This is a genomic window from Clostridioides sp. ES-S-0010-02, from assembly GCA_020641055.1.
Classification (GTDB): Bacteria; Bacillota; Clostridia; order Peptostreptococcales; family Peptostreptococcaceae; genus Clostridioides.
On sequence record CP067345.1, the window covers coordinates 486,029 to 947,401 of the forward strand.

Below are 461,373 nucleotides of genomic sequence, written 5' to 3' on the forward strand. Positions count from 1 at the left end.
TAAATAAAATGGACAAAATTATTTTAGGATTACTTATGCTTAAGAAGCTGACAATTTATGAACTGAGAAGTGTCATAGAAATGAATTTCACTTCGATGTGTAGCAACAGTATGGGAAGTATTCAAGCGGCAATAAAAAAGTTGCTTGAAAAGAAGATGATAGTGTATGAAGAGTTTGTTGAAAATAGTGTCAATAAGAAATTTTATTCATTAACGGATGCAGGAAAAGCATGTTTTTTAGAATGGGTAGAGACGTCTATGGTTGCAGGTAAAGTGAAGGATATGGAATTAAGTAAATTATTTTTTATGGGATTTGTTCCAACACAAAAAAGATTGTCACTAATTCAATCTTATATTGTTGACCTCAAAAAGGAAAGAGAGCAGTTGGAGAATATCAAAATACAAGACATCAATGTTGCAAAATTACAGTATATTACCTATCTAGAAGAAAATCAAGAACAGTTTAATCACTTTTTACAAGATACTGAACATTCCAACATACAAAGAGATATTCAAGATATAATTGATTTTGAGTTATTGACCTTAAAGTTTGGAATTGACAGGACAAATTTTGAAATAGCATGGTTTGAAAATTTAAAGAAGAAATTAATTAATGAGTGGCCAAACAATAGTCAGAATCAAGGAAAAGGGGGTAGCTAACATGAAAGGAACTGTAATAATAACTGGAGCTAATTCAGGGATAGGAAAGGCAGCAGTATTTAAGTTTGCATCAGAGGGTTATAGGATTATAATGGCATGTCGTAATATTCAGATTAGTGAACCCATGTGTCAGGAAATTATAGCTAAAACTAAAAATATTAATGTGGATTTGCTTCAACTAGATATTTCATCGAGACAATCAATTTATAGTTTTTGTGAGACCTATAAAAAAAAATACAATGTATTGGATATCTTAATCCATAATGCTGGACATTTTAAACATGGAGAAAAAAATTTTCAACGAAGTATTGATGGTATAGAATTAACATTTGCTACCAATCTATTTGGGCCAGTTCTTATGACCAATTTATTATTGGATATGCTTGCTAAATCAAAAAATCCTAAAATTCTAAATGTATGTAGTACAAATATAAAGCATTTTTTTGATGAAAGAAGAAAAATTAATTTTGGAGTTTTAAGTGGTGAAACTGTAGAAGATAAAGAATATAATTCTTATAAAATTTATGGAGATTCTAAAATAGCTTTACTTATGGTTACAAGTATGATGAAACAAGAATACAAGCCTTATAATATAAGTGTAAATGCAATTATGGTTCCAGCAACAAAAATGAGTAAAGAAACAATTAAGAAATTTAATTCGTATTGGAAAGTACTTGCATTTTTACAAAACATTATTATACCAAAATCAGAAATTATTGGAGAGGCTTACTTTTCGATTTGCACCTCTAATGTTTATACAGGTATGACTGGAAAACTAATAAATCACCAAGGAAAGATTGTTGAAATGGCTAATGACTCAATATCATTTATAAAAAGCATTACAAGCACAGATGTTTATCCACCTTATGTCAATAACAAAGAGACAATAGAGAAAGTATGGACTATATGTAAACAATATGTTGAAAATGCTAAATGTAATTTGCTAGCATAACACATATAATTCATAAGGTTATTATAGCAACAACATAATCTTATTAATATTTCTAAAAGGATGGAATATTCTTGATAATTCTGTTCAAACGTTATTTAATTGTTTGAATTAATATGAGAAAGATTACAATTAGCTATAATTTAATTTATAATTGATATGTACTTGATTTTGTTTAATTATTTGAATATACTTTAAGCAGAACACATAGAGTTAGAGGGTTAGTAGATAAAAGACAATAACTCTTTATTAGGAGTGATTTTACTATGGAAACATACTTTGATAAGAAAATATTACTTGTTGATGATGAAAAAGATATAATAAATTTAATTGAGGAAGTATTGATAAAGGATGGCTTTAAAAATATTGTTAAAGCTTATAATGGCTTAGATACGATTTCTTTGTGTAAGATAGAATGTCCAGATGTTGTTATTCTCGACATAATGTTACCTGATGTAGATGGCATAGAAGTGTGCAAAAAAATTAGAGAGTTTTCATATTGTTCAATTCTCTTTCTTTCATCAAAAGATGATGATATTGACAAGATACTTGGTCTTAGTAGTGGAGGAGATGATTATATAACAAAGCCATTTAGTCCAAGAGAAGTTGTTTTTAGAGTCAAATCTCAGTTGCGTAGACAACAATATCAAAGTGTTGTATCATCAGAAAATTCAATAATTAGGTTAGGTAATATTACAGTTGATACAGAAGGATGCCGTGTGTATAAAGATGAAAATGAAATTGAGTTAACAGGTAGAGAATATCAGCTTTTAAGTTATATGGCTCAAAATTTAAATAAAATTATAGGAAAAGAAAGTCTTTATGAACAGGTATGGGGTGTATATAGTAGTATATGCGACAATACAATTATGGTACATATAAGACATCTAAGAGAAAAGATTGAAGATAATCCTTCAAATCCTAAAATACTTATAACAGTCAAAGGGCTTGGATATAAGCTTGTGAATAGAGTTGATTAGGCTAAATTTTAGTGATTGTTTTTTAGGCACTCATTTATGAGTGCCTATTAATATGCTTATACTTTAGTAAAATATTTACGATTTCAAATTAAATACCTTGTCAATCCAACCTTTATAAAACTTTTCTTCGTGAGAAACTAAAATAATACTTCCCCTAAATTGTTTCAAAGCATTTTGTAAAGCATCTTTTGTTTCTGCATCAAAGTGGTTAGTTGGTTCATCTAAAATCAAGAAATTACAAGGTGACAACATCACACAACATAATTTAACCTTAGACTGTTCACCACCACTTAGTGTGGAAACACTTCTTGAAACATGTTCTTCTTTTACACCACACTTGGCTAAAGAGCGTCTGATTTCCTTTGTGCTTAATTTTGGATATATATCTGCCATTATTTGAAGTGGTGTTTTAATAGGATTTTCCCATTTTAAATCCTGCTCATAATAACCAATTTTTATCTGGTCTGAAAAGAGGAAGCTTCCAGAAATACAAGGGATATCTTTAACCAATGTTTTTAACAAAGTGGATTTACCAATTCCATTAAATCCAGTTATAACTACTTTTTGACCTGCATTAACAGAAAAATTTAATTTTGGTAGTAATGGATAATAGTATCCAACTTCAAGATTAGTTACTGTGAGTGCGTTTTGCACAGATATTTCAATTTCTGCAAATTGGATACATGGTTTTCCTGTAAAGTTAGGAGGAGCTATTTTTTCTATTCTATCCAATTGTTTTTGTCTTCCTCTTGCAATTTTTGAATTTACACCAGCCTTATTTTTACGTATAAATGTTTCTTCTTTTTCTATTTTCTTTTGTTGCGCTTGATATTTTCTAATATAATCCTCTCTTAAGTGTGATTTTTGTTTAAGAAATTCTGAGTATTTTCCATGATACTTTTTAATCATTCCAAATTCTATATCGAGAATACCTGTGGAAATTTTTTCTAGAAAGTCGAAATCATGGGAGACTACAATAAATGCACCTCTAAATGTATTTAGATAATTGGCAAGCCATTCAACATGCTCTTTGTCTAAAAAATTTGTTGGTTCATCTAATAATAAAACTTCATAATTAGAAAGTAGTAATTTTGCCATAATTACTTTTGCTCTTTGACCTCCACTAAGTTCCCCAATAATACGATTCATTCCTATTGAATCTAGTCCAAGACCATTTGCTACCTTATTTATTTCATTGTCTATAGAGTAGAAATCACTTGCTATTAATTGCTCTTGATAAGTTGATGCCTTAATAAGTTGTTGCTCATTTCCAGATATAGAACTTTCTTGATATAGCAAATTCATTTCTTTCTCTATTTTATAGAGGTCTTCAAATGCAGTGTGTAAATACAATGATATTGTTGTATCTCTATTAATATCTGCATATTGGTCCAAATGACCTATTTTGATATTAGGTTGCCACTTAATCTCTCCTGTATCTGGGATAACTTCTCCTAATAAAATTTTAATTAAGGTGCTTTTACCTACACCATTTTGGCCAACCACACCTATATGTTCGCCTTTAAATAAATCAAAGTCAGCTTTTTCGTACAGTGATTTATCCATAAAACATTGTGATAAATTATTTACTTTTAATAAACTCATAATTCAAACTCCTTTTTTACTATAAAAATTTTATGAAAATAAAAAAGCAGAGGAATAGCATTATAAAATGCCGACCTCTGCTTTTGGAAAAACAAAAGGCCATAGATAAGCATTGCTATCTATGGCCATAAAATCTATATATCTATCGGCAAATAGGTAAATTTAAATAAGCATAGCTAAAAAACTACACTAAACCTATATTTGCCGATGAAGATAGAAGCTTTAAGCTTCCAGATTAACCTCTACACAACGCTTCATCATATACATTTGTGTAGAGTTAAGTTTTCTAACAAGTTTAACTAATTTTATATAAATCATAATTATTCACATCCTAATCTCAATATTAATTCTAATTCATTTATATTTAAATTGCACTATTGTACTTTTGATTTTTTTCATTTAATTTAATACATATATCACTAATTATAGCTTAAATCATGTTATCATAATACTTAATTATAGTCAATATAAAAGATATTTTTACACGAGAACTTTTATAATACAATAAGTTTAAGTTATATTATAAAAATAAAGGATATAAATTAATTACAATAAAATAGAAGCTACTTACAAGATTTTAAAAAAGTAAATAGCTTCTTTTATTTGAATATATTTTAAAATATTTATATATTATATATTATATAAATATTTAAATTATAGCAATTCTCCATATTTTTTTATAAAGATTTTTTTTATCATAGTTACCAATACCATATAAGATAAGATAGTAAAAATTAACCCTATAAAATAGATATTTGGCAGTGGAATCATACCAATAGCATTTCCAAATGATGTATAAGGTATAATAGTTCCAATTGTAATTCCTATTGTTGTTAAGAGCGTTAGTCTCCATGAAGCTCTACTTTTAACAAATGGAATGTGTGGAGTTCTTATCATATGAATAACCAATGTTTGAGACCATAAAGATTCTACAAACCATCCTGTATGAAATAGAGATATAAAACCAAGTTGACTTGTAGTATCTAAGCTATGAAAACTTCCGCCAAATACTCTTGGACATATGAAAAAATACATTAATATATATGTTGTAATATCAAATATTGAACTAGTTGGACCAATCCAAGTCATAAATTTACTTATAGATGATGAGTCCCATTTTCTTGGGATTTTTAGATAATCATCATCTACATTATCCCATGGAATAGTTATACATGAGATATCATAGATTAAGTTTAGCACTAAAATTTGAATTGGTAACATTGGTAAAAATGGTAGAAATGCACTTGCTATTAATACAGAAAACATATTGCCAAAATTAGAACTTGCTGTCACTTTTATATACTTTATAATATTTGCATATGTTTTTCTTCCTTCAATAACACCTTCTTCTAATACAATAAGGTCTTTTTCAAGCAGTATAATATTTGCACATTCCTTAGCAATATCAACAGCTGTATCAACAGATATTCCAACATCAGATTCTTTCATAGCAGCAGCATCATTTATACCATCACCCATAAAACCAACCGTATGACCATTTCTACGAAGAGATGCGACTATACGAGATTTTTGCTCTGGAGAAAGTTTTGCAAATATACTTGTACATTTCACCATTTCATCAAGTTTAGTATCACTCATGTCTTCTATATCTGAACCAAGTAGGATATTTTTAACTTTAATGCCTACTTGTTTACAAATACATTTTGTTACTGCATCATTATCACCAGTTAGGACTTTTACATCAACTCCATTTTCAAGTAATGCTTTTATAGCATTAGCTGTACTTTTTTTTGGAGGGTCTAAAAATGCAAGATAACCTATTAAAACCATGTTACTTTCGTCAGAAACTGAAAAAGAATCTATAGGTGAAGGGTTGTTTTTTTGGGCAATGCCTAAAACTCTCATCCCATCATCATTATACTTAGAAACAGTTGTAAGAATTTCCTTACGTATTTCATTAGTGATTAACTGAATATCACCTTTATATTCAACATGAGTACAAATTGATAGCATTTCTTCAATAGCACCTTTTGTAATAAGCTGAGTTTTTCCTAGTTTATTTTTAACAACTACACTCATTCTTCTTCTATTGAAATCGAATGGGATTTCATCAATTTTTGTGTAGTTTTTCCAAAGTTCTTGCATACCATTTTCATTTGCATGGTTGATAATAGCTATATCCATAAGGTTCTTAAGACCTGTTTGATGGTAACTATTTAAAAATGCATGACGAAGAACTCGTCTATCTTCCTTGCCATGAATATCAAGAGAATATTCTAAGATTACTTTATCTTGAGTCAAAGTTCCTGTTTTGTCAGTGCAAAGTATATCCATAGCACCAAAGTTTTGGATAGAACTTAAGTTTTTAACAATAACCTTTTTCTTTGACATAGCAACTGCTCCTTTTGCAAGGTTTGCAGATACTAACATTGGTAACATTTCTGGTGTAAGTCCAACTGCTACTGAAAGTGCAAACAAAAATGCTTCTGTCCAATCACCTTTTGTAAAGCCATTTACAAAGAGAACAATTGGAACCATGACAAACATAAATCTTATAAGTAACCATGAAACTGAATTAACACCCTTTTCAAAACTTGTTATAGTTTTTTTATTTGTTATTTGTTGAGCAATAGAACCAAATATAGTACAATCACCTACTGCAATGACAATAGCTATAGCTGAGCCACTGATTACATTACTACCCATAAATGCAAGGTTGTCTAAATCAAGAACATTATTTGAAGTACTTTTTTTAGTATTATAAAACTTTTCTATTGGTTCACTTTCTCCTGTAATAGAAGACTGACTAACAAATAAATCTTTAGACTGTAATATACGTACATCAGCTGGAACCATATCACCAGCAGCAAGATGGATAATATCTCCAACTACAACTTCTCTTAGTGGTATTTCCACTAATTCTTTAGAATTACGCATAACTGATATAGTAGTATTTACCATTTCACTTAGAGCTTGAGCTGCTTTTCCAGAGCGAGATTCTTGAATAAATTGCAATAGACCACTTATAGTTACCATTGTTAAGACTATAATAACTGTAGTTGCATTTTTATCATCAGGTTTTGCTAAAATAACATCTGTAATAAAGGAAATTATAGCTAAAGTAAGAAGTACAATAGTAAAGGGATTTATAAAAGATTTTATAAGTTTTTTTATAAAAGAATCACCTTTTTTTTGAGTGATTTCATTTTTGCCGTACTTATCTTGCATTTTATTAACCATTTTTTCACAATAGCCATTATAAGAATTTTCATATTCGTTTAATAAAATACAGGCGCTCATTGTAGCTGAATCAATTAAACGTTCCTTTGAAGTTGAACTAGATGAAGTTCTTGTAATAAATTTTTTATTTAATTTTTTTATCATGTCTAAATCCTCCTTAATAATTATCTGTTTTGTACAGAAAAAAGGAAGTAAAGACATAAGCCTGTGACGAAAACACATCGCTTATTTTATATTTATTAAAAACAGGTAGAAGAAATAAGACGTACAAAATAGTACATGTATTCTTCAAATAAGTGACTACTTCGCCCGACAGGGCTTATGCTACTACTACTTCCTACGTCCATTTTCTCCACCTCCTAAATTCAAAATATATAAACCTATAATAGACAAATAGGTATTAAAAAATCCCTTGTCAAAGCAAGAACAATGACAAGGGATTTAAATCCATATAAAAATAACCAAGGTATAAAAACCTAAGTATATTTATAAAACAGTACAAACTGTTTCATTCATCGTTCAAGCTTTAACTTCATAGGGCGATGAAATTGCGTTAGATTATGCCTTGGAATCGACATAAACTGTTGACCTTCTCATAGTGTCTCCACTATTTTGCGGCAGCAACCCGTATCCCTATGGTAGCCTCACCTACCGAAATATTTAATTTCTCTAAAATTGTAAGCTATAAAAAAATATTTGTCAATAGCTTGAAAAAAACTAAGTACAGTTAATATTTTCTATTACTTGCTATAAATTACATATTTTTCCCTAGCAGAATATATTCATAAAATATTGCGACTTATAAAATCAAAGGTGTAGTATTGTTGAACTTTTAATGGTATGCTAAGATATTTATATAATTATAATAAATAAAAATATATAATTACTATATAAAGTTATACTTTTAGAGTAATCACTAAAAATATATGTTTATTTATTCTTAGATAAACATATATTTTTTTAAGTATTAAGTATAATGATAAGTTTATGTATGATATAAATCTAAGTAATGTATTATTAGAATGATTATAAATAATTTGAGGGAAGGTTTTATATGAGGGGGGATAAAGTTTGTGTCAATTAAGAGACTGATTTTCATCGTATTTTTAATTAATTGTATGATATTTATGTGTTTTCCAATACAATCACTTGCAAAGACAGAAAAACGTGTTATAAAAGTAGGTTTTTTTGATTTTGAAGGATATCATGATTATGATAAAAATGGAAATAGAAATGGGTATGGATATGAATATCTTCATGAGATTGCAAAGTATACTGGCTGGACATATGAGTATGTATCTGGTACATGGGAAGAGTGTCAAACTATGTTAGAAAATGGACAGATTGATTTACTTACTTCTGCACAATATACAAAAGAACGTGCTGAGAAATTTGATTTTTCAGAGGTACCTATGGGAAGTAGTTATGCACGACTTACAGTAAAAAGTGGAAATTCAAAGTATACACCAAATGATTATAAAAATTTTAATGGAATAAAGGTTGGACTACTTTATGGAAATAGTAGAAATGAACATTTAAAGAAATTTGCAAATGAAAAAGGATTTAATTACACATTTAAATATTTTAAAAATCAGGAAGAATTGGAAAATGCATTAAAAAGTGGAAAAGTAGATGCTATATTAACTAGTAGTTTGAGAAAAGTCAAAAATGAAAGCGTAATTGCGCAATTTGCTCCATCCCCATTTTATTGTATTGTAAAAAAAGGTAACACTGAACTGTTACAAGATGTAAATGAAGCTTTAGAAGATATTGAGATGGACAATCCAGCATATAAGTTTAATTTATATAGTAAGTACTATCAGTCTAGTAATAAAGATACATTTATTCTTTCCAGGGAAGAAAGCAATTACTTAAAAAAAAATAATCATATACGTGTAGTAAGTATGCCAAACTCATATCCATTATCATATTTAGATACAGGTAGACTTAAAGGTATTGTACCAGATATATTTGATTTAATTGTAAAAGAGCTTGGATTAAGTATAGATTATGTAAAAGCTAATTCATATAAAGAATCGATTGATATGGTAAAAGAGGGAAAGGCAGATGTTATATGTTTTTTTAATTCAGATTATGGGTGGTCAGAGCAGAATGGAATTAAGATTACATCTCCTTATATGACATTGAACTATAGCATTATAACTAAAAATTATAAAAATACCAAAATTGATAATATAGCTGTTGCTGAGAGCGATACATTCAATGATGAGTATATCAAAGAACACTATAAGGGTAGCAATATTCAAAGATATAAATCTGAAGAAAAAGCTATAAATGCAGTAAAAAGTGGAGATGCAGATGCAGCATTTGTAAATACATATTCTGCTGAAGACTATATACAAAAAGATTATAATAATTTAAAAGCAATTCTAGTTAATGATTATAAAACTAATATATCTTTAGGTGTTGGAAAAAATATAAATCCAACATTATATTCCATTTTGGATAAGAGAATAAATGCACTTAATAAAGATGAGTATTCAGAAATTATTGCAAAGCATACAATTTTTCAAGACTATAAAATTAGTTTATCACAGTATATTCATCAGCATCCAGTTCAAACAGTTTTAATTTCTTTTTGTTTCTTTTTAGTTATAATAGCAGTACTTTCTTATGTTATTGCAATCAACAAAAGACATTCCAATCATATTTTTGATTTGGCATTTAAAGATGTAGAGAATGGAGTTTGGAATTACAATGGATTTGAAGATCAAGCACCACGAATTCTAGAAAAGCATAGAGAAAAATTTTATACAGTAATTGCTTTTGATATATCTAAGTTTGCTATCATAAATGAAAATTATGGTAGAGATTCTGGAGATATGATTATAAAAGAAGTTGCATCAGTTTTGAATAGAGTTATTGGAGACAGGGCATTAATAGCTCATGTAAAAGCAGACCATTTCCTTTTACTCCTACCCTATGATTTAAAAGAAGATTTGGAATTAACTCTTATTGATATAAGTAAAAGTATTTCATACTTTGAAGTTAAGGGGATTGGCATTAAAGTAAAGGCAAATTTTGGAGTATATATTATCAAAGAGCAAGACATTGTTATTACAAAGGCTATTGATTATGCTGAAATTGCTAGAAGAAAAGCAAAAAGAAGTAATTCATCTATTATATATTTTGATGAATCTCTTAGAGAAAGTCTTAACAAAGAAAAAGAGATTGTTGATAGGATAGATTATGCATTAGAACATAATGAATTTCAGGTTTATTATCAACCTAAGTTTGATATGAGAACAAATAACATTATTGGTGCAGAAGCACTTGTTAGGTGGAATCATAAAGAACTTGGATTTATGAATCCAGGAGAATTTATACCTATACTTGAAAAGAGTGGTGGAATTATAGATGTTGATTTTTTTGTGTTAGAAGAAGTATGTAAGTTGACAAGATTTTGGATAAGTTCTGGAGTTAAACCCATTTCAATCTCTGTAAATCAATCAAGAGTACATTTTCAGAAAAAAGATTATATAAATAGATTACAAAGTTTGCTTGCTAAATATGATATACCTAAAAGCATCATTGAACTTGAGATAACTGAAAGTCTATTTGAAAATGATAGTATATCAAATGATATGATAAATGAGATTAAGGAACTTGGTTTTTTAATTTCTGTTGACGATTTTGGTTCTGGATATTCTTCATTACATCTTCTTAATCAAGTTTCTGTAGATATTCTTAAAATAGATAAATCTCTCTTAGATAATTCTGAAGGAAAAGGTAAGGTAGGTAAGATTATTAGTAAAGTAGTTGAGATGGCAAATGACTTGGGATTAGAGGTGATTTGTGAGGGTGTTGAGAGGATAGAACAAGCAGAATTTTTAATGAGTATTGATTGTTACTATGCACAAGGTTATTTGTATGCAAAGCCTATGCCAAAAGATACATTTCTTAAAGAAGTAGATAAATTTAAAGGTATGTAAAAGGATACATATAATATATGTATATAGAGAAATACATATATTATTAATACTAAGTAATGATTGTAATTTTATAAATATATAAATTATAATCATTACTTTTTTTATAAAATAAAAAAGTTTGTTACTATAAAATAATAATTCGAAGAGTATTAGCTTTACACTTAGAAAAATTTAGTTGATATACAATAAAAATACTAATTTTAATTTAGTTTAAATATTTTAAGTGTGTCATGTATGTTGTATTTAATTAGTTTAAAAATTTAATGATAAATACTATATTTCATTAAATTTTATTGAAATAATTTAAATTATTTACTTATTTTAAATTATTAGATAAAATCATATTAAATAATTAAGGAGGTGAATAGACATAGATGAGATAGATTTAAAAATAATTAATTCTCTAAAAAAGAACAGTAGAGCCTCAACTTCTGAAATAAGTAGACAAGTTAATCTATCAATACCAGCAGTTTCAGAGCGTATAAAGAAAATTGAACAGTCAAATATAATTCAAAAGTATACTATTCAAATCAATCGAGAAAAAACAAAGTATAAACTTTTAGCTTTCGTATTTATCAATACAGATTTATCTAAAAGTATAGAAGAGTTTAAGAAGACTATGTTGGAGTATGACACTGTATTAGAATGTCATCACATTTCAGGAGAATATGATTATTTAATAAAGGTATTAGCAGAGGATACAAATGAACTTGAAGAATTTATATCAATAACTTTGAAAAAAATTAGAGGAATCCAGAAAGCTAATACAACCATTGTTTTATCAACAATTAAAGAGGAAATTAATACAATCAAAGATATTTTTTAGATAAGCATATACTAAAATATTGATTATATTAATACCTACTTTCTTACATATTTTTAGGAGGAAAATACAATATGAAAGTTTTAGTTTTTTTAGCAAAAGGTTTTGAAACTATGGAATTTAGTGTATTTGTAGATGTTATGGGATGGGCTAGAAATGATTATGATTACGATATAGATGTAGTAACTGGTGGATTTAAAAAGCAAGTTGTAAGCACATTTAATGTTCCAGTATTAGTTGACAAAACAATAGATGAAATATGTGTAGATGATTATGATGCATTAGCTATTCCTGGAGGATTTGAAGAGTTTGGATTTTATGACGAAGCATATGATATATCTTTTTTAGACTTAATAAGAGAGTTTGATGCAAAAGGGAAGATAATTGCTACTATTTGTGTAGCAGCTTTACCTGTTGGTAAAAGTGGTGTTTTAAAAAATCGTAAAGCTACTACATATCATTTAAAAGATGGTCAAAGACAAAAACAGTTAAGTAAATTTGATGTAAATGTAGTCAATGAGCCAATTGTTGTAGATAGAAACATTATAACTTCATATTGTCCAGAAACCGCCCCACATGTAGCTTTTAAGCTTTTAGAAATGTTGACATCTAAGGAACATATGGAAGTTGTAAAATTAGCTATGGGATTTAAATTATAATAAATTAAAGATTATTTAAGTAATCAGAACCCCAATCACACATAACATCTAAAATAGGAATAATGCTTTTTCCAAAATCAGATAATGAATATTCAACTTTTGGAGGTACAACAGGATAAACAACTCTTACAATTAAGCCATCTGTTTCTAATTCACGTAATTGTTGAGTTAGCATTTTAGCAGTTGCTTTAGGTATTAATTTTTTAAGTTCATTAAACCTTAATGTGGTATCTTTAAGATGCCAAAGAATAAGTGTCTTGTATTTACCACCAATCAATGCAAGGGTTGCTTCTATAGGACAACTGTAATTACTTGAACATTTTTTCATTTTTTTAGACCTCTCAATATATTTTGAAGTACCCTTTTTGGTACTATGTTACAAAAAAGTACATTATTGTAATATATAATTATAGTGATAAGATTATAGCATAGGTTAAATAAATCATCAACTTAGCCTAATAAAATGATAGGGGGGAAATAAATGAATTTTGTTGAAATCGCAAAAAAAAGATATTCTTGTCGTAATTATCAGGATAAAAAGGTTGAAAAAGAAAAACTTGAGAAAATTTTAGAAGTTGCTAGAGTAGCTCCAACAGGGGGGAATCGTCAGCCTCAAAGATTAATTGTAATACAAGAAAAAGAAGGTCTTAATAAAGTTTCTAAGGCTGCGAATATATATGATGCACCATTAGCAATTATCGTATGTGGGGATAAGGATAAAGTTTGGACAAGACCTTTTGATGGTAAACAACTTACAGATATTGATACAAGTATAGTTACTGATCACATGATGTTACAAGCAACTGAACTTGGATTAGCGAGTGTATGGGTATGCTATTTCAATCCAGATGTAATTAGAGAAGAATTTAATTTGTCAGATAATCTTGAGCCAGTAAATATATTACTAATAGGATACGAAGTTGGAACACCAGAAAGTCCAAATAGACATGATAAAACTCGTCTTCCTTTAAATGAAATTGTTTCTTATGAAACTCTTTAGATATAAAAGTAAACTATCTATATGAGATATATAATGAGTTATTTTTTTAAATAAAGTTAATACTTATATAAAATTAATTTTAGTGAAGTATATATCTAGTTGAACAATGATGTATACTTCACTATTTTGATTACTTAGAATACCCACTAATACTTTGAATATCTGCTAAGCTTAAATTTTCATTATATTAACTAAAATACATTGATATTAACTAAAATATATTGATATTAATTAAAATACATCAATTAAATCAATTTTCGAGTCTGGAAAACCGCTTAAAATATAATCCTTTATATCACTTAGGTGGTTATAAATTTGTTTTTCATAAATTCCATCAGGAGCATATACAAAGTATAGAATATTTTTAGTTTTTTTTGTAATTTGTGTACGATTATCTGGTCCATTAAGAATACTAGATAGTATACCAAGGTTATCTGATAAAAATAAATCGTCTTTTGTTAGAGTTTGCTTTCTTTCTCCTATACCATAAAAATGTTCATTTTCATTTGCTAAATCTATTTTTAAAGGCAATTCTATCTTATCAAGGTCATGTCCTGCTGTTAGAAGAAGATTTTTTAATTCTGCTAAAAACATTGCTTGAATAGGCAGATTTACATTTGGAATACCTTTTGATTTTAGTAAAAGGGATTCTAATTGAAGTAATACAGGATAAGTTTTTTTAAATTTTTTATAATACTTTATGTAGTTGGAAAGAGGCTCTGTTTTAATTTTTTCTTTGCGATTGTATTCAGGGTTTTGTGCAATAATATTTTCAATTTCAGAGTTTTTAAGAAGTAAAAAATTTTCTTCATTAGGTGTTGAATAGGTCATATTTACAATCATAACTCCAAATTTAATATTGGGATAAATTTCCTTTGTGTTACTTGATATTTCTAACATAATTTAGACTCCTTTTAATTTTTTGTTTTATGGTATAATCTTAGCAAGTAAAAATGGATTTTGTAGTTCCATTTTTATAGTAATTTTATAGAACCACTTTTGGAGGTATTAAAATGTGGATTACAATTAATAGAAATAGTGGCATATCATTGTCAAGACAAATTTATTGTGAGATAAAAGACATGATTTTAAGCGGGAGCTTAAATTTTGAACAAAAACTACCTTCATCTAGAACTTTGGCAAAAGAACTTTCTGTATCACGAAATACAGTGTTAGATGCATATAATCAATTAATTGCAGAGGGATATTTGGAAACAAGGCATGGCTATGGCACAATTATAGCCAAAGTAATATTAGACCATCAAATTGACTTTAAGTTAGACTATACTTCTGAAATTAGAGATAGTTTACATGAGTATAAACAAAATAATTATATAGATTTCTGTTCTGGAATTCCAGAATTAAAGCTATTTCCACGCAAAGAATTATCAAAGTTATATAAACAAATACTACATGATTTGTCACACTTAGATTTTAGATATAATAGTACTGCAGGGGTGTGGAAATTAAGAGAAGAAATATCACAATATTTATTTCGTATTAGAGGAATTAGATGTAGTCCACGAAATATTATGATTGTTTCTGGTTCAACACAAGGGCTATCTTTAATATCACAAGTTTTATATAAAAATAATCAAAAAGTTATTGTGGAGGATCCTATCCACAAAGGATTGTTAAAGGTAATTTCTACTGTGGGATATTCAGTTGTTGGGATTCAAGTGGATGATAAAGGTATAAATACTAACCTAATAAAATCTATAAAGGATGTTTCTTTTATATATACAACACCTTCACATCAATATCCATTAGGTGGTATTTTACCAATTCAAAGAAGACTAGAACTTATTAAATATGCAGTAGAGAATAATTGCTATATAGTTGAAGACGATTATGACAGTGAATTTAGATATGAAGGTCAACCAATTAGTTCCCTCTATGAACTTAATCCAAATAAAGTAATTTATATAGGTTCGTTTAGTAAAATACTATCTCCAGCCATTCGTATGGGATTTATGTTGTTACCAGATGATATAATAGATGACTATAAATCCTTAAAAATGTATTCTGATGTTCATACAGAATCTATATCTCAGTATGTTCTAGCTGAATTTATTAAAAATGGAGGTTTGGAAAAACATATATTTAAAATGAAGAAGCTATATAATAGAAAGCGTAAATATCTTATTGATATTTTGAATATTGAATTTACAAATGAATTTAAAATAAAGGGGCAAGTAGCTGGGCTTCACATAGTTGTTCATTTTTATAATGTTATTTTTACTGAAAAACTAATCAATCAAATTTATAAAGCAAATATCAGGGTTTATCCTATACAGCAATATGCAATTGAGAATAAAGCAGAATATGACCATGAAGTTGTCCTAGGATATGCTCATCTTAATTTTGATGAAATTGAACAGGGAGTAAGAATGCTTAGAAAAATAATACATACAAATTAAGATGTATTAGGAAAGGTTTTTTACAATATCTTATTTTTAGGTATGTATTTTACTTTAGTTTTTTTACAACTCACATATTCATTTATACTACATACTTCCAGTTGTATTGTGTGGACAAATTACTTATTGTATTCTGAAATCATCAATTAAGGAAGGTAGATGAAATGTATGAATAAGATAATAGAAGTAATTAATTTGCAAAAAAGCTATGATACTTTTAAAGCTGTGAAAGGGATTGATTTTTATGTAGAGGAAGGGAATTTGTTTGCATTACTGGGAGCTAATGGTGCTGGAAAATCTACAACAATTGATATTCTTTGTACGTTATTGAGTTATGATAGCGGAGAAGTGATTATAGATGGGCATAAATTAGGTGTAGAGGATAATAAAATTAAAGAAAAAATTGGAGTAGTATTTCAAGAAAGTATACTAGATTCACTTTTGACAGTAAGAGAGAATCTTACAATTCGTGCAAAATTTTATATCAAGAATAAAGATAAAGTAAGACAAATTGTACATAAAGCTGCTTTATCTGTAGGAGCTATGGAATTTATAGATAGACCATATGGTAAATTGTCTGGAGGTCAAAAGCGTAGGGCTGATATAGCAAGAGCTCTTTTAAATACTCCTAAAATACTGTTTCTAGATGAGCCTACAACAGGGCTTGACCCAGAATCTAGAAAATGTGTATGGGATACTATATTAAAATTACAAAAACAATATGGTTTTTCTATAGTTCTTACAACCCATTATATGGAGGAGGCTTCAAAAGCTGATTATATTGTAATGCTTGACTATGGTGTTATAACAGCAAAAGGTTCACCTCATGAACTAAAATATAAATACAAAGCAAATAATTTAGATGATGTATTTTTGACTATAGTTAGAAATAGAGGTGAAAAAAATGTTTAATATAGCACAAAGAAATATAATGATTTTTTTAAGAAATAAAAGAGGAGTATTTTCATCTTTTTTAGGTGCAATAATTGTAATCAGCATCTATGTTATTTTTTTAGGAGAAAATTTAAAGGAAGGTTATCCAAATATTAAAGATATAGACATATTAATGAATAGTTGGGCAATGGCAGGAATTATTTCTGTTGTTTCTGTAACTACAACAATGGGTTCTTTTGGAGTTACAGTATTGGATAAGGAGTTAAAAAGAAACAAAGATTTTTATTGTTCACCTGTTAAAACAAGAGAACTGGTAGGAGGATATATTTTAAGTTCATATTTAATTGGTGTAATTATGAGTATATTTACATTTATACTTGCAGAGATATATATTGTATCAAGTGGGGGACAATTTTTACCTATGCTTTCTATTATAAAGGTTATTGGTGTAATTTTATTAACCGTTTTATCATCTAGTGCAATGATATTTTTTATTGTAAATTTGTTAAATAGCATAGATACATTTTCAACTGCTTCTACGATTATAGGTACTCTTATTGGATTCTTGACAGGAATTTATATACCTATTGGAAGCTTACCTCAAGCAGTGCAAACCCTTATAAAGTTATTTCCAATTTCACATGGGACTGTATTGCTTAGACAAATTATTACGGAGTCTCCATCAAAAGTAACATTTGTGGATTCAACAAATGCATTAACTGAATTTAATGAGCATATGGGAGTAACATTTGGTGGTATTGGCAGTTTGTCTGAAAATTCAATTCATATTATGTTTCTAGTTATTTCTGCAATAGTATTTTATTTTGTTACTATACTTATGATATCAAGAAAAAATGCTAGAAATTAATAGTAGGAAAATATACCATAGTCTTTTTATAGAAATCAAAAGAAAGGATGTGTTAGAGTGAAGGTAATAATTGAAACTCCCTTAGACGGAGAAGAGGATGAAATTATAATAAGATGCAGAAATATTGATGATGAAATACTTAAATTGATTTTTAACATCAAGATGCAAAGAGAGTCTCTTATAGCATATAAAAATGAACAACTCTATCGTATCAATCCTTTAGATGTCTATTACTTCGAATCTGTAGATAACCACACTTATCTTTATTGTAAAAATGATGTTTATGAGTTTAAGAAGAAGCTTTATCAGATTGAGGAAATTTTTTTTAATAGTGACTTTCTTAGAATATCTAAGTCTGTAATATTAAATCTTACAAAAATAGACTCAATTGTACCAGCGTTTAATGGTAGATTTGAAGTAATACTAGATAATGGTGAAAAGACAATTATTTCACGCCAATATGTACCAATGTTGAAGAAAAAACTAAAGATATAAAGGAGTTGATTGAATATGAATTTAATAAATACACTAAAGTATGTAGTTCGTTATTTTTGTATGATAACTACAGGAGTTTTAATATCTGTTTTTACTTCTTGTTTAGTATTTAGCCCTGATGAGAAATTTAGTATAAATATTTTCCAACAGATTTTATTAATTGCATTGGTCACATCTCTATCCACATTAATTTTTTATTCAAAACGAGAACTAGGTAGAAAAGAGTTACTAATTCGCCAAGTAATTCATATAATTTTTCTATTTGTTTTCGTTCTGTGGTTTTCATTTAAAAGTAATTGGATTGATAGTGGTCATATTTTTCAAACTCTGTTTATAGCACTATCTATATTTATTATCTATCTTTGTATAACACTTGCTACTTGTAAAAGAGATAAGGAAGAATCTATTTTATTAAATAAAGGTTTGAAAGAATATAGGAAAAATAAAATTAGTAAATAATAGCTAAGACAATTCAACAAATTATAAATTTATTATTAATTGAGTTTTTATATCAGTCATTAATTTAAGATAGCAATTTATATTAAGAAGAAAATTCTTGTATGAGTTATAATACTTAAAAGGAGATGATGAGGTTGAAAACAAATACAGATGTAATTATGGAAATCATTGATTATATAGAAGAACATCTTACAGAAAATCTAAATCTAGATAAAATGGCTGATGTTGCTAGTTATTCAAAATATCACTTACACAGAATGTTTACAAACATTGTGGGATGTACTATGTATCAATATATTAAAAGAAGGAGACTTACTGAAGCAGCTAGACAACTTGTATTTACAGATAAATACATTATAGATATAGCTCTTACAGTTGGATATGCTACACACCAGTCTTTCACATTAGCATTTAAAACTTTATATAAAGAATCTCCACAAGTATATAGAAGTAAAGATGAATTTTATCCTATTCAACAAAGATTTGTTTTAAATCCAAATCATCAAATCCAAAATGTAGATTGTATTTCTTATACAAGTATTAGTTATGAACGAAGAAGAGATGAAATCAATTCTTATCTCAACTTTAATATTAATTGTGAGGTGAAAGTAGCATGAGTTTAGTACCACATGTAATTGAACAGACAGGTCAAGGTGAAAGGTCTTATGATATATATTCAAAACTATTAAAAGATAGAATTATATTTATAGGCGAAGAAATTAATGATGCTATTGCAAGTTTAGTAGTAGCTCAATTACTATTCTTAGAATCAGAAGACCCAGATGCAGATATAACTATATATATAAATAGCCCAGGAGGGGCTGTAACATCAGGGTTTGCTATATACGATACTATGAACTATGTAAGATGTGATGTATCAACTATTTGTATTGGTATGGCTGCAAGTATGAGCGCTTTTTTACTTTCTGGAGGTACAAAAGGAAAAAGATATGCCTTACCTAATGCAGAAATTATGATACATCAACCTATGGGTGGAGCTAAAGGGCAAGCAACAGATGTAAAAATAGCAGTAGATAATATGTTGAGAACAAAGGAAAAATTAGATAGAATTCTTTCTGAGAATACTGGAAAATCAATAGAAGATATTAGAGTAGATACAGATAGAGATAATTTTATGACTGCAAAGGAAGCTAAAGAATATGGATTGATTGATCATATAATGGAGAAGTGTGAGTAGAGTATTATTTTAAAAGCTTAATTTATAGTATATAACTAATGTCAAAATAATCATGTTTAAATGAACATGATTATTTTTTTGTTTAAAAAAAGAAGTTTTTTAAAATGTCAAGTAAATAAGTAATAAATAGTAATTTTACGTATCAGTTTAGAGATTTTTTAGAGATATTAACCAATGTGGTTGCAATGATATGATAACTTATAGACCACACTGGTTAATTTGCATAAGGGGTTAATTTAGATGTAAATCCTATGAACTTATGATAAAAGATAAAGAAGATTATAAATATAAGTTTATAATATATAATTGCATACTATTATGCAGATAATAAATACAAAAAATTGATATAAAAAGTTCAGTAGAAAATATTAATTTTTTTAATCAACTAATAATAAGCCAAAGTGGTTTTGAATTTCTCCTTTTTCTCGTAAAGTATTTATTTCAAGTCCATTTGACCTTACTGTAGCAAAAACATCAATACCACATGCTTCCATTGATGGAGCAGTCTTGTTAGGAAAACTACAAGTATCAGGATTACATTTAGCACACTTTGTACAAGGGCCACTTCCAAAAGCAATTGATTTATAATATCCATCTAAAAAAAGTTCTCTTGCTATTTCAACAGCTAAAGGAGTAACAATACTCATTTTATGACATCGAAATAAAATAGCTTTTTTGTAACAATCTATTATTGCTTGCGTCTGTTGATAGGTTGGAGTATTGGGTGGACAACAATGACTATGACCATATGTATTACAACCAAACTGACACTTATAAATTGTCCATGCTGCTGTGACAATCGTTTTAGGGTCTATTGAAACTGCAATGTCAGCTCCACTAGATTTTAATATTTCAAAGTATTTTTTCATAATTTACCTCCTATCAAAAATAGTTTTATTTTTTATCTTGTATGAATGGTTAAATTTTACATATTCTTATACTTATGGTAACGCAAAAATACATATCAATCAAATCGATATATTTAAATTATGAATTAAATAAAAATGAACTATAAACATATATGATAAATAAACTTACCTACTAATTTTTTGTCGTTAAAAATTTTCCATATTTCAATAACAAAATAAGAGTAAATACCATATATTACTTATGTCTGTAATATATAAAAGACAAAGGAGTTGTACATTATGATTACAATAAGTTTGTGCATGATTGTTAAAAATGAAGAAGAAGTTATAGGCAGATGTTTAGAGTGTGTAAAGGATCTAGTAGATGAAATTATAGTTGTAGATACTGGTTCCACAGATTCCACAAAAGAAATAGTTTCAAAATATACAGACATGGTGTACGATTTCGAATGGATAGATGACTTCTCTGCTGCGAGAAATTTTTCATTTTCTAAAGCTTCTAAAGACTATATAATGTGGCTTGATGCAGATGACATAATTTTAGAAGAGGATAGAAAAGAACTATCAAAAGTTAAAGAAAATTTAGATACTTCTATTGATATGGTCATGGCAAAATACAATGTATCATTTGATGAAAACGGAAAACCAACTTTATCATATTATAGAGAACGCTTATTTAAGAGAAGTTCTAATTATAAATGGGTTGACCCTATTCATGAAGTAATACCTCTTGTTGGAGAAATATTTTATTCTGACATTGCAATATCACATAAAAAACTTCATAGACAGGACCCTTTAAGAAATCTCAGAATTTTTGAAAAAATGATTTCAGAAGGTAGGATATTGGAGCCAAGACATCAGTTTTATTACTCAAGAGAATTGTATTATAATGCAAGATATAAAGATGCTATAGAAGGTTTTACTAAGTTTTTAGACTCTTCAAAAGGGTGGATTGAGGATTGTATAAGTGCTTGCAGAGATTTAGCCACATGTTATTACTTAATTAATGATGAAAAAAGTGCCTTATATTCTTTATTTAGAAGCTTTGAATTTGATGAGCCAAGAGCAGAAGTTTGCTGTGATATAGGAAAGCACTTGTTTGATAGACAAAGATATAAAGAAGCTATTTTTTGGTATAAAGTAGCATTAACTAGAGATAAAAATGACATTAATGGAGGATTTAAGTCAAATGATTGTTATGGATACTTACCATATATACAATTAAGTGTATGCTATGACAAACTAGGAGAAATGGATAAAGCGATATCTTATCATGAAAAAGCAAAAGAAATCAAACCTAACGATAGTGCTATTTTGTACAATGAAAATTATTTTAGTAAATATAAAAGTTATTGATAAGTCACAATAATACTAATTTTGACATATTATATAGAGAGCATGAAAGCTCAAATATATTAGGAGGTGCTTTAAGTAATGAGTAGAAATAAATATTTTGGCCCATTTGATGGTAATAACCATGATAACAACTATGATGATTGCAATAGCAGTTGTGATAGTTGTAATAGTTGTGACTGTCATCATGGTTGCCCACCATCATGTATAGGTCCAACAGGTCCAATGGGTCCAAGAGGTAGAACAGGTCCAACAGGCCCAACAGGTCCAACCGGACCAATGGGTCCAACAGGAGCAACAGGAAACACAGGAGTAACAGGAAACACAGGAGCAACAGGGTTAATAGGTCCAACAGGTCCAACAGGGTCAGTAGGTCCAACAGGAGCGACAGGAGCAACAGGATTTGGAGTAACAGGCCCAACAGGTCCAACGGGAGCAACAGGAAATACAGGAGCAGATGGAGTAACAGGCCCAACAGGTCCAACAGGAGTAACAGGAGCAAATGGAATAACAGGTCCAACAGGGATAACAGGAGCAACAGGATTTGGAGTAACAGGCCCAACAGGTCCAACAGGAGCAACAGGAGTAGGAATAACAGGAGCAACAGGTTTAATAGGTCCAACAGGAGCAACAGGGACACCTGGAGCAACAGGTCCAACAGGAGTAACAGGAGCAACAGGAGCAGATGGATTGGCAGGTCCAACAGGTCCAACAGGAGCAACAGGAACACCTGGAGCGACAGGAGTAACAGGTCCAACAGGAGCAACAGGAGATACAGGAGCAGATGGAGTAACAGGCCCAACAGGTCCAACAGGAGTAACAGGAGCAGATGGACTGGCAGGTCCAACAGGTCCAACAGGAGCAACAGGAGTAGGAATAACAGGAGCAACAGGTTTAATAGGTCCAACAGGAGCAACAGGAACACCTGGAGCGACAGGTCCAACAGGCCCAACAGGAGCAACAGGAGCAAATGGATTGATAGGCCCAACAGGAGCAACAGGAAATACAGGGGCAGATGGAGCAACAGGTCCAACAGGTCCAACAGGAGCAACAGGAGATACAGGAGCAAATGGATTAGTAGGTCCAACAGGTCCAACAGGAGCAGCAGGAGCAGCTGGAGCAACAGGTCCAACAGGTCCAACAGGAGCAACAGGGGTAGGAATAACAGGAGTGACAGGAGCAACAGGAGCAACAGGCCCAACAGGAGCAGATGGATTAGTAGGTCCAACAGGAGCAACAGGAAACACAGGAGCAGATGGAGTACCAGGTCCAACAGGTCCAACAGGAGCAACAGGAAATACAGGAGCAGATGGAGCAACAGGCCCAACAGGAGCAACAGGAAATACAGGGGCAGATGGATTGGTAGGTCCAACAGGAGCAACAGGAAATACAGGAGCAGCTGGAGCAACAGGAGTAACAGGCCCAACAGGAGCAACAGGAAATACAGGAGCAGATGGAGCAACAGGCCCAACAGGTGCAACAGGAAATACAGGAGCAGATGGAGCAACAGGCCCAACAGGTGCAACAGGAAATACAGGAGCAGCTGGAGCAACAGGAGTAACAGGAGTAACAGGTCCAACAGGAGCAACAGGTCCAACAGGGGCAACAGGAATACCAGGAGCTAGTGCTATAATACCTTTTGCATCAGGTATACCACTAGCACTTACAACTATAGCTGGTGGATTAGTGGGCACACCAGGATTTGTAGGTTTTGGAAGTTCAGCTCCAGGCCTAAGTATAGTTGGTGGAGTAATAGACCTTACAAATGCAGCAGGAACATTGACTAACTTTGCATTTTCAATGCCAAGAGCTGGAACAATAACATCTATTTCAGCATATTTTAGTACAACAGCAGCGCTTTCACTTATTGGTTCAACAGTCACAATTACAGCTACACTTTATGAATCAACTGCACCAAACAACTCATTTACAGCTGTACCAGGAGCAACAGTTACACTGGCTCCACCACTTACAGGTATATTATCACTTGGTTCAGTTTCTAATGGAATTGTAACAGGATTAAATATATCAGTAACAGCACAAACTAGATTCTTACTAGTATTTACAGCGACAGCGTCAGGACTTTCATTAGTTAATACTGTAGCAGGATATGCAAGTGCAGGAATTTCGATTAACTAAATTATATAATTAAAAAAAGGCTTCTAGTATCTGATTGATATTAGAAGCTTTTTTATATTAATTGATGAGCAGAATATAGCATACTATTATATAATATAAAATAATAGTATTAAATTAGAAAGAGATACTTTTTTGGGGGGATATTATGAAAAATAGAATTGAAAAATTAATGAATAACTTTGTAAAAGATTATTATAATTCAAATGATGTGACTCAAAAGTGGCAAGAGCTTTTATTTGCCTATGCTTCTGCTGAAGATGAAATGTTTTATCAGTTAAAAAATATTGTAGGAACATCTCATGCTATGCCAAAAGATTTTTTAAAAGATGGTAAGACTATAATTACATATTTTATACCCTTTGATAAAAACATAAATAATAGTAATATTGGAGGGCTCGAATGTTCAGAAAGTTGGGCAAGAGCTTATATAGAAACTAATAAATTGATTTCCGATTTAAATAATTTTTTATGTGAAGAGCTAGGCAACATGGGATTTGACTCCTATGCTATTCCTGGGTCATATAATTTTGATAATGATAAATTGATTAGTGATTGGTCACAAAGACATGTAGCATTCATAGCAGGTCTTGGAACTTTTGGTCTAAACAATATGCTTATTACAGAAAAAGGATGTTGTGGAAGGATAGGAAGTATAATCACAAGCTTAAAGTTAGAACCAACTAAAAGACCAGAAAAGGAATACTGCTTGTATAAACATAATAATAGTTGTAAAAAGTGTGTAAGTAAATGTGTGAAAGAAGCTTTAAAAGAAGATGGGTTTGATAGAAATAAGTGTTATGAAATGTGTATGATAAATGAGAAAAAATATTCTTATATAGGTGGATGTGATATCTGTGGAAAATGTATAGTTGGAGTTCCATGTTCAGTAATAAACCCATCAATGTAAAAGTTTTTTTTAATTAACAATTCTAATTTGATATATAATAAACTACAAATATAAATAAAAAATAAAGAAATTATGTTGATTGACAACTATTTGTGCTATTGATAGACTTATATGTATCGCTGTGATATAAGGAGGGGTGAGACTTTATGCTTGATTTAATCTTTATTTTTGCATAGCAAGGGCTATTGCAACTATAAAATTTAATATACAGATAGCCCTTTGCTATTCCTAATAAAAAATTACTGTTTAATAGGAGAGCAAAATGAGCTATAAAAAAGCAATACATATATTACCAGAAGAATTACTTGAATTGATACAAGAATATGTGGATGGAGAATGTATTTATATTCCCAGAAAATCAAACAATAAAAGAGAATGGGGAAGTAATACATCTACTCGTGAAGATTTAACAATTAGAAATATGCAAATTTATGAAGATTATCAAGTTGGTCATGATTTGCAGTATTTATCAGAAAAATATTATCTGTCTTTGAAGAGTATTCAAAGAATTATATTACAAGAAAAAAGAAAAGATATTTAAGTGTAAGCCAGTATAGTTCTATAACTATACTGGCTTATTTTCTTTTGTTAAAAATGTTTAAGGTATAGTTTTTTTTTAGTGGATGCTATAATTTAATTAATTTCAGAAGCTTATATAATAAGAAAATTCAGCAGTAGTGTCTATATTAAGAGGAAATAATTTATTATATAAGTGTGTAATTGAAATTTAAATTTATTAAAAATTAGGAGGTACTGTTTTGAAAAAAATGCTTGATTATATTCCACCTTTTCACGACTTTCTATTTTAGCAATATTATAGAAAGGAAAATGTATTTATGCAAAAAATTACTTGGGAGATTGAGTATAAATCCCAATTGCCAGTAATTAGGTACTGTAAAAAATGTGGGAAAAAGACTGAATACATCTGTTCAGATTTATTTAGAGTGAATGCCCAACATAAGTATTTAGATATTTGGTTAATATATAAATGCTCAAATTGTGATTCAACATGGAATTCAACTATATATTCTCGTATTAATCCAAAAAACTTAAATCCAGAGATATTAGAACAATTTTATACGAATGATTATAATCTTGTTAAACAATATGCTATGAATGTTGAGTTTTTACATAGAAATGGGGCGAAAGTTGGCATCCCAGAATATAAAATAGTAGGTCAAGATATTTGTATTGATGACTCTACACAAATTCGTATTACAAGTAAGTATCCATGTCAATTAAAGGTATCCACGTTATTACGTGAGAAGCTTGGCATATCTAGAAAGGTCTTTGAAGACATGTTAGACTGTGGGATGATAAAAAGTATATCTGGAGTTGACCTAAGGAGAAGTAAGTTAAATTATGAGATTGTGTTACAAATTGGAAAGAGTAAACAATAATATTTAAATCGGTTAGACCAGCCAGTTTAACATGTTTTATGTAACATCATTTTAAATAAGTATAGCAGCTTTAAAAAATACAAAGAAGCTATACTTATTTGTGTATAATAGCATTATCTTTTTTCTAGATTTTCTAATATCTCATAGTAGTGTGTTGTAGCTAGTGCACTTGGCTTACCTTATCTGATAAATATTGATTTTCTATGTTCATTTCTTAACTCCATTTCATATTAGATTCTGACTAAATTTATCAAGAATTCTACTACAATAGTATCAATGTTTATAATTGATTTACTTTATTCAAAATTGCATCTATAGCTGTGTCAGGAACAACTGCTAAGTCTTCTGCATTAAAATAATAAATTATATTAGAGTCAAATAATATATTTGAATTTGGTGGAAATTCATCATCTCCAAACCAAAGTATAAATATCATAGAAGTATTACCTATGTATGTAAACTTATAAGCTAGGTCACCCATCTTTACTTTTTCAGCTCCAATATTCTCCATGACCAGTTTATATTTATCTATTTTAGATGTAAAGATTTCTGAAAGTCTTGCTAGAGTTCTATTTAGAAAGTTAGGATAATAGACATTGCCTCCAGGAACTTCTTTAAAAGTTATATATTTATTTGTAAGAGGTATACCTTTAGAATTACACAAATACCTAAGCATTAGAATCTTAAGTTCGAAATTTTTACAGAGACTTCCATTGCTATTCCAAACTTCTCCACTCGGATAATCAACTATATACTGTCTACCAAAAAAATCAATAGTAAATTTGCTTGAATCACTATTAAAGTCAATATTACTTAAATTACTAATTGTATGAGGGTCTAATTCTTTGAGTTTTTTTCGTGCATAATCAAATGGAACATTATAATTACTTGTTTTGATATTTTTATCCATAATATTTTCCTCCGATTTAAAGACCTATGTATATATTTATAAAAAGTTTTCTTATTATTGATTTTATTATATATCCAGAATATTACAATATTAAATTAATAAATAAATTTTGCTATTTAAAGGAATCTATGTAAAATAAATATTAAGTGTTTAAAATATAAATTTTTTATGTTTGAAGTGTTAAAATGATTCTACTATAAAATATTAATTAATTGCTTTAAGTTATAATATAATAGTATGAGATTTTATATAAATTTATAAAGATATAACTAAATATATAAATTAAGGTGTCATTAAATATGTAATGGAGGTGTTAGTATGTCTAAGATACTAGTAGTAGATGATGAATTAGATATGTTAAAGTTAATTGAAAATATATTAAAAAGAGATGGGCATGAAGTAAAGGTAATTAGTGATGTAGAAAACATTCTTGATATTGATTATAATCCTTTTAATCTAATAATATTAGATGTAATGATGCCCAAAATGGATGGTTTTGAAGTATGTAAAATTATAAGAAATAAGGTTGATTGTCCAATATTGTTTTTGACAGCTAAAAATATGGAAAGTGATGTTATGTATGGTCTTGGTATAGGGGCAGATGATTATATTACAAAGCCTTTTGGTGTAGGTGAGTTAAGAGCCAGAATAAATGCTCATTTGAGAAGAGAAAATAGAGAGAAAAAAAATTCATTAACTATATCAAATGTTCAATTTAATTTTTTGGGAAAAGAAATTTCTGTTGATAATAATAAGATAAATTTTACTAAGAGTGAGTACCTAATATGTGAATTTCTAGCAAAAAATAAGGGACAAGTCTTTTCAAAAGAAAGAATATATGAGCATATATATGGATTTGATGGAGAAAGTGATATAAGTGTTATTACAGAACACATAAAAAATATACGAAGCAAGTTGAAATCTTATGATATTTATACAATAGAGACTGTATGGGGGATAGGATATAAGTGGATATAATAAAGTATTACTCAGTGCAAATACATTATATATCTACAAAATGTTTGTAAAATATTAATCTATATATTAAAATTTAATTTATAGATTAATATTTTTTGTAAATTACAAAATTGTAAGGTATTTTGTTATAAAATATTAATATTAGTAGTGTATACTAATAATATGGTGTTTAATATAAATCTTGAGCAAAGGATGGTTTTTCTAATGGATAAACTAAAAAATATTAGAAAGAGTCTACTACAGTATACATTTTTATTTTTATTAATAGGTATAACAATTTACTTGGTATTTAAAACATTAGATATTAAGATGTTATCAAATGTTATAACTATGGTAGATAAAAAGTTTTTATTTGTAGGGGCTTTGGCAATAATGTCTCACATAATGCTTGAAGGATTAGTAATGAAGATAATTATAGAAAGTACTCACAAAGTCAATATTAGATTTATTGGTTTCAAGCTAGCCATTATGGGATTTTATTATAATCTAATAACTCCATTTGCTTCAGGAAGCCAACCAGTACAAATATATGTACTTAAAAAATGCAAAATGCCACTTAGTAAAGCAAGTGCAGTTGTTACAAATAAGTCTATTATTTTTCAAATAGTAGTTACTGTTTATTGCACAATATTAGTATTAATGAATCTAGCTATGCTAGAAAAACAAATGAAAGTAATCATGCCCTTAGTGTTTCTAGGAATAGCAATTAATTCATTTGTTTTAATTATGATAATTTTAGTTATTTTAAATCCTCAAAAAATAAAATATTTTATGAGAGTTTCAGTAAAATATTTATCAAAATTTAAGTTTTTAAGATTCCTAGAGAGTAAAGTAGACTCTATAGAAAATTTTATAGATGATTATAGTAAAGCAATAAGTTTTTTTGCTAAAAATAAAAAAGTATTGATTTTAACTATTATAGTGACTTTTATTCAATTAAGTGCTTACTTTAGTGTATCATTTTGGATATATAAAGCATTTAATTTACAAGGTTATAGTTATATTTATATATTAACACTACAAGCTTTTTTATATATGGCAATATCTCCAATACCAACACCTGGTAATGTAGGAGCTAATGAATTAGCATTTTTCACTATATTTAAATCAGTATTTCCTCAACCTCTAATGGGTTATGCAGTATTTTTATATGGTGGATTTATGTACTATTTGATTCTGATTGGAAGTGGTATCTTTACTGTAATCACTCACTATAGAATGAAAAATAGAATTGGTAGAAATGCCATTTTAAGTGAAAATTAGATAAATCTAAATAAGCATATAGTAAAAAATATGTCATAAGAACTATAATATTTTAATTAGGCGATTAAAATATAAGGATTGTTATGACATATTTTTTTTAAAATTTAAAAGGAATTGTGAGAAAATTGTTGAATTTAATAGATAATATTGCAAAATATTTGTAAATTTTGCATATTATAAAAGTACTTTATTATCTTTAAGGTAAATTTTACTCATCAGGGGATAAATCTAAGGGGGAAATGTATGGAGAAGAAAATTTTAACAGTTTGTCCATACTGTGGAGCTGGATGCCAATTATATCTAGTAGTAAAAGATAACAAGATATTAAAAGCGGAGCCAGCTGATGGTAGAACAAATCAAGGAAGTTTATGTTTAAAAGGTCGTTATGGATGGGATTTTCTAAATGACCCTAAAATTTTAACACCTAGGCTAAAAAAACCAATGATAAGAAAACAAGGTGTGTTAGAAGAGGTTGAATGGGATGAAGCTATAAGTTATACAGCTTCAAGATTAAACGAAATTAAAGAAAAATATGGTCCTGATTCTATTATGGGAACAGGCTCTGCAAGAGGGCCTGGTAATGAAGCAAATTATATAATGCAAAAATTTATGAGAGCTACAATAGGAACTAATAATGTTGACCATTGTGCTCGTGTCTGACATGCACCATCTGTAGCCGGTCTGGCTTACTCATTAGGTAGTGGTGCAATGTCTAATTCTATACCAGAAATAGAAAACGCAGATGTTTTATTCATATTTGGATATAATGGAGCAGATTCACATCCAATAGTTGCAAATAGAATAATTAAAGCTAAGAAAAATGGAGCTAAGTTAATTGTTACTGACCCTAGATTAACTGAGTCTGCAAGAATTGCTGATATACATCTACCTATAAAGGGTGGAACAAATATGGTTTTAGTAAATGCTTTTGGAAACGTTTTAATAGAAGAAGGTCTTTACAATAAAGACTTTGTTCAAAACCATACACAAGGATTTGATGAGTACAAAGAAATTGTTAAACCATATACAGCTAAATATGCTGAGAAGCTGACAGGAATTCCAGAAGAACTTATAAGAAGAGCTATGAGAGAATATGCAAAAGGTAAGAAGGCAATGATACTTTATGGAATGGGTGTCTGCCAATTTGGTCAAGCTGTTGATGTAGTTAAAGGGCTTGCATCAATTGCTCTACTTACAGGTAATTTTGGTAGAGAAAGCGTTGGAATAGGACCTGTACGTGGACAAAATAATGTTCAAGGAGCTTGTGATATGGGGGCTCTTCCTAATGTATATCCTGGTTATCAAAATGTAACTGATGATAAGATAAGAGAAAAATTTGAAAATGCTTGGGGAGTAAAGTTATCTCCTAATAATGGATATAGTTTAACTCAAGTTCCAAATTTAGTGTTAAAAGAGAAGAAGCTTAAAGCTTATTATATATTTGGGGAAGACCCAGTACAAAGTGACCCAGATGCATCAGAAGTTAGAGAAGCTTTAGATGAGTTAGAGTTTGTTGTTGTTCAAGATATATTTATGAATAAGACAGCACTTCATGCTGATGTTATACTTCCAGCTACTTCTTGGGGCGAACATGATGGAGTATATACATGTGCAGATAGAGGATTCCAATTGATGAGAAAAGCTATAGAGCCACAAGGAGATGTAAAACCAGACTGGCAAATTATAAGTGAAATTTCTACAGCAATGGGATATCCTATGAACTACAAAAATACTAGAGAAATATGGGATGAACTAAGAGCATTATGTCCAAATTTCTTAGGCGCTACTTATGAAAAAATAGAGGCTCAAGGTTCTGTTCAATGGCCTTGTAAGAGTGAAAGTATGGAAGACAAAGGAACTATGTATCTATATGAAGGACAAAAATTCTCTACTCCTAATGGAAGAGGTAATTTATTTGCTGCAGAATGGAGACCTCCTATGGAAGTTGAAGATGATGAGTATCCATTTAGTTTATGTACTGTGAGAGAAGTTGGTCACTATTCAGTAAGAACTATGACTGGTAACTGTAGAACACTTAGTTCATTAGAAGATGAGCCAGGTCGTGTTCAAATAAATTGTAATGATGCAGATAGATTAGGAATTGAAGATGATGAACTAGTTAGAATTAGTTCAAGAAGAGGAAGTGTAATAACAAGAGCAACAGTAACTGACAGAGTTAAAGAAGGAGCAACATATATGACTTATCAGTGGTGGGTTGGAGCTTGTAATGAGCTTACAATAGCAAACTTAGACCCTATATCTAAAACACCAGAATACAAATATTGTGCTGTTAAACTTGAAAAACTTGATGACCAAGAGTTAGCAGAGAAATGTGTAAGAGAAGAATATCAAAGTCTTAAAGATAAAATGACTGCCACAAATGTTTAGTAGTTATTAGATTAAAGATTTATAAAAAGCGGAAGGGCAAATATCTTATGGAGAATATATACTCAAAAACTAAGTCCCAAGAAAATAGTAAAGGTGAAGTTTTTGAAAACAGTTATAGTTTAGTAGATTATGAATACATGAATTCTTTTAAATTAGAAATAAGCAAAATAAATGAACATGATTTATCAAATGAATATGAAGAAATAATTGCAGAATATCCACTTAGCTTTATTTTAAATGATAAATACATAAATACATTTTTATGTACACCATATAATTTAAAAGAGCTTGTAGTTGGTTTTTTGAGAACAAAGGGATATATAGAAAATAAAAAAGACATATTAGATATAGAAATAAATGATAAGGAACGTGTTACAAAAGTAACTATTCAAGAGAGACATAAGGATGAAGAGGAACAAATTATATTTTTAAACTCACTAGACTATATAAGTTGTGCTCCTGTAGAGAGTAATATAAAAATAAATTATGATGCGATTTACAGTATAATGGATAAAAACTTAAATTCGTCAGAATTATTTAAAAATACAGGTGGAGTACATAGTGTATCCATATTTGATAATGATAAAAAAATAGTGACCTGTGAAGATGTAGCAAGGCATAACGCAATGGATAAAGCAATAGGGTTTTGTGTTTTAAATGAAATATCACTAAAAGATAAAACTGTAGTTGTAAGTGGGAGAATATCTTTAGAGATGATACTAAAGGCAGCTATGACTCAAATTCCTATTGTAATATCAAAATCAGCACCAACTAATTTATCAATAGAGCTTTCTAAAAAATTAAATATAACTCTTATTGGATTTGTAAGAGGAAGACGAATGAATATCTATGCAAATTCACAGAGAGTTATCAAAAAGTGAGACTGAAGCGTATGTATGCTAATAAAGAAGAAAAAAAATATTCAAGATGTGAAGTGTGTGGAGTAGTAATTGATGATACTGACAAAGTATATGCCAATAAATATAATTTGTGTAAAAAATGCAAGCGAAATACAAGTATTGAAAAAACACTAAAATATATAAATATATATAATAAAAATAACTAGGGACTTAGAAATATACAAATTGAAAGGTGGGATAATATGAATAATAAAATAGGCTCTTTTGTAATAGCAGACCCAAGTAAATGTACAGGTTGCAGATCTTGTGAAGTAGCTTGTTTTACAATGCATAACCAACATAATAATGTAGGATATACGGTTGGGACAGTTGACATACCAGTTATACCTAGACTCTATTTAGTAAAAGGTGATACTTTCTGTATGCCAATACAATGTAGACATTGCGAAGATGCTCCTTGTCTAAATTCATGTCCACAAAAAGCTATAAACAAAGAGAACAATGTCATGTTTGTTAATGAAGAAAAGTGTATAGGGTGTAAAACTTGTCTCCTAGCATGTCCTTTTGGAGCTATAGATTTACTTCCACAATATAAAGATGGTAAAGAAGTAGAACAAGTAATTTTGGAAGAAAATAAAAAAATAGCGTATAAGTGCGATTTATGTAAAGACAATGAAAAAATAGCTTGTATAAGCGCATGTCCTCAAGATGCATTAAAACTTGTTACTCCAATAGATGACAAAAAAGCTAAGAATAGACAAGCTGCACTTAGTTTATTGTTGACAAATAAATAAAGGATAAAGGGGTGACGTTTATGATAATAAATATAGATAAAGATTTATGTACTGGATGCAGAGAATGTTCAAAGGTATGTCCAGTAAATGCTATTGAGGGGGAAGAAGGAAAACCACAAGAGATAAACCCAGATAGATGTGTTATGTGTGGTCAATGTGTTCAAACTTGTAAATCGTATGCTTCAGTTATAGATGAAGGATTTGAGTTTTTGAAAGATAAAAAACAAGAACGAAAAATACCAGAATCAATAAATGAACCTATATTCGCAGCACATAATGTATGCGATGTAGATAGGGTAAAAAAAGCTTTAAGTGACCCAGATGTATTTACTATGGTTCAATGTGCACCAGCAGTTAGAGTAGCTTTGGGAGAGGATTTTGGATACTATCTAGGATATTTAGGTGCTGGAAAAATGGCAGCAGCGCTTAGAGCATTAAAATTTGATAGAGTTTATGATACTAATTTCGCAGCTGATTTAACTATAATGGAAGAAGGTAGTGAGTTAATTAAGAGGGTTACAGAAGGTGGAACTCTTCCAATGTTTACATCTTGTTGTCCAGCTTGGGTTAAATTTATGGAAAAAAATTATCCTAAGTTAACTAATCACTTATCTTCTTGTAAATCACCTCAACAGATGGGTGGCGTAATATTTAAGACATATGGCGCAGAAATAAATAATGTGGATGCATCTAAAATATTTAGTGTTTCTATAATGCCATGCACATGTAAAAAGTATGAATGTGATAGAGAAGAGATGGATTCTAGTGGATATAGAGATGTAGATGTAGTGTTAACTACTAGAGAACTAGCTTACCTAATAAAAGACATGGGAATTGATTTTAAAAATTTAAGAGAAGAAAAGTTTGACAGCCCTTTAGGTAGTTACAGTGGAGCTGGAACTATATTTGGTGTTACTGGTGGAGTTATGGAAGCAGCTATAAGAACAGGTTATGAGCTTATAACTGGAGAAAGCATACCTAATGTAGAAGTAAAACAAGTACGAGGAGAAAGTGGTTTTAGAAAATCAACTATTAAGGTAGGAGATTTAGACTTAAGAGTTGGTGTAGTAAGTGGACTGCAAAATGTAATACCAGTACTTGAAGATTTAGAAAAAGGAAAGTTGGATATAGATTTTATAGAGGTTATGACTTGTCCTGTTGGATGTGTAAGTGGTGGAGGTCAGCCAAAAATTTTACTAGAAGAATATAAAGAATTAGCCTATGAAAATAGAACAAAAGCAACATATGTGCATGATGAACACTTGGCAATTAGAAAATCTCATGAAAATTCTGACATTAAAAAATTATATGATGAATATCTAGTGGAGCCATTAGGAGAAAAATCTCATCATTTATTACACACTACATACTGTATAGGAAAGGAAGTGGCTAAGTAATGAATTATTTTGTTATAGCAGACCCTGATAAGTGCATAGGATGTAGAACTTGTATGATAGGATGTGTGGTTGCACATTCAGATGAAGATATTTTTTACAAAAGTCCAGACGAGATAAACTTTAATCCAAAACTTTCTGTCATAAAAACAAAGGAAGTTAGTGCTCCAATACAATGTAGACATTGTGAGGATGCTCCTTGTGCAAAGGCCTGTCCAAATGGTGGTATAGTTAGGGTGGGTAATACAATAAAAATAAATGAAGAAAATTGTATAGGATGTAAGACTTGTATGCTGGCATGTCCTATAGGAGCAATAGATATAGTTACACTAAAAGATATAGACAAAGGAAAGCTTTGCTTTAGAGAAAGAATGACAGCAAACAAATGTGATTTTTGCATAGATTCACCAGAAGGACCAGCATGTGTAAATGTATGTCCAACAAAAGCATTTACTATAGTTAAAGATGAGGATATAGATAATACTGTTAAAAATAAAAGAAAGTTAGCTATATTATAATATAATTAATAAAAAGATGGAGTTCTAGTTGTTATTAGAGTCTCCATCTTTTTTGTATAATTTTTATAGGGATTAAGAATTAATTATTGTGCCAATTTATCTAACCTTTTCTTATTTAACTTTGTCATTCCCATAGAAGCTGTGATAAGTAAAGCATAGGCGACTATAACTGATAAAATTATAATAGACCAAGAGAATTTATAGCCAAAATTATCAACGAGTAATCCAAATAATGTTGAACCAAGTGCAAATCCAATTGCAAAAATTAACTGAACAATTCCAAAAATACTGCCAAACTCCTTTTGACCAAAAAAAGCACCAGTTAAATAAGCAGGTCCTATCATATAAGCAAATACAGAAAGACCCTTTAAAATAGCAAATACAAATGCAAGATTAGAAGATTTATCGACAAATAGTAATGATAAAGTAGCTATAAGTACAAATATAAAAGATATAATCAGTGGTTTTATTTGACCAAATTTATCAAACAATAATCCTCCAAATAAATTACCAATAAGAGCAAATAATGCAAAAGTGGAACCTACTGTTCCTATTAAAATTGGATTTATATAATTTCTAAGGTAGGTCGGATATTGTACAGATAATGATGAAACATATATACCTACAAAAGCAAATCCAATTGTCATAATCCAAAAATATTTATTCTTTTTAGCCTCTTTTAACGTATAACCCCATACTGAAGGGGATATTTTATTAGGTGTTTCATCATTTTTTATTTTAGAGTTTATTTTCTCATTAGTATCTTTAGGCATTTTAAGCATAAATAATGTCACAGGTATACCAACTATTAGTGCTACAATTCCAAATGTTAGATAAGAACGGCTATATCCTTGAGATGCTAATGAACGAACTACAAGTTGTTGTAGAAATATACTACCAATAGAGCCACCAGCAAAAGCAAAGCCCATAGCTTTTCCTTTACTTTTTTCATCAAACCAAGCACTTATTAAAATTGGTATTCCTATCGCAGATATAATTGTAGCTCCAATTTGTACGATGCATGATACTGTATAAAATTGCCATAGTTCAGTACATATAGAAAATGTAGCAAAACCAATGCTAGAAATTATACAGCCTAATAAATATAATATCTTAACATTGACCTTGGAAAATAATTTACCTATAAATGGTGAAGCAATTGCTGAAGCAATAGTACCAAAAGTAAATATTAGAGAAAAAGATGCTAATCTAAAACCTTCTCCTTCTACAACATAACTTATAAACTGAGGCTGTATACTTGCTACAATACTAAATGGTATAGCTTGTATCAACATGCAACCAAGTACTATAATCCAAGCAGATGAAAAGTTTTTAATGCTAAAATTTTTGTTTAGTAGTGTCTTCATGGTATGATATCTCTCCTTTAGATTATAATTTGTAAATATTAATCTAATTATTCTAAATTTATATATTAGTTTTGGATAGATGAATTAGTTGTATGTAATTTGGGGTATTAATATAAAAATTATCTGTAAAAATTGATTATTTTAAATAGATAGGGTAAATTAAAATATATAGATAAATGAAAGGATGGATAAAATGTCATTTGAAAAAATAAATAATAATAATCTAGATAAAATACACAGCAGGAAATGTATTATGTTTGTAAATTTTAATCAAAAAGAATTATCATTAATTAAAAATGTTAGTAATTTTGCTGGAATAAGAGACCATATCATTTTAAGTGATAAAAATGGTGAAAACATAGTAAGAGATATTTTGGATGGGAATATATCAAGTGAATGTGATAATGGAATTAAAAGTAAGTCTGTAATATTTAATAATATTTCCAGCACACAAGTAAATGCATTTTTAGAAGGATTGAAAAAAGTAAGAATAAATAGACCTTTTACAGCAATGGTAACAGAGACATCTATTGATTGGACATTAAATAATTTAATAGAAAATTTAGTTCAAGAACGCAATGCTATGTCTTCAGGAAAAACAATTGAGCATAAGTAAATTAGTTTTTAGAACCATCTTCTAATAAATTTAACTAATATGTGTTAAGTATCATATTATACTGTAAGATATAAAAATCTTAATATAAGTGGATGGAGGAAAGTAAAATGAAAGTATTATTTACAATAAATTATGGAGAAGAAAAATTTAAAAAAATAAATGAATTAGGATATGATGTTATACATTATTCTGAAGATAGTATAGAAAATAATGAAGATGTAAACACTGCAGATGTGCTAGTTACATATAATCCTTTTGACAGACTAGATATTTCCAAAATGGAAAATTTAAAATATATACAAACAACAAGTGTAGGTATAGACCAAATACCAAAAGAAGATGTGTTAAAAAGAGATATCAAAATAGCTAACAATAGAGGCGGGTATAGTATACCTATTGGTGAAAGCATTGTTATGTATATTTTAGAAATTTATAAAAATAGTGCAAAATTTTTTAAACAACAGAAAAATAAAGAATGGAAAATGGATTTTTCTGTATCAGAATTATATGGTCAAAGGGTTGGATTTCTTGGAACAGGAACTATATCATCAGAAGCAGCTAAAAGGTTAAAGGCCTTTGGTGTAGAAATATGGGGAGTCAATACTGATGGAAGTAATAAAAAATACTTTGACAAGTGTTTTTCTACTGAAGATATGGATGTTGTATTTAAGGAATGTGACATAATAGTCGTAGCAATGCCTTCTACAAAGAGTACAGACGGAATAGTAAATAAAGATATGTTTAATCTTATGAAAGAAGGTTCTGTATTTATTAATGTAGGTAGAGGAAACACCATTAATCAGAAAGATTTAGAAGATTGTGTAGAGAAGTTTAGAGGTGTAGCGTTAGATGTATTTGAAAGTGAGCCTTTAAGTAAAGATAATAAACTATGGGAGCTTGAAAATGTTATAGTAACTCCTCATAACTCTTGGGTGTCTGATAAAAATAAAGAGAGAACATTTAATATGGTCTATAATAATTTAAAACATTATATAATAGAAAATAAACCTGTAGATAATGTTGTAGATATATCAAAAGGTTATTAAATATATAAAAATTCTAATGAAAATAAAAAACTCTTATTGGTATTGTTAGAGATACTATAAGAGTTTTTTTTGTAATAAATTTAAAGTCAAAAAAGTGATATACTAAAAAATATATAAATAGGAAATAATTAATTATAGGGAAATTTTAAAATGATTCAATTTAAAAAATATGAAGAGGTGCTAAGAGTGAGCGTTAAAAATGAAATTAATAAACTTATAGAACAAATAAACTATCATAATGAAAGGTATTATAACCAAGATAGCCCAGAAATATCGGACTACGAATATGACAAGCTAATGAAAGAACTAATATCTTTGGAAGAACAAAATCCAGAACTAAAGAGAGTTGATTCTCCAACAAATAGAGTAGGAGGTAAGCCATTAGATAAATTTAATCAAATTGTACATAAAACTCCTATGCTAAGTTTATCAAATGCTTTTTCAGAACAAGATTTGAGAGATTTTGATAAGAGAGTTCAAGATTATGTGGGAGACAATGTTGAATACGTTGTTGAATTTAAAATAGATGGGCTTTCAGTAGGTCTTACCTATGATAATGGAGCGTTTGAAAAAGGAGCAACTAGAGGTGATGGGATTGTGGGAGAAGATATTTCTCAAAATTTAATGACGGTCAAAAGCATACCTCTTAAAATAGATGAAAAAAAAGAGTTAATAGTTAGAGGAGAAGTCTATATATCAAAAGATAACTTTAGAAAAGTGAATGAACAACAAGAAGAACAGGAACAACCACTATTTGCTAATCCAAGAAATCTTGCAGCAGGTTCATTAAGACAATTAGACTCAAAATTAACTGCAAAGAGACCACTAGATATATTTGTATTCAATATGGAAAATATAGAAGATTATGACTTAAAAAGTCACAGCGAATCCTTAGAATATTTAGAAAAGCTAGGCTTTTCAGTAAGTCAAAATTATAAAGTTTGTAAAAATATAGATGAAGTTATCGAACATATTGAACATTGGACAGAAAATAGAGGTAATTTAGAATACGAGATAGATGGAATGGTAATAAAAGTAAATAATATAAAACAAAGGGAAGAGATGGGATATACGGCAAAGAGCCCAAGATGGGCAATTGCATATAAATTTCCAGCAGAAAAGAAAAAAACTAAAATAGTAGATATAATAGTAGAAGTTGGAAGAACTGGTACAATAACACCATCAGCAGTACTTGAACCAGTTAGACTTGCTGGTACTACTGTAAGTAGAGCAACACTTCATAATGAAGACTATATAAAAGAGAAGGACATAAAAATAAATGATACAGTATTGGTTCAAAAAGCAGGAGATATAATACCTCAAGTTTTAGAAGTTATAAAAGAAGCTCGTACTGGGGAGGAAGTAGATTTTAAAATGCCAGAAAAATGCCCTGTTTGTTCAGAACCAACAGTAAGATTAGAAGGAGAAGCTGCTGTAAAGTGTATAAATATGTCTTGTCCAGCTCAAATAAGAAGGGGAATTATACATTTTGTATCAAGAGACGCGATGAATATAGATGGTTTAGGAGAATCTATAATTACATTGTTGCTAAATGAAAAAATAATTCAAGATGTGTCTGATTTATATTATATAAAACAGGAAGATGTAGTTGATTTAGAAAGAATGGGTGAAAAATCTGCTGATAATTTAATAAATTCAATAGAAAAGTCAAAAGAAAATGATTTATGGAGACTTATAAATGGTTTAGGAATTAAATTTATAGGCGTTAAGGCAGCTAAGATACTTGCTTCAAAATTTAAAGATTTAGATGATGTGATTTCTGCAACAATTGAGCAATTAGAAGATTTAGAGGAATTTGGGAGTATAATGGCAAATAGTGTTGTTGAGTTTTTTAAGGAAGATAAAAATATAAATGTCATAGAAAAACTAAAAAGTGTAGGAGTAAATACAAAATCATTAGAAAATACAGGTGAAACAGTAGAAAGAATATTTGAAGGAATGAAAATAGTATTGACTGGTACACTTCCCACATTAAAAAGAAATGATGCAAAAGATATGATAGAAAAAAGAGGTGGAAAAGCTACATCTAGTGTAAGTAAATCGACAACTTTTGTTTTAGCTGGAGAAGAAGCTGGCTCTAAACTTACAAAAGCAAATGATTTAGGAATTAAAGTTATAGATGAAGAGAGATTTTTAGAATTATTAACTTTATTATCGAAAGATGAAGTAAAAGCTGTATTAGAGGGCTAAAAAGTCACTTAATTTAGTAGAAAACTACTATAATTAATGATAGAATAGTTCAGTAAGCTATCGAATTATGAAAAATGACATTATATGAGATTAATAAAATTAAAACTTATAAAAATAAATTTATAAAATATATTAAGGATTAGGAAAGGATATAAAAAATGACCAGAAGTTATGATAGAACTAATGAACAGATAAGACCTGTAAAGATTACTAGAAATTATACAAAGTACGCAGAAGGTTCTGTTCTTATAGAAATGGGAGAGACAAAGGTTATATGTACTGCATCAGTGGAAGAAAAAGTACCTCCTTTTTTGAGAAATAGTGGTACTGGGTGGATAAATGCTGAATATTCAATGTTACCAAGGGCAACTCAACAGAGAAAAATAAGGGACGCATCTAGAGGAAAAATCGACGGAAGAACTCAAGAGATACAAAGGTTAATAGGAAGAGCGATAAGGTCTGTTATAGACTTAAATAAATTAGGAGAAAGAACTATTTGGGTAGATTGTGATGTGATTCAAGCTGATGGTGGAACTAGAACTGCATCTATAACTGGGGCGTTTGTAGCAGTTGCAGAAGCAATCTATAAATTATATAAAGCAAAAACATTAAAAGAAATGCCAATAACAAATTTTGTATCTGCAATTAGTGTCGGAATAGTAAATGAAACTCATATGCTAGATTTATGTTACGAAGAAGATTCTAAAGCACAGGTAGATATGAATATAATAATGACTGATAAGTGTGAGTTTGTAGAAGTACAGGGGACTGGTGAAGAGAAACCTTTTTCAAGAAAAGATTTAAATTTATTGTTAGAGTTAGGAGAAAAAGGGAATAAAGAACTAATAAGGCATCAAAGGGATGTTTTAGGTGAAATAGCAGATGAGATATTAGGTATGGATTATGGCAATGAAGTTGTTATTGCTACTAATAATGCTCATAAGTTAGAAGAAATAGGTGCAATCTTAAAGGACTTTGAATATACTGTATATTCTCTAAAAGATGTTGATTTAGCAGGTATAGAAATAATAGAGGATGGAAAAACATTTGAGCATAATGCATTGATAAAAGCTAGAACAATAGCTAGAAAAACTAAACTTATAGCTATAGCAGATGATTCTGGTTTAGAGGTAGATGCATTAGGCAAAAAACCAGGTGTTTATTCAGCTAGATATGCAGGAGAGCATGCTACAGATGAAGAAAATAGAGAAAAGCTATTAAAAGCCATGCAAAATGTGCCAATGAGTAAAAGAAATGCAAGATTTGTCTCTGCAATAGCAGTAGTTTTTCCAGATGGAAAAGAATTTGTAGTAAGAGGAATTTGTGAAGGAATGATAGGCTTTGAAGAAAAGGGCAAAAATGGTTTTGGATATGATAGCTTGTTTATAGTAAAGGGATATAATAAAACTTTTGGTGAAATACCTAGTGTTATAAAAAATTCAATCAGCCACAGAGCAAATGGACTAAAGATTATGAAACAAGAGTTTATGAAAAGGGTAGTGAAGTAATGAGAATAGGCATAATAAGTGATACACATATGATGATTAAAAATATGGAAAAGACAATACCATATTTAGAAGAATGTGACTTAATAATTCATGCAGGAGACAACTTTACAGACTCAAGATATCTTCATAATATGACTAAAGTGGGAATTATTGCAGTTAAAGGAAATTGTGATTTTGATGCTATAGAAGAAGAACTTGTCTTTGAAGTAGCAAATAAGACTATATTTTTATGCCATGGTGATAAGTATGGTGTAAAATATGGAACACAAATGTTAGAAAATAAAGCTACTGAAGTTAATGCTGACATAGTTATATTCGGTCATACTCATACTCCATTTAGAGAAATTAAAAATGGTGTGCTTTACATAAATCCTGGAAGTACTTCACTTCCAAGAGGAGTATCGTATAAGAGTTTTGTAATTATGGAGATAGAAGAAGATGATATAAATATAGAGGAAATACGCATATAAAGGTGTATTTATCTAAAAAAATAGCAAAAAACACTCAAAAAATTAAATTTTATCAAATAAGTACAACGATATTAATGGAACACTTGTAAATAAAAAAACTTATGTGATATAATTAAGTGGTTGAATTATAAATAGAATGAATTATGATACCATTATCGGGTATTACATAAATATCACTAGGAGGATTAGAAGGATGAAAGCAGAACTAATTAAAAAAGAGGGTAATAAAGTTACTTTAAAAATAACAGTAGATAACAATAAATTTGAAGCAGCAGTAAATAAGGCTTATAATAAAAGCAAAAGCAAATATAATATACCTGGATTCAGAAAAGGTAAAGCTCCAAGAATTGTTATAGAAACTCAATATGGAAAAGGTATCTTCTATAATGATGCTATAGAAGTGTTATTCCCAGAAGTTTATCCAGAAGCTATCAAGGAATTAGATATAGATCCAATAGACAATCCAGATTTAGATATAGAAGAAATAAGCAAAGACAATGGATTAGTTATGGTTCTTAATGTTGAAGTTAAACCAGAGTTTGAATTAGGAAACTATAAGGGTATAGAAGTAGCTAAGGTTGAGAATACTGTAAGTGATGAAAATGTTGAAGCTAAATTACAAGAAATGGTTGAAAAAAATGCTAGATTAGTAAGTGTTGAAGACAAAGCTTTAGAAGATGGAGATACAGCTATAATAGACTTTGAAGGTTTTGACAATGGTGTAGCTTTTGATGGTGGTAAAGGTGAAAATTATAACTTAGTTATAGGTTCAAACACATTTATACCAGGATTTGAAGAGCAATTAGTAGGTAAAAAAGCTGGTGAAGAAGTTGAAGTTAATGTTACTTTCCCAGAAGAATACCACTCAGAAGATTTAGCTGGAAAGCCAGTTGTATTTAATGTAAAAGTAAATGATGTAAAAGTAAAAGAATTATCTGTATTAGATGATGAATTTGCTAAAGATACTAGTGAATTTGATACTTTAGATGAATTAAAAGCAGATGTAAGAGCTAAATTAGAAGAAGAAGCTAAAAATAAAGCAGATGCAGAAATTAGAAATTCAGTAGTAGAAAAAGTTGCTGAAAATACAGAAATAGAAATACCAGAAGTTATGGTAGAACATCAAATAGATAATATGTTAAACGAACTTAACTACCAATTACAATATCAAGGATTTGGATTACAACAATTACTAGAGATGACTGGTAGAACTATGGAAGAATTAAGAGAAGAAAGAAAAGAAGATGCTAAAAAATTAGTTAAATCTTCTCTAGTATTGGAAGCAATAACTAAAGCTGAAGGAATTGAAGCAACAGAAGAAGAATTTAAAGCTGAATTAGAAAAAATGGCTTCTGCTTACAATATGGAAGTAGAAAAAATAGAAACTACTTTAAGAGATGCTGATAAGGAAGATATAAAAGGACAAATAAAAATAAGAAAGACAATAGACTTATTAGTTGAAAGTGCGACAATAGCTTAATAAAATAACCGCTATAACTAATATAGTTGACGTTATAGAATGTTTAGTATATAATGTTGTGCAAATATAATTTAGTTAAATGCGTAAAATAATTTACAGTAGCTTAAAAAAGCTACTGTAAATTATATAGAATAAAGGGGGTATGAAACCATGGCATTAGTACCTGTAGTTGTTGAACAAACAGGAAGAGGAGAAAGATCTTATGACATCTTCTCTAGACTATTAAAGGACAGAATAATCTTCTTAGGAGATCAAGTTAATGATGCCACAGCAGGGCTTATAGTAGCACAGCTATTATTCTTAGAAGCTGAAGACCCAGACAAAGATATACATTTATATATAAATTCTCCAGGAGGAAGTATAACTTCTGGAATGGCTATATATGATACTATGCAATACATCAAACCAGATGTAAGTACTATATGTATAGGTATGGCTGCTTCTATGGGAGCATTCTTGTTGGCAGCAGGAGCAAAAGGAAAAAGACTAGCACTACCAAATAGTGAGATAATGATACATCAACCATTAGGTGGAGCTCAAGGTCAAGCAACAGATATAGAAATTCACGCAAAGAGAATTTTAAAAATAAAAGAAACTTTAAATGAAATATTATCTGAAAGAACTGGTCAGCCATTAGAGAAAATCAAAATGGATACTGAACGTGATAACTTCATGAGTGCATCAGAAGCTAAGGAATATGGCTTAATAGATGAAGTATTTACAAAGAGACCGTAGATAGAGAGAGGTGTTAATATGTCTAAATACGAAGAGAAACGACAATTAAAGTGTTCATTCTGCGGTAAAAATCAAGATCAAGTAAGAAGATTAATTGCAGGTCCAAATGTATACATTTGTGATGAGTGTGTTGAACTTTGTGACGAAATTATTCAAGAAGAAATAGAAGATACTATAGATGAAGATACTACATCTTTACCAAAACCAAAAGAAATGATGAATATCTTAAATGATTATGTAATAGGTCAAGAAAAAGCTAAAAAAGCTTTATCAGTTGCAGTTTACAATCATTACAAGAGAATATATAGTAAAAAGTCTAGTAGCAAGGATATAGAAATCCAAAAGAGTAATATACTTTTATTAGGGCCTACAGGTTCTGGTAAGACATTATTAGCACAGACTTTAGCTAGAACTTTAAATGTACCTTTTGCAATGGCAGATGCTACATCACTAACGGAGGCTGGATATGTTGGAGAAGATGTTGAAAATATACTTTTAAAACTTATTCAAGCTGCTGATTTTGATATAGAAAAAGCTGAAAGAGGTATAATATATATAGATGAGATAGATAAGATTGCAAGAAAATCTGAAAATCCATCTATAACTAGAGATGTTAGTGGAGAGGGTGTTCAACAAGCTCTTTTAAAAATATTAGAAGGTACTGTTGCAAATGTCCCACCACAAGGAGGAAGAAAACATCCTCATCAAGAATTTTTAAAGATAGATACTACAAATGTATTATTTATATTAGGTGGAGCTTTTGATGGGCTAGAAAAGATAATCCAAAAACGTGGTGGAGATAAGACACTAGGATTTGGAGCTAAGATAGAAAGTAAAAAAGAATTAGATTTAGGGAAGTTATATGAAAAAGTACTTCCAGAGGATTTATTAAAGTATGGTATAATACCTGAATTTATAGGAAGAATACCAGTTTTAGCTACTTTAGAATTGCTGGATGAAGATGCACTAATGCAAATACTACAACAACCTAAAAATGCTCTAGTAAAACAATATAAGAAATTATTAGAGTTAGATGATGTTGAACTAGAATTTGAAGATGATGCTCTTCGTGCAATAGCTAAAAAGGCTATAGAAAGAAATACAGGAGCTAGAGGACTTAGAAGTATAGTTGAAAGTGTAATGATGGAAACTATGTTTGAAGTACCATCTAGAGATAATATAAAGAAGGTTATAGTAACAGAGAAATCTGTGAACGAAGACTCAGTAAATCCTATCATAGTACTTAAGGATCAAGAGGAAAGTGCATAAGATGATGAAAAGGAGCTTTAAAAGGCTCCTTTTTTTATGCTAATATGAAATTAGGTATTATTATGATAAAAATGTGAGTAGAATACCTATAATACCAAAGACGAATACAATTGCAATAGAGCCAATTTTTCCCTTATATAGAAGATAGAATGATGCTGCAAATGCGATTATTCCATATAAGTCCCAATTAACTTCTTTTGCAGATGAAAAAGCGGCTGACAGTATAAAACCTAGAGTAATTGGTCTAAGTACCATTAATAAATTCTCTACCTTTTTATTATTTTTGAACTTAGCAAATAACTTTGATATAATGGTTAAACCTACTAATGCAAATACTGTAACACCGATAGTTGCAGATAAAGAACCAAAAAAACCAGCAGTCTTAAATCCAACAAATGTAGCACTATTTATTGCTACAGGACCTGGCGTAGATTGTGATATAGCAAGTAAATCTAAGAACTCTTGATTAGTTATAAGGTGGTATTTAGATATAAATTCTTGTTGAATAAATGGTAGCATAGCATAACCACCACCAAAACTAAAGGCTCCTATTTTAAGGAATATTAAGAAGAGTAGTGTTATTTCTGACATAGACTATATACACCTCCTCCAATTATTAAATAAATAGGACTTATATTGAATACACCAACAGATAAAACTGCTATAATTAATAGTAGTATGTTAGTTTTAGACTTTGGCAGTTTCTTAAACATGCTTGTAAAAGAATACAATATAAGAGCTATTACTACAGGCGCAACTCCTTTAAAAAATCCATCTAGAATTTTAGATGAGGAATTTTTAAAGTATAAATATGACAATACTAAGACTATACAAAATGACGGTAGAGCAGAGCCTAGGGTACATATAAGAACTCCTGGTATACCATAAAGCTTATATCCTAATAATACAGATATATTAATTGCTAGTACTCCAGGATAACTTTGAGCTATGGATAGATAATCGATAAATTCTTCCTGCTCTAAAAGTTTTTGTTTGTTTACAAGTTCATCTTGTATAAGAGGAACCATAGCGTATCCACCACCAAATGTAAACGCACCAATTTTTAAAAAGGTTAAAAACAATTTCAACATAATAGAAACCTCCAAATGATAAATAACATCTAAGTATACTAACATTAATATTATATCATAATAAAATAATAATATAATATGCCAAGAAGTTATTGTTAATGTTGAAAATTAACATGTGCAAATATATAATATAAAATGCAAAATAATTAAACTAGAAAAGGAGTAATGTTGATGGAACAAAATTATACTAAAATAGATCATGAATTACCATTAATCCCTTTGAGGGGATTAGCAATATTTCCATATATGATATTAAATTTTGATATAGGAAGAGAAATATCTCTTAAAGCTTTAGACCAAGCTATGATGGATGAAGAACTTATATTTTTAACATCTCAAAAAGAAGCAGATGTTGATGAACCAGGTGAAGAGGATTTTTATCATGTAGGAACAATTTGTAAAGTTAAACAAATGATAAAATTACCAGGAGATACAGTTCGTGTTTTGGTTGAGGGTGTATCAAGAGGTAGAGTTAAAAAAATAGAGCAAGAAGAAGGATACTTTAGAGCAGTAATAGAAGAAATTGTTTTTGATAGTGATAATTTAGATAGTGAAACAGAAGTTGAAATTGAAGCATTTGTAAGAAATGTATTTGATGCTTTTGAAGAGTATATAAATATTGGAAATAGAGTATCACCAGAAATATTGATATCTTTAGCTGATATAGAAGATGTAGATAGATTTATAGATACAATAGCTGCAAATATTTATCTAAAATCAAGTCAGAAACAAGAAATATTAGAAGAATTTGATATTAAGAAAAGACTTGAACTTATATATTCTATATTACTAGAAGAGATAGATATATTAAAAATAGAAAAAAAGATAACTTTAAGAGTTAAAAAACAAATGAATAAAGTTCAAAAAGAATACTATCTTAGAGAGCAATTAAAAGCTATACAAAAGGAATTAGGTGAGGAAGAAGATATAAATTCTGAAGCAGATGAGTATAGAGAAAAGCTTAAAAAAATAAAAGCACCTAAAACTACTAAAGAGAAAATAGAAAAAGAAATTGATAAATTTTCAAAGATATCTTCAATGTCTCCAGATGTATCTGTAAGTAGAAATTATTTGGATACTATATTTTCATTACCATGGAATAAAGAAACAAAGGATAAACTAGATATAGTTAAAGCACAAGCTATACTAGATGAGGACCATTACGGGCTGGAGAAGGTTAAAGAAAGAATATTAGAGTATTTAGCCATAAGAACTCTTGCTAAATCACTTAAAGGTCCTATAATATGTCTAGTTGGACCTCCAGGGACAGGGAAAACATCTATAGTCAAATCAATAGCAAGAGCATTAAATAGAAAATTTGTAAGAATATCTTTAGGTGGCGTTAGAGATGAAGCCGAAATAAGAGGACACAGAAGGACTTATGTAGGTTCTATTCCAGGAAGAATAATTAATGGAGTCAAAGAAGCTCAGACTAAAAATCCTGTGTTTTTATTTGATGAGATAGATAAAATGGCAGCAGATTATAAAGGTGACCCAGCTTCAGCTATGCTGGAAGTATTGGACCCAGAGCAAAATAAGGATTTTGTGGACCACTATTTAGAAATACCTTTTGATTTATCAAAGATACTATTTGTTACAACAGCAAACAGTTTAAGCAATATTCCAAGACCATTATTGGATAGAATGGAAGTAATAGAAGTATCTGGATATATAGAAGAAGAAAAGTTAAATATAGCAAAACAATACTTACTTCCAAAACAAATTAAAGAGCATGCTTTAAAAGAGAATTTTGTAAAAATGGATGATGAAACTTTAAGAAGCATAATAAATCATTATACAAGAGAAGCTGGAGTAAGAACATTAGAAAGAACTATTGGTAAAGTTTGTAGAAAAATTGCCAAAAAATATGTTGAGGACCCAACACTTGAAGAAGTTGTTGTAAATAAGTCTGACTTAGAAAAATATCTTGGAAAAGATATGTTTAAATACCAACTTGCAGAGCTTAATCCTCAAATAGGGCTTGTAAATGGACTTGCATGGACAGCAGTTGGTGGAGTTACCCTTGAAGTAGAGGTAAATGTGCTTAAAGGAAAGGGTGAAATTGTATTAACTGGAAAACTAGGAGATGTTATGAAAGAATCTGCTAAGACAGGTATTTCTTATATAAGATCAATAGTGGACAAGTTTGATATAGACCCTGATTTTTATAAAACTAATGATATTCATATACACATTCCAGAAGGTGCTGTTCCAAAAGATGGACCATCAGCTGGTATAACTATGGCACTTGCAGTGATTTCAGCACTTACTAAGAGACCTGTACCAGGTAATATAGCTATGACAGGAGAAATAACTTTAAGAGGTAGAGTGTTAGCTGTAGGAGGAGTTAAGGAAAAACTATTAGCAGCTCATAGAGCTGGCATAACAAAAGTTCTAATTCCTAAAGAGTGTGAAGCTGATTTAGATGAGATACCAGAAAATGTAAAAGAAAAGATGGAGTTTGTGCTTGTAGAGCATATGGATGAAGTATTAGAACAAGCTTTATTAAAGAGTGGTGAAAAAAATGAAAATTAGAAGTTCAGAGATAACTATGAGTGCTGTGAATAAATCACAGTATCCAGCAGAAGGTATCCCAGAGATAGCTCTGGCTGGTAGGTCAAATGTTGGAAAATCATCAATAATAAATACATTACTTAATAGAAGAAACTTTGCTAGAACTAGTCAAACACCAGGAAAAACTAGAACTATAAATTTTTATCTTATAAATAACGAATTTTATTTTGTAGACCTTCCAGGATATGGGTATGCTAAAATAGCCAAATCTGAAAAAGAAAAATGGGGAGGTATAATGGAACGATATCTAGAAAGTAGACAAGAATTATGTTCTATATTCCTACTTGTAGATATTAGACATGAACCTACAGCAGACGATAAACTTATGTACGAATGGATAAAACATTTTGGATATAACTGTGTAGTTATTGCAACTAAGGCAGACAAAATATCTAGAGGACAATATCAAAAGCATATAAGTATTATAAGAAAGAAATTGCAAATGGAGAGTAGTGAAAAAGTAATTCCTGTTTCTTCGCTAAAAAAGACTGGTGTTGAAGAACTTTGGGAAGAAATTGTAAGTCAATACAATCAACATGGATATGAAATAACAGTAGATTAATTTTAAGTGTTTATATATATTAAAATCAAATAAAGGATGCCTCAAAATGTTTTTAAGGGAAATTTTGTGGCATCCTTGTTGTTTATAAGCAATAAATATCGGTAATTATTGTTAGAAATTAATAAAATTAATAAAATTAGTTTGTTTAAAGATTTACTGACTTATATAATTAGTAATGAATTTTGACTAAGAAGTAGATTTTTCTGTCTTTCTCATAAAGCAAACGGTAAGTATGAGTCCTATAAAGCATACTGATGCTGCAATCCAGTAAGATTGATTACTAGCCGCAACATAAGCTAGTGTATGACTTGTAGACTTTTGATGATATGTAAGTCTTTGTGCAAAGAAACTACTGAAAAAGGCTGTTCCAAGAGCAAATGACAAATTACGAACAGTTGCAAGAAAACTTCCCCCATATCCTTGTTTTTGAGGAGGAACGTCTGCCAAGATACTACTATTGTTTGGTGAACTAAAAGAACCTAATCCAAAGCCAAAAATAATTAAGCATAGAATCAAAAGATATAATGGAGAATCAGCTTTTAAAAGTGCCATTCCAACCAGAGCAATAGTCATAAATGAAAAAGATACAGTCAGAATATTTTTTGCACCATGTTTGTCAGAAAGAGAACCGGAAATAGGTGCTATAAGTACCATAATAAGTGGATGAACAGTCATGACAGAACCAGCCATCATAGGAGATAAATTTTTTAGTTGCTCTAGATAAAAAGGAAGTAGAAAAGATACTGCCATTTGAGGAAAATAACAAGCTATTCCAATAATATTGCCTATAGTGAAATTTCTATTTTTAAACAAAGGTAAATCAATAAAACTTTGTTCAAATTTTACTTCTCTTAATACCAACATTAAAAATGCTATAATTGCTACTATTCCTAGATACCATTTTGTATTTCCTTCTCCATTCATTGCAAGTAAGATAAGTGTGGTACAAGATGCAAATAATAGAAGTCCTGGAATATCGAAACTTTTGTTTTGTTCATCTAAAATAGGTTTTGGTAGAAATTTTATTCCAAGAAAGACTGCTATAATACCAATAGGTATATTGATTATGAAGATAGAAGGCCATCCAAAGTGTTCTAAAAGTATTCCACCAATTACAGGACCACTCATATTCCCTATACCAACTACTGCTCCAGTAATTCCTATAGCCTTTCCCTTCTCATTTGCTGGAAATGCATTAGAAACTATACCAAGTCCAGTTGCCATTAAAATACTTGCTCCAATTGCTTGAAATATTCTTGATAAAATCAATGTTGTTAGGTTATTAGATATACTACATAGAAAGGAACCTATTGTAAATACAAAAAATCCTAACGTATATAGATAATTTGAACCCACCTTATCGCCAAGTTTCCCAAAAAACAACATAGTAGCTGTTACAACCAACATATAAGCTGTAACTACCCATTGGATTTGCGACATATTAATTTTAAAGTCGGCAGCAATTGTAGGATTTGCGATATTTAGTATACTTCCATCAAGAGTAGACATAAATACACCAATACAGATGATAATTAATACTATCCATTTTTGTTTCACTGATAACACCCCAATCTTTTACATAGTAGATTTTGTTTTATAAGTACAGTATAGTTACAAAATAAACAACAAAAAAGCACCTATGTTTTAGGTACCTTAGAATATGTTTATTTTCATGAATAAATGCGGTAGTTGAAGGATTTGTATAGATTACTCATGTAAAATTACATAAAGGTACTCGTATACTATTTTCTTCTACCATCCAGATTTTACTGTCGGCTTTGGAATTTGACCAAATTCTGCCATAAGGCTCGCGGGCTTTTACCGCCGATAGGGAATTTCACCCATTTCTGAAGAAAAACAGATGTATTTTTTAATTTTATTTTAACATAAAATAACAATCGAGACAATTAGATTTAAGCAATACAGACAGCTACACCACAATATAGAAGGTTTTATTATACTTTTGGACAAAACCTAAATTAGAGTATAATAATAGATTGAAATTAAGTAAAATAAGTTATTGTCATTGCTGAATGATAAGTTTTATATTTAGTAAAAGCATAAAGCTGTAACAAAACTCGTATAATATTAATATCTTAATTAAGAGGTATGGTAAATTATGAGGAGGCGCTAATATGGAAGGAAAGATAAAAAAGGCATTTCCAGGTGGAAACACATCACAAGGCTCATATTCTTTTTTTGACTATATAATTCCGGAAAATGTAAAAAGAGTTTTTTGTTTAAAGGGTGGACCTGGAGTAGGAAAATCCTCACTAATGAAAAAAATTTATAAAGAGTTTTTGCATAGAGGATATGATATTGAATTATATCATTGCCCTTCTGACCCAAGTTCGTTGGATGGTGTAGTTATAAAGAAACTAGGCGTGGTACTTATGGATGCAACTGCTCCACATACTGTAGACCCTAAACTCCCAGGTGCTTTGGACGAGATAATTAATTTAGGAGATTACTGGAATACAGAGGAGTTAGAAAAAAATAGACAAGAAATTTCAAACTATGATAAAGATATTAGTAATGCTTTTAAAAGAGCATTTAAATTTTTAAAATCAGCAGAGCCAATTTTTAGAGATATCGAGGAAAAATATTCTGACTGTATGGACTATGGAAAAGTAAATTTAGTTACAGAAGAATTCATAAAAAGATTATTTGATGGAGTAGATAGTACAGGAAAGTTAAAGAAAGAAAAGCATTTATTTGGCTCAGGGATAACTCCTGTAGGATGCTTAGATTATACAGAACATATTTTAAAGGATGTAGGGAAGGTTTATTATTTATCAGGGGAAATAGGCTCTGGGAAAACTACACTTTTGAGTAAAGTGTACAAAAAAGCAATTGAGAAAGGTTTGAATGTAGAAGTTTATCACTATCCGCTTATTCCTGAAAAAATTGAAACTATATTATTAACTGATTTAGATATAGGAATAACTATAAGCAGTACTTTTAAAGATGAAGATACAATTGATTTGAATCAATTTTTAAATAGAGAAAAATTACTTAAATACGAAGAAGATATTAAATTTGATGAGAAAGTTTTAGATGACTTAATTTGTTGGTCAATTTTAAATCTTAAGAGAGCTAAATCAAAACATGATATTATAGAAAGTTACTATAGTCCGAATATGAGATTTGATGAAGTAGGAAAATTGAGAGATGAATTAGTTAAGAGAATCTCAAAATATGAGGAAAATATATAAAGTATGTCTGTTTAAAATTAATATTAACTAGTATATATAATCAACAGCAAACTGCTATGGCTTTGAAGCTATGGCAGTTTGCTGTTTTTTGCTATAATTTAAACAGATAAATCTTTGCACAAAAAGACAAGAAAATTTAGAAAATTTATTATAAAATATGGGGGTACATATGAAATGGCTAGATGGATTACAACAATCTATTGATTATATTGAAGAAAATATTTTAGAAAAGTTAGATTATGAATATTTAGCAAGGTATACAAATATGTCAGTGTTTTATTATCAACGAATGTTTAGTGTATTAGTAGGTATATCTGTTGGTGAATATATTAGGAATAGACGATTAACACTAGCTGGGCTTGAATTAACTACTTCAAATAGTAAAATCATAGACATAGCTTTTAAATATGGTTACGAAACAGCAGAAAGCTTTACTAAAGCCTTTGTTAGATTTCATGGAATAACGCCATCTATTGCTAGAAAAGGAAATTCAAGCCTAAAATCATTTAGCAAGATAACATTAAAAATATCTTTAGATGGAGGAAATATTTTAGATTACAAAATTGTCGATGAGGGAGAATTTTCAGTAATTGCTTTAAAAAAACAATTTTCGAAAGATGAAGATGTATTTAGAAAACAAATACCAAGGTTTTGGCAAGACTTGTTTAAGAGTAGTTTGTATAGAGAACTAATTTCTTATGTAAAAGAAAACACTATTACAAAAGGTGGGATTTTAGGAATAGATGAAATGGCAGTTTCACAAAACAAACAATTATTTAATTATTATGCAGCTGTTGAGACAGATGAAAAACCTAAAAATGATAAATTTACCTTATTTAAAATACCTTCTCATAAGTGGGCTATTTTTAAGTGTACAGGTGCCATGCCAAATTCTATTCAAAACTTATGGGTAAAAATATATAGTGAGTTTTTCCAATGCTCTAGCTATGAACCAGTTGCTGATTTCAATTTTGAACTTTACCTTGAAGGAGATAGTAATAAAGATGATTATGTTAGTGAAATTTGGGTTCCAATAAAAAATAGGAGGAGTTTATGAAAAAATGTAGAGTATCTGAGATAACAGCTTATTTTAATGCAGATGTGGAAACAGTTTGGAATATAGTTACAGACAATCGTGATTATAAATGGAGAAGTGATATAAGTAAAATTGAAGTATTCGATGATGGAAGTACTTTTATTGAGTACAATAAGGATGGAAACAGTACAAAATTTACTGTTACAGAAAAAACTAAAAATAAGCTTTATAAATTTAACATGGAAAATAAATTTTTCTATGGTAATTGGCAAGGTGAATTTTTTGAAGAGAATGAAAAAACTAAAATAGTGTTTATAGAAAATATATATGTTAAAAATCCTATTATAAAAATTTTATCTTATCTCTTTATGAACTTAAAAAAAATACAAATGCAATATGTTGAAGACTTAAAAAGAAAATTAAATGAGATGTAAAATATTAATACTTTGTATACATATAGATTTATTATAATTAAATTATATTGGAGAAATATTTTAATTTATAAATAAAAAGGAAATGAACTAGTAAAAACTCATTTCCTTTTTCTATTTTAGATTTTAATAGATTTATATTTACAATTACATTTTCTAAAGCATTAATTTTATTATATTTAAAAATTGGAAATAGAAAAAACTATTTTTAAGGCGACTTAAGTTATTTTTTTCTTCTACAGCAAAATCCAATGTACCCATATATTCGATGTTAGTAGGGTAGGGGCATAAGTATAATGTATGATATTATATACTAAAGATGAATTTTAACATATAACTCTGATATAATAAGCATATGTAAATGTTTAATATTTAATTAAAGAAAATTATCATATAAAAATAAATTTGTAAGGAGTAATACAGTATGAAAAAACAATATGTGTTTATAATACTAGCAAGTACTATTTTAGGTATGCTTGTTGGAACCATATTTAGAGATTATAGCAATGAAGAAACAGTTTATACAAGTAAGGATAAGTCAATAAGAAAAGAAATAAGAATAACAAGAAAATCTATAAAAGAACTGGCAAAAGAGAAAGATAAATTAGATAAAGAAATTAATTCAATGAAGAAAAATCAAAAGAATTCTGATGAAATCTCTAAAATAGAAAGTCTTAGGGAGAGTCTTTCATATTCAGATGTAAATGGTAGCGGAATAGTATTAAGTATAGATGCCATAGATGAAAAAACAGGAAACATTGCCAATAGCATAGACTACAATAAAATCCTTGTGAAAGTCATAAATGAATTAAAAGCAAATGGAGGAAAATACATAGAAATAAATGGTCAAAGAATTAATCAGTACTCAGAAGTTGTACTTGCAGGTAGCCATATAAATATAAATGGAGTTCCAGTGGCACAACCCTATGAAATAAAATGTATTGGTGATAAAGATAAACTATCTAGTTACGTAGATAAAGGTAGTAAATATTTAGATAGTATACAAAGTACTTATCCAATGAAAGTTAGTATAAAAGCTGAAGAAAATATCTCTATGAAAAAACTAAAAATACCTAATAAATTAAAGTATATAAAGGGTGAGTAAGATTATATTAGAGGAAAGCAGTTTACCAATGTTAATACCAGAAAAACTTGCAAAAAAATATAATGTATTTCCAGTGGAATTTCAAGATGATAATCTAGTAGTAGAAATAGAAGATGAAGACATATATGCACTACAAGACTTGAGACTAGCAACAGGGAAAGAAATTATATTAAAAAAAGAAAGAAGAGAACTTATAAGTGAGAAGATAGAAAAATATTACAATAGCTTTGAACTTGATGAAAATTATGCAAAAAAATTATTTGAAAATCTTATAGAGAAAGCTATAAAAGAGAACGCAAGTGATATACATATAGAACCATTTAAAGAGCATTTGATAGTTAGAATGAGAGTTGATGGAGAGTTAAAAGAAATATCAAAATTTTTAATAGATGTTTATCCAGCATTAGCTACAGTTGTTAAATTAAAAGCTTCAATGGACATAACAGAAAAAAGACTTCCTCAAGATGGAAGAGTAGACATAAAGCTAGATGATAGCTTAATTGACATTAGAGTTTCATCAATCCCAACTGTATATGGTGAAAAAATTGTTTTGAGAATCCTTAATAGAGATACTTTTTTAAAAGATAAATCAGAACTTGGATTTTCAGAAGAAGCGATAAATTCTATAAATCGTATAATAAGTAAAAGAGCCGGAATATTATTAGTAACAGGGCCTACAGGGAGTGGAAAGACTACTACAGTATATTCCTTATTAAATGATTTAAGAGGGATAAACAAAAATATAATGACTATAGAAAATCCAGTAGAATACAAGATGGATGGAATAAGTCAAATACAAGTAAATTCAAAAGTAGGGTTGAGTTTTGACGTAGGTCTTAAAGCTATATTAAGACAAGACCCAGATATAATAATGGTTGGAGAAATCAGAGATGCAGAAACAGCTAAGATAGCAGTAAGAGCCGCTATAACAGGCCATTTAGTTATAAGCACTTTGCATACTAATGATGCAGTATCTTCTATAGCTAGACTATTGGAAATGCAAATCCCACCATATCTTTTAAATGCATCTCTTATAGGTGTAATATCTCAAAAACTAGTTAGAAAGGTTTGTAATCATTGTAGTCATGAGATTATGATAAAAGATGATTTTAGTGGAGATGTAAATACTAAAGTAGCTGTAGGCTGTGAAAAATGCAATGACAAAGGTTATTTTGGTAGAACAGCAATTTATGAAATTCTAGAAATCAATGATGATATAAAAACATGTATAAGGGATATGAAGGATTCTAGTATTGTTAAAGAAGTAGCACAAAAAAATGGAATGATAACATTTGAAGATAGCTGCCAAAGGCTAATAAATGAAAAAATAACAACATTAGAAGAATGTTTAGTAGTAAACGAAATAATTTAATTAAACAGTGTAATCAAACTTCATACAATCGATTTTAATAAAAATTCTCGATTGTAAATCATATCTAGATAAAATAAAATTAACATATTAAATTAGAAAATATCGAGATTATTTAATTGTAATTAATATAATTTGGAAGGAATTATAATACATGAAATTATCTAAAAATATATTTTATAATTTAGACAAGATTCATTTACTCTTAAACAAGATTCGTGATAAAGAGCTTAGAATAATTTGCAAAGAAATAGGTATTTTACTAGAATCTGGATGTGAAATTACAAAGATATTTCAAGTTATTGAAGGACAATCTAGTAAAAAAGTAAAAAGTTTGTTTAATACAGTATCAAATCATATTCAAAAGGGGAATTCCATAGCAGAATCATTTCAAATCACAGGAACATTTTCTAAATTTTTTATAAGTATGATAAAAGCGGGTGAAACCAGCGGAAACTTAGATATAATAATGAGCGATTTATCTAATTATTACGATAAAGAATATAAATTAAAAACAAAAATAATAACTATTTTAATCTATCCAATAATACTTATCATATTATCTGTAATATCAATAGTATTTATCTTTATATTTGTGATACCAAATTTTCAGGTGGTTTTTGCCAGTAATGGAATTGAACCACCTTTCATAACTAAGGTTTTAATAGGAATTTCTATAATAGTTACAAATCATCTAGGTTATTTAATATTTAGTCTTATATTGATTTCAATAGTAACTATTTATTTTTTTATAATAAATAATAAACTAAAGAAATTAATTAATTTATTTAAGTTCAAAATACCTTTTTTAAAAGGAGTTAATCAATTAATAGCTACAACTAGATTTTCAAGGGCATTATCTATTTTACTTAGTAGTGGGATACAAATAGTGGATGCAATAGAGATGTCAGCAAGTGTCATAGATAATGAATTCATTTATGAAAGACTAAAGATTTCTAATAATTATATAAAAAAAGGAAATAGTATAGGTAAGTCTTTGAATCTAGCAAATATATTTCCTAAGTTATTTGTTTCAATGGCAAATACAGGTGAAGAAAGTGGAAAACTCGATAAGAGTCTAGATGTAATAAACAGATTTTATGAAAATGAATTAAATAATAAAATAGAGCAGATAATGAAATTTGTAGAGCCTGTAATAATTGTATTCATGGGATTGATTGTTGGAGTTTTTGTTTTATCAATGGTTATTCCAATGTTTGATGCAATTACTAGTTTCTAATATAAAAATAAATTTTACTAAATAAAACTTTTAAAAAGGAGCGAAAATTTAATTGATAAATAAAAAACGAAAAGGATTTACACTTGTTGAGATGATTGTAGTAGTAACAATTTTAGGCGTCATATCTAGTATAGCATTAGTTAAATATGGTAAGGTCCAAGAAAGTGCTAAGATAAATGCTGATTATACAAACGCAGCTAATATAGTAACCGCAGCGAGTATGGCTATTAATGATGATGAAAATATAGTTGAATCTCTAAGTGTAGAATCACTTAAAGAAAAAGGTTATCTAAGTACAGTTCCAGTTCCTCAAAGTACATCAGGTAAGTTTGAACTTGTTATAAGTGATAATGGTACAGATATAAGTGTAAATGTAAACTCAAAACAATTTTATCCGAGATAATATTTGTTTTTATACGTTTTTAGTGTCAAATTATAAAGATATTTTTAGTATTAAATTATAATGAATTGTAGATATATTAAGTTTAATTCAAAACATAATTAAATGATTTAAATAGGTATTGATTATTTAAAGTTAATATATGCATAAATAAAAGATTAAGTATTTATATAATTAAAATATGGCTATATAAATACTGTATAGGCTTTGTAAAAATCAAATATACTGTGTAAAATTTAAAAGCTATTATCACCTAAGGAGGAGATGGTTATAATTAAAAAATTTTTAACTTTAGAAATAAATGACGATTATATAAGGGTTGTACTTTTAAGAAAAAACTATAAAAAAATATTTATAGATAAATCTATTATAAAAGAAGTTAGCTTTAATATTAAAAGTGATATTGATGAGATTGAAAAAACTGGATATGTAGAAAATGTAGTAAAATTAGTAAAAGATGAAATAAATAATATAAAAAAATCATACAAAAATTTGTACTTTAATATTCAAACTCAAGACATAGTTATTAGAAATATTGAGATATTGAATACTAAGAAAAAAAGAGACATATTAAACATGATAGAATTTGAGATAACACAATATATTCCAATAAATATAAATAACTATTCAATAAAATATAAAATTATAAACTCTAGTAAGGATAAGTTAAATATACAAGTAATTCTTTTTCCTAAAAATATTATCAAAGTAATTAAAATCATTTCAGAAAGTCTAAATATGAACCCAAAAGCGATAAACATAAATTTTGATATACTACAAAAACTTATAAGTTTAAATTTAATAGATAATTTTATAGAAGATGGAGTGTTTATAGAATGCAAAAAAAATCAATTTATTATAAACATAACAAAAAATAAGAAAATAGAAGAAACATATCTGTTGTCAAAAGAAATAAAATCCTATGACTCAGTAAAAAAAATAATAAGTAGATTTAAATATGTTTATTATTATGGTATAGAAAATTGTTTTATAGAAGAGTATTTTAAAGATACAGAAAAAATTGCTGAAGTAAATCCATTGAGATTAAAAAAGAAAGTAAGGGTGGAAAATAATTTTGATAAGGGCTTAAGAGATACTAGTATAATTTATATAAGCAGTATAGGAATGATTATTTAAATGAAAGCTTATAAAACAATAAATTTTTTAAATGGATTTAAAGAAACTAAGCAATATAATAAAATCTATAAAATAACGATAATATCAATTTTAATATGTGTTTCATTAAAAATGTTTATGTATATGAAATCTATAAATGAATTAGAAAATTATATAAGTCACAATAAACCCATAAATGAGTCTAAATATACTGTACCAAATCTGGAAAAAACAAAAGAAAAGTTTTCTAGAATAAAGCTTGATGAAATTAAAAAAATATATGAAACAGTTGGAACAGATAACATTACTAAAATATCTATAGATAAAAACAAAATGGAGATGGAAGGAGTATGTGATAATCTAGATATTTTAGATAATTTAAAAAAAATAAATTACATAAAATATTACTATATAGACAGCATTATAAGAGATGGAGAATGTTATAAATTTAGAATAAAAAGTTAGACAGGTGATTAATTTTGAAATTAAATAAGAGAGAAAAAAATCTGATGAAAATATTGCTAATATTAATTATTGTATTAGTAGTTAATGTAATGTCCAGACCTCTAGAAGAGAACCTAACTAATTTGAAGAAAGAAAAACAAAATATAGTGAATGAAATAAAACGACAAGATAATTACAAAATTAAAGGTAATGGGTACAAAGATGATAGATATGTAAAAAATGTTGAATTAGATAGTAATACAAAATTAAAAAATAATTTTAATAACTCATTTTTAGATAAAAAAACAAATAAAGATATAGTATTATTAGTAGAAAATGAATTGAGAGATATTGTAAATGTGGAATACATCAATCAAGAAAGTAGCTTAGACAACTACAGTAAAAAACAAACTAATTTAGAAGTAAAAGTTAATGGAGAACTTGAAAATGTGTTGAAACTTGAAGGTGTAATGAAGAACTTAAGGTTACATAATAAAATTGAAAAAATAGAAATTAATAAATTAAAAACAAGTAATCTTGAGGCCAAAAACATTTCAAACGAATATAAACAAGAAAAAAACAATCTTGTAGAATGTAAAATGACAATTAGAGTCACATAACAAAAAAGAATAGATAAAGTAAAAAACTATTATCAGTTCATAAAACTTTATAGAAGAATTAGTTTTACGATAATCCATTTCTGTAAGAGGGATTGTTAGTGATTTTATCGAAATCCTAATTAAAGTGAATATATTATACCAAAATATAAGTAAATTTGAGATAATATTTGCTTATACTATAGATTGATTGATAAAAAAATGGTATAATAACAAATTGTACTTTAATTTAATAATAAGGGAGTGGAAGTCATATTGTTAGGGAGAAATGAGCTATGCCCTTGTGGAAGTGGCAAAAAATACAAGAAATGTTGTTTAAATAAAGATATTGTTTCAGAAAGAGCAAGCAGAAAAACTGAACTTTCACAAAAGCAATATACAGATTTATATTCAAAATTATATGATTATTCAAGACAGGATAGATTCAAAGATGAATGTGAAAAAGCTAAAGAAATGTTTTATATAATGCAAAATGATACTGTAAATGAAAAGTTCGAAAGATTTTTTAATACGTATTTAATACAAGACCACATAATGGAAAATAAAAAGGTCATGACGGTTGGATTTCTTGAAGAGAATGGTGCAAACCTAAGTCAATCAGAAATTTCAATATTAAAAAGTTTGTTTGAATCCTATGTAAGCATTTACGAAGTAAAAGAAATTTCTACAGGAAAAATAGTTTTAAGAGATTGTTTAAGTGGGAAAGAACTTTACACAGAAGATGTAAAGCTTCTAAGAAGCTTTAAAATCGGAAGCTGTATGATAGCTAGAATAATTGATGTTGAAGGAACTAATATATTAATAGATGTAACTATAAGTATATCAAATGAAGTTAAAGATATAATTTTAAATGATGTTATGAATTTATTTAATCAATATAAAGACCTATATAAAGATATGAAGACGTTCTTAATTTATCATACACATGTATTATATAAATATATACAACAGCTTTTAGACCCAAGTATAGCCGAATATTTAAAAAGAGAAAGAGATAAAAATGATAGTAAAAAAGTTAATTTAGAAGGTGAATTAGCTGAAGTAGAATGTAAAGTTTTAGATACTCTTAAAGAAAATGTGGAAAAAGAAAATATAGATGCATGTATAGAGTTCTGGAATGAATATAAGAAAAGTCATGAAAATATAAAAGGAGCTGAAAGTGGTTGGGCAGCTGCTGTTGAGTACTATGTTAAGAAAGAAGCAGGACAACCTATAACTCAAGTGCAAATATCAAAAAAATATGATATAAGCTCTAGTACATTAGGAAAAAGATACAAAGATTTAAAAATATCTTAATTAATTATAAAAAGCTTTAAGTCATAGATAAAGAATCTATAGTATAATATATGTATAATGTGTAGAAAGAGGTATTAATAATGAGTCTTAGTTTAGGAAATGCAATTGCTGTATCAACAAACTTTATAAAATCTAACCCAGCAGTACCTGTATACGATGGAGAAGAAATATATGCAGTTATTTATCATATAGAAATAGGATATAATAACGGTGTATCACCTGATACTAAACAATATATAATAATAGACTATAAAGAGTTCGATTTATCTATGTATAGAAAAAATGAACTAGTAGAAGTTGCTAAGGAGTACTGCAAATCTAAAAATATTGTAGAAAATGAAAATCTTGAAATAAATCTTTTGGATAATGAAGAAGCAGAAAACTTCTTAGAAAAGGTATTTAATAACATGAAAGTTATAAGAGGCCTTATAACTAAAAGAGGATAAGTTAATGGAGTTTATTGGTATAGAAAATATAACACCATATGAAAACATATATGAATTTAGTGTATATAAATACGATGATGAAATCACTTTAGGTAGTGAAGATTTATATATATGTGAATTAAGGGTTATATTAATTAAAGTTAATTCTTTATACGTTGAAAGATTGAATAAATCAGTTGAAGCAATGGTTTTAGTAAAAAATCTAAAAAAAGATTTGGATAAAGAACTTATTGTAGACAAAATAAAGAAATTTGTGCTAGACGAAATTTGGGTAGAAAATCTAGTAAAAGAGAATATAGAAGTTATATTTGTAGAAAGCTAGGAGTAACCCTAGCTTTTTTATATTATAATCTAAGAGAGGAAAACAATATGTTAAGGGTATCTAATATAAAACTTGGAATCGATAAAGATATATCTTTATTAAAAGATATTGTACTTAAGAAATTAAGAATAAAAGAAAAAAACTTAATAAAATATAGTATATATAAAGAATCTATAGATGCTAGAAAAAAAGGGAAGATGGAATTTGTTTATTCTGTAGATGTAGAAGTTAGAGATGAAAGTAAAATACTAAACTCAAAAATAAAAGATGTAACAAAAATAAAAGATATAAAATATGTGAATGTAGCTATGGGTCATAAAAAATTGAATAATAGACCTTTAGTAATTGGAAGTGGACCAGCTGGTCTATTTGCAGGGCTTATTTTGGCTCAAATGGGTTATGAACCAATTATACTTGAAAGAGGTCTTGATGTTGATAGTAGAACCAAGGATATAAGTAATTTTTGGACGACTAGAAAGTTTAAAAATAATTCAAATGTTCAATTTGGAGAAGGTGGAGCAGGAACTTTTTCAGATGGGAAACTCACAACTAGAATAAAAGATATACGATGTAGAAAAGTGCTAGAAGAATTAGTTCAGTTTGGAGCACCAGATGAAATATTATATTCACATAAGCCACATGTTGGTACAGATATATTAAAAAGTGTAGTTAAAAATATAAGAAATGAAATAATAAATCTAGGTGGACAAGTTAAATTTGATTCAAAAGTTACAGATATAGTTGTATTAAATAATTCTATACAATCTGTAATTGTAAATGATAGTGAAAAAATAGATACAGATGCAGTCATATTAGCTGTTGGGCATAGTGCAAGAGATACTTATGAGATGTTGCATTCAAGAGGTGTAAAAATAATTCAGAAACCATTTGCAATAGGAGCTAGAATTGAACATCCTCAAGACTTGATAAATAAAGCACAGTATAAGGAATTTTATAATCACCCTCGACTAGGAGCTGCTGATTATAGACTTATAGAACATGTCTCAAATGGAAGAACAGCATATACTTTTTGTATGTGTCCAGGAGGCAGTGTCATAGCATCTGCATCAAATGATTTTGAAATAGTTACAAATGGAATGAGTGAACATGCAAGAGATAAAACAAATGCTAATAGTGCATTTCTAGTAAATGTACTTCCAGAAGATTTTGATAGTGATAATCCACTAGCAGGGGTTCATTTTCAGCAAAAATATGAGAAATTAGCTTTTGAATTAGGTGGTAAAAATTACAATGCGCCAGTTCAACTTGTTGGAGATTTTATTAATAATAAGACTTCTGAAAATTTAGGAAGTGTTGAACCATCATACAAACCTGGATACAAGCTTACAAATTTGAATGAATGTTTGCCTAGTTTTGTGGTAGAAACTATGAGAGAAGCATTTATATCTCTTGATAAAAAATTAAATGGATTTGCAATGCATGATGCAGTTTTAACAGGTGTAGAAACTAGGTCATCATCACCAATAAGAATAGTAAGAGATGAAAACAGTTTGGAGTCAATAAGTATTAAAAATTTATATCCTTGTGGTGAAGGTGCTGGATATGCAGGTGGAATAGTCACAGCAGCAGTAGATGGTATAAAATGTTCAGAAAAAATAATACAAAAATATGCTAATAACACAAAAATTTAACAGAAACTTAATGAATTTTTAATATTTAACATGAATTTAACATTACTACTCCTATAATTTGATAAAATACAATAGGTTATAAAATTTTTAAATATAGTAATCTCTTTACAAGGAGGAAATAATTTGAACATTATAATAAGTCTAATGGGTGGATTAGGGCTGTTCTTATATGGTATGAACCTTATGGGAGAAGGTCTGCAAAAATCTGCTGGGACAAAATTAAAAAAGATAATAAAATTACTTACTAGTAATCTATTTATGGGAGTTTTAGTAGGTACAGGAGTTACAGCAGTAATACAAAGTTCAAGTGCTACTACTGTAATGGTTGTTGGTTTCGTAAATGCAGGCATAATGACTTTAAAACAAGCAATAGGGGTTATAATGGGTGCTAATATAGGTACTACTGTTACAGCCCAATTAGTATCTTTTGATTTAGCTGGAATGGCTCCAGTAGCATTAGGTATAGGTATTATACTTTATTTATTTGGAAATAAACCTAGAATAAAAAATATAGCCGAGATACTTATAGGTTTTGGGATATTATTTACAGGTATGGATTTTATGAAAATGGCAGTTGAACCATTAAAGGACTATCAAGGGTTCACGGATTTACTTGTTACATTTGGTAATTATCCGCTACTTGGACTATTATTAGGATTTGGTATTACAGCAATAATACAGAGTTCAAGTGCATCTATGGGTATGTTGGTTGCATTAGCAGCAGAAGGTTTAATACCACTAGCAGCAGCATTACCAATTCTTTATGGTCAAAACATTGGTACATGTGTAACTTCATTGCTATCAAGTATTGGTGCTAATAAAAATGCACGAAGAGCAGCTATGATGCATTTAATCTTCAATGTTTTGGGAACAGTAATATTCTTATTGTTGTTGAATAAACCAATTGTAAATTTAGTTACAAGTTGGGACCCAAGTAATGTTGCAAGACAAATAGCTAATACACACACATTGTTTAATATTATATCCGTCTTAATACTTCTACCATTTACAAAGGTTATCATAAAACTAGCCATTAAGCTTGTTCCTGATAAAGCTGGTGATGCAGATGAAGATGAAGCTAAGACTATTAAATATATAGATGATAGAATGATAGAAACTCCTTCCATAGCTCTTGCCAATACGATAAAAGAAGCACTTCGTATGGGAGAAAAAGCTAAGGAAAGCTTAAATGCATCTATGGAAGCGTTAGTAGAACATTCAACTGAAAAAATAGATAAGACATACAGACGTGAAAAACTAATAAATGATTTACAAAAAGCTATCTTAAATTACTTGCTTAAACTTTCAAAGGCGCCTTTAGATGATAATTCTAGAGAAGTTGTAGACACCTTATTTAATACAGTTAATGATATAGAAAGAATTGGTGACCATGCTAAAAATATAGCTGAATTATCTCAAGTTGCAATAGATTCAAATATTTCTTTCTCTGAAGAAGGACAAGCTGAACTTGATATTATGTACAATAAAGTTGTTTCAGCTTATACTTATGCTTTAGAGTCAATGAGAACTGATGATGTGGATTTAGCTTGTAAGGTTATAAAAATTGAAGAGCAAGTTGATATAATGGAGAAATCTTGTAGAGCTAATCATATGTATAGATTGAATAACAATTTATGTAGTATAGAAAATGGAGTTATTTATTTAGATGTAATAAGTAATCTAGAAAGAATATCTGACCACGCTGTTAATATAGCACAACAAGTTATAGCTAAGAGATTGGGAACTGATTAAAAATGGTAATTTAAAATAAAGTAAGAATTAAAATAGATAATGAACAAAAAAGAAGGAGTTGTCTTAAAATTGATTTTTTCTAATCAAATTTTAAGTTCAACTCCTTTAAAATTTAGGCTAATTATTCTTAATGAATCATCATAAAGAATAATTGTTTCAATGTCTAATGGCGATACCATTTGTTTATAACACTGTATATTTTATAATCAAAATGTTAAGCTATTTCTTTAATTTGTTTAAATGAATTTTCATTTCCATTTCCACCAATTTGTGTTACTGATTTAAATCTCATAGTTTTAAATAGTTCTTTTTGACTATAGTCTAGTAAATTTCCTACTAGTATTACAGGAGATTTAGTTTTTCCAGCTAAAACCCCAACAGATAAACCATCTATTAAATCATCTTGTTTATTGATTCCATTTTTAGCTACATATAGGTTATTTATATTAGAATCTTTGTAAAACTCTTTTATTACTTTTGCATTTGTTTCATTTCTAGTACTACCTGATATTCTTTGTGGATTTTTAAGTTTGTTTTCTATATTTTTAGAAACTGTATATTCTCCACCTATTATATAAGATTTATCTATTTTTTTATCTTTGAATAAATCATTTATTTCAGTTATATTACTATTTTCATTAGTAAGTATTATAGGCATATCATTTTGAGCTGATGCTGCACCAATACTTACTGCATCTGCTAATCCTTTTTCACCATTAACTACTGATATTTTTGATACATTACTAATTCCTTTTAATTCTTTAGCAAGATTTAGAGAAGTCTCATATCTATCATTTCCTGAAATTCTAGATACAGACATATTATCTGACTTTATAGTATCTAAAGATTTTTCGTTTACAGAAGCTTCACCACCGATTACATATACATTTTTAACTTTTAATCTCTTTAATTCAGCTAAAGTCTTCTCATTTATTTGAGAACTTCCAGTTAACAATATAGGAGCATCTTTTTTATATGCAAATGGTGTTGCAGCCAAAGCATCTGCAATTGCAGAATCATTTATTAAAACAGCATTTTCAGCATTTTCCCAACCTGCTTGGCTTATCTTAATAGAAGTTTCATATCTATCAGTTCCTGTTAATGCATTTGCATTTACTTCATCTTGGTATGTAACTTCAAATTTGGCATTTGGACTTCCTAAGAAAGCTATTACGCCTCCTTTTGGCAATCTAACTCTATTATTCTTTGTCACTAAAGAGTAATTTACAGGAGTTCCTTTATCATCATAAACTGCAAAAGATGAATTTTGAGGAAGATTAACTTCTATTTTTTTATTTGCTATATCATCGCCAATTTTGTACCATTTTGCATACCCTTTTGAATCTATTTGATATGTAAAAGATTTTTCTGATGATAAATTAGTTAGGGAATCTTCACTTACATATGTTTGTGTTGCAAATTTTAGGTATTCTGTACCATTTTCTTTATACAGTTTGATATCACTCAAATCACGACCCATTACACCAGGTATTTCTATAAAAGCATTTGAATTATTCTCATCTATTATTTTAGTATTAGCTAAAAAACCTGGAGTTTTATCAGAAACACCAAGCATTGCTTTAACAGAGCCAAACATATAGTATTGAGAAGTATATTTTTCATCTACTAGATAGTAACCTTTTTCACCTCTTTTTTCCCATGCTTCTTTGACACTATTTGATATATTATTGTCATCTACCTTTTGAGCTACATAGTATAAACTTGCTGTCTGACCTAATCCAGGAACATCATCATAAGAGCTCATATTTAAATATGTGATATTATTTTTTTCTTTTACAAATTTTAGGCAACTATTACCTTTTTCAGATACGAATCTATCTTGACCTATGTATACATATTTATCTTTAGGTCCATTTTCTATGTATGGAGAAGATACTGTTAGAGTACCATTATCATTAACATCAACTTTTAGCATATTTGAAGAAGCATAAAGTCCACTATTTTCTTTTAAGTAACTTGGCATTTTGACTTGTTGTGGCTTACTAAATGTTTTATCAGGTTTTATTTCTTTAATTTTACCTTTTTCTTTTAATGCAGATAGTAAAATTTCTTGCCCAATTACTTCGTTAAGTTGACTACTTCCACCAGAAGAAACAACTGCAACTGCCATATTTTCATCTGGAAGCACTGTAAGATTACTATGGAATAATAAAGAATCTCCACCTTTTGTAAGTGCTTTTAGATTATATTGATTAAATGGATAAGTGTTGACACAATCCCATCCTAAACCATATCCAAGGATAGAGTCTTCTCCCTCAGGCCATAGACCATTTAAATATTCTTTATTTTCCATAGCTTTTACTGAAGCAGGAGAAAGAATTCCATTTGATTTTTTCATAAATGTTTGTGCAAATGTACATAGATTTTCTGCACTTGAATATAAACCACCTGCACCTATAGTATTAAGGTTATCTTGTGGAACTGCATCTTCCCAATAAGGTACATAGGCTTTTGCAAGTTTTGAACTATCAAAGCTATTTTCTGGAGTTTTTGTGTTTTGTAAGTTAAGTGGATTGTTTATGTATTTATCAAGAAAATTAGTAAATGACATACCAGATACTCTTTCTACTAAAATTTCAGCTAAAGTAAATCCATCATTACAATAAACAGAAAAAGCTCCTGGCTTAGCTTTTAATCTTTGTTTCTTTAATTCTTCTAAGAAATTATCATGATTATAAGAATCATTGTCTCCCAATAAAAGGGCATTTTTAAAACTACTTCCCATTAGCCCTGATGAGTGATTTAATAACATTCTTGGAGTGATTTCTTTATATCTATCATCAGCCATTTTAAATTCAGGTATATATTTTACAACAGGAGTATCTAAATTTACTTTTCCCTGTTCAACCAATTTCATAACAGCTGTAGTAGTAAATACTTTACTGATAGATGCAATATTGTACATATTATCCTTAGTTAAATTTTTATTATCTTGTTTGCTGTATACTCCACCATTTCCAGAAATCTCAATTTTACCATTATCAATTAGAGCATATTGAGCGCTTACAGCTCCGTATTTAGATAGTAAAGTTTGAATTTTCTCTTTAGCAAGAGCTCTAGTTTTTGTGTAAGACTCCGAACCTTTACTATAATCATTTAACTCTATATCAGAGCTTTGATACTTATCGGAGATATTGTTTGTGTCATTATCAGCAAAAGCAATACTTGGAGTAGCTGTAAATAACATACTAAGTACCAATGTGCTAGATAATAACTTAAATAATATTTGCTTAAACATATTAAATTACCTCTTTTCCCTTTTAATAATTACAATTAGCATAACATTCTTAATTATTTTAATCAACAGATTATTGTTAAGAAAAATACATTTATAATAAGTTACATTTTATATATATGAGAGAAATAAAAAGATAACATTTTGCTATTGGACTATTCATTTATTTAATTAAAATTTTATAATTGACAAATAGTTGTAATATTTAGAAGAATCGATTTCCTAATAATGCTTGAGGATATATGCATTATTTTGTGGCAAACTTTTTAAAAAAACACCTAGATTTTATGTTATAATCTCTGTAAAACGCATATGCTGAAAAGAGGGATTTAAATGGGAAAAATAAATTTTGATTATAGTAAAGCTACGGAATTTTTTTGCCAAAAAGAAATAGATGTCATGCAGCCGTATGTAGATGTGGCACATGATATGTTACATAATAAAACTGGTTTAGGAAATACTTTTTTAGGATGGATAGACCTTCCTAAAAATTATGATAAGGAAGAGTTTGCTAGAATAAAAAAATCTGCTGAGAAGATAAAATCTGATTCTGAGGTTCTTCTAGTAATCGGTATAGGAGGCTCTTATTTGGGTTCAAGAGCTGCGATAGACATGGTAAGTCATTCTTTTAGAAATGGGCTTAAAAAAGAGCAAAGAAATGCTCCTGAAGTATATTTTGTAGGTCATAACATAAGCTCAACATATATTATGGATTTACTAGATGTAATTGAAGGTAAAGATGTTTCTGTAAATGTAATATCTAAATCAGGTACTACTACAGAGCCAGCTCTTGCTTTTAGAATATTTAAAAATTATTTAGAAAAAAAATATGGAAAAGAAGAAGCTAGAAAGAGAATATATGCAACAACAGATTCAAGTAAAGGGGCGCTTAGACAATTAGCTACAGAAGAAGGATATGAGACTTTTGTAATACCAGATGATGTAGGTGGCCGTTTTTCTGTATTGACAGCTGTTGGATTACTTCCTATTGCAGCTGCAGGACTTGATATTGATGCCATAATGAATGGTGCAAATGATGCTCGTGAAGCATTTCAAAATTCTGACTTAAAAAATAATGACAGTTATAAATATGCTGTAGCTAGAACAATTTTACATAGAAAAGGAAAAGATGTAGAGTTATTGGTTAACTATGAACCTCAACTACATTATATGAGTGAGTGGTGGAAACAACTTTATGGAGAAAGTGAAGGAAAAGAAAATAAAGGATTATTTCCTGCTTCTGTAGATTTTTCAACAGACTTACATTCTATGGGACAATATATTCAAGATGGAAAAAGACTTTTATTTGAAACAGTACTTAATGTTGAAAGTTCTAAGAGAAATATAACTATAAATTCAGAAGAAGTAGATTTAGATGGTTTAAATTATTTAGCAGGCAAAACTGTAGATTTTGTAAATCATAAAGCTTTTGAAGGTACTCTATTAGCACATACTGATGGAAAAGTGCCTAACTTGGTAATAAATATACCTAAGTTAGATGAGTATAATTTTGGATATTTAGTGTATTTCTTTGAAAAAGCTTGTGGAATAAGTGGATATTTACTAGGAGTTAATCCATTTGACCAACCAGGAGTAGAAGCATACAAGAAAAATATGTTTGCTTTACTAGGAAAACCAGGTTATGAAAAAGAAAAAGAAGAATTAGAAAAAAGACTTAAATAATTTTAGATAGTTAAGGTTTAATTAAGATTAGAATAATATAATGAAATCATCGAAAGAGAGTTTACTCAAAATAGATGATTTCATTTTTTTATGGAAAATTGGGAAAAATATATTTTGATAATTTATATTATATTTAGATAGGGAGTGGTATGAGATGTCAAGAAGAAAGAAAGGTATAAGTTTAGTAATATTAGTCGCTATAATAAGTTCAATACTTAGTAGTTTGCTAACAATAATTTTAGTTAAAGATAATTTAGGAAGTAAATCTACAGGAAGTTCTACGCCCATAGTTGTAAATGATGATGGAAAGAGCCAAAACATTTACCAAGCAGTTGCAGAAAAGGCAACACCATCTGTTGTAGGTATTACGACAACTAGCGTCGATACTAGTAATATGTTTGCAATACCAACTGAAACACAAGGAGTAGGAACTGGGATTATAGTAGATTCAAATGGATATATACTTACTAATTCTCATGTTATATCAGATGGCCAAGCAACTAGTGTTAATGTTTTATTTAATGATGGTTCAACAACATCAGGTAAAGTGGTATGGTTTGACCAACAACTTGATTTGGCCATAGTTAAAGTTGATAAAACTGGATTAACACCAGCTGAATTTGCAGATAGTGATAAAGTAAAAGTTGGAGATATATCAATAGCAATAGGTAACCCACTTGGACTAGACTTCCAAAAGACAGTTACTCAAGGTATAATAAGTGGATTAGATAGAACTATACAAACAGAAAAAACTAATATGACAGGGTTATTACAAACTGATGCAAGTATAAATGCAGGAAATAGTGGAGGGCCATTGTTAAATCAAAAAGGTCAAGTAATTGGTATAAATACAGCAAAAGCTTCTCAAGCAGAAGGGTTAGGATTTGCGATACCAATCAATACAGCTAAAAGTATAGTTGAAGAAGTAATAAAAACTGGAAAATATGAAAAAGTAACTTTAGGTATAAAAGGAACAGATGTATCAAATTATGAAGCAGCTACAGGTACAAAATTAAGTACTGACAAAGGAGTATATGTTGCAGAAGTAATATCTGGTTCATCAGCAGAAAAAGCAGGAGTAAAAGTAGGGGATATTATAACTAAAGTAGGAGATGCAGATATAACTGGTATGAATGACCTTAATAAAAAGTTATATACTTTCTCAAAAGGTGCTAGCACAAAAATTACATTAAATAGAGGCGGAAAAGCAGTAACAATAAATGTAAAATTCTAAATGTTACTAGAGAAACAGAGACTACATGGTAAAGTGTAGTCTCTGTTTTTATTTAATTTTTATAGTATATATATCTAAATTAATTAAAATAACATATTGTTTATAGAGATTATCTATATTTACTTATAAAAATAAAATTAATAAATATTTAAATTTAATTTATAAAATCAATATAAATATCATAATAAAATAAAAATTTTTAATATTACTAAAAAAATATAGACAAAATAATAACGAATATAGTATTATGTAATTGTAGAAATGCTTTTCATAGAAATAACCTATGAAGATGAATTACATAAAGATGAAAAAAAGGAATGGATATTCTTTAGGGGTGAAAAAATTATGAATCCATTAGTTATAAATTTACAAAAATGTAGTATACATGATGGTCCAGGGATAAGAAGTACAGTTTTTTTTAAAGGATGCCCACTTGAATGTGTTTGGTGTCATAATCCAGAAAGTCAAACATATACAAAACAAGTTTTGTATAATGAAGAGAGATGTTCAAGATGTGAAGCATGTATAAATATATGTCCTCACAAAGCAATTTACAAAGGTAAAACAAAAATATGTCTAGACCAAGAAAAATGTGAGTTTTGTGAAACTTGTTTAGATTATTGTATAAACAATGCTAGAGAAATAGTAGGTCAAGAGTATTCTGTTAAAGAACTGGTTAAAGAGATAGAAAAAGATAGAATTTTCTATGAAGAATCAGGTGGAGGAGTAACTTTATCAGGTGGAGAAGTAATGGCTCAAGATATGGATTTTATTTGTGGAGTAATAAACATGTGTAAATCAAAGGGAATTCATGTGGCAATTGATACTTGTGGATATGCAAAGTCAGAAAATTACGAAAGAGTTGCTGAATGTGCAGATTTGTTCTTATACGATATTAAACTTATTGATGAGGAAAAACATATAAAATTTACAGGAAAATCAAATGATTTAATACTTAAAAATGTTAAACTTTTGAGTGAATCAGGAGCTAATATAAATATAAGAATACCATTAATTGTAGGCGTAAATGTAGATGATGAAAATTTAGAGGTTAAAAAAATGATAGAGTTTTTAAAGCCTTTGAATATAAAAGATGTAAGTCTTCTTCCATATCATAATATTGGTAAACATAAGTATGATAAAATTTATAAAAAGTATGAAGGAGAAGAGTTACAAAGACCTACTGAAGAAAAATTAGAAGAAATAAAAAGGCTGTTTGAAGCAAGTAATTTCAATACTAAGATTGGGGGGTAATAAAATGTTAAGAGGAACTTTTGAAAGAACTAAAAAATTAAGAGAAGAAAGTGTTAATGCAGAACCACACATATCTATTGAAAGAGCAGTACTTATGACAGAAGCTTATAAAAAATATGAAGGAAGTGTAGAAATTCCTGTACTTCGTGCTTTATCATTTAAACATTACATTGAAAACAGAACTCTTAGTATAAATGATGGAGAATTAATAGTAGGCGAAAAAGGAGATTCACCTAATGGAGCACCAACATATCCAGAAATTTGTTGTCATACAATGGAAGATTTAGAAGTAATGCATAATAGAGACATAATAAATTTTAGTGTGTCTGAAGAATCTAGAAAAATACATCAAGAGGAAATAATACCTTTCTGGAAGAAGAGACAAACCAGAGATAAGATAATAAATGCTATGACACCTGAATGGTTAGCAGCATATGAAGCAGGTATGTTTACAGAGTTTATGGAACAAAGAGCTCCAGGACACACAGTTTGTGGAGATACAATATATAAAAAAGGATTTTTAGATTTAAAGAAAGATATAGAAGCAAGACTAAAAGAATTAGATTTCCTTAATGACTTAGATGCATATAATAAAAAAGCTGATTTAGAAGCTATGGCAATAGCTTGTGATGCAATGGTTATATTAGGAAAGAGATATGCTGAAAAGGCAAGAAAAATGGCAGAAGAAGAAACTGATGAAGCTAAGAAAAAAGACTTATTGTTAATTGCTGAAACTTGTGATGTTGTACCAGCTCATAAACCAGAAACTTATCATCAAGCTATACAAATGTACTGGTTTGTTCATATAGGGGTTACTACTGAGCTTAATATATGGGATGCATTTACTCCAGGAAGACTAGACCAACATCTAAATCCTTTTTATGAAAGAGATGTAGAAAATGGAATATTAGATAGAGATAGAGCACAAGAATTACTTGAATGTTTATGGGTTAAATTTAACAATCAACCAGCACCACCAAAAGTTGGTATAACACTGAAAGAGAGTAGCACATATACAGACTTTGCAAATATAAATACTGGTGGAATAAATCCAGATGGTCAAGATGGTGTTAATGAAGTTAGTTATATAATACTTGATGTTATGGATGAAATGAAATTAATACAACCTAGTTCAAATGTTCAAATAAGTAAAAAGACTCCTCAAAAATTCTTAAAGAGAGCTTGTGAAATATCAAGAAAAGGATGGGGTCAACCAGCATTTTATAATACTGAAGCAATAGTTCAGGAGCTTATGGAAGCTGGTAAAACTATAGAAGATGCAAGACTTGGAGGAACTAGTGGTTGTGTTGAAACTGGATGTTTTGGTAAAGAAGCATATGTTTTAACTGGATATATGAATATTCCAAAAATACTTGAATTAACACTAAATAACGGTTATGACCCAATTGCGAAAAAGCAAATAGGTATTGAAACTGGAGACCCTAGAGATTTTAAATCTTATGAAGAATTATTTGACGCATTTAAAAAGCAGTTACATTATATGATTGATATAAAAATACAAGGAAATGCTGTAATAGAAAATATATGTGCAAAACATATGCCTTGCCCACTTATGTCTACAATAGTTGATGATTGTATAGCAAAAGGTAAAGACTATCAAAGAGGTGGAGCAAGATATAACACTAGATATATACAAGGTGTTGGTATAGGAACTATAACAGATAGTTTAACAGCAATAAAATATAATGTATTTGACAAGAAAAAATTTGATATGGATACATTACTTAAGGCACTTGATTCTAACTTTGAAGGATATGAAGCTATACTTAATATAGTTTCAAATAAAACTCCTAAGTATGGAAATGATGATGATTATGCTGATGGAATAATGGAAGAAATATTTAATGCATATTACAATGAAGTAACTGGTAGACCAACTGTTTGTGGTGGAGAATATAGAGTAGATATGTTGCCAACTACTTGCCATGTATACTTTGGAGAAATTATGGGAGCAAGTGCAAATGGTAGACTTTGTGCAAAGCCAGTTTCAGAAGGAATCTCTCCAGAAAAAGGTGGAGATACTAATGGACCTACAGCAGTTATAAAATCTTGTGCTAAGATGGACCATATAAAAACTGGTGGAACATTGTTAAATCAAAGATTTGCACCATCAGTAGTACAAGGTGAAAAAGGATTAGACAACATGGCTAATCTAGTAAGAGCATACTTTAATATGGATGGACATCATATACAATTCAATGTATTTGATAAAAATGTATTATTAGAGGCTCAAAAGAATCCTCAAGATTACAAAGACTTAATAGTTAGAGTTGCAGGATATAGTGACCATTTCAACAATTTAAGTAGAACATTACAAGATGAAATAATAGGTAGAACTGAGCAAACATTCTAGGATTGTTTGTAAATAAAACTTCTTACTATATAAAAATGTAACTGGTATAATAGTATATATTACCAGATACCATTTTAAAAAATTTTAGATTAATTCTGAGCTAACTTTCTGGATAGGAAGTTAGCTCGTTGAGTTTAATGAAAAAATCGTTAAATTTATATTTAATAAACTATATAAAGAAGTAATTTATAATAATCATAATAAAATTATATTTTATAATAACTAAGATAATTTTAAGCAGTTAAAATATTATAAATTTAGCTACTTTAAAATAAAAACTAATAGAAAAAGAGGAGATTTGATATGAAAACTTTAGGATTTATTGGTTCAGGAAATATGGGAAGTGCAATGATAGGTGGTATAGTAAAATCAGGATTAGTAAAAGCAGAAGATATAACTGTATCAGACTTAAGTCAAGTTGCTTTAGATAAAGTAAAAGAACAATTTGGAATAAATACTACAACTGATTCAAAGGTGGCTGTTGCAAATTCAGATGTAGTGATAGTAGCACTTAAGCCTAATATATGTGAAAAAGCTTTAGCTCCACTTAAAGAATTAATAGATGCAAGTAAAATAATAGTATCAATAGCAGCAGGAAAAACTATAGAAACTCTTGAAAGCATTATAGGTTCAGATAAAAAGATAGTAAGAGTAATGCCAAATACTCCAGCACTTGTTGGAGAAGGTATGTCAGCTCTTTGTAAAAATTCAAATGTTACTGATGAAGAATTGAATATGATTAAAGCTCTATTTGAATCATTCGGAGAAGCAGAAATAGTAGCAGAATATTTAATGGATACAGTTACAGGTATTAGCGGCTCTTCTCCTGCATATGTATTTATGTTTATAGAAGCTATTGCAGACGCAGCAGTACTAGCTGGTATGCCAAGACAGCAAGCTTATAAATTTGCATCTCAAGCTGTTATGGGCTCAGCTAAGATGGTTCTTGAAACTGGAAAACATCCAGGAGAATTAAAAGATATGGTTTGTTCTCCAGCAGGAACTACTATAGAAGCAGTTAAAGTGTTAGAAGAAGAAGGATTTAGATCAGCAGTTATAAAATCTATTGTCGCTTGCATAGATAAATCTAAAGATATGAGCAAATAATTGACTTTGGATATATATTTTTTGTCGTACCAACTTGAAGCAATAGGAATTCGGCTAGACGAAAATGAAAATGTTAGTCTAAATTAGCAAGAAGAATACAGCTTTCTAAAAAATTTCTAACTTTAAAATAAAAAGGGGTTGTCTCAGAATTGATTTTTTCTAATCAAATTTTAAGTTCAATTCCTTTTTTGTATTTTTATATGTTATTTTTTATTCCTTTTTTTAATTAATATCCTAAAATTTAATATTGAGGAAATTTGGGTACAAGTTCTCTCTTCTCCCTATACAGGATTTAAATCTCCCTCATCTTAAAAAAATAAAAATTTATATAGAATACATTTAGTCTATTAATTTTCTATATTTTCACAATTAAATATTTAATCTGATTTTTTCTATTAAAATACAATTTTACTATTGGAGATTGCCATTTTAAGAGCTATACTAAATTTAACTATCTTTTATAATATTCTTTATTTAAATTTAATTTTTTAACTACTTAAATTTAATTTCTTAATTATTTGAATATATTTTTTATATTAAATTCATTTTTCAGTTTATTTATTTTTGAAGTTTTAATATAGGGAGGCCTTAAAATGGATATATTATTGTTTGATAATGATGCTAGTTTTGGAATAAAATTAAAAGATAAGATAAACAATGTATTGTTAAAAGAGGGATTTGACAATGATATTGTAAAAACATATCGTAATGCAGAATTATTATTAAGAGATCTTGATGAAACAAATAAAGTAAGATTATTTTTTATTGGAATTAACTTCAAATATAATATTGATAACGACATATGTGATGGATTGTGGGTAGCACAACAAATCAGAGAACGTGATTATATAAGTCCTATTGTATTTCTTTCAAACTATGTAGAAATAGGTATTAGCCTTTTTAACTACAGACTTGAGGCTATGGATTTTATATTAAAAAATAGTATGGACTCAGCTGAAGGAAAAATAAAAGAATGCATTAAAACTGCTCATAAAAGATATTTTAGAGAAGTAGATTATCAAGAAAATTTTTTTACCATTTATAAAGATTTTGAACTTTGGAGAGTTTCATTTAATGATATAATTTACTTTGAAACATGTACTACACCTCATAAAATAAAAATTGTAACTATAAAAGAAGAAATTGAGATTTATAGAAGTTTAAAAGACATAGAAAACTTAGATATATGTTTATTTCGCATACATAAATCATTTGTGGTTAACAAACAACATATAATTTCTTTAAATATAAAAGAAAAGTGGTTAAAAATGAGTAATGGAGATAAATGTCCTATATCTGATAAATCTTTACAAGATGTAAAAAGACAACTTAAAATAAAAAAAGTACTAACTTAGAGATTTCGAAATAAAAGGAGATGTCTCAAAATGAACTTTTTAGTTCATGAGGCACTCTTTTTTGTATGAAATCAAATATATTTTTATCATTTCAACAATAAAAAAGAGGCTTATCTCTATTTTGAGATAGCCCCTTTTATTTTTGTAATAAAAATTAAAAGCTTTATGTTTATTAAATACAAAATTGTTTATTGTATTTAGTATAATATTTATTCCTAAAAAGTTGTTTATATTACATGAAAATGTTTATTTTATGCAAAAATAAGTATTTTTTATAGAATATAAACAACTTAAAGATAGTAGTAACACTAATTATGAAATCTAAGTAAATTTTCATATTTAAATTATATAATTTAAATATAGTTTAAAAACTATTTAAACTAATGCGAGGGGTGATTTTAAATGAAAAAAATTAGAAATTATATTTCTAGAGTATTAGTATTATGTCTTATTCTAACAAGTGTATTGTTTAGTGGTGGTACCTATGCTGAAAATTTATCTGGATATTCAACTCAAAAAGTGGCTACCACTAATTATAAAGCACCAATAGAAAGACCTGAAGATTTCCTAAAAGATAGAGAAAAAGCTAAGGAATGGGAAAGAACAGAGGCTGAGAGAGTAGAAAAGGGACTTGAAAAAGTAGAGAAAGCAGCCTTAACAGAATATAAAAAAGACCCAATAGAGATAAGTAAATATTCCAAAGAGAGAAATTATTTTTATGATTACGAAATAAAAGATAATCCTTTTGAAAAAGAATATAAAGACCTTAAAGGTGCAATATCAAAAAATAAACTAGATAAACCTATGTATGTTTATTATTTTGAATCTGCTGATAGATTTGCTTTCAATGGAGAACTTAGAAAGAATACAGAGAGTGAAATAAGTCTGGAGAAATTTAATGAATTTAAAGAAACAGTTCAAGATAGATTATTTAAACAAGATGGATTCAAAGATATATCTTTATACGAACCAAGTAAAGAAGATAGCAAACCCACTCCTTTATTTGTACATTTAAAACTACCAAAAGGCGCTGGAATGTTACCATATCAACAAAGCAATGAGTCTGTAAGTACACTAATAGAACAAGGGTATAGTGTAAAGGTTGATAAAACAGTTCGCGTAGTAATAAGTGGAAAACAGTACATAAAAGTTGAAGCATCTTTAGTAAGTACTCTTGACTTCAAAGATGAAGTAGGAAAAGGAGATGCTTGGGGAAAAGAAAATTATAGTGATTGGAGTAATAAATTAACTACTGATCAACTTGCTGATGTAAACGACTATATGCGTGGAGGATATACTGCAATTAATAGTTACTTAATATCAAATGGACCAGTAAATAACCCTGACACAGCATTAGACGCTAAAGTAAGTAATATTGAAAATGCATTGAAAAGCAAACCTATGCCATCTAATTTAACTGTATATAGACGAGCTGGTGCTCCTGAATTTGGATTAGAACTTTCATCACCTGGATATAATTTTAATTTAGAAGCAAATGTAAATGCTTTTAAAGAAAAATGGGAGGGACAAACATTAACATATCCAAACTTTGTTAGTACTAGTATAGGTAGTGTAAATATGAGTGCATTTGCAGCTAGAAAAATAGTATTACGCATCAATATACCAAAAGGTTCTCCTGGTGCTTATTTATCAGCAGTTCCTGGTTACGGTGGAGAATATGAAGTTCTTTTAAATCGTGGTAGTAAATTTAAGGTTAATAAAGTTGAAACTTATAAAGATAAATCTACTACAAAAGTAATTGTTGATGCAACATTAGTAAATTAATTTTTAATGGGTAATTCAAATATGTTTTTAATATAAGGGGGAGAAAAAATGAAAGTACAAATGAGAAACAAGAAGTTACTTAGTTTTTTAACACTTACAGCCATAGTTAGTCAAGCCTTAGCATATCCTGTATATGCACAAACTACTGTAAAACCTCAGCCTAATCAAAAAAGAGAGGTCGCAAGTGAAGAAACACTTCCAAGTAATGGACTAATGGGGTATTATTTTGCAGATGAACATTTCAAAGATTTGGAACTAATGGCTCCAATAAAAAATGGTAATTTAAAGTTTGAAGAAAAGAAAGTAGATAAACTTTTAGATAAGGATAAATCAGATGTAAAATCTATACGTTGGACAGGAAGAATAATTCCCTCTGAAGATGGTGAATATACATTGTCAACTGATAGAGATGATGTATTAATGCAAGTAGATGCTAAGGGAGATGTAGCAAACACACTTAAGGTTAATATGAAAAAAGGTAAGGAATATAAAGTTAGAATAGAATTACAAGATAAAAATATAGGGTCAATAGATAATCTATCATCACCTAAACTTTATTGGGAATCAAATGGTAATAAAACAGTTATACCTGAAGAAAACCTATTCTTAAGAGATTATTCTAAGATAGAAAAAAATGACCCATTTATTCCAAAAAATAATTTCTTTGATCCAAATTTAATGGCTGATTGGGAAGATGAGGACTTAGATACTGATAATGATAATATTCCAGATGCATATGAGAAAAATGGATATACTATTAAAGATTTAATTGCTGTTAAATGGGAAGACAGTTTTGCAGAGCAAGGATATAAAAAATATGTATCAAATTACTTAGAGCCAAATACTGCTGGAGACCCATATACAGATTATGAAAAATCTGCTGGTACATTTGATAGAGCAATAAGTAAAGAAGCAAGAGATCCATTAGTTGCTGCTTATCCAATAGTTGGAGTAGGTATGGAAAAATTAATATTATCTACAAATGATCATGTTTCTACTGACCAAGGTAAATCTGTTTCTAGATCTACTACAAACAGTAAAACTGATGCAAATACAGTTGGTGTATCTGTTACTGCTGGATATCAAAATGGATTTACAGGTAGTGTAACAGCAAATTATTCTCATACAACAGATACTTCGACTGCTGTACAAGATAGTAAAGGTGAATCTTGGAATACTGGATTACAAATAAGTAAAAGTGAATCAGCATATATAAATGCAAATGTGAGATATTATAACACAGGTACTGCACCTATGTATAAAGTAACACCAACAACAAACTTAGTGTTAGATGGAGATACATTATCAACTATTAAAGCACAAGAAAATCAAATTGGTAATAACTTGTCTCCTAATGCAACATACCCTAAAAAAGGTGTATCTCCTTTAGCACTTAATACAATGGATCAATTTAGCTCTAGATTAATACCAATAAATTATGAACAGCTTAAAAAATTAGATGCTGGAAAAGATATTAAACTAGAAACTACACAAGTAAGTGGAAATTTTGGCGTAAAAAATAGTCATGGACAAATTGTCACAGAAGGAAATAGTTGGTCAGATTATATCAGTCAAGTTGATAGCATTTCTGCATCTCTTATATTAGATACAGGAGATGGAACTTATGAAAGACGTGTTGCTGCTAAAGATTCATATGATCCTGAAGATAAAACTCCACAACTTACAGTTGGACAAGCAATTGAAAAAGCTTTTGGAGCTACTAAAAAAGATGGATTATTATATTTTAATAGAACACCAATTGATGAAAGTTGTGTTGAGCTTATATTTGATGATTACACAGCTGATACAATTAAAGAAAGATTAAAATCATTAGATGATAAAAAGATATATAATGTTAAACTTGAAAGAGGTATGAATATCCTTATAAAAACACCAACTTACTTTACTAATTTTGATGACTATAATAATTACCCTAATGCATTAAGTAATGTTGATACTAAGAATCAAGATGGCTTACAATATGCAGCAAATAAATTAAACGGAGAGACAAAAATCACAATACCTATGTCTAAATTAAAACCATATAAACGTTATGTTTTTAGTGGGTATTCAAAAGATCCTTCACTTTCTAATTCAATAACTGTGAAGGTAAAAGCAAAAGAACAACAAACAGATTATTTGGTACCAGAAAAAAATTATGAAAAATTTAGTTATGAATTTGAAACAACTGGAAAAGATTCTTCTGATGTAGAAATAACATTAACTGGAGGTGGTTCAGTATTTGTAGATAATTTATCTATTACAGAATTAAATAGTATTCCTGAAATACTTAAAGAACCAGAAGTTGAAGTTCCAACTGATCAAGAAATAATAAATGCACATAAAGAGTATGATGGAGTTATTGATACTAATATGGTCACTGGAAATGTTTTCATTAATGGACTTTATTTCAGACCTACTGATACTAATAAAGAAGCTCTTAATTATATTAATAGATATCATGTATATGCAACTCTTGAAGATTATTCTGGAAATGGAACTTATAAAGATATTGGTACTAGAGATAAAGAAATGCGTAATTATGGAGGTAATGAAAATCAACCTAAAACTAATTATATAAACTTTAGAGCTTATGATACAAATTTAGCAAATGTATTAACACATAAGCCAATGAAAATATATGCTGTAACTCCTGATAATAGAGAAATATTAGTTTATGACTTTAATAAATAAGTAGTTTTAGTTTAGTAAAATATAATCCCCAACATACAATATATATTTACCTTATAAAGTGTGATAATTAAAAAGCACCTTTATAAGGTATATTTTTAATTTTATTTTTGAGGTTTCTTAGAGAATGCATATAGATTTGTGTAAATATTATCTATTTTTATATACATTTTTATGTATTTTATTTTTATCAAACCTATCTATAAATTCATTCTTTTCTTTACTGTATCCTATAGAGATAAGGGCATAAGGTACCAGTTTTACTGGTAAGTCTAAAACTTGTCTAACTTTATTTACCACTTTATTTTTAGGAAAAACTCCTGCCCAGCAAGCAGCTAAACCTTGATTAGTAGCTTCTAATAATAAATTTTGTGTACAAGCACCTAAGTCCTGCATCCATTTACCAGGTTTTAAGAATTTCTCTCTATTTCCAAGTACTACTATACATAGTGGTGCAAATTCTATATGCTTTGCTCTATGTTGTGATTTTGATAGTTCTTTTAGTAGTTTTTTAGCATCTACTACAATAAATTCCCACGGTTGAGCGTTTTTTGATGAAGGTGCTTGCATAGCTGATTTTAATATTTCAGTTATTTTATCTTCTTCTACATTTTTATCTATATATGTTCTTATTGAACGTCTATTTTTTATAACTTCTAACATATAGACTCTCCTTTTAATAAAATTGTTTATACTTATATAATATCATTATTTTAAACTTCATTTATAAATTATATAAAAAATAAATTAGTTTCTAGCAAGTAAAGAATAAATTATAAACTTGAATAAGAAATAATGACAAAAGAAGATATTATAAATTTAAAATTATAGGTGAAAATAATTAGAAGAATGAAAATATAAATTAAGAAATAATGTATATTTTAGTTTATATATTAAGTTATTTTAAAAATGAAATAGAATTTAATATATTGAAAGCCTTTGTACTATCAATAAATATTGTGTATTTTGAACTTGAGATTTATTTTTTTATACAAAAAAGGGTGTAGCACTATTTTCTAGTGCGACAGCCCCTTAATTGTTCTAAATTTTTTTTAATAGTAACTATTATCTAGGAGATAGCTTCACAATATATTTATTTTTAAATATAAGATATCTATATGTTAATGTGTACTACTTTTTTTGTTATTATCTTCATCTTCTGAGCAAGAATTAGTACATGGACATCCAGAACAACCAGAACATCCACTACAGCCACTTCCATTTTTGGTAGATTTAAATTTATTAAACAAAATTAAAAATGCAAGAACTATGATTATTCCGCCGATTAAAGCCTCCATTATTGAATTTCCCATAAATAATACTCCGCCAATACTTTTAACTATAAAAGCCATTATCCATGCTAATATAAACTGATATGCAAATGATGTAAACATCATTTTATTTCCATATTCTTTTTTCATAGTTGCAAGAGCAGCTATACATGGAGTATATAGAGCTGTAAATATTAAGAATGTATATGCAGTAACACCATTAAATATTGTTGGTAATACAACAGTCAAATTACCATATAGTATATTCAAAGAGTTTACCACGATTTCTTTTGCTCCAAGACCACTTAAGATAGCAACTGAAGTTCTCCAGTCATCAAAACCAAGAGGTTTAAATATAGGAGATATAATATGACCTATAGTAGCTAAAAAGCTTACATTTATATCTTCTGTAAATCCAAATACATTAAATGAAGAAAGTCCCCAAATAACAACTGACATTGCAAACATTACAGTAACTACTCTTATTAAAAAACCTTTTGATTTATTCCAAGTATTTTTAATAAGTGCGTCTATAGTAGGTATTCTATATTCTGGTAACTCTAATATAAATGGTTCAGCCTCTGTCTTAAAAGCTGTTTTATTTAAAACTAGTGCAACCACAATTGCCATAATGATACCGACCAAGTATAATGATGTAGTTACTAAAGCAGCATTGTGTGGGAAAAATATAGCTACAAATAATGCATATATAGGTAGCTTTGCTCCACAAGTCATAAGTGGTGCAATAAGAGCTGTAACTCTTCTGTCTTTTTCACTTTCTAGTGTTCTAGTTGCCATTATAGCAGGAGAAGAACATCCCATACCCATAACTATGGGTATAAAAGCTTTACCAGATAGACCAACCTTTCTCATAACTTTATCCATCAAAAATGCTGTTCTTGACATATATCCACTATCTTCAAATAGAGATATACCAAAGAATAATGTAAATATTAAAGGGAAGAATGGTAAAGTACCACCAACACCTCCAATTATTCCATCAACAATAAGTGATTTAAACCATGGGCTAGAGTTAGCTAACATATCACTAACGGGTGTAGAGATATAAGCTTCTATAAGGCCTGCAAAGCCCTCTTGAAGTGGGCCTCCAACCCAATCAAAGGTGAACTTAAATAAAAGAAACAATACACCAATAAATATTGGATAGGCTAATATAGGATTTAAAACTATATTGTCTATTTTATCACTGATAGATTTTTTGTGTGTATATGTAGTCTTTGTACATCTTGATAAGATAGATTCTAACTTCTTATACGTTTCTGTTTCGCTTCCAAAGTCTGTTCGATATTTAAATGATTTTTTAGTAGCATCTTTAATTTCTGATTCTATTTTTTCTACGCCATCTTTCTTTTTTGCGATGATTGGAACAACAATTACTCCAAGTTCTTCACTTAATTTTTTATCATCTATATTAACACCCTTAGATTCTGCAATATCTAACATGTTAAGCAGTATAACGATAGGTTTATTAAATTGCATAAGTTGAGTTGTTAAGTAGAGATTTCTTGATAAGTTAGAAGCATCTACTACATTCACTATTACATCAACATCTTCATTTTCTAAATATGACTTAGAAACCTTTTCTTCATTTGAGAAAGTATCCATTGCATATATACCAGGTAAATCTACAACCTTTATTTCTTTCCCAATAAATCCTTCTTTTTTCTCAATAGTAACACCAGGCCAGTTACCAACATACTGATTTGAGCCTGTAAGCAGGTTAAAAACAGTAGTCTTACCAACATTTGGGTTTCCTAATAATGCTACATTAATCACAGGTAGCTCCTCCTCTATTATTGTAAAGAAATATTTTTAGCATCAGATTTTCTAATAGCTAAGTCAAATCCTCTAAATCTAATTATAATTGGGTCTCCAAATGGAGCAACTTTTTTAACTTCTATTTCAGTACTATTTATACATCCAAGTGCAAGTAATCTTTTAGATAATTTAATATCTCCATCTATATTATTAATAAGTCCTTTTTCTCCTATTTTCAAATCGTAAACAGTCATTATTAACACCTCCTAATGAAATTCATTATCATTAAAATTGTAACAAGTATGATACAAAAAGTCAAGGATTATAGGGGGAATTACAAGTTCAAATTGATGATATTTACTTTAAATATATTATAGAATATTTTAGTCTAAATTAGGTGTTTTTATATATTTTGTATTATAATGTAATATGATATATAAAATTTGGAGGAATTAACTTAATGAAAACTAGAAAAATGACATTTTTAGGTCTTATGATAGGATACAGTTTAGCCTTATATGTACTAGAGACATATATACCAAACCCTCTTATAATTATATTTCCAGGAGCAAAATTGGGTTTGAGTAATATTATAACTTTAATTTCATTAATGTTGTTAGGTGTCAGAGATACTGTTATAATTGTTACTATCAGGGTAATTTTGTCATCAATATTTGCAGGTCCTCTATCTTATCTTTTATTTAGCATAGGAGGAGCTTATTTGAGCCTTTTATTTATGTATTTAGCAAGTAAAATAAAGGGATTATCAATGATAGGAATAAGTATTTTAGGGGCAATAGGGCATAATATAGGTCAATTAATAGTTGCAAGTTTAATAATAGAAAATATACTTGCTATAGGATACTTGCCATTTATGTTAATGGCATCATTAGTAACGGGTATGTTTGTAGGATTAGTATCTAGGTATACGGTGCCCAAATTAAAGCATTTTTATAGTAAGTTTTATTGACATAATATTGACAAAATATAATATTGTTTGATAAAATGTATATAAAAATATACAAATTTGTAATAGTGGTGATTATTATGGCGAACAATGAATTAGAAGCGTTAAAAAATGAAATTGAAGCAGTTAGGGAAGAGATAAATACATACATAGAATATCCAGAAATATTTCAAGAAGAGCTCGTAGAATCAAGTAAGAAAATAGATATATTAATAAATAAATACATGTACTTAAGCAAATAGCCCACAGTTGTGGGTTTTTTTGTATTAAAAATTAACAGATATTACTATTTATCATATACTAATAATAATATTAATGTATAAGATGTTATTTCTGATATAGAAATTATCTGTATGATATGATGTAGAAGTTATTTATATGATATAAATTATAATTGGGTCAGGAGGTTTTATATTATGGGCGATATAGGAACTAAGGAGATAGCAATAAGATTATTATTAGCATTAGTTATAGGAGGAATAATAGGACTAGAGAGAGAAAAGATAAGGCAATTTGCAGGATTTAGAACACATATATTAATAGCAATAGGTTCTTGTATTACCTCAATAACTTCAATCCAGTTATTGTCTGACTATAGTTTATATACAAATGCTGACCCAGCAAGAATGCCTGCTCAAGTGTTGTCTGGAATTGGTTTTTTAGGTGCAGGAGCAATTCTAAAGAACAAAGGTGGAGTGAAGGGGCTTACTACAGCCGCTGGGATGTGGGCAACTGCATGTATTGGTATAGCGGTTGGTTATGGTTATTATGAGCTAGCAATTTTAGGATGGTTGTTCGTAATGATAGCATTATTTGTGCTTAGGATACTAAATACGTTTCTATTTAGTCAAGAAAAAAATGTATTGATATTAAAAATAAATAATTTAGATTCAATACCTTTTTTATATGATAAATTTGAAAAAAATCAACTTATTGTAAGGAATATGGAAATAGAATGTCGTAGTGAAGAATATTGGAAAGTAAACTTTTTTATATCTTATGATAAGAGAATACACTTACATGATGTTATGAAAGAAATAAATATGATAGAAGGAGTAATAAATGTAGATTATTTGGACTAAAATATATACAATATATTTTGTAAAGTAAATAAAATATAAAAATGAATTAAAATAGAGGTGTATAATATGGGAACTGATAGAAGTACGATAGAAGAAAAATACAAATGGAAAATAGATAAGATGTACTCTACTAAAGAAGATATTGAAAAAGACATAAGTAAAGTAAAAAATCTTATTCAAGAAGTAAAAGAATACAAAGGTAAATTTTCTGAGAGTAAGGAAAATTTATACAAAGTATTAAGTATCTCTGAAAATGCATCTAGAATCATCCAGAATCTATATGTATATACTCATATGAAACAACATGAAGATACTAGAATCAATGATAATCAAGGAAGAGCCACTAAGACAGAAATGTTATCAACTGATTTAGGAGTGGCTACTTCTTATATAGTTCCAGAGATACTGTCCATAGAAGAAGACAGATTAAATGAATATTTGAAGGATGAGAAGTTATCATTTTATACAAAATATATAAAAGATATATTGAGAGATAAGCCTCATACTTTGAGTGAAAAAGAAGAAGAGATACTTGCAGCTACATCTGAATTATCAACAGTTCCAGAAAATGTATATGATATGTTAGCATATGCAGATATGGAATTTCCTGAGATAGAGGATGAAAAAGGTAATAAGGTTAAACTTTCACATTCAAACTATTCTCTATTTATAAAAAGTAAAAATGGAAGAGTTAGAAAAGAAGCTTTTGAAGGAGAATTTTCTACTTATGGAAAATATAAAAACACATTTGCTTCAACACTTTATGGTGGAATAAAGTCAGAGATATTTTATGCAAAAACTAGAAAATATAATTCAGCAATAGAAGCATCGCTATTTTCAGATGATGTAAGCCTAGAGGTTTATAATAATCTTATATCAGCAATAGATGAAAGTATTCCTACTTTGAATAAGTATGTTGAACTTAAAAAGAAGTTCTTGGGATTAAATGAAATACACATGTATGACTTATATGTTCCTCTAACTGATAAATTTGATATGGATATACCTTATGAAAAAGCACAGAGCATTATATTAGAGGCACTTAAGCCTTTAGGAGAAGAATACTTAAAAGTTATAAAAAATGCATTTGAAGAAGGTTGGATTGATGTATATGATAATGAAGGTAAAAAAGGAGGAGCTTACTCTTGGGGAAGCTATGATTCACATCCTTATATATTAATGAGTTATAAAAATGACCTTAACTCTCTATTTACATTAATTCATGAATTAGGTCATTCTGTCCATAGCCATTATTCGAGAACAAGTCAGCCATTTTTATATTCAGATTATAAAATATTTGTTGCAGAAGTTGCATCTACATTAAATGAATTACTTCTTATAAATTATTTATTAGAAAATTCTAAGTCTAAAGATGAAACTATATATCTATTAAATTATTATTTAGAGCAATTTAGGACTACTGTTTATAGACAAACTATGTTTGCTGAATTTGAAAAAATTGTACATGAAAGAGTAGAAAGTGGAGAGCCACTTACTGCTGATGAATTTACTGATATATACTATAAATTAAATGAGAAGTATTATGGAAAATCTGCAATAGTAGATGAGCAAATAGGGATAGAGTGGGCAAGAATTCCACATTTTTATTCAAATTTCTATGTGTATAAGTATGCTACAGGATTTTCTGCTGCAAGTGCATTAAGTCAACAGATACTTTCAGAAGGTAGTAAAGCTGTAGATAGATATATAAACTTCTTAAAAAGTGGAGGGTCAGAGTATCCTTTAGAACAATTGAAATCTGCTGGTGTAGATATGACGAAAAAACAATCTATAGAAGAAGCTTTAAATGTGTTTGCTAGTTTGGTTAATAAATTAGAAAAAGAATTATAAAATATGATAAATTAATAGCTTAGATGAAAAATTATAAGAATATTATATGATGTATTATACTAGTGTTGATTGGAAAACACTTAAAAAAATTAATCTAATTTTAAATATACTATATAAAATTAAATTTTTACATGTATTTAACAATATTTACATTTACTTAACCTCGCTCTAATATTCACTTAACAAAAAATATGTATTATTAAAATATAGCAAATATGAAAACAAAAAAATTAAAATATAAGCGGGGGTAAGTAAAATGTTCAAAAAGAAAATAGGAGTTCTTTTAGCTAGTACAATGTTGGTTGGAGTCTTAGCAGTAGGATGTGGTTCTGACTCTGGAGGTTCAGGAGATTCAAATAAAGTTTCTGTTTCAGGTTCAACTTCAATAGGGCCTCTTATGGAAACTATTGGAGAGAAGTTTCAGGAAAAAAATCAAGGTGTTAGTGTAGAAGTACAACAAATTGGTTCTTCTGGAGGTATAAAAAATGCAATAGAAGGAACGTCTGAAATAGGTATGAGTTCAAGAGATTTAAAAGATGAAGAAAAAAGTGCTGGATTAAAGGAAACTAAGATAGCAATAGACGGTATAGCATTAATAACTAATAAAGACAACCCAGTAAAAAATCTTACAATGGACCAAATAAAAGGTATATACACAGGAAAGATAACTAACTGGAAAGAAGTTAACGGAAATGATGAACCAATAGTAATAGTATCAAGAGAAGAAGGTTCAGGAACTAGAGATGGATTCCAAGAAATTGTAGGATTCAAGTCAGAAGAATTGACTAAAGATGCACAAATAAGTGATGGTTCAGGAAATATAAAAACTACAGTTGAAGGAAATAAAAATGCTATAGGATATATATCATTTGGATATGTTGATGAGAAAGTAAATAGTTTAAAAGTAAATGATGTTGATGCAACTGATGCCAATGTAATAGCTAATAAATATCCAATATCAAGACCATTTATATTAGTTAATAAAGAAGATAAATTATCAGAAAAAGGTAAGGCTTTGATAGACTATATATTGAGTGATGAAGGACAAGCACTTGTTTCAGAAAAAGGATTCATTAAAGTTAATCAATAAGATAAAGCTAATTATTAAGATAAAAACTTAACATAAAAAAATATATGATACCCTGCAAAGTCAGCTTATAAAAATGCTACTATAACTTGCAGGGTATTGTCTATTATTGATGATAGAAATATAAACATTTTTAAATAAAAAATATATATAGTTAGTACATTATATTTAAAAAATATGTAAATATTGACAAGATAATATTACAATGTTAGAATAGAAATGAAATTTATCAGAACAATTTAAACAAGTTTAATGAAAATATTTTAGAAACTGAGAAGTATATCTTATTATTGGGCATCTAGAGGTATATGGAGTTAGTGGTGCAACCGGCTATGAATATAATTTTATATTACATAGCCTTTTTTTTGTTTTAAATTTAACATAGTTGATATGAAATTTGAAAATTATAAGCTTTAATAACTTTACTTATATATATAAATGGCTATATTTAGCCAAAGTAGCCCTTTGTTGGAAAAGGGAAATTTTTTAAAAAATATAATGCAATTATAACGAAGATATAATAATTTTATAATCAATTAAAATACATAATATAATTTTTTTATAACAATGTACTTACCAAAATAATACAATTTATTTTATATTATAACCATATAAATCGTATAAATCAATACTCAAACTGGCTAATGGACAAGTTTCTATAAATATCGTATATATATGAGATATAATGATTTTAAGTTCCATTTTCCAACAATCGGAGACTTTGATTAGTATTTAATAATGAATGCTTAATATTTAAGACAATGTTCAAGAATTATTCAAAAATACTTAAGTTTTATAGTCTAGTTTGTAAAGATATTATAAAATAATAATATTAGTTAGATAAGAGGTAAAACATTATAATTTGTAATACTTATAACTTTAGATTATGATTAAAATATTTTTGAATGGAGTGGTGTAATGTATAACTTATTAGTTGTAGATGATGATGTTGATATTTTAAACATAAATCAAATTTATTTTTCTAACATAGGTTTTAACGTATACACAGCAGAGACTGCTAAACGTGCAATGAAGATAGTAGAAAGTATAGTTTTAGACTGTATAATACTAGATATTGCACTACCAGATTCAGATGGATATAAAATATGTAATTCTATAAAAGAAAAGGTTAACATACCTATAATATTTTTATCTAATTATGAACATGAAGAGGAAAGAGTTCAAGGTTTTTTGTCTGGAGGAGATGATTATATAACAAAGCCATATAGCTTAAAAGAACTTGAACTTAGAATCTATGCTCGAATGAGGCAATATAAAAACATTACATCAGTTCCTAATGTGTTAAAGTTTTCATCCCTAGTAATAAATGTAAATTCAAGAAAAGTAACCTTTGATGAAAAGGGTATTGACTTAACCACCATGGAGTTTGAAATCCTATTATTTTTAGCTGAAAATAAAGAACAAGTATTTTCAAAAATAGAGATATATAATCAAGTTTGGAAAATGCCTGATGTTGGAGATCAACATACTGTACAAGTTCATATTGCACAGATGAGGAAAAAAATTAATTCTTTAAGCAGAGAGCATCAATATATTCAAACCGTGTGGGGTAAAGGATATAAGTTTGTACCATAAGCAAGATAATGTAAGCAATAAATAGTTCTTATTTTATCATTTAATATTACTACAAAAGAAAGAGATGTGGTTAATGCAATGAAAAAGTCTAATGTACTAAAAGGAACTCTCATTGTATTGATAGTCTCTCTGTTGGCAATAATAGGATTAAATTTTCTTTATAAATATGATAATAAATATACATATAAGTCTATTAGAGCAAGTGATGGAATTTTAACTATAGATGAGGATACTTTTTCTAAAAATAAACTTGTTTTTCTAATAGATGATTGGGAATTTTATAACCATAAGATATTTAAGCCAAAAGATTTTAGAGAGAAAGATATAAAACCAGAATATATTTTTATAGGACAATATCCAGATTTTTCCATGAGAAAAGAAAAACAATCGCCATATGGAAATGCAACTTATCGCATGAGGATAAAAAATGAAGGTAAAGACAAAGTACTAAGCCTAGAACTTCCAGAAATCTTTTGTTCAAGTGAAGTTTGGATAAATGGTGAAATAGTCTCTAAGTTAGGAGATATAGGTACAGAAAGATATAGACCTAAAATTAAAAACACAGTAGTAAGTTTTGTTGCAAAGAAAGATACAGAAATTATAATCAATGTGTCCAATTTCTCACATTATTATAGCGGTTTGTATTATCCACCTGCATTAGGAAAAACAAAAGATGTAAGTAATATGATATTTTATAGATTAGTTTTTTATAGTGTTATTTGTTTTACAACTATTGCAATAGCTATATTTTCTCTAGCTGTTTGGGTACTTTCAAAACAAAGCAAGCTATATTTATACTTTGGATGTATGTGTATTTTTTTTGCTATACACGTGTCATATCCTTTTATACATTTAATGGGGCTTCCTTTAGTGAACTTTACATATGCAGTTGAAGATTCATCATACTTTATAGCAGTTTTATGTATTATTTGTATAAATGGAAATATATCCAAAATTGAAAGAAATAAAGTATATAGATTTTTAATTTTACCATTAGGAATTACTATGTGTATCATATCCATTGTGATACCAGTTATTCTTCTTCCATATGATATATACTTTGTTAATATCTATGGAAAATTAATAGACATATATAAATATGTTGTATTTATTTATATATTGATGTCTTCAATAGTTTCAATTTATAAAAAAACATACTTTGAGCAATTAAGCTCCTATATTTTAGTTTCAGCAAACATAGTGTTTGGTGTCAGTATATTATTTGATGTAGTGACTAGTAATAGGTTTGAACCTATATTTACAGGATGGCAAACAGAATACTGTGGTTTTTTAATAGTTATTTTATTTTCTATTATGATGATAAATAGAAATAGAATAATAATAAAAGAAAATGAAAAACTCACACAAAATCTTGAGCATGAAGTTGAAGTAAGAACTAATGAACTTACAACACTATTAAATGAACGTAAAAAATTCTTGGCAGATGTAGCACATGATTTAAAGGCACCTGTTTCAGCTATACAGGCATTTATAGATTTAATAAAGGTGGGGAATATTCATGTAGATGAGGAGACAAGAACCTATCTTTATGCAATAAACCAAAAATCAAATGAAGTTCAAAATAGAGTACGTAGTTTACAAGAATTTACATTACAAGATAAAAAAATTGGTCTTAGTGAAAAAATATGTCTGAATGATTTTATTAAAGAGGTATATGAAAATAATTTACCAGATACACAAGCATGTGGTGTAAATTTTGAAGTTTATATATTAGATAAAAAAATATATGCAAAAGTAAATAAAGAAAGATTGGCTAGAGCATTTGAAAATTTAATTTATAATGCTTTGAGCTTTACTTCATTTGATGGGAAAATAATTTTGTCAGTGAATAAAGAAGATGGATTTGCAATTATTAAAATTTCTGATAATGGTAAAGGTATACCAGCAGAAAATATACCAAAGATATTTGACCGATTCTTTACAGAAAGGGACAATAGTACTTCAAAAGGTCAAGGGTTAGGATTATATATTGTTAAATCCATTATAAGAGAGCATGATGGAGAGATTTTTGTAGATTCAGAGTTGGGAAAAGGAACTGTTTTTACAATAAAATTAAGTTTATGTTTTTTATAATAAATAGTTATTTAATATAAAAGAATAATGATATTTAGGAGTGATTATAATGCAAACTAAGATATTAATAATAGATGGAGACAAGAATAATTGCCAGGAATTAAAAAATTTCTTGGAGCAAAAAGGAATAAATGTAGATTTGGCGTATAACTGTGAAGAAGCTATTGGAAAAATATTTAGCAATAAATATGATTTGATATTTTTAGAAATAATCTTAACTGATGGTGATGGATGGACTTTATGTAAAAAGATTAGAAATGTAACTACGTGTCCGATTGTTTATATGACTTATATAAATGAAGACCAAAGTATTTTAAATGCTTTAAATTCTGGTGGTGATGATTATTTAATCAAACCTTTAAATTTGGAAATACTATATGCAAAGGTAAAAGCAATTTTAAGAAGAGTAAATTCATATATAAATAACAATGAAAGTAATACAAGATTAGAAGAATACAATAGAACAAGTGGAGTAATAAAATTAGAAGATAAAATAATAAAATTAACTCCAACAGAAAATAAGTTGTTGAACTATTTTATAGAGAATCCAGAAAAGACCTTAACTACCAAAGAGATATATGAACATGTATGGTTAAATGATTATCTAGAGGATAATTATAGTGTAGTAGTTGCAGTGAACGGACTGAGAAAGAAAATAGAGAAAGATTACAAAAATCCTCAAAAAATCATAACAATAAGAGGAGCAGGGTATTACTTTAATAAGGAATAATAAATATATAGATTATAAAAGGTTAAATCTAGTTAACAAATTTTAATAGCAGATATAAATAATAAATTACGTGTAGTACGTATTATTACTTATATCTGCTATTTTATTGTTGCCAAATATAGTTAAATTGTAAAGTAAATGTCAAATATAGTCCAAAAAGTAAAATTAATGTTAAAAAAGTGAATATAATTTTACACTTGTTTAACTTAAACCTAATATAGATTTAACTTAAAAAAAGTAGAATAAAAATATAGAAAATTTAATGATAACGAACTTATAAAAATTTAAATTTTAAATACAGAACGAAAATAAATAGGTATATTTTAAATGGGAGGATATTATGATAGTAAAATCTAGGTTAGTAGGTTTAGAAAAAAATGACAATAATGGAAATAAGACTAAATATATAGTTGAAAAAGTAGCAAAAAATATATTTCTATTAAGTGCTTTAGTAGCAGTTGCAAGTTTACTTTTGATAATAGGATTTGTATTTTATAAAGGGTTAAGACCTTTTATATTTGAGGGATACTCATTTATAGATTTTTTAACAGGTGCGGATTGGGTTCCTTCAGCTAATAAGTTTGGAATATCATCTATGATAGCAGCATCAATAGTTGCTACAATTGGTGCACTTGTAATAGGAGTACCAATTGGAATATTAACATCTATATTTATAGCAGAAGTAGCACCTAAAAGATTAGCAAAAATAATGTCACCAGCAGTTGAACTTCTGGCAGGTATACCTTCAGTACTATATGGGGTGTTTGGCCTTGCAGTAATAGTTCCAATGATACAAAGTATATTTAATCTTCCAAAAGGACAGAGTTTATTAGCAATAATAATAGTATTAGCAGTAATGATGCTTCCAACAATAATATCTGTATCAGAAACAGCTATAAGAGCAGTACCAAAAGCATATAAAGAGGGTTCATTAGCACTTGGTGCATCAAAAATAGAAACAATATTTAAAGTTGTATTACCAGCTGCAAAGTCTGGAGTATTAGCAGCAGTAGTACTAGGCGTAGGAAGAGCTTTAGGAGAGACAATGGCAGTAATACTTGTTGCAGGAAATTCACCAGTTATGCCAACTTCTATAACAGATAGTGTAAGACCACTTACAACTAATATAGCACTTGAAATGGGATATGCATTTGGGACACATCAAGAAATGTTATTTGCAACTGGAGTAGTATTGTTTACATTTATATTAATTTTAAACTTAGTTTTAAATAAACTTTCAAATAAGGCGGTAAATTAAGATGAGAAAGTTCAGAGAGAATATATTGAAATTATTAGTATATCTATCAGCATTATTTACAATAGTATCACTAGTAGTTATAGTAGGATTTATATTTATAAAGGGAATCGGAAATATGAATTTTAACTTCTTATTTAGTAATTATTCAGCATCAGGTGATGGTGGTATATTCCCAATGATAATTACAACATTATATACTGTATTGGTTTCTATAATTGTAGCAACACCAATAGGAATCTTAGCAGCTATATATTTACAAGAATATGCTAAAAAAGGAAAAGCAGTTACAGCTATAAGGTTTGCCACTGAAAGTTTGTCAGGAATACCATCTATAGTTTATGGGTTATTTGGAGGAATTTTCTTTGTAGTTACCTTAAAAATGGGATATTCAATAGTTGCAGGGTCACTTACAGTTGCAATAATAATATTACCAGTAATAATTCGTACAACAGAAGAAGCTTTAAAGACAGTTCCTCAATCATATAGGGAATCATCTCTAGCATTAGGAGCTACTAAATTTCAAACTTTATATAAAGTAGTACTTCCAAGTGCAGTACCAGGAATTTTGTCAGGAGTAATATTGTCAGTTGGTCGTATAATTGGAGAATCAGCTGCTATACTACTTACAGCAGGTACTGTAGCTAAGATGCCAGGAGGAATATTTGATAGTGCAAGAACACTAACTGTACACTCATACTTACTAACTAAAGAGAGTGGAGACATAGCGACAGCAGCTAGTATAGGTATTGTTTTAATAGTAATTGTATTAGTATTAAATATGTTAGCAAGATTTGTTGCTAAGAAGTTAAATAAGGCTAATTATTAAATTTAAGAGGTGTGAATGATGGAATTAATCAATAAAATAAAAATGAGTGTAAAAGATTTGGATTTATTTTATGGTGACAAACAAGCTCTAAATAAAATAAATATGGATATAAAAGAAAATAAAGTTACTGCCTTAATAGGTCCATCTGGATGTGGAAAATCTACTTTTATAAGAACATTAAATAGAATGAATGACCTAATAGAAAATGTAACAATTACAGGGACTATTTCCGTTGATGGAGAAGATATCTATACTTCAGATGATGTTATAAACCTTCGTACAAAAGTAGGAATGGTATTTCAAAAACCCAATCCATTTCCTATGAGTATATATGATAATGTTGCATATGGACCTCGTACGCATGGGTTAAGAGATAAAAAGCAACTAGACAAGATAGTAGAAGAAAGTTTGAAGGGAGCAGCTATTTGGGAGGAAGTTAAAGATAGGCTTAAATCATCTGCATTAGGATTATCTGGAGGACAACAACAACGTATATGTATAGCGAGAGCAATTGCTATGAGACCAGAAGTTATACTTATGGATGAACCTACATCTGCTTTAGACCCAATTTCAACATTAAAAGTAGAAGAACTTATAGAAGATTTGAAAAAGGACTATACAATAGTCATAGTTACACATAATATGCAACAAGCTGCTCGTATATCAGATGAAACAGCTTTTTTCCTAAATGGAGAGGTTATAGAATTTAGTGATACAAAAACTATGTTTACTACTCCTGTGGATAAAAGAACAGAAGACTATATAACAGGTAGATTCGGTTAAAATATATAACTATAAAGGAGTTAGACAATGGTCAATAATAGTTTAGATATAAGTATTGATACTTTAAAAGAGCAGACAGTACTTATGATGGAAAAATGTGAAGAGGCAATAGAAAAGTCTGTAACTTGTATGATAGAAAAAGATTTAGAGGGTGCAAGAAAAGTAGTGGATGATGATGAAGAAATAAATAAATTGAGAGAAGAAATAAGAGATAAAAGTATAGAATTAATAGTGCTAAAACAGCCAATGGCGAGAGACTTAAGATTTATTTATTCTTTGGGAAACATATCAATAGAATTAGAACGAATTGGAGATTATGCAGCAAATATAGCTAGAGAAATGTTGAAAATAGGTGGAGAAGCTTATATAAAAGAGTTGATAGATATACCTAAAATGGCAAAGGAATGTAAGAATATGATGTCTCAAACTAGAGAGGCTTTAATATCATTTGATGCAAGTATAGCTTATAATGTTGGAAGTAAAGATGACATTGTAGATGATTTATATGAGCAAGTACAAATTGATTGTTTAAAAATAATGCATGAAAATTCAAATACAATAGATCAAGGTGTAAAACTTTTACTTATAGGAAGATACCTTGAACGAATTGGAGACCATATAACAAATGTATGTGAAAAAATAATCTTTGCAATTGAAGGTAAAATGGTAGAGATAGGATAAAAAACTGCTTTATAGCAGTTTTTTTATTGTCTAAATTAAAAAGCAATTGTTAAAAAAATGCGATTAATGGGTAAATTTAAAAAATTGTGATATACTAGGAACATATTAAATATGAGGATGCGTATTTTATATAAGGTGCTTTTAGGAGGTGGAAATTTGAAACTTCAAAAGATGGGTATGAGGACTATAAAGACAGGAATTAGTGTAACTTTATGTATGCTTCTTGGTAATTATTTAGTTGAGAATATGTTTTATTCTCTAGTAGCATGTATAATTTCTGTTCAGGACACAGTGAAAGGTTCTTTAAAGACAGGAATCAATAGAGTAGAAGGTACTATTTTGGGTGGTATAATAGGATTTTTATTTGCTATCACCAAAGCAGGAGACCCATTTTTATGTGGTCTTGGTGTAATGTGTTCAATATATCTATGTAATCTGTTTAAAATAAAGTCAGTAGTTGTTGCCTGTGTCACTTTTCTAGCCATACATCTAGGTGTAGGAAACAATGACCCCGTATACTATTCTTTACACAGGGTATTAGATACATCTGTAGGAGTTTTATTTGGTGTACTCGTTAATTATTATGTTGCTAGACCAAACTACCTAAATAGTGTTATAGATGAGTTTAAAAAAATAGAAGAACTTTCAATGTTGCTTATTGAAGAAAAAATACTTAGAAAAGAAAATCTAGATGTAGAAAAATTTGAAGAAGAAGTAGAAAAATTGGAAGAAATATATTCAAAACTTATCGACGAGCTAGACTATAGTTTAAGTGAAACCAATATAGAAAAAATAGAAAATGCCTTAAGGATATGTAGAGAAATCCACTTTCACATGCAATCTATAGAGTTACTAGAAAATAAACTCTATTTAAAAGAGCATACATATAAATACCTTAAGAAAACATATGGTGTGGACGAACTGGATTGGAATGTAGATGAAGAAAAAAGTCCAGTCTTTAACTATCATTTAATGAAAATAATGCTTGAAATAGAATTATTGAAAAAATTAAATAAGTCATATCAATAATAGTCAATAAATAATAAATAAAAAATAGTATCTTTGTAAATATTAAACATATATAAGTTTAATTTACGGAGGTACTATTTTTTATGAATACTATAAATGATAATTCTAAAATATTAGAAAGATACAAAATGAAGCTTTTTGGAGAACTTGTAAAGGCAGTATGGAATGAGGATACAGAAGATATTGAAAACTTGCCTGAAAAAATTTTAAGTGAAGAGTTAAACGAAAATTTAGATAGTCATTTTGATAATCAATTTGACAAAGATACTATGGTGAATTTAATCAGGGTAACTATGGGATTGGATGTAACAGGAGATACAGATAAAAACCTAAAAGATGCATTGCACGAAGCTGTAAATTTGGATGAAGTAAAAAGACCAATAATATCTATAATATCAGATGCTTGTAAATATTGTGATGAAAATAATAAAGAAGATGAGTCATGCAATATAAGAAATAAGCATATTAATTGTAATGAGGAAGATACATGTAGTGCCTGTGGTGATTGTGTGTCAAGATGTAAATTAGGTGCGATATCAGATAAGATTGAATTCATACCAATGATAAAGCTATTAAAAGATATAAAGAGTCCCGTATATGCAATAGTCGCACCAGCTTTTGTAGGTCAATTTGGAAAAGATGTAAGTCCTGGTAAGTTAAGAACTGCATTAAAAAAGATAGGATTTGAAGATATGATAGAAGTTGCTTTAGCAGCAGATATGCTTACTGCAAAAGAAGCATATGACTATTATGAGCATATGAAAAAGGACGAAGAAGGATGCTTTATAACTAGTTGCTGTTGCCCTATTTGGGTTAGCTTAATACAAAATAGTTTTCCTCAAATATTAGATAAGGTATCACCATCTGTGTCACCTATGATTGCTTGTGGTAGAGCTGTAAAGATTTTAAATCCAGAGGCTAAAGTTGTATTTATAGGCCCTTGTATGGCAAAGAAGAAAGAAGCAATGTTGGAAGATATAAAGGATGCAGTTGATTTTGTACTTACGTTTAAAGAATTACAGGAAATATTTGATGCATTAGAACTAAATCCAGCAGTAATGGATGAAAGTAATAGAGTAGAAGCATCTCTTTCAGGTAGAGTTTATGCTAGAACAGGGGGTGTAAGTAAAGCAGTCAAATTATCAGTTAGAAGAATTGATAAAAACATAAAGTTTAAAGAAAAAGCATTTGAAGGAACAAAAGAATGTATGGATGGTCTGAAGAAAGTTTTAAATAAAGAGATAGAGGCTACTTTCATAGAAGGAATGGGCTGCGTAGGAGGTTGTGTGGGAGGTCCTAAGCGTATTTTAAGTGTAGAAGAAGGTACTAAGAATGTTGATGAATACAGTGAAAGTACAAATATGGAAACACCATTTGATAATTTAAATGTTCTACAATTTTTAACTTCTATGGGAATAAAGAGAGTAGAATCATTGGGAGAAAAAGAAGAAGAACAAGTAAAGAAAATATTTAGCAGAGACATAAAAAGTAATAAGAAGGACAATAAATATAAAAAATAATTTTTTTAGTTTGAGTTTATGTTTTTATAAAAAGGGAGATATGGGGGATGAAAATTAAAGATAATAAAACTGTTTTTCATGTAATTATACGTGTATTTCTTGTAGCTGTTTTAATTTTAACTGGGACATTATTAGAAGAAAAAATTAACAATGTTCCAGTTGAAAATCTCAATACAAAAGATAAAACTACATTAGAATTACTTTCTCAAAATAACACTTTAGGAGAAATTATATATAAAACATCTCAAGAAGAGAGGAAAGGACCAGGAGCTACATCTGAAAAAGTTGCATACATAACAATAGATGATGGACCATCAAAATATACAAATGCGTTGCTCGATATTTTAAAAGAAAATGATGTCAAAGCGACATTTTTCATGCTTAATCAAAATATGAAAAACCACAAAGAAGAGGTGAAGAGAGTCTTAGAAGAACAAAATTCGATAGGATTTCATAGTGTAAGTCATGATATACATAAGTTGTATAAGAGTCCAGAAGTAACAGTTGGAGAATTTGACACATGTAATAAAACGCTACAGGATATAACTGGTCAAAGCTCAAAGTTAATAAGACTACCATATGGAAGTAAGCCATATATGCCAGAAGGTTCATACGATAAGCTTATGGCAAATAATTACCTAATTTGGGATTGGAATTTAGATACACAAGACTGGAAATCGTCCACAAGTCAAATAGTTAGTAATATTTTATATTATGGAAGAAAAAGAGATGAATTAGTAGTATTAATTCATGAAAAAGAACAAAGTGTAAATGCTTTAAATAATATGATAAGAATTTTAAAAGAGAGAGGATATACTATATTGCCAATTACAGAGAATGTTATGCCTAAAAACTTCTGGCAAGAAAACCTATAGTGAACTTTAAAAAATATAAAATAAAGCATTTATAAAATATAATACATAACTTAATTACATTTAAAATATTATAGTTAAAATGTCATATAGGAAAATAACATATAAAGTGAAACTAACATAAAATTGATAAAATAGTAGTAAAAATGTCAATAAAGTAATAGAATAATTATTGACTATGTAAAACAAAATAATTTAAAAAAATAGTATAGATTATAATAATTAGCATAGAATATAAAAAATGATAATTGGGAAAATTCAGAAAAAATAAAATAAAAATAATTGACAAAGAGAATAATATTTGTATATAATAATATATAATATTAAAGACTAAGAAGAAGAGGAGTAAGTAAATACTACTAAAAGAGAGGAAAATTCACTGGCTGTAAGATTTTCTAAGTATAAGGTTTGCTGAATGTAGCTTTGGAGTTTCTAAACTGAACTATTAGTAAGTTTAGACGGTTAGAATCGTTAAATTCTTTGAGAGTCAAAGTTATTAAGATTGTCATTAACTATTAATTTAATTATGTGTTGATGAATTTTTAATCTTTGGAATTAAGGTGGTAACGCGAGCTTTTCGTCCTTTTAAAAGAGGATGAAAGGCTCTTTTTTATTCCCAAAAATATTTAAAAAATTTATTTATAAAAATATAGGAGGCAATACAATGGAAAATACGAACTTATCAAAAACTTATAATCCTAAAGATTTTGAGGCTAGGCTATATAAAAAATGGATGGATGAAGGGTATTTTAAATCTAAACCAAACCCAGATAAAAAACCATTTACAATAATGATGCCGCCTCCAAATATAACAGGTCAATTGCACATGGGACATGCTCTTGACCATACTCTTCAAGATATACTTATTAGATGGAAACGTATGGATGGATATGAAGCTTTTTGGCTTCCAGGAACTGACCATGCTTCTATAGCAACTGAAGTTAAAGTTGTTGAAAGAATAAAAAAAGAAGAAGGTAAGACTAAATACGAAATAGGAAGAGAAGAATTTTTGAAGAGAGCTTGGGCATGGAGAGACGAATTTGGAGGAAAAATAGTTAATCAGCTTAAACAATTAGGAGATTCTTGTGATTGGGATAAAGAAAGATTTACTATGGATGAAGGTTGCAATGAAGCAGTTATAGAGTTCTTTGTAAACCTATATGAAAAAGGACATATATATAGAGGGAATAGAATAATAAACTGGTGTCCAGACTGTAAAACTACTTTATCAGATGCAGAAGTTGAGCATGAAGAGCAGGATGGAAACTTTTATCATATAAAATATCCATTAAAAGATAGTGAAGACTTCTTGGAAATAGCTACTACTAGACCTGAAACAATGATAGGGGATACTGGTATAGCTGTAAATCCAGAAGATGATAGATACAAACACTTAATAGGAAAAACAGCAATACTTCCATTAGTAGGAAGAGAACTTCCAATAGTTGCAGATAGTTATGTAGATTTAGAGTTTGGAACTGGTGCTGTTAAGATGACTCCAGCTCATGACCCTAACGATTTTGAAGTAGGTTTAAGACATAATCTTGAGCAATTAAATACAATGAATGAAGATGGAACTATGAACGAAGTTTGTGGAAAATATGAAGGTATGGATAGATTTGAGTGTAGAAAAGCCATCATAGCAGACTTAAAAGAACAAGGATATCTAATCAAGATAAAAGAGCATAATCACAATGTAGGAACTTGTTATAGATGCCATACAGTAATTGAGCCTAGATTATCAGAGCAATGGTTTGTTAAGATGGAAGAACTTGCAAAACCAGCTATAGAGATTCTTAAAAAAGGAGAATTAGAATTTGTTCCAGATAAATTTGATAAAACTTATTTACAATGGTTAGAAAATATAAGAGATTGGTGTATATCAAGACAATTATGGTGGGGTCATCAAATACCAGCTTACTATTGTCAAGAGTGTGGAGAAATAGTAGTTGCTAAAAAGATGCCAGATAAATGTCCTAAATGTGGAAGCACTCATTTTAAACAAGATGAAGACGCACTAGATACTTGGTTTAGTTCTGCATTATGGCCTTTCTCTACCCTAGGATGGCCAAATAAGACAGATGCATTAGATTATTATTATCCAACAAGTGTACTTGTTACAGGATACGATATAATATTCTTCTGGGTAGTTAGAATGGCATTTGCAGGTATGTTCTGTATGAATGAAAAACCATTTGACCATGTACTAGTTCATGGCTTAGTAAGAGACTCTCAAGGTAGAAAAATGAGTAAATCTTTAGGAAATGGTATCGACCCATTAGAAATAATCGAGCAATATGGAGCTGATGCACTAAGATTTACATTAACAACTGGAAATTCCCCAGGAAATGATATGAGATTCTATATGGAAAGAGTAGAATTTGCTAGAAACTTTGCTAATAAATTGTGGAATGCATCAAGATTTGTATTTATGAATATTGATGAGGAGATAATTAAGAATATAAATAGAGAAAATGTAAAAGATAATTTAACTCTAGCTGACAAATGGATAATATCAAGAGCCAATAATATTGTAAAAGAAGCTACTAATAATATGGATAAATTTGATTTAGGGATAGCATTACAAAAGATATATGATTTTACTTGGTCAGAATACTGTGACTGGTATATTGAAATGGTAAAACCTAGATTATATGGAGACGATACAGATGCTAAGTCTGCTGCTTTATATACATTAACTTATGTACTTGAAAAAATATTAAAATTACTACATCCATATATGCCATTTATAACAGAGGAAATATACACTCATCTTCCTACTGTTGAAGGTTGTATAATAGTATCTGAATGGCCAAAATATAATGAAGAAGATAATATGGTTGATGAAGAAGAAATGATGAGTTTATTAATGGAAGGTATAAGAAGTATAAGAAATGTGAGAGCAGAAATGAATGTACCACCTTCTAAGAAGGCTAAATTAATAATAGTACCAAGTGAAGATAAAATAGAAACTATTGAACTTGGTAAGGATTATTTTATAACTTTAGCATCTGCTTCAACTGTTGAGATAGCAAAAGACAAATCAAATGTACCAGAAGATGCAGTTGGTGTAGTTATTGATGGTGTTGAAATATTCATACCTCTTAATGAATTAGTTGACTTTGAAAAAGAAATTGAAAGGCTATCTAAAGAAATGAAAAAGTTAGAGGGAGAGATAAAGAGAGTTAATGGAAAACTTGCAAATCAAGGATTCTTAGCAAAAGCTCCTGAAAGCTTAATAGAAGAAGAAAAAGCTAAAAAAGAAAAATTTGAAGAAATGATTAAATCTGTTGAGGAAAGATTAGCAAATTTAAAAACTAAAGTAAAATAAATGTGTGGGATAAAAACATACAAAGAGTACTAAATATGTATTCTTTGTATGTTTTTCTTTCTATGTAGATAAATATGATGTTATAATTTTTTAGAGATATGTGATATTTTTATCTTATTATGACTGTATTAATTTTATATTTTTGAACTTTATAATCAATAAAAAATTGATATATTATAATATTTAATATAGGATAATAAATACATGTTGCGTTTGTTTTCCTATATTTTTTATGTTGTATAGTTAAAAAAAAAGATAAATATGTCAAAAAATAAGTTTATATATCAAAAATAATTGTTATGAGTAATTTAATCGACAATTTAAATTTATATCAAAATTTAAATATAAAGCTAGTTAGATACAGTTTGTAAATTGAAATAAAGTAAACTAAATGATATTTTAGATTTGGAGGTGATATTATGTTTAGGGTAGTTATATGTGATGACGAGAAAATACAAAGAAGCATACTAAAAGAGTTTGCAGAAAAACTGTTGTCTGAAAGGTGTCTAAATTATCAAATATTGGAATTTTCCTGTGGAGAAGATTTACTCTCCAAATACCCAGAAAAAATTGACATTATATTTTTGGATATCCAAATGAAAGATATTAATGGAATCGAGGTGGCTAAAAAAATAAGAAAATTTGATGAAAAGGTAGAGATTATATTTACGACAGCTTTTTCAGAGTATGCCCCACAAGGTTATGAAGTTCGTGCTTATAGGTATTTAGTAAAACCTATAGAGTATAGTAATTTCGCAATGGGTGTAAATCTTTGTATTGACAACCTTCAAAGAAAGAAGGAGCGTTATATAGTTTTGTACAATAAAAAAGGATTTAACAGAATACTGATAGATTCTATTTTGTATGTTGAAACTGTAAAGAGAGATTTAGTTGTACATACATCAGGTAGAGATTATAAAGCTAATATGAGTATGAAACAAGCGGAAAAGTTATTGTGTGAAAATGGCTTTTTTAGATGTCATACAAGTTTCATTGTTAACTTGAGAAGAATAGAAGATATTGGAGACAATATGATTACTATTAATGAAAAATTTATACCTATTAGTAAGTACAGACTTAAAGATTTAAAAGCAACTTTAACAAGCTTGTTATGTGATATAATGTATTAATTTTGAAAAAGGTAAAGAAATATAGTAAAAAATATTTAATGTCATCACAAAGCTATTGATTCAAAGCTGTCTTAATGTAGAAGAAATTTTCTATATTAAGACAGTTTCTATTATGTAAAGTGGTAATTTAGTAGTTATCAATATTGTTTTATATGTAAGGTATCCCAATTATAATCTGCATTAATTTAATTTTTAAATATTAACCTCAATATAGTATATTTTATATTTTGTACTATATCATATGTTGTATATAGTATTATAATATAATTCCAAATAAAAATATGGATATTGCACCTACAGCTATTGATACTGCAATAGATTTAAATTTATAAGCTACTAATAGTACTATTATGCTTGAAATAATCTTAGGATTAGTAAATGAAAGGTATAGATTATCTCCATTAAAGAAAATATCTTTTGCTATTAGTGAACTAAGTATAGCAATAGGTATAAATTTCATGATATCTTTAATAGATTCAGGCATATCATTTTTTGAGAATATTATCATAGGTAAAATTCTTGGAATATAAGTAACAATTGCCATGCCTAAGATAACTATAATTATGTAGTTATTATTCATAGTTGCCTTCCTTTCTATGTGTTAATTTTTGAATATAAAAACCAAATAAAGCAGATAAAATAGATGCTATTATAATAACTAAACTATTCTTAAAGAAAGTATATAAAACTACTGATAATAATATAGAAAGTATAGAAACAAGTACATATATTTTATTTTTAATTTGATTAACTATTAGAGTAATGAACATAGCTGTCAGCAGAAAGCCAGCAACAGAATCGCTTATATGAACAATCTCTCCAAGAAATGCACCCACGAAGCAACTTACAGCCCATACTATTATACAAAGGTTATTTAAGTATAAAGCATGTGTATCAGTCCAATTTCCATAAGTATATTTTTCTAAGTTTATAGCAAATGTTTCATCTGTAACACCATGACAAAAATACATTAAAAATTTCATGTTCTTATTTTTTATGTGCATATGTAAGTTAGAGCTCATTAGGAAGTTGCGAAGATTCAATATAAATGTAGTTAAAATTATTGAAGTAATACTTCCGTTTGAAGCGAGCATAGAAGCAGCTACAAATTGTGAGCTACCAGCAAATACTATAAATGACATAAACAATATATAGAAGGCTGGTAGACCTGATTTTTGAAGCATAATACCACAAATAAGTCCTAAGGGAATATATCCTAGAAATATTGGGATTGATGCTAGAAAGCTTTCCTTTAAGATTTCTCTTTTTGACATGTCTTTTTTCAAATACAATCACCCCTTAAAAATAATGAATATTTATAAAATTCTATAAATAATTGTTTCATTTTATTATAGCTATTTTAGCTAGTTATATCAATGATTAAGATGGTAGCCTGTAAGTATCAAAAATTCACTTATAGTCTGTAGAACTTATGGTAATGATTTTATAAATAGTTTAATTCTATTAAAAGATTTCCTTTTATGCAATTTATTTATTGAAATATGATATAATGTATAGATATATGGTATTATTTAACATGCAAGAGAAATTTTATTTGATTGGATTTTTTAGATACTAACAAAATATAGTTTTTTAATATTACTTACGGATATTAATTTTTAGAATAGTGCTTAAATGGGTTGTACAACATATAAAGATAATTATTCCCCTAGATAAATAGAATTAAGATATATAACATTTAAATTACAAAATATGAAATATAATTAATTGTGAATAATAAATAATAAAATATACAAGGGGATTGTCTAATAAAAAAGACAGTCCCCTTTTTACAAATAATTCTAAAATGTGATATAAATCTAAAAATTTTATCGTAATATTTAACAATTTAATGACAATAATTGATATAATTAAGATGAATTAAGTATATAGTGTACTTATTTTACGTTTTTAGCAACAAATATAGCATTTAAAAGATAAATTGTGCCACATAAATTAAAGTTTAAGATGAACTATTAATGTAGATATATTAAAAACTTTTAGTAATGGAGAATATATGTGATATGAATAATAAAGTTAAGGTTGCAGTATTAGATACAGGAATAGATAAAGAACATGATTACTTAAAAGATAACTTAGTTGGAGGAATTGCTTTTGAATGTATGCATGACTATATCTTTATATCAGACAAATTTGATGATGAGGATGGTCATGGAACTGCTTGTGCATCAATAATAAAAAAGGAGTATGAAGATGTAGAACTATTTGTGATAAAAGTTTTAGGTAAAGATAGTATTGCAAATATAAAGGTTCTTGAAGAGGCATTAAAATACCTTTTGGATACTAATATAAGACTGATTAACTTAAGTTTATCAGTTATAGGTGTAGAAAGTGTTAAAGGTTTATTTGAAGTTTGCTATGAATTGTTTAGAAAAGGAAAGATAATAGTATGTTCCTTAGCCAATAACTTTGACTTGAGTTATCCAGCTATGTTTAACAATGTTATAGGTGTAAGGGCTTCTACTTTAGATATAGAGAATTCTTTTTGGTACAATAAAAAATATGATGTTCAATGTGTTATGGATAGTAATTCATATATAAGTTGTGATATAAATAATTCTTTCAGATTGCCACCAAAATGTAATAGTTATGTAGCTGCAAAATTTACTGGGAAAATAGCTAAAATATTGTCAGAAGAACCAAACATAACAGTATCTGCGTTAAATAAAAAACTTGAGTCTCTAGCAACCAAAAATTGTTGGAGTAGTCGTGATTTAGATAAGTATAGTAGGATTCCAGATTTTAAAGTGGATTTATATGATAAGGAAAATGCTCTGCTTATGGAAGTTGCGGATGTTATTAGAGAGTGTTTAAATACTGAAGCTGAGAATGAAAAATTATTTCAATGTAGTCTTTTTAATAAAGAGATAGGATTAGTTTATGATAATTGTTTTAATCTATTAGAAAAATTAGAGAAAAGATTTGATTTGAAATTTAATTATATGGATATATCAAAATATGACTTAGTTTCAATATATACATTAACTGAATTAGTAGAAAGATATAAAAATACAAAAAATAAATAAAAATTTATTAACTAAATTTAATGTAGAAGGTGTTAGATTATATGTATTCTTTGTCAGTAGATTAAAAGTTAAAAATATACTATAATTAGATAACATAAAATAAAATGCCAATACAGGGGGAATTAGATAATGAAATATGAAGAAGCATTAGAATATATATCACAAACCAATAAGTTTGGTATAAGATTAGGGTTAGAGAATATTGGAAAATTATTAGAACTGTTGGAAAATCCACAAGAAACTTTAAATATAATACATGTAGCTGGAACTAATGGAAAAGGTTCAGTGTGTTCTTTTATTTCTAATATATTAAGAGAAAGTGGATATAAGGTCGGCTTATACACATCTCCATATCTAGAAACTTTTACTGAGCGTATAAGAGTAAATGGAGAGAATATACCACAAGAAGATGTTGCTAGAATAATTGGTTTAATAAAAGAAAAGATAGAAGTCATGGTAAGTCAAGGTTATGCATATCCAACTGAATTTGAAGTGGTTACTGCAATGGCATTTTATTACTATTCCGAGCAGAAAGTAGATTTTGTAGCTTTAGAAGTTGGATTAGGTGGAAGATATGATGCTACAAATATAATAACAAAATCACTTGTAAGTGTAATAACATCTATAAGTTTAGACCATACAGGAATACTTGGAGATACAATAGAAAAAATAGCATATGAAAAAGCTGGTATAATAAAGGAAAATGGAATAGTACTTGTATATGACCAGACTGATGAAGCAAAGGATGTTATAAAGTCAGTTTGCAAAGAAAAAAATGCAAAATACATAGAAGTTAATTTTGATGATATAAATATAAAAAAATCAAACATAAACTCTCAAATATATGACTGTAATATAATGGGAGAAACTTATAAGAATCTTGAAATAATGTTGATAGGTGAACATCAAATAAATAATTCTATATTGGCAATGAGTGTACTAAAATATCTAAAAGATATAAAAAAATTAGATAATATAAGTGAAGAATCTATAAGAAAAGGTCTTATAACTACTAAATGGCCAGGAAGAATAGAAAAGATAAAAGAAAGTCCAATATTTATAATAGATGGAGCACATAACGAAGATGGAGCAAAATCTTTAGCAAAAGCACTTGATAAACATTTTAAAGACAAAAAACTAACTTTATTAATAGGCATGTTGGAAGATAAAGATATTGATGGTGTCTTGGACATACTAATGCCTAAATTTAGCAAAGTAGTGACAACAACTCCTAATAATCCAAGAGCTATAAATTCAGATATATTAAAAGAAAAAATATTAAAATATGTAAGTGATGTAACATCAAAGCATGAAATAGAAGATGCAGTTAATTATACATTGGAAACATCAAACAAAGATGATATTATAATAAGTGCAGGTTCTTTATATATGATAGGCACAGTTAGAACTTTGGTAAAGAAATTATAATCTTATAAAATAAATACATAGATATAAATATATGGATATAAATAAAAGATATATAAAGAGGAGTTGGCTAAAATAATAGACAACTCCTTTTTTAATGAAATCAGTTTTTAGATTAGCGTATCACTATATATTAGTAATATCTATATAGATTGACGAATAGCTTTAGATAATTGGTCTGGGCAAGAAGTACCCTTACCTCCACAATCAATACCATTTAATTTATCAGCAATTTCAAGAGCATTTTGACCAATTATTAAACTCTTAAGCCCTAATAAATTTCCATTACATCCGCCTATAAACTCAGCATCAACAATCACATTATTTTCATCAACTTCAAAAAACATCTCTCTACAACAAACACCACTTGGGTTAAAAGTAACCTTCATAAAAAAGACCTCCATTAATTATTATTTCATTGTGTCAACATCAATAATAATACCAAATATATGTATAATAATGCAACTATAAAGCATAATACAAGCTAATAAAATAATATATTATTGTAGTATATGTATTGTAGAGAGGAGGGGTTATGTGAAAATCTATATTTCTAACTACCTATCAAAGAGCATTAGTATAGTTGATTATTCTACACTTGAACTAGAAAAAGAAATAGTATTAGAGGATAATATATATCCACATCATTTTTGCATAGAAAAGGAAAAAAATTTGATATACATACCTAGTTCGAGCAATGGAATACTATATGTTTTAGACTTAAGTAATGATAAAATAATTGATACTGTTTCTATAGGAGGAAGTCTTAGTCAAGTTATGCTTAGTGATAATGAGCTATTTGTAGCAAATGAAGATTCAAATAGCATATATGTGTTGGATAAAAATACATTAAATCCAATAGGAATCATTGGTGTTGATAATATGCCACATGGATTTGATTTTGACAGAGAGAGTAAAAAGTTATATGTACCATGTATAAATTCGATAGTATGTATAGACACAATAAATAAAAGTATACAAAAGAAAATCAATATGGACTTTAGAGCATGGCATATAGCACTTGATAAACAAAAGAAAGAAATGTATATATCAACACTTGATGGAAAGCTTGTAATAGTTGATGAAGTAAGTATGGATATAAAAAAGGTATTATATGAATTCTTATTGCCAGTAGAAATAAGGTTTAATTATAGTGGGAAAAAAGTTTATGTTGCTGACTTGGGTTATAATAATGTAAGAATTTTGGATTATACAACAAGTAAATATATTGGAAATATTGAAATAGATGGAATTCCTCAGGGATTAGAAATATCTAAAGATGAAAAGTTATTATTTGTATCAGATACTCAAGAAAACTCAGTTAAAGTATATGAAACTGCAAATAATAAATTAATAAAAGTAATCAAGGTAGGAAAAGAGCCTACAACTATAGTTTGTTTGTAGGCCTTAATGTATGTCTCTTATAAGTAAGTCGATAACTTCAGCATACATATAAGATGCATTGTTTTTCCAATTGTTACAAATAAGTTTTGCTTGTTTCTCTGATGAAACATTTAGATTTAAATCTATTAAGTTAGATTGATTTTCTATGACTCTAAGATTGACAATAAATTCATTATCACTTTGTTTTACGAAGCTAGATTTTACTTGAGTATCTGCTAGTAAATTTTCTTTATTAGAATCTATATACTTGTCTATTTTTTCAGTAACACTAGTAGGTATTCGATTAAAAAAGTATTCTAGACTTTCTACACCTCTTTGAGTAAGAGCATAATATTCTCTGTCAGAGTCTTTATATGTAGTCAAAAACTTAGATTCCATAAGCTGAGATAAAAGCTGTTGTAATGAAAAGTAATTCATCATTTCAGTCTCTAATACTACTTGAGTTATTTGAGAATTAGTTAAATCCATTTTAATTTTTTCCAATATATACAAAATTAAAAGTTTGTGATAAGCTAATTCTTCAGATGAGTTTTCAAACATAAATATCATCCTCCGTCAAACTATTTCTATATATAATATATTAAACTAATTTATACAAAATTAAAAGAATAATTTGTATAGTATCATTAATCTTTAACAAATTAGATAAAATTAATTTTATAAATGAAGACAAGAAAACAGGGCTACCAATCGGCAGCCCTGTTGATACCCAGGTGTCAAAATTTACTATCTATTTTCCAGCCATTTGTCTTTCAGCCATTTCAACTAATTTCTTAGTCATGTATCCACCAACATATCCATTTTCTCTAGCTGTTAAGTTACCTTTGTCTATGTTTTCATAGTTAGATAAACCTATTTCGTTAGCTATTTCTAATTTCATTTGATTTAAAGCTGCTTTTGCTTCTGGCACTACTGTTCTGTTTGAATTTGACATAGTAAATTTCCTCCTTAAATAATTAGTTTATGATGTCTAACAACACTTTTATTTATGTGATGTTAATACTAATTTCTCCAAAATAAAAATAATATATACAGAAAAATAAAGGTAAAAATGTAAAAAATATAAAAAAATTAAAAAAAGTAGTATTTTAAAGGATTTAATTGGCCTAATATAGAGTTTATTTTTTTATTTGTTGTCCTATAAATTAAATATTACAGTACTTTTTTGAGCTAAAAAAAAATAAATTTTAAATATAGAAGAATTTATTTAAAAGGGGGAACAGTATGAAAAGAGAAGTTAAGAGAACTAAAGCTTTAATATATAGTGTTTTATTTTTTTCATTATTATTGGTACTAATATTTGCTCTTGTTTATGGAATAAAATATGTGTGCTCTAAATCTGATAACTCAAAAATGCCTATATATAGAGTTGATACAAATGAGAAAAAGATAGCTCTGAGTTTTGATGTTGCTTGGGGAACTGATAACATGGATGATATTCTTAAAATTTTGGATAAACATAACATAAAAGCTACTTTTTTTCTAGTTGGTAGTTGGGTGGATGATAACAAAGAAATTGTTAAAGCTATAGATGAAAAAGGACATGAGATTGGAAATCATTCAAATACACATGCTAATTTAAAAGAGATATCAAAAGAGGATATAAAAGAAGAAATAGAAACTACATCGGAAAAAATATTTAGCATAACAGGTAAAAAGACTAATCTATTTAGACCACCTTTTGGAGACGTAAACAATAAAGCTATGGACATTTGTGGGGATTTAGGTTATAAAGTAATTAAGTGGGATGTAGATTCGATAGATTGGAAAGAGCTTGGCCCAAATCATGTAATTGAAAAAGTAATAAAAGAAGCTCAGCCTGGTTCAATAGTTTTATTTCATGCTAATATAAATGATGTAGATAACTATTTGGACACCATAATAAATAGACTTAAAAAAGATGGATATAGCTTAGTAAAAATATCTGATTTATTATATAAAGACAATTACATAGTTGATTCTAATGGAGTACAAAAACTAAAAAATTAATAATTAATAAATGTATATTTTTAGCAGTGTTGTGGGAAATTATATAGTATATGTTAGAAAAGTGTCGATAAAAAGACGGTGTCTGTTTTTTGACACTTTTTTATGTATGTATGTAATATCAATAATTATAGATTAAATCAGTAAAAAAAACGTCTAATAATTGACTTTTTTTTATTGGGTTTAAATGATTAAATTGAATTATAAACGCTGTAAGATAGTATTTTCAAAGGGTATAACTTTGTTTAAAAGTTGGCATAGAAATTGCTTTGATAATAAGCGATATGTTCTATAGAAATAAACAATATGTTAAAGTCTTGTAATAGAAAAACAAGATTAATATTATTTGAACAGCTTATAAAAAAAATTAATATATTTAAGGGGGCGTACTAGTTGAACAAACTATATTCTATTTTATTAAAACAACACGTTGGTGGTCCAGATAAGCCAGTAGTAAGTGTTGGAGATGTAGTAAAAAAAGGAACTCTAATCGCAGAACCAGCTGGATTAGGAGCAAATATTTATGCCAGTGTTAGTGGAAAAATAAGTGAAATAAATGACCAAGCTATAGTAATTGAAGCTGATGAAGCACAAGATGATACTTTTGAACCATTAAAAGGAGAAAGTATACTTGACTTAATTAAAGAAGCTGGAGTTGTAGGAATGGGTGGAGCAGGATTCCCTACTCATATAAAATTAAACATAGATTTAAAAGGTGGAACAATATTAGCAAATGCAGCTGAATGTGAACCTTTACTAGCTCATAACATAAAAGAAATAGAAGAAAATCCAGAAATAGTTTACAAAGGTATAAAATATGCTATGGAAGTTACTAATGCTGGAAAAGGTATGCTAGCAATAAAAAGCAAACATCCAGAAGCAATAGCAGCATTCAAAAAAGTAATAAAACCAGGAGATAATATAGAAGTTGCTGAACTAGTTGATATGTACCCAATGGGAGAAGAGAGAGCTATAGTAAGAGATGTTCTAGGAAAATTACTTGAGCCAACTCAATTACCTTCAGAAGCTAATGCAGTAGTAATAAACGTGGAAACATTAACTAGAATAGTAGAAGCTGTTGAGCAAAAAAGACCAGTTATATCTAAAAATATAACTGTAGTTGGTCAATTAAACAGTGGAAAAGAATCTATAGTATTTGAAGATGTGCCAATCGGAACTACTGTTGGAGAATTAATTGAAAGAGCTGGTGGAATAAAAGGTGAATATGGTGAAATAATCCTAGGAGGACCTTTTACAGGAAAAGCTACTACTTTAGATACTCCAATAACTAAAACTAGTGGTGGTATAATAGTTACTATGCCATTTGTTAATGAAAAGAGAAAAATGGGTCTTTTAGTCTGTGCGTGTGGACCTAACGAAGAAAGAATGAGAGACATAGCAGCTAAAATGGGCGTTACTGATATAGTATCAGTTCAAAAATGTAAACAAGCTCAAGAAATAAAAGGTGCATTAAAATGTGAAAATCCAGGACACTGTCCAGGACAAGCTCAAAAATGTATAGAATTTAAAAAAGCTGGAGCAGAAGTTATATTAATAGGTAACTGTACTGACTGTAGTAATACAGTAATGGGTTCTGCACCAAAATTAAAATTAGGTGTATATCATATAACTGACCATGTAATGAGAACAGTTAATCACCCATTAATAAGAAGAATAAAAGGTGACGTAAGATTAAAAATAAAATAATTAATTAATGTAAAATCATATAATAAAAACATCTTTAGAAGTGAGTCTTAAAAATTACTTCTGAGGATGTTTTTTTATGTAATATATAAGTTGAATTTATAAAATATGTAAATGAAATGGAAAAAATAGACAAAAATTAATCTATATTGTATAATAATGACAATAGCTATTAAAATTATATCAGACAAAAATAGTAAAGCTCAAGTATGTGATTTGTGTTGACATATATAAATTAAATTTAGTTAACTATCCAATAGAGTAAAAGTTTTTGTGTTATTTAAAGATACTCCATGGTATCTTTTTTAGTATAGAAACGAATTTTTGTCTTATTTTTGTCTTATATTAGAAAAATTATTTTGAAATATTAGTTTGTATTTTAATACATTCATAAAAAGTGCACTTAAAGAGTTAAAGCATTGAACAAAATATTAAAAAAATAAAAATTACAAAAACCTATTTATAGAAACTTTGAAGTATATCTTAAATTTGGGCACTTAAGGGATATATGGAGTTAGTAGTGCAACCTGCTATAAATATAAATAGGAGTAACTTTTAATTATCAAAAATATATAAACAGATATAATAAATTACATAAATCATAGTAAATATAAAATATATTTTTGAAATAGCTCCCTACATTCATAAAGAGTGTAGAGTGGCAGAACATCTGCCCAAAACTCCTTTAATTGCTGGAAGTTCCTAAAGCTAACTAAACCACAACATAATCATGAAATAAGGATAGATGTGATAAAGTGTCTATTTGATAGATACTTGATGGTTACGAAAGTAGAAAAAATTAGTTAGATAGCATAAGGTTAAATCCTAAGTGCCTTAAAAATGGATAATCAGCAGGTAAGCTTCGAAAAGAAGAAACTTCAACGACTAGAGAGAAATCTCGTACCTACAAGTGTGGGGAAATGGGGAGTACCTAATTATTAGGTAATGATATAGTCTGTGCTTAATAGAAATATTAAGAAGTTCATTAGAGAACTGGTTAGGATTAACGACCCTAATTGAACACGCTAAAGATGTATTGTGGAATCAAATCTATACAAGAATATAATATTTTGAATTATATTAGATAGATACAATATATATTTTTAGTATCAGGAGAATTTTGAAAGTAAAAATTAAAAAATCAAGCATAATTAGTTTAGCCATCGCTTTTAGTATGGTATTTGCTACATTTACGCCAATAGTATCTTACGCTGCTGAAATGAAGGGCAAAGATGTAGTTCTTGATGGTGAGAAGCCATCAGAGGGACAAACTCCAGAGGGAGAACAACCATCAGAGGGACAAACTCCAGAAGGAGAACAACCATCAGAGGGACAAACTCCAGAGGGAGAACAACCATCAGAGGGACAAACTCCAGAAGGAGAACAACCATCAGAGGGACAAACTCCAGAAGGGGAACAACCATCAGAGGGACAAACTCCAGAGGGAGAGCAACCATCAGAGGGAGAACAACCATCAGAGGGGCAAACTCCAGAGGGAGAACAACCATCGGATGAACAAACTCCAGAAGAAGAACTAGTAGTAGAAGAAATGAACTTAAAGCAAAATATTGAGAAAATTCTTGATATGACTTTATCTCAGATAACTAAAATTGTATATAATTTCTGGGAAGATGAAGAATCTGTAAAAACAGATGAACAATCAGAAATTAGACAAGTACTTACTTCAAAAGATCAAAATTTACATCTATGGTATGATAAAAAAGCAAAAGTAAAAAATACATGTTTACTAAAAGAAGATGGTTCAAATAGACCTTATTATGATATAAGATTTGATGATATTACAAAGACGTTAACTTTTGATTATATAGTAGAGGGTCTTATAGGCGCAAGTACTAAAGATAACAAATATATAATAGATGGAGAAGATGGCGAACAAACTGCATTTTGTTATAATAATAATCTAAAAGCTCCAACCAGTGATGGTAAGAGTCCATATTTACCAGCAGAAGATTTTAATGGTCAAGAAAATAAAAATGAAGATGCAATTAAATCTATAATCTATGCAGGTTCTGAATTTGATGGATTTGGATATAAACAACAGTTCAATTTAGGTGGAGAAGAAAATGAAGGTGCAGTTTATTCAGCAACTCAAAGTGCAATATGGATTATGCTTGGACAAGTGGATGAACAAGCAAAACTTAAACAATATCAAGGAAGTATAAACTTTTATGATATACTTATAGAAAGTGCAAAGACTGAAGAAGAAAAAGTTGAATATCAAAAAGGTAAAGAACAAGCAATAAATATAAAAGCTTATTTAGAAGCATTGTTAGATGCAGGTCATAAACAACTAAAACCAGATGATACAGGAAAACCTAGCCTAAGCAATGGTTCAACTGATATTAAATTTGATAAAAATGAAGATGGAACTTATGAAACAGAAGCTATAGCTTTAGTGGGTTATAGTGGTGTAGTTAAGTTAAGATTGCCAAATGGAGTAACTGCCTATGACGAAGAGGGCAATATAATAGGTACAGGTGAAGTAGAAGTTTCAACACAACATAAATTTAAACTTAAAAGTGTTGAAAAGCCAGATTCAAAGGCTAATATCTCTGCAGTATCTTATGATTATATTTTCCCTAAAGCTATTCAATATTATAAGTCAGTTTTTGATTTTGGAGAGAAAGACCATTCATCTTTATTACCAGCTAGTAAGCAAAATTTATTGAGTTATACAATAGAACAAAAGAATGGTGAAGAAGTTAACTTTAATATAGGTTTACCAACAGATGGAGGTTCAGATGTAAATCCACCAGTGCCACCAACAGATGATACTGTAAATCCACCAGTACCACCATCAGGAGGAGGAGACTCAAATGGACATAAGCCATCACCACCAACAGATGACACAGTGATAAATCCACCAGTGCCACCAGCAGATGATACTGTGATAAACCCACCAGTACCACCAACAGATGATACTGTGATAAACCCACCAGTGCCACCAACAGATGATACTGTGGTAAATCCACCAGTACCACCATCAGGTGATACTGTGGTAGATACATCAGTACCACCAACAGATGATACTGTAATAAATCCACCAGTACCACCAACAGATGATACTGTGGTAAAATCACCAAAAACAGGTGACGAAACTCAAATAATGTCATATGTATTTATTGGCATAATTGCAATTTGTGGATTAGGGTATCATTGTAAAAGAGCAAAAAATTAATCTAGATTATTACTTATTAAGTTTAAAAATACATTGTCTCAAATTGATTTAAAAATCGTTTTGAGACATTTTTTTTGCGTAAGTATAACTTATTTTAAAGTGTACACTAACTGTTTTATGAATAGAAAAATGGTTTGAAGGTGAAAATAGTATTGAAAAAGTAATGTACTAAGTATATAATTCATTTGATTTTATTTGTATGAATTAAAAGTCAATTTTAGTGATTATACAAATTTAGATATTAATCTCTTAAGAAATTTTAATATTAATTATTCAATAAATTATTATTATAATATGCTAGAATAAATATATATAAATAAGTTTTGATGAGGTACTACTATAAAGGGGGGACTTTATGTTTTCGATACCAGAAGTAAAAAAAGTAGAAGAAGTAATGGATACAAAATTTACAACTATAGACGAAGACACAAAAATAGAAAGTGCAATAAAAGAAATGATAAGAAGTAATACAAAAACTCTAATGGTAATAGATTCATCTAGTGAATTAAAAGGAATTATATCTATGACTGATATACATAATCTTTATGAGATGCATAAAAAATATGAAGGCCAACCAGTAAAACTTATAATGAAAAAAGATGTTATATATGTCAGTGAAGGCTTAACCTTAGATGAGTGTAGAGATATAATGATATTAAAAAATATAGGTATTCTTCCTGTGCTTAGAGATAATAAAATCATTGGTGTCTTGAAACAAGAGCATATTAGAGATTATTTATACATGCATTTAGAAGATTATGGATTAACTTTAAAATACATTATAGGTCAGATTAAAGAAGGAATTTGTGCTATAAATAATGAAGGTGTTGTAATTTTATGGAATAATTTTATGGAAGAAAGGTATGATATAAAGTCTGAAGACATAGTGGGTCGACCGATGAACGAGTTTTTGGAAAATACTATTTCAGAAAAAGTACTAAATAGTAAAGTCGGTATGAGTGATTTATATTTTACTGACAAAAAAGAAAACATGTATGCATTAGTTCATGCAAATCCTATATTTTATAAAGAAGAATTCATTGGTGTTGTATGTACTGAAGTAGACGTTACAGAAGCTAAGATATTAGCTCTTGAACTTGAAAAAGTAAATGATACATTAAAATATTTAAAAGATGAAGTAAAAAATTTATCTAAAGGTAGCTTTGACAAGATTTTAGGTAAAAGTTATAAATTGGAAAAATCGAAAGCGATTGCAAAACAAGTAGCTAGAACCAACAGTAGTATATTCATTTGGGGCGAAAGTGGTACAGGTAAAGAAGTATTTGCTAGAGCTATTCACGATTATAGTGAGAGAAAAGGTCAATTTATACCTGTTAACTGTAGTGCTATACCAAATGAATTATTTGAGAGCGAATTTTTTGGTTATGAATCAGGTGCATTCACTGGAGCAAGTAAAAAAGGTAGAATAGGTATATTTGAACTTGCGAAGGATGGAACAGTATTTTTGGATGAAATCGCAGATTTACCTCTTAGTATGCAAGCTAAATTGCTTAGAGTATTGCAAGAAAAAGAAATAAGACGAGTTGGTGGAGATACTACAATAAAAATAAATCCTAGAATAATATCAGCTACTAATAAAGATTTAGAAAAAATGGTAAAAGCAGAAAAATTTAGAGAAGATTTATATTATAGATTAAATGTTGTAGAAATAAAAATACCACCTCTTAGAGAGAGAAAAGAAGATATAGGATTATTAGTGCATAGTTTCTTGGAAGAAATATGCAAACAAAACAATAAGCCTGTTCTTACAATAAGTAAAGATGTAATTGATATATTTCAAAATTATAGATGGAAAGGGAATATAAGGGAATTAAAAAACACAATTGAAAATATTGTTGTCCTATCCCAAAATCCTAGAATAGAAGTAGATGATGTACCAAGCTATATGATGGATTCTAGAAATAACAATACAGAGGAAGAAGAATATCCTCTAGATTTGACGAAAGCTACTCAAAAGATTGAAGTAAAAAATATAACAAAGGCACTTAAAATGTCTAATGGAAATAAAGCTAAAGCTGCTAAAATATTAAACATACCAAGAACTACGTTATATTATAAGATAGATCAGTATAAAATAGATGTGTCTAAAATATGACACATGACTAAATTTTGACAAAATAATAATCTTTAATTTGAAACCAAGCAAAATCAATGTTTGGAGTAGTATGATATATGTGACTGTGTTAAAAAAAATAAAAAAGTGTTGATTAATTGACACTTTTTTTGTTTTGAGAAAATGTTTCCAAACATAAAAAACAGGGTGTTGTAAATAAATAGTTATATAATATTTGGCTAAAAATAGCGATAGAGGAAGGTTGTATTATAGAAAATATCTTTTTGTTAATAAGTTGGCATAGGAATTGCTTATATATAAAGTGACTTCAAATGAGAAAAAAATAGTATTAATTATGACGATTTATGTAAGTTGAAAAGTTTTAACACTTAGGGCTGTTAGTAGGGAACAGTAAATATGTTAATTATTAAGAGTGTTAGGGCATCAATATAAATTAAAAATCAAATGAAGGAGGCATTTTATTATGTCAATAACTTTAGAAACAGCTCAAGCCCATGCAAATGATCCAGCAGTATGCTGCTGTAGATTTGAAGAAGGAACAATAATAGCACCAGAAAACTTAGAAGACCCAGCAATATTTGGAGATTTAGAAGATTCAGGATTATTAGTTATTCCAGAAAATCATTTAACAGTTGGTCAAGTATTAGGAGCTAAATTAACAAAAACTTTAGATGCATTATCTCCAATGACTACAGATAATGTAGAAGGATATAAAGTAGCAAAAACAGATGCTGAAGAATCTGCTAAAGAAGTAGAAGCTCCAGTAGCTCCAGTAGCTCAAGTAACGCCAGCTCAAGGTGCTACAGTTCAAGCTACAACAGGTCAAGTAATAAAAATACACATAAAAGAAGGTAAAGATATAAACTTAGAAATACCTTTGAAAATAGCTGCTCAAATGGGAGTAGTACCACAAAAATAATAGTTGAAATATAACTATTAAAGCCGGTTTTAATTTACTTGATTCCTCAGTTAAGGGGTTACCTGTTGAGGAATCGAGATTTAAAATAATAAATAAGAAAATAATGTAAGGAGGTATTTTATACTATGTCAATAACTTTAGAAACAGCTCAAGCCCATGCAAATGACCCAGCAGTATGTTGTTGTAGATTTGAAGCGGGAACAATAATAGCACCAGAAAACTTAGAAGATCCAGCAATATTTGCAGACTTAGAGGATTCTGGATTATTAACAATACCAGAAAATGGATTAACTATAGGTCAAGTACTAGGAGCTAAGTTAAAAGAAACTTTAGATGCTCTATCTCCAATGACTACAGAAAATGTAGAAGGATACAAAGCAGGAGAAGCTAAAGAAGTAGTAGAAGAAGCAGTAGTAGAAGAAGCTCCAGCAGCTTTAGAAGCAGTAGTGCCAGTAAGCACAGGAGTTTTAGGTGAAACAGTTAAAATACACATAGGTGAAGGTAAAGATATAAGCTTAGAAATACCTTTATCAGTAGCTGGTCAAGCGGGAGTTGTTGCTCCAGTAGCAAACGTTGCTGCTCCAGTAGCAGGTGCAGTAGCAGAAGTAGCTCCAAAAGCTGAAGAAAAGAAATTATTAAGAAGCTTAACTAAAAAACACTTTAAAATAGACAAAGTTGAATTTGCTGATGAAACTAAAATAGAAGGAACTACTTTATACATCAGAAATGCAGCAGAAATATGTAAGGAAGCTAATGACACTCAAGAATTAGTTGTTGATGTTAAATTAGAAATAATAACTCCTGATAAGTATGAAACTTACAGTGAGGCTGTATTAGATATACAACCAATCGCTACTAAAGAAGAAGGCGAATTAGGTTCAGGTATAACAAGAGTTATAGATGGAGCTATAATGGTATTAACTGGTACAGATGAAGATGGAGTTCAAATAGGTGAATTCGGTTCTTCAGAAGGTGAATTAAACACTACTATAATGTGGGGTAGACCAGGTGCTGCTGACAAAGGTGAAATATTCATCAAAGGTCAAGTAACAATAAAAGCTGGAACTAACATGGAAAGACCAGGACCTTTAGCTGCTCACCGTGCTTTTGATTATATAACTCAAGAGATAAGAGAAGCTTTAAAGAAAGTTGACAACTCTTTAGTAGTAGACGAAGAAGTAATCGAGCAATATAGAAGAGAAGGTAAAAAGAAAGTTGTTGTTATAAAAGAAATAATGGGACAAGGTGCAATGCATGATAACTTAATATTACCAGTTGAACCAGTTGGTACATTAGGAGCTCAACCAAACGTTGACTTAGGAAACATGCCAGTTGTATTATCTCCACTTGAAGTATTAGATGGTGGTATCCATGCATTAACTTGTATAGGACCTGCATCAAAAGAAATGTCAAGACATTACTGGAGAGAGCCATTAGTAATAAGAGCTATGCAAGATGAAGAAATAGATTTAGTAGGTGTTGTATTTGTTGGTTCTCCACAAGTAAATGCTGAGAAATTCTATGTATCTAAGAGATTAGGTATGTTAGTTGAAGCTATGGAAGTTGATGGAGCTGTAGTAACTACTGAAGGTTTCGGAAACAACCATATAGATTTCGCATCTCACATAGAGCAAATAGGTATGAGAGGTATACCAGTAGTTGGTGTAACTTATTCAGCAGTTCAAGGTGCTCTAGTTGTTGGTAATAAATACATGACTCACATGGTAGACAATAACAAGTCTAAGCAAGGTATAGAAAATGAAATATTATCAAACAATACATTAGCTCCAGAAGAGGCTATAAGAATCATGGCTATGCTTAAAAATGCTATTGCAGGTGTAGAAGTTAAAGCTCCTGAAAGAAAATGGAATCCAAATGTTAAGTTAAATAACATAGAGGCTATAGAAAAAGCTACAGGAGAAAAAATAGTATTAGAAGATAATGAGCAATCTTTACCAATGAGTAAGAAGAGAAGAGAAATATACGAAAAAGACGAAAACTAAAATTTAGATAATAACTAAGATTTAGATAACAATATAAATTTAGATCCAAGTTTAAAATAAGTATAGAGAGGTAAAATTATAATGGATAGATTAAAATATATCTCATCAGAGACTTTTTATGAGGGTGTTATAGTCGAAATCATGGGTGGTGGAGTAACTATAGACCTAAAAGGTAGACTTGGACAATTTAAAATACCTAATAGAATGCTTATAACTGACTACGAACTTAAGATAGGTCAAGAGGTTGGATTCATGCTAAGCTATCCTGAGGTATTAAGTCCAGAACCTAATCATGAGTATGTAGAAAATATTAGGAGAGAAAAAGAAAAGCAAGCAGAAATGCAAGCTAAAAAGAAGCAAGAAGAAGAAAAATAATAATAATTAATCGTTTGAAAATAGAAGGGAGAGGAAATATATGAGCCTTACAACAGTACAAGGACTTCAATCTGAAATATTTGTTCCAATAACACCTCCTCCAGTTTGGACTCCTGTAACTAAAGAATTAAAAGATATGACTATAGCTTTAGCTACAGCAGCTGGTGTTCACTTAAAATCTGACAAGAGATTCAATCTAGCAGGAGATACTACTTTTAGAGCTGTACCTAACACAGCTACAGTTGATGAAATGATGGTATCACATGGTGGATACGATAATGGAGATGTAAATAAAGATATAAACTGTATGTTCCCTATAGATAGATTACATGAATTAGCTGCAGAAGGATTTATAAAAGCAGTAGCTCCTATGCACTATGCATTCATGGGTGGTGGAGGAAACCAACATGTCTTCACTGAAGAAACTGGTCCTGCTATCGCTGCTAAACTTAAAGAAGAGGGAGTAGACGGTGTAGTCATGACAGCTGGCTGAGGTACTTGCCATAGAACTGCCGTGATCGTGCAGAGAGCAATAGAGGAAGCTGGAATACCTACAATAATAATCGCAGCTCTTCCTCCAGTAGTTAGACAAAACGGAACTCCTAGAGCAGTTGCTCCATTAGTTCCAATGGGTGCTAATGCTGGTGAACCACATAACATAGAAATGCAAACACATATATTAAGAGATACATTAGAGCAATTAGTTGCTATACCATCTGCTGGTAAGATAGTTCCATTACCATACGAATATAAAGCTCACGTTTAAAATGTAATTTATATTTGAAAATACAAAACCCTTCTCCTACATAATTAGGAGAGGGGTTTTAAGAACAAAGGTGGCTATTATGGAAGAAAAAATAATGAGAAGACTTGTTATAAAACCGTTTCATATGAATGAAGTTAATTTCGGTTCAAAAACTTCTATAAAGAAAGATGTACTTACAATTGATTTATCAAGTATAGATGAAATAAAAGCAAGAGAAGATTTAATAACAGATATAAAAGTAGATATTATAAAACCTGGAGACTATGACAGGGAAATTAATACTATTATGGACATTATACCAATATCAACCAAAGTTTTAGGCAGATTGGGAGAGGGAATTACACATACTTTAACTGGTGTATATGTAATGCTAACTGGTGCAGACGAAGATGGAAATCAAATGCATGAATTTGGTTCTTCAGAAGGAATTTTGAGTGAACAAATGGTGTTTGGGAGATATGGGACTCCATCAGTTGAAGACTATATAATCCATGTGGATGTAACTCTTAAGGGAGGTTTACCTTTTGAAAGAACACTTCCACTTGCAGCATTTAAAGCATGTGATGATTTTATACAAGAAATAAGAACGTCTTTGAAAATGGAAGACGGAAGAAATGCTACTCAAGTTCGTGAATATTTTGACAAAATTCGACCAAATGCAAAAAAGGTTGTCATAGTAAAACAAATAGCAGGTCAAGGGGCTATGTATGACAATCAGTTATTCTCAAAGGAACCTAGTGGTTTTGAAGGAGGAACATCAATTATAGATATGGGAAATGTACCTATGATTATATCTCCTAATGAATATAGAGATGGTGCCCTTAGAGCTATGACTTAAGAGAGGTGGATATTATGGGAATAGGACCTTCAACAAAAGAAACATCTCTTCATCACTTTAGAGACCCACTTTTGGATATAGTTGAAAGTGATAAAGATGTAGATTTACTTGGAGTAATAGTAGTAGGAACTCCAGATGGAAATGAAAATAAAACTTTTGTAGGACAGAGAACAGCTGCTTGGCTGGAAGCTATGAGAGTAGATGGAGCTATAGTCTCTTCAGATGGTTGGGGAAACTCACATGTTGACTATGCTAATACATTTGAAGAAATAGGAAAAAGAGATATACCTGTAGTTGGAGTAACATTTAATGGTACTCAAGCTAAGTTTGTTGTAAGCAATCAATATATGGATACCATAGTTGATATGAATAAATCAAAAGAAGGTATTGAGACAGAAGTTGTTGGAGAAAACAACACAAATGAGATTGATGCTAAAAAAGCTTTGGCATTTTTAAAATTAAAAATGAGAAAGCATGGATAAAAAATTTAAGTAAGGGGATGAGTTTTGTGGGAATTTCTACATCAATGAAAAACACATCACTTCAGATTTTTAGAGACCCATTACTTGATTTAATAGACAATGATCCTGACGTAGATTTGCTAGGAGTAGTTGTAGTTGGTACATCAGAGCACAATGAATGGAAATCCTTTTTATCAGCCAGGCTTGGAAGATGGGTTGAAGCATTGCGACCTGATGGAGTGATTATAACCTTAGATATGGCAGGAAACCAGCATATTGATTTTACAAATGCTATATCAGAGTTTGTAAAATCAGACATACCTACAGTAGGTCTTACTATTATGGGAGCAGATGGTCTAGTAGTTACCAATCAGTACTTAGATAAAGCTACCATAATTGATTATAAAAAGACAACAGGCTACATAGAAACAGAAGTAGTTGGAGACAATCACTTGGATGAAGTTGATGTAAAAAAAGCATTAGCTTTTCTAAAACTAAAAATGCGTAAAAACGCAAAATAAACCTAAGGGGGAATTTGATATGAAATTTAGCAGAAGTATACAAGCTATAGACTCTCATACAGCAGGAGAAGCAACTAGAATAGTTGTAGGTGGAATACCTAACATAAAAGGAAATTCTATGCCTGAGAAAAAAGAATATTTAGAAAAAAATCTAGATTATTTAAGAACTGCTATAATGTTAGAGCCAAGAGGACATAATGATATGTTTGGTTCTGTAATGACTCAACCTTGTTGCCCAGATGCTGACTTTGGAATAATCTTCATGGACGGTGGCGGATACCTTAACATGTGTGGCCATGGTACAATAGGAGCTATGACAGCAGCTATAGAAACAGGTGTAGTTCCAGCAGTAGAGCCTATAACTCATGTAGTTATGGAAGCGCCAGCAGGAATAATAAGAGGGGACGTTACAGTTGTAGATGGAAAAGCTAAAGAAGTATCATTCTTAAACGTACCAGCTTTCTTATATAAAGAAGGTGTTGAAGTTGACTTACCAGGTGTTGGAACAGTTAAATTTGATATATCATTTGGTGGAAGCTTCTTTGCTATAATACATGCAAGTCAATTAGGTTTAAAAATAGAACCTCAAAATGCTGGTAAATTAACTGAACTAGCTATGAAACTTAGAGATATAATAAACGAAAAAATAGAAATACAACATCCAACTTTAGCTCATATAAAAACTGTAGATTTAGTTGAAATATATGATGAGCCAACTCATCCAGAAGCTACTTACAAAAACGTAGTTATATTTGGTCAAGGTCAAGTTGACAGATCTCCATGTGGAACTGGAACAAGTGCTAAATTAGCTACTTTACATGCTAAAGGTGAATTAAAAGTAGGAGAAAAATTCGTATATGAAAGTATATTAGGAACTTTATTCAAAGGTGAAATAGTTGAAGAAACTAAAGTTGCAGATTTCAATGCTGTAGTACCTAAAATAAGTGGTTCTGCTTATATAACTGGATTTAATCACTTTGTAATAGATGAAGAAGATCCACTTAAACATGGATTTATTCTTAAATAGAAACAAATAAATTGGGAAATTAAAATAGAATAGTAACCTCTTGCTGGTTACTATTCTATAGCTTTTAGGCTATAAGATTCAGAATATATAAAAAAATAAAAAAACAGGAGGATGGATTATGGTAGCAATCTTAAAGGCATTATACGTAGTATTCGCAGCAATCTTTGCAGTTGTATTTGGTAAAGACGTAGCTAAAGCAAACAAAGAGGGGAAACTAGAAGAACAAAGTACTCCAAAAGTTGCTGTAACAGGATTTATAACAGATTTTTTTGATACATTAGGAATAGGCTCATTTGCTCCAACAATAGCAATGTCAAAAGCTTTAAAATTAAACATACCAGATAAGAAAATGCCTGGTACGTTAAACGTAGCACATACTATTCCAGTTGTTACTGAAGCATTTATATTTACATCAATCATACCAGTTGATGGTGTAACTCTAGTATCTATGGTTGTAGCAGCAGCAGTTGGTTCATATATAGGTGCAGGAATAATAGCTAAAATGGACGAAAGAAAGATACAAATGGTTATGGGTGTGACTCTAGCATTAACAGCAATATTAATGTTATTAGGTCATCCTTGGGTTAATGTATTACCAGGTGGAGGAAATGAATTAGGTCTTACTGGTGTTAAGTTAGTAATAGGTGTAGTAGGTAACTTTATACTAGGTGCTTTAATGACAGCTGGTATAGGACTATATGCTCCAGGTATGGCAATGGTTTACTTCTTAGGAATGTCTGCAAAAGTTGCGTTCCCAATAGTTATGGGTTCTTGTGCATTATTAATGCCAGTTGCAAGTATGAAATTCATAAAAGAAGATGCATATACTAAAAAAGCATCAGTTATAATAGCTATCTGTGGTTTAATAGGGGTTTTCGTAGCAGCATATATAGTAAAAACTTTACCAATGGATATATTAAAAGCATTAGTAATAATAGTTATAGCTTACACTTCTGCTACAATGATAATGGCTGCAAATAAAAATAAAAAGACTGCTTAGTATTTATTAAATATTACAGCTAACAATAAAAATTATAAACTGCTTTGGAACGTTAATATTAATGTTCTAAGGCAGTTTTTTATTTATTAGATATAATTATATAAAGCAATTAGTGTGCCAATTATACAATATATATATAAGTTTAGTAAATTAAGTATAAATATAGCTATATTTTCTAAAGTTAAGGTGTAAACTGAAGTTAAATATTTAAATTTAATACTAGATATAAGAAAAAAAGTTAATATATTGATGTATATTAACAAAAATATTAGTATAATAAGTCGAATATAACTTATAATTGAAGAAAATTGAGTTTATAATGACTTGATAGTTATCTGAATCATTTGAATTAATTTGAAATATTGATATTGCTTATGTGTATAAATTAGCCTTGAGTTATATATGACTTAAAAGTAGATAAGGAGTAATTTAATAATTAATTTTGATTAAAATAAATAATATATTGTATGAATCCATAATAGTTTTACAAACTTTAAATCAAAAGATTAAATGAAATTTATAAATAAATAAAAAGTTTTAAACAGCAATCAAAGATTTGTAATAAAATACATCACTCACAAATATATTTATTATATAAGCTGATACCAGAAATATAAGAATTAACAATTGTGGAGGGATAAAATATGATAGCTGTTAAAGATGAGAATAACGTAGTAAACTTAAGAGGGGAGTTAGACAATAAGCTAGAATTTAGTCATGAGATATTTGGAGAGAAATTTTATAATGTGAAAATAAAGATAAACAGACTAAGTGATTCCTTTGATACACTTCCTATGACTGTGTCAGAGAGACTTCTTCAAGATATTGATATCAATAAACAAAATTTAGTCAATGTTGTAGGTCAATTGAGATCATATAATAAAACCTTAAATAATAAAAATAGATTAGTGCTTACAGTATTTGTTAGAGAAATAAAGGCTATAGAGGAGGAAAATAAAGACCCAAACAGCATATTTCTAGATGGGTATGTATGTAAAGAGCCTGTGTATAGGAAAACTCCTTTAGGAAGGGAAATAACTGATTTATTGGTAGCTATAAACAGACCTTATAATAAATCTGATTATATACCATCAATAGTTTGGGGGAGAAATGCAAAGTTTGCAAAAAACTTAAAAGTTGGTGATAGAATACAGCTTTGGGGTAGAGTTCAAAGTAGAGAGTATGAGAAAAAAATAGATGAGGATAATGTAGTGAAAAAAATGGCATATGAAGTATCTATATCAAAAATAAAAAAATTAGATGAAAATAATAATGATTAAATATTAAAAATATATTGTTTTTTCATTAAAAAAACTAATAAATTTGCTATAATAATATATTAAAAATAAATAAAGATTGTTTAAAAAAATACTAATGAAATATCTCTTGAATAGTTGCTCGCCATTTATTATAATGTAATCTGTACATAATTTATAATTGAGAAAATGAAGAGGTGAAGCATTGTGAAAAGCATATTATATCAGATAAATAGACAGCCAGTTAAAGCTAAATATACATCTGATGAATTAGAATGTTTTTTGGATACAATTGAGTATAATGTAGGGGATAAAATATTGCTTGTTGGCCATATAGGAAACCTAGGCAAGAGATTAAGAGGTCTTGGTACTTCTGTAACTATACTAGAGAATAGTAACTATGAAGATGTATGTTATTCTTTAGTATATAATGAAAATTGCAATGTAGTTAAAGGTAAGTTAGAGTTTTTGCCGTTTGATGATAATCAGTTCAACAAGATAATAATAGTAGACCAATTTAATGTTATTACAGATTGTGAAAAAGCTTCATCTGAAATACAAAGAGTTTTAAAAGGTAATGGAGAGGTTATATTAGAAGATTTAAACTTAAAAAATTTAAAAGTTAAACTAAACTATCTTAAGCATAAATTTTGTGGTTCTGTAGCAAAGATTCACTATCCACATGAAGTATTTAATATATTTTCAAGATTAAATTTTGATGGTATGATTAAAGAGTCAAATAAATTAAAATATATTTATGTGGGAAAAAGAAGATAAATGAGTTAAAATATAAATATGGATATAATATAAAAGACTAGGTTAAGCCTAGTCTTTTGTTATAAGGAGATGTAGATATGGAAATAAATTATGAGTTAATAATAATTGTTATGCTCTTTGTAATCCTAATGTCAATTCAATTTACTTTAAATAAGATATATTTAATCCTTAAGGAAATAAGACAAATACTTATGTTAAGAAAAAATAAGGAATGATAACTATGATAGATTTAGAATATATAAAATCTGATATTCAGAACATAGCTGAAGCTATAGTTTCAGTACTCAATATAGATGTAACTATAGTAAATAGAGACTTATTTAGGATTGCGGGTACAGGTATATATGTAGATAAAATAGGTGAAAAAGTAGATAAATATACAGCTTTTAAAAAGTCACTTACAGAACAAATTACAATACTAATTGATGACCCAAAGAGCAGTGATATATGTAGAGAATGTTATAAAAATAATGTCTGTGTGGAGTTTGCAGAAGTATGTTGCCCAATTATATGTGATGGAGAGTCTCATGGTGTTATAGGTCTTATAGCATTTACGAAAGAACAAGCACAGATTATAGAAAATAATAAAAGTGGACTTATAAACTTTTTATGTAAGATGGCAGACTTGATATCCAATAAACTAAAAGCTCAAATTAAAACGTACGAACTGGAATTAGAAAAGAAAAAATTAGAGACTTTATTAAACAATATGGATAAAGCTGTTGTGTCCATTGATGTAGATGGTAAGATTGATAAATATAATTCAAAGTTTAAAGAACTTTTCAATCTAAAGGACAATATAACTGGGAAAGATATATTCACTGAGTTAGATTTTATAAAGAAACCTTCTATAAATAACTTTAAGAAGGACAAATCATGTAGCTTTTTTTATAGGAGATACGGATATGATTCAAAAGGGATATATAACATCAATAAAATAGTATTAAAAAATGAACTAAAAGGATATGTTATTGACTTTATAGATAAAAGAGATGCTATAAAAAACTACAATAAGATGAATAAAGATTATAAGATAAAACTGGAAAATATAATTGGAGAGAGTATGGCTATAAGAAATTCAAAAAAAGAAGCCTTAATGGCTTCTAAATCTACTTCAACAGTACTTATTACTGGTGAAAGTGGAACAGGTAAAGAGCTATTTGCAAGAGCTATACACAACCATAGTAATAGGGTAGATAATCCTTTTATAGCTGTAAACTGTGCAGCGATACCAGATAATTTATTAGAGAGTGAATTATTTGGATATGAAGAAGGTGCTTTTACAGGGGCTAAAAAAGGTGGAAAACTTGGTATGTTTGAAATAGCCCATAAAGGAAGCATATTTTTAGATGAAATAGGAGATATGAGCTTGCATTTACAGTCAAAGTTGTTGAGGGTATTACAAGAAAAAGAGCTCAACAAGATTGGTAGTAAATCTAATGTTCTTATAGATGTAAGAATTATTGCTGCGACAAATAAAGATTTAGAAAAAATGGTTCAGAATGAAACTTTTAGAGAAGATTTATATTATAGATTAAATGTCATACCAATAAAGCTCCCAAGTTTAAGAGAAAGAAAAGATGATATACCACTTATAATAAAGCATATGATTAGAGAATACTCAAAAAAACTAGATAAAAATGTTATCGATATAGATACTAGGGTTGTCGATGCTATGATTGAATATAGGTGGCCAGGGAATATAAGAGAATTGCAGAATATTATTGAATACAGTGTGAATATGTCTTCATCTCCAATAATTACGATGAATGTAATTCCTCAGAAGATTAAAAATACATCAATAGAAGAATTAGAAGTTAGAAGTGATAAGATAATTCCATTAGAAGAACTTGAGAAAATTGAGATAATAAAAGCTTTAAATAAATACAAAGATTATAAAAGAGATAAAGAATTAACAGCCAAGGCACTTGGAATATCAAGAGCCACATTATATAGAAAAATTGAAAAATACAATATAATTTCTTAGTGATATAAAGTAATATAAGAATACAATAAAAAGTGATATAAAATTTAAATGTAAACAAATAACAATAGTCTATAAAGAGTAGTGGATGCTTAAATCCTGAGAATCTAAAAAATAGTAACTATTAAAATAATAATCGTCTCAAAATGATATAGAATCTCATTTTGAGATTTTTTTTTGTCTTTTTGCGAAATTGTCGTCTATTTAGCGAGTAAAAAAAAAATAAAATCTATATCTGAGTAAAAAAAAATATAATTAAAAGCAGTTATTTCAATGGATATACAATATCAAAGTGAAAAAATTGAAAAAAACAAAAAATGTGGCATGTATTTTGCTACAAATATAGATAAGAAATTATTTAAGTACTAAAATTAAACTTAATTGGGAGGTTTATATATAATGAGAGATATAAGAAAAGAATTAGTGGAAATGTTAAAAGCAGAGGTTAAACCAGCAGTAGGATGTACTGAGCCAGTAGCTTTAGCTCTAGCATGTGCAAAGGCAAAAGAATTACTAGGAGAAGAAATAGTAGAAAATCATATGTTAGTTAGCCCTAGTATCTATAAAAATGGTATGTGTGTAGGTATACCAGGAACTGAAAGATTAGGATTAAAAATAGCAGCAGCTCTAGGGATAATAGGAGGACATTCTGAAAACGGATTAAGTGTATTAGAAACTTTAACAAAGGAAGAAGTTAAAATAGCAGAAGATTATATGGACAATACTCCTTTATCAATAACACCTGCTGATACAAGAGAGAAAGTTTTTATAGAAGTTGCATTAAAAGGAGCAAATCATAATGCTAAAGTTAGAATAAGAACTAAACATGATAACTTTACATTTTTAGAAAAAGATGGAGAAGTATTATTGGATAATGAACCAAAAGTATCAGTTTCAAATGCTTCAGCAGAAAAAGTTGAGAGCTTAATGGATACTGTAACTATACAAGAATTAATAAAGAATGTAGAAGGCATTGATTTCAAAGATATAGAGTTTTTACTAGATGGAGTAAAAATGAATGAAGAAATGGCTGAATATGGATTGAAACAAAAGACTGGAATTGGTGTTGGATACGGAATCAAAAAGTCTATGGAAGAAGGTCTTTTAGGTAATGATGTTATAAACTATGCAATGATGTTAACTGCTGGAGCTTCAGATGCAAGAATGGCAGGAGTAAAAATGCCTGTTATGAGTTCAAATGGTAGTGGAAATCACGGATTAACAGCAATTCTTCCAATTGTTGCTTACAACAAAAAATTCCCACAATCTGATGAAAGACTAGCAAAAGCTTTAGCTATATCTCATTTAGTAACTGGTTATATTAAGAATTATACAGGTAGATTATCTGCTGTATGTGGCTGTGGAGTTGCAGCATCTACTGGAGCAACTGCTGGTATATCTTGGCTTATGGATGGAAGCGAAAAACAAATAGAAGGTGCAATAGAAAATATGATAGCTGACTTAAGTGGAATGATATGCGACGGAGCAAAAGCTGGTTGTGCATTAAAATTATCATCTGCTGCATCTGCTGCAATACAAAGTGCTATAATAGCTAAGCAAGACTGTTTTGTACCACCATTAAATGGTATAGTTGGTTCAAGTGTTGAGCAAAGTATACAAAACTTAGGAAGAGTAAGTGATAAAGGTATGTCTATAACAGATGAGATAATATTAAATGTAATGAATGACATGAATAAAGTTGATTAATATATTACAATATTTCTTATATTGCAATATATAGTAAAGCTGATATAAATAAATTTAATTAGTACCCTCTAATAAATTATGATTATGTATAAATGGGAAAAACTTGCTAGTGCAAGTTTTTTCTTTTTTGTCTAAAATATATAGTATATGATTTAGTAGAGATATATGATTTACTTAAAATAGATAATATCTTGTTAATAATTGTTGAATATACTTAAAAACTCAATAATATTGGCTAATATTGAATAAGAGTATTGAAAAAGTGAGCAATCTCTTATAAAATTAAGAAGGATTATTACAATTGGAGGTCTTTTTATGGATATAGAAACAAAAAAATGGGAAGTATTGTATTCAGAAGAAAAAATTAATGATAAATTAAAAGAATTAGGAGCAATTATAGAGAAGGACTACAAAGATAAAAATCTTATGATTGTGTCTCTATTAAAAGGAAGTTTTATATTTTGTGCAGATTTAGTTAGAAATATAAACTTACCTCTTAGAGTCAACTTTATGACTACTTCTAGTTATGGAAACAGTGAAGAAAGCACTGGAACAGTTAAGGTTGTTTCAGATGTAACTACTGATATAAAAGGATATGATGTATTGGTTGTAGACGATATTACTGACTCTGCCTTAACTATGGATTTTGTTTTAAAGCATCTAAAAGCTAAAAATCCTGCTAGTTTAAAATGTTGTGTACTTTTAGACAAGCCAAGCAGAAGAAAGGTTGATTTAGTACCAGATTATTGTGGGTTTGAGATAGAAGACAAATTCGTAGTAGGATATGGATTTGATTTTGGGGATTACTATAGGAATGTTCCTTATATATTTAATGTAACTGATGAAGATAGATAAGCAATTATTTAATTTTATAGGTATCTCGATATGATTTTGATAAATTATATTGAGGTACCTTTTTATTTTTAGGTCTGATTTGGAATTATATTCTATTTATATCAAGCTATAAGTCCAACATAGTAAAATTGTTTTGATAGTTTTATCCAAGTTTTAATTCTGTGTTTGGAAATATAAAAAAATTTTGAAAATTTGATAGGAAATACGATTTTTAATTGTATTAGTAGTTGTAGAAGCTTTTACAAAGGAGGAGTTAACTTGGAGGATAAATTGATAATTAAAAATATAATAAAGAAAAAAGAAAAGGGTATGGAAATGCTTATAGATGAGTATGGGAATTTTATAGCATCTATAGTTAGAAGGACTCTTATGAATGCTAAAATTTATGAGGAAGAATGTATTGATGATGTGCTTTTGGCAATTTGGAATAACATAGAAAAATTTGATAATGAAAAAAACTCTTTTAAAAACTGGATAGGTTCTATTTCTAAATACAGAGCGATTAATTATAGGAAAAAGTATATAAGTAGTAACACTTATTTAAATATAGAACATGAAGAAATACCATATATAGATAAAGAGTTGAGTATGAGAGAAATTGAAGAGGAAATAAATGACCTTATAGGCACATTAAATGATAAAGATGCAGAAATTTTTAGAAGATATTATTTAGAAGATGTATCACTAAAGGATATAGCTATACAAAATGAAACCACCGTTGAAAACTTACATAATAGATTATCAAGAGGAAGAAAGAAGTTGAGGCTGCATTTAAATAAAAAGAAAGTTTAGAGATAAGATAATTAAGAATTTAAATATAGAAAATATAGAATAAAAGGAGAATTTTTATGAAAGATAAATTTGATTTATTTAATGAAACAAATATAGATATAGAAAAATACGATGATGTTGTATTAAGTAATAAAGAAAAAGATGAAATGAAGAAGAGAATGAAATCTAAGGTTCAATATAGTAAAAAGAATAATTTTAAGAGATATGCTTTAGTAGGAGGATTATCAGTGGTTATTTTAGGTTCAACTGCATTTACTAATGAAACTACCTTAGCATATATGCAACATCTTGGAAAGCAGATAGAATATTTCTTTAATAAGGATACTGAAGAACTTAAACCTTATAAAAATATTGTAGATGATGTTGCTACAGATAAAGGAATAGATATAAAGTTAAATGAGATTATGCTTGGCGATGGAGAATTATTTTTAAATATAAGTGTTGATGATAGTAAACTTGATAAAGATGCTTTGGGATTAAAGAAACAAGAAGGATTTTTAGGAATTGATGATATCAAAATAAAGGTTGGAGATATGAATTTTGTTTCAATAACAGGTCCTTCCACATCAGAAAAAAATAAAGATGGTACTACTAATATGGTTATGACTTGTAAGCTTGATAATCTGGATAAAGATGGAGATGGAAAAGGCGATATTGAAAATTTTGATTTACTAAAAAATGTGGATTTAAATAAAGACTATGATATAAATATAAGTATAAATAAAGTTGAGTATGAATTAAATAAAGATATAAAAACATCAAAAGAGATAGAGATAGGAAATATGGGAGGAGTAGAGGGTGAACACCTAAATGGCTATCTTAGCGGGAATTGGACATTTAATACAAGTATAAATGGTTCAAATATAGTCAAAGATACAAGAGTTTATAATGTAGATAAAAATGTAAAATTAAAAAATAAAAATATTGATGTGGATTTAGTCTTAAAAGAAGTAAGAGTCTCTCCTACGAAAATCAGAGTGATTTATGGATTTAAAACTAACAAATATAATTTCAATAAAGGTGATGATACACCAAAGATACTTGAGTTTGCACTTAAAGATGGAAGAGGAAAAGATTTAGAATTACTTAGTGGAGCAGGAGGTTATGACTTAAGTTACTCTAAGGGTAATTATATTGAATCTTCTTTAGAGTATGAAATTAAGAAAGATGTTAAAAACTTAAAAATAACGCCAACAATAGAAGATTGGAGTAAAGAAATTAATAATATAATAGAATTTAAAAATCAAAGTATAGATGTTGATATAAGTAAATAGATGTTGACATAAGTAAATAGATGTATTATCACATAATAAATTGTCTATTCATATAATTATATAGAGCAATGTTAGATACTTATATAATATTGCTCTAATTTTAAAATAGAGAGGATTTATTATATGGATGATTACAAAGACAATTTAGGTCCAAGTTTATATCAAGATGTAGGACCAACGGGACCAACAGGACCAATTGGTCCTACAGGTCCTAAAGGAGCAACAGGGGCAACAGGAGCAAATGGAATAACAGGCCCAACAGGAAATACAGGAGCAACAGGAGCAAATGGAATAACAGGCCCAACAGGAAATACAGGAGCAACAGGAGCAAATGGAGCAACAGGAGAAACAGGACCTAGAGGGGCAACAGGAGCAACAGGAGCAAATGGAATAACAGGCCCAACAGGAAATACAGGAGCAACAGGGGCAAATGGAATAACAGGACCAACAGGAAACAAAGGAGCAACAGGAGCAAATGGAGTAACAGGAGCAACAGGTCCAGCAGGAGCAACAGGAGCGACAGGGTCAACAGGAAATACAGGAGCAACAGGAGCAACAGGGGAAAATGGAATAACGGGTCCAACAGGAAACACAGGAGCAACAGGAGCAACAGGGGCAAATGGAATAACAGGACCAACAGGAAACACAGGAGCAACAGGAGCAAATGGAGCAACAGGAGCAACAGGTCCAGATGGAGCAACAGGAGCAACAGGACCAACAGGAAATACAGGAGCAACAGGAGCAGATGGAGTAACAGGAGCAACAGGGGCAATAGGAGCAACAGGTCCAACAGGAGCAGATGGAGAGGTAGGTCCAACAGGGGCAGTAGGAGCAACAGGTTCAGATGGAGCAATAGGTCCAACAGGAGTAGATGGAGCAACAGGCCCAACAGGAGCAGATGGAGCAGTAGGCCCAACAGGAGCAGTAGGTCCAACAGGAGCAGATGGAGCAACAGGTCCAACAGGGGCAACAGGAGCAACAGGAGCAGATGGAGCAGTAGGTCCAACAGGAGCAGTAGGAGCAACAGGTCCAACAGGAGCAGATGGAGAGGTAGGTCCAACAGGAAATACAGGAGCAACAGGAGCAGATGGAGCAGTAGGTCCAACAGGAGCGACAGGAGCAACAGGTCCAACAGGAGCAACAGGAGCAGTGGGAGCAACAGGCCCAACAGGAGCAGATGGAGTAGCAGGAGCAACAGGAGCAACTGGTGCAACTGGTGCAAATGGAGCAACAGGTCCAACAGGAAATACAGGAGCAACTGGAGTAGCAGGAACAGCAGGAGCAATAGGTCCAACAGGTCCAACAGGTGCAAATGGAGCAACAGGAGCAACAGGAAACACAGGAGCAACTGGAGCGAATGGGGCAACAGGTCCAACAGGAAATACAGGAGCAACTGGAGTATTAGCATCAAACAATGCACAATTTACGGTATCTTCTTCGAGCCTAGTGAATAACACATTGGTTACATTTAACTCATCATTTATAAATGGAACTAATATAACTTTACCAACAAGTAGTACTATAAATCTTGCAGTTGGAGGAGTGTATAATGTATCTTTTGGTATACGTGCTACGCTTTCACTTGCAGGGTTTATGGCAATTACGACTAACTTTAATGGAACAGCTCAAAATAACTTTGTAGCAAAAGCAGTAAATACACTTACCTCATCAGATGTAAGTGTAAGTTTAAGTTTTTTAGTTGATGCTAGAGCAGCAGCAGTAACTTTAAGTTTTACCTTTGGCTCAGGAACAACAGGTACTTCTCCAGCTGGGTATGTATCAGTATATAGAATACAATAATTTATATGATAAATAAAGAAAACTAGATTATATAACAATAAGTGAAATAATATCTAAGAGAATATTTATATGCAAAAGAAAGATATATAAGTTATAAACTTTAGAAATATGTTAAAATCTCAATCTATTAAGTATTCAAATTTTCAAATATGGATATTTAACTAGATTGAGATTTATTATGTATAAAAAAATTATCCTAATATATCTGACATTTTATAAAGTCCAGACTTTCTACCAACTAAAAATTTAGCTGCAACTATAGAACCATCTGCAAAGACTTCATCAGATTGAGAATGGTGACTTAATGTAAGAACTTCATTATCACCTGCAAATATAACATCATGGTCACTGATTATATTACCACCTCTTATAGAGTGTATTCCAATTTCATTTGATTTCCTTTTACAATCTCTACCATATCTTCCATATCTATTTTCACTTTCAGGTAAGACCTCTTTAATTGCATTGGCTATCATATTAGCAGTACCACTAGGAGCATCTTCCTTTCTGTTATGATGCTTTTCTATGATTTCAATATCAAAGCCTTCTAACATTTTTGATGCATCTTTAACTAATTTTATTAAAATATTTACACCTAGAGATGTATTTGAGGATAATAATATAGGAATATTTTTTGATGCTTTTTCTATTTTATTTAATTCATCCTCATCATATCCAGTAGTAGCTAATACTACAGGGGTATTGTTTTTTAGTGCGTATGATAAGATTGGGTCTAAAGTTTCATGATGTGAGAAATCTATTATAACATCAGCTTTTTCAGTTACATCAGTCATTGTCTTAAAAAGTTTCGTATCACCATGATAAGTATTTTCATCAGCAGACCTAGCTACACCACAAACTAACTCTAATTCACTATCTTTTTTTACACATTCTGCTAACACTCTTCCCATCGTTCCATTATAACCGCTAATTATAACTTTTAACATAAAATCCTCCTATGAAATTAATAAAAATTTGTTATATTTCTATAAGTTTATTTTATCACTAATATAATTTATATAAAATAATATTAGTCATAATAAACTTATAATTTGCTGGATATTAAAAAATTTTATTTATATTTAACATATATTAAATATAAGTTTGTATATCTTAAAATTTACTTAAAAATCAATATTAATATATTAAAATCAATAAAGATACATCTTTAAAAATATATAAATTTAGAGTATTAATTTTAAACCCAACAATTTGAGCATTAAAAGTGATATTATTAAATTAGAAGTATCTTAACTTAATATAATAAGATGGGAGAGGTGGCTATGTTAAATGAAGAAAAAACTTATCAAGAAAAGGATGCTAAAGCATTTAATGGAGTAGTAGCTTTGATAATGATTATCTTGTTTTTAGTAGTTTCAATAGGTGTTATGGTTTTTGGAATAATAAAACTTGACAATGGATTTACTGGAATAGGTTCGTTTATGTTAGTTTTAAGTATTTTATTTATAGTGATAGATTTTATACTGTGCTTTGGACTAAAAATGATTAACCCAAAAGAAGCTATAGTTCTAGTTTTATTTGGGAACTACTATGGAACTATAAAAAAAGAAGGATACTATTGGGTAAATCCATTTTGTTCAGCAGTAAATCCAACATCATCAGGAATTAATGTATCAAAATCTTCATCTACTGAAAAAGTAGATATATCCTCTAATCCAAGAGGAAAGAAAGTATCTTTAAAAACAATGACTCTTAATAATGAAAAGCAAAAAGTTAATGACTTATTAGGAAATCCTATTATAATAGGTGTTGTTGTAATTTGGAAAGTTATAGATGCAACTAAAGCTGTATTTAATGTTGATAATTATAATACTTTTTTATCAATTCAATGTGATTCAACTATTCGTAATGTTTCAAGACTTTATCCATATGATGTGTCTGAAGATGGTGATGAAAAATCTCTTCGTGGTAGTAGTCAAGAGATAGCAGATAAATTACAAAAAGAATTACAATCTAGGGTAGATATTGCAGGAATTGAAGTATGTGAAGTAAGAATTACTCACCTTTCTTATGCACCAGAGATTGCAGCGGCTATGTTACAACGCCAACAAGCAGAAGCTATAATAGCAGCACGTAAAAAGATTGTTGAGGGGGCTGTAAGTATGGTAGAGATGGCATTAACTAATTTAAGTGAGAATAATGTCGTGACTTTAGATGAGGAACATAAAGCAGCTATGGTGAGCAATTTATTGGTTGTTCTTTGTGGTAATAAAGATGCACAACCAGTAGTAAATAGTGGCTCAATTTATTAGTATAAAAGTAATATCATTAAATTAAGAGTATTTAATTAATATGTAATAAAATCAAGAGTGCTTAGCTTGTATATAAGAAAATCAGTAAATTAAGGATATTTTAATTAGAGTGTAAGAAAATCAATAAATTAAAAATGTTTAAATTGCATGCAAGTAAATTAAGGTGATGTAACAAAGATAAATTAAATAGCTATAAAAAAGAGGGTGTCTCTAATGAATTAAATTCATATAGAGACACCTTTTAATCAATAATATTATTTTATAATTAGTCTAAGCTTCTAAGGTCTTCCATAAGTTTAGTCTTGTCAGCCGTTTTTTCGTCTTTCATTTTTATAACTTTAGCAGGAGAACCAGCAACAACAGCACCAGCTTCTACATCAGTAGTTACAACAGCACCAGCTGCAACAACAGCACCTTTACCGATTCTAACACCTTCAAGAACAACTGCATTAGCTCCTATTAAAACATCATCTTCAACTATAACAGGAGTAGCAGAAGGTGGCTCTAAAACACCAGCAACAACAGCACCAGCGCCTAAATGAACATTTTTACCAAGAGTACCTCTAGCACCAATAACAGCATTCATATCTACCATAGAACCTTCACCGATAACAGCTCCTATATTTATAACAGCTCCCATCATTACAACAGCATTTTTTTCTATAGTAACCATATCTCTTATTATTGCACCTGGTTCGATTCTTGCATGTTCACTTAAAGTATTTTTTAGAGGAATAGCAGAATTTCTTCTATCATATTCCACATGAGTATCTATTATATCGTTACCATGTTTATCTAATACTTCCATTATATCTTCATAGTCACCTACAAATACATAAGAACCATTGTTTCCAAATACTTTAAATTTATCAGTTGATTGGAAATGTAAAGAGTTAGTATTTACATATACTTTAACAGGTGTTTTCTTTTTAACTTCTTTTATATATCTTGCTATTTCATAAGCATCGTTTAAATTTACCATTTGTTAATTCTCCTTGTATTTCATTATATTTCTTTTATTATATACTCAGATATACTAATTTATCAACTTTAGTATATACTTACTACTATTTATTTTTTAATAGCATTATTATTTTAGCATAATATTGAGTAAATTTATTTGTTATATCATATATTTTTACTTGTTTATATTTTTTACTTGTGATATAGATTTTTACTATCCTAACATGCTATCCATGTTATAAAATCCTGGTTTTTGTTTAACCAAGTATTTAGCAGCAGCTATAGAACCACTTGCAAAAATACCACGAGATTGAGCTTGATGACTTATTGTAAGGACTTCATTATCTCCAGCAAATAGAGCATCATGTTCACCAACAATATTTCCACCTCTTATAGCATGGATACCAACCTCATTTGGTTGTCTTTTTGCACTACGCCCATATCTACCATAATTATTTTCAACGTTTGGTAAAACCTCTTTTATAGCGTTAGCAATCATAACAGCTGTACCACTTGGGGCATCTACTTTTCTGTTGTGATGTTTTTCTATTATTTCTATATCGAATCCTTCTAATAATTTAGCTGCATCTTTAACCAATTTCACTAATACATTTACACCAAGAGACATATTATATGATTGGAATACAGGAATAACTTTAGCCGCTTCATGTATTCTATTAATTTCTTCATCATTATATCCAGTAGTAGCAATTACTAAAGGAGTTTTAGTTTTTAAAACATAAGATAAAATATTATCTAAATTAGAGTGATGAGAAAAATCTATAACTACATCAGCTTCTTCAACTATAGTATTCATATCTTCATAAATTTTAAGATTGCCTTCACAGCTATCCATACCTCTAGCTGCAACACAAACTAATTCTAGTTCACTATCATCTCTTATAGTATCGGCTAAAATCTTGCCCATTTTTCCATCATAACCAGTTGCTATAACTTTTAACATAATTTCCTCCTATGATTAAGGGCTAACTTTTGACCAAACTTAGTCTTTTATCATGCATTAATTTGTACTATGCATTAACTTTTAGTCCAAAGTTAACTAATTCTTTCTTTAATACCTCTAAGTTTGCTGGGTCCATTTCTGCTAGAGGAAGTCTTAAATCTCCAACATTGAATCCTAATAAATTCATTGCAGTCTTAACTGGTATAGGATTTACTTCTATAAATAAAGCAGCGATTAAAGCATCCATACCAAGTTGTAATTTTCTAGAACCTTCTATATCGCCTTCAAAGAATTTAGCTACTAAATCGTGTGTTTCTTGAGGGCAAACATTAGCAAGTACTGATATAACTCCTTGACCTCCTAAAGACAATAAAGGAAGTATAGTATCATCATTACCAGAGTAGATAGCAAAGTCGTCTGGAACTAAGCTAGCTATTTCTGCAACTTGTCCTAAGTCCCCACTAGCTTCCTTTACAGCAACTATATTATCTATCTTAGCAAGTTCAACTATGAGACTAGGGCTTATATTAACACAAGTTCTTCCAGGTACATTGTAAAGTATAATTGGAAGTTTAACACTGTTAGCGATTGTTTCAAAATGACGTTTAAGTCCAGCTTTATTGGCTTTATTGTAATAAGGAGTTATTATTAATAGAGCATCTACTCCTAATTTTTCAGCTTCTTGACTTAAATTAACTGAGTGCATAGTATCATTAGAACCACTTCCTGCGATAACAGGAACTCTTTTATTAACTTTTTCAACAACATACTTAATAGTAGCAAGTTGTTCTTCATCAGTCATAGTATTAGCTTCGCCAGTAGTACCACAAGCTACTATAGCATCAGTACCGTTAGCGATTTGGTATTCAACTAATTCACCTAATTTGTCAAAATCAACTTTGCTATCCTTTGTAAATGGAGTAACTAGAGCAACAGCAGAACCTTTAAATATCATAAAAAATCAATCCCCTCTTTTTTAGTTTTGTGTTTTATATTACAGTTACTTCTAATGCTTATCTTTACTTATTATTAATATTTTACAAAATCATATATTTATACAAATTTGTATACTATACTAAATCATATGATATAGCCATTTCAGCTATTTGGATTGCATTAGTTGCAGCACCTTTTCTTATATTGTCAGCAACAACCCAAAGGTTTACACCATTATCAACACTAAAGTCTCTTCTAATTCTTCCAACAAACACTTCATCTCTATCATCAAATTCTACAGCAGTTGGATATTCATTTTTAGCAGGATTATCAACTACTACAACTCCTGGAGCTTCTTCAAGTGTTTTTACTAAGTCTTCTAATTCAAATGGATTATTAAACTCAATGTTTATAGATTCACTATGACCATTTTTTACTGGAACTCTTACAGTAGTTGCAGTTATTTTTAAGTCGTAGTTATCAAGTATTTTCATAGTTTCGTTTACCATTTTCATTTCTTCCTTAGTATATCCATTTTCAGTAAATGAATCTATATGAGGAAGACAGTTATAAGAAATTTGATGTGGATAGAATCCAGTAGGATTACCAGTCATTCCTTTTTCTAAATCTTCAACCCCTTTAACACCAGAACCAGATACAGCTTGGTAAGTAGAGTAAACAACTCTCTTAATTTTGTATTTGTCATCAAGAGGTTTAAGAGGAACCATAGCTTGTATAGTAGAGCAGTTTGGATTAGCTATTATACCTTTATGTTTTTTTATAGCTTCTGGATTTACCTCAGGAACAACCAAAGGAACATCTGGATTCATTCTCCATTGACTAGAGTTATCTACTACCAAGATTCCATTTGATGCAGCTATTGGAGCATATTTTTCACTAATGCTTCCTCCAGCAGAGAATAACGCTATTTGTATTCCTCTATCAGTAAATGAAGTTTCTTTTAATTCTTCTACTATATATTCTTTACCACAAAACATTACTTTAGAACCAGCAGATTTAGAAGAAGAGAATAAAAATAGATTTTCTATTGGAAAATTTCTTTCTTCTAATACTTTTAAAAATGTTCTACCTACCATTCCAGTAGCACCAACTATTGCCACATTTACTTTTTTCATATTAAATTCACCCCAATTTTTAATTATTAAAACATTATTTGATTTTAGCTATACAAGTAAGATATGTTAATATTTTTATATGTCTAAAAACTTTAATATTATATTAACAACTTTAATTATATACAAAAAACGTACAAAGGTATACTTTGTACGTCTAGTTTATCACTCAAAGTAAACCCTGTAGCTCATCACCTATACAAATAAGTGACAGTATTACACATCTTATGTGTAATCCCAGAAAATATTATTGCAAGAAATATTTTCTTCGGCTATAAATCCTTTTTCCAATCATTAACGCTTGCCAGCTCCTATTGGATACTCTTATTTACAGCTACCTCTACCCTAGGTTAATAGGATATTAAAATTTGATTATTCTAATAATAATACATATTTTAGAAAAAATCAACTTATTTATAGAAATATTGCTAAAATTTAAATCCAAAATTTGTCAATTCTTGTTTTAAGACATTAAGATTAGCTTCTTCCATTTCAGCTAAAGGAAGTCTTAAATCTCCAACATTAAAACCTAAAATATTCATAGCAGTTTTAACTGGAACTGGATTTACTTCTATAAATAAGGCGTCAATTAAAGTATCCATATCAAGTTGTAATTTTTTAGAGCCTTCAATGTCACCTTCAAAGAATTTAGTTACTAAATCATGGGTTTCTTTAGGGCATATATTAGCAAGTACAGAGATAACACCACTTCCACCTAATGATAATAGAGGTAGTATAGTATCATCATTACCGGAGTATATAGCGAAGTCTTTAGGCACTAATTTAGCTATTTCTGCAACCTGAGCTAAATCTCCACTAGCTTCCTTCACAGCAACTATATTATCTATTTTAGCAAGCTCAGCCACAACAGATGGCTTTATATTTACCTTAGTTCTTCCTGGTACATTATATAAAATAATTGGTAATTTAACGCTTTTTGCTATTGTTTCAAAGTGAAGTTTAAGACCTTTTTCATTAGTCTTATTATAGTAAGGAGTTATGATTAAAAGACCATCCACTCCCAATTTTTCAGCTTCTTGGCTCATATGAACAGACAACATAGTATTGTTTGAACCAGTACCTGCTATAACTGGTATTCTCTTGTTGACTTTTTCAACTGTATATTTTATTACAGCAAAAATCTCAGATTCACTCATAGTAGTAGCTTCACCTGTTGTTCCACAAACAACTAGTGCATCTGTGTCATTTTCAATATGGTATTCGATTAATTCACCTAATTTTTCAAAGTTGACATTGTTATCCTCCGTAAATGGGGTAACTAAAGCAACAGCAGAACCTTTAAATAACATATAATCAAATCTCCTTTTTTATTTAAATTTAATTTTTTAAGTACAATAATAATTATAGTACAAATTAATTAATTTTAATAGGTATAGTTAATATCTTAACTGTATAAAGTAAGATATTTATATTATATTAATATTAAAAAAATTTAAAATAAATGTTTTATTCTCAAAATATGCATATTAATTTAATAAAATATACCAAAATGGAAATAAAAAATAAATTTTATGCGAATTTAATAACTAATAATTAATATATTTAGGTTATAATAAATATGTGCGTAAAAATAAATAATAAGCATTAACATAGAAAATTTAGGAGGAATAATATGGATACTTTAAAGGAACTTTTTAAAATAGGAAGTGGACCTTCAAGTTCTCATACTATGGGGCCACAAAGAGCAGCGGAAAGATTTAAAAATGAAAATCCAGATGCAGAAAGTTTTAGAGCAATATTATATGGTAGTTTAGCTGCTACAGGAAAAGGTCACTTAACAGATTATATAATTGAAAAAACTATAGCTCCAAAGAAAGTTGAAATCGTTTGGGAGGAAGATATAATAAAAGATTTTCATCCAAATGGAATGAAGTTTGAAGCTTTAGATAAAGATGGAAATGTGACAGCTGAATGGACTGTATATTCTGTTGGTGGAGGAACTATAGCAGAAGAAGGTCAAAGAAACAGTAAAAGCAATAGTATATATCACTTAGACACTATGGATGAAATAGTGAAATGGTGTAAAGAAAATAATAAAACTTTAGTTGATTTTGTGTTAGAATGTGAACCATCTGATATAAAAGACTATATAAAAACTATAAAAGATGCTATGAGAAAATCTATTGATGATGGACTAAGCACAGATGAAGTAATACCAGGTAAATTATTATTAAAAAGAAGAGCAAATAATTTTTATAAAGCGTATCAAGAAGATAAAAGTTTTTCAACACTTGTATATGCATATGCACTAGCAGCTTCAGAGCAAAATGCTTCTGGTAATATAATAGTTACAGCACCGACTTGTGGTTCTGCTGGGGTAATACCAGGAATATTCTTTGCAATGCAAGATTTTTATAAATACGATGATGAAAAAATAATTGAAGCATTACTTGTAGCTGGAATAATTGGAAATATAATAAAAACTAATGCATCAATATCTGGTGCAGAAGTAGGATGTCAAGGTGAGGTTGGAGCAGCTTGTTCGATGGCAGCAGCGGCAGTAGCGTATTTAAAGGGTGGTACTATAGACCATATTGAATATGCAGCAGAGATAGCACTTGAACATCATCTAGGAATGACTTGTGACCCTGTATATGGATATGTCCAAATTCCATGTATAGAAAGAAATGCAATGGCAGCTCAAAGAGCTTATGATGCAGCTAAGTATGCATTATTAACTGATGGCTCACATTCTGTCTCCTTGGACCAAGTCGTTGAAACAATGAAAGAAACTGGTATCGATATGATGGATAAATACAAAGAAACTGCAAAAGGTGGACTTGCTAAACACTTCTTCTCTTGCTAAAATTAAAAATTTTTCAATAATAATTCCCCTGTTTTGATTTATGAAACAGGGGAATTATTATTAATGGTGAATTATTTAATAATGCAAAATATTTTTATATTCAATTTAGTTTTTTATTTTTAAATATGAAAGTATATTATATAATATTTTAATTATAAGAGATATAGAAATATTTTTATAATAAATTATAATTTGGAGGAGATTACATGAGAGAGGCATCGTATTTACAAGAACAACTTTACAAGCATAGGAATGCATTAAATCCTATTGCAGAAATTGGAAGAAAAGAGTATAAGACTTCAAAATATATAAGGGATTATCTTGACAAAATAGGAGTTGAATATGAAGTTTATTTAGAAACAGGAATAGTAGGTGTGATAGAAGGTAAAAGACCAAGAAAAGATATAGCTTTTAGAGCTGATATAGATGGTCTTCGTAGTGAAGAAGGTGTAAAACACTTATGTGGCCATGATGGACATGCTACTATATTGCTTGGATTAATTGAGTATTTAAATGATAATAAAGAAGATTTAAATGATAATGTTGTATTTATATTCCAACCAGCAGAAGAAGGACCAGGTGGAGCAAAAGCATTGATAGATGCAGGTGTGCTTAAAAAATACAATGTGGATGAGATATATGGGCTTCATATATACCCAGAATTACCAGAAGGTTATGTAGGTACAAGAGAAGGATACTTCATGGCTCAAATAGGAGATATTGATATAGAAATAGTATCTAAAAGTGGACATGGAGCTATGCCACAGAATGGAATTGATGGTATAGTGATAGCTTCAAACTTTATAAGTTCACTTCAAACTATAGTATCAAGAAATATAAGTCCAATAGACAATGCAGTGTTGACTATAGGTAGAATTGAAGGAGGGGCTAGAAGAAATATAATAGCTGAAAATATAAAGATGGAAGGCACTATTAGATGTTTTAATCCAGAAGTGTATGAGAGAATGAAACTTAGAGTTAAAGAACTAGCTAGAGGCTTTGAATTGTCTTATAACTGTAAAGTAAATATAAATATTATGGATGATTATATAGCTGTTAAAAACGATAAGGACTTATATAAAGAGTTTGTAGAAGCTGTTGGAAAGGATACGGCTATAGAATTAGACCCACTTATGATATCAGAAGATTTCTCTTATTATCAAAAAGAAGTTCCAGGACTGTTCTTTATGTTGGGTTCAAGAAATGAGAAAAAAGGATTTGTAAATGGACTTCATAATATAAACTTTAACTTTGATGAAAAAATATGTGTGAATGCACTAAATGTCTATGCAAAACTATTAAAATATAAAAAAGCAATAGATTAAAATATATTCAGTTTTGCAATGAATAAGTTGTAGATAGCTTAGAGAAAAAGGTCAATTTTTTTGGTAAGACTGTAAATAACATATATTAAAATTATAAATAACACATACTTAGAAAGAATAATTTTAAAAAGTTATAAGTTTAAAATACTTATATTTAAAAACATATGAATTGATAAATACCCCTTACTTATTTGTATAAATTTCTTTTAATTGACAAAAATACAAATAAGAAGGGGTGATTTTTTTGAAAGAAAATATGAAAAGAGAAAAGAAGATAACTAATGGCAAGAATACTAAAATATTGACAAATGATGATATAATGAAATATGAGATAGCCTCTGAACTAGGTCTTATGGACAAAGTTGGAGAACGTGGGTGGGCAGGACTTACAGCTAAAGAAGCTGGAAGAATTGGAGGTATGCTTACATCACGCAAAAAGAGGCTGAGAAAGATTGTGGAGGGGCAGAATAAAAAGGATGAGTCAATATAGTGATTTTGCGTTTGTATATGATGAACTTATGAATGAAGTTGATTATGATGGATGGGTTAAATATATAGAAGATATAATAGCTAATGAAGGTGTAAAAGTAAAAAATATATTGGAATTAGCATGTGGTACAGGTAATCTCACAATTCCATTAACTAAAAAGAGCTATGATATAGCTGGAATTGATATATCTGATGAAATGCTTAGTGTAGCAAGAGAAAAGGCAGAAAAAGAAGGCGTAGAGTTAGTTTTACTTCAACAAGATATATCAGAGCTGGACTTTGATATATCCGATTTGGATTGTGTACTTTGTGCTTGTGATGGATTTAATTATATAACTTATGATGATGATTTAGAAAATGTATTTTCAAAAACATATGAATTATTAAAGAAAGATGGAATCTTTATATTTGATATAAGTTCATTTTATAAATTAGCCAATATATTAGGAGATAATATGTATGGAGAAAACAGAGAAGATATAGCTTATATGTGGCAAAATTACTTTGATGATGAAGAAAATTTGATTGAAATGGAACTGACATTTTTTATTAAAGATGAAGATGGAAAGTTTGAAAGATTTGAAGAAGTACATCAACAAAGGGCATATACTGAGGATGAAATAATTGATATGCTTAAAAAATCTGGATTTAGGGATATAAAATCTTATGGAGATTTTACATTTGAAAAACCTAATGAAGAAAGTCAAAGGATATTCTTTGTATGTAAAAAATAAAGCTTTTCTTGTTGTGTACAAAAAGAAGTGTTATTAATATAAAATATTATTGGTAAAAATAAAAAAGGTAAAGTTTTCTGTATTAAAAATTAAAGTAATTTAAAGTAGTAATATAGAAAAAAATAATAATATAGAAAAATAGTATGATTAACAAAATGTGGAGGAATACAGATGAAAGATTATGTACTAAGAGCGACATCAGGAAATGGTCAAGTTAGAGCATTTGTTGCAACTACTAGAAATACAGTAGAAGAAGCTAGAAGATTACATGAAACTACAAAAGTAGCAACAGCAGCACTTGGTAGAACATTAACAGCAACATCTATAATGGGATTGATGATGAAAAATGACAGTGATAAATTGACTGTAATAATAAAAGGTGGTGGACCAATTGGAACTATCATCGCAACAGCAAATTCTAAGGGGATAGTAAAAGGCTATGTAGGAAATCCTCATGTAGAAGTTGAAGATTATCCAAATGGAAAGTTGAATGTTGCAGCAGCAGTGGGGACAGAAGGTGTTGTAAAAGTTATTAAAGACTTAGGTCTTAGAGAGCCATATAATGGAACTTATCCATTAGTAAGTGGAGAAATTGCAGAAGACTTTACTTATTACTTTGCAGTGTCAGAACAAACTCCATCAGTGGTAGCTTTAGGTGTTCTTACAAAAGAGGATGAAGTTGAGTTTGCTGGAGGCTTTATAGTTCAATTAATGCCAGATGCAGAAGAAGAAACTATCGCAAAATTAGAAGAAAATGTAGCTAAATTACCTTCAATAACTAATATGTTAAAGGAAGGAAACTTACCAGAAGATATATTAAATAGAGTTTTAGATGGTTTAGAGCCTAAAGTACTTGATACTTGTGAAGTTGGATTTGAGTGTGAGTGCTCAAAGGAAAGAGTGAAAACTGCTTTAGTGGCAATAGGGAAAAAATCTTTGGCTCAAATAATAGAAGAAGATAAACAGGCAGAAGTTGGATGTCAGTTCTGTAACGAGAAATATATGTATAGTGAAGAAGAGTTGATTGAAATTTTAAAGGAAATGTAGAATAAAATGAATGTGGAATATTAAAATAGTAGCATTAATAGTGAAATATTAAAATATCAGTATTAATATAGAAATTTAAATATAATTCATTAAAAATAAGAGTTATATGTTAAAAGATGTTAAGAAAGAAATCTAAGATATGTTGAGAAAGATAAACTTAATAAATTTTAAGAATTAAAGGGCTTTCTAATTGCAGTATTTGTAATATTGCGATTGGAGAGCTTTTTTAGTTTATTGTGCCTTGTGTCAAAGATTGTATAAAGCTACAAATTATTGTAAAATAATTTGTGTATTTTAACCTATTTACAACAAAAATTTACAAGATATTTGAATTGATAAAAAGGAGAAAATTTTAAGAATGGAAAACAAAAAAAAGCACATAGTCATAAGTATATTAATACTGTTTATGATATTTATAATGGCTATTAACCTTAATGGTAAACTTGAGACACCTATTCCACAGAGCAATAGCAGAAAATTTAAATCTAATGCTGTATTTTACCCACAGCATCAAGATGATGAAGTCTTATGGGGAGGAAGTGCTATTGTTAATGCAATAAAACAATGTGGAACTGATAATGTATATGTTGTGTTGGTATCAGATGGCTCTGGAGTGAACGTTTTTAGAGCTAATACTAAATTTAGAAATTTAACTAGGAAGCAAAAGGAAGAGCTTAGGAACAATGAATTTAAGTCAGCACTAAAAGAGCTTGGAGTAAAACAACAAAATATAATTATACTTGCTGATATAGATAAAAAAGAGGGGACACATTATAAGTTAATGGAAAAGACAATATTAGATTTTGAACATAAATTTAAGGGGGATGTCACTCATATAGCTCATCATTATAAGTACGATGACCATATAATGCATAGAAAAAATGGGGCAGTTTTAAAGAAGCTTAAACGTGAACATAAGATAAAAGATGACTTGTATTTTATAAAACCAAAATATGTAAAGTACATACCAAGAAATGAAAGAACTATTTATAAAGCAACTAATTTTAATGATTATAGTAAGGTCAAAAGTGCGTGTTATGAATATAAGGTTGTAAATTCAAAACGAAAAATGTATGGTATAGGGTATATCTCAGCACATAGCTATTTTGAAAACCTTTTAAATGACCCTGAACTTACGTCTGTGTTAAGTGAAGATTAAAGTAATTTACATAAAGGTATCTTAAAAATATTATTTACTAATGATAAAAAAGTATTTGAGAATAATAAGAATATATTATGATTAGACAAGGTTTAGTATCTCAGTTATGATTTTAAAAATCATTTTGAGGTACTTTTTTTATGCTATTAATAAGTTTATACAGACTTTTTATATGAAATTTTAAACCCTACAGTATACAACCAAGGGATAGGTCACGTGCTATAATTTGCTATAAAAACAATTTAGGAGGTTAAAGTATGGGTAATGAATTTATAGTTTTAAAAGGATGTAAGGAAAATAATCTAGATAATATTTCATTAAAAATACCAAAAAGAAAAATAACTATATTTACAGGCGTATCTGGTTCTGGAAAATCATCTATTGTTTTTGAAACAATTGCAAAAGAATCACAACGTCAATTAAATGAGAGATTTAGTACTTTTGTAAGAAGTTTTTTACCTAAGTATGGAGAAGTTAAAGCTGATTGTATAGAAAATTTATCAACACCGATTATTATAGACCAAAGTAGACTTGGAGGTAATTCAAGGTCAACCTTAGGTACTATCACAGATGTAAATTCCTTTTTAAGGGCTTTATATTCTAGATTTGGAAGCAAGCATATAGGTAATGCTAACATGTTTTCCTTTAATGATGTCAATGGTATGTGTCCAGATTGTCATGGGCTTGGGAAAAAACTAATACCTAACATGAAGCATATTCTTGATATGAATAAATCGCTAAATGAGGGTGCTATTTTGCTTTCAGGTTTCGGAGTGGGTTCTTGGCACTGGAATATATTTGCCAAATCAGGATACTTTAATATTGATAAGAAAATATGTGATTATTCAGAGAAAGAGCTGAAAAAATTTTTATATGGTGAGCCAGAAAAGATTATAGTAGAAGAAACTGGAAAAATAAATATGACATATGAAGGCTTAATGGTTAAGTTTAATCGTCTATATCTAAGTAAAGAAGGAGAAATTTCTGAGACTACTAAGAAAAAATTGAGTAAACTCCTTATAGAAGACAAGTGTCCTGTTTGCAATGGAAGAAGACTTCATGAAAGCGTATATAAATCTTTAATTAATGGCTACAATATTGCAGACTTGACAAGTATGCAACTTGATGAATTAGTTAAGGTTATTAAAGATATAAATGAGCCAGAAGCACAACCTCTACTTAAAGGAATACTAGAAAAACTAAATAACATCATAGATATAGGTCTAGGGTACTTAACTTTAGATAGGGAAACATCATCACTATCAGGTGGAGAATCTCAGCGTGTAAAGATGGTAAAATATTTAAATAGTAACCTTGTAGATTTGATGTATATTTTTGATGAGCCAAGTATAGGTCTTCATCCAAGAGATGTTTATAAATTAAATAATCTTCTAAGAAAATTACGTGATAAAGGAAATACAATTATAGTTGTTGAGCATGACCCAGATGTTATTAAAATTGCAGACCACATTGTAGATGTAGGTCCAAAAGCTGGTAGGTATGGGGGTAAAGTTGTATATGAAGGAAGTTATGAAAAGTTGCTTTCAAGTGGGACATTGACAGGAAATGCCTTAAATAAAGCTCTTTCTATTAAGGAAAATGTAAGAGAACATAGAGGATATTTAGAGGTTAAAGATTGTAATAAAAACAATTTAAAAAATATATCTATAAAGATACCTAAAGGTGTATTAACTTTAGTGACAGGAGTAGCAGGAGCTGGTAAGAGTACATTAATTAAACATGAATTTTTAAAGCAAAATACAGATGCTGTATTAATAGACCAAAGCCCTGTATCAGCTAATTCTAGGTCAAGCTTAGCAACATATAGTGGAATTATGAACGATATAAGAAACAGTTTTGCAAAAGTAAATGGTGTTAAAGCGTCTTTGTTTAGCTCAAACTCAGAAGGAGCTTGTGATAATTGTAAAGGCTCTGGAACAGTACAAACAAACCTTGCATTTATGGAAAGTATAAAAAGCACTTGCAATATTTGTGAAGGAAAAAAATTTAAAAAAGAAGTTTTAGAATATAGATTTCAAGGGCAAAATATAATAGAAATTCTTGAAATGTCGGTTTCAGATGCGATTGAATTTTTTAGTCTAAAACAGATTAAAAAGAAATTACAGTGCATTGAAAAAATGGGAATCGGATACCTTACTTTAGGGCAAACTCTGGATACATTATCTGGAGGAGAGTGTCAAAGATTAAAGCTTGCTAATGAATTAAATAAGGAAAGTTCAGTGTATATATTAGATGAGCCGACAACAGGTCTTCATATGGCTGACATTGAAAATTTTATAAGTATAATTGAAGAGATTGTAGATAATGGAAATACAGTTATCATAATTGAACATAATATAGATATAATTAAAAGAGCAGATTGGATTATTGATATGGGTCCTGAGGGAGGGACAAAAGGTGGGAAAGTAATCTTTGAAGGAACTCCAAAACAATTGTCTAACAATAAAATATCGCTAACAGCAAAATATATAGTATAATAAATAAAATACAATAAATATAGATGATATATGAGTAAATATAATGGGTATATAATATGATAGTTAAGTTTAACAATAATAAATAATATGATAAATATTCAAATTTAATTAAATATAGTGTCAGAAATCCGTTTAAATAGCAAGTTTTTAACGGTTCTGACATTTTTTATTATTTTCATGAAGATTGACAAGGTAGGATTTTCTATTAGTTACTTTTTAGTGTCTACTTGAAAGTTTGATATTATGACCTTAACATGTAATTTATGGAATAATTTACTTAGTGTAGTAAGATGCAGTCTATAACTAAACTATAATTTTATAATTTGAATCTTATTAAGTAAAACTCATAAAAGGAGTGTAAGTAATGCTAAACGATATGCTAACGCTATTATCTGAAAGAAGTGATTTTTTTATAAAACTATCCATCGAACATTTGACAATTTCTATTATTTCTATAATAATTGCAATTGTTTTAGGTGGTATAATTGGTATCATTGTAAGTGAATTTCACAAGTCTTCTAAGCCCATCTTGGGGACTATCAATTTTCTATACACTATACCATCTATTTCTATGTTAGGTTTTTTGATACCATTATCTGGAATTGGAAATACTACAGCTGTTATTGCTCTTACTATATATGCATTATTACCTATGGTTAGAAATACATATACTGGAATTACTAACGTAGATAAAAATATACTTGAAGCAGCGAAAGGTATGGGAAGTACAGACTTTCAGATACTATATAAAATAAAACTTCCACTAGCCTTACCTGTTATTATGTCTGGGATTAGAAACATGGTTATTATGACAATTGCATTGACTGGTATCGCTTCATTTATAGGTGCTGGTGGTCTGGGGGTAGCTATATATAGAGGAATCACAACAAACAACACAGTAATGACAGTCACTGGAAGCATTCTTATTGCTCTATTGGCTTTGTTATTTGATTTTATTCTAGGATTAGTAGAAAGATTTTTACAAAGAAAAAGAAAAAAGAAAAATAGGAAAAAAGTATTTGCCATTCTAGGAAGTCTTATCCTCATAACAACTATCTTTACATCTTATTTTTTTAACTCTGCAAAGACTCAAACTATTCATATTGCTACAAAACCAATGACTGAACAATATATTCTTGGTGAAATGTTGGATATTTTAATTGAAAAAAATACAGATTTAAAAGTAGAAATTACACAAGGTGTAGGCGGAGGAACATCCAATATTCAGCCAGCTATGGAGAATGGAGAATTTGATATTTATCCAGAGTATACAGGGACAGGATGGAATATGGTACTGAAGAAAAATGAATTATACACTGAAAATATGTTTGAGAAATTACAATCTGAATATAAAACTAAACTTAAAATGCAGTGGACTGGGATGTATGGTTTTTCTAATAGTTATGCGTTGGCAGTCAGAAAAGAAATTGCAGATAAATATAAATTAAAGAATATCTCAGATTTGAGAGATATATCTTCTAAATTGACATTTGGTGCAGAGTATGATTTTTATGAAAGAGAAGATGGCTATACTCCACTATGCAATACCTATGACTTACACTTTAAAAACACAGTTGATTTAGATATTGGACTTAAATATCAGGCAATCAATGAGGGAAAAATTGATGTAATGCCTATATTTACAACTGATGGTCAGTATAGTGTTTCAGATGTTGTAGTTTTAAATGATGATAAAAGCTTTTATCCATCTTATCAATGTGGAAATGTTATTCGTTCAGAGGTGTTAGAGGAACACCCAGAGCTTTCAAAAGTATTCCAGATGGTTAAAAATATTTTAACTGATAAAGAGATGGCTAAATTGAATTACGATGTAGAAAATAATAATTTAGAGCCTAGAGAAGTTGCACATGAGTTTTTGAACAAAAAGGGACTTTTATAATTGGAGGAAATATAATGACACCTATTATACAATTTAAAAATATTGAAAAACAATATAATGATAAAACAATCATAAATAATCTAAATTTAGATATAGAAAAAGGAGAATTTTTAACTGTTATTGGGTCATCTGGAAGTGGAAAAACAACACTTCTAAAAATGATTAATGGTCTTATTTTGCCAGATGGAGGAGATATTTTAATTAATAAAACAGACATTAAAAATGAGGACTTAATTAAATTAAGAAGAAAAATAGGCTATTGTGTGCAGGGAAGTGTTCTTTTTCCTCATATGACTGTTGAAGAAAATATTTCATATGTGCCAAATCTCCTTAATCGAAAAAATAAGTTAGAGATAAAAAATGCTGTAGACAAATGGATGCAAATCGTGGGATTACCAAATGATATGAAAACAAGATACCCATCTGAATTATCAGGTGGTCAGCAACAGCGTGTAGGGATTGCACGTGCTTTAGCTTCTTCACCAGAAATCTTATTGATGGATGAACCTTTTGGAGCTGTTGATGAAATTACACGAAAACAGTTACAAAAAGAGATAAAAGAAATTCATAAAAAAACAGGAATTACGATTATCTTTATTACACATGATATTTATGAGGCCTTGATTTTGGGTACAAAAACTTTAGTATTGAATCATGGAGTCATTCAACAATATGATACTCCTGAAAATATTTTAAATGCTCCTGCGAATCAATTTGTAGACCAATTACTGAATGTAAAAAAATCTATAACAAGTTATGATGACTTAAAAGAATAAAGTTAATCCAAAAATTAAATTATGATAATACTGAAAAGCTATTGACCTTGAGTTAACTTTAAGTCGTATACTAAAAATGTAAGAATAGTTAAGCAAGGCATAGGAGGTATTAAATATGGATAGAGAAAGAGATTTAGGTACAGGAGCAGTTTTCCCTATTGGGGAAGAAAACAAAGCATTTGCACAGTATTTTACAGGAGAATGTTATTTAAATATGCTTACTACTAAGGGTGTGGGAATTGGTAATGTGACTTTTGCTCCTTCTACAATCAATTCATGGCACATACATCATAAGGGTGGACAGATTTTACTTGTAACTGGAGGTAGAGGATATTATCAAGAGTTTGGAAAACCAGCTCAGGAATTGCATGCAGGTGATGTAGTTAATATACCACCAGATGTAAAACACTGGCATGGAGCTGCACCAGATAGTTGGTTTCAGCATCTAGCTGTAGAAGTACCAGCAGAGGGAGCCTTCAATGAATGGTTGGAGCCTGTATCTGATGAAGACTATGGTAAACTAAAATAGAATATTTATAAACTTATAAAAAATGAAGAGTGTATATTAGTTAAAATTACTAAATATACACTCTTTTTATTTTGAATTAATGAAAACTTAAGAGAATAATAGTTTTTTAGAAAATAAAATTAGTATAATAAAATAGGAAACTCAATGATTTAATGTGTATAAAAAATATGGAGGAAATAAAATGGAAACTATAATGGTTGTAGAAGATGATATTATGCTTAATAATGGTATATGTTTTAACTTACAAAGTGATGGATTTCGAGTTGTACCAACATATAGTCTAAAAGAAGCTAAAGAGAAATTTGAGAAAGAAAAAATAGATTTAATGATATTAGATGTAAATCTTCCTGATGGAAATGGATTTGACTTGTGCAAAGAAATAAGAGCTAGTTCAAAAGTAGGTATTCTGTTTTTGACAGCATGTGATATGGAATCTGATATTGTAAATGGATTTAAGATAGGAGCAGATGATTACATAACAAAGCCATTTAGTATAAACATATTGATACAAAGAATAAAAGCACTGCTTAGAAGATGTAATGTTGAAATACAAGAAGAGGTCTTATTTGAGGGAGAATTTGAATTTAATTTTGATAATATGACTGTAACTAGAAATAGCGAAAATATAATCCTTTCACCTATAGAATATAGAATTCTAAAGAAATTGGTGCAACATAAAAATGAAATAGTTACAAGACAAGCATTGATAGATGCAATATGGGACAATGATAGTGAGTATATGGAAGAACATGCATTGACTGTAAATATAAATAGATTGAGAAAGAGAATAGACCAGAAAACATCAAAGCATAAGTACATAAGAACTATTTATGGAATAGGTTATATGTGGGTTGGTGAACAAGATGAAAAATAATAAAAGTTTAAATAAGAACTATTACAAGAACATTTCTATTATATATTTCATAGTGTCATGTTTATCCTTAATAATAATAAGAATGCAAACTAACAAAATTTTATATGTGCATCCTGACTTAGCTGAATTTATTGTAAATATTAATTGTATAATTTTAATTTTTATATTTACTATGTTTTTTATATCGTTATTTTTTGTATATAAAATAAGAAAAGACATAGTTGAATTTAGTAGCAATATCATATATAACATAGATGAATTTATATCGGGTAATAAAAATATGCACTTTGATTTAAATAAAGATACTTTAACTGCAAAAGTTCAAAATAAAATTAAATATATGATAGAGGTTATGGAAGTTAAAAACAGCAAGTATTCAGAGGAAAAAGAAAATATAAAAACTTTAATATCAGATATATCGCATCAAATAAAAATACCAATAGCTAATATATCTATGTATAATGAGACTCTAATACAAAAAGAGTTAGATAGAAAGAATCAAGTATTGTTTTTAGAAAACATGCAAAGTCAGGTAAATAAATTGGACTGGCTGGGAAAAGCACTTATAAAAATTTCTAGGTTAGAAACTGGTATTATATCTTTGAATACGACTAAAAGCAGAATAAGTGATACTATTGCAAGTGCATTAAGTGGAGTCTTTTTAAAATTAGAAGAAAAAAATATATTACTAGAAATTGATTTAGATGATAAAATTGAAGTTTGTCACGATAAAAAGTGGACTAGTGAAGCTTTATTTAATATTATAGAAAATGCAGTAAAGTATACCAATGAGGAAGGAAAGATAAGTATAAAGACTGATAAAATGGATATATTCACTAAAATTATCATAAGTGACAATGGAATGGGTATAGATGAGAGTGAAATAAACAATATATTTAAAAGGTTCTATAGAAGTAGAGAAGTTGGGAATATAGAAGGTATTGGAGTTGGATTGTACTTAGCAAGAGAAATTATAAATAAACAGAATGGATATATAAAAGTAGATTCTCAAAAAAATATTGGAACTACATTTAATATTTATATGAAAAATTAGACTTAGCATTTATTTAAAATTGATGTTTATAATATATAACTTGAAAATAAAATCAAAAATTCTTAGAAGTAGTGTATATAGTGTTTATTAGATAACATTATATGCACTATTTTTAGTTTCACTTCAATAAATATCACAAAATATCTCAAAATTGTTATAATTCATATCTAAAATATAACAGCACTGTGAGGATTGGATAGGGGCTTACATGATAATATCTAAGTAAGGAATCAATAAGCGTGAAAGTTTAATATACAATTAAAAAATATATAAAATAAAGTAAGAGGGAGATTTGATTATGAAAATACTGGAGACTAATAATTTAAAAAAATATTATGGAAAAGGTGAAAATATAGTAAAAGCTTTAGATGGAATAAATATAAGTATAAATAGAGGGGAGTTTGTAGCTATAGTTGGGACTTCAGGTAGTGGAAAAAGTACCTTGTTACATATGATAGGGGGACTTGATAGAGCAAGTGATGGAAAAGTAATTGTTGATAATAATGATATATTTGCTATGGATGATGAAGAACTTACAATATTTAGAAGACGTAATGTAGGCTTTATATTTCAAAATTATAATTTAGTTCCAATACTAAATGTTTATGAAAATATAGTATTACCTATAGAACTTGATGGATGTAAAATAGACACTAAATATATAGATGAGATAATAGAAGTTTTAGGATTAAGTCAAAAAGTGGATGACCTACCAAATAATCTATCAGGAGGACAGCAACAGAGAGTAGCTATTGCAAGAGCTTTAGCAACAAAACCATCAATAATACTAGCTGATGAACCAACAGGTAATTTAGATAGCAAAACAGAACAAGATGTGCTAGGACTTTTAAAAGTTACTAGTAATAAGTTTAGCCAAACTATAATTATGATAACTCATAATGAACAAATTGCTCAAATGGCTGATAGAATTATAAGGATTGAGGATGGAAAAGTTGTAAATAGAGGTGAGAACAATGTTACAGAATAACAATAAGGAAATTATAAAAAAGTTAAGTAATAGAAGTTTCAAAACAAATAAAATGAGAAATATAGTTTCAGTGCTTGCAATAGTATTGACAACAGTTTTGTTTACATCATTGTTTACAGTGGGATATAGTATGTTGGACGCTTTTAATAGTTACAAAGCTATGGAATATGGGACAAAGAACCATGTTCAATTTCAAGCTTTAAGTAATAGGCAAATTGAAATTATAAAAAAAGATAGTTCAGTAGACAAAAACAGTATTGGAATAGTAAAAAACATAGCAAGTTTAAAAAATCCAGAGTTTTCAACTCAGACAGTGAATTTAACCGTTTATGATAAAAAAAGTCTTGAAAATGCTGCAAATGTAGAGATGATTGAAGGGAGTTTACCAAAAAATAATGATGAAATAGTCATGCCTACAAAGATATTAGATATGTTAGATATACCTCATAAAATAGGTGCTGAAGTAAAATTAATAATTCCAAAAACTAAAGATGGGGTACTAACTAATGAAAAAGAAACGTTCAAATTTAAACTAGTTGGATATTTTGAATACAAAACAGCTACAGCAATACCTCTTCATGATGTATTTACGAGTGAAGCTTTCTATGATAATTACAAAAAAACAAATGAAGTAGCTCCTACAAGTATATCCTTTAATTTTTTTAATGATAAAGATTTGCAGTCTAAATTTGATAAACTAACTGATAAAATCCAACCTTATTCAGGAAAATCAACTATAAATCCTATATATTTAAGTAAACAAGCAACTACTTTCAAAGAAGTTGTTAAAAATGTATTACCAATAATCTTAATTGTAATGCTTATACTTTTAAGTGGATATTTATTAATTTATAATATTTTTTATATTTCAGTTGTTAAAGATATAAAATATTATGGATTATTAAAAACAATAGGAACATCGCCATATCAATTAAAAAAATTGATTATTAAACAAGCTAATAGATTATGTATAATAGCTATACCAATAGGTTTATTATTGGGATTTTTAATAGGAATAGTGTTTGTTCCTCTAGTTGGTAAGTTTATGGATGGATTAAATAAAACTGCATTTGAATATTTTAATCCGTTAATATTTGTATTTGCCGTTGTATTTTCATATGTAACTGTTAGATTGTCATGCAAAAAACCTGCTAAGATTGTAAGTTCTGTATCTCCTATAGATGCTGTAAGATATAGTGATAAAAGTAATAAGATTAAACGTAAGTCTAAAAGAGGGAAAAGTGGTTCTAAAATTCATAAGATGGCATTTGCAAATGTGTTTAGAAATAGACGCAAAGCTATTTTAGTTTTAGTTTCTATGTCACTAAGTTGTATAATATTTTTGACTGTATCTGCAATTATAAGTAGCTCTAATCCAGAAAGAGCTGCTGAAGGTATGATGTTAGGGGATATAGAAATACGTCATGGACTTGCAGACACTGCTAAATCTGAAGATAACGAAGTTGCTCCAATTGACGAAAATCTTATAAAAGATATTAAGAATCTTGATGGAGTGAGTAATGTAAGTAAGGTGTACAAGGATTTAAGTTATATAGTTTATGAAGGAGATTTAAAAGATGAGATATTGACTCAAAAAGTAGATGAAGAATATAAAAAGCAATTTCTTCAGGGCAGAGACCCAAAAGAAATTGCAGAAAATAATGGTTTTTTAGCCTCAGATACAGTTGGATTATCTTCAGGTAGATTATTAAGTAAACTATCAAAAAACAATATTATATATTCTCAAAAGAATTCTAAAATACTGTCAGGTTCTATAGATGAGAAAAAATTTGATGAAGGTGGATATGTAGTAATTACTGGGCATGAAGGAAGTAAAATAAAAGCAGGAGATAAAATTAAGTTTAGATATTTAAAAGGAGATACTATAGGGAAAGGATATATAGATAAAGAGTTTAAAGTCATGGCAGTTTTTGATGGTGCACAAAATTTTAATATGGGGATGTACATTAATGAAAATGACTTTAAAAATATGGTTATAAAGCCATATATAGAAAATCTGGTAATTGATATAAATGGTGATGTGAAGTCTGTTGAAAATAAAATAAATAATTTGAATAAGAAATACAATAATCCATATACAAAAGTTTATTCAAAAAATATCTATATAGAAGAGGCAAGAGAGAGTCAAAAGGTTATAAAGATTGTAGGTATGAGTGCGGTATTTATAATAGGATTGATTGGAGTGCTAAACTTTATAAATACTATGATAACAAATATAATGTCTCGTAAACAAGAGTTTGCAATGATTGAGGCAGTAGGAATGACAAGAAAACAGCTTCAAAGAATGATAATGCTTGAAGGTTTTTATTATGGGGTGATAATAACTATTGTAAATCTTACTTTTGGAAGTATCGCAACATTTTTAGGGTTTAATATTATGAAATTAAGATATTCTGTGTATGCTTATCCATTAGGGGCGCTTATAATAAGTATATTAATAGTATTTTTGATAACGTCTATAGTGCCTTTAATAGTTTATCATAATGTTTCTAAGGATAGTATTGTTGAAAGAATTAGGGAAGCTGAATAATAATTAAATATAATAGAAACTGAATAATGGTTAAATATAATTCAAGCTAAATAATAATTAAATGTAGCATAAAAAAATATTTTTTTATATGCACAATAGAAAGAGGATGTCGCATTAGCACGTTAAATTTGTTCTGTGATAGCTCTTTTTTGCTTATAATAATACATTTAGAATGCTTTTTTTAATGATGGATATATATTACACATTTGTTTTTTACTATTTTATTGTGCAGTTTAGAAATGTTATGAGTTAACAACACAATAATGTATTTTGATAAAACATTTTTTTACATTGGCTTAAAAATCTTCTAAATTTCATATTTTGCTTTACTTGAGCGAAAGATCCTTCTGCTTGTATACTTCTATTCATTCTAAGCTGACATCCCTCTGGGCTCATAATTATATTTAAGTTTTCTTTTTTCATGAAATAACTTAGACACTTGTAAGTTCCTAGTTTTATTCTCAAGAGGAATTTTGCTATTATTCTTCTTGAGACAACTGCTTTTATACTGAGAATTATGGTATTCTTTAAAAGTGTGACAAGTTATTTCACTTTTATAGCCTGTTTTTGATTTCCTATTTATTATTTTATGAGCAAATAATTTTTTACTATTTTTACAAATATAATAATCATTTGCTTCATTATAGTCTATATTATCAATATGTCCAATATCAGTTTTATATATTCTAGTTTTACTAATTTCATAATTTGTAGGTTTTATGAAAGATAATTGATCATTACGCTCTAAAAATGTATAGTTTTCCTCAACTTCATATCCAGCATCAGCTATTATTTTAGGATATTTAAACTTAGTATAGTCATCAATAAATTTTAAAAATGGTATTAATGCTGTAGTATTAGTAAGTTGATGTACTAAACTTACCCAAACCATATATTCTGAATTTACAGCAAATTGTATATTATATGCTGGTTTCAGTTGTCCATTTTTCATTCTCATAAAAGTTACATCATTATCTGTTTTAGAATAACTATTTCGTTAACCCATTATATGAAGATCTTTAGTATATTTTTAAAATCTATCAATATAATTATTTAATTGCTTGATATGTTTTTGAACAATAGACTTTTTCTTTCCTTTTTCATGAATAAATGTTATTTTTGATTCTTTTGATATTGATAAAGATACTTTAAAGTGTGATATTAATGAAAATAATCCTAAGTTTAAAAACTTATTGAGAAGAGATTTTGTATTATATAATATTAGATGAGGTATAGGTATATACGCCAATTTAGATGATGATCTTTATGATTATCCTAGTAAAGTATATCGTTATGCTATAGCGCTTAGAAATATAAATATATTAGGTGTTTCTAATTCATAAAAAGTTAATAGAATTATTCTAATTGTGAAATTAACAATCTATACATTTATAAATATTGCCCATTAAATTTCACAACAAATGCTTTTATAAAGTGGAATAAATATAAATTACATAATAAAGATGAATATATAATATCTCATCTAGTTTTTAACTTTAAAGAAATAGAATAAAAAAGTAAGTTATTTAGAATGAAAACGAGTAAAATAATTAATAGTTATGAATGCTATTATTTCAAATACAGAAAATAAGAAATAGTTATAAATTAGATACAGTTAATAAAAAAATAAAATATATAATTTTATTTTGATATTTATTTAAAATAAAAATAAAAATTTAATAATTATTTTATGAATATAAATTTATAAAATAAAAGAATAAAAATAAAATAAATGATTTGGATTATATGGTTTAGATAAAATATTTGCTGAATATCTATCTTTAACATAAGAACTATGTTAGTTATGAATATAAATTTTGTAAAATAAGTAAAATTCAGGTACTAATTATACAAAATTTTTATATATAAAAGTTATGTATTATATATTTATGATTATAATTGTTTTATTTTTAATTAAATCTATTCTATTATAATAGAATAGATTGTAAAAAAAATAAAATATTAATAGTATATTGTTGAAAAATGAAAAAAAGATTTCGAAAAAATTATGTTAAAAGTTTATGTAGATGAAAATAAATATTAAATATAAAAAAGAAAAATAAATATTGAATAATTATTTGATTAGTTATAATAAGGCTATTAAATAATAATAAAATTATGTACAAATTATTTTTGCTTCAAAATAACAAGAATACAATGCATTTTTTGAATATTTTGAAAAAATGAATATAATATGTTTTTTATTATATTTTTTTGTATATAAAAAAGTATTGTAATGAGTAAAAAAAAATAGTAAACTGATTTCATAAAAATGATTTTTATATGAATCTTAAGAATAGGGAGGGGTTTATTGGAAATATATAGATTTATTGATTTGGAATCTAAAAATAGAGTTATAAACTTTATAAACTTATATTTCGATGAGATAAAGAAACAGTTCATTAATAAAAGTTTAAATCTCAATTATGCAGAAAGTATATTATTATCTATTGCAGATGGATTTTTTTTATTTAATTCAAATGAAAAAGAAATTTTTGATGAAATAGGATATTTCTTATGCAAGTACATAAAAGAAGATTTAGAAAAATATGGGATATATAAATCTTTAGGAATGCTATCAGGTTTTGGATACACATGTTTTTGTGTAAATTCATATAGTAATATTACTGGTAATTTGAAAAAATTTTCTAATACTTTAAATAACATACTATTAAATGAAGTTTATGAAAATGTAAAAAAATATTACCATCAAGATTTATGTGTTGATAAATATGATTTAATATCAGGTATTTCAGGGAATTTATATTATTTGCTTGATTGTAATTTTATTTTAGATTGTGATATAAAGAAAATTAAATATATAGTTAGATATTTGGTTTATCTTTCTTTATACGATAATGAATTTATTAATTATTTTATTTCAAAATTTGATTCTTTAACTAATCTTGAAAAAGAAAATTCTAAGTTTAAAAATGGATCTTTAAATTTTGGATTATCTCATGGTATTATAGCTCCATTAGTTGCAATATCAAAAGCTTATTCTTTAGGTTTTATTGTTAGTGAAATAGAAGATTCTATAAAGACAATTTATTCATTATATAATAATGAACATTTTAAAATCAAGAAGAATGGATTAGAATTTTGGCCATCTCAAATTTCTATGGATGAATATTTAAATAAGACAGTTGTAAAATACTTTGTAATGAATTCAAGTTGGTGTTATGGTAATTTTAGCATATATAGATGTCTTTATAAAACTCTAGAATATTATGATTTATCAGAAAAAAATAAAAAAAGATATTTGGAATGTTTATATAACATATCAATAATAAATATAGATGAACATAATTTATTAAGTCCTTCATTATGCCATGGATATGCAGGAGTTCTTTGTCAGATTTTACAATGCTACTATGAGACAAGTGATTGTCAATATTTAAAACAGATAAGTAATATTTTAAAAAAAATAGAAAGCTTATACAATAATAACAACTTAATGATTGAGAAAGATTATAAAATATTAATGGATGATAATAACATATTTAGAGAAGGATTTAAGTATGATTTTTCATTATTAGAAGGCAGAACTGGAATAGTTTTATCTTTTCTAAATTTATTTAATAACAATTTAAGTTATTGTAAATTACTACTTATTGATTAAATGGAAGTGATTATTATTAAACTAAAAATCTTAAAAATGAAACAAATAATGAACTTAATTTTAGAAACTGATAAAAAATTTATCTTTATAAGTCTAATATCTTCAGTAATTTTATCAATTATACCATTATTATCTATAAATTTAATGCAAGAGATAATTAATTTATTACAAATAGGTAATAAGAATCTAGAAAAGATTTTCTCTATTGTAGTTTTATATTTGATTATTAATTTGGTACTCTCTATACTAGAGATGTTGTTAAGTTATTATAATAGCAAATTTGGATTAAAATTTAATTTGCATTTAGAAAACTTGATTTTAAGAAAAGCATCAAAACTATCACTAAAAGACTTTGAAGATAGTGATGTATATGACAAGTTCAATAGAGCTCAATCAGAAATTAATGATAAAATTATACTTATGATTAGTACTATGATTGAACTGATAACTATATCAACAACTAGTATTTTATATATTTTGAAATTTATGAGTTTCAATATTTGGATGATGCCTTTTATTATAATTATACCTATTATAAAATATTTTATCATAAACAAACTTAATATTAAACAATATAATATTATTAGAAATAGAACAAATGAATATAGAAAGTCATGGTATTATAGTTATTTAATTACCAATGGAGATGCTTTCAAAGAATTGAAAATAAACAATTTATTTTCTTATTTTATAAAAAAGTACACTACATATAAAATTAAGTTTAATAAACAAGATCTAACATTGGCAAAAGAAAGATTAACTAAAATGTCAATTTTAAATGTATTAGAAGAAATTATTGATGGTATATTATTTGTAATAATAATATATTATGGAATAATTAGAATTATATTAATAGGTGATGTTATTACATATACAAAATTAATAATGAATATTAAAGATAATATTAAGAAATTTTTGAATTCAATGACAACATTGAAAGAAAACAGTTTATATGTAGATATGTTTTTTGAACTTTTAGATATGACAGATGAAGTTGATTTTCAAGTAAAAAAAGATTTAACAAAAATAGATTCTATCAAAAAGATTGAATTAAAAAACGTGTTTTTCAAATATAAAGAGAAACAAGATTATATATTAAAGGATATAAACCTAGTTTTAGAAAAAGGAAAATCTTATGCAATTGTAGGTTTAAATGGAAGTGGAAAAACTACTCTGGGAAAATTAATAATGGGATACTATTTCGATTATAAAGGTGAAATTTTAATTGATGGAATTAGTCTTAGAGATATAGATATGGATTCATATAGAGAAAAAATGGGTTTTTTATTTCAAGACTTTCTAAGATTTGAAGCAACATTCAGAGAAAATATTTACTATGGAAATTTAAATCTAATTGATAATGATATAAATTTAGACAAGATAACAAATAGATTTGATTTAAATAAGATTTTAGAGGGTGAGAATGATAAATATGATACTCAACTGGGATATTGGTTTGATTCTGGAAAACAAATTTCAATGGGACAATGGCATAGAGTTGCATTAGCAAGAACTTTTGTTAAAGATGCAGATGTATATTTGCTAGATGAACCAAATTCTAGTTTGGATCCTCTAACTGAAAATAGCTTATCGAATTTATATTCTGAAGTTTTTGAAAATAAAATAGGGATAATAGTAACTCACAGATTCATAAATATTGTAAAGAAAGTTGATGAAATAATAGTCATGGATAGTGGCATTGTTATAGAGCAAGGAACACATGAAAGCTTATTGAAATATGGGGATTTGTATTCAAAGCTTTATAAAATACAATTAGAAGGAGATGTTTTTTATGGAGAATGCTAATATATATAAATGTCATGATGTTTTCATGGTGAGAACACCATCTTTGCCAATAAACATATACTCAGAATTGGATAGCAAATATAATGAAAATGTAGAAAAACTAATTCAGGATTATAATTTATACGATTTTTTTGGAGAGAATTTACTTATATCAAGTAAAAATTTATATGATTCTTTTAAAAAATATACTATTAATAAAGAAGAAGGTAAACAAAAAAAAATAAGGAAATATAATGAAAGTATTTTGAAATATTTGATAAGATCATCATCAAGACCGACTCCATTTGGAGGACTTAGTAAGGTTGGATTAGCAAAATTTACTGGTGAAAATGAAAATGAGAAAAATAAATTAATAAGTATATCTAAGGATTTAGTAGTTAAAAAAATTAGTGTTGATAATTCTTGGTTTCACTATATAGTTAATTTATTTGAAAGTGATAGAGATATCTTAATTCAACTTAACTTAAAAATAAATCCATTATGTTATAAATATGGAAATAGATTTAAAAATCCCTATTGCTCTAACTTAGGTAATGAAAATAACATAAATAGAAATAACATTAAATATTCAAACTTAGTAAAACAGATTAAGGAAGAACTAAAATCTTTTAAAAGTTTTAATGAACTATGTTCATCTATATTGGATATGTATGAAGGAATTGACGAATCAATTGTTTATGATACTATCATTAAACTTATAAAAAGTGAATTTATACTAACTGAGTTGAGAACCGATTTGTTGACTTCAAACCCATTAAAAAAACTAATTTCGAAACTTGAGTTAATAGAATTAAATGAAGAGAAAAAAATAATTTTATCAAAATTAAAGGAACTGGATTATTTAATATTTCTTTATAATAATTGTAATTTAAATAATATTAATAGTATTTTTTCTATAATGGAAAGTATACATAAAGTAAATTCATACTTAATGTTGAATACTGGGATTAAATTTAATAATAATTCAATCAATCTTAATATAAAAAAAGATTTAGAAGAATTTGTAAATATTTTTAAATACTTATATGTTGATAAGAAGTATATAAATGAGAATAAACATTTAGAACAAGAATTCCAAGAAAAATATGGGTCTAATACAGAAATTTCTTTTATAGAATTTATTGACTCTAATGGTTTTAATGCAATAAATAAATTTAGATATAAAAATGATTATAATAATATAATGTCTGAAAGAGAAGAAAAAATAAATGATTTATTAGATAAAAAGTTAAGCTTATATCAACTAAATCATAATGATGAAATAGTAATAGAAGAAAATGATATAAAAGATGATATTAAGTCATGTATTGATTTACCTATATCATTTGATTTAAATATTTTTATAACACAAGATAAAATGAACAAATATAATTACTTTCTTGGTCCTAACAGTGGGAGTATCGAAGGGGGTGCTATGTTTCAAAGATTTGAAGAAGTTTTAGATGAAAAATTATTTGAGGAGCATAGGAATATATATGATGAAAAAAATGAAATAATTGATAATGATCATATAATAGCAGAAATAAAAGAAATAAACTCTTATGGAAGGATTACTAATATATTCAATAAAACAAGAAATTATGAGCATTATATAAACTGTGGATTTCCTTCTAAAAGTATTGATTCAGATATTAACATAGCAGATTTATCGGTAGGTGTAGATGATAATGATTTATTTTATATTAAGTACAAAGATAATAAAAAAATAAAGTTTGTATTAGATAATATGATAAATCCAAACTTAATAAATGATGTAGCATATATTTTATATCGTATAACAAGTAACTATAATAATCACTTTTTATCTAGGATATATATGTTCAAAAATATTAACAGATTTTACATACCAAGAATAAAAATTGGAAAGGTCATAGTTTTTCCTAAGACATGGATATTAAACTCTCATGATTTTTCAATAGAGAATCGTTCTAAATTTCACTCTGAGTTAAAAGTATACATAAATAAGTTTTCTATTGATAAATTTGTTTATTTAAAAAATGATGATAATCGTTTATTGATAAATTTGGAAAAGGAGATATATAGTGAAATAGTATTATCTTCATTAAGAAAAAATAAAGTAATTGAACTTTGTGAAGTTGAAAGTAATCTTATTGATGGGAGCATAGTAACTGATGAGAATAACAATAACTATGTGTCAGAATTTGTATTTACATTTATGGTAGAAAATTATAAAAAAACTAAACCAATAAGACAAGGTAAAAGAGTAATAAATAATTATAGATGTTTTAATTTATTTTCAGATGGGTGGATTTATTTCAAACTCTATGGTATAGGAGATAGAGATCTAGAAATATTAAATTCTATTGTAGATGATTTAATTCCTAATTTAGATAAACACTTATTTTTCTTCATCAGATATTCAGATACTATAGGAGAACATTTAAGAGTACGATTTAAATTTGAGAACAAAGAAAGTTCTTTAAATAATATAACAATAATTAGTAATTGGATAGAGCAAATACAAAATGATGGAATGATTAATAAAGTAATATTTGATGTTTATGAGAGAGAAACGAATAGGTATGGAGGTTTCAATCTTATTAGTAAAGCTGAAGAACTATTTGAATCTGATAGTAAATTTGTAATATCATTATTAAATCATTTTGATACTTCAAATCAAGAAGAGTTAGATAAAATTTATCTATTTGGAGTGATTTCTATTTTAAAAACATTAACTCAAAATCTAGAAGAACTATATGAAATGTTAAGAATATTTGATGACTTAGAATATAGAAAAAATTTTCATAAATACGACTTTAATTATGTTAGCTTTGTTGAAAATATTATAAATGAAAAATTTGAAGGATTTATGGAAGAAGAACAGTTGTTAAAAGAATATCTACATAGGAAAAATAAACTAATTCAATTTAAAAAATTAATTTACAATGAAGAATCAATTGTTAATATTGATGATCTCAGAGATGTACTCTTATCAATATCACACATGTTTTGCAATCGTCTACATGGTAATAGAAATTATGAAAAAAGAATTTTATCATTAGCTTTTTTGTCAACTAATAAAATTATTAATCAATTAAAATACAAACAATAATCATGTAAATAACAAATGCTTTGTAAATATATAAAAAATACAAGGAGATGAACGTAAATGGGTAAATTTGATGATTTTGATATTGATTTAAAAGAAAATAAAAATGGTAATGATGTAGAACCTCGTTTAACTGGTGCTGTATGCTTTAGTATAAATGTATCACTTGAAGCTTGTACAACAGTAATGTCAAAAGTTACATGTGGAGAGAGTGGTAATTGTAATATTACAAAGATAAGTAAATGTACAGGTAGATAATTTAATTAACATTTATGATTAAATAAATTTTATAAAGCATTTGTTATAAATATAGTATTAGTAGTCCTTTACAAGTAAAAATATAGCTGAGTTTGAGTTTTGTAATGAATAGGCTCAGCTATATCATTGGTTAATTTCAATTCAATTTTAATGATTAACTAAATAGTTTTATTAAGCAATAATACTTAAAAGAAAGTTTATAAAATGTAGAAACATATTTTAGTAGTACAATATATTTTATCAAAATTTATTTAAGATATAAAAATCACTGATTGTTATTTAATAAACAAATTATTCTAACAATTGCTAGTTTGAATAACAATAATTCAAAAACAAAAGAAATTATAAAAACTTAAATAGTAATCATGTAAGTAACAGGTGCTTTATGAATATATAAAAATACAAGGAGATGAATATAAATGGGTAAATTTGATGATTTTGATATTGATTTAAAAGAAAATAAAAATAATGAGGTACATGCAGAGCCTCGTAAAACTGGTGGAGAGATATGCTTTAGTATAAATGTATCACTTCAAGCTTGTACAACAGTAATGTCAAAAGTTACATGTGGAGAGAGTGGTAATTGTAATATTACAAAGATAAGTAAGTGTACAGGTAGATAATTTAATTAACATTTATGATTAAGTAAATTTTATAAAGCATTTGTTATAAATATAACATTAGTATATCTCTATAAGTAAAAACATAGCTGAGTCTAAGTATTCTAATAATTATTATAAAAAATTTAGACTCAGTTATATCATCATTTGATTTCAATTTAATTTTAATGATTTTTATACATTATTTTTTATAAAAAATTAAAAAGGGAGGTTATGTTTATTGAATTTACAATCAAAATGGATAAACTTTTTAAATCCAATATATATTAGTAATGAAAAAAAAAGAAAAAAAATACAAACTATAATATTTTTTTCTATAACTTATGGTTTATCCTATTCATTAGGTCTACTATCAATATGTTTTAGAGACTCTATAGATCAAGAAAGTTTTGCTGGATTTATGATGATATTACCATTATCTTCAGTTTCTATTGCAAAATTTTACACAGAAGGAAGAACTAATGATAAATATGATTTTTATTCATCAATAATATTATTTTTCATTACCTATTTATTTTTTTTTATTATTGAATTATTAAATTTAATAAATATTAATCAATTTCAATTAGTGAATTCTAGTTTAATTTTAATAAGTAGCTTATGCGTTATTGTCTATTCTTTTAGAATAAAAAGTTTACATATTTTGAAAAATTTTAAAATAGGTATTTTACTAATTTTTTATTTTATATTTTCTCAAATTGTTTTTGGAGTAATAATAAGTGATAATCAATTTAATTATAAAAATTTCTTGAATTATATATTCCTTCCTATAGTATCATTAACATATATTTATCCTTTTTTATCTGAAGAATATGGTTGGAGATATTTTTTACAAAGTATTTTTTTTGATAGATTTGGTAAAAAAATAGGTATTATAATGGTAGGAACCTGTTGGAGTTTATGGCATTTACCATTACAATTTACACTATATAGTCCCAAAGCTCCAATAATTGGATCTATAGCCCATTTGATATATGGTATTGGACTTTCTATATTTTTAGGTTATGTTTATATGAAAACTAAGAATATATGGTACTGTTCTATAATTCATGTTTTAATTAATAGTTTAGGTGTCATTTTCAATGACTCTGAAATGGTCATTAGTTATCATACTATTATAAAAAGATTGATATTTATATTATTGTTTTATATTCCATTTCTACTCACAAAAGAATACAATAAAGATTTATAACTAATTTATATAAAATAAAGTTTCAAATAAATGTTTTTATAGAAAACTCATTATAACAGTGAAAAATAAATAATTCTATATTTAAATTTAAAAGTATTGTATAAGAAATTAGTTTATAGATGATTTTAATAATATATTATACTTTATTAAAATTTACATTAAATATACAAAAAATTATTAATTTTTTATTGAATTAAAAAAGTTAGATATACTAAATTTTTCATTGAAAAATTTTAATGTGAGGTGTTTATTATTAAAAAGAATATTGTAGCAATTACTGGCTCAAATAATGCTAATTCCAAGACAAAGAAAGTTACAGATAAAATACTTGATGAACTTATAAAACTTAATTCAGGGTATGAATATAAGAATATTTTATTAGGTGATTTTGATATTAAGTACTGTATTGGATGCCAAAAATGTTTTAAAAATGGATTTTGTGAAATGGATAACTTTGATAATTTTACTCTTATTCGTGAAGATATGAAAAATGCAGATATTATAATTTTTACTTCTCCTGTATATGTTGATAGTGTACCTGGAATAATGAAAACATTTTTAGATAGATTATCGTATCAGTGTCATATCTTAAGTCTTTCAGGAAAATTAGGTTTTACTTTAGCAGTTGGAGATCAAGGTGGAACAGAAAAAGTTAATGAGCATTTAGATAGTATGCTTAAACACTTAGGTGTTAAGGTATTATCGAGCTATAGTTTTTTAAATATAAATGATTCAATTCATGAAAAAACATCTTTGATAGCGAAGGATATATTAAAGAAGACACAAGAGAATTATGGATATTCTAATTATTATCTAGAGCGATTGTTCAAAGCTTATAAAGTAGAATATATATCCGAAGCCTATAAGAATAAAATATCAAAACATAATGAAATAAAATTTTGGAATCAAAATTGGATAAAAAAAACTGATTCATTTCAAGAATTCGCTATAAAAAAAAGGAGTATAGATCATGATTTTACAGAAAAGTAAGATTGAACTAGAAAATGAGTATTTTGAGAAAATTAAATACATTATTGAATGGTATATGTTGTCTATAAAAGAAGAGTATATAAATGATTATATACCACCATTTAGATATGAAGATTATTTAATTACAATTTCAGAGTTTTTGCCATTGATAAATAATGAGAGTAGAGAAGAATATATAGAAATGGGATATAGTTTAGCAAAAGGGATAAAACATAAATTAGAATATGAATTTGAAAATTATAAAAATCCTTATATGTATTCTGATTTAGGATATATGGCTTTCTCAGTATATTTATTTAATAAAAAAACTGGGCTTTTAGAGAAGTTTTTATACTCACTAAATAATTTATTGCTAAATGAATGTTATAAAAAAGTTATAGTTCTAACAAGTAATAATATATTTGATGTAAATACAAAAAATACTGATTATGATTCAATATATGGAGTATCAGGAGTATTAAACTATCTTTTAGAATTTAAATGGAGAGATGAAGATCTTTTTAAGATAATAAAACTTGGGGAATATCTTATGTCGCTTTGCCTTGAATATGAATATAAAGGATATATGGTTCCAAGATTTCATATTAAACCTGAAAATTTAATAAATGAAAAGTATAAATATATATTCCCGGAAGGAAGTTTAGATTTTGGTATGGCTCATGGTATGTTAGCGCCTTTGATTTCAATAACAAAATTGAAAAGTAAGGTTGAAAATATAAGAGAAATTGATAAGGCTATAGATAAAATTTTCAACTTATATGATGTATTTTTAAATAAAGATGATGGGTATTATAAATGGCCATCACAATTATCTATTGAAGACTATTTAAAAGAAGAAAGTAATTACAATTCTTTTGCAATGTCAAGGTGGTGTTATGGAGGGATTAGCATAGCTAAGGGATTGAGAAATGCTTCTTTAAACTTAAAAAATGATAAATTAGTGAAGAAATATGATAACATATTAAAGAATTTATTGACATATAAATATGATGAGTATTATTTGACTACACCTATTTTATGTCATGGTCACAGTAGTATTTTATCTGTAATGACAATAATGTATAAAGAAACTAATGATAAAGATTATTTGTATAATCTTAATATGACCTTGAAAGAAATATTTCAATTATTTGAACCATCATTAAAGTATGGTTTTAAAACATTAGATGATTCAATAATAGATAGTACTTCATTTTTAGAAGGAACAACTGGAATAATCTTATCATTAATTTCTATATTAAGTAAAGAATCTGATTATGAGAAATTATTATTTTTATCTTAAATTAAAAAATTTAGTATAAAAGATATAATTTTTAATTTTACATCTTTTATACTAAATTAGTTTATCAAAATATGTGTGAAGCTGAAGGCTCTAATGTTTTTGGATGTAATTGTCTTATACTGTATTTTTTCAATATTTATAAAGTTAAAATATTACCAAGAATCTGTATTAGAGCAAAATGTAATAATGTTTATATGAGTAAGTGAATATAGTATAAGGATTTTGGCTTTGTACATAAAAATAAAAATACTTGACAAACCATTGGAATATTAATCGTGTCCAAATACATATTAGAGGAGACAAAATTATAGAAGTTCTAGAATCATGAAAAAATATTAGAATAATAGATATAGAAAAGAACTTGTAAGCTAGGGTAGATTTCTGGGTTTAAAATAACGTATTTAATTTATTTGTATAGAACAATTAAAAATTTACTTATTGAGATAATTAAAAAATAACTGTCACAGAAAAAATAATTTACTCATGTGACAGCCATTTTTGATATTATGTTTTTGTTTTTTATCTGAAAAATTTAAAATAAAAATGTTATTTTAATAATCTAAATAAAATTTATTTTAATATTAATTTTTTATTTTCTTAATATATCACTTTTAGTCAGTCCATTTGATTTACCTTGAGGAGTCCAATGATAATTAGACATAGATTTAAATAGAAATCTAGGAAAGTTAGGTGATATAAAAATATTATCTTTACTAGAAGTGTTACTATCTATGTTGTTACTAAGTATATTCTTTGATAGTTCTCCTAATGAAGTTCCTAAGCTTTTTTTTGGACCTTTACCTAAAGGAGTAGATTGTAATGAACCTAGCATTTCTCCTCCACCAATTCCTATCCCTTGAACCCATGTAAAGTTAACCCTTTTACACCAATTTTCTATCATTTGAATTGCTAAATGAGTTTGTTTCCCTTCATAGAATCCACAGTTAACTATTGCATATACTGGAATAGATTTTTTATTTAGTTTCTTCGCACATTCTTCACATTCCTCTAAAAAACGAATTAAATGAGAAGGAATGCCATCTACATAAAGAGGAAATGCAATTATTAACCTATCACAAGTAAGTATGGCTTCAATAGCTTTAGGATATTTAGATACATTGTCTATTTTAAATGTGAGAATGTCATTATCCTTTTGTATAAGTTTTTCTACTTCAGATAAAAAGTATTGTGAATTATTTTCTTTTACTTTTGGGCTTCCATTTATCATTACTATATTCATAAAGATTCACCTCTTACATCTTGTGGATTTTTAAAAAATGAAACAGAATGTTCCTTCATATTGAGATTTACAGCATTTGCACGTACTAGATTAGTAGCAGTGTCTTTTTCAGTATCTGTAATACAATCCCCATAGAATAAAGCCTTTAAATTTATCTGTTTTTCATATCTATTTTTATGATGCATTTCATTATTCTTTATTACAAAGTATGGAAGGAGATAGCTTATACTTCTATCAAGTATATTTTTGACAAATGGGCTAAATCCACCATAACAACATCTACTTATTATAATAAATTCATCAGAATCAGCTATCAATTTACCCATATTTCTGTAATAGTCTTTTATGACACATGTAGTAGGTGTTTTAATCCAACAACCAAAACAACCAATACACTTGTGGATTTCTTCAGTGTTTGAAAGTATTTTTATATTGTTATCAAGTTTAGGTAATAAATTATCTAAATCTTTTTCAGTTAAATCATGTATTAAAAGTCTCATAAGTTTTACCCCCTTTATATTATGTAGGTTGACTTTTGTAATTCTATCCTACAATTTTTTTTAATAAATTATTACACCAATTAATTACAAAACTATAATAGTCAACGCCATAAATCATTGTGAAATACATACATGTGTATTGGTCAATACAACAATTTTGTTCTACCTCAGTTTTTTGTGCATCTAATTTATTTAAAAGTAATTCAATTTCAGCTATCAACATTTTTAAGTTTGTTTCAATTATTTCTTTAGGTAAGTACTCATAAAAAAATATGTTAACAAGGTGGTTATGCTTTGTCTTAGAAAATTTAATTGGTTTTTCTAACCACTCGAGAAAGTATGATTTCCCTATATCAGTTATGGAATATAGTTTTTTTAATTTGCCCCCATCTATAACTTCGCGATAGTAGATATAATCTTTTTCTTCTAATCTTTTAAGTGCAGGATAAATACTACCAAAACTAGCATCAAAAAAGTATGAAGTACTTTGTGACATCTTTTGTTTTAAATCATATCCACTTAATTCTTTTTCCATCAGAAATCCTAAAATAATGTATTCTAACATAGTGCCTCCTAATATCGTTTATGTATATATTGTTTAGTTATATATCGTTTTGATATATTAATTATTACAAATAATGGGTAGACTGTCAATATGTTTTTAAATTAAGTTTTAAACAGAAATACAGATTATCGCTTAAACACTAGGTTTATTATCATATCTTAAGTTTTAAGAGTTGAATTTACCACTTACATAAGAACTTTGACATGACAATATGATTAAAAGCATATAAATTATTTGAATAGTGCACAAAACCGCAGATTGTATATAATTCACTAATTAGTGAATTATATACAATCTGCGGTTTTTATTCGCTGAATTTATAGCCAACACCCCAAACAGCCAATATATTGTGGATTGTCTGAGTCAGTCTCTATTTTTTTCTTAGTTTTGTACAAATGACGACGTTAGATTATTAACCTTTTATGGTATTGTCATAGCTCCAGATGCTTTCGTATAGCTGTTTTTTTGCAAATTTAACTACTTCCATCCAGTTATAACCTTCTAGTCAATTTCAAATTTTCTAGTCAGTCAATGATAAAGATAAACTGAAATTTGGGAACTCCATGTTATGCCCATAATAGATTTACTTGCTAGATAACAAAAATAATTTTTTTGTAGTGCTGGCATTCACTTTTATCGTTGCTTTCACTGGAAAAAGAACATTTCCGCTATTGATATAGGTGCTAACATTCAAAAATCCCATACCTTCAAATGCCGCCTTTAATAATGGCATTGACACTTTGTTTTTACAACTAATGTTTATGCCACGAAAAAGAGCAATATATTTTTCTAACTTAAAGAACCTCCATCTATTATAAATAATCTTTGATTCAACTTTCAATTTGCATTTACATCCAACGCTTAAATACTACAATTTCAGCATCAGAATCATAAACGCTATACTCAGATACCATGAGATATTTTTCATCAGCAATAATTCCATAATATCTGTCACTGTCTTTTTTGCTAAGCTGATTTCCAAAGTAAATTTTATTATCGTCCCAAAACTTTACAAGCTGCCCTTTTGGCAAGGTATATTCAATGTTAATGAAAGAGCCTTTCAGTGCATTAAGTTCTGTGACTTCTTCCATATCTTGTATATTAAGTGCATTAAATGCTGCAATCAAATTCTTTTTGAATTTGTATAGAGCATCTTTACCTTCTTTCAAACATAATGCAACCAAGCACTCTGAACCAAAAGGATGACCTTTCGTTTCAGCACATCCATTACAAGTGTTACTCAATTCGCATTTCCTACAATCAACTCCGCAAATAGACTTAGTCATTTTTAATTTTCCTCCTTAAATTTTATTTTATCGAGTACGTCTTATCTACTTAGTTTGGATTTTACAGTGGATAGGCGTACATCTTTTTCACAGGTCTAATGTACTTAAAATACTGGTCTGGGTTATAATAAAAGTACATGATTCTTCCAGGGGTAATATCAGGACAGTAACCCTTACCAATGTAATCAAAAGTTGCCATAGCCATTTCAATCTTTTCTTCAACACTACAATTTTCCTGTTCATAATTAAATGGACCATGTTCAAAGATGATATACTCGGCTTCAGGAATATCAATCATAAGCATTTGTGGCGGAAGTTCCCCTTTATAATCAAAAGGAAGTCGTACGCCCCAACACTCTGTACGGAGAATACCCCAATCGCAGAGCCTGCCATCTGGACTGTTTATATAAGCCATAATCTGACCACTTCCACAGTTAGCTTCGCTTCCACCATCATCATCCAATTTACCCTTGATGCTGTCGAGCAAACCACAAATTGTTTCGTGGTCCTGTCCTGGAATAAGGTTTTGTTTTCTCCAAAAATCCCAATACCCGTTACTTTCATTGTTTTTAATGTACAAAAATTTATGTGCAGGTATGGTTGCAAAATAAATCTTGACACCATCTGTTGATTTAATCATTCCTATTTCTCCTAATCCTAAAAAGTAGCGGTCAAAAGGGGTTATTTTTGTACGAAGAACGACTGGCTTAGGATTTTTTCGATATTCACTTGGTGTTACACCATAAGTTCTTTTGAAAGCTCTGGTAAAAGCTTCATGTGATGAAAATCCATAATCAAAAGCAATGTCCAATAGACTCTTATCACTGTCCCTAACCTCTTTTAATGCAAAGGCTAATTTTCTATTCCGCAAGTAATCTCTAAACTGCATACCCGATATTTCTTTGAATTTTTTCGTTGTATAAAATTCAGAATATCCTAATTTGCGAGAAAGAAAGCGTAACGTTAAGACTTCGCCGTTGTAATTTTTAATACATTTGTCAATCTCGTCAATGATTATCTGAATTTGTTGTTGCCACTCATACATTTAACTATTCACCTCGTTTCAATTACCCTACATTCATTATAACGAAATAGAGAAGTTATGGCTTGATTTTACTTGTTGTCATTTAATTTTAATTCTGTGGATTTGCATCTTGTCTAATTTACTATATTATGTCACATTGACATGACAGCTTAAAAGGAATTAAGAATTAGGAACTATTGACAAAGTGTAAATTTAGCAGTAAAATAATTGCATGAGCAAATAGATTGTTGCGCTCGCAACAAAAATATAAATAACAATATTAAGGAGAGAACATGAGAGAGCTATTAAAATGGGTTTCCATTATAAATAGATATAACGCAAACTATATTGATAGGAAATTGGCTGATATTGGAATTAATAATAGCCAATATTTTTATGTATTACACATATGTAGTAATCCAGGTATTACACAGGATACTATATTTAAAAGAATTCTTGTAAATCCTAGTAATATAACAAGAGCTTTGGCAAACCTAGAAAAAGAAGGGTTTATCACTAGAGAACCAAGTGTTAAAGATAAAAGAACATGGCATCTGTATCCTACAGAAAAATCTTTGGCATGTTATGATGAAATAATAAAAATAACGAATGGATATGTAGAGGAATTGTTAAGTTCATTTAAAAAAGAAGAGCAAGAGTTGTTCATGTCAATGTTAAAAAAGACTGCTTTTATAGCTATTGATATGAATGAAGAAGCAAAATTGGAGGCGAAGGAAGATGGAAGAAAAATATAAAGAACCATTGGAGTATGAGAAAGTTTCAAAATTATTGACTAAGTATGCAATACCTAGCATTATAGCAATGTTAGTAAGTGCGTTATATAACATAGTTGACCAAATTTTTATCGGGCAAGGTGTTGGAGTGTTAGGTAATGCTGCTACAAATGTTAGCTTTCCACTAACAACAATATGTACTGCAATTGCTTTATTATTAGGTATTGGTGGAGCATCTAAGTGCTCATTAGAATTAGGTGCTAAAAATTCAGAAAAAGCTACAAAATCAGCGGGAAATTCTATTTGTCTAATGGCTATCTTTGGAATAAGTTTGTTTATAATAGTATCAATATTTTTAACACCACTATTGAAATTCTTTGGTTCCACATCAGAAATATTACCTTATGCACACACATACACAAAGATTACATCAATTGGATTGCCATTTCTTATAATGTCTACTGGAATGAGTAAGTTGATACTTGCTGATGGAAAACCAAAAGCTTCTATGTTTTGTATGTTGGTAGGAGCAGTTATTAACACAATTTTAAATCCACTATTCATATTTGTGCTTGATATGGGAATTGCTGGGTCTGCTTTAGCTACTGTTATTGGTCAACTTATATCTTTTGGCTTTAGTGTTTATTATGTAATGAATTTTCAACATATTAAACTACATAAGAAAAGTTTTAAATTAGAAAGTATAATTTATAAACATATATTTGCGCTAGGTTCAAGTTCATGTTTTAACCAATTAGCAATGACTGTAACACAAATAGTTATGAATAATACGTTGGCATATTACGGAGCTAGGTCAGTTTATGGAAGTGAAATTCCACTTGCTTGTGTTGGTATCATTATTAAAGTAAATATGATTTTTATATCTATAATTATTGGTATATCACAAGGGATGCAACCAATTATAGGATACAATTATGGAGCTGAAAAATATAATCGTGTAAAAGAAGCATATAAGTTAGCAGTAGGAAGTGCAACTGTTATATCTGTTATTGCATTCTTATGCTTCCAATTCTTCCCACGACAAATTACATCTATATTTGGTAATGGGAATGAAACTTACTTTATATTTGCAGAACATTATTTTAGAACTTTCTTGTTCTTAACATTTATAAATGGTGTTCAAATAGTATCATCAACTTTCTTTACATCAATTGGAAAATCAGTACTGGGACTTTTTACTTCTTTGACTCGTCAGATTCTGTTTTTAATTCCATTAATAGTGATTTTACCAATGTTTATGGGTATTGATGGAGTAATGTATGCGGGGCCAATAGCGGATGCCGCTGCTGCAATGGTATGTATATATTTTGCAGTTCATGAAATGAAATCATTGACTATAAAGCAAAATAAAGTAGTGAGTAATCATAAGGAGATTGTAGAGGTATAAGATAATCTTCAATAGTTCTAACAGCATAGTAATCAAATTATTTTTTATGGTAAGTAAATTGTTTTTATTGAATTTACTTACCATATTTTAATTATAAATAGTTATTTATCTCCATTTAGTTACATCATTTAACTTTAATCTAGGTCTTTTTGCTGGTTGTTCATCAGGATAACCTAACGATATTGCTGCAACCAATTGACTATCTGTATCTAACCACTCACATAATTCACGATATGCAAAGTACACATCACAAATCCAAAGACTACCTAAACCTAATTCTACAGCTGTAAGAGACATATTTTGAATTGCAGCTCCAATTGATTGTATGTTTGCCATCTCATAAAAACGTTCTTCAGCAGATAAGTTTTCTAAAGGTGACTTTCCCAACTTGTTTAAAATAAAAATTGTTATGGGAGCTTGTTTCATAATTTCAACAGTATAATTTGCTCCTGCAATATGTTGACGACTTTCTGGAAGAAGTCCATTGTTATCAATTTCATTTTGAATACCTTTGCTCATCGCTCTAAGCATAGATTCTTTTTCTTTTTCAGTGACAACAATAAATTTCCATGGTTGTCTATTTTTAGATGAAGGTGCATCTATTCCAGCTTCAATTATTTTTTCTATAGTTTCATGTGAAATATTTTGATTTTTATATTTTCTAATGCTACGTCTTTTCGATATAGAATTGCTTATCATTATAGTAACCTCCATTTATTTTTGTTAATTTTTCCAAGTAAGGTTTTTATTTAAAAGATTATATTAGTTTTAAAAATATATTTAGATAAAATCTATTTATATAAAATATATTTACGTTATGTTTACAAAAAACATATTCACATATAGAAGAATTGTTTTAATTATTTTATCATTAATTTAGAAAAAAGTCATTGTCTTTAGAAGTAGAACATGAGAATTCTGGTAAAAATAACACTGAAAATTTAATGTAGCTTTATCAAGGTATTAGTACTTGTATATTTACAACCTAGTGCAGAAAGCTCACTCTTTTAGGTGTGGATGGATAGCATAGATAGTGTATAAAAATATTGACATTAAGGGATTAACATACTATAATTATTTAAACATAAATATAAACATAAACATAAAAACAAAAATAAATACTTATGAGGTGATGTAATGAGATTTGATATGGATAATCTGTTATATATACTAATTTATATGACATTATTAGTATCTATCCTTGGATGCATAATTTACTTTTGTAAAGACCTCTTATATCATAAAATTAAATATGTTTTAAGGAAAAACATATTTATAAATAGATTTACATATTCTGAAAAAAGATTGCCTAAGCATTATATTGTTTTTCAAAAATATGATATTTGGAGGTATTATAGTATATTTTAATTTGAAATGATTCTATTACAGTTCAAGAATTTAAAATAAAAGGAGAGAATAGAATGGATTTCATTTCAAATATACTACAAGAGGTATTAAATATATTATTTAGTTTTACAGGAGATTTTGGGATTGCAATAGTACTTATAACTTTAATAGTAAAGTTGATGCTAATGCCATTGTCATTAAAACAAAGATTTTCTATGAAAAAACAACAAGAATTGGCAGAAAAGATGGAACATATAAAAGAAAAATATAAGGATAATGCTAAAGAACTTGAAAAGCAACTACAGATGCACTCTGTGGAAAGTATGAAGAGTATGATTGGGTGTTCCACAATTTTACTACAAATGCCAGTAATATATGCACTGTATCATGTATGCTTAAACATGCCAAAGGGATTTACGACAGTTATAATTCCTTGGATTGCTAATTTAAATACAGCTGATAATTTATTTATACTACCTTGTATATACACATTAACTATGCTAGCTCCAAATTTAATAAATTATATACCATATTTTAAGGTGAGTTCTCAAAGAACATTTAATAAACAAACGATTATAATGACTACTATAACGAGTCTTATAATAACTGTTAGAACTCCAGTAGCCCTAGGTCTATATTTTATAACAAGTGCAATTTATGCATTAATTGAAGAGATTTGCTTTAGAATATATTTTAATCAAAAAAATAAACTAGTATTAAAATAATATAATAAGTATTTTATAAATTCTTAGCCTGCCAACATGAATCAAAGTTGGCAGGCTATTTTTATAAATTGGTAGGTTATTTTTATAAACATATTATTTTCTAAAAAATAGTTACAAAATAAATTAATATAAACTAAAATAAAGTTAAAAAACTGAGATGATAAAATAATAATGGCTAAAATATTAGTAGTAGAAGATGAAAAAAGAATGCAAGATATCATTGTAGAATATATGCAAAAAGGAGGATATACTTGCATAACTGCTGATGATGGAGTAGAAGCACTTACAATAGTGAAGAATAATGATATAGATTTAATGATATTGGATATTATGATGCCATATTTAGATGGATTCTCAGTATGTAGAGTTTCACGTGAAATGACTAATATACCTATTATTATGTTGACAGCTAAAGGTGAAGAAGAAGATAAATTAAAAGGCTATGAGTATGGGGCTGATGATTATAAAATGTTATGATGTATGAGAGTATCTCATTAAAATGATTTTTTATAAAAAGATTGTTCAAAAACTTCATGATTTCAATAATCACAGATTTAGGAGTATAGAGAAGCTTTTTATCAAGAATAGGAGAAATATTTTATTTTCAACATGGTATAGTGGGGAAGATGTAAGCCTTAAATGTAGTTAAAGTAGAGTAGTTAAAGAATTAAGAAGACTCAATAATTAAGAATATTATAGAAAGGAATAATGTATTATGAAAATGCCCAATAAGATTGAAAATATTATGTTTGCTCCCTGTGGGATGAACTGTAAAGTCTGTTATGAACATTGTTATTCAAAGAAACCTTGTCAGGGATGTTATGCAGGTGACTTGGGGAAACCAGAACATTGCAGAAAGTGTAATATAAAAGAGTGTACAAAGATAGAAAAGATTACATACTGTTTTGAGTGTGAAAAATTTCCATGCAAATTGGTCAAAAACTTGGAAAAAAGTTACAATAAAAGATACGAAGAGAGCCTTATAAAAAATAATATTTTAGCTAAAGAGTCTGGAATAACTACTTTGATGGAAGCAGAATTAAAAAAATGGACTTGTATTTATTGTGGTGGCATTATTTCTTTACATGACTCTGAATGTTCTGAGTGTCATGCTAAAAAGGAATCAAAATAATAATAGTCTTATTGGCATATAGCTTTTCTCCGTTTCATTTAATTCTTGATGAAAATGAATATGTAAATGAAACGGAGGTCTATAAAATTTGAACTAGGTTAATTAAAACTATTGTAGTGATTAAAACTATCTTAGTGTATTATGTATAAAAATCAAAATAGAACAATTAAAATTTATCTAGTATATTACCTAGTTTATTTAGTGTATTACTTAATTTTTTTAGTATATTATTTAGTTTCTTTAGCATATTATTTAATTTCTTTTGATTTAAAGATGCCTTGCTTATAAAATTGTCCTGAATAAGGAATAGATAAAGCAAAAAATGCAATTATTACACCTGAAACAATAATCAAGAAATTAATAGATACCATATCAGCAAGTGGTCCAAAGAGTATCATCCCAAGAGGTATAAGACCAGTATATATAATAGTAGGTAAGCCCAATACACGACCTTGCATTTCTGGTACTACATGTTCTTGCAACATGGTCATAGCTGTTGCTTGAATAATTGGGATTGAAAAACTGGTAAAAAACATGAATATGAAAAATTGCCAAGCTTGTGTAACAGAGCCCAAAATAATAGAAAAGATAGCATAAGATAACATTGCCAAGAAAAATGTCTTATTTCGATTTTTAAAGCCACCAAATATTCCTATAACTAATCCACCTAGAACCATACCTGAAAAGCCAATCATTTCAATAATAGATAGATAAATATACCCCTTACCAAATGTACGCTCAATCAATAATCCTATAAGAAAGCCTGATGGTACGCAAAGAAAAATGAAAGCGCCATAAGTAAAAACTACTTTTCTAATAAATTTATCCGAAAAAGAGTATTTTATTCCAGATATCATGTCTGTTAAAAATGATACTTTTTCAGTTTGTTTTATTATATTATGTTTAGATATTTTAATGAAGCAGAGTAATACAATAGCAATAATTGCAGTAATAATATCAATTAAAAGTACTTGAGATATTTTATTTCCTAGACCAAGAATTGCTGCGGATACAATAGGAACTATAAATTGAACTATAGATTGAAGACTGCCATTCATACCATTAAAACGCATTAAGTGTTCCTCTGGCACAAGTTGAGGAATCAGTGCATTTACAGCAGGTGTCTGTACACCACTTCCTAAAGAACGAATAATAGATACAACAGCAATTGCGATTAATTCATTTTCTCCTTTAATTCCTGACATCATAAGCATAAGTAGTATTAGTGTAGAAGCAGCGATTATAGTATCAGATACAATGATGAGTATTTTTCGATTATAGTAATCTGCCCATACACCTGCAAAAAAAGATATTAGCATTTGTGGTATGAAGGAGCATACAGTTAAGATTGTTACCCATATGCCTGATGACGTTTGAAGTGTGATATACCATATCATTGCCATCTGTACAAGTGATGAACCAAATAGGGAAATATATTGGCTCACTAAAAAGGTAAGGATTTTTTGCTTCCATGTAAAATGAGTATTTTTGTTTTCCATTCTATTCCTCCTTTGATTTGTGTGTTTAATTTTTCTTGCTCTTAAGAATAACACACAAATCAAAGTATGGAGTTAGAGTGGAGGGTTAAGAAAATTGTTCTTTCATGCTTTGAAGATGAGATTTCATTGATTTTGCATTGTATTCCGCCTCTTTCAATGAGGTTATCAATTTGTCACATACTGAGATAATTTCATCATCGTCTTTTGGAGTATCAATAATATTTTTAATATTAGCATTGGGATTACAAGACAAAGCATTTAACATTCTTAAAATAGCTGAAAGAGAATAGTTTGCAGAGCGTAACGAATTAATAATTTTAAGGCGCTTTATATCTTCATCAGTATATACACGATAACCATTTTGCTTTCTTTTTACTTTTAATAACCCGTTCATTTCCCAATTTCTTAAAGTATCTATTGTAACCTTTAAGTGTTCTGAGGTTTCTTTTCTAGTTAAAAATAACTTGTCTGTCTCTTGTGTGTTTCCATTTAAAATTTCTTTAACAATATTGATTGCTTCCTCAGCATTTGATTTTTCTATTTCTAATTGTTGTAAGTAATGACTAACAAGAGAAATAGCTTTGTCAAAATCTTTATTTGCTGATGTTCTGACAATCTCAATTGCATTTTTTCTCAATCCTCTTTGTGTAACTTCAATTTTTAAGGCTGTACGAGCAAATTTAAATTGCTCTATATGAAAATCGTTAAAAATACGATAGCCATTAGGATTACGCTTAGGTTTAGGTATTAGTTCAAGTTCTTCATATAAACGTACTGTATTAGGATGTATACCAATTAAATCTGCTATTTCTGATGTTGTGTAGGTATTCATTTATATTCAACTCCTCTTGTGTGTATATAGCATCAACAATAATATCACTAAACGAAAGTCTGGTGTTATAGTGGAGGGTTGTTATAATAATTCCATATACAACTATTCTATTATAGAAGTAAGTATATGTTTTTTAATAAGCTGCCATCTATCACGAGGTTTAAAAACTATCTTAGATGGTATTGCTATAACCAAATCGTACTTTGGTATACAACAGATGGCATTTCCTCCAGCTCCCATTGCTGAATACCAAAGAACTCCATCTTCTTCACATAGCCACCATAGATAACCATACTCATTGGAATTCATTTTGGTTGATTCTTCAATCCATGATTTAGATATAATACGTTTATTATTCCAAATACCATCATTTAAATACAGAGAACCAAATCGTAACATATCTCTGGCACTCAATGTAAGTCCCCAGCCACCAGCAGTATTACCTTGTCTGTCTTTTGCCCAACCTTTAAGATTTTTTCCAAATAAATCTTCAAAATCAAAATTTTCTATATCATAATCGGGTATTTCTCTCATACCAATAGGTTTGAATAGATGTTCATTAGCAAACTCACGAGCACACTTTCCTGTAGTATTTGTAATAATAGCTGAAAGTAGGTGAACTCCAGCTGAAGAATATTTGAAAGTTCCAATGTTTTTGTTTTGACCAAGTTGATTTAGGGCATATTTTACCCAATCTCGTTGTTTAGAAAGTCTCTCTAATGATTCAGTTGTATTTTTAAAAGGGTATGGTGCAGTCATCGTAAGCAAGTGGCGTATAGTTACTGCTTTTTTGTATATATCAGCAGGGCTACAATTATATTCAGGAAAAAAATCAACAACTTTTTGCTCAACATCCTTTATATAACCCTTGTCTATTGCGATACCAATTAGGGCTGATATGATACTTTTTGTGACAGATGCAACATGAAAAGTATCGTCAGCATTATAACCATTATAATATTTTTCAAAGACGATACTTCCTCTTCTTGCTATGATTATTGCGTTTATATTGCTATATTGTGAGATTATTAAAGGTTCAAGCTGTGAAAGTTTTTTTGAATCCATTCCAACACTTGAAGGGTCTATATTTTCAAATTTCAAATCTAAGCAGTAGCCTTTATCCATTATAAATACCTCCCTGTTATAGACTTTGAGTTTTCTTTTAGTTGTTGAGGAGAACCCTCTGCAATGATATATCCGCCTTTGTCTCCTCCTTCTGGACCAAGTTCAATAATCCAGTCACAAGTATTTAGAACTTCTATATCATGTTCAACAACAATTACAGAATTTCCATTTTCGATTAATTCATCCAACAATTGAATTAGTTTAGCAGTATCATACAGACTTAGACCAGTAGTGGGTTCATCCAACACATAGAGTATATTGCCTTTTCGTTTTTTACCAATCTCTTTTGCAAGCTTGATTCTTTGAGATTCTCCACCACTTAAAGTAGGGGTAGGTTGACCTAGCTTTATATAACCCATACCAATTTGTTCTAGTACTTTTAAGTGTGAAACAATATTTGGAGTATCTTCAAAAAAAACAACAGCTTCAGATACACTCATATTTAAGACATCATAGATATTTTTATTCTTATATTTAATGGATAGGGATTCATCATTAAATCTTTTTCCATGACACTCACTGCATATACTGTCCATACTTAAATTATTTCCCAACCAGATTTTTTCATATCCACTACCACTACACTTAGGACAAGCACCTTTTGAATTGAATGAAAAATGCCCAGCAGTGAAATTTTGTTTTATTGATTCTGGTTGACCTGCAAATAAAACACGTATCTTATCCCATATCCCAATATAAGAGGCAGGAGTTGAGTTCATATTTCTACCAATAGGAGTTTGAGATATTTCTGAATATCCAGAGATATATTGTGTACCACTTAATTTATCAGCAATAGTTTCTACAATTGTATAATCATCCTCATTACTTACTTCATTTTCTTTAATAGTGGTTTTATTATTACTTGCTTGATTGTTGAAGTAACTTCTAAGAAGAGGGAGTAATGTATCTGATATAAGGGAACTTTTTCCACTACCAGATTTTCCAGCTATTCCAACCATAGCACCTAAAGGTAATGATGCAGTAACGTTTTTAAGATTATTTGTACTTGCATTTTGAACAACTATACAATGCATTTTTTCAATGTCCGTAATATTTTTAGATGATGTTCTAGTAGGCATGGAGTATTTTCCTGAGATATATTGTCCAGTAATTGATTCATTTGACTTAAGTAGACCTTCTAAATCTCCTTGATATATTAATTGTCCACCTTCAATACCAGCTTTTGGCCCTATATCAATAATATGTTCTGCCATACTAATTGTATTTTTGTCGTGTTCAACTACAATGACAGTGTTACCTAAATCTTTTAAATCTTTAATGGATTTTAGAATGTCGATTTTTTCGGATTCATGTAATCCCGCAGTTGGTTCGTCAAGTACGTAAATTAATGAGTCCATCTCTGAATCAAGGTGAGAATTTAAAAATAGCCTTTGTATTTCTCCGCCACTTAAAGTTGACATCTCTCTGTACAAGGACAGATGACCTAGTCGTGCCCTTATTAGATTATTTGTCTTAATTAAAATATCAGCTATTAAATTTTTACCTAGAATAGTTAGTTTGTCTTGATTCAATAATGACTTTAGGAATTCATGAACTTCTAAAATGCTCATCTTTCCAAGTTCACCAATATGCTTTCCATTTAATAAAACTTGGCGTGCTTCTTCACCAATTTTAAAACCATGGCACTCAGAACAAGTAGTCATTCTATAAATACCATTTAAGTCTTCACCTCTTTGGTGACGACCATGAAGTACTTTTGCTAAAGAAGAACTTTGTTTTCCATTTTCATAGTGACCATATAGTACCTCGTTTTGTACTTCCTCAGGCAATTGTAAGAATGGTATATCTAAGTAATCTTTGAACTTCTTAGATAACACTCTCAAATATCCTGGTGTGATTTGGGCTCTATCCAAAACTTTTTTTAGGGTAGTGCGCTTATCCAAGATAAGTTTTTCAATATTAATCTCAAAGTATGCTCCACGTCCAGAACATTTCATACACATTCCATCTGAAGAGGTATATGAGAAATAACTTGGTCTTAAGCGTTCTTCTTTATTACCACAATTATTACAAATAAGATTGTTGTCTACAGGAGTGTTACACGCAGAACATATTACTTGTCCTTCTCCTGAATATAATAGTGTAAGCATACTAATAATATTGGTTCTAGTACCTACTGTTGAACGAGGATTACTCTGACGGATGATATTTTGTTTAACAGCTATAGTAGGAGCTAATCCTTGAATATTGTCAAATTTATTCTCATTATCAATGCCTGAAAGTATGCCTAAGGACTGTAAGTACTGTTTACGCCCCTCCTCAAATACAATATCGAACATAAGACTGGATTTACCTGAACCACTAACACCTGTTGCAACTACAAGCTTATTTTTGGGGATAGAGATATTTATATTTTTTAGGTTATGTATTTTTGCACCTTTGATTTTTATTTCTTTCATTAATTCACCTCATTTTATTAATTTTATCAAACTATAAAATTGGTATGTTTTAATCATTAATATAAGAAGAGGTTAAGCGAAATCATAGTATTAAAAAGGCTCTATAGGTAAATATATATCAACTATATGTTTATTTTGTGGGTGACTATTTGGGTCATTAAGATATACTTCAAAAGGAAAAGAATTACGTAGTTTATGCTCATCATTTGATAGCCATTCATTATACATAAAATCCCAAGCATCACTATATTCATCTTGAAAAATACTAAAATGTCCCACCAGATATTTCCCAGAAGGTATTGTAATATTGCCAAGGTCGCTATTTTCTTTGACAACAATATTATCTGGAATTGTCATACAAATACTAGTCCTCAAATGATGTTCTTGTGTAAATTGAGGATTATCATGATAAATAGCTAATATCTTTGTCTTTTCAAGTTCAATTAGATTCTGCTCATTTGCATAATCAAAGAGTTTTTCTACAATCTTTGGAAAGTGACTGGCCAAATTTCCATATGACCCAGTGTATCTAATATAAGCTGTATTTACATTATCAAGTTCTAAGATTTCAATTTCTCCCTTAACCTCTCTCTTATTTTTAGATTTAAGTTTTGATATGTGTCTATTATACTGAGAAATTTTATATGGTTCTTTGCAATTCTTGCTATAATTGTTTCTATATTTTATAGGGCTTATCTTATAATAATTTTTGAAGGCTCGCGAAAAAACTGCGGAATCAGTAAAACCGAAATAATGTGCAATATCAGTAACTGTCATATCAGTACGATGAATAAGAAAAGAAGTGGCTCCTTCTAGTTTTAACCTATTTACATACTGTGACAATGTTTCTTTTTCTATCGCTTTGAAAATTCTATGAAAATGAAACTTTGAAAAACCTGCTATATTAGAAAGCTCTTCAAGAGAAAGAGAATCATACAAATGCTCTTCTATGTAGTCTTGTACTTTGCAAATACGACGTAAGTATTCTTTTTTAATTTGGGAATCGGTCATAAGTATACCTCCTTATTGTAAAAATACATATTTTAAATACCCTTATTTATAGTAAATAAAGCGTTGAGTATGTGAAATTTAAAGTAAAAAAATGTTAAATAGATTTTTTATTAGGAGTTTTTCTTATATATAACAACAATTTATATTATAAGAGAATTTCTATCTTACTTTGTAACACTTAGTATAACATAGTGATATATTTTTAGATTGTATATTTGATTATACATTTATATAAAGTTAGAGACTATAACATAGACAAAAACTTAATATCTAGTAGGGGTGTAAACTTTGATACTAAGAACAATATATCAATTTCAAGAAAATGTTTACTAAATAATAAAATATTTATATTAAAAAAATTATTAAATTTATTGTTTAAATAAAAAAGTTAAATCTCATCTATTAACATAGAGCCTTTAAAACTTTAAAATGAAAAATATAGAAGAATGATTTTTAATAAAATATAATCATCTAATAAATTATTAAGAAATACAAAAATACTTACAAACAACTATTTATTTTAATTGGGGGAATAAGAATATGAACAATGGTTTTTATCAATTAAATTCAGCAGTGTTATATTTTAACGAGCGAAGTGATGTAAACAAAATAAGGTTTAATCACTATATAATGAGAAAAGAAAACATACAAAGATTAAGGGGAACTTTACCAAGGGGACAGTTTATGATGACTGTAAGAAAGGCTGCATCTGACCTTGATTTATCAATATCTACAATAAGTAGGCTTGTAAATGAATTTATAGATTTAGGAATATTGAGACTAATAAGTCGAGGAGTGAAGGGAAATTGTTGCTCTGTATATAGTTATATATGCTCTGAAAGTAATGATACAGGTGTAATAAAGAAACGTAGAAGTTTTTTTGAAGATATATTAGAAAATATTAATGAAACAAATAATAGTATCCAAAAGGTATCAAAACATGAATATAAGTATGACAAAGATAAGACCAGTGATACCAATATGTATAGCTATGTAGATAAAGAGTATAGACAATGGGGTTATGACCCAGAACTTCATACTGTAGATGAAACAGAAGATGTAACAAAGAAAAAAGAATTATTAAAAAAAAATTTAAAAAAAGAGTTATTAAAAAAGAACTCCAAGAAAAATACTGATGTGGAAGAGGAATACTGTTATATAGAAAGTATTTATGAAAATATTATAAAAAAGTTAAATAAAGAGTCAGGGGAAAGTTTTAGGTTTGATTCAGAAACAGATAATAAACTTATAGCTGAAAGAAGAAAAGAAGGCCATAGCTTAGAAGATTTTTATAAAGTTATAGAATCAAGAGTGAAGAGCTGGAAGGAGACTCCTACACTAGTGGATATAAAACCAGAGACTCTGTTTGGTCATGAATTCAAGACTTACTTAAATGAAAAGTGATTATAGTGGATAAGAAATATAAGTTTAGAAGAGATATACTAGAATAGATATTATGAAAAATCTAAAATTCATATATAGTTTATGTTCAGATATATTATATGTATAGAAAATAGGGTTATTAGTGTTATTAATAATAAAAAATATTACTGGAATTTTTAAAATTCCAGTAATATCAAATTTAAATTACAGCAATATCAAATAAGAAAATTTTTATAAACTGTATCATTAGAGTCATACACTATATTGTATCAACTTCATATTCTAATATTTTTCCAGTGATTGCACTGATTGTTATATCATATTCATTATTTCCCTTTATTATTTCGCCTTCATATTCTTTATCATCTTTATCATATTCAAATTTTACTATTTTACCACCAGGTACTTTGTTTAGCATTATTGACTTAGCTTTTTCAATGCTAATTATAGAGTTATTGTTATTAGAATTAGAATCACTATTATTGTGATTATTATCAGAGTCATCATAATCATTATCATCATAATCATCGTCCATATCAATATCTATAATTCTTCCATCAAATGCATTTATCTCTATTTCATATGTTTTATTATCTTTTACAACTTTAGCTTCATATTCATTATCGCCAGCATCATATTTACAGTATATTAAATTACCATTAGGAATGGCATCTAGTATTATAGATTTAGCTTTATCTAAAGATATATTTTTGACACCTAAATTATTATTTATATCATCATCTTTTTCAATTTCTATTATTTTACCAGAGTAGGCGTCTATTTCTACTTCATATACAATATTATCCTTTATAACCTTACTGTCGTATTTATTATCATCTTGGTCGTAGTAACAAACTAAAACATTACTTTCTGGAACAGCTTGTTTTAATATTTCCTTAGCTTCAATTAAAGATATTTTTTTAGTTTTATTTCTTATATCGACATTTTTTAGCTTTAAGATATCCTCAAATGCTTTTTGGTTATCACCTCCGCCAACTTGTGTTACTTCTTTTATGTCTTTATTGTTAATAAAATCTTTTTGGCTGTTTACAAGAGTGCCATTAGATATTATTACAGGAGAATTTTCTTTGGCTGCCAATACTCCTATTGATAATGCGTCTACTAGTGCATTTTCCTTGTTCATACCATCTTTAGTAACAAACACATTTTTTATACTTTTGGTTTTGTAAAATTGTTCAATAATTTTGGCATTGGTATTGTTTCTATCTGAACCACTGATTCTTTCTTTATTCGGATATTTTTTTACTGTATTGTCTGATAAAATCTTATTTCCACCAACTATATAAGATTTTTTTATAGACCTATTGTTTAAGAAATTTATACTGCTATTATTTCTGTTTTCCTCTGATACTAGTATTATAGGCATATTATGTATTGCTGATGGAGAAGCTATGCTAACTGCATCAGATAACCCCTTTAATCCATTTACAACTGCTACATTTTCCACTTTTTTTATTTTATCTATTTCTTTAAGTAAATTTGTAGACATTTCATAGATATTATTTCCTACTATTTTATTTACCTTTATGTTGAGTGATTTTATTTTATTTTCTACTTTATTAGATATACTATTTCCACTGTCCACTATATATACATTATCTACGCCAAGTCTTTTAAGTTCAGTTTTAGTTGAACTTTCTATACTATTATCATTTACTAATAGTATAGGAGCATTTTTTAATTTAGCAAAAGGATTTGCACAAAGTGCACTTTGAATAGAGTTACCATTGACTATAATTGCTACCTTTGATTGAACCCATCCTAATTTACTCACTTCTACAGCCGTTTCATATCTTGTTTTACCTATTAATCTTTCTTGCTTTGTTACGTTGTTTGCAAAGATTACTGAAGAGCTAGAAAAAAACATCATACCTGCCACTAATATAGCTAAGTTTTTCTTATTCATATTTTTTACCTCACAATCCTTATATTTTATTATTTAGTATGAACTAGTAAAATATAATCTTAAAATCAACAGATAAGATTATTCAATATAAAGCTTTTATTTTATTATTTAACATTGTATCATAAATCTTTGGGAAAATGTTTTTGACATTGAATATATGTAAATCAGGATGGATTATTTTTATCATTTGATAAATAGGTTTTTCCCCATTATTTCATGTGTTCTAAAACAGGGACAAAGCTTATTCCTAAATCTGTTAGGAAATATTCTACTTTAGGTGGAATTTCTTGATAAATTTTTATAGTATTTAATTAAAAAATAAAAAAACTATTGACTTGAAGTTAACTCTAAGTAGTAAAGTATAATTATAGAAAATTTATAAATATTTAAAAACATAAATTAAAGTAGAGAATACATAAAGGGGGAAGCAAGACAATGGAACAAAAAAAATTAGGGTTTGGGTTAATGCGTTTACCAATAAAAGACGAAAATGATGCTACAAGTATTGATATGGACTACTTAAATAATATGGTTGATACTTTTTTAGAGAGAGGATTCACATATTTTGATACAGCATATGTATACCATATGGGTAAAAGTGAAATAGCACTTAGAGAATCTCTAGTAAAGAGACATAAAAGAGAAAGTTTTACCGTAGCTACAAAACTACCACTAATGGCTTTAAAAACAAAAGAAGAGCAGGAGCCTATTTTTAATGAACAGTTAGAAAAATGTGGTGTAGATTATTTTGATTATTATCTTTTACATAACATTGGTGTATCACATTATGAAATAGCTAAAAAATTTGACAGTTTCAAGTTTATTGAAGAAAAGAAAAAAGAAGGAAAAATAAAAAATATTGGTTTTTCTTTTCATGATAGTGCAGAACTATTAGACAAAGTATTGAATGAGCATCCAGAAGTAGATTTTGTGCAGTTACAAATTAATTATTTAGATTGGGATAATGAAAGCATACAATCTAGAAAGTGTTATGAAGTAGCAAAGAAACACAATAAACCTGTTATAGTTATGGAACCAGTAAAAGGTGGTACACTAGCAAAAATACCAGAAAGAGCCGAAAAATTATTTAACGATTATAATCCAGATATGTCAGTGCCATCATGGGCAATTCGTTTTGCAGCAAGTAAAGATAATGTCATGATGGTTTTAAGTGGAATGTCAAATATGGAACAACTATTAGACAACACAGGGTATATGCAAAATTTTGAACCATTTGTACAGGAAGAATATGATGTTATAAATGAAGCAGTGGAAATTATAAATGAAGCAATCGCAGTTCCATGTACTGCTTGCCAGTATTGTGTAGAAGGATGTCCAAAAAATATCGCTATTCCAAACTATTTTGCTTTATACAATGCAGAAAAGCAAGCTCTTAATACTGGATTTTCAACACAAATGGTTTATTATAATAACTACATTAAAACTTATGGAAAAGCATCAGATTGTATTGGATGTAAACAGTGTGAAAAAAATTGTCCACAACATATTAAAATTGTAGAATCTCTAAAGAATGTAGCAGAAATATTTGAAAAATAATTGCTACTATAAAATAATTAATGATATATAAAGAACTTGAAGTTAATTAAGTATAAGTGAAATAATTAATGTTATATAGAAAAGTTGAAGTTAATGAAATATCAGTAAAATAATTAATGTTATATAGAAAAGTCGAAGTTAATGAAATATCAGTTAAACTATTTAATCCGATTTTAAATTATACAGTATCAAGAAAGGAGGAGGATTTGTATGACAATTTCAGAAGTAAGTAGAAAATACGAACTTTCAGCAGATACTTTACGATATTATGAACGAATTGGTTTAATACCACCTGTAAATAGAAATAAAAGTGGAATTAGGTCTTTTACAGAAAAAGATTGTGAGTGGGTTAATTTCATCAAATGTATGAGAAGTGCAGGACTTTCCATTGAGACATTGATTGAATATGTAACTATGTTTCAACAAGGGAACAAAACTATCAAAGCGAGAAAAGAACTTTTAATAGAACAACGAAATCAGCTTTCTAGAAGAATTGAAGATATGCAGAAAACTTTAGAACGATTAAATAGTAAAATTGATGGATACGAGGATAAAGTTATTGAAAAAGAAAAAACATTAAAAAATAATAGTGAGAGTCAAAGAACGGAGGTATTGTCTTATGAATAAAAGTGTACTTGTATTGTCTGCAAGCCCTAGAAAAGGTGGTAATTCTGATTTATTATGTGACCAATTTATGCAAGGGGCATTAGAATCTAAAAACCAAGTAGAGAAAATATTTTTAAAAGATAAGGATGTTAAATATTGTATAGGATGTGGAGTCTGTTACGAGAAAGGTGGAAACTGTTCACAAAAAGATGACATGGAAGAAATTCTTGAAAAAATGATTAAAGCAGATGTGATTGTTTTGGCAACTCCAGTTTATTTTTATACTATGAATGCACAGATGAAAACTATGATTGATAGAACTTGTTCGAGATACACTGAAATTTCTGGAAAAGAGTTTTATTTCATCGTTGCTGCAGCCGACAATAGTGAGCAGGCTATGGAAAGAACATTAGAAGGATTCAGAGGATTTACGTCATGTCTAAATGGTGCTAAGGAAAAAGGTATAGTGTATGGCATAGGAGCTTGGCATGTAGGTGACATCAAAGAAAGTGTAGCAATGAATCATGCCTATGAAATGGGCAAGTCAGTGTAGTGAAGAGAGATTTTTAAGAGTATCAGATTTACTAAATTTTATTGATAGAGTGAGTTCAGAATAATCTAGACAAAATAATCTTGATAAAATAAATAGTAGACTAAAATGTATTCTACCATTTAGAGGCTGTAAGTAGATTTGTGTAAAACAAATTTACCTACAGCTTTTTGTTGTATATAATTGGTAAACTAGATAATTAGTTTTTTCATCCATAGCATCAGTCTTCATATTTTATTATCATATCATAAATATAAATACTAATTTTATAAAGTGAATAAATTATAAAATAAATATAAATAAATTATATATAAAATATAAACGTTTTATAAACAAATCAACTACTGATAAGATGAATTTTAATGATAGTATAGGAGTTACAGGAAGTATATGATTATAGTTAAAATGCACTTATTCCTGTAAATACAAACAATTTAAATTTTAAAAGGAGGAATTAATCATGGCAATTGAAACTAAAACTCCAGACTGGGTTAATGTGCTGGAACTAAACAGTGAAATAGACATTACTGGAAAAAAAGATGTAAGTGATATGATACAAGAAATTGTTTCTGATGAATCATTAAAGGATTCCGTTATATATTTTCCAAATGGTGACTATTTATTTGAAAAAGGTATCAAAATTAGCCAACAAATAACACTTCAAGGAAATTCTTATTATGGGGGAGATGTTCCAGAATTAAGTGAAAGTGAAGAAGATAAAAAAACATTCATAGGAGCAACAAATTTTATAACTAGAGGCGTTTCTAATATGAGTATCATTACATTAGCAGAGAAAAATCAAACTGTAAAGAATATTAACTTTTACTATGATAATCGCGAAAAAAATAAATTACCTGAAGATGTATCTGCTATAACAGAAGGAGAAGGAGTACAAGGTCTATCACATTTTGAACATCTATATATTTCTGGATTTTCAGGAACAGGAATAGAAATTCCACTTTATGCTACTGCAAATGATATTACTGTTACTTCATGTGGTCTTGGTATAAAACTTGGAGAAAAATCAATGCTTTCTAGTAGTAAGATTTATGGATGTAAAAAAGGAATGGAAATTACAACTGGTGTCAGCTTAAACAACATAAGAATAGAAGACATTCAAGAAGTAGGTATTGATAATAAAGGGCTTGGTTTCAATCTTATTATGAATCTTGCAGTTGATAAATGTGGATACTGCGGATTTATGTTTGAAAAAATGTCTCATAGCCAGATAACTGCAAGATTTACTAACTGTAGCCAATATTATAAAAATGTTGACTATGATACTTATAAGAATCTTCCAGACAAAAAAGAAGAGGCTTATTCTATATTCTATGGAGACACTTTAGATAACTGCAATATTGTATTGGTAAATAATAATGTTGATACTCTAGAAAATGGTTTAGAGCGTAAAATACATGTAATTAAAGCAAATGATACTAAAAATGTAACTCTAGAATGTGATGCTGAGGCTGATAATTTTATACAATGTGCAAAAGGAAACTTATTATTAGAAAATGGTAGGAATACTTATAAGTTCTATGATGGTGAGATTTGTTCTGTAGGTGGAGTTCAAATTGCTTATACTCATAAAGATCAAGGTGATTTTATTAGAATAATTGACAATACACTTAGTATAAGAAATAATGCACAGGATTTAATAGTACCTAGATTAAGAAAGAACACTGTTATATCTTCAATATTAGATTCAGAAGAAGAAATAAGTAAGTTGCATAGTGGAACATGGGAACAAATTGGTGTAAAAACAGTTAATGGACAGCCTATGTACTATTATAAAAAAATAGAAGATTAGTTTCAAAATGAGGAGGTAGTGAATTATGGGAGAACCTATAATAATTAAAGAAACAGATGGATGGATTAATGTTTTAGATTATGGAGTTTGTAATAATGAAAAAGAAGATGTAAGTTCTAGAGTACAAGAAATCATAAAGGCTGCACCAGAAGATTCTATTATATATTTTCCAAGTGGGAAGTACTTATTTACAAGCGGTATAGAGATTAACAAACGATTAACACTATGTGGAGATACCTATTTTAGGTCAAATAATGCAGGTAATCCAGCTTTTAATTCAGGGGCAACACAATTCTCTTGTAACTTTGATAAAAAAAAGATAGAAGAGGGTAAAATAGAAAGTTTCGCAGTGATAACAGTAAAGGGTGTAAAACATTGTATTAAAAGTATTTCTTTCCAATCAGATAGCTGCTATAGACCTAGCGATAAAGTTGATAATACTCATAACCCTCCTGCAAATGGAGAACCAGGACTTCATCATAAAATAATTTTAACATATGAAGGAAAATATATATCAGCAATTGTGTGTGATAATGTATCAGAAGGATCTGGTCATTATGAGAATCTAGACTTTGGTGGTTTTGCTGAAATTGCACTTGAAATGCCTAATAATTCTACAGCAAATGATATTACTATTTTTACATGTAATCGTGGGATTAGTGCAGGAGAAAATTCAATAATTACTAATGGAAAGACTTGGGGATGTACTTATGGAATGAAAATTTCTACTGGAACATTTATAAATGGTATGAGAGTAGAAGAAGTTGGTAAAGTTGCTATTGACAGTATTGGTAAGGGCTCAAACTTTATAACAAATATTACAATTGACCAATGTGGCTATTGTGGATTCAAGTTTAATTCAATATCTAATACCCAAATATCAGGAAATATCTCAAGATGTGGACAATATTATTTTAATTTTAGCTATGAGGATTATTTAAAGTTAAATGATAAAGATAGAATTGAAGAAGCATATTCTTTGTTATATGGAAATTCAATAGAATCAAGTAATATAACAATAACAAATAATAACACAGACTATTGGGAAGATGGTGGGGATGTTAAAGATGAAAATGGTAATACCAAGTTTAAGGAACATAAGATATATCTTATAAAAGCATTTGAAACCAAAAATGTATTATTAAGATGCACTATAGATGCTACTGATATGGTTCTTGAATCAGAAAAAGGAAATTTGATATACAATAACAAAGGACAAACAGTTATATTCCATGATGGGGAACTTAGTAGTGTCAATGGTATTGGCATATCTGAAGAAGATTATGGTGATAAAATCAAGATAAAAAAAGGCGATATGTATATAAATGATAATATGAAGATGTATAGCCCACAGATAAATGACATCCTGACAACAGGAAATAATACAAGTGATACAGTTGCTACCTATTATGGTGGAAAATGGGAGAAAGTTGGCGAAAAAGTAGAGCTTGGAACGACGGTACGATATCATAAAATGATAGAGAAATAAGTAAATAATATTCTAGTATTAAATAAGAAAGGAATAGATAATATTATGGAAGAAATTAAAAATAAAAAATGGATTAATGTGTTAGAAAGAGAGCCTAAGATTAAAAACGATGGTTCGGATGATGTAGGACCTTTTATACAGAAAATTATTAATGAAACAGAGTTTTGTGTTTTGTATTTCCCAAAAGGTAAATACTTATTTAAAACTGGTATCACGATTGATAAAGAAATAACCTTACATGGAGATTCTGATTCATCAACACCTGCTACACAATTTATAACACATGGAATTCCTAATATGAGTATTATCACATTGACAAAAAGAAAACAATGTATTAAAAATATAAGTTTTTATTCTGATAGCTGTGATGTACTCGTTAATGATGAACCTCCAACAAAGGGTAACCCAGATTATCATTATAAGATTGAAACTAAACTAGAGGGTGTGTCAGCGATTAAGACTGATGATATAGGTAATACCGAGAGAGGTCTAGGTCATTATGAAAATCTTTATATAAGTGGTTTTTCAGATATAGGAATTCAGATACCATATTATTCAATTTCAAGTGACATTACAGTTTCATCTTGTGGATTAGGTGTTGATACAGGTACTGATGTAATTATTTCCAATAGTAGAATATCCAAATGTAAAAATGGAATGAGAATTAGAACTGGTACTAGTATAAATAATGTAAGGATTGAGAAAATACAAGAAGTTGGTCTAGAAAGTAGTCGAGTTAAAAACCTTGAAGGATATGGTAGTTATAAAATCAATAATATTACAATCGATCAATGCGGACATTGTGGTTTTGCATTTGGTACGGTGATAGATTCTTATATATCTGGGATTATAAGAAGATGTGGTCAGTATTATTATAATACAGATTATGATACTTATTTAAATATGGAAAATAGGAAAGAAGATGCATATTCATTATTCTATGGAGATAGTCTTAAGAATTGCCATGTTAATTTGATTAGTGATAATAAGGATAATTGGGATGATGGATTAGAATATAAACATAAAGTTTATGTATTTAAAACTACCTATATGGTAAAATCTACATTGAAATGTAACATATATGCTCATGATTATATAATAAAAGCAGCAAATGGCGGTGGAAATTTAAGATTACAAAATAACTTCAATGATTATATATTTATTGATTCCTCTAGCCCAGAAATTGCTAATGGGATTAGCACAATGTCGCACCACGAAAACGGAAACTTATTACTATTAAACAGTGGTAAGTTGAAATTTGGAGATGTTGATAAGAAAAATGACATATTTAAATCCAATCCTGGTTTGATTGTTAAATCAACAGAGTCAGATATTTGTCAGATAATACATACCTATGGAGACTATTGGGAAAAACTTGGTTCTGAGCTTATAGGAAAAGAAACTGTGTATTATTATAAATACATTTCTGAAAATCCATTATAAATAGCATAAAGAAATGAATCCTGTTATAGGGATTCATTTCTTTATGTAAAATATTTTATAATAAATTTTTAGTCTATATCAAGCATTTTTAAGTACTTTTCATTAACTTTATATACATCATTTTTTCTAGATAAAATCTCTATTTCTTCAAGGTTCTTAAACACTTTCATTAACTAGTCAACTAATTCGATTTCCTCTATTCCAGCCTTTAAGTATCTACTTTTATTATTTTTAATATAGTTTTCTAATGTCATAGGATAGTTATCTTTACTACAAATATATTTTAATATATGTTCTTCTGTTGCTGATAGAGTAATATCATTTTCAAATAACTCCTTAAGCTTATGTATCTAAAACTTATTATATGATAAAGTCGATATCGAAATGTAACGTAGATGCTTATGATTATATAATAGAAGCAGTACATGAAGATGGGAATTTAAGATTACAAAATAACTTTAATGGCTATATAGTAAAAGCAATACATAAAGGCTATAATTAGATTTACAGAAAAGTAAATTTATCCACAGCCTTTTGGTATACACAGTTTTTCAATATGCACAGAATTTTGATATACATACAAATCTATGCACATTTTTATCATTTATTTGATATCTAAATTTATATGTGTTTTAGTAGTTGTTTTGGTTTTAATAGTTAGTAGCATATTAAACAGATTTCTGCATAATATCATTCTCTTTACTAATTAACTTTTTTAGATTTTTCCAATCTATTTCTTCCATATTAGCAAAATAATGTCCACTTCCTACACAAGTTATATAGGACTTGCCATCTAATTCAAATGAAGAACCACCAATACATTTTGGATTACATTTTTTACAAGTACGAGTTTTTGTAATACTATCTTTAATAGTTTTAGAACATTCCTCCACAGTATCTCTATATGTATTTAGATTATAAAGGTTTGCTTTAACTCTCCATTTTTTCTCATTACATTCAATAGTAAATAGACTACGCTTTGGTTTTTTAGTTGAATATAATATACGATAAGAGCGAGCTCCTGTTCGTGGTTCAATCTTGCAATCGAGTGATTGACCAAGCTTATGAAAATCATAAGCAATATTATAATCTTTCCCACTTAGTACTTTTAGCATTTCTTCTGTTGTTTCTGCTGTTAATGGACTTTTGTTCATAATTAAAAACCCCCTATATAAATAAAAATTTTGCATATAAATAGTAGCTTTATATACAAATAAAAACTAATAATAGTATAGTCAATCAAGTTATCAAAATCAATAAAATAGCTGTAATCTTACATTATTAGGCATGAAATGAGAGGTATTGTTTTGTAGAGGTAAAGACTTAATAGTATGAAAATTCACTCAAACATGGTACAATTCTATAAAAGATTTAAAAAATAAGAAGGGAGAAAGTTGCTGAAATAATCTTATACTTTACTTATATTTTATAAAATAAACGTATATCTTATAAAATAAATGGGGTCATTAAAAAATAGTTTTGTAAGTTTTCAGCAGCAGTAGTGGAATGATAATTTTTTGGTTACTATTATACTTGGCTATTATATTTTCAATAGGTTCTATGATAACAAAAGTAAATAAGGTCTGGATTAAAGTGTTGCTATTTGTAGCAGTAGGATTGTCAACCATAGTTCTTTCATACATGATAGCATAATAACTTAAAGCTTTAGAACTATTTAAATAAAATTCGCAAATTCTCAAAACAAGAATTCTCAAGTTGGTAAAATTCCAGATATGAGAAAAAAATTAGTACTATAAAAAAACTATTTTCGGATTATTTTTTATGGAAAGGTTTCAATTTAGGTGTTTTAAGTGGTTCCATAAAGTTTTATGAATAAAAAGAAATTGGCATGCTAATTGCTTTAATAAATATTAACATGAACACAAATAAATATAATAATCTGAGTATTGATTATTTGAAACTTTGGACTTGATTTCTTGTCTAGAGGTTCATATTAATATTGGTGTTTAGGAAATTTTATTTTCCTGTAAATATAACTTAATAATAGGAGGTGAAATCATGTCAAAAGTAGTAATAGCTACAGAGAAAGCTCCAGGAGCAATTGGACCATATTCTCAAGCAATACAAGTTGGAAATATAGTTTCTACATCAGGTCAACTTCCAATAGACATGAAGACAGGCGAGTTAGTATCTGACCCAAAAGAAGCAACAAAAGCTTCTTTAGACAATGTAAAAGCAATACTAGAACAAGCTGGTACAACTATGGATAAAGTATTTAAAACTACAGTTTTCGTAAAAGATTTAAAAGATTTTAATGATATTAACGAAGTGTACGCTACATATTTTAAAGAAAATCCACCAGCAAGATCATGTGTACAAGTTGCTCAATTACCAAAAGATGCAGTTTTAGAAATTGAAGCAATGGCAGTATTATAATAATAAAACCAATGACAAAACTAATGAAAATTAAAAACTAATAAAAAAAGTCTACAATTAAAAAGTTTATATTAAAAAAGTCTATATAAAAATCTATCTAAATATTTAACTATTGAGCTTTTCTTATATAACATATATTTTTGTGCCAAAAATATATTTGTTATAGGAGGAAAGCTTTTTTTATTTTATTATTTGTGTATTATAATTAAAGTAATCCTAATATAAAACAATCTTTTTATAATTATTATTATGTATTTCAATGTAAATATATAAATAAGTAATGTTTTATATATATTTTAAAAATTAACTATATGTTAAAATATAGCTAAACTGATAATTTAGTAAATTAAATTCTAATGGGGGAAACTATGGTAAGTAAATTAAAAGAATTTCAACAGGAAATGATAAAATACACTGAAACAGTAGCTAGCGTGTTAGATGTAGATATTGAAATAGTTGATGATAGATTAATAAGAATTAGTGGCACAGGTCTGTATAAATCAAAAATAAATGAAAGCGTTGTTACTGAAGGTTTTCTTTATGATAAAGTTATACAGACAGGTCAGGAGTTAGTCGTATTAGATATATGTGATAATCAGCTTTGTATAGAATGTTCCCATTACATGAAATGCCTAAATAAAGTAATAATAGCAGTTCCAATAAAATATAATAATCGTACTATAGGAGTAATTGGTGCTATTAGTACAGATAAAACTAAAAAAGTAGAAATAAGTGCAAAAATAGATAATTATTTGAAGTTTGTCAATCATATATGCGATTTAATTTCTATGAAGATAGAAGAACATGAAGTGTCAAAAAGTAGCAGTAGAAAAATGAACATGATGATAGAAATAATTGAAAATGTTGAAAAAGGTGTTGTTATATTAGATATAAATAGCAAAATATCTTATATAAACAATATTGCTTTGAAAAAATTAGATATTGGAAAAGATATAATAGAAAATACAGTAAAAATAGTATCTGTTGAATCTTCTTCAAATGGACATGAATTACTAGAAATTGATATTGATAACAAAATTTATAATATAAATGCCAAAATAATTCCTGTATATCCATATATAAATCAATATGACAAGATAATTATATTTGATAAGACATATATAAACCATAAAGGACATGGGAAAGTCAATAGTGGATGGGGAAATAGTGATATAGAGTCTATAATTGGGAACTCAGAATCAATGGTGAAAGTTAAAGAGAGAACTAAGAAATTAGCAAAGTCAAATTCAACAGTTCTTATAACTGGTGAAAGTGGTACAGGGAAAGAGCTAATTGCTAGAGCTATACATGCTGAAGGAAGTAGATGGAATAAGCCATTTATTGCTATAAACTGTGCTGCTATTCCAGAAAACCTTCTTGAAAGTGAGTTATTTGGCTATATAAAAGGTGCATTTAGTGGGGCTAGTAGTGGAGGTAAGGTTGGTAAGTTTGAACTTGCAAATGAAGGGGTCATATTTCTTGACGAAATGGGAGACCTATCTATGCCTTTACAAGCAAAGTTACTTAGAGTTTTGCAGGAAAGAAAATTTGCAAGAATTGGCTCAAATAAACTTATAGATTTAGATATAAGAGTAATTGCTGCAACGAATAAAAACTTACTTAAGTTGGTGAATGAAGGTAAGTTTAGAGATGATTTGTACTATAGGTTAAACGTAATTCCTATAAATTTGCCACCTCTTAGGGAAAGAAAAGATGATATTGAAACTATAATGATGAAATTTGTTTCCAAGTATTCTTTAGAATTAGATATAAAATTGAATCAAATAGAAAAAAATGTAATGAATATGTTGGTTAATTATAATTGGCCGGGAAATATAAGAGAATTAGAAAATGCAGTTGAATATATGATGAATTTAGTTGGAGAAGATGGAATAATCTATAAAGATATGCTTCCATTAGATATTTTGAACTATTATAATATTGAAGGAAATAGTTTTAAGAGTAATAATGAGGTAACAAAGTTTGAAGATGATATAGTCGGGGGAATAGTAGAAAACCAAGAAAAAATACTTTCAATTAAAGAATTGGAGTTAACTTACATACATAAGTTGTTAAATAAATATGGAAGAGATACAAAGACAAAAAAGAAAATAGCAAAAGATTTAGGGATAGGTTTAGCTACATTATACAGAAAACTAGAAGAGGAACAACAATAAATTAAACATAGAAAATAGTTTTAAATGTATGGCAATGTGATTTGTAGGTCAATAAAAATAAAGCCTCTATAATAGAAGTGTCACTAGAAGAGACTAATATAGTAATAATACTATATAAAAATAAAATTATAAGCTTGTAAGATATTGAGTCAGTATAAATAATAGAAAATAAAAGTTTGAGCTTATAAAGTACAAATATGTAAAACATAAAAATAACAGTATTATAGAAAGCTAAAATAAAAACATAAAATATAGAAGGTTATAACAATATAAATATAGAAGGTAAAAATAGTAATATACAAGACAAAATAACAGACATATAGAAAAGTAAAAGCATAATAAAGGAAAATAAAAACAAAGAAACGGTTTCTCGAAATGATAATTCTCGTATTGATAAAAATTTCCCAATATGAGAATTTTTTCTTTTATAAATCTTATTTTTCACACTCAGATTTTACAACATTTAAATAAATTTGAAAAAAGTATGTAATTCCAACATAAAAAAAATATTTTTAGAATAAATAATATTGGCACAGTAATTGCTTTATATAAAGACACAAAGATAAAAAATTAATAATGACATCGAAAAATTTGAAAGGGGAATATAAAATAAATGAGAGAAATAAAATGGAAATTAAATAACTTACCTAAAGCAGAGGAAAAAGAAAAAGGAATTGAATTTTTAAAGGACGAAGAAATTGCAAAAGCTAAAGCATTTCATGAGAGTTTTCCACAATATGAAAAAACTCCTTTAGTTAAATTAGATAACTTAGCAAAATTATTAGGAGTTAGCGGAATATATGTTAAAGATGAATCTTATAGATTTGGATTAAATGCATTTAAAGTTTTGGGTGGTTCTTACTCTATGGGTAAATACTTAGCTCAAAGATTAAATAAAGATATATCAGAGTTAGGATATGAAAAATTAACTTCAAAAGAAATAAAAGACCAATTAGGAGAAATAACTTTCTTTACAGCTACAGATGGAAATCATGGTAGAGGAGTTGCTTGGACAGCTAATAAATTAGGTCAAAAATCTGTTGTATTAATGCCAAAAGGTTCTTCTGAATTTAGATTAAATAAAATCAAAGGAGAAGGTGCAGATGCTAGTATAACAGACTTAAATTATGATGATGCAGTAAGATTAGCTAATGATTATGCAGAAGCTGATGACCATGGAGTAATGGTTCAAGATACAGCATGGGATGGATATGAAGAAATACCAGCATGGATAATGCAAGGATATGGAACTATGGCTAAAGAAGCTATAGAACAATTAAAAGAATATGGAGTAGATAGACCAACGCATGTATTTGTGCAAGCAGGAGTTGGTTCGCTTGCTGGTGCAGTTCAAGGATATGTTGCTTCAATATATGATGAATGCCCAATAACAGTAGTAGTAGAAGCTGATGAGGCAGATTGTTACTATAAATCAGCAGAAGCAGGAGATGGAAAACCAAGATTTGTAGGTGGAGATATGCCAACTATAATGGCAGGTCTTGCTTGTGGAGAACCAAATACTATAGGATTTGAAGTATTAAAAAATTATTCATCAGCATTCGTTTCAGCACCAGACTGGGTTTCTGCTAAAGGTATGAGAGTTTTAGGAAATCCTCTAAGAGGAGATGAAAAAGTAATCTCTGGAGAATCTGGAGCAGTTACAACTGGAGCATTAGTTTCAATACTTGAAAGTGAAGATTTAAAAGATTTAAGAGAGGCTTTGAAATTAGATGAAAACTCTAAAGTATTATTAATAAGTACAGAAGGAGACACTGACCCAGACAAATATAAAGATATAGTTTGGAATGGAGAATACCAAAGTAAATAAAAAATTTAAAATAAAAAATAAATAAAGTCTAAATAAAAGTTTAATAAGTGAAATATTAATAAGTAAATAAGTAAAATACCAATAAATAAAGTGAAACATCAATAAATTAAAAATTATATGGGGGAATATCAAAATGTTAAATGAAATAAGAAAAAAACAATTAACTGAAGTATGCCAAGATTTAATAAGAAATGCTAGTTATTCAGGTCAAGAAGAAAATGTAGTAAAGGCAATTGAAGAAAATTTTGCTATGCTAGGTTTTGACAGCTGGTCAAGAGATAGATATGGAAATATAATAGGATGCATAAAAGGAAACAAACCAGGGAAAAAAATATTATTTGATGGGCATATAGATACAGTTCCAGTTCCAGATGCAAGTAAGTGGAGTGTTCCTCCTTTTGAAGCAAGAATAGTAGACGGAAAAATATATGGTAGAGGAACTTCTGATATGAAGGGTCAAGTAAGTGCTATGATGGCGGCTGTTTCATACTTTGCAGAAGATACTAATAAAGACTTCGAAGGTGAATTATATGTAGCAGGAGTTGTTCATGAAGAAATATTTGAAGGAGTTTCAGCTAGAGAAATAAGTAAAGCTGTTAAACCTGATTATGTTGTAATCGGAGAATCTTCAGAACTAAACTTAAAGATTGGTCAAAGAGGTAGAGGAGAAATAGTTGTAGAAACTTTTGGTAAACCAGCTCACTCTGCTAACCCAGAAAAAGGTATAAATGCAGTTTATAAAATGGCTAATGTAATTCAAAGAATACAACAATTAGTACCTCCAACTCATCCAGTTTTAGGTGATGGAATATTAGTTTTAACAGATATAAAATCTTCTCCATATCCAGGTGCATCAGTGGTGCCAGATTATTGTAAAGCTACTTTTGATAGAAGATTATTAGTTGGAGAAACAAGAGAAGGAGTACTAGCTCCAATACAAGCATTATTAGATGAAATGATGAAAGAAGACTCAGAATTAAATGCAAAAGTTTCTTATGCATCTGAAAAAGCTGACTGTTATACAGGAAATACTATAGAAAGTGAAAGATTCTTCCCAGGTTGGTTATATGATGAAGATGATGAATTTGTTCAAGCAGCATACAAAGGATTAAAAGAAGCTGGAATAGATTCAGAAATAACTCAATATTCATTCTGTACAAATGGAAGCCATTATGCAGGTGAGGCTGGGATAAGAACTATAGGATTTGGTCCTTCTAAAGAAAATCTTGCTCATACAATAGATGAACATATAGAGTTAGACCAATTATTCAAAGGTGCAGAAGGATATTATGGAATATTAAAATCAGTTTATAAAAAATAATTAGGAGATGGTTTTGTGAGAACTTTAATAAAACATGGGCTTATAGTAGATGGAAATAAAACACCAGCATATGAAGGGGATATTTTAATAGAAAACGAAAAAATATTAAAAATATCACAGGATTTAAACGAAGAAGCTGACAAAGTTATAGATGCAAAAGGTAGAGTTATATGTCCAGGTTTCATAGATACTCATAGCCATTCAGACCTAGTGATTTTGGTTAATCCATATAATGAGGTAAAGATTAGACAGGGAATTACAACAGAAGTGTTGGGCCAAGATGGAATATCTATGGCCCCTCTACCTCAAGAGCATATATCTTCTTGGAGAAAAAATTTAGCAGGCCTAGATGGTGAAAGTGATGAAATTGATTGGAAATATGAAACAACAGAAAACTATTTAAAAATGATGGATGAAAATGGGGTAGGGTTAAATGAAACTTATTTAGTACCTCATGGAAATGTAAGAATGGAAGCAATGGGGCTTGAAGATAGACCTGCCACTAAAGAGGAAATTCAAAAGATGTGTGAAATCACAGAAAGAGAATTAAGGGCAGGAGCTATAGGATTATCAACTGGACTTATATATATACCTTGTGCGTATTCATTGACAGAAGAAATTATAGAGATGTGTAAAGTAGTAGCAAAATACGATGGAGTATTTGTGGTTCATCAAAGAAGTGAAGCAGATACAATTTTAACATCAATGGAAGAAATTATAGAAATTGGAAAGCAATCAGGAGTAAAAGTTCACTTCTCACACTTTAAGGTTTGTGGTAAATCAAATTGGAAGTATATACCTCAAGTTATAGAACTTTTAGAAAAAGCAGAAAAAGAAGGTATAAGAGTATCATTTGACCAATATCCTTATGCAGCTGGAAGTACAATGCTTGGAGTAGTTTTACCTCCATGGGCACATTCGGGAGGAACTGATAAATTAATAGAAAGATTAAGTGATGAAAACGAAAGAGCAAAAATGAAAAAAGATATAGCAAATGGAATCGAAGGTTGGGATAACTTTATAGAATTTGCTGGAATAGACCAAATTTTTGTAACAAGTGTAAAGACAGAAAAAAATCAAGATACAATTGGTAAGAGCCTGCTAGAAATTGGAAAGATGAGAGGTAAAGACCCATTAGATGCAACGTTTGATTTATTAAAAGAAGAAGAAAATGCAGTTGGAATGGTAGATTTCTATGGATTGGAAGAACATATAATAGGTTTTATGAAAAGAGACGAGCAAAATGTATGTACAGATGGTCTTTTAGCAGGTAAGCCACATCCAAGAGCATATGGTTCTTTCCCTAAAATACTAGGAAGATATGTTAGAGAATTAAATGTACTAACAGTTGAAGAAGCTGTTTATAAAATGACTAAAAAAGCAGCAGTAAGCTTTAGTATAAAAGATAGAGGTGAACTAAAAGAAGGATATTTTGCAGACTTAGTTATATTTGACAAGGATACTGTTAGTGGATGTGATGATTTTATCAATTCCATGCAATATCCGACAGGTATAGATTATGTAATTATAAATGGAAATTGTGTTGTTGAAGAAGGAAAATACAATAAAATTAAAGCAGGAAAAGTACTTAAAAATTAAATCTTAGCTTTAAGGAGGAATAAATTTATGATTTTAGTGGGGAATGGGAGGCTAATAAGCCAAGATTCTTTAAATCCCTATATGGAAGATGGATGTGTTGTAATAAATGACAATCTGATTGAAGATATAGGTACTACTGAGGAAATGAAAGCGAAATATCCAGGACATGAATTTATAGATGCAGGCAAGAAGATAATCATGCCTGGTCTAATAAATTCACATATGCATATATACAGTTCATTTGCTAGAGGTATGGCAGTTCCAGGAAAACCATCTGAAAATTTTTTAGAAATATTAAACAATTTATGGTGGAGACTTGATAAACAACTTACACTAGAAGATACAAAATACAGTGCATATGCAACTTATATAGAATGTATAAAAAATGGTGTCACAACAGTTTATGACCATCATGCAAGTCCAAATGCAATTGAAGGTAGTTTATTTACAATATCAGATGTTGCAAAAGATTTGGGAATAAGAACATGCCTTTGTTATGAGGTATCTGATAGAGATGGTGGAGATACAATACAACAAGGTATCAATGAAAATGTAAATTTCATAAAATATGCTCAAAAAGATGATACAGACATGATAAAGGGAATGTTTGGTCTTCATGCTGCATTTACATTGTCTGATGATACATTAAATAAGTGTGCCTCAGAAATGGCTGGTCTTGATACAGGTTATCATGTACATGTTGCTGAAGGATTAGCAGACTTACAATATAATGTAGATAAATATGGAAAAAGAGTTTTAGAAAGATTTAATGATTTTGGTGTTCTAAAAGAAAAGACTATAGCAGTTCATTGTATATATATAAGTACAGATGAAATCAATCTTTTAAATAAAACAAATACATTTGTAGTTCATAATCCAGAATCTAATATGGGAAATGCAGTTGGATGTTCTCCTGCAATAGAATTACTAAAAAGAGGTGTTACAGTAGGTCTAGGAACTGACGGATACACTAGTGATATGTTTGAATCGTTAAAGGTTGCTAATATAATTCATAAACACCACTTAAGTGACCCAAGAGTTGGATTTGGAGAATCACAAACAATGTTATTTGATAACAATAAAAAAATAGCAAAGGCTTATTATAAAAATGACCTAGGCATACTTAAAAAAGGTGCTTATGCGGATGTCATAGTAGTTGATTATACACCACATACTCCATTGACAGAAAACACAATAGGGGGACACATCATATTTGGAATGAGTGGAAGAAGCGTGGATACAACTATTATAAATGGAAAAGTACTTATGAAAGACAGAAAATTGGTAAACATTGATGAAGAAAGTATTCTAGCTAAGAGTAGAGAACTAAGTCAGAACCTATGGAATAGAATCTAAATAATTGATAATGACATACAAGTAAGAGACAAGAATATAAGTGTTAAAAATAAAACTTAGACAAAAGTAGAATTTAAATGAAGTATATAGATAAAAAATATATGGAATAGAATATTAAACTAAATATAGAAGGGAGACCCAACATGTCTCAAAATGAAAGCCCTAAAATAGCTCCAGTAGATGAAAGGTTACCTGTATCCAAATCCTGGGTATTTTCACTACAGCACGTTTTAGCAATGTGTGCAGGAGCGGTAGCAGTTCCTATGATGATAGGAAGTGCTGCACGACTAGATCATGCTAGTATTGTTTTTTTAATAAATGCTTGCTTGTTTATGGCAGGTATAGGAACACTCATACAAAGTGTTGGTATAGGAAATATTGTAGGCGCTAAAATACCAGTAATTGAAGGAACTAGTTTTGCCGCTGTGGCAGGTATGACAGCAATAGCCTCATCATATAGTGATTCTCAAGTTGCAATACAGACAGTATTTGGCTCTGTAATAGTAGCTGGACTATTTTGTATATTACTTGCTCCAGTATTTGAAAAACTAATAAGATTCTTCCCTAGTGTAGTTACTGGAACAGTTGTTATGGTAATAGGTATTTCACTATTCCCAGTTGGGATAAAGTGGATAACTGACAACAAATTGGAAGCGGTTGAACCAAACTCATTAGCATTAGCTTTAGCAGTATTGGCGATAACTTTACTTTCATTTAAGTTCTTAAAAGGAATTTGGAATAGTACAGCGATATTGGTAGGTATAGTACTTGGTACATTACTTTCTATGGCAGTTGGAATGGCTGATTTTAGTGCAGTAAGTGGAGTTGGTTGGCTTAACTTAAATGTACCTTTAAAATTTGGAATGCCTAGATTTGAACCATCTGCAATATTATCATTATGCTTAATTATGTTAGTACTTATGACAGAATCAGTTGGTAATATGATAGCTATTCACGAAATGGTAGACAAAGAGGTAACTGGTAAAAATATTAAAAGAGGTCTATTTGGAGATGGAATATCTACAGCTTTATCTGGAATATTCAATTCATTTCCAATAACTCCATTTGGTCAAAATACAGGAATTGTTGGACTTACAGGTATAAAATCAAGATTTATTGCAGTTTATGCAGGGGTAATATTGCTAGTACTTGGTTTCTTACCAAAGTTTGCAGCAATAATAGGAGCAATACCTAAGCCTGTTCTTGGTGGAGTAGGATTTGCAATGTTTGGAATGGTAATGGTTGGAGGAGTAAAAACTCTAAGTAAAGTAAAATTTGATGGAACTAAAAATGGAGTGATAGTAGCAGTTAGTGTTGGGTTATCTATGATACCACTGACAAATCCTGATTTCTATCATAATTTTCCAACTTGGGTGCAAACGATATTCCACAGTGGAATAACAACAGGAAGTTTATCAGCAGTACTTTTGAATATCTTCTTCAATGAATTAGGTTCAAAAAAGGAAAAAACTCCTAAGACTGAAGAAGCAAAATAAGAAGAAATAAATGAAAAGCAACATAGACAAAAGAGTATCTAAGCTAAATATTAAAAAATATATTTAATTAAGGGAGAGATAATAATATGGCTAATTTAAAAGTTAATTTATATGGAATGGAATTCTTAAATCCAGTTATGACAGCGGCAGGTCCTGGAGCAAAAGATGGTGATCTCTGTCAAGAGGCAGCAAAAGGTGGAGCAGGAGCTATATGTACAAAAACTATATCTGTGTTACCAGCAGATGTACCAAGACCATGTATGGCAAAAACTAACAGTGGTTTCTTAAATACAGAATTATGGTCAGAGCTTCCAAAAGAACAATGGATAGAAGAAGAATACAAAAAAGTAAAAGCAGCAGGTCTTCCAGTAATAGTAAGTATGGGATATTCAGCAGAACAAATAGCTGAGGTTGCACCTTTAGTAAAACCTTACGCAGATGCAGTTGAATTATCAACTCATTATGTAGGCACAGATGTTGCTCCAATAGTAAATGCTTTAAAAGCTGCAAAAGCTGTTTTAGATGTACCAGTATTTATGAAAATGAGTCCTCATACTGATATTCAAACTATTGCAAAAGCTGTTGAAGAAGCAGGAGCAGATGGACTTGTAATGATAAACTCATTTGGACCATGTATGGCAATAGATGTAAACACAGGATACCCTATAATGGGAAGTAAAGCAGGATATGGATGGTTATCAGGAGCTCCTATAAGACCATTAGCAATAAGATGTATATATGAAGCTTCTCAAGTTGTAAATATACCAATTATAGGTGTTGGTGGAATAACTTGTGGAAAAGATGTAGCTGAAATGATGATGGCAGGAGCAAGTGCTGTTCAAGTATGTACAGAAGCAATCCTTAAAGGGCCTTCTATATATGGAAAAATTGCTAAAGAATTAAATGATTTCTTAGATGAAAATGGATATGCTGATGTTAATGAAATCAAAGGATTAACTCATAAGAAAATGGCAGCTAGAGGATTTAGAACTCATGCAGTGGCTCCAGTTGTAGATGATAATAAGTGTATCAAATGTAAACAATGTGTAACAAGCTGTGTATATGAAGCTTTAGAAGTGACAGATAAATTAAATATAGATGTGGATAAGTGCTTTGGTTGTGGATTATGTGTAACTAGATGTCCAAAAGGTGCTTTAAGTATTTGCTACAATCAAGTAGAAGCTGTTAATGAATAATAATTATATAGAATTTTAGTAATTAACTTAGAGTAATAAATATATTAAGATAATAAAATATATTAGATAAGCAAGTTTATACATTAATAATACAACGTGAAGTTAATAATCTTATGACGTTGATTTAACTAAACATTAGTTTAATTAAATATCATTTTAATTAAATATTAATTTACTGTGTATAAGTGCTCTAATCAAATTACTTTAAGTTAATTTCTTCAGATAAAATAAATTGATACGTTATAAGTAAGGTGGAGTCTATATGGGAATTGTTTTAAAAGGTGGGAAAGTAGTAACAAGTGAAAAAACTTACTGTGCAGATGTAAGAATAGAAAATGAGAAAATAGTTGATATAGGTGTTGATATATCAAAAGAAAATGATGAAGTAGTTGATGTTAGTGATTCTTATATTATACCAGGAGGTATAGATACACACACTCACTTTGATTTAGATACAGGAACTACTAAGACAGCAGATAATTTTGAAACAGGAACAAAAGCTGCAATAGCTGGAGGTACTACTACTATCTTAGATTTTGCTACACAATCTAGAGGTTGTTCTTTAAAAGAAGGATTAGATGAATGGCATGAAAAAGCTAGAGATAAATCTTATTCAGACTATGGTTTTCACATGGCTATAACAGATTGGAATGCTTCAGTTTGTAATGAAATGGAAGACATGGTGAAAGAGGGAGTATCTTCATTTAAATTGTATATGGCATATAAAGGAAGCCTTCAAGTTGATGATGGTGTCATCTTTGAAGCTTTGAGAAAAGCAGAAGAGGTAGGAGGAATTATTGGATTCCATTGTGAAAATGGGGATATAATATGTGAACTTGTGGATAAAGCAAAAGCAGAAAATAATCTATCTCCAAAATATCATCAATTAACTAGACCAGCTATATTAGAAGCAGAAGCAACTTCAAGACTGATGAAGATAGCAGAAGTGGCAAACTCTAAGGTGTACGTTGTTCACCTAAGTTGTAAAGAATCTTTGGAAGAAGTTCTAAAAGCTAAACAAAGAGGAGTAGATGTGATAGTTGAAACTTGTCCTCAATACCTTCTATTAAGTGATGAATTATATGATTTAGAAGGATTTGAAAGTGCTAAATATGTAATGTCACCACCTTTAAGGGATAAAGAAAATAATGAAATTTTATGGAATGCTATTTTAAATAATCAAATAGATACTATAGGTACAGACCACTGTTCTTTTAATTATAGGGGGCAAAAGGAACTTGGAATAAACGATTTCAGTAAAATTCCTAATGGTTCGCCAGGGGTGGAACATAGGATGAGTCTTTTATACACATATGGAGTCTGTAAAAATAAAATATCTATCAACAAGATGGTAGAAGTAACATCGACTAATGCCGCCAAATTATTTGGAATGTATCCTGAAAAAGGAACTATAGAAATAGGTAGTGATGCAGATATATTAGTTTTAAATCCAAATAAAAAATATAAAATAGAAGCAAAAAAACAATTACAAAATGTAGATTATACGCCTTATGAAGGTTATGAAGTAAATTGTCAAATAGAACATGTTTATTTAAGAGGAAAAGAAGTTGTTAGAGAGGGAGAATTAATTTGTAATACTCCAAGTGGGAGATATATAAAAAGGCGTCTAACAGAGGGGGCTAGAGAATGGTAGAATTTATATTAAATGGAGAGAAAGTTGTTGCAAAAGAAGGCAAAAAACTTTTAGACTTCCTTAGAGAAGATATGAATATAACTTCAGTTAAAAATGGATGTTCAGAAGGTGCTTGCGGAACTTGTATGGTCATAATAGATGGTAAAGCAACTAAAGCATGTGTATTTAAAACTGATAAATTAGCTGGGAAAAATATAACAACTATAGAAGGATTATCAGAAAGAGAAAGAGATGTTTTTGCATATTCTTTTGCCAGCCAAGGAGCTGTTCAATGTGGATTTTGCATCCCAGGTATGGTAATTAGTTCAAAAGCGCTTATAGACGTTAATAATAATCCTACTGAAGATGACATAAAAAAAGCTTTAAAAGGTAATATATGTAGATGTACAGGTTATGTAAAAATAATTAAAGCTGTGAGTTTGGCAGCAAAGATATTTAGAGAAGATATAGATGTGCCAAAAGTAAACTGCAAAGGTCTAGTTGGTGAAAGTCTTCATAGAGTTGATGCAGTAGGCAAAACACTTGGATACTCTGAATATGTAGATGATATAAGATTAGAAGGTATGATTTATGGTTCAGCAGTTAGAGCTAAATATCCAAGAGCATTAGTTAAAAAGATAGATATAGAAGAAGCAAAAGCTTACCCAGGAGTTGTTGCAGTTCTTACAGCTAAAGATATTCCAGGAACTATAAAAGTAGGTCACTTAAAGAAAGATTGGGATACTTTAATTCCAGAAGGTGAAATAACTAGATACTTAGGAGATGGAATAGTTTTAGTAGCAGCAGAAACTAGAGAAGCATTAGAAGAAGCGAAAAAACTAGTTAAGATAGATTATGAAGAATTGACACCTTTAAGTACTACAGCAGAGGCTCTTAAAGAAGATGCTCCAAATATACATGAAACAGGTAATGTACTTGTTAAGGAACATTTAGTAAGAGGAAATGCTGAAGAAAAAATAAGGAACTCAAAATACGTTGTAACTAAAAAATACACTACACCTGCAACAGAACATGCATTTTTAGAACCTGAATGTGCAGTAGCAGGTCCTTATGAAGAAGATGGAGTAATAATTTACTCAACAGACCAAGGTGTGTTTGCTACTCAACATGAATGTGCAGATATGTTAGGATTACCACATGAAAAAGTAAGAGTGATAAATAAGATGGTAGGAGGCGGATTTGGTGGAAAAGAAGATATGAGTGTTCAACACCATGCAGCCTTACTTGCATACCACACAAAGAGATTTGTAAAAGTACAGCTTACTAGAAAAGAAAGTATAATTGTTCATCCAAAAAGACATGCTACAGAAATGGAATTTACAACAGCATGTGATGAAAATGGATATCTAACAGGTATGAAAGCAACTATAATATCTGATACAGGTGCTTATGCATCTCTTGGAGGACCAGTATTGCAAAGATTATGTACTCATGCAGCAGGACCATACAATTATCAGGATATTGATATAACTGGAACAGCAGTATATACTAATAATCCTCCTGGAGGAGCATTTAGAGGTTTTGGAGTTACACAAAGTTGTTTTGCTACAGAATGTAATCTAAATTTACTTGCTGAAATGGCTGGAATATCACCTTGGGAAATAAGATATAAAAATGCAATAAGACCTGGTCAAGTTTTACCAAATGGTCAATTTGCAGATGAAGGAACAGCAATGGCAGAAACATTAGAAGCTGTAAAAGAAGAGTATGAAAAACACCCACGTGCAGGTATAGCTTGTGCAATGAAAAATAGTGGTGTAGGAGTTGGGATACCTGATGTGGGAAGATGTAGACTGGTAATAAAAGATGGTAAAGTTCATATAAGAACAAGTGCCTCTTGTATAGGTCAAGGTCTTGGTACGGTTATGACTCAAGTAGTTTGTGAAACTGCAAATTTACTACCTGAAAACATAGTGCATGAAGTTCCAGATACTCACTTGACACCAGATTCTGGTAATACTACAGCTTCAAGACAGACAGTATTTACAGGGGAGGCTACTAAGGTTGCAGCAATTAAATTAAAAGAAGCTTTAGCAACTGGAAAAGCATTATCTGATTTAGAGGGAGAAGAATTTTACGGAGAATATGCAAGTGTTACAGACAAAATGGGTTCTGATAAAGAAAATCCAGTAAGCCATGTAGCTTATGGATATGCAACACAAGTTGTAATGCTAGATGAAAATGGAAAATTAGAAAAAGTAGTAGCAGCACATGATGTAGGAAGAGCTATAAACCCAATCAGTTTAGAGGGGCAAATAGAAGGTGGAGTTGTTATGGGTCTTGGATATGCCTTAACAGAGGATTACCCAGTAGTCAACTCTGTACCTACAGCTAAATTTGGTACATTAGGCTTATTTAAATCTACAGATATACCAGAAATACAAGCCGTAATAGTTGAAAAAAACAAAGATTTATTGGCATATGGTGCAAAAGGAGTAGGAGAGATTTGTACAGTTCCCACTGCACCAGCAGTGCAAAATGCCTATTATGTATTTGATAAAGAGTTTAGAACTGAACTACCACTTCAAAATACGCCATATAGTAAAAAAAAATAACAAAAAAATAAATATTAAATAAAAAAAATCAATTAAATTGTAAATAAAAAAAACCCTTTTGCATAAGGTATATTTTAAATGATAGAATATACATATACAGGAGGGTTTTTCTTTTATAAAATAAGTTTAATAAAATTGAGAGGTGAGCAAAATGAATTTTAATAATAGTCTAGAGTTAACTCAGTCTCAGAAGCTAATCATGACTACACAACTTAAGCAATCATTATCAATATTAAATATGAGTAAGTTGGAGTTAGAAGAAGAGATTAAAAGGGAAGCAGAGAATAACCCATTAGTCGAAGTTGAGAAAAGTGGGGAGATAAATTGGGAAGAATATATAAAAGATATGGAAAAATCAAGACGTTTAGATAGAACAGAAATAAGTTATAACCCTGACAATGAAGTTAATCTAGAAAATTTAGTTAAATATTCGTCAAATTTATATGAGGATTTGAAGTTTCAGATAAGCTTATATAAGCTAACAGATAAACAAATGGAAGTCTGTGAGTATATAATTGATAGCTTAGATGAGGACGGATATTTGAGAACTGAGGAAAAAGTAATTGTTGATACTTTAAAGATAGATGAAGAACTTTTTGAAAAATGCTTGATTAGTGTTCAGCAGTTGGAACCTAGTGGAGTAGGTGCAAGAAGTCTTTCAGAATGTCTGATGATTCAAATGGCAAGCTTAGGAATATATAATGAAATTTTAGAGGAAATCGTTACAAAAGACTTAAATTTAATTGCAAATAATAAATATAAAGAGATAAGCAAGAAGTACAATATGTCACTACAAAAATGCGTTGAACTAATAAATATAATTAAAACATTAGACCCTAAGCCAGGAAGAACCTGTTCAGTAGAAAAAAGTGTATATATACAACCAGATGTAACAGTTGAAAAAATTGATGATGAATTTATTGTGTATTTAAATGAAAAAGACTCCTATCAAATAAAAATAAACAGTTATTATAAAGACATACTAAAAAATTCACAGTCTGACGAAAGTGCAAAAGAATTTATAAAAGAAAGACTAAATTCGGCAACAGGGCTTATGAAAAATATAGAAAGTAGAAAGACTACAGTACTTAAAATTGCAGAAGAAATAGTAAAAGCTCAAGATGAGTTTTTGAGAAAAGGAACAAAATATATAAAGCCCTTAAAAATGAAAGACATAGCAGAAAAATTAGATTTTCATGAATCTACTATAAGTAGAGGTGTAAATGGGAAATATATGCTGACACCTTTTGGAGTATATGAATTTAGGTACTTTTTCAGTAGTGCTATTGAAACTGAAAATCATGAAATGGCATCTAGTACAAGCATAAAAAAAATTATAAAGGAAACAATAAAAGACGAAAATAAAAAGAAACCTTTAAGTGATGACCATATATCTAAGCTATTAAAAGAAAAAGGAATCAATGTTGCAAGAAGAACAGTTGCCAAGTATCGTGAAGAATTAGGAATTTTGTCTTCAAGTAAGAGAAAAGAATATTAGTGAAAAGAGAAAGAAGTATCAGTAAAATTAGGGGAAATGCTAATTAAAATACAAATGAGCATTATACAAATGAATTTAAGTATTGGAAAGAAAAGTATTAGAAATAAAATTAAATATTAGGAAAAATCAGGAATTAGAACGATAACTAGAGTCAAAAAAATACAGAGATAAATAAACTGTTATTGTTAATTTTAAGAGCATAAAAATAAAAACATAAAGTATAAAAACAAAGACATATAGAATCTAGCAGAGTAGAACATACAAGATTGAGTCAAAAATATTAGAATAAAAACCAAAAAATATATGGAAAAAATATTATATAAAAAATAAAAAATACTGTACTTTGAAAATGGTGGAGAAATTGCTATAAAACAAAAAAATAAAAAAGTTTTTGAAAAACTATTGAAATCTATACGCAAATCCTATAAAATAAAATTATCTTGTGGGACTTAAATAAACACTAGGGACAAAAAAAGTCCCTAAAGGAAAGCAATAAGGAGTATGTTATGAAGAACTTATTAGAAATTCAAAAGAAACTAATTCCACAGGCAATTGAACTTATGGAAAGAAGATACTCTATTTTAAGACAAATATCTTTAAGTGAACCAATAGGTAGAAGAACTTTATCAAATGTATTAGAAATTAGTGAAAGAATAATTAGGTCAGAAACAGAGTTTTTAAAAGAACAAGGACTTATAGATGTTGCTGTATCTGGAATGACTATCACTAAAGAAGGTTCTGATTTATTAGATAAACTTAAAGACATCATGAGTGACATCATGGGATTGTCTAAGTTACAAGATAGGGTCAGAGAAAAGCTTGGAATAAAAAAGGTAATACTAGTTCCTGGAAGCTGTGATGAAAATGGAAGCTTATTAAAAGATGTAACTAGATATGGATGCGAGTATTTCTTAGGTATTTTAAAAGATGGAGATATAGTTTCAATAACAGGGGGAAGCACTATGTTAGAGTTTTCAAATGTTATTAAAACTGATAAGAGATATCCAAACTCTACAATAGTGCCAGCTAGAGGAAGTATGGGAACTGATGTAGAGATGCAGTCTAATAGTATAGTTGCTTCAGTAAGTAAGAAATTACACTCTAATTGCAAACTTTTACATATACCAGATGAATTGGACGAGAGTGCAATGAAAACTCTTAGCCAAGTGCCAGAGATTAAGACAACTTTGGAGTATATTAAAAGAACAGACATTTTAGTTTTCAGCATAGGTAGAGCAGATGTCATGGCAAAGAGAAGAAAACTTCCAGAAGATAAAGTTAACGAGATATTATCTAAAAATGCAGTTGGAGAAGCATTTGGATATTATTTCAACAAAGATGGAGAAATAGTTTATAAATTAAATACTGTTGGAATTGATTTAGAGACAGTTAAAGAAGTAAAAGAAACTATTGCAATCTTTGCAGGAACAGAAAAAGTAGAAGCCTTATTAGCCATATCAAATATGCATAAAAACATGGTTCTTGTAACAGATGAAGAAAGTGCTTATAAGATATTGTCATTATTATAAAAGTCGAAAACTAGCACAGAGCTAGACAACATACATTTACTTTATAGGAGGTAGCGAAAATGGTTAAAGTAGCTATAAATGGATTTGGAAGAATAGGAAGATTAGCATTAAGAAAAATGATGGAGCAACAAGATAAGTTTGAAGTTGTTGCAATAAACGACTTAACAGATGCTAAAATGTTAGCTCATTTATTTAAATATGATACAGCTCAAGGAAGATTTAACGGTGAAATAGAAGTTAAAGAAGGTGCTTTTATAGTAAACGGAAAAGAAATAAAAGTAACAGCAGAAAGAAATCCTGCTGACCTACCATGGGCTGAATTAGGAGTAGATATAGTATTAGAATGTACAGGATTCTTTACTTCTAAAGATAAAGCAGAAGCTCATATACAAGCAGGAGCTAAAAAAGTTGTTATATCTGCACCAGCAACTGGAGATTTAAAAACAATAGTATTCAACACAAACAGTGACATATTAGATGGTTCTGAAACAGTTATATCAGGAGCTTCTTGTACAACTAACTGTTTAGCTCCAATGGCTAAAGTATTAAATGATAAATATGGTATAGAAAAAGGATTAATGACTACTATACATGCATATACTAATGACCAAAATACTTTAGATGGTCCTCATCCAAAAGGTGATTTAAGAAGAGCTAGAGCTGCTGCTGGAAACATAGTTCCAAACACTACAGGAGCTGCAAAAGCAATCGGTTTAGTAATACCTGCATTAAAAGGAAAATTAGATGGAGCAGCACAAAGAGTACCAGTTGTAACTGGTTCAATAACTGAATTAGTTTGTACATTAGGAAAAAATGTTACAGTTGAAGAAATAAATGCAGCTATGAAAGAAGCTTCAAACGAATCTTTCGGATACACTGAAGAAATGTTAGTATCTTCTGATATAATCGGAATAAGCTACGGTTCATTATTTGACGCTACTCAAACAAAAGTTATGGAAGTAGATGGAAAACAATTAGTTAAAGTTGTTTCTTGGTATGATAATGAAATGTCTTATACTTCTCAATTAATAAGAACTTTAGGATACTTTGCACAATTAGCAAAATAGTCAGCTTTTAGAAAATAGAAAAGTAGATTGACAAAGTCCGAGTTTGTAGTTTAACACTACGGACTCTGGACTTTTTTTAAGAAAAAATATATAAAATACACCTAAATAATGTTACATACTATATATAAAAATATGATAATATGATATATTTAATAGGGTAAAAGTATGTACTATATTATACTTGGCAATAAAAAATTACTTTATTAAAAGGAGAGATATTTATGTCAATGCTAAACAAAAAAACTATAGAAGATATTGATGTGTGCGGGAAAAAAGTATTAGTGAGATGTGACTTTAATGTACCATTACAAGATGGTGTAATTACTGATGAAAATAGATTAAACGGAGCTTTACCAACAATTCAATATTTAATTTCTAAAGGAGCAAAAGTTATATTATGTTCTCATTTAGGAAAACCAAAGGGAGAAGCTAAACCAGAATTATCTTTAGCACCAGTTGCAAAGAGATTATCTGAAATGTTAGGTAAAGAAGTTGTATTTGCAGCAGATGATAATGTAGTAGGAGAAAATGCAAAAAAAGCTACTGAAAAAATGGAAAACGGAGATGTAGTGTTATTAGAAAATACTAGATATAGAAAAGAAGAAACTAAAAATGAAGAAAACTACTCTAAAGAATTAGCTTCACTTGCTGAAATATTTGTAAATGATGCATTTGGAACTGCTCATAGAGCGCATTGTTCAACAGTTGGAGCAGGAGAATTTTTACAAGAGAGAGTTTGCGGATACTTAATTCAAAAAGAATTAAAATTCTTAGGAGAAGCTGTTGCCAATCCTGTAAGACCATTTACAGCTATACTTGGGGGAGCTAAAGTTTCTGATAAATTAGCTGTTATAAATGAACTATTAGAAAAAGTTGATAATCTAATAATAGGTGGAGGAATGGCTTATACATTCTTAAAAGCTCAAGGTTATGAAGTAGGAACATCTTTACTTGAAATAGATAAAGTAGAATATGCAAAAGAAATGATGGAAAAAGCTAAGGCAAAAGGCGTTAACTTATTATTGCCAGTAGATGTTGTTATGGCAGACCACTTTGCACCAGATGCAACTCCAATAGTAACAGAAGATGCTAATGTAAAAGAAGATTATATGGGACTAGATATGGGACCTAAGACTATAGCAAACTTTGTAAAAGCCATAAAAGAATCAAAAACTGTAGTATGGAACGGACCAATGGGAGTATTTGAATTTGAAAACTTTGCAAATGGAACACTATCAGTAGCCAAAGCTATGGCAGAATTAACTGACGCAACTACTGTAATTGGTGGTGGTGATAGTGCAGCAGCAGTTAATCAATTAGGATTTGGTGATAAGATGACTCACGTATCAACAGGTGGAGGAGCATCACTAGAATTTTTAGAAGGTAAAGAATTACCAGGTATTGCAGCATTAGATAATAAATAAACTACTATATAGAGGAGATTGTAAAATGAGAAAACCTATAATTGCAGGAAACTGGAAAATGCATAAAACAATAAAGGAAGCTTTAGAATTTGTAAATGAAGTTAAAGGAAAAGTTAATGCTGATAAGGCAGAAGCTGTTATATGTGCACCATTTACTTTATTGAAGGATTTAAAAGAAGCTACTAAGGGTACAAATATAAAGATAGGTGCTCAAAACATGCACTTTGAAGAAAAAGGAGCATTTACAGGAGAAGTTTCACCTCTTATGTTAAAAGAAATAGATATGGACTATGTTATAATAGGACATTCAGAAAGAAGACAGTATTTCAATGAAACTGATGAAACTGTAAACAAAAAAGTTTTAAAAGCTTTAGAAGTAGAAATAGACCCAATACTATGTGTTGGTGAAACTTTAGAGCAAAGAGAAGCTGGAAAAACTAAAGATGTTTGTAAAGTTCAAGTTGAAAAAGCTTTAGAAAATGTTCTTAAAGATGATTTAGCAAAAGTAGTTGTTGCATATGAGCCAATCTGGGCTATTGGAACTGGTAAAACTGCAACTGCTGAAGATGCTAATGATGTTATATCTTATATAAGAGAAGTTATAAAAGGATTATATGGAGAATTAGCTAATGAAGTTAGAATACAATACGGTGGAAGTGTTAAACCTTCAAATGTAGCTGAAATAATGGGTCAAAGTGATATAGATGGAGCTTTAGTAGGTGGAGCTAGTTTAGCTGCTAATGACTATTTAGACCTTGTTAATTTCTAAGGAGTGAAATGATGAAAAAACCAGTTGCTTTAATTATTATGGACGGATTTGGATATAATAAGGAAGTTAAGGGAAATGCAATTGCTGAGTCCAAAACTCCTAATTTAGACAGAATAATGAAAGAATATCCAAACACATTAATAAATGCTAGTGGTCTTGATGTTGGTCTACCTGATGGTCAAATGGGAAATTCAGAAGTTGGCCATACTAATATAGGTGCAGGTAGAATTGTATATCAAGATTTAACTAGAATAACAAAATCTATAAAAGATGGTGATTTTTTTAATAATAAAGTTTTATGTGAAGCTATGGACAATGCAAAAGAACATTCTCTTCATGTAATGGGTCTTTTGTCTGATGGTGGAGTACATTCACATATAGACCATCTTAAAGCTATAATCAAAATGGCAAAAGATAAAGGTGTAGAAAAAGTATATGTTCATGCATTTACTGATGGTAGAGATACTGACCCTCAAAGCGCATTGGAATATGCTAAGGAAGTACAAGCTAGTATGAATGAAATTGGAGTAGGTGAATTTGCTACAGTTTCTGGTAGATACTATGCAATGGATAGAGATAAGAGATGGGAAAGAGTAGAGCTTGCATACAATGCCATGGCTAGAGGTATTGGCGAAAAAGCAACTTCTATTGAAGAAGCTATTCAAAACTCTTATGATAATGGAAAAAATGATGAATTTATAATGCCAACAGTTATTGTTAAAGATGATAAAGCAGTTGGAAGTATAAAAGAAAATGATTCAATTATATTCTTCAATTTCAGACCAGATAGAGCAAGACAAATAACAAGAGCTTTAGTAAGTGAAGAGTTTGATGGATTTAAAAGAGAAGAAATTAAAAACTTCTTTGTATGTTTAACAGAGTACGATATAACTATAAAAGAAGTGCATATAGCATTTGGACCACAATCTTTAACTAATACTCTGGGTGAATATCTTGCGAAAAATGGAAAAACTCAATTAAGAGCTGCTGAAACTGAAAAATATGCGCATGTTACTTTCTTCTTCAATGGTGGAGTAGAAGAGCCAAACAAAGGTGAAGAGAGATTATTAATACCTTCTCCAAAGGTTGCAACTTACGACTTACAACCAGAGATGTCTGCATATGAATTAACAGACAAAGCTTTAGAAAAACTAGGAGAAGATAAGTTTGACTTTATAGTTTTAAACTTTGCAAACCCTGACATGGTAGGTCATACAGGAAATATTGAAGCAGCTATAAAGGCTGTTGAGACTGTAGATACTTGTGTAGGAAAATTAGTAGATAAAATAATAGAGCTAGGTGGAAGTGCAATAATAACTGCTGACCACGGAAATGCTGAATACATGTTAGACCCACAAACAGGAAAGACTGTAACAGCCCACTCTATTAATCCAGTACCATTTGTGGTTGTTGGACAAGAATTTGAAGGTGCAAAATTATTAGACGCAGGAAGATTATCTGATATAGCGCCAACTGTTTTAGATATGATGAAGTTAGAAAAACCAGAAGAAATGACTGGTCATTCACTTATTTCAAAATAGTTAAGCTTAATAAGTATTATCTATTAATCTAGTGCCATTTGAAATTTTTGCTAAAGAATTTGAATATGCAAAATTAGGTGCTAGAAATTGAATTAATAAGTTTATAAATTGAATTGATAAGTAGAATAGTAACTTACAATAAAGTAAACTTAAAAATATTTCAGTCTAAGTGAATTTTATAAAGTTTAAGTAAAATGATGTAAAAAATAATAATTAATATATATTATAAAATCAAAAATTATTAGAATCATTAGTTGTAAATTTTGTGTTTCATGTTTTAAGTTTATCTGTATATTTATGTATTGAAGATTGATTTTGGCTAATAGATAAGTTAAAAATTATAAAAAATAAAATAAAAATAGAAACTTTTACAAATTTACCCATCAAATAAATTTGTATCTAATTTTCAAAAATAACTTTCTGTACTATAATATAATAAGTAGATTAAAACTAGTAGACGGATGTTTACAGTAAATGAAAATTTAACTAATAGAAAAATCGAAGGGAGATATACAAATGTCAGTTATTGAATTAGTATATGCTAGAGAAGTATTAGACTCAAGAGGAAATCCAACTGTAGAAGTTGAAGTAGTATTAGAAGATGGAGCAATGGGAAGAGCAATAGTTCCATCAGGTGCATCTACAGGAGCTTTTGAAGCTGTTGAATTAAGAGATGGAGACAAAGGAAGATACTTAGGAAAAGGTGTAGAAACAGCTGTTGCTAACGTAAATGAAATAATAGCACCAGAAATCGAAGGAATGGATGCATTTGACCAACCAGCTATAGATGCAATGATGATAGAATTAGATGGAACTCCAAACAAAGGTAAATTAGGAGCTAATGCTATATTAGGTGTTTCAATGGCAGTAGCTAGAGCAGCTGCTGATGAAATAGGTTTACCATTATTCCAATACTTAGGTGGAGTAAATGCTAAGCAATTACCTGTTCCAATGATGAACATATTAAATGGTGGAGAACATGCTGATAATAACGTTGATGTTCAAGAGTTCATGATATTACCAGTAGGAGCTTGTTGCTTTAAAGAAGGTTTAAGAATGGGAGCAGAAGTATTCCATTCATTAAAGAAAGTTTTAGGAGAAAAAGGATTAGCTTGTGGTGTAGGTGACGAAGGTGGATTCGCTCCAAACTTAGGTTCAAACAGAGAAGCTTTAGAATTAATAGTTGAAGCTATAACAAAAGCTGGATATAAGCCAGGAGAAGATGTTATGTTAGGACTTGATGTTGCTGCTACAGAAATGTACAATAAAGAAACTAAAAAATACGTTTTAGCTGGAGAAGGAAAAGAATTAACTGCTGCTGAAATGGTTGCTTTATATGAAGATTGGTCAAACAACTTCCCAATAATAACTATAGAAGATGGTTTAGATGAAGAAGATTGGGATGGATGGAAATTATTAACTGAAAAATTAGGAAACAAATTACAATTAGTTGGAGATGACTTATTTGTTACTAATACAGAAAGATTAGAAAAAGGAATTGAAAATGGAGTAGCTAACTCTATATTAGTTAAAGTTAACCAAATAGGTACAATAACTGAAACTCTAGATGCAATAGAAATGGCTAAGAGAGCAGGGTACACTGCTGTTATATCTCATAGATCAGGAGAAACTGAAGATTCTACTATAGCAGATTTAGCTGTTGCAGTAAATGCTGGACAAATAAAAACTGGTGCTCCATCAAGAACTGATAGAGTTGCTAAATACAACCAATTATTAAGAATAGAAGAAATGGTTGGAGAGCAAGCTAGATACTGTGGATTAAAATCTTTCTATAACTTAAAAAAATAGTTTTTAAGGATTAAAAAGATAGTATAAAAGATTTTAAGTTTATCTTATAAGAGATAAATGGGATAAGTGTTAATTGATTTTTCAAAGCACTTATCCCTTTTTATATGTAAGCCATTTTTATTAGGAAAATAAATAAAAGCTTTGAAATAATTGCTATAATTAAAAACTATAGATATATTTTGATGGCTTTTGATATCAGTTTTGTTTGTGATTTATAACATAATAGTCTTGAAATGGCTATATTATTGTGATACACTAAAGAGTAATGAAATTTAAGTAATAGAAAGATAGGAGGGGCAAGAATGGGCAACATTTTAATGGGTGTGCAAGTAGTACTAGGGATTTTACTAGTAATTAGCATAATGCCTCAAGATTCTAAGAATGCTTTACCTTCAGAGTTTGGTGGAGAAGGAAGTCAAGCTTACTTTAAACCAAAAGGAAAACAAGCATTTCTTGCTAGAGTTACAAAAATAACAGCAGTATTATTTTTTATAAATGCATTGGCACTACTTATAGTTAAGAAGTAGTGGTATTGTTGAATAACTGGCCATTATTTAATTAGTGCATTTTGGTTACATTTAAAAATTAAATTTAGTTTTTAATAAAAGTACGTCAACATAAAAAAGTACGTAAAATAAAAGCTGGACTAATGATTTTATATTATTGGTCCAGTTTTTATTTTATGAATTGAGTCAGATATTTATAAAATAAATTTTTGATATATCTATTTTTGTTATATAGTTTTTAATATCTAGCTTTTGATATATCTAATTTTTAATCATTCTAGTATGCACAATCAACTTGATAATTTGCAAAATAGATACCATACTAAGCATCATTATTAAAAAAAAGTAGGAACTGTTAGTATATTGTGTATTTGTTAATATAAACTTTAATAAAAGAGTGTTGATTATTATTGTTAAAAGACCCATTAATTTACCAAATAAATTATAGCTCTTTTTTAAAATAGTGTTTTGAATTAGCAGTATAATTGCAATTATAGTAAAAACGATAAGAATAGCTATTAGAGCTATTTTAAGTGATTCAATAGGATAATCTCTTTCAAAGTTTCTGTTAGTGTATGTTACCCACCTATGCATTCCCATTCTTGTATTTGCATATTTTTCAAAAACCTTACATCCTATTAGAAAAGCAATTTGAAATAGTATTGTAATACTATAGAGTGTTTTCTTCATTAGTATTTCTCCTTATTATATTAAATTATAGACAAACTAAAAATATTATATTGATTTATATTATAATGTTTACTACTAAAATATTATAATATAAATCAATATAATTTAATAGTAAGATATAAATAGAATGCTGTATAGAAATTTTGTATAAAAAGTAAGATGAAGTATAGATATTTTGTATAGCCAACATTATGTATAAGCTGTAGAATTATTGAATAGAAAAAAGCTATATGATATACTTTTTAGATGAAAACTAGATAAGATGGAGGGAAAAACGTGAAAAAAAGGTTATTAAGTTTAATATTATGTATAGCTATGATTGCGACTTTATTAGTTGGGTGTTCAAACAACAATTCAAATGAAGCAAGTAATAAAGATGCTAATGCGGAAAAGGTTACAGCTGACCCAGTTGATACAACAAAAGTATTTGTATCACCTAAGTGGGTAAAAAGTGTTATTGATGGAAATCAACCAGAGTCTAAAAATTATGTTATTGCAGAAGGCTCATGGGGAGCAACTGAACAAAATGAAGGCTACTTGAAACAGCATATACCAGGAGCTATTCATATTGATACAGACTCTTTAGAATATGATAATGATGAAGGAGTAAAAGACTTTGATAACTACAATATCAAACCAGCAGATGTAGTTGAAAAAGTATTACTTAGCAATGGTATTACATCAGATACAACTGTTATACTATATGGTTCTGATTCAGGAGTAGATAGAATAGCATTCATTTGTCTTTGGGCTGGTGTTAAAAATGTTAAAGTTATGGATGGGAGTATTGAAGCATGGAAAAATGCAAAATATGATGTAGAAAAAGGAGCAGTAGAGCCAAAATCTCAAAAAGAGTTTGGTGTAAAAGTTCCAGCTCATCCAGAATATGTAATGGATATAAAAGATGTAGAAAATAAATTAAAAAATGACCCTAACTTTAGACTAGTAAGTATAAGAAGCTTAGAAGAGTTCTCTGGAAAAACAAGTGGTTACAATTATATTGATAAAGCTGGAGAGCCAAAGGGTGCTGTATGGGGGCGTGCAGGTACTGATGCAAGCAGTATGCAAGATTATATGAATGAAGATGGAAGCTATGTAGATTTTGATAAAGTATTAGGTTATTTTAAAGATATTGATGTGACAAAAGATACAAATACAGCATTTTATTGTGGAACTGGATGGAGAGCAACTATTCCTTGGTTAATGTGCTATGAAAATGGATGGAAAAACATCACTTTATTTGATGGTGGATGGTGGCAATGGCAAACACAACCTAATCTGCCAGTACAAGTAGGAAATCCTAAAGATGGGGATGTTAAGTATACAACTGTAGGTGAATTATCAACTGATAAAGCTAAAAAATAATATAAAAAAAGAGGATATGCCAATATAATTTTTATAAGTAATAAGCTATATACTATTTTTAAAAAAAGCTTGAAATTTTATGAGTTTCAGTAAAGAATACAAGTTTCAATAGAGAATATAAATTTCAATATAAAAGGTGAACTATATTTATTATAGTCCACCTTTTTTATATTTTTTTGAGTTATGAGTAGTACTTATTTTCTGTATATATTTATTACAATATCAATACATATTTACTATGCTATCAATATGTGTTTCTTACAATACAAGTATATATTTCTTATTATACCAAATTATACTATAGGATATTACTAAATAAGATTATTCTGTTTTAAGATAAATATTATTATAAATACTGTGATTATGGAAAATGCAGAGGTAAATACTACAATTTGTCCAGCAAGTTCACTATCAGAATTCATCTGTTGGGCCATTGTAAATGAAGAAATAGCAGTTGGAGCAGATAACATTATCATAAGTGAAGCTAATTCTACATTTCTAAATCCAAGAAAAATGCCAATTGGTAAAAATATAGCAGGTATAAGAATAAGTTTTCCGCACACCCCCAGTATAATTGGTCTTATATGTCCTTTTATAGCAGAAAAGCTGAAAGACCCACCTAGAATTATAAGTGATAGGGGAGTAGCAATTTTGGAAATATCACCAATGGTTTTATGTAAAAATTCAGGGATTTTAATATTTAAAATAAGCATTATCAATCCTATTACAGAAGCTATTATGAGAGGATTTGTTAAAACACCTTTAATCATGTGCTTTATATTTATTTTACCACCTCTAAAAATCTCAAGTATTATGACTGATAATACATTGAACATAGGAACAATAACTGCAATTAATAAAGATGTAACCCCAATATTTTTATCACCAAATAGTGAGATTGTTACAGGTATACCAAATATAACAAAATTACTGCGAAAGATACCTTGTATTAATGCACCTCTTGTTTTATTATCTTTTTCAATCTTAGGTATAATAAAAACTAAGAGTAAAAAGATTGAAAAAATACTTATAATAGCTACAGCCATAAGTTTGAGGTTAAGAGAACCATTTAAATCCGTATTGTATATATTAAAAAATAATAGTAATGGCAGGAAAGATTTGAAACAAACATTATTCATTTTATTTAAAGTATGTTCATCAAATAAACTTAATTTTTTCAGAACATACCCAAGTGACATTGTGAGAAACAAAGGAAGAACTACATTTATAGATAGAATTAAATTTTCCAAAGTTTATTCTCCATAACTTGACAATTCAATTAAATTTCCATCAGGGTCTCTTAAGTAAATAGACTTCATTTCACCAAAGGCTCCTGTGCGTTCTACAATTCCTTGCTCAATTTTAATCTCATTTTGTTCTAAGTTTGTTTTTGTCATGTCAATATTAGTATTTATCTCAAAACACAAATCAGCACTACCTGTTTGTACGTTTTTGCTGTGAGGTGAAAGTTCATGACCTTTTAAATGGACATTTATTTTGAAATCTCCAGAGTAAAGTTCATATCTTTCATTTGCCATCTTTAATGTAAAACCAAGCTTTTTATAAAAATTTATGCAGTTTTCTATATTATTAGTAGTAATGACCACATGGTCTATTTTTTTTATCATAATAACTCCTCGAAATTTTATATAGATTTATTAAATGTGTTTATATCTTCTTTTAATAAGGCATAAAATAATAATTAGTTAAATATAAGAAATAACCTGAAATTAATTGATTTAATAGTTAAATAAAATATAAAAAATAATTCGAATCCATTGAATCAACAATTAATTAAAATAGAAAAATAATTTAATAGCAATTAAGCTAATCATTAATTAAGTGTAACAAATTAATGATTAGCTATAGTAAATCTAATTAATTAGAATAACTCCCTTTAAGTGTAAATCTATCTAAAATATGCCCATCCATGGCTTCAAAAAACTCATTCATATAAAATCCCTTTTCAAGATTAAGAGTAGTATCAAGGGCAAACACATGTATTTCATAAACATGTGGTCTATCTGGAGGAGCCATACCACCATAAACACTAGCTTCTAATCTACCAATATCACCTAATTTACTATGCCAACTAGTAGTCCCTTGAATAAAATCAGTAGCTGTTATGCTTTCATTTTCCTTTAATTCATCTTTTGTTATATTTGCAGCTAGCCAATGTATCCATGCAAATCCACATACAGGAACTGAATCTTTGTCCTCTAAAAATACAGCAAAGGACACTGTATGCTCTGGAGCATCTTCAAATTTTAGAGGTAATGAATATGTAGGCATACCACCTTTATTAAATTGATTTCCTCTTTTTCCATATTTATCTTCTATAACACCGTTTACTATACCTGTACTAGTTACTTTCATAATAATTTGCCTCCTAAATATATAATAAATTAATAAAAATTTTCTGTAAGTTTATTATATACCAGTTGTAAATAATGGTAAATTACTTACTTTACCATTCTCTAGCATGAAATTAATTCCTATATCTTGCATTATAGCCAAAGCATCTAACATCTGCTTTCCACGAATAGGTGTAAGTGAATATTCAACTTTAAGTGGATATCCTTCATAGGTTTTTTTATCAACCAGCCCAAATTCAATCAATTCTTTAAGTTGTTCAAGCAACATTTTTTGGTTGATTCCATTAATCTCTTTTTCTAGTTTTGATAGAGAAGTTGGACCTATACGTAATCTCCATAATATAATAGACTTCCATTTACCTTTTATCATATCATGTGTTAGTTCTAATGGACATGTATATTTTTCACAAAGCTTCAAGTATAGTCACCTCCAATTTATTTTGCCAAAATACGTTTTGAAGCAAGTTTATATACAAGTTCAACTTTTTTATTTGAAACATCCCATGAGTTTAATTCGTTTTTTACTAAATCTGGATGTTTTTTACTTATGTCTCTGAGAGCATTTCCAACAGATTTTCTTAAGTATTCACTGTCCTCATCTTTTAAACTAGAAAGCAATGATATAGCTACAGTGGGGTTGGTCTTAAAATAGTCTCGGATAGTCCAAACTCTAAGCCCTTCTGTTACAGCTCTCTTTATATTTGGGTTGTCAGAACTTAACCACTCTTTTATCACAGGAAGTGATTTATCATATCCAACTTCACTACAATAATAATCAAATGATTTAGCTAATATTTCTTGTACTCTCCAGTTTTCATCTTTACTCACATTGTTTTTTAAAAATAATAAGGCTTCAGAAATATGTATTGATATAAAGCCTAATATAAACACTGCTAATTCTCTTACTTGATAGTATTCTGATCTATATAAGTAAATTGATAGATAATAACACTTCTTTGAGTCATTATTTTTTACAATTTTTTTAGCAATATTTTCGATTTCTTTAAAACCATTTTCTATGGTAATAATTTTTGCAATTACTTCTTCCAAGTTTATCTCCTCCAATAAGTAGATTAGTTTAAATTTAATATATTATTTATAATAAAAAAATTTATTTAATTTATATAAAATAAAGACTTGTCGAAAAACGTTTGCAAGCCTTTAATATTAGAATAAATAAAAAACAATAAAAAATCAACCTAATTTAACATATAAATTTACTTTTATTATAAGTTTTATATTATAAAAAGTTATATTTAAAAAATTAATTGAGTTATATAAATTTAACTTAATTTGAGTATACTAATAGAATAAATTATTATATAGTAATACTTAGATGGAATGAATATTTTACCAATTCTATATGATGGTGTATAATTAGGTGATAAAGTAGCTGTAATAATGATATTTTAAGTAAATTACAATTGTGCTTATGATAACTTAAACTATTATTAGAGAATTATCATAACTTTTTTAAAGATTTATTAAGATAATTTCAATTAAATATAAAAAACATATAATAATTGATTTAACTTGAAACAATAATAAAAGAATATAAAAAACGGTGTGTGAAGATATATGAAAGGTAATATAGAAGATATACAAAGGGTAATATAATAGAAAACTAAAAAAATAATATAACAAGAAAGTAAAATAGGAGGAAAAAATGATACCAGGACTTAAAGAGAGTTTGTTAGGATTAATAAACGAAAGTGCATATAATCCTCTAAAAAAGGAAGAATTAGCAGAAATTTTTGATATACATTCATCAGAAATGCCAATGTTCTATAATTTTTTAGAAGAATTAGAGGAAGATGGATATATATGTTTTACTAAGAAAAATAAAATAGTATCATCAAATCAAATGGGATATTTTGTTGGTAAATTTACATCACATAAAAAAGGCTTTGGATTTGTAGAATCTGATGTTGAATACACACAAGATTTATTTATCTCAAGTGACAATATAAATGGAGCTATGCATAATGATAGAGTTATGGCAGAGATAGTTGTACCTGCAACTGAAGAAAAAAGAGCAGAAGGAAGAATCGTAAAAATTATAAAGAGAGAAATAACTAAAATAGTAGGTACTTTTCAATCAAGTAAAACTTTTGGATTTGTAACACCAGACAATAAGAAATTTACTAAGGATGTATATATACCTAAAAGATATTTTAGTGGTGCAGTAGATAATGATAAGGTAGTTTGTGAAATTACAGTATGGCCACAAGAAGATAGAAAACCAGAAGGAAAGATTATAGAAATACTGGGTCAAAAAGGTGAAAGAGGAGTAGAAATAGACTCTATAATAAGAGAACATGGTCTTCCAGAAGAATTTCCTAAAAAGGTATTGCAAGAAGCAGAAGCTGTTGCTGTTGAAATTCCAGAAGAAGAGGTAAAAAGAAGAAGAGATTTAAGAGATTTAAATATATTTACTATAGATGGAGATGACGCAAAAGATTTAGATGATGCTATATCAATAGAGGTATTATCTAATGGAAACTTTAAATTAGGGGTTCATATAGCTGATGTTACACATTATGTAAGAGAAAAAAATAAATTAGATAAAGAAGCTTTAAAAAGGGCTACATCTGTATATTTAGTAGATAAAGTAATTCCAATGTTGCCAAAGACTCTTTCTAATGGAGTATGTAGTTTAAATCCATTTGAAGACAAATTAACTCTTTCTATATTTATGGAAATAGACCATAAGGGAAATGTAGTTAAGCATGAAATATGTGAATCTATAATAAATTCAAAGGCTAGAATGACTTATACAGAAGTATCCGATATATTAGAAAAAGATGATGAAAAGCTTAAAAAGACTTTTGAACATGTTGTAGATGATTTTAAAAATTCTGAAATTTTGGCTAGAATTCTTATGTCAAGAAGAGAAAAAAGAGGGGCTATAGACTTTAACTTCCCAGAAGCAAAGATAATTCTAAATGGAAATGGAGAAGTTGCAGATATAAAACCATATGAAAGAAGAATTTCTAATAAAATAATAGAAGAGTTTATGCTTATAAGTAATGAAACAATTGCTGAACATTTTTATTGGATGGGTATACCATTTGTGTATAGAATACATGAAACACCATCTTTAGAAAAAATGGAAGAATTGAGTAAATTTATATCTACATTTGGATATACAATAAAAGGTGATAAAGAAGAGGTACATCCAAAGGCATTACAAGGAATAATAGAGAAGATAAAAGGCAAAACAGAAGAGGGAGCAATCAGTACCATAATGCTTCGTTCTTTAAAACAGGCTAAGTATTCACCAGAATGTAGTGGACACTTTGGGTTAGCTGCTAAATTCTATTGTCACTTTACTTCACCAATAAGAAGATATCCTGACCTTCAAATTCATAGAATAATAAAAGAGTCTTTAAATAATAAGATAAATGGAAAGAGACAAGAGCAACTTACTACTATAGTAGATTATGCATCTGTTCAATCATCTGAAAAAGAGAGAAAAGCAGAATTGGCTGAAAGAGATGTACATGACTTCTATAAGGCTCTTTATATGAAGGATAAAGTTGGTCAAGAGTTTGAAGGTGTTGTATCTAGTGTAACTTCATTTGGAATATTTGTTGAGCTAGATAATACTATAGAAGGATTGATAAGACTTGCAAATATGAATGATGACTATTATATCTATGATGAAAGTTCTTATAGTGTGTTAGGTGAGAGAACCAAGAAGTCATATAAAATAGGTGACCTTGTTAAGATAAAAGTTGAAGGTGTAAATGTAGACTTTAAAGAAATTGACTTTGAGATAGTTGAAAAGATTGAAGAATAAACAAAATATAAAGAATAAGGTTTAATATTTGAAAATAAGAGTAAACAGGAAAAAATTAATATCTTAAAATAAGAGTAAACAGGAAAAAATTAATATCTTAAAATAAGAAAATACAGAAATATTTAAAAGTAGACATGAAAATTTGTAGTGTTTATGGTATGACTAAATGTAGAATATTTGATAAAAAGGAGATGTTTAGACCATATTTAGCATTTAGCAAAAAATATATATTAAAAAATAGATTTTTATAGGAAATAAGTGTATCATTTAGAACTTGAGATACACTTATTTTTTATTTTATATAATTTTGACACGACAACACATGTATTTTCCTAAAAAGATAGAACTAATTTATGCAATATTAGTGTATGTGTGTGCGTAATAAAATTCTTTGGTTCCACATCAGAAATATTACCTCATGTATACTTTGATTTTTAAGATGTAATGACATTTTTTTTAGTGAATTTTCTTGTCAATACCTTTTCTTAGGAGTTAAAATTATAAAAATACTACTTAGGAGGGAAGTAATTATGGGCATGATAGGAAGTTACTTTAGAATAAGTGAAGAAAATATTTTGAAATTACAACAATCAACAGATAACTTAGAGGATTTTATGTTTGAAGATGTACAGGAAGATAGCAGTATTAATATTGATAAAGCATGGCATGCAATTCAGTTTACTCTAACTGGTTGTCCTTTTGGTGGAGATAATGCTAATATTTTTAGTAAATTAGTGTTGAGTGGAAACACATTTATGGAAATTGAAGGAGAATTTTATCCTATGTTAATTACAGCTAATGATGTAAAAAAACTATCAGAGGCAATGAACAATTTGGAAGAAGAAGAATTTAGAAAAAAATTTAGTGTCAGTGAAATGCTAGAAAATGAAATTTATCCTGTTATGGATGATGAAGATGAGGATGAATTTTTTGAATATGTATGGGCTAATTTAATTGAACTTAAAAAATTTATGCAAGTAGCTTCTAATGAGGGACAAGCTGTAATATTTTGTATAATTTAATGATTATTATAAAGCTATTTATCATAAGATTGTAAGTTTTATAAAGTTGTTTACTATAAAGTTGTAAATTTTAATAAAGTTAGATATGAGTAAATGATGCCTTTATAAACGTACATATTGAAACAGCAGTAGAATGTAATCCAATTATAGTAATTTTAAAAGAACTTTTTAAATAGTAATATTATCTTTAGACACTTCAATTATTTTTAAATCACTATAGTACAGAAGTCATTAGTATATAAGCGTATTTATTTTATTTATTAAGAGAAATTAGAATCTTTAGAAAAAATTTAGAAATTTCTAAATAATATCTTAAGTTTTAGAATTTATTATGGAAATATAATAAAAAATTAATAAAAATAAAATACTATAAAATGATTTATGGGGGTGTACTTATATATGGAAATGAAAATATCAGTGTCTAATCTCAGTAAGAGGTTTGGTTCAAAATTGGCTCTTGAAAATGTAAACATTGAAATTGATAGTGGAATGTTTGGACTTTTGGGAAGAAATGGAGCAGGAAAAACAACATTTATGCGAATTCTAGCTACTTTATTGTCAAAAACTGATGGCTCAATAGATATGTGTGGAATTCCTATAGAAAAAACGAAAGAAATTAGAGATATGGTTGGTTACCTTCCTCAAGATTTTTCAATGTATCCAAATATGACAGTGTATGAAGCAATGGATTATCTAGCTGTTTTATCAAATATACCATCAGGAAAAAGAAGAAAAATTATCAATAAGTTATTAAGTAAAGTAAATTTAACTAATCATCAAAGAGTAAAAGTAAAATCTTTGTCTGGAGGTATGAATAGAAGACTTGGAATTGCCCAAGCGCTGATTCACAATCCTAAAGTTTTAATCGTAGATGAACCAACGGCAGGACTTGACCCAGAAGAGCGTATACGATTTAGAAATTTATTATGTGAGATTGCCAATGATAGAATAGTTATATTATCAACACATATTGTAGGAGACATAGAAGCAACATGTGAAAATATAGCTATATTAGATAATGGAAAAGTTATATATAATGGAACAACTGAGGCATTAACAAAACTTGCTTATGGAAAAGTATATAGTGTTGAAGTAGATAAAAAGGACATAGAAAATATAAAAAATAGATTTGTAGTTATAGGTATGTTGACTCAAGGTGGAAAAGCTACACTTAGAATCATATCAGAAGAAAAACCTTTTGAAACAGCAGTAGAATGTAATCCAACTATCGAAGATGGCTATATGCTTATGATGGGAGGAAATAAGATATGAATCTATTTATAAAAGAGTGTAAAAACATATTAAAAAGCACAGTCTATTATGTTTTTATTGTAGTATTAGTAGTTTTCTATATTTCACAACTTGGAAGCTCAGTTTCAGAAGATGTAAGCAAAAATATTCCTAATGAAGGGAATCCATTAGTTGCTCCTCAAAGAGTAGAAAACATTGATGAATACTACTTAAAACACAATCAATATCCATATGGTCAAAAAGAATCTTTGAAGTCTGATAAAGTAATTCCAAGTGCAACTATAAGTTTAATTAGAGAATATCAAGAAAATTCATATACAACATATCCAATGGGAATTATTAAGCATATAAAATTAAATGAAAGTAAGACCCAAACTATAGAGAAGTATATTGAGGAGATAACTGGTAACAGTATTGACAAAGTAAACTCAATTTGGGAAAGTGGAGAAAATATAGAAATAAATTCTTCTAAATTATCATTTGAAAGATTTGAAGAAATAATGCAAAGCATAGATGAAATTTTAGGTGGTGGGTCTGCGTATGCCATTGATAAATTACAAAGATTTGGTATAGTTCCAATTACTTATGAAGAAGCTATGCAAAATTATAACTATACAATTCAAAAAGATAAAGTAACTAATGGTTATGCAAGAATTTTTTGTGACTATATTGGTATAATTTTAAGTATATTTCCAGTATTTGTAGCAGTTTTTATGTCAATGAAAGATAGACATTCAAGAATGAGCGAAATTGTCTATTCAAAACAAGCATCAACATCTAAAATAATTTTATCAAGATATTTTGCTCTTGTATTTATGATGATGTTGCCAGTTTTAATTTTAGGTATAAAAGAATTACTTCCTTTAATTTCATTTGCTAAAGATGAAGGAATTTCTGTTGATAATTTAGCATTTATAAAATATACACTGTGGTGGTTATTGCCAACTCTTATGATAGTTACAGCTGTAGGAGTGAGTCTGACTGTTTTAACAGACACACCAGTAGCAATTATTGTTCAATTAATTTGGTGGTTTTACAGTATAAACTCTATAGGTCTTGAAGGAGATTATCCATCAATGGGACTAATGATAAGACATAATAATGTACTAAATGGAACTGTTATAGCAGAAAACTTTAATACTATTATGAGTAATAGACTTTTAATAGGATTGGGAGCATTAATAATTGTCTTGATAACTACATTTTTATATGAACAAAAAAGAAGGGGGAATCTTAATGTTGGTTCAAAGTTTTCAAAATTATTTAGTTTTAATAAAAGAAAACTTCAAATTAAGCACTCTAATTAATCTAATATGTTCAATTGGTATGTTATGTTTGATTCCATTTATACAAGGGGTAGCAAATTTAGATAGTGTTTCAGCAGCTATATGTCTTGAAAACTATGTTGTAATAGTAGGAATAATAATGATAGTTCCTATATTTTACTTAGAACAATCAAAGGAAATTGATGAGATAGTATCATCAAAATCAGTATCTCAAGTAGTTATACAATTAATAAGAATAATAATGTCAATTATAAGTATGCTTGTGTTAATTGCTGGATTTGTACTGATGTTAAAACATCTTGGAGGCAATTTTCCTATATTTAAATATATTGTGGGGAGTTTTGTATCAGCTATGTTTATAGGAAGTTTAGGTATGTTATTTTCTAATTTATTTAACAATACTATTATAGGATATATGGTATCTATAGGATATTTAATTTTAAATATGATGACTAAAGATAAGTATGTTGGAAATTTCTTTATAATGTCTATGAGTCGAGGTAGCTTTGATGAAAAGTATTGGTTGATATGTGGAAGTATTGTGCTTATAGTTGTATCTCTTTTGATAAAGCCAATAAAGAGAAAGATTGGTTAGTTAGATTAAAATTGTTTATTGTAGGTAAATTAAATAGATTAATAATAGGCATTTTTAGGTTAATAATCAGAACTATAATAAAAGTTATTAGATTTATAATATATGCTATCAATAATTTTATTTAATTGGATTTATTGATAATTGAATGATTTAACGCAGATAAGATTTGAATTAGAGCATTAGGTAAAACGAATATATCTTTAAATATGAATTTATATTTATAAAAGAGGCTATTAGTAGATTTGAGGCTGTAAGTAGATTTGTGTGTAGAAACAAATTTACCTACAGCTTTTTTATATTTACACTGATGTCTTTATATTATAAAATATATCTATTTACTAAATTTTATCTAAAGATGTCAAAAGTATATTTTATATTAACTTTACATGAATGGTTTTATAAAATTTTCATAAAATTTCTATTTTTGCTTAGAAACCTTATTATTCATATTATCATTAGTAGGCATGGCTCCAAAGCTTAGTTTTTCGTACATTACTTGAGTAGGAGCTAACCAAACTGTACCATTTCCAGTAAATGTATTTAAGAAACCTTCACCATTTAAAGCAGAACCAATTAAAGATTTATCTGACTTTGTAACAGAAAAATTAACTCCAGATGTTCTGGCTATTGCAAAGTTACCATCTACTTTTAATTCTTCTCCATTGCTCAATTCATATTCTACAATTTCACTTTGAGGCACAACACATTCTAGAACAACTACACCAGTACCACTTAACTCTATTTGGAAGAAACCTTCACCACCAAGTAAAGCAGAAGAGAAGTTCTTTTGCGTAAATGCCTTTACTTCTATAGTGTCAGAGCAACAATAGAATAGACCTTTATCGACGATTATAGAATCATTATCAAGGCTCATAAATAAATAATGTCTAAAAGAAGGCTCTAAGTAAACTTCGCCAGTACCCTTATATGTAGGTTTCATCATTGACTCATTAGTAAGTGCTCCTGATATTCCTTTTTTGAAAAGACCTCCAACACCACCAATTTTAGTTTCAGAAGATATCTTTCCTTTATAATAGTACAGTGCACCAGCTTCTGTTTTTATTGATGAATTATTTAATTTTATCTTAATTTGTCTAGCCTTCAAGCCAGCTTCTCTAGCAAAATATAGTCCCATTGCCATCATTGGGCTAGAAGCACCTTCAAGTTTTTCAAATTCTAATATTTCAAATTCACTTCTACCATCTGATGTATTTTCTAAAATTTTTACTTTTTTGCTTAAATCCATACAAATTTCTCCCTACTATATTAAAATTTATCTCTAAAATATTATAAGATATAACTATATATTACATTTTTTTTGAAAAATTAGCTACTTTATCATCAAAATTTTACATAGATATTAAGAAATTTTAAGAATATTTATAATTGAAGTATATTGTTTGAGTATGTATTTTGAGTAGTATTTATAATTTGTGGGTATTATATTTTATGGGAGTGTTAAAATTATTTAAAAGTGAAAAGTGAAAAGTGAAAAGTGAAAAGTGAAAAGTGAAAAGTGAAAAGTGAAAAGTGAAAAGTGAAAAGTGAAAAGTGAAAAGTGAAAAGTGAAAAGTAGGTATTAGAGTATTAAAATTTTTGTTTTGAGTTTGATAGATTATTTTTAGTAATTGATTTTGGTTTTGCATTAAATATAGTCGATGAAATTTCCTACAATATGTTGTTATATTATTTAATATATATTGCTTAATTAGTTTAATGTATGAGTTGTCATATTGACTAAAGTACTTGAATATGTTATCATACAGGGTAGTCAAAAGATTTATAGATATAAAATAATTAGTAAATTTTTAGTATATATTAAAGAAATTTCTAGCAAAGAAGGTGAGATTTATATGGCTGGTAAAAAAATATTAGCAACAAACAAAAGAGCAAGACATGAATATTTTATAGAGGAAACCTATGAGTGTGGAATTGAATTAAAAGGAACAGAAGTAAAATCAATAAGACAAGGTAAAGTCAACCTAAGTGATGGATTTGCATCTGTAGATAACAGTGAAGTATTTTTAAAACAAGTTCATATAAGTCCATATGAGCAAGGAAATATATTTAATGTTGACCCTCTAAGAGTGAGAAAGTTATTGCTTCACAAGCATGAGATAAGAAAACTTATTGGAGCAACTACTATAAAGGGGTATTCACTTATACCACTTAGTTTATATTTAAAAAATGGTAAAGTTAAAGTAGAGATTGCTTTAGCAAAAGGTAAGAAGTTATATGACAAGCGTCAAGATATGGCTAAGAAAGATGCCCAAAGACGTATAGAAAGAGAAATGACAGGGAAATATTAAACTAGTTAAAATTGTATTTTTTAGAATAAAATTCTTTATTATCTAGAACATAACATTGATTTTTATTCTTAAAAGTATTATATTATATATACATTAAAAATTTAATAAGAATGGTGATAAAGTTTGCGAAGAGTCTAATGGACTATAAACTACTCAAGGGGGCGTAAAGGTTTCGACGTGGGTTTGGAACTTGAGGCTGCGTGTCGTGTTACTCTGGGTCACGTAAAAACTGGGGAACTTTAAAATAAACGCAGACGATAATTTCGCGATAGCAGCCTAGTTGCTGCTCGTCCCTCTTAGCCCTCCTGCCGGCTAAGACTGGACGTCATTATGCAGGGAACTACTTTGAGGGTGTCTCGACTTAGGGTAGATTAATTGGGACTGGCTAAGCATAGAGCCTGCCACTTGGCGTTATGTAAGGTGAGATATTAGTAAAGTTGGCTACACATGTAGATGCAGCGAGGAAAAGATTTGCGGACAGGGGTTCGACTCCCCTCGTCTCCACCATTAAAATCCACGAAAAGGACATTGATAATTTTATCAATGTCCTTTTTATTGTATAGCTTTAAGAAATTTATAGATAATTATATAATTAAGGAAAAATATGTTAAAATAAAGTAAACATAGAAATTATAAGGGGTTGAAACTATGAAGCTTAAAGATGAACTTAAGACACTTAAAGTATTTACTGATCCAATAAGCGATAATCTAATAAAAAATAGGGTTTATGATACACTTGTATGGAATATAAAGAAAGCTACATATTATAAACGGTTTTTTTATTCTTTTAGTATCATATTACTTATTTTAAATGCTACTATACCTATAATCAATCAATTGAATAATTATAGTATATGGGTAACTATCATATCTAGTATAGGATTTGTAATAACTAGTATATTAACATTAATTAATTTTAAGGATGTATGGTATAGGTATAGAGTAACATCAGAAATAATAAAATCAGAATGTATGAAATTAAACTGTAAAATAGGTGAATATGAAAATGATGATAGAGAAAAGATGTTTTTAAATAAATTTGAGCACATATTATCTGATGAAAGAAATCTATGGATAAATAGTAGATTTAATAATCAAGATAAAGAAAATCTAGAAGAGGTAAGAGATGGTGAGTAATGAATATGATAAAATCAAAACTGCAATAAGTAATATTAAAATTGATGAATACTTTATCAAAGATGTAATATTCTTATTATCAAATTATATAACAAAAAGTAATGATAATTATTTATATAATAGTACATATTTAACAAGTTATACAGATGAGTTTATACAATTCTTAAATATGTTCTTAAAAAAACAACAAATAGTAGAGAACATTAAATCATACATGAATAAAGAAGTTAAGCATAATGATTTACATGTGAAAATTGATTTAACTTGGGAGATTATTAACCGTGAAACTATCATTACTAATATAAGTAGTAATAGGATTGTGGATGATAGATTATATGTAGAAATAATTAGAAAAGATGTAAGTGTGATAGGATTTTACTATATCAAAGATACAATAGAAGGTGAACTTAAGTGTAGTATAGAAGATTTTATTAAAAATTATTGTTTAGAAGGGGACAGTTATGAAACAGAGTGTGCTTTATCGCAGGTTGATTAGTGATGAAAATATATATAGAGCTATATACTCTTTAGAATCATATATATTTGAAAAAAACCTTTTATCAAAAGAAGATTTAAAACGCTTTTATAGGCTGAAAGATAAATTTAATATAAGTGAAATAGAAATAGTGATAAATGAAGTAAGAGATGTTATAAGTAAAATTATATTAGGTGATGATCTATTTAATATAGAAGTATATCTAAGATTTAAGTCAAAGAGTGAAAATTATGATATAAACTTTAGGCCAATACACACAAGTACATTAATTAATCAAATAGCAATGGTGTCGATGCTTAATTTAATTGTGTATGACTATATTACTGAGGATGGCACAAAATTATCTAACATATCAAGGTTAATACCTAATAATTTTTATGGAAATATACCATCTTCTAATCCAGAATATTTATTTTGTAAATGGCAAGACATGTTTAAAAAATACTCATCAGATATAAATGAAACATATTCGGAATATTATAATAATCAAAAATATAAATATGAAGTATCTTTAGACCTGCAAAATTTTTTTCCATCTATTAATCCACTGATAATATATAAATATATAATTTCTAAGCTTCCAATATATATATATGCAAAAGACCTAGAGTTAATTAAAGTATTAATTTTTAAGTTATTATATTTTAATGTAAGCAATTTGAATGGAATAAGACAGTATTACTATAACAATGTAGAATGTAATGATAATTATTCTGTAGGATTGCCACAAGGATTACCTCATTCATATTTTTTTGGGAATATATGTATGATAAATATATCTAATATATTTAATGAAGAGTTTGAGGGTAAATCGTATTATTATGTTGATGATTCTGTTATATTTACTAATGATTTAGATAAATGTGATTTAGATAATAATTTTATGAAAAAATTAAAAATAATTAATAAAAATATAGAAGATATAACACTTATAGAATCAAATGAATTAGATAGCTTAGTATTTATTAGTGAAAAATTAGTTAAAGAGATAAAAGAGTTTCAAAAAAAATGTAATTATAGTATTAAGATACATACTGAAAAAAAGAGTCAATATACTGAAATAAAAAAAGAAAATAACGGAGAAAGATACCTTAACATATTAAATAGAGAGGCATCAATGGGATCTATTCATATTAAATCTATTCTAGATGATAAAGACCAAAATATATTGATTAGTAGATTAACTGCATTTAATGAAATTATTGAAAATGAATTAAATATAATTAGTAATGATTCAAATAAAGAAAGTTATAAGAAAAAACTAGTTAGATTCAGAAAATATTTCAAATTTAGATTACAATTATTGGATTTTAAAAGCAAAAACAATCAAGACGAATTAGTTCAAATGTTAATTAGTGAATTAGATTTTAGTAAAGAAGAACTTATTAGTGGTAATAAAGATTTTAAGGAATTTATAAAATACTATGAGGAAGATATATTTATATCTAGTTTTAGTTTTATTATTGATAATATAAGAGATAAATCTAAATTAGAACAATTATGCAAGTATATAAAAGAGTTTGAGTCTTATTTGTTAAATTATGATAATAATATTCAACTATATTTCTATAAAAATATAAGTACTATTATAGAATTTAATGAAGATAATTATGATAAATATGTAGAAAATAAATATGCTAGCCTTAAATATTACTCATATAAAAATCTACCTAGTTTTAAAAATACTTCAGAAATTGAAAAAAATAAATGGATAAATAAAGAAATATTAAAACTAGAATATAATGTAGAGAATGAGTTAAAAGAATTATGTGAGTTAATATTTAAAAGGGAGAAAATTTATAAATATTTTGAATTAGTAGATAAGATGAGCCAGAGCATTAAAAGAATGTTACTAAATTGTATATTTTCAAACTTATTTAGTGTTGAAATAAGTGATAGAAAAATTATTCAAAAACTAAATAATAAAATTATAAATGTAATTGAATTTAGAATATTAATGATTTTAAGAAATAAAAATTTTAACAAAAATAAATTTAATTTATTACTTAAAAATAATGATTTAGACGAAATTAGAAAGTTAGATTTTTCAATATATGAAGTAATAGATTACTTTTTTAAATATATAAAAGACCCAACATTAATAGATAAACTAATTATAATGCATCAATTTACATCTGACTATTGGAAAAATGGATCAAAATATTTATATTTTTATACTCAACATAACCAAGAGCACTCAACTAATTTGATTAGTAATTGTATCAGAATTATTAACTCAATAGGATATTTTCAAATCTCTGCAAAGGACTACTTTTTGATATTTTGTAGTTGTTATTTACATGATATATCTATGGTATTATATCCAGATAAAAACAAAATATTATATGAAGAAGATATAGAATCTAATGTAATTATGAGTTCATTAAGAGAAGATATAATAAATTGTGATAATATATTAGATATAAAGAATTTAAAATCTATGTTATTAAATGTAAATGAAAATTTAGAAAGTTTTTATGAGGCAAAGATAAGATTTAATCATGGAAAAATAAGTTCAGCGTTTATAAGAAATAATGAAGAATTAAAATTTCTAGAATCTAGTGATAGAGAGGTTATAGCAGAAATATCAGAGTCCCATACATACGATGCCAAAGATGTTTATAAGATAAAATCTAATGCTAAAAATTCTTTGATTAGTAAGAAGTTTGATAAAATTATACTTAGACTTTCAGATATACTTGATATTGGAGAAGAAAGAGTATCCAATATATTTTTTAGAAATAATTTAAAAAATATGAGTAAGGAATCTAGATTTCAATGGCTATCACATTATTTGATATCAGGATATTTTATAAATACTGAATACAAGATAGAAAAAGATAAATCTCAAAATAAAAACCTTGATTCTTATTTAAAAAATAGAAGCATTTCTGAAACCATAATAATAAATATTAATGTTAACTATAACCAACTTACTAAAGTCGAAAATCCATGTGAGTGTAAAAAATCAAGAATAGGTAATGTTAGTAAAGATTATATAGAAATTAAAATTGGAAATGAAGTCTGTGCAAAAAAGGAAGAATGTAATTTCATGTGTAAGTGGATGCATGTTAAAAATGGATATATGTTTGAGGAGCTTTATGCATTGCAAGAATATTTGTTTAATAATACAGATAATTACTTTAAAAGTAATATAGTAGTTAGAGTACACATGAAAAATAATATTATAGAGAGCGAACATATAGATATAATAAATGAACATATATGTAAGTAATGCTTGCCTTATATAAATTGATAGAAACAAGTACTTTGTCCTTGTATGACCACTGGAGGAAATTGTGTAGAATTATGTGAAATTAAATCGTGGGTATTATTCCTGTGGATCGTCTCCACTAATTTTGAAAAAAAAATGATGAAATACTTGGAAATGCTAGTCTTTGTTGACTAGCATTTTTTATTTTGGTGATGAAATCCACCAACTATACCCCAACCACAGAAAAAGAAGTTTATTTGAGGGTATATTGGGGTGCATTTAGTGTATATAAAAAGCCTTTATTTATTATGATATTAGGTAACATAGAATTTTAATATCTACTTTATGATATAATATTTTTATAAATGTAAGACAGTTTAAGTTGTTGATTAATAAAAATATATATTATATAAGCTTGATAGGAGTTGAGGTTTGTAATGGATGAAAGGAAACTAGAATTTTCTATTTTTTGTATTGAAGCTTTAGCAGAAAAATTGAATGTAGATTCAGAAGTGGTTTATAAACTTCTTAAACATGATACTGATATTTTAGATAATTATATAATATCTTGCTATGAAGCACTACATTCTCAAAGTAAAAGTTACATAGTGGAAGATTTAATGCAAGTCCTTAAATAAAAGGGTGTGATATAATGATTGTATATCATAGTTCATATTGTATGGTAAAAATGCCTAATATTGACTTTTCAAGAGATTCTTTAGATTTTGGAAAAGTATTCTATGTAACCAGTATAAAAGCACAGGCAATTAACTGGACAGAGCGTTTTAAAAAAAGAGGTAAAAAAGCATATTTAAATAGTTATTCTCTAGATATTGATAAATTAAAAGAAAACTGCAAGGTAAAAATCTTCAATAGTTATAATTTAGAATAGCTTGACTTTATATTAGAATGTAGAAATATGAGTGATATATATATGAAATATGATGTTATAATAGGTGGTATTGCTGATGATAAGATTTACAATACAATAGAGCTGTATCAAAATAATCTTATTGAAAAAGATGAAGCTTTAAAAAGATTAAAATACTATAAACCAAATGAACAAATATGTATAACCAATCAAAATGTAATAGATAAAGATTTAAAGTTTAGATGTGAAGAGGAGGTATAGTTCTTATGGAAGAAAATAAAACATTATTACAAATACTATATAAAAAAATCATATTAGAATTTTCTAAACAGACGGGTAAAAGCTTGGAAGAAAGTATGGATTATTTATATACTTCTGGAACATATAAACTTATAAGTGAGGGTGTATCAGATATGCACTGTAAGGGTCATATATACTTGGCTCAAGAATTAATGTTAGAAAATGGGGATTAATGTATCACAAAGGCTATCCAAGATAAATAGTTAAAAACTAGATATGAATTAAGGATACAAGATAATATGAAATTAATTTGTATCCTTATTTTGATTTTATAATTAACTATATGGAATCACAGTATTTTTATGCGTTTGATTTTACAATGAAAATATTTTATCCAACTTTTGTACAGCTTCAACTTTCTTATCTTCCATAACTTGAGTATATATATTTAAAGTTATTGATATATCATAATGACCCATTAAAACTTGTACAGTTTTAGGAGGGACATCATTCTCAAAAAGTCTAGTTGAATAAGTTTTTCTAAGACCATGAAACTTTATAGGCTCTATATCTAAACTGTTTAATATAGACTTTAAATTCCTTAAAGGTTTTTTATCATCTATAGGGACACCTAATTCATTGCAAAATACATAATTATAATTTCTATATAATTTTCCATCCTTTAATATATCTGTATTTTGATTTACTTTATGTTCTTTAAATTTATTTAAGACATACTTTGGAATAGGCACAGTTCTGTAAGAATTTGATGTCTTTGGTTCTTATTCTAATACTTTAAGCTCTCTATTTTCATTTTTATCTATAAAATATGTTCTTTGAAGAGTTCTTTTAACTGTTAAATTAGAATTCTTAAAATCAATATCAAACCATTTAAGTCCTAGTAATTCTCCTAATCTAAGTCCAGTACCAAGAGCAAGTAAAAATAATACCTCTAATTTATGACCATCTATAGCTTTTATAAAACTCTTTTGTTGTTAAAGAGTCAATATTTCAAGCTTATTTTCCTTTTTCTCAACTGGTATATCTACTATAGTACAAATAGTTACGTTGTAATTGCAGAGTATTGTTAGACGTTTAGTATAATATAAATTTTTACAAATATAGCTGAATTTTAATCATAGGTATTATTCTTGTGAATCATTTCCAACATTGAAATACACGAAAAATATTAGCAATTTGCTAATATTTTTTTATGAAAATTAATCTAATAACCTATATAATTAATTTATAAAACATACATGAAGAGGTAAAACTATATGGCTAAAATTGATAATATGATGTCTATACTATGGATGTTAAACTCAGAGAAAAAAGTTACTGCAAAACAAATATCTGAAAAATTAGAAATAAATATAAGAACTGTATACAGATACATTGATGCATTATCTGCTAGTGGAGTACCTATAATTTCAGATACAGGTCATAATGGTGGATATACACTTTTGAATAATTTCATTAAAGCACCTCTTTTTTTCGATACAGAAGAGCAAACTGCTCTACTTCATGCAGCTATATTTGCTAAAGAAGAGGGATGTTTTTTAGATGATACATTAGATAAAGCAACATCAAAGTTAAAAATGTATTCAAATCAAAAACAAGAAGAAATTTTAACAAAACATTTAATAGGTTTTGAAGTAATAAAACCAACTGGAAAAATATCCATAGAATCTGTACTTAAAAAGTTGAAAAATAGTATAGTAAATGAATTATCTGTAGAAATTAACTATCGTACGGCTTGTGAAGAAAAATCAAAATGTAGGATTATAAATCCATATGGAATTGTTCGTTGGAATAATAATTGGTATATAGTAGCATTTTGCCAAATGAGAAATGAGATTCGTAGTTTTAGGGTGGATAGAATTGGTAGTGTCATAGAAACATCAAATACTTTTAGTAGACCAAAGGAGTTTTCTGCAAGTGAATTTTTTATAAAAGGGATTATGGATGAAACAAAAGATGAAGATAATCTTATAACATTAGTTATAGAAGGAAGGATAAATGCATTGGACAACTTATGTCAGCATTGGCTTCTAGGATATTATTTGAAAGAAAGGACTCCAAATAAAGTAATATTTAAACTTCAAGAAGATATAATATTTACCTATATACCAAATATACTTATACCTTATAGAAAATCGATACAAATAATCGAACCATTAAGTTTTAGAGATAAAATGGTTGAAAATTTACTCGAATTAATTAGTCATTATCAAATTTAATAACTTGACTGACAGAGTATGTCAGTTAAGTTATTTTACAATTAGGTATATTAATTAATCATATAAGGAGAAAAAAATGAAAAATAGAAAAGTATATATGTATGTATTTGATACTATGTCAGATTGGGAAGTTGGATATTTAACTGCTGAATTAAATACAGGAAGATATTTTAAAAAAGGATTAAAACCATTAAAAGTACTTACAGTAGGAGTTAATAAAAATCCTATTATAACAATGGGTGGATTAAAAGTTTTACCTGAGCTTACAATTGATGAGTTTAATATGAAAAGTAATGATTTATTAATTTTGCCAGGGGGAAATACTTGGACATCTATAGGTCATGAGAAAATATTAGAAAAATCTAAAGAAGCTTTTGAACAAGGGTCTATAGTTGCAGCTATTTGTGGTGCTACTTTAGGGCTAGCTAAAAAGGGTTTACTAGATTTTAGAAATCATACAAGTAATGATTTAGAATTTCTAAAAATGGTGATACCAAGTTATTCTGGAGAAAAATATTATAAAATGGAATCTGTAGTTAATGATGAAAATTTAGTTACTGCTTCAGGAATTGCACCCTTAGAATTTACGATACAAGTTTTAAAAGTTTTAGATGTTTTTAAAGAAGAAGCATTAAGTTCATGGTTAAACCTTTATAAAACTCATGACTCTAAATATTTTTTCAAACTAATGAATTGTAATAAAGAAATTTAAGGTTTAATTTAGTATAATGTAGTTTTAGATAAAATAAAAAGAAACTATAACCTAGTGGGTAGAGTAGTGGTTTCTAGTATAGATGAACTGGGCTCTTTATATCGGATAGTTAAAAAACCACTGAGTGATTATGAAACCATAAGATGATTCTTGTATTGTGCAGGAGTCGTCTTTTTTAATCCTCACTGTTTTCTTTTATTATTATAATATTCTATGTAATTTGAGAGTCTGGAAATATTTATGTGTATTCTTTAAATAAAAATTTATTTTTTAAGTGATAATTAGGTATTTATTGATAAGGCTATGGCTGTAAAAATCATAGCCTCATTTTCATATTTTTTCCAGTTATGAAAAAATTATTACTCCTTTAAGAAAATTTCTTGAATTTTTTGAAATATTTTTTTATTAACTTAGAGTTAAATTTTTTTCTTTAAAATAAATACTTAAATGGGCTAAAATTTGAGTCCAATTTCTAATTTTCTGAGTCCATTTTTCAGAAATATCCATAATTGCTAAGTATAATGATTTGTGCAAAGAATCATCTGAAGGAAAAATAGAGTTTGATTTAGTAACCTTTCTTAATAATCTATTATAACTTTCCATTGAATTTGTAGTATATATCAATGTTCTTATCTCTAGAGGATATTTAAAATATGTTGCTAGTTCATTCCAATTGCTTCGCGACTTCTTAATGCTATCGCATATTGATTTCCTCATTTTTTCTCTAAGAGCGATAGCTCGCTTAACGCTACTTCTTCTGTAATTGCAGCATATACTTTCTTTAAATCTTTTGCAAATTCTTTTCTATTTTTGTATGATACATAATTTAAAGTGTTTCTAATTTGATGCACAACACATCTTTGTATTTCAGTATCGGGAAATACTGCCTTAATTACATAAGAAAATCCAACTAGTCAATCTACAGAAGCTATTAATATATCTTTAACCCCTCTGTTTCTAACATCTGTAAGTACTTTTAGCCAATACTTTGAACTTTCATTTTCTCCAATCCATATTCCTAAAACCTACTTTATACCTTCTAAGTTAATACCTATAGCTATATATGCTGCTTTGTTTATTATTATACCTTCACTTCTAACTTTATAATGTATAGCATCCATAAGTACAATTGGATAAATCAATCAAGTGGCCTATTTTGCCATTCAGGAGCTAAAGGTATGACTCTATCAGTAATTTTAGCTATTAGTGAATGATATATCAATTTCGTAAATACTTTTAAGATGACTTGATATATATCGAGTAGACATGTCTTTTGAGTACATTCCAATCACTTGGTTCTCTATTCTCGATATATCATTTTCATAGTTTCTAATTATCTTTGGTTCAAAATCTCCATTTCGGTCCCTTGAAATATTTAAAGTTATTTCTCCAAAATTTGATTTAACATTTTTATTTCTATATCCATTTTTAGTATTTTTATTCTTATTATCATATCTATCATAATCTAAATGCTCATCAAGTTCTGCTTCTAACATTTGATGAATTGTACTTGAAAATAATCCTTTAACATGTCTTGAATGTCTGTAGTTGCTTTAACATCATATTCTTCAATAAGTTTTTTTCTATTTCGTTTTTGTTAAACCTAAAAAGTGTGTACCTTCCTTTATATAGTGATATTTAATATTTTAATTATCAACATTTTTTAGAAGAATACACACTTTATTTTAAAGACCCATAGGAGAGCAGAAAAAGCATTTTTATATTATCTGATGATTCAAAGTATGATGAGAAAAATTCATTTTTATTATCGTAGTAAGATGCACTATTTTCTAATGTATTTCAAAGTGATATAAATTATGATATCCATTTTCTAATAGTAATAGCTGTTCTTTTTCTAAGATTAAATACATATAATCATTACCTAATATTGATATATAGTTAGATTATATGTATCAATAAATAAATTATGTCTTAAAATTAAAATATACATAGAACCGTGAATATAGGTGTGAAAGTTATGTTTAAAGATAACAATAAATTTCTTTCAATAGGGATTAAATGCAATGAAAAATACTTTAAAAATATAGTTAATCAAAAAATATATGATGATAGTATGTATAAACCCACTAAACTGATACAAGGTGGATTTTGGAGATCTACCTTTAAAGATTGATTAGAAAATAAATTATATTGAGAAGAATATATTTATACAAAATTAAACAAAAATTTATTTATTAATGGACTAGAAAATAAATCTACCATATTTACGTCAAAGAAAGATTTGAGAGTACTATATTTAGATGCACTTGATGATATATGCATCAGTATAAACAATAGTCAACTTTTTTCCAATATTGATCTAAGAAATATAGAAATGTACCTAAAGACTTATTAAAATAACTATATTCTGATTTTAAAGAATTATATAAACATTGTGATCCACTATATTTAAGTGAGCAATTTATTAAAAGTGTTAACTTTATACTAAATGAATATAATTCTAAAGTAGTAAATAATATATACACATAGAGCTATGCTGTGATTCCAGAGAGTTAATATAATTTAGACACTATCGTGGGTATTATTCCTGCGATTCGTTTCACCAATAATTTTTGGAAATTAGGAATTTAAACACTAATAAGCTTTAAATTCCTTTTTTATTTGTTTAAATATCAAAGTTGTGTAACAATAAAATATATTAGCTTAATATTAGTATAATTATGATATTATATAAATAAGGCAATATATGGAAAGTATTGGGTTTTGATGTTATAGAGTTAGAAGCAGATAAATAGAAACAAGTTTTGATTTTTATCTAAATTTATGAGTTGTAAGTATTTGTGTAGGAATTTATTGTTGAGAGGGGTACAAATATGGATTCAAAAATTATGGTTAGTGGAAATATAATAGGTGAATTGTCAGAAAAAATACCATCAAATATAGTTGCATTAAATGAACTTGTAAAAAATTCATATGACGCAGGTGCTAAGAATATTTTAGTTAAAGTTGATAGGATAAATCAAAAGCTATTAATTAAAGATGATGGTTCAGGGATGGATATGTTGGATATAGAAAAATTACTACATATATCCAAGAGTAATAAATTATATGGTAAAATAAATGAATATGATAGATATAACCAAGGATCAAAAGGCCTAGGGTTTTTATCAGTATTTAAATTTGGAAAATATGTAACTTGGAAAACAAAAAAGTTAAATGGACTACAATTTTCTATTGAATATAGAGATTTATTAGAGATAGATGATATAAGTAATTACTTTGTGCCAATTACTAGAAATGATTATGTGGATAAAGGCACAGAAATAGAGATTAGTATTGATGAATATAATTTAAATAGCTTAGTAAAATATTTTACAGAGGAAAAAAATTATGAGAAAATTATAAATTCATTTTTTGATGATAGCATCAAAATAATATTACAATTAGATGACAAACAAATAGAAAGTAAAACATTAGATTCTATTAAGGAATATTTACCAGATAGGCAATTGTTCTATGTAACTTATAGTTCAGATGAAGAAATAATTAAATTTTACAATAATGATAAATTGGCTTTCGAAAAAGAGTATAAGTTTTCTGGATTTGATTATAAACTTGATATTGAAATAGAGATATTTAGTTTGAAACCAGGTGATAAGAAAAAGTTCAATAATTTATATTATAACCATGTTGGAGATTTAACTCCATTAATATATGTAAATAAAAATTTATTCAATAATTACAATATTTTTGATCCAAATGTAATGAGAGGCAAAAAATCTAATAAAGTATTAAGTCAAATGATTGGGACTATAAATATATATAGCACTAATGTAAATTTAAACTTTAACTCAGATAGAACACAATTTTTACAAAACAGTTTAACAGACAATATAATATCTTTTTTGCATGGAATAAATGTTGTGATTCAAAGTGAAGGAGCTAGTAGGAAAAAATATCTCATAGATTTTGATTTCATTATAGGAGATTATGTTAAATCAAGTCAGATTAATGATAGAGTTTTCTTAAAGAATATGATAAAGAAAGACTTTGCATTTAAAGATAGAGTTAATATAAATATAGAAGAAGAGTTTGTAATGTATGAACTTTTTGGAAAGGAGAAGCAAATTCCAATAATACTAGATAAAGATATTGAAAAAGATAAAGATGTTGAAAAAGATAAGGATATTGAAAAAGATAAAGATGTTGAAAAAGATAAAGATGTTGAAAAAGAACCTAGACCAGCAAAAATAGAACTATATAAAAAAACTGATAGAAAAGCAATTCCTTCTAGTCAGATTAATTTATATAATTATGTAAAAAATGTAATAGATAAATTGGGTAATAAAATAGATAAAACAAAGTTGAATATTATGGTTAATGGAGAAAAGATAACTGACGGAATTTTAGATAGTATATGTGTAGAATGTACCAAAGATATTTTATATACCTATTCTGATGACATGAACGGATATGTTGTTGAAGAATTAATGATTACCTTTTTTATAAGTAAAACTGAGTTTGGCACTAGAATGAAGAAAGTCGGTTTAATTAGCTATAATAATATATGTGAAGGATATGAGGTTAACTTGGGAGAAACTATACAAAATCTTATTACTCAAATAAATTCATTAGAAGTTAATGATTACTTGGAGTTGATCTCTTGTTCACTAAGGTCTTTACTAGAATTAAGTATAGACTATATAAATAAAAGTGTTAAATTTAGAGAGTTAAAATTAAATGAAACTAATAGAGGATTTGAAAATAGAGTCAAGGCTGTGATTAAATTAATAAAAGACAACAAGTCATATAAAGAAGAAATAGTTAGAAGTACAAAAATAGATTTTGATAGTTTTAAAAATTTATTAGATACAATTGATTTTGAAAAAACTGTAAAAAGTTCTCACTTAGGTGCACATAAATCTACTTTATACCTACAACCAAGAGATAGAGTAGAAAGCTTAGCAGGGGAGGTATCATTATTTATCATATTCACAAATGAACTTTTAAATAATGACAAAATTATTTATTCAAATGTAAAAGCGGAGGAATCAAAATGATAGGGGATATATCTTATAAAAATTATAGAAAAAAGAGTGATATACATGGGTCCGTTTTATATCCAGCTGTAATGGTTGCCCCAGTTCAGAAGAAAATACTACAAAATTTAATTGAAATTGATGAAATAGGATGTATTTTTGATCCATTTCATGGATCTGGAACTTCTTTATATGAAGCTATGGAAATTTCTAAAGATATATGTCTAATTGGATGTGATATCAATCCACTAGCAAATTTAATAACCAAAGTAAAATTACAGGGAGTATCATCGGATATTGAAAAAGACATAAATAAACTAAAAAGAATTATAAATTTAAATTCTAATGAGAAGTTGCATTATTTTGATAATATAGAAAAGTGGTTTAGGAAAGATGTACAGGAATCACTATCAGTTTTAAGAAATGCTATAATTTCAATTGAAAATATACAAAATAGGTTGTTTTTTTGGTATATAATGTGTGACATTATTAGAAAGTATAGTAATACAAGAAGTTCTACATATAAGTTACATATAAAAGATACAAAAGTAATTAATAGTATGGATAATAAAGTGATAGATGATTATTTAAGTTCTGTAGAAAAAAACTACTTTAGATTTGATAAATCTTCTAATGAAATTAAATTATTTAAGTGTGATATATTAGAAAAAATTAATTTTTTTGAAGATAGAAGCATTGATGTAGTAATTACATCACCTCCATATGGAGATAATGGTACAACTGTTACATATGGACAATTTTCTATTTTGGCTTTAAAGTGGATCGATGAAAAAGATTTAGAATTAGAAGGTTGGGAATTAGATAATTTTTCAATAATTGATAGAAAGAGCATGGGTGGTAGTGCAAAAGAAGTAAATTTTGATAACTATGAGATTGAGCTTATAAAGCCATATATTAATAAGATTAGTAATAAAAAACAAAATAAAGTAATTAGATTTTTTAATGATTATTTTAAATTTCTTAGAGGTATTGTAAGAATAACAAATAAATATATAGTTATGACATTAGGAAATAGAACTGTTGATGGGGTGAACATTGATCTTACAAAAATTACCCAGATGTTTTTAGAGAAAAATAAGTATACAAAAAAAGAAATAATGGAAAGGGAAATACCATCAAAGAGAATACCGAAGAAAACATCTAAGGTTAATAATAAACCAGTTAATTCTATGTCAAAAGAATATGTTATTATTTATGGAAGATAAAATAATATTAAATATAAAAAATGACTATAAGTTATATTAATTAATGAGATGTGCATAGATTTGTATAGATATATATTTTTCTTACTCAATAGTAATGGGATTTTTAATGATATGATACCTTTATAGTAGACAGTTGAAATGTGTTTAGATGGTAAAAAAGGACTAAGGGCTATCTGTAAAATGATTAGAGTTGGTAAAGCATCATTTTATGAATGGATTCATAAATATGAGAAGGATGAGGCGAAGTGCGTGAAACGTCATCTAATACATTCTACTCAAATTAATTTAAGATGTTTGCCATTAATGATTATTATTTATGTTAAAGGTTCATTAGAGGATATAGCATTTAAATATAACCTATCATTTATATGTTTACTTCAAAGCTGGGTTATGAAGTATAATAATCACAATACAATAAATAGGTTTCATAACAGAAAAGAGGATAAAATTATGATTAAAGTCAGAAAAATAACATATGATGAAAAAATTGAAATAGTAACATTTTGTATTGAAAATAATGATAATTACCAATTAACGTTAGGTAAATATAAAGTTTTACATAAAAACTTTTACACTTAGAAATATAGAGTTCTTTTTAAAAAATTTGGAGAAAATAGAAAAGAGTCATGACTAACTAATATTAAAAAAACTATATATTTGCTATAAAAGCACTAAATAAAGAAGGCTATTCTACATTATCACTATGTAGTTTTGCTAGTATTTTTCGTCCTTTATATTATAAATGGTTAAATAAAGTTGAAACAATTAAAGATAAGGAAAAGGTAGTTATTTTAGAGGAAATAATTAAAATATATTATAAAATAAATGGAGTTTATGGATATAGTGATATAACTATGAATATTAATAAAATTCTAGGCAAATGTTATAATCACAAAAGAATTTATCATTTAATGAAACCTGTAAATTTACAATCAGTGATTCGTAAAAAGAGAGAAAAATATACCACAAATAACAGCTGAAAATATGTTAAACAGGAACTTTATTGAGGCTTTTCCTAATAAGAAATGGTTAAATGATGTAACGGAGTTCAAGTTAGCTAATGGGACAACCTATTTAAATGCAATACTAGATTTAGGAGATAATATTATCGTTTCATATGTATCAGGATATTCAATACTAATCAATTACTATTTGAGACCTTTGATTTAGTCATCCAAAATAATCTTACAGTGAAGCCATTATTTCATAGTGATCGTGGATTTCCAGGATACAAGTAAAACCTTTAAATTAAAACTAGATAGTATATCTGCAACACAAAGCATGTCACAAGTTGGAATGGTGTAGATAATGGACTTATGGAAGGGTTTTGGGGAATTATTAAATCTGAAATGTACTATTTAAGAAAATTTAATACTTTTGATGAGTTAAAATTAGCAATTGGTAATTATATAAATTTTTATAATAATAAGAGATTATATAAAAAATTAAAAGGCCTAGTTCTGATAGAATATCTAGAGTAGACCTTCGTTGCTTAGTGTTTATTTTCTACACATTTATTATGTGTTAAAATTAGGTTTTTATATACTAAATTTACCATTATTTTAAAATTATATAATTTTTAGGAATTCTATCTCAAAATATTATTGTAAGTTCACCTAATGTAGATGATTAATTTTGATTTGGAGATTTCTATTTCTCAATGATTTTCATAGTTGATACATGGAATGCTTTTCTAAGCAACTCATTTTTAGGAAATGCTGTTCTAACTGTAGTATATTCTCCAAGTTGTCTATTAAAGCCTTCTAGTGCATTTTTAGTATATATAATTCCTCTAATATCTTCTAGATATGTAAAGAATGTTGATAGATTATTCTAATTATTATATCAAGAATCTATTACTACTGAATATTTTTGATACCATTTTTCTTTCAATGAAACCAAATTTAAAAGTGCTGTCTCTTTATTAAATACTTTGTAAACTGATTTAAATCTTTTATAAATTCTTTTTAGTCTTTTTATGCTATATATTTAAAACTATTTCTAATTTGATGGAATATACAAGTTATCTGGATATACCTTTTTTGAATATCTCTTTTCTAAGTCATATATAAATCCATACACATATATGAAGCTTTATAAACCATTTTACTTATCTTAAAATGCATAGCATTTATATGTACAATTGAATAAACAGCTTCTAAAGTTTTATTTTCCATTTAATGTAATAAACTACAGCTGTATCAGTTATTTTAAATATCATTGATGCTGATACATCTATTCCATTCCAAACTGTATATCTCTTATACTCATATCACATACATAAATACCAATTATTTTTTTATTTAGTTCATTACTTGCAATTTCATATTTTTTACAACCTTCAGTTTGAACTCAGCATTTCTATCTCTTGGTATATCTAAATTTACTTTTCAAAAACTGTTACTTGCATTTTTAGAACTATATCCATTTTGATAATTTTTATCACGAACATCATTTCTTTTATATTTATTTCTACCTAGAGGCTCTTCCATTTTTGCATAAGACTATTTTCCATTATCTTGCATTTTTTAACCTCAGTTTGATAATCAATATCTAGAACAATTATATCTTTCATTTTAAAAACACCTAAAATTTTTATATGAATATTATTCTAAATTTGCCAATTTTGTATACCAAAAAGGCTGTAAGTAAATTTGTTTTTACACAAATCTATTTACAGCCTCATATATTATACTAATTATTAAGTGTAGCAGATATCAACTTCACTATTAGCGTATAAATTATCGTATATATCCATAGCTCGACCTGTTAATTTGTAAGTGTAAGGATTAAATGACTTATTAACATTAATAAATCCTCCAGTAGATAAAGATTTACATAGACTTGTTATAAGTTGATAATTATAATCTATCTCTCCACTTATTTGATTTACTGTAATGCTTTCTTGATATTCATCTGTAAGTATATATAGTGCTTTAATAATTTCAAATTCTTGATTGGTCCAAATTGCAGTATCATTTTCTAAGGATGCTTTTGAGATTAATTTAGGATCAAATTCTATTTCACATATACCGTTTAAACACTCCATACATTTCATTTTGAATTTTTGAAAAAGTTCTAAATTTTCTATTGGGAAAGTATGATTACAGTTTTTACATACAATTCTTTTATTATTATTCAAGACAGATAGAATAACATCACTATATACAAACCATCTTTGTTGATAGTATTTGCTATCCCCGTTCTGAGGTCTTCCATATAATATTTTTTCTTCTAGACATAAACCATAATCTAAAGCATATAAATAATTTGAACTATTTTTATATTTCTCTCTTTCTCTACCTTTAGCAGCTATTTTATTTATTTTATGTATAAAACCATTAAATTCTAAATCTTCCATATAAATATTCATATCTGTAGGAAGCGTAAAATGACTAGTTGGAGCTTCTTTTATTCCTTCAAAATATTGGCTATCAGGTTTTGATGATGGTAATTCATACTTATTTTTTTGAGCCATTAAAGTTAATTCTTGAACTAAGCTCTCTTGTACAAAAATATCTATTTTATCGTCTGTATTACTATATTTAACTCCAGATTGTTTATTAAAATTTATTTTAATGTGGTCATTATAGTATTTTTTACTTGCTTGGTTAATAGTAGAAAGAGTGATAGGTTTATCGTATGCTATGCTAAGAGAGTAGCAGTTACGTAATATAAGACCTAATACTCTAGGAACATTTTGTGATACATTGTATAGGTATCTAAAATATTCATCCATTGAAGTTGTCTTAGTATCAAAATACTTATCAATTTCATTATCACAAAAATTATTAATGCTATTAGTTAAAAGGTTCTTAGTATAATTGATTGCCTTTTGTTGTATATTTGCAATATTATGATCACTTCCATAAACTTCAAATAGGTCTATTTGATTAATAATAAATTTTGAAGACTCTAATTTTATCGGATGAAGTTTATTTGGGTAGCATGATATTTTGAAATGTATCTTATCGACACCTATATCATACATAGGTAATATTATTGTATCCATAAATAAAGTTCTTTCTTTTACATCTAATTCAGAATAATCATCAATAAAAATATATAATGATTTTCTATTACAGATGCTAAGTATTTCTAAGAATTTTTTTATTATATCTCCTACTTTAAACACTAAGGCTAATATATTTGTATTTTGCGTTTGATTTTGAGTAGTTGATTCACTTTTTAAAGAAGTTGTCAAATCTAAAGTTTTTAAAGAAGTACTTAATGATGCACTATCCAAAGATGTGTTAGTAGTACTTTGATTATCAATAAATATCTTATTAATATTTTCTAAGGTATTAGAACTTAACATATTTTCAAGTTCATCGATAAGCTTTTGCAAATTGGAGTCTCTGAATTTGTTTTTAAACTTTTCAAAAAAATTATAGTTTTCATTTTTTAGTTCTTCAGTCATACTTTTGACTAAATGCTTAATTATATTTTTTACTAGTGTTATCCTAAGACGTTCATCATAATTTAAAGCTAGTTCATTCCCACCTATATCTAATAAGTTTACTTCGGCCTCTTTAAAAAGAGTTTTAGCATTTAAGTATACAGATAAGTCATTTTTATCTTTATGTATTTGGTATTGTGCTCTAGCAAAAATAGTTGACTTTCCGGTTCCTCGTCTACCTACTAAAAAAGTTGTCTTTTTTTCCAATATAGATTCTAATATTTCATTGTTAGGAAGCAAATCAACATATAATTTATCTATAGAAATATTTTTATATTTTATATCATCATTTAATTTTTCTTTAGTTATTCTATGATATAAACTTAAACTATTAGTTACTTGCTTAAAACCTTTGCTATCCATAAAATCACCTCTTATTAAAATATAAGAATATTTTAACATTGTATATAAAATATGACAATATACTCCCAAAAATACTAGTGTAATAATAGTATAAATTGTTATCAGTGTAATCTAGATTAATAGAAGAAATGTTAGTGGGTATTATTCCTGCAATTCGTCTCCACCATTGAAATCCTCTATAGATTTGTTGAGGAAGATTAAAAGCTTCAACCGCTCTTAAGAGAGGTTGAGGCTTTTTATTTTTTTGTAAGGGGTGAGATTTATAGATAATTTAGATGATATTTTAAAATATATTTCAGTGTTTAAAAAAGAATCTGGAATAGTATGGTTTAGGGTACATAATAATATAAATTATAGGTTAAATGGTGGTTTATATAGAATTGATAAGAATTTGAGTATAATAAGAGATTCAGAAAACAATATTTTCAATTATTTTATAAATTGTGAAGATTCTTATTATAATCAATTTTATGAAAATAAAGATTGGGATGTACTATTTTTAATGAAACATTGTAACTTGCCTACAAGATTTCTTTATTTGGACAGATAGCTTTATAACATCATTATACTTTGCTATTAAAGATAAGAAAGATGGGAAAAGTGCATGTATATGGATGCTATTGCAGATTGGATTAAACAAGAGTTGAAAAAATTTATATGAAAGTGAAAATGATAGTAGATTTGAGAATATAGGTTTATTGACTTTAGATATATTACCAGATAGAATTAAAAATTATAGAGACTTCTTGGAAGGACATATATCTATAGATAGCTTTGCAATTGTACCAAGAAGAAGTAATGATAGATTTGTTTCTCAAAATGGATTTTTTATGCTTCAAGGTGCAAAAGGGATTTCATTAGATGAAGAGGCTAGTGAATTTTTGGTTAAAATAGAATTAAATGACAATATAGCAGAGGAATGTAGACTATTTCTTTTAAAATTTAGATGTGAAGAGAAGGTATAGTGCTTATGGAAGCAAATAAAACATTATTACAAATACTATATAAAAAAATTATATTAGAATTTTCTAAGCAGACAGGCAAGAGTTTGGAAGAAAGTATGGATTGTTTATATACTTCTGAAACATATAAACTTATAAGTGAGGGTGTATCAGATATGCACTGTAAGGGTCATATATACTTGGCTCAAGAATTAATGCTAGAAAATGGATTGTGTATCATAAAGGCTATCCAAGATAAATAGTTAAAACTAGATACGAATTAAGGATACAAGATAATATGAAATTAATTTGTATCCTTATTTTGATTTTGTAATTAACTATATAAAATCATAGTATTTTTATATATCTGATTTTTACAATGATAATACTAATATTTAAAATATGTTTCAAAGAAATAAAATACCCAGATTGAAAAATGGATTAATATGAATATAAAATTTATATGTATAAAAATAAGTATAGACATAGAAAAAAACAATAACAAAATAAGTAATTATAGAAAAATACAATTATATAGATTATTGTCGAATCGTTGACTATAAGAATAATAACATTTAAAATGAACATGGAGAAGATGGGGGAGGTATTGATATGAAGAGAAAAATAGCAGCTATTTTATTAACTGTAGTGATGTCATTATCACTGGTAGCTTGTAGCAATGATAATGCAGCAAAAAGTGATAAATTAGAGGATACATTAGTAGTATATACTACTAATGGTGAGGATATGCTAGGAGCGATTTCTGAAGAATTTACAAAGGAAACAGGAGTTAATGTTGAATTTATAAACTTAAAGGGTGAACTAGCAGATCGTGTTAGAAGTGAAAAAGATAATCCACAAGCAGACATAATGTTTGGTGGGGATACGTCTACATATATGCAATTAAAAGAAGAAGGATTATATGAAAAGATTGAACCAAGTTGGAATAATGAATTGGACAAGTCTTATAAAGATTCAGAAGGATATTGGTATGGAACTATAAAAACACCAGTAATGATGTTTTATAACACAAAATTATTATCAGCTGATAAAGCACCAAAAGATTGGAGCGATTTAACAAAAGAAGAATATAAAGATTTAATAGTTACTAGAGACTCATTATCATCATCTATGCGTTCTACTGTTAGTAACTTAATCAATTACTATTCAACTACTAAGAGTGAAGCTGAAGCTTGGAAGTATCTTGAAGATTTAAATAAAAATATAAAGAACTACTACAATAGTGGAAGTGTTATGTATTCAGCAATAGGTAAAGGTGAAGCTGCTATATCTGTTGCAGTGTTAAGTGATATAATAGATAATAAAGAAAAAAATAATATGCCATTAGAAGTTGTGGATGCAGAGAGTGGTTCTGTAGTAATTACAGACTGTGTAGCAGCTTTAAAAAATGCACCACATCCAAATGCAGCAGCTAAATTTGTAGATTTTGTTGGAAGTGCTAAAGTCCAATCTATGGTTGCAAATGATTTTAACCGTATACCAACATTAGATTCTGCACTTAAAGATTCACCAAAGTGGATGTCGAAAGAATATAAAGCTATGGATGTAGATTGGTCTGTAATTGGAAAAAATCAATCTAACTGGATTGAAAAGTGGGAAACAGATATAATAGATAATAATAAAACTATAAAATAGTCTAGTTAGATAATTTAATATTATATACAAAAATAGTGAGGACTTTCCTCGCTATTTTACGTATAAGGGAACTATAGTATATCATGGTTTTTGTGTAATTCACGCTACCTAATGATGCTAATACTCTGATATTAAATAAAATAGCTTTTGAGTAATTAATGAAGTAGCTGATGATGTGAAGTGATTCATCATGTGTATATTTAAAAATTTATAAATATTAGATAATTTGTGGGGTCGATATGGAGAATATAGAATTAAAGGAAATTAATCATTATTATGGAAAAGAAAAAGTATTACATGATATTAATATATCCATCAAAGAAGGCGAATTTTTTACTTTATTAGGCCCTTCTGGATGTGGTAAAACAACCATTTTAAGAATAATTGGTGGATTTATAAAACCTTCTTCTGGGAGTATTTATGTTGGTGATAATAATATTACCAACCTAGAACCAGAAAATAGAAATATGGGAACTGTTTTTCAAAACTATGCATTGTTTCCAAATATGACTGTAGAAGAAAATGTATCTTATGGATTAAAAATAAAAAAATTATCTAAAAAAATTATAGTAGAAAAATGTGATACTTATTTAGAACTGGCAGGAATGAAAGATTTTAGGAAAAAAAAGATTGATGAATTATCTGGTGGACAGCAACAAAGAGTGGCAGTAGCAAGAGCATTAGCTACTGAGCCTACTATGCTTTTATTAGATGAACCAATGTCTAATCTAGATGTAGCTTTAAGAGTTAAAATGAGAGAAGAAATAAGAGAGATACAGCAAAAAATTGGTATTACTACTTTATTTATTACTCATGATCAACAAGAGGCGTTGGCTATTTCTGATAGAATAGCTGTAATGGATAAGGGTAAAGTTCTTCAAATTGGTATGCCAATGGAAGTCTACAAAAGACCATTGAATGATTTTGTGGCAAATTTTGTAGGCACTTCAAACTGTATTGAAAAAGAGGATTATGTTAATTTTAATATTGAAAAAGAGACAAAGCCTTATATTTATAAAAGACCTGAAGAAATGGTATTGTTGCAAAATACTAACCAAAGTGGGTTTGTAAAAGTAAAAGTAGAATCTAAGCGTTTCTTAGGACCAATTTTAGAATATACAGTATCAAATAATGAGAAAAAATATCAAGTGACTGAACTTAATAGGCTGAATAATAGTAATAAATTAAATGTAGGGGATAGGGCATATTTAGGTGTGCTACAAGGTGAATAATATGATTAAAAAAAGAAACCATAGTAAATTCACATCTAAAAATATTATTTCTATTATTTTATACAGTATATTATTTTGGATTCTGATTGGATATATTATCGTTCCAATAGCTAACACCTTTGCACAAGCATTTCAAGGTGAAGCTGGATATTCTTTTGAAGTATTCAAAGAATATTTTTCAAATACTAATAATTTAAGGGTAGTAAGCAATACTATAATTTTGGGATTGGGTTCTGTAGTTGTGTGTGGAATTATGGGTATATCACTTGCCTTGTATATGACATTTGTTTGTGATAAACACAAAAAAATCATACATATTCTTTTACTAAGTCCAATGATGATTCCTGGAGTAATTATGGTAATTGCATGTATTCAGCTTTATGGAGAAAGTGGGATAGTTACAAAATCTATAGAAATTTTACTCTCATTTATCAACAAACCCTATGATTTTAGTGGATTAAAGGGAATTTTATTTGTGGTTGCCTATACTCAGTATGTGTATTTTTATTTAAATGTATATGTTGCCTTAAAATATGTGGATTACTCAACAGTTGAAGCTGCAAAAGGAATGGGAGCATCAAAGCTAAGAGTATTTTTCGATGTAATATGGCCTGTTATTACACCAGCTGTTATAACTTCTACTATTATAACTTTTGCATCAGGTATTAGTTCTTTCTCAGCACCAAATCTTATAGGTGGTGGTTTTAAAGTTTTGAGTACTCAGATTGTTAGGTCTAAGGCTAATAACCATATGGATATAGCTTCAGTTCAAGTGATTACTTTGTTACTAATGGGGATTGCATTTATGCTTTTGTTACAGTATTATGGCAAAAAATATGGAGTAGTATCATCCCTAAAATCTCAAAGTTATAAAGTTGACAATAGAAAAAAAGACTTATTTACATTTGTATGTAAGATTATTATTGAAATACAAATTATTATTATTATTATGCTCCCTATAATTACTATTGTATACTTATCATTTGTAAGCACACATTCAATTATGACGACCATATTTCCTAGAGATTTTACACTGGAAAACTACCAGATAATTTTCCAAAAATCACGTGTATTACAGCCTATTTTAAACAGTTTGAAAATGTCTTTAATGGCAGTAGCATTAGGATTAATAATTACAGTACCAGTATCATATTTAGTAATTAAAAAGGATAATACATATAATCGACTAGCAAAATTTATTATAATGTTACCTTGGAGTATGCCTGCAAGTGCCATTGCAGTTAACCTAATTAATACATTTAATCAAAAAAGTATATTTGCTTTTAATGAATCCTTAATAGGTGGTTTTTATATTTTGCCTATAGCATATACAATTTATGCCTTGCCATTACTATTTTCATCCAATGAGGTTGCTATGAAGTCAATAAATTTAGGACTAGAAGAATCATCAAGGAGTTTAGGTGCTGGAAGAATACAAACCTTTTATAATATAATAATCCCAAATATGATGCCAGGAATAATTTCAGGGGCTATATTAGTATTTATTCGTACAATTGGAGAATATACAATGTCAGCCTTGCTTTATGGCGTTTACAATAGACCTATTTCAATATCCATTGTAACTAATATGCAAGAATTTAAGATAGGAGTATCTATGGCTTATGGTGTATTAGTAATTGGGATATGTTATATAGCATTAGGAATAATTTTTAAATTAGATAGAAAAAGATTTACATAAAATAGTAGATACTAATTTATAAATTAGTGATTAGAAAACCAAGTTTCTTTATTTCTTAGAAATGAACTCAAGAAGTGTAATTTTGGTGTGTTATGTCAAGCTTATGACATCTAAAAATTAGATAATTGTGAGTATGATTCCTATAAATCATCTATACCATTGAAATGTACAAAAAGATATTGGCTGTCTGGCTAATATCTTTTTGATTTTTTGATATCAATATAGCATTAACTATAGTGCTAGTGTTTTAAAATTTATAGCTAATAGGTATGTAAAATATAACATCTATGTAAGATATGCTATTATTGAATGTTAATTTTCAAGTAAATGAAAGTAGGGTATTTGATATGTTTGTATCTTTTGATAAATTGATGATATATCTAGAGGATAGAATTTAAATGAAGATTTACAAAGTAATCACAATTATTAGAGTCAGCTTTTGAGCTTATTGAGTATTGATAATAAATAAGTTTAAGAAATATAATTAACTGTGATATAGACTTCTAAAAGCTCCTTATTGAAAAGGAACTAAGAATATATAATAAAAGTTCCTTTTCAATAAGGAAAACGATTGTTATTTTCTGACTTTTATTACCCTGATATTATTTAAATATAAACAATAACAAATAAATTAAAATTAAAATATCAGGAGGTACAATATGTTAATAAATATGAAGGAAATGTTAAAAGTAGCACAAGAAAATCAATTTGCAGTACCAGCATTTAATATAGGGAGTGGGCAAATACTTAAAGCAGTAGTACAGAGTGCTAATGAAAAAAATGCACCAGTAATACTTGCAATACACCCAAATGAGTTAAGTTTCCTAGAAGATAGCTTTGTAGCTAGTTGTATAGAAGAAGCACATAAGAGTAAGGTACCTATGGTAATACACTTAGACCATGGAGCAAATAAAAGTCAAATATTAAGAGCTATAAGATGTGGATTTACATCAGTAATGATTGATGGCTCACATTTATCATATGAAGAAAATGTAGCAATATCTAGGGCAGTAGTAGAAATTGCAAAAGGATTAAATATATCTGTAGAAGGAGAACTTGGAACAATAGGAACAACTGGAACATCAGGAGAAGGTGGTTCTGATGAAATAATATATACAAATCCACAATTAGCTAGGGATTTTGTTGAAAAAACAGGTGTAGACACATTAGCCATTGCAATTGGTACAGCACATGGTATATATCCAAAAGGGTTTAAACCAGAGCTTAAATTAGATTTATTAAAAGAAATAAAAGAAGTAGTAGATATACCTTTAGTTCTTCATGGCGGATCGTCAAATCCAGATGAAGAAATAGCACAAGCAGTTAAACTAGGAGTTTGTAAAGTAAATATTTCAAGTGATGTTAAATCAGCGTATTATAAGAAGTGCAGAGAAGTATTAGAACAAAATCCAAGTTTATATGAACCAGATGCTATATATCCACAATGTATAGAAGCTGCAAGGGAAGTTATAGAGTTTAAAATGAATTTATTCAATGACATAGATAAATTAAAATGCTTTTCACCAAAAGAAGAATCAGTGATTGGATAACAAATTAAAGGGAGGGGCGAATTTATGGTAGACAAAATATTACGTAGTGATTGTATTGTATTAGATAAACAATTACAAACTAAAAAAGATGTAATTGATTATATGGCAAATCATTTGTATCATGGAAATTATATAAATGATAAAGAAAAGTTTATAATTGATATTAATAAACGTGAAAAAGAATCACCAACTAACATGGGAAATTTAATAGCTATCCCTCATGCTAAGTCAAGTACAGTAAAGCGACCTGTAATGATGTATTTAAGAACAGATAAGGATATCACGGATAATGATGGTCAAAAACTTAGGTCATTTTTTATGATAGCAGTTCCAGAGTCAGGTTTAGACGAGCATCTTAAGATTATATCTAAACTAGCTACATATTTAATGGATGAAAATCTTATTAAGAACCTACTAAGTGCAGAAACTCCATATGAAATATTAGATATATTTAATTATAAAGCTGTAGAATCAGGAGATTCAAGTAATAATCAAAATAAAGGTCTTATAGTTGGAATAACAGGATGTCCAACAGGTATAGCTCATACTTTTATGGCAAAAAAAGCGTTAGAAGAAGCAGGTCAAGAACTTGGATATGAAGTTAAAATAGAAACACATGGAGCCATAGGTGTAGAAAATAAGTTAACTAAAGAAGATATAAAAAGAGCTGAATACGTAATAATAGCTTGTGATAGAGAAGTTCAAACAAGTAGATTTATAGGAAAGAAAGTATTACAAAAGAAAGTAGCAGATGCTAAGAATGTTTCATTAGCCAAAAATTTAATTATAAATGCTGAAAATGGAATGGCTAAAGAAATTAAGCCAGGTGGGAAAACTTTAGAAGATTCAAAAGAAATACTTCAAGGGTCAGAGAAAAAAGGTATTTATAAGCACTTAATGAATGGTGTATCTGAAATGATTCCATTTGTAGTAATAGGTGGGATTGGTATAGCTATAGCATTTATGTTTGGTATATTTGCATCAGACCCAACTCATGAAACATACAATCCTATAGCTGGATTCTTTGGACAACTTGGAGGCGATTCAGCATTTAAGTTATTCATACCAATACTTGCTGGTTTTATAGCTAAATCAATTGCAGGAAGACAAGGTTTTGCTCCTGCTATGATAGCTGGTTTTATGGCAGTTATTGGAGGTTCAGGATTCCTAGGAGGTATGGTAGCAGGATTTGCAACTGGATATATAGCTTTAGGAGTAATGAAGATAACAGAAAACTTACCAGATGTATTAAAAGGGGTAAATGCTGTACTGATATGTCCACTGCTGATTGCATTCACAAGTGGAGCTATAATGTTCTTCGTAGTTAATACACCAGCATCATGGTTAAATGAAGCTTTACAGTCCTGGTTACAAAGTATGTCTGGAACTAATAAAGTATTATTAGGTGCAATATTAGCAGGAATGATGGCATCAGATATGGGAGGACCTATTAATAAAACAGCTTCTGCATTTGGATTAGCTATGTTTTCTAGTAATGTATTTGAACCATCAGCAGCATTAATGGTGGGTGGAATGGTACCTCCATTAGCAATAGCATTAGCCATGTTAATATTTAAAAATAAGTTTACTAAAGAAGAAAGAAAGTCAGCACTACCAACTGCTATAATGGGAGCATCTTTTATAACGGAAGGAGCAATACCCTTTGCAGCTGCAGATCCGTTAAGAATGATTCCGGCAAACATAATTGGTTCTTGTATAGGTGGGGCAATATGTATGAGTTTAGATATAACCTTGATGGCACCACATGGAGGAATATTTGTAATACCATTTGCATGTAGTGCACCAGTTGCGTATATAGCTTGTATATTAGCTGGCACAGTAATAACAACTTTAATTATAGGAATAACAAAGCCTACTATAAAGAGTGGAAGTGGTGAAGTTGAAGTACTTGGTGCTTAAATTATAAATAAGAGCTAAAATAAGGATATTGGAAGTAGTTAGCAACCTCTCAATATCCTTATTTTTTATTTTAAAATTATATCCTATATTATATCGATTTTGTAAAGTGTATCATAAATTCTTTTATGATACAGAAGTATTTTAGTATTTTTACATAGTTATTAAATATGCTAAAATAGTAATTAATAGAAATATCAAAAAATGGGTAGGGGGCATAAGTATGCTTGCATCAAGGCAAATTGAATTTCTTAAATTGATATTAAATGAAAGTGAATATAGACCTATAAAATACTTTAAAGATAAATTAAATGTATCAGATAAAACATTACAAAAAGATTTGAAGATGATTGAGATATATTTAGAAACTTTCGATATAAAAATTGATATAAAAAGGGGTTGCGGAATATTAATAGAAGCGTCAGCAAAGAAAGATATAGACCTAATTAATAGTTTAAATATACAACCAAAGGGAAATAAGTCTTTATCAGTAGAGCAAAGAAGAATGGAAATTTTAAAATATCTATTATTAAATTCAAATAATATAACTTCAATAAATCAGTTATCGGATAAATATTATGTAAGTAAAACTTCTATAGTAAATGATTTTAAATATATAGAGGAATGGATAAAAGAATATAATTTAAAACTTAATAAAACCTTAGAGGGAACTAAAATTATAGGTAAAGAAGTAGATATAAGGAAATCGATTGCTAAGATGGTAGATGATTTATTAGATGAAAATTATGAACAGCACGATATATCTGAGTTAACCAGATTAGATTCTGCTACATTTAGTGCATTGATAAATTTATTTGATATTGATTCTATCATATTTGTAGAAACTATAATTACAGAATTAGAAGATAATTTAGGATATGTTATAAGTCAGCCCTACTATATAAATTTAATTACACATATACTTATATGCTTAAAGAGAGTTGAAGAAGGTAATCAAATAGATTTTCAGGAAGAAAAGGAAGTCTCTATATGTAATTTGGATGAGTTAGTATATCAAAAGGTCACTACACTTATAGGTAAAATAGAAAATAGATACAGAGTAAAAATAACTAAAGATGAAATTAAATATATATATATATATTTAGTATCATCTGGATTTAGTAGCGAAAGCAATAAGCGTTGCAATGATGAATCAGATATATTAAGTGATAGTGAAAAAATATCATCTATAATGATAGAGAATATGTCACAGTTTTTAAATATAAATCTTAAAGATGATGAACTACTGCAAAAAAGTCTGACATCTCATGTAAGACACATGTTAAACAGATTAAGATATGATATCCAAATAAAAAATCCATTATTAGAAGAGATACAAGAGCGATTTTCTGAGGTATTGGGGTTATGCATGATGACTATAAATATTATGACAGAGCATTATAATCTGAAGAATATTAGTATAGATGAAGTTTCGTATATTGCTACATATTTTCAAGCAGCTATAGAAAGAAATATGAGTAGTAAAAGAGTAATAGTAGTTTGTAATACAGGATATGGAACATCTCAGCTTCTTGCTGCTAGATTAAAAAGAGAATTTCCTGAATGGACTATAGTTGATATAATTCCCATGCATCAGTTGAATAAGCGAAATTTGGATGATGTAGATTTTGTAATATCTACTGTAAATTTAGATTTGAAAGAGAAATCACATATAGTTGTATCAGTACTATTAATGGAAAGTGATATTAATAATATAAAAAATGCTTTACTTAATAAACCTAGAAAAAGTATGGACTTAGATACAAACTTATTAGGAGTATATTTAAAAGATAATATATATTTTAATTTTGATGTAAGCCAGATGAGAAGTTTAATAGGTATGAATTTAAGCAGTAAATATGAATCTATTGCATTAGGAAAAGATTTAAATATATATATATGCAATCAAAGTAAAGTAAATAAGGGAATAATGAATGTCAATAATATTAATAGAACGATTGACCTTTACTTAGAAACTAGTAATCATAGCTTTTTAAAACATATTCTGATTGAAGTATCAAATCTATATAGGCAAAAGAACTATATAAATTATATAATAGATTGCGAAAGAGAAGAGGATATTAAAATATTATTTGATAACAATGTACTGGAGAAAATAAATGGAAATTAGAGAAATATTAAGCGAGGAAAGTGTTATTTTAGACTTAAAATCAACTACAAAAGAAGGTATAATACAAGAATTAGTAGATAAATTATATGATAAAGGAAGTATAACTTCAAAAAGTAAGTTTATAAAGGCACTAAATCATAGAGAGAAAATGGGCTCTACAAGTATAGGTTATCAAATGGCTATGCCACATGGAAAAACAAAGTATGTAAAGAAAGCATCTGTGGTAATAGGTAAATCTAGAGAAGGTGTAGATTGGCCAAGTATAGATGGCTTGCCTGTAAAATTAGTAATTATGTTTGCTATGCCACAATCTGAAGGTAAAGAAGATATAATGTTAATATCTAAAATAGCTTATATTTTAGGTGGTAAAGATATAAGTGAAAGGCTTTTAAGTGCACATACCAAAAAAGAAATAGTAGGTGTATTTTATGAAGCATAGATATTGTATAAACTATAAATTTGAATTTATTTTGGAATGAAAAATGTGTTATCATCTTTACCGATTCTAAACATGTGCCAAATTATTGATATGAGTTATTAGGATTAAACAAAGGAAAGTTATTAGTTGATAATAATGTAGCAGGATTCATGGAGAGATTTGCTAAAAAGGAAGAGAGAGTTTATTTTATAGTAAGAGATAAAAAAGACGAGCTTAAATTTCAAGCTTGTCTTTTTTATTATACAAAACCTATAATACTTTAAAATCTATGAAAAACTTGTGTAATAGAGGTATTAAAAATTTAATGGTAATCAAATTCTTTACCAATGAATATAAAAAACATCTTCGTGTTATAATAGTTTAAACTAATGAACGAAAGGTAGATGAATGTATATGAAATATCAACATATAATTGAAGTTAATAAAGACCTTTGTATTGGATGTGGACTTTGTAAAAATGATTGTCCAGTAAATAATATAATTATAGAAAATAAAAAATCAGTAATTAAAAAGCAAGATTGTCTAATGTGTGGACACTGTGCAGCAATCTGTCCCAAAGAAGCTATTACACTTACAGGGTTTGATGAACCACCAATAGAACTTACAAATAAGCCAAACTTAGACTCAGATGAATTACTAATGGCAATTAAATCTAGAAGAAGTATCCGGAAATTTAAAGATAAAGAAGTTTCTTCAGAAATTGTAAAGCAAATTATTGAAGCAGGTAGATACACACCTAGTGCTAAAAATTCACAAGATGTATCATATATTGTTTTAGACAATAAAAAAGCAATATATGAAAAGGAAGCAGTGAGATTTTTTAGAAAAATAAAACCTATTGCAAATATTGCTGTTAAATATTCAAAGGAAGTTGAGGTTGATGATAACTTTTTCTTCAAGCATGCTCCTATTGCAATAATGATAGTAACAAAAGATAAGATTAGTGGTTCACTTGCAGCATCTAATATGGCACTAATGGCAGAATCTTATGGTCTGGGGGTTTTATTTAGTGGATATTTTTCAGATGTAGCAAATAATTCACCAAAGTTAAAAAAACTTTTAGGTCTAAAACACAGGAATCATGTACTTATGACACTAGTGATTGGATATCCAGATGTTAAATATAGACGTACTGCACAAAAAGAACCAGCAAGTGTTAGATACTTATAAGGTATGGAGGAGTTTATGGAAAAAGAATGTCAGCAAAGAATACAAGAAATAACATCTAAATTTAAAGAATGTCGTAAAGCTATTTCTGCTATGGGAGATGAAACTAGACAGTTAATTTTAATAACACTCTTAGAAAGTGACTTCAATGGTATACGAGTAGGAGAAATTACAGAAAAAACACATCTTTCTCGTCCTGCTGTATCTCATCATCTTAAAATATTGAAAGAAGCAGAAATTGTTAATGTACGTAGAGAAGGAACTAGAAATTATTATTATCTTGATTCAAAAAAATCACAATGGAAATCACTAACAGAGCTAATAAATCTTATATTTGTTGGAATACAACATATTGGTGAAGATGATGTAAGAAAAGGTGAGTAAAGTAAAGTGATTTAGCAAAAAGGGGTTGTCGCATGAATAAATTAAATTTGTTCTGTGATAGCTCTTTTTTATGTATAAAAATATATACATGAATGTTAAGATTAGTTGATAGAATTTAAGTAATAAATCTAATACTATAAACATAGGAGGTATGAAAAATATGATTAATACGAATTTGAAAAGACTAAGAAAAATTCACCAGTACACACAAGAAGAATTAGCTGAAAAACTTAATGTTTCTAGACAATCAGTAGCAAAATGGGAAAATGGAGAATCTACTCCTGATATAGATAGTTGTATTAAACTTGCAAAATTGTATAATGTCAGATTAGATGATTTAGTTAATCATTCGGAAGAAAAATCAGGGATTATAGTACCACCTACAGGAAAATTTTTCTTTGGAGCTGTCGTAGTTGGTGAACGTGGTCAGATTGTTATTCCAAAAGAAGCAAGGGATGTATTTAATATAAACTCAGGGGACAAATTATTGATACTAGGAGATGAAGAAAGAGGATTAGGAATTGTTCATCAACGTGATTTGATAAATTTTATAGGTCATATGGGGGTAATAAGTAAAGAAGAGTAATTTAAAAAAATTATAAAAGGATGGATAAAATATGGGCAAAATAGTATTTTTCAGTATTCCTGCATATGGTCACACCAATCCTACCGTTGAAGTAGTTCGTGAATTGGTAGATAGAAGGAATGAGGTATTGTACTATTCTTTTAATGAATTTAAAGATAAAATTGAAGGTGCTGGAGCAAAATTTATTTGTTGTGATAAATATCTTCCAGAATTACGTCCTGGAGATGAGAAAAAAATTGGTAAAGATTTTTCTGGGTTAATTGAGATGATAGTAGATACTACCATATCTTTAGATGAAAAAGTTTGTAGAGAACTTAAAGAATTTAATCCAGATTGTATTGTATCAGATTCACTAAGTTTTTGGGGAAAATTATTTGCACAAAAACTTAATATTCCATATATATGTTCTACAACAACTTTCGCGATTAATAAACATACAGCGAAGATGATGAAACAAAGCTTTATAGAAATTATATGTATGGTTTTTGGTATGAGACGTATTAATAAAAAAATAAAGCTTTTACGAAGAAAAGGATATGAGGTAAAAAACTTTATTTCTATAGTTTCTAATGATGATGATACGAATACTATTGTATATACATCAAAAGAATTTCAACCAATGGTAGAAACTTTTTCTAGTAAATATTCATTTGTAGGGCCATCAGTATCAAAGGTAATTATTGGACCCAAAGAGAGAAAGAAAAAGCTAATATATATTTCACTTGGTACAATTAATAATAAAAATATTAACTTTTATAAAAACTGTATAAATGCATTTGAAGATTATGAGGTTGATGTAATTATGTCTGTTGGTAGTGATACTGATATTAAAAGTTTAGGACATATACCAAATAATTTTGAAGTTAAAAATAGTGTCAAACAGACTACTGTACTTCAAGAAACTGATGTGTTTATTACTCATTGTGGGATGAATAGTGTTAATGAAAGTTTATATTATGGAGTACCTATGGTATTATTTCCACAACATTCGGAGCAGAGAATGGTAGCTAATAGAGTTACTTATTTGGGCGCAGGGCTCATGTTAAAAGAAAATAAATCAAAAGATATTAAAGATGCAGTATTTCAAGTTATGAATGATAATGAATACAAAGAAAATGCAACTAAACTATCAAAAAGTTTTTATAATGCAGGAGGTTCAAAAAAAGCAGCAGATGTGATATTACAGTTTATATGTGATAGTAGAGCAATTAAAATATAGTAAATTGGTTAAAATGGACAATACATACCACTTAATCAAAATACTGACAGTGGGGTCACTTAACCTACCAGTTGGGGCATATATATTGATACTAAATATGAGAGATGTTATATTTTAATAAAAAAATATAACATCTCTTTTTTAGTATATTATATCAAGTTTTTAACATTAGAACTGAAAAAAATTTAGATTGAAGTAGGGAGGATTAATATGAAAAAGTATAAAGTTATTTTAGGAGTATTAATTATAAGTATTATAAGTGTAACAGGGTTTGTTGTGTATAAAAACTACATTAAACCATGGAAGGAGGCTGAAATATATATTAACAAGTATATGGTAAAGCAAGATATTTCAAAAGATAATATAAAGAGTATTACAAGAGAAAAAGCAAAGAAAGCAAGCTACAAAGGAATACTATATAGAGTATATTACAAAGATGACCCTCAATATGAATATCAATATTTTTATAGTGATGATTATTATGCTCTATATGTAAATAAAGTAATGTTACAAATTTATGATATAGAAAATAATAATAAACTTTTAAAAAGCAATGAAGAATTAAAAGGTGTAAAGCATCCACCAGTTTATCTTAAAGGCATGTTGGATAAATAGCTCATGATAAAATAGGAGTATTTTTATTGAAAAATAGATACATAACATTATATTCAATCTTAAAAAAGTATATTGTATAAAAAGTAATATATAGTAGGAATCTTCTAGAATAACTTCTGAATGATAATCATTTAAGTATAAAGTACATGGTGATATAAGAAGATTAAGAATAATTCTAAAACTATAAACTTGTAATTTATTGTCAGAATATATTGACAAAAGTAAAGTTTGAAATTATAATTTATATCAAGAATAGTTTGACAAAATAAAAACTAGTGACCTTATTTTAGTAAATTTATTTTTTTTTACTAATTTAAGAATAATTTAGGACTACTATAGACATATAGTTTATCATTTATTTAATATGACAAATAATTTTTATTGCTAGGAATACGATTTCTAAAGTCGCTAGATATAGTCTAACTTAAAGAGGGGAGGCATTAGCAAATACAAGTTTGCACCTAAAGAAGACTTAAAAGAAATAGTTAAAATAAGGTATCTCTTAACAATATTAATGGATATGTTATTAATTTATATTAGGTATTTTAGGAATAATTTGAGACGTATAAAATATCATCAAAAAATATCAAATTGTGCTATATGTAGTTGAGAATAACTACAGAATACACACTTTATAATTATTGTTTTATTGATAAAAATTATTATATTTAGGAGGAAACAACAATGGAAAATTTTTGGAATCCGCTTACTTGCTTTACTGTATGTGTAATGATTTATGCTTTTAGTGAGTTTTTATCTAAGAAAACAAAAGGTGCAATTTCAACATTGCTATTTGTATGTATTATATTTTTATTAGGCTTTTGGACAAATATTCTTCCAAAAGACGTTACAGGAGCATCAGGGATATTAGCTGCAATGAGTAACTTTGGTATAGCATTGTTAATAACCAACTTGGGAACGCTTATAAACCTTGAGGATTTATGCCATGAATGGAAAACAGTTGTAATTGCATTAGTAGGTATTGTAGGCATAGCGGTTGGTTGTTTCACAGTTGGTAGTATGTTATTTGGTAGAGAGTATGCTTTAATAGCAGCACCTCCAATAGCAGGTTCTACTGTTGCTGGTATTATTGTAACAACGGTTGCAGAAGCAGCAAATAGACCTGAACTTGCAGCATTTGTAATCCTAGTATTGTCATTTCAAAAATTCTTTGGTATTCCTATAACAACATATTGCATAAATAAAGAATTAAAATTTAAAAGAGATAGGGGAGATTTCTTAAAGGATGTATCAAAGAGTAATTTTAAGCTTCCAAGTATGAGAATTTTTAAAGAAGAATCAAATAAGAAATCCTCCAATCTAGTATATCTTGCAAAACTTTCATTTGTTGCTATGATTGGGAACTTTGTAGGATTAGCTACTCTAATACCAGGATTTACTCCAGCAAATTATTATTTAAATCCAAATATAGCATGCTTGTTAGTAGGTTTAATTTTTACACGAATAGGGTTTTTAGAAAAGGGAATTTTAGATAAATCTCAATCTAATGGAATTATAATGTTTGGATGTATGTTAATGTTACCTGGAGGACTTGCTAAGGTAACTCCAACAGCATTATTTGCAATGATTGTTCCAACTATAGGAATTCTAGTTGTAGGAGCTGTATTCATAATACTATTTACTGCAATTGTAGGAAAGTTATTAGGATACTCTCCAAGAATGTCAGCAGCAATTGGTGTAACTTGTATGCTTGCTTATCCAGCAACACAGATAATTTCTAATGAAGGTATTGATGCTATGGAAGGAACTGTAGAAGAGAAGCAAAGGGCAACAGATTATTTATTACCAAAAATGATTATAGGGGGTTTTGTTACTGTAACTATTGCTTCAGTGGCATTTGCTAGTATAATAGGTCCACTTATATTTGGTTAATGTAAAATAGATTTATGGGAGGTAAAGTTAATGATAGGAAATATTTCTATAAATGAGATAGATGAAAAAAGACTCAAACTTGATGATTTAAGTAAGAAAATATGGAAAAATCCAGAGAAAGCATTTAAAGAATTCAAAGCATGTGAAAATACAGCAAATTTTCTAAGAAGTGAAGGATTTGATGTAGAAATAGGAGTAGGAGGCTTAGCTACAGCTATTAAAGCTAGTTTTGGCTCAGGAAAACCAGTTATAGGTTTTATGGGAGAGTTTGATGCGCTACCTGGTTTAAACCAAAAAGTTTCAACAAAGCAAGAAGCATTTGAATTGGGAGGTTATGGTCATGGATGTGGACATAACTTATTATGTACTGCACATGTAGGAGCAGTAGTAGGACTTAAAAGAGAAATGATAGAAAACCATTTAAGTGGAACTATAGTATTTTATGCATGTCCAGGAGAAGAACAATTAACAGGTAAAGGATTTATGGCTAGAGGTGGTGCATTTAAAGGATTAGACTTAGCTATAAATTTCCATCCAAATAAAATTAGTGAAGCTACAGTTGGCATATCAACAGCTGTTAACTCTGTAAAATTTCATTTTAAAGGAAAAACTGCACATGCTGGTTCAGACCCTCAAAATGGAAGAAGTGCTTTAGATGCTGTAGAACTTACTAATGTAGGAGCTAATTATTTGAGAGAACATGTTACCTCTGATGTAAGAATTCATTATACCATTACAGATGGAGGAGTAGCACCTAACATAGTTCCTGATAAAGCATCAGTATGGTATTATACAAGAGCTTTAAGTAGGGAAGCTGTAGAAAATACATATGAAAGACTTATAAAAGTAGCAAAAGGAGCTGCAATGATGACTGAGACTGAGGTTGAAGTAGAGTTTTTAGGAGGATGTTATAATACTCTAAATAATCATGTCTTAGCAAATCTTGTGTCAGAATGTATGGATAATATTAAACAAGAGCCTTGGACTCAAGATGAATTGGATTTTGCAGCTGAATTAGATAGACAAAGCCCACAACAATATAAGGCTATGATAAATAAATATAATTTACCAGAAGGAACTCATCTATATTATGGTGGAGGAAATGTTACGAACTTTAATAGCTATGGTTCTACTGATATTGGAGATGTAATGCATATAGTTCCTACAGCCTACTTTTTTACAGGATGTACAAACTTAGGGGCACCTGGGCATAGTTGGCAGTTTACATCTTGTGCAGGAAGTTCTATTGGAGAAAAAGGTATGATATATGCGGCAAAAATTATGGCTATGTTTGGAGCTAAGATACTGAATAATCCAGATATAGCTAAAAAGGCAAAAGAAGAATTCGATAAATCTATGAATGGAAAAACATATAAGTGTCCTATTCCAGATGATATTCCAACTCCTTAAATGAGATATAAAGTTTAAAATATAAGATTACAATTTTTATGCCAGCATTTTTTCATTATCAAAAGAACACGAAATTTTACTGTTTATTTGCTCATTGCGAAGTGAAATGGCTACAAAATAATTTTAATAGGGAATAACATAAATTATTAATAAATATCACAAAAGGTATATCTTAAAAACCAAATATGGGATATACCTTTTAGAAAACCATATAACTTTATTTACTATTCAATGATAAAATATTTTTATGTACTCTAGATTTTAATGTTTGTTTTCTAATATAAATAATTTGTATACCCTCTCAGGTCTACCTTTTGTTGAGTTTTGTTTTTCGTATAATATAGTAGCATTTCCAGACTTTAGTAGACTACTTAAAAATCTATTGGCAGTTCTTACTGTTACATTTAAACAAGAAGATAATTCCTTAGGAGTAACTTCATCTCTTTGAAGAATTTCAGTAACAGATATAATCTTTTGAATAGTAAGAGTAGACAATTTGGAATTTTTAGCAATTGTATTTATGTGTGGAGTTACTTTATTTGAAACAGTAAGTAATTTATCACATAGTAAAGGCCCTATTGTCTCATAACTTTCATTAACTAAGAAACTGTAGTTTAAAGGATTTATTTTAGATTCCTTATTAGCATTTATAGCATTAGACATGGCTTGTTTTATATTATTACCAATTCCATACCCAACACATACTTTAAGGTTTATACTATTTTCAATAGATTCTTTTATATAACATGTAGTGAAATTTTTAGTTAATGATTTAATGGTCTCACATTTAGTAAAAATCTTAAAAGAGCTACTATCTTTTTCAATTATAAAATCAGTTAATTTATCTTTTTTTAGATTGTTTAATATTTTATAAATTTGGTCTATAGTATAATCATAATGGTTCATATCTTTAACTGTTATATATATTACACCAGGTTGGTTTACCTTCATTCTATGCAGATGAATGTCCTTTATTAATTCATTAAAAGTACTTTTCAATAAATTTATGTCAGGATATATGAAGTGAAAATTTACTCCTGCATCTTGTAACATAGGGACAATACTACTAAAATGAGTAGTAGAAAAATCAATTTTCCCTTCATTCCATAACTTAATATGTTTTTTTTCAATATTTTTTTCAAGCTCTGCTATATCAGATAAACTCATCTTAGAGGCATTTTCATTAATACTACACATTAAATCTCCAAATGTACCATTTGATAGATAATATGATATGTCTTTTGGATTATCTGCCCAATCCATTAGGTCAAAGTATGCTCTAGAAAAATCTAATGTATTGTATTTAAAAATAAGTTTTAGAAACATATCGTAATAACTTTGTAAATCAGTACCAAAATCAACTAAAGGTTTTTTTATAGTACCAACTTTTTTTGTAATAGCTTCCTTAGGTATAGGTCCACTGACTGCGAATCCATCAAACTTATCTTCGATTTCTAGATATAAATCTCCAACATGAGAAAAATCTTTATAAATATATATTTCAATTTCTGCATTAATATTTAATTTTTTTATAGAATTAGCTACAAATTCTTTTAAAAATTCAGTTGTTATGATTGCTATTTTCATAGATTACTTCCTTTTCAATTATTATAATTATTTCATATTAGATATTACTCTTTATAGCACTGATAAAACAATATCTCTTTGTACTATTATATATAATAATATCATGACAAAATATTTATTGTCTAACTAATTATAATCTATACAAAATGAAGGATAAATTACAAGTACTTTCTGAATCAATGATGATTCCTATTATATTACTTGTTATAGCAGGGGTATTTATAGAATTAAGGTTAGCTTTTGTAAATATGGAAAATGTTTCTGATTTAAGGCTTGTGGATTAATACATGAAGGCTTATTTATAAATGTATTCTTTAAAGTAATAAATGATTTAGGATTTATGGTAATGAGATACTTCCCAATGTTCTTTATAGTTACTTATGTAATATTCACATGGGCAATTAAGAAGCTTGATATAAAGACACTAGGAAGAAGCTCAGAAGAAGTTAAGCTTTACAGCAAGAAAGAAAAATTTAGTTCAAGTTGTATTTGGACCAAGAGTTATTACAATAGCAGCAAAAGTTAAATCTGTATTAGGTGTAGATTGATGAGTATAAAGCCATGTAAATTAGATTAGTTTGCATGGCTTTATTTTTTGCTTATTTAATTTATGTTATGGAATAACGAACATTTAAATAGTTATGATTTGATTATGCTTATTTATTACTAAAGTATTTAATATAGGATTATTTTTTACAATTTTGGTTACATTATCTAACATAATAAGATAAACAATGAAAGAAAACAGCTAAAATGAGGAGACATATTTATGAAAGAAAATAATACTAAAAAAGAAATTGTAGATGTATATGTCCAAGGATATCCAGTAGTTGGTATGTATGAATTACTTTATACACAAGTAGTTAATCCAGAAACAAAAACCACAAAATTTAATGAATTTGAACATACTGCATCAGTAGCATCACCTAAAACATCCTTTATACCAGCTCCAAATAATGATACAACATATTCAAGAGCCTGGTTAGACTTAAGAAAAGAACCTGTAGTAATTGAGGTTCCAGATACTGAAGGAAGATATTATTCAATTCAATTATTGAATTTTGTCAGTGAAACTTTAACTAATGTAGGAAAGAGAACTACAGGAACTAGTGCAAAAAAATTTGTAATAGTTGGACCAGATTGGAATGGAAATCTGCCAGATGATTACCATTTAGTAAGAAGTGACACTTCATTTGTGCTAGCGTTTTTGAGGATTTTAATAAATAATGAATTAGATATCGAAATAGTAAAAGATATTCAAAATAAAATAACAGTGAAATCTATTTCTGAAGTAGAAATTAATGATATAGAGTCTTTACCTGTTTACAAAAATTCAACTAATAAAGAGTTTTTCGAGACATTAGAAAATGTATTACAAATATCATCAATGCCTAAAAATGAAAAAGATATACTAAAAGAAGTAAAAGAAATTAATGAATTGCCAGTTGAAGTAATAGAGGAAGCTTGTTCAGAAGCTAAAAAGCTTATAGATGAAGGAGGTATGAGATTTGGTGAAGAAGTCAATTTCTGGAGAATAGCTAGTAAAGGTATAGGAAACTATGGTACAGACTATCTTCAACGTGCAGTAGTTTGGTATAAAGGAGCTCTTGCAAATCAACCTCAAGAATCACTTTATCCAAGTACATTTCAAGATAGTAATGGACAAATGCTAGATGGTAATTTTGACTATAGATTAACATTTACATCTGTTGAACTACCTCCAGTAAGCCAATTCTGGTCATTAACAATGTATATATTTAGAAATGCATTTTTATATGATAATCAAATTGATCGTTATTCAATAGGAGACCGCACAAAAGGATTAATTTATGAAGAAGATGGTTCATTGACAATATATATTCAGAATAAGGAACCAGAAATAGAAGAAGAAAAAGCTAACTGGTTACCAGCTCCAAAAGAAAAATTTTATATGTCTTTGAGATTATACGGTCCAGATAACTGTGCTATAGAAGGAACTTGGCAACCTCCAGCAGTAAAAAAAGTAGATTAGTAAAGAAGAGATATATTATGAGTAGTTTTGTATATACTGGAGAGTTAAAATCTGTTAATGAGAGATTAACTTAACATTCTAAAGCGATGGAATAAAAAGTATGTGAGATAGTAAATAATGTATATAGTGCTATAGAATGTTATGGATTAGGACTAATTTACACCTTTTGTAAATATGACGTTTTGGGCTCAATAGAAACTATTATATAATTAAAATACTTCTAATTTAGTAACTTAGTTATTGAATTAGAGTGTTTTATACTTAGAACAGTTAGGAGATATGTATATGTCTAAATTAAAGAAATTTCATTATGCATGGATAATTTTAGTAGCTGTATCGTTGATTAGAGGAATTGCTGGGCCAGCTCTAAATGGATCATCAGGTTTATTTTTATCACCTGTATCACAGGAACTTGGTATTGGAATTGGTCAACTATCAATTTATTTAAGTATTTCTTCAATCACAATGCTATTTTGGTTACCTATAGCAGGTAATATATTAAATAAATATAGTGCTAAAACAATTGCAATCATAGGAATATTATTACAAGGCATACCATTTGTGTCATTAGGATTTATGAATTCAGTGTGGGGATGGTATATAATGTCAGTTCCTCTAGCTATGGGAGCTGTTTTATTAGTAAATCTTCTAGGTCCTGTGCTTATTAATAGATGGTTTGTAGCAAATAGAGGTTTAGTTATGGGATTAATGATGACTATAACAAGTCTGTTAGGAGCTGTATTTCAACCTTTATTAAGCGGTTTAATAGCAAATAATGGATGGAGATTCACATATGTATCATTTGGTGCAGTTTCCATTGTATGTATTATAATATTGGCTGTTATCTTTTTAAAAGATAAACCAGGAGATAAAAATACACATCCATATGGATACGATACTAATACTAAAAATACTGATAAGGAAACAAAGAATAATAAAAATTTAGGTGTATCTTCAAAAGTTGCAACTAAATCATTGGCATTTTTTATGTTATTAGTATTTATGATTTCTATAACAGGATTTGCAGTATTTTCTCAACATATTACAACTTATGGTTTAAGTGTAGGGTATTCCATCGTTAGTATAGGAACAGCTCTTTCTCTGTCAATGATAGGGTCAGCAATTGGTTCAATATTAATAGGTGTTTTTAGTGATAAATTAGGGATAATGACAACATCTATATCTGTAGTGGCTGTTGGATTGCTAGCAATCATATTATTCTTATTTGCAGGAGATAAATATGCAGTATTTATGTCAGCAACATTTTTACATGGATTATCAATGTCATCCATAGGAGTTGTATCTCCAATTTTAACTTCTACATTCTTTGGATCTAAAGAGTATGAAAAAATATTTTCTTTAGTTTCGATGGGTTCTCCATTAGCATCTATATTGTTAGTTCCAATATATGGATTTATATATGATAAGTTTGGAAGCTATAATATAGTATTAGTATTTTTAATCGTATTATTAGCAATAGGTGGAATATGTTTAATAATTGGTAATAAAAACAGTAAAAAATTAGATTTAGCAGACAAAAAATAATTATTGTTGTAAAAAATTAAATAAACAGTAGATTTTAAGGGTTATCTTTATTATCTGCCATTAAAACCTATAAAAAGGGTATTGGATGAATGTTCAATACCTTTTTATAATATTCTATTAAGTGAATATTATTTAGAAAATAATTAAAGAAAATTTTTGATTAAGACAGGAGAAGAAATACATATAAAATTGAAATTATCAATTATATAATGAAATAACATTCTACATAAAATTAAAAATAAGTTACTATAAAGTGATTATTATAGACTTTATTTCAAGCTATATTAACACTATATTGAATAATATTATACACATATTGATTAAATAGGCTAGTTATTACAAAATTAATAATTACACAAATAACGATACAAGTGAAAATAGGGACTCTTCTTTAGTTTTATGCTATAATTTAAACATATTTATAACAATTAAGGGGAAAACAATGCAGGAATCAAAACAACTAATTATAAATTCAAAATATAGTAATTTATTAAATGAATTAAAGAAAAGTTTAAAAGAATGTAAAGCATTTTATTTTAGTGTAGCCTTTATAAATTATAGTGGAGTACAGTTGTTGCTAGATACATTTAAAGAATTGGAAGAAAAAAATGTAGAAGGTAAGATAATAACTACTACATATCTAAATTTTACAGAGCCAAAAGCATTAGAAAAAATACAAGAATTTAATAATATAGATATGAAAATATTCATAGCAGATAGAGAAAAAGGTTTTCATACAAAGGTATACATTTTTGAAAATGAAGACAACTATAAAATTATAATAGGTTCTTCAAACATTACTCAAAGTGCATTAAAAAGCAATATAGAATGGAATGTAAAGATAGTTTCAAAAGAAGAGGAGCCATTTTTAAAAGATGCATTGAAAGAGTATGACAACCTTTGGAAAATGAGTTCAAATCTTAATGATGAAGTGTTACAAAGATATATGTTATTTTTAAATGAAATTAAAAGAACAGAATTAAAAAGAAAAATGGTGTTTGATAATTTTGTACCTATCAGACCTAATAAGATGCAAATAAAAGCTATGGAAAATCTAGAAAGGCTAAGGGCTCATGGAGAAAATAAAGCCTTAGTTATTGCAGCTACTGGAACAGGAAAGACATATATGTCCGCATTTGATGTAATGGAATTTAAACCGAAGAGATTATTATTTATAGTTCATAGGGAAGAAATTTTAAAAAAAGCCAAGGAAACATTTGATAGATTGTTAAGAGGAATAAATTTAAAAACAGGTTTATTTACTGGTAATGAAAAAAACTCTGAAGCAGATTATCTATTTGCAACAATACAGACTATGAATAAGTATTACACTGAGTTTGAAGAGGATTGTTTCGATTATATTATAATTGATGAAGCTCATCATAGTGCTAGTAAATCATATCTAAATATTTTGAATTACTTTAAACCTCAGTTTATATTAGGTATGACAGCTACTCCAGAGAGATGTGATAGTTTAAGTGTATTTGAGCTTTTTGATAATAATGTTGCCTTAGAAGTTAGATTGCATGAAGCACTTGAAGAAGATTTAGTAATACCATTTCATTACTTTGGTATAACAGATATTGAAGGTGTAGATTTAGAAAATGTTAATTTAGAGGATACCTCAGAGTTAGCTAAACGTTTAATGATACACAAAAGAGTAGATTTTATTATTGAAAAAATGAATTTTTATGGGCATGATGGACAGTTTAGAAAATTATTAGGATTCTGTGTAAATATAGAACATGCAAGATATATGGCTGAAGAGTTTAAGAAAAGAGGTATAAATAGTGTTGCGCTTTGTGGTGAGGATTCTATTGATAAAAGACAAGAATATATTAAACGATTAGAAAGTAATAAGGATAGTTTGCAGGCTATATTTACTGTTGATATCTTTAATGAAGGTGTTGACATACCTTCTATAAATACAATTTTAATGTTACGACCTACTGCATCTCCTATAATATTCATTCAACAATTAGGGAGAGGGCTTAGAAAAAGTGGAGATAAAGAATTTTTAACAGTACTTGATTTTATAGGAAATCATAAGAAAACTTTTTTAATCGCTATAGCTTTAAATGGTGCAAGATATTATGATAAGGATAGCATAAAGGTAGCTGTAAGTACTGATTTCGCTAGTATACCAGGATGTACTCATATTCAAATTGATGAAATTTCTAAGGAAAGAATTCTAACACAAATTGATGGAGAAAATTTTAGGTCAGCACAATATTTGAAGGATGAATATAATCAATTCAAAATCTTATGTGGAGAAAGAGTACCATATTTTTTATTAGATTTTATAAAGTTTGATGGTTCACCAGACCCAGTTAAGTTTATAGATAAAGATGGGACTTATTTAAGTTTTGTAGGTAAGACAGAAAAGGATGATAGTATAAAAACATTATTAATGGATGAGAATTTTGAAAAAATATTAAAAGAATTAAATACTAGTTTACCTTTAAAAAGAATAAATGAATTTATTATACTTAAATATTTATTAAATCATAATAGTATTAACATAAAGATAGCAAGTAATGAAATATTGAAGTATATTAATAAAATAGACCCTGATAGTGTAATTCATGCTTTTGAATGTTTAAATCATCAATATTGCGATTCATCAATAATAAAAAGTAAGGTTAAACTAATAGAGTATAAAGGTGATACTTTATATAGAAGTAGTATATTTACACAAATAATTAATGATAAAAAATATAGAAAATATATAGAGGATGCTATTACTTATGGGATTATTAGATATGAAAAAGAGTTCAAAGAAAATTACTATGGAGTACCATTCTTAAAATTATATGAACAGTACAAAATGATTGATATAGCATTACTTTCTAATTATAGAAAGATTCATTCTGCATTTAGGGGTAGTGGACTTTTAGTTAATGGGAATGAATATTTCCTATTTATCGATTTGCATAAAGAGGAAGGAATAGACGAAAGGATAAATTATAAGGATAAATTTTTAAATCAAAATTATTTTCAGTGGCAATCTCCAAATTCTACACGACAGTTGACTGATAGAGGTAAGAATTTAATTCATAATAAAGATAGAAAAGTTAACTTGCACTTATTTGTGAGAAAATATAAAGAAATAGATAAGAAAGCACAACCATATATTTATATAGGTAAGGGTGACACTGTAGAATATAGTGGGGAGAAACCTATAACCATGAAGATAAAACTTCATCAAGAAGTTCCTGTTAAAATATATAGGGAATTTATAAAAAAAGTAGAGATAATGAAATAGGGATATATTAATATATCCCTATTTCATTATCTCTTTTACAATAGGGATATCTGCAGGTGCCCATACTAAAGAGCTTAAGTTTTCCTTTTGAAGGTAAATTAACTTAGAGTGTTCATTAGGTGTAGGAAACTCTTTTATTAATGAACATTTTATACCAATTAAGTTTACTATAATTTTTTCATATTCATGAGTGTTTTCAGCAAATACAATATCTGCTTTTACTTTACAACTTAATTCTTCTTGTATTTCTCTTTCTATTGCATCAAATAAAGATTCTCCTTCTTTAACTTTTCCACCTGGAAATTCCCAATGATTTGGTAGAGACATATTTGGAGCTCTAAGAGCGCATAGAATTTCATTATTCTCATTTTCTATAATTGCAGCAACTACTTTTATTGTTTTTTTCAACGAAATCACCTCATAAAATAAAATACCATAATTAATAAATTTAAACAAATTTAAAATTATAAAGTTAATTGTAAGTACAATAGTATATTTTTATTTCTTGAACTTTTATAAATAGAAAATATCATTTTAGATAGAATAAAGACTGTATTTAGTAATTATAAATTTTTTAATAATATATTTATTAAAGGTAGGGACATATTAAAATAATTTAAATCTTAAACAATGATGTAATATTAGTAAAAAGAGATAAAAATGAAATTATTGTATTTGTCAAAGCAATTAGTTTAAAAAAATAGTGGGACAAGTTATAAGTGAAAATGAGATAGATAAAACCTATATACTTAGAAAATTCGTTTAAAAGGTGTGAAAAGAATTAATTTATAAAAAATTCTTTGATATGTAATATTAAGATATTTTTATGAGGTTGTACTGTGTAGTTAAATACGAAAATACAATTAAACATGGTAAAACATAATGAAACATAACTAAAAATACAGAAAAATATAAAAAAATATAGCTAAATATAATAAAACATAATATAATTACTTTGAAGGGGGTGACAAAATGTGGGAGTTTTATAATAATTTAATAGATAAAATACCAGAAAACATAAGAGTAAAAGATTTTATTATAGGCTCAGAGTTTGCTATGGTAATAACAGATTATGGAGCAGGTATTAGTCATTTATTATCTGATAAAAGATTTCCTTTTGAAAACGATATAAAAATAAATATGTCTTTAAAAGATTTATGCAAGTCAATTAAATCTTGGAATTTTATAGAAGCTAGTTTAGGATTAGCAGCAATAAATTCTTATTATAATCAGAATATTTGCAATAAAACATTAAGCCTAGAGAAAATTAATCATCATTTCATTTCCATGATTGATGATTCATCAAAAAAAATAGCAGTAGTAGAGGGAAATCTTCAAAATAAAAATAAAATTAAATTTAGATATGATGTGGATTTTTTCAATAGAAAAATAGTAGAAGAGGATTACAACATATCAGCATATGGATATTTAGTAGAAAACTATGATAGTACATATTTAGGTGGAGACTTAATTATTAATAAACATTTAATAAAAATAGCAAATGATTCACTTAATAAAGAAAGCATAATTTGTGATATATCGACACCTATATCTTCAGATTTCAAAAAATTAGGTATAAAAAATATAGGTGGATTTGTTGTAGATGATATAGATAAATGTTTTAATTTAGTAAAAATAAGTGCACCTTATGAGGATATTGAAAAGACAGGTAACATAATGAAAATAGTAGAGACAAAAGGGGATTAAATAAGTGAATAAGAGTGCAAAAAGTAATAAGTTAATTATGTTTTGTTTAGTTATAATATTGATTACATTGATATTAGTATCATTAGCACTTGGAAAATATCCAGTAGAACCACATCAAGTATTTGGAATTTTAGTTTCGAAAATATGTAATATAGATAAGTTTTGGACAGATAGCATGGAAACTATATTTTTAAATGTTAGATTACCAAGAATAGTACTTGCATGTTTAGTAGGTGGGGCATTGGCAGCTGCAGGAGCATCATATCAATATATTTTTTTAAATCCTATGGCATCACCAGATATACTAGGGGCATCATCAGGAGCAGCATTTGGAGCTGCTTTAGCATTATTTCTTTATAAAAGTGGTAGAGAGGTTACAGTTAGTGCATTCATCTTTAGTTTAATTACTGTAATTTTAGTCTATTTTATAAGTGAAAGAACAAAGGGAAGTAAAGTGTTAGGCTTAATTTTATCTGGTATTATGGTAAGTTCATTATTTTCTTCAGGTACATCTTTTATAAAACTTGTAGCAGACCCTAATGACCAGTTACCTGCAATTACATATTGGTTAATGGGAAGTTTATCAGGAGCTAAAATATCTGACATAAAATTTGCAATTATTCCTATGTTAATAGGTATAGTACCTCTAATACTTATTAGCTGGCAAATAAACATATTGACTGTAGGAGAAGATGAGGCAAGAACGATGGGGATAAATACAAAGCGTATAAGATTTATTACTATTATATGTGCTACACTTTTAACTTCTGCAAGTGTTGCTGTAAGTGGAATGATAGGTTGGGTTGGTCTTGTAATACCACATTTATCTAGAAGATTAGTTGGAAATAATTTTGTTTATTTATTGCCAACATCAGCTATGTTTGGAGCATCGTTTTTGTTGTTAGTTGATAATGTATCTAGAAATTTATGGACTAGTGAGATACCTATAGGTATATTAACATCGTTTATTGGTGTACCATTTTTCATATATCTGATTACGAAAAGAGGGGATTAATATGATTTTAGAAGTTAAAGATCTCAGTTATTTTTATAAAAATCAAAATGTACTTAATCAAATATCCTTTAATGTTGAAGGTAGTCAGTTACTATGTATATTAGGACCTAATGGTGCAGGGAAAAGTACTATGTTTAAGTGTATACTTCAGTTATTAAAAGGATATAAAGGTGAAATATTATTGGATGGAAAAAACTTGAAGGATTACAAAATTAAGAATCTAGCAAGAAAAATAGCTTATATCCCTCAGTCTCATAATCCTGTATTTAGTTATTCTGTTGTTGAAATGGTATTGATGGGAACAACATCACAAATTTCACCTATGTCTAAACCTACTAAAAAACAAATGGAAATAGTTGAAGAATCTTTAGACAAAATAGGAATTTCTTATTTAAAAGATAGGAATTTTATAAATTTAAGTGGAGGAGAAAGACAATTAGTACTTATTGCAAGAGCTTTAGCTCAAAATGCAAAGATACTTATTATGGACGAGCCAACCTCTGATTTAGATTATGGTAATCAAATTAGAGTATTAAATACAGTAAAAGAATTAACAAGGGATGGATATATAATAATTCAGTCAACACATAATCCAGACCAAGCATTTTTGTATGCAGACAAGGTTTTAGCTTTATACAATCATGAAATATTAGCTTTTGGTGTGCCTAAGTACATAATTAATTCTGGTCTAATTAAAAAATTATATAACATAGATGTAGAATTAAACAGCTTATATGATGATAAAATTAGAGTCTGCATACCAAAAAGTGTAACTATATAATTTACTTAAGGGGGATAAAATGAAAAAGAAATTATTATCATTGTTATTGGTACTAACTTTAGTAATAACATCTTTAGTTGGATGTACATCGTCAAATGGTGATGCTAAAGAAAAAAAAGAGGATAAAAATGCATCTAAAACAATAATGTTTACTGATTCAGTAGGTAGAAAAGTTGAGATTCCAGCAAATATTGAAAAAATAGCACCTTCAGGAAGTTTAGCACAAATCGTACTATTTTCAGTAGCACCAGATAAGCTAGTTGGACTATCAGGAGATTGGACAGAGGATTCAAAAGACTATGTGGATAAAAAGTATACTAGTCTTCCTGTTTTTGGTCAATTTTATGGTAAGGGAGATTTAAATATGGAAGCCCTTGCAGCAGCAGAACCACAAGTAATTATCGATATAGGTGAGAAGAAAGGTAGCATGAAAGAAGATTTAGATTCTATACAAGAACAAACAGGTATACCAACTATATTTATAGAAGCTACAACTGCTAATATGTCAGAATGTTACACTAAGCTAGGAGAAATCTTAAATGTAGAAGATAATGCAAAAGTATTAGCTGATTACTGTAAAACTACTTATGATACAACTGTAGAAACGATGAAGAAAATAGGTGATAAGAATAAAGTAAACCTTGCTTATTGCGTAGGAGACACAGGAACAAATATAATCGCAGAAGGGTCTTTCCACTCTGAGATTATTAATATACTTGCAAATAATGTTGCAAAGCTCAATGACCCATCAAGTAAAGGCAATGGAAATGAAGTATCGTTAGAACAATTATATTTATGGAATCCAGATGTAATAGTGTTTGCACCACAGAGTATATATAGTAAAGTAGGAAGTCAAGCTGAATGGCAAAAAATAAGTGCTATATCTAGTGGTAAATACTATGAAGCACCAAGTACGCCATATAATTGGATGGGATTCCCTCCATCTGTAAATAGATATATGGGTATGATTTGGCTATCTGAAATACTTTATCCAGAGCATTTTAATTATGATTTAAAAGAAAAAACAAAAGAATTTTATAAGTTATTTTATCATGTTGATTTAAGTGATGAACAATATAGCAAATTAACTAAAAACGCTATTAAATAATATATAGATATAAAGTTACTAAATAATGTGTAGGCATAAAGTTATTAAATAATATATAGACATAAATTAAAAGAAAGTAGGATTTTACCTACTTTCTTTCGTAAAAAGGGGAATTGATATGAAACTAATTACAGTAGCAGGGCCACCATCATCCGGAAAAACATCTGTTATTCTTCATCTAATTAAAGCTATGGAGGCAGAAGAAAATAAGGTTGGAGTAGTAAAGTTTGACTGTCTTACATCTTTTGACCAGATTAGATATGAAGAGAATAATATACCTGTTCAAATTGGACTATCTGGTAAAATTTGTCCAGACCATTTTTTTATAAGTAATATTGAAGATGCACTTTATTGGTCTAAAAAATTAAACTTAGATATTTTAATTACTGAAAGTGCAGGGCTTTGTAATCGTTGCTCACCCTATATAAAAACTATACCAGCAGTTTGTGTAATAGATAATTTATCAGGGATAAATACACCTAGAAAAATAGGACCAATGCTAAAATATGCTGATATTGTTGTAATTACAAAAGGAGACATAGTATCACAAGCAGAAAGGGAGGTATTTTCCTTTAATGTACGTCAAGTAAACTCAAAAGCTAAGATAATATTTATAAATGGAATCACAGGACAAGGAGTATTTTTACTTAAGAAATATTTAAGTGATATAAAAGAAATAACCACGCTTAGGGAAAAACAATTACGTTTTACAACACCAGCATCAGTGTGTTCTTACTGTACTGGAGAGACTAGAATTGGAGAATCTTATCAAATGGGAATGATAAAGAAAATGGAGTTTGACTATGAAATATGATAATTATGAAAATTTACTAAACATGTCTATAAAAGAGATAAAAGAAAACTACTCTATGGCCTTTGATTTTTTCTTAAATTACAATCTAAGTAATGTAGATGATTCAATTACTTTTAATAATCTAATAGAATCTTTAGATGAGGAATTTTATATAACTTTTGGGATAGAAAAAGAAGAATTATACATTAAATTGGTGGAGTTTTTAAAAGAATTTGGCCAAGATGAAAAGAGTTTAAATATAGAAAGCATTACTATTAATGGTGGGTACAATAAGCTAAAAGAAAAAGAAGCTATCTCATTGAAAATAAAGGCTGGAGAAATTATAAGTATTGTTGGACCTACAGGTTCAGGAAAAAGTAGACTGTTAGAGGATATTGAATGTTTAGCCCAGAGAGACACTCCTACTAACAGACAAATATTAATAAATGAAAGTATTCCAAGTGATGAAACTCGTTTTGTTATGGATGGAAAGCTAGTAGCTCAACTTTCACAAAATATGAATTTTGTAATGGATTTAACAGTAGAAGAATTTTTACAAATGCACTCTAAAAGTCGTTTTTGTAAAAATCAAGATGACATAGTAAAAAAATGCTTTTATTGTGCTAATAAACTAGCTGGAGAAAAATTTGAATTAACCACAAAGATAACCCAATTATCAGGAGGTCAATCAAGAGCTCTTATGATATCGGATACTGCATATATGAGTTCTTCACCAATAGTTTTAATTGATGAAATTGAAAATGCAGGTATAGATAGAAAGGAAGCTCTAAGACTATTATCTAAAAAGGAAAAAATAATTTTGATTTCAACACATGACCCTATATTAGCTTTAAACGCTAATAAAAGAATAGTTATTAAAAATGGTGGAATTTCAAAGGTAATATCTACAACAGATGAAGAAATAGAAAGTATTAAATACATAGAAAGCTTAGATAATATTTTACTAGATATTAGGCACAAGGTTAGAAAAGGTGAAGTCTTAAATAGAAAAGAAATAGAGAGTATTGTACAGGAGGAGGTAAATGACTTTGTGGGAACTTTATGATGATTTAATAGAAGGAATTCCTAAGGAGATAATAGTTGAAGATATAGCTGTTGGGCAACATAATATTTTAGTAAGAAGTAGTGTAGGTAGTGGTATAGGTTTTGTATATAGTGAAGATGGGCGTCCTCCAGAGTTTGTAAAATCTTTTAAAGGAAAATCTTTATATGAAATAGCTGGATGTATTAAGTCTTGGAATATCACAGAATCAGGAATTGGCTTGGCTGCAATAAATTCTTATTATAATTCTGTAAAAGTTTCAAAAGAAAATAATATAAAGTTAAATGAAAACAATTTTATAGAAGATAGAATTAATGACCCTTTTATTTCATACCAGAATATGATAAGGGGAAAAAAGGTAGCGGTTATAGGTCATTTTCACTATTTAGAACAACTATTTGCACCTGTTTGTGATTTATCCATAATAGAAAGTGAAGATATATATGGTGATTATCCAGAGACTTCAGCACCATATATCTTACCTGAACAGGACTTTGTAGTTATATCTTGTTACACATTAAGTACAAAAACTTTTCCTTGGTATTTAGAATTAAGCAAAAATGCTTATGTGGTATTGGTAGGTCCAGCAACTCCAATGGCACCTATATTATTTAAGTATGGAGTAAATGATTTATCAGGATTTGTAATTAAAGAACATGATAAAGTAATGAGCATAATAAGTGGAAATGAGAGAAACAGTATGTTTTACAGTACAGGTCAGAAAGTAAATTTAAAAGACGGTGGGGAAATTTAAATATGAGAATGAATTGGAATGATACTACAATAAAATCTTTTGTTGATGCAAGTGAATATACTGGTTTTCACAAGATATTAGCTAAAGAAGTAATTCCGTACATCAAAGATAGCCAAACTTTTTGTGATGTAGGTTGTGGATTAGGTTTAATAGATATGTATTTAAGCAAAGAACTGAAAGATATAACTTGTATTGATATAAACCAAAATGCTATAAATTATTTAGAAAAATCAATAAAAGACAATAATATAAGCAATATTAGGTGTATGGTAAAAGATTTTAAAGATATAAATACAAAATTTGATACTATACTAATTTCTTTTTTTTCATATGAGAATATAGAATTTTTTACTGGGCATTGTGATAGATTAATTGCAATTGTTAATGATAAGTCCAAAACTCATATTCCAGTATCTAAGAAAAGAATGGATGTGGTGGAAAGACATAGTTCAAAAAATTTAAAAGTATTATTAGATGAAAAGAAACTTAGATATGAATTAATACCATTAAGTCTTGAATTTGGACAGACATTTACTTGTGAAGATGACATAGTTAGGTATGCTAAGTCTTATGATGAAGGCGGAGAGTATGAAACTATATACAATCATATTATGAAAAATATAGTTAAGGGAGATAAAGTAGCTTATTACCTTCCATATGAAAAAAATATATCTGTTTTTATAATAGACTTTAATAGATAGATAATTGTAAATTTTAATTTTGCATATAGTGCTATATTTTGATTTAAGTTGACAATTTATATAAGATTGCATACAATTAAACTAAGAATTGAATAAACGTATTTAAAGAGTAGGGAAGTTGGTGAAAATCCAACACGAACCCATCACTGTAAGCATGGATAAATTCTGCATAGCCAACAGATGTTATTTAGAAAGGCTGAGAAAATGAAATGTAAGTCAGATACCTACATTAAATATTAGTAAATAAATTTAGGGGGGAGCAACTAGATTTATTGTCTTGTATATGGAATTTAGAATTTAAAGTATACATATTAAAATGGGATGTTATAGCATTATTTGCTATAACTTTTTTTATGCTCATATTTCTAAATAAGGGGGAAATGTATTATGAGGAAGATTTCAAAAGGGAAGCTGAGTAGTATAATTTTAGCAATTATGCTGATGTTATCATTGATAACAGGGTGTAGTAAACCAGAGGAAAATAATGATGTTAGTAAGATGAATAATGAAAAGGAAGTAGTTTTAGCAGCAGCTAGAGATTTGGCACCAGGTGAACAAGATGCTTATTACACAAGTTCTATACTCTATGTTTGGGAACCGTTAATAGGGTTGGGTGATGATGGAAAACCAAAGGCAGAACTTGCAGAAAAATGGTCAAATTCAGGTGATTATAAAGAATGGACATTTACAATAAAGAAGGGTGTAAAATTCCATGATGGTGTAGATTTGAATGCAGATTCAGTAGTAAAAAATTTTGAACGTTATATGAATATGAAAACGAAATCTTCACCTTTTTATTCGTTTGATATAGAAAAGACATATCCTAATTTACAAAGTGTGGATAAAGTTTCTGACTATGAAGTTAAACTTACTTTCAGTAAACCAATATCAACTTTAATATACAACATGGCTAGATTTGGAAGTGCTATGTATAGTCCAGAGTGTTTTGATGTAAAAACGGGAGACTTTACTAAGTATGCACAAGGAACTGGTCCATTTAAGATAAAAGAACGAGAAAAAGAACAATTTGTTTTGTTAGAGAGAAATCAAGACTATTATGGAGATAAAAGTAAAGTTAAAAATGTAAGAGTAAATGTAATTAAAGATGCACAAACTCGTTACACAGCACTTAAATCAGAGGAAATTATGGGTGTTATGGATTTAGGGGCTATTACTCCAGAGTTAGCTAGTGAGCTAATAAAGGATGAAAACTTTGAGATTAAAACATCTCCATCAACAATAACTCAATTTGTATCTACAAACGGTACTAGGGCACCATTTAATAATGTTAAGATAAAAGAAGCACTAAGCTTGTTGGTGGATAGAGAAACTATAGTAAATAAATTTTATGGAGGATATGGAACTCCGACTATGAATATATTGAACCAAGGTTCACCTTTTGCTAAGGAAATTAAACCTGTTTATGATGCAGAAAAAGCAAAAAAAATTATAAAGAATGAGTTAAAAGGGGAAACAAAAGAGTTAGAGTTTATAATACCATCTTATGGTGTAGACCGTTATCCATACAAAACTGTAGCAGAGTATATACAATCTGTATTAAGTGAAGTTGGATTAAACTCTAAAATAACTATACTTGATGGTGCTGCTTTTAAGGAAGCACAAAAAACAGGAAATTATGACATAGCACTTCACACTCAAGGGCTTCCAAATGCAGAACCATTTTCTATATTTGATAGTTATATGAGAAGCACAGGGTCAAGTAATATAGCTTATTCATTGGGCTATAAAAATGAAAGAGCAGATGAATTAATAGGTCAATTAGAAAAAACAATGGATTTAGATAAAAGAAGTAAAATATATGATGAGCTTCAAGATATATCATCAGAACACCCATCAGCTATACCATTATTTGAAGATGTTAACTTAATTGCCTATAATAAAAAAATAACTGGATACAAACCTACATTATATGGGACTACATTAGCAAATATGGAGTGGAGTAAGTAGTGAAAACACCATTTAAATATTTAATTAGAAGGATATTGATGACTATCCCTATTTTGATAGGAATAACTTTTCTAGGATTTATATTAGGGGTTATAGCACCTGGTGACCCAGCAGTTGAATATTTAAGCATGGATGGTATTTCTGCTCCTACAGATGAAGAAATAGAAAGAGTTAGAGAAGAGTTAGGGTTAAATGATAATATTATAGTTCAGTATATTAATTGGACTAAAAAAGCTATGACTGGAGATTTAGGACTTTCCTATATCAAAAAGACATCTATCACAGAAGAGATATTAAGAAGGTTACCAATAACCTTCTCTTTATCTTTAATGGCTATGTTTTTTGTTATAGTGTTATCTATACCATTAGCTATAATCATGGCTTTAAAAAAGGATTCAGCGATAGATAAGATTGGCACTTTTGTATCTTTACTTATGATATCTATTCCAGGGTTTTGGTTAGCTATTATTATGTTAAGTATATTTTGTGAGAATCTTAGATGGCTACCTACGAGTGGGTATGGTACGATTAAACATTTAATAATGCCTGGATTTGTTTTAGCAGCTGGGACTATAGGAACTGTAGCAAGGTTAAATAGAGCAACTTTAATAGAAAGTATAGGACAAAACTATATAACAGTGGCAAAAGCTAAGGGTCTGTCAAATAAAATAGTTATTTTTAAGTATGCTTTTTTAAATTCATTAATGCCCATTGTAACAGTTCTGGGAAACTATTTTGGTGCTATTTTAGGAGGCTCCACAGTGGTTGAGGTTATTTTTAGTATTCCAGGTATGGGAAGTTATGTAATACAAGGAATAATGAGTAGAGATTATCCAGTGGTACAAGGATATGTGCTATTTACAGGAATTATATTTATAGTGTTTAATTTAATTGTAGACATATGTTACCTATTTCTTAATCCTAAAATGAGGGTGGGAGGTAAATGAGATGAATAAATTTAAAGAAATGTTATTTATACATAAACTAGCTTTTTTAGTGCTAATAATTATGATACTTGTTGCAATATTTGCACCAGAGTTAGCTCCATATGACCCTAATAAAGTACAAATGGATGATAGATTAATGGGAATTTCTAGAGAACATATACTTGGTACAGATACTCTAGGCAGAGATATTCTAAGTAGGATATTATATGGAGCCAGAGTATCAATATCTTTAGCTTTTTTAGCAACCTTATTAACAATGCTATTTGGTAGTTTTGTGGGTATAATAGCAGGATATTGTGGTGGGATAGTAGATACGATAATACAGTCAATTGTAAATATATTTCAAGGTCTTCCAAGTCTTAGCTTTATGATTGCTCTTGCTGGAGTTCTTGGGCCAGGTATAAAAAGTTTATTAATTGCAATAGTATTCACTTCTTGGGCTGGTTTTTCAAGAATAGTTAGAGGAGAGGTATTAAAGGTAAAAGAAGAAAAATATGTTGAAGGTGCAAGAGCACTAGGGGCTAGTCATATTTATATAATTTTGCACTATATAATTCCAAATATATTTGCTCCTTTTATAGTACTATTTGCAATAAGGGTAGGAAAAAGTGTACTTTCTATGGCATCGTTAAGTTTTTTAGGTCTAGGAATACAACCCCCACAAGCAGATTGGGGTGTTATGATAAATGATGCTAAGACTCATTTTAGAAGCTATCCAAATCTATTATTAGCACCTGGGTTTAGTATATTATTATTGTGTTGCAGTATAAATTTAATTGGAGATGCACTAAGGGATATGTTTGATGAAAAAAGCAACACTTTAAGCCAATATCTTTAGAAGGAATAAAAACTATGAATAGAGATATAAGTATAAAAGATTTAAAAATTCATTTTAATACTAAGGAAGGAAAAGTAAGAGCTGTAGATGGAATATCTAGAACCTTTCAAAGTGGTAAAATTACAGGAATTATTGGAGAAACTGGAAGTGGAAAATCGGTACTAGGACTAGGGATTTTGAACCTTGTATCTAATAACTCAACTGTTTCAGGCAGTGTCTTATATGAAGAAAAAGATTTGCTAAAAATTAAAGAAAATGAAATTAGAGAAATCAGAGGGAAAAAAATAGCGTTAATACCCCAAAATCCATCAAGTTCTTTTAATCCAATATTGAAAATAGGAAGTCATATGAATGAACTTTTTTATTATCATGGAAAAGAAAAAAAGAATTCTTGTAAGAGTAAAAGTTTGGAGATATTAAAAAATTTTTTTTTCTCAAATAGTGAGTTGGTTTATAATTCGTATGGATTTCAGTTAAGTGGAGGTATGAGTCAAAGAGCATTAGCAGCTATAGGGACAGCACTAAAACCTAACTGGGTAATTGCAGATGAACCAACTAAAGGGTTGGATGCAATAATAAGAAAGCAAGTATATGAAGTATTTTATGATTTAAGAAGTAATATGGGCGTTAGCATGATACTTATAACTCATGATTTAATGCTAGCTAAAAAGCTTTGTGATGAAGTTGTAGTTATGTATGCAGGTAAAATCATAGAAGAGGGTACAAAAAATAGTATCTTTAATAATCCACTACATCCTTATACGAGAGGTTTAATTGATTCACAGCCAAATAAAAAATTAATACCCATTGAAGGGATAGCGCCAAGTCTAACAAACTTACCAAAAGGATGTAGATTTTCTCCGAGATGCAAGGTTGCAAAAAAAACATGTATTGATTATGAACCAAGACTATTTGATGTTAATGGTTCAAAAGTGAGGTGTTTTCTTTATGATAAGAGTTTGCAACCTTTATAAGGAGTTTAAAAGCGGAATAATCAATAAAAAGATAGTTAAGGCGGTAGATGATGTATCTTTTGAAATCAAAGAGGGAAAAACCTTAGGTCTTGTAGGAGAAAGTGGATGCGGAAAATCAACTTTATCAAGGCTTATTTTAAGACTTATTAAATGTGACAGAGGTAAAATTTATTTTAATGGTAGAGATATCAGTAATTATGATTTTTCTCAAATGAGGGATTTAAGAAAAGAGATACAGATAATATTTCAACATCCAGATTCTGCCCTAAGCCCTAAAAAAACTATATATGGGAGCCTTGTGGAACCATTAAAAATTCATAAACTCTATGAAAAGAATAAAGCAAGAGAATACATAATGGAATATTTAAGTTTTGTTGGGCTTAGTGAGGAAATTTTAAATAGATACCCACATCAAGTAAGTGGAGGACAAATACAAAGAGTTGCTTTAGCTAGAGTGCTTTTATTAAATCCTAAATTTATGATATTAGATGAACCTACATCAATGCTAGATGTATCTGTGCAAGCTCAAGTTATACAGGTTTTGAAGAAAGCTCAAAAACAGTTTAATATAACCTATTTATTTATATCTCATGATATAGACTTAGTAAAAGAAGTTAGTGATGAGGTTGCAGTCATGTTAAATGGCAAGATAGTTGAAATTATAGATGCTAAGGAATTGTATAAAAGTGCAAAGCATGCTTATACCAAAGAGCTTGTTGAGAATTTCACTAATTTTTAAAATATAGTAATCAATTGTTTAATTAATCAATCATTACATTAGTAAGAGTAGTTTTTTGAGTATAGAAAATTACAAATCTCGCCCTAATATTTTTAGAAAGGAAGAGTAATTATGTACTATAAAGATATAGATTTTGAGAAAAAATGGCATGAGTATATTGAAAGTAAAGAAGGATATGCAAGAGAAAGAGCTTTTGATGATGAAGCGGAAAGAAAGTTTTTTAAAAAATTATCTCATAAATATGATGATAAGCCAACGCTTTATGATTATTCAAAAGAAGTATTTAATTTTGTAGATAAGTTAATAGATGAAGGAAAAAATCTTATAGAAATTGGTGCAGGTACCGGAAAATTTACTATTCCACTTTCTAAGAAATGTAAAGGTATAATTGCTAATGATTTTTCAATAGATATGCTTAATGTGCTTGAAGGAAAGATTAGGGAACATAATATAACTAATATAGATACAATACAAGGAAAATGGGAAGAGATTAATGTTGGGCATAGTGATTATATTTTATCTGTGAATTCTCTTTATCGAATTTGGGATATTAAAGATGCTTTGAGTAAGATGGCCAAGCTAGCTAAAGAAAAAGTGATTATAGTGAGAACTATTCAAAAACCATTATTTAATGATTTGTATATGGATTTAGGTGATAAAGATAGAACTTGTCCAGATTATATATACATTCCAAATATACTACATTCTTTAAATATATGTGCAGATATAAAGTTTATTGATGTAGAAAATGAAATTGAATTCGATAGTGTAGAGGATATACTTTTTAAAATGGAAACAGAATTAAATAAAAAGATTAACTTTAGCGATATGTTGGATAAGTATATAGATAAGATAATAGAAAAAAGAGAAAACAAATATATTTTTAAACATAAAACTAAAGTTGTAATTATATACTGGAATAGTATAAGCTAGATTTGTTAATATTATGGAAGCATATAAACTCTTCTGAAAATATTTACAATCTCGACATATTATGCTACAATTATTTAGAATAAATAAAATTTAATAAGAATTACCTCATCTAATAAAAAGATTGAGGTAGAGGTCGCATTTACTAAGATTAATATTGAAGAGGTCGGAAGCCAATGAAGCAATATAAAAGGAGTAAGTGCCGAAGTGCTAGTGTCCAAATCTAGTGCTGGGGCTGTATTTAATAAGTACAGTACTGTCATCAAAATTATCCCGAATTTTGATGGAGAGCTATCTTAACTAAGATAAAGGGAAGATGTAGGTATATTGTATTTAGCGCATTCAGCTCAACATGTATCCATGTTGAGCTTTTTTACATCTATATAAAATAGGATAGAAAAGGGAAGCAATAATAAAATATTTTAATTTTAAAAGTGGGGGAGATTAAAAATGAGCAGTTTAAAAAAGAAAAAGTTTACTATGCCACAGACACTTACTATAATATTTTTACTAATAGTAGTAATGGCAGTTCTTACTTGGATAGTACCAAGTGGAAATTTTGAAAGGGTAGATATAGATGGAAGGTCGGTTGTTGTAGCTGGAACTTATGAAAAAGCAGCATCAAATCCACAAGGAATTACTGATGTATTTACAGCACCTATAAATGGATTTATAGATGCAGCTGAAGTAGTTGGATTTGTTTTGATAGTTGGAGGAGCTTTTGGAATAGTTAACAAAACAGGAGCTATAGAAGCTGTTATAGCTCATACTGTAAATAAAATGAAGAGATTCCAATTCTTAATAATACCTATATCAATGATTCTATTTGGATTAGGTGGAACAACATTTGGAATGAGTGAAGAAACACTACCTTTTTATATGATATTTATTCCACTCATGACCAGTATGGGATATGATTCATTAACAGCAGTGGCTACAGTATTTATAGGAGCAACAGCTGGATTTGGAGCAGCTACTACTAATCCTTTCTCTGTAGGAATAGCACAAGCATTGTCACAAATAACACCAGGTTCTGGGATAGAGTTGAGAGTTGTTATGTTTATAATATATATGGCTATATCTATAGGATTTGTTATGATGTATGCCAATAAAGTTAAAAAAGACCCTAAGAAGTCTTTAGTACATGGTATATCATTGAATCAAGAATCAATGGCTAATACTGATACAAACATAAAAGAATTTACAAAAAGAGAAGCTATGGTAATAGCAATTTTCACAATAGGTATGGCAATTATGATATATGGAGTTTTAAAGCTAGGATGGTACATAACTGAAATTGCAATGATATTTACAGCTATAGGTATAATATCAGGAATAGCATCAGGGCTTAAACAAGATGACATAGTTAATTCATTTATAAGTGGAGCAGGAGATTTAATGACAGCAGGGCTATGTATAGCATTTGCACGTGGAATAGTAATAATAGCAGAAAATGGATTTATAATAGATACAATTTTAAATTCTGCCGCAAATTTATTAAATGGACTTCCAAAGACTATATTTATAAATTTAACTTTCTTAATAGAAGGTTTAATAGCATTTTTTATACCATCTGCATCAGGACTTGCATCACTTACAATACCTGTACTTGCTCCACTTGGAGATTTAGTAGATGTATCTAGACAAATGATAGTTACAGCTTATCAATTTGGTATAGGTGTAACTAACTTAATAACACCTACATCAGGTGTTTTAATGGGAGCACTAGCAGTAGCTAATATTCCTTGGTCAAAGTGGGTTAGATTTGTAATGCCTTTAATGGTAGTATTAACAATTACTGTAATGGTGTTTTTAACAATAGGATTATTTGTTGGATTCTAATAGGAGGTATATTATGATTGAAAGTATAAAGAAAAGAGCTTATGAGATAGAGAATGAACTGGGAAAAGAAATTGAAGAAGTATGTGATTTTATATTTAACAATCCAGAACTAGGAGAAGAAGAATATATATCATCAAAGTACTTGGTAGATAAAATGAAGGAATATGGATTTGATACAACTTATCCATACTGTAATATGGATACTGCTTTTAGAGCAGAACTAGGGGATAATGATGGTCCAACTATAGCATTTTTAGCTGAGTATGACGCATTGCCTGGATATGGGGAAAATAAAGAACCAGGTCATGCTTGTGGACATAACTGGATTGCTGCATCTACATTAGGAGCTTGTATAGTACTAAGTAAGTTAAAAGAAAATTTTAAAGGAAAAATTGTACTAATAGGAACACCAGCTGAAGAAACAACAGGAGGAAAGTGTGATTTAGTTAAGGCAGGAGCTTTTGATGATATTGATGTAAGTTATCAGATGCATATAGAAGCTTTTAATAACATAAACTGCAAGGCTTTGGCAATAGATTCAATAGAGTTTAGTTTTGAAGGGGTATCAGCACATGCAGCTAGCCATCCTCATATGGGTGTTAATGCATTAGATGCAGTACAACTTACTTTTGCAGGAATAAATGCACTAAGACAGCATGTAAAATCAGATGTTAGAATACATGGGATAGTTTCAAATGGAGGAGAAGCTCCAAACATAGTTCCAGAAAAAGCTGCCTGTGAATTTTTTGTAAGAGCTGCTGAAAGAAGTTATTTAGATGAAGTAACTAAAAAGGTTATAAACTGTGCAAAAGGTGCAGAGTTAATGACAGGTGCTAAACTTTCTTATAGATACTTTGAAAATTCTTTTGACAATATAATAAATAATAAGGTGCTTCAGAATATAACAAAGAATAATCTAATTGAGGCAGGTATAACAGATATATTAGAAGGAAAAGAAGGTCCAGTAGGTTCTACAGATATAGGAAACGTAAGCCAAGTTTGTCCTACTATGTATACGGAAATAGCTCTAGACATAAATCCAATGGTATATGTTCATGAAAAAGAGTTTCTAAATTATGCAAATTCTGAGGAAGCTTATGATAAACTTCACAAAGCAGTAAAGGCAATGGTAGGATGTGCGTTAGAAATTTATCTAGAAGATGGACTACTTGATGAGATTAAGAAAAATCACTTAAATTAACTTAAATTGAAAATAAGATAAAGAGGTATTACCAAAAAAGTGGTAATACCTTTTTATTTTTTGATAGGAGTCATGTTTTTGTAGATTCTATAGCTAAAGTTATATTATTTATCTAATCTTAATCATATAATAATATTTCTAGCTTAAGGTTAAATAAAAAATAAGAAATCTATCAATTTGGCATAACTTTTGCTTTATATAAGTTAAAAGATTTTGAACTATATTAGAACTATTAAAATTTTATATAATATAAACAAAAGAAAGGATAGATTTATAATGAAAACAATAGCAGTAGTAACTGATGGATTATCTAAATTAGAGTGTTTTTTAAATAAAAACCTAAAGCTGATATTTAAAGATAAAGTAATAATAAAAAACTATTATTTAAATAGAATAACAGAAGAAGAATCGATAAAAGATGACATAATATTAGTAATGATAGATGATAGAGTATTGAAAATAAAAAAATATGTAAAAGATGTCTCAAAGATAATAATTATAAATAGAACTATAAAGCAAAAGGATATATACAAGTTATTTTCATTACCAGAAGGAATAGATGTATTAGTAGTAAATGATAATAAGCACACTGTATTAGAAACAATATCTAATTTATACAATATAGGAATAAATCACTTAAATTTCATACCATATAATCCTAATGAAGAATATAGAAATATTAAGATAGCTGTAACACCAGGAGAAGCAGATTTAGTTCCAAAATATATTGAAGAAGTTATTGATTTAGGGCATAGGTATATTGATAGTTCAACATTTATTCAAATAATAGCAAAACTCAAACTGGATGATAAGGAAATTACTGAGAGGCTAATTAAGTATACAGATGAAGTGATTAGTTTATATTCAGGAATAAATACTAAATATAAAGAACTTACTATAAAAGCAGATGAATTGAATTCTATAATAAACTTATCAAACCTAGGTATGGCAATGATATCAGAGAAGGAAAATGTAATTATTTGTAATAATAGCTTGAGTGATATACTAGATATTAAAAATGATATTATAGGAAAAAATATAGATGAATTAGAGAATGAAAATATTAAAAAGATTTTTAGATTAAGTAAGGCACATGATGAAGTTATAAAGTTTAATAATAAATATTTAAATGTAAATAAGTATAATATAGAAAGTTTTGGAAGGGTGACTGGATATTATTTTTGTATTCAAGAAATAACTTACATAAGGAAATTGGAACAAAACCTATCAAAGAAGCTTAGAGAAAAGGGACAAGTTGCTAGGTATACCTTTGATGACATAAAAACAGTATCAGTAAAAATGGAAAGAACTAAAGAGCTAGGTATGAAAATAGCGGAATCTGATTATACAGTTCTTATAACTGGAGAAAGTGGAACAGGAAAAGAACTTATGGCTCAGTCTATTCATAATGCATCACCAAGGCATAGTCAGCCATTTATAGCGATAAACTGTGCAGCTATGCCAGAAAACCTACTTGAAAGTGAACTTTTTGGATATGAAGAAGGTGCTTTTACAGGTGCTTTAAGAGGAGGGAAAAAAGGTTTATTTGAGCAAGCTAATAATGGAACTATATTTTTAGATGAAATAGGAGACATGCCCATATATTTACAAAGCAAATTACTTAGAGTATTACAAGAAAATCAAGTCATGAGAGTTGGGGGGGAAAATGTAATAGACACTGATGTAAGAGTAATTGCAGCTACAAATAAAAATTTATTAGAAATGATAAAAAAAGATAGGTTCAGAACTGATTTATATTATAGGATAAATGTATTGCCTATAAACATACCACCTTTAAGAGAGAGAAAAGAAGATATAGAAGTTATGCTAAAGCATTTTATGAAAAGGAAGAGGGAAATTAGTCAAGATGTTAAAGGCATTATTAATGCATATGAATGGCCAGGGAATATAAGAGAATTAAAAAATACAGCTATGTATATTAACATTATGAGTTCTGAACATGTTATTTTAATTAATGACTTACCTCATAATTTACTAAATATAACTGAAGACTATAGTAAAGAAATAAGTACATTAAAAGATAGAACATCTATAGAAAAAGTAAGATTAGTAATGGAATGCTTAAAAAATGCCAATAACCTTAATAAAAACATAGGTAGAAATGGTATTGTTAATTCAATAAATGAATTAGGTTATAGTATAACAGAAGGTGAGGTAAGGGGAATACTTAATATACTTAAAGAACTAGATTTGATAATATGTGAATCAGGTAGAAAGGGAAGTGAGTTAAATAGAAGAGGAAAAAATATATTAAATAGTATTTAATAGGTTAATAAAAAGGAAAGTATGAATGCCTATTTTGCCTATTAATTAGAATTAACACTATTCAAAAAGTCGAATTAAATAGGATTAAAATAAAATATAAATCAATAGAGTGATTTATATAACTGATTCCTTAGAAAAAGTATTTTAAAAATAAATTAGAATTTTTAAACAATTAAAATATTGGTATGCTACTTGCTCTTTAAGAGAGAAGTAGCATTTTTTATTGTTCATAAATAATTTAAGGGGTGAAGAAAGTGATTAAAAAGAAATATCCAGTAATAGGAATATCAGGAAACTTATTAATTGATGAAGGGGGGATGTTTCCTGGTTATGAAAGGGCTTATGTAAATAATGACTATATACAGTCAGTAGCTATGTGTAAAGCTATACCATATATTGTACCAATTGTATATGATGATGAGATTATAAAGGAACAAGTATCAAATATAGATGGACTTATACTATCAGGAGGACAAGATGTAAATCCTCTTATATGGAAGGAGGAACCTCATAATAAGCTAGGTGCAATATCACCTAAAAGAGATGTTTTTGATATGAAGTTATTAAAGTATGCTTTAGATATGAAAAAACCAGTGTTAGGTATATGTAGAGGTGAACAAATTATAAATGTAGCTGAGGGAGGGAGTTTATATCAAGATTTATCTTTAATTGAAGGAGCTTACATAAAACATAATCAGCAACATTTATCTAATATACCTACACATACAGCACAGATAAAAGAGGGTACAAAGTTGTATGAAATATTAGGAGAACAAGAAATCCTAGTTAATAGTTTCCATCATTTAGTTGTCAATAAGGTAGCTCCAGGATATATTGTTTCAGCTACTGCTAAAGATGGTTTAATTGAAGCTATAGAAAAGGATGGGAATGAGTTTGTAATAGGCATACAATGGCATCCAGAAATGATGACTAAGGATTGTGATAATATGAAAAAAATATTTATGGCGATAGTTAAAGAAGCATCTAAAGAAAAATAATTATAACTATATTTTAAGTTGAGTTTGGAGGAATAACAATGAAAAAAAGTGTTAAGTTAGGTTTCTGGAGTATTGTATTATTAGGGATTAATGCAATAATAGGGTCAGGTATATTTGGCTTACCTGGAGATGCATATACAAGTATAGGTCCAGCGAGTATCTTAGTATTAGTTTTTTGTATGTTTTTAGCTGTCTCTATTGCTTTATGTTTTGCTGAAGCAGGGAGTTGGTTTGATACTGATGGAGGGCCGTATCTTTATGCAAAAGAGGCCTTTGGAGATTTTATTGGGTTTGAAGTTGGATTTATGAAGTGGATAGTTAGTATGATTGCTTGGGCAACTATGGCAAACTTTTTTGCAGTCACACTATCATCTATATGGCCTCAAGCAGCAGAGCCACTTATTAAAAATATAATAATTGGTATATTAGTTGGAGGGCTTGGGCTTATAAATTTTATGGGAATGAAGCAATCTAAGCATTTAAACAATATAATGACTATAGGAAAATTATTACCAATAGTTTTATTTATAGCTGTAGGTTTATTTTTTATAAAAGGCTCTAATTTTACGCCATTTATAATAATACAAAAAGGTCAAAGTACATCATCAGCTTTTGTAGCAGTATCAATAACTTTATTTTATGCTTTTACGGGGTTTGAATCTTTAGCTGTTGCAGCAAAAGATATGGAAAATCCTAAGAAAAATGTACCTAAGGCATTAGTAATGGTAATGTTTGTAGTATCAGTAATATATATGCTTATATTGGGGATAAGTATAGGTGTATTGGGAGATGGATTAAGAGGGTCAGCGACTCCTGTTGCAGATGCTGCTATTAAAATGTTAGGTCCTATAGGTGGATATATAATTACAATAGGGACTATAGTATCTGTTGGAGGAATAAATATTGCATCATCTATATTTACACCAAGGTCTGCGGCTGCTTTGGTCGAGCAAGGATTAATGCCTAAGTCTATAAGAAAAACTAATAAAAATGGAGCTCCATATATAGCAATTATAGTTTCTGTTATAGGAACTTTATTAATAGCATGGTCAGGGTCATTTACAACACTATCTCAAATAAGTGTTGTATCTAGATTTATTCAATATATTCCTACCTGTCTAGCTGTATTAATATTAAGGAAGAAGTATGCTGGTAAAGACATAAACTTTAGGATACCTGGAGGAGTGATTATACCAATATTTGCAGTAGCTATAAGTATAGTATTATTGATAAAAGCAGGTATTGATGAACCAATGAAGATAGTTTGGGGACTAGGTGGTATGGTAATTGTAGTTCCTATATATTTCTATATGACTAATGTATATTCAAAAAAATATAATGATATTGAAGTCAAGTAATTCTTATAATTATTAGAGAATAAAATTATAAAGATTGTAATAAATTTTCTATCTATAAATTGGATGTATAAATATAATCGTGTGTAGTTTTGGAATTTTATCTCTAGTATTGAAATTCACAAAGGGCTATATTTATAGATATTTTATAAGGATTCTTTTAAATTTATGATAAGCGGTATAGCATTTTGGTGTTATACTGCTTTTTGTATAAATAGTTTTATTTTTTTACTGCTCTAGTTGCGTAAAATGATGGAATATTAAATTCATGAAGATTACCAGAACCATTTGTATCTTGATAAATATCTGTTAAAATAAATCCTGCTTGTAGTTGTCCACCTATTTGTTCTTCAATTGTATGAGAAAATTGAATTCTCCAATCATTTTGGATTGATTCATCATATATATTTTTATTTTTTTAAGGATTAAATGGAAGCCTATATTGGAATTCTGTTCCTTCTTCATTAAATACAAAATTGATGCCATTATCAAGTCCAGATAAAAGTATACCACCTTTTTTTAGTATACGATAACACTCTTTCCAAATTGGTAATACATCTTCTACATAACAATTAGAAACTGGATGAAATATTAAGTCAAAACTTTCATCTTTAAAAGGTAGTGGCTTTGCCATGTCAGCTTGTACAAGTTCAATAGAATACTTTTCCCTTTCTGCAACCTTTTTTTCACTTAATAATTGTGAAGTTGAATAATCTAAAACTGTACATTGAGCTCCCAATGCAGTGAAAATTGGCATTTGTTGTCCGCCTCCAGACGCTAATCCTAGTATTTTTGTATTTTTCATATCACAGAACCAATTTTTCAGAACGGGTTTAGTGGGTGTCAGTACAACGGACCAATCTCCAGCTTTGGCTCGTTCAAAAACTTCATGACTGATAGGTTGTCCCCATTCCCAGCCTTCTTTATTCCATTTATCAAAGGTCTTTGAGTTTATTTCTGTATATTTAGATTCCATAGTTTTATCCTCCTAAATTATGATTTGACAACTTGCTAATTATGATAAAGTATAGCATATTTCTAGTAAGAGCTGGATGTAAACAAGAAACTGTATGTACAAAGAAAGGAGTAGAGTATAAAATAGAATGTAAATTAAAACTTATAAATTTTTATTTTTAAAATAAGGAGTAGATAAATATGAAAATATTAATTTCTATAGATTCTTTGAAAGGCAGTTTATCTTCAATTGAGGCAGCAAATGCAATAAAAAAGGGGATATTAAAAGTTGAAAAAGATGCAAAAGTAAAGATATTGCCACTTGCAGATGGTGGGGAAGGAACAGTAGACGCTTTAGTACAAGGTATGAATGGTGAAAAAGAAACTATAGAAGTCACTGGACCAATAATTACGAAAGTAAATGCGACATATGGATTATTAAAAAGTACAAATACAGCAATAATAGAAATGGCTCAAGCATCAGGATTAACATTAGTTCCAACTGAACTTAGAAATCCTTTAAACACCACAACTTACGGTGTTGGAGAAATAATAAAAGAAGCAATAAATAAAGGCTATAGAAATTTTATAGTTGGAATAGGTGGAAGTGCTACTAATGATGCTGGGGTAGGTATGCTTCAAGCTTTAGGATTTGAGTTTTATGATGAAAACAACAACTTAGTAGGGTTAGGTGGAAAAGTTTTAAATGAAATAAGACATATAAAAATAGATAATAGGTTAAAAGAATTAGATAAATGTAGCTTTAAAATAGCTTGTGATGTGAATAATCCACTGTTTGGTAAAAATGGAGCAGCGTACATATATGGACCTCAAAAAGGTGCAACACCAAAAATAATTGAAGAGTTAGATAATGGCCTTAGAAATTTTGCTAAGATAGTTAAAAGTGATTTAGATAAAGACATAGCCAATATAGAAGGTACTGGAGCAGCAGGTGGATTAGGTTTTGCATTTTTAGCGTTTTTAAATTCAAAATTAGAATCTGGAGTAAAAATAATATTAGAAGAAATTAAAATAGAGAACGAGTTAAAATGTGCAGACTTTGTAATAACTGGAGAAGGTAAATTGGATAATCAAACAGCTATGGGCAAAGCACCAATAGGAGTTGCAAAGATGGCTAAAAAATATGGGGCAAAAGTAATAGGTTTGGCTGGAGCAACGACAGAAGATGCAGTTAAGTGTAATGAAGAAGGGATAGATGCTTATTTTTCTATAGTAAATAGGGCTATGACCATAGAAGAAGCAATGGATAAGGAAACGGCAAGTAATAATATGACTGCCACAACAGTACAAATATTTAATCTTATAAAGGTATTAAAAGGTACTAAATAAAAAGACTGACATAGCTAGGGTTTGATATTGAAATAAGTCCTTTAGAGGATATATTAATCCATATTGAAAATAATTTTAAATATTCATAATAAGCTACTTGTAGGCTAAAAAATTTGTAATTACTCAATCTTAGTGATTAAGTAATTACTTTTTTATTGCAAAATAACATAGTAATAACAGAATAAATTAAAGTACAGAATTATAATATTATAAATTTATACTTATAGACATTGACTAAATCATGATTGTGTATAAAAATAAGTAGTTAAGAGGAAATATATTATTATATTACTTGATAAATTTAGACAAAAAACTTATATCCAAGGAGAGAAAAAATATGATAATTGAGCTAAACAAAAGTAATTCTGAAAATCTAACGAAAACGGAACTTGAAATAATTAAATTTATAAATCAAAATGAGTCAATATTATCAGAATTGTCCATAGTAGAGATTGCTCATGAAACATATTCGTCTCCAGCAACCGTTTCAAGAGCAATTAGAAAATGTGGCCTAAATGGATTTAATGAACTTAGATACAGGTTGACAGTAAAAGATGAAAATAATGATATACACAATATGGGGGATATAATAAACAAGTCTTTTATAGAAGCGCAGAGAGTTATAGAACAAATATCCTTAACTACACTAATTAATATAATAAAAACTATAAATGAATCTAGTAAGATATACGTCTTAGCAAGAGGTCTTACTGAATATGTAGCAAAAGAGTTTAGCCTTAAGTTACAATTACTTGATTTTAATGTGTTTTTTATAAATGACCCTAATATAATGAAAATAAAATCTAAATCAATGAAAGAAGATGAACTTATAATCATATTTTCGTTGAATGGAAACACTAAAGAACTTGTAGAATCAGCACAAAATGCCAATTTAAGTGGAGCCAAAGTTATAACATGTTGTTGTAGTGAAAATGCAAAACTTATAAACTATTCTGATTTATATATTGTAGGATATAAACATTATCATATCTCAATCTCTGAGTATGAAGTGTCATCTAGGTTACCATTGTACATTATATCTAGGATAATTATAGATTATATGGTCAAATATAATAATTCTGAAAATTAAATTGAAAAAGTCTATGAAAATCTATTTTCTTTTTATGAAAAGATTTTCATAGACTTTTTTATTATAATGAAAACATACACAGCAGAAGCAAGGGGGAAGACAATGATATATACATTAACCACGAATCCAGCAATAGATATGAACATATCTACTAACGGTATAAAAAGTAAATTAGTAAATCGTACATCAAATGCTACATATTCTCCTAATGGAAAAGGTTTAAATGTGACATTTGTACTAGGTTATTATGGTATAGAGTCCAAGATATTAGGTTTTTTTGGAGGATTCTCAGGAAAATATATAGTTGAAGAAAGTGAAAAGAAAGGGTTTGATGTACTACCTACCTGGGTAGAAGATACAACTCGTATAAATATATTTTTAAATGATGGAAATGATGAGTTTAAATTTGTAAACTCTGGGTCATATGTAAATGCAAAGCAAAAGCTAGAAATGATAGAGAAGATAGAGTCATTAGAAGATATAAATTACTTGTCAATAAGTGGAAGTTTACCACCTGGTATTGATGATAATTACTATGAAGATATATTTGAGATTTGTAAAAATAAAAATATAAAAACAATACTTGATATAAGTTCACCGAAATTAAAGGAGTTATTAGAATATAATCCATACTTGATAAAACCAAATGATGAAGAAATCAAAGATATATTTGGAATTATTGTAAGAGATGAAGAGGACATTAAGGATGTGCTTAAGTTACTACATTTGAAAGGAGCTCAAAATATATTACTAACTTTAGGAGAAAAAGGTTCTTATTTTTACAATGGAGAAGCAATTTATTATGCTAGTGCTCAACCAGTTACAGTTGTTAGCTCTGCATGTGCTGGTGATTCTGCATTAGCTGCTTTTTTAAGTATATGGTTGGAAAATCCAGAAGATATTGAAGAAGCATTGAAAAGGTCTGCTGCAACGGGTGCAAGTGTGGCTGAAAGTAATGGTATCGGTAGTTTGGCGAATGTAGAAGAGTACATAAAAAATATAAAAGTCAGAAAGGTGGTATAAAAATGGGGAGAAAGATAATCCTTGGGGTAACAGGTTGTCCAACTGGAATTGCACATACATTTATGGCAGAAGAAGCATTAAAAAAATCAGCTAAAGAATTAGGATGTGATATAAAAGTTGAAACAAATGGAGCCATAGGAGTAGAGAATAAATTAACAGCAAAAGATATCGAAATGGCAGATGCAATAATAGTTGCTTGTGATAAAAACGTTGATATGGATAGATTTAATGGAAAACCAGTAATAGAGGTGCCTGTAAAAGAAGGTATACACAAAGCTAGTGAGCTTATACAAAAGTGTATTGATGGTAAAGTAGCAGTTAGAAAGGGAAATACATCAAGTAGCAAATTTACAGAAGAAGGGAATTTGTCGTTTGGTCAAAAACTATATAAAGACTTAATGAATGGAGTATCTCATATGCTACCTTTAGTAGTAGCAGGCGGAGTGCTAACTGCTATATCATTTTTGTGGGGGATTTACTCATTTGACCCAAATTCAGAACAGTATAATCAGATAGCAGCTACATTAAAATCTGTTGGTGGATATTCTATGAATTTGATGGTTCCTGTATTAGCGGCGTTTATAGCTCAATCTGTATCAGGTAGACCTGGTATGTTGGCAGGGCTTGTTGGAGGAATGATATCGTTTGACACAGGTTCAGGGTTCTTAGGTGGAATTATATCGGGATTTTTGGCAGGTTATGCAGTTAAATTATTTGTGTACTTATTGAGAAAATTACCAAGACAGTTAGAAGGACTTAAATCTATTTTTATAATTCCTATAGTCAGTGTGGGTGTTGTTGGTATATCTATGTTGTTACTTGGGGGACCATGTTCAGCTCTTAACAATGCTATGATGAATTTCCTTTCAGGGTTACAGAACTCAAGTCCTATAATCCTAGGATTAGTAATAGGATGTATGTCAGCATTTGATATGGGAGGTCCAGTAAATAAAGCAGCATATGTGACTGGAACTATGCTTCTAGGTCAAGGAAACTACTTATTTATGGCAGGTGTATCTGCAGCTTGTATAACACCACCATTAGTAATAGCTATAGCATCTACTTTATTTAAAAATAGATTTACAGAAGAAGACAGAGCGGCAGGATTAATTAATTATATACTAGGTAGTACTCATATAACAGAAGGAGCGATACCTTTCGCGGCAAAGAATCCACTGAAAGTGTTGCCAGTACTTATGATTGGGTCATCAATATCAGCGATTTTAACTTACATAATGAAAATAGAAGTACCAGCTCCACATGGAGGATTTTTAGTCTTAGGACTAGTAAATAAGCCGCTTTTATGGGTAGGATGTATACTTGCAGGTTCATTAGTAGGAGCGATACTTTATATGATAGTTATACCTAAGGTAGTAAATAACAATAATACTACAGAAAATACAGATGAAATTAAAAATGAATATAAAAATGAAATTACAAAATCGGAAAACGTATCTAATAAAGTTTCTTTGTATAACGAAGAAACAGTAGTTTTAGATGTTAAAGGAAAAAGTAAAACAGATGTAATTGATGAAATGGTTGAAATACTTGATAAATCAGGTGTTCTTTTAGATAAAAATAAATTTAAAGAAGAAATTCATAAGAGAGAAGAAATATCATCTACAGGTTTTGGTATGGGCATAGCGATACCACACGCAAAAACAGATGCAGTAAAAGTACCACGAGTAGCAGTTGGTGTATCAAAAGAAGGGTTTGATTTTGAATCAGAGGATGGAAACCCAGTACATCTTATATTTATGATAGCAGCTACAGACAATGGTGATAATTTACATTTAAAGACATTGTCTCAACTATCTGCAAAACTAATGGACGAAGAATTTTTAAATGAGTTAATAAATAGTAAGACAAGCATAGAAATAGTATCAAAATTAAATAATGAAGAAATTAAATCATTATAAATATATAGGAGGATGAATTATGGCATTAGTGACAACTAAACAAATATTATTAGATGCACAAGAAGGGCATTATGCAGTAGGAGCATTTAATGTTGAAAATATGGAGATGGTTATGGCAGTAATAGAAGCTGCTGAAGAACTTAAATCACCTGTAATACTACAGACAACACCTTCAACAATAAAGTATGCAGGATTGGATTATTATTTAGCAAATGTAAAGGTTGCATCAGAAAAGGCAAGTATTCCTGTGGCTATGCACTTAGACCATGGTTCAAGTTTTGGACTAGCAATGCAGGCACTTAGAGTTGGATATACTTCTATTATGATTGATGGTTCTCATGAAAGTTACGAAGATAATATATCAATATCTAAAGCTGTTGTAGATGCATGTACACCTTCAGATATACCTGTTGAAGCTGAATTAGGTAAAGTTGGAGGTAAGGAAGACGATTTGGATGGTGGTGATGGTGGAGCATATACAGACCCACTACAAGCAAAAGAATTTGTAGAAAGAACAGGGGTATCATCTTTAGCAGTAGCAATAGGCACAGCACATGGGTTATATAAAGGAGAGCCAAAGCTTGATTTGGATAGATTATCTGAAATTAGAGAGGTTGTATCAGTTCCATTAGTGTTACATGGTGGGTCTGGAATACCAGATGAGATTATTAAAGAATCTATAAAAAGAGGGATTTGCAAGGTTAATTATGCAACAGAGTTAAGGATTGCTTATAGTAATGGGGTTAAGGATGTGCTTAATTCTGACCCTGAGGTAATTGACCCTAAGAAATATGGTAAAAAAGGTCTAGATTCGGTTAAAGAATTTGTTAAGAGTAGGATGGAAGTTTGTGGATGTGTAGGAAAAGTAGTAGGGGCAGTGGAGTACTGTTAATAAAATCTAATTATAAATATATAAAATAAAGTAAGAGGTTTATTATAAACCTCTTACTTTATTTTATATATTTAAGAGAATAAATGAGCAGTTTGGAGGGATATGTATGGTAATTAGAAATAAATAAAAATACAACCACTTAATACAGATTTAGAATCTAAATTTATATTAAGAGATTGTATTTAATTAAATTAATACAAATATTGCATAATTGAATCATTAATATTAAAATTAATGAAAAATGAAGTAGAAAATATTGTTATACAAATATATGTATATAAATTTATCATAATATTTAATAAATTAGATATGATATACAACTTATTAAGAAGAACTAGATGTACTTCTATTATATTGAGATATAAAACCTTTAGGCATTTTACTTATAAAATACACAACCATAATACAAGATAAAGGCTTGTCTACTATATTGCTAAGGATTCTTGGAAAGAATGCAGCAGTAAATATCTTATGACCAGACTGAACTAAAAAACCGACCAATAAATCAGCACCACTTCCACTTAAACCACCAAACAATAAAAAATAAAAGTTGATGAAAATAAATTTATAATAATAATAGATATTCCATTATCAAGATTTTAAATACTATAAATAATATGAAGTCTCTAAAATAAACTTTAAGTATATAGGAAGTATTTATTATTTGTATGGTTTTTAATTTATTAGAATTATAGGGAAGACATATATTATAAATTTGAATATTAAGATTTTTTTGAGGGATAGTAGACAAACTATTCCTTATTTTTATAACTAAGGATAAGTGTTATATATGACAGTGAGGATAACAATGGATTTGTTTATTTGTGAGTATTAGGTTATACAAAAGCTGTTATCTATAACTAAATTGGAAAATTCTATCAAATTTTGGAAAACGATTGACAAAGAGAACCAAATAAAGTATATTATTAGTAAGTTAGTTTAATGTACAAATAAATTGTATGCAATGTTTAATATATAAAATTAAGATATTAGACTGAGTTATTTAATTTTAAAGTACATCAAAATGGAAGATTAAATTATCGATTTAGGAGGATGGCTGTGGTAAGAATATTTGAAGATTATATTGAAAAAAGATTTGACAATGAACTACTGCGAATAGAAGCATGGGGAAAAAATTCTTTACGTATTAGGTCATTTGTCGACCAAAATTTTATTGATGAAAATTATGCTCTTAATGAAAAACCTAAGTTGAATAAAGAAGATATTAAAATCGACAAGAGTGAAGATGGTAGTGTAAGTATTAAAAATGGAAAATTAAAGGCTATCTTAGACCATAGAGATAGAATTACATTTTATAACGATAAAAATGAAATATTGTTAAAGGAATTTATTAGATTAAGAGCTGTAAAACACGATGATGGTGGAGAAGACGTAGGAACCATTGAAATTACCAAAGACTTTAACTCCACACTTAAATTAAAATCAAGAGAATATAGACCAAGTTGTAATGGAGAATTTGAAGTAACTACTAGATTTGAGTCTAAACCTTGTGAAAAGGTTTTTGGGATGGGACAATACCAACATGAATTTCTAGATTTAAAGAATACCATTTTGGAGTTAGCTCAAAGAAATTCTCAAATATCAGTTCCTTATTATATTTCTAGCTTAGGTTATGGATTTTTATGGAATAATCCAGGGATTGGAAGAGTATCTTTTGCCAAGAACATAACAGAGTGGAAGATGTTTTCTACAAACTTTATAGATTATTGGATTACTTGTGGAGAAAGCCCAAAAGAGTTAAGTAAAAATTACTCTCAAGTTACAGGAACTGTACCTATGATGCCTGAAAACCTATTAGGGCTATGGCAAAGTAAATTAAGATATAGAACTTCAGAGGAAGTTTTGGATGTTGTGAAAGAATACTCAAAAAGAGGCATTAAACTTTCGTCAATTGCAATCGACTATTTTCATTGGCCTAAGCAAGGTGAATATAAATTTGACTTAGATTATTGGAAAAATCCTAAGGAATTAGTTAGGAAACTAAAAGAAGAGTATTCAGTAGAACCAATAGTATCTGTATGGCCTACAGTTCAAAGTGATGCAGAAAACTACAATGATTATTTAGAAAATGGATATTTAGTCAATGTTAATCGTGGTGTCAGAATGACAATGCAAATTCAAGGAAATACAGTATTTGTAGACATGACAAATAGAGATGCAAGGGACTATGTTTGGGATAGAATAGATAAAAATTATAAGCAACTGGGAATTGATTATTATTGGTTAGATGTAGCTGAACCTGGATATTCTGTTTATGATTTTGATAATTATAGATACAAAAAAGGAAATGTTTTAAGCTGTGGTAACATTTATCCTATTGATTATTTAAAAATGATTTATCATGGTTTACATGATGATACAGAGTCAGTTGTAACTCTTGTAAGAGGAGCTTGGGCAGGAGCTCAAAAGTATGGAGCTTTAGTATGGTCTGGTGATATTGATTCTAGTTTTGAGGCTTTTAATAATCAAGTAAATACAGGGTTAAATATGGGACTAGCAGGTATACCATGGTGGACGACAGATATTGGAGGTTTCCATGGAGGAAATCCTAACGACCCAGAATTTAGAGAACTTATGGTGAGATGGTTCCAATATGCTACTTTTTCACCAATTTTAAGAATGCATGGAGATAGATTGCCTCATAGCAAACCATTATCAAATAAAGGTGGAGGTTCAATGGTAACTGGAGCTCCTAATGAGATATGGTCTTATGGTGAAGACGTTGAAGTAATTCTTACAAAGTTCATCAAAATTAGAGAAAGTATAAAAACTTATTTATCAAAATTGATGAAAGAAGCTCATGAAGAAGGAACACCAATTATGAGAACTTTATTTTATGAATTTCCTGAAGATGATAAAACTTGGGAGATTGATAATACATATATGCTTGGAGATGAAATTTTGGTTGCTCCAATAATGAATTATAAAGATAGAAGTAGAAAAGTATATTTGCCAAAAGGATATACATGGGAGAATATCTTTAGTGGGGTTAGTTATGAAGGTGGAAAAACTTATGAAATTGAATGCCCACTTGAAGAAATTCCTATTTTCTTAAAGCAAAATTCTAAGCATAATTTTGAAGAACTAAAAAATATTTTGAGAGAGGTGAAATCATAATGGAGCCACAATTATGGCAATTATTATTAATCGTACTTTATGGATTTTTTATAAACTATGAAAAAAATTCAACAATGTTTGGTACATATCAACCAGTAACAGCAGGTTTTATTACTGGTCTTATCCTAGGTGATATAAACACAGGTTTATATATTGGAGGTACATTACAACTATTATCATTAGGTATTAGTAACTTTGGTGGAGCATCAATACCTGATTATCAAACAGCAAGTATAGTAGCTACATTTATAACTATTACAACTAAGCAAGAAGCATCTGTAGGAATTTCTATAGGTATCCCAGTTGCTTTATTGATGGTACAGTTAGATGTTCTTAGAAATACTATTGGTATATGGCTAGTTCATAAAGCAGAAGATGGAGCTAGAAAAGGAAATTATAAAAATATAACATATATGCAAATGTTAGGAGTATTATTAACAGCAGCTACAACAGGTATTCCAGTAGCTCTATCTGTAATATTTGGACCTTCTTTAATTAACACAATTTTAAAATATACACCTGAATGGTTAACAGGTGGTTTAACAGTAGCTGGAGGATTACTTCCAGCGGTAGGAATAGGATTATTACTTAGATACCTTCCTGCTAAGGAGTATTTTAGTTATTTAGTAATTGGTTTTGTTTTAGCAGTATATATGAAAGTACCATTGTTAGGTGTAGCTTTAATTGGAGGAGCAATTGCACTTATAATTTACAAAAAGAATGTAGAAAATCAAGCACAACATTATACTGTGGCAGGAGGTATGGATGAAGATGAGTGATAATGTATCAGTAAATAAATCAAATGAAAAAGTTAAGAAAAGTGTTCTATGGCGTTGGTTTTTCACAAGTTCTGTTTCTTCAAATTATGAGAAGATGCAAGCTTTAGCATATTGTTATGCAGTACTACCATTTTTAAAGGTAGTATATAAAGATAACCCAGAAAAACTTCAAAAAGCTGTATTAAATCATTTACAGTTTTTCAATACTAATCCATGGGTTGCACCTTATATTTTGGGTATTAATGTAGCTATGGAGGAATTATCAAGTGAAGATACTGAGGAGGCTGTTACTTCAATTAAAACAGGATTGATGGGACCAGTAGCAGGTTTAGGAGATAGTTTATTTGTTGTTATTCCATGGACAATTTTTGGAGCAATAGCAGCTAACATGGCGATAGATGGAAGTCCATTTGGAATCTTATTATGGATTGCAGTGAGTGTAGCGTTAAAATTATTAAGTATACCACTATTTAATGCTGGATATACATCAGGTACTAAGCTAATATCTTCAATTGAAAAAAGTTTGAAGATTTTAACTGAGAGTACATCTATTTTAGGATTAATGGTGGTGGGAGCATTGATACCATCTGTAGTAAAAGCTAATGTTGCTTTGAACTTTCAACAAGGCGACTTTACAATGAAAGGTCAAGAAATATTAGACCAAATTATGCCTGGATTAGTTCCTGCAATTTTAGTTTTAGTTGTGTATTGGGCTCTTAAAAAGAACATAAAGCCTATATACTTAATTTTAGGTGTAATGGTTGTTTCAATAATTTTATATGCATTAGGTATTTTAAAATAAGGAAAGGGTGATATTTAGATATGGAAATGAAAGGCATTAAAAATATTCGTATAGATGACCGTTTAATCCATGGTCAAGTTGCAACTATGTGGAGTAATAAATTAGGTGTTACAAGATTAATGGTAGTAAATGATGCAGTAGCTAATAATTCTGTTCAAAAACAAGTTCTAAGAATGGCTACACCTGCGGGAATAGCATCATCTATAATTACAGAAGAAACTGCCATAAAAAATATTACTGCTGGTAAGTATGAAGGACAAAATGTATTATTAATTGTAAAGTCTCCTGTTGACCTTATTCCATTTATAGAAGCAGGATTAAAGATACATAATATAAATGTTGGAAATATGTCAAGTAGAAAAGATACAACAGTATTAAAATCTAATATCAGTGTTACAGAAGAAGAGAAGGAAGCATTTAGAAAACTCCTAGATGAAGGAATTGAAATTACAACTATAATGACACCTGATGACAAAAAAACTTATCTTGTAGATATTTTATAAAATTAGAGAGGTGTATTAAAGTGAATAGTATTATTTTGATGAGTCATGGAAATATGGCTGAAGAAGTTTTGAATTCTGCAAAAATGATAATAGGGGATACTATAAATTATCCTACTGTAAATATGAAACAGGATGATGGAATTGAAGGAACAATAAAAAAACTAAAAAAAGCTTTAGAAGTATATAAAGAAAGTTCAGAAATAGTTATAATGGTGGATTTAATTGGTGGAACGCCATGTAATGCTGCTTTATTAGAGGCCAGTATTGATAGTAGAATTAAAATCATTTCAGGGTTAAATTTAGGTATGGTTATTGAATCAGCTTTTTCAGATGAAAAAGAATTAGCAGTAAAGTTAGAGAAGATAGGTAAAGACAATATTTCTATAGTTGAACCTACAATGAGTTTATTATCTGATGATGAATAGAAACTTTATATTAATATCTAATTAATGTACAACTTCTGAGAAAGAGAATATAAATAATCTTGTGTAAACTCCAGAATAAATTTAATTTTAGAATTTATACTTTAAAGGGGTTATGGCTGTGTAGTCATAACCCTTATTTAAGATTATTACCATCTTTATAAAAATAGCATCTATATAAAGCTATTCTTAATTTTTTTGACTTTAATAATGACTGTAACTAATATTTCATTAAGATGAATATTTAATCGATTTAATACTTTAGGTCAGGTTCTAAAACTTTGAATTCACTTATATATAATACTGGAAGTTATTAAATAAAGTGATTTATGAAGTGATTCATCTGTTGTAAATGTCGATTTAGATGTAGTTACCTTTTTCAGTGTTCCATTACAATTATAGTATAAGTAATGGGTTTGAATTCGTTTAGGTATTAAAAAATGTAACTAGCTTTTTAAGCTAGTTTTTAGATTACTCATTATAGTGTAGTTATTTTATCATTTATTTCGTTCATCAAAGTTAAATTTTGTATATTTAAAAAGCTCTTGATATTTACAGCAGAACCACCATATAGAGATGCCTCAGACCCTAATGATGAAATTTCTATATTTATACCTTTGTTAAAAGAACTAACTAACATATCTTTTGTAATCTGTAATATCTCAGGTATATCTCTAATTATTTGGCTATTTAAATAGATTATCTCAGGAGCATAGGTTGCAATAGCATTATTTATAGCTATTGATAAGTAACTGCAAAAATCCTTAATAACTTTTTTAGCATTTTGATTATTTGCATAGTATAGCTGTTTTACCATATTAGAATCCATCTTAGGGATATTTTCTAAAGAAGAAAGTTGTTCAAATACTTTTTTCTCTGAACAATATTGTTCTAAACATCCAAGGTTTCCACAAGGACAGGGTTTACCATTAGGCATGATAATAGTATGGCCAATTTCGCCGCTCATACCATTTCTACCATTATATAATTTATTGTTTATTATAATGCCTGAACCAAATCCACTGTGAATACTAAGACTAAGTAATGAACTATGTATCGTTGAGAAAGTACTCTCAGCTAAAGCTGTTAAATTTGCCTCATTTTCTATATGAATAGGGAAGTCGTATTTTTCACTAAGGATACTATATAAATCAATCTCATTAAGATTATAATATGGAGTAAACAGTATTTTATTTTCACAAGTAATTCCATGTATAGCCAGAGTGAATCCTACTACATTATAAGGAGTATCTATTTTGGATATATTATAACTATTTATGACTTCATCTATTAGTTGTATGACATTATCTTTATTTATCTGTATATCTGTCAAATTCTTTGACTTTATAATAGTTCCATCTAAATAAGATAGAGAAGAGAATATATAGTCATATCCAATATCCATACTTAAAGAAATCCCTGCACATTTATTAAATACTAAAAGTATGGGTTTTCTTCCACCACTATGAGTGCTATTTCCAATTCCTATTTCATGGACTAGAGATTCATCAATAAGTTTTTTGGTAATAGCAGATATAGTTGCTTTGTTTAATCCTATGGTAGAGGCGATACTCGCTCTAGAAATAGGACCATTTTTTATAATTTGTTCAAGTACCAATCTTTCATTCATTTCTCGAATAGTGTATTTATCAGTAACCAATTTGATATTCCTCCTTAAAATAATATTGTAATACTTTTTAGTTAAAAATAAAAGGTTATTTTGCATTGACAAAGATAATTAAATATTTTATTATTAGTTCATAAGTTAGTTTAATATACTAACAAAAATAAAGCAAGTAAAATATATCTAAACATAAAAAAATTGGAATAGGAAAACGATAATTATAAGTACTATCTCAAGGAGGGATTAAATTGGAGTATGTATTAGGTGTAGATATTGGTACATCAGGTACGAAAACTGTCTTATTTGATAAACTAGGAAATACTATAGAAAGCTGTACATATGAATATCCTCTTATACAAGAGAAATCAGGTTGGGCAGAACAGGATGCTAATGACTGGTGGAAAGCTGTAGTAGAATCTATAAGACATGTAATTCAAAGTTCAAATATAAGTAGTGAATATATAAAAGGAATTGGATTATCAGGACAGATGCATGGTCTAGTTATGCTAGATAAAGAAGGTAATACATTAAGAAACTCTATAATATGGTGTGACCAACGTACAATAAAAGAATGTGAAGAGATAACTGACTTAGTGGGAAAAGAAAGATTAATTGAAATAACTGCTAATCCAGCACTTACAGGCTTTACAGCATCAAAAATATTATGGGTTAGAAATAACGAACCTGATATTTACAAAAATACTAATAAAATACTTCTTCCAAAAGACTATATAAGATACAAGTTGACAGGAAAGTATGCTACAGAAGTATCAGATGCAAGTGGTATGCAGTTACTTGATATAAGTAAAAGAAATTGGAGTGATGAAGTACTTGAAAAGTTAAATATCGATAAAAACCTTTTAGGTAAAGTTTATGAATCTCAAGAAATAACAGGATATGTGACTAAAGAGGTAGCAGACTTAACAGGGCTTAAAGAAGGAACAATAGTTGTAGGAGGAGCTGGAGACCAAGCAGCAGGAGCTATAGGAAATGGAATAGTTGAAGAAGGGGTAGTTTCATCTACTATTGGCACATCAGGGGTGGTATTTGCATATACAAAAGAACCTAAAGTTGATAAAGAAGGTAGAGTTCATACTTTCTGTCACGCAGTACCAAATACATGGCATGTTATGGGTGTTACTCAAGGGGCAGGATTATCATTAAAATGGTTTAAGGATAATTTCTGTCAAAGAGAAATAGAAATTTCAAAATCTTTAGAGAAAGATGTATATGAAATTATAAATGGGCAAGTAAGTCAGGTATCATCAGGATGTAATGGATTACTTTACTTACCATATATGATGGGAGAGAGGACTCCTCATCTTGACCCTTATGCTAGAGGAGTGTTCTTTGGATTATCTCCAATGCACTCTAAAAAAGAAATGGCAAGAGCAATTATGGAGGGTGTTTCATACAGTTTAAAAGATTGTATGGATATAATACAAAGCCTTAATATAGATGTTAATGAAGTAAGAGCCTCTGGAGGAGGAGGTAAAAGTAAAGTCTGGAGACAGATGCAGGCAGATATGTTTAATCAAGATGTATATACTATAAACTCAAGTGAAGGTCCAGCATTGGGAGTTGCAATTCTTGCACTAGTAGGGTCAGGAATATATGAAAATATACAACAAGCTTGCAATGTCATAATAAAAACTTCAACTAAGTTAGAACCAATAAATGAAAATGTGGACATGTACAAGAGATATCACAAATTGTATAAAAAATTATACAAGTCTTTAAAAGATGATTTTAAGATGTTAGATGAAGCAGTTAATTTTAAAGATAAATAATTAAAACAGGTTTAAACTAATAAAAAATATTACATACATCATATGTGTAAAACATTGGGAGGATATAAAATGAGTGAAATATTTAAAGGAATAGGACAAGTAAAATTTGAAGGAATAAATTCTGAAAATGAGTTAGCATTTAGATACTACAATCCTGAACAAGTAGTAGGAGATAAGACTATGAAAGAGCACTTAAGGTTTGCAATGAGTTACTGGCATACTTTATGTGGAGAAAGTAATGACCCATTTGGAGTAGGTACAGTAGATAGACCTTGGAATAACATGACAAATCCAATGGAAATAGCAAAGTTTAAAGTTGATGCAGGATTTGAATTTATGACTAAGATGGGAATTGAGTATTTCTGTTTCCATGATAGAGATATAGCTCCAGAAGGAAAAGATTTAGCTGAAACAAATAAAATATTAGATGAAATAGTTGAGTACATAAAACTTAAAATGAAAGAGACAGGTATAAAATTGTTATGGGGAACTGCTAATATGTTTGGTAATCCAAGATTTGTTCATGGGGCATCTACAACTTGTAATGCTGATGTTTACGCTTATGCAGCGGCTCAAGTGAAAAAGGCTATGGAAGTTACTAAGTATTTAGGTGGAGAAAACTTTGTATTCTGGGGTGGAAGAGAAGGTTATGAAACTTTACTTAATACTAATACAGAACTTGAAATGGATAACTTTGCAAGATTTCTAAAAATGGCTGTAGATTATGCTAAAGAAATTGGATTTACTGGACAATTCTTAATAGAACCTAAGCCAAAGGAGCCTACTAAACATCAATATGACTTTGATACTGCTACAGTTTTAGGATTCTTAAGAAAGTACAATTTAGATAAATACTTCAAAATGAATATAGAAGCAAACCATGCAACACTTGCAGGTCATACTTTCCAACATGAGTTAAATATAGCTAGAATAAACAATGTTTTAGGAAGTGTTGATGCAAATCAAGGAGATTTATTATTAGGATGGGATACAGACCAATTCCCAACAAATATATATGATGCAACACTTGCAATGTATGAAGTGTTAAAGCAAGGTGGAATAGCACCAGGTGGATTTAACTTTGACTCTAAAGTAAGAAGAGCATCTTTTGAAGTAGAAGATTTATTTTTAGCTTATATTGCAGGAATGGATACATTTGCAAAAGGATTATTAATAGCTCATAAATTATTAGAGGATGAAGTATTTGAAAACTTTACTAAAGATAGATATGTAAGTTTTAGTGAAGGTATAGGTAAAGACATAGTAGAAGGTAAGGTTGGATTTAAGGAATTAGAAACTTATGCACTACAAATGTCAACTATAAAGAATAAGTCTGGAAGACAAGAAATGTTAGAAAACATACTTAATAGGTATATATATGAAGTTGATACAATTTGCAACAAGTAGTTGTATAGTTATGAATCTTAACTGATTAAATAAAAACTAGGGAGTATTCTCTAGCTTTTATTTTAAAGTGGAAGACTAAAGATGCAAAGTAAGAGACTAAAGATACTAAAAAATTAATTTAAATTACAACAAAGTGCCTATATTTGAATAATAAATCCAAAATAGGCACTTTAAAATTATTGTAACCAGAATGGCATATCTACAAATGGAGTAAATTCATCAAATAAGTCCAAATAATCTTGGGATTTTTGTGGTTCATTACATTTTGCTAGACCATTTTCAATAGCTTCAATAATATTAACTTCTTTTGTTATTAGCTTTGCCCATATTTCTTTGGACGCATCAATTGAAACATCAGCTTCTATATCACTATCTTGACCATGTATTTCAATAATTCCTCTACGTAACTCTAAATTAAACACTTCATTAGTATCAGTTACACATGCTAGTAGTGTCATATGAACAGCAGAACTTTTAGGACCATTTAGCTTAACTTTGAAAGATTCAAACATAGCTTTGGATGTTAGACCTATAAATGAATTTGAAAAAGGAGGGAATCCTGCATTGGCTCCACCTTGTTTTACTATCTGTTCAAAAGTTCCATCTAATGCCATTGCACTAGTTAGATACCAATTACGCCAAGTGGCATTCTCTGTTTGATATCCAAGCATACGAACAGCAGATGCCTTAAGGCTTCTAGCTTCCATATCGTTATTATTTATACGGATAGGATAGTTTAATATTTCTGCAGCCCATTCATAATCTTTGTCATCGATAGCCTTTTTAGCTTCAGTTAATATTACTTCACGACCACCCATAATTTTTATATATTTTTTAGCTGCATCTTTAGGATAAATAGGATTTAATTTACTTGCTTCACCATTAAACCAGCCTATATATTGGTCATAAACACCTTTAATGCCTTGTTTAAAAGTTCCATAAAATTCACCTAAACGTTCTCTTTGAAATAGATGCGGGGGAAGTTGTCCTAATTCATTTATTGCATAATCAGGAGTATATCCCATATTTATAAGTCTAACTGTTTGGTCATGAGTATACTGTATAGCATCTCTATAGTCTGTTAGAAGAGAAGTACATTCATCTTTACCATGTAGTGGTCTCATATGAGTTCCAACTAAATAATGTGGTTGATAATTACGAATTTTATCAATTCCTGCATACCATTTCTTAGCATCGCGAACAGTACCTCTAACAGTATATATGTTAGGAAATATTTCGCCTTGAACAGCATCTCCAACAAACATTATCTTTTCTTTAGGTAAAAATACACATACAGCATCTTCAGTTTCAGCCTCACAGTGGAATAACTCTAAATCAACACCTGATATAGTAATTTTCAATCCATTTTCAACAGATACAAATGTGTTTGGTGTAATAAATTTATTAGAACCTTTAGATAAAACAGGTCCACAACCTAAGTTAACATAGCCATGTTCTCCTTTGGGAAGTATAGAACCATACATCCAAACAGCTCTTCCCATTCTAATATCTAGTAGTTCCCCACTAGCTTGAGAGAAATGTTTTATAAATGTTTCATCGACAATAACTAAAACTTCTTTATTTTGGCTTTGTTCTTGACTTACACAGACACTCATACCGCCCCAATGGTCACCATGATTATGAGAAACTATGACTGCTTTGACTGGTTTATCAGTGATTTTACGAAAGCCCTTCATTATTTCTTCCATCATTTCTATAGTTTCAGCTGGGTCTATGATTATAATGCCATCAGTTCCTTCAATCATAACTGGATAAGATAATCCAAATCCAACAGCACTATATACATTTTCACCTGTTTTATAAATTTTTTGTTCCATTGTTTTAGAATGTTCTGTCAATCTAGGATTAACAAACTTCGATTTTTCAGTATAAGCGAAATTACTCATAGACATAACTCCTTTTAAATATTAAAAATTTTATTAGTTTACTCTAGTAACAACAGGAGGTAACCATTTACCACAAATAGCATCTATCAAGTGTTAGGTACTTCTATTATTACAGGTTCTTTACGTAAGTCAAGCCAAGCTGTTGAGTATGTAGTATCATTGTTTGGTGCTGGTATAAATGATGTTTGTGGTGATGCTACAGTGGCAGTATGAGCAAATTCATTAAAATTTGTTAATCTAGTTTGGGTATTCATAATCTGCGTATATAGCAATTCATACATACCTACTATTGGATATCCATATATATAAGTATTTTTAACTATTTTAAGTAAATCATTCTTATTCATTGAGAATTCCTCCTTTAAAATAACCTTACTATGTTCCATGAACATGTTATTATTACAAACAACATAACAGCATTATAAGCAATGATTAATTTTGCCTTACTTATTTTTTTATTAATAGCAGTACCTAACAACCCACCTAAAACTGCAGCAAGCATTATGCATAATAACGTTGATATATCAAGACCTAAAGGTATAGAGTTTGAAATTAATAGAGTTATTATTTTTGAAGCTTGAGAGAATAGTATCAGTATTATTGAGTTAACAGATGCGTTCTTTAAATCCATCGAGAAAAACAACGTCAGAGCTGTTATGTTTATAGGACCACCACCTATTCCTAAAAAAGATGAAATCATTCCTAAAGTATATCCAAGTAAAATTATAAATATACGATTCTTTATATGGAATTGTTTTTTATTAGGTAGATTTATGTATATTAATATAGATATTAATAAAGTAAAAAGAAGTCCATTCTGAATTATTTTTACAAGTTTATCTTTGTTAATAAATTCAACTATAAATTCAAATATTTCAGTACCAATTAAACCTCCTAAAATTGCTCCACTTCCAAGCAATATAGTTGTTGGTTTTTCAAATTTAGTTTTATATCTAATATGTTTAATAACAGCTGAACAAGACATAGTAAATACAGCACAAGTTGATAAAAAACTTATAACTGAAGCATCTAGTGTAGTTACTGCATCTAGCACTGGTTTTATAATAATTCCTCCACCAAGTCCAGAAATTGCTCCTACAATAGATGCAATAAATCCTACAATGAAAAATATCATATGTGTTTCTCCTATCCTAAAGTTTTATGCTAATTTTATTAATAGTAAGTATGCCCTAAAACAGTAAAATAATTTATTTTTAATAAGGGTTAAATTTGAAATAATTCATATATTTTTACAAATACTATTATCTATAATGAAATATAAAACTATGTAATATTAATAGTAGAAAATAAAAAAGGATTATATAAAAAATAGGATATAAAAACTTAATATTATCATTAGTAATAAATTAAACTTAAAAATAGTAATGGTTGTATAAAAAATAATTGACTTGTTAAAAGAAAATATAGAAAATTCTATATCAAATAAGATTACAGTATGTATGGTTGCAGTTAAAAATTAATTATAATATTTATGATAGTTTTGTAAAATAATATATGCACTTAGATATAAAAGAAAATTATTTAAATAGTAATTTTACTTTAGAGTAGCCATATTCAAGTATATTTATATATTTAGAGGCTTTTTATAAAATCATAAGAAGACGAATTTTAAGTATATTTGTGGAAATATAAATTATAATAAGATATAAGTATTAGTGTAGAATAGTTATAATAATATAGGCTATTAAAATATAAACTTGGAGAGTTGATGAAAATTGTATGAAAAAGAAAATATTGTTTTTAGGAATTATTTGTATATCTATAATTTTACTAAGTAATAATACTTATTCCCAAAAGAAGCAACTATCTGAGGAAGAAAAGATAGATGACTTTAAATATGTATATAATGTTATAAAAACAGGGTATCCTTACTTGGATGTAAATAAGAGACTTAATCATATTGACTGGTTAGAAAATAAGGACAAATATATAAAAAGAATTAAAAATACTGAAAGTGATGAAGAGTTTATAGAAGAAGTATCCTCTATATTATCAGAATTAAACAATAAACATACTGAGTTAATAGATAATAAAAACAGATATGAACTTTTTAAAAAATCATACTCTAATAATAATTGGTATGACTTTCTTAATGAAAAAAAAGTTGTAGATAGATATAATTCTATAAATACTAAAATAAAAATACCAAATGATATTTTTGTAAAAAAAGAACTGATTTTAGAAGATATAATTAAAGGTAAGGTTGGATACATGTATTTACCATCAATGTCACCACAAAATGGGTCAATGGATAAGGATTTAAAAATGATAGGAGATTATGTTAATACTTTAGAAAAATATCAAACTCTAATTATTGATATAAGAGGAAATTCAGGCGGAAGTGATAGGTATTGGAAAGGAATTGTATCTAAACTTATAAAAAATGATATAAAAATAGAGGGTTATAGACTCTATAGAAATAATAATAAAATAGTTAAAAAATACACCAATGCAAGAAATATAAAGTTAGAGCCTATAGAAAACCTACCAGTAGGTGTAAAGAAAAATGCACCAAAGGAAACTTTAAAAAATTTTAGTGATTTTGAAAAAACTTCTTATACCATAAATACTAATAATGATTTGGAATTTAAAGGTAATATATACTTACTTGTAGATGAAAAAGTATATTCATCATCAGAGTCGTTTTCTATGTTTTGTAAAGAGACTAAGTTTGCAACTTTAGTAGGAGAAACTACTGGAGGTGATGGTGGAGGAATAGACCCTGTGTTGTTTGAGTTAAAAAATAGTGGTTTAATAGTTAGAATGTCAAGTTGTATGTATTTAAACAAAGACGGAATATGCGATGAAGAATTTAAAACTATTCCTGAGTTTAAAGTAAAAGACTGTAAAAGAACAACAAATTTTAAAGATGATAACAGTATAAAAAAGGTATTAAAGCTTGAAAATATCAATTATTAAATAACAATTAAATGTTGCTGGATATTATTTTAGAGATTTATCTTTAGCATTAAAAATTATAGAAAAATTGTAAAAAAGTAACTCAAAATGATTTTAAATGATTTTGAGTTACTTTTTTATGTAAGTTTTGAAGTTTTTTATAAGATTTATTTGTCCTTTTAAAATTTGATTGGAACCTCTATACAAAGATTATAATAATTTCAATAGAGCATTAAAAAGCAATAAAATATAATAAATAGCAATAAAATACAAAATAAATTTGACTTTTTGATATTCTTAAACTAATATATTATTATTATCAAATGAAAGGTAAGTGTAGTTATGGAGGAAAAGTTTTATACAATAGACCAAGTTGCGAATATTTTAGAAATGCATCATAAAACAATAAGAAAGTTTATAAAAGATGGGAAATTAAAAGCTAATAAAGTCGGTAAGCAGTGGAGAGTATCACAAGAGGATTTAAATAGTTTTATGGATGTAAAGAGTGAAAATGAAGATAAGGGTATAGAATTTAGGTTAAATGCATCTGAAAACTTAGCGAGCATCCCAAAAGTTAATGTATCTACAGTAGTTGAGATAAATAATATATCTAATAATGAATATTCACGTTTATCAAATTTGCTTTTGGCACTTACAAATAATCCAACTTCAATATCAAGTGGTTCTACCATTAATTTGAAGTATGCTGAAAATGAAAATAGGCTTAGGGTTATGTTATGGGGAGATATAAAGTTTATTGAGGAAATGTTAAGCTCTATATCTTTATTAATAGAAAATATTTAAAGTAGAAATGAGGAATTAAAATGAATTACGATATAAGAGAACAAAAGGATAAAAAATATATTTTTGTAGATAGCAAATTTAGTAATGAAGAAGAAATCATGGATATTATATCACTGTGTATGGAACATGGTACAGATTATTTGATGTTGAGTAAGAATTCACTTACAGATGATTTTTTTAATTTAAAGACAGGTTTGGCAGGTATTACAATACAAAAATTTATAAATTATAGGATACAAGTTGCTGCAATTGTTGATGATAAAAATAGGATAAATAAAAGATTTTCAGAACTAATGTTAGAGTTAAATAAATCAAATAATTTTAGACTATTTGATAATTTTGAGGATGCTAAAAATTATATTTTAAATCTAAAATGACGGAGATTAATAAAATAAATAATATAAGTAAGGCATTTAGAAGTATTGAATATAAAAATAAAATACATATATATGATGATTATTTAATAAGTAAATGATATTTTCAGAATTAAGAAATTAATATAAATACAAACTTAAGAAACATATTTATTAATAACCTTTCTATGTTACAAAAGTGTAATACTGGTAGATAAAATGTAATATTTACATAAGGATTTAACCGTACAAAACCTTTAAAATAAAGATATACTAAGAAATGAACAAGTGGAGGTTATTAATTATGAAAGAAATATTAAAAATAAAGAATATATCAAAAGATTATGGTATAAAAGGATTTAAAACAAATGTATTAAAAAGTATATCTCTCACAGTTAATGAAGGTGATTTTATAGCAATAATGGGTCCATCAGGTGCAGGAAAAACAACATTACTTAATCTAATGTCTACACTTGACAAACAAACCTCAGGAGAAATAATACTCGATGGAATTAACATATCTAAAGTAAAAAATAATGAACTATCAAAATTAAGAAGAGAGAAGATAGGATTTATATTTCAAGACTATAACTTATTAGATAATATGACACTCATGAATAATATAGCACTTCCTCTGGCATTAGGGAAAAAGAAAAGTAAAGAAATTGAAGGTAAGGTATTTTCGATAGCCAAAAAATTTGGATTAGAAAATCATTTAGATAAATATCCATATCAATTATCAGGAGGTCAAAAACAAAGAGGTGCAGCAGCGAGGTCACTAATTACAAATCCAGCAGTAGTATTTGCTGATGAGCCAACAGGTGCTTTAGATTCTAAATCAGCTTATGAACTTTTAAACTCATTAGAAAGAATAAATAAAGAGAATAATGCTACTATTATAATGATTACACATGACCCTCTAACAGCAAGTTATTCAAATGAAGTATATATGATAAATGATGGAACTATAAAGTGTAAATTAAACAAAGGAAGTAGTAGAAAAGAATTTTATGGAAAAATTATGGATATGTTGGCCTCTATGGGAGGTGAAATGTAAGTGAGTGTACTTGGAATTGCTTATAATAATTTTAAAAGTAATATAAGAACTTATCTGGCATTTTTTATATCTATGGTCTTTTCAGTAGTTGTACTGACTAATTTTGAATTACTAAGATATGGTGATGCCATAAATGTATTGCAAGGGGAAAATCAGAAATTCACATTATCAGTGTTAATATCTGTAATAATAATATTGTCAGTATTTTTATTTTTCTTTATATGGTATGCGACAAATATATTCTTTAAAAATAGGTCAAAAGAAATAGGGATACTATCTTTTATGGGATTGGATTTATATACTATAGGAAAAATATATTTTGTAGAAAATATGCTTATAGGAATAAGCTCTTGTATCACAGGAATACTTATAGGGATAATAACATCTAGATTTTTCCAGGTAGTAATAATAAAATTATCAGGATTTGATATAAATGTATCCAATGGGTTTAGTATCAAAGCTATAATGTATGCCAGTTTGATATTTATTTCTATATTTATGATAATGACTATAAAAGGTTTTGTAACAATATGTAGAAGTAGTGTAATAAACCTAATTAACACATCTAAGAAACAAGACAAAATACCAAAAGTAGGTATAGGATTATACATATTAGCCATAATATCAATTTTAGTATTAGGATATGGTTATTATCTTTCTATGGATATACGCTCTGGAAACATAGCTAGTGTAATACCAGTTATAGTGATAATAATAATAGGTACTTATGGTTTATTTAAATCAGTTATGCCTGTTGTATTTCATATGATAATGAAAAATAAAAAGGTATTATTCAATGGAAATAATATAATAGCAATAAACAATATAAATTATAGATTAAATAAAAACTATAAAACTTACTCTATAATAGCTATAATTATAACGACTACAATATCAACCCTTGGTGCATCAGTTGCCATAAAACATATGCAACAAAATGCTCAAGAACAGAGGAATGTATATACTGTTAGTATAGTTTCAATAGATAAAAATGAAGTAGATAGAACACAAATAGAAGATATAATAAAAGATACTAATAGTATAAGATATTCAGTAAATCCAGAACTAATAGCTTTAGAAAATCCAGATAGCAAAGATGATTATGATAAATTAAATATAATAATGAAATACAGTGATTTTTACAATATTCTCAAAGTAAATGGAAATGAGAAGGAATTAAAAGAGTATGGCGAAAAATTAGTTGAAGGAAATAATGTAATGCAGTTAAAAAGTCCTCAAACGATATTAACATTAGCTAAAAAAGAAACTAGTGTGAACATTGATGGACAAGTATATAATATTACAAAAGGGGAAATAAAAGTACCAGTATTGGGAACAGGGATTAATGACAGCATTATAGTAGTAAATGATAACATCTACTCTAAGTTAAAAGACAAAGGAGAACAAATATATTTTTATGGAGCGAAAGTATCTGAGGAAGAAAATAGCCAAAAGATGTTCGATAATATTGAAAAAAATTTAAGTATGAAAAGTGGCTACATGAGAAATGGATATAAAGCTCAAAACGAAAGTCAATGGATGAAATTTGCATATGTAGTGCTTGTATTTTTATTTTTAGTATTTACGCTTGTGGCTGGAAGCATAATATACATGAAAATATATAGTGATGCTTATGAAGATAGAGATAAATATAAAACTTTATTGAAGATAGGAACTACAGAAAAAGAAATAAATAAAGCTGTCTTTAAAGAAGTAGCTATATTTTACACTTTACCAATGTTAAGTGCAACAATATCAAGTTACTTTGCATTAAGACTAGCAGGCAGTTTACTAATGGCTGATTTATTTAGTATATATATATTAAGCTTAGTAATATGCTTAATAATCTTCATAATATATGGAGCAGTATCTATTAATAAGTTTAAGAAGGTAATATACGAAAATTAATCAATAAATTTGTTAAAACAAAGAGACTCTTACAATAAGAGTCTCTTATTAATTAGGTTTAAGCCGTTTGACTAATAAATGTATACAAAATATAATATGATAGAGATAATTTATATTATAATAAAATATTAAAATAATGGAGATTGCATAAATGTATAAAATTTTATTAATAGAAGATGATATTGATTTATCAAAAGAAATTGCTTTGGCGTTAGAACGATGGGGATTTAAAGTAGAAGTAATTGATAATTTTGAACTGATTTTAGAAGAATTTATAGATAAAAAACCAGATGTAGTACTTTTGGATGTTAATTTACCACTGTATAATGGATTTTACTGGTGCGAGAAAATAAGGGGTGTTTCAAATGTTCCAATCATATTCCTTTCATCAAGAGATTCTGATATGGATTTAATAATGGGAATAAATAATGGAGGAGATGATTATATTACAAAACCATTTTCTATAGATATCTTAGTTACCAAAATAAATGGGATAATAAGAAGAGCTTATAATTATAGCGACTCTAATAGTATTCTATACTACAAAGATTTAATGTTTGATGTAGGAAAAGGAATTATAAAACACAAGTACAAGGAAAAAGATATAGAATTGACTAAAAACGAAATAAAAATTTTAAACTTATTATTAAAAAATAAAAATAAAGTTGTATCAAGAGAAAGTCTTATGATGACTTTATGGGATAATGATGAATTTGTTACAGATAATGCTCTTACTGTAAATATAAATAGATTGAGAAGTAAGGTTAAAGAGTTAGGTGTTGATGATTTTATAAAAACTAAAAAGGGAATAGGATATATAATATAATGATAGTAAAATATTTAAAAGACAGATTCAAGTATATTGTGCTTTTTTTTATTATCATTAGTATAATAAATATTTACTTATTTGCTATAAATATATTTGAGAATCAATATGCAGAGTTAATATACTTAGATTTTCTAGCTTTACTCATAATAATAGTATTTTTTATTGTAGATTATATAAACTTTAAAAATAGCTATAAAGATTTATGTAAGTGTCTAGAAAATAATGATGATATAGACAACTACTTGATTAGTGGACAATCCTTTGAAGCAAATATCATGAGAGATATTATTGAAAATTTGAAATCAAAGAATAATGATGATACAAAAAATTACAAACAATCTCTAAAAGAATTAGATGAATACATAGCTAAATGGGTTCATGAAATAAAGATTCCAATATCATCTTTGAGTATAATTACAGATAGATTAAATAATATAGAAGATAGTACAGATATTAAGAATCAAATTGCAAAAATAAACTTTTTAGTAAATTCTATTTTATATAGTAGTAGAAGTAATAGTATGTTTGAGGACATATTTATGAATAAAGTTAATCTAGAAAAATTAATAAAATCCTCTATAAAGAATAACTCGTTTTTACTCATAAAAAACAATATTGAAGTTAGTTTAAACAACTTAAATTATACTGTTTACACTGATTCTAAATGTATAGCCTATATTTTAGACCAAATTATTAATAATGCTATAAAATACTCAAAAGAAGTTGGTAAAATTGAATTTAATGCAAAGCCATTAGAAAACGGAGTAGTGTTATCTATAAAGGATTATGGTATAGGTATAAATGAAGAGGATATATGTAGAGTTTTTAATAGAGGATTTACAGGAACAAATGGAAGAAATAGATTGTATAAATCTACTGGAATGGGATTATACTTTGCAAAAAAGATGATAGATAACTTAGATCATAAGATTGATGTATACTCAGAAAATGGTGTTTATACAATTTTTAATATTCATTTTTATAATATATCTGATTATTTAAATCTAAATAATTAAATTAATAGATTGAGTGTATCCACTTTAAATCTAAAAAATATAGTAGTATTTTACTGTAGAATATAATTTGAAATAGTATTACGAATCAAAAAGCAGGGAGATTATCTACCTGTTTTTGATTCATAATACTATTTATAAAAATTATTATCTCTGAGAACTTGAGCACGTATACGGTTAATTAAAAACTGTTTTAATTTAGTTAAGCAGAAAAATAAAATAGCTCTATTTTCAAATTCTGTTCTATCAACAGGTAGAGGTTGATTTTGCATACTAAGCATTAACCTGCCCAATTCTTCAAGAAGAAGATTCCCTGTTTCGGCTTCAAATTCAGTATAACCTATCTTATGTATGAAAGCAGATAGAATATGAGCTTGTGGTGGAGTAGAGTCTAGTTGAGATACATAACTATATAAGTCTTCTAAGATATCCCGTTGGCTTTTTATAATATCCATATGTTCTAAGAAAAATTTAGTATCACTTAATAAAGTATTATTAATATTATCATAAGTTTCAGAAATACTACTATCAATAAGTGAATTTAAGGTATATAAATCTCTACTGAACCTATTTTCTTTTTTAGGATTTACAATAATATTGGCAATATCTATAAGCACAATACTCACTTCTTCTTGTAACTTTTTTTGGACTTCATAGATTTTATGTATATTTGTTGGAATATACATATTTATTATGACACCTATTCCAGTACCTATTGCAAATATTCCAGCTTCATTTAAAATCCATTTAATAGATGTTTCTCCTTGTAGGAAGTAATGGGATGCAATTACTACACACATGGCAATAACATCTTGAATTTTTAATAAAAAACAAAGTGGTATAATTATGAATATAAATATTGAAAATGAAGTCAAATTATATCCTAAAATATTAAAACATAAATAGGAAAAAATAGTACATAAAAGAAAACCATAAACCTTTCCAATAGAACCCTTAAGCGTTTCTTTTTTAGTGTCTTTTACTGTAAGTAGTACTATAACTCCAGCTACCATAGAGTATTCTAATTTTAACAGCCAAGCAATAGATATAGCAAGAGAGCATCCAAGAGATAATTTTATTACTTTAAGTGAATTAATATTATTCAAATATAAACCTCCTGTAAACAACTATAATAAAGATAATTTTAACATAAAACTAATAGGGTTTGAAATGTAATTAATTATACTTAATTATTTTATTGCCCTATTTAGCTAAATACAATCAGTATATTTTTATTTTATGAAAGTTTTTGTATATATTATTTGCCAGTGTAAAATCTCCTACATTTGCTTGAGTTAAAAATATTAACAAAAATGATGTAATAATTGTTGCTTTTGATGATTTGCTAATAATACCAATAAATAGCGCTATAAAGCTCATACTGACAAGTACAACTGACTTTAAAATATTATTATGTTGATTATAAGTATAGTATGTTCATAAGAATATTAGAAATGCAAGAAAACTGGTATACATCATGATGATATTTTTTTTATTTCATATCATAATAACAAATAAAAATAGTTGTAGCAAATGAAAATAGTCAAAAATGTATATACTATTATTAATAAAAAATAAAATTATATAATTAATATGATTTTATAATTTGTTTTGTATGGTGATTTTTAACTTTTATGTTATACTATTTATAAAAGTAAGTATAAAGATAAAAATACATAATTAAATATGTATGAGAAGTTTTAAATAGCCTTATTAATGAACTTAATTATTGTTCATAATGACAAATTGGAGGAGATAAACATGAAAATTACTGAAGGATACATGCCTTTTGAAGGTTTTAAAACCTATTACCGTATAGTGGGAGAAGCTACAGAAGGAAAGAAACCATTAGTACTACTTCACGGAGGTCCAGGTTCTACACATAACTATTTTGAAGTATTGGACAAGATAGCTGAAAGTGGAAGACAAGTTATAATGTATGACCAAATTGGTTGTGGTAATTCATTTGTAGAAGGGCATCCTGAGTTATTTAATGCAGACACTTGGATAAAAGAACTTATCGAACTAAGAAAACATCTAGGGCTTGATGAAATACATCTATTAGGTCAGTCTTGGGGAGGTATGCAGGCTATTTGGTATGCTATTGAATATAAACCAAAGGGTATCAAGTCGTACATTCTTTCATCTACTCTTTCTTCTGCAAAACTTTGGGAAAAAGAACAAAAAAGAAGAATATCATATATGAGTGAAGCTGACCAAAAAGCGTTACTTGATGCAGTAAATACTGGAGATTACTCTAGTAAAGAATATAATGATGCATTAGAAAAGTTTATGGAGATGTATTGTGCAGGGGAAGTAACTGAAGATTCTCCTGAATGTTTAAGAAGACCTAAAAAGTCTGGTTCTGAAGCATATATTGTAGGATGGGGATATAATGAATTTTCTCCTACAGGTACTCTTTCTGGATATGAGTTTACAGATAGATTACATGAAATAAAGGAACCTTGTTTAGTAACTAGTGGAGCGATAGATTTGTGTTCACCATATATTGCAAAGACTATGTATGATAGGATACCTAATAGTAAATGGGAACTATTTGAATATTCAAGACATATGCCATTTGTTGAAGAAAATGATAAATATATAGAAGTTCTAACTAAATGGTTAAATGAAAATGATTAAGCTTATATAAATTTATAAAAGAGATTAAACTGATTGTTTAATCTCTTTTTTTATTATTTTATTATAAATTAGAGTATTTTTTATATGTGATAAATTTTGAATAAGAATAATATGAACAATTGTAAAAAGTTTAAAAGTATTTAAAGAGAAAAAAAGTCTTAAAACCTCAATAAATCATACAAATCATTAAAAAACTACTATAATTAACATATAATAACAGAATTTAAAAACACTTAGTTTTATGAGATTTTAGAAATTTTTTTTAAAATTGGTATAATTATTCTGTTTAAACTTGCTTAAAAAGTATATTTATTATAATAAGAAACAATTATATAAATAGGAATAGATTATTATATTAATATATAAATAAAAATAACTATAGAAGGAAAGGCATATTATGGAAAAGTCAAAAGTTATTGAAATGATAAAAAATAATCCTAATATTATAGCAACTATAAATAATCCAACTGATGAGATGAAACTATTAGCTATCAAAGAAAATGGACTTGTACTAGAATATATAAATAATCCAACTAGAGAGATGCAAGAATTAGCAATTGATAACAATATTAGAGCAATTAAATTTATAAATGACCCAACAGAAGATATGATGATAAAAGCAGTAAATGATGGATGGAGTATATTAGACTATATAAAAAATCCAACTGATAAAGTGATTAAATTAGCTATAAATCAAGCAGGGTGGGCTATTAAATATTCTAAAAATCCAAGTGAAGAGTTACAATTATTAGCAGTAAGAAAAAATTATGATTCGATAAAGTTTATAAAACAACCTTATGAAAGTGTACAAGAAGAAGCAGTAAAAATAAGTTATGATGCATTAAGATATATAGATTTTCCTAGCTATAATACAGAACTTATAGCTATTAAGAATAATGAGGCAGCTATTAACTTTATAACTAATTTAGATAAGAATAAAATATTAGAATTCCTAAAAGTAAATATTTTAGTGATTAAGTATATTGTAAAGAAAATATCTAAAGAGGAATTAGAAGAAGTATTAAAAGAAGTACTATCAAAAGAAGATGTTGAAGAAAAGTATATTAGAGATTTTTTAAATTGTAATATTATAGATAGAAACAGTGACTATATAGCAATAGACAAGATGATGTTTATTTACAAATATGGAAGTAAAACAGCAAAAAAAATAGCTGTAGACGAAAAATTGAAAATTATGTAGGAGAGAGAAAAAATGAATTTTATAGATACATTAAAAAGCGTTGACTTAATATTATCCACTGGAGAAGTACCTCTAATAGTTGGTGAAAGTGGGATAGGAAAAACAGCTCTAGCAAAAAAACTTGCCAAAGAAAATAATTGGAGTTTGATTGTAATTGATGGAAATCTACTTAAAGAGGGTGAAATAGGAGGTCTTCCAACTATAGAATCTTATGTAGGAATTAATTCTAATGGATATAAGACAGAAAAGAAAACTACAGTATATGCTGTTCATAATAAATTAAGAGAAATTGATGAAGAAATATCTAAAGGAAAAACAGTTCTTTTATTTATAGATGAGATAAATCGTTGTGAGCATACTGTACAACAAGAACTTATGAATCTAATTTTAAATAGAGAAATTAATGGATACAAGTTACATGATGATGTAAAGATTTTAGCAGCAATGAATCCATCAAGTAAATATGGTTCAGATTTCGATTATCAAGTTGTAGATATGGATTCAGCTCAAGAAAATAGATTTGTTTGGTTAAATATGGAGAGTGACCATACACAATGGTTGAAATGGGCAATAGATGAAGGAATTGAAAAAAAGATTATAGAGTTTATTTCAACTTTCCCAGAATATCTGCATAAAACAAATGAAGATGATGTAAGAGCAACTCCGAGAAGTTATGAGAGAGTTTCTAAAATTTATAAAGTTTATAAGGACAAAAAGAAAGCAATTCCTAGAACAGTATTTCTAAATGTTATAAAGGGGAATGTAGGTAAGGTTATAGCAGAAGAGTTTATAAGTTTTATTGAATCAGATTCTAGTCCATTGATATCTTATGAAGATGTTTTTTTAGGTGATACTATTGATGAACATCTTGTAGAAAGAGTAAAAAATGAAAGTCATACAAGACTTTATTTATCAGCGATAAATATTCTAAAAAACTTAGAATTAAATATGAAAAATGATGAGTATGAATCAAAATATTATATTGATAGATTTATTGAGTTCTTAAAAATATATCCTATAGATTTAATGATAGGAATTATGAAGGATATTAGAAATAGCTATATTGAAGTGTATAAAAAAGCTATAGAAAATGAAGAGTTTGTAAAATCTTACTTTGAGTCATATCGTTTAATAAGGGGATAATATATGGAAAATTATTTTGATAAGCAGGCAAAAGAACTCTATATTAAAGCTAGTGAAATTATAAATACTCATTCTATGTTAAAGGCAAATCGTGCTAATGAGAAATTTGAGGTAGATATACCAAAAGATTTTAAAGATGAATTTTTTAGTCTTGTAGATAAAGTTAGCTTAAGCCTTATGGAAGAAAAAGATAATTTTTATGGCTATTTTTTGTTTCAGATGTCAAGAGAGATAAGATTTGATATAAGTAGTCCTACAGGTGTGAATTTTAAAGGAGCTAAATACGTCATATACTTTAATCCAATAATTTTTTTAACTCTCAGTATAGAACAGATGGAAAGTACAATAAAGCATGAAATTTATCATATAGTATCTATGCATTTGGTAAGAGCAAAAGAATTAAAAGGAAAGTATAGTACATTAGCCATTAATATGGCAATGGATATAGTAGTAAATAAATATTTGAATAATTTACCACCATATGCTACTACTTTAGAATGGGTAAATCTAAAATACTCTCTAAAGCTAGAGCCATATGAACCTTTTGAGTATTATGTAGAAAAGATTCAAACTGAATTAGATTTGTTAGAAGAGGATGAAGATGGTGAAGAAGATGATAGCGACAAGTATGGAACTATAGAAACTGATTATAGACCAGAAAAAACTCATGATATATGGGAAGAATCCGATGATATAGATGAAAGAACTCTTAGAGAATTTACAGAGAAATTTATTGATAGTTCTCAAAAAGGTAAAATTCCAACACACTTAGAAAACATGATAGCAGCCCTTAAAAATAGTAAAGGCGAATTACCATGGAATTTATATCTTAGTAGGTTAATGGGAACTGTTGAAAACAATAAAAAGAAGACTATAACAAGGAGAAATAGAAGACAGCCTAATCGATTAGACTTAAGAGGAGAACTTAGAAGTCATAAAGCAGAAATAGCCGTTGCTATTGATATAAGTGGAAGTATTAGTGATGAAGAATTTAAACAAGCAATTAAAGAAGTTCTTAATATAGTTAAAAATTATAATCATGAAATTACTATTATAGAGTGTGACAGTGAAATTAGACGTGTATATAAAGCAAAAACTATAAAAGATATAAAAGATAGAGTTAAAATAGGTGGAGGCACAAAATTTACTCCAGTTTTCGAATATGCTAATAATAAAAAGATTAACTTATTAGTTTACTTTACTGATGGTAAGGGTGAAAATAAGCTACAAGTAATACCTAGAGGTTATAAAGTTTTATGGGTTATCTCTGGAAATGGAGATAAACTTTCACTGAGAGAGCATTATGGAGCAGTTAAAAAACTTAGTAAAGTTGAAACAAAAGATGATATATTAGAGATAAACGATATTAGAAATGATGGATACTCAATGAATAGTCAAGCACCAATTTTATAAATATTATAATGGGTATGATTGTTATGATTTGTTCGATTGTTATGGTTTACTTACTATCCAAATTAATGAAAAATACATTGATTAATAGTCAATGTATTTTTTATTATTTAAACAATAAAAGTTTTACTTAGCTTAAACTCTCAAAATATGGTACAATTAGTATATAGTAGATAGTTTTGATGATGTAAATTCAGTTGTCAAAACTATTTTTTGTTAAGGATGGTGAGGTTTTGTGTTTAAGATTGATGATTATATAATGTACGGAATGACAGGTGTTTGTAAAGTTTTGGACATAACAAACGAAAAAATTACAAATGGTGTACAAAAAGAATATTATGTATTAAGTCCCCTTTATTCTAATAATACAATAATAAAAATACCTGTTGATAATAAGAAAGTTCCAATGAGAAAGATACTTTCTGAAGTTACTGTGGCTTCGCTAATAAATGATATACCTAATATGGATACATCATGGATAGATAATGAAAAAATGAGAAGTGAGCAATTTAAAGTGATGCTTAGAAGTGGTAAGTGTGAAGAGTTACTTAAATTAATAAGAAGTATATACTGTAATAAAGAACATATAAAATCTCTTGGTAAAAAATCACATCAAGCAGACGATAATATGATGAAAGAAGCAGAAAGATTATTAAACGAAGAGTTTGCAACTGTTTTGAATATTTCTCCTGATGAAGTTACTTCATATATATCAAGTCATATACCGCAATAAAGTATTTTTTATATTATCTCCTACTTAAAAAGTATAGCATAGTTAAAACTATAAAGAAAAAGAAAATAATATTTAAATATAATTTTACAATAAGTATTTATGAATATTTTATTGCTATTTTTAATTATTTCAGAATATTATTTATTCGCATTGTTTTACTAAAAATTGAATATATAATATTATAGGAATTGTTAAAATGATGTTTATAATATACAATTCTTAAAAAATTAAATTATTATTGAAAATACTTTTTAATCAAGGGGATGATTGAATGGTAAGTTTAATAAGCATGTTGAAAATCTGAAGTAAAATTAATAATATTATAAGAGTATTATCATTTAAAATATATGACAATATAAAATATATTCTAGTGTTAATTGATAAGGTGACTACTATATTAAATAGAAGTCACCTTATTTAATTTTACCTACATCGTAAAAACTTATATTTTATTAAAGTAAAATAGGCTCATTTAAGTTACACATAGTTTTAATTTCTATGTAAAAAATTTTATTTTCAGCTTCATATAAACAAACTTTTAACTTAAATTTATCCAGATTATTATTTTTATATTATTGCTAGAATTAAGTATATTACGAAGATGTTTTTAAATATTAACATTAAATTATTTGGAATTATACTAATATAAACATAAGCTATATTTATTATAAATACTACAATTTAGCTATTTATTTAAGAAATAATTATTTTTTATAAATGAAAACATAGATTAGATAAATGCTTCTAGCTTAGAAGAGTACATTATAAATATAATCGACAAAATAAGACTAAATATATCTTTATAATTTGAATTGATATATTTGCTGTATATTTATAGTGTAACTTGAAAAATTATAGATATACAAAATTTAGAGTATTTCTAAAATAGTAATATATAATAATTACTATAGTTTGTTTTTAATCAAACTTTTTTATTTTAATTAAGTAAATATTAAGTTAACAGATAAAAAATGATGGATTTTAAGGAATTTAAATTTATTAAAAAAGTATTTACTACTTTTGTTGTATTTATTTAACAATTTTATTGATTGTGTATTTAGAATAATTATGATTAGGTGTAAATTTAGAATTTATAAGTTTAAGAAATAAAGTTATATCTTAAAGGTGAAGTATCTCTACTATTCTAAAAATTAATGAAATTTATTAAATTAATCAAAAAAATAACAATCATTTAAAAGTTAAAAATAGTTAATTAAAATTGATTAGAATATCCTTTTTTTTTATTTTATCATTGATAATATTTCTTAAATAATAAATGTTATTTGGTGGAGTATAGTCTAAATAATATAAGTTGCATATCAAAAACCTATCCAATAAATAATATGAATACATAGAACAACAAAATTTCATATCTAAAAAACTATTTTGAGACTTAGTTTAACTTATATTTCCAGACAAAAAAATTATATAATATACTTGACAAGTATAATTTGATTTATTCTAATTATTTACTGTCGATTATTCGATTTTTTTCTTATTTTTTTGTTGCATATAAGTATGTGTTTATGGTACGATTTACATGGTGAAATAAATAAAGGGAGGTGAAAAATAAATATTCGTGAAAAAGTTTTCAAATTGAGGTATTTTATGGTTAATAAATTATAATAGTATCACCTCAATTAATAATGTCAAAGCGAATATCTAGGTAATCACTTTAAAACAACAGTTTTTATATTTAGGTTCACAGAATTCATGTGTATGTTTAACAAGAAATAAATTTAATCTGTGAAGAGATAGTAGTTTATTTATTTAAGTTGACAAGTAATTGAATGAAGTATTTAGAAATTTTTCAAAAAAATAAAGACAGTATTTATTTGTATAAATACATGTTGCTTTATTCAAAACTCCTTTAAAAAGGCAATAGTAAGGTGATTACACCGTTTGCCATAAAAGGAGGAATTTAGTTTGTAAAATACTATCAAGTAAAAAAATAAGAATTGCATATAGTAAAGAGTTTCACATTTAATTAGTAGTAGTTAAATTAGAAAAAATTACTAGAGTGATGAATTTAGAAGTTAGATATAAAATTATCCATTGTGTTATGGCAATATTGTATTTAAGCTAAATAATAATTAATGAACTAATAATTTATAGTTTGGTTTTTTGTGGTGTCAATTTATAAAGATAACAGGTTATAAATATACCTGAAAATAATGAATTTATATAATTTAAATTTATAGCTATATTATTTTGAATTTATTGACAATAAAGATGTTAATCTTTATTCCATGAAAACATCTAGATTCTACAAATAAAAACGCAATTATCTTAATAATTATTACGAATTGTTTTACAAAACAATATCACCATATCTTTCATTGAAAGAAAGAGTCTGGATAAAACGTAGAAAATATAAAAATACAATTAAGAAAGGATTTAAACTTATGAGCACAACAGTAAATAAAAAGGGTAAATTCCCTATAGGATTTTATATCTGTGCAACAACTTTCTCGTTTGAAAGAGCAGCATATTATTCTGCAAAGTTTTTAATTTATATATTCCTTACAACAGCAATTGTTAAAGGTGGTCTTGGAATAGATAAAGGACAAGCAGCTATAATGCAAGCTAACCTTGTTGCATTCACATATCTTGCGCCAATAATTGGAGGATATATATCAGATAGATGGATAGGAGCTAGGTATACTATACCTATAGGTATGCTTATCATGGGGATAGGATACTATCTTGGTTCTATTGCAACTACAGCTTCTATGGTAAATGCAATGATAATTCTAGTTTCAATTGGTACTGCATTCTTTAAAGGAAATGTATCAGCAGTAAATGGACAACTTTTTGATAATCAAGAAGAACTTGATACAGCATTCTCAGTACAATATTCTTTTGTTAATATAGGTTCTTTCATCGGAACAACAGCAGTAGGTATACTTTATGCCAATACATTCATGAAAAATGGAGTATATGGTTTCTCTCAATGTTTCTTCATAGCAGCTGTTCTTTGTGTAATTGGTGCAATATGGTTCACATATGGATGGAGATTCCTTGGAAATGCAGGAAAAAGACCTTTTAAAGAAGGTGTGGTAGCTGAGAAAGTTGAAGAAAAAGATAATGCTCCTCTTACAAGTATGGATAAGAAGAGAATTTGGGCTATTATACTTATTTCATTCTTCTCTGTAATTTTCTGGTTATTCTGGTATCTAACTTATCTTGCAGTTTATGATTATGGTGCAGCGTTTGTAAACATGACTATTGGAGGATTTGACATTCCTTTAGCTTGGTTTGACTCATTAAATGCACTTGTATGTATTGTACTAGGTCCAGTTCTTGGAGCGTTATGGTTTAAACTTGCCAGTAGACCACAAGGTGATATAAGTTTATTTAAAAAGACAGGTCTTGGATTAATATTCTTAGGTCTTGCATTCTTAATGCTTGTTGGAGCAGAGCTTACAAGAGGTGTTGGAGCTCCTGAAACTGTTAAAGCTAGTATAATATGGATAATTATGTTTGGTATACTTCTAAGTTTTGGAGAAATGTTATTCTCACCACTTGGGAACTCTTTCGTAAGTAAGTATGCTCCTAAAAAACTTCTAGGTGTTCTTATGGGAGTTTGGACATTTGCTACTTTTATAGCTGGTCAAGGATATGGATATATATATGCATTTACTCTTAAATTTGATATGATTAAAGTATATACTATAATTCCAGTGATACTATTTGTTGCAGCTATATTATTATTCTTATTTGACAAGACATTAAGTAAACTTGTTGAGGAAGATAACTAATCAATAAATAACTATTATACTAATGAGATTAATTTAGTATGGTTATATTGTATTAGATTGATATAAAGCTAATTGTTAATAATCATAAAGTGTTACTTTTTAACACGATATATGGTGAAATAAGTTTGTTAAATAAAATATATAAATAAAAATACTAGTCAATTAAGACTAGTATTTTTATTTATTGTTAAATCAGATAAAGAATTAATACACAATTTCTCCACTTAAAATAGTATAGGCGCTTCCTCCAATTTTTACAGAAGTGATATCATTGTTTTCTTTACATATATTTACATATACCTTTCCAGGTCTATTTATGAAGTTTCCTTCTTCACCAATAAAGTCAGTTTTATCTAAAATATTGTGTTGTACTATATAAGATGATACACAAGCATTGCCAGTTCCACATACAGGGTCTTCTGTGACTCCAACATATGGAGCTATAGATCTTAAATGATAGTCACAATTTTTATCTATAGTTTCTATACAAAATGGAGTTATTCCAATTAGATTATTATCAGCACTAAATTCTTTTATTTTATTTAAGTCTGGAGAAATATTTTCTAAATCATCTAGAGACTTTAATCCAAAAACAAGCCACCAAATTCCTGTATTTACTTTCATAATTGGATATTCAAGAAGTCTATCTTCTTTTACACCTATCATTTGTGCAATCTCTTTTTTATAGCTATTTAGATTTTCGAATTTAGGAGGATTTTGTTCCATCATAAATATGTTTTCATTATCTATTTCCTTAAGTTCTACAGATAGTACACCAGCTTTTGTCTCTTGATAAAAGATATTCTTATTAGTATTAAGTTTTCCTTCTTCTAAAAGAGCATGGAATGTTCCTATTGTAGCATGACCACACAAGTCAACTTCTAAGCCAGGTGTGAAAAATTGAACCTTGAAATCTGCTACATCAGATTCTGAAACAAATGCAGTCTCTGATAAATTCATTTCCTTTGCTATATTCTGTTTGATTTCGTCAGAAATATTGGATGCATCAGTGACTACACCAGCAGGATTTCCTCCAAAAGGTATTGTTGTAAATGCATCAACTTGTTTGATTTTAACTTTATTCATCTTTAAGACCCCCTTTTATTTTTTGTGAAATATAAATTTCATGTTGTATGTATTGATTTCCAATATATAAAATATTAGAATTTTTTGTCCAAATTGAAATAGCTTCATTACCTTCAGATAAATTTCCTGTTAATATTTCAGACTCATCTACAATTAAAAGAATACCTTTATAAAGTTTTTTGTTTTTAAGTGTAGTTTCATTACCTCCATGGATATGAATATTGCTTAGACCTTCTATCTTTTTATCTTCCAAAAGTAGTATTTCAACATTAACATTTTTTTTAGAAGCAGTTAAAAGCTCATCTTTTAGGTCTAGAATTTCTTCATGAGAACAAGAAATTATAATTTCTTGTTTGGCGTTATTTATCATTTCGATTGCTTTTTTTAATATATTTTTAGAGCTTTTTATGTTTAAAACATATTCTATACTTTTTCCTTTATTTAATATCTGTAAGTTGTTTTCTAGTTTGTCCATAGAATTATTGAATTCTTCTTTTTTACTTTTTAGTAATTCATTAGGGTTTATAGGTACATATTTTATAGGGTCAGTTTCAATATTGATAATTATATTATTGTTAAGTAATTTTGTTATATTTTCGTAGACTTTTGATTGTGGTACACCTGATAATTTACTTATTTCATAACCAGTTAGAGGGTTTTCCTTTAGTAATGATATGTAGATTTGTGATTCATATTTGGTAAATCCTATGTTTTGTAGTTCGTTAACTATAGTATCCATATATAAACTCCTTTAACAAAAGTATAATAACTACCTTAGTAGGTACTAATATTATTTTATAATGTATATATATAATTGTCAATCATACAAAGCAAAAAATTAAGTTATAAATTAGAAAAGTTTTTTAGTATATTTTTGAAATGAAGCTCAAATTTAGTTAACATATATATAAAATTTACAGATTTCTATAATTACTACATAAGTAACTATTGAATTTTCATAAATAAGTTTAATTAATGTTTGATTATGATGATAATCTTAAGAGTGTTAAAAATAGATGGTTACAAAAAAGTGACTAATTGAACTAGTACATAAGTCGTAGTATATTAATATCAAGAAAACAATAAAATAATAAAGGAGATATATATTATGGCAAAAATAATAAATAACAATGAATTTATAAATGAAGTAAATAACAAAGATGGATTAGTAGTGGTGGATTTCTTTGCTACATGGTGTGGACCTTGTAAAATGTTATCACCAGTATACGAGGCTTTAGGAAACGAAATGTCTGAAAAAGCAAATTTCTTAAAAGTAGATATAGACCAAAGTATGGAATTAGCCCAAAAGTTTGAAATTTCTACAGTACCAACTGTAATAATATTTAAAGATGGTAAACCTATAGATAGATTAATAGGGTTTATACCTAAAGATAATTTGAAAAATAAAATTGAATCATATATATAACTAATTTCAATTATATATATAAATAAAAAACTCATCATAAAATGAGTTTTTTTATTTATAAGATTTATTTATGTAGTTACAAATAAGTGCCTAATTGTCAGTGATATTGGCTATTGATATTATATTTATATAAAAGAAAAAAGAAAGGTTACTAGAAAATAGGTGAGATTATGAGATACGACATTGCAATAATAGGAAGCGGACCAGCAGGGCAAGGTCAAACTGCTGTATCTAGTGCAATTTCACATTTAGATAAACAGAAAATAAAAAAATCTGTACTTGTTGATACTTATTAAGTAAAAGTAAATAGTAGTACTAGTGGTTATAACTATAAGTTTATATTTATAATATAGTTAATAAATTTTTACATATATTTGAAATTATTATAAGTATTTATTGTTGTTTTATACAATATTAAAAGAAGTATTTAAAGTTAATAAAATAGAAATTACAGGTATTATTTATTTAATACACTCCCAACACCAAAAGAAGTTATTTCAAAATAAAGATTTGACTACAGAAAAAAGTGGACTTTATCAGATGAGTCCACTTTTTTGTAAAGTGTTGAATAGTCTATATGTAAATAAAAAGGGTATCTCATTTATAATTTAAGAATATTGTAAGACATACCCTTTTTAAGTGTGCAATAAAATTGTCTTTTTAGCTATTACTTATCTATTACTAAAAAGGAATAAAAAAATTTTATTTAAAAGCCAAATTTTTAATAGCATATAAATAATTCTCTTTCGTATTTTTAAATTTAATAAACTCAAGTTTTAGTTATGAGCTTGTTTAATATAGGTTATGTTCTTGTAAAGAATTTTGTTAATTAATTCTTATTAATCTATATTTTGGAATTATTAAATATGATGAACAAGTTAATAGTTATATTGGTAGAGATATTAAATAGAATAGTAATTAAGCATAAATTTGACAAGTATGAATATTTGAATAATAATAAGGTTAGATTTTATATAAGAATTAAATAATTATAATATAATTAACATTCAATAAACATTAATTATATATAATGATTAAGTTGATATTTTATTTAGGAGATGATTATATGAGAGTATTAATAATAGAAGATAATAAAGAGCTTTCTTATAATATGAAGATAGGGCTGGAAAATGAAGGATTAGTAGTAGATATAGCAAATTGCGGATTAGATGGAGAAGAGAAAGCATTTATAAATGACTATGATGCTATATTATTAGATTTAAATTTACCAGATAGAGATGGAATAGAGATATTAGAATTTTTTAGAAGTAATAATCTAAATACTCCTATAATAATTGTAACAGCAAGAGATGGAGTAAATGAATTGGCAAAAGGTCTTGATTTGGGAGCTGATGATTATATAGTAAAGCCATTTCAAATTATAGAATTGAGAGCTAGGATACAAGCAGTTATAAGAAGATTTTATGGTAGGACAAATTCAAATATAGAGGCAGGTCCTCTTACAATAAGTCCATCATCTAGAAAAGTGTATGTGTATAACAAAGAAGTAAACTTAGGAACTAAAGAATTTGATATAGCAGAATATATTGCAAGTAGATATCCAGATATTGTATCAAGTATAGATATATCAGAACATGTTTATGATGAATACTTTGACCCATTATCATCTGTATTAAGGGTGCATATAGCTAGATTAAAAAAGAAATTAAGAGAAGTTGCAGGAAAAGAGATAATAATAACTACTAGAGGGATAGGATATTCTATATGCAAGGATTAAAAGATAAAAAAACTATAGTTTTAATTTTATATTCTGTTATAGTCTTTATAATTTTTACAGTAGGTTTGAAATATATTATAAATATATCTAATACAAGTAAAGAATTAATAGCTAATGATTCAAATTCATATTATGGAACGAATATAGATAATACTTATAACACTATGGAAGATAAGACTTTAGATAAAAGATTAAGTTTTGATTATAATATTGTACTTAATAGTAACTTTAATATAATTATAATGTTATTTTTTGCCTTTACAGTAACCTCTAACTTTATCCTTTTATCAATATTGAATAGACTAGAGTTTAAAGAAAGAATGGAGATATTAAATAATATAAATAATATAGAAGATGAAGACGAAGTGTTGAGTATAGACCCTATTATGTCTAAAGTATATAAAGATTTAAAAGATAAATTTGATTCTCATATTGAAGATTATAAAAGATTAAATTCATATTTATCTCATGAACAAAAAAATGCCATAGCAATACTTAGAACAAGCTTAGAATTAAGCGGAAATGAAGAACTATTGAATACTCTCAATAAAGTTGCAAATAATGTAGAAGATGTACTTGCAATAAGTGATACAAAAAATAATGAAGATATGTATGAAGTTGACATAGCTTTAATATGTGCACAAGTATGTGACCACTATTCTAAAGTATATGCTAATTTAAGTTTTGATTTTGATGAAGATGAAAATATGAGTATCTATGGGAAAGAAAAGTGGATTTATAGAGGTGTATCCAATCTTTTAGACAATGCAATAAAATATGGTGAAGGTAAAGATATATGTGTAAATGTGAAAAATCAAAAAGGTAGTGTTATTGTATCAGTAAGAGATAATGGCATTGGAATGAGCAAACAGAGTATGAAAAAAATATTTTACGATAGATATAGAATAAATGAATTAAATAAAGATGGATATGGTATAGGTCTTAGTTTAGTAAAACATGTATGTAACTTATGTAATGGATTTATATGGGTAGAAAGTGAAGAAGGTAAAGGGTCAATTTTTTATTTAGTATTTAAAGAATATAAAGAATAAATTAAGATAGATATAATAACTCTAAGACACTATTGAATTGGTAAGAGGAGATGTGAAGTGTATATTTTAAATAATGCAATCAAAAACTTACTTAGAAATAAATTGCGTAATTCATTTAGTACAGTTGTTATATTATTGATGGTCTTAGCAATATTAATTTCCTCAATAATAAATTCAAACGTTAATGTGATAAAGGCGAATTATGAGAAAAAATTTGAATCAGAAGTTCAAATTAAGCTTGATGCTAAAAAGATTGTTCAAAGTGATTCAGGAGAATCTCTAATAAAATATAGTAACTTGAGTGTAAATGATTATTTAAATTTTGCAAAGTCAAAATATGTAAAAAAAGTATCTTTTATTGGAAATATCACAGCACACTTTGATAATAAAAAATATAATTCTAATGATGACAGACAAATCTTATATGATGATATGAGGGCTGAAAATTGCGGGATTATGGGATATACAGAAAAGAATGAAAGTCTTAAGCACTATAATCTGGAAAAGGTAAAAGGGCGATTATTTCAAAAAGATAATGAATGTATGGTAAGCGAAGAATTTATTGATATTAATAAGTTGAAAATTGGAGACACGATATCTCTATTAAGTGATTATAGTACTAATACAAAACTGAATTTAAAAATAGTAGGAACATATAAGAAAAAAGATAATAAGAATGTTAACGATATAGAAATAGCTCAAGATGAAAGTATATATGATAATATATTAACTACGTATAATACTTTAGTAGAATTTGAAAAGAAGATTGAATCAGAAAATTCAATAATTTATACAAATGCTAGGTTTTTATTGATAGACTCTAATAGTAGAAAAGATTTTGAGAAAGAGGTAAGAGATAAAGGTCTAAGTGACATTTATAAAGTTACTATAGATGAGTTTGCGTACAGTAAATTAATAACTCCAATGCAACATTTGTCTAATATAGCTTTTACAGTTACGCTTGGAATATTAATATTAGGTTCGATATTATTGATGATAAATTCTATAATATCAATAAAAAAAATAAAGTATTACATTAGTGTGTTAATATTAACTGGAATGCCTAAATTTAAGATAGTTCAGAGTTTCATATGTGAAAGTATTATGATAACTTTAGTATGCCTTATACTTGGAGGAGGAATTGTAAGTATATCAGCTTCAAAACTATCAAATTATGTTTTTGAATATCAAAATCAATATAATGTAATACATAATGTTGATTTACTGAATAATAGAGAATATAAAAATATAGATATAAATAGTGATGATATCAAACAAGAAATAAAAAGTTTAAGAGATAAATTGATTCCAAATCTGATATTTAAGATAATTATTGTAGCGATAATATTGATATTATTAACTAGCATAGTGGCCATATATAGTACAATTGTATATAAACCAATACAGATAATTTATGATAGAAATTAGGTGATGTAGATTGGTAATACTAGAACTGATAGATGTTAATTACAAGTATGAGGGAAGTAATAAATATGTATTAAAAGATGTAAGTGCCAAATTTGAAACTGGAAAAATGTATGTTGTTATAGGAAAGCATCAGGCAGGAAAGAGTACTTTGTTATCTATAATATCAGGTCTTGATGATTACACTGATGGAAGTATTATTTATAAGGGTAAGGATTTAAGAAATATAAATAAGGATATGTATAGAAATAAAGATATAGGAGCAATATTTAAAGATTATAACTTATTAAATAATGAAACTATTTTGGAGAATATGTTTTTACCAATGAGAATTAGTGAAAATAAGAAAAAGAATAAGAGGGAAATAGCATGTAAAATTCTACAAAAGGTAGGAATTGATAGAGAAAAAGTACTGGATAGAGTAGAAAACTTATCTTATTATGACAAACAAAAAGTGTGTATTGCTAAGTCATTATCTAATAATCCTGACCTAATAATATGTGATGATATTATAGAGAGTACAGATGATAAACGTGAAGAAAATCTAATAAATGTGCTTTACAATTTGGCACATAAAGATAATAAATGTGTGATAATAACAACAAGTTCAGAGGAAGTTGCTTTATTTGCTGATGAGATATGGGGAATAAATAATGGAAAATTAATGTTTATAAAAAGTAAAGAAAAGAATATGGATTAAACTTTAAAGAAGTTGTTTCAGTTTAAATTGAAATTATATGAAAAATATTTAAATTACACGAAAATGAGCTACAGTTGGGGGGAACTGTAGCTCATTCTATTTTGGGGGAGATAGGTTGAACTTATTGGTTATCCGTATCATATTTTTAGTATAGTCACTTATTTTAGATTATATACATTTTTTTATAAATTTTACATAAAATGTTAAATGTTATAATTGCTTAGATATTATTAGAAGTGATAAAGTTATAATTAGAGAAAATTAATGAAAAAATGTATTATAAATAATTGGAAAATATTATATAAGGTATTAAAATATTAATGTATTTACAGCAATTTAGGAAAAAATACGAAATCTATTCATAAATACAAAATAAAAATATAATTTAAAAAATATTTGATAAAAATTTCATATAAAGAATATTTTATATTAATCTCATTTTAGGTATATCTATTAAAAAAAAACTTATAATACAATATAATTTAAATTTCAATAAATACTTAATAAATGCGCATTTAGATACTTGAAAATACTGGAAAATATATGGTGTAATAAAAAATCTTGAATAACTTTAAAGAATTGAATATATATAATAAATATTTAAATATATTTGAATAAAAAAATACAAAAAACGACAATTATATAGTGCACAATTAAAATATTTTGCAATTGTAGTATTATAGGGGAAAATGCAAAATATATGCGAAAGTGAAATTTTAAATATTGACATTAAATTAAATATAATATACTATGTAAGTGTGATGAAACATTTTTTTCAGAGGGGATTTATAGTGAATATAAAAAAAGTATTTAATAACAATGTAGTAGTAAGCTCCCTAGAAGATGGCACAGAAATAATTGTAACTGGTGCTGGAGTTGGATTCAAGAAAAAAGTAGGAGATTTGATAGATGAAAGTTTGATTTCTAAGAAATATTTTGTTCAAGATAATCAAAAAGACAAATACAATCAAATACTTAATAAAACCTCAATTGAATATTTTAAAATTTCAGAAGAAATTATAGAAAAAGCTAATGAAGTTTTAAATACTCAAGTAAATGATTCAATAATATTGGCTTTAACTAGTCACATAGAATTCGCTGTCCAAAGAGAAAAACAGGGTATAAAATTACCAAACCTGATACTTAATGAAACAAAACAACTTTATAGAGAAGAATTTGAATTTGGATTATGGGCAATTGATGAAATTGAAAAAAAGATAGGTATAAAGTTGCCTGAAGATGAAGCAGGCTATATTGCTATTCATATAATCAATGGATTAGAAAATTCTCAAAAAGATGAAGGTATTAATATACTAGAGTTTTCAAAACAAGTTGTTCAGATAATAGAAGAAGTACATGGATTTAAATTAGATGTAAACTCACTGAATTACTCTAGGCTTATAACTCACTTAAAGTTTTTCGTTCAAAGAATTTTAAGAAAAGAAACTTACAAAGATAGTGATGTTGAAGATATGTATAAACTAGTAAATAAAAACTATAATAAACCTAAAGTATGTACTGAAGAAATTGCAGCATTGGTATTAGACAGATTTGAATATAAAATTAGTAAAGAAGAAGAATTATATCTAATGATTCATATAAATAAAATAACAAACAGTGGTTGTTAGGATTGTAACTGATAAAGCAGGCAAAACCTAAGTCATTGAACTTAATTTTAGTTAAGTTTTTTGATTTAGGCTTTTTTATTGAATACAGACAGTGACTTTTAGGATTGTAACTGGTTAAGCAGGCAAAACCTAAATCATTGAACTTAATTATTAGATTAAGTTTTTTGATTTAGGTTTTTTTATTAAATAAACACAATGGCTTTTAGGATTGTAACTGATTGAGCAGGCAAAACCTAAATCATTGAACTTAGTTATTAGATTAAGTTTTTTGATTTAGGCTTTTTTATTAAATACAAACAGTGACTTTTAGGGTTGTAACTGGTTGAGCAGGCAAAACCTAAATCATTGAACTTAGTTATTGGATTAAGTTTTTTGATTTAGGTTTTTCTATAAATTAGATTATGTTTTTTATATAAAAATAGGAGGGTGAAAATATGAAAAAAAATAAGTTAGGTCTATGGAATTTCTTCCAAATGTTAGGAAAAACGTTTATGTTCCCAATAGCATTACTTAGTGTTTCTGGTATGATGCTAGGTCTTGGGGCTGGTTTTACAGATCCTAAGATGATTGCAATGGTTCCATTTCTAGGAAATGAATATGTTAATATGATTTTAAATTTCATGTTAACAATAGGATTATTTGCATTTAATAACTTGGGAGCATTATTTGCAATGGCAATTCCATTAGGATTATTAAAAAAAGAAAAAGAGTTTGGTGCATTTTCAGGTTTAGTAGGATTTATAGCAATGCATATAGGTACAAATTTTTATTTAACAAGAGCTGATTTATTAGTAGCAGCAGACCAAATGTCAACTAATGGTCAAGCCATGATTATGGGTATACAAACATATAACACAAGTGTTTTAGGTGGTATTATAGCAGGTTTAATTGTTTATGCAATGTATGATAAAGTTAGTAATTTGAAAATACCAGAATCACTAGGATTCTATAGTGGACCAAGATTAGTTCCAATTGTTAGTTTAATAGTTATGAGTATTGTGGGATTATTAATACCTATTGTTTGGCCACCATTTTTCAATGCGTTCCAAAGTTTAGGAAGATGGATTTCTTCAGCAGGGCCATTAGGATATTTCTCATATGCAGTAGCTGAAAGGGTTACAATACCATTTGGATTAAACCACCTTGTAACATCTGTATTCCGTTTTACACCAATAGGTGGAACTGCTGTTATTGATGGAGAAACATACTTTGGAACATTGAATATGTTTATGGCATATGTGGAGAATAATCAGATTATACCTCTTGATTTAGCTGGTAAAATGGAGCAAGGTAAATTAATGATTCAATATGGTTTGGCTGGAGCTGCATTAGCTATATATCGTACAGCAAAACCAGAAAATAGAAAAGCACTTAAAGGACTTTTAATATCAGGAGTGTTGACAGTTATTATAGGTGGAATAAGTGAACCAATAGAGTTTTTATTCTTATTTATCTCACCAGCATTATTTGCTTTCCATACATTTATGAATGGTTTAGCAAACATGGTACTTCCATACTTAGGTGTATTAATGGGATTCACAGGAGATTTAATAGCATTTATAAGTTTTGGAGTCTTGAGAGGAACAGCTACAGGATGGCCAATAGCAGTATTAGTAGCAGCTTTATACTTTGCAATATATTACTTTGTATTTAAATGGGCAATTCTTAAATTTAATATAAAAACTCCAGGACGTGAAGATAAAGAAATAAAAGTTTCTGAAGGAAATGGTTCAGATTTTAAAAATCTATCTACATACAAAGGTCAGCAAATGATAGCAGCACTAGGAGGGAAATCTAACATACTATCATTAGACAATTGTGTAACTAGATTACGTTTAAAATTACAAGATGTATCACTAATAAATGAAGATGCAATTAAAGAAGCTGGTGGTATAGCAGTTGTTAAATTAGATGAACACACAATTCAAGTAATTATAGGTACTCAAGTGTATTCTTTAAGAAAGCAAATGGATAAGGCGATGGAAGGTCATTTGGAGGAATGTAATGATTAACTTTGATAAAAAAGTAAACCGATTGGGTACATATTGTACCCAATGGGATTATGTAGAAGATAGATTTGGAAAAAAAGGATTACTTCCTTTTACAATATCAGATATGGATTTGGAATTTCCAAATGAGATAACAGAAGTATTGAAAGAAAGATTAAATCATAGAGTATTAGGATATAGCAGATGGAAGCATGATGATTTTAAAGATTCTATCAGAAATTGGTACTCTAAGAGATTTAATTGCAGTATTGATAGCAATTGGATATATTACAGTCCAAGTGTAATGTATTCAATTAGTAAACTCATTGAAATTTTTAGTGATGAAGGAGATGGAGTATTACTAAACACTCCTGCATACAATGCTTTTTATGAAGTAATAGGAAATAACAATCGCAATATTATAAAATCTCCTCTTACAAATAAGAATGGATTTTACTCTATTGATTTTGATGATTTTGAGAAAAAATGTAAAGATTCTAAGATATTTATTTTATGCAATCCTCATAACCCAACAGGTAGGGTGTGGAGTGAATTAGAGCTTATTAAGATGGTAAGGATTTGTAAGGAAAATAATGTAAAAATAATATCAGATGATATACATATGGATATTGTATATGATAGTAAAATGACACCTGTTTTAAATGTGGCAGACAATTATTTGGAGTCTATATTTATTTGTACATCAGCATCTAAGTCTTTTAATATACCAGCATTGACTGGGTCATATGTAATTATACCTAATGAAGAGATAAGAACTAAGTTTGAAAATATAACTAGATATCGTGATTTTGTAAATTCACCAGCTATACTAGCTATTTTGGGAACAATGACTTGTTATAATGACTGTGAATATTGGCTAGATGAGTTACTGAAATACATTAAAGAGAATCTTCAATATACAATTAACTATATAGAAGATAATTTAAAGCCATTAAAATTGGTTATGCCAGAAGGGTGTTACTTTGCTTGGATTGATTTCTCGGAACTTAAAATAAGTAGTGAAAAATTCCAAAATCTATTAATAGATATTGGTGAAGTTGCTATTATGGGAGGCAAGGTATATGGAGAAGAAAGTGAGTTTTATTTGAGGTTAAATGTGGCATGTTCAAGAGAAAAACTTGAAGATGGTTTAAATAGAATTAAAAAAACTATAGATTATATTGCAAAAAATATTTAATATAGAAGGGGAGATGATTATGAACTATTTAAAAACAATGGTTGATGTTATGACTACTGAAATGAATGCTATAAAGTGTTTAATAGATGAAGCAGGTATTGAATATGAAAATATAGTTAATGAAATTGCAAATTGTAAAGGTAAAGTGATTTTTATGGGTGTAGGTAAATCTGCACATATAGGTAAAAAATTGGCAGCTACATTTGCAAGTACTGGTACACCAAGTTTTTTTGTACATGCAACAGAGGCAGTACATGGAGATTTAGGAATGATTGAAAGTCGAGATATTACAATTTTAATCTCAAATAGTGGTAATTCTATGGAAGTTGTAAATTGTATAAAATATGTTAAGGCAATAGGTTCTAAAACAATTGCTTTTACCTCAAATAGAAATTCAGTATTGGCAAAGGAGTGCGATTATGCTTTAATATATCCTGCAAAGGGTGAAGCTGACCACTTAAATTTAGCACCAACAACATCATCTACGATTACTTTGGTTTTAGGAGATTCTATTGCATGTGCATTATCTAAAAACAGTAATTTTGACTCAGCTGATTTTTATAAATATCATCCAGGAGGAAGTTTAGGTGAAAAACTAAAGGCAGCTAATAATGGTTAAAAGTAAAAAGGAGAGTATATTTTATGTTTAAAATGTTTAAGAAAAAATCAATAAAATCACCAATATCAGGAAAGGTAATAGAGTTATCTAAAATACCAGATGCTGTATTTTCTCAAAAACTTATGGGCGAAGGTGTAGCTATAGATTCTACAGGTGATATTGTTTATGCTCCATATAATGGTAAGGTGGCAGTTTTAGCAGAAACTAAACATGCACTTGTTATAGAATTAGAAAATGGAATGGAACTTCTTATTCATGTTGGTTTAGATACTGTAAACTTAAAAGGTGAAGGATTTGAAGCATTAGTAAGTGTAGGAGACCAAGTAAAAGAGGGGACACCAATGTTAAAAATTGACCGTTCATTAATTGAATCAAATGGTATCTCACTTATTACTCCAGTTACAATAACTAATCATTCGGAGTACAATATGAATACATATAATGTAGGTAATAATGTAGAGGGTGGAAAAGATACTGTAATTGAGTTTAAATAAAAAGTATAAAATAAAAGATTACTGTCTATAAACTTATGTTGTACAATGTAAATTTAATATAAATATGTTAGATAAAAAGGGACTTACTTGCTTTTAAATTGAGTAGTTCCTTTTATTTTTTGTAATTAGTTTTATACTCTTCTCTTTATATAAGAATAGCTAATTATAAATAATAATTGTTCAAATAGAGATTTAAATATATTGTTTTGAGATACATTATAATTTAAACGTTGTATAATATATGAACTTCATAAACTTAAAATAGAAATGTTGACAATAATAATAAACTTTAGTAATATATGTTTATTGAAATAATAAACCATATACTGGAGGTGAATAATATGAAGATTGAAAATCTTTCTATTAAAGATATCAAAAAAGGTTATGTATTCAATGCAGATTTAAATTGTTATAGTTGCATTATTTGTGGAAAAACGTATGAAGTAGGAGAAATATACAGAGTTGGTGATAGATTTTTTGAAGCATCAAGAGCTATTGAATTGCATACAGAATTAAAACATGGTAACTATTTGGAACAATTGGTCAATAATGATTCAAAGTACAATACATTAACAGATAATCAAAAACAATTATTTAAATTATTTATTAGTGATTTATCAGATAAAGAAATTGCAAAAGAGCTTGGTGTATCTACTTCTACAATACGTCATCAAAAATTTATGTTTAGAGAAAAAGCAAAACAAGCTAAGCTATACTTGGCTTTATATGAATCTGTATTTGAAGATAAATCTAATAGAGATAGTATTATAATACCAATCCACGAACATGCCAAAATGGTAGATGAGAGATACGTAGTAACTGAAGAAGAAAGAAAACACATTTTAGAAACATCATTTGAAAGTATGAATCCTCTAAAATTAAAAGCTTTTTCATCAAAAGAAAAGAAAAAAGTTGTTATTTTGTCTAAAATTTTAGAACAATTTGACCAAGGAAAGCAATATTCAGAAAAAGAAGTTAATCAAATTTTAGAGTCTATATATTATGATTTTGCAACGATTAGAAGATATTTAATTGAATATGGTTTTATGAGTAGAAATAAAGAATGTACAAAGTATTGGTTAACATAATAAAAAGCCAGAACCTATCAGTATATAAAGCTATTTCTTGCTTGATTAGCTGTGAAAGGAGTTAAAAATGAATGATGAGTTGAAATCTATTTTGTACAATGAAGGTGTAGACATTATTCGTTTTGTTGATATATCTGAATTTCCAATAAATCAAACACTAGGCTTTTCTAAGGCGATTTTATTTTGTATAGGATTATCAAAGAAGTTTATTAAAGATATATATAATAATTTACCTACAGACAGAGATGAGTTTTTGGAAAAAGAGGAAAAGGTGGAAAAACTAGCTGATTGGATTTCTGAATATCTTCAAAAAAAAGGTTATAGTGCTTATGCTCAATCAGAAAAAAATAATATAGAACACAGATACATTGAAAGAGGATATATTGACCCTAAGATGCAATCAGGTATTAGCCCTTTACCACATAAGACAATAGCGAATATTAGTGGTATTGGATTCATGGGAAAAAATAATTTATTTATCACTGAGGAATTTGGATGTGCTTTTAGCATGTGTACAGTACTTACAGATGCACCAATTTCTGTTGAAAAGCATCCTTTGATTGCTTCAAAATGTGGTGATTGCAGTGTTTGTGTAGAAAAATGCCCTGCAAAAGCTATACATGGAAATGCTTGGACTTTTCAAGGGGGAAGAGAGTCTATAATCGATATTTCTAAATGTTTTTGTGTTTTAAAATGTATGGTAAATTGCCAATGGTCATTGAAATATGCAAATCAAAAACTATAATCTAGATATGAGATAGATATTTTTATTGTATTTTAGCTTTCTTAAAAAAATAAGCTTATAGGGTGCTTGATAATTGCACCCTTTTTAATATTATTAAATATAATAATTTAGACTGATGTTAATGATAGTCTGAATTAGGATTAATATTATCATGTTTTTTATCAAAGTCAAGAATAAAGTAAAAATAAAATAATATGTCCTTCTTTATTTTTCTAAAAATGTATTGTATTATTGATTCAGTGGTAAATACGATGAAATTAAGTTGGATAACAATAATCATTCAGTATTTACATTACATTATAAGTTGGTTATGTGTATCAAACATAGAAGAAAAGTAACATATGATTTTGTGTGAAATGAACTAAAAAATATATTTATTCATATTACACCGAATTATGGAGTGGAGGAGAAAGATTATGAAAAAAGATACATCTCATGTAATTAAGCGGGCCGAGCGATTTCAGGTCATTTTGATTGGAGAAGGGCTTCTTGTAGGCGCTATAGCTGGTTTGATTGTACTTTTATATAGGATACTTTTGGGGCAGGCTGGTATCTGGCTTAACCAAATATTAAATTTTGCAAAAGGTTCAACTGTGAAAACAGCAGTTTGGTTTGCAGTGCTTGCACTGCTTGCGTGGATTGTATCAAGGCTAGTAAATTGGGAGCCAATGATTTCAGGTAGTGGTATTCCTCAGCTAGAAGGAGAGATGACAGGGAAAATCAAGCAAGTATGGTGGCGTGTGTTGCCAGCCAAATTTGTTGGAGGATTCTTATCGCTTATGGGTGGTCTTGCCTTGGGAAGAGAAGGACCTTCTATACAGCTTGGTGCTATGGCAGGAAAGGGTATTTCCAGAGCTCTTGATAGAGGAAAGACAGAGGAAAAGTTCTTGCTTACTTGTGGGGCAAGTGCAGGATTATCAGCAGCCTTTCATGCACCACTGGCAGGTGTCATGTTTTCACTGGAAGAAATACATAAAAACTTTTCAGTGTCTGTTTTGATTTCTGTGATGACAGCATCTCTAACAGCGGACTATATATCAGCTAATTTTCTAGGAATGGAATCAGTGTTCCAGTTTGATATTGGAAATGTGTTACCACAGAGTTATTATTGGTTGATACTGATTTTAGGTGTTGTGCTTGGCGTTATGGGGGCATTTTATAATTGGTTTACCTTATTTGTTCAGTCTTTATATAAAAAGATTCCCAAAATAGGTACATTTGGAAAAATATTGATTCCATTTTTTATGGCTGGTATTTTGGGTCTTTTGATGCCTGAGGTGCTTGGAAGTGGGCATAATCTGGTGGAAGCACTAACAAGCCATGAATATTTGTTGGGAATGGTAGTTTTGATTTTTGTCATCCGTTTTGTATTTTCGGCTGTTAGTTTTGGGTCTGGTGCGCCAGGAGGAATCTTCTTCCCGCTACTTGTTTTAGGAGCCTTTATTGGGGGAATGTTCGGAATGGTAGGTGTACAGTTTTTTGGAATGAACTTAGACTATGTCAATAATTTTATACTTCTGGCTATGGCAGGATATTTTACTGCCATTGTACGTGCGCCTTTGACTGGAATTATATTGATTTTTGAAATGACAGGTTCTGTCAGCCAGATGCTTTCCCTATCCGTTATTTCAATTGTGGCGTATATTGTGGCTACACTTCTGAAATCTAAGCCGATTTATGAAAGTCTTCTGGAGAGATTACTTGAGAAAAATGGAGAACCTGTTCATAGAGAGAGGGGAGAGAAAATACTAGATCAGTTTTCCATTATGTTTGGTTCTCCTGTTGCTAACAAAGCAATTCAGGATATTCAATGGCCAGAAAATTGTCTTTTGGTAGCCATTCAAAGAGGAGGAGAAGAAATTATTCCAAAAGGAAAAACAATTCTTAAGGCAAGTGATATAATTGTTACCATGACAGATGAGAGAGACAGTAGTGTTGTGTATGATAAAATGGAAAAACTTTGCAAAGAAAATACATCATATATTGTATAGGGATAATAAGCTATAAAAAAGATGTTTTCTGTGTGAATGAAAACTAGTAAATAATGTGTGTGTAGAATGTGGTCTGGACAATTCTAAGAGTGATATCAGCTATACTTTTAGATGGAGGTTAAATTATGATAGTAAGTGTAAGTAGAAGAACTGATATACCTGCTTTTTATAGTAAGTGGTTTTTTAACAGACTTAAAGAGGGTTTTGTGTATGTTGTTAATCCGATGAATCCAAAACAAGTCAGTAAGATAGAGTTAAATCCACATACTGTTGATTGCTTTATATTTTGGACAAAAGATGCAACTCCAATGATATGTGATTTGAACAAATTAAAAGACTACAAATATTATTTTCACTATACTATAACTCCATATGGTAAAGATGTAGAAACACGAATTTTAGATAAAAAGAAGATAATAGAGTCATTTAAAGAATTGTCTAAAAGCATAGGAAAAGAAAGAGTAATTTTGAGATATGACCCAATTTTTCTAAATGAAAAGTATAACTTAGATTATCATATAAAAGCATTTGAGAGATTATGCAGTCAACTTAATGGATTTACAGAAAAATGTATAATAAGTTTTATAGATTTATACAAGAAAACAAAAGTTAATACAAAGTCATTACATATAAAACCTATACAAATTAAAGAAATAGAAATATTGTCGAAGGAACTTTTTAGAATATCTAATAAGTATAATATAACACTTGAAATATGTTGTGATGAATATAATTTAAGTAAGTTTGGCATTGGAAAAAGTAAATGTATTGATGATAAGTTAATATCAAAGATTATAGGTAGTGAAGTGAAAGTCAAAAAGGATGATACACAAAGGGATATTTGTGGATGTGTTAAGAGTATTGATATAGGGCAGTACAATACTTGTAGACATTATTGTTTATATTGTTATGCTAATTTTAATTATACACGAGTAGAAGAAAATTGTAGACTATATAATGAAGAAAATAGAGTACTTGTAGGTGCTATAAGAGAAGATGAAAAAATAACTGTTAGAAATATGAAGACTATTAAAGTAGATAAAAACAATAATAATCAGATTAGTATATTTGATTAAAAGTAAATATAAAATGGTTACTACTTTAATATGTTGAAAAAATATATAAAAAAGTGAATGTAAAATAAACACTATTTTAATGTGTTAAAAAAATATAAAATTGTAATAATAGAACAAGTATAAATAGATGTTTTCTATAAGATAATAATTACTATAAAATGTATGGGGTTATGACAATGCTCTAGAGAGAAGCAATTCAGTAATTGTACTGTTTAGCTTCTCTCTTTTAATATTTATTACTATTTATGGTCTTATTAAGATTCATTCATAAGTGATAAATTAGTGGCAATATAGACTCTTAATTATAGCTAAATCAGTGATAAACACAGTATTTTAGAGGATAATCAATTTTTCATTTTAATTTATATAAATAAATATCTATTTTATTGTGCTTAACATAAAAACACCAAACATGATTAAGATTATTCCAAGAAAAATAGCAAGCCACTCTCTTTTATTTTTCTTTTCTTTAAAGAAGATAATTCCTCCTAAAGTAGCTACTATAACACAACTCTGAGAAATAGAAAAACTTATCGTAACTCCCAAAGTATTGGTTGTAATAAACATACCTAAATTTGCTATTGACCACAATACTCCAGTAATTAGATTAAATAAAACATTTTCCTTATGTAAAGTCTCTCTAGAAAAATACTTAACAATAATTGATGCAGTTATTAACATTCCAACAGATTGAGGCAATATAATTCTATATCCTTCAATTGAAAATATTTGATTAGCTACAACATATAATGCTAAAAACAAGGATGATAATAATGTAACTCCAATACATTTCAACATATTGCTATTAGTAGATTTTTTTGTTTGATAATTTGTGAGAAGTATACCTATTATTATACATAAGATTGATAAGGTGCCAATCAAAAACATTTTAGAACTAGTCCATTCATTAAATAAGATTACAGCTAGTAAAGTTGTAAAAGTTAATTGTGAACCATTTGAAATTGGCATTACTTTAGATACACTAGCAATTTGAATTGCTTTAAACTGCATTAACTGACCTAAACTCCAAAATATCCCAGAAATCATACTCACACAAAATGAAAAAAATGTAATCTCAGGATGCATAACCAAAGTTATTATAGTGGAAAATATAAACGCACTTATAGAGGTACCTAAAAGTTGTTCGTAGGGAGAACTTTTTTTGAGGTTTGCAGCTATGGGCATTAATCCCCACCCTATTACAGGAAGTAATGCAATAATTATTGTCAGCATTAAATTATTTCCTTTCATATTAAATTTAGACAGTTTTTAATTTATCATCTAAAATTAAAGTATTCAATACATAAAAATTACCGTATTTAATCAGGAAATATTAGTAGTTTTGTAGAAAAACATTTTCCATTAAAATAAAAACAAAGGGAAGGAGTAAGTTTGAAAATGTTAACTGATATGATTCAAAATCGTGAAATTAGAATAATAAAGTTTTTATTAAAAGAAGGTCATACAACTGTTAAAGCAATAGCAGATGATTTAGATGTTTCAGAAAAAACAGTTTCAAAATCTCTCAAAGAAGTAGAAATAGTACTTAAAAAGATAGGTCTTTCTCTAGTGAGAAAACCTAAAATAGGTGTTTATATTGAAGGAGATTTAAGAAAAATACTTCCTTACCTAGATAATAAAGGAAGTCAAATTCCTACAACAAGAGAGGAGAGAGTTATATATATATACTCAATTTTGTTAAAAAGTAATGATTATATTACTATACAACAACTTTCTGAAGAATTATATATAAGTCGAGGAACAATTGAAAGAGATTTAGCTGAGGTTGAAAAATTACTAAAAAGTGAAGGAGTTTCTATATATAAGAAACCTAGTAAAGGAATTAAATTGAATATAAGTGAAAGAGACAAAAGACAGCTTACTGCTAAGTTTATACATAAATTTTGGAGTAGAAATTGGTATATTAAGCAAGAACAAGAAAGTTTTTATCAAGCTTTTGAGAAGATACAAGCAGATGTGAATGGTATCTTTTTTGAGGATGATTTATCTATCATTATTGAGATTCTTAGAACTTTTAGTGAGGAAAGAAAATTTGAGTTTTCTGATTATGAATTTCAATCACTGGTTATTCATTTAGCTATAGCAGTAGAAAGAATTAGAAAAGGTGAATATATAGAAGAAAATTTATATACTAATAAGATAGAAAATAATCAAATGCCAAATACAAATTATCTAGCAAAGCAACTAGAAGAAAAATTTTCAATATTATTGCCAAATTCTGAAATTGGATATATAAATCTGCACTTAGTAGCTGCTGACCAGCATAGAAACACTACTGAACTAAAAAGTAATTCAAGTAAACCTTATGAAGCGAATACAAACAATATCTCAAATCTTCGAGAAATTATCAAAAATACATTGTATAAGACAGCCTATGATAAAGATTTAATTGATGGATTAACTACACATATACATTCGTCGATAAATAGATTGACATATGGTCTTAGTATCAAAAACCCATATGTAAATACAATTAAGCAAAACTTTTCTCTATCATTTGAACAAGCTTTAAACTTGAAAAAAGTAATTGAATTTATATATGATATTCGAATAAATGATGACGAATGTGCTTATATAGCACTACATTTTGAAGCTTTTAGAGAAAGAATGAAAGAACTACCACAAAGCATTAGGGTAATTCTAGTATGTAGTACAGGGTTAGGTTCTTCTAGGTTATTATCTGCAAGGTTAAAAAAATACTTCCCTATGGTAAAGATTGAAAAGATACTTTCTGTCCAAGAATTAGTATCTAGTAAAATTGATGCAGATTTAGTAATCAGTACTATTTATTTAGAATTAGAAACTATTCCAACTATAGTAGTTAGCCCTATTTTAAATGAAAATGATATAAGAACTTTAGAGAAAAACATACAAAATGTTCCAAGAACTACTTCTGGAAAATCTAAATCTTTTAAAAAGTTAATATTTGAGGAAAATATTTTGTTAAATATTGAGGCATCAGATTATGAAGATGTAATTAGATGTATAACAGATAACTTAATAAAAAGAGGTTATGCGAAAGAAGGTATAGCTGAAAGTGCAATTGAAAGAGAAAATTTATCTTACACATCTTTTCAATATATAGCTACACCTCATGCTAATCCTAGTTATATTAAAAAATCTAATATATCTGTTGCAACTTTAAAAAATCCTATTATATGGGGAAATGAAAATGTAGAAGTTGTTTTCTTTATTTCATTAGAAAATGACAAAAATTTGGAGCTTGATGAAATATATGAAGTTTTTTATGACTTCATTGACAATAAAAAAAATATAAATAACATATTAAGTGCAACTTCACCAAAAGAAGTGTACGATTTGCTAATGGAGGAGAATATATAGTGAAAATATCAGATGTATTGAAGGAAGAGCAGATTGTTTTTAATCTTGATGCAACTACCAAGGAAGAAACAATAAAAAAATTAAGTAGTATATTTGTTGAAAATGGGATTGTGGATAATGAAGAAGAATATGTTAAGTCTGTTTTAGAAAGAGAAGAACATGCAACTACAGGTATTGGGAATGGTATTGCTATTCCTCATGGGAAAAGTGATGCTGTTAAGAAATCTTCTATAATATTTGCAAAATCCAAAAATAAAATTGAATGGGAAGCCTTAGATGAAAAACCAGTAGATAGCATTTTCTTGTTGGCTATAAGTAACATTGATAAAGACAGTAACCACCTTGTCTTATTGTCTAAATTGGCAACTAAGTTAATGGATGATGACAATGTGGATGCATTAAAATTAGCTGATTCAGCACAAGAAGTAATTAAAATATTTAATGAGGGAGAAATGTAGAGATGAAAAGAAAAATTATAGCAGTAACAGCATGTGCAACAGGGGTTGCACATACATATATGGCAGCACAAGCATTAAAGAAGGCTTCAAAAAAAATGGGTCATCTTATAAAAGTTGAAACACAAGGAGCAACTGGAATTGACAATGAATTAACTGAAAAAGATGCGCAAATTGCAGAAGTAGTAATATTTGCTGTAGATACTAAAGTTAGAAATGCTGAACGTTTTGAAGGCAAAGAAATATTAGAAGTACCAGTTAATGCACCTATAAAAGATGCAGAAAAGGTAATCAATGATGCACTAAAGTTAATTGACACTAAATAAATGGAGGGAAATATAATGTTAAAAAAGATAGTCTCTGAGTTAAAAAAGCATGTTTTAACAGGAATCTCATATATGATTCCATTAGTAATTGCAGGTGCTATGATAATGGCAATATCTCGTGTAGGGGGTTCTTTATATAATATACCAGATATATGGGACGTTAAATATGCAGAAAGTGCTAGTAGTATTGTTAGATTATTACATGATTTAGATGGTTTTGGAGGCACTGCTTTAGGATTAATGTTTCCTGTAATTGCAGCCTTTATAGGATTTTCTATAGCTGATAAATTAGCTATAGTACCAGGACTTGTTGGAGGTATGATTGCTAAGGATATTGGAGCAGGTTTTTTAGGAGCTTTAGCAGTTGGTTTAATCGCAGGATATACATGTTTATTTATTAAAAATAATGTTAAATTACCAAAGTCAGCAGCTTCAATAGTACCAATATTTATAGTACCAGTATTTGGAACATTAATAACTGTTATATTAATTAATTATGTCATAGGCATTCCTTTTGCAACATTAAATACTGGCTTAGAAAATTGGTTAAATGGATTATCAGGTACAAATCAAATATTGATGGCAGCTATTATTGGAGCAATGATGGCAGTTGACCTAGGTGGGCCAGTTAATAAAGCAGCTTTGACAACATCACTTGCATTATTAACAAGTGGGATTTACGCACCTAATACAGCAGCAATGGTAGGAATTGTTATACCACCACTAGGCTTAGGTCTTGCTACTATATTAGCAAAACAAAAATATAATAAGCAGCTGCGTGAAGCTGGTAAATCATCTCTTATAATGGGGTTGATTGGAGTTAGTGAAGGAGCAATTCCTTTTGCAGTAGAATCTCCATTAAAAGTAATACCATCATGTGTAATTGGTACAGCAATTGCCTCAGCTATGGCAGTTGGATTAGGTTCAGTGAATGCAACTCCAATTAGTGGATTTTATGGATGGTTTACAGTAGAAAACTGGCCAATGTATGTATTATCAATTGCAGTAGGAACAGTAATTGTAGCAGGTTTAGTTATAATATTACGTGGAAATCCAGTTATCGAAGATGATGAATTTGAAGATGATGAATTTGATGAAGCAGAATGGGAATCTTAAAATTCAATAAAAATTTAAGAAAAGTAATAATTTAGGTTTAATATAAATTTTATAGTTAGTATAAGTTTTGAGTATTGTTGAGTCTTGATTACAGCCTAAAAATATTAAAATGAAGAAATAGAGGAGCATAAATGATAAAAGCACATATTGTTAATCATACACACTGGGACAGAGAGTGGTATTTTACTTCTGGAGATGCATTAGTACTTAGTGAGCAATTATTTACAGATATAATTGATGAGTTAGAGCGTAATCCAGATGTAAGTTTTGTACTTGATGGACAACTTTCTATTTTGGATGATTATACACAAGTACATAAAGAAAAAATAGAAAGTATTAAAAAATTAATAGAAGAAAAAAGATTATATATCGGACCATGGTTTACACAAACAGATGCATTCTTCGCTAGAGGGGAATCTATTTTAAGAAATTTAATGATTGGAATATTTGAAAGTAAAAAGTATGGTGAGTATATGAAAATCGGGTATTTACCAGATACCTTTGGTTTTAATGCACAGATGCCTATTTTATTAAGACATGTAGGGATTGATAATATTTTCTTTTGGAGGGGTATCCACTTAGGAAAGCAAGTTCAATCACCGTATTTTAAATGGAAAAGTTTAAATGGAGAAAAGTATATATATGCTGTAAATATGCCACATGGATATGGAACTGGTATGCTTTTAGAACCTTCACCAAAGTATGTCAATGGACGATTAGACCCCGCTATTGATTTTATTAAATCATATAGTGATGTAGAAGAGGTATTAATACCTTCAGGAAATGACCAATTAAATATAATAGGTGATTTTAAAAATAAAGTTGAAGAGATTAATAATATTGGAAAGTATTCTTATATAACAAGTTCATATCAAGACTTTTTGAAATATGTAAAATCCATAGAATCATTAGAAAGCTACAGAGGTGAATTTAGAGAACCAGTGCTTGCAAGAATACATAAATCAATTGGTTCTAGTAGAATGGATATAAAATTAGCATGTGATAAACTTGAAAATAAATTAATTAAGAGAATAGAGCCATTACTAGTAATTGCTAAAAAGAGTGGAATAGAAATAAGCAATCAATTATTAATAAACACATGGAAAAAGCTTTTAGAGGGGCAAGCTCATGATAGTTTGGCTGGTTGTGTAACTGATACTGTAACAGATGATATTCTTCACCGTATAAGAGAAGCTAATGAAATCTGTGATAGTATTGAAAACACTATTGTAAAGAAAATTTCAGAAGGGCTTAAGTTATCTCAAAATGATGTATTAGTGTTTAATTCAGAAGCTAAAAGATTTAATGGATATAAAGAAATACAAGTAGTGAGTGATAGTAAAAATATTTGTTTTAAAGAAAATTTAGATGCTACTATAATTGAAGAAACTTACATACAACCAAGAGAAAATGTATTGGAAGAGACACCTGCTGGTAATATATTTATTGAAGAACCAGGTTATTATATACTAAAAGTAAGAATAAATATACAACTTCCTGCACTTGGTTATAAAGTTATTAGTTTTGAAACAAGTAATAAAGAGATGTTGTCACTTAGTGAGTCTAATGATACCTTTATATCTAACGATAAATACAAGGTAATATATAAAGATGGAAGCTTGGATTTACAACTTAAAGATGGAACTTATATATCAAACTTTTTAACTTTAAAAGATAGCGGAAATGCAGGAGATACTTATGATTTCTCACCATTACAAGACGATGACGAGATAGAACTTTTGTTTAATAATGTTTCGACAAAAAGAACATTAGGATATGAAAAGATAGTAGTTGAAGGTACAACTTTACTACCACTTACATTGGAAGATAGAAAAGATAAAAATCTCAATGGAAAATTAAATGTAAGAGCTAGCATTATTTTATCAAAAGATAATCCATTGATAGAGGTAAAACTTCATGTCAACAATACAATATGTAATCATAGATTACGTGTTCATGTAAAAACGGATATAAATGATAATAAAAATATAGCATCATTACCATTTGGATATATAACAAGAGAAAATGGGGTTTTAAGTAATTGGGAAAATACTTATAGTGAAATGCCTATAGATTTAGAACCTTTGGAAAGTAATATTACACTTACTAATGATAAGAGAAGTTGTACTGTCTTTACTAGAGGAATAAAGGAGTATCAACATGTCAATGATGAAATAGCGTTGACTTTACTTGCTACTACAGATGAATTAGGAAAACCTGATTTATTATATAGACCAGGACGTGCTTCTGGAGATACCACTAAAAAGGGACATATCAGAATTAAAACTGAAAAGGCACAAATACTTAGAGAAGTAGAGTTTTCATTTGCAATATATATGAGTTCTAAATCTTTTGATGAATCAGAAGTTGCAAGTTTAACTCATAACTATTTGCAAGAATCTATAAATTATCAATTACAGGATTATAACTTCTTTTTATATCGTATAGATAATAAGATTCAAAGGTCAATTGTTGAAAAATCTGTGAACAGAGAGTTAGAGATAATATCTTTACCAGAAAATTATCTTGTATCAGCATGTTATCTTTCTTACTATGATAAAGAGAAGTTTGTAATAAGGTTAGAAAATCCAACAAGTGAGAAGTTGATATTAGATGAGCAAATATTTAAAGATAGAAACGGGAAAGTTATAAATGCAATAGAAGAATTAGAGGAACAACAAATATATGAAATAGCACCTTTTGAAGTTATTTCAATATTATTAGATTTATAAGTGTAAAAGCAAGTTTATCATTTAATAATCTGGCAGATAAATATCTGTCAGATTTTTTAATTTGTATAATTTTGGGTAGATATCAAGGTATGGGTTTGATGTTGTATATAGAAATTATTAAAACAGGATAAAGAACTTAGATAAAGAATTATTATATAAGAGCTAAATTTATTTAATATAGTTAACTTTAATTTTATGTAGTTATAAATATTTTATGTAGTTATAAATATGTAGTTACAAAAAAGTACCCAATTGTGATGCATTTATAAAACTGATATAGTAATTATATGAAACCTCAGAAATATTTTAAAACTAAAATATATATTAACAACCTTAAACTAGTAAATCTCAACACATTTGTAACATTTATAAATTAAATAAAAGCATGTCTTAATAATTAATAAAAAGAAAGAGGAGATAAAATGTATAATATAGATGATATGATATATGACTGTCCAGTAGAGGCATTATCAAGCATATTAGGTAAAAAATGGGTAGCTATAATAATATGGGAGTTACAAAAAGATAAAAAAAGATTTGGAGAATTACAAAGAGCCATTCCAGAATGTAGTAAGAAAATGTTGACTCAACAATTAGATTTTTTAATTGAGCAAGGAATTATAATCAACAATAAAAAATCAATTAATAATATTGTAGAATCAACATATTTTTTAAGCGAGTCAGGGGTACTATTACTTCCTGTTATGGAAAAGATGATTATGTGGAGCAATAATAATTTAAATTGCGATAAGTAAGCTTTTAAATTACTTTTGAATTTACAGTGACTTAATTAGGCTATCGTGAGAATAAAAGTAAAAGCAATAAAAGGACATAATTTTTTATTGTAATAATGTAAATAGAATGAGGAGGAGCTTTAATTTGCAAAATATAAATTTATTTGTGGTATTTATAGAAGGGATATTATCGTTTTTTTCGCCATGTATATTACCAATACTACCTATTTATCTAAGTATACTGTCAAATAGTAGTGTGGAAAATTTAAAAGAAGGAAAAACTAATTTTATAAAAAGTTCTCTATTTAAAAATACTATCTTATTTACTCTAGGAATTTCAACAACCTTTTTTATATTAGGTTCATCAGTAAGAGTATTGAGTATGTTTTTTAATGAGAATAAAGACTTAATAATGTTTATAGGTGGGATTATAATTATTATCATGGGATTGTTTTATATGGGAATAATTAAGTCTTCAATACTAAATAGAGAAAAAAGATTAAATGTAAAGTTTAAAGAAATGAGAGCAATAACAGCATATTTACTTGGTTTTACATTTAGTTTTGGGTGGACACCTTGTATTGGGCCAATATTAGCATCTGTATTAGTAATGGTTTCTAGTTCAACTAATCATTTGAATGCAAATCTTTTAATAGTAGTATATACCATTGGATTTATTTTGCCATTTATAATTACAGCTATGTTCTATAGTAAGTTATTTAAGACTATAGATAAAATAAAATCTAATATGGAAATTATTAAAAAGATAGGTGGAGCTATACTTATAATATCAGGAATATTAATGATGATAAATGGGTTTGAAAGTGTGAGCAAGCATTTTAATGTTCCACAAAAAAATAAAGTTGAAAATAATCAAAGTGTGAATCAAGAAGATAATAAACAAGGAAATTCTAATGGCAATACACAAGAAGAGTCTGGTAACAGAGATAATAAAAAAGAATCTAATAATGAAAATAGTGATAACGGCTCTAATGATGAAGAGAGAATAAAATCTATTGATTTTACTTTAACTGACCAATATGGTAAAACACATAAATTAAGTGATTATGAAGGTAAGGTTGTGTTTTTAAATTTCTGGGCTACATGGTGTCCTCCATGTAAAGAGGAAATGCCTCATATAGAGCAGTTGTACAAGGATTATAAGAAAAATAATGAAGATGTAGTAATTTTAGGTGTAGCATCACCTAATTTAGGTAGAGAAGGTTCAAGAGAACATGTAATTAACTTTTTAAAAGATGAAGGCTATACTTTTCCCGTTGCACTTGATGAAGATGGAGAATTAGCATATCAATATGGAATTAATGCTTTTCCAACTACATTTATAATTGATAAAGAAGGATATGTAACACAGTACATTCCAGGAGCAATGAATAAAGAGACTATGATGTCTTTCATTGAAAATCAAAAAAATAAAAAGTATTAATATAGAAGGTTACAAAAAAGTACCTAATTGTACCACCTAGAAAATCTTGTTATAGTAAGAGTATAAATAACAGAGGAAAGGGTTGAAATTTATATGAAAAAAACATTTGATGCAATAATAATAGGATTTGGAAAAGGTGGAAAGACATTAGCAGGAGATTTAGCTAATAGAGGATTAAAGGTAGCTTTAGTAGAAAAGTCAAATAAAATGTATGGAGGAACATGTATAAATGTAGCATGTATCCCAACTAAAAGCTTAGAAAATTCAGCAAACAATGTAAAAAATATAAACTCTTGGAATGATGCACAAATCGAATATGCAAAAGCTATAGAAAAAAAAGAAACTTTGGTTACAAAGCTTAGAGAAGCTAACTATAATAAATTAAATTCAAATGATAATGTAACTATATTTACAGGAATGGCGACTTTTATTGATGAAAATACAGTAGAAGTAAAAACTGAAAATGAAGTTTATGAATTAGTATCAGAGAATATATTTATCAATACTGGCTCAAAATCATTTATACCTAATATAAAAGGTATTGAAAACAATAAGATAGTATATAATAGTGAATCTCTTATGAATTTAAGAACCTTACCTAAAAAAATGACAATTATAGGTGCTGGGTTTATAGGTTTAGAATTTGCAGGCATCTATAGTTCCTTTGGAACAGAAGTTACAATATTAAATTCAAATAATGGGATTTTACCAAATGAAGATATTGAAGATTCAGAAGAAATAATAAAATTACTTGAAAAGAGAAATGTAAAAATTATAAATAATGCAAAGGTAAAAGAGATTAAGGAAGTTTCTAATTTAGCTACAGTAGAATATGATATAAATAGTGAATTAAAGGAAATAACAAGTGATATAATACTTGTTGCTACAGGTAGAAAAGCAAATACTGAAGGTTTAGGACTTGAAAATGCAGGCATAGAGTTAAATGAAAGAGGATTTATTAAAGTATCAGATAACCTTAAAACTAATAAAAAACACATATGGGCTATAGGAGATATAAATGGAGGTCCTCAATTTACTTATATATCACTAGATGACTATCGTATAATAATCAATCAATTATTTGGAAATAAGACTAGAACGACTAGTAATAGAAAAAATATACCAAATGCTATATTCATAAGTCCAGCATTTTCAAGAGTTGGTCTTAATGTTAAACAAGCAAAGGAAAAAGGATATGATGTATTAGTAGCAAAGATGCCAGTTGAGGCAATTCCAAGAGCTAAACAAATTGGAAAGACAGATGGATTTATAAAAATCGTAATAGATAAAAATTCCAATAAGATACTTGGTGCTAGCATGATATGTGAAGATTCTAGTGAGATTATACATTTAATTCAGTTAGCCGTAGATTTAGAAGTAGAATATACATATTTAAGAGACCGTGTTTATGCACATCCAACTATGACAGAGGCTCTTAATGATGTTTTATCTCCTAATATGATAAAGGAAGTATAGAATAAGTGTAATATATAAATAAAGCCTAAAATTATCATTATAAATAAATTTTAAAGAAAGGATACTATGAGAATTTACTAATAGTATCCTTTCTTTACATTATAAAGTATAAATATAGTAAAAAAGTAATTATTTTGTATTTAAGAGAGTATTAAAAGGTATAATCTAAATATTGAATAATATAAATGGATAAGATAATATTAGCAAACTTCATATTAAGGCGGTGAAATACTCTATGAATAAAATATCTAAAAGAGGCTTTGATGAGAGTGATAAACGATGGTTTTCAAGTAAAGAACTTGTAAGACTTGTAAAGGCTCAAGAAGAAATAGAGTGGTTAATAAATAGAGATTATAAAATAGACCCAGTTGTAACTTTTGTGGGAGATAGATATCAGTTTTCAATAAGACAAAGAGATGCACTAAAGAGAGCAGTATGTACTGATGAAAAAAATAAAATAAGACAATCAAAGATACTTTCCTTAGATAAAATAAATGAAGGAATTATATACATAGATGGTTTTAATTTGATAATAGCTCTAGAAGTAGCATTATCTGGAGGAACTCTAGTCATAGGTAGAGATGGAAATATAAGAGATTTAGCAGGTCTTAGAGGAACATATAAAATTATAGATAAAACAGAAGAAGCTTTAAATCTAATAGGAAAGTTTTTTAATAAATATAAGGCTACAAAAATTAAATTTTACTTAGATGCACCAGTTTCTAATTCTGGAAATCTAAGATATAAGATATTAGAACATGCCAGGGTATGGAAAATTGAAACAGAAGTAGAGCTAGTAAAAAATGCAGATGTTATATTAGAAAAACTTGATAGAGTAGTTAGCAGTGATGCTGTTATAGTTGATAAATGTATAAGTTATTTTAATGTAGCTAGAAGTATAATTGAAGAATATATTAAAGATTGTAATATTGTAAATTTAAATGGATAATAACCTTTAATTATACAGAGTAAGTTTAAAAATAGAAGAACGAATATATATCGAATTTCATAAAGTATTGTAAAAAGACATATGAGAGGATGGGTATGTGTGAAGCTATTTAAAATAAACATTAAAAAATACAGAGCACCTATATATAAATATGCTTTAGTAAATGTAAATTTGAGGTCTGCGAAATCTACAAGTTCAAGTATTATAACTGTAATACCTAAAGGTTCTAAATTAGAGGTTCTAGATGAAGAAGATGATTGGATTAAAGTAATCTACAATTTTCAAGAAGGGTATGTATACAGCGATTTAATATCAGTAAGCGAATATGCTTGGAGTAATTTAAATTTAAGAGAAGATAAGTCTACAACTTCTACTATAATTACAGTAATTCCTGAAAAGTCTAGAGTCGAAGTTCTACAGGTAGAAGGGGACTGGAGTAAAGTTATATATGATGATAAAACAGGTTATGTTTTTAATTATTTCTTGTCAAGTGATGGAAATAAACCTAATGAATTAGATTATAAGTATTTTTACACTGATATGACTAAATTTGTTAATGAAAATAACATTAAAAGTACTAGTGACTATCTAATTACCACAGACCTTAAAAATAAATACACTTATATTTTTAAGAAAGATAATGGAGGTTGGGGTCAATTATATAAATGGGAATGTACTATAGGTAAACCTGAAACTCCAACTATAACAGGTATTTTTTATATAAGTGGGAGAAAACCTTCTTTTGGAACAGATGAGTATTCAGTTAAGTACGCTACTAGAATTAAAGGTGGGTATTATTATCATTCTGTGTTATATAATTCAACAGGAAGTTATATAATAGATGCTAGGCTTGGTGAAGCTCTTAGCCATGGATGTATAAGACTAAGTACAGAAAATGCTAAGTGGATATATGACAATATACCAGACACAACAACAGTTATAATTCATTAAAAATACTATTTATTAATTTTAAAGAGTTTGAAATTAAATTAAAAATATGGATTTAGTTTAGATAATAAGAGAGTGTCTATAATCAAATAAAAATATTTTGAGACACTCCCTTATAAATATACATAATTAATTTATAAGTGTGATTATATTAAGAGATTTTCTTAAATAATTCTATAATTTTGTCTTTATCAAAGAAAACAGGATTGGCTCCAGCACAAGCATCTTTCATAGAATTTTCAGCAAGCAACTCAAAATTAGGATTATCAACACCAACATCTTTTAAAGATTTTGGAATTCCTACCTCTTCTGAAAGAGCTTTTATTTTATCTATTACAAAATCAACACATTCCTTATCTGATTTGCCATGTATATTCATTCCAATAATCTCAGCTATTGGACGGAATTTAGAAGGTGCAGATTTAGCATTTTCTTCTTCAACTATTGGTAGCAACATAGCATTACATACTCCATGAGGTAAATCATATAAACCTCCTAATTGATGAGCCATAGCATGTACATTTCCAAGACCTGCATTACTAAAAGCAATTCCATTTAGAAAACAAGCATAACACATTTGTTCTCTAGCATCTATATCATTACCATCTTTAACAGCTCTAGGAAGATATTCAAATATCTGCTTTATAGAATATAGCGCAGTTGAATCTGTAACATCATAAGCTCCATTAGCCACTACAGCTTCTATAGCATGAGTCAGTGCATCCATACCAGTAGCTGCTGTCAAATTAGCTGGCTTACTAATCATTAATTCTGGGTCATTAACTGTCATTGTAGCTAGTGCATTTGTATCAACCATTATCATTTTTACATGCCTATCTTCATCCGTTATAACATAATTTATTGTAACTTCAGCTGATGTACCAGCAGTAGTAGTTATAGCAACTATAGGAAGACATTTTTTAGAAGTTTTATTTACACCTTCATAATCTCTAATGTCACCGCCATTGGTAGCTAATATAGAAATAGCTTTACCACAATCTTGTGGAGAACCACCACCTATAGTTATAACGAAGTCGCAATTTTCTGATTTTAGTATTTCAAGTCCATTATTGACATTAGTCACAGTTGGGTTTGGTTTAACTTCATCATAAATAGCAAAGTTCACACCTATTTGAGACAACATATCTGTTACTTTTTTTACAGTACCATTTGAAGTTAGAAATTTATCGCTAACGATAAATGCTTTTTTAGTGCCTAAGGATTTAATTGAGTCTTTAGATTCAATAAGACACCCTTTTCCAAGTAAGTTTATTGGTGGTACATAATAGATACTCATAGTTAAAATCTCCTTTTTTGAATTAATTTTTATGTATAATATACATACCTACAATAGTCTTATACTAATTCACATATTAGATATTGGTTTTTGAGGTTAAAATATATATTGTGAGTTTTTATATAAGAACTAAGTTCGTAATTACGATTATGATTAGAATTTAACATAGTATTTTTATCATGTCAATAAAAATATTAAAAATAAAAAAGAGCATAAAAAAACAAAGTTGCTGTAATTAAGTCAGCAACTTTGTTTTTATCAATCTAATTTATTATAATATCTTCATTACGTTCTTCCATCATAGATTGAATATTTTTTTGTGCATTTAGAAGTAATTTTTTTATCAGTTCTATTTTTTCTTCACTAGACCTAAAAAGTGGAAGTGTTACGCTAACAGCGGCCCTTATACATCCGTTTTTTCTTATTGGTACAGCAAGGCATTTTAGGTATTCCATTGATTCTTCACATTCTGAAGCTATTTGAGTTTCACGAACTTCAAGAAGCTGGTCATATAAAATATCAAAGTCAGTAATTGATTTTTTTGTAAATCCTTTTAATCCGTCTGGATATAAATTTATTAGTTTTTCCTTATCAAAATCACATAAAAGTGCTTTACCAAGACCTGTACAATTAGCAGGTATCTTTTTACCAACATAAGAAATAAGTCTAATTGGCTCTGGAGAGTCAACTTTTCCAATATAAAGAACTTCGTTATTGTCGAGTATACCAAGTTGACAAGTTTCAGAACAAGAATTAACTATATTAGTCATTTCATCAATTATGTAGTTAAAAATAGTTCTTTTTTCAAAAAACGAAGACCCCAATGTGTAAGAACGTATACCTATGGAATATTTAGACGTATTTTTATCAATAGTAATGTATTTTCTAGCATTAAGTGTATGAACTATAGGAAAGATACTACTTTTTGGAGCATTGATAGCATCTGCTATTTCTGTAAGAGTATATCCATTCTCAGATTCAGCTAATGCTTCTAAAATATCTAATATCCTAGCTGTTGGGCGATGATTATCTGAAGTCATAAATTTCCCCCTATCTTTGTTAATTTAAAGTGTTAGAATATGTTGATTTTAGCATACTGTGTGATAATTTACAATGTAGAAATAAAATATATGACAGTATGTGCAAATAAGCTTTAATTATAAATATTTATAGATGATTTTTTTGATGAAAATTCATACTAAAAACTTGAAATAATTTCCAAAATATACCTGAGAAAGTGAACTGTATTTAGCTATATAATTTAAGATAAGACAATAATAATCGTATTTTATATGAAAATATCGAAATATTGTGAATTTAGATTATATAAATTGGGATATATAGATGTGAAATGAGAAAAATTACTTTTTATATTTTGCATATAATGAAGATAATTGCTAACTATTGCTATATTATCAGATAATTTGAAAAAATTTTGACAAAAATTTATTTTTTTTATTGACTCATAATTGGGAAAATGCTATCATTAATTCAAAGATTCGTAAATAAAAACTTAGTTCTTAAATACGAACCGAAACGGCCGTTAAAATTAAAGCTAAAAAATTTAATACAAGTAATTAAATATCATGTTTTAGGAGGAGTAACTTTATGATAATGGATTTTATTAAAAAAATTCCTGCAGGTATGATGATAGTTCCAATGTTTATAGCAGCTTTCATTAATACATTTTGCCCAGATATTGTACAAATAGGTTCATTTACAACAGCAGTATTCTCAAGTGTTGGCTCTGCAACTATAATAGGGGTTCAACTAGTATGTCTTGGAACTCAGCTTCAATTTAAAGAAATGCCAAAAGTATTAAAAAGAGGAGGAATACTTCTTGGTTCTAAATTTGCTATAGGTGCTTTAATAGGCATACTTATAGGAAAATTATTTGGAATGGATGGAGTATTAGGTCTTACAACTTTGGCAGTTATAAGTGCAGTTACAAATAGTAATGGTAGTATATATCTTTCATTAATGACTTCATATGGAGATGAAACAGATTGTGCAACTATGAGTTTACTTACTTTGAATGATGGTCCATTTTTTACATTGATAGCTCTTGGGACTTCAGGACTTGCAAATGTTCCATTAATGTCATTATTAGCTGCAATCGTACCAATACTTGTTGGTATGATAATAGGTAATTTTGACAAAAAGATGAAAGAATTTTTAGAACCAGGATGTAATTTATTAGTACCCTTTGTAGGTTTTGCACTTGGAAGTAGCATAAATCTTGCAAGTATATTAAAAGGAGGACTATCTGGAGTATTACTTGGATTAATATCTGTGTTTGTAGGAGGTATATTTATAGTATTCTGTGATAGATTTATAGGTAAACGTCCAGGGTATGCAGGATGGGCTGTAGCTACAACTGCAGGGAATGCAATTGCTGTTCCTGCTGCTGTTGCATTAGTTGACCCAACATGGCAACCATATGTTGCAACAGCTACAACTCAAGTAGCAGCTGCAGTAGTTGTTACTGCAATATTAGTTCCTCTTATAACTAGCTGGTGGGCGAAGAAATATGGATGTCCTAAATTCCCAAAACAAAAAGATGATGGGACAATAGTAGCCTGATGAATACAGATATATAATTGCTAAGATGATTTTGTATATTAATAAAACTATATTATTTATAAAGGAGAATAAAGATAATGATAAATGCAGTGATAATTGATGAAAAAGATAATGTTGCAGTGGCTATTGAGGCAATATCTAAGAATAGTGAAATTAATTTTAAATTAAAAGATAAAACGATAAAGACAATAACAGCTTTAGATGATATAACTATTTATCATAAATTGGCTATAAAGGATATGGCTGAGGGAGATAAAGTTACTAAATATGGAGAACACATAGGAGAAGCTAATCAAGAAATAAAAATTGGTCAACATGTACATATTCACAATGTTAAAAGTGTTAGAGAAGATTTAGATAAACAAATTGTATCGAACATATAAAGTAACATTTATAATTCAATAAAAGTCATATTTAGTATTAAATGATTAAATAAGTAGGATTATAGTTATCTAATTAGCAATAAGAATAAAATTTATAGTACAAGAAAATCAAATAAAGTATGATAAATAGACTATTTTAGGAGGAAATCAATATGAAATTTTATGGATATAAAAGACCAGATGGAAGAGTTGGCATAAGAAATCACATATTAATATTACCTACAAGTGTGTGTGCATCAGATACAACGAGAATTATAGCCTCACAAGTTCAAGGAGCTGTTACTTTTAATAATCAAAATGGCTGTTCTCAAGTAAGTTCAGACCAACAATTAACTATGGATGTTATGGCTGGATATGCAGCAAATCCTAATGTATATGGTGTGATAGTTGTGTCTTTAGGTTGTGAAAATTGTCAAAATGACTTGGTAGTTGATGCAATAAAAGAGAGAACAAATAAACCAATAAAGACTCTTGTAATACAAGAAGAACATGGAACTTTAAAAACTATAGAAAAAGCTGTTCGTTGTGCTAGAGAAATGGCACAAGAAGCTTCTATACTTAGAAAAGAAGAATTCCCAATATCTGAACTTATATTAGGGACTGAATGTGGTGGGTCTGACCCAACAAGTGGGCTAGCTGCTAATCCGCTAATAGGAGAATTAAGTGATAGACTTGTTGATTTAGGGTCTACTTCAATTTTAAGTGAAACTACTGAATTTATAGGAGCAGAACATATATTAGCTAGAAGAGCAGTAAATGAAGAAGTAAAAGAAAAAATACTACATATAGTACATAGATATGAAAATTCATTAAAATTAGTTGGAGAAGAAGTTAGAGAAGGAAATCCATCTCCTGGAAATATAGCTGGTGGACTTACAAGTTTGGAAGAAAAATCACTAGGCTGTATACACAAAGGTGGGCACAGAGTAATAAGTGAAGTATATGATTATGCAAAGCAAATTGATAAGAAGGGTCTTGTAATAATGGATACACCAGGAAATGATGCCTCATCTGTTGCGGGTATGGTTGCAGGAGGCGCTCAAGTAGTAGTATTTAGTACAGGGAGAGGGACTCCATCAGGAAATCCAATAGCTCCAGTAATAAAAATAACTGGAAATAAAATAACTTTTGCAAATATGGAAGATAATATGGATTTTGATGCTAGTCCAGTTATATATGGACCACAGACAATGGAAGAATTGACAGATGATTTATTAAATCTAGTTGTAGATGTAGCAAATGGTAAGCAATCAAAAGCAGAATCACTTGGATATACTGAAATGGCAATAGCTAGAGTATGTAATTATGTATAAAATATAAGACTTAAAAAAGTATGCACTTAGAATTTTACTAAAGGGTGATAGTATGAAGTTTGTTAGTTTTAGTAGTATAGAAGATACATCTAAAAAGGTAGGAATTCTCTCAAAGGATGAATTGTTTGTTATTGATGTCAATTCCATAAGTCTTAGTAAATTTTTTATAGATGTAAATGATTTAATTCAAGGTATATCTCAGGATGATATTATTAAGTTAAAAAATATTATAAGTGAAGAATCATTTAATAACTATAATGTTTTTAAAAAAGAGGAGTGCACTATACATGTTCCTATAGAAAAGCCAATACACGATATTTTATGTGTAGGAGTAAACTATAAAGAACATCTTGAAGAAACTCAAACTCATTTTGATAGTAGCTTTGAAGAACCTGAGAAAACAGTCTATTTTACAAAACGTGTGACAAAGGCGATAGGTCCAGAAGATGAGATAGATGCTCACTTTGATATAAATAATCAGTTGGATTATGAGGTTGAACTTGGAGTAGTAATAGGTAAAACAGGTGTTAATATAGAAAAAGAAGATGTAGAAGATTATATCTTTGGTTACACTGTGATAAATGATATTTCTGCTAGAAAGTTGCAAAAAGAACATGTTCAATGGTTTAGGGGAAAGGGATTAGATACATTTACATCTTTAGGGCCATGTATCTTACATAAAAGTGCAGTTTCTTTTCCAGTAAAACTTAATGTATATAGTAGAGTAAATGATGAAGAAAGACAAAATTCTAATACAGAGTTATTCATATCAGATATCTCAGATATAATTTCAGAACTTTCAAAAGGGATGACTTTAGAGGCAGGGGATATTATAGCAACTGGAACACCCTCTGGAGTAGGGATGGGCTTTTCTCCTCCTCTATATATGAATAGTGGAGATGTAATTGAATGTGAGATTGAAAGTATTGGAATATTGAAAAATTATGTTAAGTAAATGTTTTATTATATATAATCTTAAAACATAGGCTATAAGCATATTAAATGAACATATCAAAATAAATTTTAGGAGTTTAAATTATGAAAGCAGAATTTTTGACACCAGTTGTTACAATATTTGATGAAGACGGAAATTTAGATAGAGAAGGAAACAAAAAAGTATATGATTACCTTATAGATGGGGGAGTAGATGGTCTAGTTATAATGGGAAGTACTGGAGAGTTCTTTAATATGTCTATGGATATGCAAAAAGAACTTATAGATTTAGTGGTTAATCATGTCGATAAGAGGGTTAAAGTGTTTATAGGTACAAGTCGTATGTGTGCAGATGAGTCTATAGAACTTTCAAATTATGCACATAATAGTGGAGCAGATGGAGTTATGATAATAAGTCCTTATTATTTCTCGCTTGATGATGATAGTATTGAACTTTTTTATAGTAAGATAGCTGAGAACACAGATGCTGAAATATACCTATATAATTATCCAGATAGAACTGGTTATGATTTAAGTCCAGAACTTACATTAAAGCTTGCAAGAAAGCATGAAAACATAGTTGGATATAAAGATACAGTAACTTTAATGGGACATACTAGAGATTTAATAAATACTATGAAAACAGAGTTCCCAAACTTTAAGATATACAGTGGATATGATGAAAATTTTATACACAACTTAATGTCTGGAGGAGCAGGATGTATAGGAGGATTATCAAATCTAATTCCAGAAGTATGTTCTAAATGGGCTGAAGCTTATAATAATAAGGATATGGATAAAGTTATCGAAATTCAAAAATATATTAATAAAGCAATGGATTTTTATTTAATAACAAATCCATTTATACCAGCAATGAAGAAAGCTATGAATATTAGAGGATTAGAAATAAGTGACTACGTAACTGCTCCATTTATAAAACCAGATGAAAATCAAGTATGTAAAATTAAAACTTTGATGGATGAATTAAATATAAACTAAGAAGATAAAGAGGGTTTTAGATTGATTTTTATAGTCATTTTAAGCCCTCTTTTTGAGTGGATATATTAAATCAACCTTGCAAAGTAATTAACAATAAACTACAATTATCTTAATGAAAAATTAAATGTAAATAATACTAGGGTACTATTTTAGTTTAATAGGGAAAGTGATGTAAATTCACTACAGCCCCCGCTACTGTATACGGATACAAAATCAAATCCACTGAGATTCATAATAATTTTGGGAAGGTTGATGGAGGACAGGCCGTGAGTCAGGAGACCTGCCCAGTATTACATAAATACAATTTAGGGTGGAGATTGTAGTTTATAATAAAATGAGATATCAATTCATTTTTTATAAAATTGATATAGAAGCTTCTCCTTTCTAATTTAGGAGAGGTTTTTTATTTTGCTAAAAAGCTATATTTATAAAATTAATTTTAGTAAAATATTTTTTTAAAATATGTGTAGCCACTCATAAAAAATAAAATAATGGAGTGAAAGTGATGAAATTCAAGTCAAATGTTTTAAAGCAGTTTTTTTTAGTTGTAATGGTAATTTTTTTGGCAGGAGGTATTGTAGGTTGTAGCAAAAAAGACAAAACTAATGAACAAGTTAGTAATGGGAAAAAATTAGAATTAAAATATGCAAGTGGATTTAGTGTTGAGAATTTAGAAGATGGAATTAAAAAGGTTGTTGATGGAGATAATAGAGAACTAATTTTGATTCCTAAAAAGATAAAAATACCTGAAAAATACAAGAATGCAAATATAGTTAGAACACCTGTGGATAATGTATTGATAGTATCTACAACACAAGCTTGTTCTTTAAGGACAATAGGTGAGTTAGATAGTATAAAAGCAGTAACAACAGAAGAACAATATTGGACTATCAAAGAAATTAAAAATTTAATGAAGGATGGGAAGATACATTATGTTGGTTCAAATTTAGCACCAGATTATGAAAAAATAGTAGACTTAAATCCTGACTTGACTATAGTGAGTAGTGGTTTATCAGAAGCGGATACAAAATTTATAGATAAATTAGAAAAATTGGGACTTAACTATGTTGTAGATAATGAATATAAGGAACAAAATCCATTTGGAAGAATGGAGTGGACAAGCTTGATAGCTGCATTTTATGATAAAGAGGATATAGCTACTAGTGAATTAGATAAAACAGTACAAAAAATAGAAGAGGTTAGTAAAAAAATAAAAAACAAAAGTAAACCTAAAGTTGTATGGGCATCTGTATATGAAGGGAATGCTTATATAGCACCTAAAAATTCATATGTAGATAATATGATAAACATGGCAGGTGGAATAAATGCTTGTGCTTCAATCGATTCAAATGAAGGGCGAGTAAGTATTGAGCAATTACATGAAGTGGCAAAAGATGCAGATATATTTGTATATTCATCAAGTTCAGATTATGCACCAAACTTAGAGTCTATAAAATCTAGTGCACCAGTGTTATCTGATTTAGATGTTGTCAAAAATGGAAATTTATGGGTGTTTGCTCCGGATTATTATCAATCAGTGGATAAGACAGATGAATTAATAGTGGATTTAGTTGAAATATTTCATCCAGGTACTACAGGTGAAAAGATTAAGCATTATATAAATTATGATAAATAATAAATAAGATTAAATTAACAAGAAAACTTTATAAATTTGAGTTAATCTAGTTTTATTAAGAGGAGTATATAGATGGACTTTACCAATAAAAACAGAATTAAAAAGACTACTATATTTATAACCTTAATTGTAGGTATAATACTTACTTTTTTGATATGTGTAGCATTTGGTTCTGTAAAAATCGAATTTAAAGAAATAATAGATGTTGTATTAAGAGGAATGGATAGTACAGAACACTATAAAATAATTTATAATATAAGGATTCCTAGAGTCCTTGCAACTATGGTGGGAGGTGCATGTTTAGCAGTATCTGGTATTTTACTACAGATATTTTTTAAAAACCCAATAGTTGAACCATATATATTAGGGGTGTCTTCAGGAGCGACTTTATCAGTAGCACTTATGATTTTAGGAGGATATACATTAGGATTTGAAAGTATAAATTCAATGAGTATATTTATAGCAGCATTTGTAGGAGCTTTAATTGTAATGTCTATAGTTATTCTATTTGCCAGCAAAGTAAAAAATATAACAACACTTTTGGTGATAGGAATTATGACTGGCTATGTATGTAGTGGAATTACAAATATATTACAATCATTTGCAAATAATGAAAAATTGAAGGAATTTACTATGTGGTCTATGGGTAGTTTTTCCGGATTTACATGGGAAAAAGTAGAAATACTTATGATAGTTGGGATATTAGGTCTTTTGATGACTATATTCATAATAAAACCTTTAAATGCTTTTTTACTAGGAGAAGAATATGCAAAGAGTATTGGTGTAAATATAAAATTTTTTAGATTTTTGGTAGTATTTATATCTAGTATACTAGCGGCAATAGTATCAGCATTTGCAGGTCCTATAGGATTTATTGGTCTTGCAGTACCACAAATCTCAAAATTGATATTTAAAACATCAGACAATAGAGTATTGATACCAGTAGTAATTCTTTTAGGAAGTATAGTTACAGCTCTTTGTGATTTAGTATCCAGAGTAATTTTGTCACCAATAGAATTACCAATAAGTGCAATAACTTCATTATTAGGTGCTCCAATTGTAATAATGTTATTGATGAAAAGGAAGGATAGGGCTTAGACATGTTGAAAACTAACAATTTAAGTGTTGGATATGATAAAAAAGTGGTTGTAAGTGATATAAACATAGAGGTGAAAAAAGGAGAAATATTATGTCTTTTGGGAAGCAATGGAGCTGGGAAAACTACTATATTAAGGTCTCTATCTAAACTTATAACACCGATAAAAGGTGAAATATATTTAAACGATATGGATATAAGGCATATATCCAGAAAGACATTGTCTAAAATGATGGCTTTAGTACTTACAAATAGATTATTAGGAGATTTAATGACTGTACAAGATGTAGTTAATATGGGGAGATATCCTTATACAGGATTTTTTGGAAATCTCTCTAAAAAAGATTTAATGATGGTGGATGATTCATTAAAATCTGTAAATGCCCTTCATTTAAAAAAAAGATATTTTGATGAACTTAGTGATGGTGAAAAACAAAAAGTCTTGGTTGCAAGAGCATTAGTTCAAGAGCCAGAAATAATCATATTAGATGAACCTACAACCCATTTAGATATAAAGCATAGATTGGAACTTATGAATATACTAAAAAAACTAAGTAAGGAAAAATCAATATCAGTAATACTTTCATTACATGAAATAGATATAGCACTAAAAAGTTGTGATAAGGTTGCTCTTGTAAAAAATAACAAAGTTATAGCTTATGGTCAGCCAGAAGATATGGTAGACGAAAATATGATAAATTCACTCTATGAATTAGAGGATAAAAATTTTAATAGTTTATTAGGTGCAGTAGAAATTAGCAATAAATCAAAAAATGAAGTTTTTATAATTGGTGGAGGTGGTAAAGCAACACCAATCTACAGAGCTTTTACTAAAAGAGGCATAGGTATATATTCTGGCATAATACATGAAAATGATATTGATTATGAAATTGGTAGGACTATGGGCATAAAGTTGTTTACAGAAAAGCCATTTGAGTCAATAAGTGATGAAAGTTTCGATTTGGCTATTAGAAATTTAAATAATTCTAAGATTATAATAGACACAGGATTTAGCGTAGGAGAAACTAATAAAAGAAATATAGATATTATAAAAGAGGCTTTAAAAATAAATAAAAAAGTTTATTCATTTAGAAATAAAAGTGAGAGTAATAAGTATTATAAGAGTCTGAGTAATAATATAGAATATGTAGATAAAGTTTCTAAAATGGTGGATAGTATTGATATAAATAATTTACTGTAAATTGTAACTTATGGCATATTTAGAAATGATAAAATATATAAAAGAGTATCATAAGGAGATTTTTAAAGTGCATTTTTTAAATCTCTAGATACTCTTTTTTAGAAAATATTTATTTAGTAATACATTTTTTTATTGTGTATTTTCAATTACACACTTCAATAAAAAAATAATACTTTACAGATAACCAACAGCTTCTTCTCTAGTTAAAAAAAGTGAATTCCTGTAGTTGATTCTTTCCATCTATTTTCATGAAAATTTTCAGCTACCACCATTTCTCCTACTCTATATATAAAATTTTCATCAGCATATGCACGAGCAGTTTTAAAAGATTCTTTGCCATCTATACTTGTAATCGACAGTACTTTTGCTTTATCACATCTACAAGCATTTGATGTAGCAGATACTCTTTTTGCGTCACTTGGTATTAATAATTGTACCATTCTAAAATTAAAACATTTTTTATAGCCTATAAACGCTCCTGTTTCAGGACAGTATAATTTAAAAAAACGAGTACTTTCATCTGATATTACTCCATCCAATGTAGCATATTCTAAATTAGAATTTTCTAGATTAGTACCTCTAATATCTGAGTTAGATAAATTACAAAATCTAAAATTTGCACCACTTAAGTCTGTATTTTTTAATATAGAATTTTTTAATGAACAATCTGAAAAATAAGAATTCTTAAAGCTAGAGTTTTCTAAATCTGCATTTTCTAAATTTAAATTGATAAGGTCAGACCAGGAAAAGTCAATATTACTTAAATAATATCCTCTTAAATCCATATTTTCTAATCTTACTTCTTTTAAATCAGCTCTTTCTCCATCGTTATTATTTTTAAGCCATAAATAATGTTTCTCAAGTGTTTTTTCTAATTCTTGTTTAGAAATAGTTTTCATTAAAATCACCTTCACAAATTTATTTTTATATATTTAGTAGCAAAATAGTCATATATTTAATTATATAACAATGAATAAAAAACTTCTAAATAATATATAAAATATTAAATATATTATTGAAGATTTATTATCTCTAGTAACATATAAACACTGGGTAAACATTTTTATGGTTTTATTTAAAGAATAAAATAATATCAGTAATACAATAATAAAAGTTTAGATATAAAAAAATTTGTGTATATACTATATGTAGTATATAATAGATAAAGCACTAACTATATGTAGTGCTTTTGTTTTTGAAAAATACTTATTATGCCCTATAATTATAGGTTGTTTTTGGAATTTACGCTGATAAATATTAAAAGAAATAATAAGTAAATTAAATGAAATTATAGCACAAGATTATGTTAAAAGGACGGTAAATAATGAATTGGATAGAGCTTAACAATCAAGTGATAATTAAAAATGAACAAGGGAAATATCAACTGGAAAAGGATAAGGAAGCCCTAAGTAGTTACATAGAAGAATTTATAAATCCAAAGTTAAAGAAATTTAATAATCTAGAAGAAAGATTGAAGTATCTAATGGATGAAGGTTATTATTTAGAAGAAGTAATACATAAATATAGCATGGATTTTATTAAAAAGATATACAAACTTATTGAGGAACATAAATTTAAGTTTCAATCATATATGAGTGCAAATAAATTTTATCAAAATTATGCATTAAAAAGTAATGATGGAAAAGAGATATTAGAAACATATAATGAAAAAGTATTAATTGTAGCTTTAACATTAGGAAATGGTGATGAGAGTCTAGCTTTAAACTTGGCAGACAAAATAGTAAAACAAGAATTTCAACCAGCTACACCTACATTTTTAAATGCTGGAAGAAAGAGAGCAGGAGAAATGGTATCATGTTTTTTACTATCTGTAGAAGATAGCACAGAAGGTATTTCATATGCGATATCTTCATCAAATCATTTATCAAAAATAGGTGGAGGAGTTGCGTTAAACTTATCTAAGCTTAGAGCATCAGGTGAATCTATTAAAGATATAGAAGGTGCAGCTGGAGGTGTTGTTGGAGTAGCTAAAATGTTGGAACAATCATTCAGCTATTTTAATCAGATGGGAGCTAGACAAGGTTCTGGTGCAGTTTATCTCACAGTATTTCATCCTGATTTTGAATTATTGATGGATACTAAAAAGATAAATGCTGATGAAAAAATAAGACTTGCTACATTATCGCTGGGAGCTATTATACCTGATAAATTTATGGAGTTAGCAGAAAAAAATGAAGTAGCTTATGCATTTTATCCTCATACTGTGTATAAAAAGTATGGAGTTTACCTTGATGAGATAGAAATGAGTGAGTGGTATGATAGATTAGTTAATGATGAAGATATAAGAAAAAAAGAAATAAATCCTAGACAAATGTTGACTAAAATAGCACAAATGCAACAAGAAAGTGGATATCCATATGTAGTGTATATAGATACAGCCAATAGGGAACATACATTGAAAGAGGTTGGTATGGTAAAAATGTCTAACTTGTGTTGTGAAATCTTCCAGTATCAAACATCTTCAGAAATAGAAGGCTATGGTGGAGAAAATAAATGGGGTCAAGATATAAGTTGTAATCTTGGTTCTTTAAATATAGCAAATGTTATGGACAATAAAACTATAGAAAGCACAGTTGAGACATCAATAAGAGCATTGACATTTGTAGCGGACAAAACAAACATAAAGCCAGTACCAACTGTAAATAATAGTAATAGCAAATCTCATTCTATAGGATTGGGAGCTATGAATTTGCATGGATACTTAGTAAGAGAAAATATTTTATATACTTCAGAGGATGCTGTAGAGTTTTCTGATGTATTTTTTGCAATGATTAGATATTATTCAATTAAAGCATCTATGAAAATAGCTATAGAAAAAAATCAAACTTTTGAAGGGTTTGAAAAATCAGAATATGCTAAGGGAAGAAAAAGCAAGGTATTATCAAAATACTATGAACAATCTTATCTACCTAAGCTAGAAAAGGTAAAAGCATTATTTGAAGGTATTTATATACCAACAAAAGAAGATTGGACAAAATTATTGGATGAGGTCAAAGAAAAAGGTATATATAATGCATATTTAATGGCAGTAGCCCCAACTCAAAGCATTAGTTATGTCCAAAATGCAACATCAAGTATAATGCCAATTACTGAGCCAGTAGAAGTAAGAACATATGGAGATTCAACTACAATATATCCAATGCCATTTTTAACTAATGAAAATATGTTGTATTATCAATCAGCATATAGAATGGATATGAGGAAAGTTATAGATTTAGTATCAACAGTTCAACAACATGTTGACCAAGGAATATCAACAACATTGTTTGTTACAGATGAAAAGACAACTAGAGATATAGCTAGACATTACATATATGCATATAAAAAAGGTCTTAAAAGTTTATATTACACAAGAACAAAGATGACAAGAGATACTCATGAGTGTCTAGTATGTTCAGTATAGGGAGAGAAATATATGACATTTAAATTACATAAAACACATGATGCAGTTAATTGGAATAAAGAAGAAGATGGATTCACACAGGCTTTTTGGGAACAAAATGTAAAACAATTTTGGCTTCCTGAAGAAATATCTGTCTCTAAAGATATTAAGGTATGGAATGAATTAGATGATAATGAAAAAGACTTATATAAAAAAGTGTTAGGTGGACTGACCTTATTGGATACAAAGCAAGGGAATAATGGAATTCCATCAATGATGGGTTTAACAGATAATCTTCAAAGAAAAGCAGTTTTATCTTTTATGGGTACTATGGAAGAAATACATGCAAAAAGTTATTCTTCCATATTTATGACTTTGCTTTCTAACTCCGAGATAGATGATTTATTTGAATGGATAGAAACAGAGCCAACATTACAACGAAAGGCTGATTTAGTTCTAGCTCAATATGAAAATACTACAAACCAAAAGAATTTATATTTATCAATGGTTACAAGCGTGTTTTTGGAGAGTTTCTTGTTTTATTCAGGATTCTTTTATCCATTGTATCTGTCTGGTCAAGGAAAAATGGTGGCTAGTGGAGAAATAATATCACTTATTCTTAGAGATGAATCTTTACATGGTAAATACATAGGGCTTCTTGCACAAGAGATATACAATTCATTTAATAATACTGATAAGAAAAAATTAGAAGATAAGATGTATTCTATACTTGCTAGTCTTATGGAAAATGAGATAGAGTATACAAATGTAATATATAAAGATAGTGGACTTGAAGAAGAGGTTGTAGATTTTTTGAAATACAATGCAAATAGAGCTTTAGAAAATTTAGGATTTGAAAGACTCTATAATGTAAATGCTATCAATCCAATTGTGTTAAATGGACTTAGTACTGAAACTAAAACACATGATTTCTTTTCAACTAAAGGTAATGGATATCAAAAAGGGGTCTATGAAGAGTTAGAAGATGAAGATTTTATAATATAATTTATTTTATAAAATGTGACACGCTGATGTCACCTTTAGCATGATAATATCAATGTATAAAATGTATATACGGAGGTATTTTTTATGAAATATGAATGGAGAAAAAAAGATAAAGAGTTATATTTACCTAAGAAGAATCCTGTGATAGTTGAAGTACCAGAGCAGAAATTTATCATGTTAAAAGGCAGTGGAGACCCAAATACTAAAGAATTTACTGAAGCAATAGGAGTACTTTACTCTTTGGCATATGCAATAAAAACTATGCCTCAAAAGGGAATTGTACCAGAAGGGTATTTTGATTATACTGTTTTTCCTTTAGAAGGTATATGGAATAAGGGAGAAAAAAGCAAATGTTCAGATATACTTATTAAAGAAGATTTGATTTATACTATAATGATACGTCAGCCAGATTTTGTTACACAAGACCTGTTAAATAAAGCTATTGATATATTAAAAAAGAAGAAACCACATAATCTTCTTGAAAAAGTTAGATTTGGGTCTATTAATGAAGGTCTATGTGTTCAAATGCTTCATATAGGCTCATATGATGATGAACCAGAAAGCTTTGACATTATGAGTGAATTTTGTAAAAAAAATAAGCTTCTAAGAAAATCTTATATACATCGTGAAATTTATATAAGTGATGCTAGAAAAGTATCTCCTGAGTCATTGAAAACTGTTTTGCGTTTTGAAGTAGAAAGGGAAATGTAAGCATTATATTATGATATTAGATTGCTTTATTTTTATACTATAATAAAGTAATGAGGTGATTATATGAAAAGTAATAGATTATTTGAAATTATTTATATCCTGTTAGATAAGAAAAGAGTAACTGCAAAGGAGTTAGCTGAACACTTTGAAGTATCTAGGCGAACTATTTGTAGAGATATTGAAATATTGTCATCTTCTGGTATTCCAATTTATACTGATAAAGGTAGAAATGGTGGTATAGGTATTTTAGATAATTTTACTTTTGATAAATCTATTTTATCTGAGCAAGAGCAGAAAGAAATTCTAGCATCACTAGAGGGTTTAAATATGCTTAAATATCCAGATATGAATTCTACATTAGCAAAACTTAGAGCCTTGTTTTGTAAATCAGATTTAAATTGGATAACTGTTGATTTTTCTCATTGGTGTAGTAATGATGTAGAAAAAGATAAATTTATAAAGATAAAATCAGCTATATTAGATTGTAATATTATAACTTTTGAGTATATAAATACTTATGGAAAGATAACTAAACGTTGTGTAGAGCCACTTATGCTTTGGTTTAAAGAAAAGTCATGGTATATTAAAGCTTATTGTCGTCAAAAAAATGATTATAGAATTTTTAAGGTCGTAAGGATGAAGAATATCTGTATTTGTGAGCAGACATTTATACGAAGCATACCAATTGAAGTGGGAGAGATAAAAGAAGATAAGAATAAAAATATTATTTTAAAATTGAAAATTTCTAAAGATATAGCATATAGAGTTTATGATGAATTTGATATTGATAATATATTATACGATAACGATGGAAATTTTATTGTAAATGTACAGTATCCTCAAAATGATTGGATTTATGGATATGTGCTCTCTTTTGGAAATCACATTGAAGTATTAGAACCCATAGATGTTAGAGATAAGATTTTACAGATTGTTGATGATATTAAAATAAAATATTTATAATTATTGTAAAAAGTGAAGTATTAATTAGACTTCACTTTTTTAGTTTACTGGTAAAACCCAGTTTGATTTTTGTATAATATGTATATTTTTACATGTGTAACATTGACATCAAATTATCGAAACTAATTATATATTTGTCATTATAAGTAGATTAATAGTAAAATGTATATCTTATTGTTAAAATAAATTGAATGTATTATTTTAATATTGTAAGTAAAAAAGTGAAAAATTGTAAATAAACATTATTTTTTAAAGAAAAAATTAATATATTGACAAAAATAAAGTACTCATTTAAACTAATAGTTGAGAATAATATTCAATATTAAATAATAGGAGGAGCTATGAATAAATATCTTCTAATAAATCCAGTAGCAGAAAAAATGTATGAGGAAAAGTTTAATACTATTAAAGAAACTTTGATAAAAAAAGGGTACATAATGGTTGAATGTGAGGCACAATTAGAATATGTAAAGAATCAGTACAAAGAATATGCAAAAAAGACTGAAAACACGATATTAGATTGTAGATGTCCAGAAAGCATAAATCTTTTAAAAAGAAATAATTTGATAGATGGTTTTGAAGTTCCTATGATAGAACCAATATTAGTAAGGACTTGTAGAGTTTTATACGAAAAATATATTAAGAGTAAAGAGGATATGTTAATAGTAACCTGTCCATGTACACAATTAAGAGATTTTGCTAGTGAAAAATTTAAGTATAAAGATAATGCTCTATTTTATACATGGAAGGAATTTGCTGAAAAAGAAGGTATAAAATCACTTGGAAAAATAGATGAATCTCCAATTCCATTAGGGTATTTTAAGGATTCTTTTGAAAAAGTTCTTGAAGTGTCAAGCGAAGATGAAATATTAAGTAAAATACAAGAAATTAAAAATGGCTCTGAGGATAAGTATGATATAGTAGAAATGTTTTATTGTAAAGATGGATGTAATAATGGAGATGGTTTGTAAATGGGCAATAAAATTAATGATAAACTTTTAAGGTTAATAAAAAGTGTTTTGATATTTTTTATAATTCTTGTATTGTGGAAAATTACAAATTATCTTGGTATTTGGAGTGAATATATATTACCACCACCTGAAAAAGTGTATAGTACATTTTTAAATATGATAAATGATGGTTCAATATTTGTTAATGTATATGCAAGTATGAAAAGAGTTTTGATAGGGTTTGTAATAAGTACAATTATAGGTGTTCCTTTAGGTATATTCTTTGGAATTTATGGTAAAGTTTATGAGTACTTTAAATCATTAATAAATTTTTTGAGAAATACACCACCACTTGCTTTAATACCAATGCTTATATTGTGGTTTGGTATAGGTGAAGAATCAAAAATAATAATTATAATTTTGGCATCTTTTTTCCCAATCTTTACAAGTACATTAAAGGGGATTAGAAATTGTGATTCAAAGTTAATTGAAGTAGGTAGAGTATTTGAATTGTCAAAGCTTCAGATAATATTTAGAATAATTATTCCTAATGCAATTCTCGATATTGCTATTGGTCTAAAGTTAGCACTTGGATATAGTTTTAGAGCAATTATAGGAGCTGAGCTTGTAGCTGCTTCATCTGGTCTTGGATACTTAATATCTGATGGAAAAGAAATGTCTAGGACAGATGTTGTTATTGTAGGAATAATTGTAATTGGACTTCTAGGAATAATTACAGACTATATATTTTCAATTATTGTAAAAAAGGTAAGTAAGGGAAAGATGGTGGAAGCATATGAGTAATACAGTATGTAATTCTGGGTATATAATCAGAAATCTATCTAAAAGTTATAAAGTTGATAATGAAGAACATGTAGTGCTTAGTGATATTTCTTTAGATATAGACAGAAGTCATATAACTGTAATTTTAGGTGAAAGTGGATGTGGGAAGACTACTTTACTTAGGGCAATTGCATCACTTGAAGATATAAATAGTGGTGATATTAGGTTTGTAAAAGATAATAAAGAGTATAAACCTAATGTTGGTTTTGTATTTCAAGAAAGTAGATTGATGCCTTGGCTAAATGTGAGCGAAAACATAGCTTTTCACAATCAACAAAAAAGTAATCTTTTAAATAAAATATTCAATAAATTAAATCACTCAAAAAGTACCATTAATAAAGATAGGCATGATAATAATATTTATTTAAATGAGAAGAACAAAGTAAGTGAATCAAATAAGCAAGACAGTATTGATATAGAAAAATATCTTAAAATGATGAACTTACAGAAGTTTAAAAATTCTTATCCAAATGAGCTTTCAGGAGGTATGGCACAGAGAGTAAGTATAGCTAGAGCACTTTCTTTTAATCCAGATATGTTGTTTATGGACGAGCCTTTTTCAGCACTAGATTATTTTACAAGGATTGATATGCAAAATGAAGTTGTAAGAATACATAAGTCAACCAATAAAGGTGTAATATTTGTAACTCATGATATTGATGAAGCATTAAAGATAGGCAAGAAAATAGTTGTTTTTACAAATGAAAGAAAAATAGAAGAATTTAATATAGAGGATGATTATAATAGAGATTTAACTTCAAATTACTATATTAAATTAAAAAAAGATATTTTAATGACAATGAAATCAAATAAAGGCATTTAAAGAAATTAATAATATTTTAAGGAGTAAAAATATGAAATTAAAAAAACTATTGATAGGTATAACAATATTGACACTTGCGACAGCATCTTTAGCTGGATGTGCAAAAAAGAATGATAGTGAAAATCTTTCAGAAATAAATTTAACTTATGTAAAATCACCACTAAATGTACCTTCTATAATTCAAAAACAGGATGATTTATTTGGGAAAGAATTTAAAAAGAATAATATAAAAGTTAATTTTCATGAAATTACTACAGGACCAGAGCAAACACAGGCTTTAGCTGCTGGAGAAATAGACTTTTTACACGCATTAGGTGGTACATCAGCTTTGATAGCTGCATCTAATGGAGTGGAATTAAAGATACTAAACACTTATAGTAGGTCACCAAAAGGATTTATGATTTTAACAAATAATGATTCAATAAAATCAGCAGCAGATTTAGAAGGTAAGAAAGTAGCAGGACCAAAAGGGACTATATTACATCAAGTATTAATTGCAGCACTTGATAAAGAAGGATTAAGTATGGATGGTGTAGAGTTTGTTAACATGGGTATTCCAGAAGCATCAGCAGCTCTTTCTGATGGTAGTGTTGATGCTGCATTGATTGCTGGACCAGCAGCTCTTAAAGCCATGAAGTCTGGAAGTAAACTTGTAGCAAATGGTGAAGGTTTAGTAGATGGCATAATAGTAACTGCTGTTAGTACGGATTTTGCTGAAAAACATCCAGAGGTAGTTGAAAGATTTATGAAAGTTGAAAAAGAAACTTTAGAATATGTAGATAATAACTTTGATGAAGCTATGGAAAAGGTAGCAAAAGAAGTTGATTTAAGCGTTGAAGAAACTAAAGAATTATATGCTTGGTATGATTTTAGTTTAGATATAACAGACAAAGATATATCTTCTCTTGAGGAGACACAAGACTTCTTAATAAAAAATGGATTACAAGAGAAAAAAGTAAACATAAAAGAATTAATATATAATGCTAAGTAGTAGTGATAATAGTGTTAAAAGTTTAAGTTACCTTATTTAAGGTAACTTTTTCTATTCTATTGATAAAAATATATGCTAATGGTATGTTTATATAGCGAAGAGATATGTTTTAATTTTAAATTATTAGAGTGTTTTTAAATATATAATATATTTATTTACAGATAGAAGAAGATATTTTTATAGTATTTTATATAAGGTATTTTATAATACAATTATATTAATAAAGTTAACAATAATATTTTATTATATATAGATACAAAGATATCATGCTTAATATAGATAGTATACAGGTATAAATGTAATATATAATATTATGTAAATAAGTGTATATCAAACAAAAAATTAGAAAATTATAAGTATAAATATTACCAATATTCGTTAATAAATATTAATATATTGTATTTTGAAATTTAATAAATTGATAGATATCTGAGTAGGTATCTATACTATACATAAAGCCATATGTGAAAGTTATATGAATATATGGTAAATAAGAAAACTAAAATATGGAGGAATTATATGAGTCATAAAATATATATTGTAGAAGATGATATATCAATAAGTACATTACTTAAAGATTATATAGAGAAATATGGATTTGAAGTAATGGTTGAAGAAAACTTTGATAATATAATTACTACATTTGTAAATTTCAAGCCAGACTTAGTGCTTTTAGATGTAAATTTACCAAAATTTGATGGATTCTATTGGTGTAGATGTATTAGACAACAGTCAAATATTCCTATAATTTTTGTATCAGCTAGAGATAGTAATTTAGACCAGATTAGAGCTTTAGAAAGTGGAGCTGATGACTATATAACAAAGCCTTTTTATTATGATGTAGTAATGGCAAAGATAAAAAGTCAGATAAGAAGGGTATATGGTGAATATTCGCCTAAAATAGATGAGAGAATATTAGAACTAGATGGATTAAAATTTTATCCAGAAAGGTTAGAGATAGAGTTAGAGGATAAGACTTTGGTTATCACCAAAAAAGAAGGAATATTACTTGAGTGTCTTATAAAAAAATACCCTAAAGTAGTAAGTAGAGATTATCTATTAGAAAAGATATGGGATGATATTGAGTTTGTAGAGGAAAATACTCTAAATGTAAATGTTAGCAGAATAAGAAAAAGATTTGAGGAGTTAGGTATAAATGATGCTGTTCAAACTGTACGAGGAGTAGGATATAAATTAAATAAAAATTGGTAAGGAGAAAATATGAAATTATTATTTAAAGATTGTAAAGGCTATATTTTTATATATTATTTAGGAATATCTATGACAATTATTTATTGTAGTCTTATGAAATTTATTAGTGTAGAAGAAGCTTTGTATATCTTATTGTTTAGTACTTTTATATTATTATGTTTTTTGGTATATAAATATTATAAAAACAGAGAAGTATATACTATATTTACAAAAGGTATAAGCTCTTTAGATGAATCCTTTTTATATTTAGGGAACTCTTTTTTCGGAGAAAACATATCAGTTATTTTAAAACAACAACATAGATTATATCAATCAATGATTCAAGAACATAAAAAAATACATAGTGAACACTTAACTTTTATCAACCAATGGATTCATCAAATGAAAACTCCAATATCAGTTATAAGTCTTCAACTTCAGGAATATGAAGGTGAAGAAGTTACTGAAAATATAAAAAAAGAGATAGATAGACTTAATAAAGGCTTAAACATGGCCATGTATTTCGCAAGAGTGGATGAATTTCAGAAAGATTTTGTGGTTGAAAAAGCTAATTTGAATGATATCATAGTAGATACTATAAATGAGGAAAAGAGATTATTCATAAAGAATGGTATAATTCCTAAAATACATATAGATAAATCTATTTATATTTATACAGATATAAAATGGATGAAATTTATAATAAATCAGTTAATTACAAATGGAGTTAAATATTCCAAAGATTACAGTAAAGATTTAATTATAAAATCTGAAGAAAATAATAAGTCTATAATTTTAAGTATAATAGACAAAGGTGTTGGAATTGTATCTAAAGATATAAAAAGAGTATTTGACCCATTTTTTACAGGAGAAAATGGACGTAAATTTGGAGAATCCACAGGTATGGGACTCTATTTAGTAAAAAAAGTATGTGACAACTTAGGTCATATGGTCAATATAAAATCAGAAGTTGGGAAAGGAACTGAAGTTTCAATAATATTCAGTAAAGATAATATAAACTAATAAGAGGCTATTTTAAGATGGATTAATATTGTATTTATAATTTAAATATCTTGTTAAAATTAATATGTCCATATATTTTAATGAGATTTATAATTATACAATCTAATTTTAAAATAGTTTATTTTTTGCAAACATTACATAGATGTAATGTTTGTGTAATGTTTGTAGATAGTGAAACTTTCTAATGTCAATTAAAATTAGTATAAGAAATGACATAAGAAAAGAAATTTTAAGAAGATTATATAGTAAAGAAAGGGTGTTTATCAATGAGTTTGGATATCATTTTTATATTAAAATCAATAATAATAGCTATAGTGGAGGGACTTACAGAATTTATTCCAGTATCATCTACAGGTCATATGATTTTGGTGGGAAGTTTGATAGATTTTAAAGGTCAATTTGCTGAAATGTTTGAAGTTGTAATACAACTTGGAGCTATCCTAGCAGTAGTAGTACTTTATTGGAAAAAAATAAAGAATAGTGTTATAGAGTTTTTTAAATTCATATTTACTGGAGGAAAGGAAGGAAAAACTGGATTTAAGTTTGGAATAAATGTTATTGTAGGTTGCATACCATTTGGAATTGTGGGAGTTATATTTTATGATAACATAAAAGCATTGTTTAATTTACAATCTGTAATTGTAGGGTTTATAGTTGGAGGAATTTTATTATTAGTTGTAGAAACTCTATTCAGAAAAAAGAAGCACTCAACAGATAATATAGATAAAATTACTCCGGCACAAGCTTTGAAGATTGGTGTATTACAAGTTTTATCTGCGTGGCCGGGAATGTCAAGAAGTGCATCCACTATTATGGGTGGATGGATAGCAGGGCTTAATTCTCCTACAGCAGCGGAATTTTCTTTTTTCTTAGCTATACCAGCAATGGTAGCTTCTTCAGGACTAGATTTATTTGAATTTGATTATTCAATAATGACACCAACTTTATGGATTGCTTTAATTGTTGGGTTTATAGTAGCTTTTCTTGTGTCTATAGTAGTTATGGAAAAGTTCGTAAATTTTTTAAAGAAAAAACCAATGAGAGTATTTGCTGTATATAGAATAGTGGCAGGTATAGTACTTGCTGTATTAGCTTTTACTAACATAATTAGTATATAAACTAAAATAAATTCAGTCTTTATATAAAATTTCTTTAATTAATATGAGTAGTATTTAATATATACTGCATGTCATTTTATAACTTATAAAGGAGCTATAAATAATGAAAACTTTAATTGTGAGTAATTTGAGCAAGGTATATGGTAAAAAAATGATTTTTAATGCATTAAACAATATAAGTTTTAGTATAGATGATGGAGAATTTGTAGGAATTATGGGACCATCTGGAAGTGGAAAGACCACTCTTTTAAATATGATTTCTACTATAGATAAGCCAACTACAGGAAAAATAGAATTAAAAGGTAAAAATCCATTATCACTAAAAGGTGAAGAACTTGCATTATTTAGACGAAGAGAATTGGGGTTTGTATTTCAAGATTTTAATCTATTGGATACTTTAACTATTGGCGAAAATATAGTATTGCCATTGACATTGGATAAGGTAAGTGTAAAAGCGCAAGATGAGAAGCTAAATGAAGTATCTAAAATTTTAGGTATAGAAGATTTATTAAATAAAAGAACTTTTGAAGTGTCTGGCGGTCAAGCTCAGAGAACTGCTATTGCTAGGGCCTTAATCAATAAACCATCAATACTCTTGGCAGATGAGCCAACAGGTAATTTAGATTCAAAGTCATCCAAGACTGTAATGGAACTATTTCAAAAGATAAATAAAGACAATAAAGTCACTACTATGATGGTAACTCATGACCCATTAGCAGCAAGCTATTGTAATCGTATTTTATTTATAAAGGATGGAGCTATATACAATGAAATATATAAGGAAAATAGTAGAGAACAATTTTATCAAGAAGTAATGGATGTGCTTACATTATTGGGAGGAGATAATTAATGAACATAAAACAATTTGCCATTAATAATATTTCAAGAAATATTAAAGCATATCTAGGATATTTAACAAGTATTGTTATATCCTCGTCACTACTTTTTTCTTTTATTATGTTTACAGGTCATCCAGATTTAGATATATCTCAATTTCCTGACTATTTAAAAGAAGGGCTTAAGATGAGTAAAATAATTGCATATTTGTTTTTATTCTTCTTTGTATTTTATTCAGTGAGTGTTTTTCTTAAAAGTAGATATAAAGAGTTTGGAATACTCTATATTACAGGTATATCAAAACGACAAGTAATGAAATTGGTTCTTATAGAAAATATAGTAATAAATATAGTATCTTCTGTAATTGGAATAATAGTAGGTTTAATTTTTTCAAAGGTATTTTTAGTAGTTATGTCTACCTTTTTAGAATTATCACCTCTAAACTTTTATATACCATTAAATGCAATGTTTTCCACTTTAATTTATTTTATGGTTTTAGCTATATTAACATCTATATTTACTTCTTTTATAATTAAAGAAAATCAAGTATTGAGGTTACTTAAAGGTACAAAAACTCCAAAACCAGAGCCTAAAACATCACTAATACTTGCTATATTAAGTATTTGCCTGTTTGTAATAGCATATTATAGTGCTGTTACATCAACTGACCAGTATACAACTTATTTACGATTAGTTCCAGTTACATCTCTTACTATAGTAGCAACTTATTTATTCTTTTCTCAATTTAGTGTGTACTTTATAAAAAAATTGAAGATGAAGAAAAGTTTTTATAGAAGAAATACAAATATGCTTTGGATTTCAAATTTAATTTATAAGGTAAAGGATAATGCTAGGATATTCTTTTTGATAACTATAACTTCTGCAGTGGCATTCACTGCTATAGGTACAGTTTACTCATTTTGGAAAGATGTAAAACGTCAAATTAATTTAATATACCCTAACACAATATATTATTCAACAATGACTCTGCATAATGACACTAATAAACCTGATAGTAAAGAGAAAGATAAGGAAAGAATGAGTTTTATAGAAAGTAAGTTAAAAAAAGAAGGTATAGATTATGAAAGAGTTAATGGTGAGTTTAAAACTGTATTTCCTAAGAAAAGTGATTTTAATGTAAGAATAATTAAAGAATCCAAGTACTTAGAAATTACGAAGAGTATAGGGGTTAAGCCTATAAATTTTGAAGATAATGAATGTATATCATTATTTTCATCAGGACTACCTGGTAATAAAAAGGGAAAAGAAAATGTCATTATAGGGAATATAAGCTTAAGAGTGGCAAAACAGGTAGATGAATGTGTTATGCCAGCATATTATAAAAATATGTATGTGGTAAAGGATAATTTTTATGATAGTATAAAATCAAAATTTATAGTAGATAGATTCTCAGCATTTGAAGTAAAAGATTCAAGTGAAACTATAGATGTATGTAAACAATTCGAAGATAAATTTGATAATGAGTCTGGAATGCAACCATATTTGTTTTTCTCCAAAGAATTAATGATAGAAACTGGTAAACTAACATATTCTACATTTATGTTTTTAGCAATATTTATAGGTTTAATTTTCTTTGTTACTACAAGCAGTTTCTTATATAATAAGTTTTATATGGATTGTCAAGTTGACAAGAAAAAGTATGAACAGTTAAATAAATTGGGGATGACATATAAGGAGATTAAGAGAGCTTCAACCATTGAGATTGGGATTGTGTTTTTGTTACCTTATGTAGTAGCTGTTATACATTCGATATTTGCACTTACTGCACTGAAAAATTCATTTGATATAGAGGTTGCGTCATCTGCGATTTTAGTAATGGGAAGCTTGTTTATAGTTCAAATAGTGTATTTCTTACTTGTAAGAAATAGTTATTTAAAAGAGATAAGATTAAATTTAGTCAATTTTTAATGGATATAATTAACTAATAACAAAAAGGTTTAAAATTAATTAATATTACTGAAATTATAAATGTTTATTTTTTCAGTAATATTTTTTATTGTATTAATTATTAAGATTCTATACGAATATGACATAATAAATGTCAAAATTATAAAAATATTCTACTTATATAAAGTATAAAGAGGTTATATGCACATATCTGTAGAAATAAATAATATAAAATATTAATTAATGTTATTAGGGGGTGTTATTTATTAGTAAATTAGCTAATGCATTGAGAATGATGATATTAATTCAAAGTAGAGGTAAAATGAAATGCAAAGAGTTAGCAGAAGAGTTGGAAGTAAGTGAAAGGCAAATAAAAAGTTAGATTATTAGATAATGAAGTTTCAATTCTAGATATGATAAATTCACAACTAAAGTATAATAATGATATTTATAAAAATCATGGATAGTAAAGATAAACAACTGAAACCAGCATATAATATATAGTTTGCTTAAGTTCAGTATAATAAGCAACCAACACTACAACATTAATAATATTTTTAGCTCTATTTGTTAAGTATGTTTTTGTTTATAATAGAGACTTTATGTAAAGTAATTAAAAATATACTTGTTAATACAAGTAAAAAGGAGTTATCACAGAATAAATTTAATTTGCTTATACAACATTCATCCAAAATTTTTTACTTACTAAAATTTAATAATAGTAAATTTTAGTAAATTATTGACTTTTATAGAAATTTACAATATCATGAGTTAAGTATAGTTATATTTATGCATATTGTTGGAAAGGAGGGTTTTAATGGCTAATGAAGAAATCCGTGAGGAAAATATAAAAAAAGTATTAAATTGTGCTATTGAATGCTTTAAAATTCATGGTCTGGAAGCAACTACAGTTACAATGGTCGCAAAAAAAGTTGGTCTTACAACTCGTTCTCTCCAAAGATACTTTGGTAACAAAAATAATTTGGTGATGCAGGCTATGGCCTTATTGCTAAATCAATCATATATTGAAATTAAAAATTCTTTTGAGAGTAAAGAATTTTTATCTAAAACAGGCTTTGAACAAATAATAGAAATCCTAAAAATAAGAGCAGAACATGTTAAAAAGCATTTTGAAGTTACAATCAACCTTACTGAGTTAGAAGTGTATTTTTCTAAAAATAATTTAAATCTAGAAATATTTAGAAATTACATGGGAGGTTCTGGATATGTGGATATTGCATTGTCTAAATCTCTTGATCTTGCTTTAAATGATTCATCTATTAGAAGTGATATAGATAAAATTGCTGCTATTGATGTTCTATCAACAACATATAAGGGTTTGTTGCAAAGAATAGCTTTTTTATATAACAATAAAGAAATAAAAAATGAAGTAAGCCCTGATAGATTAATAGATTCATTTATCAAAGTTATAACTTTATATTTAAAAGGCTAACACTGTATGATGGTGATATGGTGTTTTTTTATAAGTAATCCTGTCGCATATAAGGACATATACGAATAAGAAAAAAGAAAAGATGCAATCAAAAGAATTTAACATTATTTTATGTTGATATGACATTTTTAAAAAACAATACTAAAAGGAGATATATAGTATGAAAAATTTGAATCCATGTTTAAATGGAGAAAATATTATTATACCTGCTCTTAAAAATATCCTTATTGTTGATGATAATAAGGTCAATCGACAAATACTCAATAAAATTTTGAGTAGCCAATACAACATAATTGAAGCAGAAAATGGAGAAGTTGCATTATCTATTCTGCATCAAAATCATGAAAATATATCTGTAGTTTTGCTTGATATTATTATGCCTGTTTTAAATGGTTATGAGTTACTTAAACGAATGCATGAGGACATTTTTTTGTCTAAAATTCCTACTATTGTAACAAGTGGTCAAAATAGTGAAGATGCTGAGATTAAAGCCTTATCTTTAGGTGCAAATGATTATATCATTAAGCCATATAAACCAGAGATTATCAAGCAGCGTGTCTCTAACACAATATATCTTAGAGAAACATCTGCATTTATAAACTTAGTACAAAACGATTCGTTGACTAGCACATTTAGCAAAGAATATTTTTATATGTGTGTTGCAGAAACACTTCAAAGCAATCCACAAAAACAATACGATCTCATTTGTTTAGATATTGAACGATTCAAGCTGGTTAATGATATGTATGGTATTAAAGTCGGTGATGATCTGTTAAAGCATGTTGGAAAGACGCTCATTAGTATTGTCAATGAATATGGTATTTGTGGACGTATAGCAGCAGACGAATTTATTTGTTTAGTTCCTCATTGTGAAGAATATCAAAATGAATATTTTAAAAATATAACTGAAATGATTAATGGTTTTTCTGATACAATAAAAATAAATTTAATTTTACGTTATGGAATTTACTGTATTGAAGATAGATCTACTCCTATCAATATTATGTGTGACAGAGCTAACCTAGCAAAAGAATCTATAAAAGGTAAATACGATACTTATTTTGCTTATTATGATGATAATATCAGACAAAAACTTTTAGATGAACAAATGATTGTTTCAGATATGAAAAATGCTTTGATAGAAAATCAATTCAAGGTATATTTTCAGCCTAAATATGATTTAAAGACACAAGAAATTGTAGGAGCTGAGGCATTAGTTCGCTGGATTCATCCTACCAAAGGTTTTATGCTTCCTAGTAATTTTATTCCCATTTTCGAAAAAAATGGATTTATTACTGATCTTGATATTTATGTATGGGATCAATGTTGTCAAAAGATAAGAGCATGGATAGATCGGGGATACACTTCAATTCCAATTTCCATTAATGTATCTCGTGCTGACATTTATAATCCTAGTATAGTAGAAATTTTGATTTCTATGATTCAAAAATATAAGCTTAGTCCCAAAAATCTACATTTGGAAATCACAGAAACTGCTTATACTGAAAATCCAGAACAACTGATTGAAGTAGTATTAAAACTGAAAAAGATAGGATTTATTATTGAGATGGATGATTTTGGAACAGGTTATTCCTCACTTAATATGCTCTCTGAGCTTCCAATTGATGTTTTAAAACTAGATATGCGATTTATTAAAAGAGAAGAAAAGAAAAATAATGACAGAAGTATTTTAAGTTTTATTATAAGTCTTGCAAAATGGATGGATTTAAAGGTTATAGCAGAAGGTGTAGAAACTGAAGTTCAAGTACAGCTTTTAAAAGCATTGAACTGTGAGTATGCACAAGGGTATTATTACTCAAAGCCACTGCCACAGGAACAGTTTGAACAACATTTATTAAAATCTCATATACAAGTAGTGAATAAAAATAAAAAAGAATGTCAACATTTTGTTAAGAATTTTAAAGATAAAAAAAATATTATGCTTGTTTTAGATCCTGATTCTGTTGATTTTTCAAGGCTTAAAAAAGATTATAAATATCAATTTTTTGTAGAACATGTACATAGAGCATCTGATGCCATAGACTTTATTATCGAATTAGAAGAAAAAATTTCAGTTCTTATAGTAAGTATTTCTAAATATATCAGGCCTAAGCAAATGTTGCAAATACTTGATGTCTGCAAGAAAATCAATGTTACAGTAATCGTATTGTATGATAAGATATATGATAAAAAAAATAAAATCCTAAACATGGATATATATGACTATGTTGAAAGGCCATATGATTTACTACAGTTAAATCTACGTATTCAAAATGCTATTGCATTTGCTAAAATGAAAAAATTTGAATATGAAAAAGAAGTTAACTCAACTATTATAGAAATGAGAAAACGTGCTGAACATGATGCGTTGACAGGTCTATTAAACCGTGCTGAATATGAAGTACGAATTGATAATTTTTTTCATAATAATTACAATCCAAGTGGTATTTTTGTAATATTAGATATAGACAATTTCAAGTCTATTAATGATACCTATGGACATGTAGTTGGCGATAAGGTATTATACATGGTTGCTGAAATGATAAAACATATTTTTCCAGAAACAGATATCATTGGACGCATTGGTGGCGATGAATTTTCCTTGTTTATTCCCTATACCATTCCATTTTTGCAATTGCAGGAAAAGATGATTCACATATGTAAACCTAATAATTTAGATGTCAATAATATCACTATTTCTTGTTCGGCAGGCGTTTGCCTTACTCCTGATTATGGTATTAATCGTAAAGAACTTTATAAAAATGCAGATATTGCACTTCTATTAGCAAAGCGACATGGTAAAAGCAAATTTGAAATATTTAGTCAAGGTATGAAATTGCCAACACCTTCTTCTCTTGAAAACAAGAGCAAATACTTGCTGACAATGTTTTAGATGTTATATTTGCTTGTGATGCTATAAACAATAAAGTCATTTATATCAATGAAACAGCGTGTAAACTGATTGGAAAAGATAAAGAGAGTTTTATAGGTCAAAAATGTTACCAATTATTTTGCTATCAATATTGCAACTGTGATATTGTGAATATCTTAATCAAAGGTTTGATTTTTATGAGGAAATTAGAACTATTATCACACTTATGAATATACCAAAGAATAAAAATTATAAAAGAGAAATATAAGCTTGGTATATGAATTTCAATTTGAGAAATCAGATATAATAGATTTGTTTAAAGAATTGTCTAAGGAGATAAAATGGTATGAATATAGAAGAGGAAAAAAATAACTTAATAGATGATAGTCAATATCAACTTGAACTATATCGTTCATCAAGCTTGGGTGGAGTTTATACTGTCAAAATGGATGATAAGTTTACTTTATTATATGGAAATGACCTGTACTTTCAGCTACATGGATATCAGAAGGAAAAATTACTAAATAAAAGCTGTACCATTTTTATTCATCCAGAAGACCTTAAAAATGTGCAAGAGGCTCTTTTTAAGGCAAAGAAAGCGAATAGTAAAACAGCTGAATGGGAAATGCGTATTTTGACTGGTGATGGAAAAATTAAGCATACACTTGTAAGTGGACGTTTTAATATTCGAAATTATGAGAAAGTATTTGATGGCTACATTACTGATATCACAAAGCAAAAACAAATGGAGGAGAAGATATTACAGTTAACCGAAATTGAAACAGATCTACGTAAGCAAATAGATCTTTATCGTACTACAGATCTTGGTGGTGTTTTCACTGTAGTAGTAGATGAAAATTTCACACTACTTTATGGAAATGATAAGTACTATAAAATACATGAATATACAAAAGAGAGCATGCTAGAACGTATTCACAATCATTGTTCAGAATATGTTCATCCTTATGACTTACCTATAGTGCATGAGATTATTCACACTGCATTAAACTCTGGGAAAGATTACGTGGAGTGGGACATGCGTGTTATAACTGGCAATGGAAATATTCGATATATTCTTTGTAGTGGTGTATTTGATAATAAAGATGGAGTAACTCTTATGAATGGTGTAGTAATGGATATTACCAAACAAAAAAGGATCGAACAAGCATTGCGTGAGAGTGAAGAGAAATTTAGGATTGCAACTGAAAATTCTGATGTAGCGTTTTGGTCATACAATTTTGAGAAAAAAGAAATTTTCCAAACACAATCATCAAAATTTATGCATGGATATGACAACATTGTAAAAAATGTGCCTGAATCACTAGTTGAAGAGGGCTATATTCGTAGCGATTCTATCAAAGAATATTTAGAAATGTACTATAAAATGAGAAATGGAGCCAAAACTGTTTCTGGTGAATTTTGGATGAAGAATTTAGATACTAATGGATGGTGGTGTGAACATATAGACTATACTACTGTTTTTGATGAAACTGGAAAACCAGTTTATGCCCACGCCATAGGTAAAGATGTTACCACTAAAAAACTTGCAGAAAGTCGCTATAATGAGGAAATTTCATACAAAAATGCACTTATATCTGAAGATATAGTTGCAAGTATGCGTGTTGACCTTACATCTGGTTTGGTAGAGGAAGTCGATTCACCATATGAGGAAATAATTGAAAATTATTTTGGAAAAAACTATAGTGAGTGTGTTGCTATCTTGTCTGATTTACTTATTAATGATGAACAGAAAAACGATTTTTTATCATCAATGCAGACAGATATTTTGGTTGAAGATTTTAAAAATGGAGAGACCAAAAAAAATTTCCATGTACAACGTAAAATGCCAGATAATACATATCGTTGGGTGTCTACTACCATTAAACTCTTTCAAAAACCAAATAGTGACCATATTGTTGGTTTTCTATATAGTTATGATATTAATAATGAAATACTATTTCATCAAATTATGGATCTAATTTCACATACCAACTATGATTTTGTAGGTTACATCAATGCGATTAATGCTAGTTATATTTTATTCGCTGATAATGGTAAAAAAGTTTTATCCAAGAACACGAAAAAAAGTTATGAAAGTACTATTTCTGAATACTTTTCAAAATATTTAGATAGAAAACAGCATGATGAAATAATAAATAAACTATTACTTTCTGTTGTTACAAAAGAACTAGAGACTAAAAATGTTTATACTATTGAATATACTATTAAGGTTGAAAATGGTGTAGAGAAAAGAAAACAATTAAAATTTGCCTATATTGATAAACAAGCACAAACGCTTTTTTACACGCAAAGTGACATTACTGAGATTATAAATAATGAAAAGAAGCATCAAGAAATTCTTCATGATGCTTTGGTAGCAGCAAAACAGGCAAATAAAGCAAAAACTGAATTTTTATCCCATATGAGCCATGAAATACGCACTCCTATGAATGCAATTATTGGTATGTCTACATTGGCTGCACAGGTTGTCAATGATACTGAACAGGTTTCTGATTGTTTATCTAAGATAGGTATTTCAGCACGTTTTCTACTGTCATTGATTAATGATATTCTGGATATGAGTCGTATTGAAAGTGGTAAGCTTTCTGTAAAACAAGAAAAAATACCATTTGAAGAATTTATAAATGGTATTAACGCCATAAGCTATACGCAGGCACAAGATAAAGGTGTTGATTATGATGCTATTGTTACAAGCTTTACCGAAAATTACTATATTGGTGATGCCATGAAACTTCAACAGGTATTGGTTAATATTATCAGTAATGCAATCAAATTTACACCAAAAGGTGGTAAAGTACAGTTTATTATAAGTCAAGAAAAACAAACCAAGGATTTTGCAAACATGAAATTTATTATTAATGACACAGGTGTAGGTATTAGTGAAGATTTTATCAATCATATTTTTGAGCCATTTACACAACAGCATATGGGTTCTACAGCCATGTATGGTGGAACTGGATTAGGTCTTGCTATTTGCAAACACCTTGTAGAACTAATGGGTGGAGAAATCAGTGTAAATAGTATTGAGGGAGTTGGTAGTGAATTTGTAATTGAACTAAAGTTAGGAGTGAGCGAAGAGAGTCATAAAAAATCCATAAAAAAATCTCAAGTTCACTTTAATAAAATGAAGGCACTTATTGTAGATGATGATATTATCATCTGTCGACATACAGAGCAAATTTTAGAAGATATGGGTTTAAAAGCAGATTATGTAGATTCAGGGATGAGTGCCATTAAACGAGTGCAAGAACTTTGGAATAAAGATGTATATTATGATATTATATTAGTTGACTGGAAGATGCCTAATATGGATGGGATTGAGACAACTCGCGCATTAAGAAAAATTGTAGGTCAAAATGTTACTATAATCATCATGACAGCTTATGATTGGCTTTCAATAGAAAAAGAAGCAAAAAGTGCAGGAGTTAATATGCTGATTAGTAAGCCATTATTTCGTGATTCTATTTCATCTGCATTTGAAAAAATATATATGAAAAAAGATGAAGAAATTGTGCCACCAAATGAATGTGTATATGATTTTACTGGTAAACGAGTATTGCTTGTAGAAGATCATATGCTAAATATTGAGGTAGCCAAACGATTACTTAATTCTAAAAATTTAGAAGTTGATGTTGCAGAAAACGGATTGCTTGGTATTGAGGCATTTGCTTCTGCACCAGCAGGATACTATGATGCTATCCTTATGGATATACGTATGCCAGTTATGGATGGACTTTTAGCTGCAAAATCTATTCGTCAAATGCGTAAGAAAAATGCAGCAACTATTCCTATAATTGCCATGACTGCTAATGCTTTTGATGAAGATATAGAGAAAACAAAGGAAGCAGGAATGAATGCCCATATTGCTAAACCTGTAGAGCCAAAGAAATTATTCAGTACCATAAATAATTTCTTTTCTTGTGAGAATAAATAATAAATTGAGAGTTAACTAAGTTTATACAAGAAGAAGGATAAGAATAATATCGTGGTTTGGAGATGATGAGTAATATATATAATCTTACTTAGATAAAGGAGTGTATAATGATAATGAGTATGTTTATAGATAAACTTTCAACATATGGTGTAAATATTGAAAAGGTCATGGAACGATTTGTAAATGACGAGAACTTATACTACACTTGTCTCTTGTCTTTTATAGAAGATACCTCTTTTGACAAACTTGGTGAGGCAATAGAAAATAGAGATTTCAGCTATGCTTTTGAGCAATCTCATACCCTAAAGGGTGTGTCTGGTAATCTAGGACTTACAGGAATTTTTAAATCTGTATGTATAATTGTAGAGTCTCTAAGACACAATGAATACGATAATCTACAACAACTTTTCCAAATTGTTCTTGCAGAAAAAGAAAAGTTAGAACAACTATTAAGTACCCTTATAGTAGACAGTTAAAATAATAAAATTGATACTATGAGGGTATTAAATTTTTATGTCAATAAAATCTAAAATAAACCTTGAGGTAAAAACTAAATCAGTTGAAAATAATGATAATTACCAATTGAGTTCATTTAAATATAAAGTTTTATATTAACTAAGTTATATCTAAATAAAATATACTTGCACTATAAATATGACAAAAAATCAATATAAAAATGAGGTGAAATAAAATTTATGATAAGAAAATCAAATGATAAAGACATAAGTAAAATCATGGAAATATGGGAAGAAAGCACAATCAAAGCACATGACTTTATAAGTAAAGAATACTGGAAAAATAACTATAATACTGTCAAAAGTGAATATATACCCATATCAGATACATTTGTATATGATGATGGCGAAAAAATAAAAGGATTTATAAGCATAATAGAAAAAAGCTTTATAGGGGCCTTATTCATAAACTCAAACTATCAAAGTCTAGGAATAGGAAGTAAACTCTTAGACTATGCAACTAAAGAATATAAAAATTTAAACCTAGCAGTATACAAAGACAATAAAAAAGCAGTTGTATTTTATAATAAAAAAGGATTTAATATAATAAAAGAGCAAATAAATGAAGACTCAGGATTTAAAGAATACATAATGGAATATAGTAAATAACATTAATATATTCTATTAGAAGAATAATAAATGTATTTGTTATTCAGTTAGTATATTTGTAAAAATAATTTTTTAAATTATAAATTATATGTACTTGAGATATTAAAAATATAATGATATGGGAGGATAAAGTGAGGATAAAGTAATGAATAAAAGAGCATTTATGCATTATATTAGAATAAGAGGATAGCGCACAAGTTGTGGCTATTTTACAAAAACCTATAACATGATTTTATATAAGATAGAAAAATATACCTTATATAAGTAGCCATAATTTCGTGCTGTTTAAATTGAATAGTAATACTAAAACTATTTATGATAAAGAATTATTTGAATCAAGACATGAAATATATAATTCTAAAGTATATGATAATTTAATAGAAGAAATAAAGTATGTAATGCATAACCACATTTTAGATGCTAGATGTGGAGAAGGATATTTCTTAAATAAATTATATGAAGATAAAAATATTAAATATAATTTCTCCTGCAAATTATAAGGAATTTACAAGGGTTTTAACTGATGATGGGATAATAGCAAAGATTGTTCCAAAATCAAATTATTTAAAAGAAATAAGGACAAGTATACATGGAAATATAAAGAATAATGATTATGACAATAAAAACATTGTAGCTGTATTTAAAAAACATCTAAATGTGGTTTATGAAAATAGAATCAATTATAAAACTGATATAAGTGTGTTAAATTTAATGAATTTAGTCAAAATGACTCCTTTAACATCAACATTAGATGAAGAAGAGATTTTAAGGTTGATAAAGTCAGGGATATCTAATATAACAATTGATTTAAGAGTTATGGTCGGTACATTAAAGAGATAGAAAATAAAATTTGTCCAAAATTAATAAAAATTATATTACTAAAAATTGCTATGAAATTAGTCTAATAATATCTAATTTCATAGCAATTTTAATTACCATTAAAGTGTCTATGCAAAAAGCATTTAAATTATATCTCCAAATATGTCCACAAAAATTTCTATAATAATATTTAATAACATAGTATTCTTATTTGAAATTATTTTTAAAATATAAAATATTAAAGCTTAAAATATTCTCGTTGAGAAGAATCTATTTCAGAACCACAATTGCTACAACAATAAGACGTTGAAACATACCCAAATTCTTCAGTATTCTCATTAAACTCCATTTTTTTCTTTGCAATAATTCCTACTTTAGTTAAGCTAGAACCACAATTATCACAGTTTTGAATTTTACATATACTATACAATTTGTCAGTAGTTACATTCTCTATTAATTTATCACAATTACAACATTTAATAGAAGAAATCTCATTAGATACTTCAATCGGTTCAGCATCTTGAAAAGAAAATTTATATGTTATATCATTTGACACTCTATAGCCTGTATCAAAAATATTTGTATTACAATTTGGACACATATATTTTGGAATATATACATCTTTTTTTTCAAAAGTGTCCTTTTCAGTATTGCGATTTGAATCATCTAAAGAGGAGTTTTCACCTATGGTATATTTTTTATTTAAGTTTAAAAGGTAATTGTAAATCTTTTTATCTTTCTTTTGTTTTGCTGTGTATAAAAAATGACTCATTATATCTGGATAGTCTTTATTTTTTGATGGCATATTTAAATCTATATAATTGTTTTCAATTGCAAAAGATAGTATATTGTAATAATCATATTTTACTGCAAAAAATAATAACATTTCATCAAAAACTTTATCTACTATCTTATCAGAAATACTTATCCAAAAATCTGGGGATTCTAGATAAACTTTTTTACTAAGTTCATCTAGTTCTTTATCTATGTTGTTTAATTGATTTTCATTAGTTTTCATATTGTCACTTCCTTGTTAATTTATTATATGAAATAAAATCTCATATAAAATATATCATATTATAATTTACAAGTATAGGGCAAATAGATTTGTTTATAAGTAAAATTTTATAAATAACCATTAAAACATAAAGGATTAGAAGCAAGTTTACTTATAAATTGAATGTAAACCTATATAATGTTTTAGGTTGACAAAAAAACAGCTTTCTTTTATACTAAAACAAAGCTTTAATAGAAGATTTGTATATGTACATATAAACTAAATTGAATAAGACATATGAAGGGAATTATGAAAATGAAAAATAATAGAGTAAATATTCAAGATTTAACTAAAATGTCAATATGTGTAGCATTATTATGTATATCATCATACATATATATACCATTACCATTTACACCAGCAGGAGTAACAGCACAAACAATAATGATAAATCTAATAGCTTTAATATTAACACCAAGACAAGCATTTAGTACAGTTGGTGTATACATAATGATAGGTTTAATTGGAATACCTGTATTTGGAGGAGGAGCATCTGGAATTGGTAAATTACTAAGTCCAACAGGTGGTTTTTATTTTGGATTCTTATTTGCAGCACTAATTATTAGCTTATTAAAAGGTAAAAATAATGATATTAAGAGATATATACCAATAACAATTTTTGTTGGTATGCCTATTATATATTTTATGGGAACAGTATTTATGTGTTACTTTAATCAAATGACGGTAGAAGCAGCACTTTTTGCAGCTGTTGTACCATTTTTAATTGGAGATACAATAAAAGCAATTATTGCATCTTTTTTAGGTGTTAAATTAAATAACGTACTAAAAAGAAATCTATGATGAAGAGAGGATATAATGTATGGAAGATGTTTTTATACTAGGAGGATTAAGAAGTCATATTGGTCTAAAAAATGGAATTTTTCAATGTGTTCAACCAGAATTACTAGGAGCAAAGGTTTTAAAACACCTAATTGAAAAGTATGAGATTGATAAGATTGATGAGATTATATGTGGAAATGCAGTTGGTACAGGAGGAAATATCACAAGATTAATGACTTTAACAGCGGGAATAGAAAGTAAAGTTCCTGCTTTTACTGTAGATATGCAATGTGCTTCTGCTATGATGAGCTTAGATATAGCATTTTCAAAGATTAAATCTGGGCAATGCGATTTAATTATTGCAGGAGGTTTTGAGAGTAGTTCTCTACAACCAATGCGTACATATCATAAAAACGATAGGAGGTATAATATTAATAATCCAAGCTATGCAGTTGCTCAATTTTCTCCAGATAATAATAGTGAGAATAGTATGCTTGAAGGTGCAGAAAGAGTGGCAAAGCTATATAAAATTGAGAAAGCAGAATTAGATTATTGGGTGAAAGAAAGTCATAGAAGAGCAAAAAACACAAGAGAAGAAAAATTTCTTGAAGATATTATATTTCCTATAGATAGCAATACATATGATGAAGGTATACGTGATAAAATGAGCCAAAGATTATTAGATAGGATACCTTCAATTTTAGGAAAGGGAAGTATTACAAATGCAGCAAATGCATGTCTTATTAATGATGGGGCTTCATTTCTTATTCTGTGTTCTAAAAAATATTTAGAGAATACAAAAAAGAATCCAAAGGCTAAAGTTATCAATTCTTGTACAATAGGAACAGAGCCACAATTAAGTCCAACATCTGCTATAAAAGCTATGGAGAGGCTTTTGGATATAGAAAAGCTTAACTATATGGACATATCTGCTATTGAATTTAATGAAGCATTTGCAGTTATAGATGTTTTATTTCAAAGAAAATATCCAGAATTAATTGATAGATATAATATATTTGGAGGGGCTTTAGCATATGGTCATCCATATGGTGCTTCTGGTGCAATTATTGCGTTACATCTTTTAAAAGCACTTGAAAAGACTAATGGAAAGTATGGAATTTGCTCTATAGCAGCTGCTGGAGGATTGGGTTCTGCTTTATTGATTGAAAGGGTGTAGATTATGAATTACTATGAACTTTTAAAAGTAAAAAGAAACAACTATAAAGATAAAGATTTTTTGATTATAGATGGAGAAAAATATACTTATGACAATATATTAAGAGATAGTGAGGAGATTGGGAGACAGATTTCTATAGGTGAAAATATTCCTGTTTTAATTTATTCTAAAAATATAAAGTTCCAATTAGTAAGTTTTTTAGGTGTTAACTATTCAAATAATGTTCCTATCATTTGTCATTATAATCTTTCTAAAATAGTATTAAGTGATATTTTAATAAAGAATAATATTTCAATTGTTATATCCGATGAGAATATAGATATAAATGATTTATCTAATGGTAGTTGCAATAGAATATTAAAGGTAGCTAATTCTTCTACAGAACATTATAGTATAAATGTATATCAATATAATAATATTTTAAACTATTTAGATAAAGAGATTTGTATGGGAGCTTTATCTTCAGGCTCTACAAATGTACCAAAAGTATTATATAGAACATATGAAAGCTGGGCTGGATTTTTTCCTATACAAAATGAAATTTTCCATATTTCTGAGGACTCTATTTTATTTATCAATGGAACACTTAGTTTTACAGGAAATCTAAATTCTATAATGTCAGTACTATATGAAGGTGGTAGTGTTGTAATAAATTCAGGTTTAAATTGTAAAACATGGATAAATGTAATAAAACAATATAATATAACTAATATATATCTTATACCTACAAAGCTTCAGTTACTGGTTAAATATTTAAGTGAGATAATAGTTAAGGTTAGAAGTGTTTTTACAGGTTCTCAATTGTTGTTTGAGGATACAGCAATAAAAATAAAAAAATATATGCCAGATTCTGAAATCATTTTATATTATGGAGCAAGTGAATTAAACTACATTACATATTTGTGTTATGATGAATTGATTGAGAAACCACTAAGTGTAGGTAAACCATTTCCAAAAATAGATGTATATATTAAGGATGGAATAATTTTTGTAAATACCAAATATGCAGTATATAATGCATCAGAGCCTTATTCTGTCAATGACATTGGATATTTTGATGATGATGGATATTTGATATTTGAAGGAAGAAGTGATGATGTTGTAAACATTGGTGGATTTAAAGTCAGTTCTATCAAACTTGAAAATATAGTAAAAAGAATTCCTCAAGTTGAAGATGCAGTTGCATTACCTTATTTAGATACTATAAGGGGAAGTCAAATTGCATTATTTGTAACAACCATAGGTAAGATTACAAAAAAGGATTTATTGATTATGATTAGAAATTATTTAATTAGAAATGAAATTCCAAGAAAAATTATTTTTTTAGATTCATTACCATATACATCTTCTGAAAAGATAGATAGATTGGCACTATTAGAAATGTTAGAAGTATAATATTTAATAATTTTAGTGAACCAATATATTGATAAAAACATATTGTATATAGTAAAGGAGGCTTACAATATGTCAAATCAATACGATATAACTGTTATAGGCGGAGACCTGCGACAAGTGTACATGGTAAAAAAACTAATTAATAAAGGATATTCTGTAGTTATATATGGAATAGCAAATGAAATTATAAATGGAATCGCTGGAAAAGCAACTTCACTAGCTGAAGCACTATCCAAAAGTTCCATTATTTTATGTCCAATTCCATTTACAAAAAATCAATTTAGTATTGAAAATACTGATGGTTGTCTCGATGCTACTATTGATAACTTGTTAATTAACTTATCTCCTAATCAAATACTATTTGGAGGAAACATACCAACTAAAGTTTACAAATTTTGTGAGCAACACTCTATTCAGGTTTATGATTTTATGAAGATGAATGATGTTGCTATTTTAAATGCAGTTGCTACAGCTGAAGGAGCTATAGCAGAAGCGATTAAAAGAAGTCTAATCAATATGCACCAAAGTAACTGTCTAGTACTAGGCTTTGGAAGGTGTGCACAAATACTTGCTAAAAAATTATATGCTTTAGATGCAAATGTATGTGTTGGAGCAAGAAATAATGATGCAAGGAGTACGGCTAATGCATTTGGGTATTCTAGTATTTCTTTAAATCAACTTGATGAAAATCTTTTAAAGTTTGATTATATTTTTAATACCATACCAGAATGTATTTTAACAAAAGAAAAATTAGAAAAAGTATCAAGAGAAGTAACTATTATAGATATAGCTTCTTCTCCTGGTGGATTAGATTATTCTGTTACACAAAATTTAGGTATTAATGCAAATCTTTGTCTTGGGCTTCCTGGTAAATACTCACCAAAGACATCTGGTGAAATTCTTGTTAACGCTATAGAAAATATTATAAATGAAAGAAGGGATTAGAGATGAGACTTGAAGGACTTACAATTGGAGTAGGATTTACTGGTTCGTTTTGTACTTATGATAAAATATTTATAGAGTTAGAGAATTTGGTAAAAGCAGGAGCAAATGTACACACTATATTTTCAGATGTATCACAAAATATAGATTGTAGATTTGGAAATTCTGAGGAATTTATGAAAAAAGCATATGAACTGACAGGAAATAAACCTATTGTTACAATTGAAGAAGCAGAACCATTTGGACCTAAAGGAATTGCTGATATTATAATAATAGCCCCTTGTACTGGAAATACTGCTGCTAAGCTAGCAAATGGCATTACAGACTCTCCAGTATTGATGGCAGCAAAAGGTCATCTTCGCAATGATAAACCACTTGTAGTATCAATATCAACTAATGATGCTCTAAGTTTTAATTTCAAAAACATTGGAACTCTTCTTAACTCTAAAAACATATATTTTGTACCTTTTGGTCAAGATAATTGTAATGCAAAGCCTAATTCTATGATTGCACATACAGAGTTAATAATTCCAACAATAGAGCTTGCTCTTGATAATAAACAGTTACAACCTGTTATAAAAAGTCCACATCAATAGATTAATGATGTAATCTGATATACATGTATATTTAGTAATATTAACAAAGTCCAGCAATCTTATTTGCTGGACTTTAACTTGTAATATATTAAGTATATTTTATTTCACAGTATATAAAAATTATCAGTGTGTATATCTCTAATTATAATACATATTATAACTGTTTGTATATCTCAGAGTATTTAATTTACTCTTTAAGTCTTTATTTTCTTCTTAATGTATTTTTTTTTATAACTTTTATACAATACTATACTTGAAAAAAATCTTTTGATTTTTTCATTAAAAAAATGAAAAGATAAGTGTTAAAATAATAACGTTATCCTTAAGTATTGAGATGAATTTATTCACGATTTATATAAAAAATAAAGTAATATATAATTAATCTAGATATTTGTAAAGTATATTATTATTAATATAAATAATATAATACTAAACAAAAAATAAAATGTTAAAAAAATAACTTGAAAATGCAAAGACAACATGCTATACTGTTAATAAATTAACAGAAAAAGAAGATTATACTATTCTAGGAGGGCATTGAAATGGCTAATAAAGAACAGACTATAATAGAAAATAAAAGGGGAGAAGAAGCTATGGCAGATAATGCATGCGTTGTAAATAATGTTGAAAATTTAGTTAAAAAATTAGCAAAAATTAGAGAAGCTCAAAGAATCTTTGCTACATACACTCAAGAGCAAGTAGATAAGATTTTTTTAGCAGCATCTTTAGCAGCTAATAAGCAAAGAGTTCCTCTAGCTATAATGGCACAAAAAGAAACTGGTATGGGAATTGCTGAGGATAAAGTTATAAAGAATCACTATGCATCAGAATATATATACAATGCATATAAAGAAACTAAAACTTGTGGTGTTATAGAGAGAGATGAAGCCTTTGGTATGACTAAAATAGCTGAGCCAATAGGAGTTGTTGCAGCAGTTATACCTACAACTAATCCAACTTCTACTGCTATATTTAAATCACTTTTAGCTCTAAAAACTAGAAATGGAATAATATTTTCTCCACATCCAAGAGCAAAAAATTCTACTATAGAGGCAGCAAAGGTAGTTCTTGAAGCTGCTGTTCTGGCTGGAGCTCCTGAAGGTATAATCGGATGGATTGATGAGCCATCTTTGGAATTAACTACGACTGTTATGAAGGAAGTTGACTTAACTCTTGCTACAGGAGGTCCTGGAATGGTTAAATCAGCATATTCATCTGGAAAACCAGCTATTGGAGTCGGTGCAGGTAATACACCAGCAATAATTGATGACAGCGCAGATATAAAAACTGCTGTAAATTCAATTCTTGTATCTAAGACATTCGATAATGGTATGATATGTGCTTCTGAACAATCAGTTATAGTATTGGAAAATATATATAATGAAGTTAAAAAAGAATTTAAAGAGCGTGGTGCTTACTTATTAAATAAAGAAGAAACAGAAAAATTAAGAAATGTAATTTTAGTAAATGGGGGATTAAACTCTAAAATCGTTGGTCAAACAGCTTGCACAATAGCAACATTAGCAGGTTTTGAAGTTCCAGTTGATGCTAAAGTTTTAATAGGTGAGGTTGAATCAGTTGAAATAGAAGAAGCTTTTGCTCATGAAAAACTTTCACCAGTACTTGCAATGTATAAAGCAAACAACTTTGATGATGCAGTTAGTAAAGCAGAAAAATTGGTAGAAGATGGAGGGTTTGGTCATACATCTTCATTATATATTGATGATGTAAATCAGAGAGAAAAGCTTGATAAATTTACTAAAGCTATGAAAACTTGTAGAATTTTAATTAATACTCCTTCTTCTCAAGGGGGTATAGGTGATTTATATAATTTTAAACTAGCTCCTTCTCTTACTTTAGGATGTGGTTCTTGGGGAGGAAATTCAGTATCTGAAAATGTAGGAGTTAAGCACTTACTTAATATTAAGACAGTAGCTGAGAGGAGAGAAAATATGCTTTGGTTTAGAGCACCAGAAAAAGTTTATTTTAAAAAAGGTTGTTTAGGAGTGGCGTTAAAAGAACTTAAAGATGTAATGAATAAAAAGAGAGCTTTTATTGTAACAGATACATTCCTTTACAATAATGGATATACTAAGACAGTTACTGACTTATTAGATGAAATGAACATCAAGCATACTACTTTCTTTGAAGTTGAACCAGACCCAACTTTAGAATGTGCTAAGATAGGTGCTAAAGCTATGAGAGAGTTTAATCCAGATGTAATAATATCTATAGGTGGAGGAAGTGCAATGGATGCAGGTAAGATAATGTGGACATTATATGAGCATCCAGAAGTAGATTTCCAAGACCTAGCAATGAGATTTATGGATATAAGAAAAAGAGTGTATGCGTTCCCTAAAATGGGTGAAAAAGCTAGTTTTGTAGCTATACCAACATCAGCAGGGACTGGTTCAGAAGTAACTCCATTTGCAGTTATAACTGACCAAGATACAGGTGTTAAATATCCATTAGCTGATTATGAGTTGATGCCAAATATGGCTATAGTTGATGCGGATATGATGATGAATATGCCAAAAGGATTAACTTCTGCTTCTGGTATTGATGCTTTGACTCATGCATTAGAAGCATATGTATCTATGCTTGCAACTGACTATACAAATGGTCTAGCTTTACAAGCTATTAAGAGCATATTTGAATATCTTCCACGTGCATACGATAATGGAGCAAAAGACTCAGAAGCAAGAGAAAAAATGGCAAATGCTTCTACAATGGCAGGAATGGCTTTTGCAAATGCATTTTTAGGTGTTTGTCACTCTATGGCTCACAAGTTAGGTGCTTTCCATCATGTACCACATGGTGTTGCAAATGCTCTTTTAATAACAGGTGTTATGAAATTTAATTCTTCTAATGCACCAAAGAAAATGGGAGCTTTCTCTCAATATAAGTATCCAGAGGCATTAAAGAGATACGCTGAAATAGCTTCATTCTTGGGATTAAAAGGAAATTCTGATGAAGAAAAATTCCAAAGTTTATTGATAGCTATTGAAGATTTAAAGAGTAAAGTTGGTATTCCTAAAACTATAAAAGAATTTGGTGTTGAGGAATCTAAATTTATAGATTCACTAGATGAAATGGTGATTCAAGCCTTTGATGACCAATGTACAGGTGCGAATCCAAGATATCCTCTTATGAATGAAATAAAAGAAATGTATTTAAATTCATATTATGGAAAATAAATTTACTATAAAACTTACTATAAAATAAATAAACTAAAATCCTGTATACATTAGATATATAATATCATTGTATATGGGATTTTTCATTTAAAAAAACATAAATAGTTTTGAAACTTTAATTCAAAATTCAATTAAATAATGTTATTATAATAATTAGAATGAATCTATATGTAATATTTGGGTATATTTGTATGTAAGATAAGTAATAAATTTGTATTAATAAAGATATAAATAGGGATATAAAGTGTTGACTAATTAAGGGAGGGGTAAGATGACTAAAAGAAATAAAAGTGTTACATTAATTATAATTCTTTTAATGGCATCATTATTTCTGATATTAGGATATCTATATATAGAAGATACAAGAAAACTTCTTATATCAGAGGCAGAAGTACATATAAAAGAAGTTGCGATACAAGGTTCTCAGTTAGCACAAAGACAAATTGAAAAAGATTTAGATATTTTAAATATTTTTTCAAGTTATTATACTTCAAATCCTAACATGTCTAATGAAGAAAAAATAAAAAAGCTTTTAGATGAAATGGAAAACCAAAAATTTTATACTATGGCAATTGTTGATATAAATGGGAATGCAGAAAATACTAAGGGTAATAAGTTTTCTGTTAAGGATAGAGAATTCTTCAAAAATTCAATTAATGGTAAAAAGTATGTTTCAAGCCCATATATTGATGAAGTAAATAAGTCTGTAAAAAAGATTACTATCTCAGTACCAATATTAAATAATGATAAAGTAGTTGGAGTTTTGTATTGTACTTATGATGTCAATACTCTAATGAAACTTATAAATGTATCTTTTTATGAAAATAATAGTATATCTTATGTTGTAAAAAATAATGGGACAGTTATACTTCATCCTCAACAAGATAGATTATCAAGAAATATTTATGAATTGTTAAAGCAGGATAATGATATTAAAGATGTAAATCAATTAAAAAAACAATTAGAAGAAAATAAAACAGGTGCTGCAATCTTAAATATGTCAGGAGAAAGACGATACCTAGGATATGCTACTATGGATAATGGAAAGAAAAAAGATAATTATATAAAGGATTGGAACTTGATTTTTTCAATTCCAGAAAATGTTATATTCCGTAATTCTGAGCAAATTATTAAGAGAGCTGTATATGCAGTATTATTGATTATATTTGTGTTTATTGCAATTATTTTCTATATAATGTACATAAAAAAATCTAATGAAAAAGAAATATTAAGTTTAGCATATGAAGATAGAGTTACACATATAGGAAATCAAAATAAATTTTATAGAGAATGTAGTAAGTATCTTTTAAATAAACCATCTTTAAATTATATTATAGTATATTTTGATATTGATAATTTTAAAATGATTAATGATACTTTTGGATATGAATTTGGTGATAATCTATTAATTACTATAGCAAGTGCTTTAAAAGAGGAACTAACAGAAGGTGAAATATATGCACGGCTTTCAAGTGACTATTTTGCTATTTTTTGTGAATACAAAAATGGAAGAAATAAAATTATAAAAAAAATTGATAGTATACGAAGTAATATTGAAAATAATCTAAATACAGTATTTGAAATTTCTCTTTGTGTGGGTATTTACTTCGTAGAAGAAGGAGAAGTAGATGCTCAAAAGGCTGTAAATAAAGCTAATATGGCAAGGTCTATTGCCAAAGGTAAAAATATAAACTATGCTATTTATAATGAAGATGTTAGAAATAAGCTTAGTGAGGAATCTATAATTTTAGATGATATAAAGACAGCATTAGTAAAGAATCAATTTGAAGTTTATTATCAACCTAAGTTTTCACTTGTAAATGGTGAGATGATAGGAAGTGAAGCACTGATAAGATGGAATCATCCTGAACATGGGTTTATAAGTCCAGCTATATTTATTCCAATAGCAGAAAAAAGTCAATTGATTTTAAAAATAGGTAGATTTGTATTTGAAAGAGTTTGTAGCGATTTATCTAAATGGGAAAAACAAGGGAAAAAATTAGTACCAGTTTCAGTAAACCTATCTAGAGTTGAGTTATATCAACCAGATATTGTAAAATTTATCAATAGTACTATCCAAACATATAACATACATTCAAATTTAATTGAATTAGAGATAACAGAAACTGTAGTTATTAATGAATTAAATATACTAAAAAGTGTTTTAAATGAATTAAGGAAGCATGGATTTTCAATTTCTATGGATGATTTTGGAACAGGTTATTCTTCTATTAGTTGTCTAAGGGACATGCCAATTGATGTATTAAAATTAGATAAGTCTTTTCTTAATGGTATTGAAAATGATGAGAAAAGTCGTAATATAGCAAAGTCTATAGTATCTCTAGCAAAATCATTAGATTTAATTGTAATTATAGAAGGCGTTGAGAGTAAGAAACAGGCTGAGTTAATGAAGCAATTTGGATGTGATTTAGTTCAGGGGTTTTATTTTGCAAGACCAATGCCAGTTCAAAATTTTATGAAATTACTTTAAAAATAAAATTTATTTTTTCATATAAAACACTATTATATATGCTTGGATTTAATAAATGCTTGCTAGATAATTAGTGTTTTTATTTTGTAAGATTCAGATATGAGGAAAGTAATTATCTTTTATAAAAATCTGTTAAAAATAAATTATTTTGGATATAAATATGTTATTAACAAAAGAATAGTACTATAATGTATAGATGATAAAAAACTTAAATAAAAATTTAATGATAGGAGTTGTTTGAGTATGATAGATATAAGCATTGATAAAAAACTTAAGGACAAATGGCCTGATGCAAAATTAGGATGTATCCAAGCAAAAGTAGTAGTAAATAAAAGCTCAGAAAAGTTAATAAATGGGATAAATGAGTTTTGTGATATTTTGAATCAAAAGCTAGAAATTGAAGATATTACGAAATTGGATAAGATTAAAGATGCAAGAGATGCATATAAAGAACTTGGTAAAAATCCAAGTAGATATAGAACGTCTTCAGAAGCATTAGTTAGAAGAATTGTTCAAGGTAAGGGTCTATATACAATAAATAATATAGTTGAAATAAATAATCTAATATCTATAAAATCATTATATCCAGTTGGTACATATAATGTAAGTAAACTACATCCACCAATATGTTTTACTGTAGGTGATGAAGGCGAGCAGTATAAAGGTATTGGAAAAGAGTTGATAAATATAGAAAATCTACCTATATTATCTGATTCATTAGGTAAATTTGGAAGCCCAACTAGTGATTCCGAGAGAGCTATGATAACAACAGATGCAATTGAAATACTAATTTGTATATTTTCATTTAGTTCGGAATCAGATATTGAAGAGTACTTTGGATACGCTAAGGATTTACTTAAAGAGTATGCAGATGGAAAGGATATAGAAACTAAAATAATTAAATAATAATTATATAAAATGTATATAACAACGTTATGTTAAGTTGGAGACTAATATATAAGAATGAATCAAAAAAGGAAACTAACAAGATATTAGTTTCTTTTTTTGGAAATAGTAGTTTAATGTAACAAAAATAGACAGATAGCCACACTGATGCTTAAAAGTATGGTAATATATTATTATAGCAGAGGTTATATTTAAGGGATTTTGAAAGGGGGAATTGACAATAATCATTTTATCTGAAATATAAATTGATATCATGTAAATAACTCTATCTTTAAAAATATAAATTAATAATATAATAGTTTGGGTATATAGAAGAAATAAGGTTTTTTAAAACTAGTAAAGTACATAGGTAATTATAATGAAGAAAGGATTTAGTTATGATTGAAGGAAAAGAGGCAAAACAAGAAAGTGGGCAAAAAAATCTAAAAGTTAAGATAGCTATAGTAGTAGGTGTTTTGATTGTAGCTTATATAGGGATGGCAATCTTTTTTAGAAATCATTTTTACTTTGGTACAACTATTAATGGTGTGAAAGCTTCAGGAAAGACAGTTGAACAAGTAAATGATTTATTAACATCAAGTACTAATTCTTATACTTTAAGTCTAGAGGAAAGAAACAATAAAAAAGAACAAATAAAAGCAAAAGATATAGATTTAAAGTTTACACCAGATGATAAGGTTCAAAAAATAAAAGATAGCCAAAGTGCGTTTGGATGGATTGGTGGAATATTTAAATCTAAAGAGTATAATAATATGGTAACTCTTTCATATGATAAAGATTTACTAGAAAAAGGGTTTAATGCTTTATCTTGTTTTGATAGTAAAAATGTTGTAGAGCCTAAGAGTGCATACCCTAAGTATGATAGCAGTAAAAATGCTTATGTTATAGTACCAGAAGTACTTGGAAACAAAGTAAAAAAAGATGATTTTTATAAATTAGTAAAAAAATCAATTAATTCTGGTGTTACTTCTGTTTCTTTAGAGGAGAGTAAATTATATGAAGTTCCAAACAATACAAAGGATTCAGAAAAGTTAAAAGAGGCTATTAAGACATTAGATAAATATGTCAGTGTAGTTGTTACATATGATTTTAGTGACCGTAAGGAAACTTTAGATGGTTCTGAGATTAATAAGTGGTTAAAGGTAGACTCAGAAAAAAATTATGACATAACTTTCGATAATGATGTGATGGTAGAGTATACAAGAGGATTAAGCAAAAAATATAGTACTTTTGGAGATTCAAGACCATTTAAAACTGCAACTGGCAAAGAGATTACTATTTCAGGTGGAATTTATGGATGGTTGATAGATAAAAAGAAAGAAGCAGAAGCTTTAGTTGATGTTGTAAAAGCTGGAAAAAATGTTACAAGAGAACCTATCTACATACAAAAAGCTGTATCTCGTAATAAAGATGATATTGGTAATACATATGTTGAGATTAGTCTTTCTGACCAACACATGTGGTTCTTTAAGAATGGAGAAATGCTTGTATCAACAGATGTTGTAACAGGCGATTTAGGTAGAGGATTTGCTACCCCATCAGGGATATATCCTCTTAACTATAAAGCTAGAAATGTTTCTTTAACTGGTCAAGGCTATAGTTCACCTGTAAGTTATTGGCTTCCATTTAATGGAAATATAGGAATTCATGATGCTACTTGGAGAGGTTCTTTTGGTGGAGGTATATATAGATCTTCAGGTTCACATGGATGTGTAAACACACCTTTTTCTAAGGCAAAGAAAATCTATGAAAATATAGAACCAGGTACACCAATTATTTTATACTAGTAAAAATATTGTTTATAACGATTAAGTGAAGTCATCTTAGTTTTTTTTAGATGGCTTCTTTTTTATATAGAAAGGAATGTATATAATGAATGAAAAATTAATTAAAATTTTAGATGAAGCAAAGAACGATTCAGAGTTTAAGAAAGAGATTATGGAAACAAGAAAACAACGTGATGTTATGGATTCATTTTGTAAAGTAGTTACATCTAGAGGATATGATATAACGATAGGTGAACTTTTTTCTATAGGAGAAGAATATACATCCAATCTTTTAAAAAGCGTAAATGGAGGAGCTGCATATCCTATTGAAGATTGGAGTGATTGGTTCGAGGATTTTTTCATCATGTTGGCGAATATATAATATATAAACTAATTAGTGGTATTACTTATTTAAAGTTAAGATAATGATTGAGGGACTAAAGTATTTAAAAATAAGTGTAAATTTTATCAATCTTAAAAAAGGATTAACTTATATCTAATAAATTTAGAAAAAATTAAACTAAAATAAGCTGACAAAAATCGATATGAGCTGATGATTTATAAAAGTTAGATGAAAAAATATAAGATATTTCTAAAAATTCAAAAAAAACAATAAGTTTTATCATTCTATGTGTTGAAAAAAAAGATAAAAATAATTTATATGGAATAAATAAAGTTATATGTAAAAAAAAATTGAAATAAAAATTGAAAATGTCGATAAACCGTTAATTTCAAAACAAAATAACGCTATTGACAAACCATATTGCTTTAAATTATAATTATTGAAAATAATGATATTTAAAAATCATACTCATGTCATAGTCTAAAAGTAAGTCAAAAAAGAATGTAAGTCTAAGCAAGTACTACTCTAAAATATGTTTTATTAAAAAATAAATGTTGAAAAAAATTAATTATTATATAAAAATGCTGTTTATACTTTAACAATGAGGTAGTAATCTAATTAGAATAAAAAACTCTAATTAGTTATATACATAGTAAAAAGGTAAGAGAGGTGATTTGGATGGCTTTTGAAATAATAAAAAGCATTGTTGAGGCAGAGCAGACAGCAGACAGTATTAAAGTAAAAGCTGTTACTGATGCAGAGTCTATCAGAGCTGATGCTGTAAACGAATGTGAAAGCATCTTGACTGATGTAAAAAAGCAAGCAAAGCTTATGGAAGAAACTCTTGTTGAGAAGGCAGTCACCGACAGTAAAGCAGAGGTTGATAAAATCTTGGCAGATGCTAAAAGTGAATGTCTGAAAATTGAAAAAACTGCGACAGAAAGACGAAGTAAGGCAATCGAAGCGGTTATTGGAAAGGTAGTGAGATAATATGGCAATAGTTAATATGAACAAGATATCTATTGTTGGCTTAGAAGCTCAAAAAAGCCAAATTTTAAAGCTACTTATGAACCGTGGATTTGTTCAGATTGATGATAGTGCCTTTCTTACTGAAATGGATGAGTTAAAAAATCATCTTACAAAAGATGGTGAGGAGTCAGAGGTTATAATGCTAGAACAGAAGATGGCACATGTGAATCAAGCGATTGACATTGTTTCTTCACTAGTGAAACAAAAGAAAGCTATGTTTGCACCAAAAAGAGAATTTAACAAAATTGACAGTGAAAAAGAAGATGAAATTTATGCTGAAGTTTTGGAGTTAAATAATCTAAATAAAGAGATAGGTACAATAAGGAGTAACATAAATTTATTAAATAATAATAAAAGTATGTTAGAGCCATGGGTAAACTTTGATGTTCCTTTTGAAAAGATGGAAACTAAGTATACAAAAACTATTCTAGGAACTATACCCACAAATGCAAATATTGATGCTTTAAGAGTTAGACTAGAGGATGAAGTGCCAGAAAGTGTTCTTGGAATTATTGATTCTGACAAGTTAATGAACTATGTTTATTTAATTACTTTAAAAGAAACTTTTGATAATGCTACAGAAGTTCTTAAAGAATTTAATTTTGCAATAGTTACATTACCAAGTGAGGAAGGGACACCATCACAAGCTATCAAGAAATACAATGAAATGATAATTAGACAGGAAAACGTTTCTAAAAATAAGACAGAAGAAATCAAAAATCATGGAAATAATATACACATGCTTGAAAATCTATATGACTTTTACACTATAGAAAGAGACCAGAAAAAGATTATAGAGAGACTTGTAAAAACAAAAACAACATTCTGTCTTAATGGTTGGTTACCAAGTAAAAGTGCAAGCGACCTAATTAGTGAAATCACAGAAAAGTTTGATTGTTGTGTTCAAACAGAGGAAGGAAACAAAGAAGAAGGTTTCCCGATTCTACTTGAAAACAATAAACTTGTAACACCTTTTGAAAGTGTAACAAACATGTACAGTTGTCCAAGCACAAAAGATATTGACCCAAATACGATTATGACTTTTTTCTATGTTGTATTCTTTGGAATGATGCTAAGTGATGCTGCATATGGGATAATAATTGCCCTAGCTTGTGGATTTATTGTATACAAATCAAAAATGAAAAAGGGTGAAGGAAATTTAATTAAACTTATTGGTATTTGTGGAGTTTCAACTACTATATGGGGTCTTATATTCGGGGGTATTTTGGGGGATTTAGTTCCTATAAAAGCTTTAATTAATCCTTTAGAGGATGTTATGGTACTTATGGGGATGTCATTACTGTTCGGTATTATCCATATATATGTAGGTTTGGGAATTAAAGCATATACATTAATAAGAGATGGAAAGGTAATAGATGCAATTTTTGATATAGGGTTTTGGTATTTATGTATAACAGGGGTATGTCTACTTATAATACCTTTTGTTGCAGGAGATATTGGCGTATTTTCTGAAGTAGGAAAATATTTAGCAATTATAGGTGCTATAGGTCTTATCCTTACTCAAGGAAGAAGCTTTAAAGGTGTTCCTGTTAAGCTTTTTAAAGGATTTTCAAGTCTTTATGGTATAACAAGTTATTTTGCTGATATATTATCTTATACAAGAATTATGGCTCTTTGTCTAACAACAGGAGTTATAGGGCAGGTTATCAATCTTTTAGGGGCTATAGCTGGTCCAATATTTGCAGTTGTAATTGGTGTTGTAGGACACACAATAAACCTTCTTATAAATGCACTAGGTGCATATGTTCATACAAGTAGGTTACAGTATGTAGAATTTTTCAATAAGTTTTATGAAGGCGGAGGAGTTCCTTTTGTTCCGTTTAAGTATAAAACAAAATATACAAGCATTAATAAAAAGGAGATGTAAATATGGAATTTTTAAACGCGTTAGGAAATGGTCAATTTTTGGCAATATCAGGAGCTGCTATAGCAGCGTTATTTGCAGGTATGGGTTCTGCTAAAGGTACTTCAATAGCAGGTCAAGCCGCAGCAGGTGTTGTAACAGAAGACCCTAGTAAATTCGGTCAACTTCTAGTTTTGCAACTTCTTCCTGGTACACAAGGTCTATATGGATTTATCATAGCTTTCCTTATTTTATCAAAAGCAGGAATTATTGGTGGAGATGCGATACCAACATCAGCTCAAGGTTTACAACTTCTTATGGCAGGACTTCCAATTGGTCTAGTTGGCTTAGTATCAGGTATTGCACAAGGTAAGGCAGCAGCAGCAGGGGTTGGAATAGTTGCTAAAAGACCTGAAGAACTTGGTAAAGCTATAACATTTGCAGCGATAGTTGAAACATATGCTCTTTTAGGACTACTTGTTTCTTTCTTAGCTTACAATGGAATTGCAGTTGGTTAATTATAGAATATAATTCATAAGTAAAAAAAATGAAAAGGAGGAAGCACTCCTATGGGTAATGAACAAAAAATGATTGACAGAATTATAGCTGATGCCAAACAAGAGGCACAAGAAATATTGGATAAAGCTAAAAGTGAAGCAGATTTAAAGATAAGTTCAGCTAATGAAAAAGCTGAAAAGGAAATGGCTTCCTATACAAAGCTTGCAGAGGCAGAAGCAGAGAAAGCAGCTTCTAAGGAAATATCAGGAGCTTATATGGAGGCTAAGAAACAAATATTATCAAAGAAACAACAGATTTTAGAAGCAGTAATTTTAGAAGCTAAAAATAAACTTCTAAATCTTAAAGATAGTGAATATGAACAAATTATATTAAATATGATTGAAAAAGCGAATTGTACAGATGGATCTGAGATAGTATTATCTAAAAAAGATAGAAAAACATTAAAAGATGTATTATCTAAAAAAGGCATTAAAGTATCTGATGAAACTAGAGATATTACTGGAGGTTTCATAGTTAAAAAAGGTGACATTGAGTATAATTATTCGTTTGAAGCTATAATTGCAGTAGAGCATGAAGATATTGAGCAAATTGCAGCAGAAATTTTGTTTAATTAAGGAGGGGGTTAAAAGATGGCAGAAGAAAAAACTTATCCCTATGCCGTGGCACGAATAAGAGTGCTTGAAAAACAGCTTCTTAACAGACAAATGTTTATTCAAATGGCAGAAGCTAAAAGCCCTGAAGACTCTTTAAGAATTATAGCAGAAGCGGGTTATACGGATTCGTCAAATAATAATGTTCACAATTTTGAGAATGTTTTGACTCAAGAATTATCTAAAACATATGAAATTCTTAAAGGTCTAGCCCCTGAAGAAAAATTTGTTGATGTATTCCTTTATAAAAATGATTATCATAACTTAAAAGTTTTGATTAAAGAAGAAATTTCTGGTGTAGATGGTGAAAAGTACTTAATTGATGGAGGTACAATTTCACTTGCGAAGCTTAAAGAATCTTTAGCAAATCGTAGTTTTAGTGATTTACCTAAGATAATGGCAGGAGCAATAATAGATGCATTTGATATTTATAGTAAAACACAAAATGGTCAGATGGTTGATATTGTTTTAGATAAAGCAACTTTTTCAAGTATGAAAGAGACAGCTACAGAAAGTCAAAATAAATTTGTAATAGATTATGTTATGAAAGTTTGTGATTTAACAAATCTAAAGAGTTTTATAAGAGTTAAAAACATGAAGAAAGATTTTGATATGTTTATGAATGTGTTTATTTCAGGTGGCTCACTTGATAAAGAAAAATTCTTAGAAGCTTTTTCTTCAGACACTCCAGCATCATGTTTTAAATCTACTTCTTACTCTGATGTCTGTAAAAATGGCATGGATAGTGGATTTACTGTCTTTGAAAAACTTTGTGATGATTATCTTATGGAATATGTTAGAGATGCAAAATTTAAACCTCTTACACTAGAACCGCTAATTGCATATTTATATGCTAAAGAATCAGAGATAAAAACAATAAGAATTATTTTGACTAGTAAGCTTAATAATATAGACGCAGATACTATAAAAGAAAGGCTAAGGGATGCTTATGTATAAGGTAGGAGTAGTTGGAGATAAAGATAGCATCATGGGATTTTTAGCTCTTGGAATAGATATCTTCCCAGCCTATGATAGTGACGAAATTAAAAAAAGTATACATAAGTTGGTTGAAGATGAATATGCGATAATTTATATTACAGAACAGGCGTCATTGCTTGCAAAAGAATCAATAGCAAAATACAAAGACTATCAACTTCCTGCTATTATAGTTATTCCAGGTATTGGAGGAAGTATGGGATTAGGTATGAATGAAGTAAGAGAATCTAGTAAACGTGCTATAGGTGCAGATATATTATTTAAAGAATAGATGCAAATTGAATAAGAGACAATCTCAAATTTTGTTAATGCTAAAAAATGTATTGATAAAATATAGGAGGGAATATTTAAATTTTGATAAAGTATATGATTGCAGGTGAGAGAATATGAAAACAGGCACAATTGTAAAGGTGTCAGGACCGCTTGTCGTAGCGGAGGGCATGAGAGATGCGAATATGTTTGATGTCGTAAGAGTTTCTGATAAACATCTTATAGGCGAGATTATTGAAATGCATGGAGATAAGGCTTCTATACAGGTTTATGAGGAAACTTCTGGTCTAGGACCAGGAGAAGAAGTGGTTTCTCTTGGAATGCCTATGAGTGTTGAACTTGGGCCAGGTCTTATTTCAACTATTTATGATGGTATTCAACGTCCACTTGAAAAAATGTATGAAATTTCAGGTACTAATATAACTAAAGGTGTTGAAGTATCTTCACTTGATAGAACAATTAAATGGGAATTCAAACCTAAAAAATCTGCTGGTGATAAAGTCGTAGCAGGAGATATAATTGGGGTAGTTCAAGAAACTGCTGTAGTGGAATGTAAGATTATGGTTCCTTATGGCGTAAAAGGTACTATAAAAGAAATATATTCTGGAGAATTTACTGTTGAGGATACAGTTTGTGTTATCACAGACGAAAAAGGTAATGATATAGCTGTAACTATGATGCAAAAATGGCCAGTTAGAAAAGAAAGACCATATAGGGAAAAGAAAACACCAGATTCACTTCTTGTTACAGGTCAAAGAGTTATAGATACATTTTTCCCAATTACAAAAGGTGGGGTAGCAGCTATTCCAGGACCTTTTGGAAGTGGAAAAACTGTTACACAGCATCAGCTTGCTAAATGGGCAGATGCAGATATAGTTGTATATATAGGATGTGGAGAACGTGGAAATGAAATGACAGATGTTCTTCTTGAATTCCCTGAACTAAAAGACCCGAGAACAGGTGAGTCACTTATGCAAAGAACAGTACTTATAGCTAATACATCAGATATGCCAGTTGCTGCGCGTGAGGCCTCTATATACACTGGTATTACAATAGCTGAATATTTTAGAGATATGGGATACAGTGTTGCACTTATGGCAGATTCTACATCAAGATGGGCAGAGGCTCTTAGAGAGATGAGTGGGCGTTTGGAAGAGATGCCAGGTGAAGAAGGTTACCCAGCGTATTTAGGTTCGCGTCTTGCTCAATTCTATGAGAGAGCAGGAAAAGTAAACTGTCTAGGTATGGATGATAGAGAAGGAACTCTTACAGCAATTGGTGCTGTTTCTCCTCCTGGTGGTGATACATCAGAACCTGTTAGCCAAGCAACACTTCGTATAGTAAAAGTATTCTGGGGACTTGATGCTTCATTAGCATATAAACGTCACTTCCCAGCAATTAACTGGTTAACAAGTTATTCACTTTATCAGGAGAAAGTTGATGTATGGGCAGATAAAAATGTAAATGATAATTTCTCAGCTCAAAGAGCTCAAGCTATGAAACTTTTGCAAGTTGAATCTGAGCTTCAAGAGATAGTTCAATTGGTTGGTGTTGACTCACTTTCAGATGGAGATAGATTGATACTAGAAGTCACTCGTTCTATAAGAGAGGACTTCCTTCATCAAAACTCTTTCCATGAAGTTGATACTTATACATCACTTCACAAACAGTATAGAATGATGGGGCTTATTCTAAAATTCTATAAGTCAGCACAAGATGCTATTAAGCAAAATGTTACTATAAATGATATTATCAAGCTTTCAGTTCTTGAAAAGATTGGTCGTGCTAAGTATGTAGAAGAAGATAAACTAGATGCTGCTTACGATGCAATTGAAGATGAAATAGACAACGAGCTTGCTGACCTTATTAAGAAGAGGGGGGCTGAAGAACTATGATAAAGGAATATAAGTCAATACAAGAGGTAGCTGGTCCTCTTATGTTAATAAACGGCGTAGAAGGTGTAAAATTTGATGAACTTGGAGAAATTGAGCTTTCAAGTGGAGAAATTCGTCGTTGTAAAGTTCTAGAAGTAAATGAAGATACTGCACTTGTTCAACTTTTTGAAAGTTCAACAGGTATAAACCTTGCTGAAAGTAAAGTACGTTTTTTAGGAAAGAGTCTTGATTTTGGAGTTTCACCAGACATATTAGGTCGTGTTTTTAGTGGAATGGGTAAACCTATTGATGGTGGACCAGAAATTATACCAGATAAAAGACTTGATATAAATGGTGCACCTATAAATCCAGCAGCACGTGATTATCCAGCTGAGTTTATACAGACTGGTGTTTCTGCTATAGACGGGCTTAATACCTTGGTTAGAGGGCAAAAACTTCCTATATTCTCAGGTTCTGGTTTGCCACATGCTAATCTTGCAGTTCAAATTGCAAGACAGGCAAAAGTTCGTGGAACTGACTCTAAGTTTGCCGTTGTATTTGCAGCTGTTGGTATAACTTTTGAAGATGCAGATTTCTTCATAAGTGATTTTAAAGCAACAGGAGCAATTGACCGTTCTGTGGTATTTGTAAACCTTGCAAATGACCCAGCAGTAGAGCGTGTATCTACACCTAGAATGGCACTTACAGCAGCAGAATACCTTGCTTTTGAGCAAGATATGCATGTACTTGTTATAATAACAGATATTACAAACTATGCAGAAGCATTACGTGAAGTTTCCGCAGCCAAAAAAGAAGTTCCAGGACGTCGTGGATATCCAGGTTATCTTTATACTGACCTTGCTACAATGTATGAAAGAGCAGGAAAAATGAAAGGACATGAAGGGTCTATAACAATGATTCCAATACTTACAATGCCTGAGGATGATAAAACACATCCAATTCCTGACCTTACAGGATACATTACAGAAGGACAAATTATACTTAACCGTGAACTTTATAAAAAAGATATACAGCCTCCTATAGATGTTTTACCATCACTTTCTCGTCTTAAAGATAAGGGAATTGGTAAAGGTAAGACTCGTGAGGACCACGCAGATACAATGAACCAGCTTTTTGCAGCATATTCAAGAGGTAAAGATGCAAAAGAACTTATGGCAATATTGGGTGAATCTGCACTTTCTGAAATTGATTTAATGTATGCAAAATTTGCAGATGAATTTGAGAAAGAATACGTTTCACAAGGATTTAGAACTGACAGAACTATTGAGCAAACATTAGAAATTGGATGGAAGCTTCTTAGTATGTTACCAAAAAGTGAACTTAAACGTATTCGTGATGAATATTTTGAAAAATATATGCCTAAGGAGTGATATCTGTGGCTAGATTAAATATAAATCCAACACGTATGGAAATGACTAGACTTAAGAAACTCCTTAAAACTGCGACAAGAGGTCATAAGCTTCTTAAAGATAAGCTTGATGAACTTATGAAACAATTTCTTGAAATTGTAAGAGAAAATAAGCGATTACGTGAAGAAGCAGAAAATGCTCTCGATGCTGCTTATAAAAATTTTATAATTGCAAGGGCAGTTATGAGTCAGGAGTATCTAGGTTCAGCACTTATGATGCCAAAACAATCTGTTTCTGTAGGTGTTTCTACAAGAAACATAATGAGTGTTGATGTTCCTGTGTTTGACTTTAAAACTGAAAACAATCAAAGTGATATTTATCCTTATGGTCTTGCTTTTACATCAGGTGAATTAGATTCTGCTATGGAAGCATTTTCAGATGCAATGGAACCACTTTTAAGACTTGCAGAAAGTGAAAAAAGTGCACAGCTTCTTGCACAAGAGATAGAAAAGACACGTAGACGTGTTAATGCTCTTGAAAATGTAATGATACCAAATTACATTGAAACTATTAAGTATATTGCTATGAAGCTTGAAGAAAATGAGAGAGCAAGTACTACTAGACTTATGAAGGTTAAGGATATGGTGCTTAAAAAAGCACTTGAAGAAAAAAAGAAAAATGATTTGGTTGGATAATTAAATACTTATAAAAATAAGCCTAACATCCTAGTTTATAGGAGTTAGGCTTTTTAGTGCAAGTAAGCACATATTCGGAATTGGCGGTATCAATTAATTACCTATTAATCTCTCAATATTCATTTCAATACTCCAGATGTAAAAGTTATGTATATTCTACCTTGTATATAAAAAAGCTCAAATAAAATCATACTCATATGGGTAAAAGGGTGTTTTTTATAAGAATTTTTATGAAGATATAATGGTCTATATGCCTAGAACTTTGTAAAAAAATAATAAATTTAACAAAAATTTCTAAAAATTAACGAACTGTTAATTTACACTTAACTTCGTATTAACAAATTAGGTGTATTATATAAACATAAGCAAAAACAATAAAAAACAATTAAAAAAAGACAAAAACACAAAAAGGGGGAAGATATGAAAGAATTTATATTTACTTGTCTGTGTATTGTAGTAATTGCATTTATGACAAGTTGCATATCAACAACACCACAAACTACTCAAGGAAAAGGAAATAATAAACTTACAATATATGCAGCATTAGAAGAAGAGCAAATAGCTTACTATATGGAAGGATTTAGAGAAGAGTATCCTAATATTGATGTAGAAATAGTTATGGATTCTCATGGTGTAATAGCTTCAAAATTATTAGCAGAAAAGGATAATCCACAAGCAGATGTTATATGGGGATTATCAGCAATGAATATGATAGAACTAAAAGAAGATGGGGCACTTGAAGCATATAAGCCTAAAAATTATGACAAGGTAGATAAGAGATTTAAGGATACTGGAAAAGATGTATTATGGGTAGGTATGAGTGTACCAGAGACAGCAATAGTAGTTAATTACAAAGAACTTGAAAAATTAGGCCTAGATGTTCCAAAAGGATATAATGATTTAATAAAACCAGAGTACAAAGGTCTTATAACAATGCCAAATCCAGCATCATCTGGTACAGGTTATCTTACAGTATCAGGACTTATTCAAATGATGGGTGAAAAAGAAGCTTATAATTACATGGATAAACTACATAAGAATATAGCTACATATACACATTCAGGTTCGAAACCTGCAAAACTAGCTGGTTCAGGAGAATACCCAATAGGCATTACACTTGGATATAGAGCTACACAGCAATTGTCTAGTGGAGAACCTATAGAAGTAGTATTTCCAAAAGAAGGTTCAGGTTGGGATTTAGAAGCAAATGCTTTGGTTAAGAAAGATAATATAAAAAAAGAAGCAAAATTGTTTTTAGATTGGGCAATAAGTGATTCAGCTATGGACAGATATGCACATGAAGTAGCAGTGACTTCTATAAAGACAGATAATCCTGTACCAAAAGGTTACTCTAAACGTCCATTAGAACAGCTGATTAAAGAAGTTGATTTAAACTCTGCATCAAAAAATAGAAGTGCAGTGTTAAAAACTTGGGAATCAAAGTATGGTTCAAAATCTGAAAGTAAGTAAAAGTTAAATGGATTTTTTAATAGAAATAGAGAAAAGAAATTTATAAGAAAAATTAAAATATAAAATTAAAAAAACAAATATAATTGTATAAGGGGAGATTAGATATGAGTTACTTAAAAATAAATAATGTGTTCAAGAGTTATGACCAAAAAAGAGTGTTAAACAATATTAGTTTAGATATTGAAGAAGGTGAGTTTCTATGTTTACTTGGACCTAGTGGATGTGGAAAAACTACATTACTTAGAATAATAGCAGGGCTTGAAGATGTAAATAGTGGAGCTATAATTCTTCAAGATAAAGATATAACAGAGTTAGAGCCATCAAAGAGAGGTTTTGGGATAGTATTTCAATCATATGCATTATTTCCAAATATGACAGCATATAATAATATAGCTTTTCCGCTTAAAGAAAGAAAGGTACCAAAAGAAAAGATAGATAAGAAGGTTAGAGAAGTGCTTGAAACAGTTGGATTGAGTAATGAAGCTCATAAGTATCCTAAAGCATTGTCAGGAGGTCAACAGCAGAGAATTGCAATAGCAAGAGCATTAGCACTTGAGCCAAAGTTTTTACTTTTAGATGAGCCAATGTCTGCACTTGATGCAAAAGTTAGACACAAACTTAGAATGGATATTAAAAAACTACAGAAAGAATTAAATATAACAACAATAATGGTAACACATGACCAGGAAGAAGCTATAACTATGGCAGACAAAATTGCAATCTTAAATGGCGGTGACATAATGCAAATAGGGACTCCAGAAGAAATATATCAAAATCCTCAAAACCTATTTACAGCTCAATTTATAGGAGATACAAACTGTTTTGATAGAGGAGATTCTATATTAACTGTAAGACCAGAATATGTTCAAATAGAAAAGTCAACAAAAGAAAATTGTCATGGAACAATATCTAATATAGAATTTAGAGGGAATCTATTGAGAGTAGAAATAAAAGATAAATTAAATGAAAATTTTATAATAAGTGATGTTTCTATAAAAGAATGGGTTAATTTAAATTTAGTAGAGGGTGACTTTGTAAGTGTAAGTATAGATGAAAAATACTATTTAAAGTATCCAAAAGTTAAAGGAGCATAAATATATGAATAATAATGCTATAAGTTCTAAAAGTTTAAATATTAAATCTAAAATGAATTTAGATATAAAAAAATGTATGCTTACAGTATTAGTTATGTCTTTGGTAATATTTTTATTGGCGCCCATAATCTATCTGTTTGTACAAGCATTTTTAGATAAAGATGGAGTTTTTGTTGGATTACAAAATTTTAAAGAGTATTTAGCTTCTGAAGCACTGTTAAATTCTCTGAAAAATACAATATTTGTATCTGTTATATCAACTGTAATATCTTTAACTCTCGCACTAGTGTATGCATATGCACTAACAAGAACAAAGATTAAGTTTAAAGGACTTCTTAAATCTATAGCGATGTTTCCTATGTTTGCCCCTACAATGATGCATGCTATAGGGTTGGTATATTTATTTGGAAATCAAGGGGTAGTGACTAATTTACTTGGAATAAATATTCCGATATATGGTTCAATTGGAATAGTATTAGCACAAATTATATATGTATTTCCTCAATCATTTCAGATACTTTATATATCACTAAATTCAACTGATTATAGATTATATGAAGCTAGCAATGCTATGGGAATAAGCAAGATAAGAGAGTTTTTAAGTATAACGATACCTAGCATTAAGTACTCTTTAATAAGTTCAGCATTTGTATCATTCACATTGTGCTTTACAGACTTTGGAGCTCCAAAAGTTATTGGAGGAGATTTCAATGTATTATCAATAGATGTATACAAGCAAATTATAGGGCAGCAAAATATGCCTATGGGAGCAACTGTATCAATATTACTTTTGATACCTGCAATAATATCTTTTATAGTAACTAAAAAAATCGAAAAAAATCAAAATTCATATATAAATTCAAAATCAATCCCATATAAGGTTAAATTTAATAAGTTAAGAGACAGTATATTTGGAGTCATTGTAGGAATTATTGCATTTGGAATAATAGCTGTAATGTTGACTGTAATCTTATCTTCACTAATATCTGTTTGGCCATATGATTTAAGACTCACACTTGAACACTTTTCTATGAAAAGTAGTATTGATGGAATTAAGCCATTTATAAATTCAATAGAAATGTCATTACTGACAGCTATTCTTGGGACAAGTTTTGTTTTCTTATTTGCATATCTAAACGAAAAAACAGAAAAAGCTCCATATTTAAAATCATTTGGATATTTTTTAAGTACATTGCCTATGGCATTACCAGGGTTAGTGTTAGGTATAGCTTATGTACTATTCTTTAATAAATTAGAGTTTAATCTAATGGATACAATATACATTAAGAACTTGTTTAATGGATTGTACGGAACATTATTTATTATGGTTATATGCAATGTGGTACATTTTTTCTCAGTAGCTTTTATAACTGCAACTACAGCTATTAAGAAAGTGGACAAAGAATTAGACATGGTGGCAAAATCAATGGGAATAAATAGTGCATCAATTCTTAAGAATGTAACAATACCACTTTGTTTACCAGCAGTTTTAGAAAACTTTATGTATTTTTTCTTAAATTCTATGGTAACAATATCAGCACTAGTATTTATATATACAGCAAGTTCAAAGGTAGCAGCTATATCAATTGTACAGTTAGATGATAAGGGAAGTACAGCACAAGCAGCAGCACTAGCTGTATTGATATTAATTACAAATGTACTAGTTAAGGTAATACATGAATTTATAAAAAATCGTTTGGAAAAAAGAGCAAATTTTAACTAAAGAAGTTATTGTATAAAAATACACATATTAAAGAAGTCTATTCTTATAATTTATTGTTTATAGAATAGACTTTTTTATATAAATTTAAAATAAATATTAATCGTTTTTATTAATTTTTCTTTTGTTACAATACATTTCAGAATCTGCACGATGGTATGTATCAAATAAAGAGTTGTCTAAGTTTTCATCGAAAACTGCATATCCAATAGACATGGATAAATTTAATTCATTAGTAGCGTTTTCTTCAATTATTTTTAAATTAATCTTATTGACAATACTATCTATTTCTTCATGACAAGAATCTTTTAAAATAATTATATACTCATCTCCACCAACACGATAGACTATATGTTTTTTATTTATTACATCTTGTATAATTTTACTTGCATTTTTAATGTATAAATCTCCTGTTTGATGGCCAAATTTATCATTGATTTTTTTAAGGCCATCTAAATCTATTGACATTATAGAAATTGGTTGTTTAAGATTTGAATTGTTTAAGTTATTCATATCTATTTCAAAAGCGTTTCTATTTTTTAATCCTGTTAGATAATCAGTATTAGCAAAATCAGTATATGTAGGATTAGATATACGTTTAAACAGGATTACTGCTACTAATGCTGATATTAAACAGGTTAATAAAGCTATAAAAGGAGTAACTATACTTATAAATCTAAAAGTATTGTATTGATGTTTTGCTTCAAATTCAATTCCCATTACTCCAACGACTTTACCAACATCATTATGGATGGGAAAGTACGATATAAATATATGTCCCCAAGATGTTTTTTTTATTTTTTTAGGTAGCAATATATTATTATCTAGTGCTTTGTTAAGGTCACCCCAAATCTCTTTTTCTATCAAATCACCAGCATTTCTAAAATCGCTTCTAGATGAATCTAAACCATCAACAACATATACTAATGAGCCATCTTTTGTTTTTTTTGCAGTGTATAAGTACATAACTCCAGTAGTATTCTTTACAGATTCCAATAGCACTTTAGCACTTTTATAAGACTCTTTTGAGTGGTCTTTTTCAGAATTAATTTCAATAAAGGTATCTTTATCAAGATTTTTTTCTACATATTTATATATATGTCTTGACCTCTCACTTAAAGTATAAATCATATCATTATAAGTGAGTGCATAATTAAAAAAATAAACACATGAAGAAGAAATTATTACAATAATTGCAGTAAGTATTGAAACTTGCATATCAACTCTATTGAATTTTTTATTTATTTCCATATCCCAAATTTTTTGTAAAAAAATATTTCACAAAATCTCCCCATAATTAATGTATATCTATAAATATTACCATAATATACATCTATATTATCAAAATCATCTAAAAATTACAATCTATAATTTAGCTTAAAAGATTCAAATACAAGGCTTTTTAAAATTACACTATACTTTAATAAATAAACATTATAATATCTTAATAGTATTTATATTATAATTATTTTATTTATTAATACCTGCTAATATATCACATACTATGTCAATTCTTTTAAATGGTGTAATAATATAATAACCATCTACATAAGGTTCAATTTCTTTTGCTATTTGAGTTGATATATTGATAGCAAGTTTAGTAGATTGTTCTTTTGAAGCATCTTTGTACATGTCTATAATGTCTTGTGAAACAGTAATTCCTGAAATTTCATTATTCATAAAACAAGCATTTTTGTAACTTACTACAGGTATAATTCCACCTAGTATCTTTGCAGGAAGTATTTCCTTAGCTTTTTTTAAGTTTAATAAAGCTTGCTCTGTTAAAACTGGTTGAGTTAAAAACATAGTAACCCCATTTTCTATTTTAATCTTAGCGTGCTTAAGTTGAGAATCAAAGTTTGTTGCATTTATATTTAAAGCTCCAAATATATTAAATGGAGTATTAAATGTATCTTTATTTAAAGTTTTTATGTAATTTGCTAGTATAGAAGAGTTAAAACTGAACATGGCCTTTATTTCATCTCTTTCAGCAGAAGGTATAGGGTCTCCAGTTACTACTAACACATTGTTTATGTTTTCAATATTTAATCCTAAAAGAAGAGCTTTTGTAGCATTAATATTTCTATCCCTACATGTCATATGTGGAATAGGAGTGATGTCTAACTCTCTCTTTATTTTACAAGCTAATAAACTACTATCAACTCTTGCTCTTGCTATAGGGCAGTCAGCAATTGTTATTGCATCAACTCCGTAGTTTTTTAGTTTTTCAGCACTATTCATAAAAAATTCAATATCTGTATCAATAGGAGGGTCTAATTCAACTGCTATAATTTTTTTACCTCCATCAATCTTTTCTAAGAGCTCGTTTTTTGCTACAGATTTAATTTTTTCTTTTGGAGAAATATCATTTTTTATGGTAACATTGCCCTTGTATAAAGAATTTATTATTTCAACAGTTTTTTTGATAAATTCAGGTGTTGTACCACAGCATCCACCTAGTATCTGAACTCCTTGATTTAATATTTCTAGCATCTGTTCTGAAAAATAGTCTGAGTTATCTTCAAAAAATGTACGATTATTGATAATAGTTGGATAGCCTGCATTAGGCATAATAGAAACTATATTGTCATTAATATCAAGTGTCTTTATAAAATGTAATAAATGGTGTGGGCCAGAGATACAATTAAATCCTAATGCATCAATATTTTTGTCCTTGGAAATAGATTTAAAGATGTTAGTTCCACTTTTTCCAAGTCTAGTAAAGCCCTCTGGATTAACTGCAAATTCTGTTAAGATAAATGCATTTGGTTGTTTTTCTTTTATATAACTTGAGATTTCTGGTAAATATTCATCACTACTAAATGTTTCAAATAGAAAATTAGTTGCTCCAATTTCTAAAAATACATCTACTATTTTCTTATAGTCAGGTAACAAATTTCTATCATTTAGAGCAGGTATTGGACCAATATCAGCAAATATAAATACATCTGTATTTCTTGTTGCCTCTAATGCAATTTCATACCCACTTTTTATAATATCTTTGACAGTTTTAAAATCACACTCTAGAAGTGTTTCATTTGCTGCAAAAGTATTTGTCTTAATAGCCATACATCCAGCTTTTATATATTCCTCGTGGATAGACAATATTGTAGATGCATCATTTATATTGGCTATTTCACAATTGAAAGGACTATTTTTTAGTTTGGAATAGTATGTACCCATTGCACCATCAAAAACTAAAACAGAGTCTTTGATATATTCATTTATGTTCATTGCTTCACCTCATACGAATTTAAAATATTTTAAGTATTAGTATATCAACCCCAAAAAAACTTGTCAATCTTTGGAAAATATAGTGGAATATATTGGCTTATATAACAAGTTTGTTGGCGATTTTGATATATTTACTTAATGGTATTAAAATAAGAACCATAGTCGTGAGATAGTTATATAATTATATCTATTGCTGAAAATCAATGATAAACATTACCATATTTTATTATAGTTAACACAATTTGAAACTACATAGACAGGTAATATATATTAAATAATCTAAAAATGCTATATTATAAGTAAATTCTTGTAAATGGGGTATATTGTACAGAGTAGAATTTGTATTAATGACTGGGAAGAATAATATAGATATTCAAAGTGTTAAATGTACTGTTATAGAGAAATAATATATGGTAGATTAGAAAAGTAGAAGCTAAAAATCACTTTAAATTAGTAACTTTATTTCAACTTATTGAGTTTAAATATAATAAATTTATTTATGATGGTAAATTTACTTAAATAAACATAGTAGTTGATTTAAGTGTACAATTAAAGGGCTTTTTAATTTTATAATTATAATATAAAAGAGGTGGAAAATGAAAAATAGACTTGATTTAACAGAAGGAAGTATTACTGAAAAGTTACTTAAACTATCACTCCCAATAATGGGGACTTCATTTATACAAATGGGATATAACATGATAGACATGATATGGGTTGGTAAAGCTGGAAGTAAAGCAGTAGCTGCAGTTGGGACAGCGGGATTTTTTCCATGGCTTGCAATGGCATTTATTATGATTTCAAAAGTAGGTGGTGAAGTAAAGGTAGCACAAAGTATAGGAGAAAATAATATAAGCACTACTAAATCATATATAAAATCAGCAATAGAAATAAACCTTATGTTGGCAATAATATATACTATGGTTTTGATAGTACTCAATAAACAACTAATAGGTTTTTTCAGATTGGGAGATTTAGAAGTTATATCTATGTCCAGACAATATTTAATAATAGTAGCTTTAGGTATGGTATTTTATTTTATCAATCCAGTATTTACTGCAATTTTCAATGGACTTGGGAATAGTAGAACACCTTTTTGCATCAATACAATAGGGCTAATAACTAATATTATACTTGACCCTGTGCTAATTTTTGGATGGGGACCTGCTCCAAAACTTGGAGTTGCAGGGGCTGCTATTGCTACTGTATTTGCACAAATAGTAGTTACTACATGTTTTCTATATATAATACTTAAGAGTAAAGAGGAGTATTTTAAGATAAAAATCTTCAGAAAAATAGAACTTAAATACTATAAAGTGTTATATAAGTTAGGTTTTCCTGTAGCTATACAAAGTGGAATGTTTACAATATTTTCAATGTTACTTGGTGTAATAGTGGCTTCATGGGGGCCTGTTGCAGTTGCAGTGCAAAAAGTAGGGTCACAAATAGAAGCAATATCATGGATGACTGCTGAAGGATTAGCTGTTGCATTAGGAAGCTTTGTTGGACAAAATTATGGAGCCAAAAAGTATTCTAGAATAAATAAAGGATGTAAAATAGCTATAATTGTATCTTCTATACTTGGAATAATGACAACCTTAGTATTGATATTTGCAGGTGGAAGTATTTTTTCTGTTTTTATAGATGAAAGTGAAGCAATAGAAAAAGGAGCTATGTATCTTAAAATATTAGGATACTCTCAATTTTTTATGTGTCTAGAAATAATAACAACAGGAGCTTTTAAAGGATTAGGTAGAACCTATATACCTTCTATAATAGTTACTGTATTGACTGGTGCAAGAGTACCATTAGCTTACTTTATATCTAGACCAGAAATATTAGGATTAAATGGTGTTTGGTGGAGTATAACAATATCAAGTATATTAAAGGGAATATTAATGATAAGTTTATTTATATATCTGCTTAAACTTGGGAAATTATATAAGGTATCTAAATAAAATTTAATTTATAATAAATGTATAGACATTTTGTTTATTTGTATATAAAATTAACTTATCATATAAAAGTTCGAATTGATTAGGAGTGAATTAAATGAAAGAACCAATTTATAAAGTTATAGAAAATCATGTAAGAGAATTAATAAATTCAGATAGTTTGAAAGAAGGGGATTTAATCCCATCTGAAAAGCAATTAAGTGAAGAATTTAATGTGACTAGAATGACTGTAAGGTCAGCATTAAATAATCTAGTTAAGGAAGGTTATATAACTAGGCAAAGAGGTGTAGGAAGTATAGTACTCGCAAATAAAATATATGATAATATATCTTCTGTAAGTGGATTTACTAAGGAGATGGAAAGTAAAGGCTATAAAGTATCTAATATATTGGTATCTCTTGAAATAGTTCAAGCAGACGAAGAATTATCAAGTAAATTGAATATTAGCTTAGGAGAAAATGTATGGGAGATAAAAAGAGTAAGATTGGCAGATGAAACGAGGGTTTCATATATGATTACATATATGCCAGTTAAGTTATTTCCAAATTTAAATAAAATTCATTGTGAAAATTCACTTTATAATTTTGTGGAAGAAGTATGTGGATATAAAATAGCTATGTCAGAGAGAGAAGTACAAGCTGTAATATCAAATGAGGAATGTATGACTAATTTAGAAATTGAAGAACCAGAAGCACTTTTATATATAAATCAAGTTTGTAAGTTACAAAATAGTGAGGTTTTTGAATACTCACACACATATCATCATGGATATACTTTAACTTTAAGTGCTGTTGTCGAATAAAAATTAAGAAAAAATGAAAAAGTTTTCTTGAAATGTATATACATTTGATATATAATAATATCAAGAAATAAATGTATATACATTTAAAAATAAAATATATACATTAAAATAAAAATTAATAAATAAGGACACTTTAAATGTATAGTTTAAAGATATTATGACTTAAAAAGATACTTAATAAATTCTAATTTGGAGGTAAGAAAATGATAAAAATAATGTTAGCTTGTTCAGCAGGGATGTCAACTAGTTTATTGGTTACAAAAATGGAGAATGCCGCGAAGGAAAACGGTATAGAAGCAAAAATATGGGCTATATCAGAAGTGAACTTAAAAAATGAA

At 28.3% G+C, this 461,373-nt stretch carries 379 protein-coding genes, 1 other RNA gene, 12 pseudogenes, 5 riboswitches and 1 other annotated feature (1 of these 398 running past the window's edge); of the genes and pseudogenes, 322 read left to right on the forward strand and 70 right to left on the reverse strand.

The window, feature by feature from the left end:
- The first annotated feature begins 8 nt into the window (after positions 1–8).
- The 3 genes from JJC01_02730 to JJC01_02740 all read left to right on the forward strand — a co-directional run bounded on the left by JJC01_02730 (position 9) and on the right by JJC01_02740 (position 2,588).
- The gene (locus JJC01_02730; GenBank protein UDN58797.1) at positions 9–659 is read left to right on the forward strand and encodes a PadR family transcriptional regulator; all 651 of its coding nucleotides are present in this window, start codon (positions 9–11) and stop codon (positions 657–659) included.
- Between the two features lies 1 nt (position 660).
- Positions 661–1,611, forward strand: a complete 951-nt coding sequence (locus JJC01_02735) for an SDR family NAD(P)-dependent oxidoreductase (protein ID UDN58798.1) — start codon at positions 661–663, stop codon at positions 1,609–1,611.
- Between the two features lie 263 nt (positions 1,612–1,874).
- On the forward strand, positions 1,875–2,588 hold the full coding sequence (locus JJC01_02740; protein UDN58799.1) for a response regulator transcription factor: 714 nt from the start codon (positions 1,875–1,877) through the stop codon (positions 2,586–2,588).
- Between the two features lie 75 nt (positions 2,589–2,663).
- Here the strand turns inward: JJC01_02740 and JJC01_02745 are convergent, their stop codons facing one another.
- Positions 2,664–4,193, reverse strand: coding sequence for an ABC-F family ATP-binding cassette domain-containing protein (locus tag JJC01_02745; GenBank protein ID UDN58800.1), 1,530 nt, complete (start codon positions 4,191–4,193; stop codon positions 2,664–2,666).
- 654 nt (positions 4,194–4,847) lie between these two features.
- Entirely contained in the window at positions 4,848–7,538 is a 2,691-nt protein-coding gene (gene mgtA / locus JJC01_02750; GenBank protein UDN58801.1) for a magnesium-translocating P-type ATPase, read from the reverse strand.
- A 929-nt stretch (positions 7,539–8,467) separates the two neighbouring features.
- Here mgtA and JJC01_02755 point away from each other — a divergent pair.
- The 3 genes from JJC01_02755 (at position 8,468) to JJC01_02765 (ending at position 12,829) form a co-directional block, all read left to right on the forward strand.
- Complete coding sequence (locus JJC01_02755; GenBank protein UDN58802.1) at positions 8,468–11,347, forward strand: EAL domain-containing protein; 2,880 nt, start codon at positions 8,468–8,470, stop codon at positions 11,345–11,347.
- 370 nt (positions 11,348–11,717) lie between these two features.
- Positions 11,718–12,173, forward strand: a complete 456-nt coding sequence (locus JJC01_02760; GenBank protein UDN60111.1) for an Lrp/AsnC family transcriptional regulator — start codon at positions 11,718–11,720, stop codon at positions 12,171–12,173.
- Positions 12,174–12,244: 71 nt separating this feature from the next.
- Positions 12,245–12,829: a DJ-1/PfpI family protein gene (locus tag JJC01_02765; GenBank protein UDN58803.1), complete on the forward strand. Its 585-nt coding sequence runs from the start codon at positions 12,245–12,247 to the stop codon at positions 12,827–12,829.
- A 4-nt stretch (positions 12,830–12,833) separates the two neighbouring features.
- Here JJC01_02765 and JJC01_02770 read toward each other — a convergent pair whose 3' ends face one another.
- Positions 12,834–13,157, reverse strand: coding sequence for a helix-turn-helix transcriptional regulator (locus JJC01_02770; GenBank protein ID UDN58804.1), 324 nt, complete (start codon positions 13,155–13,157; stop codon positions 12,834–12,836).
- 153 nt (positions 13,158–13,310) lie between these two features.
- On the opposite strand from JJC01_02770, the gene JJC01_02775 reads away from it, so the two are divergent.
- Positions 13,311–13,829, forward strand: a complete 519-nt coding sequence (locus tag JJC01_02775) for a nitroreductase family protein (protein ID UDN58805.1) — start codon at positions 13,311–13,313, stop codon at positions 13,827–13,829.
- 231 nt (positions 13,830–14,060) lie between these two features.
- Here JJC01_02775 and JJC01_02780 read toward each other — a convergent pair whose 3' ends face one another.
- A complete protein-coding gene (locus tag JJC01_02780; protein UDN58806.1) occupies positions 14,061–14,729 on the reverse strand; it encodes a hypothetical protein in 669 nt (222 codons plus the stop codon).
- Positions 14,730–14,842: 113 nt separating this feature from the next.
- Here JJC01_02780 and JJC01_02785 point away from each other — a divergent pair, with 113 nt between their 5' ends.
- The 7 genes from JJC01_02785 (at position 14,843) to clpP (JJC01_02815) (ending at position 20,163) form a co-directional block, all read left to right on the forward strand.
- Positions 14,843–16,249, forward strand: coding sequence for a PLP-dependent aminotransferase family protein (locus JJC01_02785; GenBank protein ID UDN58807.1), 1,407 nt, complete (start codon positions 14,843–14,845; stop codon positions 16,247–16,249).
- A 168-nt stretch (positions 16,250–16,417) separates the two neighbouring features.
- Entirely contained in the window at positions 16,418–17,161 is a 744-nt protein-coding gene (locus JJC01_02790; GenBank protein UDN58808.1) for an ATP-binding cassette domain-containing protein, read from the forward strand.
- Positions 17,154–18,011 (forward strand): ABC transporter permease, encoded by an 858-nt coding sequence (locus JJC01_02795; protein ID UDN58809.1) that lies wholly within the window; start codon positions 17,154–17,156, stop codon positions 18,009–18,011. Before JJC01_02790 ends, JJC01_02795 begins: the two co-directional genes overlap by 8 nt.
- Positions 18,012–18,068: 57 nt before the next feature.
- Complete coding sequence (locus JJC01_02800; GenBank protein UDN58810.1) at positions 18,069–18,506, forward strand: LytTR family transcriptional regulator; 438 nt, start codon at positions 18,069–18,071, stop codon at positions 18,504–18,506.
- Between the two features lie 15 nt (positions 18,507–18,521).
- Positions 18,522–18,965, forward strand: coding sequence for a DUF3021 family protein (locus JJC01_02805; GenBank protein UDN58811.1), 444 nt, complete (start codon positions 18,522–18,524; stop codon positions 18,963–18,965).
- A gap of 158 nt (positions 18,966–19,123) precedes the next feature.
- On the forward strand, positions 19,124–19,582 hold the full coding sequence (locus JJC01_02810; protein ID UDN60112.1) for a helix-turn-helix transcriptional regulator: 459 nt from the start codon (positions 19,124–19,126) through the stop codon (positions 19,580–19,582).
- Positions 19,579–20,163: an ATP-dependent Clp endopeptidase proteolytic subunit ClpP gene (clpP, locus tag JJC01_02815; GenBank protein ID UDN58812.1), complete on the forward strand. Its 585-nt coding sequence runs from the start codon at positions 19,579–19,581 to the stop codon at positions 20,161–20,163. Before JJC01_02810 ends, clpP (JJC01_02815) begins: the two co-directional genes overlap by 4 nt.
- A 377-nt stretch (positions 20,164–20,540) precedes the next feature.
- Here the strand turns inward: clpP (JJC01_02815) and JJC01_02820 are convergent, their stop codons facing one another.
- Positions 20,541–21,032: a DUF2284 domain-containing protein gene (locus JJC01_02820; GenBank protein UDN58813.1), complete on the reverse strand. Its 492-nt coding sequence runs from the start codon at positions 21,030–21,032 to the stop codon at positions 20,541–20,543.
- Between the two features lie 279 nt (positions 21,033–21,311).
- On the opposite strand from JJC01_02820, the gene JJC01_02825 reads away from it, so the two are divergent.
- The 5 genes from JJC01_02825 (at position 21,312) to JJC01_02845 (ending at position 26,831) form a co-directional block, all read left to right on the forward strand.
- Positions 21,312–22,388 carry a glycosyltransferase gene (locus JJC01_02825; protein UDN58814.1) on the forward strand — a complete coding sequence of 359 codons (1,077 nt, stop codon included), beginning with the start codon at positions 21,312–21,314 and terminating at the stop codon, positions 22,386–22,388.
- 78 nt (positions 22,389–22,466) lie between these two features.
- Entirely contained in the window at positions 22,467–24,524 is a 2,058-nt protein-coding gene (locus JJC01_02830) for a spore surface glycoprotein BclB (GenBank protein ID UDN58815.1), read from the forward strand.
- A gap of 145 nt (positions 24,525–24,669) precedes the next feature.
- The gene (locus JJC01_02835) at positions 24,670–25,431 is read left to right on the forward strand and encodes an epoxyqueuosine reductase (GenBank protein UDN58816.1); all 762 of its coding nucleotides are present in this window, start codon (positions 24,670–24,672) and stop codon (positions 25,429–25,431) included.
- Positions 25,432–25,693: 262 nt separating this feature from the next.
- Positions 25,694–25,972 carry a hypothetical protein gene (locus tag JJC01_02840; GenBank protein ID UDN58817.1) on the forward strand — a complete coding sequence of 93 codons (279 nt, stop codon included), beginning with the start codon at positions 25,694–25,696 and terminating at the stop codon, positions 25,970–25,972.
- Positions 25,973–26,267: 295 nt separating this feature from the next.
- Entirely contained in the window at positions 26,268–26,831 is a 564-nt protein-coding gene (locus tag JJC01_02845; protein UDN58818.1) for a DUF1062 domain-containing protein, read from the forward strand.
- 280 nt (positions 26,832–27,111) lie between these two features.
- Here the strand turns inward: JJC01_02845 and JJC01_02850 are convergent, their stop codons facing one another.
- Positions 27,112–27,741, reverse strand: a complete 630-nt coding sequence (locus JJC01_02850) for a DUF3786 domain-containing protein (GenBank protein ID UDN58819.1) — start codon at positions 27,739–27,741, stop codon at positions 27,112–27,114.
- Between the two features lie 318 nt (positions 27,742–28,059).
- Between JJC01_02850 and JJC01_02855 the strand changes: the two genes are divergently transcribed.
- The 8 genes from JJC01_02855 to JJC01_02890 all read left to right on the forward strand — a co-directional run bounded on the left by JJC01_02855 (position 28,060) and on the right by JJC01_02890 (position 35,936).
- The gene (locus JJC01_02855; protein UDN58820.1) at positions 28,060–28,719 is read left to right on the forward strand and encodes a response regulator transcription factor; all 660 of its coding nucleotides are present in this window, start codon (positions 28,060–28,062) and stop codon (positions 28,717–28,719) included.
- 204 nt (positions 28,720–28,923) lie between these two features.
- Entirely contained in the window at positions 28,924–29,982 is a 1,059-nt protein-coding gene (locus JJC01_02860; protein ID UDN58821.1) for a flippase-like domain-containing protein, read from the forward strand.
- Between the two features lie 243 nt (positions 29,983–30,225).
- Positions 30,226–32,370 (forward strand): formate dehydrogenase subunit alpha, encoded by a 2,145-nt coding sequence (fdhF, locus tag JJC01_02865; GenBank protein UDN58822.1) that lies wholly within the window; start codon positions 30,226–30,228, stop codon positions 32,368–32,370.
- Between the two features lie 47 nt (positions 32,371–32,417).
- A complete protein-coding gene (gene fdhD / locus JJC01_02870; GenBank protein UDN58823.1) occupies positions 32,418–33,251 on the forward strand; it encodes a formate dehydrogenase accessory sulfurtransferase FdhD in 834 nt (277 codons plus the stop codon).
- Positions 33,252–33,262: 11 nt separating this feature from the next.
- Positions 33,263–33,436, forward strand: coding sequence for a hypothetical protein (locus JJC01_02875; GenBank protein ID UDN58824.1), 174 nt, complete (start codon positions 33,263–33,265; stop codon positions 33,434–33,436).
- Between the two features lie 36 nt (positions 33,437–33,472).
- On the forward strand, positions 33,473–34,024 hold the full coding sequence (locus JJC01_02880; GenBank protein UDN58825.1) for a 4Fe-4S dicluster domain-containing protein: 552 nt from the start codon (positions 33,473–33,475) through the stop codon (positions 34,022–34,024).
- A 20-nt stretch (positions 34,025–34,044) separates the two neighbouring features.
- A complete protein-coding gene (locus tag JJC01_02885; GenBank protein ID UDN58826.1) occupies positions 34,045–35,421 on the forward strand; it encodes an iron hydrogenase small subunit in 1,377 nt (458 codons plus the stop codon).
- A complete protein-coding gene (locus JJC01_02890) occupies positions 35,421–35,936 on the forward strand; it encodes a 4Fe-4S dicluster domain-containing protein (GenBank protein UDN58827.1) in 516 nt (171 codons plus the stop codon). Before JJC01_02885 ends, JJC01_02890 begins: the two co-directional genes overlap by 1 nt.
- Before the next feature lie 83 nt (positions 35,937–36,019).
- Here JJC01_02890 and JJC01_02895 read toward each other — a convergent pair whose 3' ends face one another.
- Positions 36,020–37,303 carry a conjugated bile salt MFS transporter gene (locus JJC01_02895; protein UDN58828.1) on the reverse strand — a complete coding sequence of 428 codons (1,284 nt, stop codon included), beginning with the start codon at positions 37,301–37,303 and terminating at the stop codon, positions 36,020–36,022.
- 193 nt (positions 37,304–37,496) lie between these two features.
- Between JJC01_02895 and JJC01_02900 the strand changes: the two genes are divergently transcribed.
- The 8 genes from JJC01_02900 to clpX all read left to right on the forward strand — a co-directional run bounded on the left by JJC01_02900 (position 37,497) and on the right by clpX (position 46,638).
- The gene (locus tag JJC01_02900) at positions 37,497–37,919 is read left to right on the forward strand and encodes a DUF3783 domain-containing protein (GenBank protein ID UDN58829.1); all 423 of its coding nucleotides are present in this window, start codon (positions 37,497–37,499) and stop codon (positions 37,917–37,919) included.
- Between the two features lie 107 nt (positions 37,920–38,026).
- Positions 38,027–38,965, forward strand: coding sequence for a phosphoglycerate dehydrogenase (locus tag JJC01_02905; GenBank protein UDN58830.1), 939 nt, complete (start codon positions 38,027–38,029; stop codon positions 38,963–38,965).
- Positions 38,966–39,151: 186 nt separating this feature from the next.
- Positions 39,152–41,176 carry an NAD-dependent DNA ligase LigA gene (gene ligA / locus JJC01_02910; protein UDN58831.1) on the forward strand — a complete coding sequence of 675 codons (2,025 nt, stop codon included), beginning with the start codon at positions 39,152–39,154 and terminating at the stop codon, positions 41,174–41,176.
- Between the two features lie 158 nt (positions 41,177–41,334).
- Complete coding sequence (gene rph / locus JJC01_02915; protein ID UDN58832.1) at positions 41,335–42,684, forward strand: ribonuclease PH; 1,350 nt, start codon at positions 41,335–41,337, stop codon at positions 42,682–42,684.
- Positions 42,684–43,154: a metallophosphoesterase gene (locus JJC01_02920; GenBank protein ID UDN58833.1), complete on the forward strand. Its 471-nt coding sequence runs from the start codon at positions 42,684–42,686 to the stop codon at positions 43,152–43,154. Before rph ends, JJC01_02920 begins: the two co-directional genes overlap by 1 nt.
- Before the next feature lie 193 nt (positions 43,155–43,347).
- The gene (locus tag JJC01_02925; GenBank protein ID UDN58834.1) at positions 43,348–44,634 is read left to right on the forward strand and encodes a trigger factor; all 1,287 of its coding nucleotides are present in this window, start codon (positions 43,348–43,350) and stop codon (positions 44,632–44,634) included.
- Positions 44,635–44,784: 150 nt separating this feature from the next.
- Complete coding sequence (gene clpP / locus JJC01_02930) at positions 44,785–45,369, forward strand: ATP-dependent Clp endopeptidase proteolytic subunit ClpP (protein ID UDN58835.1); 585 nt, start codon at positions 44,785–44,787, stop codon at positions 45,367–45,369.
- An 18-nt stretch (positions 45,370–45,387) separates the two neighbouring features.
- Entirely contained in the window at positions 45,388–46,638 is a 1,251-nt protein-coding gene (gene clpX, locus JJC01_02935) for an ATP-dependent Clp protease ATP-binding subunit ClpX (GenBank protein UDN58836.1), read from the forward strand.
- A 60-nt stretch (positions 46,639–46,698) separates the two neighbouring features.
- On the opposite strand, the gene JJC01_02940 is transcribed toward clpX, so the two are convergent.
- Positions 46,699–47,229, reverse strand: a complete 531-nt coding sequence (locus JJC01_02940; protein ID UDN58837.1) for a chromate transporter — start codon at positions 47,227–47,229, stop codon at positions 46,699–46,701.
- Complete coding sequence (locus JJC01_02945; GenBank protein UDN58838.1) at positions 47,217–47,729, reverse strand: chromate transporter; 513 nt, start codon at positions 47,727–47,729, stop codon at positions 47,217–47,219. Before JJC01_02945 ends, JJC01_02940 begins: the two co-directional genes overlap by 13 nt.
- Positions 47,730–47,900: 171 nt before the next feature.
- Here JJC01_02945 and lon point away from each other — a divergent pair, with 171 nt between their 5' ends.
- Positions 47,901–50,264, forward strand: a complete 2,364-nt coding sequence (gene lon, locus JJC01_02950; protein ID UDN58839.1) for an endopeptidase La — start codon at positions 47,901–47,903, stop codon at positions 50,262–50,264.
- Positions 50,254–50,865, forward strand: coding sequence for a YihA family ribosome biogenesis GTP-binding protein (locus tag JJC01_02955; GenBank protein UDN58840.1), 612 nt, complete (start codon positions 50,254–50,256; stop codon positions 50,863–50,865). The genes lon and JJC01_02955 overlap by 11 nt, the downstream gene beginning before the upstream one ends.
- A gap of 186 nt (positions 50,866–51,051) precedes the next feature.
- On the opposite strand, the gene JJC01_02960 is transcribed toward JJC01_02955, so the two are convergent.
- Positions 51,052–52,422, reverse strand: a complete 1,371-nt coding sequence (locus JJC01_02960; GenBank protein UDN58841.1) for an MFS transporter — start codon at positions 52,420–52,422, stop codon at positions 51,052–51,054.
- Between the two features lie 186 nt (positions 52,423–52,608).
- Positions 52,609–52,724: riboswitch (FMN riboswitch) on the reverse strand.
- Positions 52,725–53,000: 276 nt separating this feature from the next.
- On the opposite strand from JJC01_02960, the gene JJC01_02965 reads away from it, so the two are divergent.
- The 15 genes from JJC01_02965 to JJC01_03035 all read left to right on the forward strand — a co-directional run bounded on the left by JJC01_02965 (position 53,001) and on the right by JJC01_03035 (position 67,306).
- Positions 53,001–54,080: an ATP-binding protein gene (locus tag JJC01_02965; GenBank protein UDN58842.1), complete on the forward strand. Its 1,080-nt coding sequence runs from the start codon at positions 53,001–53,003 to the stop codon at positions 54,078–54,080.
- A gap of 169 nt (positions 54,081–54,249) precedes the next feature.
- Positions 54,250–55,137: an AraC family transcriptional regulator gene (locus JJC01_02970; protein ID UDN58843.1), complete on the forward strand. Its 888-nt coding sequence runs from the start codon at positions 54,250–54,252 to the stop codon at positions 55,135–55,137.
- Complete coding sequence (locus JJC01_02975) at positions 55,134–55,550, forward strand: SRPBCC family protein (protein ID UDN58844.1); 417 nt, start codon at positions 55,134–55,136, stop codon at positions 55,548–55,550. Before JJC01_02970 ends, JJC01_02975 begins: the two co-directional genes overlap by 4 nt.
- Positions 55,551–55,971: 421 nt before the next feature.
- Positions 55,972–56,652, forward strand: a complete 681-nt coding sequence (locus JJC01_02980) for a DUF881 domain-containing protein (GenBank protein UDN58845.1) — start codon at positions 55,972–55,974, stop codon at positions 56,650–56,652.
- The gene (locus JJC01_02985; protein UDN58846.1) at positions 56,645–58,024 is read left to right on the forward strand and encodes a type II/IV secretion system protein; all 1,380 of its coding nucleotides are present in this window, start codon (positions 56,645–56,647) and stop codon (positions 58,022–58,024) included. Before JJC01_02980 ends, JJC01_02985 begins: the two co-directional genes overlap by 8 nt.
- A 151-nt stretch (positions 58,025–58,175) precedes the next feature.
- On the forward strand, positions 58,176–59,261 hold the full coding sequence (locus JJC01_02990; GenBank protein ID UDN58847.1) for a type II secretion system F family protein: 1,086 nt from the start codon (positions 58,176–58,178) through the stop codon (positions 59,259–59,261).
- A gap of 52 nt (positions 59,262–59,313) precedes the next feature.
- Positions 59,314–59,664, forward strand: a complete 351-nt coding sequence (locus JJC01_02995) for a type II secretion system protein (protein ID UDN58848.1) — start codon at positions 59,314–59,316, stop codon at positions 59,662–59,664.
- A 261-nt stretch (positions 59,665–59,925) separates the two neighbouring features.
- On the forward strand, positions 59,926–60,798 hold the full coding sequence (locus tag JJC01_03000) for a pilus assembly protein PilM (GenBank protein UDN58849.1): 873 nt from the start codon (positions 59,926–59,928) through the stop codon (positions 60,796–60,798).
- Positions 60,799–61,242 (forward strand): hypothetical protein, encoded by a 444-nt coding sequence (locus JJC01_03005; protein ID UDN58850.1) that lies wholly within the window; start codon positions 60,799–60,801, stop codon positions 61,240–61,242.
- Between the two features lie 14 nt (positions 61,243–61,256).
- Positions 61,257–61,841: a hypothetical protein gene (locus JJC01_03010; protein UDN58851.1), complete on the forward strand. Its 585-nt coding sequence runs from the start codon at positions 61,257–61,259 to the stop codon at positions 61,839–61,841.
- A 252-nt stretch (positions 61,842–62,093) separates the two neighbouring features.
- Positions 62,094–63,134 carry an SEC-C domain-containing protein gene (locus tag JJC01_03015; GenBank protein UDN58852.1) on the forward strand — a complete coding sequence of 347 codons (1,041 nt, stop codon included), beginning with the start codon at positions 62,094–62,096 and terminating at the stop codon, positions 63,132–63,134.
- Positions 63,135–63,214: 80 nt separating this feature from the next.
- Positions 63,215–63,580 carry a hypothetical protein gene (locus JJC01_03020; GenBank protein ID UDN58853.1) on the forward strand — a complete coding sequence of 122 codons (366 nt, stop codon included), beginning with the start codon at positions 63,215–63,217 and terminating at the stop codon, positions 63,578–63,580.
- A 4-nt stretch (positions 63,581–63,584) separates the two neighbouring features.
- On the forward strand, positions 63,585–63,902 hold the full coding sequence (locus JJC01_03025) for a hypothetical protein (GenBank protein UDN58854.1): 318 nt from the start codon (positions 63,585–63,587) through the stop codon (positions 63,900–63,902).
- Between the two features lie 47 nt (positions 63,903–63,949).
- A complete protein-coding gene (locus JJC01_03030) occupies positions 63,950–65,554 on the forward strand; it encodes an FAD-dependent oxidoreductase (GenBank protein UDN58855.1) in 1,605 nt (534 codons plus the stop codon).
- A 123-nt stretch (positions 65,555–65,677) separates the two neighbouring features.
- Positions 65,678–67,306, forward strand: a complete 1,629-nt coding sequence (locus JJC01_03035) for a Na/Pi cotransporter family protein (protein ID UDN58856.1) — start codon at positions 65,678–65,680, stop codon at positions 67,304–67,306.
- A gap of 214 nt (positions 67,307–67,520) precedes the next feature.
- On the opposite strand, the gene JJC01_03040 is transcribed toward JJC01_03035, so the two are convergent.
- A complete protein-coding gene (locus tag JJC01_03040) occupies positions 67,521–70,565 on the reverse strand; it encodes a serine hydrolase (GenBank protein UDN58857.1) in 3,045 nt (1,014 codons plus the stop codon).
- 330 nt (positions 70,566–70,895) lie between these two features.
- Here JJC01_03040 and JJC01_03045 point away from each other — a divergent pair, with 330 nt between their 5' ends.
- From JJC01_03045 to JJC01_03080, 8 genes are all read left to right on the forward strand, one after another.
- Positions 70,896–72,245 carry a glucose-6-phosphate isomerase gene (locus JJC01_03045; GenBank protein ID UDN58858.1) on the forward strand — a complete coding sequence of 450 codons (1,350 nt, stop codon included), beginning with the start codon at positions 70,896–70,898 and terminating at the stop codon, positions 72,243–72,245.
- Between the two features lie 154 nt (positions 72,246–72,399).
- Entirely contained in the window at positions 72,400–73,479 is a 1,080-nt protein-coding gene (locus tag JJC01_03050; protein UDN58859.1) for a trypsin-like peptidase domain-containing protein, read from the forward strand.
- Positions 73,480–73,824: 345 nt separating this feature from the next.
- Entirely contained in the window at positions 73,825–74,733 is a 909-nt protein-coding gene (locus tag JJC01_03055) for a glycyl-radical enzyme activating protein (protein UDN58860.1), read from the forward strand.
- Positions 74,734–74,737: 4 nt separating this feature from the next.
- On the forward strand, positions 74,738–77,107 hold the full coding sequence (locus JJC01_03060; GenBank protein ID UDN58861.1) for a glycyl radical protein: 2,370 nt from the start codon (positions 74,738–74,740) through the stop codon (positions 77,105–77,107).
- 303 nt (positions 77,108–77,410) lie between these two features.
- Positions 77,411–78,214: a pyrroline-5-carboxylate reductase gene (proC, locus tag JJC01_03065; GenBank protein UDN58862.1), complete on the forward strand. Its 804-nt coding sequence runs from the start codon at positions 77,411–77,413 to the stop codon at positions 78,212–78,214.
- 593 nt (positions 78,215–78,807) lie between these two features.
- Positions 78,808–79,569 carry a response regulator transcription factor gene (locus JJC01_03070; protein UDN58863.1) on the forward strand — a complete coding sequence of 254 codons (762 nt, stop codon included), beginning with the start codon at positions 78,808–78,810 and terminating at the stop codon, positions 79,567–79,569.
- A 402-nt stretch (positions 79,570–79,971) separates the two neighbouring features.
- Positions 79,972–81,354: an iota toxin protein Ia gene (locus JJC01_03075; GenBank protein ID UDN58864.1), complete on the forward strand. Its 1,383-nt coding sequence runs from the start codon at positions 79,972–79,974 to the stop codon at positions 81,352–81,354.
- Positions 81,355–81,402: 48 nt separating this feature from the next.
- On the forward strand, positions 81,403–84,048 hold the full coding sequence (locus JJC01_03080; GenBank protein UDN58865.1) for an iota toxin protein Ib: 2,646 nt from the start codon (positions 81,403–81,405) through the stop codon (positions 84,046–84,048).
- A gap of 147 nt (positions 84,049–84,195) precedes the next feature.
- Here the strand turns inward: JJC01_03080 and JJC01_03085 are convergent, their stop codons facing one another.
- The 3 genes from JJC01_03085 to JJC01_03095 all read right to left on the reverse strand — a co-directional run bounded on the left by JJC01_03085 (position 84,196) and on the right by JJC01_03095 (position 87,349).
- A complete protein-coding gene (locus JJC01_03085; GenBank protein ID UDN58866.1) occupies positions 84,196–84,708 on the reverse strand; it encodes a nitroreductase family protein in 513 nt (170 codons plus the stop codon).
- Positions 84,709–85,166: 458 nt separating this feature from the next.
- Positions 85,167–87,113, reverse strand: coding sequence for a ferrous iron transport protein B (gene feoB / locus JJC01_03090; GenBank protein ID UDN58867.1), 1,947 nt, complete (start codon positions 87,111–87,113; stop codon positions 85,167–85,169).
- A 17-nt stretch (positions 87,114–87,130) separates the two neighbouring features.
- Positions 87,131–87,349 (reverse strand): ferrous iron transport protein A, encoded by a 219-nt coding sequence (locus JJC01_03095; GenBank protein ID UDN58868.1) that lies wholly within the window; start codon positions 87,347–87,349, stop codon positions 87,131–87,133.
- Between the two features lie 206 nt (positions 87,350–87,555).
- On the opposite strand from JJC01_03095, the gene JJC01_03100 reads away from it, so the two are divergent.
- The 17 genes from JJC01_03100 (at position 87,556) to rgaR (ending at position 107,932) form a co-directional block, all read left to right on the forward strand.
- A complete protein-coding gene (locus JJC01_03100; protein ID UDN58869.1) occupies positions 87,556–88,065 on the forward strand; it encodes a Gx transporter family protein in 510 nt (169 codons plus the stop codon).
- A 77-nt stretch (positions 88,066–88,142) separates the two neighbouring features.
- A complete protein-coding gene (locus JJC01_03105; GenBank protein ID UDN58870.1) occupies positions 88,143–88,304 on the forward strand; it encodes an aspartyl-phosphate phosphatase Spo0E family protein in 162 nt (53 codons plus the stop codon).
- A 174-nt stretch (positions 88,305–88,478) separates the two neighbouring features.
- Positions 88,479–89,144, forward strand: a complete 666-nt coding sequence (locus JJC01_03110; GenBank protein UDN58871.1) for an MgtC/SapB family protein — start codon at positions 88,479–88,481, stop codon at positions 89,142–89,144.
- A 66-nt stretch (positions 89,145–89,210) separates the two neighbouring features.
- Positions 89,211–90,995 carry an oligoendopeptidase F gene (gene pepF, locus JJC01_03115; GenBank protein ID UDN58872.1) on the forward strand — a complete coding sequence of 595 codons (1,785 nt, stop codon included), beginning with the start codon at positions 89,211–89,213 and terminating at the stop codon, positions 90,993–90,995.
- 256 nt (positions 90,996–91,251) lie between these two features.
- Complete coding sequence (locus tag JJC01_03120; GenBank protein ID UDN58873.1) at positions 91,252–92,085, forward strand: phosphate ABC transporter substrate-binding protein; 834 nt, start codon at positions 91,252–91,254, stop codon at positions 92,083–92,085.
- Positions 92,086–92,339: 254 nt separating this feature from the next.
- Positions 92,340–92,423: riboswitch (cyclic di-GMP riboswitch) on the forward strand.
- 577 nt (positions 92,424–93,000) lie between these two features.
- Positions 93,001–93,678: a response regulator transcription factor gene (locus JJC01_03125; GenBank protein ID UDN58874.1), complete on the forward strand. Its 678-nt coding sequence runs from the start codon at positions 93,001–93,003 to the stop codon at positions 93,676–93,678.
- A gap of 78 nt (positions 93,679–93,756) precedes the next feature.
- Complete coding sequence (locus JJC01_03130) at positions 93,757–95,772, forward strand: histidine kinase (protein ID UDN58875.1); 2,016 nt, start codon at positions 93,757–93,759, stop codon at positions 95,770–95,772.
- A gap of 49 nt (positions 95,773–95,821) precedes the next feature.
- Positions 95,822–96,502 carry a response regulator transcription factor gene (locus tag JJC01_03135; GenBank protein UDN58876.1) on the forward strand — a complete coding sequence of 227 codons (681 nt, stop codon included), beginning with the start codon at positions 95,822–95,824 and terminating at the stop codon, positions 96,500–96,502.
- A gap of 340 nt (positions 96,503–96,842) precedes the next feature.
- Positions 96,843–97,760 (forward strand): phosphate ABC transporter permease subunit PstC, encoded by a 918-nt coding sequence (gene pstC / locus JJC01_03140; protein ID UDN58877.1) that lies wholly within the window; start codon positions 96,843–96,845, stop codon positions 97,758–97,760.
- A 1-nt stretch (position 97,761) separates the two neighbouring features.
- Positions 97,762–98,586 (forward strand): phosphate ABC transporter permease PstA, encoded by an 825-nt coding sequence (gene pstA / locus JJC01_03145; GenBank protein UDN58878.1) that lies wholly within the window; start codon positions 97,762–97,764, stop codon positions 98,584–98,586.
- A gap of 18 nt (positions 98,587–98,604) precedes the next feature.
- Positions 98,605–99,369 (forward strand): phosphate ABC transporter ATP-binding protein, encoded by a 765-nt coding sequence (pstB, locus tag JJC01_03150; GenBank protein UDN58879.1) that lies wholly within the window; start codon positions 98,605–98,607, stop codon positions 99,367–99,369.
- Between the two features lie 27 nt (positions 99,370–99,396).
- Positions 99,397–100,050 carry a phosphate signaling complex protein PhoU gene (gene phoU, locus JJC01_03155; protein UDN58880.1) on the forward strand — a complete coding sequence of 218 codons (654 nt, stop codon included), beginning with the start codon at positions 99,397–99,399 and terminating at the stop codon, positions 100,048–100,050.
- A 156-nt stretch (positions 100,051–100,206) separates the two neighbouring features.
- The gene (locus JJC01_03160) at positions 100,207–101,079 is read left to right on the forward strand and encodes an FUSC family protein (protein ID UDN58881.1); all 873 of its coding nucleotides are present in this window, start codon (positions 100,207–100,209) and stop codon (positions 101,077–101,079) included.
- An 83-nt stretch (positions 101,080–101,162) separates the two neighbouring features.
- Positions 101,163–102,599, forward strand: coding sequence for an iron hydrogenase (locus JJC01_03165; protein UDN58882.1), 1,437 nt, complete (start codon positions 101,163–101,165; stop codon positions 102,597–102,599).
- Between the two features lie 47 nt (positions 102,600–102,646).
- A complete protein-coding gene (locus JJC01_03170) occupies positions 102,647–103,474 on the forward strand; it encodes a polysaccharide deacetylase (protein ID UDN58883.1) in 828 nt (275 codons plus the stop codon).
- Between the two features lie 320 nt (positions 103,475–103,794).
- Positions 103,795–104,059, forward strand: a binding site (T-box leader).
- A gap of 76 nt (positions 104,060–104,135) precedes the next feature.
- A complete protein-coding gene (locus tag JJC01_03175; GenBank protein ID UDN58884.1) occupies positions 104,136–106,802 on the forward strand; it encodes a valine--tRNA ligase in 2,667 nt (888 codons plus the stop codon).
- A 419-nt stretch (positions 106,803–107,221) separates the two neighbouring features.
- Entirely contained in the window at positions 107,222–107,932 is a 711-nt protein-coding gene (gene rgaR / locus JJC01_03180; GenBank protein UDN58885.1) for a two-component system response regulator RgaR, read from the forward strand.
- Between the two features lie 256 nt (positions 107,933–108,188).
- Here rgaR and JJC01_03185 read toward each other — a convergent pair whose 3' ends face one another.
- Positions 108,189–108,512 carry an AzlD domain-containing protein gene (locus JJC01_03185; GenBank protein ID UDN58886.1) on the reverse strand — a complete coding sequence of 108 codons (324 nt, stop codon included), beginning with the start codon at positions 108,510–108,512 and terminating at the stop codon, positions 108,189–108,191.
- A complete protein-coding gene (locus JJC01_03190; GenBank protein UDN60113.1) occupies positions 108,505–109,206 on the reverse strand; it encodes an AzlC family ABC transporter permease in 702 nt (233 codons plus the stop codon). The genes JJC01_03185 and JJC01_03190 overlap by 8 nt, the downstream gene beginning before the upstream one ends.
- Positions 109,207–109,938: 732 nt before the next feature.
- On the opposite strand from JJC01_03190, the gene JJC01_03195 reads away from it, so the two are divergent.
- Positions 109,939–110,979: a S8 family serine peptidase gene (locus JJC01_03195; protein UDN58887.1), complete on the forward strand. Its 1,041-nt coding sequence runs from the start codon at positions 109,939–109,941 to the stop codon at positions 110,977–110,979.
- 129 nt (positions 110,980–111,108) lie between these two features.
- Positions 111,109–112,407 (forward strand): bifunctional folylpolyglutamate synthase/dihydrofolate synthase, encoded by a 1,299-nt coding sequence (locus JJC01_03200; GenBank protein ID UDN58888.1) that lies wholly within the window; start codon positions 111,109–111,111, stop codon positions 112,405–112,407.
- 140 nt (positions 112,408–112,547) lie between these two features.
- Here JJC01_03200 and JJC01_03205 read toward each other — a convergent pair whose 3' ends face one another.
- Positions 112,548–112,793 (reverse strand): TIGR03905 family TSCPD domain-containing protein, encoded by a 246-nt coding sequence (locus JJC01_03205; protein ID UDN58889.1) that lies wholly within the window; start codon positions 112,791–112,793, stop codon positions 112,548–112,550.
- A 148-nt stretch (positions 112,794–112,941) separates the two neighbouring features.
- Here JJC01_03205 and JJC01_03210 point away from each other — a divergent pair, with 148 nt between their 5' ends.
- Positions 112,942–113,808 carry a YncE family protein gene (locus JJC01_03210; protein ID UDN58890.1) on the forward strand — a complete coding sequence of 289 codons (867 nt, stop codon included), beginning with the start codon at positions 112,942–112,944 and terminating at the stop codon, positions 113,806–113,808.
- Between the two features lie 3 nt (positions 113,809–113,811).
- Here the strand turns inward: JJC01_03210 and JJC01_03215 are convergent, their stop codons facing one another.
- Both JJC01_03215 and JJC01_03220 read right to left on the reverse strand, forming a co-directional pair.
- Positions 113,812–114,348 (reverse strand): DUF4364 family protein, encoded by a 537-nt coding sequence (locus JJC01_03215; protein UDN58891.1) that lies wholly within the window; start codon positions 114,346–114,348, stop codon positions 113,812–113,814.
- 190 nt (positions 114,349–114,538) lie between these two features.
- Positions 114,539–114,742 carry an alpha/beta-type small acid-soluble spore protein gene (locus tag JJC01_03220; protein ID UDN58892.1) on the reverse strand — a complete coding sequence of 68 codons (204 nt, stop codon included), beginning with the start codon at positions 114,740–114,742 and terminating at the stop codon, positions 114,539–114,541.
- 290 nt (positions 114,743–115,032) lie between these two features.
- Here JJC01_03220 and JJC01_03225 point away from each other — a divergent pair, with 290 nt between their 5' ends.
- From JJC01_03225 to JJC01_03325, 21 genes are all read left to right on the forward strand, one after another.
- A complete protein-coding gene (locus JJC01_03225; GenBank protein UDN58893.1) occupies positions 115,033–115,797 on the forward strand; it encodes a polysaccharide deacetylase family protein in 765 nt (254 codons plus the stop codon).
- 390 nt (positions 115,798–116,187) lie between these two features.
- Complete coding sequence (gene prdC, locus JJC01_03230; GenBank protein ID UDN58894.1) at positions 116,188–117,501, forward strand: proline reductase-associated electron transfer protein PrdC; 1,314 nt, start codon at positions 116,188–116,190, stop codon at positions 117,499–117,501.
- A gap of 452 nt (positions 117,502–117,953) precedes the next feature.
- A riboswitch (cyclic di-GMP riboswitch) is annotated at positions 117,954–118,039 on the forward strand.
- A 579-nt stretch (positions 118,040–118,618) separates the two neighbouring features.
- Positions 118,619–120,697, forward strand: a complete 2,079-nt coding sequence (locus tag JJC01_03235) for a Cys-Gln thioester bond-forming surface protein (GenBank protein ID UDN58895.1) — start codon at positions 118,619–118,621, stop codon at positions 120,695–120,697.
- Positions 120,698–121,052: 355 nt separating this feature from the next.
- On the forward strand, positions 121,053–122,813 hold the full coding sequence (gene prdR, locus JJC01_03240) for a sigma-54 dependent transcriptional regulator PrdR (GenBank protein ID UDN58896.1): 1,761 nt from the start codon (positions 121,053–121,055) through the stop codon (positions 122,811–122,813).
- A gap of 442 nt (positions 122,814–123,255) precedes the next feature.
- A complete protein-coding gene (locus JJC01_03245) occupies positions 123,256–123,711 on the forward strand; it encodes a sugar transporter (GenBank protein UDN58897.1) in 456 nt (151 codons plus the stop codon).
- Between the two features lie 125 nt (positions 123,712–123,836).
- On the forward strand, positions 123,837–125,714 hold the full coding sequence (prdA, locus tag JJC01_03250) for a D-proline reductase (dithiol) proprotein PrdA (protein UDN58898.1): 1,878 nt from the start codon (positions 123,837–123,839) through the stop codon (positions 125,712–125,714).
- 81 nt (positions 125,715–125,795) lie between these two features.
- Entirely contained in the window at positions 125,796–126,089 is a 294-nt protein-coding gene (locus JJC01_03255) for a hypothetical protein (GenBank protein UDN58899.1), read from the forward strand.
- A 40-nt stretch (positions 126,090–126,129) separates the two neighbouring features.
- Positions 126,130–126,855, forward strand: a complete 726-nt coding sequence (gene prdB, locus JJC01_03260) for a D-proline reductase (dithiol) protein PrdB (GenBank protein ID UDN58900.1) — start codon at positions 126,130–126,132, stop codon at positions 126,853–126,855.
- Positions 126,856–126,934: 79 nt separating this feature from the next.
- Positions 126,935–127,693, forward strand: coding sequence for a proline reductase cluster protein PrdD (gene prdD, locus JJC01_03265; GenBank protein ID UDN58901.1), 759 nt, complete (start codon positions 126,935–126,937; stop codon positions 127,691–127,693).
- A 14-nt stretch (positions 127,694–127,707) separates the two neighbouring features.
- Complete coding sequence (locus JJC01_03270) at positions 127,708–128,175, forward strand: proline reductase (GenBank protein UDN58902.1); 468 nt, start codon at positions 127,708–127,710, stop codon at positions 128,173–128,175.
- A gap of 17 nt (positions 128,176–128,192) precedes the next feature.
- Positions 128,193–128,675, forward strand: coding sequence for a proline reductase (locus JJC01_03275; protein ID UDN58903.1), 483 nt, complete (start codon positions 128,193–128,195; stop codon positions 128,673–128,675).
- A gap of 19 nt (positions 128,676–128,694) precedes the next feature.
- Positions 128,695–129,702 (forward strand): proline racemase, encoded by a 1,008-nt coding sequence (locus tag JJC01_03280; protein ID UDN58904.1) that lies wholly within the window; start codon positions 128,695–128,697, stop codon positions 129,700–129,702.
- A gap of 118 nt (positions 129,703–129,820) precedes the next feature.
- Positions 129,821–130,702, forward strand: a complete 882-nt coding sequence (locus JJC01_03285; protein ID UDN58905.1) for a TSUP family transporter — start codon at positions 129,821–129,823, stop codon at positions 130,700–130,702.
- Between the two features lie 644 nt (positions 130,703–131,346).
- Positions 131,347–131,982 (forward strand): single-stranded DNA-binding protein, encoded by a 636-nt coding sequence (locus JJC01_03290; GenBank protein UDN58906.1) that lies wholly within the window; start codon positions 131,347–131,349, stop codon positions 131,980–131,982.
- A gap of 183 nt (positions 131,983–132,165) precedes the next feature.
- Positions 132,166–132,735 (forward strand): methyltransferase domain-containing protein, encoded by a 570-nt coding sequence (locus tag JJC01_03295; protein UDN58907.1) that lies wholly within the window; start codon positions 132,166–132,168, stop codon positions 132,733–132,735.
- 211 nt (positions 132,736–132,946) lie between these two features.
- A complete protein-coding gene (locus tag JJC01_03300; GenBank protein ID UDN58908.1) occupies positions 132,947–134,722 on the forward strand; it encodes a sigma 54-interacting transcriptional regulator in 1,776 nt (591 codons plus the stop codon).
- Positions 134,723–135,118: 396 nt separating this feature from the next.
- The gene (locus JJC01_03305) at positions 135,119–136,426 is read left to right on the forward strand and encodes a serine dehydratase subunit alpha family protein (protein ID UDN58909.1); all 1,308 of its coding nucleotides are present in this window, start codon (positions 135,119–135,121) and stop codon (positions 136,424–136,426) included.
- 315 nt (positions 136,427–136,741) lie between these two features.
- Complete coding sequence (hpt, locus tag JJC01_03310) at positions 136,742–137,281, forward strand: hypoxanthine phosphoribosyltransferase (protein UDN58910.1); 540 nt, start codon at positions 136,742–136,744, stop codon at positions 137,279–137,281.
- Positions 137,282–137,539: 258 nt separating this feature from the next.
- Complete coding sequence (locus tag JJC01_03315; protein ID UDN58911.1) at positions 137,540–138,073, forward strand: sigma-70 family RNA polymerase sigma factor; 534 nt, start codon at positions 137,540–137,542, stop codon at positions 138,071–138,073.
- A 56-nt stretch (positions 138,074–138,129) separates the two neighbouring features.
- Positions 138,130–139,347 carry a DUF4179 domain-containing protein gene (locus JJC01_03320; GenBank protein ID UDN58912.1) on the forward strand — a complete coding sequence of 406 codons (1,218 nt, stop codon included), beginning with the start codon at positions 138,130–138,132 and terminating at the stop codon, positions 139,345–139,347.
- A 123-nt stretch (positions 139,348–139,470) separates the two neighbouring features.
- Positions 139,471–141,147 carry an exosporium protein gene (locus JJC01_03325; GenBank protein UDN58913.1) on the forward strand — a complete coding sequence of 559 codons (1,677 nt, stop codon included), beginning with the start codon at positions 139,471–139,473 and terminating at the stop codon, positions 141,145–141,147.
- Positions 141,148–141,338: 191 nt separating this feature from the next.
- Here JJC01_03325 and JJC01_03330 read toward each other — a convergent pair whose 3' ends face one another.
- Positions 141,339–142,094 carry a 4-hydroxy-tetrahydrodipicolinate reductase gene (locus JJC01_03330; GenBank protein ID UDN58914.1) on the reverse strand — a complete coding sequence of 252 codons (756 nt, stop codon included), beginning with the start codon at positions 142,092–142,094 and terminating at the stop codon, positions 141,339–141,341.
- Between the two features lie 336 nt (positions 142,095–142,430).
- Here JJC01_03330 and JJC01_03335 point away from each other — a divergent pair, with 336 nt between their 5' ends.
- Complete coding sequence (locus tag JJC01_03335) at positions 142,431–143,420, forward strand: SPFH domain-containing protein (protein ID UDN58915.1); 990 nt, start codon at positions 142,431–142,433, stop codon at positions 143,418–143,420.
- A 265-nt stretch (positions 143,421–143,685) separates the two neighbouring features.
- On the opposite strand, the gene dapD is transcribed toward JJC01_03335, so the two are convergent.
- The 5 genes from dapD to JJC01_03360 all read right to left on the reverse strand — a co-directional run bounded on the left by dapD (position 143,686) and on the right by JJC01_03360 (position 148,726).
- On the reverse strand, positions 143,686–144,402 hold the full coding sequence (dapD, locus tag JJC01_03340; GenBank protein UDN58916.1) for a 2,3,4,5-tetrahydropyridine-2,6-dicarboxylate N-acetyltransferase: 717 nt from the start codon (positions 144,400–144,402) through the stop codon (positions 143,686–143,688).
- Between the two features lie 195 nt (positions 144,403–144,597).
- Positions 144,598–145,347: a 4-hydroxy-tetrahydrodipicolinate reductase gene (locus JJC01_03345; GenBank protein UDN58917.1), complete on the reverse strand. Its 750-nt coding sequence runs from the start codon at positions 145,345–145,347 to the stop codon at positions 144,598–144,600.
- 67 nt (positions 145,348–145,414) lie between these two features.
- Positions 145,415–146,302 (reverse strand): 4-hydroxy-tetrahydrodipicolinate synthase, encoded by an 888-nt coding sequence (locus JJC01_03350; protein UDN58918.1) that lies wholly within the window; start codon positions 146,300–146,302, stop codon positions 145,415–145,417.
- A gap of 115 nt (positions 146,303–146,417) precedes the next feature.
- On the reverse strand, positions 146,418–147,419 hold the full coding sequence (locus tag JJC01_03355; protein ID UDN58919.1) for an aspartate-semialdehyde dehydrogenase: 1,002 nt from the start codon (positions 147,417–147,419) through the stop codon (positions 146,418–146,420).
- Positions 147,420–147,844: 425 nt separating this feature from the next.
- A complete protein-coding gene (locus JJC01_03360; GenBank protein ID UDN58920.1) occupies positions 147,845–148,726 on the reverse strand; it encodes a 4-hydroxy-tetrahydrodipicolinate synthase in 882 nt (293 codons plus the stop codon).
- A 323-nt stretch (positions 148,727–149,049) separates the two neighbouring features.
- Between JJC01_03360 and JJC01_03365 the strand changes: the two genes are divergently transcribed.
- From JJC01_03365 to JJC01_03430, 14 genes are all read left to right on the forward strand, one after another.
- Entirely contained in the window at positions 149,050–150,243 is a 1,194-nt protein-coding gene (locus JJC01_03365) for an L-serine ammonia-lyase (GenBank protein UDN58921.1), read from the forward strand.
- A gap of 206 nt (positions 150,244–150,449) precedes the next feature.
- Positions 150,450–151,568: an N-acetyldiaminopimelate deacetylase gene (locus JJC01_03370; GenBank protein ID UDN58922.1), complete on the forward strand. Its 1,119-nt coding sequence runs from the start codon at positions 150,450–150,452 to the stop codon at positions 151,566–151,568.
- A 244-nt stretch (positions 151,569–151,812) separates the two neighbouring features.
- Entirely contained in the window at positions 151,813–152,058 is a 246-nt protein-coding gene (locus JJC01_03375) for a small, acid-soluble spore protein, alpha/beta type (protein UDN58923.1), read from the forward strand.
- A complete protein-coding gene (locus JJC01_03380; GenBank protein ID UDN58924.1) occupies positions 152,045–152,791 on the forward strand; it encodes a class I SAM-dependent methyltransferase in 747 nt (248 codons plus the stop codon). Before JJC01_03375 ends, JJC01_03380 begins: the two co-directional genes overlap by 14 nt.
- Positions 152,792–152,962: 171 nt before the next feature.
- Positions 152,963–153,838, forward strand: coding sequence for an Hsp33 family molecular chaperone HslO (gene hslO, locus JJC01_03385; protein UDN58925.1), 876 nt, complete (start codon positions 152,963–152,965; stop codon positions 153,836–153,838).
- A 358-nt stretch (positions 153,839–154,196) separates the two neighbouring features.
- On the forward strand, positions 154,197–154,997 hold the full coding sequence (locus JJC01_03390) for a PIG-L family deacetylase (GenBank protein UDN58926.1): 801 nt from the start codon (positions 154,197–154,199) through the stop codon (positions 154,995–154,997).
- Between the two features lie 257 nt (positions 154,998–155,254).
- Positions 155,255–157,495, forward strand: coding sequence for an excinuclease ABC subunit UvrA (locus JJC01_03395; GenBank protein ID UDN58927.1), 2,241 nt, complete (start codon positions 155,255–155,257; stop codon positions 157,493–157,495).
- A gap of 364 nt (positions 157,496–157,859) precedes the next feature.
- Complete coding sequence (locus JJC01_03400; protein UDN58928.1) at positions 157,860–159,395, forward strand: ABC transporter permease subunit; 1,536 nt, start codon at positions 157,860–157,862, stop codon at positions 159,393–159,395.
- A gap of 14 nt (positions 159,396–159,409) precedes the next feature.
- Positions 159,410–160,171: an ABC transporter ATP-binding protein gene (locus tag JJC01_03405; protein ID UDN58929.1), complete on the forward strand. Its 762-nt coding sequence runs from the start codon at positions 159,410–159,412 to the stop codon at positions 160,169–160,171.
- A gap of 115 nt (positions 160,172–160,286) precedes the next feature.
- On the forward strand, positions 160,287–160,700 hold the full coding sequence (locus tag JJC01_03410) for a cupin domain-containing protein (GenBank protein UDN58930.1): 414 nt from the start codon (positions 160,287–160,289) through the stop codon (positions 160,698–160,700).
- Positions 160,701–160,881: 181 nt separating this feature from the next.
- Entirely contained in the window at positions 160,882–161,574 is a 693-nt protein-coding gene (locus tag JJC01_03415) for a response regulator transcription factor (protein UDN58931.1), read from the forward strand.
- On the forward strand, positions 161,564–162,628 hold the full coding sequence (locus JJC01_03420) for an ATP-binding protein (protein UDN58932.1): 1,065 nt from the start codon (positions 161,564–161,566) through the stop codon (positions 162,626–162,628). Before JJC01_03415 ends, JJC01_03420 begins: the two co-directional genes overlap by 11 nt.
- 298 nt (positions 162,629–162,926) lie before the next feature.
- The gene (locus JJC01_03425; GenBank protein ID UDN58933.1) at positions 162,927–163,616 is read left to right on the forward strand and encodes an ABC transporter ATP-binding protein; all 690 of its coding nucleotides are present in this window, start codon (positions 162,927–162,929) and stop codon (positions 163,614–163,616) included.
- Entirely contained in the window at positions 163,603–166,167 is a 2,565-nt protein-coding gene (locus JJC01_03430; GenBank protein ID UDN58934.1) for an ABC transporter permease, read from the forward strand. The genes JJC01_03425 and JJC01_03430 overlap by 14 nt, the downstream gene beginning before the upstream one ends.
- 249 nt (positions 166,168–166,416) lie before the next feature.
- On the opposite strand, the gene JJC01_03435 is transcribed toward JJC01_03430, so the two are convergent.
- Entirely contained in the window at positions 166,417–166,686 is a 270-nt protein-coding gene (locus JJC01_03435) for a transposase (GenBank protein UDN60114.1), read from the reverse strand.
- 1,792 nt (positions 166,687–168,478) lie between these two features.
- Between JJC01_03435 and JJC01_03440 the strand changes: the two genes are divergently transcribed.
- The 8 genes from JJC01_03440 (at position 168,479) to JJC01_03475 (ending at position 179,007) form a co-directional block, all read left to right on the forward strand.
- Positions 168,479–169,789: a hypothetical protein gene (locus JJC01_03440; GenBank protein ID UDN58935.1), complete on the forward strand. Its 1,311-nt coding sequence runs from the start codon at positions 168,479–168,481 to the stop codon at positions 169,787–169,789.
- A gap of 48 nt (positions 169,790–169,837) precedes the next feature.
- Positions 169,838–171,595 (forward strand): ABC transporter ATP-binding protein, encoded by a 1,758-nt coding sequence (locus tag JJC01_03445; GenBank protein ID UDN58936.1) that lies wholly within the window; start codon positions 169,838–169,840, stop codon positions 171,593–171,595.
- The gene (locus JJC01_03450) at positions 171,582–174,668 is read left to right on the forward strand and encodes a thiopeptide-type bacteriocin biosynthesis protein (GenBank protein UDN58937.1); all 3,087 of its coding nucleotides are present in this window, start codon (positions 171,582–171,584) and stop codon (positions 174,666–174,668) included. The genes JJC01_03445 and JJC01_03450 overlap by 14 nt, the downstream gene beginning before the upstream one ends.
- A gap of 57 nt (positions 174,669–174,725) precedes the next feature.
- Positions 174,726–174,923 carry a hypothetical protein gene (locus tag JJC01_03455; protein UDN58938.1) on the forward strand — a complete coding sequence of 66 codons (198 nt, stop codon included), beginning with the start codon at positions 174,726–174,728 and terminating at the stop codon, positions 174,921–174,923.
- 419 nt (positions 174,924–175,342) lie between these two features.
- Positions 175,343–175,546: a hypothetical protein gene (locus tag JJC01_03460; protein UDN58939.1), complete on the forward strand. Its 204-nt coding sequence runs from the start codon at positions 175,343–175,345 to the stop codon at positions 175,544–175,546.
- Between the two features lie 217 nt (positions 175,547–175,763).
- On the forward strand, positions 175,764–176,735 hold the full coding sequence (locus tag JJC01_03465) for a CPBP family intramembrane metalloprotease (protein ID UDN58940.1): 972 nt from the start codon (positions 175,764–175,766) through the stop codon (positions 176,733–176,735).
- Between the two features lie 243 nt (positions 176,736–176,978).
- Complete coding sequence (locus JJC01_03470) at positions 176,979–177,725, forward strand: flavodoxin family protein (GenBank protein ID UDN58941.1); 747 nt, start codon at positions 176,979–176,981, stop codon at positions 177,723–177,725.
- The gene (locus tag JJC01_03475; GenBank protein UDN58942.1) at positions 177,706–179,007 is read left to right on the forward strand and encodes a hypothetical protein; all 1,302 of its coding nucleotides are present in this window, start codon (positions 177,706–177,708) and stop codon (positions 179,005–179,007) included. Before JJC01_03470 ends, JJC01_03475 begins: the two co-directional genes overlap by 20 nt.
- Positions 179,008–179,596: 589 nt before the next feature.
- On the opposite strand, the gene JJC01_03480 is transcribed toward JJC01_03475, so the two are convergent.
- From JJC01_03480 to JJC01_03505, 6 genes are all read right to left on the reverse strand, one after another.
- Complete coding sequence (locus tag JJC01_03480) at positions 179,597–180,247, reverse strand: hypothetical protein (GenBank protein UDN58943.1); 651 nt, start codon at positions 180,245–180,247, stop codon at positions 179,597–179,599.
- Positions 180,244–180,747, reverse strand: a complete 504-nt coding sequence (locus tag JJC01_03485; protein ID UDN58944.1) for a flavodoxin family protein — start codon at positions 180,745–180,747, stop codon at positions 180,244–180,246. The genes JJC01_03480 and JJC01_03485 overlap by 4 nt, the downstream gene beginning before the upstream one ends.
- A 43-nt stretch (positions 180,748–180,790) precedes the next feature.
- Positions 180,791–181,312: a PadR family transcriptional regulator gene (locus JJC01_03490; GenBank protein UDN58945.1), complete on the reverse strand. Its 522-nt coding sequence runs from the start codon at positions 181,310–181,312 to the stop codon at positions 180,791–180,793.
- Between the two features lie 583 nt (positions 181,313–181,895).
- Positions 181,896–182,132, reverse strand: coding sequence for a DUF1697 domain-containing protein (locus JJC01_03495; GenBank protein UDN60115.1), 237 nt, complete (start codon positions 182,130–182,132; stop codon positions 181,896–181,898).
- A 28-nt stretch (positions 182,133–182,160) separates the two neighbouring features.
- Positions 182,161–182,598: a DUF3795 domain-containing protein gene (locus JJC01_03500; GenBank protein ID UDN58946.1), complete on the reverse strand. Its 438-nt coding sequence runs from the start codon at positions 182,596–182,598 to the stop codon at positions 182,161–182,163.
- 61 nt (positions 182,599–182,659) lie between these two features.
- Positions 182,660–183,643, reverse strand: a complete 984-nt coding sequence (locus JJC01_03505) for a helix-turn-helix transcriptional regulator (GenBank protein ID UDN58947.1) — start codon at positions 183,641–183,643, stop codon at positions 182,660–182,662.
- 272 nt (positions 183,644–183,915) lie between these two features.
- Here JJC01_03505 and JJC01_03510 point away from each other — a divergent pair, with 272 nt between their 5' ends.
- Both JJC01_03510 and JJC01_03515 read left to right on the forward strand, forming a co-directional pair.
- Positions 183,916–184,377: a MarR family transcriptional regulator gene (locus JJC01_03510; protein UDN58948.1), complete on the forward strand. Its 462-nt coding sequence runs from the start codon at positions 183,916–183,918 to the stop codon at positions 184,375–184,377.
- Positions 184,361–185,764: an MATE family efflux transporter gene (locus JJC01_03515; protein ID UDN58949.1), complete on the forward strand. Its 1,404-nt coding sequence runs from the start codon at positions 184,361–184,363 to the stop codon at positions 185,762–185,764. Before JJC01_03510 ends, JJC01_03515 begins: the two co-directional genes overlap by 17 nt.
- 105 nt (positions 185,765–185,869) lie before the next feature.
- Here the strand turns inward: JJC01_03515 and JJC01_03520 are convergent, their stop codons facing one another.
- A complete protein-coding gene (locus JJC01_03520; GenBank protein ID UDN58950.1) occupies positions 185,870–186,463 on the reverse strand; it encodes a nitroreductase family protein in 594 nt (197 codons plus the stop codon).
- Between the two features lie 722 nt (positions 186,464–187,185).
- On the opposite strand from JJC01_03520, the gene JJC01_03525 reads away from it, so the two are divergent.
- From JJC01_03525 to JJC01_03535, 3 genes and pseudogenes are all read left to right on the forward strand, one after another.
- Positions 187,186–187,836 carry a membrane protein insertase YidC gene (locus JJC01_03525; protein UDN58951.1) on the forward strand — a complete coding sequence of 217 codons (651 nt, stop codon included), beginning with the start codon at positions 187,186–187,188 and terminating at the stop codon, positions 187,834–187,836.
- Between the two features lie 171 nt (positions 187,837–188,007).
- Positions 188,008–188,301, forward strand: a pseudogene (locus JJC01_03530) (response regulator).
- Positions 188,302–188,551: 250 nt separating this feature from the next.
- Entirely contained in the window at positions 188,552–188,968 is a 417-nt protein-coding gene (locus JJC01_03535; GenBank protein UDN58952.1) for a DUF3795 domain-containing protein, read from the forward strand.
- Positions 188,969–189,216: 248 nt separating this feature from the next.
- Here JJC01_03535 and JJC01_03540 read toward each other — a convergent pair whose 3' ends face one another.
- From JJC01_03540 to JJC01_03560, 5 genes are all read right to left on the reverse strand, one after another.
- Positions 189,217–190,467, reverse strand: a complete 1,251-nt coding sequence (locus JJC01_03540; protein ID UDN58953.1) for an MFS transporter — start codon at positions 190,465–190,467, stop codon at positions 189,217–189,219.
- Positions 190,468–190,552: 85 nt separating this feature from the next.
- Entirely contained in the window at positions 190,553–191,299 is a 747-nt protein-coding gene (locus JJC01_03545) for a MerR family transcriptional regulator (GenBank protein ID UDN58954.1), read from the reverse strand.
- Positions 191,300–191,401: 102 nt separating this feature from the next.
- Positions 191,402–192,424, reverse strand: coding sequence for a serine hydrolase (locus JJC01_03550; protein UDN58955.1), 1,023 nt, complete (start codon positions 192,422–192,424; stop codon positions 191,402–191,404).
- Complete coding sequence (locus JJC01_03555; GenBank protein ID UDN58956.1) at positions 192,424–194,844, reverse strand: excinuclease ABC subunit UvrA; 2,421 nt, start codon at positions 194,842–194,844, stop codon at positions 192,424–192,426. Before JJC01_03555 ends, JJC01_03550 begins: the two co-directional genes overlap by 1 nt.
- Before the next feature lie 90 nt (positions 194,845–194,934).
- Positions 194,935–195,855 (reverse strand): AraC family transcriptional regulator, encoded by a 921-nt coding sequence (locus JJC01_03560; GenBank protein ID UDN58957.1) that lies wholly within the window; start codon positions 195,853–195,855, stop codon positions 194,935–194,937.
- 540 nt (positions 195,856–196,395) lie between these two features.
- Here JJC01_03560 and JJC01_03565 point away from each other — a divergent pair.
- Complete coding sequence (locus JJC01_03565) at positions 196,396–197,259, forward strand: conserved phage C-terminal domain-containing protein (GenBank protein ID UDN58958.1); 864 nt, start codon at positions 196,396–196,398, stop codon at positions 197,257–197,259.
- 238 nt (positions 197,260–197,497) lie between these two features.
- Here the strand turns inward: JJC01_03565 and JJC01_03570 are convergent, their stop codons facing one another.
- Entirely contained in the window at positions 197,498–199,165 is a 1,668-nt protein-coding gene (locus JJC01_03570) for a cell wall-binding repeat-containing protein (protein ID UDN58959.1), read from the reverse strand.
- A gap of 209 nt (positions 199,166–199,374) precedes the next feature.
- Positions 199,375–199,461, reverse strand: a complete 87-nt coding sequence (locus JJC01_03575; GenBank protein ID UDN60116.1) for a winged helix-turn-helix transcriptional regulator — start codon at positions 199,459–199,461, stop codon at positions 199,375–199,377.
- A 139-nt stretch (positions 199,462–199,600) separates the two neighbouring features.
- Between JJC01_03575 and JJC01_03580 the strand changes: the two genes are divergently transcribed.
- The 6 genes from JJC01_03580 (at position 199,601) to JJC01_03605 (ending at position 206,620) form a co-directional block, all read left to right on the forward strand.
- Positions 199,601–200,722: an aldo/keto reductase gene (locus JJC01_03580; GenBank protein UDN58960.1), complete on the forward strand. Its 1,122-nt coding sequence runs from the start codon at positions 199,601–199,603 to the stop codon at positions 200,720–200,722.
- A gap of 210 nt (positions 200,723–200,932) precedes the next feature.
- Positions 200,933–201,349 (forward strand): MerR family transcriptional regulator, encoded by a 417-nt coding sequence (locus JJC01_03585; protein UDN58961.1) that lies wholly within the window; start codon positions 200,933–200,935, stop codon positions 201,347–201,349.
- Positions 201,342–201,881 carry a flavodoxin family protein gene (locus tag JJC01_03590; GenBank protein UDN58962.1) on the forward strand — a complete coding sequence of 180 codons (540 nt, stop codon included), beginning with the start codon at positions 201,342–201,344 and terminating at the stop codon, positions 201,879–201,881. Before JJC01_03585 ends, JJC01_03590 begins: the two co-directional genes overlap by 8 nt.
- Positions 201,882–202,338: 457 nt before the next feature.
- Positions 202,339–203,688, forward strand: a complete 1,350-nt coding sequence (locus JJC01_03595) for a glycoside hydrolase family 55 protein (GenBank protein ID UDN58963.1) — start codon at positions 202,339–202,341, stop codon at positions 203,686–203,688.
- A gap of 25 nt (positions 203,689–203,713) precedes the next feature.
- Positions 203,714–205,177 carry a hypothetical protein gene (locus tag JJC01_03600; protein UDN58964.1) on the forward strand — a complete coding sequence of 488 codons (1,464 nt, stop codon included), beginning with the start codon at positions 203,714–203,716 and terminating at the stop codon, positions 205,175–205,177.
- Between the two features lie 45 nt (positions 205,178–205,222).
- Complete coding sequence (locus JJC01_03605; GenBank protein ID UDN58965.1) at positions 205,223–206,620, forward strand: glycoside hydrolase family 55 protein; 1,398 nt, start codon at positions 205,223–205,225, stop codon at positions 206,618–206,620.
- 68 nt (positions 206,621–206,688) lie between these two features.
- On the opposite strand, the pseudogene JJC01_03610 reads toward JJC01_03605, so the two are convergent.
- A pseudogene (locus JJC01_03610) lies at positions 206,689–206,958 on the reverse strand (Fic family protein).
- Positions 206,959–207,288: 330 nt separating this feature from the next.
- The gene (locus JJC01_03615; GenBank protein ID UDN58966.1) at positions 207,289–207,774 is read right to left on the reverse strand and encodes a hypothetical protein; all 486 of its coding nucleotides are present in this window, start codon (positions 207,772–207,774) and stop codon (positions 207,289–207,291) included.
- A 352-nt stretch (positions 207,775–208,126) separates the two neighbouring features.
- Between JJC01_03615 and JJC01_03620 the strand changes: the two genes are divergently transcribed.
- From JJC01_03620 to secG, 19 genes are all read left to right on the forward strand, one after another.
- Positions 208,127–208,273, forward strand: coding sequence for a hypothetical protein (locus tag JJC01_03620; GenBank protein ID UDN58967.1), 147 nt, complete (start codon positions 208,127–208,129; stop codon positions 208,271–208,273).
- A gap of 366 nt (positions 208,274–208,639) precedes the next feature.
- Positions 208,640–209,017, forward strand: coding sequence for a RidA family protein (locus tag JJC01_03625; GenBank protein UDN58968.1), 378 nt, complete (start codon positions 208,640–208,642; stop codon positions 209,015–209,017).
- A gap of 368 nt (positions 209,018–209,385) precedes the next feature.
- Complete coding sequence (locus JJC01_03630; GenBank protein ID UDN58969.1) at positions 209,386–211,194, forward strand: sigma 54-interacting transcriptional regulator; 1,809 nt, start codon at positions 209,386–209,388, stop codon at positions 211,192–211,194.
- Positions 211,195–211,807: 613 nt separating this feature from the next.
- Positions 211,808–213,022, forward strand: a complete 1,215-nt coding sequence (dpaL, locus tag JJC01_03635; GenBank protein UDN58970.1) for a diaminopropionate ammonia-lyase — start codon at positions 211,808–211,810, stop codon at positions 213,020–213,022.
- Between the two features lie 133 nt (positions 213,023–213,155).
- Positions 213,156–214,343: a YgeY family selenium metabolism-linked hydrolase gene (locus JJC01_03640; GenBank protein UDN58971.1), complete on the forward strand. Its 1,188-nt coding sequence runs from the start codon at positions 213,156–213,158 to the stop codon at positions 214,341–214,343.
- Positions 214,344–214,358: 15 nt separating this feature from the next.
- Positions 214,359–215,942 carry a D-aminoacylase gene (locus tag JJC01_03645; protein UDN58972.1) on the forward strand — a complete coding sequence of 528 codons (1,584 nt, stop codon included), beginning with the start codon at positions 214,359–214,361 and terminating at the stop codon, positions 215,940–215,942.
- Positions 215,943–215,969: 27 nt separating this feature from the next.
- Complete coding sequence (gene ssnA, locus JJC01_03650) at positions 215,970–217,298, forward strand: putative aminohydrolase SsnA (GenBank protein ID UDN58973.1); 1,329 nt, start codon at positions 215,970–215,972, stop codon at positions 217,296–217,298.
- A gap of 143 nt (positions 217,299–217,441) precedes the next feature.
- A complete protein-coding gene (locus JJC01_03655; protein ID UDN58974.1) occupies positions 217,442–218,794 on the forward strand; it encodes a purine permease in 1,353 nt (450 codons plus the stop codon).
- A gap of 86 nt (positions 218,795–218,880) precedes the next feature.
- Complete coding sequence (locus JJC01_03660; protein ID UDN58975.1) at positions 218,881–219,990, forward strand: 4Fe-4S binding protein; 1,110 nt, start codon at positions 218,881–218,883, stop codon at positions 219,988–219,990.
- A gap of 262 nt (positions 219,991–220,252) precedes the next feature.
- Positions 220,253–221,644: a dihydropyrimidinase gene (gene hydA, locus JJC01_03665; protein ID UDN58976.1), complete on the forward strand. Its 1,392-nt coding sequence runs from the start codon at positions 220,253–220,255 to the stop codon at positions 221,642–221,644.
- Complete coding sequence (gene xdh, locus JJC01_03670) at positions 221,638–224,199, forward strand: selenium-dependent xanthine dehydrogenase (protein ID UDN58977.1); 2,562 nt, start codon at positions 221,638–221,640, stop codon at positions 224,197–224,199. Before hydA ends, xdh begins: the two co-directional genes overlap by 7 nt.
- 151 nt (positions 224,200–224,350) lie before the next feature.
- Entirely contained in the window at positions 224,351–225,697 is a 1,347-nt protein-coding gene (gene rpoN, locus JJC01_03675) for an RNA polymerase factor sigma-54 (GenBank protein ID UDN58978.1), read from the forward strand.
- Positions 225,698–226,203: 506 nt separating this feature from the next.
- Positions 226,204–227,226 (forward strand): transcriptional regulator, encoded by a 1,023-nt coding sequence (locus tag JJC01_03680; protein ID UDN58979.1) that lies wholly within the window; start codon positions 226,204–226,206, stop codon positions 227,224–227,226.
- Between the two features lie 59 nt (positions 227,227–227,285).
- A complete protein-coding gene (gap, locus tag JJC01_03685; GenBank protein ID UDN58980.1) occupies positions 227,286–228,293 on the forward strand; it encodes a type I glyceraldehyde-3-phosphate dehydrogenase in 1,008 nt (335 codons plus the stop codon).
- 221 nt (positions 228,294–228,514) lie between these two features.
- On the forward strand, positions 228,515–229,717 hold the full coding sequence (locus tag JJC01_03690; protein UDN58981.1) for a phosphoglycerate kinase: 1,203 nt from the start codon (positions 228,515–228,517) through the stop codon (positions 229,715–229,717).
- 25 nt (positions 229,718–229,742) lie between these two features.
- Positions 229,743–230,486 (forward strand): triose-phosphate isomerase, encoded by a 744-nt coding sequence (locus tag JJC01_03695; protein UDN58982.1) that lies wholly within the window; start codon positions 229,743–229,745, stop codon positions 230,484–230,486.
- 8 nt (positions 230,487–230,494) lie between these two features.
- On the forward strand, positions 230,495–232,027 hold the full coding sequence (locus JJC01_03700) for a 2,3-bisphosphoglycerate-independent phosphoglycerate mutase (protein ID UDN58983.1): 1,533 nt from the start codon (positions 230,495–230,497) through the stop codon (positions 232,025–232,027).
- A 516-nt stretch (positions 232,028–232,543) separates the two neighbouring features.
- Positions 232,544–233,836 carry a phosphopyruvate hydratase gene (eno, locus tag JJC01_03705; GenBank protein ID UDN58984.1) on the forward strand — a complete coding sequence of 431 codons (1,293 nt, stop codon included), beginning with the start codon at positions 232,544–232,546 and terminating at the stop codon, positions 233,834–233,836.
- Between the two features lie 302 nt (positions 233,837–234,138).
- A complete protein-coding gene (gene secG / locus JJC01_03710; protein ID UDN58985.1) occupies positions 234,139–234,363 on the forward strand; it encodes a preprotein translocase subunit SecG in 225 nt (74 codons plus the stop codon).
- Positions 234,364–234,603: 240 nt separating this feature from the next.
- Here the strand turns inward: secG and JJC01_03715 are convergent, their stop codons facing one another.
- Positions 234,604–235,032 carry a hypothetical protein gene (locus JJC01_03715; GenBank protein ID UDN58986.1) on the reverse strand — a complete coding sequence of 143 codons (429 nt, stop codon included), beginning with the start codon at positions 235,030–235,032 and terminating at the stop codon, positions 234,604–234,606.
- A gap of 276 nt (positions 235,033–235,308) precedes the next feature.
- Between JJC01_03715 and JJC01_03720 the strand changes: the two genes are divergently transcribed.
- Positions 235,309–236,397 carry a sulfurtransferase gene (locus JJC01_03720; GenBank protein UDN58987.1) on the forward strand — a complete coding sequence of 363 codons (1,089 nt, stop codon included), beginning with the start codon at positions 235,309–235,311 and terminating at the stop codon, positions 236,395–236,397.
- A gap of 311 nt (positions 236,398–236,708) precedes the next feature.
- On the opposite strand, the gene JJC01_03725 is transcribed toward JJC01_03720, so the two are convergent.
- From JJC01_03725 to JJC01_03745, 5 genes and pseudogenes are all read right to left on the reverse strand, one after another.
- On the reverse strand, positions 236,709–237,647 hold the full coding sequence (locus tag JJC01_03725; GenBank protein UDN58988.1) for an AEC family transporter: 939 nt from the start codon (positions 237,645–237,647) through the stop codon (positions 236,709–236,711).
- Positions 237,635–238,025: pseudogene (locus JJC01_03730) on the reverse strand (VOC family protein). The gene JJC01_03725 and the pseudogene JJC01_03730 overlap by 13 nt, the downstream one beginning before the upstream one ends.
- Before the next feature lie 250 nt (positions 238,026–238,275).
- A complete protein-coding gene (locus tag JJC01_03735; GenBank protein ID UDN58989.1) occupies positions 238,276–238,773 on the reverse strand; it encodes a YbhB/YbcL family Raf kinase inhibitor-like protein in 498 nt (165 codons plus the stop codon).
- Positions 238,774–238,827: 54 nt separating this feature from the next.
- Positions 238,828–239,190 (reverse strand): helix-turn-helix transcriptional regulator, encoded by a 363-nt coding sequence (locus tag JJC01_03740; GenBank protein UDN58990.1) that lies wholly within the window; start codon positions 239,188–239,190, stop codon positions 238,828–238,830.
- 17 nt (positions 239,191–239,207) lie between these two features.
- Positions 239,208–239,822, reverse strand: a complete 615-nt coding sequence (locus tag JJC01_03745) for a DNA alkylation repair protein (protein UDN58991.1) — start codon at positions 239,820–239,822, stop codon at positions 239,208–239,210.
- A gap of 616 nt (positions 239,823–240,438) precedes the next feature.
- Here JJC01_03745 and rnr point away from each other — a divergent pair.
- The 5 genes from rnr (at position 240,439) to JJC01_03770 (ending at position 246,728) form a co-directional block, all read left to right on the forward strand.
- On the forward strand, positions 240,439–242,574 hold the full coding sequence (gene rnr / locus JJC01_03750) for a ribonuclease R (protein UDN58992.1): 2,136 nt from the start codon (positions 240,439–240,441) through the stop codon (positions 242,572–242,574).
- A 530-nt stretch (positions 242,575–243,104) separates the two neighbouring features.
- Positions 243,105–243,596: a YfbM family protein gene (locus tag JJC01_03755; protein UDN58993.1), complete on the forward strand. Its 492-nt coding sequence runs from the start codon at positions 243,105–243,107 to the stop codon at positions 243,594–243,596.
- Between the two features lie 399 nt (positions 243,597–243,995).
- The gene (locus JJC01_03760) at positions 243,996–244,868 is read left to right on the forward strand and encodes an ABC transporter ATP-binding protein (protein UDN58994.1); all 873 of its coding nucleotides are present in this window, start codon (positions 243,996–243,998) and stop codon (positions 244,866–244,868) included.
- Positions 244,865–246,154: an ABC transporter permease gene (locus tag JJC01_03765; protein ID UDN58995.1), complete on the forward strand. Its 1,290-nt coding sequence runs from the start codon at positions 244,865–244,867 to the stop codon at positions 246,152–246,154. The genes JJC01_03760 and JJC01_03765 overlap by 4 nt, the downstream gene beginning before the upstream one ends.
- Complete coding sequence (locus tag JJC01_03770; GenBank protein UDN58996.1) at positions 246,084–246,728, forward strand: ABC transporter permease; 645 nt, start codon at positions 246,084–246,086, stop codon at positions 246,726–246,728. Before JJC01_03765 ends, JJC01_03770 begins: the two co-directional genes overlap by 71 nt.
- Before the next feature lie 418 nt (positions 246,729–247,146).
- Here the strand turns inward: JJC01_03770 and JJC01_03775 are convergent, their stop codons facing one another.
- Positions 247,147–247,974 carry an AIM24 family protein gene (locus tag JJC01_03775; GenBank protein UDN58997.1) on the reverse strand — a complete coding sequence of 276 codons (828 nt, stop codon included), beginning with the start codon at positions 247,972–247,974 and terminating at the stop codon, positions 247,147–247,149.
- A gap of 607 nt (positions 247,975–248,581) precedes the next feature.
- Here JJC01_03775 and smpB point away from each other — a divergent pair.
- From smpB to JJC01_03815, 8 genes and pseudogenes are all read left to right on the forward strand, one after another.
- Entirely contained in the window at positions 248,582–249,037 is a 456-nt protein-coding gene (smpB, locus tag JJC01_03780) for an SsrA-binding protein SmpB (GenBank protein UDN60117.1), read from the forward strand.
- 157 nt (positions 249,038–249,194) lie between these two features.
- Positions 249,195–249,544: a transfer-messenger RNA gene (gene ssrA, locus JJC01_03785) on the forward strand.
- A gap of 141 nt (positions 249,545–249,685) precedes the next feature.
- Complete coding sequence (locus JJC01_03790; GenBank protein ID UDN58998.1) at positions 249,686–250,174, forward strand: DUF4231 domain-containing protein; 489 nt, start codon at positions 249,686–249,688, stop codon at positions 250,172–250,174.
- On the forward strand, positions 250,164–250,670 hold the full coding sequence (locus tag JJC01_03795; protein UDN58999.1) for a hypothetical protein: 507 nt from the start codon (positions 250,164–250,166) through the stop codon (positions 250,668–250,670). Before JJC01_03790 ends, JJC01_03795 begins: the two co-directional genes overlap by 11 nt.
- Positions 250,636–253,905 carry a hypothetical protein gene (locus tag JJC01_03800; protein ID UDN59000.1) on the forward strand — a complete coding sequence of 1,090 codons (3,270 nt, stop codon included), beginning with the start codon at positions 250,636–250,638 and terminating at the stop codon, positions 253,903–253,905. Before JJC01_03795 ends, JJC01_03800 begins: the two co-directional genes overlap by 35 nt.
- Positions 253,906–254,321: 416 nt before the next feature.
- Entirely contained in the window at positions 254,322–254,522 is a 201-nt protein-coding gene (locus JJC01_03805) for a DUF3791 domain-containing protein (GenBank protein UDN59001.1), read from the forward strand.
- 14 nt (positions 254,523–254,536) lie between these two features.
- Positions 254,537–255,016: pseudogene (locus JJC01_03810) on the forward strand (DUF3990 domain-containing protein).
- 5 nt (positions 255,017–255,021) lie between these two features.
- A pseudogene (locus JJC01_03815) lies at positions 255,022–255,254 on the forward strand (hypothetical protein).
- 115 nt (positions 255,255–255,369) lie between these two features.
- On the opposite strand, the pseudogene JJC01_03820 reads toward JJC01_03815, so the two are convergent.
- Positions 255,370–256,069 (reverse strand): annotated as a pseudogene (locus JJC01_03820) (site-specific integrase).
- Positions 256,070–256,272: 203 nt separating this feature from the next.
- Here JJC01_03820 and JJC01_03825 point away from each other — a divergent pair.
- On the forward strand, positions 256,273–257,235 hold the full coding sequence (locus JJC01_03825) for a YafY family transcriptional regulator (GenBank protein ID UDN59002.1): 963 nt from the start codon (positions 256,273–256,275) through the stop codon (positions 257,233–257,235).
- Positions 257,236–257,311: 76 nt separating this feature from the next.
- Complete coding sequence (locus JJC01_03830) at positions 257,312–257,947, forward strand: glutamine amidotransferase (protein ID UDN59003.1); 636 nt, start codon at positions 257,312–257,314, stop codon at positions 257,945–257,947.
- Between the two features lie 405 nt (positions 257,948–258,352).
- Here the strand turns inward: JJC01_03830 and JJC01_03835 are convergent.
- Positions 258,353–259,520 (reverse strand): annotated as a pseudogene (locus JJC01_03835) (IS256 family transposase).
- A gap of 405 nt (positions 259,521–259,925) precedes the next feature.
- Here JJC01_03835 and JJC01_03840 point away from each other — a divergent pair.
- From JJC01_03840 to JJC01_03870, 7 genes are all read left to right on the forward strand, one after another.
- Positions 259,926–260,081, forward strand: a complete 156-nt coding sequence (locus JJC01_03840) for a hypothetical protein (GenBank protein UDN59004.1) — start codon at positions 259,926–259,928, stop codon at positions 260,079–260,081.
- Between the two features lie 700 nt (positions 260,082–260,781).
- Positions 260,782–262,968 carry an ATP-binding protein gene (locus JJC01_03845; GenBank protein UDN59005.1) on the forward strand — a complete coding sequence of 729 codons (2,187 nt, stop codon included), beginning with the start codon at positions 260,782–260,784 and terminating at the stop codon, positions 262,966–262,968.
- Complete coding sequence (locus JJC01_03850; protein UDN59006.1) at positions 262,965–264,173, forward strand: hypothetical protein; 1,209 nt, start codon at positions 262,965–262,967, stop codon at positions 264,171–264,173. The genes JJC01_03845 and JJC01_03850 overlap by 4 nt, the downstream gene beginning before the upstream one ends.
- A gap of 138 nt (positions 264,174–264,311) precedes the next feature.
- The gene (locus tag JJC01_03855) at positions 264,312–264,752 is read left to right on the forward strand and encodes a helix-turn-helix domain-containing protein (protein ID UDN59007.1); all 441 of its coding nucleotides are present in this window, start codon (positions 264,312–264,314) and stop codon (positions 264,750–264,752) included.
- Positions 264,753–264,826: 74 nt separating this feature from the next.
- Complete coding sequence (locus JJC01_03860) at positions 264,827–265,153, forward strand: transposase (protein UDN60118.1); 327 nt, start codon at positions 264,827–264,829, stop codon at positions 265,151–265,153.
- A 336-nt stretch (positions 265,154–265,489) separates the two neighbouring features.
- Entirely contained in the window at positions 265,490–265,654 is a 165-nt protein-coding gene (locus JJC01_03865; protein UDN59008.1) for an IS3 family transposase, read from the forward strand.
- Between the two features lie 179 nt (positions 265,655–265,833).
- Entirely contained in the window at positions 265,834–266,010 is a 177-nt protein-coding gene (locus JJC01_03870; protein ID UDN59009.1) for a hypothetical protein, read from the forward strand.
- An 864-nt stretch (positions 266,011–266,874) separates the two neighbouring features.
- Here the strand turns inward: JJC01_03870 and JJC01_03875 are convergent.
- Positions 266,875–268,995 carry a hypothetical protein gene (locus JJC01_03875; protein UDN59010.1) on the reverse strand — a complete coding sequence of 707 codons (2,121 nt, stop codon included), beginning with the start codon at positions 268,993–268,995 and terminating at the stop codon, positions 266,875–266,877.
- Positions 268,996–269,248: 253 nt separating this feature from the next.
- Between JJC01_03875 and JJC01_03880 the strand changes: the two genes are divergently transcribed.
- The 17 genes from JJC01_03880 to JJC01_03960 all read left to right on the forward strand — a co-directional run bounded on the left by JJC01_03880 (position 269,249) and on the right by JJC01_03960 (position 287,834).
- The gene (locus tag JJC01_03880) at positions 269,249–269,545 is read left to right on the forward strand and encodes an FRG domain-containing protein (GenBank protein UDN59011.1); all 297 of its coding nucleotides are present in this window, start codon (positions 269,249–269,251) and stop codon (positions 269,543–269,545) included.
- Between the two features lie 148 nt (positions 269,546–269,693).
- Entirely contained in the window at positions 269,694–269,960 is a 267-nt protein-coding gene (locus tag JJC01_03885) for a hypothetical protein (protein ID UDN59012.1), read from the forward strand.
- A 5-nt stretch (positions 269,961–269,965) separates the two neighbouring features.
- Positions 269,966–270,199, forward strand: a complete 234-nt coding sequence (locus JJC01_03890) for a hypothetical protein (GenBank protein ID UDN59013.1) — start codon at positions 269,966–269,968, stop codon at positions 270,197–270,199.
- Between the two features lie 349 nt (positions 270,200–270,548).
- A complete protein-coding gene (locus JJC01_03895; GenBank protein UDN59014.1) occupies positions 270,549–271,592 on the forward strand; it encodes an extracellular solute-binding protein in 1,044 nt (347 codons plus the stop codon).
- Between the two features lie 239 nt (positions 271,593–271,831).
- On the forward strand, positions 271,832–272,824 hold the full coding sequence (locus JJC01_03900; GenBank protein ID UDN59015.1) for an ABC transporter ATP-binding protein: 993 nt from the start codon (positions 271,832–271,834) through the stop codon (positions 272,822–272,824).
- A gap of 1 nt (position 272,825) precedes the next feature.
- Positions 272,826–274,523 carry an iron ABC transporter permease gene (locus tag JJC01_03905; GenBank protein UDN59016.1) on the forward strand — a complete coding sequence of 566 codons (1,698 nt, stop codon included), beginning with the start codon at positions 272,826–272,828 and terminating at the stop codon, positions 274,521–274,523.
- Between the two features lie 659 nt (positions 274,524–275,182).
- The gene (locus JJC01_03910) at positions 275,183–276,073 is read left to right on the forward strand and encodes a ketose-bisphosphate aldolase (GenBank protein UDN59017.1); all 891 of its coding nucleotides are present in this window, start codon (positions 275,183–275,185) and stop codon (positions 276,071–276,073) included.
- 24 nt (positions 276,074–276,097) lie between these two features.
- A complete protein-coding gene (locus JJC01_03915; protein UDN59018.1) occupies positions 276,098–277,993 on the forward strand; it encodes a PTS sugar transporter subunit IIA in 1,896 nt (631 codons plus the stop codon).
- 220 nt (positions 277,994–278,213) lie between these two features.
- Positions 278,214–280,121, forward strand: coding sequence for a transcription antiterminator (locus JJC01_03920; protein ID UDN59019.1), 1,908 nt, complete (start codon positions 278,214–278,216; stop codon positions 280,119–280,121).
- Positions 280,111–280,560, forward strand: coding sequence for a PTS sugar transporter subunit IIA (locus JJC01_03925; GenBank protein UDN59020.1), 450 nt, complete (start codon positions 280,111–280,113; stop codon positions 280,558–280,560). The genes JJC01_03920 and JJC01_03925 overlap by 11 nt, the downstream gene beginning before the upstream one ends.
- A gap of 393 nt (positions 280,561–280,953) precedes the next feature.
- Entirely contained in the window at positions 280,954–281,730 is a 777-nt protein-coding gene (locus tag JJC01_03930) for a nitroreductase family protein (GenBank protein UDN59021.1), read from the forward strand.
- A gap of 15 nt (positions 281,731–281,745) precedes the next feature.
- Complete coding sequence (locus tag JJC01_03935; GenBank protein ID UDN59022.1) at positions 281,746–282,111, forward strand: winged helix-turn-helix transcriptional regulator; 366 nt, start codon at positions 281,746–281,748, stop codon at positions 282,109–282,111.
- A gap of 160 nt (positions 282,112–282,271) precedes the next feature.
- Positions 282,272–282,697, forward strand: a complete 426-nt coding sequence (locus tag JJC01_03940; GenBank protein ID UDN59023.1) for a helix-turn-helix transcriptional regulator — start codon at positions 282,272–282,274, stop codon at positions 282,695–282,697.
- A 31-nt stretch (positions 282,698–282,728) separates the two neighbouring features.
- Positions 282,729–283,916: a glucosyltransferase gene (locus JJC01_03945; protein UDN59024.1), complete on the forward strand. Its 1,188-nt coding sequence runs from the start codon at positions 282,729–282,731 to the stop codon at positions 283,914–283,916.
- A 210-nt stretch (positions 283,917–284,126) separates the two neighbouring features.
- On the forward strand, positions 284,127–284,531 hold the full coding sequence (locus tag JJC01_03950) for a DUF3139 domain-containing protein (protein ID UDN59025.1): 405 nt from the start codon (positions 284,127–284,129) through the stop codon (positions 284,529–284,531).
- Between the two features lie 684 nt (positions 284,532–285,215).
- Positions 285,216–286,424, forward strand: coding sequence for a hypothetical protein (locus tag JJC01_03955; protein UDN59026.1), 1,209 nt, complete (start codon positions 285,216–285,218; stop codon positions 286,422–286,424).
- A gap of 30 nt (positions 286,425–286,454) precedes the next feature.
- Entirely contained in the window at positions 286,455–287,834 is a 1,380-nt protein-coding gene (locus JJC01_03960; GenBank protein UDN59027.1) for an amidohydrolase, read from the forward strand.
- Between the two features lie 261 nt (positions 287,835–288,095).
- Here the strand turns inward: JJC01_03960 and JJC01_03965 are convergent, their stop codons facing one another.
- Positions 288,096–289,421, reverse strand: a complete 1,326-nt coding sequence (locus tag JJC01_03965; protein UDN59028.1) for a hypothetical protein — start codon at positions 289,419–289,421, stop codon at positions 288,096–288,098.
- 146 nt (positions 289,422–289,567) lie between these two features.
- Between JJC01_03965 and JJC01_03970 the strand changes: the two are divergent.
- The 4 genes and pseudogenes from JJC01_03970 to JJC01_03985 all read left to right on the forward strand — a co-directional run bounded on the left by JJC01_03970 (position 289,568) and on the right by JJC01_03985 (position 296,242).
- A pseudogene (locus JJC01_03970) lies at positions 289,568–289,830 on the forward strand (hypothetical protein).
- A 360-nt stretch (positions 289,831–290,190) separates the two neighbouring features.
- Positions 290,191–291,432: a DUF1254 domain-containing protein gene (locus tag JJC01_03975; protein ID UDN59029.1), complete on the forward strand. Its 1,242-nt coding sequence runs from the start codon at positions 290,191–290,193 to the stop codon at positions 291,430–291,432.
- Between the two features lie 285 nt (positions 291,433–291,717).
- Positions 291,718–292,977 (forward strand): MFS transporter, encoded by a 1,260-nt coding sequence (locus JJC01_03980; protein ID UDN59030.1) that lies wholly within the window; start codon positions 291,718–291,720, stop codon positions 292,975–292,977.
- 442 nt (positions 292,978–293,419) lie between these two features.
- Positions 293,420–296,242, forward strand: a complete 2,823-nt coding sequence (locus JJC01_03985) for a DEAD/DEAH box helicase (GenBank protein ID UDN59031.1) — start codon at positions 293,420–293,422, stop codon at positions 296,240–296,242.
- 18 nt (positions 296,243–296,260) lie between these two features.
- On the opposite strand, the gene JJC01_03990 is transcribed toward JJC01_03985, so the two are convergent.
- Positions 296,261–296,650: a (deoxy)nucleoside triphosphate pyrophosphohydrolase gene (locus JJC01_03990; protein ID UDN59032.1), complete on the reverse strand. Its 390-nt coding sequence runs from the start codon at positions 296,648–296,650 to the stop codon at positions 296,261–296,263.
- 564 nt (positions 296,651–297,214) lie between these two features.
- On the opposite strand from JJC01_03990, the gene JJC01_03995 reads away from it, so the two are divergent.
- The 19 genes from JJC01_03995 to JJC01_04085 all read left to right on the forward strand — a co-directional run bounded on the left by JJC01_03995 (position 297,215) and on the right by JJC01_04085 (position 318,245).
- Positions 297,215–297,949, forward strand: coding sequence for a hypothetical protein (locus tag JJC01_03995; GenBank protein ID UDN59033.1), 735 nt, complete (start codon positions 297,215–297,217; stop codon positions 297,947–297,949).
- Positions 297,950–297,986: 37 nt separating this feature from the next.
- Positions 297,987–298,964 carry an iron ABC transporter permease gene (locus tag JJC01_04000; protein ID UDN60119.1) on the forward strand — a complete coding sequence of 326 codons (978 nt, stop codon included), beginning with the start codon at positions 297,987–297,989 and terminating at the stop codon, positions 298,962–298,964.
- 1 nt (position 298,965) lies between these two features.
- Positions 298,966–299,745 (forward strand): ABC transporter ATP-binding protein, encoded by a 780-nt coding sequence (locus tag JJC01_04005; GenBank protein ID UDN59034.1) that lies wholly within the window; start codon positions 298,966–298,968, stop codon positions 299,743–299,745.
- A gap of 19 nt (positions 299,746–299,764) precedes the next feature.
- A complete protein-coding gene (locus JJC01_04010) occupies positions 299,765–300,853 on the forward strand; it encodes an ABC transporter substrate-binding protein (protein ID UDN59035.1) in 1,089 nt (362 codons plus the stop codon).
- 118 nt (positions 300,854–300,971) lie between these two features.
- Complete coding sequence (locus JJC01_04015) at positions 300,972–301,667, forward strand: hypothetical protein (GenBank protein ID UDN59036.1); 696 nt, start codon at positions 300,972–300,974, stop codon at positions 301,665–301,667.
- The gene (locus JJC01_04020; protein ID UDN59037.1) at positions 301,657–302,712 is read left to right on the forward strand and encodes an ATP-binding cassette domain-containing protein; all 1,056 of its coding nucleotides are present in this window, start codon (positions 301,657–301,659) and stop codon (positions 302,710–302,712) included. The genes JJC01_04015 and JJC01_04020 overlap by 11 nt, the downstream gene beginning before the upstream one ends.
- Positions 302,690–303,463 (forward strand): hypothetical protein, encoded by a 774-nt coding sequence (locus JJC01_04025; GenBank protein UDN59038.1) that lies wholly within the window; start codon positions 302,690–302,692, stop codon positions 303,461–303,463. Before JJC01_04020 ends, JJC01_04025 begins: the two co-directional genes overlap by 23 nt.
- A 2-nt stretch (positions 303,464–303,465) precedes the next feature.
- The gene (locus JJC01_04030) at positions 303,466–304,164 is read left to right on the forward strand and encodes a methyltransferase domain-containing protein (GenBank protein UDN59039.1); all 699 of its coding nucleotides are present in this window, start codon (positions 303,466–303,468) and stop codon (positions 304,162–304,164) included.
- A gap of 88 nt (positions 304,165–304,252) precedes the next feature.
- Positions 304,253–304,390, forward strand: a riboswitch (cobalamin riboswitch).
- Between the two features lie 161 nt (positions 304,391–304,551).
- Entirely contained in the window at positions 304,552–306,132 is a 1,581-nt protein-coding gene (locus JJC01_04035) for an ABC transporter substrate-binding protein (protein ID UDN59040.1), read from the forward strand.
- The gene (locus JJC01_04040; protein ID UDN59041.1) at positions 306,132–307,079 is read left to right on the forward strand and encodes an ABC transporter permease; all 948 of its coding nucleotides are present in this window, start codon (positions 306,132–306,134) and stop codon (positions 307,077–307,079) included. Before JJC01_04035 ends, JJC01_04040 begins: the two co-directional genes overlap by 1 nt.
- A gap of 1 nt (position 307,080) precedes the next feature.
- Entirely contained in the window at positions 307,081–307,917 is an 837-nt protein-coding gene (locus JJC01_04045) for an ABC transporter permease (GenBank protein ID UDN59042.1), read from the forward strand.
- Between the two features lie 14 nt (positions 307,918–307,931).
- Positions 307,932–308,891 carry an ABC transporter ATP-binding protein gene (locus JJC01_04050; protein ID UDN59043.1) on the forward strand — a complete coding sequence of 320 codons (960 nt, stop codon included), beginning with the start codon at positions 307,932–307,934 and terminating at the stop codon, positions 308,889–308,891.
- Positions 308,866–309,630 (forward strand): ABC transporter ATP-binding protein, encoded by a 765-nt coding sequence (locus JJC01_04055; GenBank protein ID UDN59044.1) that lies wholly within the window; start codon positions 308,866–308,868, stop codon positions 309,628–309,630. Before JJC01_04050 ends, JJC01_04055 begins: the two co-directional genes overlap by 26 nt.
- A 111-nt stretch (positions 309,631–309,741) precedes the next feature.
- Positions 309,742–310,563 carry a class I SAM-dependent methyltransferase gene (locus JJC01_04060; protein ID UDN59045.1) on the forward strand — a complete coding sequence of 274 codons (822 nt, stop codon included), beginning with the start codon at positions 309,742–309,744 and terminating at the stop codon, positions 310,561–310,563.
- A gap of 447 nt (positions 310,564–311,010) precedes the next feature.
- Positions 311,011–312,402, forward strand: a complete 1,392-nt coding sequence (locus JJC01_04065) for a YfcC family protein (protein UDN59046.1) — start codon at positions 311,011–311,013, stop codon at positions 312,400–312,402.
- A 13-nt stretch (positions 312,403–312,415) separates the two neighbouring features.
- Positions 312,416–313,603, forward strand: coding sequence for a M20 family metallopeptidase (locus tag JJC01_04070; protein ID UDN59047.1), 1,188 nt, complete (start codon positions 312,416–312,418; stop codon positions 313,601–313,603).
- A gap of 276 nt (positions 313,604–313,879) precedes the next feature.
- Positions 313,880–315,889, forward strand: a complete 2,010-nt coding sequence (locus JJC01_04075; protein UDN59048.1) for a sigma 54-interacting transcriptional regulator — start codon at positions 313,880–313,882, stop codon at positions 315,887–315,889.
- Positions 315,890–316,134: 245 nt separating this feature from the next.
- Complete coding sequence (locus tag JJC01_04080) at positions 316,135–316,887, forward strand: gamma-glutamyl-gamma-aminobutyrate hydrolase family protein (protein ID UDN59049.1); 753 nt, start codon at positions 316,135–316,137, stop codon at positions 316,885–316,887.
- A gap of 38 nt (positions 316,888–316,925) precedes the next feature.
- Positions 316,926–318,245, forward strand: coding sequence for an amino acid permease (locus JJC01_04085; protein ID UDN59050.1), 1,320 nt, complete (start codon positions 316,926–316,928; stop codon positions 318,243–318,245).
- A gap of 217 nt (positions 318,246–318,462) precedes the next feature.
- On the opposite strand, the pseudogene JJC01_04090 reads toward JJC01_04085, so the two are convergent.
- Positions 318,463–319,218: pseudogene (locus tag JJC01_04090) on the reverse strand (class I SAM-dependent methyltransferase).
- 179 nt (positions 319,219–319,397) lie between these two features.
- Between JJC01_04090 and JJC01_04095 the strand changes: the two are divergent.
- From JJC01_04095 to gatY, 5 genes are all read left to right on the forward strand, one after another.
- The gene (locus JJC01_04095) at positions 319,398–320,546 is read left to right on the forward strand and encodes a glycerate kinase (protein ID UDN59051.1); all 1,149 of its coding nucleotides are present in this window, start codon (positions 319,398–319,400) and stop codon (positions 320,544–320,546) included.
- A gap of 337 nt (positions 320,547–320,883) precedes the next feature.
- Positions 320,884–321,636: a MurR/RpiR family transcriptional regulator gene (locus tag JJC01_04100; GenBank protein ID UDN59052.1), complete on the forward strand. Its 753-nt coding sequence runs from the start codon at positions 320,884–320,886 to the stop codon at positions 321,634–321,636.
- Between the two features lie 102 nt (positions 321,637–321,738).
- Positions 321,739–322,659 (forward strand): 1-phosphofructokinase family hexose kinase, encoded by a 921-nt coding sequence (locus tag JJC01_04105; protein UDN59053.1) that lies wholly within the window; start codon positions 321,739–321,741, stop codon positions 322,657–322,659.
- A 2-nt stretch (positions 322,660–322,661) separates the two neighbouring features.
- Positions 322,662–324,578 carry a PTS fructose transporter subunit IIABC gene (locus JJC01_04110; protein ID UDN59054.1) on the forward strand — a complete coding sequence of 639 codons (1,917 nt, stop codon included), beginning with the start codon at positions 322,662–322,664 and terminating at the stop codon, positions 324,576–324,578.
- A 19-nt stretch (positions 324,579–324,597) separates the two neighbouring features.
- Positions 324,598–325,470 (forward strand): tagatose-bisphosphate aldolase subunit GatY, encoded by an 873-nt coding sequence (gene gatY / locus JJC01_04115; protein ID UDN59055.1) that lies wholly within the window; start codon positions 324,598–324,600, stop codon positions 325,468–325,470.
- A gap of 324 nt (positions 325,471–325,794) precedes the next feature.
- Here the strand turns inward: gatY and JJC01_04120 are convergent.
- Positions 325,795–326,010: pseudogene (locus JJC01_04120) on the reverse strand (ECF transporter S component).
- Between the two features lie 519 nt (positions 326,011–326,529).
- Between JJC01_04120 and JJC01_04125 the strand changes: the two are divergent.
- Genes JJC01_04125 through JJC01_04145 form a run of 5 tightly spaced genes read left to right on the forward strand, consistent with a single transcriptional unit; the run spans position 326,530 to position 331,117 of the window.
- Positions 326,530–328,608, forward strand: coding sequence for a glycoside hydrolase family 31 protein (locus tag JJC01_04125; protein UDN59056.1), 2,079 nt, complete (start codon positions 326,530–326,532; stop codon positions 328,606–328,608).
- The gene (locus tag JJC01_04130) at positions 328,608–329,387 is read left to right on the forward strand and encodes a PTS sugar transporter subunit IIC (GenBank protein ID UDN59057.1); all 780 of its coding nucleotides are present in this window, start codon (positions 328,608–328,610) and stop codon (positions 329,385–329,387) included. The genes JJC01_04125 and JJC01_04130 overlap by 1 nt, the downstream gene beginning before the upstream one ends.
- Positions 329,380–330,189, forward strand: coding sequence for a PTS system mannose/fructose/sorbose family transporter subunit IID (locus JJC01_04135; protein ID UDN60120.1), 810 nt, complete (start codon positions 329,380–329,382; stop codon positions 330,187–330,189). Before JJC01_04130 ends, JJC01_04135 begins: the two co-directional genes overlap by 8 nt.
- 20 nt (positions 330,190–330,209) lie before the next feature.
- A complete protein-coding gene (locus tag JJC01_04140) occupies positions 330,210–330,692 on the forward strand; it encodes a PTS sugar transporter subunit IIB (protein ID UDN59058.1) in 483 nt (160 codons plus the stop codon).
- 38 nt (positions 330,693–330,730) lie between these two features.
- Positions 330,731–331,117, forward strand: coding sequence for a PTS sugar transporter subunit IIA (locus JJC01_04145; GenBank protein ID UDN60121.1), 387 nt, complete (start codon positions 330,731–330,733; stop codon positions 331,115–331,117).
- A 475-nt stretch (positions 331,118–331,592) separates the two neighbouring features.
- Here JJC01_04145 and JJC01_04150 read toward each other — a convergent pair whose 3' ends face one another.
- On the reverse strand, positions 331,593–332,774 hold the full coding sequence (locus tag JJC01_04150) for an ROK family transcriptional regulator (protein ID UDN59059.1): 1,182 nt from the start codon (positions 332,772–332,774) through the stop codon (positions 331,593–331,595).
- Positions 332,775–332,986: 212 nt separating this feature from the next.
- On the opposite strand from JJC01_04150, the gene xylB reads away from it, so the two are divergent.
- Together xylB and xylA are read left to right on the forward strand one after the other, a co-directional pair.
- Positions 332,987–334,528, forward strand: coding sequence for a xylulokinase (xylB, locus tag JJC01_04155; GenBank protein ID UDN59060.1), 1,542 nt, complete (start codon positions 332,987–332,989; stop codon positions 334,526–334,528).
- A 69-nt stretch (positions 334,529–334,597) separates the two neighbouring features.
- Positions 334,598–335,935 (forward strand): xylose isomerase, encoded by a 1,338-nt coding sequence (gene xylA, locus JJC01_04160; protein UDN59061.1) that lies wholly within the window; start codon positions 334,598–334,600, stop codon positions 335,933–335,935.
- 176 nt (positions 335,936–336,111) lie between these two features.
- Here xylA and JJC01_04165 read toward each other — a convergent pair whose 3' ends face one another.
- The 3 genes from JJC01_04165 to JJC01_04175 form a co-directional block, all read right to left on the reverse strand.
- Positions 336,112–337,842 (reverse strand): MBL fold metallo-hydrolase, encoded by a 1,731-nt coding sequence (locus tag JJC01_04165; GenBank protein ID UDN59062.1) that lies wholly within the window; start codon positions 337,840–337,842, stop codon positions 336,112–336,114.
- A gap of 86 nt (positions 337,843–337,928) precedes the next feature.
- Positions 337,929–338,189: a DUF1254 domain-containing protein gene (locus tag JJC01_04170; protein ID UDN59063.1), complete on the reverse strand. Its 261-nt coding sequence runs from the start codon at positions 338,187–338,189 to the stop codon at positions 337,929–337,931.
- Between the two features lie 14 nt (positions 338,190–338,203).
- Positions 338,204–338,977 (reverse strand): sulfite exporter TauE/SafE family protein, encoded by a 774-nt coding sequence (locus JJC01_04175; GenBank protein ID UDN59064.1) that lies wholly within the window; start codon positions 338,975–338,977, stop codon positions 338,204–338,206.
- Between the two features lie 605 nt (positions 338,978–339,582).
- Here JJC01_04175 and JJC01_04180 point away from each other — a divergent pair.
- The 7 genes from JJC01_04180 to JJC01_04210 all read left to right on the forward strand — a co-directional run bounded on the left by JJC01_04180 (position 339,583) and on the right by JJC01_04210 (position 346,728).
- The gene (locus JJC01_04180) at positions 339,583–340,782 is read left to right on the forward strand and encodes a peptidase S41 (protein UDN59065.1); all 1,200 of its coding nucleotides are present in this window, start codon (positions 339,583–339,585) and stop codon (positions 340,780–340,782) included.
- A gap of 321 nt (positions 340,783–341,103) precedes the next feature.
- Positions 341,104–341,565 (forward strand): helix-turn-helix domain-containing protein, encoded by a 462-nt coding sequence (locus JJC01_04185; GenBank protein UDN59066.1) that lies wholly within the window; start codon positions 341,104–341,106, stop codon positions 341,563–341,565.
- A gap of 20 nt (positions 341,566–341,585) precedes the next feature.
- Positions 341,586–341,942: a DUF4180 domain-containing protein gene (locus JJC01_04190; GenBank protein ID UDN59067.1), complete on the forward strand. Its 357-nt coding sequence runs from the start codon at positions 341,586–341,588 to the stop codon at positions 341,940–341,942.
- Between the two features lie 280 nt (positions 341,943–342,222).
- Positions 342,223–342,975 carry an ABC transporter ATP-binding protein gene (locus JJC01_04195; GenBank protein UDN59068.1) on the forward strand — a complete coding sequence of 251 codons (753 nt, stop codon included), beginning with the start codon at positions 342,223–342,225 and terminating at the stop codon, positions 342,973–342,975.
- Positions 342,976–344,883: an ABC transporter permease gene (locus JJC01_04200; protein ID UDN59069.1), complete on the forward strand. Its 1,908-nt coding sequence runs from the start codon at positions 342,976–342,978 to the stop codon at positions 344,881–344,883.
- Between the two features lie 151 nt (positions 344,884–345,034).
- Positions 345,035–345,709, forward strand: a complete 675-nt coding sequence (locus tag JJC01_04205; protein ID UDN59070.1) for a response regulator transcription factor — start codon at positions 345,035–345,037, stop codon at positions 345,707–345,709.
- Complete coding sequence (locus JJC01_04210) at positions 345,709–346,728, forward strand: sensor histidine kinase (GenBank protein ID UDN59071.1); 1,020 nt, start codon at positions 345,709–345,711, stop codon at positions 346,726–346,728. Before JJC01_04205 ends, JJC01_04210 begins: the two co-directional genes overlap by 1 nt.
- 128 nt (positions 346,729–346,856) lie before the next feature.
- On the opposite strand, the gene JJC01_04215 is transcribed toward JJC01_04210, so the two are convergent.
- Positions 346,857–347,831 (reverse strand): hypothetical protein, encoded by a 975-nt coding sequence (locus JJC01_04215; protein ID UDN59072.1) that lies wholly within the window; start codon positions 347,829–347,831, stop codon positions 346,857–346,859.
- 655 nt (positions 347,832–348,486) lie between these two features.
- Between JJC01_04215 and JJC01_04220 the strand changes: the two genes are divergently transcribed.
- The 6 genes from JJC01_04220 to JJC01_04245 all read left to right on the forward strand — a co-directional run bounded on the left by JJC01_04220 (position 348,487) and on the right by JJC01_04245 (position 357,616).
- A complete protein-coding gene (locus JJC01_04220) occupies positions 348,487–349,368 on the forward strand; it encodes a proline iminopeptidase-family hydrolase (GenBank protein UDN59073.1) in 882 nt (293 codons plus the stop codon).
- A 397-nt stretch (positions 349,369–349,765) separates the two neighbouring features.
- Positions 349,766–350,569, forward strand: coding sequence for a hypothetical protein (locus JJC01_04225; protein ID UDN59074.1), 804 nt, complete (start codon positions 349,766–349,768; stop codon positions 350,567–350,569).
- Between the two features lie 12 nt (positions 350,570–350,581).
- Positions 350,582–351,712 (forward strand): AAA family ATPase, encoded by a 1,131-nt coding sequence (locus tag JJC01_04230; protein UDN59075.1) that lies wholly within the window; start codon positions 350,582–350,584, stop codon positions 351,710–351,712.
- Positions 351,713–351,715: 3 nt separating this feature from the next.
- Positions 351,716–353,125 carry a hypothetical protein gene (locus JJC01_04235; GenBank protein UDN59076.1) on the forward strand — a complete coding sequence of 470 codons (1,410 nt, stop codon included), beginning with the start codon at positions 351,716–351,718 and terminating at the stop codon, positions 353,123–353,125.
- 232 nt (positions 353,126–353,357) lie between these two features.
- Positions 353,358–353,855, forward strand: coding sequence for a CarD family transcriptional regulator (locus JJC01_04240; GenBank protein ID UDN59077.1), 498 nt, complete (start codon positions 353,358–353,360; stop codon positions 353,853–353,855).
- 2,405 nt (positions 353,856–356,260) lie between these two features.
- Positions 356,261–357,616, forward strand: a complete 1,356-nt coding sequence (locus JJC01_04245; protein UDN59078.1) for a peptide MFS transporter — start codon at positions 356,261–356,263, stop codon at positions 357,614–357,616.
- Between the two features lie 204 nt (positions 357,617–357,820).
- On the opposite strand, the gene JJC01_04250 is transcribed toward JJC01_04245, so the two are convergent.
- Positions 357,821–358,702: a PhzF family phenazine biosynthesis protein gene (locus JJC01_04250; protein UDN59079.1), complete on the reverse strand. Its 882-nt coding sequence runs from the start codon at positions 358,700–358,702 to the stop codon at positions 357,821–357,823.
- On the reverse strand, positions 358,695–359,441 hold the full coding sequence (locus JJC01_04255) for a TrmB family transcriptional regulator (protein ID UDN59080.1): 747 nt from the start codon (positions 359,439–359,441) through the stop codon (positions 358,695–358,697). Before JJC01_04255 ends, JJC01_04250 begins: the two co-directional genes overlap by 8 nt.
- A 369-nt stretch (positions 359,442–359,810) precedes the next feature.
- Here JJC01_04255 and trxA point away from each other — a divergent pair, with 369 nt between their 5' ends.
- The 14 genes from trxA to JJC01_04325 all read left to right on the forward strand — a co-directional run bounded on the left by trxA (position 359,811) and on the right by JJC01_04325 (position 375,870).
- A complete protein-coding gene (trxA, locus tag JJC01_04260) occupies positions 359,811–360,128 on the forward strand; it encodes a thioredoxin (protein ID UDN59081.1) in 318 nt (105 codons plus the stop codon).
- Between the two features lie 1,066 nt (positions 360,129–361,194).
- Positions 361,195–361,866, forward strand: a complete 672-nt coding sequence (locus tag JJC01_04265; protein UDN59082.1) for a response regulator transcription factor — start codon at positions 361,195–361,197, stop codon at positions 361,864–361,866.
- Entirely contained in the window at positions 361,854–362,918 is a 1,065-nt protein-coding gene (locus JJC01_04270; protein ID UDN59083.1) for a HAMP domain-containing histidine kinase, read from the forward strand. Before JJC01_04265 ends, JJC01_04270 begins: the two co-directional genes overlap by 13 nt.
- A 57-nt stretch (positions 362,919–362,975) precedes the next feature.
- Complete coding sequence (locus JJC01_04275; protein UDN59084.1) at positions 362,976–364,346, forward strand: FtsX-like permease family protein; 1,371 nt, start codon at positions 362,976–362,978, stop codon at positions 364,344–364,346.
- 10 nt (positions 364,347–364,356) lie between these two features.
- Entirely contained in the window at positions 364,357–365,043 is a 687-nt protein-coding gene (locus JJC01_04280) for an ATP-binding cassette domain-containing protein (protein ID UDN59085.1), read from the forward strand.
- Positions 365,044–365,834: 791 nt separating this feature from the next.
- Complete coding sequence (locus tag JJC01_04285) at positions 365,835–366,671, forward strand: PRD domain-containing protein (GenBank protein UDN59086.1); 837 nt, start codon at positions 365,835–365,837, stop codon at positions 366,669–366,671.
- 434 nt (positions 366,672–367,105) lie between these two features.
- Positions 367,106–368,683, forward strand: a complete 1,578-nt coding sequence (locus tag JJC01_04290; GenBank protein UDN59087.1) for a PTS transporter subunit EIIC — start codon at positions 367,106–367,108, stop codon at positions 368,681–368,683.
- Positions 368,676–369,857, forward strand: a complete 1,182-nt coding sequence (locus JJC01_04295) for a pyridoxal phosphate-dependent aminotransferase (protein ID UDN59088.1) — start codon at positions 368,676–368,678, stop codon at positions 369,855–369,857. Before JJC01_04290 ends, JJC01_04295 begins: the two co-directional genes overlap by 8 nt.
- A 19-nt stretch (positions 369,858–369,876) precedes the next feature.
- The gene (locus JJC01_04300; protein UDN59089.1) at positions 369,877–370,476 is read left to right on the forward strand and encodes an SIS domain-containing protein; all 600 of its coding nucleotides are present in this window, start codon (positions 369,877–369,879) and stop codon (positions 370,474–370,476) included.
- Positions 370,477–370,499: 23 nt separating this feature from the next.
- Entirely contained in the window at positions 370,500–370,970 is a 471-nt protein-coding gene (locus tag JJC01_04305) for a PTS glucose transporter subunit IIA (protein ID UDN59090.1), read from the forward strand.
- Positions 370,971–371,311: 341 nt separating this feature from the next.
- Positions 371,312–372,058, forward strand: a complete 747-nt coding sequence (locus JJC01_04310) for a DUF2087 domain-containing protein (GenBank protein ID UDN59091.1) — start codon at positions 371,312–371,314, stop codon at positions 372,056–372,058.
- 67 nt (positions 372,059–372,125) lie between these two features.
- Positions 372,126–372,803, forward strand: coding sequence for an epoxyqueuosine reductase (locus JJC01_04315; GenBank protein UDN59092.1), 678 nt, complete (start codon positions 372,126–372,128; stop codon positions 372,801–372,803).
- 416 nt (positions 372,804–373,219) lie between these two features.
- Positions 373,220–374,794: a chloride channel protein gene (locus JJC01_04320; GenBank protein UDN59093.1), complete on the forward strand. Its 1,575-nt coding sequence runs from the start codon at positions 373,220–373,222 to the stop codon at positions 374,792–374,794.
- A gap of 125 nt (positions 374,795–374,919) precedes the next feature.
- Entirely contained in the window at positions 374,920–375,870 is a 951-nt protein-coding gene (locus tag JJC01_04325; GenBank protein ID UDN59094.1) for a DUF1848 domain-containing protein, read from the forward strand.
- Positions 375,871–376,248: 378 nt separating this feature from the next.
- Here JJC01_04325 and JJC01_04330 read toward each other — a convergent pair whose 3' ends face one another.
- Positions 376,249–377,103 carry a sugar uptake protein gene (locus tag JJC01_04330; GenBank protein ID UDN59095.1) on the reverse strand — a complete coding sequence of 285 codons (855 nt, stop codon included), beginning with the start codon at positions 377,101–377,103 and terminating at the stop codon, positions 376,249–376,251.
- A gap of 165 nt (positions 377,104–377,268) precedes the next feature.
- Here JJC01_04330 and JJC01_04335 point away from each other — a divergent pair, with 165 nt between their 5' ends.
- The 10 genes from JJC01_04335 to JJC01_04380 all read left to right on the forward strand — a co-directional run bounded on the left by JJC01_04335 (position 377,269) and on the right by JJC01_04380 (position 389,416).
- Complete coding sequence (locus tag JJC01_04335; protein ID UDN60122.1) at positions 377,269–379,233, forward strand: transcription antiterminator; 1,965 nt, start codon at positions 377,269–377,271, stop codon at positions 379,231–379,233.
- On the forward strand, positions 379,233–379,691 hold the full coding sequence (locus JJC01_04340) for a PTS sugar transporter subunit IIA (GenBank protein ID UDN59096.1): 459 nt from the start codon (positions 379,233–379,235) through the stop codon (positions 379,689–379,691). Before JJC01_04335 ends, JJC01_04340 begins: the two co-directional genes overlap by 1 nt.
- A 2-nt stretch (positions 379,692–379,693) precedes the next feature.
- The gene (locus tag JJC01_04345) at positions 379,694–380,014 is read left to right on the forward strand and encodes a PTS fructose transporter subunit IIB (GenBank protein ID UDN59097.1); all 321 of its coding nucleotides are present in this window, start codon (positions 379,694–379,696) and stop codon (positions 380,012–380,014) included.
- Between the two features lie 15 nt (positions 380,015–380,029).
- Entirely contained in the window at positions 380,030–381,130 is a 1,101-nt protein-coding gene (locus JJC01_04350) for a PTS fructose transporter subunit IIC (protein UDN59098.1), read from the forward strand.
- Between the two features lie 131 nt (positions 381,131–381,261).
- Positions 381,262–383,862, forward strand: a complete 2,601-nt coding sequence (locus JJC01_04355) for an alpha-mannosidase (protein ID UDN59099.1) — start codon at positions 381,262–381,264, stop codon at positions 383,860–383,862.
- A 422-nt stretch (positions 383,863–384,284) separates the two neighbouring features.
- On the forward strand, positions 384,285–384,617 hold the full coding sequence (locus JJC01_04360) for a helix-turn-helix transcriptional regulator (protein ID UDN59100.1): 333 nt from the start codon (positions 384,285–384,287) through the stop codon (positions 384,615–384,617).
- 124 nt (positions 384,618–384,741) lie between these two features.
- Positions 384,742–386,040, forward strand: a complete 1,299-nt coding sequence (locus tag JJC01_04365) for a redoxin family protein (protein ID UDN59101.1) — start codon at positions 384,742–384,744, stop codon at positions 386,038–386,040.
- 93 nt (positions 386,041–386,133) lie between these two features.
- Positions 386,134–387,516 carry an NAD(P)/FAD-dependent oxidoreductase gene (locus tag JJC01_04370; GenBank protein UDN59102.1) on the forward strand — a complete coding sequence of 461 codons (1,383 nt, stop codon included), beginning with the start codon at positions 386,134–386,136 and terminating at the stop codon, positions 387,514–387,516.
- Between the two features lie 235 nt (positions 387,517–387,751).
- Complete coding sequence (locus JJC01_04375; GenBank protein UDN59103.1) at positions 387,752–388,465, forward strand: DUF434 domain-containing protein; 714 nt, start codon at positions 387,752–387,754, stop codon at positions 388,463–388,465.
- Between the two features lie 81 nt (positions 388,466–388,546).
- A complete protein-coding gene (locus JJC01_04380) occupies positions 388,547–389,416 on the forward strand; it encodes an SH3 domain-containing protein (GenBank protein UDN59104.1) in 870 nt (289 codons plus the stop codon).
- A gap of 148 nt (positions 389,417–389,564) precedes the next feature.
- On the opposite strand, the gene JJC01_04385 is transcribed toward JJC01_04380, so the two are convergent.
- Both JJC01_04385 and JJC01_04390 read right to left on the reverse strand, forming a co-directional pair.
- The gene (locus JJC01_04385; GenBank protein ID UDN59105.1) at positions 389,565–390,710 is read right to left on the reverse strand and encodes an iron-containing alcohol dehydrogenase; all 1,146 of its coding nucleotides are present in this window, start codon (positions 390,708–390,710) and stop codon (positions 389,565–389,567) included.
- Between the two features lie 263 nt (positions 390,711–390,973).
- The gene (locus JJC01_04390) at positions 390,974–391,750 is read right to left on the reverse strand and encodes an IclR family transcriptional regulator (protein ID UDN59106.1); all 777 of its coding nucleotides are present in this window, start codon (positions 391,748–391,750) and stop codon (positions 390,974–390,976) included.
- 568 nt (positions 391,751–392,318) lie between these two features.
- Between JJC01_04390 and JJC01_04395 the strand changes: the two genes are divergently transcribed.
- The 8 genes from JJC01_04395 to JJC01_04430 all read left to right on the forward strand — a co-directional run bounded on the left by JJC01_04395 (position 392,319) and on the right by JJC01_04430 (position 400,854).
- Positions 392,319–393,293 carry a 2-keto-3-deoxygluconate permease gene (locus JJC01_04395; protein ID UDN59107.1) on the forward strand — a complete coding sequence of 325 codons (975 nt, stop codon included), beginning with the start codon at positions 392,319–392,321 and terminating at the stop codon, positions 393,291–393,293.
- Positions 393,294–393,370: 77 nt separating this feature from the next.
- Positions 393,371–393,676 (forward strand): UxaA family hydrolase, encoded by a 306-nt coding sequence (locus JJC01_04400; GenBank protein ID UDN59108.1) that lies wholly within the window; start codon positions 393,371–393,373, stop codon positions 393,674–393,676.
- A 152-nt stretch (positions 393,677–393,828) separates the two neighbouring features.
- On the forward strand, positions 393,829–394,989 hold the full coding sequence (locus JJC01_04405; GenBank protein UDN59109.1) for a UxaA family hydrolase: 1,161 nt from the start codon (positions 393,829–393,831) through the stop codon (positions 394,987–394,989).
- 52 nt (positions 394,990–395,041) lie between these two features.
- The gene (locus JJC01_04410) at positions 395,042–395,944 is read left to right on the forward strand and encodes a fumarylacetoacetate hydrolase family protein (protein ID UDN59110.1); all 903 of its coding nucleotides are present in this window, start codon (positions 395,042–395,044) and stop codon (positions 395,942–395,944) included.
- An 83-nt stretch (positions 395,945–396,027) separates the two neighbouring features.
- Positions 396,028–396,921, forward strand: a complete 894-nt coding sequence (locus JJC01_04415; protein UDN59111.1) for a dihydrodipicolinate synthase family protein — start codon at positions 396,028–396,030, stop codon at positions 396,919–396,921.
- A 122-nt stretch (positions 396,922–397,043) separates the two neighbouring features.
- Positions 397,044–397,224, forward strand: a riboswitch (cobalamin riboswitch).
- Positions 397,225–397,426: 202 nt separating this feature from the next.
- Positions 397,427–398,557: an ABC transporter substrate-binding protein gene (locus tag JJC01_04420; protein ID UDN59112.1), complete on the forward strand. Its 1,131-nt coding sequence runs from the start codon at positions 397,427–397,429 to the stop codon at positions 398,555–398,557.
- A 72-nt stretch (positions 398,558–398,629) separates the two neighbouring features.
- The gene (locus JJC01_04425) at positions 398,630–399,655 is read left to right on the forward strand and encodes an iron ABC transporter permease (protein ID UDN59113.1); all 1,026 of its coding nucleotides are present in this window, start codon (positions 398,630–398,632) and stop codon (positions 399,653–399,655) included.
- Between the two features lie 2 nt (positions 399,656–399,657).
- Positions 399,658–400,854 carry an ABC transporter ATP-binding protein gene (locus JJC01_04430; protein UDN59114.1) on the forward strand — a complete coding sequence of 399 codons (1,197 nt, stop codon included), beginning with the start codon at positions 399,658–399,660 and terminating at the stop codon, positions 400,852–400,854.
- A 174-nt stretch (positions 400,855–401,028) separates the two neighbouring features.
- On the opposite strand, the pseudogene JJC01_04435 reads toward JJC01_04430, so the two are convergent.
- A pseudogene (locus JJC01_04435) lies at positions 401,029–401,753 on the reverse strand (pentapeptide repeat-containing protein).
- Between the two features lie 425 nt (positions 401,754–402,178).
- On the opposite strand from JJC01_04435, the gene nrdE reads away from it, so the two are divergent.
- The 22 genes and pseudogenes from nrdE to JJC01_04545 all read left to right on the forward strand — a co-directional run bounded on the left by nrdE (position 402,179) and on the right by JJC01_04545 (position 426,864).
- Positions 402,179–404,278, forward strand: a complete 2,100-nt coding sequence (nrdE, locus tag JJC01_04440) for a class 1b ribonucleoside-diphosphate reductase subunit alpha (protein UDN59115.1) — start codon at positions 402,179–402,181, stop codon at positions 404,276–404,278.
- Positions 404,279–404,290: 12 nt separating this feature from the next.
- Positions 404,291–405,262: a class 1b ribonucleoside-diphosphate reductase subunit beta gene (gene nrdF / locus JJC01_04445; protein ID UDN59116.1), complete on the forward strand. Its 972-nt coding sequence runs from the start codon at positions 404,291–404,293 to the stop codon at positions 405,260–405,262.
- 84 nt (positions 405,263–405,346) lie between these two features.
- Positions 405,347–405,973 (forward strand): GyrI-like domain-containing protein, encoded by a 627-nt coding sequence (locus JJC01_04450; protein ID UDN59117.1) that lies wholly within the window; start codon positions 405,347–405,349, stop codon positions 405,971–405,973.
- 63 nt (positions 405,974–406,036) lie between these two features.
- A complete protein-coding gene (locus JJC01_04455; GenBank protein ID UDN59118.1) occupies positions 406,037–406,936 on the forward strand; it encodes a YafY family transcriptional regulator in 900 nt (299 codons plus the stop codon).
- A 341-nt stretch (positions 406,937–407,277) separates the two neighbouring features.
- Positions 407,278–407,907: a hypothetical protein gene (locus JJC01_04460; GenBank protein ID UDN59119.1), complete on the forward strand. Its 630-nt coding sequence runs from the start codon at positions 407,278–407,280 to the stop codon at positions 407,905–407,907.
- Positions 407,908–408,690: an ABC transporter permease gene (locus JJC01_04465; protein ID UDN59120.1), complete on the forward strand. Its 783-nt coding sequence runs from the start codon at positions 407,908–407,910 to the stop codon at positions 408,688–408,690.
- Positions 408,683–409,552: an ABC transporter ATP-binding protein gene (locus tag JJC01_04470; protein UDN59121.1), complete on the forward strand. Its 870-nt coding sequence runs from the start codon at positions 408,683–408,685 to the stop codon at positions 409,550–409,552. The genes JJC01_04465 and JJC01_04470 overlap by 8 nt, the downstream gene beginning before the upstream one ends.
- A 31-nt stretch (positions 409,553–409,583) precedes the next feature.
- Entirely contained in the window at positions 409,584–410,543 is a 960-nt protein-coding gene (locus JJC01_04475) for an NrtA/SsuA/CpmA family ABC transporter substrate-binding protein (GenBank protein UDN59122.1), read from the forward strand.
- A gap of 519 nt (positions 410,544–411,062) precedes the next feature.
- Positions 411,063–411,755 (forward strand): response regulator transcription factor, encoded by a 693-nt coding sequence (locus tag JJC01_04480; GenBank protein ID UDN59123.1) that lies wholly within the window; start codon positions 411,063–411,065, stop codon positions 411,753–411,755.
- Positions 411,756–411,764: 9 nt separating this feature from the next.
- On the forward strand, positions 411,765–412,757 hold the full coding sequence (locus tag JJC01_04485) for a sensor histidine kinase (GenBank protein UDN59124.1): 993 nt from the start codon (positions 411,765–411,767) through the stop codon (positions 412,755–412,757).
- Positions 412,758–413,023: 266 nt separating this feature from the next.
- Positions 413,024–413,875: an undecaprenyl-diphosphate phosphatase gene (locus JJC01_04490; GenBank protein UDN59125.1), complete on the forward strand. Its 852-nt coding sequence runs from the start codon at positions 413,024–413,026 to the stop codon at positions 413,873–413,875.
- 103 nt (positions 413,876–413,978) lie between these two features.
- Positions 413,979–414,725, forward strand: a complete 747-nt coding sequence (locus JJC01_04495) for an ABC transporter ATP-binding protein (GenBank protein UDN59126.1) — start codon at positions 413,979–413,981, stop codon at positions 414,723–414,725.
- A complete protein-coding gene (locus JJC01_04500; protein UDN59127.1) occupies positions 414,725–416,641 on the forward strand; it encodes an ABC transporter permease in 1,917 nt (638 codons plus the stop codon). Before JJC01_04495 ends, JJC01_04500 begins: the two co-directional genes overlap by 1 nt.
- Positions 416,642–416,912: 271 nt before the next feature.
- Positions 416,913–417,078: pseudogene (locus tag JJC01_04505) on the forward strand (HTH domain-containing protein).
- Positions 417,079–417,437: 359 nt separating this feature from the next.
- On the forward strand, positions 417,438–418,073 hold the full coding sequence (locus JJC01_04510) for a TetR/AcrR family transcriptional regulator (GenBank protein UDN59128.1): 636 nt from the start codon (positions 417,438–417,440) through the stop codon (positions 418,071–418,073).
- Positions 418,074–418,233: 160 nt separating this feature from the next.
- Positions 418,234–420,966 (forward strand): EAL domain-containing protein, encoded by a 2,733-nt coding sequence (locus JJC01_04515; protein UDN59129.1) that lies wholly within the window; start codon positions 418,234–418,236, stop codon positions 420,964–420,966.
- The gene (locus JJC01_04520) at positions 420,945–421,175 is read left to right on the forward strand and encodes a PAS domain-containing protein (GenBank protein UDN60123.1); all 231 of its coding nucleotides are present in this window, start codon (positions 420,945–420,947) and stop codon (positions 421,173–421,175) included. The genes JJC01_04515 and JJC01_04520 overlap by 22 nt, the downstream gene beginning before the upstream one ends.
- 116 nt (positions 421,176–421,291) lie before the next feature.
- On the forward strand, positions 421,292–424,900 hold the full coding sequence (locus JJC01_04525; GenBank protein ID UDN59130.1) for a response regulator: 3,609 nt from the start codon (positions 421,292–421,294) through the stop codon (positions 424,898–424,900).
- Positions 424,901–425,007: 107 nt separating this feature from the next.
- Positions 425,008–425,376 (forward strand): Hpt domain-containing protein, encoded by a 369-nt coding sequence (locus JJC01_04530; protein UDN59131.1) that lies wholly within the window; start codon positions 425,008–425,010, stop codon positions 425,374–425,376.
- Positions 425,377–425,595: 219 nt separating this feature from the next.
- Positions 425,596–426,024: an N-acetyltransferase gene (locus JJC01_04535; protein ID UDN59132.1), complete on the forward strand. Its 429-nt coding sequence runs from the start codon at positions 425,596–425,598 to the stop codon at positions 426,022–426,024.
- A gap of 278 nt (positions 426,025–426,302) precedes the next feature.
- Positions 426,303–426,524 carry a hypothetical protein gene (locus tag JJC01_04540; GenBank protein ID UDN59133.1) on the forward strand — a complete coding sequence of 74 codons (222 nt, stop codon included), beginning with the start codon at positions 426,303–426,305 and terminating at the stop codon, positions 426,522–426,524.
- Positions 426,481–426,864, forward strand: coding sequence for a hypothetical protein (locus JJC01_04545; protein ID UDN59134.1), 384 nt, complete (start codon positions 426,481–426,483; stop codon positions 426,862–426,864). The genes JJC01_04540 and JJC01_04545 overlap by 44 nt, the downstream gene beginning before the upstream one ends.
- Before the next feature lie 217 nt (positions 426,865–427,081).
- Here JJC01_04545 and JJC01_04550 read toward each other — a convergent pair whose 3' ends face one another.
- Positions 427,082–427,861 carry a hypothetical protein gene (locus JJC01_04550; GenBank protein ID UDN59135.1) on the reverse strand — a complete coding sequence of 260 codons (780 nt, stop codon included), beginning with the start codon at positions 427,859–427,861 and terminating at the stop codon, positions 427,082–427,084.
- A gap of 294 nt (positions 427,862–428,155) precedes the next feature.
- On the opposite strand from JJC01_04550, the gene JJC01_04555 reads away from it, so the two are divergent.
- From JJC01_04555 to JJC01_04660, 22 genes are all read left to right on the forward strand, one after another.
- A complete protein-coding gene (locus JJC01_04555) occupies positions 428,156–428,701 on the forward strand; it encodes a biotin transporter BioY (GenBank protein ID UDN59136.1) in 546 nt (181 codons plus the stop codon).
- A gap of 19 nt (positions 428,702–428,720) precedes the next feature.
- Positions 428,721–429,857 carry an acetyl-CoA C-acyltransferase gene (locus JJC01_04560; protein UDN59137.1) on the forward strand — a complete coding sequence of 379 codons (1,137 nt, stop codon included), beginning with the start codon at positions 428,721–428,723 and terminating at the stop codon, positions 429,855–429,857.
- A 3-nt stretch (positions 429,858–429,860) separates the two neighbouring features.
- Positions 429,861–431,252, forward strand: coding sequence for an AMP-binding protein (locus JJC01_04565; protein UDN59138.1), 1,392 nt, complete (start codon positions 429,861–429,863; stop codon positions 431,250–431,252).
- Between the two features lie 69 nt (positions 431,253–431,321).
- Positions 431,322–432,197 (forward strand): dipicolinate synthase subunit DpsA, encoded by an 876-nt coding sequence (dpsA, locus tag JJC01_04570; GenBank protein UDN59139.1) that lies wholly within the window; start codon positions 431,322–431,324, stop codon positions 432,195–432,197.
- A gap of 2 nt (positions 432,198–432,199) precedes the next feature.
- A complete protein-coding gene (locus tag JJC01_04575; GenBank protein UDN59140.1) occupies positions 432,200–432,790 on the forward strand; it encodes a dipicolinate synthase subunit B in 591 nt (196 codons plus the stop codon).
- Between the two features lie 593 nt (positions 432,791–433,383).
- Complete coding sequence (gene adhE, locus JJC01_04580) at positions 433,384–435,987, forward strand: bifunctional acetaldehyde-CoA/alcohol dehydrogenase (protein ID UDN60124.1); 2,604 nt, start codon at positions 433,384–433,386, stop codon at positions 435,985–435,987.
- Positions 435,988–436,258: 271 nt separating this feature from the next.
- Positions 436,259–438,478: an EAL domain-containing protein gene (locus JJC01_04585; protein ID UDN59141.1), complete on the forward strand. Its 2,220-nt coding sequence runs from the start codon at positions 436,259–436,261 to the stop codon at positions 438,476–438,478.
- Positions 438,479–438,721: 243 nt separating this feature from the next.
- The gene (locus JJC01_04590) at positions 438,722–439,384 is read left to right on the forward strand and encodes a hypothetical protein (GenBank protein ID UDN59142.1); all 663 of its coding nucleotides are present in this window, start codon (positions 438,722–438,724) and stop codon (positions 439,382–439,384) included.
- A 377-nt stretch (positions 439,385–439,761) separates the two neighbouring features.
- Positions 439,762–441,171, forward strand: coding sequence for a peptidoglycan binding domain-containing protein (locus JJC01_04595; protein ID UDN59143.1), 1,410 nt, complete (start codon positions 439,762–439,764; stop codon positions 441,169–441,171).
- Between the two features lie 85 nt (positions 441,172–441,256).
- Positions 441,257–441,532, forward strand: a complete 276-nt coding sequence (locus JJC01_04600) for a hypothetical protein (protein UDN59144.1) — start codon at positions 441,257–441,259, stop codon at positions 441,530–441,532.
- A gap of 639 nt (positions 441,533–442,171) precedes the next feature.
- Complete coding sequence (locus tag JJC01_04605) at positions 442,172–442,483, forward strand: hypothetical protein (GenBank protein UDN60125.1); 312 nt, start codon at positions 442,172–442,174, stop codon at positions 442,481–442,483.
- Position 442,484: 1 nt separating this feature from the next.
- Positions 442,485–444,410 carry a V-type ATP synthase subunit I gene (locus tag JJC01_04610; GenBank protein ID UDN59145.1) on the forward strand — a complete coding sequence of 642 codons (1,926 nt, stop codon included), beginning with the start codon at positions 442,485–442,487 and terminating at the stop codon, positions 444,408–444,410.
- 2 nt (positions 444,411–444,412) lie between these two features.
- Positions 444,413–444,904, forward strand: a complete 492-nt coding sequence (locus JJC01_04615; GenBank protein ID UDN59146.1) for a V-type ATP synthase subunit K — start codon at positions 444,413–444,415, stop codon at positions 444,902–444,904.
- Positions 444,905–444,955: 51 nt separating this feature from the next.
- A complete protein-coding gene (locus JJC01_04620) occupies positions 444,956–445,519 on the forward strand; it encodes a V-type ATP synthase subunit E (protein UDN59147.1) in 564 nt (187 codons plus the stop codon).
- A 15-nt stretch (positions 445,520–445,534) separates the two neighbouring features.
- Positions 445,535–446,512, forward strand: a complete 978-nt coding sequence (locus JJC01_04625; GenBank protein ID UDN59148.1) for a V-type ATP synthase subunit C — start codon at positions 445,535–445,537, stop codon at positions 446,510–446,512.
- Positions 446,499–446,822: a V-type ATP synthase subunit F gene (locus JJC01_04630; GenBank protein ID UDN59149.1), complete on the forward strand. Its 324-nt coding sequence runs from the start codon at positions 446,499–446,501 to the stop codon at positions 446,820–446,822. The genes JJC01_04625 and JJC01_04630 overlap by 14 nt, the downstream gene beginning before the upstream one ends.
- A gap of 115 nt (positions 446,823–446,937) precedes the next feature.
- Entirely contained in the window at positions 446,938–448,716 is a 1,779-nt protein-coding gene (locus tag JJC01_04635; protein UDN59150.1) for a V-type ATP synthase subunit A, read from the forward strand.
- Positions 448,713–450,086 (forward strand): V-type ATP synthase subunit B, encoded by a 1,374-nt coding sequence (locus JJC01_04640; GenBank protein ID UDN59151.1) that lies wholly within the window; start codon positions 448,713–448,715, stop codon positions 450,084–450,086. The genes JJC01_04635 and JJC01_04640 overlap by 4 nt, the downstream gene beginning before the upstream one ends.
- Before the next feature lie 5 nt (positions 450,087–450,091).
- Positions 450,092–450,760 (forward strand): V-type ATP synthase subunit D, encoded by a 669-nt coding sequence (locus JJC01_04645; GenBank protein UDN59152.1) that lies wholly within the window; start codon positions 450,092–450,094, stop codon positions 450,758–450,760.
- A gap of 420 nt (positions 450,761–451,180) precedes the next feature.
- The gene (locus JJC01_04650) at positions 451,181–452,230 is read left to right on the forward strand and encodes a putative 2-aminoethylphosphonate ABC transporter substrate-binding protein (protein ID UDN59153.1); all 1,050 of its coding nucleotides are present in this window, start codon (positions 451,181–451,183) and stop codon (positions 452,228–452,230) included.
- A gap of 104 nt (positions 452,231–452,334) precedes the next feature.
- A complete protein-coding gene (locus JJC01_04655; protein ID UDN59154.1) occupies positions 452,335–453,324 on the forward strand; it encodes an ATP-binding cassette domain-containing protein in 990 nt (329 codons plus the stop codon).
- Between the two features lie 4 nt (positions 453,325–453,328).
- Positions 453,329–455,047 (forward strand): putative 2-aminoethylphosphonate ABC transporter permease subunit, encoded by a 1,719-nt coding sequence (locus tag JJC01_04660; protein ID UDN59155.1) that lies wholly within the window; start codon positions 453,329–453,331, stop codon positions 455,045–455,047.
- A gap of 96 nt (positions 455,048–455,143) precedes the next feature.
- On the opposite strand, the gene JJC01_04665 is transcribed toward JJC01_04660, so the two are convergent.
- Positions 455,144–456,295 carry a GGDEF domain-containing protein gene (locus tag JJC01_04665; GenBank protein UDN59156.1) on the reverse strand — a complete coding sequence of 384 codons (1,152 nt, stop codon included), beginning with the start codon at positions 456,293–456,295 and terminating at the stop codon, positions 455,144–455,146.
- Positions 456,296–456,514: 219 nt separating this feature from the next.
- Positions 456,515–458,278: a bifunctional homocysteine S-methyltransferase/methylenetetrahydrofolate reductase gene (locus JJC01_04670; GenBank protein UDN59157.1), complete on the reverse strand. Its 1,764-nt coding sequence runs from the start codon at positions 458,276–458,278 to the stop codon at positions 456,515–456,517.
- 596 nt (positions 458,279–458,874) lie between these two features.
- On the opposite strand from JJC01_04670, the gene JJC01_04675 reads away from it, so the two are divergent.
- From JJC01_04675 to JJC01_04685, 3 genes are all read left to right on the forward strand, one after another.
- Positions 458,875–460,236 (forward strand): MATE family efflux transporter, encoded by a 1,362-nt coding sequence (locus JJC01_04675; protein ID UDN59158.1) that lies wholly within the window; start codon positions 458,875–458,877, stop codon positions 460,234–460,236.
- Positions 460,237–460,330: 94 nt separating this feature from the next.
- Positions 460,331–461,035: a GntR family transcriptional regulator gene (locus JJC01_04680; protein UDN59159.1), complete on the forward strand. Its 705-nt coding sequence runs from the start codon at positions 460,331–460,333 to the stop codon at positions 461,033–461,035.
- Between the two features lie 203 nt (positions 461,036–461,238).
- On the forward strand, positions 461,239–461,373 hold the beginning of the coding sequence (locus tag JJC01_04685) for a PTS sugar transporter subunit IIB (GenBank protein ID UDN59160.1). Its footprint extends 177 nt past the window's final position; only the first 135 of its 312 coding nucleotides appear in the window; its start codon is at positions 461,239–461,241; the stop codon falls past the right edge of the window.

Coding starts and splice junctions, on each gene's coding strand:
- JJC01_02730 (UDN58797.1), top strand. CDS start 9: ATGGACAAAATTATTTTAGGATTACTTATGCTTAAGAAGCTGACAATT.
- JJC01_02735 (UDN58798.1), top strand. CDS start 661: ATGAAAGGAACTGTAATAATAACTGGAGCTAATTCAGGGATAGGAAAG.
- JJC01_02740 (UDN58799.1), top strand. CDS start 1,875: ATGGAAACATACTTTGATAAGAAAATATTACTTGTTGATGATGAAAAA.
- JJC01_02745 (UDN58800.1), bottom strand. CDS start 4,193: ATGAGTTTATTAAAAGTAAATAATTTATCACAATGTTTTATGGATAAA.
- mgtA (UDN58801.1), bottom strand. CDS start 7,538: ATGATAAAAAAATTAAATAAAAAATTTATTACAAGAACTTCATCTAGT.
- JJC01_02765 (UDN58803.1), top strand. CDS start 12,245: ATGAAAGTTTTAGTTTTTTTAGCAAAAGGTTTTGAAACTATGGAATTT.
- JJC01_02770 (UDN58804.1), bottom strand. CDS start 13,157: ATGAAAAAATGTTCAAGTAATTACAGTTGTCCTATAGAAGCAACCCTT.
- JJC01_02775 (UDN58805.1), top strand. CDS start 13,311: ATGAATTTTGTTGAAATCGCAAAAAAAAGATATTCTTGTCGTAATTAT.
- JJC01_02780 (UDN58806.1), bottom strand. CDS start 14,729: ATGTTAGAAATATCAAGTAACACAAAGGAAATTTATCCCAATATTAAA.
- JJC01_02785 (UDN58807.1), top strand. CDS start 14,843: ATGTGGATTACAATTAATAGAAATAGTGGCATATCATTGTCAAGACAA.
- JJC01_02790 (UDN58808.1), top strand. CDS start 16,418: ATGAATAAGATAATAGAAGTAATTAATTTGCAAAAAAGCTATGATACT.
- JJC01_02795 (UDN58809.1), top strand. CDS start 17,154: ATGTTTAATATAGCACAAAGAAATATAATGATTTTTTTAAGAAATAAA.
- JJC01_02805 (UDN58811.1), top strand. CDS start 18,522: ATGAATTTAATAAATACACTAAAGTATGTAGTTCGTTATTTTTGTATG.
- JJC01_02810 (UDN60112.1), top strand. CDS start 19,124: ATGGAAATCATTGATTATATAGAAGAACATCTTACAGAAAATCTAAAT.
- clpP (UDN58812.1), top strand. CDS start 19,579: ATGAGTTTAGTACCACATGTAATTGAACAGACAGGTCAAGGTGAAAGG.
- JJC01_02820 (UDN58813.1), bottom strand. CDS start 21,032: ATGAAAAAATACTTTGAAATATTAAAATCTAGTGGAGCTGACATTGCA.
- JJC01_02825 (UDN58814.1), top strand. CDS start 21,312: ATGATTACAATAAGTTTGTGCATGATTGTTAAAAATGAAGAAGAAGTT.
- JJC01_02830 (UDN58815.1), top strand. CDS start 22,467: ATGAGTAGAAATAAATATTTTGGCCCATTTGATGGTAATAACCATGAT.
- JJC01_02835 (UDN58816.1), top strand. CDS start 24,670: ATGAAAAATAGAATTGAAAAATTAATGAATAACTTTGTAAAAGATTAT.
- JJC01_02840 (UDN58817.1), top strand. CDS start 25,694: ATGAGCTATAAAAAAGCAATACATATATTACCAGAAGAATTACTTGAA.
- JJC01_02845 (UDN58818.1), top strand. CDS start 26,268: ATGCAAAAAATTACTTGGGAGATTGAGTATAAATCCCAATTGCCAGTA.
- JJC01_02850 (UDN58819.1), bottom strand. CDS start 27,741: ATGGATAAAAATATCAAAACAAGTAATTATAATGTTCCATTTGATTAT.
- JJC01_02855 (UDN58820.1), top strand. CDS start 28,060: ATGTCTAAGATACTAGTAGTAGATGATGAATTAGATATGTTAAAGTTA.
- JJC01_02860 (UDN58821.1), top strand. CDS start 28,924: ATGGATAAACTAAAAAATATTAGAAAGAGTCTACTACAGTATACATTT.
- fdhD (UDN58823.1), top strand. CDS start 32,418: ATGGAGAATATATACTCAAAAACTAAGTCCCAAGAAAATAGTAAAGGT.
- JJC01_02875 (UDN58824.1), top strand. CDS start 33,263: ATGTATGCTAATAAAGAAGAAAAAAAATATTCAAGATGTGAAGTGTGT.
- JJC01_02880 (UDN58825.1), top strand. CDS start 33,473: ATGAATAATAAAATAGGCTCTTTTGTAATAGCAGACCCAAGTAAATGT.
- JJC01_02885 (UDN58826.1), top strand. CDS start 34,045: ATGATAATAAATATAGATAAAGATTTATGTACTGGATGCAGAGAATGT.
- JJC01_02890 (UDN58827.1), top strand. CDS start 35,421: ATGAATTATTTTGTTATAGCAGACCCTGATAAGTGCATAGGATGTAGA.
- JJC01_02895 (UDN58828.1), bottom strand. CDS start 37,303: ATGAAGACACTACTAAACAAAAATTTTAGCATTAAAAACTTTTCATCT.
- JJC01_02900 (UDN58829.1), top strand. CDS start 37,497: ATGTCATTTGAAAAAATAAATAATAATAATCTAGATAAAATACACAGC.
- JJC01_02905 (UDN58830.1), top strand. CDS start 38,027: ATGAAAGTATTATTTACAATAAATTATGGAGAAGAAAAATTTAAAAAA.
- rph (UDN58832.1), top strand. CDS start 41,335: ATGACCAGAAGTTATGATAGAACTAATGAACAGATAAGACCTGTAAAG.
- JJC01_02920 (UDN58833.1), top strand. CDS start 42,684: ATGAGAATAGGCATAATAAGTGATACACATATGATGATTAAAAATATG.
- JJC01_02925 (UDN58834.1), top strand. CDS start 43,348: ATGAAAGCAGAACTAATTAAAAAAGAGGGTAATAAAGTTACTTTAAAA.
- clpP (UDN58835.1), top strand. CDS start 44,785: ATGGCATTAGTACCTGTAGTTGTTGAACAAACAGGAAGAGGAGAAAGA.
- clpX (UDN58836.1), top strand. CDS start 45,388: ATGTCTAAATACGAAGAGAAACGACAATTAAAGTGTTCATTCTGCGGT.
- JJC01_02940 (UDN58837.1), bottom strand. CDS start 47,229: ATGTCAGAAATAACACTACTCTTCTTAATATTCCTTAAAATAGGAGCC.
- JJC01_02945 (UDN58838.1), bottom strand. CDS start 47,729: ATGTTGAAATTGTTTTTAACCTTTTTAAAAATTGGTGCGTTTACATTT.
- lon (UDN58839.1), top strand. CDS start 47,901: ATGGAACAAAATTATACTAAAATAGATCATGAATTACCATTAATCCCT.
- JJC01_02955 (UDN58840.1), top strand. CDS start 50,254: ATGAAAATTAGAAGTTCAGAGATAACTATGAGTGCTGTGAATAAATCA.
- JJC01_02965 (UDN58842.1), top strand. CDS start 53,001: ATGGAAGGAAAGATAAAAAAGGCATTTCCAGGTGGAAACACATCACAA.
- JJC01_02970 (UDN58843.1), top strand. CDS start 54,250: ATGAAATGGCTAGATGGATTACAACAATCTATTGATTATATTGAAGAA.
- JJC01_02975 (UDN58844.1), top strand. CDS start 55,134: ATGAAAAAATGTAGAGTATCTGAGATAACAGCTTATTTTAATGCAGAT.
- JJC01_02980 (UDN58845.1), top strand. CDS start 55,972: ATGAAAAAACAATATGTGTTTATAATACTAGCAAGTACTATTTTAGGT.
- JJC01_02990 (UDN58847.1), top strand. CDS start 58,176: ATGAAATTATCTAAAAATATATTTTATAATTTAGACAAGATTCATTTA.
- JJC01_03000 (UDN58849.1), top strand. CDS start 59,926: ATGGTTATAATTAAAAAATTTTTAACTTTAGAAATAAATGACGATTAT.
- JJC01_03005 (UDN58850.1), top strand. CDS start 60,799: ATGAAAGCTTATAAAACAATAAATTTTTTAAATGGATTTAAAGAAACT.
- JJC01_03020 (UDN58853.1), top strand. CDS start 63,215: ATGAGTCTTAGTTTAGGAAATGCAATTGCTGTATCAACAAACTTTATA.
- JJC01_03025 (UDN58854.1), top strand. CDS start 63,585: ATGGAGTTTATTGGTATAGAAAATATAACACCATATGAAAACATATAT.
- JJC01_03030 (UDN58855.1), top strand. CDS start 63,950: ATGTTAAGGGTATCTAATATAAAACTTGGAATCGATAAAGATATATCT.
- JJC01_03040 (UDN58857.1), bottom strand. CDS start 70,565: ATGTTTAAGCAAATATTATTTAAGTTATTATCTAGCACATTGGTACTT.
- JJC01_03045 (UDN58858.1), top strand. CDS start 70,896: ATGGGAAAAATAAATTTTGATTATAGTAAAGCTACGGAATTTTTTTGC.
- JJC01_03050 (UDN58859.1), top strand. CDS start 72,400: ATGTCAAGAAGAAAGAAAGGTATAAGTTTAGTAATATTAGTCGCTATA.
- JJC01_03055 (UDN58860.1), top strand. CDS start 73,825: ATGAATCCATTAGTTATAAATTTACAAAAATGTAGTATACATGATGGT.
- JJC01_03060 (UDN58861.1), top strand. CDS start 74,738: ATGTTAAGAGGAACTTTTGAAAGAACTAAAAAATTAAGAGAAGAAAGT.
- proC (UDN58862.1), top strand. CDS start 77,411: ATGAAAACTTTAGGATTTATTGGTTCAGGAAATATGGGAAGTGCAATG.
- JJC01_03070 (UDN58863.1), top strand. CDS start 78,808: ATGGATATATTATTGTTTGATAATGATGCTAGTTTTGGAATAAAATTA.
- JJC01_03075 (UDN58864.1), top strand. CDS start 79,972: ATGAAAAAAATTAGAAATTATATTTCTAGAGTATTAGTATTATGTCTT.
- JJC01_03080 (UDN58865.1), top strand. CDS start 81,403: ATGAAAGTACAAATGAGAAACAAGAAGTTACTTAGTTTTTTAACACTT.
- JJC01_03085 (UDN58866.1), bottom strand. CDS start 84,708: ATGTTAGAAGTTATAAAAAATAGACGTTCAATAAGAACATATATAGAT.
- JJC01_03095 (UDN58868.1), bottom strand. CDS start 87,349: ATGACTGTTTACGATTTGAAAATAGGAGAAAAAGGACTTATTAATAAT.
- JJC01_03100 (UDN58869.1), top strand. CDS start 87,556: ATGAAAACTAGAAAAATGACATTTTTAGGTCTTATGATAGGATACAGT.
- JJC01_03105 (UDN58870.1), top strand. CDS start 88,143: ATGGCGAACAATGAATTAGAAGCGTTAAAAAATGAAATTGAAGCAGTT.
- JJC01_03110 (UDN58871.1), top strand. CDS start 88,479: ATGGGCGATATAGGAACTAAGGAGATAGCAATAAGATTATTATTAGCA.
- pepF (UDN58872.1), top strand. CDS start 89,211: ATGGGAACTGATAGAAGTACGATAGAAGAAAAATACAAATGGAAAATA.
- JJC01_03120 (UDN58873.1), top strand. CDS start 91,252: ATGTTCAAAAAGAAAATAGGAGTTCTTTTAGCTAGTACAATGTTGGTT.
- JJC01_03125 (UDN58874.1), top strand. CDS start 93,001: ATGTATAACTTATTAGTTGTAGATGATGATGTTGATATTTTAAACATA.
- JJC01_03130 (UDN58875.1), top strand. CDS start 93,757: ATGAAAAAGTCTAATGTACTAAAAGGAACTCTCATTGTATTGATAGTC.
- JJC01_03135 (UDN58876.1), top strand. CDS start 95,822: ATGCAAACTAAGATATTAATAATAGATGGAGACAAGAATAATTGCCAG.
- pstC (UDN58877.1), top strand. CDS start 96,843: ATGATAGTAAAATCTAGGTTAGTAGGTTTAGAAAAAAATGACAATAAT.
- pstA (UDN58878.1), top strand. CDS start 97,762: ATGAGAAAGTTCAGAGAGAATATATTGAAATTATTAGTATATCTATCA.
- pstB (UDN58879.1), top strand. CDS start 98,605: ATGGAATTAATCAATAAAATAAAAATGAGTGTAAAAGATTTGGATTTA.
- phoU (UDN58880.1), top strand. CDS start 99,397: ATGGTCAATAATAGTTTAGATATAAGTATTGATACTTTAAAAGAGCAG.
- JJC01_03165 (UDN58882.1), top strand. CDS start 101,163: ATGAATACTATAAATGATAATTCTAAAATATTAGAAAGATACAAAATG.
- JJC01_03170 (UDN58883.1), top strand. CDS start 102,647: ATGAAAATTAAAGATAATAAAACTGTTTTTCATGTAATTATACGTGTA.
- JJC01_03175 (UDN58884.1), top strand. CDS start 104,136: ATGGAAAATACGAACTTATCAAAAACTTATAATCCTAAAGATTTTGAG.
- rgaR (UDN58885.1), top strand. CDS start 107,222: ATGTTTAGGGTAGTTATATGTGATGACGAGAAAATACAAAGAAGCATA.
- JJC01_03185 (UDN58886.1), bottom strand. CDS start 108,512: ATGAATAATAACTACATAATTATAGTTATCTTAGGCATGGCAATTGTT.
- JJC01_03190 (UDN60113.1), bottom strand. CDS start 109,206: ATGTCAAAAAGAGAAATCTTAAAGGAAAGCTTTCTAGCATCAATCCCA.
- JJC01_03195 (UDN58887.1), top strand. CDS start 109,939: ATGGAGAATATATGTGATATGAATAATAAAGTTAAGGTTGCAGTATTA.
- JJC01_03200 (UDN58888.1), top strand. CDS start 111,109: ATGAAATATGAAGAAGCATTAGAATATATATCACAAACCAATAAGTTT.
- JJC01_03205 (UDN58889.1), bottom strand. CDS start 112,793: ATGAAGGTTACTTTTAACCCAAGTGGTGTTTGTTGTAGAGAGATGTTT.
- JJC01_03215 (UDN58891.1), bottom strand. CDS start 114,348: ATGTTTGAAAACTCATCTGAAGAATTAGCTTATCACAAACTTTTAATT.
- JJC01_03220 (UDN58892.1), bottom strand. CDS start 114,742: ATGTCAAATTCAAACAGAACAGTAGTGCCAGAAGCAAAAGCAGCTTTA.
- JJC01_03225 (UDN58893.1), top strand. CDS start 115,033: ATGAAAAGAGAAGTTAAGAGAACTAAAGCTTTAATATATAGTGTTTTA.
- prdR (UDN58896.1), top strand. CDS start 121,053: ATGTTTTCGATACCAGAAGTAAAAAAAGTAGAAGAAGTAATGGATACA.
- JJC01_03245 (UDN58897.1), top strand. CDS start 123,256: ATGTCAATAACTTTAGAAACAGCTCAAGCCCATGCAAATGATCCAGCA.
- prdA (UDN58898.1), top strand. CDS start 123,837: ATGTCAATAACTTTAGAAACAGCTCAAGCCCATGCAAATGACCCAGCA.
- JJC01_03255 (UDN58899.1), top strand. CDS start 125,796: ATGGATAGATTAAAATATATCTCATCAGAGACTTTTTATGAGGGTGTT.
- prdD (UDN58901.1), top strand. CDS start 126,935: ATGGAAGAAAAAATAATGAGAAGACTTGTTATAAAACCGTTTCATATG.
- JJC01_03270 (UDN58902.1), top strand. CDS start 127,708: ATGGGAATAGGACCTTCAACAAAAGAAACATCTCTTCATCACTTTAGA.
- JJC01_03275 (UDN58903.1), top strand. CDS start 128,193: ATGAGTTTTGTGGGAATTTCTACATCAATGAAAAACACATCACTTCAG.
- JJC01_03280 (UDN58904.1), top strand. CDS start 128,695: ATGAAATTTAGCAGAAGTATACAAGCTATAGACTCTCATACAGCAGGA.
- JJC01_03285 (UDN58905.1), top strand. CDS start 129,821: ATGGTAGCAATCTTAAAGGCATTATACGTAGTATTCGCAGCAATCTTT.
- JJC01_03290 (UDN58906.1), top strand. CDS start 131,347: ATGATAGCTGTTAAAGATGAGAATAACGTAGTAAACTTAAGAGGGGAG.
- JJC01_03300 (UDN58908.1), top strand. CDS start 132,947: ATGATAACTATGATAGATTTAGAATATATAAAATCTGATATTCAGAAC.
- JJC01_03305 (UDN58909.1), top strand. CDS start 135,119: ATGAGAGATATAAGAAAAGAATTAGTGGAAATGTTAAAAGCAGAGGTT.
- hpt (UDN58910.1), top strand. CDS start 136,742: ATGGATATAGAAACAAAAAAATGGGAAGTATTGTATTCAGAAGAAAAA.
- JJC01_03320 (UDN58912.1), top strand. CDS start 138,130: ATGAAAGATAAATTTGATTTATTTAATGAAACAAATATAGATATAGAA.
- JJC01_03325 (UDN58913.1), top strand. CDS start 139,471: ATGGATGATTACAAAGACAATTTAGGTCCAAGTTTATATCAAGATGTA.
- JJC01_03330 (UDN58914.1), bottom strand. CDS start 142,094: ATGTTAAAAGTTATAATTAGCGGTTATAATGGAACGATGGGAAGAGTG.
- JJC01_03335 (UDN58915.1), top strand. CDS start 142,431: ATGTTAAATGAAGAAAAAACTTATCAAGAAAAGGATGCTAAAGCATTT.
- dapD (UDN58916.1), bottom strand. CDS start 144,402: ATGGTAAATTTAAACGATGCTTATGAAATAGCAAGATATATAAAAGAA.
- JJC01_03345 (UDN58917.1), bottom strand. CDS start 145,347: ATGTTAAAAGTTATAGCAACTGGTTATGATGGAAAAATGGGCAAGATT.
- JJC01_03350 (UDN58918.1), bottom strand. CDS start 146,302: ATGATATTTAAAGGTTCTGCTGTTGCTCTAGTTACTCCATTTACAAAG.
- JJC01_03355 (UDN58919.1), bottom strand. CDS start 147,419: ATGAAAAAAGTAAATGTGGCAATAGTTGGTGCTACTGGAATGGTAGGT.
- JJC01_03360 (UDN58920.1), bottom strand. CDS start 148,726: ATGTTATTTAAAGGTTCTGCTGTTGCTTTAGTTACCCCATTTACGGAG.
- JJC01_03365 (UDN58921.1), top strand. CDS start 149,050: ATGGATACTTTAAAGGAACTTTTTAAAATAGGAAGTGGACCTTCAAGT.
- JJC01_03370 (UDN58922.1), top strand. CDS start 150,450: ATGAGAGAGGCATCGTATTTACAAGAACAACTTTACAAGCATAGGAAT.
- JJC01_03380 (UDN58924.1), top strand. CDS start 152,045: ATGAGTCAATATAGTGATTTTGCGTTTGTATATGATGAACTTATGAAT.
- hslO (UDN58925.1), top strand. CDS start 152,963: ATGAAAGATTATGTACTAAGAGCGACATCAGGAAATGGTCAAGTTAGA.
- JJC01_03390 (UDN58926.1), top strand. CDS start 154,197: ATGGAAAACAAAAAAAAGCACATAGTCATAAGTATATTAATACTGTTT.
- JJC01_03395 (UDN58927.1), top strand. CDS start 155,255: ATGGGTAATGAATTTATAGTTTTAAAAGGATGTAAGGAAAATAATCTA.
- JJC01_03400 (UDN58928.1), top strand. CDS start 157,860: ATGCTAAACGATATGCTAACGCTATTATCTGAAAGAAGTGATTTTTTT.
- JJC01_03405 (UDN58929.1), top strand. CDS start 159,410: ATGACACCTATTATACAATTTAAAAATATTGAAAAACAATATAATGAT.
- JJC01_03410 (UDN58930.1), top strand. CDS start 160,287: ATGGATAGAGAAAGAGATTTAGGTACAGGAGCAGTTTTCCCTATTGGG.
- JJC01_03415 (UDN58931.1), top strand. CDS start 160,882: ATGGAAACTATAATGGTTGTAGAAGATGATATTATGCTTAATAATGGT.
- JJC01_03420 (UDN58932.1), top strand. CDS start 161,564: ATGAAAAATAATAAAAGTTTAAATAAGAACTATTACAAGAACATTTCT.
- JJC01_03425 (UDN58933.1), top strand. CDS start 162,927: ATGAAAATACTGGAGACTAATAATTTAAAAAAATATTATGGAAAAGGT.
- JJC01_03430 (UDN58934.1), top strand. CDS start 163,603: ATGTTACAGAATAACAATAAGGAAATTATAAAAAAGTTAAGTAATAGA.
- JJC01_03445 (UDN58936.1), top strand. CDS start 169,838: ATGAACTTAATTTTAGAAACTGATAAAAAATTTATCTTTATAAGTCTA.
- JJC01_03450 (UDN58937.1), top strand. CDS start 171,582: ATGGAGAATGCTAATATATATAAATGTCATGATGTTTTCATGGTGAGA.
- JJC01_03455 (UDN58938.1), top strand. CDS start 174,726: ATGGGTAAATTTGATGATTTTGATATTGATTTAAAAGAAAATAAAAAT.
- JJC01_03460 (UDN58939.1), top strand. CDS start 175,343: ATGGGTAAATTTGATGATTTTGATATTGATTTAAAAGAAAATAAAAAT.
- JJC01_03475 (UDN58942.1), top strand. CDS start 177,706: ATGATTTTACAGAAAAGTAAGATTGAACTAGAAAATGAGTATTTTGAG.
- JJC01_03480 (UDN58943.1), bottom strand. CDS start 180,247: ATGAATATAGTAATGATAAATGGAAGCCCAAAAGTAAAAGAAAATAAT.
- JJC01_03485 (UDN58944.1), bottom strand. CDS start 180,747: ATGAGACTTTTAATACATGATTTAACTGAAAAAGATTTAGATAATTTA.
- JJC01_03490 (UDN58945.1), bottom strand. CDS start 181,312: ATGTTAGAATACATTATTTTAGGATTTCTGATGGAAAAAGAATTAAGT.
- JJC01_03500 (UDN58946.1), bottom strand. CDS start 182,598: ATGACTAAGTCTATTTGCGGAGTTGATTGTAGGAAATGCGAATTGAGT.
- JJC01_03505 (UDN58947.1), bottom strand. CDS start 183,643: ATGTATGAGTGGCAACAACAAATTCAGATAATCATTGACGAGATTGAC.
- JJC01_03510 (UDN58948.1), top strand. CDS start 183,916: ATGAGAGAGCTATTAAAATGGGTTTCCATTATAAATAGATATAACGCA.
- JJC01_03515 (UDN58949.1), top strand. CDS start 184,361: ATGGAAGAAAAATATAAAGAACCATTGGAGTATGAGAAAGTTTCAAAA.
- JJC01_03520 (UDN58950.1), bottom strand. CDS start 186,463: ATGATAAGCAATTCTATATCGAAAAGACGTAGCATTAGAAAATATAAA.
- JJC01_03525 (UDN58951.1), top strand. CDS start 187,186: ATGGATTTCATTTCAAATATACTACAAGAGGTATTAAATATATTATTT.
- JJC01_03535 (UDN58952.1), top strand. CDS start 188,552: ATGAAAATGCCCAATAAGATTGAAAATATTATGTTTGCTCCCTGTGGG.
- JJC01_03540 (UDN58953.1), bottom strand. CDS start 190,467: ATGGAAAACAAAAATACTCATTTTACATGGAAGCAAAAAATCCTTACC.
- JJC01_03545 (UDN58954.1), bottom strand. CDS start 191,299: ATGAATACCTACACAACATCAGAAATAGCAGATTTAATTGGTATACAT.
- JJC01_03550 (UDN58955.1), bottom strand. CDS start 192,424: ATGGATAAAGGCTACTGCTTAGATTTGAAATTTGAAAATATAGACCCT.
- JJC01_03555 (UDN58956.1), bottom strand. CDS start 194,844: ATGAAAGAAATAAAAATCAAAGGTGCAAAAATACATAACCTAAAAAAT.
- JJC01_03560 (UDN58957.1), bottom strand. CDS start 195,855: ATGACCGATTCCCAAATTAAAAAAGAATACTTACGTCGTATTTGCAAA.
- JJC01_03565 (UDN58958.1), top strand. CDS start 196,396: ATGAACAATGGTTTTTATCAATTAAATTCAGCAGTGTTATATTTTAAC.
- JJC01_03570 (UDN58959.1), bottom strand. CDS start 199,165: ATGAATAAGAAAAACTTAGCTATATTAGTGGCAGGTATGATGTTTTTT.
- JJC01_03580 (UDN58960.1), top strand. CDS start 199,601: ATGGAACAAAAAAAATTAGGGTTTGGGTTAATGCGTTTACCAATAAAA.
- JJC01_03585 (UDN58961.1), top strand. CDS start 200,933: ATGACAATTTCAGAAGTAAGTAGAAAATACGAACTTTCAGCAGATACT.
- JJC01_03590 (UDN58962.1), top strand. CDS start 201,342: ATGAATAAAAGTGTACTTGTATTGTCTGCAAGCCCTAGAAAAGGTGGT.
- JJC01_03595 (UDN58963.1), top strand. CDS start 202,339: ATGGCAATTGAAACTAAAACTCCAGACTGGGTTAATGTGCTGGAACTA.
- JJC01_03600 (UDN58964.1), top strand. CDS start 203,714: ATGGGAGAACCTATAATAATTAAAGAAACAGATGGATGGATTAATGTT.
- JJC01_03605 (UDN58965.1), top strand. CDS start 205,223: ATGGAAGAAATTAAAAATAAAAAATGGATTAATGTGTTAGAAAGAGAG.
- JJC01_03615 (UDN58966.1), bottom strand. CDS start 207,774: ATGAACAAAAGTCCATTAACAGCAGAAACAACAGAAGAAATGCTAAAA.
- JJC01_03620 (UDN58967.1), top strand. CDS start 208,127: ATGATAATTTTTTGGTTACTATTATACTTGGCTATTATATTTTCAATA.
- JJC01_03625 (UDN58968.1), top strand. CDS start 208,640: ATGTCAAAAGTAGTAATAGCTACAGAGAAAGCTCCAGGAGCAATTGGA.
- JJC01_03630 (UDN58969.1), top strand. CDS start 209,386: ATGGTAAGTAAATTAAAAGAATTTCAACAGGAAATGATAAAATACACT.
- dpaL (UDN58970.1), top strand. CDS start 211,808: ATGAGAGAAATAAAATGGAAATTAAATAACTTACCTAAAGCAGAGGAA.
- JJC01_03640 (UDN58971.1), top strand. CDS start 213,156: ATGTTAAATGAAATAAGAAAAAAACAATTAACTGAAGTATGCCAAGAT.
- ssnA (UDN58973.1), top strand. CDS start 215,970: ATGATTTTAGTGGGGAATGGGAGGCTAATAAGCCAAGATTCTTTAAAT.
- JJC01_03655 (UDN58974.1), top strand. CDS start 217,442: ATGTCTCAAAATGAAAGCCCTAAAATAGCTCCAGTAGATGAAAGGTTA.
- JJC01_03660 (UDN58975.1), top strand. CDS start 218,881: ATGGCTAATTTAAAAGTTAATTTATATGGAATGGAATTCTTAAATCCA.
- hydA (UDN58976.1), top strand. CDS start 220,253: ATGGGAATTGTTTTAAAAGGTGGGAAAGTAGTAACAAGTGAAAAAACT.
- xdh (UDN58977.1), top strand. CDS start 221,638: ATGGTAGAATTTATATTAAATGGAGAGAAAGTTGTTGCAAAAGAAGGC.
- rpoN (UDN58978.1), top strand. CDS start 224,351: ATGAATTTTAATAATAGTCTAGAGTTAACTCAGTCTCAGAAGCTAATC.
- JJC01_03680 (UDN58979.1), top strand. CDS start 226,204: ATGAAGAACTTATTAGAAATTCAAAAGAAACTAATTCCACAGGCAATT.
- gap (UDN58980.1), top strand. CDS start 227,286: ATGGTTAAAGTAGCTATAAATGGATTTGGAAGAATAGGAAGATTAGCA.
- JJC01_03690 (UDN58981.1), top strand. CDS start 228,515: ATGTCAATGCTAAACAAAAAAACTATAGAAGATATTGATGTGTGCGGG.
- JJC01_03695 (UDN58982.1), top strand. CDS start 229,743: ATGAGAAAACCTATAATTGCAGGAAACTGGAAAATGCATAAAACAATA.
- JJC01_03700 (UDN58983.1), top strand. CDS start 230,495: ATGATGAAAAAACCAGTTGCTTTAATTATTATGGACGGATTTGGATAT.
- eno (UDN58984.1), top strand. CDS start 232,544: ATGTCAGTTATTGAATTAGTATATGCTAGAGAAGTATTAGACTCAAGA.
- secG (UDN58985.1), top strand. CDS start 234,139: ATGGGCAACATTTTAATGGGTGTGCAAGTAGTACTAGGGATTTTACTA.
- JJC01_03715 (UDN58986.1), bottom strand. CDS start 235,032: ATGAAGAAAACACTCTATAGTATTACAATACTATTTCAAATTGCTTTT.
- JJC01_03735 (UDN58989.1), bottom strand. CDS start 238,773: ATGAAAGTAACTAGTACAGGTATAGTAAACGGTGTTATAGAAGATAAA.
- rnr (UDN58992.1), top strand. CDS start 240,439: ATGATACCAGGACTTAAAGAGAGTTTGTTAGGATTAATAAACGAAAGT.
- JJC01_03755 (UDN58993.1), top strand. CDS start 243,105: ATGGGCATGATAGGAAGTTACTTTAGAATAAGTGAAGAAAATATTTTG.
- JJC01_03760 (UDN58994.1), top strand. CDS start 243,996: ATGGAAATGAAAATATCAGTGTCTAATCTCAGTAAGAGGTTTGGTTCA.
- JJC01_03765 (UDN58995.1), top strand. CDS start 244,865: ATGAATCTATTTATAAAAGAGTGTAAAAACATATTAAAAAGCACAGTC.
- JJC01_03770 (UDN58996.1), top strand. CDS start 246,084: ATGTTGGTTCAAAGTTTTCAAAATTATTTAGTTTTAATAAAAGAAAAC.
- JJC01_03775 (UDN58997.1), bottom strand. CDS start 247,974: ATGGATTTAAGCAAAAAAGTAAAAATTTTAGAAAATACATCAGATGGT.
- smpB (UDN60117.1), top strand. CDS start 248,582: ATGGCTGGTAAAAAAATATTAGCAACAAACAAAAGAGCAAGACATGAA.
- JJC01_03790 (UDN58998.1), top strand. CDS start 249,686: ATGAAGCTTAAAGATGAACTTAAGACACTTAAAGTATTTACTGATCCA.
- JJC01_03795 (UDN58999.1), top strand. CDS start 250,164: ATGGTGAGTAATGAATATGATAAAATCAAAACTGCAATAAGTAATATT.
- JJC01_03800 (UDN59000.1), top strand. CDS start 250,636: ATGAAACAGAGTGTGCTTTATCGCAGGTTGATTAGTGATGAAAATATA.
- JJC01_03805 (UDN59001.1), top strand. CDS start 254,322: ATGGATGAAAGGAAACTAGAATTTTCTATTTTTTGTATTGAAGCTTTA.
- JJC01_03825 (UDN59002.1), top strand. CDS start 256,273: ATGGCTAAAATTGATAATATGATGTCTATACTATGGATGTTAAACTCA.
- JJC01_03830 (UDN59003.1), top strand. CDS start 257,312: ATGAAAAATAGAAAAGTATATATGTATGTATTTGATACTATGTCAGAT.
- JJC01_03840 (UDN59004.1), top strand. CDS start 259,926: ATGTTTAAAGATAACAATAAATTTCTTTCAATAGGGATTAAATGCAAT.
- JJC01_03845 (UDN59005.1), top strand. CDS start 260,782: ATGGATTCAAAAATTATGGTTAGTGGAAATATAATAGGTGAATTGTCA.
- JJC01_03850 (UDN59006.1), top strand. CDS start 262,965: ATGATAGGGGATATATCTTATAAAAATTATAGAAAAAAGAGTGATATA.
- JJC01_03855 (UDN59007.1), top strand. CDS start 264,312: ATGTGTTTAGATGGTAAAAAAGGACTAAGGGCTATCTGTAAAATGATT.
- JJC01_03865 (UDN59008.1), top strand. CDS start 265,490: ATGGAAGGGTTTTGGGGAATTATTAAATCTGAAATGTACTATTTAAGA.
- JJC01_03870 (UDN59009.1), top strand. CDS start 265,834: ATGATTTTCATAGTTGATACATGGAATGCTTTTCTAAGCAACTCATTT.
- JJC01_03875 (UDN59010.1), bottom strand. CDS start 268,995: ATGGATAGCAAAGGTTTTAAGCAAGTAACTAATAGTTTAAGTTTATAT.
- JJC01_03890 (UDN59013.1), top strand. CDS start 269,966: ATGGAAGCAAATAAAACATTATTACAAATACTATATAAAAAAATTATA.
- JJC01_03895 (UDN59014.1), top strand. CDS start 270,549: ATGAAGAGAAAAATAGCAGCTATTTTATTAACTGTAGTGATGTCATTA.
- JJC01_03900 (UDN59015.1), top strand. CDS start 271,832: ATGGAGAATATAGAATTAAAGGAAATTAATCATTATTATGGAAAAGAA.
- JJC01_03905 (UDN59016.1), top strand. CDS start 272,826: ATGATTAAAAAAAGAAACCATAGTAAATTCACATCTAAAAATATTATT.
- JJC01_03910 (UDN59017.1), top strand. CDS start 275,183: ATGTTAATAAATATGAAGGAAATGTTAAAAGTAGCACAAGAAAATCAA.
- JJC01_03915 (UDN59018.1), top strand. CDS start 276,098: ATGGTAGACAAAATATTACGTAGTGATTGTATTGTATTAGATAAACAA.
- JJC01_03920 (UDN59019.1), top strand. CDS start 278,214: ATGCTTGCATCAAGGCAAATTGAATTTCTTAAATTGATATTAAATGAA.
- JJC01_03925 (UDN59020.1), top strand. CDS start 280,111: ATGGAAATTAGAGAAATATTAAGCGAGGAAAGTGTTATTTTAGACTTA.
- JJC01_03930 (UDN59021.1), top strand. CDS start 280,954: ATGAAATATCAACATATAATTGAAGTTAATAAAGACCTTTGTATTGGA.
- JJC01_03935 (UDN59022.1), top strand. CDS start 281,746: ATGGAAAAAGAATGTCAGCAAAGAATACAAGAAATAACATCTAAATTT.
- JJC01_03940 (UDN59023.1), top strand. CDS start 282,272: ATGATTAATACGAATTTGAAAAGACTAAGAAAAATTCACCAGTACACA.
- JJC01_03945 (UDN59024.1), top strand. CDS start 282,729: ATGGGCAAAATAGTATTTTTCAGTATTCCTGCATATGGTCACACCAAT.
- JJC01_03950 (UDN59025.1), top strand. CDS start 284,127: ATGAAAAAGTATAAAGTTATTTTAGGAGTATTAATTATAAGTATTATA.
- JJC01_03955 (UDN59026.1), top strand. CDS start 285,216: ATGGAAAATTTTTGGAATCCGCTTACTTGCTTTACTGTATGTGTAATG.
- JJC01_03960 (UDN59027.1), top strand. CDS start 286,455: ATGATAGGAAATATTTCTATAAATGAGATAGATGAAAAAAGACTCAAA.
- JJC01_03965 (UDN59028.1), bottom strand. CDS start 289,421: ATGAAAATAGCAATCATAACAACTGAATTTTTAAAAGAATTTGTAGCT.
- JJC01_03975 (UDN59029.1), top strand. CDS start 290,191: ATGAAAGAAAATAATACTAAAAAAGAAATTGTAGATGTATATGTCCAA.
- JJC01_03980 (UDN59030.1), top strand. CDS start 291,718: ATGTCTAAATTAAAGAAATTTCATTATGCATGGATAATTTTAGTAGCT.
- JJC01_03985 (UDN59031.1), top strand. CDS start 293,420: ATGCAGGAATCAAAACAACTAATTATAAATTCAAAATATAGTAATTTA.
- JJC01_03995 (UDN59033.1), top strand. CDS start 297,215: ATGTGGGAGTTTTATAATAATTTAATAGATAAAATACCAGAAAACATA.
- JJC01_04000 (UDN60119.1), top strand. CDS start 297,987: ATGTTTTGTTTAGTTATAATATTGATTACATTGATATTAGTATCATTA.
- JJC01_04005 (UDN59034.1), top strand. CDS start 298,966: ATGATTTTAGAAGTTAAAGATCTCAGTTATTTTTATAAAAATCAAAAT.
- JJC01_04010 (UDN59035.1), top strand. CDS start 299,765: ATGAAAAAGAAATTATTATCATTGTTATTGGTACTAACTTTAGTAATA.
- JJC01_04015 (UDN59036.1), top strand. CDS start 300,972: ATGAAACTAATTACAGTAGCAGGGCCACCATCATCCGGAAAAACATCT.
- JJC01_04020 (UDN59037.1), top strand. CDS start 301,657: ATGAAATATGATAATTATGAAAATTTACTAAACATGTCTATAAAAGAG.
- JJC01_04025 (UDN59038.1), top strand. CDS start 302,690: ATGACTTTGTGGGAACTTTATGATGATTTAATAGAAGGAATTCCTAAG.
- JJC01_04030 (UDN59039.1), top strand. CDS start 303,466: ATGAGAATGAATTGGAATGATACTACAATAAAATCTTTTGTTGATGCA.
- JJC01_04035 (UDN59040.1), top strand. CDS start 304,552: ATGAGGAAGATTTCAAAAGGGAAGCTGAGTAGTATAATTTTAGCAATT.
- JJC01_04045 (UDN59042.1), top strand. CDS start 307,081: ATGAATAAATTTAAAGAAATGTTATTTATACATAAACTAGCTTTTTTA.
- JJC01_04050 (UDN59043.1), top strand. CDS start 307,932: ATGAATAGAGATATAAGTATAAAAGATTTAAAAATTCATTTTAATACT.
- JJC01_04055 (UDN59044.1), top strand. CDS start 308,866: ATGATAAGAGTTTGCAACCTTTATAAGGAGTTTAAAAGCGGAATAATC.
- JJC01_04060 (UDN59045.1), top strand. CDS start 309,742: ATGTACTATAAAGATATAGATTTTGAGAAAAAATGGCATGAGTATATT.
- JJC01_04065 (UDN59046.1), top strand. CDS start 311,011: ATGAGCAGTTTAAAAAAGAAAAAGTTTACTATGCCACAGACACTTACT.
- JJC01_04070 (UDN59047.1), top strand. CDS start 312,416: ATGATTGAAAGTATAAAGAAAAGAGCTTATGAGATAGAGAATGAACTG.
- JJC01_04075 (UDN59048.1), top strand. CDS start 313,880: ATGAAAACAATAGCAGTAGTAACTGATGGATTATCTAAATTAGAGTGT.
- JJC01_04085 (UDN59050.1), top strand. CDS start 316,926: ATGAAAAAAAGTGTTAAGTTAGGTTTCTGGAGTATTGTATTATTAGGG.
- JJC01_04095 (UDN59051.1), top strand. CDS start 319,398: ATGAAAATATTAATTTCTATAGATTCTTTGAAAGGCAGTTTATCTTCA.
- JJC01_04100 (UDN59052.1), top strand. CDS start 320,884: ATGATAATTGAGCTAAACAAAAGTAATTCTGAAAATCTAACGAAAACG.
- JJC01_04105 (UDN59053.1), top strand. CDS start 321,739: ATGATATATACATTAACCACGAATCCAGCAATAGATATGAACATATCT.
- JJC01_04110 (UDN59054.1), top strand. CDS start 322,662: ATGGGGAGAAAGATAATCCTTGGGGTAACAGGTTGTCCAACTGGAATT.
- gatY (UDN59055.1), top strand. CDS start 324,598: ATGGCATTAGTGACAACTAAACAAATATTATTAGATGCACAAGAAGGG.
- JJC01_04130 (UDN59057.1), top strand. CDS start 328,608: ATGGAGCCACAATTATGGCAATTATTATTAATCGTACTTTATGGATTT.
- JJC01_04135 (UDN60120.1), top strand. CDS start 329,380: ATGAGTGATAATGTATCAGTAAATAAATCAAATGAAAAAGTTAAGAAA.
- JJC01_04140 (UDN59058.1), top strand. CDS start 330,210: ATGGAAATGAAAGGCATTAAAAATATTCGTATAGATGACCGTTTAATC.
- JJC01_04145 (UDN60121.1), top strand. CDS start 330,731: ATGAGTCATGGAAATATGGCTGAAGAAGTTTTGAATTCTGCAAAAATG.
- xylA (UDN59061.1), top strand. CDS start 334,598: ATGAGTGAAATATTTAAAGGAATAGGACAAGTAAAATTTGAAGGAATA.
- JJC01_04165 (UDN59062.1), bottom strand. CDS start 337,842: ATGAGTAATTTCGCTTATACTGAAAAATCGAAGTTTGTTAATCCTAGA.
- JJC01_04170 (UDN59063.1), bottom strand. CDS start 338,189: ATGAATAAGAATGATTTACTTAAAATAGTTAAAAATACTTATATATAT.
- JJC01_04175 (UDN59064.1), bottom strand. CDS start 338,977: ATGATATTTTTCATTGTAGGATTTATTGCATCTATTGTAGGAGCAATT.
- JJC01_04180 (UDN59065.1), top strand. CDS start 339,583: ATGAAAAAGAAAATATTGTTTTTAGGAATTATTTGTATATCTATAATT.
- JJC01_04185 (UDN59066.1), top strand. CDS start 341,104: ATGGAGGAAAAGTTTTATACAATAGACCAAGTTGCGAATATTTTAGAA.
- JJC01_04190 (UDN59067.1), top strand. CDS start 341,586: ATGAATTACGATATAAGAGAACAAAAGGATAAAAAATATATTTTTGTA.
- JJC01_04195 (UDN59068.1), top strand. CDS start 342,223: ATGAAAGAAATATTAAAAATAAAGAATATATCAAAAGATTATGGTATA.
- JJC01_04205 (UDN59070.1), top strand. CDS start 345,035: ATGTATAAAATTTTATTAATAGAAGATGATATTGATTTATCAAAAGAA.
- JJC01_04210 (UDN59071.1), top strand. CDS start 345,709: ATGATAGTAAAATATTTAAAAGACAGATTCAAGTATATTGTGCTTTTT.
- JJC01_04220 (UDN59073.1), top strand. CDS start 348,487: ATGAAAATTACTGAAGGATACATGCCTTTTGAAGGTTTTAAAACCTAT.
- JJC01_04225 (UDN59074.1), top strand. CDS start 349,766: ATGGAAAAGTCAAAAGTTATTGAAATGATAAAAAATAATCCTAATATT.
- JJC01_04230 (UDN59075.1), top strand. CDS start 350,582: ATGAATTTTATAGATACATTAAAAAGCGTTGACTTAATATTATCCACT.
- JJC01_04235 (UDN59076.1), top strand. CDS start 351,716: ATGGAAAATTATTTTGATAAGCAGGCAAAAGAACTCTATATTAAAGCT.
- JJC01_04245 (UDN59078.1), top strand. CDS start 356,261: ATGAGCACAACAGTAAATAAAAAGGGTAAATTCCCTATAGGATTTTAT.
- JJC01_04250 (UDN59079.1), bottom strand. CDS start 358,702: ATGAATAAAGTTAAAATCAAACAAGTTGATGCATTTACAACAATACCT.
- JJC01_04255 (UDN59080.1), bottom strand. CDS start 359,441: ATGGATACTATAGTTAACGAACTACAAAACATAGGATTTACCAAATAT.
- trxA (UDN59081.1), top strand. CDS start 359,811: ATGGCAAAAATAATAAATAACAATGAATTTATAAATGAAGTAAATAAC.
- JJC01_04265 (UDN59082.1), top strand. CDS start 361,195: ATGAGAGTATTAATAATAGAAGATAATAAAGAGCTTTCTTATAATATG.
- JJC01_04270 (UDN59083.1), top strand. CDS start 361,854: ATGCAAGGATTAAAAGATAAAAAAACTATAGTTTTAATTTTATATTCT.
- JJC01_04290 (UDN59087.1), top strand. CDS start 367,106: ATGAAAAAAAATAAGTTAGGTCTATGGAATTTCTTCCAAATGTTAGGA.
- JJC01_04295 (UDN59088.1), top strand. CDS start 368,676: ATGATTAACTTTGATAAAAAAGTAAACCGATTGGGTACATATTGTACC.
- JJC01_04300 (UDN59089.1), top strand. CDS start 369,877: ATGAACTATTTAAAAACAATGGTTGATGTTATGACTACTGAAATGAAT.
- JJC01_04305 (UDN59090.1), top strand. CDS start 370,500: ATGTTTAAAATGTTTAAGAAAAAATCAATAAAATCACCAATATCAGGA.
- JJC01_04310 (UDN59091.1), top strand. CDS start 371,312: ATGAAGATTGAAAATCTTTCTATTAAAGATATCAAAAAAGGTTATGTA.
- JJC01_04315 (UDN59092.1), top strand. CDS start 372,126: ATGAATGATGAGTTGAAATCTATTTTGTACAATGAAGGTGTAGACATT.
- JJC01_04320 (UDN59093.1), top strand. CDS start 373,220: ATGAAAAAAGATACATCTCATGTAATTAAGCGGGCCGAGCGATTTCAG.
- JJC01_04325 (UDN59094.1), top strand. CDS start 374,920: ATGATAGTAAGTGTAAGTAGAAGAACTGATATACCTGCTTTTTATAGT.
- JJC01_04330 (UDN59095.1), bottom strand. CDS start 377,103: ATGCTGACAATAATTATTGCATTACTTCCTGTAATAGGGTGGGGATTA.
- JJC01_04335 (UDN60122.1), top strand. CDS start 377,269: ATGTTAACTGATATGATTCAAAATCGTGAAATTAGAATAATAAAGTTT.
- JJC01_04345 (UDN59097.1), top strand. CDS start 379,694: ATGAAAAGAAAAATTATAGCAGTAACAGCATGTGCAACAGGGGTTGCA.
- JJC01_04350 (UDN59098.1), top strand. CDS start 380,030: ATGTTAAAAAAGATAGTCTCTGAGTTAAAAAAGCATGTTTTAACAGGA.
- JJC01_04355 (UDN59099.1), top strand. CDS start 381,262: ATGATAAAAGCACATATTGTTAATCATACACACTGGGACAGAGAGTGG.
- JJC01_04360 (UDN59100.1), top strand. CDS start 384,285: ATGTATAATATAGATGATATGATATATGACTGTCCAGTAGAGGCATTA.
- JJC01_04370 (UDN59102.1), top strand. CDS start 386,134: ATGAAAAAAACATTTGATGCAATAATAATAGGATTTGGAAAAGGTGGA.
- JJC01_04375 (UDN59103.1), top strand. CDS start 387,752: ATGAATAAAATATCTAAAAGAGGCTTTGATGAGAGTGATAAACGATGG.
- JJC01_04380 (UDN59104.1), top strand. CDS start 388,547: ATGAGAGGATGGGTATGTGTGAAGCTATTTAAAATAAACATTAAAAAA.
- JJC01_04385 (UDN59105.1), bottom strand. CDS start 390,710: ATGAGTATCTATTATGTACCACCAATAAACTTACTTGGAAAAGGGTGT.
- JJC01_04390 (UDN59106.1), bottom strand. CDS start 391,750: ATGACTTCAGATAATCATCGCCCAACAGCTAGGATATTAGATATTTTA.
- JJC01_04395 (UDN59107.1), top strand. CDS start 392,319: ATGATAATGGATTTTATTAAAAAAATTCCTGCAGGTATGATGATAGTT.
- JJC01_04400 (UDN59108.1), top strand. CDS start 393,371: ATGATAAATGCAGTGATAATTGATGAAAAAGATAATGTTGCAGTGGCT.
- JJC01_04405 (UDN59109.1), top strand. CDS start 393,829: ATGAAATTTTATGGATATAAAAGACCAGATGGAAGAGTTGGCATAAGA.
- JJC01_04410 (UDN59110.1), top strand. CDS start 395,042: ATGAAGTTTGTTAGTTTTAGTAGTATAGAAGATACATCTAAAAAGGTA.
- JJC01_04415 (UDN59111.1), top strand. CDS start 396,028: ATGAAAGCAGAATTTTTGACACCAGTTGTTACAATATTTGATGAAGAC.
- JJC01_04420 (UDN59112.1), top strand. CDS start 397,427: ATGAAATTCAAGTCAAATGTTTTAAAGCAGTTTTTTTTAGTTGTAATG.
- JJC01_04425 (UDN59113.1), top strand. CDS start 398,630: ATGGACTTTACCAATAAAAACAGAATTAAAAAGACTACTATATTTATA.
- JJC01_04430 (UDN59114.1), top strand. CDS start 399,658: ATGTTGAAAACTAACAATTTAAGTGTTGGATATGATAAAAAAGTGGTT.
- nrdE (UDN59115.1), top strand. CDS start 402,179: ATGAATTGGATAGAGCTTAACAATCAAGTGATAATTAAAAATGAACAA.
- nrdF (UDN59116.1), top strand. CDS start 404,291: ATGACATTTAAATTACATAAAACACATGATGCAGTTAATTGGAATAAA.
- JJC01_04450 (UDN59117.1), top strand. CDS start 405,347: ATGAAATATGAATGGAGAAAAAAAGATAAAGAGTTATATTTACCTAAG.
- JJC01_04455 (UDN59118.1), top strand. CDS start 406,037: ATGAAAAGTAATAGATTATTTGAAATTATTTATATCCTGTTAGATAAG.
- JJC01_04460 (UDN59119.1), top strand. CDS start 407,278: ATGAATAAATATCTTCTAATAAATCCAGTAGCAGAAAAAATGTATGAG.
- JJC01_04465 (UDN59120.1), top strand. CDS start 407,908: ATGGGCAATAAAATTAATGATAAACTTTTAAGGTTAATAAAAAGTGTT.
- JJC01_04470 (UDN59121.1), top strand. CDS start 408,683: ATGAGTAATACAGTATGTAATTCTGGGTATATAATCAGAAATCTATCT.
- JJC01_04475 (UDN59122.1), top strand. CDS start 409,584: ATGAAATTAAAAAAACTATTGATAGGTATAACAATATTGACACTTGCG.
- JJC01_04480 (UDN59123.1), top strand. CDS start 411,063: ATGAGTCATAAAATATATATTGTAGAAGATGATATATCAATAAGTACA.
- JJC01_04485 (UDN59124.1), top strand. CDS start 411,765: ATGAAATTATTATTTAAAGATTGTAAAGGCTATATTTTTATATATTAT.
- JJC01_04490 (UDN59125.1), top strand. CDS start 413,024: ATGAGTTTGGATATCATTTTTATATTAAAATCAATAATAATAGCTATA.
- JJC01_04495 (UDN59126.1), top strand. CDS start 413,979: ATGAAAACTTTAATTGTGAGTAATTTGAGCAAGGTATATGGTAAAAAA.
- JJC01_04500 (UDN59127.1), top strand. CDS start 414,725: ATGAACATAAAACAATTTGCCATTAATAATATTTCAAGAAATATTAAA.
- JJC01_04510 (UDN59128.1), top strand. CDS start 417,438: ATGGCTAATGAAGAAATCCGTGAGGAAAATATAAAAAAAGTATTAAAT.
- JJC01_04515 (UDN59129.1), top strand. CDS start 418,234: ATGAAAAATTTGAATCCATGTTTAAATGGAGAAAATATTATTATACCT.
- JJC01_04525 (UDN59130.1), top strand. CDS start 421,292: ATGAATATAGAAGAGGAAAAAAATAACTTAATAGATGATAGTCAATAT.
- JJC01_04530 (UDN59131.1), top strand. CDS start 425,008: ATGATAATGAGTATGTTTATAGATAAACTTTCAACATATGGTGTAAAT.
- JJC01_04535 (UDN59132.1), top strand. CDS start 425,596: ATGATAAGAAAATCAAATGATAAAGACATAAGTAAAATCATGGAAATA.
- JJC01_04545 (UDN59134.1), top strand. CDS start 426,481: ATGAAGATAAAAATATTAAATATAATTTCTCCTGCAAATTATAAGGAA.
- JJC01_04550 (UDN59135.1), bottom strand. CDS start 427,861: ATGAAAACTAATGAAAATCAATTAAACAACATAGATAAAGAACTAGAT.
- JJC01_04555 (UDN59136.1), top strand. CDS start 428,156: ATGAAAAATAATAGAGTAAATATTCAAGATTTAACTAAAATGTCAATA.
- JJC01_04560 (UDN59137.1), top strand. CDS start 428,721: ATGGAAGATGTTTTTATACTAGGAGGATTAAGAAGTCATATTGGTCTA.
- JJC01_04565 (UDN59138.1), top strand. CDS start 429,861: ATGAATTACTATGAACTTTTAAAAGTAAAAAGAAACAACTATAAAGAT.
- dpsA (UDN59139.1), top strand. CDS start 431,322: ATGTCAAATCAATACGATATAACTGTTATAGGCGGAGACCTGCGACAA.
- JJC01_04575 (UDN59140.1), top strand. CDS start 432,200: ATGAGACTTGAAGGACTTACAATTGGAGTAGGATTTACTGGTTCGTTT.
- adhE (UDN60124.1), top strand. CDS start 433,384: ATGGCAGATAATGCATGCGTTGTAAATAATGTTGAAAATTTAGTTAAA.
- JJC01_04585 (UDN59141.1), top strand. CDS start 436,259: ATGACTAAAAGAAATAAAAGTGTTACATTAATTATAATTCTTTTAATG.
- JJC01_04590 (UDN59142.1), top strand. CDS start 438,722: ATGATAGATATAAGCATTGATAAAAAACTTAAGGACAAATGGCCTGAT.
- JJC01_04595 (UDN59143.1), top strand. CDS start 439,762: ATGATTGAAGGAAAAGAGGCAAAACAAGAAAGTGGGCAAAAAAATCTA.
- JJC01_04600 (UDN59144.1), top strand. CDS start 441,257: ATGAATGAAAAATTAATTAAAATTTTAGATGAAGCAAAGAACGATTCA.
- JJC01_04605 (UDN60125.1), top strand. CDS start 442,172: ATGGCTTTTGAAATAATAAAAAGCATTGTTGAGGCAGAGCAGACAGCA.
- JJC01_04610 (UDN59145.1), top strand. CDS start 442,485: ATGGCAATAGTTAATATGAACAAGATATCTATTGTTGGCTTAGAAGCT.
- JJC01_04615 (UDN59146.1), top strand. CDS start 444,413: ATGGAATTTTTAAACGCGTTAGGAAATGGTCAATTTTTGGCAATATCA.
- JJC01_04620 (UDN59147.1), top strand. CDS start 444,956: ATGGGTAATGAACAAAAAATGATTGACAGAATTATAGCTGATGCCAAA.
- JJC01_04625 (UDN59148.1), top strand. CDS start 445,535: ATGGCAGAAGAAAAAACTTATCCCTATGCCGTGGCACGAATAAGAGTG.
- JJC01_04630 (UDN59149.1), top strand. CDS start 446,499: ATGCTTATGTATAAGGTAGGAGTAGTTGGAGATAAAGATAGCATCATG.
- JJC01_04635 (UDN59150.1), top strand. CDS start 446,938: ATGAAAACAGGCACAATTGTAAAGGTGTCAGGACCGCTTGTCGTAGCG.
- JJC01_04640 (UDN59151.1), top strand. CDS start 448,713: ATGATAAAGGAATATAAGTCAATACAAGAGGTAGCTGGTCCTCTTATG.
- JJC01_04650 (UDN59153.1), top strand. CDS start 451,181: ATGAAAGAATTTATATTTACTTGTCTGTGTATTGTAGTAATTGCATTT.
- JJC01_04655 (UDN59154.1), top strand. CDS start 452,335: ATGAGTTACTTAAAAATAAATAATGTGTTCAAGAGTTATGACCAAAAA.
- JJC01_04660 (UDN59155.1), top strand. CDS start 453,329: ATGAATAATAATGCTATAAGTTCTAAAAGTTTAAATATTAAATCTAAA.
- JJC01_04665 (UDN59156.1), bottom strand. CDS start 456,295: ATGGAAATAAATAAAAAATTCAATAGAGTTGATATGCAAGTTTCAATA.
- JJC01_04670 (UDN59157.1), bottom strand. CDS start 458,278: ATGAACATAAATGAATATATCAAAGACTCTGTTTTAGTTTTTGATGGT.
- JJC01_04675 (UDN59158.1), top strand. CDS start 458,875: ATGAAAAATAGACTTGATTTAACAGAAGGAAGTATTACTGAAAAGTTA.
- JJC01_04680 (UDN59159.1), top strand. CDS start 460,331: ATGAAAGAACCAATTTATAAAGTTATAGAAAATCATGTAAGAGAATTA.